Raw genomic sequence first — 453003 nt, 5'->3', positions numbered from 1 at the left:
CTGGCCGATGAGCGACGATCAGCGCGCCCTGGCGCGCACCCTTTGCCTGAAAGTGGCCCAAGACAGGAGCCCGGAATGTTGCCATTTATTGAACTGAATGATTGCCGGCCGATGGTCGAACCAGGCTGTACCGTGTTGCGCGGCGCCGACTACCAGCGCTTTCTCGAAGCCGGCGCATTGACCGAAAGCGCCCGCCAGCGTGCCAGCGACATCGAAGCCCAGGCCGACGCGGTGCTCGAGGCGCAGCATCGGCTTGGGCGGGAGGTCGGGCTGGAAATGGCCGCGGTCGAGCAGGCGGCGTTGATGCACAGTGTGCGATTGCGCTGTGCCGAGTTCTATCGCCGGGCCGATCGACAGATGAGCGAGGTGGTGTACCAGGCGGTGGGCAAGGTGCTGGGGGCATACCCGGACATCGAGCTGACGCTGGCGGCCACACGTCAGGCGTTGGCTCAGGTTCGCCCACGGGAGGAGCTGATCCTGCACGTGCGCCCTGACCAGGTGCCGGAGGTTCGCCTGCGTATCGATGAAATACTCGCGCGGTTTCCCGACGCGGGCCCCCTGGAAATCTGCGGTGATGCTGGGCTTGCACGCGGTGGTTGCCGACTGGAAACCGAAGGTTGCGTCATCGACGCCAGCATCGAGGGGCAACTGAGCGCTTTGCAGCGGGCGTTGTTGCAGGGAGTTCCTGATAATGAGGCTGGATACGCATGAACCTGCTCGAACATGGCCATGGGGCGGTGCTGGCCGCCGCTGCGCGGGCTATCCGCGATGACCAGGAGCGTGATGCGCTGCTCCAGGTATTCTGGGCGCAGCTTCGTCAGCCTGCTCGAGCGTCTGTGCGGGAGGACATCTTGCCCGTGCGCCGGCCATTGCCGCAGCGTGGGATCTTGGTATAGCACCTGGCCCCAAGGCCTGCGGAAACGGGCACAACCTGTTCAGGCCGGCGGCGTCTTCTCTTGCGCCTGCAACCAGCGGATCACCTCGGCGACCGGCTGGATAAGCTCGCCGGGGATGTACTGCTCCTCCAGGCTGTCCGCGAACAGCGCCTGGGCCAGGGGGATGCGTTCCAGCACCGGCACGCCTTCTTCCTCGGCGATCCGGCGCACCCGCAGGGCTTGCTCGTCGGTGTACTTCAGGGTGACCAGCGGCAACGGGGTTTCCCCGGCCTCGTAGCGCAGGCCCACGGCGATGTGGGTCGGGTTGGTGACGATGACCGACGAACGCCTGACGTCCGCACGCAACGTTCCTTGCTGCAGTTCACGGTGGCGTTTGCGGCGCTCGAGCTTGAGCTCTGGCGCGCCTTCCTGCTCCTTGTGCTCACGCTTGACCTCATCCTTGCTCATGCGCAACTGCCGATGATGCTGCCTGCGCTCCAGGCCGTAGTCGGCCGCCGAAATCGCCATGAAACCAACGGCACAGACGCCGATCAGCTGGCCCAGCAGGCTGCCCAGCACAGGCAGGATGCAGCCGATACCGCACAGCGGGACCTGCAGCAACGCATGCAGGTTGTCGCTGAGCAGGCCGAGCACCAGTGCGCCGAGCAACAGTACCTTGAGCAAAGATTTGAAGAAGTCGAGCAGGTTCCTGACCGAGAAGATTCGCTTCATCCCCTCGAGCGGGCTGACCTTCTTCAGCTCGGGTGAGAGCGGCTGCGTGCTGAACACCCAGCCGGTCTGCAGCAGGTTGCCCGCGCTGGCGGCAATCAATGTGGTCAGCAGGAACGGCAGGGTGAGCCACAGCAGTTCGTGCAGCAACTGCTGCAGCATCAGCTCCAATGCCTGGCGAAAAGGCAGGTGGAGCAGGGGATCAGGCAGCAGCATCAGCGCTCGCAGGTGTCTGAGGAAGTAGTTGGGAAAGCCCAGGGGTAACACGGCCAGGCTCAGGATCAGCATGCTGGATACCAGTTCCTTGCTCTTGACCACCTGGCCCTTATGTCGTGCATCGCGCAATTTGGCCCGAGTGGGATGTTCGGTCTTCTCCGTGCTCATGGCTGCTCCAGCAAGGGACCGAGCAGGCGCACCGCGTGCAGCGCGCTAAATACCTGATCCTGGGCCTGCGCCATCAGCAGGTACAGGTAGGGCACCAGCAACGCGCTGCAGACCAGGCTCTTGATCGGCATGGACAGGATGAACACGTTCAGCGTGGGGGCGAAACGGCTGATGAGTGCCAGGCCGAACTCGGCGAGGAACATGGCGATCAGCAGGGGGGCGGCGAACAGTATGCACAGGGTCATCAGGTAGCCAAACTGGGCCAGGAAGAACGCGTTCCACTGGTCGCTGATCCGTGGGTAATAGCTTGCCACCGGCCAGCTGGCGTAGCTGCCCAGCAATGCGCCGAGCAGTCCCAGGAAGGCGCCACCGGTGAAGAACAGGGTGACCAGGGTCTGCAGCAGCAGCGCTCCGGTGGGGCTGGTCTGGCTGCCCAGCAGCGGGTTGAGGGTGGACGCCAGGGTCGCGCCGCGTTGGTTGTCGATGAGAAAGCCGCAGGCCTCAAGCGCCCAGAACGGGATGCACACGATGAACCCGAGGAGCAAGCCGAGCAGCACTTCCTTGCCAATGAGCAGCCCCAGTTGCAGACCATCCAGGCCTGGCGGCAGCGTGCCCGCCACGCTGGGGTAGATGAACAGCGCCAGCGAGCACGCCACGCCATTGCGTACCAATGCGCCGCCCAGTACCTGCTTGCCGAGGATCGGCAGCACGATGAAGCAGCTGAACAGCCTGGGCAGGATCAGGCTGAAGTTCAGCAGGGCCTGTTCTAGGGCCTGGGCAGTCATCGCACCCACAGGACTCGCTCGAGCATCAGGTCGGTGTAGCGGTAGAGCTCGCTGCCCATCCAGTCGGCCGTGACGAACAGGGTAACGACCACCGCGACCAGCTTGGCGACGAAGCCCAGGGTCTGTTCCTGCACCTGGGTCAGCGCCTGGACCAACGACACCAGGGTACCCACCAGCGCGGCCATCAGCACCGTCGGCAGGGACAGGATCAATACCAGCCACAGCGCCTGGCTGGCGAAGTGCAGGACTTCGGTACTGCTCATATCAGCCCCCGTAGCTCAGCACCAGGCCATGGGAGAGGCGCCCCCAGCCATCGAGCAGGACAAACAGCAACAGCTTGAATGGTAGCGAGATGGTCACGGGCGACACCATCATCATCCCCATGGCCAGCAGGATGTTGGAAATGATCAGGTCGATGGCGATGAACGGCAGGTAGATCAGGAAACCGATCTCGAAGGCCCGGGTCAGTTCGCTGATGGTGAACGCGGGCAGCAGGACGAGCAGGCTGTTGCCGTCGACCTGTTCGGCGTAGTGGCTGGGCCACAACTGGCGGGTGCTGTCGAGGAAGAAGGCGCGCTCGCGTTCGTTGACATGTTTGTCGAGGAACGTGCGAAATGGCCCCAGACCTTCGTCGAGAAAACGTTCGATCGAGTCGGCATCACCGAGGGCCGTCTCATGGGCATTCAGGTAGTCGTAGGTGGCCATACCCACCGGCGCCATGACGTAGATACTGAGAATGATCGCCAGGCCATACAGGGCCATGTTGGGTGGGATCTGCTGCACACCCAGGGCGTTGCGCAGTAGCGAGAAGACAACGGTCATCTTCAGGAACGAGGTGGCCATGACCGCGATGAAGGGGGCCAGCGACAGCAGCGCAAGGCCAAGGATCAGGCTCAGTTCGTCCGGCAACTGGATCATGTCGGGTCGTTTTCCAGCAGCCGGGTCACGCGTACCCCGAGGCGGCCGTCGATGCGCACCAGCAGTCCGCTGCCGATACAGCGCTGGTTGGCGAGAATGCGCACCTCGGCCGCCAGCGGGCTGTGCAGCTCGATCAGGGCGCCAGGCTGCAGGGTCGACAGAGTGTGCAGCTCGAGGGTCTGGCGACCGACCTCGAAACTGACCGCAATCGGCAATTGCTCCAGTTCCCCCAGTGCGGTATCGGGCAGCGGTAACGAATCGTGCATGCGGACTAGCTCCAGATGTGTGTCGTCGAGCAGCAGTTCTGCCCAGGGGTGGCCGTCGAGCACGCCGAGCAACCGGGTTGGCACTGGCGCGGCGGCGGGCAGCAGCAGGATGTCGCCCATGCCGAGGCCACGCAGCTCGTGCAGCGACAGCTCGAGAGGGCGCCATTGCAGCGAGAGGTTCAGCGCGATGTTCAGGCGTTCGCGCAACGGGCGCAGCGGCAATCTGGCCAGCAGGCGCTCAGGATCGCCCTGCACCCAACAGGTCAGGGCGCTTGCGGCATGCTTCAGCGATACTTGCAGGCAGGGCCAGCCCTGATAGTCACCTGCCGGTTCGATACCCAGGCATTGCAGGCCCGGTATCCAAGGGCTGTCCCGTTGCAGCAACGCCAGTTGCAATGGCGCCGGCAGGCTGGCGAAGTCGGCTTCCTGCAAATGCGGCGCCAGCCATAGCGCCAGTTGCTGCCGACGGCACAGCAGGCGCGCCGACACGCCCTGCCAATCGACCAGCACGGCCAAGTCGGGGTCGACTTCGCAAACGGCGATGTCCAGCAAGGCCTGGCGCTCTGCGTCGACATAGTTGCGTTGGCGATGGCTCAGCAGTCGCTGCAGGTGCAGCTCCTGTTCGTTAGCGGATGGGAAGCTCGCTGGGTTCATGGTTCGGGCCACCACTCGTCGAGCACGTGGCGCCGATTGCGTGAGCCCTGCTCGCCGCCGCCGTTGGCGGCAAACCCGAGGCTGACCTGCTGCGCAGGATCAAGCCGTTGCAGGCGATCCAGCAGGTCCGTGCAAGCCACCTGCAATTGCCGCAGACTCGCTGGCGCGGCCTGGATCTCCACCTGCAAGCCTGTGCCTGCATGGCGCATGTGCACCTCGACAGGTCCCAGCTGCGGCAACCGAGCACGCAGCAGGGTCAATTCACGGTTGTCGGCCTTGCAACCGAGCACTTGCAATTGCAGGCGATCCACCAGTGTCTGCAGGTCTTCGGTGAGTGTGATGCCTGGCGAGGACATTACCCTGTCTACCACTGCACGTTCACAGGTCACGGCATGAACCGGGGCAGGTATGGCGCTTTCATGTGATTGCAGGCGACTTGGCGGGTTGTCGGCGTGCTCGCGAATGTCTCGATGCATGGCCTCGGGCATGCTCTGGACCGTCGGCCCGGGCGCCTCGATTTCTTCGGGCGTCGTCGAGGTGAGCGGATGACTGACAGCATCCTCGGTGAGCGCGGGTGGTGCAGGCACAGGTGGACAGTGGTCCGCCCGGGGCAGGGCGGGCAGCAACGGGTAGCCAAGGCTCAGATGGCCAGATTCCCGAGGCATGGCCCGTCTTTCTGGTGGTGGTAGCAGCAGCTGTTCGAACAACAGCCGCTGGCTGTTCCGGGGAGGCGAGCGAGGCGTGTCAGTCGAGGGGGGCAATAATGCAGGCACAGGCAAGGTCTTCATGGTTGCAAGCCACCGTGTGAACAGTGCTCCTCCAACTCGAGCTCCTGCCTGCATTCCGCCAGCCGAGTGGCACGTTGGTGTGCCTCGTCCCGCAGTTGGACGAAGCTGTCCCTTTTTTGCCGAGTCTGGGCGAGCTGCGCTTGGGCCTGCTGGTGCGCCGTGTTCTGCCGCGCCAGTGCCTTCTCGCAGGCAAAGACTTGCCCATGCAGGCTCGCTTCACGCTCACCGAGCAGACCGACCTGCCGGCGCCAGTGCTCCAAGGCACGACAGTCGATCAACTGGCCGACATGCGCGGCGAACAGGCGCTGTTGTTCTTCGCGGGATCCGCGTTGAAACGCCAGGTGCGCATCGATGGCCTCTGCTTCGGCTTGCTCTGCCGCCTGTAGACGGGCCAGTTGGCTTCGCGCTTCACGCTCGGCCCGCTCAAGTCTGCGTTGCTTGATTTTCGCAAGGGCGGTCAGGGGCATCGGGTAATCTCCAGCAATTGGTCGAGGCTTTGTCGCAGCGAGACGTTTTCGTCGCAAGGCTGGCACAGCCAGGAGCGGATGGCTTCGCGTTTGCCGATGGCCTGGTCCGCGAGCGGATCCTGGCCCTGCGTGTATTCACCGACCCTGAGCAGCAGTTCGACTTCCTCATATCGGGCCATCCATTCGCGCAGTCGGCCGGCGGCGGCACGGTGTTCCGGGCTGACCACCTGGTTCATGACCCGGCTGACCGAACGCAGCACGTCGATGGCCGGGTAGTGGTTGGCGGCTGCCAAGGCCTGGGACAGGACGATATGGCCGTCGAGGATCGAACGGGTTTCCTCGGCGATCGGCTCGTTCAGGTCGTCGCCTTCAACGAGCACCGTATAAAGCGCGGTGATCGAGCCCTTGGCTGATTGCCCGGCACGCTCCAGCAGGCGCGGCAGCTGGGCGAACACCGAAGGCGGGAAGCCGCGCCGGGTCGGTGGTTCGCCCGCGGCCAGGCCGATCTCCCGCTGGGCCCGGGCGAAGCGGGTCAGGGAGTCCATCATCAACAGCACCTTGTTACCCTGGTCGCGGAAATATTCGGCGACGCTGGTGGCGACGAAGGCCGCCCGGGCGCGTTCCATGGCCGGGCGGTCAGAGGTCGCGACCACCAGCACCGCACGGCGCAGGCCGTGCTCGCCGAGTTCGTAGTGAATGAATTCACGTACCTCGCGGCCGCGCTCGCCGATCAGGGCGAGCACGATCACGTCCGCGTCGGCGTTGCGCAGCAGCGTGGCCAGCAGGGTGCTCTTGCCGCCACCGGCGGGGGCGAAGATGCCTGTGCGTTGCCCTTCGGCACAGGTGAGCAGGCCATCGATACAGCGCACGCCCAGGCTCAAGGGGGCATCGACCAGCTTGCGGCTCAGTGGTGATGGCGCGTCCCGATGCACGGGGTACCAGGCTTGTGGTGCAGCCGGCGCGCTGCCGTCGAGCGGGTTGCCCAGGCCATCCAGCACCGTCCCCAGCAAATGCTCACCTACCCCCACTCGGTGCATGCCACCGGTGGGGCAGACCTCGGTGCGCGTGCACAGCCCCTGCATGTCGCCCAGCGGAGCGAGCAGCGCCTGGTCCTGCTGCAGGCCGATGACTTCGGCCAACAGTTCAGGCAGGCCGCCCGGCCTGCGCAGACGGCATAGCTCGCCGACCTGCACGCCGGGCGCCAAAGCGCGGATCAGGGTGCCGGTGATCTGGGTGACCTTGCCGTTGACCTGCACCAAGGTGGCGTTGTTCACGGCGGCCAGCAGGGCCTGGGGAGTCTGGAGCAGCGATGGCGGCATGGGAAAGGTTGCAGCGCGAATGATGGGCGCCATTCTAGGTAGCCTGCCCCGCGGCGGATTTCACTGTAAGGCGCATATTTTTAGTTTTCGGTCGATCACTGCCGCGCCTGGCGACAGGCTAAAAAGAAGCGGCCAGCAGCAACAGTGGGGCGCTGAGCTTGCCTCTAGCATGGCGCTCATTCTTTGATGCGACGACGAGGTGGAGATGAGCGAAGGCGTCGGCTTTTTACGGAGTGAACCGGTGCTGGCCATGGTGCCCGGTTGGGAGGCGCAGGGACAGCCGGCCTTGCAAGCGCGGCAGGTGGCACCGATGGCGCAGCAGGCCAGTATGGCGGAGGAGGTGTCCATGGCGTTCTCGTCACTGGCCAACGCGCGGCTCAGTACCCGCAGTCGCGTGACCGATGCGCGCCAGCTAGGGTTGCGCGCCGGCCAGGAAGCCGAGGCCATGCTGGCCAAGGTGCCGGATGTGCAGCGTCGTTCACTGGATGAAATGGTGGCCTGGCTGCGCCAGCACCCTCAGTTGACCCCGGGTGAGCTGCAGGCCCGCCTGGATGGATTTTCCGCTGAGGCCTGTCATCGCTACCTGGCGCTGGCCTATGCCCGCCATGCGCTGGGCACGTCGGTCGATGCGCATGGCTTGGCCGACAAGCTGGACCAGGCCATGGCAACCATGACGCAGAGCCACGGCCAGGCGATCGAGCTGGGTATCGAGATCGGTCCGCTGGCCCAGGCGACGCAGGCGCAGGGGGTGGCCGAAGTGGGGGCGTTGCGCGGCGTGTACTGCGATTTCCTGTGCGACTATCGCGGGCTCAGGCATGCCTGGGATGAGCTGCGGGCGCGCTTTGGCGATGCCGCTATCGGCGATATCGCGCAGTTCATGCTCAACGGCCTGGCCAGCCATATCAATGGGCCGTCCTCGAGTCTGGACAGCAACCAGCTGCAACAGGTCATCAGCGACATGAAGCTGGTGCAGGCGCTCAAGAAACTGGAAGGCGACACTGTCGCGCTGTTCCGCCAGCTTGCCGGAGAGCCCAGTGGCGTACGGACCTTCTGACCTGGTCAGCGACCTGCTGGCGTTGATCGACAAACGCTGGGCGACGGTGCAGGACATCCAGTGCCTGCTCGCGGCGTTGCCGCTTGGCCCGCAGGTGCATCGTATCCAGTGCCTGCGGGAGTTGCAGCGGATCTTCCGCCTGCTGCCCGTGCAAGTCTTCAGCGACGAGGCACAACGCGAGCATCTGTTGGCGATATCGCAGTTGGCCATGGACCAGGCCGTCGACGATGAGGAGGCGTTGCTGTGTGGCGCGCGGGAGGCATGAGCATGGGCTTTTGTACGGCAGCCGTGGCCCAGTTCTGTCGCGACTTGGGTGTGGCGCCAGCGCAACCGCAGGAACCGTTGCTGTGCCTGGAGTTACCAGATGCAGGCGTTTTGCAGCTCGAACGGCTAGCGGGGCAGTTGACGCTGTGGCTGGATCTTTACGTGCACGGGGCGATGCTCGAGCGCGCCATGCGGTGTGCGCTCAGGCAGGTGTACGAACACCAGGCCTGTGGTTGCCTGCTGCGCTGTGGTCTGCTTGCCAACGATCGTCTGGTACTGCTGGCAGGCCTCGACGAACATGGTTTGACCGAGCAGGCCTTGCACCGGGCCTATCGCTTGCTGATGCGGGTACGCACCGAGGTGTTGGCAGCATGAGCGTTATCGAGCTGGCCGGGCAGGCCCATGATCTCTCGCTGCCGTGGGCGCCAGCCGACGCGGCGCTTGCCCAGCCAGGATGCGACGCTCTGCCTATGCCGGGGCAGCCAGTGCAGGCGCACTTGCGTGAGCTGTACCCGCAGCATCAGGCGGCACGCCTGCGTCTGGCGTACGCCAGGCCCGGACATGAACTGCGCATCCTGTACAACCCGCACCATTTTACCCGAGCACTGGGCTCGCTAGTGGAACAGCTGCTTGCGTCGCAGGCCCCCGGATGCCCAGAGGCGGCGGCACTGGTGCAAGCGCTGCTGGCCGACCGCCGTACGCTGGAGTGCTGCGTTAACGTCCTGCTCAAGGTGTGAACACATGAAATTGTCGAACGAACAGCAGGATGTCTTGCAGTTGTTGGCCTGGTTGCATCTGCAATGCGGTTGGCCCGAACGGGCGCGGGTGTTGCTGGAGGTGCTGTTGTGCGACGATCCCCAGCATCGCGCCGGGTGTCGAGCCGCAGTGGTGGTGGCGCTGGAGCTGGGCGATTGGGCGGGGGCCGAGCGTCAGTGCCTGGCGCTGCGTGACGCAGGCGAGCTGCAGCCGCCCTTGTGGCTGTGCCTGAGCCAGGCACAGCAAATGGCCGGCCGGTTGGAGCAGGCCCAGGCCACCTATGCCGAGTACCTGCTTCGCAAGGCACGCCCATGAATCAGCTGACCCGGATACTCGGCCGGATCGGCGCGCGCAAGGACCTGATGCTGGCCGTGATGTTGCTGGCGGTGGTGTTCATGATGATCCTGCCGCTGCCGCCCCTGCTGCTGGACCTGCTGATCGCCCTGAACATCACCATCGCCGTGGTGCTGATGATGATGTCGGTGTACGTGGTCTCGCCGCTGCATTTCTCGGTGTTCCCCTCGGTGCTGCTGGTCACCACGCTGTTCCGCCTGGCGCTGTCAATCAGCACCACGCGGATGATCCTGCTGGAGGCCGATGCCGGGCAGATCGTGCAGACCTTCGGCGACTTCGTGGTGGGTGGCAACCTGGTGGTGGGCTGCATCCTGTTCCTGATCATCACCATCGTGCAGTTCCTGGTCATCACCAAGGGCGCCGAACGGGTGGCGGAAGTCAGCGCGCGGTTTTCCCTCGACGCCATGCCGGGCAAGCAGATGAGCATCGACGGCGACCTGCGCGCCGGCGTCATCGACGTCAACGAGGCCCGTGAGCGCCGTGGCGAGGTGGAGAAGGCCAGCCAGATGTTCGGTGCTATGGATGGCGCGATGAAGTTCGTCAAGGGTGATGCCATCGCCGGGTTGGTGATCATCATCGTCAACCTGCTGGCAGGGCTGGCCATCGGCGTGATGCAGAAGGGCATGAGCGCGGGTGATGCGCTGCAGCTCTACGCGGTGCTCACCGTCGGTGACGGCATGGTCAGCCAGGTGCCGGCGTTGTTGATCGCCATCACGGCGGGAATCATCGTCACCCGCGACGGTCAAGGCGCTCATGACTTGGGGGCGAATATTGGCAGCCAGGTCATGGCGCAGCCCAAGGCGCTGCTGATCGGTGGCGCCTTGCTGGGGTTGTTCGGTCTCATCCCGGGCTTCCCGACAGTCACGTTCTTCATTCTCGCGTTGATGGTAGGGGGCGGTGGCTGGTGGGCACTCCGCCAGCGGCGTGTCGAAGAGGCTGACCAGCAGCACAGCGGCGGTCTGCCGGTGTTGCTGGCCAATGGTGCCGGCGCGCCAGCGCTGAAACCCGCAGGCAAGGCGAAGATGGGCGCCGACCCGCAGGCCTTTGCCCTGACGGTGCCCTTGCTCATCGATGTGGACAGCGAGTTGCAAGCCGCCCTGGAGGCCGCCTCGTTGAACGATGAACTGGCGCGGGTCCGCCAGGCGCTCTACCTGGACCATGGCGTGCCGTTCCCTGGTATCCGCCTGCGTTTCAACAGCGCGCTCGGCCCTGGGGAGTACCGCATCCTGTTGCAGGAAGTGCCGGTGGCGCGAGGCAAGCTGATGCCTGGGTGTCTTCTGGTTCAGGAGAAGCTCAGCCAGCTGGAGCTTGTAGGCGTGCCCTACGTAGAAGACGAAGCGCTCTTGCCTGGGCGTGCGAGCCTTTGGGTGGAGCAGGACCTGCGTGATCGCCTGGAGCGTGCCGGCTGTGCCTTCCTGGCGGTCGACCAGGTGCTTGCCTGGCACCTGACCCATGTGCTGTGCGAATACGCCGGGGATTTCGTCGGCATCCAGGAGACCCGCTACCTGCTGGAGCAGATGGAGCAGGGCTACGCCGAGCTGGTCAAGGAGGTACAGCGGATCCTGCCATTGCAACGAATCACCGAGGTCTTTCAGCGGCTGGTGAGCGAGGGCATCTCGATCCGCAACATGCGTTCGATCCTCGAGGCCTTGGTCGAATGGGGGCAGAAGGAAAAGGACGTGGTGCAGCTGGCCGAATATGTGCGCAGCAGCCTCAAACGCTACATCTGCTACAAGTACGCCAGTGGCCACAACTTGCTGCCGGCCTACCTGCTAGACCCGGCGGTCGAGGAGATGATCCGCAATGGCATCCGTCAGACCAGTGCCGGTAGCTACCTGGCCCTGGAACCTGCGCAAAGCGATGCCTTTCTCGCCCAGGTCAAGGCTGCGGTGGGCAACCTGCATGAAGCCCAGGCAAGGCCGGTGCTGGTGGTGTCCATGGACATCCGGCGCTATGTGCGCAAGCTGGTCGAAGGCGTTTATTCCGATCTGCCGGTGCTGTCCTTTCAGGAACTCACCACGCAGATCAACATCCAGCCACTGGGACGCATTGGCTGACGCCATTCTGGCGTCAGAAACCGTACCCCTGAACTACAAAATCGCGGCCGGGCCTGACGGAATGACCGCCACTGCCTCAATAGACTTCATCTGTCGGTACCTCAGACTGGTCATGGCCAGCCTCACCTCGAGACGGGGTACCCAGCCAACCGGGAACAGATGATGACTATCGACGCATTCAATCGCCCAGACCCCTTGCCGCCTGTCGATCGCGTGGCACCCTCGCAGATCTGGGTCGACATTCAGAGGGTGGAGGGGTTTCTCGACCAGAAAGCGATTACGGCTGTGGATGATCAAGGCCTGCCTTTGAGCCGCGAGCGCCGGCGGCAGGTCATCGAGACCTTGCTGGGCCCCGAGGGGCAGGCGCGATTGGCGCAGAGTCGACCCTACTTCGACAGCCTGCTGCCGCATCCGCTGCCCGACCAGCCTGTCGATGCGCTGATCCAGTTGCTGGAAGCCTATGCGGCGTGGTTGCCGGGCGCCCCCGTGCAGCTGGTGAACCTGGGCGAACGGCTACGCACGGACGAGCTGGTAATGGCGGCGATGGGTTTGCGCATGCGCAAGCAGAAGACCGAGCGTATCGAGCTCAGCGAGCAGCTGAAGAGCCTCACCGCGGAGCTGAAGATCTTCAGCGTGATCCAGTCCAAGGTCAACGTGGTCATGGCAGCCAAAGGCACCTTCGATCTTCAGGATTCGGGCTTCAACCTTTTTGACCCGAAGTTGTACGACCTGGATGCGGCTGCCTGGGAAACCAGCCCTGAACGCCGATTGCTTGCTTCGTACGGCAGTGCAGGCGTGACGGTGCAGCAGTTCCTGGCAAGCACGCCCAGCGGCAATGATCGTCGTCCACACAGGGTCAGCGGACCGATGGATGGCCTGCAATCGCAATACAAATGGCACAAGGACAATAACCCGCTGGCCAACTTCTCCCAGGCCTTGAGCGATCGCACCCGCATCGTCAACGACAAGGTGACCGAGCAGACCACCCTGCTCAATGACGTGGGGTCGCGGTACACCACCTCCACCGAGGTGATGATGAAGTTCGTCGAGACATGGTACTCGATGCTGTCGAAGATTATGCAGAACTGAGGTGATTGATGACTGCAGCACAACACAGAGGCGCCGATGCCATCGAGGCCGAGGCGATCGAAGGCTTCTTCGCTGAGGGTGGCACGTTCGCCATGTTGCGCGGGGTTGGCGCGGCACAGCTTGAAACGCTCTATGCCCAGGCATTCGGCTTCTACCAGGCGGGGCGGCTGGAGGATGCCTTGACGATGTTCAAGGGGCTGGCGGCGCTCGACCACTACGACGCCCGGGCATTTCTCGGGGTGGCGGCCTGCTACCAGGCGTTGGAGCGTTATCAGGAGGCGTTGCCTGCCTACGCCTACGGCGCAATGCTCGCACCGCACGACCCACGCTTCTGCTTGCATGCCGCTGAATGCCAGCAGCATCTGGGTGACCTGGTTTCGGCGCGCAGCGGCTACGAACATGCGCAGGTGCTGGCAGAGAGCGGTGAACATGGCGGCTTGGCGAGCAGGGCGCAGGCGCTGCTTGAGGCATTGCGACAGAAGGAGGCTGCGAGCCATGCGAACTGAACATTTCGTCGCTGAACCGCGGGTGGTCGCCGCTGCAAGCGAGATTGAAACGCCAGTGACGGGTACTGCCGTCCGCTTGCCAGGCGATACCGGCATGGCCTCGGTAGACACACCATTGCGGCCTGATCGCAGTGTCAGGTTGGATCCTCCGTTGATTCAGGAATCCTTGGCAACAGGACGGCACCTTCACGGCCTGCTCGATAAAAGTGTCGACCCCGGGCGCTTCATGCAGCCGGCATTGGCCACGGTACCCGATGTCGGGGCATTGATACTCGGGCAGCTCGCCGGAGAGATCTCCGATGCCGAGCTGGATATCCGCCTCACTGAACTGCTGAGCCGGTTGGGCGCCCGCCAGACCGAACTCAACCTGCAGCAGGTTCGGCTGATGACCGAACAGAACCGCCAGCAGATGGCGCTCAACGCGCAGAAAATGGCAGAGGTGACCCAGCGCCACCAGGACGCCGGCACGGCGAGCGTTTTTGCCAAGGTCTTCGGCTGGGCAGCGGCCATCGTGTCCATTGTGGTCGGCACGGTGATGGTTGCGACGGGCCTGGGCGCCGTGGCGGGCGCGCTGATGATCGCCGGTGGCGTCATGGGGGTGGTGTCCATGTCGTTGAACCAGGCGGCCGAGGACGGGTATATCTCCAAAGAAGTGATGAAGTACCTCGGGCCTGCGCTGATGGCGGTGGAAGTCGCCCTGGCGCTTGCCTCGGTGGTGCTCACCTGTGGCGGCAGCCTTGCGGTGGTCGCGGCCAAAGTGGCCGGCAGGGTGAGTGGCAAGGCTGCACAGGTTGCCCTTTCGGTGGGCCAGAAAATCCAGAGTGTGGCCTGCAGCGGGGGCTCCTCGGCTGCCAGCGCGGGCACCCAGGCCAAGCTGCAGATGACCTTGAGCGGTGCCAGCATGGCGACCACCACACTGTCGGGCGCGAGTGAGGCGGCCAGTTCGGTCATGCAAGGGCTGGCGCTGCGCAGCGAGGCGCAACTGGCCGAAATGCGCCTGGTGCTGGAGCAGGGCCACGGCTATCTCGAGCAACTGGCCAAGGAACTTGAACAACTACTCGCAAAAAAGCAGCAACACATCGAGCAAATGCTGGAAATGCTGAGCGCACGCCACAAAGCCTGCGCGGATATCGCCAGTCGAAACTTCATCGCTTGATCAAGGAGCAATCATGAGTCTGTCTATTACCAACATCGATCAATTGTCCGTCCTCGACTCGCCGTCATCGCTCATCGAGGGGCAGAATGCCGCGAAGCCCTTGTGGGCGATGCCGGCCATGCCCAGCCCAGCAGCGCAAGCGACGACCGGCGAGCGGCCAGGGCAGGTCGGCCTGGATGCGCCACGGGCGACGCCCTGCAGCCAGGATCTTCAGAGCCTGCTGGCCATTCTCCGCGCTGCCATGCAGGTGCGCGACGGTAACGCGCAAGGGCGCAGAGCCCAGGCTGAGGTCAGCGTGCAGGCCAGCAAGGAACAGATCGGCTGGATGAGAACCGCCAGCAACGCGCTGTTCGCCTCGGCGGCTGTCAGTGGTGCTTTGAGTGTTATCACGTTGGCCAGTGGCACCACCGGCATGCTCCGAAACCTGGGTGATGCGCGCACGATCAAGAGCCTGGAGCAAGCCAGCCATAGCGCCAGGTATGGTCAGCCTGGCAAGGTGACAATGGCCTCGAAAAAGCAGATCGACTCCAATCGTATCGAGGTCAAGCATCTGCAGAACGGCATCGATACCCGCAACACCATCCTGCACACGCTCAATGGTGTGGCACAAAGTGGGGCTGGGTTCGCCACCGGCATCGCCCACGCCATCAAGTCGCTGCAGGATGTCTGGGCCAAGGAGCAGGAGCTTGAAGCAACGGTTGCCGGCAACCAGAAGGAACAGTTCCAGCGCCACACCGATGAGGAGGCGAAATTGATCAACCAAGTGCTCCAGCTCCTCCAGGAGATCCTGCGTAACGACAACCAGGCATTCCGGGCCGCGGGCGTTATGGCTTGAGCGCGTCGAGAAGCATGCATATCGACTGAGGACGCGGTCCTTTTTACCAGTACTTTGATAGGGGTTTGCAGAGTGATTGAATCGGTTTCCACAGGTTGGGTATTTGGTGCCAGCCTGAACCCACTCAACGAGCGCAGTGACTGCGCGCAGGTCAAGACTACCGATACCGCGCAGCGGTTGGCCCGTCAGGAGGAGCCGCAGAAACATGGCATCCTGATGCGGCTGTTCATTGCCGTTGCCAAACTTCTTGGCTTTCGCATAAGTACGGCTCCGGTTGCCCAACAGGCTCCGACGTCGGCGTCGGATGTGATGAGTTCGTTGAACGAGGGGGCGGCCAAGGGGCTGCCTGAGGTCATGAGGTCGCAAGCCAGCCGAATAACGGCCAAGCTGGAAAAGCTCTCGCTTGAACAGTTCATAGACACTTACACAGAGCAGCTGAATGGCAGCAATATCATGCGCAGCACCTGTTGCCTGTTCACGAATGTCGCCATGCTTGGGCAGCTTGTCGCCGAGTTGCGGGTAGATACAGGCATCAACAAGCTCGATATCACCAACGGCTTTTCGTTCATCGAATCGCAGTCCCCGGCCAATATCGAACTGATGCGCAATGATCGACAGGCCGCTGGCAAGGTCCTTGATGCGGTAGGGTTCCTTGCCGCGCGATTCGCCGAGTTCCCTGACCCTGATCAGGTGGGGGCCGCCGCAGTGGTCACGTTCATCAAGGATGTTGAAACACAGTTCATCGAGCGGTTTGCCCAACGGCCTGCGCCGCCAGCGGCAAGCACGGTCGAAGAGACAAACGGCGCGGCGCGTGCCACGGGACCGGTACTGGTCGCCAGTGGCCAGGGCGATGCAGTCCAGGCGCAGGCCATCGAGCGGGTTGCGCCAACCGAGGTATCGGCCGATGGCGGAATTGATCCTGCCAAGGTTTTGAAAGAGGTGAAGTTCGGTTTCGGCGCTGACGGCTATCTACCGAAGCTCGATGACTTCCACGCGGCGATGAAGTCGCTGCAGGATCCTGTGGGCCCGCTGTCTCGACTGTTCGGGCATTTCGAGTCGCTGGCCGGGCAGGGCAGTGTGTCTGAGCAGAAGATCGCCGCGATGGTGCTGGAGCACAAGGCGCTGGGGCAGACCCATGCCTTCGGCGATCTTTTCGGGCATCGGAGGCAGGAGCCCGTGCCGCTTGCAGGTTTCCGGGCGATCGCCATGACGGATGCGCTGGAGAGAAAGTGTAGCTCCGCCGTTCGCCAACTCGAGGCGCTGCCCGTAGCTCGCGGGGCCTAGTAGGGTGTTCCACAACTAACCGGTCGTATTTGCAAAACACCACACTAGCGTCAGCACTGGTCTGGGGCCTCAGCGCCCCAGCCAGTCGATCAGCGCCTTATGGAACCGCCCGGGTTCCTCGATCTGCGGGGCATGCCCGAGCCCTTCGAATGTCACCAGTTCACCCTTCGGAATCAACCCGGCCACCTGCGCTCCCAGGGTCTTGTACCTGCCCAGCATGGCCTTCACCTCGGGCGGGGCGATATCGCTACCGATGGCCGTGGTGTCCTGGTCACCGATCAGCAGCAGGGTCTTCATCCTAAGGTCCTTGAACTCGTGCACCACTGGCTGGGTGAAGATCATGTCGTAGATCAGCGCCGAATTCCATGCCACCGCCTCGTGCCCCAGGCCCTTGTTCAGCCCAACCAGCATCTGCACCCAGCGCTCGTACTCGGGCTTCCAGCGCCCGGCATAGTAGGTAGTGCGCTCATAATTGCGCACACCCTCGGCGTCGAGCTTCAGCTCCCGGGCGTACCATTGATCCACGGTGCGATAGGGCACCCCCAGGGCTTTCCAGTCCTCCAGGCCGATGGGATTGACCATGGCCAGGCGTTCCACCTGTAGCGGGTACATCAGGGCGTAGCGGGTGGCGAGCATGCCGCCGGTGGAGTGGCCGAGTACGATGGCCTTGTCCACCCCCAGGCTGGCCAGCAACGCATGGGTGTTGTCGGCCAGTTGCTGGAAGCTGTACTGGTAATGTGCGGGTTTGCTCGAGGTGCAGAAACCGATCTGGTCCACGGCGATGACCCGATAGCCGGCCTGGCTCAGCGCATCGAGGGTGGTTTCCCAGGTGGCGGCGCAGAAGTTCTTGCCGTGCATCAGCACCAGGTTGTGGCCGTTGGCCTTGCCCTTGGCGGGAACGTCCATGTAGCCCATCTGCAAGGCCTGGCCCTGGGACTGGAAGTCGAAGTGCTGCAAGGGGTACGGGTAGGCGAAGCCTTCGAGTTGCTTGCCGTAGGTTGGCGGCTCGGCGGCGATGGCCGTGCCGGTGATGAGGTAGGCCAGGGCCAGGGCAGTTGCGCGCAACATGGGAGCACTCCGTCCAGGTAGGAATAGAGCGACTGTAGCAGCCGCTGGCTGCTACCCGCCGTGAAACGTGTTACCCGGTCTGAAACCAGCCCAGGGTGATCATCGCCACCACGATGTAGCGGCCACCCTTGGCCAAGGTGACCAGCAGTACGAAGCGCCAGAAGGGTTCGCGCATGATCCCGGCGATCAGGGTCAGCGGGTCGCCGATCACCGGCATCCAGCTCAGCAGCAACGACCATTGCCCCCAGCGTTGGTAGCGCTGCTGGGCGCGCTCCAGCTGGCGGGCGCTGAACGGGAACCAGCGTTTGTCGCGCAGGTGCTCGATGGCCCGGCCCAGCAGCCAGTTGACGATGGACCCCAGCACATTGCCGAGCGTGGCGACCAGCAGTAGGGTTGCCCAGGCTTGCGGGTCGCGCAGCAGCAGCCCGACCAGCACCGCCTCCGATTGCAGTGGCAGCAGGGTCGCGGCGCCGAAGGCGCTGAGGAACAGCGCCCAGAGGCTGAGCATCAGTAGTTGGCGACCACGGTGTCCCGGTCGTCCTGGGTCACGCCGATGACCTGGTAGGCGTCCTTGTGGTCACCCATCTCCATGCCCGGCGAGCCCATGGGCATGCCGGGCACGGCCAGGCCCTTGAGATCGGAGCGGTTGGCCAGCAGGCGTACCTGCTCGGCCGGCACATGGCCCTCGACGAACTTGCCGTTGATTACCCCGGTGTGGCACGAGGCCAGGCGTGGCGCCACGCCCAGGCGCTGCTTGACCGCGCTCATGTTCGGCTCGACATGGTCGTTGACGGTGAAGCCGTTGTCGCCCAGGTGCTTGATCCATTCCTTGCAGCAACCGCAGTTGGGGTCGCGGTAGACGTCGATGGTCTCGGCGGCCTGGGCCAGGCCGGTGATGGCCAGCAGGCCGAGAGTGAGCAGGTGTTTGCGCAGCATGGTGAAGCTCCTGTGAAACAGCATGATTCATTGACCGGGTGGCTAGAAGCGCAGGCGGACCCCGGCCACCAACCGGGTCTGGCCGCTGTCCTCGTCATTTTCCCGGGCCTGCTCGGCGCGGTTGCCGTGCAGGCGGTTGAAGCTGACCCCGACATAGGGCGCGAACGCCCGGGTGATCTCGTAGCGCAGGCGCAGGCCCACCTCGCTTTCGGCCAGCCCCGCGCCTTGTTCGCGCCCGGCGTCATTGCGCCCGAAGAAGTTGGCTTCGACGGTGGGTTCGAGGATCCAGCGATTGGTCAGCAGCATAGCGTAACCGGCTTCCAGGCGCAGCGCGGTCTGCTGCCGCTCGCCGGCGTAGGCGGTGGCTTCCAGCTCCAGGCCATAGAGCGGCGTGCCCTGGATGCCGAAGGCTGCCCAGGCCTGGCCGCTGGCGGGCTTGAAGTCCTGGCGCAGACCGCCGACCAGCTCCCACCAGGGGCTGATGGCATGGCCCCAGAGGGCCTGCAGCTCAGCTTTGTGGGTCTTGCCCTGTTCGCGTTCACCCTCGGTGCGCAGCCACAGGCGGTCGATATCGCCGCCGACCCAGGCGGTGGCGTTCCAGTTCAGGGCGCCACTGTTTTCGAAGTTCTGGTACTCCAGCTGGTCGACGATCACTGCCCAGTTGGTTGCCCGGTCGTGCACCTGATGCCCTGGCAGGAGCGGGAAGGCGGCGCGGCGGTCGGCGTCGGTGACTACCGGCAAGGGTGTGCGTGGTTGGTCGGGGGGCGTCGCCGCGTGGTTCATCTGGCTGTGGTCCATGGGCATGCTGCCATGGCTCATCTGGCCGTGGTCCATTGGCATGGCGCCGTGGTTCTTATGGTCCATGCCTGCGGCCAGGGTCCGTTCGCTGGCCAGCAAGGCCATCAGTGCGACACCGGTGACGATACGGCGGTTGCAGTTCTCATTCATCGACCCGTACCTCGCGGAACATGCCGGTCTCCATGTGGTAGAGCAGGTGGCAGTGGTAGGCCCAGCGGCCCAGGGCGTCGGCGGTCACACGGTAGCTGCGCCGGCTGCCGGGAGGGATGTCGAGGGTGTGCTTGCGTACCAGGAAGCGCCCTTGTTCATCTTCCAGGTCGCTCCACATGCCATGCAGGTGGATGGGGTGGGTCATCATGGTGTCGTTGACCAGGGTGATGCGCACCCGCTCGCCATACTTCAGACGCAGCGGCTCGGCATCGCTGAACTTGATGCCGTCGAACGACCAGGCGAAGCGTTCCATGTGTCCGGTCAGGTGCAGTTCGATGTCCCGTGACGGTTCGCGCCCGTCCGGGTCGGGATAGGGACTGCGCAGGTCGGCGTAGGTCAATACCCGGCGGCCATTGCCGCGCAGGCCGATGCCGGGGTCGGCGAGGTTGGCGCGGGGGGCCATGGTCTGCATGTCCACCAGCGGGTTGTCGGTCTCGCTGGTGGGGTGGCTTTGCATCATGGGCATGCCGGCCATGGCCGAGTGGTCCATGCCCGCCATGCTGCCGTGGTCCATCGCCGGCATGTTCGAATGGTCCATCTGGCCCATGCCGCCATGCCCCATGTCGTCCATGCTCAGCACCGGGCGTGGATCCGGCTCGGGTACTGGAGCCTGCAATCCAGCGGCGCGGGCCAGGGTGCCACGGGCGAAGCCGGTACGGTCCATGCTCTGGGCGAACAAGGTGTAGGCGGGCAGGTCGCCCACGGTGACCAGCACGTCATAGGTTTCGGCCACGGCGATGCGTAGTTCGTCCACGGTAACCGGGGTCACCGGCAGGCCGTCGGCGGCGATCACCGTGAGCTTCAGGCCGGGGATGCGAAAGTCGAAATAGGTCATCGCCGAAGCGTTGATAAGGCGCAGGCGCACGGTTTCGCCGGGCTGGAACAGGCAGGTGAAGTTGCCGTCCGGTGGCTGGCCGTTGAGCAGGTAGGTGTAGCCGGCAGCGCTGATGTCGGCGAGGTCGGTGGGGCTCATGCGCATCTTCGCCCAGGCCCAGCGGTTGTCGAGGGTGTTGCGCCAGCCGCTTTCGGCGACATCGTTTATGAAGTCACCCACCGTGCGCTTGTGGTAGTTGAAGGCGTCGGACTGTTTCTTCAGCGTAGCCATCAGCGCTTCCGGCGCCTGGTCCGACCAGTCGCTGAACAGCAGTACATGGTCGCGCTGGTACCTGTGCGGCTCAGGCTCGCGGGGTTCGATGACGATGGCGCCGTACACGCCGGCCTGCTCCTGCAAGCCGGAGTGGCTGTGGTACCAGTAGGTGCCGCTCTGGCGCAGGGTGAACTGGTAGAGGTAGTCGCCGCCCGGTTCGATGCCGGCGAAGCTCAGCCCCGGCACGCCGTCCATGTTGGCCGGCAGGATGATGCCGTGCCAGTGGATCGAGGTGGGCTGGTCCAGGCGGTTGCGCACGCGCAGGGTCACGGTGTCGCCTTCGCGCCAGCGCAGCTGCGGGCCGGGCAGGCTGGCGTTGATGGTCTGCGCGGTGCGTGGGCGGCCGGTGATATTGACCGCGGTCTGGCCGATGAACAGTTCGAACTGCTGGCCACTCAGGTCGTGCAGCGGCAAGCGCCCCTCTGCTGCCTGGGCCAGCGGGCGCCACAGGCCGAGGCCGGCCAGGGCGGTGGCGGCGCCCAGGCCCTTGACGAAGGTGCGGCGGGTTGGAGTCGGTGGCATGGCGTGCTCTCGCTACGAAACTGCCACCATCCTCGCCGCCAGTGCCTGTCAGCTGGCTGAGGCGCGGATTACAGATTTGTCAGGCAGCCGTCTCGGCGCTTTCCAGGTCGCGCATCAGCAAACCGAACTCCAGGGATACCTGCTCGGGGATCGGCAGGTAGACCACATGGCCATCGCCCGGCGCCACCTCGATGGCCTGCTGCTGACGGTTGCGCAGGCGGTGCAGGTCGAAATGGTAGTTGCCACGCGGAGTCATCAGTTCCAGGTGATCGCCCACGGCGAAACGGTTCTTCACCTTGACCTCGGCCAGGCCATCGACCCGCGCCCCGGTCAGCTCGCCGACGAACTGCTGGCGCTCGGACACCGAGTTGCCGCGCTGGTAGTTCTGGTACTCGTCGTGCACATGGCGGCGCAGGAAGCCTTCGGTGTAACCGCGCTGGGCGAGGGATTCGAGGCTGGCCATCAAGCCGCGGTCGAACGGCCGTCCGGCCACGGCGTCGTCGATGGCCTGGCGGTAGGACTGCACGGCGCGGGCGCAGTAGAAGTGCGATTTGGTACGGCCCTCGATCTTCAACGAATGCACACCCATATGTGCCAGGCGCTCGACGTGCTGGATGGCGCGCAGGTCCTTGGCGTTCATGATGTAGGTGCCGTGCTCGTCCTCGAACGCCGGCATTTCTTCGCCCGGGCGGTTGGACTCCTGCAACAGGAACACCTGGTCGGTGGGGGTGCCTATGCCCAGCGTGGGTTCGAATTCGCGGACGATGTCGCCGGTAGCGTTCTCGGTGGCCGGGGTCGCCTCATACTTCCAGCGGCAGGCATTGGTGCAGGTGCCCTGGTTGGCATCGCGCTTGTTCAGGTAGCCTGACAGCAGGCAACGCCCGGAGTAGGCCATGCACAGCGCGCCATGCACGAACACCTCCAGTTCCATCTCTGGCACCTGCTGGCGGATCTCCTCGATCTCTTCCAGCGACAGCTCCCGCGACAGGATCACCCGGGTCAGGCCCATGCCCTGCCAGAACTTCACGCTGGCCCAGTTGACCGTGTTGGCCTGCACCGAGAGGTGGATGGGCATCTGTGGGAAGTGCTGGCGAACCAGCATGATCAGCCCAGGGTCGGACATGATCAGCGCATCCGGGCCCATCTCGATCACCGGCGCCAGGTCCTTGAGGAAGGTCTTGAGCTTGGCGTTGTGCGGGGCGATGTTGACCACCACGTAGAAGCGCTTGCCCAGGGCCTGCGCCTCCTGGATGCCGAGGGCCAGGTTGGCATGGTCGAACTCGTTGTTGCGCACCCGCAGGCTGTAGCGCGGTTGCCCGGCGTAGACCGCGTCGGCGCCGTAGGCGAAGGCGTAGCGCATGGTCTTGAGGGTACCGGCGGGGGCGAGCAGTTCGGGCTTGGCGGGAGAGGTCATGGTGCGCACCGGGGCAAAAGGCGCGGATGCTAAGGCGGCGGCGCCTTGCAAGTATTGATCTGGGTCAACGGCACTTTTACCGATGCGCAGCGCACTAAATGGTTGAGCCCTCGAGGAACGCCGATGAACGAAACCGTACTGCAGAACAAAGCCCTGACCGTGTTGCTGGCCCTGGTGACCATTGCCTTCATCTGGATCATGTTGCCGTATTCCGGCGCCATCTTCTGGGCGGTGATCCTCGGCATCCTCTTCGCACCGCTGCAACGCCACCTGTTGCTGCGTTGCGGCGGGCGACGCAACCTGGCGACGGCGGTGGCCCTGGCCACCTGCTTGCTGGTGGCGGTGCTGCCGGTGATCATCATCAGCGCCCTGCTGGTGCAGGAGGGGGCAGCGTTGTACCAGCGCATCGAGAGTGGCCAGCTGGATATCGCCGGCTATATCGAACGGGGCAAGGACATGCTGCCGGCCTATGCCCAGCATTTCCTCGACCGCATGGGCATGGGCAACCTCGATGGCCTGCGCGACAAGATCACCAAGTGGGCGACCCAGGGCAGCCAGTTCCTCGCCGGCCAGGCGTTCAGCTTCGGCCAGGGCACCTTCGAGTTCCTGGTGAGCTTCGGCATCATGCTCTACCTGCTGTTCTTCTTCCTGCGCGAGGGGGCGGAGCTGGCGCGCAAGGTGCGCCAGGCGGTGCCACTGCCCGAGCAGCAGAAACGCCGTCTGCAGCTGAAGTTCAAGCGCGTGGTGCGGGCCACGGTCAAGGGCAACCTGCTGGTGGCGATCACCCAGGGTGCGCTGGGCGGGCTGATCTTCTGGGTACTGGGCATTCCCAGCGTGCTGGTGTGGGCGGTGCTGATGGCGTTCCTGTCATTGCTGCCGGCAGTGGGCGCGGGGATCGTCTGGGGGCCGGTGGCGCTGTACTTCCTGCTGACCGGGGCGATCTGGCAGGGGATCGTGCTGACCGCGTTCGGTGTGCTGGTGATCGGCCTGGTGGACAATCTTCTGCGACCGATCCTGGTGGGCAAGGACACGCGCATGCCGGATTACCTGGTATTGGTTTCGACCCTGGGCGGGTTGGCGGTGTTCGGGCTCAATGGGTTTGTGATCGGGCCGTTGATCGCGGCGCTGTTCATTTCCAGCTGGGCGATCTTTGCCTCGACCAAGCCGCAGGTGCAGTTGCCGTCTTGAATGGGGCGCAAGGCGCCCCCCCGGGGTCAACGGAAGCTGTAGGAAACCCCGGTATAAACCCCGAACCCTTCCCCCGGCGTCGAGCGGGCGATGTCCTGCCCGGCATCGTTGTACCCCGGCGTCACCGTCGCCGCGTAACGTTTGTTGGTCAGGTTGCGCAGGTCGAGCCAGGTCTGCCAGTCGCGCTTGGGCGAATCCCAGCCCAGGCGTGCGCCGAGCAGTGCGTAGGCGTCGGCATGGTAGCTGTTGGCGTAGTCCACCTGCACCTTGGACGCCATCTGCGTGTTGACTCCGGCGTAGAAACCACTCGGCCAGTCGTAGCGCAGTTCTGCCTGGTAGTAGTGCATGGGGATGCCGGGCAGGCGGTTGCCGCCGAACTTGTCGTCGTCGCGGTAGTGGAAATCGCTGAAGGTGTAGGCCTGGCGCAGGCTGAGCTTGCCGGTGCCGGGTTGTTCCCAGAGAAGGCTGTCCAGGCCGGCTTCGATGCCTTGGTGCACGGTGGGGCTGGCATTGAATTCGCCCGTGACGGTCGGTTCGATCTCGACAGTCAGCAATTCGTGCCGTACCTGAGAGTAGTACCAAGCCAAGTCCCAACGGCCGATTACCGAGTCGCCACGCGCGCCCAGTTCAAGCGTTGTGGCAGTCTGATTCTGCATTTCAATTGGCTGCGTCTGGAACTGCTGGCCTTTTACCTTTGGCGAACTCCAGATAAGCGCCCAGGGATGAGGTGGTTCGACCGAACGACTCAGATTGCCGTAGACCTGCAAGTCAGGTCGGATGTCGTAGCGCAGGCCGACCCGAGGCGCATAGTCCCAGTCATGCTGGCTGACCTTGCCGCCAACAGTAGGATAGGTCACATCGCTTTCACGGCGGGTGTAGATCATCGCCAGACCGGTGGTCAACCAGAGATTCGGCACCAGTTCCAGGTCGTTGCCCAGATGCAAGACGGTATCGGAGCCCTGATAGCTGAAATCGCGGGTTCGTTCGCCAACTGCCAGTGGCGCGTTGCCGGCTTCCTGCACACGAACGAACTCCGATGCACCGCTGTTGGGAAGGTGCTTGGTGGTTCTCCAGCCAATGGTGGTTTTGCTTTCGTGGCCGAACAACGTATCGCGGCGATGGTAATTGAGTGTGCCACTCACATCGGTGTAGGCAACTTTAAGACGGTTGGCGCCTTCGCGAAGGTCCATGGGGTAGTCGTGATAGACAAGGCCGGTTTCTAGGCGTGAGTCATCGTTCAGATAAAACGTCGTCTTGTTAGCCAGCCAGGTGCTACCAGGTTGAGGGCGGCTGGCGTCGCGGCGCAGATACACTGGATTGGCAGCGCGTGGATCGTGCTTGATCTGATCCTTGGTCAGGCGTCCGGCCAGATCGTTCTCGGTCTCGCGGTAGCGCAGGTAGAAGCGCGTCTCCAGGTTCGGGTTGAAGCGATAGCCGACGTTGGCGGCGATGCCCTTGGCGCTGCCACTGCTGTGCCGCTGGAAGCCGTCGTACTCGGCGTCGGTAAGCGCTACGTAATAGTCGAGGTTGCCCAGCACCTGCCCGGAGCTGATGTGCCGGCGCTGGTAGCCACGGCTGCCGACTTCGTAGCGCACCTGCAAGGGCGCGGCATCGTAACCGGTGTGGGTCACGTAGTTGATCGCGCCGCCCAGGGCCAGCGAGCCCTGGGCGAAACCGTTGGCACCGCGCAGCACTTCGGCGCGGCTCAGCCACAGCGGTTCGAACAGCTCATAGGGCGTGCCGCCGGGACCTGTCAGCGGCAGGCCGTCGAACATCGTGTAGACGCCCGAACCGTGGGCACCCGGCGCACGGTTGATGCCCGAACCACGGATCGACAGCTTGATGCCGTCGTTGCCCGCCGACTGGGCGAACACTCCCGGCTGGTAGGCCAGCACATCCTGATTGGTCGCCACCCGGCCCTGGCCCACCTTGTCCATGTCCACCAGGTTGCTGGCGCCGGGGATTTCACGCAGGTGATCGGCGGCGGCTTCCAGCTCGGACTGTTGATGGTCCTGGATCAGCACCTGGTCGAGTTCGACGCGGTTGGCGGCCTGGGCGGAGCCGGCGACGAACAGGGCCAGCAGGGAGTAGGGCAGGGTTGGGCGCATGGGGACGAGGTTCCAGATCGGGTGCGGGAGTCTGACGCTGCAAAGGGCAGACGAAGCACAGGGGACGATCTGTAGGACCCCAAAAAAGAACACCCCGCCGAGGCGGGGTGTCTAGTGACGCTGGCAGCCGATCAGCCGATCAGTTGCAAACCAGCCTGCTGCACCATCTCCAGCAGCGGCTGCGGGTACACGCCCAGCACGAAGGCAAGGATCGCGATGGCTAGCAGCATCACGCCGCCGGTGCGCTGTTCCCACTTCAGCGGGGCGTCGTGGCGACGCAAGTTCGGCTCGACCAGGTACAGGGTGACCATGACACGCAGGTAGTAGTACACGCCGATGGCGCTACCGATCACCAGGGCGCCGACCAGCCACCACAGGTGCGACTCGACGCCGGTGGCGATGATGTAGAACTTGCCGATGAAGCCTGCGGTCAGCGGGATACCGGCCAGCGACAGCATCATAACGGTCAGTACCGCGGTCAGGTACGGACGGCGCCAGAACAGGCCGCGGTACTCGTACAGGGCGTCGGCGTCACGGCCGGCGTATGGCGAGGACATCAGGGTGATCACGCCGAAGGCGCCGAGGCTGGTGATCACGTAGGTGACCAGGTACACGCCCATGGCTTCCAGGGCCAGGCCCTTGCTGGCGACCAGGGCTATGACCAGGTAGCCGAAGTGGGCGATGGACGAGTAACCCAGCAGGCGCTTGAGGTTGCTCTGGGTCAGCGCCAGCAGGTTGCCGATGATGATCGACGCCACGGCGATGACTGCCAGTACGGTGCTCAGTACGCCGCTGCTGGCGGCGGGGGAGAGCATGAACAGGCGCACGACCACGGCGAATACCGCGACCTTGCTGGCGGTGGCCAGGAACGCGGCGACCGGCGCCGGGGCGCCTTCATACACGTCCGGGGTCCACAGGTGGAACGGCACCAGCGACAGCTTGAAGGCCAGGCCCACCAGCATCATGCCCAGGCCCAGTTGCGCCAGCAGGCTTGGCATGCTGGTAGCGGCCAGGGCCTTGCCCAGCTGGTCGAAGGTCAGGGCGCCGGCGTCGGCATACAGCAGCGCCATGCCGAACAGCAGGAAGGCGGAACCGGCGGCCGACAGCACCATGTACTTGATGCCGGCTTCCAGCGAGCGCTTGTTGAAGAACGCATACGCCACCAGGCCGTAGACCGGCACCGACAGCAGCTCCAGGCCGATGAACAGGCCGGCCAGGTGGTTGGCGCTGACCAGCACCAGGCCACCCAGTGCCGACATCAGCAGCAGCAGGTACAGCTCTTCACGGTTGCCCGGGAAGCCTTTGGAGCCTTCGCCGAGGTAGGCGTGGGCGAGGGTGACGCAGGCCAGGGTGGCCACCAGGATGATCGCCATGTACAGGCAGGCGAACTTGTCGATGGTCACCAGCGAGGTCACCGCCAAGGGCGCGACCTTCAGCGCCGGCAGGATCGACAGCAGGGCCAGGTTCAGGCCCACGGTGGACAGCAGGAAGGTCTGCGAGTGGTTGCGCTTCCAGGCGATCGCCAGCATCACCACCACCGTGGTGATGGTGGTGATCAGCATCGGCGCCAATGCGATGAAGTGTTGAGTGGTGAATTCCATAGCGCTCTTACCGGGCCGAAGCGAGTTGAGTGAAAGCGGAACCGAGCCACTGCTGCACACCGCTCATGGTGGCGGCAGAGGTGTCGAGGAACGGCTGTGGATACACGCCCAGCAGGATCAAGAGGCCAGCCAGGCCCAGCACCATGATCAGCTCGCGACTGTCCATGCCGGCCAGCACGGTGTCGGCCTTGGCCGGACCGAAGTAGGCGCGGTGGATCATGATCAGCGAGTACACCGAGCCGAACACAAGGCCGGTGGTGGCGATCACGGTGATCCATGGGACGTGGGCGAAGCTGCCGATCAGGATCAGGAACTCGCCGACGAAGTTGCCGGTACCCGGCAGGCCCAGTGAGGCGGCGGCGAAGAACAGGCTGATGGCTGGCAGATAAGCGATGCGGTGCCACAGGCCACCCATCTCGCGCATGTCACGGGTGTGCAGGCGCTCGTACAGCTGGCCGGCCAGGATGAACAGCGCGGCGGCCGACAGGCCGTGGGCCAGCATCTGGATCACCGCGCCCTGCAGGGCCTGCTGGCTGCCGGAGTAGATGCCGATCAGCACGAAGCCCATGTGCGAGACGCTGGAGAAGGCCACCAGGCGCTTGATATCGGTTTGCGCGAAGGCCAGGAAGGCCCCGTAGAAGATACCGATCAGGCCCAGGGTCATGGCGATCGGCGCGAACTCGGCCGAAGCGTTCGGGAACAGCGGCAGGGCGAAGCGCAGCAGGCCGTAGGCCGCGGTCTTCAGCAGGATACCGGCCAGGTCCACGGAACCGGCGGTCGGCGCCTGGGCGTGGGCGTCCGGCAGCCAGGAGTGGAACGGCACCACCGGCAGTTTCACCGCGAAGGCGATGAAGAAGCCCAGCATCAGGATGTACTCGACGCCGGCCGGCAGTTCGGCCTTGAGCAGGTCGCTGTAGTTGAAGGTGATTACGCCAGTGCTGTTGTAGTTGACCAGCACCAGACCGAGGATCGCCACCAGCATGATCAGGCCGCTGGCCTGGGTGAAGATGAAGAACTTGGTCGCCGCGTAGATCCGCGTCTTCTTGCCGTCCGACGAGCTGTGACCCCAGAGCGCGATGAGGAAGTACATCGGCACCAGCATCATTTCCCAGAAGAAGAAGAACAGGAACAGGTCCAGGGCCAGGAACACACCGACCACGCCGCCGAGAATCCACATCAGGTTGAGGTGGAAGAAGCCGACGTGGCGCTGGATCTCTTTCCACGAACACAGCACCGACAGCACGCCGAGCAGGCCGGTGAGCAGGATCATCAGCAGCGACAGGCCGTCGAGGGCCAGGTGGATGCTGATGCCGAAGCGCTTGATCCACTCGACCTTGTATTCGAGGGCCCAGGCCGGTTCGGCACCCGGCGCCGGGGCCAGTGTGTAGTTGCCGTTCGCCCACAGCCACAGGCCGATGCCAAGCAGCAGGGACATGGTCAGCAGCGCGATCCAGCGCGGCAGGGTGGAGCCGAAGCGCTCACCCAGCCAGCACAGGAAGCCGCCGATGAAGGGGATCAGGATCAGCCAAGGCAAAATCATGACGGGTTGGTTTCCTTTGGCAAAGTCGCAAGATTCATGGTCATACCGCGGCCACTACCACGGCACCGAGTACCAGTACGGCACCGACGGCGATCGAAGCGGTGTACCAGCGCAGCTGGCCGGTCTCGGTCTTGCTCATGGCGACGTGACCGCCGCGAGCCAGGCGAGGAATGAGGCCGATGCTGCGGTCAACCGGATCCTTGCGCAGGATGTGGCTGATCAGCAGGTAAGGTTTGACGAAGAGCTTGTCGTAGATCCAGTCGAAGCCCCAGGCGGCGAACCACCAGGCCGACAGGACGCGACCGATACCACTGTTGGCGATCGCGGTGACCAGGCGACGCTTGCCCAGGAACAGCAGGGCCGACAGCAGGATACCGGCGATGGCGATGGCGCCCGAGGCGATTTCCAGCGAGTGCTTGGCTTCGCCACCGGCGTGGCCGGCGCTTTCAGGCAGCACGCCTGCCAGTGGCGGGTGGATCCAGGCGCCGACGAAGGTCGACAGCACGATCAGCACGCCCAGCGGCAGCCAGTGGCTGATGCCGTGGCCGGCGTGGGCTTCGGTCTTGGCTTCGCCGTGGAAGGCGATGAAGATCAGGCGGAAGGTGTACAGCGAGGTCATGAATGCGCCGACCAGGCCGGCGTACAGCAGGCCGCTGTTGCCGCTGGCGAAGGCTTCCCAGAGGATCTCGTCCTTGGAGTAGAAGCCCACGGTCAGGATCGGCAGGGCGGCCAGGGCGGCGCCACCGACCACGAAGCTGGCATAGGCCAGCGGCAGCTTCTTCCACAGGCCGCCCATCTTGAAGATGTTCTGCTCGTGGTGGCAGGCGACGATCACCGCACCGGAGGCCAGGAACAGCAGGGCCTTGAAGAAGGCGTGGGTCATCAGGTGGAAGATCGCCGCGTCCCACGCGCCAACGCCCAGGGCCAGGAACATGTAGCCGATCTGGCTCATGGTCGAGTAGGCGAGGATACGCTTGATGTCGGTTTGCACCAGGGCGGCGAAGCCGGCCAGGACCAGGGTCACGCCGCCCACGACGCCAACCAGGTGCAGCACGTCCGGCGCCAGCAGGAACAGGCCGTTGGTACGGGCGATCAGGTACACGCCCGCGGTCACCATGGTGGCGGCGTGGATCAGTGCCGAAACCGGGGTCGGGCCGGCCATCGCGTCGGCCAGCCAGGTCTGCAGCGGCAGCTGGGCCGATTTACCGACCGCGCCACCCAGCAGCATCAGGGTCGCCAGGACCATCCAGGTGTCACCGGCCTGGAACTTCTGCGGCGCCAGTACCAGCAGTTCCTGCACGTTCAGGGTACCCAGCTGGACAAACAGGATGAACAGGCCGATGGCCATGAACACGTCGCCGATGCGGGTGACGATGAATGCCTTCAGTGCCGCGTTACCGTTGTTGCGGTTGCTGTAGTAGAAACCGATCAACAGGTACGAGCACAGGCCCACGCCTTCCCAGCCGAAGTAGATGAACAGCAGGTTGTCGCCCAGCACCAGGAACAGCATGCTGGCGATGAACAGGTTGGTGTACGAGAAGAAGCGCGAGTAGCCGGCTTCGCCACGCATATACCAGGAGGCGAACAGGTGGATCAGGAAGCCCACGCCGGTGACCACGCCCAGCATGGTGACCGACAGGCCATCCACGTACAGGGTGAAGTTCGGCGCGAAGCCGTCCACCGACATCCACTGCCATAGCAGCTGGCTGTAAGCGCCGCCTTCAGGCGGGGCGACGTTGAACTGCCAGATCACGTAGGCGGCGGTGGCCGCCGATAGACCGACCGAGCCGACGCCGATCAGCGCCGACAGGTTCTCGGACCAGCGGCCGCGCGAGAACGACAGCAGCAGAAAGCCGATCAGGGGGAATACGAACGTCAGGAAGATAAGGTTCATCCGCGCATCTCACTGGCAGCATCGATGTCGAGAGTGTGGAAGCGGCGATACAGCTGCAGCAGGATCGCCAGGCCAATGCTGGCCTCGGCGGCTGCCAGGCTGATCACCAGAATGAACATCACCTGGCCGTCGGGCTGGACCCAACGGGCACCGGCGACGATGAACGCCAGGGCAGCGGCGTTCATCATGACTTCCAGGCTCATGAGCACGAAGAGGATGTTGCGGCGGACCATCAGGCCAACCAGACCTAAGCAGAACAGGATGCCGGCGACCGCCAGACCATGCTCGAGAGGGATAGCACCCATGATTTACTCCTTCGCCTCGTTGCGGCCCAGGTGGAAGGCGGTGACGGCTGCCGCGAGCAGCAGCATCGACGCCAGTTCGACCACCAGCAGGTACGGCCCGAACAGGCTGATGCCGACCTCTTTGGCGCTGACGGTGGTACCGCTGATGGCGGCGCCCGACGGGGTGACGAACAGCACGTAGAGCAGCTCCAGCAGCAGCAGGGCGGCGAGGATCACAGGCCCCGCCCAGATGCCCGGCTTGAGCCAACCACGCTCTTGCGCGACCGAGGCCGGCCCGAGGTTGAGCATCATCACCACGAAGACGAACAGCACCATGATGGCACCGGCGTAGGCGATCACTTCCAGGGCACCGGCGAAGGGGGCGCCGAGGGAGAAGAAGATCATCGCCACGGAAATCAGCGAGATGATCAGGTAGAGCAGGGCGTGCACCGGGTTGGTGCCGGTCACCACGCGCAGCGTGGAGACAACGGCGACACCGGATGCGAAGTAGAAAGCGAATTCCATCTTTCTGTCCTTATGGGAGCAAGCTCTTCACGTTGATCGGCTCGGCTTCGTTCTGTGCAGAGCCCTTCGGCTTGCCAGCGATCGCCATACCCGCAACACGGTAGAAGTTGTAGTCAGGGTTCTTGCCGGGGCCGGAGATCAGCAGATCTTCTTTCTCGTACACCAGGTCCTGACGCTTGAACTCGGCCATTTCGAAATCCGGAGTCAGCTGGATCGCGGTGGTCGGGCACGCCTCTTCGCACAGGCCGCAGAAGATGCAGCGCGAGAAGTTGATGCGGAAGAACTCGGGGTACCAACGGCCGTCCTCGGTCTCGGCCTTCTGCAGCGAGATGCAGCCGACCGGGCAGGCCACCGCGCAGAGGTTGCACGCCACGCAGCGCTCCTCGCCGTCGGGGTCGCGGGTGAGGACGATGCGGCCACGGTAGCGCGGCGGCAGGTACACGGGTTCTTCGGGGTACTGCAGGGTGTCGCGCTTGCGGAACCCGTGGGAGAACACCATTGCCAGGCTGCGCAGCTGGGTGCCGGTGCCCTTAACGATGTCGCCGATATACTTGAACATGGGTCAAATCCTCACTGGGCCGCGACGGCTGGCGTGTTGTAAAGCACGATCGCAGCGGTCACCAGCAAATTGATCAGGGTCAGCGGCAGGCAGAACTTCCAGCTGAAGTCCATCACCTGGTCATAGCGTGGGCGCGGGATCGAGGCGCGCAGCAGGATGAACAGCATGATGAAGAACGCGGTCTTCAGGGCGAACCACAGGAACGGCACCTGCGGCAGCAGGCCGAACGGGCCGTGCCAGCCACCGAAGAACAGGGTCACCAGCAGCGCCGAGATGAGGATGATGCCGATGTACTCACCGACGAAGAACATGCCCCATTTCATGCCGGCGTATTCGATGTGGTAGCCGTCGGCCAGTTCCTGTTCCGCTTCCGGCTGGTCGAACGGGTGACGGTGGGTCACGGCGACGCCAGCGATGAAGAAGGTGCAGAAGCCGAAGAACTGCGGAATGATGAACCACAGGTTCTGGGCCTGGTAGTCAACGATGTCGCGCATGTTGAACGAACCCACCTGCACCACCACGCCCATCAGCGCCAGGCCCAGGAACACTTCGTACGACACGGTCTGCGCCGAGGCCCGCAGGCTGCCGAGCAGGGCGTACTTGTTGTTCGACGACCAGCCGGCGAACAGCACGGCGTAGACCGACAGGCCGGCCATGGCGAAGAAGAACAGCAGGCCGATGTTCAGGTCGGCCACGCCCCAGCCCGGGGTGATCGGGATGATCGAGAAGGCGATCAGCAGCGCACTCATGGCCACCACAGGCGCCAGGGTGAAGATCATCTTGTCGACGAAGGGCGGGTTCCAGTCTTCCTTGAAGAACATCTTCAGCATGTCGGCGGCGATCTGGAACATGCCGAACGGGCCGACGCGGTTCGGGCCGTAGCGGTCCTGCCACCAGCCCAGCAGGCGACGCTCGACGAAGCTGAGCAGCGCGCCGCAGACCACCACGGCCAGCAGCACCACGATGGCCTTGACGACCTGAATGATCACATCGATCACTTCGGGGGTGAACCAGCTCATTGTGCTGCCTCCTGCAGGCCTTCGACGGCTGCACCGAAGATGGCGGGCGGAATGCCGGCCAGGCCTTTGGGCAACGCAACCAGGCCAGCGCCCAGTTCTTCATTGATACGCAGCGGCAGGCGCAGTGACACGCCGGCCACGTTCAGGCTCAGCATCGCACCGTCGTTGACGCCCAGGCGGTCGGCTTCGGACTTGGCCAGGCCGACGTAGGCGGCCGGAATGCGCTCCTGCACCGGGGCGGCGCGGGAGGAGGACTCTTCGCTGCCGAACAGGTGGAAGAACGGTACCGCGGTCCAGGTGCCGCGAGCCGGGTTGAACGCGCCCGGGATGGCGCTGAACCAGCTCAGGCGATCGCCTTGCGACTCGATCAGGCGCACGCCCGGGTCACCGGCACGCAGGTGGCCACCGACTTCGTCCTGGAACTTGTTCCAGGCTTGCGGCGAGTTCCAGCCCGGCGACCAGGCGAACGGCACCTGCTGGCGCGGTTCGGCCGAGCCCGAGTAGCCTTCCATGGAGAAGGCGAACGCGGTGTCCTTGTCCTGTGGGGTACGCGGCTCGTGCACGCTGATGTTGGCGCGCATGGCGGTACGGCCGGAGTAGCGCAGCGGCTCGCGGGCCAGTTTCATGCCCTTGATGCGGAATGCGGCGCTTGGCGCTGCGTTGACGATGCCGGCCAGTTGCGGGGCGGCTTCGGCGCAGGCGCTGGTGACGTGGTCCAGTTGGGTCCAGTCCACCGGCTTGTTCAGCAGGGTCGCACGCAGGGCGTGCATCCAGCGCCAGCCTTCGTGGATCTGGATGCTGCTGTCCAGGTACTGCGGGTCGAACACCTGGAAGAAGCGCTGGGCACGGCCTTCCTGGCTGACCAGGGTGCCGTCGCCTTCGGCGAACGAGGCAGCTGGCAGCACCAGGTGGGCGCGGTCGACTGTTGGGGTTTTCGAGTGGTCGGCGACGATCACCACCTTGGCCGCGGCCATGGCTGCGTCGACCTTGGCGGCCGGTACGCGGGCGTACAGGTCGTTTTCCAGCACGACGATGGCGTCGGCCTTGCCGCTGATCACGGCGTCCAGCGCCGCGTCGACGGACTCACCGCCCATCATCGCCATGCCCAGGCTGTTGGCCTCAGGCACGACCAGGCTCAGCGAACCGTTCTTCTCGCGCAGCTTGAGGGCCTTGGCGATGTTGGCGGCGGCTTCGATCAGCGCAGGATCCGCCAGCGAGGTACCGGCGACCACCAGCGGGCGGTTGGCAGCGATCAGGGCGTCGGCGATGCGCTGGGCCAGGGCCTTGGCTTCAGTGTCCAGGCCTTCGACGGCAGGGGCGCTTGGGTCGATGGCGTGGGCCACGGCGAAACCGATGCGGGCCAGGTCCGCAGGTGCGGCGTGTACACACTCTTCGGCCACGTCGTCCAGCTTGGTTTCAGCCAGCGAAGCGATGAACAGCGGGTACAGCGCGTGCTGGCCGATGTTCTTCACCGCGGCGTCCAGCCAAGGCTGCACGCGCATAGCGTCAGCCATGGCCTCGGCCTTGCCCTTGGTGGCCTGGCGCACGGCCAGGGCAACACGGGCGGCGGTCTGGGTGAGGTCTTCGCCGAGCACGAACACGGCGTCGTGGTCTTCGATGTCGCGCAGGGTCGGCACCGGCAGCGGGCTGTTGTTCAGCACGTCCAAGGCCAGGCGCACACGGGCCAGCTCACCGGCTTCCATGCCAGAGTAGAAGTAATCGGCACCGACCAGCTCACGCAGGCCGTAATTACTCTCGAGGCTGGCGCGTGGCGAGCCGATACCGACGATGGTGCGGCCGCGCAGCAGGTCGGCGGCCTTGTCCAGGGCGGCGTCGAGGGACAGCTTGGTGCCGTCGGCCAGGTGTGGCTGGCGTGGGCGGTCCTTGCGGTTGACGTAGCCGTAGCCGAAGCGGCCGCGGTCGCACAGGAAGTACTGGTTTACCGAGCCGTTGAAGCGGTTCTCGATGCGGCGCAGTTCGCCGTAGCGCTCGCCGGGGCTGATGTTGCAACCGCTGGAGCAGCCATGGCAGATGCTCGGGGCGAACTGCATGTCCCACTTGCGGTTGTAGCGCTCGGAGTGGGTCTTGTCGGTGAACACACCGGTCGGGCAGACCTCGGTGAGGTTGCCGGAGAACTCGCTTTCCAGCACGCCGTCTTCGACGCGACCGAAGTACACGTTGTCGTGGGCGCCGTATACGCCCAGGTCGGTGCCGCCGGCGTAGTCCTTGTAGTAGCGCACGCAGCGATAGCAGGCGATGCAGCGGTTCATCTCATGGGCGATGAACGGGCCGAGGTCCTGGTTCTGGTGGGTACGCTTGGTGAAACGGTAGCGGCGCTCGTTGTGGCCGGTCATTACCGTCATGTCTTGCAGGTGGCAGTGACCGCCTTCCTCGCACACCGGGCAGTCGTGCGGGTGGTTGGTCATCAGCCATTCGACGACGCTGGCGCGGAACGCCTTGGACTCTTCGTCTTCGATGGAGATCCAGGTGCCGTCGGAGGCAGGGGTCATGCAGGACATGACGATACGACCACGGGTGTCGTTCTCGTCGGTGTACTGCTTGACTGCACACTGCCGGCAGGCACCGACGCTACCAAGCGCCGGGTGCCAGCAGAAATAAGGGATATCGAGGCCGAGTGACAGACACGCCTGTAACAGGTTGTCTGCACCGTTGACTTCGAGCGCTTTGCCGTCTACGTGGATAGTGGCCATTGTTCAAAGTTCTTCGTTGGCCCGCGTGAGCGGGCGTGGCTAATGGAAATCTGTACGCCTGTGGCACGCCACGCTTCATGCGGGCCGGCCTGCAGGCTGGCGGGTGGCACGGACCACCCGCGTTCTATCTTTTTATGCGCCGACCACAATCGGCTTCGCCAGGTTCGGGCGCAGAGTGTCGGTAGCAGTTGCTGGCGCGACACCGGCCTCGAACTCGGACCTGAAGTATTTGATGGCACTGCCCAACGGCTCGACGGCACCTGGTGCGTGAGCACAGAAGGTACGGCCTGGGCCGAGGAAGTTGACCAGCCCCAGCAGCGTCTCGATGTCTTCGGCGCGGCCTTGGCCGTTCTCCAGCGCGCGCAGCATCTTCACGCTCCACGGCAGGCCGTCACGGCAAGGGGTGCACCAGCCGCACGATTCGCGGGCGAAGAACTCTTCCATGTTGCGCAGCAAGGACACCATGTTGACGCTGTCGTCCACCGCCATGGCCAGGCCGGTACCCATACGGGTGCCGACCTTGGCGATGCCGCCCGCATACATCTGCGCATCGAGGTGCTCGGGCAACAGGAAGCCGGTACCGGCGCCACCAGGCTGCCAGCACTTGAGCTTGAAGCCGTCGCGCATGCCGCCGGCGTAGTCCTCGAACAGCTCGCGGGCGGTGACGCCGAACGGCAGCTCCCACAGGCCCGGGTTCTTCACCTTGCCGGAGAAGCCCATCAGCTTGGTGCCGTGGTCTTCGCTGCCTTCGCGGGCCAGCGACTTGTACCAGTCGTTGCCGTTGGCGACGATGGCCGGCACGTTGCACAGGGTCTCGACGTTGTTCACGCAGGTCGGCTTGCCCCACACGCCGACGGCGGCAGGGAAGGGCGGCTTGGAGCGCGGGTTGGCGCGACGGCCTTCGAGCGAGTTGATCAACGCGGTTTCTTCGCCGCAGATGTAGCGGCCGGCACCGGTGTGCACGAACAGCTCGAAGTCGAAACCGCTGCCGAGGATGTTCTTGCCCAGCAGGCCGGCGGCCTTGGCTTCATCGATGGCGCGGTTGAGGTTCTTCGCCGCGGTGGTGTATTCGCCACGCAGGAAGATGTAGCCACGGTAGGCCTTCAGCGCGCGGGCGCTGATCAGCATGCCCTCGACCAGCAGATGGGGCTGTTGCTCCATCAGCATGCGGTCTTTCCAGGTGTTGGGCTCCATTTCGTCCGCGTTGCACAGCAGGTAGCGGATGTTCATGGATTCGTCTTTGGGCATCAGGCCCCACTTCACGCCAGTGGGGAAGCCCGCGCCGCCACGGCCCTTGAGGCCGGAGTCCTTGACACTCTGCACGATGTCGTCGGCGGACATGTCGGCCAGCGCCTTGCGCGCGGCGGCATAGCCGTTCTTCGATTCATACTCGGTTAGCCAGACCGGCTCGCCGTCGTCACGCAGGCGCCAGGTCAGCGGGTGGGTTTCGGCCGAGCGCGCGATGCGGTTGGCCGGGCCGAAGGAAGTGATGGTCATACGTAACCCTCCAGCAGCTTGGAGACGCCGGCAGGTTGCACGTCGCCAAAGGTGTCGTCGTCGATCATCAGCGCCGGGGCCTTGTCGCAGTTGCCCAGGCAGCACACCGGCAGCAGGGTGAAGCGTCCGTCCGCGGTGGTTTGGCCGAGGCCGATGCCCAGTTCGCTCTGGATCTGGCTGACCACCGACTCATGGCCGCCGATGTAGCAGACCATGCTGTCGCACACGCGGATGATGTGACGGCCGACCGGCTGGCGGAAGATCTGGCTGTAGAAGGTGGCCACGCCCTCGACGTCGCTGGCGGGGATGCCCAGCACTTCGCCGATGGCGTAGATGGCGCCATCCGGCACCCAGCCGCGCTCTTTCTGCACGATCTTCAGGGCTTCGATGGACGCCGCGCGCGGGTCCTCGTAGTGGTGCATCTCGTGCTCGATGGCCGAGCGCTCGGTTTCGCTCAGGGCGAAACGGTCGGTTTGGATAAGCGTGCTGTTCATGCTTAGCGGTCCACGTCAGCCATAACGAAGTCGATACTGCCCAGGTACGCGATCAGGTCCGCGACCATGCTGCCTTTGATCACCGAAGGGATCTGCTGCAGGTGCGGGTAGCTCGGGGTACGGATCCGGGTGCGGTAGCTCATGGTGCCGCCATCGCTCGTCAGGTAGTAACTGTTGATGCCCTTGGTCGCCTCGATCATCTGGAACGACTCGTTGGCCGGCATGACCGGGCCCCACGAGACTTGCAGGAAGTGGGTGATCAGGGTCTCGATGTGCTGCAGGGTGCGCTCTTTCGGCGGCGGCGTGGTCAGCGGGTGATCCGCCTTGTACGGGCCTTCCGGCATGTTGCGCAGGCACTGGTCGATGATGCGGATGCTCTGGCGCATTTCCTCGACACGGACCATGCAGCGATCGTAGGCATCGCCGTTGTGGGCCAGCGGTACTTCGAACTCGAAGTTCTCGTAGCCGGAGTAGGGGCGCGCCTTGCGCAGGTCGAAGTCGCAACCGGTGGAGCGCAGGCCGGCACCGGTGGTGCCCCAGGCCAGGGCTTCCTTGGTGTTGTACGCGGCAACGCCAATGGTACGGCCCTTGAGGATGCTGTTCTGCAGGGCAGCCTTGGTGTATTCGTCGAGGCGCTTGGGCAGCCATTCGACGAAGTCCTTGACCAGCTTGTCCCAGCCGCGCGGCAGGTCGTGGGCGACGCCACCGATGCGGTACCAGGCCGGGTGCAGGCGGAAACCGGTGATCGCTTCGATCACGGTGTAGGCGCGCTGGCGGTCGGTGAAGGTGAAGAACACCGGGGTCATGGCGCCGACGTCCTGGATGTAGGTACCCAGGAACAGCAGGTGGCTGGTGATGCGGAAGAATTCGGCGAGCATGATGCGGATCACGTCGACCTTCTGCGGCACCTGGATGCCGGCCAGCTTTTCCACCGCCAGTACGTACGGCAGGTTGTTCATCACCCCGCCGAGGTAGTCGATACGGTCGGTGTAGGGGATGAAGCTGTGCCACGACTGACGCTCGGCCATCTTCTCGGCGCCACGGTGGTGGTAGCCGATGTCCGGGACGCAGTCGACGATCTCTTCGCCGTCCAGCTGCAGGACGATACGGAAGGCACCGTGGGCCGAAGGGTGGTTGGGGCCGAGGTTGAGGAACATGTAGTCCTCGTTGGCGCCCGAACGCTTCATGCCCCAGGCTTCCGGGTTGAAGCGTGCCGATTCCTCTTCAAGCTGCTGCTTGGCCAGGGTCAGGCTGTAGGGGTCGAATTCGGTGGCGCGGGCGGGGTAGTCCTTTCGCAGCGGGTGACCTTCCCAGGTCGGCGGCATCATGATGCGGCTCAGGTGTGGGTGGCCGGCGAAGTCGATGCCGAACATGTCCCAGACTTCACGCTCGTACCAGTTGGCGTTGGGCCAGATGCCGGTCACGGTGGGCAGGTTCAGGTCGCCTTCGCTCAGCGACACCTTGATCATCACGTCGCTGTTACGCTCGACCGACAGCAGGTGGTAGAACACGCTGAAGTCGGCGGCCGGCAGGCCGCGGCGCTGAGTGCGCAGGCGCTCGTCGACGCCGTGCAGGTCGTACAGCATGCTGTACGGCTTGGCGACGTTGCGCAGGAAGGTGAGGATTTCCTTGAGCTGGGCACGCTTTACCCACAGTACCGGCATGCCGGTACGGGTTTCCTGGGCGACGAAAGCGTCGGCGCCGAATCGGTTGTGCAGTTCGACGACCACATCCTGGTCGTCAGCCTTGTAAGGCGGAATATAAATAGCGTTGTCCGCTGTCATGGTCTCGGTCGCTTTGGGTCAACGTTAAGAATGAAGCCAGGCCGCCGGCTCCTGGGGGAGCGGGCGGCAGGTCGCTGGATCAGACTTCGTCGGGGCTGCGCAGGTTGGTTACCGCGATACGCTGTTCGCGACGCAGGTCTTTCTGGGCGGGCATCTCGGCACGGTAGATGCCTTGATCGCCAACCACCCAGGAAAGCGGGCGTCGCTCCTGGCCGATCGACTCCTGCAGCAGCATCAAGCCTTGCAGGAACGCCTCGGGGCGCGGTGGGCAGCCGGGCACGTACACGTCCACGGGGAGGAACTTGTCGACCCCCTGAACGACCGAGTAAATGTCGTACATGCCGCCGGAGTTGGCGCACGAGCCCATGGAGATGACCCACTTAGGTTCGAGCATCTGCTCGTACAGGCGCTGAATGATCGGCGCCATCTTCACGAAGCAGGTACCGGCGATGACCATGAAGTCGGCCTGACGCGGCGAGGCCCGGATGACTTCGGCGCCGAAGCGGGCGATGTCGTGGGGCGCCGTGAAGGCCGTGGTCATTTCCACGTAGCAGCAGGAAAGGCCGAAGTTGTACGGCCAGAGGGAGTTCTTGCGACCCCAGTTGACCGCGCCACGCAGCACATCTTCGAGTTTCCCCATGTAGATGTTCTTGTGGACCTGGTCTTCCAGCAGTTGATCGGTGACGGTTTCCCGTTCACCGACCGGATACTGCTCGTTAGGTGCGTCCGGATCGATTCTGGTGAGATTGTATTGCATGCCAAAGCCTCATTGTTTCAGCTTCGCTTGCCGCTTGCGGCGACCTTCGGGAGCCCAATCGAGCGCCCCGACGCGCCATAGGTAGACAAGACCTGCCAACAGAATTGCTATGAAAACGAGTGCTTCGACGAATCCGGTCCAGCCGCTTTCGCGGACGGACACAGACCATGCATACAGGAAGAGGGCTTCGATATCGAAGATCACGAACAGCATCGCGACCAGATAGAATTTGGCGGACAGGCGCAGGCGGGCGCTGCCGACGGGCAGCATGCCGGATTCGAAGGGTTCGTTCTTGGCGCGACCCCAGGCCTTGCTACCGAGCAGGCTGGACAGGCCGAGCATGAAGGCACACAGGCCGACGACACCCAGGAGGAAGATGGCAAAGCCCCAGTTGTGGGCGATGAGTCCTGCCGAATCGGACATGCTAGAAATCCTTATACAGAGACCCAGCTCTGCAGTCTGAAATAAGTAGAGCGGCGACGTGGTGTCGCAGACGCAGTGACCAAATGTCGCAGCTGAATCAATCGCGCTGATTTTATGGGTAAACCCAGTGCAAGTAAAATTTCCGTTGCAAATTTATTCGTAGGTTTAAGAACAAAAATCTTTCGTAACTGGCTGAAAGCCTTGAGTTTCGGGCATTGCACGTGGATTTGTTAATTATGTTTCTTACCTCGCGTAATGACTGGTTAGTTGCGTAATGATAATTAATATCATTTAGCCTGAGCTGTATTGTTTTAGCTGTTCTGGGCCTTGCAAAGTTCATCAGCCGATCTGCCCACTTGCAAATGCGAAAAACTCTCGTTCTAACAGCTTCCGGCGCAGCGCGTACCGCTCTGGATCAATGCTTTGTCGTTTGTGCTGCGGCTGACCGACGCGGCAATGAGCCACTGGCCGAGCCAGTAGGACAGGATGATCAGGTACTCGGCAGCGGCAAACGGGCTGACGAAGCGGTCGATGCCGATCAGGCTGTCGGAGAAGACGAAGGCGCAGGCACCCAGTGCGGCGACACCGCCGCAGGCCAAGGCGCGCCAGAGCATGCAGCCGATCGCCAGGGCATACAGCGCCACCGGGATCAGCAGTGGGCCCAGGCCGTGGCTGGCGAGCAGGCCGAACAGCGAGGCGCCCACCAGCAGTGCGAGGGCCAGTGACGGGTAGGCCGAGCGCTGGATCAGGCTGCAGTAACCGCGAAGGTACGCCAGGTGGGCGCAAAGGAATGCGGCCAGGCCGAACACGAACAGATCGCGGGGGATGGCCAGGAGGATGTCGCCCAGTACCGAGAAGGCCAGGCCGATCATGATCCAGCGACGGTAGGGCGTAGTGGGCATGGTCCTAAGCCAGGCGATCAGGGCCAGTACCGGAATGGGTTTGACCAGTAGGCCAAGCAGGGCATTGTCGCTCGCCAGTGCATATAGATAGCAGGTGGCGGCTGCGACGGCGATCAGGATCAGGTGGCTTGGACGAGGCATGGGCGGTCCTTGCTGCTGGGTAGCCACAAGCATAGACCTGATCTGCGGTATTGCCCGTGCCGGCCCTTTCGCGGGGCTGCAATGTTGCGTGGGAGCGGGCTTGCCCCGCGAAAGGGTCGGTACAGGCAAGAAGAAAGGCCCAGGGCTTTCCAAGCCCCGGGCCTTCCTGTTCAACAGTTCACCAGACTCAGTGGAACTGCTCTTCCTCGGTCGAACCGGTCAGTGCGGTTACCGACGATGCACCACCCTGGATCACGGTGGTCATGTCGTCGAAGTAGCCGGTGCCGACTTCCTGCTGGTGCGCCACGAAGGTGTAGCCTTTACTGGCGTCGGCGAATTCCTGCTCTTGCAGCTTCACGTAGGCGGTCATGTCGTTGCGGGCGTAGTCGTGCGCCAGGTTGAACATGCCGTGCCACATGTTGTGGATGCCGGCCAGGGTAATGAACTGGTGCTTGTAGCCCATGGCCGACAGTTCGCGCTGGAACTTGGCGATGGTGGCGTCGTCCAGGTTCTTCTTCCAGTTGAAGGAAGGCGAGCAGTTGTACGACAGCAGTTGGTCCGGGTATTCCTTCTTGATCGCTTCGGCGAAGCGACGGGCTTCGTCCAGGTCCGGCTTGGCGGTTTCGCACCAGATCAGGTCGGCATACGGCGCGTACGCCAGGCCGCGGGAGATCGCCTGGTCGAGGCCGGCGCGGACTTTGTAGAAGCCTTCACGGGTACGCTCGCCGATCACGAACGGCTGGTCGTACGGGTCGCAGTCGCTGGTCAGCAGGTCAGCGGCGTTGGCGTCGGTACGGGCCAGGATGATGGTCGGTACACCGGCAACGTCGGCGGCCAGACGGGCAGCCACCAGCTTCTGTACGGCTTCCTGGGTCGGTACCAGTACCTTGCCGCCCATGTGGCCGCATTTTTTCACCGAGGCCAGCTGGTCTTCGAAGTGCACGCCGGCGGCGCCCGCTTCAATCATGTTTTTCATCAGTTCGTAGGCGTTCAGTACGCCGCCGAAACCGGCTTCGGCGTCAGCCACGATTGGTGCGAAGTAGTCGATGTAGCCTTCGTCACCTGGGTTCTTGCCAGCTTTCCACTGGATCTGGTCGGCGCGGCGGAACGAGTTGTTGATGCGCTTGACCACGGTCGGTACCGAATCAACCGGGTACAGCGATTGGTCGGGGTACATCGACTCGGCCGAGTTGTTGTCGGCGGCAACCTGCCAGCCGGACAGGTAGATGGCCTGGATGCCGGCCTTGACCTGTTGCACTGCCTGGCCGCCGGTCAGGGCGCCCATGCAGTTGACGAAATCTTTTTCTGGGCGGAAGGACGGGTGGGCACCTTGGGTGACCAGCTTCCACAGTTTTTCCGCGCCCTGGCGAGCCAGGGTGTGCTCCGGTTGCAGCGAGCCACGCAGGCGAACGACATCGGCGGCGGTGTAGGTACGGGTCACGCCTTTCCAGCGCGGGTTTTCGGCCCAGTCTTTCTCGAGGGCTGCAATTTGCTGTTCGCGTGTCAGTGCCATGGAAATAAACCTCGTCGCATCGATCTTGAGTGTAATTGTGCTGATGCTCGGATACGCGGGTCAGAGGGCCAGGCTGTGCTGTCCGGGGGAGTGCGGCGGCGAACGGGGAAGTGCGAAGGGGAAGGGTGGGCAGGCCAGGCGAAGGTGTGCCCTGCAGGTTGGCTCGTGGATGCCTTGCTGCGGTGCGACGCGATTGCCAGAACTGCGGTGATGCGCTTCCGTCCCTCGGGACAACTTCTTCGTTGCAGTCGCAATCCCGTCGAACCGCCTTGTGGGCCGTATGGACACGAGGTGCCTCCACGGTGGGAGGAGCGCACCTCGAAGACCCTAGCCAGGGCCTCTGATTAGCGGGAGCGAGGCCATCATGCCCTTGGCGAAAACAGCCTGTCAAACACTTTGTAGTGCTTTTTTGGGCTTACTACATCTTTGGTCTAATGCGACTTGGCGGTCAGTTTCAAGGCCCTTGGTCGAGGCCTTGAATTGCCTGGGTTCAGTCGAGAAGGTCGACTTTGACCCGCAAAGTCATGTTTTCACCGCGCTGGGTGCTGTAACTGAGGCTTGACGCACTGCGATCGGACTGACTCTGCTGGTTGAATCCGGCCAGGGTGATCCACTCGCCGAGCTTGCCGGTGACGGTCGTGTCGGTGCTCTGCACTTTCACTACATCGGCACGTTCCTGGCTCATTCGGTCGTTATTGGTGCTGATTTGCAGGCGAACGTTATCACCGCTCAGGCGTGGCGTGACGTAGAAGCCCTGGGTAACGTTGCGGTATTCGGTGTTGCTCTGGATGCGCCCGTAACCGTCGGTGGAAGTACTGGTGACGGGGATGCTCTGGCCCACCTGGATCAGTGCCGGCTGGCCGTCGCTGGCCTGTACCTGCTGCATGCCGCCTTCGCGGTTGGCGGTGCCGTAGCGGATCACGCGGGCATTGCCGCGGTTGTCCTGGAAGTTGCTGTCGTTGTTGTCGACGCTGATCAGCAGGCGTTTGGGCGCGGTGTCGAGCTGTTGCAGCAGGGCGCGCAGATCGTCAATGCGTTCCTGGCTGGCGTTGACGATCAGCTTGTCCTCGAAGGTGCTGACGCTGCCGTCCTTGCCCAGGAAGGACTGGGCGGCGGGCAGCAGTTCGGCGCTGCTGCGGTGTTGCAAGGGAATGACCTCGGTGGCGGCCTGGGCCGTAAGGCTGGCGGCCAGCAGCAGCGAGGCGAGGAGGGGGCGTAGCGGCATGTCCATGATCTCCGCGGGTGGAATGGACATGATGGCAAATTTGTCGGCATCTTGCTGGTTGTGGATCACAGCGGCATGCACAGGTCGGCTTTTCAGTGGTTGCAGTCAGGCAAATTCCGTAACATCCCGATCCTCGATTTCGAGCTCATTCCCTCGGCATTACGCTCCCACGCAGCGTAATGCCGGGGTTGTTTACAGGAACTCCATGAAACCCGCACGCCTACGCGCCGACCTGCTCGCCGGCCTCACCACTTCGTTCGCCCTGGTACCGGAGTGCATCGCTTTCGCCCTGGTGGCCCACCTCAACCCGCTGATGGGCCTGTACGGTGCCTTCATCATCTGCACCCTGACCGCGCTGTTCGGCGGCCGCCCGGGGATGATCTCCGGCGCCGCCGGTTCGATGGCGGTGGTCATCGTCGCCCTGGTGGTGCAGCACGGCGTCCAGTACCTGCTGGCCACGGTGCTGCTGGGCGGGCTGGTGATGATCCTGTTCGGCGCCCTGCGCCTGGGCAAGCTGGTGCGCCTGGTGCCGTACCCGGTGATGCTCGGCTTCGTCAACGGCCTGGCTATCGTCATCGCCCTGGCCCAGCTGGAGCACTTCAAGGAAGGCGAACACTGGCTCAGCGGCGCGCCGCTGTACCTGATGATCGGCCTGGTGGCGTTGACCATGCTGGTGGTCTACGTGCTTCCCAGGCTGACCCGCGCCGTGCCGCCGGCGCTGGTGGCGATCCTCGGCGTCGGCCTGCTGGTCTACCTGCTTGGCCTTCCAACCCGCACCCTCGGCGATATGGCGCACATCGCCGGCGGCCTGCCAAGACTGGCGATGCCGGACATCCCCTGGAACCTTGAGACCTTGAAGATCATCGCGCCTTACGCGGTGCTGATGGCCATGGTCGGCCTGCTGGAAACCCTGCTGACCCTCAACCTCACCGACGAGGTCACCGAGAGTCGCGGTTACCCGGACCGCGAGTGCGTGGCCCTGGGCGCGGCCAACATGGTCTCGGGCCTGTGCGGCGGCATGGGCGGTTGCGCGATGATCGGCCAGACCGTGATCAACCTCAGCTCCAATGGCCGTGGTCGATTGTCGGGCGTGGTGGCGGGGGTGATGATCCTGCTGTTCGTGCTGTTCCTGTCGCCGCTGATCGAACGTATTCCGCTGGCGGCATTGGTGGGGGTGATGTTCGTGGTGGCCCAGCAGACCTTCGCCTGGGCATCGCTGCGGGTGCTCCACAAGGTGCCGGTGAGCGATGTGCTGGCGATCATCGCCGTGACCGTGGTCACGGTGTTCACCGACCTGGCCACGGCGGTGCTGTTCGGTATCGTCATCGCGGCCATCAATTTTGCCTGGCAGCACGCGCGCGAGCTGTATGCCGACAGTCATGAGGACGCCGAGGGGGGCAAGCATTACCAGGTGCACGGCACGCTGTTCTTCGCCTCGACCACGCCGTTCCTCAACCAGTTCGACCCGGCCAACGACCCGGCCAAGGTGACGCTGGATTGCCAGCACCTGAGCTTTGTCGATTATTCGGCGATCGCGGCGCTCAAGACCCTGCGCGAGCGCTATGCCAAGGCGGGCAAGCAGTTGCGGGTGGTGCATCTTTCCGAACGCTGCAAGAAGCTGTTGAAGCGGGCAGGGGAGCAGCATTGAAGGCAATGGTTGCCTGCACCGGCCCTATCGCCGGCAAGCCGGCTCCCACAGGATTGTCACTGTGCAGTACCTGTGGGAGCCGGCTTGCCGGCGATAGGGCCGTTATAGGAGAAAGGCTTACTCCCCGCGGTTTTTCTTGACGATGGTGTCTGCAATACTCGCCGGCGCCTCGGCGTAGCGGGTGAACTCCATCGAGAAACTCGCCCGGCCCTGGGTCATCGAGCGCATCGAGGTGGCGTAGCCGAACATCTCGCCCAAAGGCACCTCGGCACGGATCACTTTGCCGGCCGGGGTTTCGTCGCCATCCTGGATCATGCCCCGGCGCCGGCTCAGGTCGCCGAGGATATCGCCCTGGTACTCCTCGGGCGTCACCACCTCGACCTTCATCACCGGTTCCAGCAATACCGCGCCGCCTTTCTGCGACAGCTGCTTGGTGGCCATGGAGGCGGCAATCTTGTAGGCCATCTCGTTGGAGTCGACGTCGTGGTACGAGCCGTCGAACACCGCCGCCTTGAGGTTGATCAGCGGGTAGCCGGCGAGCACGCCGTTCTTCATCTGCTCCTCGATGCCTTTCTGGATCGCCGGGATGTATTCGCGCGGCACCACGCCGCCGACAATCTCGTTGACGAACTCCAGCCCTTCCTTGCCTTCGTCGCCTGGGGCGAAGCGGATCCAGCAATGGCCATACTGGCCGCGTCCGCCCGATTGGCGCACGAAACGCCCTTCGATTTCGCAGGTGTTGCGGATCTTCTCGCGGTAGGCCACCTGCGGCTTGCCGATATTGGCTTCGACGTTGAACTCGCGGCGCATGCGGTCGACGATGATGTCCAGGTGCAACTCGCCCATGCCGGAGATGATGGTCTGGCCGGTTTCCTCGTCGGTCTTGACCCGGAACGACGGGTCCTCCTGGGCCAGCTTGCCCAGGGCGATGCCCATCTTCTCCTGGTCGCCCTTGGTCTTCGGCTCCACCGCCACCGAGATCACCGGGTCGGGGAAATCCATGCGCTCGAGGATGATCGGCTTGTCCATGTCGCACAGGGTGTCGCCGGTGGTCACGTCCTTCATGCCGATCAGTGCGGCGATATCGCCGGCGCACACGTCCTTGATCTCGGCGCGCTGGTTGGCGTGCATCTGCACCATGCGGCCGATGCGCTCCTTCTTGCCCTTGACGGAGTTGAGCACCGCATTGCCCGAGCTGAGCACGCCGGAATACACCCGGGCGAAGGTCAGGGTGCCGACGAACGGGTCGGTGGCGATCTTGAAGGCCAGGGCCGAGAACGGCTCCTTGTCGTCGGCGTGGCGTTCCAGGTGCTTGTCTTCATCGTCCGGGTCAGTGCCCTTGATCGCCGGGATTTCGGACGGGGCGGGCAGGTAGTCGATCACCGCGTCGAGCATCAGCGGCACGCCCTTGTTCTTGAATGACGAGCCGAGGATGGTCGGGACGATTTCGTTTGCGATGGTGCGTTGGCGCAGGGCGGCCTTGATTTCCTCGGTGGTGAATTCCTCACCTTCAAGGTACTTCAGGGTCAGTGCTTCGCTGGCATCCGCCGCCGCTTCCAGCATATGGGCACGCCACTCGTCGGCCAGGGCCTGCAGTTCAGCGGGGATCGCTTCCTCGCGGTAGCTGGTGCCCTGGTCGGCATCGTTCCAGTAGATGGCTTTCATCTTCACCAGGTCGATCTGGCCAATGAAGTTCTCCTCGCTGCCGATGGCCAACTGGATCGGCACCGGGTGGTGGCCCAGGCGCTGGTCGATCTGTTTCACCACACGCAAGAAGTCCGCGCCCTGGCGGTCCATCTTGTTGATGTAGGCCAGGCGCGGCACATGGTACTTGTTGGCCTGGCGCCACACGGTCTCGGACTGCGGCTCGACCCCATCGGCGCCGCTGAACACCACCACCGCGCCATCGAGCACGCGCAGCGAGCGCTCCACCTCGATGGTGAAGTCGACGTGGCCTGGGGTGTCGATGATATTGAAGCGGTACTTGTGCTCGAACTGCTTGGTCGAGCCCTGCCAGAAGGCCGTGGTGGCCGCCGAGGTGATGGTGATGCCGCGCTCCTGCTCCTGAGCCATCCAGTCCATGGTCGCGGCGCCGTCGTGCACCTCGCCCATCTTGTGGTTGACCCCGGTGTAGAACAGGATCCGTTCGGTGGTGGTGGTCTTGCCGGCATCCACGTGAGCGACAATGCCGATATTGCGGTACAGCTCGATGGGAGTCGTGCGGGCCATGGCGGGTCACCTGCGGGTGAGGATTCTCCCAAGGTAGCAGAGCGGGAGAATCCTGCCGGGGCGACCGTCAGTCGGCGAGCACCTGCAGCTGCCATTGGCCCTCGGCTTCACGCGCCAGGCCGCTGGCCGGCAACAGGGCCAGCAGGCGTTCGTGCAGGGCCGCGTCGGTGAAGGCCTTGAGGGTGGCCATGTCCAGCGCGCCGATGGTGATCAGTTCGGCCTTGGTGTAGGACAGCCACGCCTTCTTCAGCACCATCAACACGTCGCTGCCGGCGGTGCTGGCAAAGCGTCGGTGCAAGGTGCGGCCTTCCAGTTCGAAGCTGTGGCGGTGGCTATAGGTGCTCTCGTCACCATTGCCCTCAACGCAGCGGTGGCAGCGGCAGGGGCCGTCGCCGAAAGCGTTGCGCAGGTAGGCGTTGAAGTCCACGACGGGCTTGAGGGTCAGGCGTTTGTCGACCTCGAACAGGTCGGCGATCAGGGGTTGTTCTGCGCTCACTCGGTATCCTCGCGTGGTGGGGCATGCATCGGCGGGCACCCTAACAGATCGGCGCCCGCGAGGCCATGTCAGCCAGGTCGCAGGGCCTCCCGTGGGAGCGGGCCTGCCCCGCGATGAGCCGGTAGAGACAACCCCGAGCGTCTGCCGTACTCTTGTCACCCATTTTCAGCCCCATACTCCGAGGTAACCCCGCTTGAGCAGCAAATACCCCTACATCGCCACCGTGACCGTCAGCGCCGAAGACCGTGGGGGCGACACCGAGGCTTCGGAGAACAGCAGCATGCGCGTGGGCCTCGAGGCGGTAACCGAAGTGCTGAAGAAGGTGCATTTCGTCGGAACGCTCGCGGCACCGGAAAAAGGCGCCACGCACATCTGCGTCACGCTGGAGAACGGTCTCACTTACTACGGCCTGATCGTCAACGGCCATGCCGAACTCGAAGGCGGCTGGATCGCCTTCGAATGCGACATGCCCACCCCCGAAGAGCTGGGCCTGTAACCCTTACCCCAGTTCAGCCAGGCACTGCTCGAGGATGTCCAGCCCTTCCTCGAGCACCTCGGCCTCGATGGTCAGCGGCGCCAACAGGCGGATGATATGCCGCGCCTTGCCACTGGGCATCAGCAGCAACCCCTTGGCACGCGCCGCCTCCAGCACCTTGGCCAGTTGCGCCGGTGCCGGGCTGCCATCGCCGTTGACGAACTCCAGCCCGCGCATGGCGCCGACGCCGGTCAGGCGGCCGAGCGAACTGGACAATCCTGCGGCTTTCCAGCGTGCATGGCGTGCGACGATGGCCTGTTCCTGGCGTTCGCCCCAGGTGGCGAGGTTGGCGTCGGTCATCTGCGCAAGGCTCGCCAAGGCCGCCGCACAGGCGATCGGATTGCCCGAGTAGGTGCCGCCCAGGCCGCCCTTGGGCAGCGAGTCCATGATCTCCCGGCGGCCGACCACCGCGCCCAGGGGCATGCCTCCGGCGATGCTCTTGGCCAGCAGCAGCAGGTCCGGCTCGATGCCCAGTCGGGGGAAGGCGAAACGCTGCCCGGTGCGGCCGAAACCGGACTGGATCTCGTCGACGATGATCAATATCCCGTGGCTGTCGCAGAAGCGGCGCAAGGCCTGGGCGAAGCTCGGATCGAGGGCGAGGAAACCACCTTCCCCCTGCACCGGCTCGAAGATGAACGCCGTCACGTCCTCCACCGCCAACTCCACACTGAACAGGCGTTCCATGGCCTTGAGCGCCTGTTCGCAGCTCACTCCGGTGTCCGGGCTGGGGTAGGGCAGGTGATAGACCGGGCCTGGCAGTTCCCCCACGCGTTGCTTGTACGGGGCTACCTTGCCATTGAGGTTGAGGGTGGCCAGGGTGCGGCCATGGAAGCCGCCGTCGAAGGCGATGACAGCGCGCTTGCCGGTGGCGCCGCGGGCGACCTTAAGCGCGTTTTCCGCCGCTTCCGCGCCGCTGTTGGTCAGCATGCCGGCCAACGGGTAGCTGACCGGGACGAATTCACGCAGGCGCTCCATGAGCTCCAGGTAGGGGCCGTGGGGCGCCGCGTTGAAGGCGTAGTGGGTCAGGCGCGTGGCCTGCTGCTGGATCGCTTCGACTACCGCTGGATTGCAGTGGCCCAGGTTGAGCACGCCGATGCCGCCGACGAAGTCGATGTAGCGCTTGCCGGTGATATCCCAGACTTCGGCATTGCGACCATGGGAAAGCGTGATCGGGTGAACGATGGCAATGGACTGGCTGATGCTTGGCTGATTCATGTGCGCGGCGCCTGTGATTCGATGGCGTGAATATCGAAGCGTGCCGGGGGTATCCGCAAACGATTTATTGGATTGCTGTCATTCCTTTGAGTCATGAAATTATGCGGGGCCTGCCTACGCCGCCCGCTTGCTGGAATCGCGCCAAGATAAAAGGCGGCTGTCCCTTAAGGGGCAGCCGCCTTTTGCTGTTTCGCTTCGAGCCTTCGACCGTTGGGGTCAGTGGCGACGCTTGTGCTTGCGGTTGCTGTCACCCATGTGGTTGCCGATGGCGCCACCGGCCGCGCCGCCCAGACCTGCGCCAATGGTCGATCCGTTGGAGCCGCCGAGCTTGCCGCCAATCAGCGAACCGCCCGCCGAGCCCAGGCCGCCACCGATGGCCGCTTCGGTACGGTTGCCCTTGCGCGCGCCGACCGCGCTGCCGGCCGCGCCACCGAGACCGGCGCCGATGGCCGCACCGGTGCTGCCGCCGATCTGTTTGCCCACGACGTTGCCCAGGGCGCCACCCAGGCCGCCGCCGATGGCCGCGGTGCCGTCACCGGCGAAAGCGCCCTGGCAGAGCAGCAGGCCGAGGGCGAGGGAAGGCAGAGTCAGACGCATGTTATGAACCTCAGGGGAGTCATCAGGGGTAGATTGCCGCACGCTCGCGGCGAGTCAGGGTTGCAAGGACGCTTCAGCGGTAGTAGCGGTCACGGTACTGGCGGTCGTCATCGTCGCGGTCATGGCGATGGTGGTGACGGTGGCCGCGGTCACGATCGCGCCAGCCATCGTCATCATCGTGGTAATGGTTGCTGTAGCAGCCGCCGAGCAGCAGCAGGGTGGCGACCATGGAAAGGCTTGCAAGGCGTGTCATCACGATATAGGTCCTTGATCCGCAACGGTTTACGCGGTACCTCCTGAGACCGAAGGCGATCGATTTGGTTCTTGGGCGCGCAAGATTTTATTGCGGCGGCGATGAACGGCGGCGGTGATTCACCTGCTGCCCCCGCAATGCTAGAGTCACCTTCTTTTTTTTGTCCCGAGGATGGAACATGCGAGCAATTCTGCCGATCACCGTGGCGCTGCTGCTGGCGGGCTGTGCATCGTCGACCATGGAAGCGGCGCGCGGCGGCGCACCCACCGCGCAGCTGGATTCGCACAAGACGCCGGATCTGGTGGCCCAGTGCATTCAGTTCAGCTGGCAGGAAGAGAACACCTTCGGGGTCGACGCCAGCGGCTACCTGGAGGCTCGCAAGCAAGGTGGATTCACGGTTTATACCCGCGAAGCCGAGTCGTTCGTCGACGTTTACGCCCAGGCCGGCGGGACGCGAGTGGACTACTACGCGCAGAAGAACGACGGCATGGCCCTGCGCCGACGGGCGGCAGCCGCGACCTGCCTGTAGGTCGCGCCCGGTCAGTGGCCCGATATCACATCGGCAGCAGCCGGTCCTGAATCACCTCCTTCATCACCAGCGTCGAACTCAGGCGCTTCACATTGGGAATGCTGGTCAGCTGTTCGTCATACAGCTTCTGGAAGGCCGGCAGGTCCCTGGCCACCACGTGCAGCAGGTAGTCGGGGTCGCCGAACAGGCGCTGGGCCTCGACGATCTGCGGGATCTCCCCCAGCGCCGCCTCGAAGTCCGCCACCGGCTGGCGGGTCACCTCGCGCAGGGTCACGAACACCAGCGCGGCGAAGTTCAAACCCAAGGCCGCCGGGGCCAGGCGGGCGTGGTAACCGAGGATGGCGCCTGAGTCCTCCAGCGCCTTGAGGCGCCGGTGGCAGGGCGACAGGCTCAAGCCGACGCGGTCGGCCAGTTCGGTCACGGACAGGCGCCCGTCTTTTTGTAGCTCGGCAAGGATCTTTCGATCTGTTCGATCCATGGGGAAGATTCTTCCATTACTTGGTTTGGTACGGGGAATATACGAAAGAAAATCCCTGGGCGATATCCGTAGTCTTTCTTTCACCGAAACCTGTGTAAGGAAGGCTCGAAATGGCCATGAGTGTACTGACGGCGTTCTGGGCCGTTTCCCTGCTGTTCGTGATCACCCCCGGCGCCGACTGGGCCTACGCCATCTCGGCCGGCATGCGCGGGCGCTGGGTAGTGCCGGCGGTGGCGGGCATGCTGTCCGGCCATCTGCTCGTTACCTTGGTGGTGGCCGCCGGAGTCGGCAGCCTGATTGCCGGGCACCCGCTGGCGCTGAGCTTGCTGACCCTTGCAGGTTGCGTGTACCTGTTGTGGCTGGGTGGCAACCTGCTGCTGAGCCCGGCCGTGCCCGAGGCCGGCGCCGGAGGTGGGCAGGACTCGGGGTCGCGCTGGGCATTCAAGGGCTTGTGCGTCAGCGGCCTCAACCCCAAGGTGTTCCTGCTGTTCCTGGCGTTGCTGCCGCAGTTCACCGACCCGCAGTCGAGCTGGCCGGTGCCCTTGCAGATCCTGCTGCTGGGGTTGGTGCACCTGGGCAGTTCGCTGGTGATCTACCTGATGGTCGGCTACGGTGCCAAGGCCGTGCTGCGCACCCGGCCTGCCGCGGCGCAGGCCGTGGGCCGGTTGTCCGGTGGAGTGATGATCCTGATTGCCGTGGGGCTGATTGCCGGGCAGTTGCGTTGAGCCTGTCAAGCACGGCGGGTTGGGCTATGCTGACGGCCCTCACGATTCGGACCTGACCCTCATGAAATACGCCGCCGCACTTCTGCTCAGCCTGCTGGCGCTCGTGGCCCACGCCGCGCAACCCGGCGACACCCTCGCGCCCTGGACATTGCTCGATCAGTACGACCAGCCCTACAGCCTGGGGGCCGATACCCGAGTCCTGCTGGTCGCCCGCGACATGGACGGCGCCAAGCTGGTCAAGGCGGCCCTGGCCGAACAGCCCAAAGGCTACCTGGAGGCGCGGCACGCGGTGTTCGTCGCGGATATCCAGCGCATGCCGGCGCTGATCAGCAAGCTGTTCGCCATCCCGGCCATGCGCGACTACAGCTACCGCGTGCTGCTCGACCGCGAAGGCCGGGTCGCCAGCCGCTATGCCGGGGATGAAGGCAAGGTGCTGTGGCTGGCGCTGGATCACGGCGTGGTGGCAGCGCGCAACAGCTACGCCGATGCTGATGCCTTGAAGGCTGCGTTGGACCAGGCTGGCCGCTGAACTGGCCTGCCAGCCGCTCAGGAAAAGGCCCGGCGCAATAGTTGCGGCAGTACCTCACCCGCCTGGCCGGGCAGCATGAACGCCCGCGGGTGCTCGCAGGGCACAGGCTGCGGATTGACATGCACCACCGTCGCCCCCGCAGCCAGTGCCATGCGAGGTATCGAGGCTGCTGGCTGTACCAGGCCTGATGTGCCTACAGAAAGCAGTACATCGCACTGTTGCGCGGCGGCGAATGCCTGCTCCAGTACCGCCTCGGGCAACATCTCGCCAAACCACACCACACCGGGGCGCAGCGGCCCGGCGCAGCAAGCGCAGCGCGGTGGTTCCATACGGCAGCCGTGAGCGGCCTCCTCGGGCAGTGCCACGGGCTCATCCGCCGGGCGCGCGCAGTCCAGGCAGCGAAAGGCATCCAGCCGCCCATGCAGGTGCAGCACGGCGCGGCTGCCGGCGCGTTCGTGCAGGTCGTCGACGTTCTGCGTTACCAGGGTCAGCTTCGGCACCTGCGCGGCCAGCGCGGCGATGGCCAGGTGACCCGCGTTGGGCGCGGCCTTGGCGATCCCGGCGCGGCGCATCTGGTACCAGCCCCAGACCAGCGCCGGGTCGGCGCGAAAGCCCTCGGCGCTGGCCAGCTGCGCCGGATCGAAGCGCGCCCACAGGCCGGTCAGCTTGTCGCGAAACGTGGCTATGCCACTTTCCGCGGACACCCCGGCACCGGTGAACACCACCACGTGGCGGGCCTGGGCAAGCAGCGTCGGATCGAATGGCATGAGGGCTCCCATGGTGCGGTGCAGGGCGGTCGGTCACTGTGCCAGTGGGTCGCGGGCCGGACAAGATCCGAGTGAACCCTTGGCGCGCGTGGCAACCCAAGCCAGTACAGCCAATAGGAGAAGACTCATGGAAATCGGAACAATCTGGTTCGTTGTCGCGCTCATCGTCATCCTCCTGGAAATCTGGGCCATCTGGCACATCATCGGCAGTGATCGGCGCGCCGAGCGCAAGATGCTGTGGGTGGTGTTCGTCGTCTATGCACCGTTCCCAGGCCTGTTGTTCTGGGCCTGGCGTGGGCCGCGCGCGGTGAAGGGCAGGGCGGTGCTGCAGGAAAAATAGGCGCCGACCAAGGTGTGGCAGGCGGGGCTTGACCTCGACTTAACCTGAGGTTTGATACTCGGCCGCTCTTTCCATCGATGGAGCGATACCATGACCCAGCCAGCCGCCTTTGCCCTGAGCAACCCCGAAGGCCTCTACGACCCCAGTGGCAATGCCTATTCCCACGTCGCCGAGGTACGCGCCGGCAGCCGCCTGCTGTATATCGCCGGCCAGGGCGGCGAGGACCTGCAGGGCAAGTTGTCGGCACGTTTCGACGAGCAGGCGCGCCAGGCCCTGGTGAACCTGAAGATCGCCTTGGCCTCCCGTGGGGCAACGCTCGAGCACGTGTGCAAGCTCACCCTGCTGGTGGTCGACCATTCCGAGGCGCGGCTGCGCCAGTGGGTGGCCGAGGCCGAGCGTGCCTGGGGCGGCAGGATGACCCCGACCTGCACCTTGATCCCGGTGCCGCGCCTGGCGCTGGACGGCATGCTGGTGGAAGTGGACGCGGTGGCGGCCTTGCCGCAGGTTTGACAAAGCCCGCATCCATCGGCGTGGCGACGCGCCGCGAGGATGGATGCGCCGCCGCCCCGCTGCAAACGCCTGAGCGCCCAGGTAGACTCGCGCTCCCGCATTCATCGAGCCTGTTCCATGACCCTCCCTGTCGAACTGCTCCAGTCCGGCCCCGAGCATGCCGACCTGGTGCGCAACCTCTACCAGTTCTACGCCTACGAGTCCTCTGACTGGGAGCAGGAGGATGTCGAGGCGGATGGGCGCTTCTACCTCCACGAGCCGCACTTCACCCGCTACTGGCAAACCCCGGGCTGGAGCGCCAGCCTGATACTGGTGGACGGTTTCGTCGCCGGCTTTCTGCTCATCGAGCGCAGTGAACTGCCCGGCATCGACGCCTGGGAGCTGGCCGACCTGTTCGTGCTCAAGAAATATCGCCGCCAGGGCGTGGGCCTGGCGGTAGCGCGGCGCACGCTGTGCGAGGGTCAAGGCGACTGGTTGGTGCGGTGCTACGGCGAGGATGCCCCGGCCCTGGCGTTCTGTCAGGCGGTACTGGCCGACCTGCCAAGGCCGGTGCGGGAGATTGCCCTGGATGACGAGCCGTCGTTGCGCAACTTCCTGGTGACCCAGCGGCGGCACTGAAAGCTGCGGCTCTCAGGCGCAGCCCTTGAGGGAAACGGTTCGATCAGCGAACGGAATGTACCGGTTGGACCACAATGCTTTGTTCCTCCCGGAGGTTCTCTTCTAGAATCCGCCCATGCCCGGGCGCCATGCCGGGGCAATCGCCCGAGAGCCCCATGAGTTCCAGTACACCGTTGTCCGGAGTCAACCAGCCGCTGCGCGGTATCGCCTTGGTGGTGGTGGCTACCTTCCTGTTCGCCAGCCACGACGGTTTATCGAAATTCCTCGGCGGGATCTACCCGGTCATCATGGTGGTGTGGGTCCGTTACCTGGTGCACACCTTGCTGATGGCCGGGATCTTCCTGCCCAAGGCCGGCCTGGCGGTACTGCGCACCCGCCGGCCATTGCTGCAGACCTTGCGTGCGCTGAGCCTGCTCAGCACCAGCCTGTTGTTCACCGCCGGGCTGCAGTATCTGCCGCTGGCGGAGGCGACCTCGGTCAACTTCCTCGCCCCGGTGCTGGTCACCGCATTGTCGGTGCCGCTGCTCAAGGAGCGGGTGACCCCGGGACAGTGGCTGGCGGTGGTCATGGGCTTCGTCGGGGTGCTGGTGGTGGTGCACCCGGGTGGCGCGATGTTTACCCCGGCAATCCTGTTTCCCTTCGGTTCGGCCCTGGGTTTTTGCTTCTATCAGTTGCTGACGCGCAAGCTGGCGGCCCATGACAGCCCGACCACCAGCAACTTCTACGCAGGCGTGTGCAACACCCTGATCATGACGGCGCTGGTGCCGTTCTTCTGGCAGACGCCGCAGTGGCCGCATGTACCGCTGATGCTGGCGTTGGGCGGCTGCGGGATGACCGCGCACCTGCTGCTGACCCAGGCGTTCCGCCATGCCGCGCCGGCGTTGCTGGCGCCGTTCAGCTATTGCCAGATCGTGTTCGCCGGGTTGCTGGGGTTGGTGGTGTTCGCACAGGTGCCGGACAGTACCAGCCTGGTCGGTATCGCGGTGATCTGCTTCAGCGGGCTTGGGGCTGCCTGGATGCAGCGGCGACGTTGAACGGCCCTTACCCCGCGCGCCCTTCGTGCTGCTTACGGTACGCCCCCGGCTGCAGCCCGACGGCCTTGGCGAAGGCCCGGGTGAATGCCGCCACCGACTGGTACCCGGCCTGCGCGCCTACCTGCTCGACGGTATTGCCGGCCTTGAGCAACTGGCAGGCATGACGCATGCGCAGGGCCAGCAGCACCTGCCCGGGGGATTGCCCGGCCAGTTCGTTGAAGCGCTTGAAGAACGCCGAGCGCGACAGCCCCGCGCAGGCCGCCATGGCCTCCAGCGTCCAGGCCTGGCCTGGTGCCTCGATCAAGCGCTCCAGCAACCCGGCGAAGGTCGGCTGGCGGGCGAGGGCGACCAGCCCGCCCAGCGCTTGGCCGTCGTGTGCCTGCTGGCGCAGCACATAGAGGAACAACAGGTGGGTCAGGCGTTCGAGCAGCGCCTGGGACGGCTGCGGGCGCCGGCACTCCTCGAGGATCAGCCCGAACAGCGCGCGCGCCGCGCTGCCGGCGGGGTCGCTGGCGTGCAGCAGGATCCAGTCCGCCAGCCCGTCGACGATCAATGACGATAGCCCCGACTGGAAATGGAAGAAACCGCACACCAGCCCCACGCCGTCCCCGGCTTCCAGGTCCAGCGCCTGCATGCTCCGGCGTGGCTGGGCACAGGCGTCGGCGGCATCCTCGTCGCCGGACAATCGATAGGCCAGGTCACGCAAGAGGAACACCGCATCGCCGCTCTCCAGGCGCAGCGGCTGCGCCTGGCCGTCGATGTGCAGCCAGCAATGGCCCTGCACCACCAGGTGGAAACTGGCCCGACCCAGGCCCTGGGTGCTGGCATGCCAGCCACCGCAGTAGCGGCCCACATGGAACAGGCTGGCATCGAGCTCCAGGCTCTCTAATAACCAATCGACGAGGGGGCTGGAAGAAATCATCTAATGCAAGGACTCTGGAGCAAGGAAAGGCGACTGATGAATATGGATGCTACTTCTTATAACCAACAGACTGTAGCGACCTACATCAAAGGAGACCACTCCATGTCCGCGCGCATTACTCTACACAGCCTGCAGACCGCTCCGGAAGCCGCCCGCCCGTTCCTCGAGAATGCGCAGAAGAACTCCGGCTTCATCCCCAACCTGCTGGGCATCCTGGCCAACGCCCCGGCGGCGCTGGAAACCTACGTCACCGTTTCGGCGCTCAACGGCAAGTCCGAGCTGACCCTGGCCGAGCGCGAAGTGGTGCAGCTGATCGCCGCCACCCAGCACGGTTGCGACTTCTGTGTCGCCGGCCACACCGCGGTGGCCCTGAACAAGGCCAAGCTGCCTCAGGAAGTGGTCGATGCCCTGCGTGCCCGCGGCGAACTGCCCGACGCCCGCTACGAGACCCTAGCCGCGTTCGCCCGTGAAGTGATCGCCACCCGCGGCAACGTCAGCGACGCCACCTACCAGGCCTTCCGTGAAGCCGGTTTCAGCGAAGGCAACGCGCTGGAAGTGATTCTCGGTATCAGCCTCGCAACCCTGTGCAACTTTGCTAATGTGTTCGCCCAGACGCCGCTCAACGACGAGCTCGGCAAATACCGCTGGCAGCCTTCGGCCTGACCGAGGCCTGATGCCGGCGCGCCCGGCGTTTCAAAAGGAGTTAGGGACATGCTTGACCATGCATTTCGACAATGGCTGGATGCCAATGCCGAGGCCATTGACCAGGGCCAGTGCGATCCGCACCTGGTGCTGGCGCAGATCGCCGAGTCGCAGTTGCTGCGCATCGGCGTCGACCCGGCCCTGGGTGGCACGGGCGGCGATGTCAGCGAGGCGGTCGAGGCTATCGCGGCCATCGCCAGCCGGTCGCTGGCCGCGGCCTTCGTCTGCTGGGGCCAGCGCGCCTTCATCGAGTACCTGCTGCAAAGCCCCAATCGGGATCTGTGCAAACGGCTGATGCCCGACCTGCTCAAGGGCGAACTTGCCGGGGCCACCGGCCTGTCCAATGCCATGAAGTTCCTCTCTGGCATCGAGGCCTTGCAGGTGTGTGGCCGCCTTGCGGCCGATGGCTGGAACCTCGAAGGCCGGCTGCATTGGGTGACCAACCTGCGCAAGCGCGGTTTCGTGGTGGCGGCGGCCATCGAGGATGACGCCGGCGGCGCGCCGTTCGTGGCCGCCATTCCCTCCAACGCGCCCGGCCTGGAGCGTTCCGACGATCTGCAACTGATGGGCCTGCAGTCGAGCAACACCGCGGCGCTGGCGTTCCACCAGGTGCCCCTGGCCCGCGACTGGCTGCTGCATGACAACGCCCGCGAGTTCCTGCCCAAGGTGCGCCCGGCGTTCCTGGCGCTGCAGTGCGGCATGGCCATGGGTCTGGCCCGGCGTGCGTTGGATGAAGTGCAGGCGCACCTGCAAGGCCGTGGCTCGTTCCTCGAAGAGGCCCGCCAGGTGCTCAAGGAACGCCTGGAGAATACTGTCGGCGAGCTCAAGCAGGGGTTGCTCGACGGGCGTTTCCAGGGCCAACCGGCCGCCTTGTTCAAACTGCGCATCACCCTCGCCGAATGCGCCGCCGACGCCGTGCAGCTGGAGCTGCAAGCCAGCGGTGGCAAGGCCTACCTGACGGCCTATGGCGAAGGCTTCGCCCGGCGTTGGCGCGAGTCGGCGTTCGTGCCGATCGTCACCCCGAGCCTGGTGCAACTGCGCGCCGAACTGCAACGCCAGGCGGCCAGCGCATGACCGAGGTGCTGCTCGAAGCCTGTGACATCAGCCTGGGCTACCCGCGCGACGGTGGCTGGCGGGCGGTGCTGGAGCAGTTCGACCTGGCGCTGGCGCCCGGCGAGGTGGTGACCATCCTTGGCCCCAGCGGGGTCGGCAAGTCCAGCCTTTTGCGCGTGCTGGCGGGGCTGCAGCAGGCCCGTGGCGGCAGCGTGCAGCTGCGCGGCGAGCCACTGCAGGGCCCGCACCCGCGCCTTGCGGTGGCGTTCCAGGACCCAAGCCTGCTGCCCTGGCTGAGCCTGGAAAAGAACGTCGCCTTCGGCCTCGACTTCGCCCGCCAGCCCAAGCTGGCGGCGGCCGAGCGGCGTGCACGGATCGACCACGCCATCGACGCGGTGGGCCTGGCCCACGCCCGTGGGCAGTACCCGGCGCAACTGTCCGGCGGCATGGCCCAGCGTACTGCGCTGGCCCGCTGCCTGGCGCGCCAACCCGAGGTGCTGTTGCTGGACGAGCCGTTCGGCGCGCTGGACGAGGTGACCCGCGCCGACATGCAGCAACTGCTGCTGCAGCTGATCGCCACCCACAACACCGCCGCCGTGCTGATCACCCACGATATCGACGAAGCCCTGCTGCTGTCCGATCGCGTGCTGCTACTGGGCAACCACCCGGCGCGCACCCTCGGTCAGTGGCACATCGACCTGCCGCAGCCGCGGGCGCAGCGGGTCGAGGAGCTGGGCGCACTGCGTATCGAAATCCTCAAAACCCTTCGGCGGGCAAGCCGCACAGCCGAACCCACCCCATCCCCCTTGCCCTCGGAGGCTGTCCATGTGCATGGATGACTGCTGTTCCACCACGTCCCGTCGCGACTTTCTCAAGTTGAGCGCCATGCTCACCGTCGCCGGCGCCGTGCCGTTGCTGTCGAGCCTGCAGGCCCGCGCCGCCGCCGAGCCGGACGCGCCGGTGCGCATCGGCTACCTGCCGATCACCGATGCCACGCCACTGCTGGTGGCGCACAACAACGGCCTGTTCGAGGCCGAGGGCATCAAGGCCGAGCGCCCGGTGTTGCTGCGCAGCTGGGCACAGGTGATCGAGGCGTTCATCTCCGGGCAGGTCAACGTCATCCACCTGCTGTCGCCGATGACCGTGTGGGCGCGCTACGGCAGCAAGGTGCCAGCCAAGGTCGTGGCCTGGAACCACGTCGGCGGCTCGGGCCTGACCGTGGCCCCGGACATCACCGATATGAAGCAGCTCGGCGGCAAGACCGTGGCCATTCCGTTCTGGTACTCGATCCACAACGTGGTGCTGCAGCAGATGCTCACCGACAACGGCCTGAAGCCTGTGTCCAAGCCCGCCACCGCGCAGCTGGCGGACAACGAAGTCAACCTGCTGGTGCTGCCGCCTTCGGACATGCCGCCGGCCCTGGCCAGCAAGCGCATCGCCGGCTATATCGTCGCCGAACCGTTCAACGCCCTGGCCGAGAACCTCAAGGTCGGCCGCGTGCAGCGCTTCACCGGCGATGTCTGGCGCAACCACGCCTGCTGCGTGGTGTTCATGCACGAGCACGACCTGAACAATCGCCCGGAGTGGTCGCAGAAGGTGGTCAACGCCATCGTCAAGGCCCAGCACTGGACCCGCGAGCACCGCGCCGAGGCCGCGGCGTTGCTGTCCAAGGCCGGCCCCAACAAGTACACCCCGCACGAACCGGCGGTGCTGACCAAGGTGCTGGCGCCATCGGCCGATGACCGTGCCGGCTACATCGCCAGTGGCGCGATCCAGCACCAACAGTGGGACGAGAAACGCATCGACTTCCAGCCTTATCCGTTCCCCAGCTACACCGAGGAGTTGGTCAAGCGCCTGAAGAACACCCTGATCGTCGGCGAGAGCGATTTCCTTGCCGCCCTCGATCCGGCCCAGGCTGCCCGCGACCTGGTGGACGATCGCTTCGTGCGCAACGCCATCGCCGCGGTGGGTGGCCCGGCGGCGTTCGGCATTGCCGAGAATTTCCAGCGTAGCGAGGAGTTCGCGGTCTGATGCGCAGGCATTTCGTGCATGGCGCCCTGGGTCTGGCGGGCCTGGCGGCGCTGCTGTTGCTGTGGTGGGCGGGGGTGCGCCTGTTCGGCGCCGCCGATGGCCTGTCGGCGCGCTTCGCGCCCCAGGCCACGTTGCAAAGCCTGATCGAGCTGCTGGGGCAGGGTGAGGTCTACGGGCATATCTGGGTGAGCCTCGAGCGTATCCTCGTCGGCCTGCTGCTGGCGCTGCTGATTGGTGTGCCGTTGGGCCTGCTGGTGGGCAGCTATCGCCACCTGGAGGCGGCGACCACGCCGGCATTCCAGTTCCTGCGCATGATCTCGCCGCTGTCGTGGATGCCGGTGGTGGTGATGCTGATGGGCGTGGGCGACCAGCCGATTTACTTCCTGCTGGCCTTCGCCGCGCTGTGGCCGATCCTGCTCAACACCGCCGCCGGGGTGCGCCAGCTCGACCCGCGCTGGCTGCAGTTGAGCCGCAGCCTCAGCGCCACGCGCTGGGAGACGTTGTGCAAGGTGATCATCCCCGGGGTGATCGGCCATGTGCTGACCGGCGTGCGCCTGGCCATCGGCATCCTGTGGATCGTGCTGGTGCCGTGCGAAATGCTCGGGGTGAGTGCCGGGCTTGGCTATTTCATCCTCGACACCCGCGACCGCCTGGCCTATTCGGAGCTGATGGCGATGGTGCTGCTGATCGGCGCACTGGGGTTCATGCTCGATGCCTTGGCGCGGGCGCTGCATCGACGTTGGGTGCATGCCTGAACAAAGAAGGCGCGTATAGCGAATCCTGGCGCGGATCTGTGGGGGCGGCGTAGCGCAGCGCCCACAAAGTCCGCGTTCAATCTTGGTATCAAGCGCATCCCTGCGCCTGAGCTGGTCAGAAGCTGTACTTGGCGGTCAGCATCAGGTTGCGCGGATCGCCAAAGGTGTCGCCCCCGTAGTTCACCGAGCTGGAAATCGACGAGTAGTACTTCCTGTCGAACACGTTGTTGGCATTGAGCTGCAGGTCCAGGTGCTGGTTGACCGCGTAGCCGGCCATCAGGTCGGTCACCGCATAGGCGCCTTGCTCGAGGCGGTAGCGGCCGCCATCGGCCACGCTGAAGTCGTTGTACATGCGGCTCTGCCAGGTGACGCCGCCACCGACGCGCAGTTTTTCCAGCGGGCCCTGGAAGCGGTAGGTGGTGAACAGCTTGAGCTGGTGCTCGGGGGTGTCGGAGGACAGCGGCTTGTTGACGTTGGCGGGGTTCTTGGCGTCCTTGATGGTGTGCACGCGGGCGTAGGTGTAGCCGGCACCGATCTGCCATTGCTCGGTCAGCGCGCCTTGCACCTCGAAGTCGATACCCTGGCTGCGCACCTCGCCGGAGGCTTCGTAGCAGGTGAACTGGCCCGCACGGCAGACGCTCTTGTCGTCCACCTCGACCGCGCGGTTTTCCTGGTCGATGCGGAACACGGCAAGGCTGGCATTGAGCGCGCCATCGAAGTATTCACCCTTGATGCCTACCTCGTAGTTCTTGCCTTCGATTGGCCGAACCGGCGTGCCGCTGCTGTTCTGGCTGTCCTGTGGCTGGAAGATATCGGTATAGCTGGCGTAGACCGAGTGGTGTTGGTCCAGCTCGTAGATCAGGCCGGCATAGCGGGTGACGTTGCGGGTCACTTTGTAGTCGCCATCGTTGCTGCCGCGCTTATCGTAGTCGTACCAGTCCAGGCGCCCACCGAGGATCAGCTTGAGCGGATCGGCCAGGCTCAGGCGAGTGGTGGTGTACACGCCTTCCTGGTTGATCAGGTAGCGGCTGCTGCTGGTGTGCAGGAAGTCGGGCTTGCCGCCGTCGATGGGGTAGTCCATGTCGTAGGGGCTGTAGTTGCGCTCGCTCATGTCGTAGATGCGCTTGCTGGCGCCGACCACCAGTTCGTGGGTGCGCCCGAATGCCTCGAACGGGCCGCTGGCGAAGGTGTCCAGGCCCAGTTGGTTCTCGTCGTGGGCCGACTGGTAGACCGTTCGGCTCAGCGGCTTGGCCAGGTCCCAGCGCGACTGGTAGGAGCCGCGGAACAGCGCGTTCTGCTCACTGTAGGTGGCGTTGACCTGCAGCTTCCAGTCATTGGCCAGGCGCTGGCGCACCTCGGCGAACAGGGTATTGATCTCCTGGTCTTTGACCTCCCAGTCGGTGGCAGGGTTGTAGGAGCGTGGCAGGTCCAGGTGATGGCCGTCGAGGGCGGTGGGGATTGCGCCCCAGAACACGTTGGTCTTGTCCTTCTGGTGGGAGAGGCCGAGGGTGAGGGTGGTGTCTTCGCTCAGGTCGGCCTCGGTGATCGCGTAGAACAGCCCGTGGTCCTCCTGCTGGCCGTCACGGAAACCGTTGGCGTCCTGGTACGAGGCCACCACGCGGCCGCGCAGGGTGCCGCTGTCGTTGAGCGGGCTGGAGGCGTCCAGTTCGCCGCGGTAGTTGTCCCAGCTGCCGGCGGCGCCAGTGAGGGTGACTTTCTGCTCCGCCAGCGGGCGCTTGCGCACCAGGTTGATCGCCGCCGAGGGCGTGCCGGACCCGGTGACCAGGCCGGTGGCGCCGCGCACCACTTCCACCCGGTCGAACATTGCCAGGTTCGGCTGGGCGCCGACTACCCAGCCGGTGTAGGCGCTGGGGATGCCGTCGTACATGATGTTGTCGACGTCGAAGCCACGGGCCTTGTAGGTCTGCCGGCCCGGGCCGTTGGACTGGTTGAGGAACAGGCCCGGGGTGTACCTGGCGACGTCGTTGATGCTGGTCATGCCCTGGTCGTCCATGCGCTGGCGGGTGATCACCGTCACCGCCTGAGGCGTTTCGCGCATGGTCAGCGGCAGCTTGGTGGCGGTGGACATGGCGCCGGTGGTGTACGACTTCGACCCCTCGGTGGTGCTGCCCAGGCTGCTGTCATCGATGGCCGTGGCGCCCAGCTCGATCACGGCGGGGGCCTGTTCGGCTGCCAGCGCGGGGGTGAGGGTCGCCATGCAGATGGCCATGGCCAGCAGGTTGCGGGTGGGCGCGAAACGGTGGGGCGAGGGGAGCGATGACATGCCGAGCTTTATCCTTATTGCTATTGTTTATGAGAACGATTAGCAATAAGTATGTCGGGATTGCCCGGCCAAGAACAGGGCGTATGAATTGAAAATGATGAAATTTTCACATTTTTACATTCGAATGGATTGATTTGGCCGCAGCCACACCTATCGACCCGTGCCACCTGTGCCAATCCGTTTACCTTGTTGCCTGCCTATTTCCAGCGCCTGGCCGTCGCGTTGCTTGCCGTGCCGTGCCTGGCCCACCAGCTCGGGGATCAGCGGTCCCTCGGGCAGATGGCGCCAGAAGCGTCCGGGCAGATGCTGGCGCAGCGCGCCGGGGTTGAGCCGGGCGGGGTTGAAGGTGTGTCGGTAGTAGGCCAGCCACAGTTCGGCCCCGGGGTCGTCGGCATTGCGCGCCCATTGCCGCCAGTCTTCCGGGCACTGGCGGCGGTAGTCCAGTTGCGCGCCGTCGTAGCGGATGCCGTCATGGGGCGTGGCGATCAGCCAGCGCTGGCGGCCGAGGCGTTCGGCGAAGTGTGCGCTGGCGCTGTCGAGGATGTCATGCGCGGGTTCGTGGTAGGCCACCAGGTCCAGCTGCAACTGCTCGGCCAGCGCCTCGGGCAATGGCACGAAGCGCACGAAGGCATGCAGGTGATGAGCCTCGCGGCCGACCTGGCGGATGCGCCGTTGCAGCTCACTGCCCAGGCGGTCGCCGGCCAGCATCGCGGTGCGATCGCCATGGGCGACGCGCCAAAGCACCTCGTACAACAGGTTCCAGCGCTGCTCGCCGCGGTAGCGCCCGGCCTGTTCCAGCTGGGCCAGCAGCGCCGCCGGCACGCGGGCGTGGAACGGGCCGGGGCCTGCGGGCAGGGGCGTGGGCACGGCCAGCAAGTCATCCATCCAGGTCTGGCCCCAGGTCACCGTGGCCGGGTCGATGCCGTGGCCGAGCAGTTGGCGGGCCTGGTCGCGCCAGGTGGTGAAATCATCGCCGCAATCCAGCGCGATCATCCCCACAGCCCCATCTGCACGGGCGCCTGGGGTTCGCGCAGGCGGGCCCGCAGCAGGCCGCTGCGCAGCTCGGCCTGGGCCGGGCGGTAGTCGCTGGTGACGATGAACGGGCGGGCTTTCTCCAGCACGCAGCGCAACTGGATCAGGTCGTCGTAGCGGATGCGCCGCTCCCGGCGCAGGGCGACCAGGCGCTGCACGCTGCGCAGGCCGATACCGGGGATGCGCGCCAGCAACGCCGGTTCGGCGCGGTTGACGTCGAGCGGGAAGACCTCGCGGTTGGCCAGCGCCCAGGCCAGCTTGGGGTCGATGTCCAGGGCCAGGTTGCCGGTCTCGCCCAGCAGTTCGCCGGCCTTGTAGCCGTAACCGCGCAGAAGGAAGTCGGCCTGGTACAGGCGGTGTTCGCGCAACAGCGGCGGCGCGGCCAGGGGCACGCTGGAGGGGCTGTCGGGGATCGGGCTGAAGGCGGAGTAATAGACCCGTTTGAGTCCATAGCCCTGGTACAGCGACTCGGCATTGCGCAGCAAGGTGCTGTCGTCGGTGGCGTCGGCGCCGACGATGACCTGGGTGCTCTGCCCGGCAGGGGTGAAGCGTGGCGCCCGTGGTTCGCCGGCGACGGCCTGCTGGCCGTGGTGGATCACGCCCATGGCTTGGCGGATGGTGCTGGCGCGCTTTTCCGGGGCCAGGCGCTGAAGGCTGGCGTCGGTGGGCAGTTCGATGTTCACGCTCAGCCGGTCGGCCAGGCGCCCGGCTTCCTCGATCAGCAGCGGGTCGGCGTCGGGAATGGTCTTGAGGTGGATATAGCCGCGAAAGGCGTGTTCTTCGCGCAGCAGGCGCGCCACCCGGATCAGCTGCTCCATGGTGTAGTCGGCCGAGCGGATGATGCCTGAGCTGAGGAACAGGCCGCTGATGCAGTTGCGCCGGTAGAAGTCCAGGGTCAGGCGCACCACCTCCTCGGGGCTGAAGCGTGCCCGGGGCACGTTGCTGGAGCGGCGGTTGACGCAGTACTGGCAGTCGTACAGGCAGAAGTTGGTCAGCAGCACCTTGAGCAGCGACACGCAGCGGCCATCGGGGGTGTAGCTGTGGCAGATGCCCATGCCATCGGTGGCGCCGAGGCCGTCGCGGCCGCGCGAGCTGCGCTTGGGCGCGCCGCTGCTGGCGCAAGACGCGTCGTACTTGGCGGCGTCGGCGAGGATGCCGAGTTTGGCGATGAGTTGCATGGGGTGTTCCGCTGAATACTGAATATTCATACAGTATTTCGGGATTGGTCTGATGGCAAGGGCTTCTGATCGGCCAGGCGCTGCCAAGTCCCCCGTGGAACGCCCGAGCGCTCGATTACAGAATTGTAATCTTCACGCCACCCCCCAGATAACCAAGGCTCCCTAAAGTCCCTCGCCAAAGCATTCCGCCGCTTGTCGACGAGGACTTCCGCCGTGCCCATCCCCCGCAAGATCGCCTTGCTCTGCCTGTTGCTGGCCGGCCCTGCCGGCGCCGAGGGCCTGAGCCTGGACCAGGCGCTCGACGCCGCCTTTGCCCAGAACCCGGACTTCGCCGCCATCGGCCGCGAGATCGGCATCGCCGAAGGCGAGCGCCGTCAGGCCGGGCTGATTCCCAACCCCGAGCTGTCGTGGGAGGTCGAGGACACCCGCCGTGACACCAGTACCACCACCGTGACCCTCAGCCAGGCCCTGGAGCTGGGCGGCAAGCGCGGTGCGCGGATCGAGGTCGCCGAGGCCGGTCAGGCGGTCGCCCGCCTGGAACTCGAGCGCCAGCGCAACAGCCTGCGCGCCGATGTGATCCAGGCTTTCCATGCCGCCTTGCGGGCGCAGACCGCGCTGGAGTTGGCGCAGCAGTCACAGGCGCTGACCGAACGTGGCCTGCGGGTGGTGGAGGGGCGGGTGCGCGCGGGGCAGTCCTCGCCAGTGGAGGCCACCCGCGCCCAGGTGCAGTTGGCCCAGGCCGAGGCGGCGGTGCGCCGGGCGCGAACCGAACGCACGGTGGCCAATCAAGCCCTGGCGCGGCTGACCGGCAGCGCCGAGGCCCGCTTCGACCGACTCGACGCCAGCTCGCTCTCGCCAGGCCCGGCGCCCAAGGCCGAACGCCTGCTGGCCACGGTCGAGCAGACCGCCGAATGGCGCCTGGCCGCGGCGCAGATCGAGCGTGGCGATGCCAGCCTGGGCTCCGAGAAGGCCCAGCGCATCCCCAACCTGACCGTGAGCCTGGGCAGCCAGTACAGCCGTGAGGAGCGTGAGCGGGTCAATGTGGTGGGGTTGTCCATGCCGCTGCCGCTGTTCGACCGCAACCAGGGCAACGTACTGGCCGCCGCGCGCCGCGCTGACCAGGCCCGCGATCTGCGCAACGCCGTCGAACTGCGCCTGCGCAGCGAAACCCGCAGTGCCCTGGAGCAGTGGGGCACGGCCATGGGCGAGGTGCAGGCGTATGACCGCACCATCCTGCCCGCCGCCCAGCAGGCGGTGGACACCGCCACCCGAGGTTTCGAGATGGGCAAGTTCGCCTTCCTCGATGTGCTCGATGCCCAGCGCACGCTGATCGAGGCGCGGGGCTTGTATCTCGAAGCGCTGGCCCAGGCGACTGATGCCCGGGCACAGGTGGAGCGGATCTACGGCGAGCTTTGAGCCTCGTCCCGTCGCGGGGCAGGCCCTGAACTGCAACGACTTTTCCAGCAGGAGCAACAATGACCAACCCACGCAAGCTCGCCATCCTCGCCGCCGCCCTGGCCGTTATCGGCCTCGGTGGCGCGGCCTGGACCGGCACCCTCGGCAAGGCCGGCAGCGGCCAGGCCCAACACGACGGCCACGGCGAAGCCGGCCATGGCCATGACGAAGAGAAGGACGACGGACACGGCCACGGTGAGTCCACAGGCGAGGGGCATGGCGAGGAGGAGGGCCAGCTGCACCTGACTGCCGAGCAGATCCGCGCCGCCGGCGTGCAGCTGGCCACCGCCGGTCCGCGCACCTTGGGCACCGCCATCAGCTTCCCCGGCGAAATCCGTTTCGACGAAGACCGCACCGCTCATGTGGTGCCACGGGTTCCTGGCGTGGTCGAGTCGGTGCAGGCCGAGCTGGGCCAGGCGGTCAAGCGCGGCCAGGTGCTGGCGGTGATCGCCAGCCAGCAGATCTCCGAGCTGCGCAGCGAGCAGCAGGCCGCGCAACGGCGCCTGGAGCTGGCCCGGCTGACCTTCACGCGTGAAAAACAGCTGTGGCAGGAACGCATCAGTGCCGAGCAGGACTACCTGCTGGCCCGCCAGGCGCTGCAGGAGGCCGAGATCGCTGCCGCCAACGCCGGGCAGAAGGTCGCCGCGGTGGCACCGGCCGGCAAGGGCAACCGCTACGAGCTGCGCGCACCGTTCGACGCGGTGGTAGTGGAAAAGCACCTGACCGTGGGCGAGGTGGTGGACGAGACCAGCAATGCCTTCACGCTATCGGACCTGAGCCGGGTCTGGGCCACCTTCGCCGTGGCCCCGCGTGACCTGGACAAGGTGGTCAGTGGTCGTGGCGTCACCGTCAGCGCGCCGGACCTCGGCGCCCAGGTGGAGGGCAAGGTCAACTACGTCGGCAGCCTGCTCGGCGAGCAGAACCGCGCCGCCACCGTGCGCGCCACCCTGGCCAACCCCAATGGCGCCTGGCGCCCCGGGTTGTTCGTCAATATCGCGGTCACCGTCGAGCGCTTCGAGGCCGAGGTGGTGGTGCCGGAAAGCGCCCTGCAGACCTGGGAAGAGCAGACCGTGGTGTTCGCCCGCACCGATGAAGGGTTCGCGGCCCGCCCGGTCAAGCCCGGCCGGCGTGATGCCGGCCAGGTGGAGATCCGTGAAGGCCTGGCCGCCGGTACCGAAGTGGCCGCCGCCGGCAGCTTCGTCCTCAAGTCCGAGCTGGGCAAAGGCTCGGCCGAACACAGCCACTGACCGGGGACGTCTTCCATGTTCGAACGCCTGATCCAATTCGCCATCGAGCAGCGCCTGGTGGTGATGCTCGCCGTGGTGCTGATGGCCGCCGTGGGCATCCACAGCTACCAGAAGCTGCCCATCGACGCCGTGCCCGACATCACCAACGTGCAGGTGCAGATCAACACCGCCGCGCCCGGCTATTCGCCCCTGGAGACCGAGCAGCGCATCACCTTCGCCATCGAGACCGCCATGGCCGGGTTGCCAGGCCTGAAGCAGACCCGCTCGCTGTCGCGCTCGGGCTTGTCGCAGGTAACGGTGATCTTCGATGACGGCACCGATATCTTCTTCGCCCGGCAACTGGTCAACGAGCGCCTGCAGGTGGCCCGCGAGCAGTTGCCCGAGGGCATCGAGGCGGCCATGGGGCCGATCTCCACCGGCCTTGGCGAGATCTTCCTGTGGACGGTCGAGGCCAAGGAGGGCGCCGCGAAGGACGACGGCACGCCCTATACCGCCACCGACCTGCGGGTGATCCAGGATTGGATCATCAAGCCGCAGCTGCGCAATGTGCCTGGCGTGGCCGAGGTCAACAGCATCGGCGGCCACGCCAAGCAGTACCTGATCGCCCCGGAGCCCAAGCGCCTGGCAGCCTACAAGCTGACCCTCAACGATCTGGTCGCCGCCCTGGAGCGCAACAACGCCAACGTCGGCGCCGGCTATATCGAACGCAACGGCGAGCAATTGCTGATCCGCGCCCCGGGCCAGGTGGCTTCGGCCGAGGACATCGCCAGCATCGTCATCTCCAGCGTCGACGGCACGCCGATCCGCGTCAGCCACGTGGCCCAGGTCGGCCTGGGCCAGGAGCTGCGCTCCGGCGCCGCCACCGAGAACGGCCGGGAGGTGGTGCTGGGCACGGTATTCATGCTGATCGGCGAGAACAGCCGCACGGTGTCCCAGGCGGTGGCGGCCAAGCTCGAGGAGATCAACCGCAGCCTGCCCAAGGGCGTGGTGGCGATCACCGTGTATGACCGCACCAACCTGGTGGAAAAGGCCATCGCCACGGTGAAGAAGAACCTCATCGAGGGCGCGATCCTGGTCATCGCGGTGCTGTTCCTGTTCCTGGGCAACATCCGCGCCGCGCTGATCACCGCCATGGTTATCCCGTTGTCGATGCTGTTCACCTTTACCGGCATGTTCAGCAACAAGGTCAGCGCCAACCTGATGAGCCTGGGTGCGCTGGACTTCGGCATCATCGTCGACGGCGCGGTGGTGATCGTCGAGAACGCCATTCGCCGCCTGGCCCATGCCCAGCAGCATCATGGCCGCATGCTGACCCGTTCCGAGCGCTTCCACGAAGTGTTTGCCGCCGCCCGCGAGGCGCGCCGGCCGCTGATCTACGGGCAATTGATCATCATGGTGGTGTACCTGCCGATCTTCGCCCTGACCGGGGTCGAGGGCAAGATGTTCCACCCCATGGCCTTCACCGTGGTGATGGCGTTGCTGGGGGCGATGATCCTCTCGGTGACCTTCGTCCCCGCGGCCCTCGCGCTGTTCGTCACCGGCAAGGTGAAGGAAGAAGAGGGCGTGGTCATGCGCACCGCCCGGCGTCGTTACGCCCCGGTGCTGGAGTGGGTGCTGGGCCGGCGCAACCTGGCCTTTGCTGGCGCCGCGACCCTGGTGCTGCTGTCCGGTGTGCTGGCCAGCCGCATGGGCAGCGAGTTCATCCCCAGCCTCAGCGAGGGTGACTTCGCCCTGCAGGCCCTGCGCGTGCCGGGCACCAGCCTGTCGCAGTCGGTGGACATGCAGCAGCGCCTGGAGAAGACCATCATCGAGCGGGTGCCGGAGGTGGAGCGGGTGTTCGCCCGCACGGGCACCGCCGAGATCGCCTCCGACCCGATGCCGCCGAACATTTCCGACGCCTATGTGATGCTCAAACCGCGCGAGCAGTGGCCGGACCAGGGCAAGTCGCGTGACGCGCTGATCGCCGAGGTGCAGCAGGCGGCGGCCAGCGTGCCGGGCAGCAACTACGAGCTGTCGCAGCCAATCCAGCTGCGCTTCAACGAGCTGATTTCCGGGGTGCGCAGCGACGTGGCGGTGAAGGTGTTCGGTGATGACATGGAGGTGCTCAACCGCACCGCCGCGCAGATCGCCACCAGCTTGCAGCAAGTGACGGGGGCGTCCGAGGTGAAGGTCGAGCAGACCACCGGCCTGCCGGTGCTGACCATCGATATCGACCGCGACAAGGCCGCCCGCCACGGCCTGAACGTGGGCGATGTGCAGGATGCCATCGCCATCGCGGTGGGGGGGCGTACCGCCGGTACCCTGTACGAAGGCGACCGTCGCTTCGACATGGTGGTGCGTCTGTCCGAGGCGCTGCGCACCGATGTCGACGGGCTGTCGAGCCTGCTGATCCCGGTGCCGGCCAGTGCCGCCGCGGGGGCCGCGCAGATCGGCTTCATCCCGCTGTCCCAGGTGGCCACGCTGAACCTGCAGCTGGGGCCCAATCAGGTCAGCCGCGAAGACGGCAAACGCGTGGTGGTGGTCAGTGCCAACGTACGCGGGCGTGACCTGGGCTCGTTCGTCGAGGAGGCGTCGCAGACCTTGATCGACCAGGTGCAGATTCCACCGGGCTACTGGACCCGCTGGGGCGGCCAGTTCGAGCAGTTGCAATCGGCGGCCGAGCGCCTGCGCGTGGTGGTGCCGGTGTCGTTGCTGCTGGTCATGGCCTTGTTGCTGATGATGTTCAACAACCTCAAGGACGGCCTGCTGGTGTTCACCGGGATTCCTTTCGCCCTCACCGGTGGCGTGCTGGCGCTGTGGCTGCGCGACATTCCGCTGTCGATCTCGGCGGGCGTGGGCTTCATCGCGCTTTCCGGGGTGGCGGTGCTCAACGGCCTGGTGATGATCGCCTTTATCCGCAACCTGCGCGAGGAAGGGCGCGGCCTGCGCGCCGCAGTCGAGGAGGGCGCCTTGACCCGCTTGCGGCCAGTGCTGATGACCGCGCTGGTGGCATCGCTCGGGTTCATCCCGATGGCCCTGGCCACTGGCACCGGTGCCGAGGTGCAGCGACCGCTGGCGACGGTGGTGATCGGCGGGATCCTGTCGTCGACGGCGTTGACCTTGCTGGTGCTGCCGGCGTTGTACCAGTGGGCGCACCGGCGCGATGAGGCCGAGACTGCGTGAACCTCTATCAACGGGCAAGCCCGCTCCCACGCAAGCATCACAGTGGGAGATTCTATGGTTTGCAGCAAGCCAGTTTTCCACCTTTGGTGACATATTCGTCCTGATTTTTCATCAGGGCGAATGCCACCCGTGCAAGCTTTCTAGCCAGGATTACCAGCGCTTGTGTCGTTGCTTTACCGGCTTTCCGATACTGTTCGTAGACGTCTTTCCAAGCAGCCGATCGGCTCGCCGCCATGGCGGCGTTATGCAATAGACGCCTGATCTCCGAGCAGCCTCGTTTCGTCAGGCGGCGGCGTCCACTCTTCTGCCCTGAATCACTGACTCGTAGATCCATTCCCAGGAATGCAATATACGAGTCACTGCTTTTGAACTCGCCCCGCATAAAGGCCATCACCAATGCCGTAGCGGTGAGAAAACCAATGCCCTCTATTGCTTGGCAGCGGGCAACTTGTTCGTGCAGGCCAGCTTCTCGCAGCACCTCCTTAATCTTCTTTTGGATCAGCAGATCCAGCCGGTCTATGGATTTTACAAAGGTTTTGAAGGCGGCTTTCAACAAGGCTTCATTAGCCCAGCTCTGCGTCATTGCAGTGCGAGCAGTCACCAAGGCCGATCTACGCCGAAGAAGGCTCTGTAGCTTGCCGTAGACGGCGGGAGGAGGAGTCCAAGGGCGAAGGTCTTCCCCCTCGTTTTTCAAAAAACGGGACAGCAGCCGAGCATCAGAAGGATCCGTTTTTACTCGTCCACCCACGCTTTTCCGGTAGTTGCTCAGCTGGAATCCATCAATGACATACACCTCGAAGCCCAGGCTATGAGCCAGTTCAACCAGATCGAGGTGATAAACATTAGTCGCCTCAACAGCAATAGCCGTGTTGAGGGGCTGTTGCTTCAGCCATCTTTTGATTTCGAGTTTGGAGTTTTTCAGTCTGATGACCTCATCGCGATCATCGTGATGAATCACCAGTTCAGCTTTCGCGACATCCGCACCCACGATCAGCTTGCCAACCTGCATTGCCATGGGCGCTTCCTCACGTTATGGTTTTTGGGCTTGAAGGGGTTTCACCAAGAGGCGCTGGCTTGCTTCTATCGTCGCTTGCAAACGATGCATTCTTTATCGGCGCTTTGGTGGAAGGGGTGGGGCGATGTCTCCCACGGTCTGTACTGATGCGAACAGTCAGAATCGGGCATTTAGTCCCACCACCCCTTCAAGTCTAACCATACAAGCGGGCTTGCCCCGCGATGCTTCAACGTCGACGCCACAGCCAGTGGTCCAGGCTCAACCTTCCAGAGCCTTTCAACAGCAGTGGCAACAACGCCACCAGGTAGATCAGCGGCAGCTTGAAGTTGCCAAACCCCTGGTCGGTGATCGCATACCCCCGCCCCAGTTCCGCCAGGCTCGACCACTGGCTTGGCCAGTGCACCGCCGCGGTTGCCACTACCGTCACCACCATCAGCACCGCCGAGGCCAGGCGGGTGCCGAGGCCGAGCAGCAGGAGCAGCGGGCAGAGCAGCTCGGCCCACATCGACAGTTGCCAGTTCAGGCCCGCTGGCAGCAGGTCGAACGGGAACGGAAAACTGCCTTGCAGGTCGGCGAACCAGTTGGCGCCATTGAACTTCTCCAGGCCCGATTCGAAGAACTCCCAGGCCAGGAACAGGCGCAGCGGCAGGTCGGCGCTCCAGCTGCCGGCCCGGTCGAGGGCCTTGAACGGGCGAGTCAGGGTGTTTGTCAGCATGGTGATCTCCTTGGGTCAGTGCGACAGGGCAGTGGCGGCCCGGCGTGAGCGTTGGGCCTGCTTGGCGATGAGCTTGAGGCTGATGGCGGCGAACATCAGGGCGAACGCCAGCGGGTACCAACCGCCCATGGGGATGCGCTTGTAGAACGACAGGCAGAACACCGCCGCCAGCACCCAGGTGCCGGTGCTGTGCAGGCCTTTCCACAGGCGTGGGCCGAGCAGGCGCATCGGTGCCTTGAACGAGGTCAGGGCCAGCAACAGGATGAACAGGTAGCCCACCGAGCCCGGGATGTTCGCCACCGCGCTACGCCCGGCCCAGAACAACTCCGGGTAGCGTTGCGCATACAGGTAGATCAGCACGCCATGGACCGTATGCGAGAAGGCGAAGGCCAGGCCCAGGTAGCGCCGTTCACGGAGCAACTGGCGGCTGGCCTGGCTGGGTAGCAGGGTGACCAGCGTCGAGGCCAGGAAGGTCAGCAGGAACAGTGCAAAGGAGCTGCGTGCCGTGGCGCGGATGGCGCTGCGCAAGCCGTCGGCACCGAGCGGATGGGTGGCGATGACCAGAGCGGTCATCAGCAGGGTCAATGCCGCGAGGGCGTGGAACAGCTTCCAGCCAGTGGGCAATGGCAATACTTTCATAGGCAAGGGTCCCGGCGTGCTTGGCGACGGCGGGGGCCGTCGCGCGGTGTGGCCGGAAGTGTGCGGGGGCGGCGTATCGGCAGTGTGTCGCGGGAGGCTGGGTTATGTAACGCTGTGTAGCGGTGCTCAGCGAGTACTGGTCAGGCGCTGCTGCGCCGCCGCGCAACCATTGATCTCCACTGCCTTTTGCAGGAAGGCCTGGCGCTGGCGCGGGTCCAGCTCGCCCAGCAGCCGGTAGATCTCGGCCTGATAGTCACGCTGGCGCCCCCACTGCAGCTGCAGGCCTTGTGGCCTGCTGCGGTTGCACGCCAGGCGGGTGGCCGGCTGCGGATAGTAGGCGGCATACAGGGTGGCCATGCTCGGGACTGCCTCCAGGGCCTCGCGGTAGGCGGGGCTGGCATTGTAGGGCGCACACCAGTGGGCGATAGCCAGCGCCGGTGGGGCAAAACCTTGCTTGAGGCTGGCCTCGAGCAAGGGGCAGGCGGCCTCGGCGATCTGGTTGGCGGGCAGGTAGGTGGTGTAGTACAGCGCCAGGCGGTACTGGGCCACTGGGTGGCCGAGGGCGACGGATTTCTTCAGCAGCGCCACGGCCGTGGGCAGTGTGTGCGCCATGGCCTGGCCCTGGCGGCTGAGTTCGGGGTCGCCAACGGCGGTACGCAGCGGGCTGGCGCTGTCGTCCTGGCTGTCGGCCTGCTCCAGCAGGGGCAATGCCTGGCGGTAAAGCAGGTCGGCATGGGGGTCGATGTTCACTTCCAGGGCCTGGGCGCCGACGGCGGCCAGCAGCAACGGCATCGCCACTGCCAGGCTGGCGCGGTGGCTGCGGCCCTGACGGCGGGCCGGAAACGAAGGAACGGCTGGGATGGTCATGGCAGTTACGCGGTTGCCTCGGGCAAATCAGGAGCGACGACAGCGTATTCTATCCATCCGCGCCCCTTCCCCGAAAGCCCGGCGTACGGCCATCAGACCAGCTTGATCGGCGCGGCCTTGCGCAGGGCCTGTCTTTCCTGGGCCAGCCCCAGCTTGGCGGTGATCACCTTGGCCAGCGCGTTATTGCCCAGGTCGTTGAAGTGCAGGCGGTCGACGAACAGGTGTTCGCTGAAGACCGGCGAGCTGCTGAGCATGCTGTTCATGTCATAGCACGGCACCGGCTCGGCCTGGTTCTTGATACGGCGAAAGAAGGCCATGTGCAGTTGGCTATCGAAGGTGTCGCCGAGCAGACGATCAAAATTCGACGGCTGGCGCTCAAGCTCGCTGAGCATAGCCTGTTCGGCGCTGGGCACGACCTCGCGGCACCAGGGCAGCAGCGGCTGGAGGATGAAGGTGAGGGTGGTATGGCCGTCGGCCAGCAGGCGATCCCATTGGCGCAGGGTGCGGCCGACGCAATCGGCGGCGCGGATCAGACGCTTATCGGGGCTGGACAGAGGCTCGATGTCCGGCCAGCGTGGTTGTCGCGCAGGCGCCAGAACCTGGCCCAGGCGCTGCCAGAGCGATTCGCGGCGTGCCTCGCCAGTGGCTTGCACCCCTTCGTTGAAGCGATTGAGAAAATCCTGGTAGGCCTGCGCCCGGTGCGGGTCCTGCGCGCCGGCCAGTACCTCGGCCAGGGCCTCCTGGGCCAGCGAGTTGAGGCCGCTGAGCACCACCACATGGCCGATCTGGCCGAAGCGGTGCTGGTGGGTGAGGAACATCAGCAGTTCCTGCGTGGCATTAAGCCCGCAACCGGTCAGGTTCAGCCAGATCTCGCCGGTCAGCATCGACAGGTAAGAGGCCACGGTGTGCTCGTCGGAGCTGGCGCCGATGCCCATGGCGGTGGAGCCGCCTACCAGCAGGTTGACCCGCGCCGCGCCGCCGCGTTCGGCCACCGAGAAGCGCTTGCCGGCGCAATGGCTGTAGCGCATGCCCAAAGCGTCGGTGTTGATGGTGCCGGAGCGGTAGCCGCGCTCATGCACGTACAGCGTGTGCGGTGCCCGGCGGCTGCCCAGTTGCAGGAAACGCTGGTAATCCTCTGCCAGTGGGTCGGGCGTGCCCATGCTGCCGGGGGTGGCGCTGTCGGTCGGTGTCATGGGCGCTCCTTGGTGTGAGGGCAGGCTCAGGCGGCCAGTTCCCTGATGTTGTAGGCCAGGCCGACAGCGGCAATCAGCAGCAGGGCGACACCCGAGGCCAGGCTGATCAGGCGGTTGCTGCGCGGCGAGGCGATCTTGCCGATGGCGAAGATGTAAAGGCTGAGCACGGCGAAATCGATGGCGATCCACAGCAGCGACAGCACCACCATGCTCTTGCCGAACGACTCGGTGATCTGGATGAACTGTGGGAAGAAGGCGATGAAGAAGATGATGTCCTTGGGGTTGGAGATGCCGACCATGAAGCCCTGCAGCAGGCCGCCACGGCCCGGCTGCACGCCGGTTGGGGCCGGGGTGGCGCCCTCGGCCGGGGCTTGCAGCGCTTCGCGCAGGGTACCCAGGGCGATGTAGCCGATGAACAGGCAGCCCAGCAGGCTCATGCCGCTGAGCCAGGCCTTGTCGATGGCTGCGCTGGTCAGGATGATCCAGGCGGCCGCGCCGATCAGCACCAGTGAAGCCCAGTTGGTGCCGACTGCGGTGAACAGGGCTTTGCGCGAGCCCGAGGCGGCGGCGGTGTTGACGATCAGGGCCACCACCGGGCCGGGCGTGGCGATTAGCAGCAGGACGGTGAGAGCATAGGTGGCGGTCAGTGCGGTATTCACGTTCAGTTCTCGGTAAGGGGTTCAGCTGTTGCGTGGGTATGGAACGGGCAGCGTGCCGGGCTTGGCGAGCCGGGCTCCTGCAACTGGTACTGCTTCCATTCGAAGTTGTCGTCCTGGCCGAAGAAACCAAGGGTCTCGGGCATGACGCCGTCGTTGTAGTGGCGCACCCGCTCACGAATCCGCGCCCGGATGCGCTGGCCGCTCTCGGTACCGGCGCTGGCGACCTCGTCGAAGCTCTCCCGCGGATTGATGACGAAGGCAATGTGCGGGCCCAGGTTGCGGCTTTTCATCAGGCGATGGGCGGGAAAGCTCATGTTGATGAACAGCGGCATGCCGGCGAAGCAGAATGACCAGCGTGCGTCATGCGGGTCCTGCGGGATCTCCTCGGGCCATGGCTGCGTGTCGCGGGCGTGGACCTCGCGCAGCACGTCCCAGGCCAGCGCCTGCTGCGCCTCGAGCGAGGAGTCGGCGGCCGTTTCGAGAAACACCAGCAACGGGTTGCCGATACGCTGCTTGAGCGGGATCGGCGTGATGGTGGCGATGTAGTCGGCCAGGCCCCGGGCGATATCGTCGGCCAGCCGTGCGGCGCGGGCGAAGACGATATGGCAGGTGCGCGCCGTGACTGCCTTGCGCCCGAACAGGCAGGGGAAGTCAGGGTTGGCCAGGGTTTCCTTGAAGTGTTCTATGGTCTTGTGTGTCCAGTGGTGCCGGTTCTGGACATGTTCGTCGGCGAGCTCTAGCGCATCCAGGCGATAGCAGTTTCCATAACCCGTAAACATGATTTCCCCAGGTAGATCCGAAGGTAGCGTTAATAGAACTTTTTCGTCATATCCGTGCAGGTTGGTTATATATAATTGTTATTTACCGGCATTTTCGGAGATGGGTCCTACGTTGTAAAACGCCTGGATCTATGACCTACTATTAGCTTCACTCATGCTCTGGAAGGCGCCATGTCGGAACGGATTCAAGCCTTGCACGCCTTGCGGGCCTTCGAAGTGGCCTCGCGCTATGGCTCCTTCACCCGCGCGGCCCAGGAACTGGCCCTTACCCAGGGCGCGGTCAGCCACCACATCAAGACCCTCGAAGCCCTGTTCGGCTGCGACCTGTTCGAGCGCCGCGGCCCCAAGCTGCGCCTGACCGAGCCTGGCCGCCTGCTGGCCCAGGAACTCAAGGTCGGCTTCAAGATCATCGAGAATGCCTGCGCGCTGTTGCGCCAGGATCGCTACGGCGTGCGGCTCAAGGCGCCGTCCACGCTCACCGTGCGCTGGCTGCTCCGGGCCCTGGACGGCTTCAAGAAGGTCGACAACAGCTGTTCGGTGCAATTGTCGAGCGTTTGGATGGACATCGATGCGGTGGATTTCTATTCCGAGCCCTATGACTGCGCCATCCTGTTGGGTAACGGGCGCTTTGCGGCGGATGTGGAGAGCCTCAAGCTGTTCGATGAATGGCTGATCCCGGTATGCCACCCGAACTACCTCGAGCAGGCGCGGCCGGAACTCTCGGTGCTCTCCAGTTGCGAATTCCTCCACCCGTCGCCGGACCGTCGCGACTGGCGGCGCTGGCTGGCGCGCATGGACGCGCTGGACATCAGCATCGACCAGGGCCAGGTGTTCGACACTCTCGATCAGGGTATTTCAGCCGCCCAGCAGGGGCTGGGCATCTCGGTGGTCGACCTGGTGCTGGCCAGCGCCGACCTCGCCGCCGGCAACCTGGCCACGCCGTTCCCCCACGCCGTGGCCACCGGCGACGGTTATTACATGACCTGGCTCAAGTCCAGCCCCAAGGCCCACCAGATGTACAAGTTGCGCGACTACCTGGTGGCGCAGGTGCCGCCGCTGTCGCACAAGGACATCAGCTACCTGTACGGCTGAGGTCGGTGGCTGGCAGCACTCGCTCGAGCATGAAGTCGATGAACACCCGCAGCTTGGGCGGCATCTGCCGCCCGGATGGCCACAGCAGGTAGAAGCTGCCGCGCCGCTCCATGAAGGGGTCGAGCACACTGACCAGGCTGCCGGCCGCCAGCTCCCGGCGCACGCTGAAGTCCGGCAGGCAGGTGATGCCACGGTGGTTGAGGGCGAAGCAGATGCGCGTCTCTACATGGTTGCAGACCATCGAGATGGGAATGGCGTAGTCCTGTTCGGGGTGCTCCCGGCGCAGCGGCCAGGTTTCCAGCTTGCCGCTGCTGGGGAAGCGGTAGTGCAGGCAGCTGTGCCCGCCGAGCTCGCGGGGGTGCTGCGGCGTGCCGCGTTCGCGCAGGTACTCGGGGGACGCCACCAGGCGATGCTGGAAGTGCCCGAGGAACTTGGCGTTCAGCCGTGAATCCAGGGGCTGGCCGCCGCGCATCACCACGTCGAAGCCTTCGCCGATGATATCCACCATGCGGTCGCTGAAGTCCAGGTCCAGCTCGATCTCCGGGTAGCGTGCCATGAACTCGGCCAGCGCCGGCATCACCAGCCCGGTCACCTGCGGCAGGCTCACCCGCAGGCGCCCGCGCGGCGCGCCGCTGGCCTGAGACAGTGCCTGCTCGGTGGCCTCGATCTCGGCCAGGATGCGCCGGCTGCGCTCGAGGAACAGTGTGCCCTCGGCGGTCAGGGTGATGCTGCGCGTGCTGCGGTGGAACAGGCGCACTCCCAGTCTTTCCTCCAGGCGGGCCACGCGTTTGCCCACGGCTGACGCGCTGATCCCCAGCGATTGGCCGGCGGCGACGAAGCTGCGGGCTTCGGCGACCCGAATGAAGACCATGAAGCCACTGAGGCTGTCCATGCTGTGCTCCGATTGCGGACGTTGGTGTCCTGACTGAGCGGAATTGTACCCGGCTTTTTCCGCAATACCCCAGCGGCGCAAGATGCCTGCCTGTTTGACCAACCGGAGACCATCATGCATTCACCTTCCCCGGCGGCCTGCGCCGGAGCATCCCCCGCCAGTGCCAAGCGCCTGCCCCTGAGCGGCTTGCTGGCGCTGGCCTTGACCGGCTTCATCGCCATCCTCAGCGAGACCCTGCCGGCCGGCCTGCTCGACCAGATCGCCGACGGCATGCAGATCAGCCAGGCCATGGCCGGGCAATGGGTCACGGCCTACGCCTTGGGTTCATTGCTCACGGCCATCCCGCTGGTGACCCTGACCCAAGGCTGGTGGCGCCGTCGGGCACTGCTGCTGGCCATTGGCGGATTCATCCTGTTCAACGGGCTGACCGCGGTGTCGTCGGACAACACACTCACCTTGCTCCTGCGTTTTTGCACCGGTGCCGCCGCCGGCCTGGCCTGGGGCCTGATCGCCGGCCATGCGCGGCGCATGGTGGCACCCGCCCAGCAGGGCAAGGCCATGGCAGTGGCGATGCTGGGGCAGCCCATCGCCTTGTCGCTGGGTTTGCCCATCGGTACCTGGCTGGGGACATTTATGGGTTGGCGGGCAACCTTCGTGATGGTGACCCTGGCTGCATTGCTGCTGGTCGCCTGGGTGTTGCGGGCGGTGCCGGACTTTCCCGGCCAGGCCGCGGGCAAGCGCCCCGCGGCAATGGCAGTGTTGCGCACCCCGGGCGTGGCGCGGGTGCTGGTGGTGATCCTGGTGTGGATCCTTGGCCATAACATTCTCTACACCTACATCGTGCCGTTGCTCGCCGCGGCGGGCATGGCTGACGCGGTGGGCCAGGTGCTGATGACCTTCGGCCTGGCCTCGCTGGCCGGCATCGCCCTGGTCGGTCTGGGGGTCGATCGGCATCTGCGCGGGTTGGTGCTGTTGTGCCTGGCCGGCTTCGCCCTGGCGACCCTGGCCCTGGGGCAGGTGCAAGGCGCGGCCTGGCTGGTGCATGTCAGCGTGGCGCTGTGGGGGCTGACCTACGGCGGCGCGCCGACGCTGCTGCAAACGGCCTGTGCCGATGCGGCGGGCGAGGGCGGCGATGTGGCGCAGTCTATGCTGGTGACCGTGTGGAACAGCGCCATCGCCCTGGGTGGCATCGTCGGCGGGCTGTTGCTGGTGGGGGCTGGGGTCGGGGCGTTTGGCGCGGTAGTGCTGGCACTGGTGGGGTTGGCATGGTTGCTGGTGCTGGGCGGACGCCGAGCCGGGTTCGCCGCCGGCGCCCGCTAACCCGACGTCCGTATCCGCGAAGCAGCATTTCTGGCAGCAGGACAGTTACAATCGGCAGGTGCGAACAAAGCAGCGATCCGAGGTTCCCCCGCAGTGCAATTGCAACAAGGCTTCGTCCTGACCCGCCATTGGCATGACACGCCCGAAGGCACCTGCGTGGAGTTCTGGCTGGCCACCGACCAGGGGCCCCGGCGCGTGCGCCTGACCCCGCAGCCCTCGGTGGCTTTCCTGCCCGTCGCCCAGGCCGAACACGCCCGCTTGCTGCTGGCCGATGAGCAGGGGGTCGAACTCAAGCCGCTGCAACTGCGCGACTTCGATCTGCGCCCGGTCATGGGCCTGTACTGCCGCCAGCACCGCCAACTGATCGCCCTGGAAAGACGCCTGCGCGGCGCCGGCATCGAGGTGTTCGAAGCCGATATCCGTCCGCCGGAGCGCTACCTGATGGAGCGCTTCATCACCGCGCCAGTGCGTTTCGATGGCCGCGCCGACGATCAGGGTACCTTGCTCGATGCCCAGCTCAAGCCCGACCCTGACTATCGCCCGGACCTGCGCCTGGTGTCGCTGGATATCGAGACCAGCGAGCGTGGCGAGCTGTACAGCATCGCCCTGGAAGGCTGCGGCCAGCGTCAGGTCTATATGCTCGGGCCGGCCAATGGCGAGGCCGGCGAGGTGGATTTCGACCTGCATTACTGCAGCGACCGCGCCGAACTGATCACCTGCCTCAACCAGTGGCTGGCCCGCCACGACCCCGATGCGATCATCGGCTGGAACCTGGTGCAGTTCGACCTGCGTCTGCTGCATGAGCATGCCCAGCGCCTGAGTGTGCCGCTGTGCCTGGGCCGTGACGGCGCGCCGATGCACCTGCGCGAGCATGGCAGCCACAGCCATTTCTTCGCCGAGGCGCCGGGCCGGTTGTTGATCGACGGTATCGAGGCCTTGCGCTCGGCGACCTGGAGCTTCCCCTCGTTCAGCCTGGAAAGTGTCGCGCAACAATTGCTCGGCGAGGGCAAGGCCATCGATACGCCCTACCAGCGCATGGACGAGATCAACCGCCGGTTCGCCGAGGACAAGCCGGCCCTGGCCCGCTACAACCTCAAGGATTGCGAACTGGTCACGCGGATCTTCGCCCATACCCGGCTGCTGGAGTTCCTGCTCGAGCGCTCATCGGTCACCGGCCTTGCCGTGGACCGCAGCGGCGGTTCGGTGGCCGCGTTCTGCCACCTGTACATCCCACACATGCACCGCCTGGGCTATGTCGCACCCAACCTGGGCAGTGTCGAGGGCGAGGCCAGCCCGGGCGGCTTTGTCATGGACTCGCGGCCCGGCCTGTACGATTCGGTGTTGGTGCTCGACTACAAGAGCCTTTACCCCTCGATCATCCGCACCTTCCTGATCGATCCAGTGGGTCTGGTCGAGGGCTTGCGCCAGCCGGACGACACACATTCGGTGGAGGGTTTTCGCGGCGGGCGTTTCTCGCGCAGCCAGCATTGCCTGCCAGCGATTGTCGAACGGGTGTGGCAGGGCCGCGAGGCGGCCAAGCGTGACGGAAACGCGCCGCTGTCGCAGGCGCTGAAGATCATCATGAACGCCTTCTACGGCGTGCTTGGCTCCAGCGGCTGCCGCTTCTTCGACCCGCGCCTGGCCTCCTCGATCACCATGCGCGGGCACCAGATCATGCGCCAGACCCGGACACTGATCGAAGCGCGGGGCTTTGATGTGATCTACGGCGATACCGACTCCACCTTCGTCTGGCTCAAAGGCGCCCACGACGAAGAGGGCGCGGCGCGCATCGGCCGCGAGCTGGTGGCCGAGGTCAACCAGTGGTGGCGCCGCCACCTGGCCGAGACCCTGGGCCTGGACAGCGCCCTGGAGCTGCAATACGAAACCCACTACCGGCGTTTCCTCATGCCAACCATCCGTGGCGCCGACGAAGGCAGCAAGAAACGCTATGCCGGCCTGGTACGACGTGGCGACGGCAGCGAGGAGATGGTCTACAAGGGCCTGGAGTCTGTACGTACCGACTGGTCGCCCCTGGCCCGACAGTTCCAGCAGGAGCTCTATGGCCGGGTGTTTCGGGGCCAGCCGTATCGCGACTATGTGCGCGGCTATATCGAGCGCACCCTGGCCGGTGAGCAGGATGAACTGCTGGTCTATCGCAAGCGCCTGCGTCGGCCGCTGGCCGACTACCAGCGCAACGTGCCGCCGCATGTGCGCGCAGCGCGGCTCGCGGACCAGTACAACGCCCGCCTCGGGCGCCCATTGCAGTATCAGCGCGGCGGCTGGATCAGCTATGTCATCACCACGGCCGGCCCGGAGCCCTTGGAGAACCGCCAGGCGCCCTTGGACTACGACCACTACCTGACGCGCCAGTTGCAACCGGTGGCCGATGCCATCCTGCCCTTTGTCGCCGATGACTTCGCGGCGCTGATCGATCGTCAACTAGCGCTGTTCTGAGTGCGGTGGTAGCCGGCTAGTGCGAGGTGCAAGGCAGCTGTCCCTAAGCTGTGGCCTCCAGCACAAGGAGACCACGCATGCCCACCGACAGCGATTCAGGGGTTGCGCAAAGCGACGACACGCTCAGGCTCGAACAGGCATTCCAGGATGGCCTGATCGCCAAGCGGCTGCCTGAGTGGTTGCACAGGCTTGGCGATGCCCCTCTGGCGGAATTGAGCGCCGCCCTCAAGACCAGCCTTGACTGCCGGCAACGGCTGCAGACGCGTTGGGGACGTGTGCAGGGGATCGAAGCGTTTGTCGGTGCCGCCTTGCAGGATGTCTTCGACAAACGATTCACCCCAGGGTTGGATGTCGGCACCCTGTGGTTTCGCCAAGGGTATCCGGTGCCGTTGCGCGGTCAGTATTTCACCACTCGGGTTCCGGTTTCGGGTACTGACTATGCGCAGGTACCGCTGGTGGAAGCCATACTGCGCAATTTCGTCGCCAGCGAGTCCATGCCCAACGGCCAGCCGCGTGGCAACGGCCTGTTCGACGAGGCCGGGGGGCGTCTTGACCAGCCCAGCGCGATCGGGTTTGCCCGGTTATGCCGCGAACTGGATGCTGGCGCACGCTACCAGCGCCACCTGGACGCAGTCCTTGACCCGCCCGGCGAGCAAAGCATGCGCGAGTTGCTGGCGCGGTTGCTGCATTCCACGCTTGTCGTCGATGCGTGCAAGGCCAATGCCGATGGCATCCTGAGCGCCGCCGAGCTCAACCTGCTGCTGCGCGTGTGCCGCAATGGCGAGCCGCAGGCCCTGGACGGGGCGCCGGTGGTTGTCAAGCAACTGCGCGTGCTGGAGTGCGCGCTGGAGCAGATCATCGTGTTCGACGTCGTCGATCAGGGCTGGTTGCGCAATACCAGCAAGCGCATCCTCTGCTACATCCCGGGTGATCCACACGGCCCCTGGAGTGCCCATCCCGACCTGGAGCACCTTAGCCACAAGCGGCTGGGTCGCCACTTGCGCGATGGCGCCTACCTGAAGTTCTTCAGCCGTTTTCTGAGGCGCCGCGACAGCCATCGCTTCTTTTCGGCCGTCATCGAGTTGTACCGGGATGTGGCGATCTGGGCTACCCGCGACCTCCAGGTACACATGCGCCCCATGCCACAACCGCTGTTCGACCATCTGGCGGCGGCGCGTATCGCGCAGATCAAGGATGACGCCGCAGTGATCGCGCCGCCCGTGGCACAACTCGATCGAGCGGTGCAGCAGGCCCATGACCGGTACCTTGCCGCGCAGGGGTGGTTGCTTGTGGGCCTGGCAGGTTTTTTCATCCCTGTTGTCGGCGCTGCATTGCTCGCGGTCTTTGCCTGGGATCTGCTCACCGAGGTTTTCCATGGCGTCGAGGATTGGCAGGACGGCGATACCTCTGCCGCTCTCGACCATCTTACGCATGTGGTACGCGATCTGGCCGTGGTGGCGGCGACTGCGGCCGGGGTGTCGGCCGTGCGTCATGCGTGGGGGCGTTCGCTGCTGGTCGACAGCCTGGTGCCGGCGCAAATGGAAAATGGCGAGACGAAACTGTGGAACCAGGACTTGGCGGCCTATCGCAGTGAGGCGCCACCGTTGGCTGCGCGGCAAGATAGCGATGGCGTCCAGCGGCTTGCTGGGCAAGCGTTCATCGAGATGGATGGGCAGCACTATCCGGTGCAGCAGCACAGCGTGGATGGCGCGTGGCAATTGCGCCCCCGGGCAGGCTTCGGCCCTGTGTTGCGTGGCAACGGTGCCGGAGCTTGGCGGTTGGCCAGTGCGCAGCCGTCGTGCTGGCAGGGCGCACGCCTGATGTTTCGTCGATTGGGCAGACCGTTCAGCGAACTGGATGCTGCCAGGGTTGACGCAGCATTGAGTATTCACGGGATTGGCACAGGCAATCTGCGGGTCTTGCATATGGAAAACCAGGTGCCCGATCCCTGGCTCTGTGACAGCGTCGAACGCCTGCTCCTGGAGGCGCGCATAGGTCGGGCGATCATGGATCTACGTTCCGGAGTGGGCAGCGAGGATCATGAGCTGCTGCGCCATGCCCGGCGTTTGTCGGAAATACCTGGGCTGGAGGGCGCGCGGCTTGCCGGGCAGATTGGAGTGTACCGGCGGCGGTTGTTGCAGGCGCTGTACGACAGTGGGCAGGAAGCCGATACGGTCGCTATCGCCACGCTGCGACGGATCTTTACAGGCTTGCACAGACGAGCGGCGCAGGCCTTGCTGGAAGGTGCCGATGTCGACGACTACCGGCGCCTGGTCGAAACCGGCAGGATACCCATGCGCCTTGCCGAGAGTGCCACGGCGAGCGTCGCGCGGATCCGTACGGTGCGGGTTCTGGAGGCCCTGCATTACGACATGCCGCAGTCAGCGGACCTTGCGCGGGTGGTGATCGGGCTGCTCGAAGGGGTGACGGGCGCTTCCAGGTCCATACGCTGGCGCCTGCTGGACGAGCATGTCGGTGGGACGGCGCTGGTCGCGGGCGGCGACCCCGCGACGGCGACCGGCCTGTTGCACCTCGATGGCCGGTTTGTGCGCCTGGATCCACAGGGCAACACCGTGGGAGAGGCTGGTGACCTGTTCGAGGTCATGGCCGCTGCCTACGACGCTGACCAACTCACGGCGCTGGGCCTGGACGCACCTTTTGCCGCCAGCCTGCGCCTGGCGGTGCGGCGGCGCGCCGTTGCCGACCGGCAGGCCGTGGAGCGCCTGCTGTCACCTGCGCGGCCAGGTGCCTTGCGCGCGCCATCGCGGCTGCAGGACGGTCGCTTCGGTTATCTGCTGAGCGGGCGCCAGCCCGGCGGAGGGTGGCGCAGGGGCAGGCCGCAGGCCCTGATCGACAGGGTGCACGGCCTGTTTCCAGCCCTGGAGCAGGCAGAGCTCGATAGGTGGATCAGCGCGGTCCAGGCCTCGGGGCGGCCCGTCGAGGAGGTCCTGGCGACGGTGCGTGCGCAATCCGAACTGTTGCGCCAGCACATGGACCGCTGGATCAGAAGCGTTTCGGGTGGCGAGGCCCGGGAGCAGCGCCGCTACTTCGGTGACGCGCTCATGCGGTGCTGGCAACGCAGTACGTTCGAAGAGTCCGTTCATCGCTTCCCTCCGATCGAGCTCTGGTGGAGCCAGATGGGCGCCAAGCCAGGCGTCCTCCCGGAACTGCCGGATCAAATCCGTCTAAGTCGCGTTGCGATCCTGTCATTGCGCGGCATGGAACTGGAAGCGGTTCCCGACAGTTTTCTCCAGGCGTTTGCCAATCTCAGAGTACTGGAGCTGCCCGGCAACAGGCTAACTCGTCTGCCGGCGCAATTGCAGCATATGCGCCAGTTGCAGTGCCTGGACCTGTGCAACAACCAGATCGCGCTGGATCCTGGTCAAAGCGCAGTGCTCGCCGGTTGCGAAGCGCTCACCTACCTGAATCTTTCCCACAACCCGCTCGGGCGCACGTTCTCGGTGCATGCGATGACGCAGCTCAACGAATTGCGTTTGAGCGGCAGCAGGATCGCCGCTCTGCCTCACGGTACGCTGGAGTGCCAGCGGCTGGTTACGCTCGATGTGCGCGACAACCTCATCACCGCGTTGCCCGAAGGTTTTTATCAAGCACAGCTTTGGACCAGGGGCCGGGTGTGGCTGCAGGGCAACCCCTTGACGTCCGAGCAGCGTCAGCGGTTGCTGGCAGCCTTGGCTCTGCCGGTTGCACCTGTGCAATTGATTGAGCCTGACATCCCGGCGCGTATGCGCTGGCTCGATGCGATCGAGGATAGGCACCGCGATGAGTTGGGTTCGGCCTGGGCGCTGGTGGACGGCAACGAACACGGCGAAGCGTTTTTCGACCTGCTCACGGGCTTGACGGAATCGGCCGACTTTCGCAGCCCTGTCGGTGCCCGCGATCTCGCCTTTCGGGTACTGGAGATGCTCCAGGCGATGGATGCGGATGCAGAGCTATGCAATGAACTGTTCGCCTGCGCCCGGGATGTCACCTGCCAGGACAGCATTACCCTGCGTTTCAGCGACCTGGAAGTGCGTTTGCTGGTGAGGCAGGCGCAGCAGGGCAGCGTTGTGGGTAATCGTGAACGGGCCTTGCTGCATCTTGGGCGTCAGCTGTGGCGGCTGGACGCCGTCGATCGTATCGCCCTGGAAGATGTTCAGGCACGGCGAGCGGCAGGCGGGAACCCGGACGAAATCGAGGTGGTACTGGCGTATCGGCTGGCGCTGCGCCGCGATCTGGACTTGCCGCTGCGGATCAATGATATGTTGTTCCGCGACTTTGCAGGTGTCGGCATGCAGCAGGTCGCGCAGGCGCGTGAGCGTGTGCTGGCGGCAGAGAGTAGCGAGACGGTGGCACGGTCGTTGGCCGAGAGGGATTTTTGGTGCCGGCACCTGCGCCATGTCTATCAGGCACGCTTCGATGCCTTCAATGCGCCCTATCACGCCCGCGTGGAGGCACTGATGGCGGATCGGAGTCTATCGGAAGCAGCTCGGCTGGAGCAGATCGGCCAGGTACAGGAGACGCAGGCGCTAGCCGAGCGCACGATGATGCTTGAAATGACTCGTCATGCATTGGAGCTGGTTGTCGAGCAGGAAATCTTCGTTCGCTGAGTTCCCTTCGGAGCATGATGGCTTTGGACTACGCTCAAGGTTGGGAGTGGTGATTCCGTAAAGGGTGTCAGCAAGATCTGCGAGGGTTGCCGAAACCGCTGGTTACCTTTGACCCCAGCAGATAGATGAACACTTGGTTTAGGCTCCCGGCCCGGATCTTTCTCCCTGATCTGCAGTCTTTGGTTTATCGAGAGAATAAGGAGATGCGCATGCTCGTTCGGTCACTGACCCTCGCCACCTTGCTTGCCGTAGCCGGCCCTTTGCACGCCGCCGACAGCGATGCCCCGCTGGCCAAGGAACTGGGCAAGGCCAGGCCATTGGTGGTCATTGCCCCGAGTTCAGCCGACCCGACCCTGCGTGGCCTGGAAGAGGCGCTGAAAAAGCCTGCGACCCAGGCCGGATTCAAGGAGCGTGGCCTGGTGCTGTACAGCGTCGCCAACATGATGGGCAAGCGTGAGGACAAGAACCTCGAGCAGCAGACCACCATGGCGTTGATCCGAGAGCTCAAGCTGGGAGCCAGCAAAGGCACCAAGGTGATCCTGGTGGGCAAGGATGGCGAGCGCCATGTGCTCAAGGACGACGACAGCGGCGAGAAGCTCGACCCGCAAGTTATTTTCAAGGCAGTCGATGAATTGCCGGCCAGCGAGCAGGCGGTGACAGCGCCGGAGCCGGTAGCCGCTGCACCAGCCGAGCCCAAGGCCAAGGACAGCAAGGCCAAGCCGAGCAAGCCCGCCAAACCTGCCGCGCCGCCCAAGCCGCTGGAAGACTGACGCCTCTGTCACGGCCCTCTGCACGAGCAGAAGGCCGTTCTTGTATCCCTGTGTATCTGCGCCTCGCCCCGACCCACTGCCATACAAAACCACGCCCGCTCCGATACATCGACGACACACCGCTGCGGCTCAATGGCTCCACTTTCCAACCACAGTGGAGCGACACCATGAAAACGACCCGTCAAACCCTCGGCCTGCTCGGCGCCACCCTGCTCGGCGGCATGGTCCTGGGCAACAGCGCCTTCGCGGTAGAACCGTTGGCCCAGGGCTACCAGCTGGCCGCTGCCAAGACCCCTGGCGAAGGCAAGTGCGGTGAGGGCAAATGCGGTGCCAGCGGCAAGGTCACGCAAAGCGAAGGCAAATGTGGCGAGGGCAAGTGTGGCGCCAGCGCCAAGGCCGGTGCCGAGGGCAAGTGCGGTGAGGGCAAGTGCGGCGACGCCTCGTTCGCCCGCACCGACAGCAACCATGATGGCAAGGTCTCGCGCGAGGAGTTCCTGGCCGTGGCCAAGGACCGGGCGGCCGACTTCGACAAGATCGACCGCAACCACGATGGCTTCATTTCCGAGCAGGAGGCCCACGATCACCTGGCGGCGATCTACAAGGCCAATGGCAAGGCGATGCCCGACGGGTTGTTCAGCCACCTGACCAGGTCCTGAAGCCTGTCGCGGGGCCAGCCCGCTCCCACCGGCATTTGCCCTGTGGGGGCGGGCTGGCCCAGCGATGTCGATCCCTGCCATACGGAACCCTCCGACCATGCCCCAACACACCTTGCACACCGGTCTCGGCCTGCGCCGCGGCCTGCTGCCCGACCTGCTGACCATGGAGGCGGGCGCAGTGGACTTCCTTGAGTGCGCCCCGGAGAACTGGATCGGTGTCGGCGGCGCCTTCGGCCAGGGCCTGGCGCGCCTGGCCGAGCGCTTTGCCATCGCCTGCCACGGCCTGTCGTTGTCATTGGGTGGCACCGCGTCGCTGGACCTAGGCTTCCTCCAGCGCACCCGGCAGTTCCTCGACCGCCACCAGGTGCGGATGTACAGCGAGCACCTGAGCTATTGCAGCGACGACGGTCACCTCTATGACCTGATGCCGATTCCGTTCACCGACGAGGCCGTCCACCATGTGGCCGCCCGTATCCGCCAGGTCCAGGACATCCTTGGCCGGCGCATCGCCGTGGAGAACATCAGCTACTACGCCGCGCCGTACCAGGCGATGGCCGAGCTGGATTTCGTCCGCGCCGTGCTCGACGAGGCCGACTGCGACCTGCTGCTGGACGTCAACAACGTCTTCGTCAACGCCTGCAACCACCGTTACGACGCCCGGGCCTTCCTCGCCGGCCTTCCCCGCGAGCGGGTGGTGGGCATGCATGTGGCCGGTCACTATGACGAAGCGCCGGGCCTGAAGGTCGACACCCACGGCGCGCCGGTCAAGGAGGATGTCTGGGCCTTGTTCGCCGTCGCCTGCCAGCGCTTCGGCGCGCAACCCACCGTGCTCGAGCGCGACTTCAACTACCCGCCGCTGGCCGACTTGCTGGCCGAGACGGCGCGCATCCGCGACGTGCAACGTGCCCATGGAGCGTAAGACCATGATCGAAACCCTGCGCCACCAGCAGTTCACCCTGGCCCGCCACCTGCGCGACCCGGTCGGCAACCCGCCGCCGCCCGGGATCGAGGCGCGGCGCCTGAAGGTCTACCGCGAACTGTTCTACGGCGCCATCGAAGGGCTGCTGGCCGGCAGTTTCCCAGTGATGCGCCGGACCCTTGGCGATCAGCGCTGGCATGCCCGGGTGCGTGACTTCTACGCCCATTACCGTAGCCAGACGCCGCTGTTCACCGAAGTAGCCGAAGCCTTCATCGACTACCTGCAGGGCGTCGCGCCGGACGCTCCCTGGCAGCTGGAGCTGGCGCACTACGAATGGATCGAAGCGCAGCTGTACCTGAGCGACGCCGAGGATCCGCCGCACGACCCGGACGGCGACCTGCTGGTCGGCGAGCCGCTGCTGTCGTGCGTGGCGCGGGTGCTGGCCTACCGCTGGCCGGTGGAGCGCATCGGTCCCGAGTATCAACCCGACGAGGCGCCGGAGCAGCCCACCTTGTTGCTGGTGTACCGCGACGCCAACCTGCAGGTACGCTTCGCCCGGTTGGCGCCTTTGGCCTGGCAGCTGCTGGTGGGCTTGCCCGGTACCGGGCGCGAGCGCTTGCGGGCGCTGGGGAGTCAGCACCTGCAGCAAGGGCTGCAGATGCTGAGGCAGTTGCGTGAGCAGGGCATCATCGTGGGTACTCGAGATGCCCTGTAGGCGCGCGCAGATGTACCGTCAGGCCACCGGGATCAACGGATCGGCTGCCGCCAGCGCTGCCGCGCGGTCAGCCGCCGGCGGATAGATCCATACCGAATTGATCTGCTGCTTGAGCTGCTTGGCCTCGGCCTTGTCCGTCGGCGGCGAAACGGTGCGCTCCCAGCCTTCGGTGTACACAGCGCCCCAGGCGCCCAAGTCCAGGCAGGTGACGTACTTGGGCTGGCTGTAGGTCATCGGTGCCACGCCGATCAGCTCGGCGGCGGCATTGTTGCCAGCGTAGCGGCCCAGCGGAATGGCATGCTGGCAGGACATCACTGCGAAGTTGCCAACCTCGTCGCAGGCAGCGTAGGCCACATCGCCCGCGGCGTACACCGTCGGGTTGCCGATGACCTTGAGGTTGCCATCCACATGCAGGCGGCCCTGGCGGTCGCGTTCGCCGCTGATCTGCTCGGTCAGTGGGTTGGCCTTGAAGCCCACGGTCCAAACAACGGTGTTGGCGGCGATGCGTTCACCGTTGTCCAGCAGCACGCCGCCGCCATCCACCGAGGCCACCGTGGCGCCGCAGATCCACTCGATCCCCAGCGCCGCCGATGCCTGTTCGATGGCCGGGCGAATGCCGTCGCCCAGGGCGGCGCCGATCTTCGCGCCGCGGTCGACCACGACGATGCGCGGCTTGACCTTGTCGCCCAGGATCGCTCGCAACCGGCTGGGCAGCTCGGTGGCGGTCTCGATGCCGGTGAAGCCGCCACCGGCCACCACCACGGTATTGCGTGCGGGGCTGTCGGGGCGGGCGGCCAGGGACTTGAGGTGTTCTTCCAGGCGGGTGGCCGAGTCGATCTTGTCGACATCGAAGGCGTGCTGGTCGAAGCCTGCCAGCGCCGGGCGGTTGAGCAGGCTGCCGCAGGCCATGATCAGGCGGTCGTAACCCAGCTTGGCCTCGATACCACCCGTCTGCCGATAGGCCACCTCCTGGCTGGCCTGGTCGATGTGGTAGGCCGTGCCTTTGACGAAGCGCACGTTGACCGCGTCGAACACCGCCTGCAAGGGAGCGGCCATGGTGTGTACGTCGGGTTCGTAGAAGCGTGGGCGGATGTGCAGCTCCGCCTGGGGGGCGAGCACGGTGATCAGCACGTCGTCGCGTTTGTGCAGGTCGAGCAGGCGGGCGGCGCCGAGGGCGCTCCACAGCCCGGCGAAGCCTGCGCCAATGATCAGGATCTGTTTCATGAGGGGCTCCTGGATGCCGCGATTATGGATGTTGTCGCTGCGGCAGTGGAAAAAGGGTACGCCTTGGGGGTGAGCCTGGATTGCGGCCCGACAGGCGTGGTGCAGATGCTAAGCGCCCCCTCGGTTTGCCCCTAGGCCAAAGAACCCTGGATTTCGGCCAGCGGCACGCTGCGGGCGAAGCGCGCCCTATAGTCTCGCGGGGTTACCGCCAGGTGGCGCTGGAACGCCAGGCGCATACGCTCCTCGCTGCCGAACCCGCACTGGCGGGCGACCTGCTCGATATGCTGGTCGGAGTTTTCCAGCAAGCGGCGCGCCGCCTCCAGGCGGAACACCTCGATGGCCTTGGCCGGGGTGCGGCCGGTCTTGTGCTTGTACACCCGGGTGAAGTTGCGCAGGCTCATGCGCGCCTGCTCGGCCAGCCGCTCGACCGTCAGCCGCGGGTCGCCCAGGTGCTCGCTGAGCCATAGGTGCAGGGCCTCGAAGGCGTCGCTGTCCTCGCCCTGGGCCTTGAGCAGTTCGCTGAACTGCGCCTGGCCGCCGGGGCGCTTGAGGAACACCACCAATTCGCGGGCCACCTGCATGGCCACCTCGCGGCCGCAGTCGGCCTCGACCAGGGCCAGCGCCAGGTCGATGCCGGCGCTGACGCCGGCCGAAGTCCACACCTGATCCTGCTGCACGAAGATCGATTCGGCATCCACCTCGATGGCCGGGAAGCGTCGGTGCAGGGCATCGCACATCGCCCAGTGGGTGGCGGCCCGGCGGCCATCAAGCAGGCCAGCGGCGGCCAGCAGAAAGGTACCGCTGCATACCGAAGCGGTACGTCGGGCGCGTTGGGCGGCCTGGGCCAGCCAGGCGACCAGCTCGGCGTGATCGGGGAGGGTGCGGACGATCTCCGGGGCGCCGGGCACGACCAGCGTGTCGAAGGGCTCGTGCAGCCAGGGCGCCAGTGGCTCGGTGGCGACGGCCAGGCCCTCGGCGGTGGCCACCAGGCCCCCTTCGAGGCTGGCAGTGACCACCCGGTAGCCGGGCAGGCCGCGCGCGGCGCGGGCCTTGGTCGCGGCCCAGAACACCGTCTGCGCGCCGCTGAGGTCGAGCAGGCCCATCTGCGGGTAGGCGAGGAACAGCAAGGTGCGCGGCTGGTCAAGCGCGTGCACGGGCGCTGCGGGAATTTGCGGGATGTCGGTCATGGCGCGCTGCTTGTGGACGGGGCGTAGGCCCTAGTCGAGCAGGTGGCGCGATGATGTTCAAGCACGACGCGATGGCCGTCAGACCTGGGCTCTTGTGGGAGCGGGCCAAGCCCGCTCCCACGCTGTTACCTGGCCGACCTAGAAGCTGTAGTCCACCGTGGCGAAATACGAGCGCGGTGCGCCCAGCAGCCACTGTTCGCCGCTGTAGCTCGACTGGGCGTACTCGCGATCGAACAGGTTGTTCACCTGCAGGCCCAGGCGCACGTCGGGTAGCACCTGCCAGCCGATGTTGGCATCGACCACGGTGTAGCCCGGCACGCGTTGGTCATTGGCGGCGCTGGTATAGCGGGCGTCTACGTAGCGCAGGCCAATACCGGTGTCGACGCTTTGCCCGAAGCCTTTGCTCAGCCACAGGTTGGCGGTTCGACGTGGGACGTCCTGAGGGTGGTTGCCAGACCGGTCGTAGGAAACGCCTCGGCTGAGCTGAGTGAAGTCATCGTACTTGGCGCGCACCAAGGCTGCGTTGCCCGACAGTTGCCATTGATTGCCCAGTGCCAGCTCCAGGCTTGCCTCCAGGCCATCGGAGGTCTGTTGGCCTGCCTGCTGGCTGCGCTTGGAGACCACGTCGTACACCGGCAGCTTCTTCTTGACGATGTGGTAGGCCGCCAACGTCCATTCGCCGCGTCCGTCCCAGAACCGTTGCTTGAGGCCGAATTCGGTCTGCTTGGCTTCGGTCAGTTCAAGGCGTTGCTCCGGGCGCAGGGTCAGCAGGTCACCGACACCATCCTCGCTGGTGGAGTACTGGCCGTACACCGACAGATCGTCAGTCAGCGCGTACACCAGGCCGGCGCGCCAGTTGCCGCCACGCAGGCTCTGGTCTTCGCGAGTGTCCTTCACCAGGTCGTTGCGGTCGATGTGGTTCTGGTCGCGGCGTATGCCGGTGACCAGCGACAGGCGCTCGGTCAGTTGCGTGCGGTTTTCGGCGAACAGCGAGAAGGTGCTGGTTTTCGACAGCGTCTGCGGGCGCGTCGGATCGGCACTGTGGAACCCGCCGGGCGCCGGCCGCCAAGGGTCGAGCGGGTCGGTGTAGCCATCCTCATAGGGTGAGTTGCTGTCGATGTTGAAGCGGATCTTGTTGTACTCGGCGCCCACCACGGTCTTGCTGGCCAGGCCGAACAGCGAGTGATCGAAGGTGAAGCTCTGGCGGTCGCCGATCTGCTCCTGGTTGTGCTTGATCTCCAGGAAACTGCGGCGCTGGATCACACCGGCATCCCAGGCGTATTCCTCGGCATTGCGCCAGTGGCGACGGCTTTTGATGTAGTACAGCTGGTTGCTGGCGCTGATGCTGTCGCTGATGTTCCAGTCGCTGGTCAGCCGTGTCCACTCATCGTGGTAGCGCTGCTGGTCATTGCTGACGTTGTAGTTCTTGTTGCGCACGCTGCTGCGCAGATGGCCGTCGATCAGCGGCGTGCCGTAGTAGTTGGCAGGTTGTGCGTCGCCGCGTTCGTGGGACAAGGTGAAGCTCAGGTCGTCACTGGCATCGAAGCGCAGTGCGCCGGAAAACGCCAGGCTGCGCGAATCGGTGCGGTCGACCCAGCCGTTGCCTGCCTGCTGGTTCAGGGTGGCGCGGTAGCTCAGGCGCTCGCTCAGACTGCCGCCGCTGTCCAGGCCCAGTTGCTGGCGGTCCCAGGAGCCGTAGCCCAGGCGCAGGTGGTTGCGGATATCACCGCTGAAGGGCTTTTTCGGGATCACGTTGACCACAGCCCCCGTAGCGCCCTCGCCATACAGCACCGAGGCAGGCCCACGGATCACATCGATACGCTCGACCATCCAGGGATCGACCGGGTAGGTGAGGGTGCCGGCGCCGGCGTACAGGCGCGCCCCGTCGAACAGGGTCATCACCGAACTCTGGCCCGTGAAACCGCGCGCCGACAAGCCGGTGCCGCCATCGCCAGGGGTACCGATGAAGGTGATGCCCGGCGAGCGGGTCACGGCATCCTGCACCGTGGTGTTGTTGCGCTGCTGGATTTGCGCGGCGGTGATGCTGCTGGTGCTCGCCGGGGTTTCCAGGGCACTGAGGTTCAGGCGTGAACCGGCTTGGGTGGGGGTGGCCAGGTCGACGGTCTGCGGGTCGCGGCTGTCGGTGATCGCCGTGGAGGGCAGGGTGAGCGCAGGGCTGGGCTGCTCGTCGGCCAGCGCCGGCAGGGACACGGCCAGGCAGGCCGCCAGGGTGTGAAGCTTGTTGATACGGGACATGTCGTTCCACTGCTGCAGGAAAGAATGGATCCCGGTGGAAAACACGCAACGGCGAAGCGCGCGCAGGCGCGCACGCGAATACCGGCCTGCGCCCGCCCACCGCGGGTTGCCAAGTGAAGCCTCAGGCCGGTCTCCGGGCTTGCGAGGGTCGTGAAGCCTTCACCTTCCCATGCGTGTGCACAGTGGTCTGTCGAAGGGTTCGCTCGCTTACCGTTGCGGGGGCAGCGCCGGACTTGTCGTGGTATCGACTCACCGGCTTCCCGTTTCACCTTGCGCGCGGCGGCGCAGGGCACCTGAAACTGGCGCGCATCTGACCACCGAACGGGCAGGGAGTCAATCGTCTGGATGGGTGGGCTGAATCTTGCTGAATCGCGGTTCAGAGCGGTTGCCGTCAGGCAGGTATTGTCTGCGGCCAGGCCTCGTGCATTGGCGCAGGCCGCGCAGGGCGCTACCATCGGCAGCCAGCCTCCTTATCCAACACCAACAAGCCAAGGACGCGTATGACCGAGCACGCCCTGTCCCTGCAACAACTCGCCGCCCCCGAAGGCATCTGCTACGGCTGCGGCTGTTCCCACCCCAGCGGCCTGCATGTGCAGAGCCACTGGGACGCCGACGGCATCCACCTGTCGTGCCGGCATACCCCCGACCCGACTTTCACCGGCTGGCCCGGCCTGGTCTACGGTGGCCTGCTGGCCATGCTGGTCGACTGCCACTCCAACTGGACCGCCATGGCCTGTCACTACCGTGCCGAAGGCCGCGAACCTGGCACCTTGCCACGTATCGACTGCGTCACCGGCCAGCTTGGCCTGACCTACCTCAAGCCCACGCCCATGGGCGTCGAACTGCTGCTCAAGGCTCGGGTCGAGGGCGAGCTGGGGCGCAAGACCCGGGTGATCTGCGAGGTCTGGGCCGGGGATGTACTGACTGTCACCGCCGATTCGGTATTTGTGCGGGTCGACACCGAGAAGCTCAAGCGCCAGGCCCATGGCGACGCCTGAACTTGCACCGATGGGGTGGGGCTGGCATTGTCGAACGTGACCCGGCTGCCCGACAGGATGTTGCCATGCCCTACCAGATTCGCCCGGCCCGTGACGAAGACTGCGTGGCCCTGAGCCTTGTCGGCCAGGCGACCTTCGCCCTGGCCAGCCCGCCCGATAGCGCGGTCAGCGCCCAGCAACACTACATCGCCCACCATCTCCAGCCCGAACATTTCCAGGCGCACCTGGAGCACCCGCACAAGCGGTTGCTGGTGGTCGAACGGGATGGCCAGGTGCTGGGCTACAGCATGCTCGACCTGGCGCCCGGCAAGCTGGGCATTGCCGAAGCCGATCAACTGGCGGAAATCTCCCGCTGCTATGTACTACCCTGCGCCCATGGCACCGGCGCCGCGCAATTGTTGCTCGCCACCACCCTGGCCCAGGTCGATGGCCAGGCGCGCCTGACAGTTAATGAGCTGAACGCTCGGGCGATCGGTTTCTATCAGCGCAACGGCTTTCGCAAGGTGGGCGAGGCGATCTTCCCTTGCGGCGACGAGCGGCACCGCGACTGGGTGATGGTCAGGATGGCCGAAGATCATCTAGATTGAAGGCTCCCAACGCGAAGGCACCCCATGACCGAACTTTCCGCATTCCCCATCACCGGCAAATGGCCGGCGCGACACCCCGAGCGTCTGCAACTGTACTCGCTGGCCACGCCCAACGGGGTCAAGGTCTCGATCATGCTCGAGGAAATCGGCCTGCCCTACGAGGTGCACAAGGTCAGCTTCGAAACCGAGGATCAGTTGAGCCCCGCGTTCATCTCCCTGAGCGCCAACAACAAGATCCCGGCGATCCTCGATCCCAATGGGCCGGGGGGCCAGCCGTTGCCCTTGTTCGAGTCGGGGGCGATCCTGCAGTACCTGGCCGAGAAGAGCGGCCAGTTGCTGAGCCAGGACCCGGCCCAGCGCTACCAGACCCTGCAGTGGCTGATGTTCCAGATGGGCGGCATCGGGCCGATGTTCGGCCAGGTGGGGTTCTTCCATTTCTTCGCGGGCAAGGAGTATGAGGACAAACGTCCCCGTGACCGCTACGTCAATGAGTCCAAGCGCCTGCTGGCGGTGCTCGACCGCCACCTGCAAGGGCGGGAGTGGATGGTCGATGCATACAGCATCGCCGATATCGCCATCTTCCCCTGGGTGCGTAACCTGGTGGAGCGCTACAACGCGCGGGAGCTGGTGGAATTCGACACGTTCAAGGAAGTGCAGCGGGTGCTGGCGCGGTTCCTCGAGCGCCCGGCCGTGCAGCGAGGCCTGAAGATTCCGGCATGACCTCGTCGGGGGCTGCGCGGCAGCCCCCGTCGCACATCCTCAGAGGATCTGGTTCAGCAACCAGTACAAGCACCCCGCCAGCACCATTGCCGCCGGCAATGTCAGCACCCAGGCCATCAGCAGGTTGACCAGCGTCTTGCGTTGAATCCCCGAGCCATTGGCCACCATGGTCCCGGCCACCCCCGAACTCAGCACATGGGTGGTCGATACCGGCAGGCCGAACATATCCGCCGCACCGATGGTGCACATCGCCACCACCTCGGCCGAAGCGCCCTGGGCATAGCTCAGGTGGGTCTTGCCGATCTTCTCGCCCACCGTCACCACGATGCGCCGCCAGCCGACCATGGTGCCCAGGCCCAGGGCGATGGCCACCGCCACCTTGACCCACAGCGGGATATAGCGGGTGGCGTCGTCCAGTTGGCGCTTGAACAACTGCACATGGCGGGCGGTATCGGCGTCGTAGCGGGCCAGCTGGTGCTTGTCGATCTGGCGGATGGCTTCGCTGGCCAGGTACATGTCGTTGCGCACGTTGGCCATGGCCTCGGCCGGCACGCGCTTGAGCGAGCCATAGCCCTTGACCTCCTCGCCGATCATGCCAGTCAGCGCGGCCAGCGCCGGCAGCAGCTCGGGGCTGGCCGCAGGGGTGGCGACGAACGCGGTCAGCACCTGGCGCGGATCGGCCGGGGCGGGCGCGGGGGCGGCCCGTACCAGCGCCTGGCGGGTGACCTCGGCGACGGCCGAGAACTGCAGGGCCTGCTCGTTGGGCATGGTCTTGTTCAGGGCATAGGCCATTGGCAGGGTGCCGACCAGGATCAGCATGATCAGGCCCATGCCTTTCTGCCCGTCGTTGGAGCCGTGGGCGAACGACACGCCGGTACAGGTGAGGATCAGCACGCCGCGGATCCACCAGGGCGGCGGCGTCTGGCTTTCTGGTGCCTGGTACAGCTCGCGGCGCTTGACCAGCGCACGCAGGGCGAGCAGCAACAAGGCGGCGCAGGCGAAGCCGATCAAGGGCGAGAAAAGCAGGGCGTAGCCAACCTTGCTGGCCTGGGCCCAGTCAACGCCGCTGGTGCCATCGCGCCCGTGCATCAGCGCGTTGGCCACCCCCACGCCGATGATCGAGCCGATCAGGGTATGCGAGGACGAGGCCGGCAGCCCCAGCCACCAGGTGCCGAGGTTCCAGATGATCGCCGCCAGCAGCAGGGCGAAGACCATGGCGAAACCGGCCGACGAGCCGACCTGCAGGATCAGCTCCACCGGCAGCAGGGCTATGATGCCGAAGGCCACCGCGCCGCTGGACAGCAGCACCCCGAGGAAATTGCACAACCCAGACCACACCACCGCAACCGGTGCCGGCAGCGAATGGGTGTAGATCACCGTGGCCACGGCGTTGGCGGTGTCGTGGAAGCCATTGACGAACTCGAAGCCCAGGGCGATCAGCAGGGCCAGGCCCAGCAACAGGAAAGGGGTGACGGTGGTGACGACGGTGCCGCTGGCGCTGACGTCCTGCTTGAGGCTCCAGAAGGTGTAGGCCAGGCCCGCCAGCAGCAGGCCGAAGAACAAGGTGAGGGTGGCGCGTCCGGGTTTGTGGGCAAGGGGTGGGCCTGGGGTGCGCAGGCTCAGGTCGGGCTGGCTGGCCAGTGACGGGGTTGCCATGAGGGCTCCGGTTGGCGTCGGGCGGTGGTGCCGAAGGTATACAGCATAGAAACAATTCGTTACCGGGCCGTGACCTCGATCAATGAAGGCCCTAGGCTGGTAGGGGAACGATGTCGCAGGAGTACCTGATGATTCGCTGCAAACGCGTCTACGAGAGCGTCGAGGTGCAGGATGGCCAGCGCGTGCTGGTCGATCGCCTGTGGCCCCGCAATAAGCGCAAGGAAGACCTGCATGGGCAGTGGTTGCGCGAAGTCGCGCCCTCCGATGCACTGCGCAAGGCATTTCACGCCGGTGAATTGGACTTTGCAGCCTTTGTCCAGCGCTATCAGCAGGAACTGGCCGCCCACCCCGAGCACTGGTATCCGTTGCTGGACCTGGCCGATAAAGGCGATTTGACCTTGCTCTACGCTGGCAAGGATACCGAGCACAACAATGCCCAGGTCCTGGCCCGGTGGCTGGAGGATGAGCTGGAGCGCCGTGGCCCGGCCAGTTCACCGGTGTGCTATGCCCCTTGAACTGATCCCCGCCAACGATGACTACCTGACGTTTGCCCGCGACCTTACCCGCCGCGCCATGCTGCCGTATTACCGCGAGTTCGACCTGCTGTGGATCGAGGAAGCCTTCGACGAGGCCTGGGGCTGGCGCGAGCAGTGGCTGGTGGTCGAGGACGAACAGGTGCTTGGGTTCTGCAGCCTCAGCCAGGATCGCCAGGCGTTGTTCATTCGCGAGTTGCACCTGTTGCCCGAGTATCGTGGCCGTGGCGTGGGCAGCTGGGTGCTGGAGGAATTGGCCACCTGGGCGGCGCAACGCCGGCTGCCATGGCTGCGGCTGATGGTGTTCGGCAGCAACCCGGCGCGGCGCCTGTACCAGCGCCGGGGCTTCGTTGAAGTGGGCATGGACGAGTGTTTCGTGCGGATGCAGCGCCCGGTCGCCTGAGCTACTACTGACGCAGCCGCACCATCCGCCCCTGGACCAGCGTCGCCTCCAGCACTTGTCCCTGCAGCGCCAGCAGGTCACCGGCCAGCAGGTTCTGCAGCAGCGCCTTGCCGTCGAAGGTATTGTTCCCCAACTCGACCTCCCGCAGTCCCTCGACCCGCACCACCGCCTTGCCCACCTGTCCCAGGCGATTGCCACTGAGCAGCAGCGGGCCCGGCAGGGGCGTGGCATTGCGCAGGCTGACGGCGTACTCCGGGGTATTGCCGATGCGATTGCCGACCAGGGCCAGGGCCGCCACCTCGCTGGCGTCCAGCGCGCTGCCCTGGCTGCTGGCCAGCAGGTTGTCGTCGATCAGCAGCGGCGCCTCGGGCGTGGGCGCCAGGTTGCGCAGCTGGATGCCGTTGCCCCGGCTGTCGCCGATACGGTTGCCCGCCAGCCACACGGCGCCGCGCTGGTCGCTGATCTCGATGGCGGCCTTGGCGGCGCCGAGGATCAGGTTGCCCTCGACCAGCGCCCGGGTCTGGCCGCGCAGGCGCACGCCGCTGTTGTTGTCGATGCCCCGCACCTGGTTGTCATGCAGGTGCAGCTGGCTGTCGCGGGCGTCAATGGCGTATTGCTGCGAGCCTGCGAAGCGGCTGCCGGTGATGGTTGCCTGGCTGTGTTGCAGCTCCACCGCGCTGGACAATTCGCTGAACTGACTGTTTTCGACCAGCAGCGTGGCGGGGCGCGTATCGGCGGGTTGCTGGGTACTCAGCGCGGTGCTCAGGCCCCGGGACAGGTTGGCGTTGTAGCCCAGGCGCCGGAGCGTCGAGCCGATCACCTGGGTGTGGCTGCCGGCCCAGGCCACCACGAAGGGGCGCCAGGCGCGATCGGTGTTGCCCGGTTTGTCGCCGGCCACGCTCTCCAGTGTCGAACGCTCCAGCCCCAACCAGCCCTGGTTGATCAGCGCGGTGCCGGAAAAACTGTACAGGTAGAGATGGGCGCCCTCGAGCAGCAGCCCGGCATCGGCGCCGATCATCAACGGGTAGCTGAGCAGGTAGCCATCCTTGTAGGGCCTGAGCACCCGCGGATCGCGCAGCGCGTCATGCAGTTGCGCCAGGGTGATGCTGCCACCGCGCAGCACCACGGCCTGCGGGTGGTGCGCCTGGTAGCCGGCGATGGCGCGGAACAGGCCATTGTTGACGAACGGCTCGAACGGCCAGCTGCCGGCCTGGGACGAGAACATCGGTTGCAGGCTCACGCTGGCGCGGCCTGCGGGAGGCGCTCGACGGGCCTGTTCGAAGCTTACGGCCTGGCGGACCTGGCGACGCAGCTGGTCCAGCTGTTGCTGGTGCTGCGCCTGGGGCAGGGTGTCCATTACCGGCGCGGCCTGGGCGGTCGTCGTCAGTAGCAGGGCGGCCAGGCAGGTGAGGGAAAAGCGGCTGAACGGTGCCATGGAAGCGTCCTTGATCAAGGCAGGGTGGGATAGGCCGGCTTGAGCAGGCCACCGATCTGGCTGTAGTTGTCCACCTCGCCGTCCTCGCTGTCGTACAGCTGGCGGGCGAGGGTGTGCCCGGGCCGGCGGGCGAGGAACGGGATCAGCCAGGCCAGCTTGTACGGCGCGACTTCGGCCTGGCGCTGCCCCTTGAGCTCGGGCAGGGTGTCCGGGGCGAGCACGCTGCGGGCGGCGAAACTGGCCAGTTGGTCGAGGGTGCGCTGGTCGTCGTCGCTCCAGGCCAGGCCATTGGCGCGCGCCGATTCGCTCAGCAGCACCAGCGGCACCAGGGCGTACTGGCTGTAGTTGGCAGCCAGCCTGCTGCGCGCCACCTCCAGCGGCAGGTAGGCCTGGTCGCCGCTGCGCACGGCCTGGGCCAGGCCCCGGCGCAGGTTGCCGTCGGCCCAGCGGATGAAGTCGTCGCGGCCCACCAGCATGCCGGCGGCGGCCACCGCCCAGGCGGCCCAGTAGTCGTGGTTGTTGAAGTACACGGTGGTGGACTGGCGGCGCGGGTCGTATTCGCGGATCACCTGTTCGCCAAGCTGGCTGAACCAACGGTGTTGCACGGGGCTGAGGCGGACCTTGCCGTCGGCGGCCGCCTGGGTCAGCAGCACCGCGCCGGCCATGGCCGCCAGCGCCCACTTGCGCGCCGCCATGCCGGTGTTGCTGGCATCCGGATCGAGCAGGGCACCGGCTTGCGCCCAATGCTCCAGCCACTGCTCCTGGCAGGCCAGGGCCATGTTGGCCTCCTGGGGCTTCTTCGCCTTCTGGAAGCGCTTGCCGGCCTGGATCACGCCTGCGATGAACTGTTTGACCTGCCGGGCAATGCGCTCGCTGTCGGCGTCGGGCGCGGCGCGCAAGGTCGACTTGCTGGCGTCGCGTTGATCGTACTTGCTCTGCAGGTGCAGGCTGCCGGTATAGGGTGGTGGCGGTTGCTTGCTGCAGGTCAGGCTGTGGTAGTCCGCGATCAGGGCCGACTGCTCGGTGGCGCGGGCGGGCCAGATGGTTTGCGCAGCATGGCCGGGGAGGGGCAGCAGGACGATTGCAAGTAGCAGGAGCAACCCTGGGGCCGCTTTGCGGCCCATCGCCGGCAAGCCGGCTCCCACAAGTGCCGCGCATTCCCCTGTGGGAGCCGGCTTGCCGGCGATGGGCTGCGCAGCAGCCCCTATTATCGATTTCACAGGCACAGGCGCGTCTCCACATCGGTGGCGGCGGTGCCGGCCTTGGTTGGCTCGAGGAATACCGAGAGCAGGTTGGCGCCGGCGAACTCGGGCGCCCGGCTCAGCTCCAGGTAGTACTGGCCGCCACCGACCGCCGCCTCGCGACGGAACCACACCTTGTCGCGGGCGCCATTGTCGTAATAGACGATGATGTAGAAGTCCTTGACGTTCCTGTCGCTCAGGCGGATGTCGAGAAAGCCCTTGGACACCGCCTGCCGGGCACTTCCGGCATTGCTCAGCAGTTCGATGCGCTCGCCGACCTGCAGTGCCGGACGCTGCAGTTTCGTGCCCAGTAGCTCTTTGGACGTCTTGCAGCCACCGTGTATCGCGGGCACCAACTGGCGATACATCAAGGGCGAGTCCAGCCGGTAGTTGGCCGGCAGTTCCCAGACGATCAACTTGGGCGGCGCCTCGGGCTTGTAGTCGGCGGACAGCAGATATTCCAGGAGCGAGCCGTCCTCGCCCACGCCGGGCAGTGCATAGTTGAGCACATCCGTCTGCAGGTACTGTTTCAGGTAGCCGTCGAAGTTGAACTGCTTGCTCTCGTCCTCACGAGCCGCGGCATTGCTGTCGCCGACCAGGATCACCTCAGGGTCGGGCGCTTCGTCGAACAGGGCATCGCTGCTATCGGCCACAGGCACGGTCTGGTAGCCGCGTACGTACTGGAACCCGTAGTTGTTGCCGCAGATGTAGCTCAGGGCCAGGTTCAGCGTGCCGTCCTTGGGTACCATCACGCCGGGCTCGGTGCTGTAGCGTTTCTTGCTCAAGCCACTGTAGAACGGCTGGCGGCGGATCTCCTCGGCCATCAACCTGGCCGTGGCCTCGGCGCCGGCCGGCGTCCAGTGGTGGTCGCGGCGGAAGAAGTATTCGCCCTGAGGCGGCTGGCGCACCAGCTGCATCATCGGCGCCACCACCGCGCCGCCTTGGCGCAGTTGCCCCAGGTAGGTGTCGAGGTTGCGGCTGGCGCGTTCGAAGTCGAAGCCATGCAACTGGTCGGTGTAGAGCTTGTCGCGGTGCATCAGGCCGCGGGTCGGCTGGACCGCCATGGCCACCTGGATACCCTGGCGGTGGAATGCGTCCATCAGCCGGGCGAACTCCGGGCGCATGGGCGCGGGAATGCCGAAGTCGTTGGTCAGGTCGACCATCGAGCGGAACAGCCAGCGCTCCTTGCCGGGGACGATCTGGCGCATCAGTTTCATGCGCCCTTCGGCATAGTGCTGCGGTTCGGCCAAGGCTGGGCAGACCATGCACTGCAGGTTCTCGCAGCCGGGCCGGGCGGGCTCGGCGGCCTGGCCGGGCAGGGCCGTCAGCGCCAGGGTGGCCGCCAGGCCAAGGGGGAGGAAGGTGTTCATGGGCCAGTCATCCTTGCGGCGGTGTGTCACTCGGTCGGGTCGATGCTGTTGGCCAGGCTCAGGCTGCGATTGCCAGGCAGCAGCACGTAGCTGTAGGAGCGGCCTTTCTTGAGGAACAACTCGTCGAAGCTGGCCACTTCCTGACCGCCGACATAGGCGGCGAAGTCGATCTTGATTTCGTTGACCATGCGCGCGCCAGTCTGGCCCTTGCTCAGGGCCTTGACCACCTCGTGCTTGCCGTCGGCGGTGCGCAGCGTGGCCTGGGCCGGGGTCAGGTTGTAGAAGGCCACCTGGGCCTTCTTCGGCTCGTTCACATACTGGTCGGCAATGAGCTGCAGTTGCTTGCCGTCGTACACCACGGTGCTGGCGGCGTTGGCCGCCAGGGTCGGTTCGATGGCCGTGGCGCCGATGCCGATCCTATGTACCCCGGCCGGCACGAAGCGGTAGCCGCTGAGCTGCCCCGGGGCGACCTTCTGCGCATTGAGCTTGCCGCTGAGGGCCACGTCGATGCTGTTATCGGACAGGTTGAGCACGCGCACGAAGGCCGAGTCGGCCGGGGCCACGGCGTCGTACAGGTCGGCATTGCCTTCGGCGGCCAGGGCGATGTGGCTGGCGGCGCTCAGGGCCAGGGCGGTGAACAGGGGCGAAAGCTTCATCAGGTTCTCCTTGGGACGTCAGAAATGCGCGGGCTGGGCGTCGCGGGCAAGCGCGCCTGGGCGATGGGCAAGCAGGGTGCGCAGGGGAAACTCCCAGATCACGGTGTCGATCTGCGGGTTGTGCAACTGGTCGCTGGTGAGGAACTGGTTCATCGCCTCGAACGGCCCACGGGCCTCTACGGCGACGGACAACAGGTCGCGGTTGAGCGCTTCCTTGAGGAAACCGACGAAGTTCCAATCGTCGATCTTGCTGTAGCTGGTGCCCACCAGCAGCAGGCTCTGCGCCTGTTCGGCGAACAGCTCGTCACTGCCCTGTGCGGCCTTGAGGGTTTCGTACAGTTCGATCGGATTGCCGCCGAACTGTGGCGCCAGGCGGGCATGGTCGAACTGCAGGTAGTTCATCAGGTCGCCCTTGACCGTCTTGTCGCCGGCCTTGTGCGAGACATACACCTGGTCACCGAGCAGGCGCGGGCGCTGGCGTGCCAGTTCATAGGCCGACAGCCGCGCGCCGTCCGGGCTCCAGTGAGTGTCGGACTTGAGGAACAGGCGCGGACCGGCCAGGTTGCGCAGGTAGGCGTCACGCAGCGGCACCACATCCAGGCGGCGCAGTTGCAGGTCGGCGACGAAGAGGTCATAGAGGCTGGCCACCCGTGGGTCGAAGGCGCGCTCGGCATGGGTGGCATAGATATCCAGCTTCATCGGCAAGGGCAGCAGCACCAGATGCTTGCCGTGCTCGGCCAGTTGCTGCTCGACCTGGGCGATCTGCGCCAGCTGGCTCGCCAGGTTGGCGTCCAGGTCGTTGGGCACGCGGTACTCCTGGCTGGTGTAGAGCCAACCGTCCTTGCCCAGCACCACGCCCTGGGTGCCCTCGCCGAACAGCTGGAAGCGTGCGTCGGCCCACAGTTGAACCGAGGGTTCGCGCAGGAAGAAGCGCTTGTCGTAGACCTGCTCGAACTTGCGCAACAGCTTGCCGTCGACGAACAGGTTCCAGCTGTCGGTCTGGGCGCGGGCGAAGCTCAGCACTGGCGGCAGCGAGTAGACGAACATCGCCGCCAACGTCAGGGCAAAGATCACACCGTTGGCCTTGCTGGCCGTCTTCATCACCGGGTACACGGCACTCTCCTAGAACTGGAAATACAGGAACGGCGAAAACGAACTGGCCGCCAGGCTGCTCAGCGCCAGCAGAAAGCCCGCCCACAGCACCAGGCTGTGCAGTACCCCGACATGACGCATGAAGTAGCCGTCCTGGTTGCCGGCGTAGAAGCGCACGTTGTTGATCCCGGCCAGGATCAGCCAGGCGACTGCCACCAGGGCGAAGGCCATGGCCATCTTCGAGGCGCCGAGCACGTACAGCTCCAGCGAGCCGAAGCCGTTCAGGCCCAGCAGCGCCCGGTAGATGTCGAGGCTGTGGCGCAGGTCCATGGTGAAGAACAGCGGCATGCTCAGGATGATCAGCAGTGCGGTGCGCAGGTTGCGGCCCAGGCGGTACGGCGTGCTGACCTTGGTGGCCAGGCCGAACTTGCGCTCCAGCACCATGCCGATGCCGAAGAACAGCCCCCAGCAGATGAAGGCGAAGCTCGCCCCGTGCCACAGGCCCGACAGCAGCATGGTCCACACCAGCGCCGGCAGGGCGCCGGCCACGCGCTTGCGCACCAGGGGCATGTAGACGTAGTCGCGCAGGAAATGCGCCAGGGTCATGTGCCAGCGCGACCAGAACTCGGTGATGCTTTGCGACACATAAGGCTGGTTGAAGTTTTCCGGGAAGCGGAACCCCATCATCAGCGCCAGGCCCAGGGCCATATGGCTGTAGCCGGCGAAGTCGAAATACAGCTGCAGCGTCGACACCACCAGGCCGAACCAGGCATCGCTGAACTGCAGGCTGCCTTCGCCGATGAACAGCACGTTGATCGGCGCCAGGCGGTCGGCAATCAGCACCTTCATGATGAAACCGAGCATGAACCGGCACACGCCCAGCGAGAACAGCTCCAGCGAGTGGCTGCGCTGGCGCAACTGCGGGGCCAGCTGGCTGTAGCGCAGGATCGGCCCCGCCACCAGGTGCGGGAACAGTGCGACGAAGGCGGCGAAGTCGATGAAGCTGCGCGTGGGCGTGGCGTCCTTGCGGTAGATGTCGACGATGTAGCTCAGCGCATGGAACACATAGAACGAGATGCCCAGCGGCAGGAAGATGTTCTCCAGGGTCCAGGTGTCGATGCCCAGCGGCGCCAGCAGCAGGGCCAGCATCTCGGCGCCGAAGTTGGCGTACTTGAAGTAGCCCAGCGTCGCCAGGTTGCCAGCCACGCCCAACCACAGCAGGCGCAGGGCCCAAGGCTTGTCCGCGGCGTCCAGGCGTGCCTTGATGCCCAGGCCGAACGCGTAGTTCCAGGCGGTGATGGCGACGAACAGCAGCAGGAAGTCCGGGCGCCACCAGGCGTAGAACACGTAGCTGGCGGCAACGATCACCAGCGAGCGCCACCGCGGCCGGGCCAGGTAGTAGATAGCCAGGAACAGCGGCAGGTAGAGGAACAGGAATACGTTGGAGGCGAAGATCATGCAGGCCCGTCCTTAGTAGCTGATCACCACGCCGACACTCAGCTGGTAGTCGTCACCGCTGTCCAGCGCGCTGCCTGCGTTGAGGTAGCTGGCGCTGACCAGGGTGTTGACGTCCAGGTGCTTGCCGTCGAGGGCTACCGGGAACATCTTCCAGTAGTAGTTGAGGTCGATCATCTGGCCGACGTTGTCGCCCTTGCCGTGCAGCCCGGCGTTCAGTTCGCTCTGGCGTCGGGCACGGGCATCGGCGGCCATGCGGATCGGCAGCGCGCCGCCCTCGTCGCGCAGGTTCAGCTGGGTCACCCGCAGGTCCAGGGCGCTGCGCGCGGTGGGGCGGGTCTCCAGGGCGAAGCCGTAGTAACTCAGGTTGCGCAGGTCGAGGGCGACGAACGCACTGGTCAGGCGCGTGCTGTACGAGCCCTGGCGGGTGATGCGGTCGGACTGGATCGGGTTGAGCCGGAAGCCGTCGTTGTCGTCGTCCGGCTTGTCGGTCAGGCCGCCGCGCAACGCCAGGCGCGGGGTCCAGGGCAGCGTCTCGAAGCGCTTGCCGACCTCGCCCAGCGCCGCCCAGCCTTTGCTGGCGTGGCCGGTGCGGGTGACGCCGTTGCCGGCGGTGTTGTCCATCTTGCCGTCCAGGGCCGCCAGTTCCAGGTGGTAGTCGGTGGCCAGGGGCAAGTTGTCGCCCTTGAAGAACAGTCCGTAGCGCCAGCCCTTGAAGTCGTAGCGATCGTCGACGTCGTGGTCGCTGCGGTCGTTCTCCTGCATCAGGCGCACCCCGACCTGGTTGTTCGGGCTCCAGCGATAGGTGTACTGGCCCATCAGGTACAGCGTGCGCTCTTCGCTCGCGGCCAGCGAATTGACGTCGGTGTTGTAGTTGTGGAATTTCTGCCCGAGCGCGACGAATGCGTCGGAGAAGGTGTCCTGATAGTCGAAGCGCACCGACTCCAGGCTGTCGTCCCACCAGATGCCGTAGTCGTCGGCGAAACGTTGGCGGCCGAACGACAGCGAGAAGCGCGGGTCGTCGCCGATCAGGTTGCGCTTGACGTACAGCTCGCGCAGTTCGGCGTACCAGCCCTCGGGTTGTTCGCGGGCATTGTTGTTGGTCGACTCGTTAGCCAGGTTGCTCGACTGGCTGGAGTCGTAGTTCAGCCACAAGCGGCCATAGACCATCCACCTGGCCCAGCGCTTTTCCGGCGAGTACCAGGCGAACGACGGCTCGTAGCGCAGGCTGTAGAAACTCTCGCGGTCGCGGCCGACCTGGGAGTCCTGCGGCCCGTAGCCGGTCTGCAGGGTGAGCTTGTTGAAGAACTCCGAGGTGATCACCGGCTCGCTGCCGTCAACGGTCGCGACGCGTATCGGCGCGCTGCTGTCGGCCTCGGGGCCGGTGACTTCCTCGGCTGCCAGCACCGTCAGCGGCGCCAGGGCGAGCAGGGCGCCGAGCAGGGGTGGGTGCGCTTTCACAGGGTGGGCTCCTTCAACAGATCGTTGCGCACGGCCAGGGCGCGCTCGATGTCATCCTTGGGCAAGGTCTTGTCCAGCCGTTTGATCAGGCCACGGGCGCGGGTCTCGCCGAGGTCGAGGGCGATGCGGGCGTAGGTGTAGGCCTTGACCGGGTCGTGGCAGATGGCCCGGCCGCGCAGGTGCACGGTGGCCATGCGGTACCAGGCGGCGGTCGAGCCTTGCTCGGCCTGTTGTCGCCAGATGGCCAGGGCGCGCTCCTGGTCGGGCTGGTCGAGGCCGCCCTTGCTGTACAGATCACCCAGGAGCAGGCGGGCGTCCGGGTAGTGGGCGGCGATCAGCTCGTCGATCAGTGCATGGGCCTTGTACGGGTCCAGGGTCAGCCAGTTATTGACCATGTAGAACTGGGCATCCAATGCCTTGGCGCGGGTCGGGTCCTTGGCCCTTACCTGGGTGATCAATGCCTGGGCCTGCTCGGCGTTGTGCTCGGTGGGGTTGGAGATCATGAAGTTGGCCTTGGCCACCAGCGCCGGCAGGTAGCCACGGGCGACGGCGTTGTCCAGCCAGCGCTGGGCCTCGGCGATGCCGTCGGCGCGCAGCTGGTCGTCGGCCTTGTCGCGGGCCAGTTGCTCGGCCGTCGGCTCGACCTTGGCGCCCATGGCGCGGCTCTGGCGCTGCTCGCGTTCGGCGTCCAGTTCGGCGCGGGTGGTGCCATGGATGCTGTCCAGCAGCGCGCCGATGCGCTGTACCACCTCCACCGGCAGGCTGGTCATCTCCGGCTCCAGGCTGCGGGCGAAGGCGAGGAAGGCCGGGTCCTGGCGCTCGCCGAGGAAGCGGTAGTAACGCTCGATGCCGCGCGGGTCGATGCGTGCCGCCTGCTGGTACCAGCGCTCGGCCGCGGCGCGGTCGCCCTGGCGCTCGGCGACCACGGCGCGATACAGCTCAGGGCGGCAGTTGAGCAGGCAGCTCTGTTCGTACAGCGCCAGCAGTTCAGCGGCTCGCTCGCCGGGGAACAGCTGCGGATAGACCAGGAACACCTCCAGGCTGGTGCTGGTGCTGCGCGGATCACGGTCGTTGGGGTAGCGGGCCAGGGCCTGGCGCACCCATGCTTCGTGACTGCGCTGCAGGCGCGGGGTGCGGTCGAGCAGGCGTGCCAGCGAGGCCAGCGCCGGGATCTGGCCGTGGCCGTCGGCGAAGGCCTCCTGGTACAGGCTCACGATGTCCTGGCGGCTGGCACTGTCGCTGTTGGCCAGCACATCGCCAAGCAGTTGCTTGGAGGCCAGGTCGCCACGCTCGGCGAGGGCGCGCAGGTCGCTCGTGACGTCGGCGCCCGGGTCCTTGTACAGCGCGTAGCGGATCTGCTCCAGGCTCTGCCCGGCCCAGACGCTGCCGGCGCAGACCAGGCCGAGGCCGGCCAGCAGCAGGCGCGGGGCGTTCTTGGCGTTCATGACCGGCCCTCAGTTGCCGCTGCCGAACGGCAGGCCCAGGTACAGGTCCACCGCCACGGCCTTCTGGTAGGCCGCCGCCGGCAGCGGGCTGTCCGGCTGGATGGTCAGCGCCAGGTTGTGGTTCAGCTCGTCGGAGCGGGCGTCCACCACCTTGCCGCTGAAGTGCTGGTCGAGGCCGAACACCTGCATGTCCACCGAGCGCACGCGGCTGACATCGGCGAGCTTGTCGAACGGCACGTTGGCGCGCACGAACATGGCCTCGCCCTTGGGCAGCAGGTGCATCATCGGCGCGGCCTTGTAGCCATAACCATCCAGCGGTTGCGATGGGTACCAGACCTGGCAGTCGCACGGGCTGTTGATCACCGTCTCGACGCTGGCGCGGCCCAACAACGCCTGCAGGTCGCCCGGGGCGAGGTCGGCCAGGGCTTTCATGTCCGCCGGGCTGGTGAAGCTGGTGGCCAGCTGGGTGGAGATGTTCGCCAGTGGCTGGCCGGCCTGCACTTCGCTCGCACCGGCGGGCAGCAGGTACTTCACGTAGCCGTTGTCCGGCATGCTGATGACCTGGGCGTTGCTGGCCACCGTGGCCTGCAGTGCCGGGATGCGGAAGAACAGCAGGTAGCCCTTGTAGCCGACGAAGCCCAGCGCGGCCAGGCCAGCGGCGGTGTACAGCGCGGTGCCGGCGATGGCCTTGAGGCGCTCGCCCGGCGTGCGCGCGCGGGCTTGCTGGTGCTTGCGCGCCTTGATGTAGTTTTCCCGCTGCATCACGTTGAACAGGCCGTTGATGTCGGCAACCTCGCCCGACAGGTAGGCGCTGATCAGGTAGCGCAGGATGTCGCGTTTTTGTGCGTCGAGGTCGACGAATTGCGCGCCGACCTCCTTGCCGCGCTGGGAGACGATGCGCACCTTGCCTTCGATCGCCAGGTCGACCTGGTTCAGACGCAGCTGGATCGACGCGTCGTACAGCGCGCCGATGGTCAACGGCGCTTCGTGCAGCAGGCCGATGCCGCCGAGCGAGATGTCGGCAAGGTCCGCTTCGAATGGCTCGCCCACGGCGCCGCGCAGGCGTACACGGGCGTTCATGCGGGTGCGCACGTACTGACGCTCGTCGATGGCTTCGTGGACGATGTTGGCCGGGGCCGCGGGGGTATTGGAAGTACTCATGTGCAGGCGCCTTTCCTTAACGTTGCGTGAGTTCTAGAAGCACGGTGATGACCCCGAAGAAGATGGCGATCGAGGAGCACAACATCGCCTTCGAGGACCAGCGGTTGAGGCTGGCGTCGAAGTCGACGCTGCCGGTGGCCAGGGTGGTCTTCTGCCGCGTCCAGCGTTGCTGGTCCATGTGGAACATCGCGTAGACCTTCATCAGCGAACCGACGATCTGGTTGTAATAGAGAACGAAGGGGTACATCGGGCTGACCGGGTGCCCGGCGAAGATGAACAGCACGGTCACCAGGCTGCGCGAGAGCAGCACCCAGAACAGGTACACCAGCAGGTACTGGATACCGAACACCAGGCCCGCCACCACCGAGGCGGTCAGGCCCATCAGGCAGGTCCACATCGACACCCGCTGGTCGAGCAGCACGTACAGCGTGAACAGCCCCAGGCGCGCGCGGCCGAGCAGGGCAGTGGCGCGGAAGTTCTGCCGCAGCGAGTTGCCGTACCAGCGGAACATCAACTGGCGGGTGGCGACCCAGAAGCTGTCACTGGGTGGGTGCTCGACGGTCAGGGTGTGGCTGTCCGGCACGTAGAAGGTGTCCCAACCGGCACGCATCAGGCTCAGCCAGCTGGACTTGTCGTCGCCGGTGAGGAACTGGAAGCGTCCCAGGCGCCAGTGCTCGAGGAAGTCCGCCTCGACGTCGCGGATGAAGGCCGGGTCGGTCATCACCCCGGCGCGGAAGAACGACAGCCGCCCGGTCAGGGTCAGCACCCGGTGCGACAGGGCCATCGAGCACATGTTGATGTGCCGCTGCACGAAACGCATCGAATGCCACTGGCGCATCCAGCGGCTGCCCTCGACCTCACAGAACTCGTTGGTGGTCAGGCCACCGACGTTGGGCAGCACGGCGAACAGCTTGACCGCCCGCTCGACGCAGCCGGGCAGCATCATGGTGTCGCCGTCGACCACGCCGACCACCGCGTCCTCCAGCGGCATCTGCCGCGACAGGGCACGGAAAGCATGGGCCAGGCCATCGCGCTTGCCGGTGCCGCGGGCGCGGACGATGACCAGGCGGATGTCGTCGCGGCCCTGCACCTCGTCGTGCATGATGTCCTTGATGAACTGCTCGTCACCTTTCTCGACGATCGAGGCGATAACCGTGCACGGCACCTTGAGTCGTTGCACCTCCTGGAATACCGATTGGTACACCTTGAAGGTGGTGTGGGTGGGGATGCGAAAGCTGGTCACCACCATGAACATGTGCGCTGGCAGTGCCGCGTCGCCCAGCCGCTCGACCCGGCGGCGCAGGCGCGGGAAGCGCCAGTGCAGGAAGTACATGCCGCGCAGGTAATGGACGATGGCGTTGCCGTAGCGCCACATGCCCAAGGTGCCGATGATGAAGATGAACTGGTGGTGGTCGGGGTCCAGGTACTGCGGCGCGACCATCTGTGCGGCCAGTGTGATCAGTCCGGCGAGCAGCGCCCAGGCGCAGAAGGCGGCGGCTGCGCGCAGGTAGCCCGGGGCCGCGTAGGGCCGCTGTTGCTGTCGTTCCATGGCGCTGTAGCTCCTTGGGGTCGGGGCCCGCCGCGACGGCGGGCGTCGGCGGGCCTTACCAGCAGATGCCGTGGTGTCGGGCGTCGCTGCCGCCGGTCATGAAGCCGACCAGGTCGATCACCGGCTTGCCGGCGTCGAGCGCCTGCACGAAGCGTTCGTCGTTGTTGCCCAGCACGATCACCTCGGCTTCATCGATCACCTGTTGCAGGTCGCTGCGCAGCAGGGCGCTGACATGGGGGATCTGTTGCTCGATGTACTGGCGGTTGGCGCCGAACTGCCGTGCATGCTCGACGTTGGCGTCGAAGATGCGCAGTTCGTAACCTTTCCCGATCAGTTGCTCGGCCAGGGTCACCAACGGGCTCTCACGCAGGTCGTCGCTGTTGGCCTTGAAGGCCAGGCCCAGCAGGGCGATGCGGCGCTTGCCGGCCTGGGTCACCAGGTCGAAGGCAGCCTGCACCTGGCTGCGGTTGCTGGCCATGATCGAGCCGAGCAGCGGGTGCGCCACGTCAAGCTGGCTGGCGCGGTAGGTGAGGGCGCGCACGTCCTTGGGCAGGCACGAACCGCCAAAGGCGAAGCCCGGGCGCAGGTAGTAGCGCGACAGGTTGAGCTTGTAGTCCTGGCAGACCACGTCCATCACTTCGCGGCCATCGACCCCCGAGGCCTTGGCGATGTTACCGATCTCATTGGCGAAGCTGACCTTGGTGGCGTGCCAGACGTTGCAGGTGTACTTGATCAGTTCGGCGACCTCGATCGGCTTGCGGATCACCGGGGCATCCAGGCCCTGGTACAGCGAGGCGAGCAGGTCGCCGGAACGGCTGTCGAGTTCGCCGATCACGGTCATGGCCGGGAAGTCGTAGTCCTGGATCGCCGTGCTCTCGCGCAGGAACTCCGGGTTGACCGCCACGCCGAAGTCGCGGCCGGCCTGCTTGCCCGAGGCCTGCTCGAGCAGCGGGATGACCACGTTCTTCACCGTGCCCGGCAGTACCGTGCTGCGCACCACCACGGTGTGGCGGCTGGCCTTGTCGCGCAGGGCCGCGCCGATTTCGCGGCACACCGCCTCCATGTACACCAGGTCGAGATCGCCATTGGCCTTGCTCGGCGTGCCTACGCACAGCAGCGACAGCTCGGTGGCGAGGATCGCCGCCTGCACATCGGTGGTGCCGCGCAGGCGCCCCTGACGCACGCCGTCGAGCAGCAGTTGCTCCAGGCCCGGCTCGACGATGGGCGAGCGGCCCTGGTTGATCATGTCGATCTTCGCCTGGGCGACGTCCACCCCCAGCACCTGATGCCCACGTGCCGACAGGCAACCGGCGCAGACCGCCCCCACATAGCCAAGTCCGAAGATACTGATGTTCATAGATCCCTCTCCCCAGGCGCGGCGCAAGGCCGGCCGAGATACTCAGTTCAAGAAGTTATGCAAATGCCAGACGCGCAGGATCAAGCCGCGCTAGATAGGTAGCGGTGCAGGCTGTTTCGTGGTGGTCTTTTTACATCCTAAGGAGTTTTCTGATAGTGCGGCAAGTGTTGTTGGTTAGTTTGTTTGGAATTTTCTGAAAGTTTGCATTGTTAGTTAAAAAATCCTTTAAAAACAGAGAGTTAAAGTTTGATGTAAGTTAGGCGTCAAAAAAATGATTATCTAATTGGTGTCGACATAATGGCGTCAAAACGGTGGTTTTCCGTGATTCTTGCGGTGGATTGTTTCGCACGGTTTCTGCTGGCCGATTAATGTCATTCAGGTTTTTTTCGTGTGGTCCGCCATCGCCGGCAAGCCTCTTGCGCGGGCGATGCAAAGCCTGCAGACGGCAGTGCTGAACCCACTTTGATGGCCTGTCTTCTGTCCCCCTGATTCAGGGCGTGGCGCAATGATGGCTTGCAACGATTGGATCCAATTGGCATAGTGCCGGACGATTGTGCAGACATTCACTCGGGTGCGGGATGCACCCGTCTTCCATTCATGCAAAGGAGGCAAGCAGATGAACGGATTTGGTCCGCGACTTAGAGAAGAGCGCGAACGCCTGGGGCTGACCCAGCGCATTTTTGGCGATATCGGCGGTGTCGAGCCCAACGCTCAGGGCAAGTACGAAAGCGGCGAACGCACGCCACGCATGGACTACCTCGCGGCGGTGGCCAGCCGCGGCGTGGATGCGCTGTATGTGCTCAGCGGCGTGCACACCCCTGCGCCCCTGGACAGCCTGACCTCGGATGAGAACCGCCTGCTAGGCGCCTTTCGCCGCCTGCCGTCGGCCGACCAGGCTGCGGTGTGGCACCTGCTCAACCGCCTCGCGGGTGAAGAAGGTGGCCATGAAGGGCTGCGCATGCGCCGGCCTGACCGGCAGGCATATTTCCATGACGCTTTGCGCTAGGTTCGTTGTGAAAAATTTTGTTAAGGTGGCGGGATCCAATCGCCCCACTGACGAGGTGTCTGCTTGATTAGGGTCCTGGTGGTCGACGATCACGATCTGGTGCGTACCGGCATCACACGCATGCTGGCCGACATCGACGGGCTGCAGGTGGTGGGGGAGGCGGACTCTGGCGAGTCCGCCCTCAAACTGGCTCGCGAGCTCAAGCCGGACGTGGTGCTGATGGACGTGAAGATGCCAGGGATCGGTGGCCTGGAGGCCACGCGCAAACTGTTGCGCAGTCACCCGGACACCAAGGTGGTCGCGGTGACCGTGTGCGAGGAAGATCCGTTTCCCACCCGCCTGTTGCAGGCGGGGGCCGCGGGCTACCTGACCAAGGGCGCCGGGCTCGACGAGATGGTCCAGGCCATCCGCCTGGCCTTCGCCGGCCAGCGCTACATCAGCCCGCAGATTGCCCAGCAGCTGGCACTCAAGTCATTCCAGCCCCAGGGGTCGCCGTTCGATGCGTTGTCCGAACGGGAAATACAGATTGCGCTGATGATCGTCGGTTGTCAGAAGGTGCAGATCATCTCTGACAAGTTGTGTCTGTCACCCAAGACCGTCAATACTTACCGTTATCGGATCTTCGAAAAACTCTCGGTCACCAGTGACGTCGAACTGACGTTGCTGGCCGTCCGCCACGGTATGGTCGACGCAAGTCTGTAAAGCACACCTCATGTCACAACCTTTTGATGCAAGCGCGTTCCTGGCGACCTGCAGTGGTCGCCCGGGCGTGTACCGGATGTTCGACGGCGACGCACGCCTGCTGTACGTGGGCAAGGCCAAGAACCTCAAGAAACGCCTGGCCAGCTATTTCCGCAAGACGGGGCTGGCGCCGAAGACGGCTGCCCTGGTGGGGCGCATCGCCCAGGTCGAGACCACCATCACCGCCAACGAAACCGAGGCGCTGCTGCTCGAGCAGACGCTGATCAAGGAGTGGCGGCCGCCCTACAACATTCTGCTGCGCGACGATAAGTCCTACCCGTACGTGTTCTTGTCCGACGGGGAGTTCCCACGCCTGGGTATCCACCGTGGCGCGAAGAAAGCCAAAGGCCGCTACTTCGGTCCGTACCCCAGCGCCGGCGCCATCCGCGAGAGCCTGAGCCTGCTGCAAAAGGCGTTCTCGGTACGCCAGTGCGAGGACAGCTACTACGCCAACCGCACCCGCCCGTGCCTGCAGTACCAAATCAAGCGCTGCAAGGGGCCATGCGTGGGCCTGGTGGCGCCCGGGGAATACGCCGAGGACGTGCGTCACTCGGTGATGTTCCTGGAGGGCCGCAGCCAGCAGCTGGGCAACGAGCTCAACGCCGAGATGGAAAAGGCTGCCATGGCCCTGAACTTCGAGAAGGCTGCCGAGCTGCGCGACCAGATCGCCCTGTTGCGCCGGGTCCAGGACCAGCAGTACATGGAAGGCGGCTCCGGTGATGTCGACGTGGTGGCGGCTTTCGTCAACCCGGGCGGCGCCTGCGTGCACCTGATCAGCGTGCGTGGCGGGCGGGTGCTGGGCAGCAAGAACTTCTTCCCCCAGGTGGGCATCGAGGAGGAGGTGGCCGAGGTCATGGCCGCGTTCCTTTCCCAGTACTACCTCGGCAACGCCGAACGCGAACTGCCGGGCGAGCTGATCGTCAACGTGGTGCATGACGACTTCGCCGCCATCACCGAGGCGGTACAGACCTTGCGCGGCCGCGAACTGAGCATCAGCCACCGGGTGCGCGGCACCCGGGCGCGCTGGCAGCAACTGGCAGTGACCAACGCCGAGCAGGCCCTCAACGCCCGCCTGGCCAATCGCCAGCACATGGCCGCCCGCTTCGAGGCGCTGGCCCAGGTACTGGGCCTGGACGAAGTGCCGCAGCGCCTGGAGTGCTATGACATCAGTCACTCCAGCGGCGAGGCCACCGTGGCCAGCTGCGTGGTGTTCGGCCCGGAAGGTCCGCTCAAATCCGATTACCGGCGCTTCAACATCGAAGGCGTGACTGCCGGCGACGACTACGCCGCCATGCACCAAGCGCTGATGCGCCGTTACGGGCGGATCAAGGACGGCGAGGGCAAGCTGCCCGACGTGCTGCTGGTGGACGGCGGCAAGGGCCAGCTGAACATGGCCCGCGAAGTGATGCAGGAGCTCGGCCTTACCGATCTCACCCTGCTCGGCGTGGCCAAGGGCGTGACCCGCAAGGCCGGTTTCGAGACGCTCTACCTGAACGACGTGGCCCACGAGTTCACCCTCAAGGGCGACTCGCCGGCCCTGCACCTGATCCAGCAAATCCGCGACGAAGCCCACCGTTTCGCCATCACCGGCCACCGCGCCCGGCGCGGCAAGGCCCGGCGCACCTCGAGCCTGGAGGACGTCGCCGGGGTAGGGCCCAAGCGCCGCCGCGACCTGCTGAAACATTTCGGCGGCCTGCAGGAGCTCAACCGCGCCAGTGTCGACGAGATCGCCAAGGCCCCCGGCATCAGTAAAAAGCTTGCCGAGTCGATTTATGCCAGCCTGCATAGCGAGTAGAATGCCGGGTTCAACTCGCAGCCAGTCGTACCGATGAATATTCCAAACCTGCTCACCGTTCTACGCGTCCTGCTCATCCCGATCTTCATCCTGCTGTTCTATGTGCCCTATCACTGGAGCTACATGGCCGCCAGCACGGTGTTCGCCATCGCCGCCGCCACCGACTGGCTCGACGGCTACCTGGCGCGTCGGCTGCAGCAGAGCACCCCGTTCGGCGCCTTCCTCGACCCGGTGGCCGACAAATTGATGGTCGCCGTGGCCCTGGTGCTGCTGGTGCAGGTGCACGCCAACTTCTGGCTGACGCTGCCGGCGGCGGTGATCATCGGCCGCGAGATCGTGGTCTCGGCGCTGCGCGAGTGGATGGCCGAACTCGGCGCCCGCGCCCATGTGGCGGTGTCGAACCTGGGCAAGTGGAAGACCGCCGCGCAGATGCTGGCGCTGGTGATCCTGCTGGCCAACCCGCCGCTGCTGACCTTCTGGGTGGTGCTGGGCTACGGCTTGCTGCTGGTGGCGGCGGGGCTGACCCTGGTGTCGATGGTGCACTACCTGGTGGCCGCCTGGCCGCACCTGCGCGAAGGTTCGGAGCAGAAGTAAAAGTTTTTTTGAATCAAGGGGTTGACGCCGTTCTGTAAATCGCTAGAATGGCACCCATCACGACGCGGGAATAGCTCAGTTGGTAGAGCACGACCTTGCCAAGGTCGGGGTCGCGAGTTCGAGTCTCGTTTCCCGCTCCAAATATTGGCTCAAAGAATTCTTAGAATTCTTTGAGCTCTCGAAAAAAGACGCTTCGGCGTCTTTTTTCGTTCTTGTCAAAGCCATCTGCCGGCTTTGCTGTCAATCAATCAGCCAACCCGGATCACCCTCGACCAAGGTTCCGCCATGGCTGGTGGTGTCTCCCTCCCTTGCCGCCGGTTGGCCTTCGATGATCGTGCTGCCAGCACCGGTTTCGATGATAGCGCCACAACTGATTCGGTCGCCGACGCGTGCTATTGCCCTGCCATCCACGAATGCTGCGCTTGCGCCTGTTTCTACGGTGCCTTCGCCATGGATAGGGCAACTATGACGATGGCCTACGAGTACGATGGGTTTCATTTGCAGTTTCCTTTTTTTGGTTGAACAGGGGCTTGCTCGAAGGCCTCTGGTGGAGGCGGTGCAGCCCGGACATTGAAGAGGCGGCATACGCCGTACCAGCAGAGGGCAAGGCCGAGGTTGTAGGGGAACAACACGGCCCAGAACGGCAGTTGCCAGTTCTTCTTGCCCTGCATTTCTCCGGGCTCGCCGGTTCGCCAGGGGGCGTAGTGGCGCCAGGCTTCTGCCGGGGTCAGGCAGATGGCATGAAGCGGTCGGTACCACCAGTTGGGTTCGCCGGGAGGTGGGAGTTTGGCTGGGCCGTGGTTCATGAAATGGCGAAGGTATTCCCAGACTTCGGCGACGTGTTTGATGTCGGATTCAGTGGGTTCGTTGCTGTCGACCCATAAGCAATCTTTTTGGTGCAGGCTGCCATCCTCCCTAGGTGGGGCGAAGGCGAGTGCATAACTGGTGCTGAAGGATGAGCCACCGAATTCGGTGCGTTTGAATACTCCCCCGTGGACCTTGTTCCAATCAAAGACTATAAGTTTTTTGCCGCGCTGGTAGTAAATTTTTTTGGCTGATCGGCTGAAATAGAAGTTTGAAAGTTTTTTGATAAAGTGGATTCTATAAGCGAGGAATGGTGTGAATATTAGTGGTGCAAATATATATTGCATTACGGAGTGGGTGCGTTCTAGTAGTATGGCTTTGTATTCGGGGTCTGCAATGTCGGGATAGAGGTAAAGAGTCAGGGCTAGTGTCATGGCAGTGTATAGTTTTGCCATGAATACAGAGTCGGATACCCACGGATTTCGCAAGGTTAATGTATTTGTGGATAGATTTTCTAGCTGTCCAGTAATTGCTGGCTTGTGTCCGGAGTTTGAACTGTTATTGAATATCCATATAACTGCCATGATTAGCGCTCGAGACGAAAAATTGAGTTAACCTCATTTTCTTCATTCAAGCCTTGATTGGAGCTATAGGCTAAATGCAGTGAGGCATGTTTTTTGTTGTGTATCGTGTTCTTGAAATTCAGAATTAAGCCGGCGCCTGTGACGTAGCAAACAGCGGCAAGTGGAAAGACGACCATTTCACCGTCTTCACGAAGGGTGCTCAAGCTACCTGACCATTCGCTTGTGCCTAAGATGAAACCCGGTAGGAATACTGTGAATTCAACGGTGGGTTGTGTGGTGGTGACTTCGTTATGGGTGATGGCGGTCCAGTTTGCTGGCGCCCAGTAATTATTTTCATGCCAACCGCTGTCGACTCCGGTTATACCAAAGGATTGCGCTTCTTCTGCGGATATTAACCTTGGTCTGTAATGCTCATCGTGCCAGGTTTTAAGTTCGTCTTGCAGAGAGGGGAATTTAGGAAGTTTTTTTTCATGGTCCAGAACGATTTCGGGATGCACCTCTCCATCGTTTTTACGATTGCCGAATATGCTCCTTGCTGCCCACAGTTCGATAGGGGTATGGAGATGTTCATACGATTTGGCGTGAAGGTATAAGCCACCAGCGATGATCACTGCTCCCAGGAGTACAAGCGCTGCCGCGCCCCACCCGGCAAAGGGTACAACTGACGTAACTCCCGCAACCGCGAGCCCACCCTCTAGTACTAGAATTGAGCCTGTCGCGACAGCGCTTCCGCCATAAAGTGTCAAGTCAGATGCTTCAGCGTTACCATTTAGTTTCTGTCTTTTGGATTTTTGAAAGTCTGAAGCGAATCCTAGAAAAATTGCAGGGTAACCGGATAATCGTGCGAACAGATTGCTCCCCAAAAACTTGATCATTCCATTACCAAATGCCATCCCCGGCGCCGTCGCACTCAATCTCAGCATCACGGCTTGCTGCGTTTTCCTCACGCTAACCAATGTCGCCGCCGCCGCACCGATCACACCGGAAATCGACGCCGCAAACCCGGCGGTGTATTCCGGCGCATTGCTTTTCTGCAGGCTGTTGTAAGCCGTCTTCAGCGAGATCACGTTGAACCACAGCATCCCGGCGTTCAAACCACCGCCCCCGCCTGAGGTAAGCAACCCGAGCAAGCTGGGTTTAACCCGCGCAGTAGTGGTCAACTCAACCGCCACCGTCCGATTGCCCGAAATACGCAGCTGCTTCATTTCCTCAACCTGCGCCATGCCGCTCTTCAAATACCGCTCCACCTCCTGGCTGAACGGGTTTTCCCGGATGGCCTGGTCGGTGATCTGGTAACGCGCCGCCAACAGCCCCAGCGCTTTCTCGGCATTGGCCTCACGCGCCGCCAGCAGTACTTGCTGACGCAGGGTATGGCTGGCGTCCCAGCGGGTCTGGCCACGCAGGCGTTTGAGCACCACGGCGTTGACGGACTGGGCCGTGAGATCGGTGATGTCGGCAATGGCCGGAAAACGCCCGGCCAGTCCTTCGATGACATTGTCGCCACCACCCAGCACACTGCCGGGCGCATCGGCTTTGTCCTTGAAGGGATTGAACGGCGCCAGGGCGGTGTAGAGCGGGCTGTCGTGCCGGTCCAGCCACTGTTCCAGGCGTTTGAAGCGCGGGTCTCGGTCTTCGGTACCGGGTGTCGGCTGGCCCATCGGGTAAATCAGCAGGGCAAGGGAGATTTCCAGGCCACGGGCCGAGATGCGTTCGTCGCGGTCATAGCACGCCAGTGCGGCGGCGAGGCTGTAGGGGTCATCGATATGCGCAGCTTCGGCCGTGGCCAGCCACGCGTCGTGATCATGACTGGCTTGCAGGGCAAGGTTGCGCAGGCCTGCAATGCGCTGCTCCAGCTCATCACGTTCGGCGAGGAACTGCAGGTATTTGTCGGTATCGATGCGCAGCGCCAAACGCGCACCGTTCGGGGAATAGTCCTCGTGAGTGAGCGCCCGATAACGTGCCTCGGCCGGGGGGAGAGGGCGTCCGGTGCGGGTGGACTGCAGTCTTGTTTCGACCATTTCGGTAGCGGGCATATCCGCCGGGTACATCGTCTCCAGTGTTTTGTTCAGCAACAGGGCGACCAGGTTGCGATGGTGAAAATCGCGGCTCTGCTGGCTGAGCCGTTCGGCATCGAGCTGGTAGCACGCCGGTACGCCTGCCTGCTCGGAGCCTTGCGCGGGCTTGGTGTGTTCGAGCTGCTCGGCAGGTATCAGGTCGTGCAGTTGGTGCTGGTAGGCCGAGACCGACAGGCTCAGGTCCAGGGCCATGCCTTCAGCATCAGCCAGCGCCACCACCACCGGTACTTTCGGCTGGGTGCCGGGATAGTCCCGGGTAATGGCGTTGAGCCTGCCGACGGACAAGGCGGTTGTGGACGCGTGACTGCTCCAGGTCAGGGACATACGCCGGCTTTCCGGTTTGTAGTCTTCGACCCAGTTTTGCAGCGCACTGAGCGGCAGTACATGGGGCTGGGTGGAGGGGGCCTGGTTGCCGGCAATCAGCTCGGCCATGTCCAGCTGGCGCATATGCCGTTTGCGCAGGGCTGCTGAAGCGGTGATGCGGGCAGTCGTGGCGTTGGTCCACAGGTGCGGGCTGTAGCCGATCCACACTTCCTTGGCGGTGTCCGGGCTGGTGTCGGCCCATACCCAGCCCATGCTCTGGCTGGACAGGTAGCGTTCGCGCAAGTGGTAGCCTTCCAGCCCTTGGTAGCGCAGCTCCTGGTAGCGTCCTTCGCCGTCGTACTCATGAATGACCAGCTTTTCGCCCTGGGGGCCTTTCATGAACACGTAGATGTAGCCGGGGCGCAGGGTGCGCAGGGTGTAGGACGAGTGCTGCAGCGGGGCGAAGCCTTGTTCCAGGTTGAAGCCTGCGTCTGCGTAGCGACAGGCAGGCGCATCGCCCGTACGCGGGACGATGGCATAGCGCACCGGCAGGATGGGCACGCGTGGGCTGCAGGCGGGGCCGGAGGTGGCGCTGCCGGCGGCAGTATCAGTCATGGTCGGATTCCTTGATTTGGACCAGTGTGTGCAGCTCGCGAAGACGGGCCTGGGGCGACTCGTTGAGGTTGGTGTAGATCTTCGTAGCCTGGTCACTGCTCATCAGCCACATGTGCCCGGCCATCAGCCGAATGAACTGACCTGCAGTTTCCTCGTCGCGAAAGTTGAGGGACTTCAGCTGCGGCAACAGGGCTTCAATCCATTTCCTAATGGCGGCTAACGTTTGGGCGGCATGGGGTGGCATGGCCAAGACTTCGTGCGCCAGCGTGAGGATGAAGTGCTCGCGTATACCTGCGTGCAGCCGGTCCAGTTCATGTACGCGAAGGCGCAGCGGTGCTTGCGATATCAGGCGGGCAGTAGTCGGGGTGCGTTCGTGTGTTTTCCATTCATGGGCCGGCCCCCAGTTGACTCGCCAGGCCAGTGACGACACAGGCCCAAGCCAGATGGCGCGATGATCGCCGTCCAATGCATCGAACCAGGCTCCAAGATGATCCGGCTTGAAGTAAAAATTGGCTGCTCCCTGATCCGGGAGCGTGACCTGAGTAAGGCTGGTGAAATGGTCCGCTAGCACTGCGAGGCAAGCTTCGCTATCCAGTGCTATGGCCCCTCCAGCGGGCATCCAGGTGGTGATTGCATGGGCAAGCAGCTCGGGCGCTTCTGAAACGTCGACCAGCAAAGGGCCAAATTCGTGGCGGTCGTCCAGCGCGCTGCGCTTCCATAGCCATGCATGTTGAGTATTTCGGCTGACGTTATTGATGAGGTCGAGTACTGATGGGGCATAGGCCGGCACCAATTCGCCTTCTTGCGGTATGGGCCGATAGGCCCAGTACTCGAGCTCGCGGGTCATGAGCAGCATGAAGCGATAAGGATGTCCGAAAGGTTCGCCGGACAGCTGCGAGGGTGTTGTATTCATTGGACTGGCCCTTTGATACAGCGGCAGTCGGGCAACGGGCAGGTGCCATCGGGGCGTCGCCCGCATAGGCGCTCCAGAGGTTTGCCAGTGATGGGTGCGCTGCTGATGGAAAAGTGATTGGTGCTACCGCTTGGAGATTGGAGCAGGACACCGTTGATGTGTATGGTCGGGCTGTCCAGGGTGATGCCCTTGTCATCAATCCGGATGGAGCCTCCAGGCCCTTGGATGATCACAGCTTCCGCTGTTCGAAGGTCGTAGCGTCGGGTGCGCCTGCGGATTTCCAGTCCCGCCTCCAGCTCAGCATGGCCCTCGACCTGCTGCTCAAGATTGCCGCCGACGCTGATGTGGTGATTGGCTGTGATCCGGTCGTGGCGATGATTGCCGACGGCCTCTATACGGTCTTTGGCGATGTTTATTTTCTGATTTCGCCCTATATCGACAAACGTATCCTGGCCAATCCGGACCCGCTCATCATTGCCCACCGTTTGGCTGCGGTCATGCCCGATACTGAGCGTCTCGTCATGATCGACCTGTTCACTGCGGTCATTGCCGACGAAAGTGGTTTCGTTGTGTTTGACGACGTTGTTCTGGTCCTTCTGCGCATGGATAAACACCTCCTGCCGGCCCAGCTCATCCTCGAACCGCAGCTCGTTGAAGCCATCGCCCTTGTGGGTCTGGCTCTTGATGGTCATGCGGGTCTTGTGGTCGGGCAGGTCGTAGGGCGGCAACTGGTTACCGCAATAGGTGCGCCCGGTGACCATCGGCTGGTCGGGGTCACCGTTGACGTACTGGATGATCACATCCTGGCCGATACGCGGTATGGCCATCGCCCCCCAGCTGCCACCTGCCCATCCCTGGGATACCCGCACCCAGCAGGAGCTGAACTCGTTGTTGTTGCTCTCCCGGTCCCAGGGAAAGCTGACCTTGACCCGGCCCCATTCGTCGCAATAGATCTCCTCACCGGACGGCCCGACCACGGTGGCCATGTGAGGACCGTCGACGCGGGGCTTTTTGAGCGGAGCAGGGCGCCACTCGGTTCTGCCGGGTACCAGCTGAGCGGTTTGCTCGTAGTGCGTGCTCTGGTCGAGGCCAGCGGCTTCTTCCTGCAGACTGGTGAACTGGCTGCCCTTGTGAACCACGCTGTTCACGCGCCAATGCGCATTTAGATCATCACGTGGGTGGCCTGTGAGCGTGAAGCTGAGCCCAGGCTGCAGCCTTACGTCATCGCCCTGAACTTCCGCAATGCGCACATCATGGCGCAGGGCAGTGATCCGGTTTTCGGTGAACGGTTTGCCCACGGCATCGCGTTTGTAGCGGCCGGGATAGTCGAAGCGCTCGTACTCGGTGGACTGGTGTTCCAGGAAAGGGCCGGAAGCACGGTGTTCCTGGCGATACGCTGGGTGAGTGAAGGTGTAGTCGCGCTGGACCTGTCGCGAGGTTCGTACCTGCTCGCTGTAGCGCAAGCGCCGAAGGCAAGGTGTGGCCTGATCGCCGCCACTTTTGGATTGATAGAGGACGGTGTTGGGGTCGATAACGTCCTCGCCTTCGAAGAAGCCTTCGTCATCGTTCTCGGTGTTGAGCGCGCCATGACTGATCTGTCCAAGGGATTGCAGCTGATCCGTGATGATCAACTTGTGCAGTTTTTCGCTGTGCTCAAAGCGATAGACGAAGCCCTCTTCAGCCGCCAAGCGGGCGATGAAGTCGAGGTCGGTCTCGCCCGCTTGCACACAGAACTCGCGCACTTGGTGGTCCAGGCTCGCGCGAAGCTCGTATTGATCAATGCCCTGGCGCTGAAGCATCAGCTCGAGAATCTGCGGGACGGTCTTTTGTTGGAAGGTGCGCCAGTTCGAGCGCAAACCAGCGCGGGCCAAAATGGGTTCGATCAGTGCGTGGTAGTAAGTGCGATAGAAGCCACTTTCGCCTTGGCTAAAACCACTGACCAAGCCATGTACGTACCGTACGGGTCGTTCACCGTCCCAGATCGTGAACAGCACCGGCTTGTCAAGCAGTTGGCCGAAATCGATGTCGGGTTCGAAGCTGATCAATTCCAGCTCGAGAGTGAAAGGCGCGCTGATTTCTTCCTTGAGTTCAAACGACACCACATCGAACTCGGCATTGCCAACGAGTGGCTCGAAGGTGTACCGCAAATCAGATTGGCTGGGCATCAAAAGTCCTTCCGCCGTCCGAGAGTTCAAACGCCCCCGGCAGGGCCTGCCTGCCAGGGATGTTCAGCCAGGTTAGACGACGGGTTTACGCCAGTCGTCGGAGCCTTCGGTGCCTGCGGTGACGTGTGTCCAGGAGATCTTGCGGTATGACATCGATACCTCGATCAACTGGGTGAAGTCAGCGTTCTCCTTGTTTTGTGCATGAGGCAAGGTGGTGTTGATGTCGACGATGGTGGCGTCCTCCAGCTTGGTGGTGAAGAAGTGCTCCTGCTTGCCCTCTACCGAAGTGCGGTACCAGTTGACTTCAACAGTCGGCAGCATTTCGCCGCTGGACAGGGCCTGATACATCAGCGGTGTCGCCTTGTTCAGGGCGCTGGTGAAGATGAAGGGTTTGTGGACCCGTTGGCCTGCAGGTTGACCGCTTTGCGGGTCGGTAGGTACGGTCACCTGGTGCTTGATCTCCTGCACCAGAATCTCGTCTTCGTGGCCCTCGACAAACACGTTGCCGACCGAATCGGAGGTGAAGGCGCCCGCGGTGATGTTGCCTTGGGTCTGGCCTTCGATCTTGATGTAAGCGGGTGTTGGCATGACAGTTTCTCCTGCGTCCATGTGGATAAACACGCGCATAAGCGGCAGCGTGGCCATCGGAATCGATGGGCTTTTTCAACGCGGCAAACGCCGCGTCAAATCGTTGAATACGGTTGTGCCGACTGTCGGCGGTTTACTGCTGCAAGATGCCGTTGAGCGACTCCAGCACTTCTGTGGTTATCAGGTGCAGGCGGTAGCTGTAGATGCCGTAGGCCGTGGCCATGGCAATGGCGGAAATCACCAGCGGGCTCCACCAAGGCCATTGCCGATTCATGCGGAAGTTGCGCGGGGCAACGTTGGTGTAGGGGTCACAGACCGTTGTCGGAGTGGGCCCTCGTAGTTCACGGATGATTCCGTGGAGTTGGTGAATGAGGGTGTTCAGCGTCTCTGCGCCTTTGGGCGCGAGGGCGTACTTGCCTTTGAGCCCCAGGCACAGGGTGAAGTACATGAACTCCAGCACGTCCTTGTAGCGCTGGGGCTCTTGCATCAGGCGCGAGATAACGGTGAAGATCTTTTCGCCGCCAAACGTTTCGCTGTGGAAAATGCTGAGCAGGGGCTCTTGGCTCCAGAGGCTGGCCTGGCCCCATGGCCGTTCCATCACGGCTTCATCGATGAACAGGCACAAACCATAGGAATACGCCAGAAGTTGCGTGGTCTCGTAGCCATGCTGACGCATCTCTTGCTGGATGTTTTCAATCTGGTTGCGTACCTGTTGGTGCACTTCCTTGATGTTGGGCAAGGTATCGAGCGTGCGTAGGCGCATGACCAGTCCAAGCAACGGTGTGGCTGCGTCCAGCATCAGGTTGTCGTAGCCGCCCCGTAGCTGAAAGTCGGGATCGGCGGGGTAGCCCTTGTCATCAGGGGCGGGCTTTGGTGTGGTTGCCTCGGAGGCCACGGCGCCATTGGGTAAAGGCTTTGCAAGCATTGATGGCATCTGCTCAGCTTGAGCTGATGCGGTTTCATTGTGTGCGAGGTTGTTCTCCTGCATCTCATTCACTCCTGATCGCCCAGAACTGCAACTCGAGCCCAGGGAACTCCCCCGCGATATGAATCCCGAAACCGTTGGCCGTCTTCATGCAGACCCAGGCCGGGTCGCGGCGGTCGAGCTCGAAGTAGCTGAAGCCCGCATGGAAGGGCAGATCGCGAGGGGCCACAGGCAGTGGATTTAGCGCAATGCCGGGCAACTGCTTATGCACCAGGTCATTCAAGGTCTCCAGGGATGTGACCTTGGCTTTCTGCAGGAACAGCCGGCGCAATGTTGGCGGCGGCAGGTCCGCGCGCACGGAGAGGACGAAGTCCGCCTCATCGATCATGCGGCGGTCTTCGAGCGTTGTCGTCATCACGCCGTAATCCAGCGCGTCCAGCGGCAGCGAGATGGCCCGCGGTTGCAGGACCGTACCCAGGGCGCGGCGTAAGGTGTCCTGCAGTGGCTTGAACGAGGTGCGCAAAGCGGTGTGCTGATAGGCGGGGAATTCTGGAGGCAGCCGGTTTTCTTCGGTGAAAGTCACGAACTCGCCACAGGCCTGGCTCATATGCAGGTACAACTGCTCGGGGTGTGTCTGCCCCTGCCTGGCCAAGTGCTGGAAGCACGGCCACCAGCGGTTCATGGCCTGCAGCAGGTTGAAGTCGCGGATGTCGGCAATACCGGACTGGCCCGATGCACCTATCCGGCTAGCCAGGTTGCGCGAGCGCTCGCGCAGGGTATTGGTGATCTCCTCGAGGTAACGCTGGAGTGCCGGCACCGCCCGTACCGAGACGCTGGTCGGGTAGAACCCTTCATCCAGTTGCAGGCTGCCATCGGGCCGGCGCTCCAGAATGTGTGCCATGGCAAGACGGGTGTAAGCGCTGCTGTCATCGGCCTTGCGTTTGAGCTGAAGGTTGGGTACTGCCAGATCGACCTGCGCCAAGTCGCCGTCGGCGCTATGGGTGTCCTTGATTTCCTGAGCCTGTGCGCTGTAGCGGAAGTTGGCGGCATTGTCGGGCCAGCTCACCTCTCGGCCACCCTCGGTGCGCAGTGGCAGGCAGAGGTAGATCTCGCTGTCTTTCGCGCCGTTGTCCTCGATTTCCAGCGGCGGCGGCGGTGGCAGATCTGCCGGGATATCGAACACCGTGCCGTCCGGCATGATGCCGCGTGCGCGGGTGATGGCGATCTTGCCCAGGCTCAAATATTCGTCGTTCAGTTGCAGCTCGCTGAATCCATAAAAGGCTGCGTTCAGGCTGCCAAGGCGTTGATGCAGGGCCGCTTCAGCGGCACGGCCAGCCTGCTGGAAATGCTGCGGTTTGACGAATAGACCTTCAGGCCACAGGACGGGATTACGTGAACTCATGAGCGCTCCATGTCAGCGTGAGTAAGTGAGAAGGGCAGGCTTGCAGGCGCCATCAGTCCTCCTCCTTGAGCAGGATCTGCGTGTCGTTGAGCAAGACCGACAAGATGATGTGTTGGCCGCGCGGTGGAATGCGCAGTACCTGGTTCCAGGTCGCGTTTTCCTGGTGGCGGTAGTCGGCGATCACCGCGATGAACCGGGTCTCGGCCTCGATAGCGGCAAACGGAATGAACTTGAATTGCCCGGGGCGTAGCAGGTAGTCGTCATCACGAACGTAGGTGCTACGCAGCACCTTGGCGGGGGCCTTGTCCAACAGCTCATAAATGCTGTTGCGCAGCAGCGAGTCGTCGCGCAGTTGCAGGATCTTGATGGCCATTGGGGTGGCGGCCAGCTCGGGGGCCACTGTGGTTGCACGCGGTAAGGTCAGCACTACATCCGAGTCTTCGTAGTGGCCCGGCGTGCTTTCCTCCAAGGGAGAACGAGGCGGCTCATCGGCCTCGTCCTCTGGCAGTTCGACGGGCGAGATGGCCGGGAATTGCTCGTGAAGAAACTCGAGCAGGGTCCCGACTTTCTCGGTCAGGGCATAGGGGTCGCCCGCGCTCAAGCTGACCGCGTAGGGGCTGGGCTCCAGACTGCTTTCTTGCTCAGTCGCTGCTTGCAGGCTGTTGGGGTTGCTGTTGAGCGTGGGGCTGGCGTTGATGCTGAACGCGATTTCGGTGGGCTGATCCTTGGTCGCGCCGACGGGTATCGAGGGGTCCATCGCCACTTGGCCCATTTTGCTCAGGGCGGTGCAGCCCGAGAGCCCGATCATTGTTGCCAGAAGGCCGGCCATGAGTGAATGACGCATCATGAGTGTTCTCCTGCGAGCAGGCGATCCAGCGGGTTCTCTTGCACCGGCCGTGTCACTGCTTCCAGGGCAGCCAAGGGATCGTTGCCCATGCCCGGATCGAAGACCGAGCAGATCTCAGCGACCTCTGGGGCAGCCGTGGGCTTGTGCAGCCAACGCTGCGCGGATGCATCCAGGATGAGTCGGTCGATCACCCGCAAGTCAGTGTTGAACAACTCTTCCAGCGAACGGGCATCAGCTTGTGAAAGCTGAACCAACAGTCGATAAGCGCCAACACGTAGCCGGTCACCCTCGAGCAAGCGCCTGGCCGATAGCGGCCCCAGGCTATCGAGGTTGTCGTTCAGGTAGGTGCGCTCGCAGCGGTCGATCACGCAGAAGCCGCCTTCGATCCAGCGGATCTCGCAATGGATCGGCGCCACGCCCTGCTCACGATCATTGATCAGCCACGCGGCTCCCGCGCTGCCGACGGTGCCACCTGCACGATCGAATTCGTGCCGGGCGGTGACGTTGTGCTGCAACTGGTCGAGGTTGGTGATGCTCAAGATCAACGTGCTCATGAACGCCCCCGGAACCGCACGATGGGGCTGATCTGGCCGTGGCGGTCATCGACGAAGCTGGTCCAGCCCAATTGGGCGCCACGGCTGGGGTGCAGGCAGAAGGGCGACAGCGCGTGCTGCTTCAGCAGCAGCTCCAGGTCGTAGGCCAAACCGTCGCGCAACAGGAAGTCGATCAGGGCACGCAAGCGATTGAAGTTGATGCCGCTGGGCAACAGGTCACGCAGCTGTGCCTGGTCGAGCTCGCTGATCACGATGGTGAACTTGCTGCTGCGAGTCCGTGTGCGGCTGCCGACCAGGAAGGAATTGCCCAGCTCACCATTGTTGCGGCCAAGGCTTACCTGTTGCTGGATTGTCGTAGGTACCGAGCGGGTTTCGAACTCGCGAATCCGTACCTGCTTCAGGTCGAAACAGTGCGCGATAATGCCGGCGACGGTGCCCGGTGCGCGGCTGCGGCTGGCGATGACGCCGGCGAAGCTGAGCAGCCGGCTCCAGGGCAACGCCGTGTCGCCGCGCAGCTGTTTGTCATTCAACCCGAGCAGGGCAAAGATGTACTGGGAGAACCCATCGCTGGCACCTGGCTGGAAACGAATGTAGTAGCGGTACTTGCGCCAGGTGCGGTGTAGCAGACTGAGCAGGTAGTGATTGAAGAAGTCGAAGAACGCCGGGCGCACACCGATACCCTGTGCATGCTCGTATGCCACCTGCTCCAGGTAATAGGAGGGCAATGGCGAATCAGTGCCGTGCAGGCCCATGAACGTGGTGCACACGCGATAGCGATCTTGTGCCTCGGGCATGCGTTCGGCCTTGCAGATGTCCGAAACGGGAAAGCTCAGGCGCGGGTCGCTGCCAAGCCGCACGCGCAGGCGGGCTTCTTCGCTGGGCCAACGGGGTTCAAGATCGTCTCCGTGAAGCCCGTGAAGGCGCTCCAGCAACTGGTAGAAGTTGTACCGGTGCGCCCCCGCGAGCAACTTGTCGGCTAGATCAGCGGTTGCTTGCCGGTCTGGATGGGCCATGTGTAGTGCTCGTTGTTGGTGATGTTGATCACTTCCAGCTGATGGAAGGAATTGATGCTGGCGTACAAGGCGAAGAAGTGCGCGAGCACACAGCCGAACAGGTACAGGTCGCCTTCGCAGAGGAATGCGGCCTGGTCGAGCTTCAGTTGCGTGCGCAGGCCGCGAATGGGCTGCCCTTTGATCAGCCAATCCAGAGGCGCCGTTTGGATATCCCGGATGCCGTCGAGGCGTTTGCGGGTGGTGCGTGTCTGCTGGATGTCGTGCAAGGCCGCGAAGTCATAAGCGCGAATAACCGCCTTCAATGGCTCGGCTGAGAGCAACGACAAGTAGTTGAGCGACATGTTGGATATCAAGGCCCATTGCAACTGGCCGTCCAGCACCGGCCGATAGGGGCGGGTCGGTGCACAGATATTGGTGTAGGTGGTCAGCGGCGGGGTGACTTCGGAGAGCACATTGATGTCGTCGATGCCCAGAGCCAGGGGCAGATCGCGGTTGGTGCAGGTCAGGTCGATGGACGCCGTTTCCAGCTCACCGACATAGGTATTGGCGTCGGCACGCACGAAGGCGATGCGATGCGTGACGCCATCACCCCGCAGTGAGTCTTCGAGGGTGTAGCGGTAGTACAGCGCCGTGCGCCCTTGAACATGCTCGATCTCATGGGCGAACGATTCGAAGGGGCGGAAGGTTCGCAGGTGTTTACCTGTACTTCCGTCGCCTGTCGTACGGGTGCTGATCACCTGATCGACACTGAAGATTTCGTAGGCGTGGCGCTCGGCGCCTTTGGGTGTGAGCTCGACCTGGGCGGCCTCGTTGGAGAGATCAATGGGCTCGGCACTGTGCTTGAACAGGTTTACCGCAGGAGCGCAGAACAGGTTGAAATCCGCTTTGCCAATGCGCAGCGAGTCCGGCAACTGACGGGTGAAGTGGAATTCCAGGCCGATTTCCTGAGTCGTCTGATCAGGCCAGATCTTTTCCAGGCTCGTCAGGGCGAAGAAGTGAAAGCGCTCAGGAAAAATGAAGTATTCCTGCAGGATCCGGTAACCATCGAAGACGTTCTGCGGATAAGGCAACAACGCGTCGTCCGGGCTGAAACCTGGGAAGACGATGCTGCTGGCCGGCAGCCGGCGAGCCTGGCCATTGATGGTCACGCTGACATGGCTGAGATAGTGAGCGATCCAGAGGTACAGCGTGCGCGCTGTTCGGGTGGTGCCGCTCAGGTGAAAGTCCAGGCTGGTGCATTCGAGCGTGTTCAATGGGCGCTCGACCAAGGTGTGTAGGTCGATGCGAACCACTGAACTGTCGAGCGTTTGGGTTGAGCCCACCGCGTCGATCTCGAACGGGTGAATGTCCACGGCGGTACAGGTGCGGAACTCACAGGGAATTCCGTCGACAGGCTTGGAGAGCAGGCGTGCCCCCCTTGGCACGCGTTGCGACTGGCTGAGCGCCTGTTTGTGCGGTGTGAACTGGATGATCGTGGCGCTCGGCAGCGGGCGAAGGTAGTTGGGCCACAGCAGTTGCAACATGGGGTGCGTCAGCTCTGGGAGGTCGTCCTCCAACTTGAGGCGCAGCTTGGCCGTCAGGAAGGCGAAGGCTTCCATCAAGCGCTCTACGTCGGGGTCGCTACCACCCTTGCCCAGCAGCCGGGCAAGTTGTGGATTGTCCTGGGCGAAGTCGTTCCCCAGTTCATGGAGGTAGCGCAGCTCTTCGCTGAATCGATCTTTGAGCGACATCGATCACCTCACTCGGGTATGGCGGTTATGGCCGTTGACCAGCAGCTCCAGTTGCAACTGCTCCGTGTGGTTATTCACCTGCACCTGGCAGTCCAGCCTGAAATGCAGCTCCTGGGGGGCGTGACAATCGGGCACGGCTTTGAGTGAACGTACCTGCACGCGAGGCTCGAAACGCTGGATGGTGCGGCGTATGTCGGCGCTCACTTGTTTCAGGAGGTCGCCACTGCTCACGTCATGCCCATTGAAATCGCGCAGGCCCAGCTCGGGGCTGCTCTGTGAGCAACCCTGGCGAGCGTTGAGCAGCGTTTCCAAGTGGCGCTTGATGGCGGCAAACTTGTGGTACGCGTTCTCTTGCCTGGACGGCTCCCGGATCAGGGACTGATCGGCAACCAAACGGTCGAAAAATCCGCTCATTGGGTATCGAGCCGGCCTACGAGCGAGATCTCGAAATTCGCGCCCATGTATTTGAAGTGCGGGCGCACTGCGAGCGAAACCTGATACCAACCCGGATCGCCGGCAACGTCTGAAACTTCGACCTTCGCAGCACGTAGGGGACGGCGGCTGCGCACATCGGCAGAGGGATTTTCCTGGTCGGCGACGTACTGCTTGATCCATTTGTTCAGCTCGGACTCAAGGTCGCGGCGCTCCTTCCAGCTGCCGATCTGCTCGCGTTGCAGCACCTTGATGTAATGGGCCAGCCGGTTGACGATGAACAGGTAAGGCAACTGTGTGCCCAGCTTGTAGTTGGTTTGAGCCTGCAAGCCTTCCGGGGTCTTGGGGAAGTTCTTCGGTTTCTGTACCGAATTGGCCGAGAAGAACGCGGCGTTGTCGCTGTCCTTGCGCATGGTCAGTGCAATGAAGCCTTCTTCGGCCAGCTCGAATTCCTTGCGGTCGGAAATCAGCACCTCGGTTGGGATCTTCGCTTGCAACTGCCCAAGCGCCTCGTAGAGATGCACTGGCAGATCCTCCACGGCGCCACCGGACTGCGGGCCGATGATGTTCGGGCACCAGCGGTAGCGGGCAAAGCTGTCGTTGATGCAGCTGGCCAGCAGGAAGGCGGAATTGCCCCACAGGTAATTGTCGTGTCGCCCGTCGATACTTTCTTCGTAGTTGAAGCTTTTGATCGGCTGTTCCTGGGGGTGGTAGGCCGAGCGAAGCATGAAACGTGGCCCGGTCAGCGCTGTGTGGCGGGCATCTTCGCTTTCGCGGAAGGCGCGCCATTTGGCATGTCGCGGCCCTGCGAAAATGTCTTTGATTTCCTTCAGGTTGGGCAGCTCTTCAAAGCTGCTCAGATTGAAGAAATCGGGGGAGGGGGCGGCCAAGAACGGGGCATGCGACATGGCGCCGACAGAGGCCATGTAGCTTAGTAACTTGATGTCTGGCGAAGAGGGGCCGAAGTTGTAGTTCCCCAGCATGGCCGCCACCGGCTCACCACCGAACTGCCCATAGCCTGCGGTGTAAACGTGTTTGTACATACCGCTGCAGGTGATATCAGCGGCATTGTCGAAATCGTCGAGTAAGTCTTCTTTGCTGACATGCAGGACTTCAAGCTTGATGTTCTCGCGGAAGTCTGTGCGGTCCACCAGAAGTTTGAGGCTGCGCCACGAGGATTCGAGCGCCTGGAATTTCGGCTGATGAAGAATGACATCCATTTGCTTGCTGAGCACTCGATCCAGCTCTGCAATCATCTGGTCGACACGGTGTTTATTGATTAGTTGATCTGGATCATAACTTTTGAGTACTTCTGCAATAAGGGCCGATACGCCTTGACGAGCGACTTGATAGCCCTCTTGAGCGGGCACTAGTTTCGTTTCTGCCATGATCTGATCGAGCAAGGTGGCATTGCTCAATGTCTCGCCAGATAGTTCAACGGCGAGGGAAGTGCTGGTTGGCTTTGGCATGGGACGCTCCGTTGTCTCAGTCTTCTTTTGGCGCCTCAAGCACCAGGTCCAATTCTTCGGCGAGTTGTTTGCGGGCCTGCTCGTTGCTCAGCAGGTGTTGCAATTGCTTGCGGAAAGCGGGCACGTTGCCCAGCGGGCCTTTCAGTGCCACCAGCGCCTCACGCAGCTCCAGAAGCTTGCTGAGCTCTGGTACTTGGCGGGCAATGCCGTCTGGCCCGAAGTCATTGATCGATCTGAACTGCAGGTTGACCGCCAGCTCCGCGTCGGCGGCCGTGCTGAGCATGGAAGGTACCGACATGACCAAGCTGACATCGGCGTCGTTCAACACGTTGTTGAAGGTGTGTTTATCGATACGCATGACCGATCGGTCTTCCAGCGCACGGGTGTCATCCAGGCCGAAGTCGCCCATTACCAACATCTTGTGCGGCAGCTCTACTTCGGCCTGTTCATCGCCGGTGGCGGGTACATATTTGATGTTGATGCGTTCTTTGGGGGCAACCGATCCTGTGGATTTTGCCATTGCAGAATCTCTCCGTGTTCTTAAGAGTTGTCCGTATTGGATTTTAGTTACAAATTAGTGTGTAGGAAGATTCCTGGTTACTTGTCTTTGGTATAAACAAAGTTCGGGGTTGTTTGTGCGTCGCGTAAAAACATTGCGCTTGATTTTGTCATGTCGTCGAGTATGAAAATGTAAGAAAATATTTTTTTGTTAGTTGCTGGTCCGATGGGCTAGGCTCTTGCCGTTTGCGGGAATTTGAGTGCCTGAGAGGGCTGTTTCAGATCCGCTAGTTTGAGTAGATCATATGCATTATATGAAAGGTATTTACTTGCGATGCTTGGTAATAAAACTTGTGGCGTAAGTCTTTGGCTGGTGCTCGGGTGTATGCCACTGCCCGTGTACTCCGATCAGGATTGCTCGCGGATCGTGTCCAACCTTGAGCGTTTGGCGTGTTTTGATGAAGCCGCCGGAACGCCTGCACACTTGGTGCCCATGCAGTGGTCGTCGCCAGAACAGGACTCACCCACGGTTCGCCGGGTGCTGACTCACGAAGCAGGACGCCATCCCGACGACCTAACGTTTCGACTCACGCCTGAAGACGAAGGGCTGACGATCTCTGCACCTGCAATCGGTTCGGCCGCATCGCATCCCTACCTGGTGATCAGTTGTTTGCAGAACATCTCCAGACTGCAACTGGTCGCCGCGCAACCCGTTGATGCTGGTCGGGTGACGGTGCGATTGCAGGGGGAGCGGAGCACCACCGTCGCAACCCCTTGGCAGGTGACGGAGAACGGTCAGGTACTCGATGCGGGCCGGGGCTTGCCCGGAATCGAGCAGATCAAGCAACTGATTGGGGCCCATCGCATTGAGGTCCAAAGCGACAACCCCTCCATTGATGGATTGGTCTTCGATGCTCAAGGCCTGGACCCACTCATCGACGAGGCGCGCAAAACATGTCGCTGGTAGCAGAGGTCAACGCACAGGAAATTGCCCGGCTGCTCGCACCCATCGATGCGCAGGCACCGGTCGGTCTGTTCGATGTGGAGGACGAAACCTATCAGGCCATTGACCAGGAAATGGTCAAGCTGGGCGGGCTGCAGGCATTCACCATCGACTGGGCCTATATCGAGGAAGCGTCACGACAGTATCTGGCGCAGCAGTGCAAGCACTTGCGTATCGTAGCGCACCTGAGTGCTGCGTGGCTTCGCAGTGGATGTTGGGAGCGATGGGGTTTTACCTTGGCGTTGCTGGCCGGCATGGTCGAGCGCTATTGGGAGATTGCGCATCCAAAGCCTGGCCCCAAAGGTTTCCTGGGCAAGCGCAAGCTGGTTGGCCTTGTGCTCGATCGCTTGAACGAAGCGCTGCCGCGCCTGGACCGCTACACATTCACCCCTGCTCATGCGGCCATAGCTCAAGAGGCATTGCAGCGCCTGCAACAGCAGCAAGCCGTTGCTCAGTTGGATGGAGCCCTTCTGAATGATGTAGAGCGACTGCTGCGCAAGCAGGCGGAGCAGGCGGGCGGTGCTGGCGAGCCTGCTGCGGCAAAGTCGTCGGCGGCGGCCACCAGGTCTGCACCGCTGGCCGAGGTCATTGCCACCCCAATGCCTCGTGTGTCGTTAGGCAACGAGCGCGAATCACGACGGGCCGTGCTGGCCATGGCCGAGATGATCAATCAACAAGACCCCTACGACCCGACGGGCTACCAGTTGCGTCGATTCGGCCTGTGGGCCCATATCCAGGCGGCGCCTCAAATCAAGCAAGGCAATCGCACGGAACTGATGGCGGTGCCGCTGGATATCGCCAGCGACTATGAAGAGGCGATTGCTGGCACCGCGATCGACGCGGCGTTGCTTCAGCGGATCGAAAAGAGCGTGACGGCTTGTCCCTTTTGGGTACGCGGCAGTTTCCTCGTGGCCAGTGCGGCGACACGTCTGGCGATGGGGGAGGTAGCTGAGGCAATCCGCGCAGCGACTGCCCGATTCGTCCAACGCATGCCCGCGCTCCAGCAGTTGTGTTTCAGCGACGGCAGGTCGTTCGTGGACGATCAAAGCATGGCTTGGCTCAGAGGCGCAGCTGGGCAAACGCAAGCCGAATCTGCCCACGAGTTCGCAGGCCTGCGCGAAGAGTTGGTCGGTCAGTTGGACGCAGGTGGGGTAGAGCCGATTTTGCTCAAGCTGCAGGCCATGCAGGCGGACCTTCGTGCTCCGCGTGAGCGCTGCCATACCACCGTCATTGCGGCCGATCTCTTGGCAGCGCGGGGCGTGTCCTGGCTGGCCCAGGACCTGTGCGCCAGCGTCGCACGGACCATGCAGCACACCACGGCCGCCGTTTGGGAGCCAGAGGTGTTTCAACGACTGCAACAGTATGCCTCTGCTTATGTGTTGGCTGATCAGAACAAGGACTAGGCCCCCATGAATCAACTATGGACGCTATTGAAACGTTGGGGTTTGCCCCTGATGACTCGGATCGGCCTGGCCATGCCGCTGCTGCTTGTGCTGGGTACCGTGCTGATGCTGGTCGCCATCTGGTGGCTCGGGCCGCAGTGGATGTGGCGTGAACAGCACCCGCTGGCCAGCATGGCGCATCGCAGCTTGGCCAGCCTGGTGCTCGTGCTGGTGCCGTTGTTGTGCTGGCTGGTGGTGCTGCGCAGGCGATACGTTCGCCTGCAGGCTGAGCGCAAGCAGGCGGTGGCCGCTGAGCTGGACAGCGTATTGCCGCTGGTTCAGGCGCAAGAGAAAGCCTTGGACCAAGGACTTTCGCGATTTCTTGATGGCGCAGGCGGGCGACGTGCGTTGTATCGATTGCCCTGGTACTTGGTGATAGGCGATCAGCATGCTGGCAAGACCAGCTTCATCGATCGTACAGAACAAAGCTTCTCCCTGACCCGCATCGACAAGGCACAGGCACGGGGCAGGCAGGCCCAAGCGCTGGCCTTTCCGATAGGTTGGTGGGTCAGCAATGATGCGGTGATCATCGATCCGCCAGGGGCGTTCATCAGGCAGGAGTCGCTGGCAGGCTCGCCCGTCGACGAATCAGCCACACAGCAAGTGCCACCTGGAACCTCGGCCAGGCTGTGGCAGCACCTGCTGGACTGGTTGTTGCGTAGCCGCAGCCAGAGAGCCCTCAATGGCATATTGCTGGTAGTCGACTTACCCGCGCTATTACATGGCACACCCGAGCAGCGCATTGCCTTGGCGCATGTGTTGCGCACCCGTCTGTACGAGGTCAGTAGTCAATTGGGTTCGCGGCTGCCGCTGTATGTGGTGCTTACCAAGTACGACCTGTTGGACGGGTTCGACCAGCTCTATGCCGGGGTCTCCGTCTCCATGCGGGAAAAAATGCTCGGTTTCACGTTCAAGCTGGATGCGATCGGTACGTTCGACGCTTGGCTGGAGGAGTATGGCGATCACTATGAACAGTTGATCAGCCAGCTGTTCGAGCAGGTGGTGGATCGGCTCGATGCGCTGGACGGTGCTCCGCAGCGCGCGCGTCTGTTCTCATTGCATGCCCAATTGATCGGCTTGCGCCCAATACTGCTGGAGTTCCTGAAAGAAGCGCTGGCCAGTGATCGCTACACCACGCCAGCCTTGGTACGCGGAGTGTACTGGTCCTCGGTCATCCAGCAAGGTGACATGTTCAATGCGTTCGTGCGCGAGGCCGCGCAACCCTACAAGACGAAGCTCCCTCTGCTCGAGGGCAAGGCGCAAACCAAGGCGCTGCCGTACTTCATCCTGCATGCGTTCGGGCGCGTCATCTATAAGGAAGCCGGACTTGCTGGGGACAACATCAAGGTGGCACGCAGCAAGCGCCAACTCCTATGGGTGGGCTCAGGTGTAGGCGTGCTGGCTTTTTGTGTCGCCATCGCCAGCTGGCAGCGCTTTTTCGACATCAATGGCGACAAAGCCGCCAACGTGCTTGCCAAAAGCAGGGAATACAGCCATCACGAGGTGGACCAGCGTCTGGATCCTACCGGACGCAATCTACTGGAGCCGCTGGACCAGATTCGCGATGCGGTATCGGTTTTTGGCGACTACCGCGCTGCATGGCCGGGTGTTTCCGATTTTGGCCTGTATCAGGGGCGCGCTATCGGCCCGCGTGTCGATGAGGCATATCTCAGCTTGCTCTCCAAGCGGTTCCTGCCGGCCTTGGCCAGTGGTGTGATCGATGCCATGGATGCGGCGCCGCAAGGCAGTGAGCAGCAAATGGCTGCCCTAAGGGTTTACCGCATGCTGGAAGACCGTCAGAACCGCCGCACTGAATGGGTCGAAGAGTGGATGGCCCGACAATGGCAGCAGAAGTTCCCTGGCCAGGGGCAACTGCAGCGCGACCTCATGCGGCACCTTAAGTACGCCTTGGCCTACGCCGATACCGACCTGCCGCAGTACAGCCAACGTGTCGCCGTGGCGCAGGAAGCGCTGCGCAAGGTGCCGCTACCCGAGCGGGTTTACGCCGGCCTGAAACAACAGGCCGGGGAGCAGTTGCACACCGGGCTGGACTTGCGTCGTCAGGTTGGGCCTGCCTTCGACGTGGTGTATCAGCCGTCCATGGGCGCCAGGAAGGGTGATGATGTGCAGTTGGCGCCGATGCTCACTGCCAAAGGTTTCAAGGAGTACTTCGAGCCACGCAGTCAGAGCTTCGCCGATTTGGCGATGATTGACCAATGGGCGCTGGGCGAGCGTAGCCGGCTCGATTATTCGGACGCCGACAGGGAGGCGCTGCGCGAACGGCTGCGCAACTTATACAGCGCCGATTACATTGACAGTTGGCGCCGTGCCCTCAACGCTTTCAGCGTGGCTGATTTCCGTGACCTGGACCATGGTGTCGCGATCCTGCAGCAGTTGACGGGGCCTGCGGCGCCGCTGCATCGATTGCTCGATACGGTAAGGAACAACACCTCGCTCTCATCGACTGGCGTTGTTGAGGTGGCAGATGAAGCCAAGACAGTGCCACCGACAAGTAGTAAGCCTGACCATCAGCAGGCGTGGACGATTCAAAGGGCCTTTGCCGGGCTGAGCGCGATGCTGCAGGTAACAGCAGAGAAACCTAGCTACTACGATGAAACCCTGGCTGCTATCGCAGCCGTGCACGACTACGCCAAGGCGGTGCAGGACAGCCCGGACCGAGGCAAGGCTGCACTGCAGGCCGTGCATCAGCGTTTCTCGATGATCGGGCATGACCCCATCGGCACCTTGCAACGGGTATCCACCGGCTTGCCTGAGCCGATCAACCACCAGGTCCGAAAGGTGGCTGATCAAACGGCACAGGTATTGAACGTTGAAGCCCTGCGCGAGTTGGAACGGCGCTGGGACGCCGAGGTGTACAGCTTCTTCCAGCAGCGCCTGGCAGGTCGATACCCCTTCGTGGCCAGGGCCCCCGACGCGTCCCTGGATGACTTCGAGGCGTTCTTCGGGCCGAAGGGCCGGCTGCAGCAGTTCAATGAGCAGTATCTGAAGGTGTTCCTGAAGGACAACCTCGAAGCCCTGCAAACCGGCCAGCAGGGGCAGTCCCTGATCCGCAGCGATGTGATCGAGCAGTTGGAACTGGCAGACCGCATTCGCGAAACGTTCTTCGATCAGCGCGGCAACTTGAGTGTGCAGTTCAGTATCGAGCCGTTAGGGCTGAGTGCGAACCAGCGCACCAGCCTGCTGGATCTGGACGGTCAGTTGATTTCCTACACCCATGGCACGAGCCAGATCACCGGCATCATCTGGCCCAATACGCTTGGGCAACATGTGCGTAGCAACCTGACGCTGCTCAGGCAGAACGGCAACAGCAGCAGCCTGGAGTACCGAGGGCCATGGTCCATGTTTCGCCTGCTCAGTCGCGGTTCGCTCAATGGGCGGACGGCGACCAGCGTGGATCTGAGTTTCAGGACTGGTGATGGTGTGATGCGCTACCGACTCAGCGCAGAGAAGGCCTTCAATCCAATTACTCAACAACCGTTCAAAGGCTTCCGCTTGCCGCGCGGGTTACTGCAACAGCCATCCAGGGAGACTCTAGTCGGACAGACGGTCGCACCTGTCATGTAAGGAGTGGGCGATACAAAAGGAAGAGCGAGTACAAGCTTTACATTACTGTACCCAGGCGATCGAGCAACTTGAGCCGACCCCAGTCCGCAAGAAACGGAGAGCATCCCCCCGCACCGCACCCGATAGTACCCGCGCACCCTGCAAATCACCTTCAGGACGAGGTACAGATCATGCAACTGGCAGGCAAAGTGGCAATCATCACCGGTGCCAGCTCCGGCATCGGCCGTGCGGCGGCGAAACTGTTCGCCCGGCACGGCGCCAATCTGGTGCTCACGGCGCGGCGTCAGGCCGAACTCGAGCAGTTGGCGGCGGACATCACGGCAGCCGGACACGGCCGGGTCTTTACGGTGGCCGGTGACATCACCGACGCGGCGCTGGCCAGGGAGCTGGTGAACACGGCGGTGTCGCGCTTCGGTGGCCTGGACATCGCCTTCAACAATGCAGGCACCCTCGGTGAGCTGGCTGCCGTTCCCGAGCTGACGCTGGACGCCTGGCAACATACCTTGCGCACCAACCTGACCAGCGCTTTCCTCTGCGCCCAGGCGCAGATCCCGGCGCTGCTGGCCCGTGGCGGTGGCTCGCTGATCTTCACCTCGACCTTCGTCGGCCACGCGGTGGGCATGCCGGGCATGGCCGCTTATGCGGCCAGCAAGGCGGGCCTGGTCGGCCTGGTCCAGGTCATCGCGGCGGAGCAGGGCGCCCGGGGTATACGCGCCAATGCGTTGCTGCCGGGCGGTACCGACACGCCGATGGGCCGCAGTGTGATGAGCAGCCCCGAGGCCCAGGCCCATGTCGAAGGGTTGCACGCCCTCAAACGCCTGGCCAGGCCGGAGGAAATCGCCGAGGCGGCACTGTTCCTGGCCTCGGACGCATCAAGCTTCATGACCGGGTCGGCGATGGTGGTGGATGGCGGGGTATCGGTGGTGCGCGGCTGAGGCGGACGGTAGCGTGCCATGGCTGGATCATCACGTCACCGCGGCGATCAGGTCGATTTCCACGGGGGCATTCTTCGGCAGCCTGAGCACGCCGACCGAAGTTCGTGTATGAGCGCCGGCTTCGCCAAACACACTGTACAAGACCTGCGAAGCACCGTTGGCCACCTCGCTCTGTCGGGTGAACGCTTCGGCCGACTGTACGAACACGGTCATGCGCAGGATGGCGCGGATGTTGTCCAGCGAGCCAACCCGTTCACGCACCAATGCCAGGCAGCGCAGGGCGCTGACCATGGCTGCGGTGCGTGCATCCTTCAGGCTGACTTCGCTCCCCACCCGGCCGGGGTGGATCACCTCTTCGTCAATGCGCGGGATCTGCCCGCTGACGTACACAACGCCCTCATGGCGCACGGTGGCGGCGTAGTCGCCACCGAGTTTCAACCCTGCTTCGAAGGAATAACCCAGCTGATCAAGTATCGCGGCAAACTGTGCTTCACGGGACATAGGGCGCTTCTCGGTCTCTTCATGGCCTCGGGGCGGTATGCGCTAGGCGCAAGCCGGATGCCGATGCATAGTAGAAAGGCGCTGGCCACAGGGGCAGGGCAACTTCGGATGGAAACCTCTGAACTTTACTGCCAGGACGACCAGTACAATGCAGCGACAGCGCGCGGTGATCGCCGCCATCGAATTCCAGCCGGGGCAACCGCTGGTGCAGCAGATTGCCGAGGGTTTGACCGAGGCCATCGGGCATGGGGCTTTGGCCCCAGGGGTGCGGTTGCCGCCCATTCGTGAGTTGACCGAGCTGTTGGGGGTGAGCAAGTCCACGGTGGTGGAAGCCCTGGACCGATTGCGCGCCAGGGGGCTGGTGGTATCGCGCCAGGGCGCTGGTCACTATGTGGCACGCGAGGCCCAGGTCATGGGTACTGAGGCTGTGCGCAATCTGCTGCCCCAGGACCCGGTGAGTGTGCTCCGTCACGCACTGCTGACGGACAACGGCATGTTGCGCCCCGGCTGCGGCTTCCTGCCGCCCTCATGGATGCCCGTGGATACTCTGCTCAAGGCCATGCGCGGATGCCTGCGGGCCAGCGAGTTGCGCATGGGGGAGTATGGCTCGGCGGCAGGCTACCTGCCGCTGCGTCAATGGCTGCGCCTCAAGCTCGGTACCTTGGGCATCGATGTTCCGGTCGAGCAGATCGTCACCACCGCCAACACCATGCAAGGCGTGGACATGCTGTTGCGCCTGATCCTACGCAGGGGGGACAGCGTTTTGGTCGACGACCCGTGTTATTTCAACTTCCGCGCCAACCTGCCTTACCACGGCGCTCGCCCGGTTTGCGTGGCGCGATCGGTGGAAGGCATTGATTTCGTGGCTTTCGAGCAACTGCTGATTGCCCATCGCCCGCGGGTCTACCTGACCAACAGTGCCTTGCACAATCCAACGGGGCATTCCTTTTCGGCATTGCAGGTCCACCGCCTGCTGGAGCTGTGCCAGCGCTATGGCGTGCACGTCATCGAAGATGATCTGTACTGCGATATCCAGCATAAACGAACGCCGCGGCTGGCAGGGGTGGGTGGGCTGGACAGTGTCAGCTATGTCTGCGGCTACTCGAAGACCCTCACCGCCAATTGCCGCGTCAGTTACCTGGCCGTGGGCGCCGAATTGGCGGGGCAACTGACGCTGCTCAAGATGAAGTGCGGCGGGGTGACGTCCGAGCTGACCGAGCAGGTTATTCATCGCCTGCTGACCGAAGGCAGCTATGAGCGGCATACGCGCAGGGTCGTCGACCGGCTGCATGAGGCCAGCGGGCGGGTGGTTGGCTGGTTGCGCGAGGCAGGGTGCGAGGTGGCGTCGTGCCAAGGGGAGGGGCTGTTCCTGTGGGCCCGGCTACCCGCCGGTGTCGATGGCGAGGCCATTGCCATGAGCGGCTTGCAGCATGGTCTGGTGCTGTCACCCGGCACCTTGCTGAGCGCCCAGGCCGATGCCCGTGCGTTCATGCGTTTCAATGTCGGTCACAGTGACAATGTAAAGGTCCGCGACACCTTTCTGCGCCTGCTCGACAGCCACTGAGCTGTCGAGCAGGCGCGGGCCCCGGGGCTACTTCAATCGGCCTGCTTGGGCGCAAATCGCAGGATCAGGCAGGCAATCACTGCCGATAGCAGCGAGCCCAACAAGATGCCGATCTTGGCTGCATCGATCTTCTCGGCCTGGCCCGGGAAGGCCAGTTCGCCGATGAACAGGCTCATGGTGAAGCCGATACCGCAGAGCATCGCCACGCCGTAGATCTGTAGCCAGCTGGCGCCTTGGGGTTTGCTGGCCAGGCCGGTCTTGACCGCCAGCAGTACGCCACCGAACACGCCGAGCTGCTTGCCCAGCAGCAGGCCCAGGGCAATGGCCAGCGGCAGCGGGGCAAAGATGTCGTCAAGGCCCAGGTCGCCGAACGAGACGCCGGCGTTGGCAAAGCCGAAAGCAGGCACGATGAGGAAACCGACCCACGGCGCCAGGCCATGCTCCAGCCTGAGCAGCGGGCTGGCCTCGCGGGCCTCGCTGCTGCCTGTGCTGTAGGGGATCAGCAGGGCACCGACCACGCCGGAGATGGTGGCGTGCACGCCCGACAGCAGGGTCACGTACCACAGCGCGGCCACGCCGATCAGATAGGGCCACAGGCTGACCACACGCAGGCGGTTGCAGGCCAGCAGGATGGCGATGATGCCGGCGGCAGCGGCCAGTGCCAGCAGGTTCAGCGACGAGGTGTAGAACACCGCGATGATCGCCACCGCGCCCATGTCGTCGATGATCGCCACCGACACCAGCATCACCTTGAGCGACAGCGGCGCATGCCGCCCGAGCAGGGCCAGGGCGCCGACCGCGAAGGCAATGTCGGTGGCGGCGGGGATCGCCCAGCCGTTGGACAGCCCGGGTTCACCGCCAGCCACCGCGAGGTAGATGAGCGCCGGCACGGCCATGCCCATCAGTGCCGGCAGTGCCGGCAGGCGGCGCTGTTCCCAACTGGCAAGGCGGCCGTCGACCAGCTCGCGCTTGATCTCCAGGCCCACCAGCAGGAAGAAGATCGCCATCAAACCATCGTTGATCCACATGTGCACGGTCATCGGGCCGAGTTTGTCGGTCAGTACCGGGCCGACGGGCAGGTGCAGCAGGTGCTGGTAGGCACTGGCCCAGGGGCTGTTGGCGATGACGATGGCCAGCGCGGCGGTGAACATCAGCAATACGCCGCCGGCCGCTTCGGTGGCCAGCAGGTGACGCAGCATCGAGCGCGGCTTGACGGTTGGAAGGGATGCAGTCATGTAACGGTCCTCGTTCATGGCATCACCCTCGCAATGGCAGTGGCGCGGCGGGCAACGGGCACGGCGAGACGCTGGCTCCGGACTGTACGGGCCACTGCGGCGAAGGGCGAGAAGAAGGATAGGGAATGCGGCGCAGCAACCCACGCCGTGAAGACACGGGGCAGGAAGGGCCATGGGGAATGGGGGCATGCGTGCAACATAGACGGATCTCACGGAAAACAAATGAATGTTCTCCGTATTCGGGAAGGCTCCCGGGCGCACGCAGCACACGCCAGGCGGCCATTCTAGCGATGCGGGCGAAGATGTGCTTCAACATTTTGCGTCCAAATGTTGCCAGGTCACGGTACGGCACTGCGGTATCGGCCATCACCCGATGGCAATGCTGCTAGAACCACCGCTATCTTGATGATGCTTGTACACCTGCCCATCGAAATCCTGTCAGCGCACCCGCTCACGGCTTTTCAGCGCGAGGTCGAGGGCCTTTCGCATGTCCAGCCGCGCCGACCGCCCGACATCCTTGTCACCGAGCTGATAGTTGCGCTCCGACGGCAGGATGGGCGCGGTGAGGTCCTCGGCATCCATCCGTTCGAAGTCGTGCTGGTCACCGATGCTCATGGCACTGCGGCGCAACAGCATGCGCACCTGTTCGGGCTGCAGGTTCGGGTTGATCGACAACATCGCCGCCACTAGGCCCGTGACCATCGGCGTGGCATAGGAGGTACCGCAATGCACTGCGCCGGGCTGCCCTGCTTCGAGGGTCGAGGCGTGGGTGCAGGCGGCTGCGGTGATGTCCACACGCATGTCCATGTTCGAGCTGCTGCGCCTGACGGCAAAGGCCGGGTCGTCCACGTCGCGCTCGACACCCTCGGCGCGCTGGTGGCCGCCGACCACCAGCAACTGCTCGGTGATGAACGAGGAGGGCAGGCGGTATTCGTCGGTGCCGGCAAAGGTCGAGCCATTGCCGGCGGAGTTCACGACCAGCACATCGGGGTGCGACTTGCGCAGCCAGAGGAAGAATTCTTCCAGCAATTCCTCATAGCCGCCCATGGCAAGGCCTGAGCGCAACAGGGAGTCGACTTCGTCACCCTCGGCGTTTCGAGTACCGACACGGTGGATGCCCCAGCTCCAGTTGAGCACGCGCACGCCGTCTTCGACGAGGTTGACCGAGGCCGCGATATTGGCGGTGATACCCGCATCGGAGTTGCGCTCGACGATGACCTCGAAACCGCCGCTGGCCGGTTCCAGGCCGCGCAGGAAACCGGTGTTGCCGCCATTGTCCCAGCCGGCGGCAAGAATGCCGGCGACCGTGCTGCCATGAGAGTCAGGTTGTTCGGCATCGCGGGCATACAGGCATGTGCGGGGAATGGCGCAGGCACCGAGGTAATCGACAAAGTCCGGGCTGTCGAAGTCGACATCGCGCTCGATCAGCCCAATGCGCAACGGCTGTGGCTGGAGGACAGTCTGCTGCCCAGGCAGGTGTCGGCGGTAGAAATCGACCGCGTCGAGGAAGCGGTTCGCCGCCCACTCGTCAGAGTCCCCGGGCGGGGCGTGCGTGCGTTCGTGTTCGGCCTGTTCCGGCACCGTCTCTTCGATCACCACCGCATCCACGCTGGCCTCGCTGCCCAGGCGCAACACCAAGGCATCGCGTTGCTCCAGATTGCGTGCCGGCAGGCGCAACTGATAGAGGTTCAGCGGCGCAATGCTGCCGACGACGCTGGCCCCGTATTTGCCCGCCAGACGTGCGGCCTCCTGACGACCATCATGGTGCTCCTCGATCAACAGGCTCACCAGGTTCACATACGTGGTCAGACCGTCCATGTTCCTGGCCACCTCGTCTGGCCCTGCGGCCAGTACGTGACTGTTGCGCAGTGTCAGCCATACGGCGTTGCTGGTGCGCGTGCCATATTCAAGCCAGAGCGGACCACTTTGTCGCTCGCTGCTGTCCAGCCGCAGGCGTAGCCGGTCGCCTTCGCGCGCCACCGCGCTGGAGGGGATCGTCTTGTTGCCGAGTTTCAGTGTCGGCGGCTGGGGGCTCAGCCCGTGGACGGTCAGGCACCAGTCCTGGCGCCGGGTGTCCAGCAGGTCACCGCAACGTTTCAGGCTTTCGATACGCAAGCCTTCCGACGCCTGTGCCATCGCGCCTGCGAGCAGCATGAACAGGGTGGTGAAGGCGGCAAGCGCTGCGGCCATGGGTGGTTTCCTTGTTGAGGGCCTCCAGTTCCGACTGCTGCGCAGGGCGCTTCGTTCAGCGGTCAGGGGTATGGCCCTGCCTTGAGGTCCACGCCACGGCGCACAGTGTCATGCCCGCCACGTTCAGCGAGACCGGGTTGAAGGCGTCCACCAGCATCGACGGCTGCATCACCGCCACATCCACCAGCAGCCCAAGCAGCACGCCTGCGGCGACCAGTAATGGCCAGGCCAGGCTCGGCATCAGTAGCAGTGCGGCGAGCACCAGTTCAGCTACGCCGGCAATTTGTGACAGCCAGGCTGCATGCCCGAGTCCGTGGGCCTGCAACAGCAGCTGCTCACCGGGGCTGAGGAACAGCAGCTTGGGCACCAGCCCGTGGTAGGCGAAGATGAACGCCAGGCTGGCGCGCGCCAGCCAGTGCACCTGGCACAGGCGGTTCATGGCAGGCCCTGGAGAAAGCGTCGCTGGTGGTCTGGGCTCGGCAGCAGGCATTGGTCGTGCTTGCCGAACAGGCGATAGCGATTGAGTACCACGCGATCGTACAGCCAGTCCCGTAGTCCCTGCGGGCAGATGCGCAGTACCCGCAACAGCGGCCAGGCGCCGGGCAGTTGCCGGACGATTTCGAAAAACGCCGCGGAGCGCACCCAGCAGTGCTGGTCACGAATCACCGCCATGGTGTCGAACGCCGTTATCGGCAGGCCCGCCCAGGCGAGCAGCGCCTGGCCTTGCGCTGACTGCACCGTGGCCAGGCGGATGCGTTGATGGCGATCATGGCGGATCACGAATTTCGCCCAGCCGTTGCACAGCTTGCATACGCCGTCGAACAGCAGGACGGTTTCCCCTGGCGCGAGCAGTGGCGCAGGGGTGGGGCGCTTCAGAGCAGCGGGCATGGCTTGATTCCGTTCAGGCGGTGGGCGGTATTGTATAGCGGTCAGGTAGGAGAAGGGACATACACGCGCGGTGGGTGGATCACCTGCAAAGGCCCTGGCCTACATCACGCAGGCCGAAGCCGGTATGATACGCGCCCGTCAGCGGAGTACCCCATGGCCAAAGACATCGACAATCCGTGCATCTCGCTTTGCCAGCTCAACAGCGAGCTGTGCGTCAGCTGTGGCCGGACCCGGGACGAGATCCGCAAATGGCGCGGCATGAAGCGCCCGGAGAAGATGGCGACCGTGCAGCGCGCGGCGGCGCGGATGAAGGCTATCGTCAAGAAGAACGCCAAGCGCCAGGTCATGGCGCCGTGAACAGGTAGTCCGAGGGTTCGAAGCGTTCGTGCGTGTCCATTTGGACGCCACGCAGATGCGCGGTTTCCTCAAATACGGCATACAGCGGGTCGGCGGCATAACCGATCAGCAGCGCGCGACGCGGTGCACCGCTGACGTTCAGGCTGCCGGCATGTACCAGGTCGACATCGAACACCAGGGCGTCGCCTGCTCGCCCGGCAAGCTGGACGCTGCGTGATTCATCACTGAAGTCGAAAGGTGGCGCGTGCGGGGCAGGTCGATGGCTGCCGGGGACGATACGGGTGGCACCGTTGTCCGGGCCGTAATCATCCAGGTAGACCATCACCCCCACCGTGTCGCCCGGGCGCTGCGCCGACAGGTCACGGTGCAGGCGCTGATGGCCACCCCCGGCAACGGGGGCGCGCCCCTCGACCTGGTAGAGGAAGAACCGTTCGCCGATCAACGCGCCCACCGCTGCCAGCACATGCGGCAAGCGGCAAACGGCCTGGACCGCTGCTGCGCCATCCAGTTGCGCATGACGCCAGTCCCCGGCGCGGGGCACCGGCCAGTCCTCCGAGGGTTTCACCCCGGCCTCGAACACCCGACGCAGCTCGTCCAGCCATTGTGCCGGGATCGCTTGGCGGAGCAGGGCATAGCCCGCCTGGTGGAGCTGTTGGTGATGGGGCATGGTACTCCCGCTATCCCTGTCAGTCGTGTGTTGGCCAAGGGTAGTGAGCCTGGTCGGCTTTTGCGAGCGCCACGGTAGCGTGCACTTGGCCAATCACTTCTAGGGTCTGTACGAAATGTGTCTGCGCGAAGGCCAGACAAGGCGAAACGGGGGGAGGAAGCGCAGTGTACTGGAGTACATGAGCATTCCGAGCCCCGTTTCAACGCAGTATGGGCGAGTGCAGATACATTTCGTACAGAGCCTAGACTTGCGTACATCACCTGTATCCGTGGGAGAGGCCCATGCGCAGACTCTGGCAAAAGTACCTGGCACTGCTCGACGCCGACCTCAGTGCCAAGGTGTTCGACAACTTGAAGAACCTGCTGGTGTGCGCGCTGCTGTTCGCCGCAGGCACCGAGGCGATTCACGGTGACCAGCAGATCCTGCTGGGCTTGTGGGTGTCGAGTTTTACCGGCTGGGGGCTGATCCTGGTATCGGCACTGTTGTTGCTGCTGAACGTCAGCGATACCTTGCACCGGCTGGCCAAGCTGCCTTATCACACGGCGCTGCAGGTGATCCTGTGTTTGCTTTACCTGGTGCTGGCTTCGCGGGTGGTCGAGATCGTGTGGAGCTTTCGGGCGGAGTAGCGGCTGGTGGGACCATGAAAGATGCCCACGCGACCCGTTGCGGCTCGTCCGGCGGTATGCCAAGACATTCGCCGGCGAATCCCGGATAATACCTGCCATTTTCCGCCCCGCTTCCTGGTACCCCCTCGCATGGAAATCAAGGTCAATTTTCTCGACAACCTCCGTCTCGAAGCCAAGTTCGACGACTTCACGGTGATCGCCGACCAGCCGATCCGCTACAAGGGCGATGGCTCGGCCCCGGGGCCGTTCGACTACTTCCTGGCCTCGTCGGCCCTGTGCGCGGCGTACTTCGTCAAGCTGTACTGCCAGACCCGCGACATTCCGACCGAAAACATCCGCCTGTCGCAGAACAACATCGTCGACCCCGAGAACCGCTACAACCAGATCTTCAAGATCCAGGTCGAGCTGCCCGAGGACATCTCCGAGAAGGACCGTCAGGGCATCCTGCGCTCCATCGACCGCTGCACCGTGAAGAAAGTGGTGCAGACCGGCCCCGAGTTCATCATCGAGGAGGTCGACAACCTCGACGCCGATGCCCAGGCATTGCTGATGCCGGTGTCGGACACCACCACCTACATCCCCGGCAAGGACCTGCCGCTGGAGCAGACCATCGCCAACATGTCTGCCCTGCTGGCGGAGCTGGGGATGAAGATCGAGATCGCTTCGTGGCGCAACATCGTGCCCAACGTCTGGTCGCTGCACGTGCGCGACGCGCAGTCGCCGATGTGCTTCACCAACGGCAAGGGCGCGACCAAGGAAGCGGCGCTGGCCTCGGCGCTGGGTGAGTTCATCGAGCGCTTGAACTGCAACTTCTTCTACAACGACCAGTTCTGGGGCGAGGACATCGCCAACGCCGCGTTCGTGCACTACCCCAACGAGCAGTGGTTCAAGCCTGGGCCCAAGGACGTGCTGCCGGCCGAGATCCTCGACCAGCACTGCCTGGAGATCTTCAACCCCGACGGCGAGCTGCGCGGCTCGCACCTGTACGACACCAATTCGGGCAACAAGGAGCGCGGTATCTGCTCGCTGCCGTTCGTGCGCCAGTCGGACGGCGAGACGGTGTACTTCCCGTCCAACCTGATCGAGAACCTGTACCTGAGCAATGGCATGAGCGCCGGCAACACCCTGGCCGAGGCGCAGGTGCAGTGCCTGTCGGAGATCTTCGAGCGGGCAGTCAAGCGCGAGATCCTCGAGGGCGAGCTGTGCCTGCCGGACGTGCCGCAGGAGGTACTGGCCAAGTACCCGGGCATCGTCGCCGGCATCCAGGGGCTGGAGGAGCAGGGCTTCCCGGTGCTGGTCAAGGACGCGTCGCTGGGTGGTGAGTTCCCGGTGATGTGCGTGACCCTGATGAACCCGCGCACCGGCGGCGTGTTCGCTTCGTTCGGTGCCCATCCGAGCTTCGAGGTGGCGCTGGAACGCAGCCTCACCGAACTGCTTCAGGGCCGCAGCTTCGAGGGCCTGAACGATCTGCCGCAGCCGACCTTCGACAGCCTCGCGCTGGCCGAGCCGAACAACTTCGTCGAGCACTTCATCGACTCCAGCGGCGTGGTGTCGTGGCGCTTCTTCAGCGCCAAGGCCGACTTCGAATTCGTCGAGTGGGACTTCTCGGGCCACGGCGAGGACTCCAACCAGCAGGAGGCGCAGACGCTGTTCGGCATCCTCGAGGACCTGGGCAAGGAGGTGTACATGGCCGTGTACGACGACCTCGGCGCCACCGCCTGCCGCATCCTGGTGCCGGGTTATTCGGAGATCTACCCGGTCGAGGACCTGATCTGGGACAACACCAACCGGGCGCTGGGCTTCCGTGCCGACATCCTCAACCTGCACCAGCTGGACAACCGCTCGCTGAAGCTGCTGCTCAAGCGTCTGGACAATGCCGAGGTGGACGATTACACCACCATCACCACGCTGATCGGCGTCGAGTTCGACGACAACACGGTGTGGGGCCAGTTGACCATCCTCGAGCTGAAACTGCTGATTCACCTGGTGCTGCAGCGCTTCGAGGACGCCAAGGAACTGGTCGAGATGTTCCTGCAGTTCAACGACAATACCGTCGAGCGCGGGCTGTTCTACCAGGCGCTGAACGTGGTGCTGGAGGTGGTGCTGGACGATGAGCTGGAGATGGCCGACTACGAGGCCAACTTCCGTCGCATGTTCGGCAACGAGCGGATGGACGCGGTGCTGGGCTCGGTGGATGGCAGCGTGCGTTTCCATGGTTTGACCCCGACCAGCATGAAGCTCGAGGGGCTGGACCGCCACCTGCGCCTGGTCGAGAGCTACAAGAAGCTGCATGCCGCACGGGCGAGGGCGGCTGGGTTGTACAACTGATCACCTCTTGAATGGCAAGGGCCGCGTAAAGCGGCCCTTTCTTTTTCGGTCAGCGTCCTGCACGGTTCGCGTTTAATCCTTTGCGCTTTACCGACCTCCAGCTGCGACGATGCACCACAGTTGCGCACTGAACAGGGTTGGTCTTAGCTGTTGCGGGCCCGGCGAGCGCTTGTCGCCCGTTGGGGAAGGATTGTCAGGGATAGACCCAAGGAGGGTTGGATGAACAGGAAAATGCTGGCAGGCGCGATACTGCTGTGGATGTGCTCGATGACGGCGCAGGCCGATTGCGCGGTACTGGGACCCTGGGAGGACCCTTGTGCCGGCCCGGTGCTGGGCCCGACGACCTGCGTGTGCGAGCGCTGATCACCGCGAAGGTGCAGGGAAGAATCAATCATTGACCAGGAGGTTACCCATGAAGAACGTCATGTTGGCTGTACTGCTGCTGTGGGGCTTTTCCGTGACGGCCCAGGCGTCGTGCCCGGTATTCGGCCCGGGCGAAGATCCTTGCGCGGGGCCTGTGTTCGGGCCTTCCACCTGCGAGTGCCCTTGATCCCATGGCCGCCTGAGACGGCAGGCGCGAGCTTGCGCGGCGGATAACGGCCGGGCTGGCTGCACAACGATCACTACGTATTCGAGGGGCGTGGAACCTCTCGATGGGCGTGCAGCCCGGCCAGCACCTCGGCGGCGGTGGTGACGTGACCGAAATGGTGTTTCCACAGCTCGATGCCCAGTTGCCCGGAGCGGTCCAGCGAGGAACCCATGGTCAGGTCGGTGACCAGTGTCGGGGTAAGGCCCGCATCGAACAGGGCGAAGCCTGCGGCCAGCACGCAGGTCTCGGTCTGCAGCCCGCAGACCAGCACGCGTTCGACGCCGAGGCTTTTGATGTGGTCGAGGGTCTCGGCGGTCTGGCTGTAACCATGCTTGACGAACACCTTGTCCGCCTCGACCAGGGCCACGTCCTCGCTGGCCGGGTGCCACCCGAGCTGGCGCTGGAAAGGCGTGACCTGCTCGTCGTGCAGCTCGACCGAGGCGATGGTGGGGATATGCGCCGACAGCATGCGGATGCCATCCACCAGTTTCTCGGAGGGGCTGAAGGTGGATTGCACATCGACGATGAGCAGGACTTGCTGCATGGCGGTTTTCCGGGCGAGGTTCGAAGGCTGGCGAGTATACCGCCGCACGCCGGTTTTTTGCGGCAAGGGGCTCTCTATGAACGTGTCGCGTTCACCGGACAAGCCGCTTCAGGGCCTCACCTGCAATTTCGTGGGTCAGTTTCTCTGCGCCCAGGTGCCTTCCCAGGCGTAACGCCTGCCCGGCCCACAGGTTGCTGAAATCACTGTTGCCTTGCGGGTCGCTGATCGCGCGCAGCGGCATGAGCGCGCCGCCGGCCAACGGGAAGCGTGGGGCCAGGGCGCTCATCGGGCCTAGCTCGCGCATGAGGCGGTTGTTGATGCCGCGGGCCGGGCGGCCGGTGAACAGGTTGGTCAGCGCGGTATCGCTGGCCGGGGCGCTGTCCAGGGCGTGGCGGTGCGCAGGTGAGACCTTGGCCTCGGGGCAGAACAGGTAGGCGGTGCCGATCTGCACCGCCGAGGCGCCCAGGGCCAGGGCGGCAAGCAGGCCGCGGTGATCAGCCACGCCGCCTGCCGCGATCACCGGCAGGCTCACCGCGTCGACGATCTGCGGCACCAGGGCGAAGGTGCCGATCTGGCTGGTGATGTCGTTGCTGAGGAACATGCCGCGATGGCCGCCGGCTTCATAGCCCATGGCGATGATCGCGTCGCAGCCGTGCTGTTCCAGCCAGATCGCTTCCTCCACCGTGGTGGCGCTGGACAGCACCTTGGCACCTGCCGCCTTGACCCGCTGCAGCAGCGCCGGCGCTGGCAGGCCGAAGTGGAAACTGACCACTTCCGGGCGCAGCTGCTCCACCAGCTGGCAGCTCTGCTCGTCGAAGGGCGCGCGATTGGACACCGGCGTCGGCGCCTCGAAGTCCGCGCCGACTTCCTCGTAGAAGGGCTTTAGCGCCTGTTTCCAGCGAGCGTCTTGCTCGGGGTCTGGCGCCGGCGGTTGGTGGCAGAAGAAGTTCAGGTTGAGCGGACCCTGGCAGGCGCTGCGAAAGGCTTCGATCTCGCCACGCAGCTGCTCGCTGGAGAGCATGGCGCAGGGCAGGGCGCCCAGGCCTCCGGCATGACCGACGGCAATGGCCATGGCTGAGCCGGTGGCGCCGGCCATGGGCGCCTGGAGGATAGGCAGCTCGATGTTCAGCAGGTCGAGGATGCGGCGGTCTGGCCAGGTGCTCATGGGCGACTCCTTGAGTGCGGTGGGATCCAGAGTAGCTACAGGGCCTTGCTGACCTGGATGTCGCTGATCTTGTCGGCGTCGTCGCCATGGATCTTGCGCAGGGCTTCCTGCGCCTGCTCCAGGGAGGCGTCGGGCATCAGGGCGAAATCCCAGCGGCGTTCGCCGTCGAGCTTGTACTTGATCACGTACTTGATGGTCTGGGTCATGCTGGTCTCATCCGAGTTTCGACGACGAGCGACGAATGATCTTGATCTTGTGGGTCAGGGTTGGCTTGCGCGTCACGGAGATCGGGCGGGTGGTCACGGTGTCGATGGTGATGTTCCAGAAACCGGTGCTGGGTACGGTGATCTTCGCCGGGAATTTCTCGAAGTGGCCGCCGTGGTAGGTATGCCGGCCGCCATTCTTGAAACTGCGGAAGTTGGCGTCGTTCATCAGGCGGATGTTGCAGCGCTGGGAACACTCGATGACGACGATGTCGTCCTCGTTCAGGTGTTCGCGCTGGTGTACGAATTTCATGGGGCGCTCCGCAAGGATTGTTTCTGCAAACGCGAAAGATATCACGATGTGAGGTTACACTTGCGCCCGGGCTGACCAAGCCAAGGAGATTTCCGCCAGACGTGGGAGCAAAAACGCCTGGACGTGGTCAGAGGATGACTTTGAAGTTGGAGAGTGTGTGCATGAAATGGGTAGTAGCGGCAGCGGTGCTGGCATTGGGAGGCTGTGTCAGCGTGACGGAACTCGAGCAGTCCCACGCCACCTTGGACGTGATCTCTGGCAAGACGCCACGTGAGTACGCCGACTGCGTGAAGCGCAAGCTGGCTGAAACGCGTGATCCGTTGCAAGAGGAGGTGCGCGGTGAAAACCTGCGCCTGACCGTGCCGCAGAAGCTGACGGCTGGCGTGGGGCCGGCGGCGCTGCTCGATATCGACAAGCGCGGCAGCGGCAGCGCGATCAAGGTCTACGAGCGGTTGAACAATTTCCCGCTGCGCCTGGGCGATGTGCGCACGGCCGCCACCCAATGCATCTCCGGTTCTTGATCCAGCTCAGTTAATCGGCAATTAGCTGGCGTATTGCCATTTTCCTTCCCGGCGGCACGTTGTCGCAGGCCGGGGAATAGGCCTAGTATTTCTGGGCTTATATCGTTTGAGCCTAAGCTTATAACAAGGAAATGGAGCCTCCGTGATGAAACCCCTGAGCCATGTCGTGATCGGCAGCCTGCTGATCTTGGCCTGGCCCTCGGCGCACGCTGCCGACGGCCAGAAAATCTTCAACCAGGGCGGGCAGAATCCCGCCGCCATGGCCTGTCTGGGCTGCCATGGCGCGGACGGCAAAGGCATCGCCGCCGCCGGCTTTCCCCGCCTTGCCGGCCTGCCCGCCGGCTATCTGAGCAAGCAATTGCAGGACTTTCGCAGTGGCAGCCGCAAGCAGGCGGTGATGGAGCCGCTGGCCAAGGCCCTGGACGATACGGAAATCGAAGCGATCAGCGCCTATTTGGCCAAGCTGCCGGCCGATGCCGCACCTGACACGCGGCGTCAGCAGATCACCACCGATCCGGTGGCCCGCCTGGCCATCTACGGCGACTGGAGCCGCAAGATTCCCGGTTGCGTGCAGTGCCATGGCCCGGGTGGCAGCGGTGTCGGCGAGCACTTCCCGCCGTTGGCCGGGCAGCCGGCCAGCTACCTGGTGGCACAGCTCAACGCCTGGCGCGATGGTAGCCGCAGCAACGACCCCAACCAGCTGATGGTGGATGTCGCCAAAGCGATGACCGATGCCGAGGTCAAGGCAGTTGCCGACTACTTCGCACAGCCGGCAAGCCAGGAGGTCAAGCCATGAAGACCCTTATGCCAACCCTGCTGCTGCTGGCCATGGGCACTGCCCAGGCCGCCCCTATTGCCATGGAAGACCAGTCCCAGCTCAAGGTGCCGGGCGTGCAGGCGGCCCCGCAATTCGTACCGCCCGCGGAAAGCGCCATTCCGGACAACGCCTTCGGCAAGATGGTCCGCGAAGGGCATGCGCTGTTCGTCGATACCCGCAGGCTGATGCCCGAAGCCGTCGGCAATGGCCTGAACTGCAGCAACTGCCACCTCGACCAGGGCCGTCTGTTCCATTCCGCGCCGCTTTGGGGCGCCTATCCGATGTACCCGGCGTACCGTAAGAAAAACGACAAGGTCAACACCTTCGCCGAACGCATCCAGGGCTGCTTCACCTTCAGCATGAACGGCAAGCCGCCGGCGGCCGACAGCCCGCAGACGACCGCGCTGAGTGTGTATGCCTACTGGTTGTCGACCCAGGCGCCGACGGGGGTGGAGATCGCCGGTCGCGGCTATCCGGACGTGCCGAAGCCCAAGGATGGCTACGACTTCAAGCGCGGCAAGCAGGTGTATGACGAACAATGCGCGATCTGCCACGGCGGCAACGGCGAAGGGCAGAAGGTGGCCGGGGAGTACGTGATGCCGCCGCTGTGGGGCAAGGACTCGTACAACTGGGGGGCCGGCATGCACCGGATCAACACCGCGGCGTCGTTCATCAAGTACAACATGCCGTTGGGCAAGCCCGGCAGCCTGAGTGACCAGCAGGCCTGGGACGTGGCAGCCTGGATCAATCGCCATGAGCGACCGCAGGATCCGCGCCTGGTCGAAGGCTCGATCGAGAAGACCCGGCTGAAGTTCCATGCCAATGACGGGGTCAACCTGTATGGGCAGAAAGTCGATGGCGTGTTGATCGGGCAGGGGATCGGCGGTTGAGCTGAAACCCTCGCGGGGCAAGCCCGTTCCCACGCCCCGCAAGGGGCGATCGTGGGGGCGGGCCCGTCCCGCCATGACGCCGCCAGGCGCTTAAAATTCACGGCCTTCAGGAACTATCTACACTGGAATATCTCTATGATGGCATCGGCCAGCGCGGGGGGCATTGTAAGGTGACCGCCGCCTGATTAGACTGCGCCGAATTTCGTACGCAAAGCCCTTGTTAAGGACGTATATGATCAAGAAATGCTTGTTCCCGGCAGCCGGTTACGGCACCCGCTTCCTGCCCGCTACCAAAGCCATGCCCAAGGAAATGCTGCCGGTGGTCAACAAGCCACTGATCCAGTATGGCGTTGAAGAAGCGCTGGACGCTGGCCTCAGCGAGATCTCCATCGTCACCGGCCGTGGCAAGCGTGCCCTGGAAGACCACTTCGACATCAGCTACGAGCTGGAAAACCAGATCAAGGGCACCGACAAGGAGAAGTACCTGGTCGGCATCCGTCGTCTGCTCGACGAGTGCTCGTTCTCCTACACCCGCCAGACCGAAATGAAAGGCCTGGGCCATGCGATCTTGACCGGCCGCCCGCTGATCGGCGACGAGCCGTTCGCCGTGGTGCTGGCCGACGACCTGTGCGTCAACCCGGAAGGTGACGGCGTATTGACCCAGATGGTCAAACTGTTCAAGCAGTACCGCTGCTCGATCGTTGCCATCCAGGAAGTCGACCCGCAGGAAACCAACAAGTACGGTGTGATCGCCGGCGAAATGATCCGTGACGACATCTACCGCGTGACCAACATGGTCGAGAAGCCGAAACCGGAAGACGCGCCGTCGAACCTGGCGATCATCGGTCGCTACATCCTGACTCCGGACATCTTCGACATCATCGCCAACACCGAACCTGGCAAGGGCGGCGAGATCCAGATCACCGACGCCCTGCTGCAACAGGCCAAGGATGGCTGTGTGATCGCCTACAAGTTCAAGGGCAAGCGTTTCGACTGCGGTGGCGCCGAGGGTTACATCGACGCGACCAACTTCTGCTTCGAGAACTACTACAAGACTGGCAAGGCGTACTGAGTTCGCCCGGCAGGTCCAGAAGCCACCCCTCGGGGTGGCTTTTTTGTCTGTGGCAGGTAACGGCGCTATGCTGGGCGCCTGCCTAGGAGACTGAATGCATGGCCTACGATTTTGATCTGTTCGTGATTGGCGCCGGTTCCGGCGGTGTGCGCGCGGCGCGATTCGCCGCGGGCTTCGGTGCCAAGGTGGCGGTGGCCGAGAGCCGTTACCTGGGGGGCACCTGCGTCAATGTCGGCTGCGTGCCGAAGAAACTGCTGGTGTACGGCGCCCATGTGGCCGACGAGCTGGAACAGGCCGCTGGCTTCGGTTGGACCCTCGAGGAGGGGCATTTCGACTGGGGTACGTTGATCGCCAACAAGAACCGCGAGATCGAGCGCCTCAACGGCATCTATCGCAACTTGCTGGTCAACAGTGGCGTCACCCTGCTGCAGGGACATGCCCGGATCACCGGCGCCAATGAAGTAGAGGTCGAGGGTCAACGTTATACGGCGGCTACCATCCTGATCGCCACCGGTGGCTGGCCAAAGGTGCCCGACATCCCCGGCAAGGAGCTGGCGATCACCTCCAACGAAGCCTTCTACCTCAAGGCATTGCCACGTCGAGTACTGGTAGTGGGGGGCGGTTATATCGCCGTGGAGTTCGCCGGTATCTTCCAGGGTCTGGGCGCCGCTACCACGCTGCTGTATCGCGGCGACCTGTTCCTGCGCGGTTTCGACGGCTCGGTGCGCACGCACCTGAAGGAAGAACTGGAAAAGCGCGGCATGGACCTTCAGTTCAACGCCGATATCCAGCGCATCGACAAACTCGATGACGGCAGCCTCAAGGCCACCCTCAAGGATGGTCGCGAGCTGGTGGCCGATTGCATCTTCTACGCCACCGGCCGGCGGCCGATGTTGGACAACCTGGGCCTGGAAAACACCGGGGTGGAGCTGGATCCGCGTGGTTTCATCCGTGTCGATGAGCAGTTCCAGACCACCGAGCCTTCGATCCTGGCCATCGGCGATGTGATCGGCCGGGTGCAACTGACGCCGGTGGCCCTGGCCGAAGGCATGGCTGTGGCCCGACGTCTGTTCAAGCCTGAGCAGTACCGGCCTGTCGATTACCAGAACATCCCGACAGCGGTGTTCAGCCAGCCACCGATCGGCACCGTGGGCCTGACCGAGGAACAGGCGCTGGCCGCCGGGCACAAGGTGCAGATCTTCGAGAGCCGCTTCCGGGCGATGAAGCTGACCCTCACCGACATCCAGGAGAAGACCTTGATGAAGCTGGTGGTCGACGCCGAGACCGACAAGGTCCTGGGCTGCCACATGGTCGGCCCGGATGCCGGTGAAATCATCCAGGGGCTGGGGATCGCCCTGAAGGCCGGCGCGACCAAGCAGCAGTTCGACGAGACCATCGGCGTGCACCCGACCGCCGCCGAAGAGTTCGTGACCATGCGTACCGTCACTCGCTGATACGCCTTATCGCGGGGCAAGCCCGCTCCCACGCCAGTTATCGCCGGGCGTGGGAGCGGGCTTGCCCCGCGATGCTTTTGACCCCGCGCAATCCTTTGCTCAGCCCAATCCCTTCTATTAATAATCGCGCCTTATAGCCAAAACCAATCGCAAGCATGAGCTTTGCCAATGAGCCTTTAACGGGACCAGCGGTTAGGATTCTCTCCGTCAACTGATTTCAACCCATTGAAATTCAATCCATGAAGGAGCGTCTCTCATGCCTATCATCAACAGCCAGGTCAAACCGTTCAACGCCACCGCCTACCACAACGGCGAGTTCGTCCAGGTCAGCGAAGCCGACCTGAAAGGCAAGTGGTCCGTCGTATTCTTCTACCCAGCCGACTTCACCTTCGTCTGCCCAACCGAACTGGGCGACCTGGCCGACAACTACGCCGAGTTCCAGAAACTGGGCGTGGAAATCTACGGCGTGTCCACCGACACCCACTTCACCCACAAAGCCTGGCACGACACCTCGGACACCATCGGCAAGATCAAGTACCCGCTGATCGGTGACCCGACCCACGTCATCTCGCGCAACTTCGACGTGCTGATCGAGGAAGCCGGCCTGGCCGATCGCGGTACCTTCGTGATCAACCCGGAAGGCCAGATCAAGATCGTCGAACTGAACGACGGTGGTGTAGGCCGCGATGCTGCCGAGCTGCTGCGTAAAGTGAAGGCTGCCCAGTACGTTGCCGCTCACCCAGGCGAAGTCTGCCCGGCCAAGTGGAAAGAAGGCGAAGCTACTCTGGCACCGTCCCTGGACCTGGTCGGCAAGATCTAAAGCGAAGCCTTTGATCATGCGCCAATCGCGGGCGGTAGGCAGCCGCCAAAGCTGAAGCAGTTACCGCCCCGTAAAAACGCCCGGGCGATCTCGCCTGGGCGTTTTTGTATCCGAGTTTTGAAAAAGGAATCGCCCGTATGTTGGACGCCACGCTTAAATCGCAACTGAAAACCTACCTGGAGCGGGTCACCCAGCCGATCGAGATCGTTGCTTCCCTCGACGACGGCGCGAAGTCCCGCGAATTGCACGACCTGCTGGTGGAAATCGCCGGCCTGTCGAACCTGATTACCTTCGCCGCGGACGGCACCGACGCCCGTCGGCCTTCGTTCTCGCTGAACCGCCCGGGCGCCGACATCAGCCTGCGCTTTGCCGGCATCCCCATGGGCCACGAATTCACTTCCCTGGTGCTGGCGCTGCTGCAAGTCGGTGGCCACCCCTCCAAGGCCAGTGCCGAATTGATCGAGCAGATCCAGGCGCTTGAAGGTGAGTTCACCTTCGAAACCTACTTCTCGCTGTCGTGCCAGAACTGCCCGGACGTAGTCCAGGCGCTGAACCTGATGGCGGTGCTCAACCCCAACGTGCGCCATGTGGCCATCGATGGTGCGCTGTTCCAGGACGAAGTGGAAAGCCGCAAGATCATGGCGGTGCCGAGCGTCTACCTGAACGGCGAAGTGTTCGGCCAGGGGCGTATGGGCCTGGAAGAGATCCTCGGCAAGATCGACACCAATGCCGGTGCCCGCCAGGCCGAGAAGATCAATGCCAAGGACGCCTTCGACGTGCTGGTGGTCGGCGGTGGCCCGGCCGGTGCTGCCGCGGCCATCTACGCTGCGCGCAAGGGCATCCGGACCGGTGTTGCTGCCGAGCGTTTCGGTGGGCAGGTGCTCGACACCCTGGCCATCGAGAACTTCATCTCGGTGCAGGAGACCGAAGGGCCGAAGCTGGCCACGGCCCTGGAAGAGCACGTCAAGCAGTACGACGTCGACATCATGAACCTGCAGCGCGGCGAAGCGCTGATCCCGGCCACCGGCGGCGGCCTGCACGAAGTGCGCCTGGCCGGGGGCGCCTCGCTCAAGGCCAAGACCGTGATCCTGGCCACCGGTGCCCGCTGGCGTGAGATGAACGTCCCGGGCGAGCAGCAATACCGCGCTCGCGGCGTGGCCTACTGCCCGCACTGCGATGGCCCGCTGTTCAAGGGCAAGCGCGTGGCGGTGATCGGTGGCGGCAACTCCGGCGTGGAAGCGGCCATCGACCTGGCCGGTGTCGTTGCCCAGGTGACCCTGATCGAGTTCGACAGCCAGCTGCGTGCCGATGCCGTGCTGCAGCGCAAGCTGCACAGCCTGCCGAACGTCAAGGTGATCACCAGCGCGCTGACCACCGAAGTGCTCGGCGATGGCGAGAAGGTCACCGGCCTGCGTTACAAGGACCGCGCCACCGATGCGTTGCACGACCTGGCACTGGAAGGCATCTTCGTGCAGATCGGCTTGCTGCCGAACACCGACTGGCTCAAGGGCACCGTGGAGCTGTCGCCGCGCGGCGAGATCATCGTCGACGCCAAGGGCCAGACCAGCATCCCGGGTGTGTTCGCTGCCGGTGACGTGACCACGGTGCCGTACAAGCAGATCGTCATCGCAGTGGGCGAGGGCGCCAAGGCGTCGCTGGCCGCCTTCGATCACCTGATCCGCACTTCGGCCCCGGCCTGACCGCCTGCGGGTGCAACGCAAAAACGCCGCCATCCCTCGGGGATGGCGGCGTTTTAGTGGGTGTCGCCTGTCTCAGGCCGGTTTGCCCAAGGCCGCGTCGGTGGCCTTGCCACGCCCGCCCAGCCACACCAGCAGCAACCCGGCCGCCGCCAGCAGGCCGCCGGCCATCGGCACCGCCGCGTAGCCCAGATCCAGGCTGATCACCGCGCCGCCCAGGGCCGCGCCCACGGCATTGCCCAGGTTGAACGCGCCGACGTTGATCGACGACGCCAGCCCCGGCGCTTCGGCCGCGGCGATCATCACCCGCATCTGCAGCGGCGGAACCACGGCGAAGGTGAATACCCCCCAGACCAGCAGCGCGAGCGCCGCGCCGACATGGCTGCCCAGTACCAGCGGCATCAGCAACATGATCGCCGCCAGTGCGCCGAGGAAGATCCTTGCGGCACCGTCCAGCGACCAGTCGGCCAGCTTGCCACCCAGGCTGTTGCCCAAGGTGAAGCCGACGCCAATCAGCACCAGGCCGAGGGTGACGAAACTGGCGGAGGCGCCGGTCAGCTCGGCGAGCACCGGCGCGACATAGGTGTACAGGGTGAACATGGCGCCTGCGCCGAGCACGGTGGTGGCCATGGCCAGCAGCACGTTGGGACGGGCGATTACCGCCAGCTCCTTGCGGACATGGGGCACGTTGCCGCGCTCGCCCTTGGGCAGTGCATACCACAGTGCGGCGATGGCCAGCAGGCCGAGCACCGCGGTGCCGGCAAAGGCCATGCGCCAGCCGACCTGCTGGCCGAGCCAGGTGGCGGCCGGCACGCCGCCGATGTTGGCGATGGTCAGGCCCATGAACATGGTGGCCACGGCGCTGGCCTGCTTGTCCCGAGGCACCACGCTGGCGGCCACCACCGCGCCCAGGCCGAAGAAGGCGCCATGGTTGAGGCTGGTGATCAGGCGCGAGACAAGCAGGGTGTAGTAGTCCGGCGACAGTGCCGACAGCAGGTTGCCCAGGGTGAAGATGCCCATCAGCATCATCAGCGCGGCACGCTTGCCGAAGCGGCTGAACAGCAAGGTCATGATCGGCGCGCCGACCATGACGCCGATGGCATAGGCGGTGATCAGCATGCCCGCGCTGGGAATGCTGGCGCCGACGCCATCGGCGATCACTGGCAGCAGGCCCATGGGGGTGAACTCGGTGGTGCCGATGCCGAAGGCGCCGATGGCCAGGGCGAACAGCACCCGTTTGGGGGAAAGCGTGCTCATTGGGAGCTCCGAAAAAGCGTTTGAAATCAGGGAGGTGGGCCTCCATGCCCGAAGGATATCAGTCCCAGGCCGGCGCCAGGCCGTCCGGGCTGACTTCACGGCCGTCACGCTCCAGGGTGGCGATGCGCGCCATGTCTTCGGCGTCCAGGCGCAGGCTCTGGGCGAGCAGGTTGCTGGCCAGGTTCTCGCGCTTGGTCGATGAAGGGATCACCGCGTAGCCCAGTTGCAATGCCCAGGCCAAGGCCACCTGGGCCACGGTGGCCTTGTGCTTGGCGGCGATTTGCGCCAGTAGCGGATCCTTCAGGACCTTGCCATAGGCCAGGGTCATGTAGGAGGTTGTGGCGATGCCTTGTTCCGCGAGGAAGGCGGTGAGCTTGCGGTTTTGCAGATACGGGCTGAGCTCGATCTGGTTGGTGGCGATCTCCCCCTGGCCGACCACGGCGATGGCCTGGCGGGTCAGCTCGATATTGAAGTTGGAGATGCCGATCTGGCGGGTCAGGCCCTGGCGCTTGGCCTCGGCCAGGGCCTGCATGTATTCGGGCAGTTCGACGCCATTGCCTGGGGCCGGCCAGTGGATCAGCAGCAGGTCGACATGCTCGGTGCGCAGTTTGGTCAGGCTCTCGCGCAGGCTGGGGATCAGTTTGTCGGCGGCGTAGTTGTCGACCCAGATCTTGGTGGTGATGAACAGCTTGTCGCGCGGCACGCCGCTTGCGGCGATAGCCTGGCCGACCTCGGCCTCGTTCTTGTAGATCTGCGCGGTGTCGATGGCGCGGTAGCCCAGCTCCAGCGCCGCACTGACCGAGTCGATGACGGCCTGGCCGGTGAGGCGGAATGTGCCAAGGCCAAAGGATGGAATGCTCATGGATGTGCTCCTGTCGAGTGAATGAGTGCAGTGTGCAGGGTTCGGCGGAATTGATTAAGGCCTCGACAAACCAAGATCCTTTGAGCTGGAGTCATGAATGGAGGGTTGGGTTGTGATCGGTGCGTGACAATAATGGCGCTCACCCGCGGAGGGATACGCTGGATAAGACCGGCCGGGCCGATAATCGCAGTCAGGCCAGCGTTACCGGAGGATGTTGTGATTGAGCAAGTGCGGCTAGGCGTGGCCATGGCTGGATCGACGAAGCTGTGGCCTGCCGTATTTCCAGGAGCAGCCTGATTTGTCAGTCAATGCCCTTTACCAGCAACGGTTCGAGACCGTACTGGCCTATATCGAGGACAACCTCGAAGGTGACCTGTCGGTGGAGACCTTGAGCGCCGTGGCACATTTTTCGGCGTTTCATTTTCACCGTCAGTTCAGTGCCTATGTGGGCGTCCCGGTTGCCCGTTATGTGCAACTGATGCGCCTGCGCCGTGCCGCGCATCGGTTGGTCGGCCAGCCCGAATACTCGGTGCTGGACGCGGCGCTGGCGGCGGGCTTCGAAAGTCCGGAAGCGTTCAGCCGGGCGTTTCGCCGGGCCTTCGGGCATGCGCCCAGCGCGTTGCGCCGGCGGCCGGACTGGCAGGCGCTAGCGCGCAGCCGATCCGCAAATGAAACGGCCCGCCATAAGGCGGGCCGTTCAATGCAGCAGGCGACGATCAGCGGCGGCGGAACAGCGGCAGCGGCTCGTCGGTGGCGCCCTGGTAGGTCACCGAGAAGTCCTTCAGGCTCTGCAGCGCGTCTTCCGGGTCCTTGTCGGCACGGATGGCGAACGCGTCGAAACCGCAGCGGGCCATGTAGAACAGTTGGTCGCGCAGCACGTCGCCAATGGCGCGCAGCTCGCCCTTGAACTTGTAGCGGTCACGCAGCAGGCGCGCGTTGGAATAGCTGCGCCCGTCGGTGAAGGCCGGGAAGTTCAGAGCGATCACCTGGAAGTGCTCGACGTGCTCGCCGATTTCCTCGGCTTCTTCGTCGCTGTCCAGCCAGATGCCCAGGCCGCCGTCGCGGGCCTTGAGCAGGCTCGGATGGTCGCGCCACAGCTGCAGCGGCACGATGTAGTCGTCGCAGTTGGTCAGTTCGTCGATCGAGACGTCCTTGGGCAGCAAGTGCCAGGTTTCGTCGACGATCTGGTTGTTCTTAATGATTCGCTGCATAGACGCGTTCCTTGAAGGGGTCGATGCCGATCCGCTGGTAGGTGTCGATGAAGCGCTCGTCTTCGGTGCGCCGCTCGACGTACACATTGATCAGCTTCTCGATCACGTCGGCCATGTCGTCCTGGGCGAAGGAAGGGCCGAGGATCTTGCCCAGGCTGGCATCGCGCGCGGCATTGCCGCCCAGCGAGACCTGGTAGAACTCCTCGCCCTTCTTGTCCACGCCAAGGATGCCGATGTGGCCGACGTGGTGGTGGCCGCAGGCGTTCATGCAGCCGGAAATGTTCAGGTCGAGCTCACCGATGTCGAACAGGTAGTCCAGGTCGTCGAAGCGGCGCTGGATGGACTCGGCGATCGGGATCGACTTGGCGTTGGCCAGCGAGCAGAAGTCACCGCCCGGGCAGCAGATGATGTCGGTCAGCAGGCCGATGTTCGGGGTGGCGAAGCCTTGCTCGCGCAGTTCCAGCCACAGCGCGTGCAGCTGACGCTGCTCGACGTCGGCGAGGATGATGTTCTGCTCGTGGGAGGTGCGCAGGTAGCCGAAGCTGTAGCGCTCGGCCAGGTCGGCGACCGCGTCGAGCTGCTTGTCGGTCAGGTCGCCCGGGGCGACGCCGGTGGGCTTGAGCGACAGGGTCACGGCGACATAGCCCGGCTTCTTGTGCGCACGGGTGTTGCGCGAGCGCCAGCGGGCGAAGCCCGGGTGCTCGGCGTCCAGCGCGCTGAAGTCGGTGTTGTCCAGGGCCAGGTACTCGGGGTCGACGAAGTGGCGGGCGACGCGCTGTACTTCGGCCTCGGTCAGGGTGGTGTTGCCGCCACGCAGGTGGACCATCTCGGCCTCGACCTTCTCGGCGAACACTTCCGGGGTGAGGGCCTTGACCAGGATCTTGATCCGCGCCTTGTACTTGTTGTCACGACGGCCGTAACGGTTGTACACGCGCAGGATGGCGTCCAGGTAGCTGAGCAGGTCCTGCCAGGGCAGGAACTCGTTGATGAATGCGCCGATCACCGGGGTACGGCCCAGGCCGCCTCCGACCAATACGCGGAAGCCCAGTTCGCCTGCGGCGTTGCGCACCGGCTCCAGGCCGATGTCGTGCACCTCGATGGCGGCGCGGTCATCGCTCGAACCGTTGACGGCGATCTTGAACTTGCGTGGCAGGTAGGCGAATTCCGGGTGGAAGGTGGTCCACTGGCGGACGATCTCGCACCACGGGCGCGGGTCGACCAGCTCGTCGGCGGCGACACCGGCGAACTGGTCGGTGGTGACGTTGCGCAGGCAGTTGCCGCTGGTCTGGATCGCGTGCATCTGCACGGTGGCCAGCTCGGCGAGGATCTCGGGGATGTCTTCGAGCGCCGGCCAGTTGTACTGCACGTTCTGGCGCGTGCTGATGTGCGCATAGCCCTTGTCGTAGTCGCGGGCGATCTTCGCCAGCATGCGGGCCTGACGTGCGTTCAGCTGGCCATAGGGCACGGCGACTCGCAACATCGGCGCGAAACGTTGGATATACAGGCCGTTCTGCAGGCGCAGAGGGCGGAATTCTTCTTCGCTCAGCTCACCGGCCAGGTAGCGGCGGGTCTGATCACGGAACTGCTTGACGCGGTCCTCGATGATCCGCTGATCGTACTCGTCGTATACGTACATATAAGTCCTGTCTCAGGCTGCATGCAGCTAATCGCGCGCACGGCCGCGCACTCCGGGGCGGAGCGGAGGAACGATAGCAGAGTGGGTTTATGCGCTAAAGTGATGTTTTTGCATATGAAAAGAACCATTTGGACTAAGTGAGACTGACTGGCATTTGTCCGTTGCGGTACATCGCAGGGCTATAATCCGGGGTTTGCTTCGCAGGGAAGTAACAGCATGCTCAAGGCCTTGTGCCAGAGCCTGTGCCTGAGCCTGCCACTGGCAGCGAGCGCGCAGGCCGCTTCGGTGGTATTTATCAACCCGGGCTACTCCGATGAAACGTTCTGGGTTGACTATTCACGTTTCATGCAGGCCGCCGCCAGCGACCTGGGCATGACCTTGCGCGTGCAGTACAGCGAGCGTCGTGCCGACCTAGCGCTGAACCAGGCTCGGGAGGTGCTGCAAGGACCGCAGCGCCCGGACTATCTGGTGCTGGTCAACGAGCTGTACGTCGCGCCGGAGATCATCCGCTTGTCGCGGGGCACCGGGGTCAAGCTGTTCCTGGTCAACAACGGCCTCACCGACAGCCAGGCACACAGCGTCCAGGCGCAGCCGGACAAATATCCTGAAGTACTCGGCACGTTGGTCAGCAACGACGAGGAGGCCGGCTACCAGATGCTCAAGGCGCTGGTGGCGCAACTGCCTGCCGAAGCCGGGCCGGTCGACCTGCTGGCCTTCGCCGGGGTCAAGACCACGCCGGCTTCGCAGCTGCGCGTGCAGGGCATGCGCCGGGCACTGGCCGAGTGCCCCCGGGTGCGCCTGCGCCAGGTGGTATACGGCGGCTGGAGCCGCAAGCGCGCCTTCGAACAGGCGCAGATGCTGCTCGAGCGCTACCCCGACACCCGTCTGGTGTGGGCGGCCAACGACCAGATGGCGTTCGGTGCCATGCAGGCGTTCGAGACGCTGGGCAAGGTGCCGGGGCGCGATGCCCTGTTCAGTGCGGTCAACAGCTCGCCGGAGGCCCTGCGTGCGCGAATCGACGGGCGTTTGAGCGTGCTCATGGGTGGGCATTTCACCTTGGGCGGCTGGGCCATGGTCATGTTGCATGACGATGCCCAAGGGCTGGCGGTGGACCGCGACGGCCAGCGCGAGCACAGCGCGCCCGCCCTGCAACTGATCGACCCGGCCAAGGCGCGGCGCTGGCTCAAGCTGCTGGAGCAGGATGGCCACGGTATCGACTTCCACCGTTTCAGTGCCGAAGGGCGGCCAGCGGATTTCCGCTACCCGTTTCTCACGTCACCCGTCGAGTATTGAAAGACCCTGCTTGAGCGATGGGCATTGCTGGACTTAACTGCTGCTTGTGAAGTGCATTCCCATAACCACTACAAGAGGCAATGCAATGGGAAACTCTACCAAGGTCCGCAAAGCTGACAGCAGTGTCGATGCCTGGGCGATCCTGTGTCTGATCGTGCTGGTGGTGGTCGCCGCGGTGTACTGGGTCAGCCATCAATAGCGGATAACTGCTCAAGACCGTGAGAAACACCTGAACCGCCCGCGGAAGGGATATCCGCGGGCGGATTGCGTTTAGCCAAGCAGTAGTGCCCGGCGCGACTAGCGCGCCGTCAGGTGCATCGCCAGCTGCACCAGGCCGATCAGCACGAAGATGAAGATCAGCGTGAACACTGTCCCCATCACGATGAAATGGCTGGCCTTGCCGTAGGTGAAGTCGCGGGCGCGGTTCTTGCCGCTTTGCACGCCAAACGCCGCGGCAAGGATGCTCTGCAGCATCTGCCAGAAGGTCGGTGGCTTGCCATGTTGGCTGTCGTCCATGAGTGGCTCCTGGGTTCAGAGGCAATCATCGACAGTGTAGGCGACTCAGGCCGATGCGATTGCCGGGCTTGCCTGTTCCTGCTCATCCTGGGCCACCACCCGCTCGCACAGCTCGATGATCTGCTCGCGCATCCAGCGGTTGGCCGGGTCCTGGTCGGTGCTTTCGTGCCAGTACAGGTGGGTCTCCAGCGCCGGTACCTCCACCGGCAGGGGTTGGTGGCGCAACTGGTGGCGGCGGGCGAAACGCTCGGGCACGGTCATCACCATGTCGGTCTGCTGCAGTACCTGGGAGGCCATCAGGTAGTGCTGCGAACGCAGGGCGACACGGCGCTGCACGCCCATCTTGCCCAGGGCCAGGTCCACGTAGCCCAGGCCGTTACGGCGGCTGGAGATATGGATGTGGGTCATGGCCAGGTAGTTGTCCAGGCTCAGCTTGCTGTCGGCGTGTGGGTGGCCGGGGCGCATGGCGCAGACATAACGGTCCTGCATGAGCTTGACGTGACGCACCTGCGGGTCGGTGTTCAGCGGCGCGTCGACGGCGAAGTCCAGGCGCCCGGCGGCCAGTTCCTTGGTGGTCTCGCGGCGCTTGCACAGGAAGCTCTCGATCACCAGGGCTGGCGCGAGCCGCCGCAGGCGCTGGAACAGCGGCGGCAGAATCACCGCCTCGGTGAGGTCGGTCATGCTGATGCGGAAGGTCTTGCTCGCCTGCAGCGGGGTGAAGATGCGGCTTTCCTGTACCGAGGTGCGCAGCAGCGACAGTGCGTTGCGTACCGGGCCGATGATGTTCTGCGCCATGGGCGTGGGCACCATGCCTTGGGCGGTGCGCACGAACAGCGGGTCGTTGAACGTCTCGCGCAGGCGTGACAGGGCGTTGGACACCGCCGGCTGGGTGATGCCGACGATTTGCCCGGCGCGGGTCAGGTTGGCTTCGGTGTAGATCGCGTCGAAGACGATAAACAGGTTGAGGTCGACCTTGCTGAGGTTCATGGGCGCCGCTCTTTGTTGGAGTTATGGATCGATCATATATTGGTTATGAATGTTTATACACGAAGAAAATAGACTAGGTGGATGAAGGGTGGCTGTTCTAGGCTCAGGTCCATGTTCTTCATTGACGGAAGGTAGCCCCGATGGATTTCGCCTATTCGCCCAAGGTCCAGGCACTGCGCGAGCGCGTCAGCGCATTCATGGATGCATACGTCTATCCGGCCGAGCCGGTGTTCGAGCGACAGGTCGCCGAGGGCGACCGCTGGCAGCCCACCGCGATCATGGAGGAACTCAAGGCCAAGGCCCGCGCCGAGGGACTGTGGAACCTGTTCCTGCCCGAGTCCGAGTACGGCGCAGGGCTGAGCAACCTTGAGTACGCGCCGCTGGCCGAGATCATGGGCCGTTCGCTGCTGGGGCCCGAGCCGTTCAATTGCTCGGCGCCGGACACCGGCAACATGGAAGTGCTGGTGCGCTACGGCAGCGAGGCGCAGAAACGCCAGTGGCTCGAGCCGCTACTGCGTGGCGAGATCCGTTCGGCGTTCGCCATGACCGAGCCGGACGTGGCCTCATCGGATGCCACCAACATGGCTGCCACCGCCGTGCGTGACGGTGACGAGTGGGTGATCAACGGCCGCAAGTGGTGGACCTCCGGCGCCTGTGACCCGCGCTGCAAGGTGATGATCTTCATGGGCCTGTCCAACCCGGAGGGGCAGCGTCACCAACAGCACTCGATGATCCTGGTGCCCACCGACGCAGCTGGCGTGAAGATCGTCCGCCCACTGCCGGTGTTCGGCTACGACGACGCGCCCCACGGCCACGCCGAAGTGTTGTTCGAGAACGTGCGAGTGCCTTACGAGAACGTGCTCCTCGGCGAGGGCCGTGGCTTCGAGATCGCCCAGGGCCGCCTCGGGCCTGGGCGCATCCACCATTGCATGCGCTCGGTCGGCATGGCCGAACGCGCCCTGGAGCTGATGTGCAAGCGCTCGGTCGAACGCACTGCCTTCGGCCGGCCGCTGGCACGGCTGGGGGGCAACGTCGACAAGATCGCCGACTCGCGGATGGAGATCGACATGGCCCGGCTGCTGACCCTGAAGGCCGCGTACATGATGGACACCGTCGGCAACAAGGTGGCCCGCAGCGAGATCGCCCAGATCAAGGTGGTGGCGCCGAACGTGGCACTGAAGGTGATCGACCGGGCGATCCAGATCCATGGCGGGGCAGGGGTGAGCGGTGATTTCCCGCTGGCCTACATGTACGCGATGCAGCGCACCCTGCGCCTGGCCGACGGGCCGGATGAGGTGCACCGGGCGGCGATTGGCAAGTATGAGATTGGCAAGTATGTGCCGAAGGAAATGTTGCGTAGCGGGCACTGAAGGGCATTGTGACCAGCCCGCTCAGGTTAGGCTGCACGCCTGAACAGGCTGGTTACAGGGTTGGTTTTAAGACTTTTCTCTAGTCAAAGTAGGAAATGTTTCTTTCACTTTTTCTCGGGTAACAGGGCGAACTTCATTTGTTAGGTTCTTGAGCTTTCAGCGCAAAAGGAACCTGCTCATGTATCGCGTTAGTCTTGACGGGAAAGGCCAGGCAGTAGATGGCGATGTCACCACCACGGGTGCAATCTGCATTGCCAGCGGTGAGGGTTACATCTGTGATGGGCGAAAGGTCCTGCGGGTCGGGGACTCGACTACCGAATGTCCGCTCTGCTGCCAACCTGGCGTCGTTGTAGAGGGTTACCTCGGGTGGATTTCCGACGGTCAGCCACTGGCGATGGATGGTTCACTGGTTGCCTGTGGCTGCCCGAACGGCAGTAACAGGGTGGTTGCTCCTTTGGGTGGAATGGCGCCATGCCGTCATCCCATGCATGGCAGGCAGACAAACGCGGCGACGGTCCCCGGCGCCCGCACTCTCCATGCCCAAGCCAACGCACAGATGCCTGGCGCTATCGCGTCTGCGCAAGTCGGGTTGGAACCCGGTTTTCATATCGTTCCCCGTAGCATGTCCGGCCCTCAGGTACTGGCGCAGTTGTTGGCGCAGGACAGCACACTGCCTATTGCACGCATCCAGCGCCTGAACCCTACCTTCGACCAAGGTTTCAAGGCCGGTGAAATCTTTGTCCTCGGTGACCCCGACAACCACCACGCCTGCACCCGCGAGGAAGCCGACCTGATGGCTGCGGCGCAGCGGGCGCGGGAGGCACTGGCTGTGCTCGACGAGCAGGAGGCCAACTTCATGATGCAGCACATTGGCGAGGTAGCCGGAGTGCTCAATGGCGCGAGTCAATCCATGGGCGTGGGCAAGGACATGCTGTCGCGCGGGCTGGGGCAGGTGGGAGATACGCTCAAGGGGCTGGAAAGCCTGCATCAGCGCGAGTTCACCTTGCATGGGCATCTCAATAGCCCGCAATTCTTCGAATCACGTCGAGAGCTCTATCAGCAATTGAATGCGCAGCTACGTAGTGCGTTTCTAGGCAAATATTTGAACCTCGGTGGGCATGAAAGCCTGCGTAAGAGCTTGAATATCTCTACTAAAAGCCTCGTCCATCACTGGTCCAAGGCTGGCACGCCGGGAGCGATACCGGGGTATGCGACGCATTTGGATGAAGTGGCGAAGATGTCGAAATATTTGAAGTATGGGGGGCATGTGGCAGTGGGCTTGGGGGCGACGTCTTCCTATTTGAAAGTGCAACAGGTTTGCAGGGCAGGGAGCGTCGAGGCCTGCAGGAAAGTTCGTTTTACCGAGGTCGGAAATTTTTCTGGTGGAGTGGTCGGGGGAATTTATGGTGCTAAAGCAGGTAGCTTGGTAGCCACATTTACATGTGGAGCCGTAGGTGCAGCTACAGCCGGTATAGGTGGTGCTGTTTGTGGTGTGGTTCTGGTGGGGGCTGGTTCCTATCTGGGAGCCTCAAACCTTGGCAAGGGAGGCGAGTGGTTGGGAGAGTTCTTATATGAGTGGCGGGCGAAATGAGTAGTTTCTGGTCGTCAGGTTGGGCTTTTATATTCATGGGGGTGCCATTTATATGCTGTTTAATCGGACTAATTATGAGTATTTTCCTTGCTCGCGGTGAATGTTATCGCCAAGTGATTGGGGCGCTACCTAAAAGCGTGTGGGTTGAACAGCAGAGGCGTTATCTCGATGAGGCGAGTTTCAAATATAGGTGGCATTTGGTGAATACGATAAGTGGGGCGTTTCTCTGTCCGTCTTATGTTGTTAGGAAAGGGCTTTTCGAGGAGGAGGAAATTAGGAGGTTTCCTCATGGTCTTCGGCGACTTATGGTGGTTTCTGCATGGTTGTCTCTTGCCGGTTTTTTGTGGTTGGTGCTTGCAATTTGGCTGTTGACGTTCACACGAGCAGACTGATGGATTTACCATTTCCCGGACATCTTAAAAGTAGGCTTCATGAAGCTTGCCGTGCGGATTGAACTGCGGAGTTGCAGCAGTCACGAAGCAACTCGGCGGTTTGCTTGCCGCTCTCGGCCCGACGTTTTCCCGTTCGACGTTGATTAGCGTGAGCTGCTTCTCGGTCTCGGCTTCGGTGGTACGTTCGGTCTGCTGGTGCTTGGCCTCGACGTCTTTGGCGTCGCGGGCGGAGACCAGCTCCTTCTCTTCTTCTTCCCTGAGCCGGTTCTGCCGCGCTACGGCCAGCTCGGCCAGCGCCTGCTTGCCTGGCAAGGGCAAAAGACCCGCCGCAGCGGGTCCTCTTGTCAATTTTCAGCCCGGCGGACTCAGACCCCCGCCGCCAGCTTCGCACCCATCTGCCGACGACGATACGCACTGTCGCGGCTGGCCAGCCACCAGTACAGCGGCGAGGTGATCGCCAACCCTACCAGCCACGACAGGTCGGCGCCGTTGATGTGCGCGGACACCGGCCCGACATACAGCGGCGTGTTCATGAACGGGATCTGCACCACGATACCCACCGCGTAGGCGATCAGTGCCTGGGGGTTGTAGCGGCCGTAGATGCCGCCGTCGACCTTGAAGATCGAGTCGATATCGTAGTCGCCCTTGTGGATGACATAGAAGTCGATCAGGTTGATCGCCGTCCACGGCACCAGCACCACCAGCAACACCAGCACCATGTCGACGAAGTGGCCGATGAAGTCCGCCGAGGCGAACACCGCCACCACGCAGCAGGCCGCCAGGACGACCAGCGACAGCACGGCGCGGCTCTTGGCAGTGGGGATCCAGCGGTAGGCGAAGGTCTGCACCAGGGTGATGATCGACAGCACCGCGCCGTACAGGTTGAGCGCGTTGTGGCTGATCACGCTGAGCAGGAACAGCACCAGCATCAGTGGGCCGAGGGTGCCGGTGGCAAGCTTGACCGCGTCCATGGTGTCCATCCCGGCAGGAATCGCCAGCACCGCCACCGCGCCGAAGATGAACGACAGGCTCGAGCCCAGGGCCGAGCCCAGGTAGGTGGTCCAGAAGGTCGCGGAAACCTTCACGTCGGCCGGCAGGTAGCGCGAGTAGTCCGACACGTAGGGCGCGAAGGCGATCTGCCACAGCGCCGCCAGGGACACGGTGGCCAGCCAGCCGGCCAGGTTGAAGCCGCCACGGGTGAGGAAGTCGTCGCTCTGCACATGGCTGAAGATGTAGCCGAAGCCGACCACGATGCCAACACCCAGTACCCAGGTACCGATGCGGTTGAGCACGTGGATGAAGCGGTAGCCGATGATGCCGATGATGCCGGAGCCCAATGCGCCGATGACGATGCCCACGGAAACCGGCACCGTCTCGACCACGCCATGCAGCGACTTGCCGGCCAGGACGATGTTGGAGGCGAAGAAGCCGATGTACATCACCCCGGCGATCACCACTACCAGCAGGGCGCCGAGCGAACCGAACTGGGCGCGGCTCTGGATCATCTGCGGGATGCCCATCTGCGGGCCCTGCGCTGAATGCAGGGCCATGAGCACGCCGCCGAGCAGATGGCCGACCAGGATGGCGACGACGCCCCACACCAGGTTGAGGTGGAACAACTGCACGCCCAGCGCGCCGGTGACGATGGGCAGCGGCGCGATGTTGCCGCCGAACCACAGTGTGAACAGATCCCTTACCTTTCCATGGCGGTCTTGCGGCGGCACGTAGCCGATCGTGTGTTTCTCGATGAGGGGTGCCGAATTGGCTGCACTGGTCATGACTGACTCCAAGGCAAGGTGGGGCATCGGGTGTTGCCCGGGTGCGTGCCGGCAAGGGGCGACGCGTTCTTGTTGGCGCGATGATGCGGCGCGGGCGGGGATCGAGAAATTAGTAAATTTGTGCTCATGAGCCTTAAAAAACCTAAGGCTGGCAAAAGCTTGGGCGGCGGAGGCACAAGCCCGCCGCCATGATGCGCAGGCGTGAACACGCCTGTGGCGCAGCGGCTATGCTGTCTAGTGCGCGGGTTGAGTGGGGGAGCGCCTCATGGCGACGCTGGAGCGGGCCATCGCGATGGCCATCAAGGCACACGAAGGGCAGTTCGACAAAGGCGGGGCGGCTTACATCCTTCACCCGCTGCGGGTGATGGGGCGGGTGATCACCCCTGAGCAGCGCATCGTCGCGGTGTTGCACGATGTGCTGGAAGACACGCCGCTGACCCTGGCCGACCTCGCCCGAGAAGGTTTTCCGCTGAAGATCCTCGCCGCGCTGCTGGCGCTGAGCCGGCGCGAGGGCGAGAGCTACGAGGCGTTCGTCATTCGCCTGGGTGTGGACCCCTTGGCGCGCCAGGTGAAGCTGGCGGACCTGGCCGACAACAGCGACCTTTCGCGCATCCCCTGCCCAGGCCCGGCCGATGTGGCCCGGCTCTGCCGTTACCAGCAGGCCAGCGCCTACCTGCAGACGCTGGCCTGAAGGCCTTCAGCCGCAGGCCTTGAGGTTGACCGGGCCGACGAAGGCGTTGCCGCGCCCCATCACGCATGCCACTTGCTGGTTGCGCTGCAGTTCCCAGGCCTGCGGCGGGTAGGTCTTGTTCCAGGCCTCGAACAACTGGCGGTCCTGTTTGGACAGGCGCAGGTCGTACTGTTTGCTCATGTAGAAGTAGGTGCGCGCGATCATTCCGCGGATCGACGGGCGTGGCATGACCTTCTTGGCCTTGAAGTCGACCTGGGTCAGGCAACTGCCGTACTGGCCATGCTGCTCGGGCAACCAGCCGAAGCTGAAGTTGCTGCGGTCGCCGTTGACCTCGCCGATGCTCGGCACCAGGTTGTGCAGGTCGGCCTCGGCCCGCTGGTAGACCTTGTCGTTGCGCGAGCAGTTCTTGCGCCCACCATCCTGCCAGCACTGGCGCTGATGGCCGATCTGCCAGGCCGGGACAATGTGCTCCCACTCGATGCGCGAGGCACGGTTGAGGTTCTTGCGCGGCGCATAGCCACAGGACGCCAGGTCGACCTTGTTGCCCTGGTACTTGCAGCCGCAATAGAACTCGGTGGACTGCGGCGCGTACAGCTTCCAGGCGACCTTCTTGGCCTCCTGGAAGGTGCGCGGGGCGTCGGCGTGGGCGAGGGGTGTGAGCAGCAGCAGGCAGGCAGCGAAAAGCGAAACTCTCATGTGCAATCAGTCTTCCTTCGGCACGGTCCAGAACACCTGCACGCCGCCATCGTCGCGGTGGGCGAGGGTGACGTTGTCGTTCTCGGCGATTTCCTCGAGCAGCGTGGCCCAGTCGTCAGGCGATTCGTGCTCCAGGCGGAAGATCAGGGCGGCGCGGCTGCGCTGGGCGGTGGGGCTGTTGATGATCTTCTGGATGCGCTGACCCAGTAGTTCATAACTGCTTGGCGACGCTGGGGCGGGTTTGGCCACGGGGCTGTTCCTTGTTTTGCTGTATGTGCATACAGTATTTCACTGTAAGTCATTTCGCAACAGCAGGTAGGATGAAAGCCGTATAAGACCGTGGTAGAGGGATTGGTTCCATCGAAGGTATTGCGGGGCCAGCCCGCTCCCACAAAGTCGCCGCAGACCTGTGGGGGCGGGCTGGCCCCGCGATGGGCCGGTATGTTCAACACGCCAGCCCGAGGTGCATGCCGATCAGTATTCCCAGAAGATCCGCTGCAGCTCTTTGCTGTCCTGGGTCTTGGTCATTGCGACCATAGCCAGGATCCGCGCCTTCTGCGGGTTCAGGTCATGGGCCACGACCCAGTCGTTCTTGTCGTCAGGCTGTTCGGCATTGCGCAGCACGAAGCCGCCCTGGTTGACGTGGGACGAACGGATGATCTGCACGCCTTCCTTGCGCAGCTCCTGCAGCGCCGGCACCACGCGCGACGACACCGAGCCATTACCGGTACCGGCGTGGATGATCGCCTTCGCGCCACCCTGGGCCAGCGCCTTGTAGGCGGTGTCGGTCACGTTGCCGTAGCCGTAGGCGATATCCACGGCCGGCAGCTTGCTGATGGTCTTGATGTCGAACTCGGAGTTGACGGTGTGGCGCTTGGCCGGCAGGCGGAAGAAGTACGACTTGCCTTCGACCACCATGCCCAGCGGGCCCCACTGGCTCTTGAAGGCTTCGGTCTTGATGTTGACCGCCTTGCTCACGTCGCGGCCGGACTGGATCTCGTCGTTCATGGTCACCAGCACGCCCTTGCCACGGGCGTCCTTGCTGCTGGCCACGGCCACGGCGTTGTACAGGTTGAGCATGCCGTCGGCGGACATCGCGGTGCCCGGACGCATCGAACCGACCACGATGATCGGCTTGTCGGTCTTCTCCACCAGGTTGAGGAAGTAGGCGGTTTCTTCCAGGGTGTCGGTGCCGTGGGTGATGACGATGCCATCGACGTCCTTGCTGTCGGCCAGTTCGGCGACGCGCTTGCCCAGCTTGAGCAGGTCGTCGTTGCCGATGCTTTCCGAGGCGACCTGCATCACCTGCTCGCCGCGCACGTTGGCCAGGTCCTTCAGCTCCGGCACGCCGGCGATCAGCTTGTCGATGCCTACCTTGGCGGCCTGGTAGGTGGCGCTGTTGGCGGCGCTGGCGCCAGCGCCGGCGATGGTGCCGCCGGTGGCGAGGATGACCACGTTGGCGAGTTTCTGTTGTTGCGCGGCTTCCTTGGCGGAAACGCCGGTCGGCAGTACCAACAGCAGCGCCAGGGCGCTCGGTGCGAAGGTCTTGATAGCGGATTTCATCATTACTGCTTCTCTCTTCCTGGGTGAGATGTGCGTATGTCGCACGGCTATAAGGCAGATTTCGTACCATCAACTACCGTTCGTCGCATTTCATCTTTAAACCCCTGTTCTGACTGGGAGTACTCGATGAGACCGTTGGGTCAACTTGCTGCTGGTTGTTCGGTGGGCCGAACAAGCGTAGGAAATGTGTTCGGTTTTTCGGACTAATTGCGGATAATCCGGCCTGCGTAGATGCGGCTTCCTACGCTGTGCATTGACAAACCGGCAGCCTGTTTACATAGTTAGCCACCGCAAACGTTTGCGATCCGATAAAAACCACAAGATTCGGAGTCATTTCCATGAAGCTGCCGTTTTCCGGCCGTCCGCTGGCCCTCGCCGTTCTGTCGTCGCTGATGTTCTCCCTGCCTGTCGCCCACGCCGAGGAGGCGCCCAAGGTCGCCCTGGTGATGAAATCCCTGGCCAACGAGTTCTTCCGCACCATGGAAGACGGCGCCAAGGATTATCAGAAAACCCATGCCAGCGAATTCGAGCTGGTCGCCAACGGCATCAAGAACGAGACCGACACCGGCGAGCAGATCCGTATCGTCGAGCAGATGGTCAACGCGGGCGCCAAGGCGCTGGTCATCGCCCCGGCCGACTCCAAGGCGCTGGTATCGGCGGTGAAGAAGGCCATGGACAAGGGCGTGATCGTGATCAACATCGATAATCGCCTCGATCCCGAAACCCTCAAGAGCAAGGGCATCAGCGTGCCGTTCGTAGGCCCGGACAACCGCAAGGGCGCGCGTATGGTCGGCGACTACCTGGCCCAGCAAAAGCTCAAGGCCGGTGACCAGGTCGGCATCATCGAAGGCGTGCCGACCACTACCAATGCCCAGCAGCGCACCGCCGGTTTCAAGGACGCCATGGAAGCCGCGCAGATGAAGATCGTCTCGGTGCAATCGGGCAACTGGGAGATCGACAAGGGCAACGCCGTGGCCGCCTCGATGCTCAACGAATACCCCGATTTGAAGGCGCTGCTGGCCGGCAACGACAGCATGGCCCTGGGCGCCGTCTCGGCCGTGCGCGCCGCCGGCAAGACCGGCCAGGTGCAGGTGGTCGGCTACGACAACATCAAGGCCATCGAGCCGATGCTCAAGGACGGCCGCGTGCTCGCCACCCTAGACCAGGCGGCCAGCAAGCAGGCGGTGTTCGGTATCCAGGCGGCGCTGAAGATGCTCAAGGGCGAGCAGCCGGAGAATCTGAACGCCGACAATGTCATCGAGACCCCGGTCGAGCTGATTACCCAGTGAAGTGATATCGCAGGGGCGTGGGAGCGGGCTTGCCCCGCGATGGCGTCGGAAGATGCAACAAGGGTATCTGCCCTGACGCTATCGCGGGGCAAGCCCGCTCCCACGAAAGCCCGCCTTCTAAACGCGTCATGCTTCGTCCTAGGAGAGAATGGCCATGTCAGTACCGGCCAATGAAACCGTGCTAGCCGTCAGCGGCCTGGGCAAGACCTACGCCCAGCCCGTGCTCGGCGATGTCACCCTCGAGCTGCGCGGCGGCGAGGTGCTGGCCCTGACCGGCGAGAACGGCGCGGGCAAGTCGACCCTGTCCAAGCTGATCAGCGGCCTGGAAATCCCCACCACCGGGCAGATGCTCTACCGCGGCCAGCCCTACGCCCCCGGCAGCCGCGCCGAGGCCGAGCGCCTCGGCGTGCGCATGGTGATGCAGGAACTCAACCTGCTGCCGACGCTGACCGTGGCCGAGAACCTGTTCCTCGACAACCTGCCCAGCCGCCTCGGCTGGATCAGCCAGAAGCGTCTGCGCCAGCTGGCCACCGCAGCCATGGCCCAGGTCGGCCTGGATGCCATCGACCCGGACACCCCCGTCGGCGAGCTGGGCATCGGCCACCAGCAGATGGTCGAGATCGCCCGCAACCTGATCGGCGACTGCCATGTGCTGATCTTCGACGAACCCACGGCCATGCTCACCGCCCGCGAGGTGGATCTGCTGTTCACCCAGATCGAACGCCTGCGCCAGCGCGGCGTGGCCATCGTGTATATCTCCCACCGCCTCGAAGAGCTGCAGCAAGTGGCCCAGCGTATCGCCGTGCTGCGCGATGGCAAGCTGGTGTGCGCCGAGCCGATCCAGCGCTACAACAGTGAGCAACTGGTCAACCTGATGGTCGGCCGCGAGCTGGGCGAGCATATCGACCTGGGCCAGCGCACGATCGGTGCGCCGCTGCTCAAGATCGACGGGCTCAGCCGCGGCGACAAGGTGCGCGAGGTGTCGTTCGAGGTCAGGGCAGGGGAGATCTTCGGTATCTCCGGCCTGATCGGTGCCGGGCGTACCGAGCTGCTGCGCCTGATCTACGGCGCCGACCGCGCCGACAGCGGCCAGGTCGCCCTCGGCCAGCCGCCGGTGCCGGTGACCATCGACTCGCCCAAGGCCGCGGTCAAGGCTGGCATTGCACTGATTACCGAGGACCGCAAGGGCGAAGGCCTGCTGCTGAGCCAGTCGATCAGTGCCAATATTGCCCTGGGCAACCTCGGCGCGGTGTCCCGTGCCGGCGTGCTCGACGCGGACGCCGAGCGTGAGCTGGCCGAGCGCCAGATAGGCGCCATGCGTATCCGCAGCGCCAGCCCCGCCCAGGCCGTGGGCGAGCTGTCCGGCGGCAACCAACAGAAGGTGGTGATTGGCCGCTGGCTGGAGCGCGATTGCCAGGTACTGCTGTTCGATGAGCCGACCCGCGGCATTGATGTCGGCGCCAAGTTCGACATCTACGGCCTGCTTGCCGAGCTCGCCCGCCAGGGCAAGGCCCTGGTGGTGGTGTCCAGCGACCTGCGCGAGCTGATGCTGATCTGCGACCGCATCGCCGTGCTCTCGGCGGGCCGCCTGATCGACACCTTCGACCGTGACCACTGGACCCAGGACCAACTCCTCGCCGCCGCCTTCGCCGGCTACCAGAAACGTGACGCCCTGCTGCACGACGCAGCTCCCAGGATGGATGCATGAAAACCACAACAAACACCTCGGACGCCGCGCCAGTGCGCCGCAGCGGCACCTATTTCGGTCTGGGCACCTACCTGGGGCTGGCCGGGGCCTTGCTGGCGATGATCGTGCTGTTCTCGTTGCTGAGCAGCCATTTCCTGTCCTACGCCACCTTCAGCACCCTGGCCAATCAGATCCCCGACCTGATGGTGCTGGCGGTGGGCATGACCTTCGTGCTGATCATCGGCGGCATCGACCTGTCGGTCGGCTCGGTACTGGCCCTGGCGGCTTCGACCGTCAGCGTGGCGATCCTCGGCTGGGGCTGGAGCGTGCTGCCCGCCGCCTTGCTCGGCATGGCCGTGGCGGCCTTGGCCGGCACCGTCACCGGCAGCATCACCGTGGCCTGGCGCATCCCTTCGTTCATCGTCTCGCTGGGCGTGCTGGAGATGGCCCGTGGCCTGGCCTACCAGTTCACCGATTCGCGCACCGCGTACATCGGCGATGCCTTCGCCTGGTTCTCCAACCCGATCGCCTTCGGTATTTCCCCGGCTTTCATCATCGCCTTGCTGGTGATCGTGCTGGCCCAACTGGTGCTGACCCGTACCGTGTTCGGTCGCTACCTGATCGGTATCGGCACCAACGAAGAGGCTGTGCGCCTGGCCGGTATCGACCCACGCCCCTTCAAGATCCTGGTGTTCGCCCTGATGGGCGTGCTCGCGGGCCTCGCCGCGCTGTTCCAGATCTCGCGCCTGGAGGCCGCCGACCCCAATGCCGGCTCGGGCATGGAGCTGCAGGTGATCGCCGCCGTGGTGATCGGCGGCACCAGCCTGATGGGCGGGCGCGGCTCGGTCATCAGCACCTTCTTCGGTGTGCTGATCATCTCGGTGCTGGCCGCCGGGCTGGCCCAGATCGGCGCCTCGGAACCGACCAAACGCATCATCACCGGGGCGGTCATCGTCATCGCCGTGGTACTCGACACTTACCGCAGCCGGCGTGCGAGCCGGCGGAACTGAAACCATGGCAACCATCAAAGATGTCGCGGCATTGGCGGGTATTTCCTACACCACCGTGTCCCATGTACTGAACAAGACCCGTCCGGTCAGCGAGCACGTGCGGCTGAAGGTCGAGGCGGCGATCGCCGAACTCGACTACGTGCCCAGCGCCGTGGCCCGTTCGCTGAAGGCGCGCAGCACCGCCACCATCGGCCTTCTGGTGCCCAACAGCGTCAACCCCTACTTCGCCGAGTTGGCCCGGGGTATCGAGGATGCCTGCGAGCGCAACGGCTATTGCGTGATCCTGTGCAACTCCGATGACAACCCGCAGAAACAGCGCAGCTACCTGCGCGTGCTGCTGGAAAAGCGCATCGACGGCCTGATCGTCGCCTCGGTGGGCGAGGACCAGGACCTGCTCGACAGCCTCAGCGGCGTGCGCACGCCGATGGTCATCGTCGACCGGGCCCTGGAAGGCGTCGAGGCCGACCTGGTGCGGATCGACCACGAGCAGGGCGCCTACCTGGCCACCCGCCACCTGCTTGAACTCGGGCACCGCGAGATCGCCACCATCGGCGGGCCGGTGGACACTGGGGTCAGCCAGCTGCGCCTGGCCGGGTTCCGCCGGGCAATGGCCGAGGGCGGCGTGCGCGTTGCCCCGGGCCATGTGCTGCACAGCGATTTCACCAGCCTCGGCGGGCATGCCGCCGCGGCGCGCCTGCTCGATGGCGAGCGGCCCACGGCGATCTTCGCCGGCAACGACATGATCGGTTTCGGCGTGCTGCGTGCCGCCGCCGAACGCAATATCGACGTGCCGGGCGAGCTGTCGGTGATCGGCTTCGACGACATCGAACTGAGCCGCTATGTGTACCCGGCGCTGACCACGGTCGGCCAGTCGATCCGCGAGCTGGGCGAGAGTGCCGCCGGGCTGTTGCTGTCGCGCATCGTCACGCCACGCCGCGACGGCGCCACCGAACAGCGCATCGTCGCCCCGCGCATCGTGCTACGCGAATCCACCGGGCCACGCCCGGACCTGTTCAACGATTACCGTTAAGGAATACCCATGGATGCCAAGGTGGTAGTGGTCGGCAGCCTCAACATGGACCTGGTGGCCCGCGCCCAGCGCCTGCCCCGGGGAGGCGAGACCCTGACCGGCGACAGTTTCTTCACCGCGCCTGGCGGCAAGGGCGCCAACCAGGCCGTGGCCGTGGCCCGGCTGGGCGCCAGCGTGGCGATGGTCGGCAACGTCGGCGACGACGCCTACGGTCAGCAACTGCGCCAGGCGCTGCTCACCGAGGGCATCGATTGCCGGGGGGTGAGCGTGTGCCCGGGCGTGTCCAGCGGCGTGGCGCTGATCGTGGTGGATGCCGCCAGCCAGAACGCCATCGTCGTGATCCCCGGCGGCAATGGCCTGCTCAGCCCCGAGTCGGTAAGCCGTTTCGATGCACTGCTGCAGCGCGCCGAAGTGATCATCTGTCAGTTGGAGGTGCCCACGGCCACCGTGGCCTGGACCCTGGCCCGCGGCCGCGAGCTGGGCCGCACGGTGATCCTCAACCCGGCGCCGGCCAGCGGGCCACTGCCAGCGGAGTGGTACGCCTACATCGATTACCTGATCCCCAACGAGAGCGAAGCCGAGGCCCTGGCCGGGGTGCGGGTCAATGATCAGGAAAGTGCCCGCCGCGCGGCCGAGCGGCTACGCCAGTTGGGGGCGGGGAAGGTGATCGTCACCCTTGGCGGCGATGGCGCCTTGCTGGTCGACGCCACCGGCAGCCGGCACTTCCCGGCCCCTCGGGTGCAGCCGGTGGATACCACGGCGGCCGGCGATACCTTTGTTGGCGGCTTTGCCGCCGGCCTGGCGCGGGGGTTGTCGGAAGATGAGGCGATCGGCTTCGGCCAGTGCGCCGCCGCATTGTCGGTAACCCGGGTCGGCGCGCAGCCGTCCATTCCCCTGTTGAAGGAGCTGGCGCCATGAAGAAGACGCCACTGCTGAACATCGCCCTGTCGCGGACCATTGCCGGGCTCGGCCATGGCGACATCCTGGTGATCGGTGACGCCGGCCTGCCGGTGCCGCCGGGGGTGGAGCTGATCGACCTGGCGCTGACGCCGGGTATCCCGGATTTTGCCAGCGTGTTGCGCGTGGTACTGAGCGAGATGCAGGTGGAGCGGCATGTGCTGGCTGACGAAGTGTTTCAGGCCCTGCCGCCGGGGTTGGCCGAGGTCGAGCGTTTGCATGCGGGCGGTGAGCTGGGCCAGCGCCAGGTGCTGAGCCATGCCGACTTCAAGACCCTGTGTCGCCAGGCCCGGGCCGTGGTGCGTACCGGGGAGTGCAAGCCCTACAGCAATATTGCCCTGGTGGCTGGCGTGACTTTCTAGACCGAATGCGAGGGCGTGCGCCCTCGATCGCCGGCAAGCCGGCTCCCACAGGTTAGGCGCAACCTCGGGCTGCCTCTGTGGGAGCCGGCTTGCCGGCGAAAGGGCCGTAATGCGGCCCCTGTGAATCCATCCCCCTAGCAACAAGGAGTGCTGAATGTCCCTCAAGAACCTGCTCCAAGGAGCCGTCCTCATGTCCGCGCTGGCCGCCACTTCCCTCATGGCCGCGCCCCGCGACCTGATCATCGACACCGACCCAGGCGCCGACGACGTCGTCGCCCTGCTGCTGGCCATGGCCTCGCCCGAGGAATTGAAGATCCGCGCCATCACCACCGTGGCCGGCAACGTGCGCCTGGAGAAGACCTCGCGTAACGCCCGCCTGGCCCGTGAGTGGGCTGGCCGCGAAGAGATCCCGGTGTACGCCGGGGCAGGGCGGCCGATGGTGCGCACGCCGATCTACGCCGCCAACGTGCACGGCGAGGAAGGCCTGACCGGCGTCCAGGTCCACGAGCCGAAAAAGCCGCTGGCCCAGGGCAACGCCGTGCAGTACCTGATCGACACCCTGAGCGCCGCCGAGCCTCACAGCATCACCGTCGCCATGCTCGGCCCGCAGACCAACCTGGCCCTGGCGCTGATCCAGAAGCCGGAGATCGTCAACGGCATCAAGGAAGTGGTGGTGATGGGCGGTGCCCATTTCAACGGCGGCAACATCACGCCGGCGGCGGAATTCAACCTGTTCGCCGACCCGCACGCCGCCGAGGTGGTGCTGGCCAGTGGCGTGAAGCTCACCTACCTGCCGCTGGACGTCACCCACAAGGTGCTCACCAGCGACGCGCGCCTCAAGCAGCTCGCCGCGGTCAACAACAATGCCAGCAAGCTGGTGGTGGACATCCTCAACGCCTACATCAAGTTCGACATGGACAACTACGGCATGCCAGGCGGCCCGGTGCACGACGCCAGCGTCATCGCCTACCTGCTCAAGCCTGAGCTGTTCAAGGGCCGTCAGGTGCACATGGTGGTCGACAGTCGCGAAGGCCCGACCTTCGGCCAGACCGTCGCCGACTGGTACGGCGTGCTCAAGCAGCCGGCCAATGTGATGTGGATCGAGGAGGGCGATGCCCAGGGCTTCTTCGACCTGCTCAGCGCCCGCCTGGCCCGATTGAAATAGTGTCGTGGTGCGCGTAGCGCTCGAACACCTGGTCGATGAAGCTGCGCGCCGCCTCGCTGCCACGATCGCGTACCAGCAGGTCGATGGCGATCAGCAATAGCTCTTCGGGAGTTCCCGGGCTGTAGGCGCTCTGGCCCTCGTCCCACTTGACCTTGATATCGGCGTCGATGCTGTGGCTGCTCATGGGGCGGTTCTCGCTTGGGCCTGGGTGATAGGTCGAATACCGCGTCCTGGCGTTCGAAGGGGAGGTGTTTCATGCTCCACTTCTTGCAGTAAATCATGCCTTTGCGCAACGGGATCTGCGACTTAGGCATAAGCCTTGCGTTTGGCCGAACCTGCGGTTCGGTGCAAAATTCGGTGACGATTGCGTTTCGCATCCCCTGGCCGAGTCAGGCAGAATCTTGCGGTTTTGCAACAAACCGTTGGTGGAACTGTCGCATAAGGCAGTTCCCGGATCGATTTAGGAGGATTCATGTTCCGTACCCGCGCTTCCCTGGCGACCCTGCTGGTGGCTACCGTCCTGGCAGGTTGCAGCACCGGTGGCTCTTCGGGCGCTAGCGCCCCTGCCGCCCCGGCCGGCAATGACGGCCGCTGCGAAGCCAGTGGCGCCGATTTCACCGTCGGCAAGCCGGCCAGCGCCGAGCTGCTCGAGCAGGCGCGCAAGGCCAGCGGCTCGCAGATGGCACGCATCCTCAAGCCGCACGATGTGATCACCCTGGAGTACCGCTCCGAGCGGTTGAACCTGAATGTCGATGACAAGGGTGTGGTGACCCGCGTCAACTGCGGCTGATTGCCCGCACGCGGTCACCTGGCGCGGGCTGGCCCGCGCCTTCCTGTGTTCACGCCACGGTCGCCGGTTCGCGCCGTCCTTCGCTGGCGAACATCCTCTCTCCCAATGCGCGGGCGGTTCGCAGATGCCGTGCCGGATCCTGCCCTTCGCTGTCGTCCAGCAACGTCGAACTCAACACCCGAGCGCCGCAATAATCGAAGATGCCGTGCTCGATCTGCACGCGCATGGCCTCGCCGTAGCCGTGCCGCTCGAAAGTGCCGGCATCGGCCCCGGCAACGCCAATCAGGTGCGCAGTCAAATCGTGCAGGCGCTTTGTGGTACTACCGTCCGCAGCCTGGTAGAAGGCCCAGCCATTGCTGAACACACGCTCGACCCAGCCCTTGAGCAGGGCCGGGAGCGACCACCAGTAGATGGGATAGACCAGCACCACGGTGTCGGCGCGTTCGATGCGCGCCTGCTCGGCCAGCACATCGGCCGGCGGCGGCCCCAGACGGCGGTGCACGGCGTGGTCGGCCAGGGTGAAACGGGGGTCGAATCCTTCACGGGCCAGGTCGGCGAACTCGCTGGTGTGGCCCGCCGCGCGCAGCCCTTCGGCGAGCTGCTCAGCAAGGGCATGGGTGAGGGAGGCGGGGTCGTGGTGACCGATGACGATCAGGGCATGCATGGTGGAATCTCCAGAATCAGGATGCGAGTGCGTCGGGAGCGTTATATACTCCCAGTAAGTTACTATTGGTAAGTTACTTTTGGTAGGTAATCAATGTCAAGCGAGGAAAAGACCACGCCGCGCAAACGCCTGTCCCGCGAGGAGCGCCGCCGGCAACTGCTCGATGTGGCCTGGCAACTGGTACGCGAGGAAGGCACCGATGCCTTGAGCCTGGGGCACCTGGCCGATCAGGCGGGGGTGACCAAGCCGGTGGTGTATGACCACTTCGAAACCCGCAATGGATTGTTGCTAGCGCTGTACCAGGAGTACGACGCGCGCCAGACGGCGATGCTCGACACGGCCCTGGCCGGTTGTCCGGCGGACCTGCCGGGGCGGGCCTGGGTGATCGCCGAGGCCTATGTCGACTGCGTGGCGACCCAAGGGCGCGAGATCCCCGGTGTCAGTGCGGCATTGGCCGGCTCGCCGGAGCTCGAGGCGCTCAAGCGCGGCTATGAAGGGCCCTTCATGGACAAATGCCGGGAAGCCTTGGCGCCCTTCGCGGCGGGCGGCGATATCGGCGTGGCCGGCCTGTGGGTGCTGGTGGGGGCGGCGGATGCGCTGTCCCTGGCGGCGGCGGCCGGCGAGTTGGCCGCCGAGGCCGCCAAGCGCGAGTTGCAGGCGACCATCGTGGCGATGGTCCTGCGTCAGTAGCTGCCGGCGCGAGGCAGGCCAGCAATCAAGCCGGCAGGCCCTGGTACGCCTGCTCCTCGCCCGGGCTGCGGGCGAACTGGCGCTTGTACTCGCGGCTGAACTGCGAGGTGCTCTGGTAGCCTACCCGATGCGCCACCTGGGCCACGCCCAGGCCTTCGCCGATCAGCATCTGTTGCGCCTTGAGCAGGCGCAGGCGCTTGAGGTACTGCATCGGCGCCAGGTCGGTGCAGCGCTTGAAGTGCTCATGGAAGGTTGACACGCTCATGTTCGCCCGGCCGGCCAGTTCATCCACCCCCAGCGGCTCGGCGTAGTGCTCGCGCAGGTAGGCCAGGGCCGAGGCGATCCGGGCAAAATGCCCCTGTTGTTCGACCAGTGCCCGCAGCACCCCGGCCTGAGGGCCGCGCAGCGCGGTGTAGAGCACCTCGCGCACCCGCGCCGGCCCCAGCACCCTGGCGTCCAGCGGGTCCTGCAGGCACTGCAGCAGGCGCTCGACACTCTCGCGCATGGCCGTGTCCAAGGCTGCCGAGGTCATCGACTGCGGAGTCTGTACCTGAACCGCGGCATCCGGCCCCAGGTTCATGGCTTGCACCAGTTCGCCGAGCATGGCGCGATCGATGTCCACCGCCACACCCAGCAGCGGCGCCTCGGGTGTGGCGAAGGTCTCGCAGAGGAAGGGCACCGACAGCGCCTGCACCAGATAATGCCCGGCGCCGTACTCCAGGGTGCGCGGGCCCAGGCGCGCCAGCTTGCTGCCCTGGGCGACGATGATCAGGCTGGGTTCGTAGATCTGCGGGCTGCTGGCCACATAGTGGTCCCAGGTCAGGACCTGGACCTGGGGCAGGGCGGTGGGCACGAACCCCGGGCGCGTGGCGAGGGTGCGGATCAGTGAGCAGAGCGTGGCATTGGCATCCACGTGGCAAGTCAGGTGCATGGCGAAACCGGGCAGAGAATCGGACACTGTCATCTTCGCAGATTGGATAGCTTGCGCCAGAGGGTAGCAGGCAGGTCCGGAGAATCAGGCATGCATGCCGGAGAATCGGCCGTGGCCGGGGCGGGACAGGCTGCGCACAATGCGCCGCCTGAAACGTTTCACCTGAGAGAGGTCCGCATGTACACCGCCATCGGCTACGCCGCCCAGTCCCCCACCAGCCCCCTGGCCCCCATGACCTTCCAGCGTCGCAGCCCGCGGGCCGACGATGTCGCCATCGAGATCCTCTACTGTGGCGTGTGTCACTCCGATATCCATCAGGCCCGCAACGAGTGGGGCATCGCCGTCTACCCGCTGATGCCGGGCCACGAGATCGTCGGTCGGGTCACCGCGGTTGGTGCGCAGGTCAGCCGCTACCAGGTGGGCGATCTGGTCGGGGTCGGCTGCATGGTCGACGCCTGCCGTCACTGCGAAGCCTGCCGCCAGGGCGTCGAGCAATACTGCCTGGAAGGCCCGACCATGACCTACGCCACCCCCGACCGGGTCGATGGCAGCAATACCATGGGCGGCTACTCCAGCAGCATCGTGGTCAGCGAGCATTTCGTCCTGCGCATTCCCCAAGGCCTCGAGCTGGCCAGCGCGGCGCCGATCCTCTGCGCCGGCATCACCACCTACTCGCCGCTCAAGCACCATGGTGTTGGCCCGGGGCACAAGGTCGGCGTGCTGGGCATGGGCGGGCTGGGCCACATGGGCATCAAGCTCGCCAAGGCGCTGGGGGCGCATGTCACGCTGTTCACTCGTTCCGCGGCCAAGGCCGAGGAGGCGCGGCGCCAGGGGGCTGATGAAGTGATCGTGTCCACCGACGCCGAACAGATGCGCGCTGCGGCCGGCCGTTTCGACTTCCTGCTCGACACCATCCCGGTCCAGCACGACCTCAACCCCTACCTCGAAACCCTGAAGTTCGACGGCGTGCATATCCTGGTCGGCTTGATCGAGCCGGTCGACCCGCCGCTGCATGCGGCCAACCTGGTGATGAAGCGTCGGGTGCTGGCCGGCTCGCTGATCGGTGGTGTCGCCGAAACCCAGGAGGTGCTCGACTTCTGCGCCGAGCACGGGATCAGCTGCGATATCGAGATGCTCGACATCCGCAACATCAACCAGGCCTACGAGCGGATGATCGCGGGCGATGTGAAATACCGTTTCGTCATCGACATGGCCACGTTGAAGGTCTGAGTCGACAGGGCGCCGCTGACGCGGCGCATCGCTGGCAAGCCAGCTCCCACCTCGCCCGCGCAGTTCTTGTCTTGAGTCTTGCGCTATCCCTGTGGGAGCTGGCTTGCCAGCGATGAGGTCTTTGAAGGCAGTCTGCCCACACACCGGCACGGCACATTATCTGAGGGGGGCCGCATATGCCTGGCGCAGGTCGACGCCCCAACCATCGAGCACGGCCTTGACGTTGTCGGCCGTCATCACCTGGCGGTCGTTCTCCAGCGGCACGCCAGTGCCTGCGAGCATCGCCTCGCCCACCACTCGCCCGCTTGTGCCGGCTTCGAACGACAGTTCGGTGGCAATTTCGCTGTCCCGGTCGCGCATCCCCACGGCACTGCTTACTCCAGCCGCGACCAGGGTGATCGGCAGCCACTCGTAGTACCGCAGGCTTTGTGCGTCGGCGCTGATGCGGGTAATGGCCGGCCTGACAACCAGCGTGTTCGGGCCAGGGGTATCCACTACCTTCATCACCTTGCCTATTTCCTTGCGCAGTACCGCGTCGTAGTAGTGGCTGATCGAGGCGAGGGCAGCCTGGGGAATACGCGGGCTCGGTTCGGGTGTCGGGTAGAAGCGGCTGGGCGCCAGGTAGACCTCGATATAGCGCCCCCGTGGCCACTTCGGGTCGGCCCAGCTCAGTACGGTACCGCCAGACGGCGCCTGGTGCGGGGTGAGCAGGCCATAGTCCTTGAGAAACCCGGCCGGTGCCGGCTTGTGGCTGCTGCATGCCGAGAGGCTCAGGGTGCTGGTCAGCATGACCGTCAGCAGATGCCGCTGGCTCATGGGCGGCGCTCCTCTTGCGCGGTGGCCTGCCAGGCCTGGGTTGGGGACGCGTCCTGCGAGGCCTGGATCTGCAACTTGCCATGCGCCATCAGCCAGTGGATCAGCTCACGGATGGGCACGGTATGGCTGTATTCGACCCATTCGCCACAGCCCGGGTCGTAATGCTCGAAGTAGCGCCGCAGGGTGATGTAGCCCAGGTCGTCCGCCAGGCCCAGGCTCTCCTGCTGCACGATCAGTGAGCCCGTCTGGCCGCGGCTGGTGTGGCGCTGGCTGAGGATCAGGGGGGCGGAACCTTCTTGCACATCGGTGCTGTTGCGGCTGTCGGCTATCTTCATGGGGAGCCCTCGGCGAATGGAAGGCCCGCAGGGTGCAGGGTAATGTTTGCCAGGTGATGTCCGAATCGTGTCACTCGTGACGAAATGTTGCCCGATTGAAATAAATGACCCGGGCAGCGCAATGGTTTTAGATACGCCTTTTTTCCGGACCTGTACCACCGTGAGCAGACTGCTGATCGTCGATGACGATGTGGAAATCCTCGCCCTGCTGAAGCAGTTCTTCGTCCAGCAGGGTTACGAGGTGGACCTGGCCGCCGAAGGCCAGGCGATGTGGGCGGCCATCGAGCGCCAGCGCCCGGATGCGATCATCCTTGACCTGATGCTGCCGGGCGAGGGCGGCCTGAGCCTGTGCCAGAAACTGCGTGCGCAGGTCGGGGTGCCGATCATCATGCTCACCGCCATGGCCGAGCTGAGCGATCGCATCATCGGCCTGGAGCTGGGCGCCGACGACTACCTGACCAAACCTTTCGACCCGCGCGAACTGCTGGCCCGCCTGCGCGCCGTGCAGCGCCGTGCCGGCGAGCAGGCCCCGCGCGGCGAGGCGGCCAGGCCGGTGATCGGTTTTGCCGGCTGGCACCTGGACGTCACCTGCCGCGAGTTGCGCTCGCCCGAGCAGGTGATGATCCCGCTGTCCGGCGCGGAGTTCGACCTGCTGGTGGTGTTCCTCGAACATCCCCAGCGCATCCTTACCCGCGAGCAGTTGATCGACCTGACCCGTGGCCAGGGCCATGACGCCTACGACCGCAGCATCGATGTGCAGGTCAGCCGGCTGCGGCGCAAGATCGAGCCCGACAGCAAGCGCCCGGAGCTGATCCGCACCGTGCGCAATGGCGGCTACCTGTTCACTGCCAAGGTCACTCGCTCGTGATCCGTCGCCTGCTGGGCCGCGATTCCTTGCGCAAACGGATCGCCCTGACCATCTTCGTCGCATTGCTGGCGTCGTTGGCGTTCAACGCCTTGTTCGTCAAGCTGGCCGGTAGCTGGGCGCGTCCGCCCATCGACCGCACCGGCCTGCTCGAACAGATCGCCGTCACCACGCGGGTGATCGAGCGCGCACCGCCGGCGCTGCGCAGCCAACTGGCCCAGGCAGCGAGCACGCCGACCCTGGAGGTGACCTGGAGCCGCCAGCGCAGCGATTTCGGCCTGCCCGGTCCTGGCGTACAGTTCACCTCCGGCCAGGTGCCGGCGATGGGGCAGTTGCTGGGGCCGGCACGCGTCATCGAGGTCTACAACCCCGACGACTGGCCCAAGGGCAGCCCCGAGGCCCACTACGTGGCGCTGGTTGCCCTGGCTGATGGTAGCTGGCTGTTGTTCGTACCGCCGGAGCGCAGTTGGGGCATGAGCGCTCCGGCGCGGCTGGCGGTGATCATCGGGCTGGGGCTGGTGGCGACCCTGCTGGTGGCCTGGCTTGCCACCCGTCAGCTGGCCGCGCCGCTGCAGCGCTTCGCGAATGCGGCGCGGCGCTTCGGCGGCGATCTGCAGGCGCCGCCCATCGCCATTGAAGGCCCCGAGGAAATCCGCCAGGCGATCATCGCCTTCAACACCATGCAGGCGCAGATCCAGCACTTCATTCGCGAGCGTACCCATATGCTGGCGGCCATCTCCCACGACCTGCGCGCCCCGCTGACACGCATGCGCCTGCGCAGCGAGTTCATGGAAGACCTGGACCATAAGCACAAGCTGATCCGCGATGTGGAAGAGATGCAGAGCATGATCAACGAGGCCCTGGCGTTCTTTCGCGAAGGCACGCAGCTTGAGCAGCGCACGGCCTACGACCTGTCGGAGCTTTTGCAGACCCTGGTCGACGACTACCGCGACCAGCAGCTCGCTGTCGCCTTCAAGGGCCCGGCGCACCTGGTGCATGACGGCCGTCCGCTGGCGACCAAACGGGTGATCGTCAACCTGTTGGAAAACGCCATGAAGTATGCCCGCGAGCCGCAGATCATCCTGAGTCACGCCGGGCACCTGATCGTTATCGAAGTAGGCGACCGCGGGCCGGGCATCCCCGAAGAGGCCTTGCAGCGGGTGTTCGACCCGTTCTACCGGCTGGAAGGCTCGCGCAACCGCGACACCGGCGGCGTGGGCCTGGGGCTTTCGGCGGCCCGTGCCAGCGTGCGCGAGCAAGGCGGTGAGCTGACCCTGCGCAACCGCAGCGGCGGCGGGCTGGTGGCCCGGGTCGAACTGCCCGATGGGCGCTGAGCGGGTCAGTACACCCAGACTTCGACGCGACGATTGCGCAGGCGTCCCTGTTGCAGATCGTTACCGGCTACCGGCAGTTCGTCGCCCATCCCCGTCACGTCCCTGGCCTGGACCCCGGTCCGGGCCAATTCGCGACGTACCGCCATGGCCCTCAGCCGCGACAGCAGGGCGGCGCGTCCTGGTGTCTCCTTGGGGTCGCCGAAACCCACCAGCACCACCTTGCCCTGCAGCTTGCCAGCCTGGCGCAGGTAGTCGCTGACCCGTTGCACATCGCGCAGGGCCTTGTTGTCGAGGCTGGCGCTGCCTTCCTGGAAGCGGAAGTTGACGCTCAGGCGTTGCGCTTCGCTGGCCAGTGCCCGGTAGCGCGGCGGCATGTCGGCCTGGGTCGGTACCGGCTGTGGCTTGATCTGCTGGGAGACGAACCCCTGGTCGGCGACGATCGCCTGTCCGGCGGGGCTCTGGGCGAACTCTGCCAGAGACCTGGCCTGGGGCGTGGCGTGGGCGGGCAGGTAGAAGAACAGGCGCCGCGACAGCGGGTAGTCTTCGCTGGCCACCAAGGCGCGGCTGGGGAGCAGGGCAGGCGCGTCACCCTCGGCCACCGCCAGCACCTTGGCCTGGTGGACCGTGCCCAGGCCGCTGAAGCCGATGGCCTGGCGGTCGGCCATGACCTGGGCGGCCAGCGCATCGGCGGATTCGAAGCGACGCGCCTGGGTGGCCAGCGCCTGGTTGTGCGGGACAAGCACCAGGGCCTTGAAGGTCTCGAAGGTGCCGGAGTGGTCGTCGCGGGCATACAGGTGGATCGCCCCGCCGGGCACGCCCAGCTGTTCCCAGCGCTGCAACCGCCCGGAAAACACCTGCGCCAATTGCCCGGTGGTCAGTTGCGCGAGGGGGTTGTCCGGGTGGGTGATCACCGCCACGCCATCCAGGGCGATGACCTGCTCCGAGCCCGCGCCGCGCAGGTTGCCCAGGGCCTGCAACTGTTGCACCTCGCTGTCACCGATCGGTCGCGAGGCTGCGGCCAGGTCCGCTTCGCCGCGGGCCAGTGCGGCGAAGCCCGTGCTGGTGCCGTGGGCGGCGATGTCGACACGCAGGGGCAGGCCGTTGCGATCGACAGCGTGAAGCGTGGTCTCGTTGGCGGAGGCACCAGGCTGGCGCTCGATGGCGCTCGCGCCTTGCGCTTGCAACAGGCCCCGCACCAAGGCGGGGCCAAGCGCGGCGCCGATGGTGTTGGAGCCCTGGATGCGCAGTTGCGCCGGCGCGGCGCAGGCCAGGCCGGCAAGCAGGCACAGCAATAGGGGGAGCAGGCGAGGCATGCCGAAGACCTGTGGCACAGAGTTGCACCGCAGATTACGACAGTTGTTTGACCGAAAAATGACAGGTCTGGCTCCCGCAGCAGCCAAGCGCGCTGCTGCGGGATCTGTACCCGTGACCAGGCTCAGCGTGCTTCAGGCACGATGATGCTCGCCGGCGCCTCGGCCGCCCGACGGCGCGCCACGCAGTAGTACAGCACGCTGGGTACCACCAGGCCTATCAGCCACGACACGTCCACGCCGCCCAGGTGCGCGACCATGGGCCCGGTGTACAGCTTGGTGTCGATGAACGGCATCTGCACCAGCACGCCGAAGGTGTACACGCCGATGCCTGGCCAGTTCCAGCGCCCGTAGCGGCCATCCGGGTCGGCCAGTGCCGGAATGTCATAGCGTTCCTTGGTGATGAAGTAGTAGTCCACCAGGTTCACCGCGCTCCAGGGCACGAAGAAGGTCAGCAGGAACAGGATGAACGACTTGAACGCGCTGAGGAACGAATGCTGCCCGAGCAGCGCGACCAGGGTCGCCGCGCCGACGATGCCGAGCACGAACACCAGGCGCTGCACGCGACTGATCTGCAGGTGGCCACGAAAGCCGCTGATGATCGTGGCGATGCACATGAAGCTGCCGTAGCTGTTGAGAGTCGAAATGGTCACCTTGCCGAAGGCGATGCAGAAGTACAGCAGCGCCGCCGTGGTGCCGGCACCACCCAGGCCGACGATGTAGGCCACCTCGCGGCCGGAGAACTGGCCACCGGCGATGGCTGCGGCGAACACGCCGAGGATCATCGAGGCCTGGGCGCCGATCACCGAGCCCAGGCCAGCGGCGAGGAAGGTCTTGAGTGGCGAGGTGTGGCTGGGCAGGTAGCGCGAGTAGTCGGCCACGTAAGGGCCGAAGGCGATCTGCCAGGAGGCGGCCAGCGACACCGCGAGCAGGAAGCTGGCCCAGCTGAAGTGGCGATTGTCGAGCAACTGGCCGATATCGGCCAGCATCAGGATGCGACTGAACAGGTAGACGAAGGCGATGATCCCCAGCACGCTGGCCACGCGGCCGATCCAGTGAATCACCCGGTAGCCGGCCAGGGTCGCGAGCACGATCACCCCGGCGAAGATCAGGATGCCGGCGCTGTCGCTGATGCTCAGCAACTGGCCGATGGCTTGGCCGGACAGCACCGTGCCGGTGGCGGTAAAGCCCAGGTACATCAGGCACACCAGGGCCATGGGGATGGCCGCGCCGTAAACGCCGAACTGCACACGGCTGGAAATCATCTGCGGGAGCCCCAGGCGCGGACCCTGGGCGGCATGCAGGGCCATCACCGCGCCGCCGACCAGTTGCCCGAGCAAAAGGCCGATCAACGACCAGAACACGTCGCTGCCCAGCACCACGGCCAGGGCGCCGGTGACGATTGCGGTAATCTGCAGGTTGGCTCCCAGCCACAGGGTGAATTGGCTGTAGACGCGTCCATGGCGCTCAGACTCGGGGATGTAGTCGATCGAGCGGCGCTCGATCACGGGTTTGCTGGACATCGGGGAGGCTCCGCTTCGTTGTTTTTGTGAAAGGCGGCGGCTATCGGCGGGACGCAGGGCGGATGGCCGAAGCCCGATATGAGCATGTATATACAAGTCTGGTCAAGTGAAGCTTGCGCAAGGTACGCGCAGGCTTTTGCCGGCCATCACAGCCGACTGTTACACAAGGCTGGTACGCAACTGTGCTGGTCCGCGGCGGCGTGATGCCCGTATGCTGTAACCAAATATGTCTACAACAAGCCTGAAGAAGGAATGCCTGCAATGCCACTCAAGGACCTGCTGATCGCCCTGGTGGTGATCATCGCCTGGGGCGTCAACTTCGTGGTCATCAAGGTGGGGCTCGACGGCCTGCCGCCGATGCTGCTCGGGGCGCTGCGTTTCCTGCTGGTGGCCTTCCCGGCGGTGTTCCTGATCAAGCGCCCGAACCTGCCGTGGCGCTGGCTGATCGCCTATGGCGCGACCATTTCCCTGGGCCAGTTCGCCTTCCTCTTCCAGGCCATGGCCAGTGGCATGCCGCCTGGGCTGGCCTCGCTGGTGCTGCAGTCCCAGGCGTTCTTCACCCTGGGCTTCGCCGCGATGTTTCTCGGCGAGCGGCTGCGCCTGGCCAGCGTGCTCGGCCTGCTGGTGGCCGCCAGCGGCCTGGCCGTGATCGGCAGCGAAGACAGCGGCCACGTGCCGCTGGTCGCGCTGCTGCTGACCCTGTGCGGCGGCGCCATGTGGGGCATGGGCAACATCATCACCCGGCGTTTCGGCCAGGTGGACCTGGTCGCCCTGGTGATCTGGGGCGGGCTGATTCCGCCGCTGCCGTTCCTGGTGCTGTCGTGGTGGCTGGAAGGCCCCGAGCGCATTGGCCATGCCCTGGCCAACATCGGCTGGAGTTCGGTGCTGGCCCTGGCGTACCTGGCGTTCGTCGCCACCATGGTCGGCTACAGCCTGTGGAGCAAACTGTTGTCGCGCCACCCGGCAGGCAAGGTGGCGCCGTTCTCGCTGCTGGTGCCGGTGGTGGGCCTGAGCTCCGCGGCGCTGCTGCTGGGCGAGCGCTTGAGCGAGGCACAAGGCTGGGGGGCGCTGCTGGTGATGCTGGGCCTGTTGATCAACGTGTTCGGGCCGCGCCTGGGAATGCGCCTGCGCACCGCCAGCCCCGGGCGCACCTGAGCGGCGCTCATACCAGCAAGGCCGACCAGGCCGACACCAGCAGCAACCCCGCCAGACCCTGGTTGAACAGGCGCAAGGCCCGCGACGAGCGCAACCAGCGTGCGCTGCCGATGCCCATCAAAGCCCAGGCGGTCATGCTGGGCAGGGCGACCAGCAGGAACACCAGGGCCAGCCAGCCCATCGGCAGTGCCGGGGTGGCGAACAGGCCGACCATCGCCACCGCCGTCACCCATACCTTGGGGTTGACCACCTGCAGGGTCGCCGCGCTCAGTGGGCCAAGGCCGCCGTCGCTACCCGCCAGCAAGGGGGCGCCGGCACTGCGCAGCATCTTCCAGGCCAGCCAGCTGAGCCACAGGGCGCCGGCCCAGCTCATGGCCATCTGCGCCAGGGGGTAGCGCAGCAGCAACGCGCCCAGCCCCATTCCCACCAGCCACACCACCGCCGCCGCCGCGCAGCAGGCCGCCACGATCGGTGCCAGGCTGGCGCGTAGCCCGCGCCGGGCACCGTGGGCGAGGATCAACAGGTTGGTCGGCCCGGGGCTGATGCTGGCGGCCAGGGCAAACAGGATGAAGGGCAACAGCGAGTGCGACATGGTCAGGGCTCCGTGTGATCGAAGCACCATGGTCGCGGCCTGCGCGGCTTCAGTCTGGAAGGTTTGAGCAGCGCTTGCGGTAGTCCGCCGGGGTCAGCCGGTAGGCGCGGCGGAACCAGCGGCCCAGGTGGCTCTGGTCGGCAAAGCCCAGGGCAGTGGCGACGCTGGCTGGCGTTTCGCCCAAGGCCAGCAGCCGCCGCGCGCGGGCCAGGCGCAGCTGGATCAGGTAGGCATGCGGCGCCAGGCCGAAGGCTGCCTTGAACGCCCGGGTCAGGCGGAAGCGGTCGATGCCGCAGACCTTTGCCAGCTCGATCAGTCCGATGTCCTGGTCCAGGTGCGCGTGCAGATAATCGCGGGCGACGTGGGCGCACAGCGGCAGGCGTGGATCGGGGTCCAGGCGTTTGCGCCAGTGCAGGTGGCCGGTGAGGCAGCTCAGCAGATCGTCCAGGGCGGTCTGGCGGACAATGCGCAGGTCGTTGTAGTGCACCGTCTCGAAGGCCCGGGCGGTGGCGCCGGCAAGGCGCGGATCCTGGTGCAGCAGGGTGCCGAAGCAGGGCAGGGCGCCTGAGGGCGCGTGCTCGAACAGGGCGCGCAGCTCGGTTTCCAGCCAGTTGGCGTCCAGGTACAGGGTCGAATAGGTGAAGCCTTCCACGGTCGGCGCATGGCCGTCATGCAGGTCGCCAGGCTCGAGCACGAACACCTGGCCGGGCGTGCTGCAGTGGCGCTCGCGGCGGCAGTTGAACTGCTGCACGCCTTGTTCGGTGACCCCGACCAGGAAGCTGTCGTGCCAGTGCGGGTCGTAGGCGTGGCCGGTGAAATGCGCGCGGACCGACTCGATGCCGGTGTCGGCGTCCTGTCTGAGGTCGATCCAGTTGCTCATGGGGCGGGCCGTGTGGGTGGTCGATGGATGACCTTAACGCACAAACGACCCGGGTGTTTAGAACGATTGTGCAGCCTTCAGCGCTGCGCCAGTGCCAGGTTGAGGCCAAGCCCGGCGAATGAGGCGGCGAAGCCGCGGCGCAACCAGGCTTGCACCCTCGGCGACTCGATCACGGCGCGGCGGAACAGGTGGGCGAGCAGGCCATAGATCACGAAGACGATGAAGGTCATGGCCATGAACACCGCGCTGAGGCTGAGCATCTGCACGGTCGCGGAGCCGGCCTGCGGGGTGATGAATTGTGGCAGGAAGGCGAGGAAGAACAGCGTCAGCTTGGGGTTGAGGATATTCAGCAGGCAGGCTTTGATCACCAGTTGGCTGGCGGCGGCGGCGGGGGTGGCGTGCGCGTCCACGGCGAAGGCCGCACGGTCGCGCCAGGTGGCGTAGGCCAGGTACAGCAGGTAGGCGACGCCGGCGAACTTGAGGCCCTGGAAGGCCAGGGCACTGGTGTGCAGCAAGGCGGAGAGGCCCAGTACCGACGCCAGCAGGTGCGGGACGATGCCCAGGGTGCAACCGGTGGCGGTCCACAGGCAGGCCTGTCGCCCGGCCACCAGGGCGCTCGACACGGTGAGGATGACCCCGCTGCCGGGGATCAGCACGATGATCAGCGCGGTGACGAGAAATTCCAGGCTCGGCATGAATGACAGCTCCTTGCGGTCGGGGGTGGATGCACTATACGCCCGGCGACAACGGCTGCAACATGTCGTCCGGGCGCAGCGCGGCGAAACGCTCGCGCAGCCAAAGGTGCAACTGGGCCACGGCGGGGGTGAGCTGCTTGCGGTGCGGGCACACCAGGGTCACCGGGGTCAGCTCGCCGGGGTACTCGGGCAGCAGCAGTTCCAGCTCGCCGGCGGCGACATCGGCGCTGACATCCAGCCACGACTTGTAGACGATGCCTTCGCCTTCCAGCGCCCAGCGCCGCACCACGTCGGCATCGTCACTGAACAGCGGCCCGCGCACCTGCACGGTGCGGTTGCCCAGGCGCCATTTGTCGTACACCCGGCTTTGCTGCAGGTACAGCAGGCAGTCGTGTTGCTGCAGGTCCTCGGGGGTCAGCGGGCGACCATGGCGCGCCAGGTAGTCCGCAGAGGCCGCCAGCACCCGGCGGTTCCACGGCGCCAGGGGCAGGGCGATGTAGTTGGCGTCCTCGTTCTGGCCGTAGCGGATGGCGACATCCACCGGGTCGCGGTACAGGTCGGCCAACTGGTCGGAGAGGAAGAAGCGCAGGCCCAGCCCCGGGTGCTCGCGGCGAAATGCACTGAGCCAGGGCCGCAGCAGGTTGCGGCCCAAGTCCGAGGGCGCCGCCACCTGCAACACACCGCGCAGGCAGCTGTGGCTGCCATGCAGGTCCTCGCGGCCCTGGCGCAGGGCATCGATCACGCGCTGGGCGGTGGGCAGGTACAGCTCGCCTTCGGCGGTCAGGCGCAGGCTGCGGGTGGTGCGGGCGAACAGGCGCACATCGAGCTCGCGTTCCAGGCGCTTGATCGCCGCGGCCACCTGGCCGGGCAGCAGGTCGGCCTCGTGGGCCGCGGCGGTGAAGCTACCCAGGGCGCTGGCACGGGCGAACAGTTCGAGGTCGTTGATGCGCAGCATTTTCACTCCAAGGATGAAAGTGTTGCTGCATTGTGCTGGTTTTTCTTTGCGGTCGGGAAGATAAGATGCCATTCATTCACGAACCCTTGAGGTATTGCCGTAGATGGACACCGTTGCCCTCGCCAAACGCCGTTACACCACCAAGGCCTACGACGCCAACCGCAAAATCCCCCAGGCCACCATCGACGCGCTGCTCGAGCAGTTGCGCCACAGCCCGTCCTCGGTCAATTCGCAGCCCTGGCACTTCGTCGTGGCCGACAGCGCCGAAGGCAAGGCGCGCCTGGCCAAGGCTACCGATGCGCGATTCGCCTACAACAGCCCGAAAATCCGTGACGCCTCGCATGTGATCGTGTTCGCCGCCCGTACCAACATGACCGAAGCCCACATGCAGGCCGTGCTGGGGCAGGAAGCCGCCGATGGCCGCTTCCGCAACGAACAGGCCCGCGAAGTCCAGGACCAGACCCGCCGCAGTTATGTCGACCTGCACCGCCATGACTTCAAGGACCTGCAGCACTGGATGGAGAAGCAGGTCTACCTGGCCCTGGGCACCGCGCTACTGGGCGCTGCCGCCCACGGCCTGGACGCCACGCCGATCGAAGGCTTCGACGCCAAGGCCCTGGACGCCGAACTGGGCCTGCGCGAGCAGGGCTACACCAGCGTGGTGCTGCTCAGCCTGGGCTATCGCAGCGAGGAGGATTTCAATGCCGGGCTGAGCAAGTCGCGGTTGGCGGCGGGGCAGGTGTTTACCTTCCTGTGATTATCGGCAGTGGCGCTTGACCTGGGTCAGCCCTGAATCAGCGGCCCCAGGCGCTCGGCCAGGGCCTGGACCATCGCGCTCACCTTGGGCAGGTGTCCGCGGTTGCGGCGCCAGGCCAGGTTGATCGGCAATCCTTCCATGGCGTACGCCGGCAGTACCTGCTGCAGCGTCCCGTCATCGAGCTGACGCTGCACCAGCCAGGTCGGCAGCTGGGCGATGCCGTGCCCGGCGCTGACGGCTAGCGCCTGGCCTTCGGCATCGCCGATGGCCAGGCGCCCGGGCATGCCGCGCAGCTGCGTCAGGCCCGGGCGGGCGCCGGCAAAGTGCAGGGCCGGCGTGCTGCCGTCTGCGCAGGCATAAAGCACGCAGCCCTGGGCCTGCAGTTGCTGCAGGTCGTGGGGCGTGCCGTGGCGGGCCAGGTAGGCGGGGGCGGCGCAGAACACCAGGCGCTGGCTGCCCAGGTAACGGTGCTCGATGCCTGGCTGCCAGGTTTGTGGTCCGCCGATGCGCACGACGATGTCGATGGCGTCCTCGACCAGGTCGACGAAGCGATCGGAGAGGGTGATGTGCGGTTGCAGCCGTGGATGCCGCGCGGCGAAGTCCAGTACGGCAGGAAGCCCGTGCAGACGGCCGAAGGTGGCCGGCAGGTCGATGCGCAGCTTGCCGCAGGGCGTCTGGTGTTCGTCGTTGAGGGCCAGCTCGGCTTCCTCGATGTCCGCCAGCACGCGGGTGCACGCGCGGTAGTAGTCGGCGCCGCTGTCGGTCAGGGCCAGGCGCCGGGTGGTGCGTTCGAACAGGCGCACCTGCAGGCGTTTCTCCAGGCGCGCGACGCCCTTGCTCACGGCGGAACTGGTGAGGTTCATGCGTTCGGCGGCGGCGATGAAGCTGCCAGCGTTGGCCACGCTGACGAAGAAGTCGATGTCCTTGAGGCGTTCCGAGGCAGACATGGCGAGGCCTTTTATTAATGAATCTGATTCACTTGATAAAGGAATAAATACCAGAAATCGGAACTTAATTCCGAATTAAGCTGGCCTGCCATTTAACCAGGATCGCAGCCGATGTCCACTTCCAGCCTGACCCACGCCACCCTCACGCGACCAGCGCCGCGTACGGGGTTGTCCATCGGCCTGTTCGCCATCGGCGGCTTCGCGGTACTGACCACCGAATTTCTGATTCTCGGCCTGCTGCCGGCGCTGGCCCGCGACCTTGGCCTGTCGGTTGCGGGCGCGGGCCAGTTGGTCACGCTGTTCGCCGTGACCGTGATGCTGTTCGGGCCGCCGCTTACCGCCTGGCTGTCGGCAGTGCCGCGCAAGGGACTGTTCATCGCCATCCTGCTGGTGTTCGCCGCGTCCAACGCGCTGTCGGCGCTGGCGCCGAACATCTGGGTGCTGGCATTGGCACGCTTTATCGCCGCGCTGGCCTTGCCGGTGTATTGGGGCACCGCCAGCGAAAGCGCCGGGCAATTGGCCGGGGCGGGGCGCGAAGGCTGGGCGGTGTCACGGGTGTACCTGGGCATCACTGCGGCATTTGTCTTCGGCATTCCATTGGGCACGCTGGCCGCCGGGCTGGTCGGCTGGCGTGGCAGTTTCGCGTTGCTCGCCGGGCTGTGCCTGCTGGTGGCGCTGTTGATGTGGGCGTGGCTGCCGACTGTGCCGGCGGCACCCGCCCGTGCGCCGGGGGAGCGGCAGACGGTAATCCTCAAGGACCGCCGTTTTATCGCCCATGTGCTGCTCTCGGCACTGGTGTTCACCGCCATGTTCACTGCCTACACCTACCTGGCCGAGACGCTTGAACAGCTGGCCGCCGTGCCGGCTGGCGAAGTGGGCTGGTGGCTGATGGGCTTTGGCGTGGTCGGCATGCTCGGCAACGGCCTGGCCGGGCGCATCGTCGATCGCAGCCCGTTGCGGGCGACCCTGTTGCTGTTGGCGATGCTGGCGCTGGGCATGGGCGCGGTCACCCCGTTGCTCGGCACTGCATGGCTGCTGGGCGGCGCGCTGGTGCTGTGGGGCATCGCCTACACGGCGCTGTTCCCGGTCTGTCAGGTGCGGGTGATGCAGGCCGGCGCCAAGGCCCAGGCCCTGGCCGGGACCTTGAACGTGTCGGCGGCCAATGCCGGTATCGCCGCCGGTGCGGCGTTGGGCGGCGCGACGATCCAGGTACTGGGTCTGGGCGCCCTGGGCTACGTGGCGTGTGGGTTCGCCGTGCTGGCGATGATCGCGACCCTGGCCATGCTGGCGAGCGAGTGAGGCCTACACCGCCCGGGTGTTGAGCAGACGCACGCCCAGGCCGATGAACAGCGCGCCGCTGGCGCGCTTGAACCAGGCCGCCAAGGACGAGGCCTTCAGGCGCAGGCCGAAGCGCCAGGCCGTGAAGCAGTAGAAGGAGTGCACCAGGCAGACGATCAGCGAGCCGCTCAGGTACATGGCCGCGAACTGGCCGAAGATCGGCCGCCCGGGCTCGAGGAACTGTGGCAGGAAGGCGCAGAAGAACACCAGGGTCTTGGGGTTGCTCGCCGAGACCAGGAAGGCTTCCACGGCGATCCGCCATTGCGTCTGGGGCGGCGTCGCGGCCACCTGCGCCGTCGACGCGGTGGGGGCGCCTTTATCCAACAATTGGCGCAGGCCGAGGTAGATCAGGTAAGCGGCGCCGGCCAGCTTCAGCACCAGGAACGCCGTGGGCAACGAGATCAGCAGGGCACCCACGCCCATGGCCACGGCGGTGATCGTCAGCAGTTGCGCGGTGAGGTTGCCGAACAGGGTCATGCCCATGCCGGAAGGGCCATAGCGCAAGGCGTTGCGCACGGTGAGCAGGACATTCGGGCCGGGCAGCAGCGAGGTGAGCAGGTAGGCGAAGGAGAACGTCAACCAGAGGTGCAGGGCCATGGAGCGCGTCCTTTGCGCTGGGAAAGACACACAATGCCAGTAATCGGCGCGGACCGCCATTGGGCACCGTTGAGGGAGCGGCTTGCCCGCTCCCAGAGAAGGTGCCCAGGCCAGTTCAGCGCGCCAGGCGCCCGCTGACGAAGTGGGCGACATCGTTGAAACCGGGCGTGGAGGCATGGCCAGGCGTCACCAGCGAATCGATGAAGGCCTCGTCCTCCGCCGTGACCTTGACCTCCAGCGCACCGGCATAGGTGTCCCACTGCGCCTCGGTGCGCGGCCCGACGATGGCCGAGCTGACCAGGCGGTTGTTGAGCACCCAGGCGATGGCGAACTCGACGATGCCCACGCCCTTGGCCTCGGTATAGGCATGGATCTTCTGGGCGATGGTCAGCGATTCCTGGCGCCATTCCACTTCCATGATGCGCTTGTCCTGGCGGCCGGCACGGCTGCCTTCGTCGGGAGTGGAGCCTGGCGCGTACTTGCCGCTGAGCACGCCACGGGCCAGCGGGCTGAACGGCACCACGCCCAGGCCATGGTAGGCGGCTGCGGTGAGTTGTTCGGGCTCGGCCTGGCGGTTGACGATGTTGTACAGCGGCTGGCTGACCACCGGCTTGGCCACGCCGAGCCTTTGCGCCACGTTGCAGATCTCGGCGATGCGCCAGCCGCGGAAGTTGGACACGCCCCAGTAGCGGATCTTGCCTTGCGCCAGCAGGTCGCCGATGGCGCGCACGGTTTCTTCCAGCGGTACCGAATGGTCCTCGCGGTGAAGGTAGTAGATGTCCAGGTAGTCGGTGCCCATGCGCGTGAGGGTGGCCTCGATGGCATTGAACAGGTGTTTGCGCGACAGGCCGCTGCGGTTCGGCAGGCCATCGACCGGGCCATAGCCGGCCTTGGAGGCGATGATCCACTCGTGACGGTTGCGCGCCACCGCCTCGCCGACGATCTCTTCGGAGCGGCCGCCATTGTAGACATCGGCGGTGTCGACGAAGTTGATGCCCTGGTCCCAGGCCTTGTCGATGATGCGCAGCGAGTCTTCGGTGCTGGTCTGTTCACCGAACATCATGCTGCCGAGCGTCAGGGCCGAGACTTGCAGGCCGGAGTGGCCAAGGGGGCGGTAGATCATTGCAGATAATCCTTTTCTGACATCCTGAGAGGGGTTCCCCTCTTTTACACAGTTCCGCCCTGCTTTGAAAGCGCGGGCCAGGCGCCGTTTCCAGGCGCTGGCGAATGGCTCATCCCTCTGGCCAGGCATCGATCAGCTCACGCGCCTCGCGGCTCGACAGCGGCCGTTTCATGCGCTGCGACAGCACGGCCATGGCCCGTGAACAGCCCTTGGCAATCACTGCCTCGACCTGGTCGTCCAGGCATTGCAGGGCAACGAAGTCGCCTTGCTCCGGCGTGCCGACGTACTCGATCCGGTTCCAACCCACGGCATGCCCGAGCACCTCGTAGGTGCGCCCGTGCTGGTAGGTCCAGAAAAACGGCACGTCGTCGTAGCGGCGCCGCTCGCCGAGCATGTTGGCGGCGGCGATCACGCCGTGCTGCTGGGCCAGGCGCCAATGCTCGATGCGCACCGGGCGGCCGGCCAGGGGGAAGGTGGCGATATCGCCGGCCGCCCACAGGCCGTCGGCGGCCTGCAGGTGTGCGTCCACCTTGAGCGAATGGTCTTCGGCCAGGGGCAGGCCCTGGACGAAACGGGTGGCCGGGGTGACGCCGGTGCCCAGCAGCACCAGCGCGGTCTCCAGGCGCTCGCCATTGGCCAGCAGCACGGCCTCGACGCGCTCGTGGCCGTCGAAGCCGATTACCTCGGTCGGCCCGTGGAACTGCACACCCTTGCGCTCATGCAGCTCGCGCAGGGTCTGGCCGATGCGCTCGCCCAACTGCCGGGCCAGCGGGATGGCGTGGCGCGTGACCACATGCACCTGCAGGCCGTACTTGCGCAGGGCGCTGGCGGCCTCCAGGCCGATGAAACCGTCGCCGAGGATCACCACCGGCTGGCCCGGCTCGGCCAGGTCGAGCAACTGCGCGGCATCGGTGCGCGAGCGCAGTATGCAGATGCCGGGCAGTTGCACGCCGGGGAGCTGGGGGCGGTTGGGCTTGCCGCCGGTGGCCAGCAGGGCGGCGTCGTACTTCAACTGCTGGCCGTCGGCAAGGCTGATCACGCGCTTGCCGGCATCCAGCGTACGCACCTTGCCGTGAATGCGCTGCAGCTGGCCTCGGTGCAGGTCGACTGGCGCGAGCAGTGAGGCTACTTCGTCCACCGGCATCTGCCCGGCGATGACGAATTTGCTCAGGGCGGTGCGATCGTAGGCGTTCGGCTGTTCCTGGTCGACCCACAACAGGCGGCCGGCAAAGCCATGGTCGAGCAAGGTGGCGATGGCGGCCGCCCCGGCGGCGCCGGCACCCACCACGACGAAGGTGCGCGCGTCGCTGTGGCGGGGCGCTTCAGCCTCGGGCAGTGGCTGGTCGTCCACCCATACCTGGCCGTCCCTGACCTGCACGGCATGCCGGCGCAGACCGGCCAGCGCCGGGGGCTCGCACACCGCGCCGTCGTCCACGGCGAAGGCAGCCTTGTGCCAGGGGCAGATCAGCAACCCACCACAGACCGCGCCTTGCTCCAGTGGCGCGCCCTCATGCGGGCAGTTGGCCTGGTAGGCACGCACCCGCTCGCCCTGGCGTACCAGGACGAGGTCTTCGGTGCCGGCCTGGACGCGCAGGGGACGGTGTTCTTCGAGCTGGTCGAGGCTGGCCACGGCATGGAAGGTCATGGGGATCTCCTCAGCAGATAGTGTTCATTTGACGCCTGCCATGGAGCCAGGCTGCGCTCAGCCGACGATCGGAAGGGTGATTACAGCATTTCACAAAAACTTCAAATGAGACCAAATTGACTCAAATTCAATCTGTAAGTACCATCCGGGCCAATTTTAGTTAACGGCTCGGGTGAGTTCATGAGCAATTTGCGTGCAATAGGGATGGTCAGCTGGCTGGCAGTGGCGGTAGCACTGGCCGGCTGCGGAGCGGCTGAAGAACAGCAGGCCACGACTGAAACGGCATTTCCGGTGGAGACCGTGACGCTGGCCAGCGAACAGTTGGCCCTTACCTCGACCTTGCCGGGCCGGGTCGAACCGATGCGGGTGGCCGAGGTGCGTGCCCGGGTGGCCGGTATTGTCCTGCACAAACGTTTCGAGGAAGGCGCCGACGTCAAGGCCGGCGATGTGCTGTTCCAGATCGACCCGGCGCCGTTCAAGGCCGCCCTGGCGCGCGTCGAGGCCGACCTTGCGCGGGCCCAGGCGGTGCAGCAGGAGGCCCAGGCACGGGTCAAGCGCTATGAGCCGCTGGTCAAGATCGAGGCGGTCAGCCAGCAGGACTTCGACACCGCCAGCGCCGAGTTGCGCAGCGCCCAGGCGGCCGTGCGCTCGGCCCAGGCCGACGTGCAGACCGCGCGCCTGAACCTGGGCTATGCCACGGTCACCGCGCCGATCTCCGGCCGCATCGGCCGCGCCCTGGCCACCGAAGGCGCCCTGGTCGGGCAGGGCGACGCCACCTTGATGGCGCGCATCCAGCAGCTCGATCCGATCTACGTCGACTTCACCCAGTCCGCCGCCGAAGCCCTGCGTCTGCGTCAGGCCCTCAAGGACGGCGCGCTCGGTGATGGCGACGACAAGGCGCTGACCGCCCAGGTGGAAGGCACCGACTACCAGCGCCAGGGCGCGCTGATGTTCACCGACGTGGCGGTCGACCGTGGCACCGGCCAGGTCACCTTGCGCGGTCGCTTCGACAATGCCGACGGCATCCTGCTGCCGGGCATGTACGTGCGCGTGCGTACCCCACAGGGCACCGACCAGCAGGCCATCCTGGTGCCGCAGCGCGCGGTGCAGCGCGGCAGCGACGGCGAGGCGCGGGTGCTGGTGGTCGGCACCGGCAACCTGGCCGAGGCGCGCAGCGTGCGCACCGGCGGGATGCACGGCTCGCGCTGGCAGATCACCGAGGGCCTGCGCGCCGGTGACCAGGTCATCGTCGGCGGCCCGGCCGGCCTTGCGCCTGGCATGTCGGTGCAGCCGGCCCAGGCGCAACAGGCCGCGGCACACTAAGGCGAGGGTAGCGAGATGTCCAAGTTCTTCATCAATCGGCCGAACTTCGCCTGGGTCGTGGCGCTGTTCATTTCCCTGGCCGGCCTGCTGGTGATCCCGGCGCTGCCGGTGGCCCAGTATCCCAGCGTGGCGCCGCCACAGATTTCCATCACCGCCTTCTACCCGGGCGCCTCGGCCAAGGTGCTGGTGGAGTCGGTGACCAGCATCATCGAGGAGTCGCTGAACGGCGCCAAGGGCCTGCTTTACTACGAGTCCACCAACAACTCCAACGGCGTGGCCGAAGTGCTGGTGACGTTCGAGCCCGGCACCCAGCCGGACATGGCCCAGGTCGATGTGCAGAACCGCCTGAAGAAGGCCGAGGCGCGCATGCCCCAGGCGGTGCTGACCCAGGGGCTCAAGGTCGAGCAGGCCAGTTCCGGCTTCCTGCTGATCTACGCCTTGACCAGCACGGCCGGTAATCAGGGCGATACCACGGCCTTGGCCGATTATGCCGCGCGCAACATCAACAACGAGCTGTTGCGCGTGCCGGGTGTGGGCAAGCTGCAGTTCTTCTCTTCGGAAGCGGCCATGCGGGTCTGGGTTGATCCGCAGAAACTGGTGGGCTATGGCCTGTCCATCGACGATATCAACAACGCCATCCGTGGCCAGAACGTCCAGGTGCCTGCCGGCAGCTTCGGCAGCACGCCGGGGGCCAGCGAGCAGGAACTGACCGCGACGCTGGCTGTGCAAGGCACCCTGGAAACGCCGGAGGCGTTCGCCGCCATCGTCCTGCGCGCCAACCCGGACGGCTCCAGCGTACGCCTGGGCGATGTGGCACGCATGGCCATCGGTAGCGAGAACTACAACCTGTCCTCGCGCCTGGATGGCAAACCGGCCGTGGCCGGCGCGGTGCAGCTGGCACCTGGCGCCAATGCCATCCAGACCGCGACGCTGGTCAAGGAGCGCCTGGCCGAGCTGTCGCAGTTCTTCCCGGAAGGCGTTGAATACTCGGTGCCGTACGACACCTCGCGCTTCGTCGATGTGGCCATCGAGAAGGTCATCCACACCTTGATCGAAGCCATGGTGCTGGTGTTCCTGGTGATGTTCCTGTTCCTGCAGAACGTGCGCTACACCCTGATCCCGTCGATCGTGGTGCCGGTGTGCCTGCTGGGTACGCTGATGGTCATGAAGCTGCTCGGTTTCTCGGTGAACATGATGACCATGTTCGGCATGGTGCTGGCCATCGGTATCCTGGTGGATGACGCCATCGTGGTGGTGGAGAACGTCGAGCGGTTGATGGCCGAGGAAGGCTTGTCGCCGGTGGAGGCCACCATCAAGGCGATGGGGCAGGTATCCGGGGCGATCATCGGCATCACTTTGGTGCTGGCCGCGGTGTTCCTGCCGTTGGCGTTCATGTCCGGATCGGTCGGGGTGATCTATCAGCAGTTTTCCGTCTCGCTGGCGGTGTCGATCCTGTTCTCCGGCTTCCTCGCCCTGACCTTCACCCCGGCGCTGTGCGCCACCCTGCTCAAGCCGGTGCCCCATGGCCACCATGAAAAGGGTGGTTTTTTCGGTGCCTTCAACCGCGCCTTTGCCCGCGTCACCGAGCGCTACTCGGTGATGAACAGCGCCCTGGTGGCCCGTGCCGGGCGCTGGATGCTCGCCTACGTCGGGATCCTGGTGGTGCTCGGCTACTCCTACCTGCGCCTGCCGGAGGCCTTCGTGCCAGCGGAGGACCTGGGCTACAGCATCGTCGACGTGCAGCTGCCGCCCGGCGCCAGCCGGGTACGCACCGACCACACCGCCGAGGCACTGGAAAAGTACCTGATGTCGCGCGACGCGTTGGCCAGCTCGTTCATCGTCAGCGGCTTCAGCTTCTCGGGCCAGGGCGACAACGCCGCGCTGGCGTTCCCCACCTACAAGGACTGGTCCGTGCGCGGCAAGGAGCAGTCGGCAGAGGCGGAAACCGCAGCCATCAACGCCCAGTTCGCGGCCAATGGCGATGGTGCCATCACCGCGGTCATGCCTCCGCCGATCGACGGCCTGGGCAACTCCGGCGGTTTCGCCCTGCGCCTGATGGACCGTGGCGGCCTGGGGCGCGATGCGCTGCTGGCGGCCCGTGACCAGCTGTTGGCCCGCGCCAACGGCAACCCGGTGATCCTCTACGCGATGATGGAGGGCCTGGCCGAGGCGCCGCAGCTACGCGTGCAGATCGACCGCGAGAAAGCCCGCACCCTGGGCGTGAGCTTCGAGACCATCAACAGCACCCTGGCCACCGCCTTCGGTTCGGCGGTGATCAACGACTTCACCAACGCCGGGCGCCAGCAGCGCGTGGTGGTGCAGGCCGAGCAGGGCGAGCGCATGACCCCGGAAAGCGTGCTTCGCCTGTATGCACCCAATGTCAGCGGCGAGCAGGTGCCGTTCAGCGCCTTTGTCTCCACTCGCTGGGAGGAGGGGCCGGTACAACTGGTGCGCTACAACGGTTACCCGTCGATCCGCATCGCCGGTGACGCCGCGCCTGGCTACAGCACTGGCCAGGCGATGGCCGAGATGGAGCGTCTGGTCAGCGAGCTGCCACCTGGCATTGGTTATGCCTGGACCGGCCTTTCGTACCAGGAAAAGGTGTCCAGCGGCCAGGCTGCCGGCCTGTTCGCCCTGGCCATCCTGGTGGTGTTCCTGCTGCTGGTGGCGCTGTACGAGAGCTGGGCAATCCCGCTGACGGTGATGCTGATCGTGCCGATCGGCGCCTTGGGCGCGGTCTGGGCGGTACTGCTCACCGGCATGCCCAACGACGTGTACTTCAAGGTCGGCCTGATCACCATCATTGGCCTGGCGGCGAAGAACGCCATCCTGATCGTCGAGTTCGCCAAGGAGCTGTGGGAGAAGGGTTACAGCTTGAGCGACGCCGCCATCGAGGCCGCGCGCCTGCGTTTGCGCCCGATCGTGATGACCTCCATGGCCTTCATCCTCGGCGTGGTGCCCCTGGCCATCGCCACCGGCGCCGGCGCGGCCAGTCAGCGCGCCATCGGTACCGGGGTGATTGGCGGCATGCTCAGCGCCACCCTGCTGGGTGTGGTGTTCGTGCCGATCTGTTTCGTCTGGGTGCTGAAGCTGCTCAAGCGCAAGCCGGCCCCTGTGCTACACGCTGTCGAGGTAAGGAAGTGATGGTCATGGGTAAATGTGCACTCCCGTTCGCGCTGGCCGTCACCCTGGTCGGCTGCTCCCTGGCACCGACCTACCAGCGCCCGGAGGCGCCGGTGGCGGCTGCCTGGGGCGATGCCGCCGGCCATCATGGCAAGTCGGTGGAGCAGCTGGACTGGCAGGCGTTCATCGTCGATCCGGCCTTGCGTCAACTGGTCGCCACGGCACTGGACAACAACCGCTCCCTGCGTCAGACCCTGCTCGACATCGAGCAGGCCCGAGCGCAATACCGCATCCAGCGGGCCGATCGGGTGCCTGGCCTGAGTGCCGGAGCTTCCGGCAATCGCCAGCACTTGCCGGCGGACCTGTCGAACAGCGGCAGGGAAGGGGTCAGCAGCAGCTACCAGGTGGGGCTGTCGCTGCCAGAGTACGAAGTGGACCTGTTCGGTCGGGTCAAGAGCCTGAGCGATGCGGCGCTGGAGCAGTACCTGTCCACCGAGGAAGTCGGCCGTGCCGCGCGCATCGCGCTGATCGCTGATGTCAGCCAGGCCTACCTGACCCTGGACGGTGCCGAACGGCGCCTGACGCTGACTCGCCAGACCCTGGCCAGCCGCGAGGACTCGCTGGCCCTGGTCGGCCAGCGGCGAGGCGCCGGCACGGCCACGGCGCTGGACCACCAGGAAGCGCTGGGGCTGGTCGAGCAGTCACGGGCCGAGCTGGAAGGCATCGTGCGCGAGCAGCGCCAGGCCTACAACGCTTTGGTGCTGCTGCTGGGCAGCGCCGAGGCGGCCAAGTCGATTCCTGCCGAGCGGGCGCAGGCGCCGATGGTCCTGCAGGACATCGCCCCAGGCGCGCCGTCGGCGCTGATCGAGCGCCGCCCGGACATCCTCGCCGCCGAGCACCGGCTGCGGGCGCGCAATGCCGATATCGGCGCGGCGCGGGCGGCGTTCTTCCCGCGGATCAGCCTGACCGGCAGTTTCGGCACCTCCAGCGCGCAGATGTCCGGGTTGTTCGACGGTGGTTCGCGTAGCTGGACGTTCATGCCGCAACTGTCGCTGCCGCTGTTCGACGCCGGGCGCAACAAGGCCGGCCTGAACCTGGCCGAGGCGCGCAAGGACTCGGCGGTGGCCGCTTACGAAGGCACGATCCAGAGCGCCTTCCGCGAAGTGGCCGACGCCCTGGCCGCCACCGATACCTTGCGTCGCGAGGAAGCCGCGCGGCGTGCCCTGGCCGACACCAGCCGGGCGACCGTGGCGCTGGCCAAGGCGCGCTATGAGGGTGGGGTGGACAACCACCTGCGCTATCTGGACGCGCAGCGCAGCGGCTATGTCAACGAAGCGGCGTTCATCCAGGCCAGCACCCAGCGCCAGCTGGCACTGGTCGATCTGTTCCGTGCCTTGGGCGGTGGCTGGCCGGCCCAAGGTTGAAATGCCTCCTTTGGTTGGCAAATCCAACCGCTTGGCCCCAGGTGTCCCTGCCTTGGGGCCTTTTTTTGCCCAGTGATAGGGGCCGAACAGGCGAGCGTTAATCGCGCAACAGATCCGGACTGTTGAAGTTGCTCAACCGCGCATCGTCCTCGGCACACGCCAACCCCTGCACATTCGCCTGCAGCAAGGCCTTCTGCAAACTCCGTTCGCCCACCTGCCAGGCTTGCTCCAGCAATGGCAACACGCGCCGGGGCAACACACTGAACATCGGCTGCCAATACCCACCCTGGCGCACCATGGCCGCACTGTCGTGCGCCACGGCCAGGCGCAGCAGGTCCTCGACCAGCGCCCGGTCGATGCGTGGCGCATCGCAGGCCAGCACTACCACCCATTCGTGCCGGGCTGCCCTGAGCCCGCTGATCACGCCGGCCAGCGGGCCGGGAAAGTCCGCTTCGGCGTCGGTGACGAGCTGGTCGGCGTAGATCGCGTAGGCCGCCTGGTTGCGGTTGCAGGAGATCACCAGGTCATCGCTCAGTGCCCGCACGGCGCGTTGCACATGCGCCACCAACGGCTCGCCGCGCCAAGGCACCAGCCCCTTGTCGCGCCCGCCCATGCGCTGGCCACGGCCGCCGGCAAGAATAAGGATGGAGCAGGGGGGAAGAACGTCGGGCATGAAAAAGGGTTCCGGGCAGTCAATGCCGGGAACCCTCCCATTTACCGCAGGGCTTGTCCAGTCAGGCCTGGTGGGTGGCCACCTGCGCCGCCTTGGTCTTGCCACGCCCGGCCAGGCGCATCACCACGACGAAGAACACCGGCACGAACACCACGGCGAAGGTGGCGCTGAGCATGCCGCCGATCACTCCGGTGCCGATGGCTTGCTGGCTGGCCGAGCTGGCGCCGCTGGCGATGGCCAGCGGCACCACGCCGAGGATGAACGCCAGCGAAGTCATCACGATCGGGCGCAGACGCAGACGCGCGGCCTGGATCGCCGCGTCCGCCGCATCGACGCCCTGGTCCACCAGGTCCTTGGCGAACTCGATGATCAGGATGGCGTTCTTCGCCGACAGGCCGATCAGGGTGATCAGGCCGACCTTGAAGAACACGTCGTTGGGCAGGCCACGCAGGGTCACCGCGAGCACCGCGCCGAGCACGCCCAGTGGCACCACCAGCAGCACCGCGGTGGGGATCGACCAGCTTTCGTACAGCGCGGCCAGGCACAGGAACACCACCAGCAGCGACAGCGCCATCAGCAGTGGCGCCTGGCTGCCGGACAGGCGTTCCTGCAGCGACAGCCCGGTCCACTCCAGGCCGGCACCTGCCGGTAGCTGCGCCACCAGGCGCTCGATCTCGGCCATGGCCTCGCCCGAGCTGTAGCCGGCCGCCGGCTCGCCGGAAATCGACACCGCCGGGTAGCCGTTGTAGCGGGTCAGCTGCACCGGGCCGGACTGCCAGCGGGCGCTGACGAAGGCGCCCAGCGGCACCATCTTGCCGCTGCTGTTGCGCACGTGGATCTTCAGCAGGTCCTCGACCTGGCTGCGCCGGTCGCCTTCGGCCTGCACCACCACCCGCTGCATGCGGCCCTGGTTGGGGAAGTCGTTGACGTAGTTCGACCCCACCGCGGTGTCGAGCACCGCGCCGATATCGGCAAACGACACGCCCAGGGCGTTGGCCTGGCGGCGGTCCACTTCCAGTTCAACCTGAGGGCTTTCGGCCAACGACGCTTCGCGCACGTTGACCAGCACCTTGCTCTTGCGCGCCGCGTCCAGCAGTTGGTCACGAGCTTCCATCAGCCCGGTGTGGCCCATGCCGCCGCGGTCCTGCAGGCGGAACTCGAAACCGGTCGACTCGCCCAGGCCGTCCACCGGCGGCGGCAGCACCGCGTAGGCGATGGCATCCTTGAGCTGGGTGAAGGCCAGGGTGGCGCGCTCGGCGATCGACTGCGCGCTGTCGTCGCCACCGCGCTCGGACCAGTCCTTGAGCGTGGTGAAGGCCAGCGCCGCATTCTGCCCGCTGCCGGAGAAGCTGAAACCGAGGATCAGCGTGGTGTTGGCCACGCCGGGCTCTTCGGCGTTGTGCGCCTCGATCTGCTGCCCGACCTCGATGGTGCGTGCCTGGCTGGCGCCCGGCGGCAGCTGGATGTCGGTGATGGTATAGCCCTGGTCCTCGGTGGGCAGGAAGGCGGTGGGCAGTTGGCTGAAACCGTACACCAGCACGCCGACCAGCGCGGCGTACACCAGCAGGTAGCGACCGCTGCGGGCCAGGGCGTGGGTCACCCAGCGCTGGTAGCCGTTGCTCATGCCCTCGAAGCGGCGGTTGAACCAGCCGAAGAAGCCCTTGCGCTCATGGTGCTCGCCTTTCTCCAGCGGCTTGAGCAGGGTGGCGCACAGGGCCGGGGTCAGGCTCAGGGCGAGGAACGCCGAGAACAGGATCGACACCGCCATCGACACCGAGAACTGCTGGTAGATCACCCCCACCGAGCCTTGCATGAAGGCCATCGGCAGGAACACCGCCACCAGCACCAGGGTGATGCCGACGATGGCGCCGCTAATCTGGCCCATGGCCTTGCGCGTGGCTTCCTTGGGCGGCAGGCCTTCCTCGGCCATGATCCGCTCGACGTTTTCCACCACGACGATGGCGTCGTCCACCAGGATGCCGATGGCCAGCACCATGCCGAACAGGGTCAGTACGTTGACCGAAAAACCCAGCACGTTCATCACCGCGAAGGTGCCCATCAGCGCCACCGGCACCACCAGGGTCGGAATCAGCGTGTAACGGAAGTTCTGCAGGAACAGGAACATCACCGCGAACACCAGCACCATGGCCTCGAGCAGGGTGTTGATCACCTGCTTGATCGAGACCTTGACGAAGGGCGAGGTGTCGTAGGGGATGTCGTACTTCACCCCGGCCGGGAAGTAGCGCGCCAGCTCATCGAGCTTCTGCTTGACCAGGGTCGCGGTTTCCATGGCGTTGGCGCCGGGCGACAGCTTGACGCTGAAGGCGCTGGTGGCCTTGCCGTTGAGGCGGGTGCCGTACTGGTACTCCTGGGCCCCGATCTCGACCCGCGCCACGTCACCGACGGTGACCGTGGAGCCATCGGTGTTGGCGCGCAGGACGATGGCGGCGAACTCCTCGGGGGTGCTCAACTGGCCCTTGACCACCACGTTGGCGGTGATCTCCTGGGTCGGTCGGCTCGGCAGGTCGCCGATGCTGCCGGGGGCGACCTGGGCGTTCTGCGCGGCGATGGCCTCGGCCACGTCGTTGGGCGTGAGGTTGAAACCGACCAGCTTGGCCGGGTCGATCCAGATGCGCATGGCCCGTTCGGAGCCATACAGCTGCGCCTTGCCGACGCCCTTGAGGCGACGGATCTCGTTCATCACGTTGCGCGCGAGAATGTCCGACAGGGCGATCTCGTCGAGGCTGCCGTCCTCGGAGGTGAGGGTGGCCAGCAACAGGAAGCCGGTGGACACCTTCTCCACCTGCAGGCCTTGCTGGGTGACCGGGCGCGGCAGGCGCGACTCGATCACCTTGAGGCGGTTCTGCACGTCGACCTGGGCCATGTCCGGGTTGGTGCCGGGCTGGAAGCTGGCGGTGATGGTGGCGCTGCCCAGGCTGCTCTGGGATTCGAAATAAAGCAGGTTGTCGGCACCGTTGAGCTCCTGCTCGATGATGCTGACCACGCTCTCGTCCATGGTCGCCGCCGAGGCGCCGGGGTAGACGGCGTAGATTTCCACCTGCGGCGGTGCCACGTCGGGATACTGGGCCACCGGCAACTGCGGGATGGCCAGGGCGCCGACCAGGAGGATGAACAAGGCCACCACCCAGGCGAACACCGGGCGGTCGATGAAGAACTGCGGCATGGATCAGGCCCTCATTGGCCGTTGTGTTGGGCGACTGCGGTGGCGCCTGGTTGTTCGTCGACTTGCACCTGGTCGCCGGCCTTGACGTGTTGCAGGCCCTCGACCACCACGCGATCACCCGGAGCCAGGCCCTCGCTGACGATCCAGCGGTCGCCCTGGGCACTGCCCAGGGTCACCTGGCGTTCGCTGATGCGGTCCTGCGGGTCGACCAGCAGCACCTTCGGCACACCGGCGCTGTCGCGCAGGATGGCGCGTTGCGGCACGCTGATGCCCTGGGGCTGCACGGCCTGGTCCAGGCGCACGCGCACATAGCTGCCGGGCAGCAGGTCGAGGTCCGGGTTGGGGAACTCGCTGCGCAGGGTGATCTGGTTGGTGCTCGGGTCGACGCTGATATCGGAGAACAGCAGCTTGCCGGCCAGCGGGTAGGCGCTGCCGTCGTCCTGGATCAGCGTGGCCTTGACCTGGTCGCGACCGACCTGCTGCAGCTCGCCGGCCCGCAGCGAGCGGCGCAGGGCGTTGAGTTCGCGGGTCGACTGGGTGACGTCGGCGTGGATCGGGTTCAACTGCTGGATGGTGGCCAGCGGCGTGGTCTCGCTCTGGCCGACCAGCGCGCCCTCGGTCACCAGGGCGCGGCCGATGCGCCCGGAGATCGGTGCGGTGACGGTGGCATAGCCCAGGTTCAGGCGCGCGCGTTCCAGCGCCGCCTTGGCTTCGCCGACCGCTGCGTCGGCCTGGAGGAAGGCGGCGCGGGCGTTGTCGTACTCCTGGCGGCTGACGGCCTTGTCGTCGACCAGTTCACGGTAGCGTTGCTCCTGCAGGCGCGCCTGGTACACGGTTGCCTCGGCCTTGGCCAAGGTGGCGCGGGCGCTGTCGAAGTCAGCCTTGAACGGCGCCGGGTCGATCAGGAACAGCACATCGCCCTGTTTCACGTCGCTGCCTTCGCGGTACACCCGCTTGAGCACCACGCCGGCCACCCGGGCGCGCACCTCGGCGGTGCGGGGGGCAAGGATGCGGCCGCTGAGTTCGGTGCTGATGGCCAGCGGCTGCACGGCAAGGGTTTCGACCCGGACCTGGGAGGGCGGGGCCTTTTCTTCCTGCTCGGCGGCGTCGTTGCAAGCGGCCAGGGAAAGGGTCATCAGCGCCAGCAGCGCCAGAGGGCGCAGGCGCAAAGCACGGAGCGTGGACATACGGATCTTCCAGGTTTGATCCAGCGTATGCTAAAGCAGCCGTTCGGGTGGCGGCTGTTAAGCTGTGTTGGGCGTGTGTGAAAAAGTGTGAACAATCGGCGGTGGCCCGCCCGGGATTCTATATCCTGCCTTACTTCAATCTTTCGTCAAATCCCCTTATGCCGAACATTCTCCTGGTCGAAGACGACAGCGCGTTGTCCGAACTGATCGCCAGCTACCTGCAACGCAACGATTTCCATGTCCGGGTGATTGCCCGCGGCGACCATGTGCTGGACGAATTCCGCCGGCAGAAACCGGACCTGGTGATCCTCGACCTGATGCTGCCGGGCCTGGACGGCCTGCAGGTATGCCGGCTGCTGCGCCAGGAGAGCCAGAGCCTGCCGATCCTCATGCTGACCGCCCGCGACGACAGCCACGACCAGGTGCTGGGGCTGGAGATGGGCGCCGACGACTACGTCACCAAGCCGTGCGAGCCCCGCGTGCTGCTGGCCAGGGTGCGCACGTTGCTGCGCCGCAGCAGCGTCAACGAGCCGCGCCTGGACTGCGACCTGATCCAGATCGGCGGCCTGTGCATCGACCTGGCCGAGCGCACGGTCACCTGGCGCGGCGAAGAAGTGGAGCTGTCCAGCGGCGAGTACAACCTGCTGGTGGTGCTGGCGCGCAACGCCGGTGAGGTGATGAGCCGTGACCGCATCCTCCAGCAATTGCGCGGCATCGAGTTCAACGGCACCGACCGTTCGGTGGACGTGGCCATCTCCAAGCTGCGTCGACGTTTCGACGACAGCGCAGGTGAAGCGCGCAAGATCAAGACCGTATGGGGCAAGGGCTACCTGTTCAGTCGCGTCGAGTGGGAGTACTGATACGCCATGCTGAAGATCCTGGTGCGGTTGTACCTGGTGATCATCGTCGCCTATGCCGGGGCGATCGCGCTGATTCCCGACACCATCGTCGGTTTGTTTCACGATCGCTTCATGGCCTACAACCTCGACCAGGCCAAGGGCGTGCAGACCCTGATCGTGCGCCAGTTCCAGCAGGCGCCGCAGGAGCAGTGGCCGACGGTGGAAAAGGAACTCGCCGCGGCGTTCAAGCCGTTGGAGGTGCGCTTGCTGCGCATGGACGACGCCGAGCTGAGCAGCGAGGAAAAGGCCCGGCTCGAGCATGGCCTGTATGTGGTGCGCATGGCAGACTGGGGCTATTACGAAACGGCGCTGGCGCCGCTGGACCAGGACTGGCTGGTACGCCTGCACTCGCCGGACGACCCGCTGGACATCAACGTGCTGTCCTGGGGCGTGACCGTGCTGATTGGCGCGGCCATGCTCGGCTGCCTGTTGCTGTGGGTATGGCCGCACTGGCGCGACCTCGAGCGCCTGAAGGACACCGCCCGGCGCCTCGGGCGCGGCGAGATGTCCGAGCGCACGCATATCTCGCCGCGCTCGAACATCGGCGAGCTGGCCGGGGTGTTCGACACCATGGCCAGCGACCTGGAGCGCCACGTCAATCAGCAGCGTGAACTGCTCAACGCGGTGTCCCACGAGCTGCGCACGCCATTGACCCGCCTGGACTTCGGCCTGGTGCTGCTGTTCGACGAGGTGCCGCCGGCCAGCCGCAAACGCCTGCTGGGGCTGGTGGGCCATGTGCGCGAGCTGGACGAGCTGGTGCTTGAGCTACTGTCCTACAGCCGCCTGGAAAGCGCCGACCAGGCCCGCGAGCGGGTCGAGGTGTCGTTGCTCGAGCTGGTGGACAGCGTGCTCGGTGGTTTCGCCGAAGAACTCGACGATCGCGGCATCCAGTGGGAGGTGCAATGCGACACAGACCTGCCACGCTTTGTCCTCGATCCGCGGCTGACTGCCCGCGCGGTACAGAACCTGGTGCGCAACGCCATGCGCTACTGCGACGAAAGCCTGCTGCTGCGCCTGCGCCTGGAAGAGGATGGCGCCTGCCTGGTGACGGTCGAGGACGACGGCATCGGCATTCCAGTCGAGGAGCGTGAGCGGATCTTCCAGCCGTTCTACCGCCTGGACCGCAGCCGCGATCGCAACACGGGTGGTTTCGGCTTGGGCTTGGCGATCAGCCGGCGGGCCATCGAAGGGCAGGGTGGCACGCTCACAGTGGCGCAATCGGCGTTGGGCGGGGCGCAGTTCAGGATTCGCTTGCCCGCTGGTTGATGCAGCGCCTGGGCCGGCCTCATCGCGGGGCAAGCCCGCTCCCACGCTGATGATGGACACTGGTGTGGGAGCGGGCTTGCCCCGCGATGCTCATTGTCCTGACAAGCTTGCCGACCAGGTCACGAAGCGGTCCTTGCCCGTGTGCTTGGCCTCGTACAGCGCCTGGTCCGCCCGGATCAGCGCCGTGCTCAGGGTATCGCCGCTGTCGATCCGGGCCAGGCCGATACTGATGGTCACCGGGTGTGCCCCGAGGTCCTCGCGCACCCGCTGGCACAGCCTCGCAACTTGCTGCTCGGCGCCTGTTTCATCCAGCCCCTGGAAGAAGATCGCGAATTCCTCTCCGCCTAGCCGGGCGATTTCGTAGCCGATCATCGCCGCCTTGATGTGCGCTGCCACGCGCTTGAGCACCTCGTCGCCGATGTCATGGCCGAAGCGGTCGTTGACCTGCTTGAAATTGTCGATGTCGATCATCGCCAGGTACTGTTCGCCGGCCTGTTGCAGCTGCTTTTCGGCCTTGGCCATGAACGAGCGACGGTTGGGGATGTCGGTCAGCGCATCGATATAGGCTTGCTCCAGCAGTACCTTGGTCAGGTAGTAGTTGTGCAGCTTGGCCTGGCGGATGCGCAGGTAGCTGTAGATCACCAGGCCGCTGAGGCATACCGCGTAGCTGATCAGCATCGCGCCTTCGAGCTCCAGGGCTTCGATACGGGTGTGGAGGAAAGGATTGAGCATGATCCAGGTGATGCCCATGGCGCAGAAGAACGACCAGCGTCGCACCGGCAGCACCGACACGGTGTACAGCACGGTGGAGACCCCGAGCACCAGCCATACCGGGCGCAGGGCGATGGGGATGCCCTCGATCACCAGGCGCATGGCCAGGGTGATCACCGCCACGAACAGCAGGTTGAGCACGTCGAAATGCTGGTTCCTGCGGGTGAAGCCCAGGACCACGGTGAGGCTGCACAGCAGGGCGATGAATACTCCGGACAGCCAGGTGAAGCCCTGGCCGCCGAGGTAGCTGACGATCAGGTCGAAGACCAGCCAGATGGCAATGCCGATGCAGAAAATCAGCAGGCAAAAACGGCGCATGGCCTCGAATTCATGCTGGCGGAACTCGGCGCGCAGGGCGGCGGGGGCTACCTTTTGGCGGATGTGGGCTTCGAGGGTCTTGTACATGCTGGAGGATGCCCTCGGCTATTGTGCTGTTCTTGCCGGCCCCACGTTGAGATTCGTTCAGGCGGCTGGTTTCAATCCCTGGAAAGCGTCCCTCTGGCCCAGGGCCGATAGCGCAGGGCGAACACAGCCTCGGCGTGGCAACCTCCGCTCAGCGCCGGCTGCGCAGGTTCTGCGCGGAACGGTTGGCCAGGCTTGCTGACCTGGCGAAACGCCTCGCGCACGATGCCTACCTGGCAGGGCAGGGCCTGTTCGTAGCCTTGGCGCACAACTGGCGCCAGGCGGCCCGTGCCGGCGCCATCCTGCCACCAGACGTTCAGGCCAAGGCTGGCCAACTGCTCCAGCCACGCGCCATTGACCCGCGGCGACAGCTGGCCGGCGCTGAACGCGCTGATATGCAGGGGCTTGTCCAGTTGCCGGTTGAAAGCCTGCAACTGCGTGTGCAGCGCATCGCGCCTGGCCGGGTCGCGAAAGTGCAGGTCGTCCAGTTCCATGGGCAGGTACCAGCCGGCCACCGGCAGCGCCCAGTCGGCCTTGAGCTGCTGGTACTGGGTGAGCGAGCGTCCCAGCTGCGCCTTGAAGTAACTGTTCAGGCCTTCGCCGTCGAGCTGTTCGAGGCGCTGGTAGTAGGCCGGATCCATGTACAGGCCCAGCACCAGCTCCAGGCCTTGAGCCCGGGCTTCGCGCAGACTCCCGGCCAGCCAGCCCTCGGAGCCTCCAAAGTCGCTGTCGCCGTAGGCGCTCCACTGCACGATCAGGGTCTTGCCGCCCTGGGCCACGGTGGCTCGCCACAGGTTTTGCCACTGCGCCGGGGTGACGTTCGCGTCACGGTTGAGCGGCTGGTAGAACAGGCGTTGGTCGGCCTGGGCGGGTAGCCACAGGATGAACAGGCAGAGAGCCAGGAAGCTACGCATCAGAAGTTCATCTCCACACCCAGCAGCACGCCGTTGCCGCGTTCGTAGAGGTTGCCGCCCAGTGCCTGCTGGTACTCGGCGCGTACTTTCAGCGAGCCGCGATAGGCGTTGTAGCGGTCGTCGTCGAACCACCACTGCCAGCGCACGCCGACCCCGGCGCGGGCGTCCTGGCGCCATTCGTTGCTCGGGTCCTGGCTGGAAAATTCGAGAAAGCCGTAGGGCATGATCGTCTGTGGCGACTGGCTGGGCAGTTTCCACGCATGGCCCTGCTGGAAGCGCGACAGCCAGGCATGGTCGCCAGCACGGGTCCACCAGGCGGCGTCGAGGTAGAGGAAGCGCTCGTCCCAGTCGTCCTCGTCGATACGCCAGTCGTTGCGGTACTTGCCCTGATCCAGGAACGAAGCCGTGGCGCGCAGCAGCAGGTCGTTGCTCGATTCGGCGTTGTGACGCAGGTCGCCCCAGTTGCCACCGACCTTGGCCGGGCTGAGCAGTTCGCCCAGGCTCAGGCCGCTGTAGTGCGTGCTGTCGATCTGGCGCTGGTGGTACAGCTCGGCGTACAGGTTGAGGTTGGCCTGACCGAGCGGCTTGTAGCGCAGGCCAACACCGGTGCCCATGCTCTGCGCATAGTCGGTGCGGCTCTGGCCACCGAACAGCACGCGGCCGTAGACCGACAGGGTGCTGCCATTGCGGCTGGGCTCCTCGCCCAGGGCGTGGTCCCACATCGCCAACTGCACGTTCTGCGAGCGGGCCCGGCGCGAGCTGCCGCTGCGTTCGCCGTTGTCGAGGAACTTGTCGTTGGTCGAAGTGCCGGCGGGCGACCAGGTGCTGGCCAGGGTGATGCTGTCGCGGCGCGACAGGGCTTCATGGGCGCGGCGCTGGCGGTACTTGCGCGCCTCCAGGCTGCCGTACTCGTCGTCGCCGTCGACCAGGTTGCGCTCCACGTCCAGTACCCGGCGCAGCTCGCGGCGGGCCGAGGCACTGTCCTCGACCTCGTCGTAGCGCAGGGCCAGGGTCTCGCCCAGGCGGTAGTCCTCGGGGAAGTCGCGGCTGGCGCGCTCCAGGTAGCGTATGGACTGGCGGCGTTGCTGCTTGTCCGCCGAACCCGCCAGGCGCATGCCATAGTCGGCGCGGTAACGCGGCTGGTCCGGCGCCAGGCGCACGGCCTCGGCCAGCCAGGCGCTGCTCTGGGCGCTGTCGCCGGCCTGCTGGGCGGTGCCGGCGGCGGCGTAGTAGTGATCGGCGCGCGGGGCATGCCGCAGCGCTTCGCGCTGGAAGCCCAGGGCCTGCTGCGGGTCGCCCTGGCGCTGGGCAATGGCGGCGCCCAGCGCCCAGTCGTCGGCACTCTGGTGCGCCGCCGCATCCCAGTGGCGGCGGGCGGCGTTGGCGTCACCGGCGTTCAGCGCGCCACGGGCGGCGGTCAGGCGCGCATTGTCGGTCCAGGCGCTGGCCGGCAGGCTGTTCCAGATCGGCAGTGCCGCCTGGGAGTCGCCGGAGGCTTCCAGGGCGTAGGCCAGGGGCAGGCGACTGCCGCTATCGCCCAGGCGTTCGGCGGCCTGGTAGTAGACCACCGCTTCGCCTGGCTGATCAGGCATGGCGCAGCGCCCCAGGGCGCGATACTGCCCGGCTTCGGCCGGGGTGGCCGGGATGGCCTTGCGCACGGCGTCGCACTGGCCGGCTTCGGCCAGGCGGCCCAATAGCTGACCACGGGTGATGGCATCGACCCGTGGCACCAGGGCGAGCATGCGTGGACCGTCCAGCGGGCCGTCGTTGCGCGCATAGAGATTGCCCAGGCGTTGCAGCAGCGAGGGCGTCAGCCTGCCCTGGTAACGCGCATACGCGTTGTCGAGCAGCTGCCGGGCGCGCTCGCTTTGGCCGCTTTCGAGCAGCATGAAGCTGGCTTGTTCCAGGGCGGCGAGATCGCCGGTCTGTCGGTAGCGTTGCTCCCACTGCGCCGCGGTGCGCGGTTGCGCAGGCTGCGTGGGGTCGCCATACAGGCGTTGCCTGAGGATGGCATAGCTGCGCGGGTTGTCGCGGGCCTGGCATTGGCCGAGCTGCTCGCGGGCCAGCTTCAGGTCCTTGTGGGACAGCCAGTCGACGGTCTCCAGGCACGGGCGTTGCAGTTCATTGCTCAGCTGGCGCACCAGCGACGCATCATCGCCTTCACGGGCCAGCTGCCACAGCTGCTGACGCTGCTCGGGGTGCTGCAGTTGCTCGGCGGGCAGGCTCTGCAGCCAGCGCTCGGCCTGCTGGTTATGGCCCATGGCGATGGCGCGGTTGGCCATGGCCAGGCGGGCGCGGGTCGCCGCTTCCTGGGAAGGTGCGCTGGCCAGGAGTGAGTTCAGGCCCTTTTCATCGACCTGCTGGATATAAGCATTGGCCAGGCGCTGCCAGTCCTGCGGGGGCAGCTGGCCCTGGTCGGCCAGCGGTTGCAACTGGTCGATGGTCTCTCCCCAGTTGCGCAGCTGCTCGGCGAAGTTGGCCCGGGTCATGCGCAGCACCATGCCATCGTCGCGTACCGGCAGATGGTTGAGCCACTCCAGGGCCTTGGCCGCGCCGCCGAACTTGGCCAGGCTGACGCTGTAGGCCTGCCACAGGCGCACGCGCTGCTGGCCCTGGCTGTCGGCGAGCCAGGCCTCCACCTGGCTCGCGGCCGGCGGGTCCTGTTCGATCCAGGTCAGGCGCAGTTCCAGCAGGGCATCGGCGTGTTCAGGATTGTCGTCGAGGTCTTCGGCAATGGCCTGGGCTTCCTTGTACCGCCGTTGATGGGCCAGGGCTTCGGCCAGCAGGGCGCGGGCCTCGTTGTTGTTCGGCACGCGTCCCAGCACGTGGCGGGTCAGGCGCTCGACCTCGGCCCAGTTGTCCTTCTGCGCCTCCCGATAGCCACGCTCCATGAAGGGGTAGCTGGTGAAGCGCTGGAAGTCGGTCATCGGCTTGGTCGGCGCGGCCAGGGCGGAAGAACACAGCAGCAGGCTGGCGATGGTCAGGGAAAGACGGGGCGTCATGCCACCTCCCGGGTCAGGTCGTAGGCGGCCTGCTGTTCGCTGGCCTGCTCGGCGAGGGCTTGCTGCAGCACTTCCTCGGTGATGATGCCGCGGGCGATCAGGTGCTCGCCCAAGCTCTGCTGCTCAGGGTTGAAGTCGATCAGGGCCTGGTTGAACAGGGTCACCGGCACCATGCCGCGCACCTGCAGCAGCGAACCGAGCATCACCTGGTGGGTGCCGACCTTCTCCAACAGCGCGGCATCGTCCTGGTGGCGTTCGAGTACCTCGAGCATTTTGCGGGTTTCGGGTTTCTGCCAAGGGCTCGGGTAGTGGTAGCGCAGGCCCAGGGTCACACGCCCCTGTGGCGCCAGGCGGGCACGCACCGGGCGCTTGAGCTGGCGGCTGATGACCCCCAGCGAGACCTGGCTGACCGGGCTTTCGCTGGCCAGCACCAGGGTGTCGCCGTCTTCGTCCACCGGCAGCACGCCGTAGTGGGTGGCGAGCTTGCGCGGCAGCTTGGCGATCAGCGCCGGGGCGATCCTGAACGGATTGAGCGGCGCCCAGGGCAGGTCCAGTTGTTCGGCCAGGGTCTCGACCAGCTGTTCGCTGGTAAGCCAGCCGCGCAGCAGCAGCTCGCGGCCCAGGCGCCGGCGTACCGGGCTGGTGATGGCCTGCTCCAGCTGTTCTTCACTGATCAGGCCCTTCTCCACCAGGCGATGGCCCAGCGGCGTGCGTGCCGGCGCGGCGAGGGCAGGGAACTCGTGGGTGGTCTTGTCCCAGGCCACCCGCCGCGAATCGCCCATCTCCATCACCTGGCGCAGGGCGCGCAGGTTGGCGAAGAAGTTGACGAAGTTGCTCCACATCATCCGTGGCGCCGAGAGCAGGCCTTCGAAGACGCCGTAGTAGCGGGTAACGAACCAGAACCGCTGGAACAGGCGGTTGAACAACAGCAGGCCGTTGAGCCACAGCAAGGTGCTGAGCAGCGTGCTGTCGCTGAGGATCGACATGAACCGCCACGACTCCGGCGCGATCACCGTGACCAGCCACATGGCCAGCAGCACCAGCAGCAACAGGTTGACCAAAAAACTCAACAGATAGGCGAACAGCCCGCGGCGGTCGCGCCAGAGGAAGTAGTTGAGCGCGCCCTTGCGGCTCCAGCCGAGGTTGCTGGTGCCCTGGAACACGATGCCGACGATCCACCGCGATTTCTGGCGGATGGCGTGCTGCCAGTCACGGGGAAAATGCTCGCGCACGCAGATCACCTGGGCAAACTCGCGGCTCATGCCGGGGCGCCACTCCTGCTTGAGGGCCAGCGCAGGGTCGGTGATGGAATAGCGGGCGAAGATGCACTTCATGCCCTTTTGCTTGAGGCGAAAACCGATGTCGTAGTCTTCGGTGAGGCTCTGCACATCGAAGGCGATGCCGTCGCCGTCCTCCAGCAGCGCGCTGATCGCCCGGCGGCTGAAGCAGGTGCCGACCCCGGCGCTGGGCACCTGGCCGGTGAGCGCCTCGCGCACGATGACGTCCTTGCCGTGGTTCTCGGCGAACTCGTCGACGTAGTGGCCGGCGGTGAAGCCCTTCCATTCCGGGGCGTAGGGGTACACCGGGATCTGGATCATGTCCTTGTTCGGCAGCAGGTAGTTGAACAGGCGCAGTTCCATGGGCGAGATGACATCCTCGGCGTCATGCAGGATGAACCCGGCGAACTCGATGCGCGCGTCCTGCTGGAAACGCAGGATGGCGTCGATGATGTTGTTCAGGCAGTCGGCCTTGCTGGTGGGGCCGGGGCGGGCGCAGACCACCTTGTGCACGTTGGGGTAGTGCAGGCACACGGCGTCGACGTCGGCCTGGGTCTGCAGGTCGTTGGGGTAGGTGCCGACGAAGATCTGGTAGTTCTCGTAGTCGATGGTCGAGGCGGCCAGGCGCGCCATCTCGCCGACCACGCCGACCTCGTTCCAGGCCGGCACCATGATCGCCAGGGGCTTCTCCGGCACTTCGAACAGGCGCTTTTCGTCGGCCTTGTCGAACTTGTCGTAGATGCGGAAACGCCGGATCAGCTTGCGGCCCCAGTAGCACAGGTCGATGAACAGGTCGTCCAGGCCCAGCAGGAACATCAGTGTCGCCAGGATGATGGCAAGGATCTTCAGGCCGAACAGGACATAGGTGAGGAAATCGATGAAGGCCAGGCTCATGCGTTGTCCCGTGCGGCGGATTGCTCGGCGAACCAGCGGCTCAGGCGTTCGGCGATGCGCTCGCTGGCATGGCCGTCACCGAAGGGGGTGTAGACCTGGGCCATACGCTCGTAGGCCGACGGGTCATCGAGCAACTGGCTGGTCTCCTGGACGATGCGCTCGGTGAGCGTGCCGACCAGCTTGACCGTGCCGCCCTTGAGCACCGCGGGTCGCTCGGTGACCTTGCGCAGCACCAGCACCGGCTTGCCCAACGCGGGGGCCTCTTCCTGCACGCCGCCCGAGTCGGTGAGGATGATATGGGCGCGGTTCATCAGCCAGACGAAGTGCGGGTAGTCCTGGGGCGCGACCAGATGGATGTTGTCGCGGCCCGAGAGCACGCTGTACACCGCGTGCTGCACCTGCGGGTTGAGGTGCACCGGGTAGAGGAACTGTACGTCGGGGTAGCGCAGGGCCAGTTCGGCCAGGGCCAGGCAGATGCGTTCGAAACCGCTGCCGAAGTTCTCGCGGCGGTGGCCGGTGATGAGCACCATGCGCTGGTCGTCGCGCAGCACATTGAGCGGGGAGTCGGCGGCGGGGCGCCAGTTGTCCTTGTCCAGCTTGTCGCGCATCCACAGCAGGGCGTCGATCACCGTGTTGCCGGTGACCTCGATGTGCTCGGGCGGCACGCCTTCGCGGATCAGGTTGGCGTCGGAGTCGCGGGTGGGGGTGAAGTGCAGGTCGGCGAGCACGCCGGTCAAGCGTCGGTTGGCTTCCTCGGGCCAGGGCTGCTGCAGGTTGCCGGTGCGCAGGCCAGCCTCGACATGGCCGATGGGAATGTGACGCTGGAAGGCGGCCAGCGAGGCGATGAAGCTGGTGGTGGTGTCGCCGTGGACCAGGACGATATCGGGCCTGACCTGTTCATAGGCCTGGTCGAGCGTGTCCAGCAGGTCGCGGGCCAGGCCGTTGAGGGTCTGGTTCTGGGTCATCACCTGCAGGTCCTGGTCGACCTCGAGGCCAAAAGCGGTGAGGACCTGTTCGAGCATTTCGCGGTGCTGGCCGGTGGAGCAGATCTGCAGGTCGACCTCGGGCCAGTCGCGCAGGACGCGGGCCAGCGGGGCCATCTTGATCGCTTCGGGGCGGGTACCGAATACCATCATCACGGTGTAAGCCATCGTGTAGTTCCTCGTTCGATTCCCTGGACGAAGGTGTACGACGTGTCGACGCTTGCCAGTCATGAATACAAGCAGTCGATCATAGGGTTGTCCAATGCGCGGCATGCCCCAAGACGTGCCGGGCAGGCCTTGGCCGAGAGGCTTCTAGACATGGGTCGTGCCGGCGGAAGGTGGTGCCGGACGCCAGGGATGGGTGTTGCGGAAACGTTTATGCTAATTTTTCTTGATTGAACGGTCAGTCAATAAAGTATTTCTGACTTTTTCTTGAGGCTTACTTCTTGTAGCTTTGCGGGTCTTTTATTCAAGGAGTTGAACATGCAAGGCAAGGCGCGCAAGGTCGTCCAGGCCATCCTTTACGAGGCCATCGCCGTGGCTTGCGTGGCACCGGCGCTGGAGCTGGCGTTCGGCGCGGGCATGGCGCAGTCGACGGTATTGTCGGTCCTCATGTCGGGCATCGCCATGAGCTGGAACATGGCCTACAACTGGGCCTTCGAGCGCTGGGAGGCGCGCCAGCACCAGCGCAGCCGCACCTTGCTGCGGCGTCTGCTGCATGCCTTGGGTTTCGAGGGCGGGCTGGTGCTGATCCTGCTGCCGCTGGTGGCGTACTGGCTGGATATCGGCCTGTGGGCGGCGCTGGTCACCAACCTGGCGTTGTTCGTGTTCTTCTTCGTCTATGCGTTCGTGTTCCAGTGGGGCTTCGACAAGGTTTTCGATGTGCCGGTCTCGGCGCAAGAAGTGGCGAAGGGCTGCTGATATCGGGGCTTTTCGCACAAGCCCTGGATTCCCCTTTGCATCGCGTATCGCCAATAATCCCCATTCACCTTTGCCAGGCTCGCATCAATGCCGCGCCCGATCATCCTGCCGCTCGCCGAGAACTACCGCCATGGCGAGCACATCGCCCCGCACTGCCATGACCGCGCCCAGCTGATCCATGCCATCAGCGGCGTGGTCACGGTCAGTGCCCGCGAGGGCAACTGGGTGGTCCCCCCCGGGCGCGGTGTGTGGGTACCGGCGGCCGTCGAACACGAGCTGCGCATGGCCGGCGTGGTGCGCATGCGCACCCTGTTCGTCGACCCGGGCGCGCGCCCGGACCTGCCGCGCCAATGTCAGGTGATCGAGATCTCGCCATTGCTGCGCGAGCTGATCATCCGTGCCATGGACATCGCCCCCGATCATCCGGCGCAAGGCCGCGAGGCGCGGATCATGCAACTTATCCTCGACGAGATCCGCGTGCTGCCGGTGTTCGCCCTGCATGTGCCGAGCCCGCATTCGGCGCACCTGCAAGGACTGTGCGAAGCGCTGCGCCAGGCCCCGTCCGAGGACTGGAGCCTGGCCCGCGCCGCGGCCTACAGCGGCTTGAATGCGCGCACCCTGACTCGCGCCTTCCAGCGCGAGACCGGGTTGAGCCTGGTGCAATGGCTGCGGCGCATGCGCCTGTTGGCCAGCCTGGATGCCCTGGCGGCCGGACAGTCGGTGCTGGAGGTGGCGCTGGACCTGGGCTACGACAGCCCCAGCGCGTTCAGCGCGATGTTCCGCCGTACCCTCGGGGTGTCGCCATCGGTCTACTTCGGCAGGACCGCCGAGCGCTGGTAGGCCAGCCCCGCTGCTTCGTCCCAGCCGCCGCCCAGCGCGGTGAACAGGTTCACCTCGGCCAGCAACTGCGCCAGGCGATCACTGATCAGGCCTTGCTGGGCGCTGAACAGCGAGCGCTGCGCATCGAGGAACGTCAGGCTGCTGTCGATGCCGTTGCGGTAGCGATTCTCGGCCAGGTCGTGGTAGCGCTGGCTGGCCTCGACCAGGTCGCGTTGGGCCTGCAGCTGCTGCTGGTAGGTGGTGCGCGCCGCCAGGCCGTCGGCCACTTCCTGGAAGGCGGTCTGGATCGATTTTTCGTAGCGCGCCACCTGCATGTCCTTTTGCAGCTTGGCGTAATCGAGACTGGCGCGCAGGCTGCCGGCATTGAACAGCGGCAGGTTCACTTGCGGCTGGAACAGCCAGCTGCCGGTGCCGGCATCGAACAGGTCGGCCAGCTCGCGGCTGCTGCTGCCGGCGTTGGCGGTCAGGCTGATGCTTGGGAAGAACGCCGCCCGTGCCGCGCCGATGTTGGCGTTGGCGGCCTGCAACTGGTATTCGGCCTGGCGGATATCGGGCCGGCGCTGCAGCAGGTCGGCGGGCAGGCCGGCCGGCACCCGGGCGATCTGCTCGTTGGCCAGGGGCAGGGGCGGCAGGTGCTCATCGACCTGCGCGCCGACCAGGCGCTGTAACTGGTTGAGGTCCTGGGCGGCCAGGCGGGTATAGCGCGCGACGGCGGCGCGGGTGCTGTCGACCCGGGTGGTGGCCTGGATCTGGTCGAGCGCCGACAGCGTGCCGGTGCGGCGCTGGCGCTGGGTCAGGCGCAGGCTTTTCTCATCGGCCTGCAAGGTCTGGCGCGACAGGGCCAGCAACTCCTGGTCGGCGCGCCAGGTCAGGTAGGCGCCAGCGACGCTGCTGAACAGGCTGAGCTCGGCGCCGCGCCGGGCTTCGTCGGTGGCCAGGTAGGTCAGCAGCGCCTGGTCGCTGAGGCTGCGCAGGCGGCCGAACAGGTCCAGCTCGTAGGCGCTGATGCCGACAGTGGCCGATTGCTGGGTGCTGATCACGCCCTCGCCACCGGTACGCCGCCGGGGCAGATACTGGCGCGTGCCTTGGGCATTGGCGGCGATTTTCGGCAGCAGTTCGGCGCGCTGGATGCGGTACTGGGCGCGGTACGCTTCGGTATTGAGCAGGGCCATGCGCAGGTCGCGGTTGTTGGCCAGCGCGGTGTCCAGCAGTTGGCGCAGCACCGGGTCGCGGAAGACCCCCTGCCAGTCGCGGGGCAGTGCCGTGGTGGACGGCCCGCCCTGATAGGCGGGGCCGCTGGGGTATTGCTCGGCGCTGGGCGAGGGGGGGCGCTGGTAGTCGGGGGCCAGGCTGCAGCCGGTCAGCACGAGGGCAAGCAAGGAGGGTGTGATTCGCCGCATGGCAGGGTCTCTGGGTTCAGGTGCCGGCCATCCAGCGGGCCAGGCCGTGGCGTCCGCTGACGCCGAGCTTGGCGGTGGCGCGTTTGAGGTAGGTCTCGATCGAGCTGCTCTTCACGTTCAGGCGCTGGGCCATCTGCGGCACGGTGCCACCGGTGAGCAGGCCGATGCACACTTCCTGCTCGCGGCTGGACAGGCGGATCGCCTCTTGTTCCAGGCGCTCGGTGAAGACCTGGCGCAGCGACCCGGCCTCCTCGGGCAGCAGGCCGCCCGGGCGGCGACTGGCCGCCTGCAGGAACAGCTGGGCGTGATGCTCGACCAACGGCAGCAGTGTGTCGGACAGGCGCTTGAGCAGCGACAGCTCGGCCAGGGAGAACATTCCCTCGCTGCGCAGCCGTTGGCAGCAGATGACCCAGCGCCGGTTGCCGCTGCGCGATACCAGGTTGCATTGGTGCACGGGGGCATTTATCTGGATCAGCAGCGGGTCTTCCATGCGCATGATGCTCTGCAGCAAGGGGTGGCGCAGAGGTTCTTGAGCCGGTACCTCCTCGGGGCGGCCGGCACTGCCCAGTACCTTGACCTGGCGGATGCTGGCCTGGTCGCTGTCGAGGGTCCATTCGCTGAGGTCGAGGCGATGGAGCGGCACCTGGTCGCCGATCAACTGGAACATCTGTTCGGCGAAGGTGCCATCGCCGGTGCTGGCAACCAGTGCCCCCAGTTGCAGGTACAGGTGCGGGTCGTGGCAGTGTTCGAGGCTGTCGATCAGCTTCATGTGCTTGTCTTCCTTGATCCGGTAACGCGGCGGGGTCTCGCGGTCGAGTCCTCTCTGTGCTGGGGCTTGGCGCTATTGAATAGCAGGCTCCAAGCCTGCGTCTGTAGCGGAAAGCGGGGACAGGAAATGCCAATTAATCCGACAAGAAAAGTCGGTGTTTTTCCCCTGATGTACCTTGCGGATCGCAGGATTGTCGGACAATTTGCGCCAGTAAGCGGCGAGATCGGCGGCGTTTGCCACGCTCGCTCACAGGGGTAGGCCGCTGCCGGCTGCCCGCTAGCGTCAATGTCCTACAAAAGATTCCGCAGGTTCAGGCTGAGCAAAAAGGCCCTGCCATTGTCCGGGTTTGGGGGGCCATACAGGGGCCGGGGTGGGTGCTTGAATCCGCGAACGACCCCGTTTCAAGGAAGATCCACGCCATGTCCGCCGCCGACACCTTTCCCCTGACCTGCGCCCAGCGCGACATCTGGCTCGACCAGATCAGCCATGGCGATTCGCCGCTCTACAATGTCGGCGGTTATGTCGAGCTCGATGGCCGTGTGGACTGCGGGCTGTTGAGCCAGGCGCTTGACCATCTGGTCCGCGTGCACGACGGGTTGCGCACGGTGCTGGTGCGCCATGCCGGTGGCGATGGCCTGGCGCGCCAGCGCTTCGCCCGCGACGTGCGGGTCGCGCTGGACGAGCATGACCTGCGCGACCACAGCGCACCGTTCGAGGCGGCGCAGGGGCTGATCAAGACGTTGCTGCAACAGCGCTTCGCCCTCGAGCGCGGGCCACTGGTGCGCATGGCGCTGCTCCACCTGAGCGAGTGCCGCAGCCTGTTGGTCCTGCAAGGTCACCACCTGATCTTCGATGGTTGGGGCCTGGAGCAGTTCGTCTACCAGTTGGGCCAGTACTATGGTTGGCTTGAACAGGGCCTGGCGTTGCCGGACTCGGCGCCATCCTACCAGGCCTTCATCGAGGACGACCTGGCGTATCAGGGCTCGGCACGCCAGCAGCGTGACCTCGCCTACTGGCTGGACAAGTACCGGACGCTGCCCGATGCGTTGCTCAGGCCACGTGACCAGGGGCTGCCCGCCACCGCCACGCCGAGCAATGCGCTGGAGTGCAGCTTCGACACCAGATTGCTGACGCGCATGCACCAGCTGGCCGCCGAGTTGCAGGGGTCGGCCCTGCATGTGTTGCTGGCGGCGCTGCATGTCTGCTGCGCCCGGGCCTGGCAGCGTGACGACTGGGTAATCGGCTTGCCGGTGCGCAACCGCGGCAATGCCCGGGCCAAGGCGACGCAAGGGATGTTCGCCCAGGTCAATGCGTTGCGCATGGACTTCGGCAGGACCTTGAGTTTTGCCGATCTGGTGCGGCGCATTGGCGACACCCTGAAGCGCGACCTGCGCCACCAGCGCTTGCCGCTGAGCGAGCTCAACCGTGCGCTGGGCCTGTCCCGCGAGGCCCGTGGGCAGTTGTTCGAGATCACCGTGTCCTACGAGGAAGAGGGTCACGACTTGCGTTACGGCAGCCTCGGCGCACACAGCGTCAAAGTGTGCAACGACCACGAGCCCACTCCGTTGTCGATTTACCTGCGCAGCAATCCGCACAATGGCAAGGCCTGGCTGCACCTGGTGTACAACCAGGCCTGGCTGGCGTCCGAAGAGGTCGAGGTGTTCAGCACTCGCTTGCTTCACGTGCTGGCCCAAGGGCTCGAGCAACCCCAGGCGGGCATCGACAGCTACGACCTGTTGCTTGCCGAGGAACACCAGCGCCTGCGCCAGTGGAACGCCACCGCTCAAGACCCCGAGGGCCCGGCCTTGATTCACCGCCGTATCGAGGTCCAGGCTGCAACACGCGCCCAGGCGACGGCTGCGGTGCATCAGGGGCGCAGCCTGAGCTACGGCGAGCTGAACGACCGCGCCAACCAGCTGGCCGCGCAACTGCTGGCCATGGGCGTGCTGCCAGAGCAGCGGGTGGCGGTGCTCGCCCGGCGCGGCCTGGACACCCTGGTCGGCTTGCTCGCGGTGCTCAAGGCTGGCGCGGCCTATATGCCGGTGGACCCGGCGCACCCGAGCGAGCGCCTGCAGTACCTGATCGATGACTGCGCGCCGAAGGTGGTGCTGACCCTCTCGGGCCTGCGTGACCGCCTGCCGGCCACGAGCGTGCCGGTGATCGAGCTGGACCGCTTGCCATCGGCCAGGGCAGGGCTGGCCAACCCCCAGGTAGCCCAGCTGTCCGGCGCCAACCTGGTCTACGTGATCTATACCTCCGGCTCCACCGGCCAACCCAAGGGCGTGATGGTCGAGCACCGCATGCTGGCCAATCTGGTCGACTGGCACTGCGCTGCCTTTGACCTGCACGCGGGCAGCCATACCTCCAGCCTGGCCGGCTTCGGATTCGATGCCATGGCTTGGGAAGTCTGGCCAGCCCTGTGCGCCGGCGCGACGCTGCACCTGGCGCCGGTGGGCGAGGGGGGCGAGGATATCGATGTGCTGTTGCGCTGGTGGCGCGCCCAGCCGTTGCAGGTCAGCTTCCTGCCCACGCCAGTGGCTGAGCACGCCTTCGCCCAGGGCGAGCCACACCCGACCTTGCAGACCTTGCTGGTCGGCGGCGACCGCCTGCGGCGCCTGGCCCGGGAGCGGGGTTGCCGGATCATCAACAACTACGGCCCGACCGAGGCCACGGTGGTCGCCAGCGCTGGCGAAGTGCACCCCGGACAGGTGCTGCATATCGGCGCGCCGGTGGCCAATGCGCGCCTGTACGTGCTGGATGCCCAGAGGCGACAACTGCCGGTGGGCGCCGTGGGCGAGTTGTACATTGGTGGCGCGGGGGTCGCCCGTGGTTACCTGAACCGCCCCGAGCTCACCGCCGAACGCTTCCTTGACGACCCTTTCGCCCAGCAGCTTGGCGCGCGGATGTACCGCACAGGGGATCTGGTGCGCTGGTTGCCCGAGGGCACCCTGGAGTATCTGGGCCGCAGTGACGACCAGGTGAAGATCCGCGGTGTGCGGGTGGAGCTGGGCGAGATCGAGAGTGCGCTGGCGAGCCACGCGGCCGTGGGTGAGGCCGTGGTACTGCTGCGTGACGGGCAGTTGGTGGCCTGGTATGTCGCCGGGCAGGTACTGACCCCGCTGGACCTGCATGAGCACCTGCGCAACCGCTTGCCCGCGGCATTGCTGCCTTCGGCCTATGTGGCGATGGCGGCCTGGCCGCTGACCGCCAATGGCAAGCTCGACCGTCGCGCCTTGCCGGCACCGGACAGCGAGGCCTCGGTGCGGCGTACCCACGAGCCGCCGCAGGGCGAGCTCGAGCAGCGCCTGGCCGCGCTATGGGCCGAGCTGCTGGAGGTAGAGCAGATCGGGCGGCATGATCAATTCTTCGAACTGGGTGGCCATTCGCTGCTGGCGGTACGCCTGATCGAGCGCATGCGCCAGGCAGGGCTGCACGCCGATGCCCAGGTGCTGTTCGGCCAGCCGACCCTGGCCAGCCTCGCCGCGTCGCTCGGCAGCGCCCCCGCGCAAGCGGTACCGGCCAACCGCGTGGCGCCGGGTTGCCTGCGCATCACCCCCGAGATGCTGGCCTTGACCCACCTCGACCAGGCCAGCATCGACCAGATCGTCGGCACGGTTCCGGGCGGCGCGGCCAATGTGCAGGAGATCTACCCCCTGGCGCCGTTGCAGGAAGGGCTGCTGTACCATCACCTCACCGACGAGCGCGATCCCTACCTGCAGCAGGCGCTCTTCGCCTTCGACAGCAGGGCGGCGCTGGAGGCGTTCAACCAGGCCCTGGCCCGGGTCATCGAGCGCCACGACATCCTGCGCACCAGCCTGGCCTGGGAAGGCCTGGCACAGCCCCAGCAGGTGGTGTGGCGCCAGGCTTGGCTGCCATTGAGCGTGCTCGGGCCCGGCCCGGGCGATGCGGCCGCGCGGCTACGCGAACAGGGGCTGCGGCTTGACCTGCGCCAGGCACCGATGATGGCCCTGGCCTGTGTCGAGGACAGCGTGCAGGCGCGATGGCTGGGCCTGCTGCATTTCCACCATCTGGTCAACGACGCGGTCTCGGTTCAGGTGCTGCTCGCCGAGCTGGCGACGCTGATGGCAGGCGAAGGCCATGACCTGCCTGTTCCGGTGGCTTACCGCAACTATGTTGCGCTGAGCCGCGATGAGCGCCGACAGGCTAGCCATGAACGGTACCTGCGCGAGGCCCTGGCCGGGGTGCTGGCGCCGCCCCGGCTGGCCGGCATGGCTGAAGGGCCGCAAGGGGGGGCGCAGGTCGAGACCTGCGCCATCACCGTGCCCGAGGCCCTGGCCGCCACCCTGCGCCAGCGCGCGCGCCAGCACGATGTCGGCCTTGGCAGCCTGATGCACCTGGCCTGGGCGCAGGTACTGGGGGCGCTGGGCGGCCGTGACGAGGTGGTCTTCGGCACCGTGCTGCTGGGCCGGGTGATGGCCGGCGAGGGCGCCGACCGTGCGCTGGGCATGTTCATCAACAGCCTGCCGTTGCGCGTGTCGCTGGCCGGGCGCAGCGTGGCCCAGGCCCTGGCCGGTACCCATAGCCAACTGGCGGCGCTGCTCGGGCACGAGGACGCGCCATTGGTCCTGGCCCAGCGTTGCAGCGGCCTGCCAGCCGGCGTGGCACTGTTCGACAGCTTGCTCAACTATCGGCATGGCGCGGCGCAGACTGTGTCGTTGCCGGGCGTGTCGCTGCTCGAGGCCAGCGAGGTGTACAGCCATGCCCTGGTGCTGACCGTGGACGAGGAGGGCGACACCTTGCGTCTGAGTGTGCGTGCGCCCCGTGAGCTGGGCGCCGAGCGCGTGCTCGGGCATGTGTCGTGCGCGCTGCGGGCCTTGGCCGAGGCACTGGCCGGCCAAGCCCCGGTGGCGCTGGAATCGCTGTCGACGTTGCCGGAGGACGAGCGCCGCTACCTGCTGGAGACCGTCAACGCCACCGAGCTGGCGCTGGACCCTGGGTACCCGCATCTGCCTGCCCTGTTCGCCGCCCAGGTGAGGCGCGCGCCGGATGCCGTGGCGCTGCAGACCGAGCAGATGCAACTGACCTACCGCGAGCTCGACGCCCAGGCCAATCGCCTGGCGCACCACTTGATCGGTCTTGGCGTGCGGCCCGACACCCGGGTCGCCGTATGCCTCGAGCGCGGCGTGGCGCTGATCGTCGGCCTGCTGGGCGTGCTCAAGGCCGGTGGCGCCTATGTGCCGCTGGACCCCGACCACCCCGACGAGCGCCTGCACTACCTGCTCGCCGACAGCGCACCGCTGGCGCTGCTGGTGCAGGGTGCCACCCGCGGCCTGTTCGATGGCCAGCAAACACCGTTGGTGGACCTGGACCAGGGCGCCTGGCAGGCGCACGGCGACCAGGCGCCCGCGCTAGCGGAGCTTGGCGGCGGGCACCTGGCCTATGTCATGTATACCTCAGGCACCACCGGCACGCCGAAGGGCGTGATGGTCGAGCACCGTGGGCTGTGCAACCTGATGCGCTGGGGTAGCGACCTGTGCCCGCCGCAGCCCGATGATGCATTGCTGCAACGGGCGCCGTTCAGCTTCGATGGCTCGGTATGGGAGCTGTTCTGGCCATTGTGCGCGGGGCTGCGCCTGGTACTGGCGCGCCCTGACGGGCACCGTGACCCGGCCTACCTGGTGCAACTGATCCAGGCCCGCCAGGTGACCACCGTAAAGTTCGTGCCGGCCTTGTTGCATGCCTTCCTCGACACCCCGGGCGTAGAGCGCTGCACCAGCCTGCGCGATCTGTTCTGCGGGGGCGGCGAACTGACCCTGGCACTGGCGCAGCGCGTGCGCGAGCGACTGCCCCGGGTGCGCCTGCACAATGTCTATGGCCCCACCGAGGCCACCGTCGACAGCACAGCCTGGACCTTGGAACCGCAGCAGCCACTGCCCGTCGTCGCCCCACCGATCGGGCGGCCAATCGGCAACACCCGCCTGTATGTGCTCGACGCCCATGACCGCCCGGTGCCCATGGGGTGCGCCGGCGAGCTGCACATCGGCGGTATCGGCGTGGCCCGTGGTTACCTGGGCTTGCCGGCACTGCAGGCCGAGCGCTTCATCGCCAGCCCGTTCGTGGCCGGTGACCGGCTGTATCGCACCGGCGACCTGGTGCGTTACCGCGCCGATGGCGAACTGGAGTTCCTTGGGCGCAACGATTTCCAGGTCAAGCTCAATGGCCTGCGTATCGAGCCAGGCGAGATCGAGGCTCTGCTGGCGAGCCACCCGGCCCTTGGCCAGGCCGTGGTGCTGGTGCGCGAGGATCGCCTGGTGGCCTATGCCAGCTGCCGCGATAACCACGACGCGCCAACACCTGAGGCGTTGCGTAGCTACCTGCTGGCGCGCCTGCCGGCCTACATGGTGCCGTCGGCCTACGTGCTGCTGGCCGAGCTGCCGCTGAGCGCCAATGGCAAGGTCGATCGCAACGCCTTGCCGGTGCCAGGCGCTGCGGCGGTGATCAGCCGGGCCTACCAGGCACCGCGCGATGAGCTGGAGCAGGCGTTGGCGCAGATCTGGACCGAAGTGCTGAAGATCGAGCAGGTCGGTCGCGACGACAACTTCTTCGAGCTGGGCGGGCATTCACTGCTGGCGGTCAGCCTGGTGGCACGCATGCGCCAGGCCGGCTTGCACGCCGATGCACGGTTGCTGTTCAGCCAGCCGACGCTGGCGGAACTGGCGGCCAATACCCGGCGCGAGCAGGTACAGGTGGAGATCGCCCAGACCACCATCCCGGCGCTCAAGGGCAGGCGGCGGATCTGATGGCGTAGCGTGACGAGCACTGCGTGGGGGGCTACTTCGGCGAGATGCGATAGACGCAACGCCGGTCCCCCGAGATCAGGTGCTCGCAGCGCTCCACCAACCCTTGCTCGCCGATTGCCGCCTGGAACACCTGCAGCTCGCTGCGGCAGAACCCCTGGCAACGGGTGGCTGCGATACAGATCGGGCAGTGGTTCTCGACGATCAGCCAGTTGTCGCCGTCGGCCTGGATCTCGGCCATGTAGCCTGCGCGCTCACGCAGTTGCACAAGGATGCGCACCTTGTCTTCCAGGCTTTCGGCACCTGCGCAGGCTTGCTGGTACTCGCGGCTGTTGCTGTCTTCCATGCGGCTGATCAGGCGGTCGACGCCGTCGCTGCCGAACACCTGCTCGACGCTCTCGATCAGTTGCAGGGTCAGCACGCTGTGGGAGTCGGGGAAGCGGCGCTGGGCGGTGGCGGTCAACGCCCATTTCTGCGAGGGCCGCCCGGCGCCCTTGGCCGGCACGCTGATGCCGCTGATCAGCTCGGCCGCCTGCAGTTTCTGCACCTGCTGGCGGGTGGCTTCGAAGGTGATGGCGAGCAATTGGGCAAGGTCGGCGGTCTTGAGCGGCCCGCGGGTCTTGAGCAGGAACAGGATGCGGTCGGCGGTGCAGTTCGAATCTACGGTGGTCGAGGTCATGGAGCGCTGGAAACCGGGCGTGAATGAGCGGATCGGGCACTCTCCTGGGCCATCCTTTGCGCAGGCAAGTGGGCGAAGGATAGCCCGGATTCGCGGTGATTTGTGCAAGGGGGAACGATTATCGATGAGAAAATTCATATGCGATAAAAATATAAAAGGTATTAGTTGTATTTATTAGATCCGCGTCTAGGCTGATCTGCGGAGCCTGTGCTTGCCGGTCCCAGGGAGGGGTGCGTGCAAGTGCGTCAACACCTTGCTGGCAAATGCCGGGCATGGGCCCATCAACAACAACTCGACAGGGATGTGAGTGCATGAATGCCCAGAAACCCGTGACCATCTATGAACACGCCGATGAAGTGAGCAGCCTGCAGGGCGTGGTCGACCTGGTGAAGCTCTCCGACCAGTACCGCCAGTCCGCCATCCTGCATTCGGCGCTGGCCCAGCGCGTGTTCGACCACACCCGCCAGCCAGTCGGTGCCGAGGCTTTGAGCGATGCGCTGGGTTGGGTGCCGAACAAGGGCCGTATCTTCCTCAACGCGCTGGTGGCCATGGGCCTGCTCAAGCGCACCGCACAAGGCTTCGAGAACCTGCCGCTGAGCCAGCGTTTCCTGGTTAGCGACAGCGCCGAGTTCATCGGCCCGATCATCGACCATCAGCGCCTGCAGTGGCACAACTGGCCACGCCTGGACGAAGTCCTGCGCAGCCGCGATTCGCTGGACTTCCAGCAGGAAAATCGCTTCAAGCACGACCTGGCGGCCCGCGATGCCTTCAACGACGCCATGGTCCGTTTCAGCCAGCCCATGGTGGACGTGCTGCGTGACCTGCCGCTGTTCGACAAGGCCCGTCGGGTGATCGACCTCGCCGGCGGCCACGGCACCTACCTGGCCGAGATCGCCAGCCGCCATCCGCAGGTCAAAGGGGAGGTCTGGGACCTGGAGCCCACCCGCGAGGCGGCCGCGGCCACCTTCGCCAAGTACCGACTCGACGAGCGCCTGGGTTTCCATGCCCGCAACCTGCTGGACCTGGCCCAGTACCAGGGCGAGCGCGCCGATGTGGTGATGCTCAACGACTGCCTGCACTACTTCACCCGCGAGCAGGTGCGCACCCTGATCGCTGGCGCCGCCGGCATGGTCGAGGGCGACGGCGCGCTGCTGGTGCTGAGCATGGCCCTGGAAGACGATGAGATTCATCCGGCCCTGTCGGCCGACTTCTCCCTGCACATGATGCTCAACACGGTCAACGGCGAACTGCACCCCAGCCGTTACCTGATCGACAGCATGGCAGCGGCGGGGCTCACGGTGGAGCAGGAACCGATCGGCCGCTACACCCTGCTGATCGGCCGGAGGGCTGCCTGATGTTGCGTCTATTGGCATTGCACGCCGCGCCGCTCGGTGACGCGGCGGCCCAGGCCCTGGACAGCCTGGGCAGCGCCGCGGCCGCAGCGGGTTTCAGCCTGCAGGTCAGCCAGAAGCCGGTCGGCCAGGGGCCGGTGGACGCGGTCTGCCTGCTGCTCGACAGTGCCACGCCCCCTGCGGCGCTGAACACGCTGCTCAGCGAGGCCGCCGGGCTGTGCCGTAATACCGCGCTGGTGCTGGTGCGGGTGCAAGGCACGCTGGCGCAACTGCCGTCCGCCACGGGGGTGATCGCCCAGTGGCAGCAGGCCAGCCAGGGCTTCCTCTACCCGTATCCGCTGGATATCGCCAGCGGGCAGGTGCCCGGGGTGGCGATCAAGGACTGGCTGGCGGGCTTCGCCAAGTTCGCCGCGGCAACCAAACTGTGGCGTTCCCTCGACGGCCTGGGGCTGGACGAGGCGGCGCGGGCCAGGCAGCGTCCGGAAATGAACCACGTGAACATCCTGACCCGCGACCTGGAGGCGTCCAAGGCCTTCTACAGCGACATACTCGGCGCCAACTACTGCTACAACCTCGGCCCGCGCAAGGCAGTCATGGAGCTTAACGGCTTCGACTTCTTCATCGAACAGAGCGAGTCGTTCAGCTACCCGGCCGGCTACCACATCGGCATACGGGCACTACCCGAGGATGTAAGGCGCATTGCCGACCAGGTCACCGCCGCCGGCACCATCAAGCTGGTCAAGGGCAACGGCCCGGCGCCGGGTTATCACCATGGGCCGGACAACGTGCGCAGCGCCGTCTACTTCGAAGACCCCGATGGGCTGGTGATCGAGGTGTACAGCGCCGAAGTGGAGATGATCGAAAGCAACCCACGGTTGCTCCTCGACCGTCTCTGACCCCACGTCGTCACACGCCTGCCGTGCCTTTGCGCGCGCAGGTGTGTGCCCAGGCAGGTATTCGCATGAACAGCTACAAACAGTGGCATTGGCCACGGCTGCCCAGCCCGCTGCCCAAGGATGTCAGTGACCGGGCGTTGATGGGCTATTCCGAGCAGTATCAGGAGCATCCCCTGCAGGCCAAGGTCGGCGAAGCGTTCGCCAATCTGCTCCAGGCTCCGCTGGACGTCCTGCTCGCCATTCTGGAACAGCCGCGCCAGCCTTTGGCGCGTCGCATCGGCGCCGGCGAGGTGCTGGCGCTGCGCGGTGATCCACGCATCGACACCTTCGCCCCGGACATGATCGACATTCCCGCGGCGCGGGTGCACATCGGCCTGGACCCAGGCGCGGTGGCGCAGGTGATGGACCAGTTCGACGGGCTGGGCCTGGACCGCAGCTGGATCGAAAAGGAGACCCCGCGCCATGCGGTCGAGCTGGCGGCGTTCCGCATCGCCCGCTTCCCGGTGACGCACCAGGAGTATCGCCAGTTCCTGCTCGACAGCGGTCATGCCGGCATCCCCGACGGCTGGGCCTTCGGCCGTTACCCACGGCACCATGCCAACCACCCGGTGTACAGCGTTTCGGCCAGCGATGCCGATGCCTATGCCCGCTGGCTCAGCGAGCGTACCGGCCGGCGCTTTGCCCTGCCCACGGAGGCGCAGTGGGAGTATGCCGCCGCCGGTGCCGAAGGGCGCCAGTTCCCCTGGGGCGACGCCTACCAGGTCGAGCACGCCAACACTGCCGAGCTGGGCTACCTGGACAGCACGCCGGTCGGTGTGTTCATCGATGCGGCCTCGCCGTTCGGCGTGCTGGACATGGCCGGCAACGTCGAGGAGTACGTTGCCGAGGACTACCAGCCTTACCCCGGTGGCCCGCGCATCGAGGACGACCTGGTGCTCGATGTTGGCACCCACCGCGTGGCCCGTGGTGGCAGCTTCACCCGTTTCCGCGACCTGGCGCGTACCGCGCGCCGCCACGGGCGTTACCCGCGACCGATCTACGTCATGGGTTTGCGCCTGGTTGAAAACCACAACTGAGTTTTTCCGTCTTCCGTGCAAGAGGTCTGATTCCATGAACAAGGATGTTTCGCTTCACACCATCGTGCCGATTTCCATCCTCGGCGGCGATGTCGATGCTCATTTCTTCGGCTTCCACGGCTTCGAGCGTGACCAGGAGCATTTCGCCGTGGGTATCGGGCGCGATCAGTGCGACGTGCCGCTGGTGCGGGTGCATTCCGAATGCATCACCGGCGATGTGTTCGGCTCGCAGCGCTGCGATTGCGGCCCGCAGCTGCAGGAGGCCCTGCGCACCCTCAAGGAGGTCGGCGGCTACCTGATCTACCTGCGCCAGGAAGGGCGCGGTATCGGCCTGTACTCGAAGTTCGAGGCCTATCTGCTGCAGGACTCGGGCCTGGACACCTACGAAGCCAACCTGCGCCTCAACCACCTGGCCGACTCGCGCTCCTTCGACCCTGCCGTGCAGATCCTGCGCGCCCTGGGCGTGGACCAGTGCCGCCTGCTGACCAACAACCCGGAGAAGGTCGCCCAGTTACGCGCCGGCGGCATCGATGTGATCGAGCAGGTACCCACCGGGGTGTTCCTGACCAACCACAACCGCAACTACCTGCAGGCGAAGGCCGTCAAGTCCGCCCATTCGATCAAGCTCTGACCCCCAGCGAAAAAGGATCTTTCGATGAAACACATTGGCCCTATCAGCGGTATCGCCGCCCATGCCGCGCACTTCGTCGCCACCGCAGGCTACGACAACCAGGTGATCCTGTGGAACGCGGCCACCGGCGAGCCGATCCACCGTGTGCACCATGACCACCTGGCCAACCAGTGCGCCTTCAGCAGCGACGGCAAGCACCTGGTCAGCGCCAGCAGCGACTACACCGCGCGTATCTGGGAAGTGCCGAGCATGCGCCTGAAGGCCGTGTTGCAGGGGCACAACGACGACGTCGAGATGGCGGTGTTCTCGCCTGACAGCCAGCGTGTGGCGACCTGCTCGCGTGACCACGTGCTGCGCATCTTCGACCTCGATGGCGTGCAGCTGCAGGCATTCCATGGCCACCAGGCCGACGTGATCTCGGTGGTCTGGTCGCCGGATGGCCAGCGCCTGATCTCCAGCAGCGATGACGGCACCGTGCGCCAGTGGGACACCCGCAGCGGCCAGCAATGCGACGAGGTGGACATCGGCGGCGTGGAAACCGACACCATCGCCATCACCCGCGAAGGCGTGGTGTTCGCCGGCGATGACGAGGGGCGTATCTCGATCATCGCCGACGGCCAGGTGCAGACCGTGCCGGCCCATGCCGCAGGGATCAAGCGCATTGTCTGGAACGACGACAAACGCCTGCTGGTGAGCCTGAGCTACGATCGCTCGGCGATACTCTGGACCTTCGACGCCGGGCGCAACCTGGTCAAGCGCCGCAGCACCGCACTGCCGAGCATCGTCTGGCCACGCAGCTGCGCCTTCGTCGGCGACGAGCAACTGGTGTTCGCCACCTTCGGCTCGCGCTACGCCACCTGGAACTACGAGCAGGACCAGTGGCAGGTGTCGGGCATCGAGCCGGCGGTGAGCATCAATGCCGTAGTGCGCAGCGAAGAGCGCCAGTACAGCATCGGCGACGCCGGTATCCTGCACCGTGACGACCAGCCGGTGACCTGTGTCGGCAGCCTGTGCAACTTCCTCCTGCCGTTCGGGCCGCTGCTGCTGACCGGTGGTCAGATGGGCCAGGTGTTCGATGGCCTGTCCGGGCGCATGCTCTACCAGCACCGTTCGCCGCTCAACTGTGGCGCCACCTTCGTCAAGCAGGGCGAGGACCTGGCGCTGATCGGCACCTACACCGGTGAAGGCCTGGTGTTCGGCCATGACGGCAAGGGCGGCCTGCGCCTGGTGGCGTCGATCCCCATGCACGACAACGCGATCAAGGGCGTGGCCGCCGACGAGCGTCACCTGTTCAGCGTCTGCGCTTCGGCCGACGCCGCGTTGCACAGCATTGCCGACTTCAGTTGCGTGCGGCACATCGAGGCGGCGCATACGCGCATTTCCAACGGCTGCTGCCCGATCACCGGCGGTTTCGCCAGCATCGGCCGCGACCTCAAGTTGCGCCTGTGGCTGGAGACCGGCGACGAGGTGTTCGATTCGCCGCACCAGCACTCGATCAAGTGCATCGCCGCCTCCAGCGATGGCCGGGTGATCGCCACCGCCGCCTACAACGGCACCGTGGCGCTGTTCGACCTGGCCTCGCGGCGCTGGCTGCCGGTGCAGCGGCCCACCGCCAGCGGTATTTCCTGCCTGACCCATGACGCGGCCAGCGATGCGTTCCTGGCCAGTTCCTATGACGGGCGCATCTACGGCATCGACGCCCGCCTGGCATCCTGAAGGAGCAGCACGATGAGCAAGCAAGCAAGCGACTTCATGCCCCAGGGCGACTACCGCAAGGCCCTCGACACTTCGTTCGTGCACCGCTACAGCCACGGCGAGGACGAGTGGTCGTGGGATATCGGCATGATCCAGGCGGCCAAGGCTTTCCTCGAGCGGCTTGACCCGCAGGGTGACCAGCATGTGCTGGATATCGGCGTGGGTCGTGGCCGCGATGCCTCCACCTTTATCCTCGCCGGGCACCGCGTCACCGGGCTGGATATCGTCGAGAACTCCAGCTGGCCACTGCTGCGCAAGCGCTGGGGTGATCGCCTCGACCTGGTGAACAAGGCCATGCAGGACTGGCAGCCGGCGCCGGGGACGGTGTTCGACGCGGCCCTGGACAACGGCTGCTTCCACCATCAGCACCCGGACGAGTGGGGCCCTTACCTGGCCCATGTGCGCCGCCTGTTGCGCCCCGGCGCGCTGGTCGGGCTGAACGTGTTCGGGGTCGATGATGCCCACCCCGAGGCGGGGTGGCGGGAAATGGACAACCAGCGCCAGGGCTATTTCTTCACCGACGCTGGCATCCGCCAGACACTGGAGGCCCATGGCTTCACTTGGCAGGGCCTGGAGGTGATCGAGCGTCAGCATGGCGAGGCCCGCTATCTGCTGGCGCTGGTCCGCACGTGAGTGCGCTCGACCGCCATTACCTGGACATGGCCCTGGCGCTCGCCAGCCAGGGCCTGTACAGCACCATGCCCAACCCGCGGGTCGGCTGCGTGATCGTCAACGATGGCCAGGTGGTAGGGCGCGGCTGGCACCAGCGCGCCGGCCACGCCCATGCCGAGGTGCACGCCTTGCAGGAGGCAGGCCCGGCGGCGCGCGGGGCCACCGCCTATGTGACGCTCGAGCCTTGTGGTCACCATGGGCGCACCCCGCCGTGCGCCGATGCCCTGGTGGCCGCCGGGGTGCGCCGGGTGGTCACGGCCAGTGCCGATGCGTCGCAGAGCATCGGTGCGCTTCGGCTGCGCGAAGCGGGCATTGCGGTCGAGGCCATGCCCTGTCCCACGGCGCGAGCACTCAATCGCGGGTTTTTTTCGCGCATCGAGCGCCAGCGCCCCTGGGTGCGGGTGTTGCGGCCGGCGGCGTTGGCCATTGGCGCGATGGGTGAGGGCGCGATGCTCAGCCATTGCGACGAGCAAGCGCCGCTGGAGCACTGGCGGGGCAGGGCCTCGGCGTTGTTGACCACCTGTGACTGGGTCAAGGCCTGCGACCCGTCGCTGCTGGCGCAGGTTCCGGCACAGCGAGTCGAGCCGGTGACTCCGTTGCGGGTGGTGGTTGATCAGCGGCTCGATTGCCCGGCCTCGGCCAAGGTGCTGGATGGCCTTGCTCCGACGCTGGTGCTGCATACGGCGCAGGCGATGCGTGACGGGCGCTATGCCCGGGCGCGCTGCCAGGTGATCGAGGAGGTTGATGCTCAGCGGGTGTTGCAGGCGTTGTACGCGCTCGACTGCAATGAAGTCCAGGTCGAGGCGCAGCCTGCGTGGTGCGAGGTTCTGGCGCGCCAAGGGCTGGTGGATGAGTGGCTGGTGCAGGTCTGAGCGGGGACGCCTTGTGCGTCCCATCGCTGGCAAGCCGGTTCCTACAAGATGGCGCATGGCTTGAGGTTGGACGCGATCGGTGTGGGAGCCGGCTTGCCGGCGATGCGCCGCGTTGGCGGCGCCAGCGATCTCAGCGGCTGCAGATCAACCCGACTTGCAGGCTGTTCTGTTCGAACAGGTCCCAATACCCCGGCGGATGCGCCTTCTTGCGGATGCCGCTGATCAGCGGGGCGATCCAGCGCACATTGCGCAGGCCCACGTCATGGGCGGCCTGCTCGTAGACCGCCTTGTGCCAGCGGTAGTAGGTGAAGTCCGCCGGCGGCGTGCTCATGAACTGTCCCTGGCAGCGGAAGCCGCCTTCGACCGGTTGTTCGTCCAGTACGCGGATGCCGTACTCGGTGAAATTGCCACGGGCCAGGTCGAAGGCCGGGTTGGCGGTATAGGCAATCAATCGACCGGACGGCTTGAGGTTGAGGGCGACGCTTTCGAACATGCGCCGCAGCTCCTCGACGCTGCCGGCGTAGTTGAACAACCAGGCGGCGGTGACCTTGTCGTACTGGCCGATGCGGCCCATCTGCGCCACGTCGCGCACTTCGTAGGCGATGCCGTCGTTGGCCTGGCGCGCCTGATAGATCATGCTCGGCGAGATGTCCACCCCATGCACCCGCGCCGCGCCCCAGTCCTTCAGGCGGCGGCTGAAGAAACCATGGCCGCAGGCCAGGTCGAGGATCTCCTCGCCGATCACTTCGCCGGCCATGTAGCGAAAGGTGTCGACCTCGACCCCGCGCTGGCTGGCGTGGCTGGTGAAGTCTTCGAACTGCTCGCTGATGCGCTCGTAGACTTCCTTGGATTCCTTCATGGTCACTCCTTGCGTTCAGAGGTGAGGCGCAGCGCCAATGGCAGGGCCAGCAGCGGTGCGCAGGCGAATACGGCGAACAGCCACAATGCCGCCCGGCGCGCGCCCTCGACGCCACCGGGCTCGACCAGCCCGGCGCTGTTGGCTACCAGGCCGGCCAGGGCCGCGGCCAGCGCGGTGGCATACAGCTGCACGGTGGTGATCGAGGCCGAAGCGAGGTTTTCCTCGCCGGGGCGCGCCGCTTGCAGCACGCGGGTAAGCAAGTGCGGCCAGCCCAGGCCGATGCCCAGGCCCACGCCGGCCAGGGCCAGGGCAAACACGGCCAGGCCCGGCGTGCTGGCCACCCACGCCACGGCGGGTGTCAGCAGAGCCAGGGCCAGTAGCGCCAGGGCCACCAGCAGCGGGCCGCAGCGGATCTGCCAGGCGCCGCCATCGCGGTCACGCCCGGCGCTGGCCAGGGCGCCGACCGTCCAGCCGGCGGCCATCACGGCCGTCAGGTAGCCCGCGGCCAGGGGGCCGAAGCCATGGATGCGCTGGAGGAAATAGGGCACATAGATCTCGGTGGTGATGGCCGCCACCAGCAGGCACATCATGGCGAACAGCGCGCCCATCGGTTGCCTGAGACTGTAGGCGCCGGTGGGCAGCAGGTGGTGACGGGCACGGGGATCGAGGCGGGCGATCAGCGCGGCGATGGCCAGCCCGGCGACGATGCCGGCCAGGTTGACCCACAGTGAGTCGGCCAGGCTGGCCGCGCAGATCGCCAACACCGAGGCCACCAGGCAGGCGATCAGCCCATAGGCCGGGCGTGCGCCATTGTCGTCCAGCGCCTGGCGCGCCGGCAGGCGCAGGCAGACGATCAGCGCCAGGGCGGCGGCCACCGGCAGTAGCGACCAGAATGCCCAGCGCCAGTGCCCGCCCTCGGCGAACACGCCGCCCACGGCGGGGCCGCACAGCGTGGCCACCCCCCACATCGCCGAGACCAGGGCCATGGCGCGGGGCCACAGGCGGCTCTCGAACACCAAGTGGATCAGCGCATAGCTCAAGGCGAACAGGATGCCGCCGCCCAGGCCTTGCACGCTGCGCCCGATCAGCAGCAGCGGCATGCTGGTGGCCATTGCGCACACTGCCGAACCGAGGGTGAACACCAGCAGTGCCAGCAGGTAGGCGACCCGTGGCCCACCGCGGGCCAGCAGGCGGGTGGAAAGGGTGGAGCCGATGATCGAGGCCACCACGAACAAGGTGGTGTTCCAGGCATAGAAGGCCAACCCGCCGATTTCGTCGATCACCGTGGGCAGCAGCGTGGTGACGATATAGACATTGACGGCGTGCAGGGCGACACCGCCGGCCAGGGCGATCGAGCGCAGCGCATTGCCACCGCTGAGCAATTCGCTCCAGCGTGCGGGGGGCTGTTCGGGGATGGCGGTCATGAAGGCTCCTTGCGTGATCCTGCGCTGGGAGTCTAGGAGCCGGAAAATCATTATTCAAGAAGTTGCTTGTGTAATTTGGCCGCGGAGGATTTGTTAGGATCGTGCTCTTTTGTCTTGTTCCAGGAGCTTCACCCATGATCATCAGCACCACCAGCCAGCTCGAAGGCCGCCCCGTTGCCGAATACCTCGGCGTGGTCAGCGCCGAATCGGTGCAGGGGATCAACTTCGTGCGCGATTTCTTCGCACGCTTTCGCGACTTCTTCGGTGGCCGTTCGCAGACCCTGGAGAGCGCCCTGAAGCTGGCCCGTGAGCAGGCCACCGAGGAGCTTGTGGCGCGGGCACGACAGTTGCAAGCCGATGCAGTGGTGGGCGTGGACTTCGAGATCAGCATGCCGTCGGTGCAGGGCGGGATGGTCGTGGTGTTCGCCACCGGTACGGCGGTGCGCTTGAAGTAAGGCCAGTTGCCACTGGTCGGGCAAGGAGTTTTTGTCCGGCTGGTCTGCAAATGACCGGCTAGTCTCACTTCAACGGGCCGCTGCTTCACTAGGCAGGTGCATTGCCTGCCGGCACGGTCGCCATTGGAGGGAGTCAGGGCATGAGCGAATCTTTTTTTGAAGACCTGAACGATGCGTTTCCGATCAACAGCCAGGTGCGCTGCGGGCAAGCGGCCTTGCGCCTGGGCTTTGCCAACATGACCCTGGACGAATCGGAGCAACTGCAGCCGGCGCACCTGCAACGGGCCAAGAAGGGGCGGTTCACGCCGCGTGTCCCGTCGAAAAAGTGAAACAGCACATTAGCGGGGCAAGCCCGCTCCCACAGACCTTGCTAGAAATCTGTGGGGGCGGGCTTGCCCCGCGATCATGTTGGTCCGAACACTGCAAAACCGCCCAACGGCACGCATTTCCCGCCATTTCTTGATCCCGCTCATGGTATCGGCGCGTCCCCCTCGCCGCCGGTTCGAGGCTGTGCTTTTCTTGCGCGGCATGTCAGACACGGAGTATCGACTTCAATGCGAATCAGGGAAGAGACCTACTGGCAATGGGCCGATGTGCAGTTGCACAGCCGCAGCCATGACGAGGAGTTGAGCGACGGCACCAGCATCGATGTGCAGGTGCGCCTGTCCAGGGTTGGCGCCACGCAGCTGTTTCTCGGGCTGTACGCCCGCGACGGCAAGGCACTGCTGGAGGAGTACTACCCCTCGCGTCCGGGCGAAACCATGACACGGGCCCTGGTGTGGGGCGTTGACCGTGCCCGCGCCCTGGCCACGGGCGCCTTGCCGCTGCCGGAAGCGATGCCGCGCAGGCGCCAGGCATGAAAAAGCCCGGCCTTTGTCGGGCCGGGCTCAAGAAACGGTGTAAAGCCGCGGTATCAGTTCAACGCGTCGATCACCTTGATTGCCTGCCGCTCACGGGCGGTAGGCCATTCTTGTTGCAGGGTCTCGAGTACGCGACCGACGAAGGAGGTGTCGGCGGCGGCCTTCTTGCCGACGTAGCCCTGGCCACGGCGGTAGACCTTGAAACGGGCGCGCATGCTGGGCATGTGCGATTCGAACTCGTCTTCGACCGTGTTCGGCGGCAGGCGATCCAGGCGGACCTCGCCGGATTGGCTGACCCACAGCAGGTGGTCGTCGAGGCTGTCCTTGCGCGCGGCGAACAGCTGGGCCAGTTGGTCGATGGTTGGATTGTTGTTCAAGTTCATCATAAAGCCCCCATTACTCACATTCGTTGGTGAAGTTCGTCTGAAGTTCACATTGGCGCCACACCATGTAGCGCGCTAACCAAGGCTGCTACAGCAGCTTCGCAACAGGGGCTTTCTCACGCTGCCTTCTGGGCAGTTTCCCTCTCCACGGACGGCCTGCGTTACCGCGCAGGCCGTCTGGAACACCCTTGCCACCGCTCCCGATCAGGGAGACGGCCTCATCATGCCCAAGGCGCAGGAAGGGCGTCAACCGTTTTGTAGTGATTATTTTTAGTCACTACATCTTGTCGGACAATCCTCTTCGTTGTGTCTGTCGAGTCCGTTCGCCGGCGCCAGGAATCGGCCGTCATGGCTCCCAGGCTTGAGAGGATGCGTTGCGCGACACGTACCCGCTCCTCGTTGGGGTAGTTGCGGTTGGCCAGCAGCACGATGCCCATCTGTTTCGACGGCACGAATGCCACGTAGGCGCCGAAGCCACCGGTGGCGCCGGTCTTGTTGTACCAGGCGGCAGGCTCGGCGGGCAGCGCCGGGTTCAACGCCTTTATCGGGTTTTCTCCGCGGATGATCTTGGCACCGTTGTATTCCAACAGGGTGTCGAGGCTGACCGGGTAGGGGTAGCGCTCCCAGCCCAGGCCCTGGGTCATGGCGCCGACCTGGAAGTAACCGGCCTGGGTGATGGCGATGGCCTGGCGCAGGGCAGGGTCGAGCGCGGCAGGTTGCAGTTGCAACTGGACATAGCGCAACAGGTCGCTGGCGCTGCTCTTGATGCCGTAGGCCTGCTCGGCGTAAGGGCCCGGGCTGACCCGTACCGGCTTGTCCTTGGCATCGTAGCCCTGGGCATAGAGGCCACGGGCGTTGGCCGGTACTTCCAGGTAGGTGTGCTCGAGGCCCAATCGAGGCAGCAGCCCCTGGGTCATCAGTTCGGCGAATGGCCGCTTCTGCGCGCGGGCTGCCAGGTCACCGAACAGGCCCAGGCTGGGGTTCGAGTAGCAGCGCTGGGTGCCGGGTTCGGCGCGGCGTTGCCAGTGCTGGAACCAGGCCAGGGTCTGCTCCTTCGTCTGCACCTCGTCGGGGAACTGCAGTGGCAGGCAGTCGCCGCTGTAGGCGCCCAGCTCAAGCACACTGGCGCTGCCGATCGGCGCCTTGGCCAGGCCGGGCTGGTAGCGGCTGGCGGGCGCCGCGAGGTCGAGCTTGCCCTCGGCGCTGGCCAGGGCGGCGAGGGTGGCGGTGTAGGTCTTGCTCACCGAGCCGACCTCGAACAGGGTGTCGCGGGTCACTGCCTGGCCGCTGGCCTTGTCGGCCAGGCCATAGTTGAAATAGTGCGCTTGGCCATTGGCATACACTGCCACGGCCATGCCGGCGATGCCGTGCTCGCGCATCAGCGGCTGGATGACGCCATCGACGCTGTGCTGCAGGTCGCCTGCTAACAGGGGTGGCGCGGCCAGCGTCAGGGCAGTGGCCAGCAGCAGGTGCGGGGGACGTTTCATGGTGCAAGGTTCCTTTTCGTGATTCAGTCGCCGGGTTGTCCGTTGGGCGACACTGACGGGGGTTCCGGCGTTAGCGGCATAAAGGCCGGGACCTTATCGTCCAGGCTTGCACAAAGACAAGGCGGAATCTGTGATGAGATATTTGCGCATGCTGTTCGACAACTTCACCCTGGCCCTGCTCGGGGTGGTGTTCATCGCCACCGTGCTGCCGTGCGCAGGCGAGGGCGCGGTGCTGTTCGGCTGGCTGACCAACCTGGCCATCGGCCTGCTGTTCTTCCTGCACGGCGCCAAGCTGTCGCGCGAGGCGATCATCGCCGGCGCCAGCCACTGGCGCCTGCACCTGCTGGTGTTCTCCTGCACCTTCGTGCTGTTCCCGCTGCTGGGGCTGGCGTTCAAGCCGCTGTTCGTGCCGCTGGTGGGCAATGAGCTGTACCTGGGCGTGCTCTACCTGTGCGCCTTGCCGGCCACGGTGCAGTCGGCCATCGCCTTTACCTCGCTGGCCCGTGGCAACGTGCCTGCGGCGATCTGCAGCGCGGCGGCCTCGAGCCTGCTGGGGATCTTCCTCACGCCGCTGCTGGTGGTGATGTTGCTGGGCGCCTCGGGCGACACCGGCTCCGGGCTGGACGCGGTGCTGAAGATCACCCTGCAGTTGTTGGTGCCCTTCGTCGCCGGGCAGATCGCCCGCCGCTGGATCGGTGCCTGGGTCAAGCGCAATGCGCGCTGGCTGAAACTGGTGGATCAGGGCTCAATCCTGCTGGTGGTGTACACCGCCTTCAGCGAGGCGGTGGTGACCGGGTTGTGGCACACGGTGTCGCCGCAGCACCTGGCGGGCCTGTTCGCCGTGTGCGGGATCCTGCTGGCGGTGGTGCTGCTCGGCACGCGGCTGCTCGGGCGGCTGCTGGGCTTCAATGTCGAGGACCGCATCACCATTCTCTTCGCAGGTTCCAAGAAGAGCCTGGCAACCGGCGTGCCCATGGCCCAGGTGCTGTTCGTCGGCGGTGGCATTGGGGCGATGATCCTGCCGTTGATGCTGTTCCACCAGATCCAGCTGATGGTCTGCGCGGTGCTGGCGCAGCGTTATGCGGCGCGGCTCGAGGAGGGCGGGCAGGCGACGGCGGCTTCCTGAGACGGATCCCTGCCGCCGGCGCGCGCCAGCGATCTACCAGGCCAGAGGCCGGTCGAACCCTTTCCAGCACAACCAGCGCCGCACCTCGGCATGCGCCCCCGTGCCGATCTGCCACTGCGGTCGGCCACGATCCAACGCGATCTGCGAAATGAACCCGGCATGGCTGGCCACCACCAGGGTGCGGCCGTCGGCGCTGATGTCCATGGCGCTGATCGTGGAACCAAGATAGTGCTGCCAGTGCTCGTGGCCGTCCTCGCCGAAGGCGCGCAGGTAGCCATGGGCGTCACCGACGATGTATTCGCCATCGCGGGCCACCCCGGCGTAGACCCTTGCGCCGTCCTGCAGCAGTGGCGTGCGCGGGTCATTGCTGTAGAAACCGGTATCCAGCCCCGGCAGGTCGGCCACCCGCACGCCGACGGTGCCGCCCTGATAGAAGTGGCAAGCATTGAGGATCAGCTGGTCGCCCCGGCGGTTGAACAGCGCGAAGTGCGGGTACTCGCTGGCCGGGCCGACCTCTGCGATGCGCCTGAACTGCTCGTCGAGCACCAGGTGACGGCCGCATTGTTCGCCCAGGGCGACCAGCCTGCCGTCCGGTGACAGTGCGGCATGTGCCATCGTCAGGCCCAGGGCGATGTCGTCCGGGTCAGTGCCCCGGCGCAGCTCCTCGAGAATGTCGTCCTCGCGTGGCAGCAGGCGCGTGGCACCAGCGGCGGCAAGCACGAAGATGCCGTCGCTGCTGACCAGCAGGACCCGCTGGCCATCGGGGAAGGGCAGCAGCGCAGTGGGCGTCGGCGGCAGGTCGAAGGGGTCGAACGGGTAACCCGCCGGTAACCCTTCCAGACCATGGGGCCAGGCCAGCCGGGCCACTTGCGGGCCACCCCAGCCATCGGTCACGCGTACCCCCTCGGCGTTGGCCAGGGCGAAGTAGCGCCGCCCTGGGCAGCGCCCGAAGTGCTCGACACCGATCACCGAGGTGACGCCCTGGCCGTCGAGGCGCAGCACCTGGCCGCGCTCGAACGGCATGCCGATGCGCACCAGCAGGCTGCCGTCGTCGAGCAGCAGCAGGTTGCCGATGCCCTGGGCCTGTTCGTCGAGCAATGGCAACAGCGGCAGATGCGCCGGGGGCCAGGCTTCGCGGAACAACTGGCGTTGCTGTTCGTCGGTGCCCGGGCGGTTTATCGCCAGCAGCGCCGCCTGCCAGGCGTCGAGCAGATGCTCGGTGGCCGGCGCCTGTGGTTCCTCCAGATCGTCCCAGCCTTGCGCGCGGCCCTGCGCGACATAGCGGTTGATGGCCTCGGCATAGGCGATGACCGCCTCGCGCCATTGCTGCTGGGGGTGCTGCTTGTCCATGGGCGGATCGAACTCCTTGTTCCGCAGGGTAGGTGATGTGCGACAAAAGGGTGCACGCAGGCGCGCATGGTACTCTGTCCGCGCCCGCGGTTGTGAGGCTCGGCCTTGATGCGTACCATGCCGGACATCCTTTCAATAAGAAAACGTGCGTCACCGGCCTGGAACCTGGGCAGGCGATGCGCGTCCTGTTGCCTTGTCCGCGGAGAAAAACATCTTCACATGAATGGTCCCGTCCCCACCTCCATGCCTCCCACCGCCGGCAGCGGCAGTTGGCTGAGCGTCATCGCCCTGGCGCTGGCGGCGTTCATCTTCAATACCACCGAGTTCGTCCCGGTGGCGCTGCTCAGCGATATCGGCCGCAGCTTCGAGATGAGCACCGCACAGGTCGGCCTGATGCTGACCATCTACGCCTGGGTGGTGGCACTGGCCTCGCTGCCGATGATGCTGGTGACCCGCAACATCGAACGCCGCCGCCTGCTGCTGCTGGTGTTCCTGGTATTCATCGTCAGCCACCTGATGTCGTGGCTGTCGCAGAGCTTCGCCATGCTGCTGGTCAGCCGCATCGGCATCGCCCTGGCCCATGCCGTGTTCTGGGCCATCACCGCGTCGCTGGCGGTGCGCGTGGCGCCGCCCGGCCAGCAGGCCAAGGCGCTGGGCCTGCTGGCCACCGGCACCACCCTGGCGATGGTCATGGGCATCCCGCTGGGGCGTGTGGTGGGTGAGGCGCTGGGCTGGCGCATTACCTTCCTGTGTATCGCCGGGGTGGCGCTGGCGACCATGCTCTGCCTGATGAAGTCGCTGCCGCTGCTGCCGAGCCAGAACTCCGGCTCGCTGCGCAGCCTGCCGGTGCTGTTCAAGCGTCCGGCGCTGGTGATCACCTACATGCTGGTAACCCTGGTGATTACCGCGCAGTTCACTGCCTACAGCTACATCGAACCCTTCGCCCTGCACGTGGCACGGATCAGTGGCGAACACACCACGTTGCTGCTGTTGCTGTACGGCGGTGCCGGCGTGTTCGGCTCGGTGTTGTTCAGCCGCTACAGCGAGCGTTTCCCCCATGGCTTCCTGGTGGGCGCCATCGGCGCGCTTGCCGCGTGCCTGCTGCTGCTGTTGCCGCTGTCGGGCAATTTCCAGGTGTTCGCCGCCCTGAGCATGGTCTGGGGCGTGGCGATCCTGAGCTTCAGCCTGGCCTTGCAGTCCAAGACCCTCAAGCTTGCCTCGGATGCCACCGACGTGGCCATGGCGTTGTTCTCCGGTATCTACAACATCGGTATCGGTGGCGGTGCGTTGCTTGGCAGCATTGTCAGCAGCCAGGTGGGCGTGGCGCATATCGGCCTGGTGGGGGGCGGCGTGGCGGTTGTCGGCCTGGCGCTGGCGTTGGCCAGTACCCAGCGCTTTCGCGAAGCCCTGACTCGGGTGCCTGGGCAGGCGTGAACCACGCCTTCTGCAGGAGCGGTCAAAGCCGCTCCTGCAGGCATTCCATTGACCCAGAATCCCGGTTCCTGGCACCTCCAGCCCTGCAAATGTCTCCCGACTGATCCGCATCAACTTCCCTGGCAACACGCGCCCCTGTAATAGGGGCGCTTGTGTATCGGCAAGGCTGCCTCTAATATCCAAGCGTTTTCTTGTGTAATTGCCTGGCGTCCCGCCCAGGCCATCAATACGGACGTTGATATGGATTTGCACACCTCCCTGTGGCTGTTCCAAGCCATCCAGGCCGTGGGCCTGGCGTTGTGGCTGAGCATCGCGGTACTGAACAACCTGCAGGCCTTCGCCAGCTCCGTCGGCGCCATTGGCGCCACCTTGGCCATGGCGCCACTGCGCCAGCCGCCGGCCATCGAATTCCCCTTGTTGCGCAGGGCCTGTCATTCGGCGGGCTTGGCCCGCGCCGCGCTGCTGGTGATCCTGCTGCTGCAGATCGTCGCCAGCCTGGCGGCCTGGGTCGGCACCTATGGGCTGATCGTCGCCCAGGATCCGCTCCTGGCCCGGGCCTGGTTGAACCTGGCACTTGGCGCCTTCCTCGCCTTCACTTTCGCCATGCTGCTCGGGGGCCTGTGGTTCGGCTACTGGATACGCCAGGAAGGCCTGCAGCTCACCCACCTGGTGCTGGTGCTGTGGGCGACCCTGGCGTTCTTCCTGTTCAACCTGGATTGGGCCTGAGGCGAGGACGCGCAATGAATAGCAAGGCAATACTTGGCAGTGCCCTGGTGCTGGCCCTGGCCACCGCCGGTGGCCTGGCCTGGCGCCACACCGGGCAGGCCCAGGCCACGGCAGCCGCGCCGCGGCACCTGGTCAAGGTGGCCCTGGCCACGGTACAGAAAGCACCGCAGAAACGCGCCTTCGCCGGCGTCGGCGAGCTGGAGGCGGTGCACCAGGTGCTGGTGTCGGCCGAGATCGGCGGGCGGGTGACGGCGATCAACTTCAGCTCCGGCCAGCAGGTGCGCAAGGGTGATGTGCTGGTCACCCTCAACGATGCCCCGGAGCAGGCCGAGCGCCTGCGCCTGAAGGCCCAGCTGGACAATGCGCGGACCAACTACCGGCGCGTCAAGGACCTGCTGCGCGAGAACGCCGCCACCCAGGAACAGCTGGACAACGCCCTGGCGGCCCGCGACATGGCCCAGGGCGAGCTGGCCCGTACCGAGGCGGTGATCGCCCAGAAGGCGGTGCGCGCACCCTTCGACGGGCGCCTGGGTATCCGCCGGGTGAACCAGGGCCAGTACCTCAATGTCGGCGACCCGGTGGTCAGCCTGATCGACACCCGCAGCCTGTACGTCAACTTCTCCCTCGAGGAGCAGCTCAGCGCCCAGCTGCGCACCGGCCAGGCGGTCGAGGTGCGGTTGGATGCGTTCCCCGATAAGGCCTTCACCGCGCACATCACCGCCATCGACCCCTTGATCGGCCGTTCGCGCACGGTGCAGGTGCAGGCCACCCTGGCCAAGCCCGATGCGCGCCTGTCGGCCGGCATGTATGCCAGCGTGCAGGTAGCCAGCCCCGATGACGGCCAGGTGTTGACCGTGCCGGAAACCGCCGTTGCCTATACGGCTTACGGCGACACGGTGTTCGTCGCCCGCCACGATGCCGCCGCCGATGCCCTGGTGGTACAGCGCGTGGCAGTGCGTACCGGTGAACGCCAGGCCGGGCGGGTGGTGATCGAGCAGGGCCTGCGCGAGGACGACCAGGTAGTGGTGTCCGGGCAGTTGCGCCTGAGCGACGGCGCCGCCGTGCAAGCCACCGAAGACACCCTGCAGGCCCCGGCCAGCGGCGCCTGACCCCAGCGAGAAAACGCCATGACATTCACCGACCTGTTCGTGCGCCGGCCTGTGCTGGCGCTGGTGGTCAGCACCTTGATCCTGCTGCTGGGGCTGCTGTCGCTGCTGCAGTTGCCGATCCGCCAGTACCCCTTGCTGGAAAGCTCGACCATTACCGTGACCACCGAGTACCCCGGCGCCCCCGCCGAGCTGATGCAGGGTTTCGTCACCCAGCCGATCGCCCAGGCGGTGTCGTCGGTGGAAGGTATCGACTACCTGTCGTCCTCGTCGGTGCAGGGCCGTAGCCTGGTGACCGTGCGCATGGAGCTGAACCGCGACTCGACCCAGGCCCTCACCGAGGTGATGGCCAAGGTCAACCAGGTGCGTTTCCGCCTGCCGGAGCGGGCCTACGATCCGGTGATCGAGCGTTCGGCGGGCGAGTCCACGGCCGTGGCCTACATCGGTTTTGCCAGCGCGAGCCTGCCGATCCCGGCCATGACCGACTACCTCACCCGGGTGGTCGAGCCGCTGCTCAGTACCATCGAGGGTGTGGCCAAGGTCCAGGTGTTCGGTGGCCAGACCCTGTCCATGCGCCTGTGGATCGACCCGGCGCGCCTGGCCGCCCGGGGCCTGACCGCGGCCGACGTGGCCGAGGCGGTGCGCCGCAACAACTACCAGGCGGCGCCGGGCAAGGTGAAGGGCCAGTACGTGATCGCCAATATCCGCGTCGACACCGACCTGACCTCGGTCGGCGACTTCCGTGAGCTGGTGATCCGCAACGACGGCAACGGCCTGGTGCGCATCCGCGACATCGGCACGGTCGAGCTGGGCGCGGCTTCGGCCGAGACCAGCGCCAGCATGGACGGCGTGCCGGCGGTGCACCTGGGGCTGTTCGCCACCCCGGGCGGCAACCCGCTGGTGATCGTCGACGGCATCCGCCAGTTGCTGCCACAGATTCGCCAGACCCTGCCGCCGGACGTCAAGGCGGAGCTTGCCTTCGAGACGGCGCGCTTCATCCAGGCCTCCATCGACGAGGTCACCAAGACCTTGCTCGAGGCCTTGGCAATCGTCGTGGTGGTGATCTACCTGTGCCTGGGCTCGCTGCGCACGGTGCTGATTCCGGTGGTGACCATCCCGCTGTCGATGCTCGGGGCCGCGGCGCTGATGCTGGCCTTCGGTTTCAGCGTCAATCTGCTCACCCTGCTGGCCATGGTGCTCGCGGTGGGGCTGGTGGTGGACGACGCCATTGTCGTGGTGGAGAACGTCCACCGCCATATCGAGGAAGGGCGCACACCGGTGGCGGCGGCATTGATCGGCGCCCGTGAGGTGGCCGGGCCGGTGATCGCCATGACCATCACCCTGGCTGCAGTGTACGCGCCGATCGGCATGATGGGCGGCTTGACCGGCGCGTTGTTCCGCGAGTTCGCCCTGACCCTGGCCGGGGCGGTGGTGGTCTCCGGCGTGGTGGCCCTGACCCTGTCGCCAGTGATGAGCTCGTTCCTGCTCGACGCCCGCCAGTCCGAGGGGCGCATGGCCCATGCGGCCAACCGTTTCTTCGACTGGCTGGCCGAGCGCTACGCCCATGTGCTGGGCTTCTCGCTGAAACACCGCTGGATCAGCGTCGGTTTCGCCTTGCTGGTGCTGGTCAGCCTGCCGCTGTTGTACGCCTTGCCGCAGCGCGAGCTGGCGCCGACCGAGGATCAGGCCGGGCTGCTCACCGCGATCAAGGCACCGCAGCACGCCAACCTGGCCTATGTGGAGCGCTTCGCCGACAAGCTCGATGCGGTCTACCGGACCCTGCCGGAAACCGTCAGCACCTGGATCATCAACGGCAGCGACGGCATCGCCTCGGGCATCGGCGGCATCAACCTGCAGCCATGGGGCGAGCGCGAACGCAATGCCTCGCAGATCCAGCTCGACCTGCAGGCGGCGGTGAACGATGTCGAGGGCACCAGCATCTTCGCCTTCCAGCTGCCCGCGCTGCCGGGCTCCACCGGTGGCCTGCCGGTGCAGATGGTGTTGCGTAGCTCGCAGGACTACCGGGTGCTGTTCGACACCATGGAGCAGGTCAAGGCCAAGGCGCGGCAGAGCGGCCTGTTCGCCGTGGTCGACAGCGACCTGGACTACAACAACCCGGTGGTGCAGGTGCGCGTCGACCGGGCCAAGGCCAACAGCATGGGTATCCGCATGCAGGACATCGGCGAGTCGCTGGCGGTGCTGGTGGGCGAGAACTACCTCAACCGTTTCGGCCTGGATGGCCGCTCCTATGATGTGATCGCGCAGAGCCCGCGTGACCAGCGCCTGACCCCGCAGGCCCTGACCCGGCAGTACGTGCGCAGCGAGGAGGGCAGGCTGGTGCCGCTGTCCACCGTGGTGCAGGTCAGCGAGCAGGTCGAGCCCAACCGCCTGACCCAGTTCAACCAGCAGAACGCCGCGACCTTCCAGGGTATTCCGGCGGCCGGCGTCACCCTGGGCGACACCGTGGCCTTCCTCGAGCAGGCCGCCGCCGAACTGCCGGCGGGCTTCAGCATCGACTGGCAGTCCGACGCGCGCCAGTACCAGCAGGAGGGCAACGCCCTGATGCTGGCCTTCCTCGCCGCCGTGGTGGTGATCTACCTGGTGCTGGCGGCGCAGTACGAAAGCCTGGTCGATCCGCTGATCATCCTGATCACCGTGCCGCTGTCGATCAGCGGTGCGCTGCTGCCGCTGGCGCTGGGGGTGGCCACGGTGAACATCTACACGCAGATCGGCCTGGTGACGCTGATCGGTCTGATCAGCAAGCACGGCATCCTCATGGTCGAATTCGCCAACACCTTGCAGGCCGAGCAGCACCTGGACCGGCGCACGGCCATCGGCAAGGCAGCGCAGATCCGCTTGCGGCCGATCCTGATGACCACGGCGGCCATGGTGGTGGGGCTGATCCCGCTGTTGTTCGCCTCCGGTGCCGGTGCTGCCAGCCGCTTCGGGCTCGGCGTGGTGATTGTCACCGGGATGCTGGTCGGCACCTTGTTCACCCTGTTCGTGCTGCCGACCATCTACAGCCTGCTGGCCCGTGACCATGCCAGCACGGCGCGTTCGGCACGGGCCCGATCGTTGGCCGAAACCCTGGAGGGGCAGCCATGAAGCCGGTATTCGTCGTATCCCTGCTGGCCCTGGCCTTGTCGGCCTGCAGCGTCGGCCCCGACTACCGCAAGCCCGAGGCACCTGGCAGTGGCCTGCACAGTCCGCAGCGCGCCGCCTTCACCGCCCGTGGCGAGATGCCGGAGCAGTGGTGGCGATTCTTCGACGATCCGCAGCTGGTGCGCCTGGTCGACCAGGCCCTGGTCAACAACCACGATATCCGCCAGGCCCATGCCAACCTGCTGGCGGCGCGGGCGCTGTTCGACGACCGCAGCCTCGACCGCTACCCCTGGGTCACCGCCCGCGCTGGCTACAACCAGAGCCTGGAGCAGCAGCAACCGGCCGATGGCAGCGACCCGCGGCGCATGCGCACCGAGCAGTACCGCGCCGGATTCGACGTGCAGTGGGAGATCGACCTGTTCGGCCGCCTGCAGCGCCTGACCGACGCCGCCGAGGCGCGTGCCGACGCGGCGGCGGCTGACCTGCGCCAGGTGCGCTTGAGCATCGCCGCCGAGGTGGCGCGCAATTACTACCTCAAGCTCGGGCTCAAACGCAGCCTGGTGGTGGCCGAGGATCAGGTCGAGGCCTGGCGCGAGACCCTGCAACTGACCAGCGCCCAGGTGCGCGCCGGCAGTGGCCAGTACGAAGACCAGCAGAACGCCCATGCCAACCTGTTGCTCAGCGAGGCGGCGGTACCGCCGTTGCAGGCGGCCATCGAGCAGGCCAGCTATCGCCTCGATGTGTTGACCGGGCAGGTGCCGGGCAGCCAGGAGCAGGGCGCCGCGCCGTTCCTGCCGCCGTTGGCGCGCCAGTTGCCGCTGGGTGACGTTGATGCGCTGATTGGCCAGCGACCTGATGTGGTCAGTGCCGAGCGTGAGCTGGCGGCCAGCACCGAGGACGTCGGTGCGGCCACTGCCGAGCTGTACCCACGCCTGGACCTGGGCGGCTTCATTGGTTTCTTCGCCTTGCGCAGCGGCGACCTGGGCAGCGCGGCCCGCGCTTATGAGCTGGCACCGGTGGTCACCTGGCCGGCCTTGCGCCTGGGCAATGCCCGCGCCCGCCTGCGGGTGCGCGAGGCGCTGGCCGAGGGCAGCCAGGCGCGCTACCAGCAGGCGGTGCTGTTGGCCCGCGAGGAAGTGGAGAACGCCGTCACGCAGTTGGTACGCAACCAGGCACGGCTGCAAAGCCTGGTGGCCTCGGCCGGGCACGGCAGCGAGGCCATCGATATCGCCAACAAGCGCTATCGGCGCGGCGCCGGCACCTACCTGGCGGTGCTCGAGAACCAGCGTGCGCTGTTCTCGATCAAGCGCGAGGTGGCGGAGGCGGAGACGGCCTCGTACCTGGATGCGATTGCGCTGTACAAGGCCTTGGGGTGGGGGAGCGAGGCGATGTAGCCTGTGTTGCCAGGTACGCTGTGGCAGCCCGGCAGACATGCGGGCTTCCCTCCTTTGGCAAGACTACGAGCAATGGCCTAATTTTCCCCGCGCGCCTTTCGTTTTCATGGAAGCCGCCCTGCGCCCGGCGCGTTCGGCCCTCATCATTCAAGGAGACAGGCAATGACTTCCGTTTTCGACCGCGACGATATCCAGTTCCAGGTAGTGGTCAACCACGAAGAGCAGTATTCCATCTGGCCCGACTACAAGGCGATCCCCAATGGCTGGCGCGCAGTGGGCAAGAGCGGCCTGAAGAAGGACTGCCTGGCCTACATCGACGAAGTCTGGACCGACATGCGGCCCCTGAGCCTGCGCCAGAAGATGGCCGAAGTCGCGGCGCAGTAAGGCGGTGTCGACCCTGAACCTGTTGTGCCTGCCGTATTCCGGTGCCAGTGCGATGGTCTACAGCCGCTGGCGGCGCAAGCTGCCGGCCTGGCTGCAGGTGCGCCCGGTGGAGCTGCCCGGGCGCGGCGCGCGCATGGCTGACCCGCTGCATACCGACCTGCGGGCCCTGGCCCGGCAGTTGGCCCATGAGCAGCGCGCCGTCACCCATGCGCCTTACGCCGTGCTCGGCCACAGCCTGGGGGCGCTGGTCGCCTTCGAGCTGGCCCATGAGTTGCGTGCACTCGGCTGCCCGCCGCCAGTGGCCTTGTTCGCCTGCGGCACTGCGGCGCCGACCCGGCGCGAGGATTACGCCGGTGGCAAATGGACCGAGCCGCGTGGTGATGCCGAGTTGATCGCCGAGCTGCGCAAGCTCGGTGGCACCTCCGAGGAAGTGCTGGCCAACGAAGAGCTCATGAGCCTGACCTTGCCGATCGTGCAGGCGGATTTTCTGCTTTGCGGCCGCTATGCGTACGAGCAGCGCCTGCCGCTGCAATGTCCCTTGCATGTATTCGCCGGCGAGAACGATCGCGCCAATGACGAACAGTTGCAGGCCTGGGGGCGGGAGACGGTTGGCGAGTATTCGCTGGCGAAGTTTCCGGGAGGGCATTTCTTTATTCACGAGCATGAAGAACGCGTGCTTGATGTGCTGTGCAGGACATTGGAGCCATTGCGGCTTTGTGCGTGATAGGTGGGGCAGTTTCTAGAATTCGCCTTACAGTTTTATAATTCTGCAGTGGCTTCATGCCTGGTTGTCGACGAGAGGCCTGACTGCATATAAGAACTTCAAACTCCCAATCCAGAACTTATTTTCTTGCTCTTGCTCTTGCTCTTGCTCTTGCTCTTGCTCTTGCTCTTGCTTCTAAGCGCGCGATAGTTCAGGCGCCACAAATTGCGACTTCAGGAGGCCGAGCGGAGTTCTTGCGAAGGGAGGTGACGGCCATGGATGGCCGTCAAGCGCTGCGCCCCAGGATGGGGCGTTCAGCGCGGTACTCCCGGGAGCAAGAACGGAGCGAGGGAACCCCGGAGCGAAGCGCAGGGGCCGTATGAACGGAGCCGAACGGTTTTGCCTACTTTTCACGAGAAAAGTAGGCCGCCGTAATGGCGGAAAGGTGACTAAAAGTCGACATCACCTACGAATGTGCATACAAAAACCAAAACAATAACCAAAGAACCTACTCCAAAACCATCTCCAAAAACGTAGCCACCACCCGCCGCATCCGCTGTTCCTGCAAACACACCAACGTCTCCGTCAAATGTCGCTGACAATCCACAATCGGCAAAGCACAAACCCGAGCATCGGCCCCGAATTCAGCCGCGGACACCACCCCCACGCCAATCCCCACGACCACCGCCTCCCGCGCCGCCTCCCGCCCTTCGACCTGGATCGCCGACCGAATCCGCAACCCCGCCCGCTGCATCTCCTCCTCCAGCGTCTGCCGCGTCACCGACCCCGGCTCGCGCAGCACCAGCGGCGTATCGTCCAGGTCTGCCAGGCTGATCTGTCCACGGCTGGCCCAGGGATGCTGGTGCGAGACGAACGCCACCATCGGGTCGCGCCGCATCGGCACGCAGAACAGCCGCTCGTCATCGACATCGCGCCCGAGCAGGGCCAGGTCGGCCTGGTAGCTGAACAACCGCGCCAGCGACTCATCGGTGTTGCCGGTCTCGATCTTCACCTGGATCCCCGGATAGCGCTGGCAGAACCGGGCAATCTGCGGCAGCACATGCACTGGCGCGTCCACCGCCAGGGTCAGGCTGCCGGTGTGCAGGGCGCGTGAGTCCTGCAATAGCTCCTGGGCCTCGGCCTCGCAGGCGAACAGGCGCTGGGTGACGCCCAGCAGGCGCTCGCCCAGGTCGGTCAGCTGCACCGAGCGTTTGTTGCGGTGAAACAGCAAAACGCCAAAGCGTTCCTCCAGTTTGCGCACCTGGTCGGACACCGCCGGCTGGGTGAGAAACAGCTTTTGCGCCGCGCGGGTAAAGCTGCCTTGCTCGGCAACCGCGTGGAAGGCCTTGAGTTGAGCGTGGGAAACCGACATCGAACACTCCGCTTACAAGCTGGGCTTATGTGTGAAATACGATAAATCGATTTTATTTATCAGTCAGTAGCTGTTTCCATGTGTTTCAACCCGACGCCGCTGCCACGAGCAGCGGCATGTCGGCCATGGCGGCACCACCGCCATCTGACCAGGTGACGTCCCTCCGTCACGCAGTGCGCAACACAACAACAAGACAGGCGTTTCTTCACATTCTGCCGGCACACTCAAACAAGAGGTCAGAGTCAAATGAACCAATCCCTGGGCGCCATCAAGCGCTGGCGCGTGCAGATTTTCGCGATCACCTGGCTGGCCTATGCCGCCTTCTACTTCACCCGCAAGGCCTTCTCGGTGGCCAAGCTCGGCATCGGCGAAGACCCGACCTTCATGCTGGACAAGGCCGCCATGGCCAACCTCGACGCCATCTACCTGGCCGCCTACGCCGTGGGCCAGTTCACCTGGGGCATGCTCGCCGATCGCTTCGGGCCGCGCGTGGTGGTGCTCGGCGGGCTGCTGATCTCGTCGGCCGCCGCGGTGGTGATGGGCAGTTACGCAACCTTCCCGATCTTCGCTACCTGCATGCTGGTCCAAGGGCTGGCGCAGTCCACCGGCTGGGCGGGCTTGTGCAAGAACATCGGCAGTTTCTTCCCGGCGTCCCAGCGCGGACGGGTACTGGGGCTGTGGAGTTCGTGCTACGCCTTCGGTGGCCTGGTGGCCTCGCCGTTCGCCGGCTGGTGGGCCTACACCCTGGTCGGCACCTGGCACGCGGCATTCTTCTCCAGTGCCGTGGTGGTGGCCGTGGTGGCGGTGCTGTTCTTCATCTTCCAGCGCAACAAGCCCGAGGACGTCGGCCTGCCGGCCGTGGAGCCCGAGCCACAGAGCATGGCCCCAGGGGCGAACCTGTGCAGCGTGTGGGCGCCATTGCGCGAGATCCTGCGCAACCGCACGGTGCTGACCCTGGGCCTGGCCTACTTCCTGCTCAAGCCGGCGCGCTACGCCATCCTGCTGTGGGGGCCGGTGATCGTCTTCGAACAGATGCCCTCGGTGGGCAAGGTCGGCGCGGCGATCATCCCCACGGCCTTCGAGCTGGCCGGGCTGCTTGGCCCGATCCTCATCGGCCTGGCTTCGGACAAGCTGTTCGGCGCCCGGCGCATGCCGGCCTGCGTGATCAGCCTGGTGCTGCTGACCCTGACCCTGGCCGGCTTCATGGCGGCGATGCACAGCGGCAGCGTGGCGCTGGTGGTGGCCTTGCTGTTCGTCATGGGCCTGACCCTCTACGGCCCGGACTCGATGATCAGCGGCGCCGCGGCCATCGACTTCGGCACGGCCAAGGCCGGCGCCACCGCGGCCGGTTTCGTCAACGGCTGCGGCTCGGTGGGCGCAGTGCTTGGCGGCTTGCTGCCGGGCTACTTCGACAGCGTCACGGTATTCATCGTCTTCGCCGGCACCGCGCTGTTCTCCGCCCTCGTGCTGCTGCCGCACTGGAACAGCCGTCCGGCAACGGCACCCCAGGCCACCGACGTGGCCCCCAATACCGGCATGGCGATCAAGCCACTGCGTACCTAGAGGAAAGCGAGCAGATGAGACCCTTCTGGCTGCAACAGGCCCTGGACCAGGAAGACGAGGCCCTGTGCCCGCCGCTCGCCGGCGATGCGCGCTGCGACGTGTGCATCGTCGGCGGTGGCTACACCGGGTTGTGGACTGCCTTGATGATCAAGGAACAGGCGCCGCAGCTGGAGGTGCTGCTGATCGAGGCCGACATCTGCGGCGCCGGGGCCAGCGGGCGCAACGGTGGCTGCGCGCTGTCCTGGTCGGCCAAGTACTTCACCCTCGAACGGTTGTTCGGGGTGGCCGAGGCGGTGCGTCTGGTGGGCGAGTCCGAACGCAGCATCGGCGCCATCGGCGAGTTCTGCGCGGCCAATGGCATCCGCTGCGACTTCCGCATGGACGGCACGCTCTACACCGCCACCAACCAGGCCCAGCTCGGCGGCACCGATGCGGTGATCGCCGCGCTGGAGCGCCACGGCATCAACTCGTTCCAGCGCCTGGCGCTGGAACAGGTGCAGCGCCTGGCCGGCTCCCAGCGGCATCTGGAGGGCTGGTACTCGCCGGCCGCGGCCACGGTACAGCCGGGGCGTCTGGTGCGCGGCTTGCGCCGGGTAGCCTTGCAGCGTGGCGTGCGCATTCACGAAGGCACGGCGATGACCGGCATGGAGCATGGCGCGCCGGCACAGGTGCGCACCCGGGCCGGCACCATCCGCGCCGACCGCGTGGTGTTGGGCCTCAATGCCTGGATGGCGCGGGCTTTCCCGCAGTTCGAGCGCAGCGTGGCGATCGTCTCCAGCGACATGGTGATCACCGAGCCGTGCCCCGAGCTGCTGCGTCAGATCGGCCTGGACAGCGGCGTCAGCGTGCTCGACTCGCGGATCTTCGTGCACTACTACCACAACACCTCCGACGGTCGGCTGATGCTCGGCAAGGGCGGCAATACCTTTGCCTACGGCGGGCGCATGCTGCCGGTGTTCGACCAGCCGTCGCCGTATCAGTCGTTGCTGCGTGACAGCCTGGCCGAGTTCTTCCCGGCGCTGGCCGAGGTGCCGTTGGCGGCGAGCTGGAACGGGCCGTCGGATCGCTCGGTGACCGGCCTGCCGTTCTTTGGCCGGCTCGATGGGCAGGGCAACGTGTTCTATGGCTTCGGCTATTCAGGCAGCGGGGTGGGGCCGTGTCACATGGGCGGGCAGATCCTCTCGTCGCTGACCTTGGGGCTGGACAACGCCTGGACCCGCTCGCCGCTGGTCAAGGGTCCGCTGGGGCGTTTCCCGCCGGAGCCGGTGCGCTACCTGGGGTCGCTGATGGTGCGCAACGCCATTCGCCGCAAGGAGCGCGCCGAAGACCGCGGCGTGCGTCCACGCGGGCTGGATGTGCGCCTGGCGAAGTTCGCGGCGGCGGCGGGGAAGGCCGACAAGGGCTGAAGCTGATGCGATTTCTTGTCGAACCCGGTGCGCAGGGCGTATAAACTCTCCCCACTTTTTGGCCGGTCGCTTCCTGAACCGGCCGCTGAAACAAAGAGAGTCGATATGGGCGCACAGTGGAAAGCCAAGCATAGAGAAACGGCGGCCAACGCCAAGGGCAAGATCATGGGCAAGCTGGCCAAGGAGATCCAGATCGCCGCCAAGTCCGGCGCTGACCCGGACATGAACCCGCGCCTGCGCCTGGCCATCGTCCAGGCCAAGAAAGCCTCGATGACCCGTGAGACCCTGGAGCGCGCGATCAAGAAGGGCGCAGGTCTGGACGGCGAGGCCGTGCAGTACCATGCCGTCAGCTATGAAGGCTTCGCCCCGCACCAGGTGCCGCTGATCGTCGAGTGCCTGACCGACAACGTCAACCGCACCGTGGCGCAGATCCGCGTCCTGTTCCGCAAGGGCCAACTGGGTGCCAGCGGTTCGGTGGCCTGGGACTTCAACCACGTCGGCCTGATCGAGGCGACCCCGGAAGGCGACGCCGACCCGGAAATGGCAGCCATCGAAGCCGGTGCCCAGGACTTCGAGGACGGCGAGGAAGAGGGTTCGACCCTGTTCATCACCGATACCACCGACCTGGACGCCGTGCAGAAGGCCCTGCCCGAGCATGGCTTCACCGTCACCTCGGCGAAGATTGGCTACACCCCGAAAAACCCGGTGAGTGCGGCCAGCCTGAGCGCCGAAGCCCTGGCCGAGGTCGAGGCATTCCTCGAGGCTATCGACGAGAACGACGACGTGCAGAACGTCTATGTCGGCCTGACTGACTGAGCCGCGCGTTATCCTCGCGGGGCAAGCCCTCTCCCCAGTGCGTCTGTGGGAGCGGGCTTGCCCCGCGATCATTTCCGGACCTGTGCCATGCACCCCAGCTTCGCCTCCCTCAGCCTTGCCCACCTGCGTACCCTCGACTGTCTCCTGCAGCTGAAGAACCTCAGCCACGCAGCCGAGCGCCTGGGCTGCAGCCAATCGGCGCTGAGCCGCCAGCTGGCCAGCCTGCGCGAGGCTTTCGACGACCCGCTGCTGGTGCGCCAGGGGCGTGGCTATGTGCTCAGCGAACACGCCGAAACGCTGGTCGAGCCATTGCGCCAGGTACTCGACGAGCTCAACGCCCTGCGCCAGCCCGCAGCGTTCGACCCGGCGCGCTGCGAACGGCGCTTCTGCCTGGCCGCCTCGGACTACGTGGCCGAACATATGCTGCCGCAGCTGGTGAAAGCGTTGGAGCAGGAGGCGCCAGGGGTATCGCTGGAGTACCGCACCTGGCAGGCCGGGCAGTACGCCTTGCTCGCCAGCGGCGAGATCGACCTGGCCACCACGCTGTTCGACGAGTCGCCACCCAACCTGCACGGTCGGCTGCTGGGCGAGGATCGGGCGGTGTGCCTGATGCGCCATGACCATCCGCTGAGCGCCCGCGCCGAACTTAGCCAGGATGACTACCTGGCCTTCAAGCACGTGCGGGTGTCCGGTGGCGGCGACAAGGACAGTTTCATCGACCGCCATCTGCGTGCCCAGGGGCTGCAACGGCGCGTCAGCCTGGAGGTGCCGTTCTTCAGCGCGATGGTCCAGGTGGTCGGCAACGGCCAGGCGCTGGCCACGGTGCCCGAGCATATCGCCCGGCAACTGGCGCGGTTGCATGGGCTGAGCTGGCGGCCGATGGGCTTTGTCGAGCACACCCAGCGTTACTGGGTGGTATGGCATCAGCGTCTGCAGGCCTCGGCCGAACATCGCTGGCTGCGTAACCGGGTGTTCGAGGTGTGGCGCCAGTCGCAGTTCGGCGTGCAGGGTGGGCATGCGCCTTTGCCATAGCAGCTATGCGTGAAGCGGGGTTATTCGGCGGGTGATGGAGGCCTAGACTGCGAGGCATTGTCCGCCAGGAGACCGCCCATGACCCCCGAGCAATTCCGCCAATACGGCCACCAACTGATCGACCTGATCGCCGATTATCGCCAGACCGTCGGCGAACGCCCGGTCATGGCCCAGGTCGAACCCGGCTACCTCAAGGCCGCGCTGCCCCAAGGCGCGCCGCAGCAAGGCGAGCCGTTCGAGGCCATCCTCGCCGACGTCGACAAGCTGGTGATGCCCGGCCTGTCCCACTGGCAGCACCCGGACTTCTACGGCTACTTCCCCTCCAACGGCACTCTGTCATCAGTGCTCGGCGACTTCCTCAGCACGGGCCTGGGCGTGCTCGGCCTGTCGTGGCAGTCCAGCCCGGCCCTCAGCGAACTGGAGGAAACCACCCTCGACTGGCTGCGCCAGCTGCTCGGCCTTAGCGGGCAATGGAGCGGGGTGATCCAGGACACCGCCTCGACCAGTACCCTGGTGGCGCTGATCTGCGCCCGCGAGCGTGCCACCGACCATGCCCAGGTGCGCGGCGGCCTGCAGGCCCAGGGCAAGCCCCTGGTGGTCTACGTCAGCGCCCATGCCCACAGTTCGGTGGACAAGGCCGCGCTGCTGGCCGGATTCGGCCGTGAAAACATTCGGCTGATCCCCACCGACGCACACTACGCCATGCGCCCGGAGGCGCTGCGCGACGCCATCGCCGAGGACCTCGCCGCCGGCAACCAGCCCTGCGCCGTGGTGGCCACCACCGGCACCACCACCACCACCGCGCTGGACCCGCTGCGCCCGATCGGCGAGATCGCCCAGGCCAACCAGCTGTGGCTGCACGTGGACTCGGCCATGGCCGGTTCGGCGATGATCCTCCCGGAATGCCGCTGGATGTGGGACGGCATCGAGCTGGCCGACTCGGTGGTGGTCAATGCCCACAAGTGGCTGGGCGTGGCCTTCGACTGCTCGATCTACTATGTGCGCGACCCGCAGCACCTGATCCGGGTGATGAGCACCAACCCCAGCTACCTGCAGTCGGCGGTCGATGGCGAGGTGAAGAACCTGCGCGACTGGGGCATCCCCCTGGGGCGGCGGTTCCGCGCCTTGAAACTGTGGTTCATGCTGCGCAGCGAAGGTGTCGAGGCCCTGCAGCAACGCCTGCGCCGCGACCTGGAAAACGCACAGTGGCTGGCCGCGCAGGTGGAGGCGGCTGCCGCGTGGGAGGTGTTGGCGCCGGTGCAGTTGCAGACCTTGTGCATCCGCCATCGTCCGACGGGTCTCGAGGGCGAGGCGCTGGATGCCCACACCCGTGCCTGGGCCGAGCGCCTCAACGCCTCGGGTGATGCCTACGTGACCCCGGCAACCCTGGACGGGCGCTGGATGGTGCGGGTCTCGGTGGGGGCGCTGCCCACCGAGCGTGAGCATGTCGAGCGGCTGTGGGCTCGGTTGCAGGGGGTGGTGGCGGAGTAAGCTTCGTTCAGGCCAGCAGGTCCTCGTGGAAGGCGCCGTAGGCGTGCTCGGGATGAGCGATCTGGATCTCGAGGATCCACAGCCCGGCGCCGGGGGCGCCTTCGAAATCACCCAGGTCACCCGCACGATAGATGGCGTGGGGGAAGTCGCTGACGCGGTGCCCCTTGATGTCCATGTTCAGCTTCCAGCCCAGCTGGCGAGCACGCTCGGCGGCGAAGTGATAGAGCTCGACGCCGCTGACCCCCTGGCCGCGCCACTGGGCCTGCACCTCATCGAACAGGGTGCGGGCCGCCGCTGCGCAGGCGGCCATCTGCGGGTCGTTCCCGCTGACGAAAGTGGTGCCGGCATCGCCTTCATGGCCTTGCCAGACCACGCCCATGTCGATGAAGAAGATGTCGTTGTCGCCCAGCACCGGATCGCCGTCGGAGCGCTGCTTGAAGGTTTTCAGCGTATTGCTGCCGAAGCGGATGTGGGTGGGGTGCCAGATGCGCTGCATGCCCAGCTCGACCAGCACCTGTTGGCCCAGCTCCCGGGCCTGTGATTCACGCATGCCAGGATGGATGCCTTGGGCGATCCGCTCGACGGCCTCCCAGGTCATGCGCTGGGCATGCCTCATCAGTTCCAGCTGGTAGGGGGCGCCTACGGCTTCCTTGGCGGCGTTGACCGGGGTCATGACGGTGCTCCTTGTCGATAGGTCAGTCGTTGTATTTTTAGTTATATATCGGTCATGCGCTCCTGCCCAGTGCGCAGGGCTCCGGACGCAGGCCGCGCAAGAGTAGCTCGGCCTGGGCCTGGGTCGAGGCGCGGGATGGCTTGATCTGCACTGAGCTGCCGGGGGCCATGCCGAAGCGGAAGGTCGCCAGGGACGTAGACCACAGGTACAGCAGCAGGTGCTCGGGCGTGGTCCGCACGATCAGCCCGCGCTCCATCCACTGCGCCAGGCAGGCCAGCGTCTGCCTGCCACTGCTGCGCAGCAGCTCGGCGCGTTCACCGGGCAGTTGCCGGGCGCCATGCAGCATTTCCTTGAGCCAGACGCGTACCGCGCCGGGGTGTTGGCGCGCCACCTCGGCCTTGGCCTTGAAGTAGCGGGGCAGGGCCTGTTCGGGGTGAGCCTCCGGCACCAGGCTGCGCGAGGCGCGCAGCAAGGGTTCCATCACCAGGTCGAGCACTGCGGTGTAGAGCAGGCGTTTGTTGCGGAAGTAGTAGAACACGTTGGCCCTGGGCAGCCCGGCGCGGGCGGCGATAGCGTCGACCCGGGCGGCGGCGAAACCATGGTGGGCGAATTCCTCGCTGGCGGCGGCGAGGATCAGTTGCAGGTTGCGATCACGGATACTGGGCATGGCAAACACGTACTTCTGAATCGATATGTTCAAAAGTATATAGCGGTAACGTGTTCGCCGACAGCTGCCCAGGCTCGTGTTCAAGCGAGCCTGTGTCGGATCAGCAGGCTTCGCGCCAGGCGCGGATCTGCTCCAGCGTTGCGGTGGCGCCACCGCAGACGATCACCAGGACATTGCCAAAGGCCGCCACTGCGTCGGGGTGTTCGAGCAAGGCCAGCGCCGCGCCGCAGGCCGGCTCCACCAGCAGGCGGTGATCGCGCAGCAGGCGTTCGCAGGCGTCGAGCGCCTCGCGATCACTCACCAGGTGGCTGACCACCGGGTGCTGGCGGGTGCAGGCCAGCGCCTGTTCGGCCACCCGCTTGGCCCCCAGTGAAGTGGCTACCGAGGTGATCCCCGGCAGTTCCACGGTGTGCCCGGCAGCCATGGCCGCGTGCATCGACGCCGCGCCTTCGGTTTCCACGGCCAGCACCGGCACATCCTGCCAGCCATTGCGCTGCAACCCTTCGACCACGCCGCGCAGCAGGCCGCCGCCGCCAACCGACAGCACCACCGCATCCGGCTTGCAGCCGGCCTGGGCCACTTCATCGATCATGCTGGCGTGGCCAGTCCACAGCAGCGGGTCGTCGAACGGGTGGATGAAGGCGTCACCCGCGCCCAGCAGGGTCTGCGCGTGCTCGTTGGCTTCCTGCCAGGAGCTGCCGCGCACCACCACGCTGGCGTCTTCCAGGCGCAGCAGTTCCTTGGCCCGTTCGGTGGTGGTCTCGGGCACCACCACGGTCACCGGCACGCCGAGTTTGCGGCCGGCGTAGGCCACCGCCAGCCCGGCATTGCCGCCGGACGAGGAGACGAAGTGACGGGCGCCGCGAGCATGGTGCGCCTCGCAGGCGTGGCCGACGCCGCGCAGCTTGAACGAGCCACAGGGTTGCAGGGCTTCGAGCTTGAGCCACACCGGGCGGCCGGCGCTCAGCGACAGCGGGCGGGATTCGATCAGCGGGGTAGGGATATGCAAGGGCATGGTGGGCTCCGTGGCTCAGTCGCGGGCAGCCGCGGCGGGCTCGCCGCGCAGCTGCTCCAGGTAGTTGTAGACGGTGTAGCGGGTCACGCCGAGGGCCTCGGCGGCTTTCTCGACGCCGCCCTTGACGATGAACAGGCCGCGCTCCTGCATCACGCGCACGGCCTCGACCTTGGCCTGCTTGGTCATCCGCCCCTGGCCGCTGCGCTGCAGTGCGTCCTGGATGATCCCGGCCATCAATGCAGTCATGTCGGCGGGCTCGTCGGCGGTTACCGTGGCTGGCGCGGCGCCCAGCGGCTGCAAGTGCCGCAGAAACGCCATGGCGGCGTCCAGGCCGGTGACGTCGGTGTTCACGCACAGGCTGGCGAAGGGCTGGCCGGTGCTGTCACGGTAGATCGCCGTGGCGCTGCGCAGGCTGCGCCCCTTGAGGGTGGTGGGGTAGTCGGGCAGCACCACAGGGTCGCAGCCCTGCTGGTCGGCGGCGGCCTGCATCAAGGCCTTGAACCCTTGGTCCTGTTCGGGAGCGGCGAGTATCGGGCTGCCGACCTGGCGGCCGGAGAGCTCGCCATTGACGATCGCCACCACCGAGCGTTCCGGGTGTTCGAGGTCGTGCAGAAGGATTTCCACATTGCGCGGGACGACGCTGCCCAGCGCCTGCAGGGCGGTCTTGAGCACGTTCAGGGTGAGCTGGCGTTCGTGGGCGAGGGTGAGCATGGTCGGCACCAGATTCAATATTGTGTTGAATATTACACAAAAAGTTGAATTTGGCGAAGGTGTCGAACGCTCAAAAGCAATCGCGGGGCCCTCCCGTTCCTACCCAGGGCAGGAGCGGAAGGGCCCCGCGATCAGGTGCGTCAGCCCAGTTTCGGCGTACGCGGCGGGACGATGCGGCGCGAGCCGGTAGACTCGAAGGCGGCGGCGAATTTCAACAGATTGTTGTCGCTGTACGCCTTGCCCGCGAAGGTCAGGCCCACTGGCATGCCGATATCGGCCATCACGCCCATCGGCACGGTCACGGTCGGCACGCCCAAGTGACGGATCGCCAGGTTGCCGTTGGCCACCCAGATGCCGTTGCTCCAGGCGATGTCTGCCGATTCGGGGTTCACATCGGCGTCCGCCGGGCCGACATCGGCCACGGTGGGGAACAGCACCGCGTCCAGGCCTTGGGCGTCCATCCAGTCTTCCAGGTCGAGCTTGCGGGTGGCTTCCAGGCCGCGCAGGCCGTCGGGCACGGTGGCGATCTGATCCCAGCTCTTCAGGCCGCGCTTGGCCATGTTGACGTACTCGTCCATGCCGGCGGCAAGGTCGTCTTCACGGTTGGGCAGGGTGCCGGGGTCGTGGGGGAAGATCTGCGGGCCATCGACATCGGCCAGGCGGTTGAGCTTGGGATCGTCGTTGGCGCGCAGGAAGTCGTCGAAGGCCCAGCCGGACAGTTCCCACAGTTCGTCATGCAGGAACTCCTTGCTGACGATCCCACGGGTGAACACCGTCGGCGCGCCGGGGCGGTCGCCCTCGCAATTGGAGACCAGCGGGAAGTCGGTCTCGACCACTTCGGCACCGGCCGCTTCCAGGGCCTGGCGGGCTTGCTGCCACAGCTCGATCACGCTGGCACGGGTATTGATGCGCTGGCCGGTCGGGCCGCCGATGCCGGGCTTCTCCGAGGTGCCGGCTTCGGCGTCGGCATTGATGTACATGCGTGGCACGGCGAAGCGCTTGCCCTTGAGCGACTCGGCGCCCACGGCCAGGTCCAGGTACGAGGCAGGGCGCACGCTCGAGGCGGCCGGGATCGGCACCCAGGGTTGCAGGCGCCACAGGTCGCCGCGCTTGTCGGCGTCGTCGGCCACCACCACGTCGAGGATCTCCAGCAGGTCGGCCATGGTCCGCGCATAAGGTACGACCACGTCCATGGTCGGCGTCAGCGGCCAGTTGCCGCGCACCGAGATCACCCCGCGCGACGGGGTGTAGGCGCACAGGCCGTTGTTCGAGGCCGGGCCGCGGCCACTGGACCAGGTTTCCTCGGCCAGGCCGAAGGCGCTGAAGCTGGCGGCGGTGGCGGTGCCGGCACCGTTGGAGGAGCCGGAGGCGAAGGGGGCTGTGAGGTAGGCGGCGTTGTACGGGCTTTCGGCGCGGCCATACACGCCACGCTGCATGCCGCCATTGGCCATCGGCGGCATGTTGGTCTTGCCCAGGCAGATGGCGCCGCCGGCGCGCAGGCGCTCGACGGTGAAGGCATCGCGCTGGGCGACCAGGTCCTTGAACGCCGGGCTGCCGGAGGCGGCGGTCAGGCCCTTGACCAGGTAGCTGTCCTTGGCGGTGTAGGGGATGCCATCCAGCGGGCCGAGGGTTTCGCCACGGGCACGGCGGGCATCGGAGGCTTCGGCCTCTTTCAGGGCCTCGGGGTTGCGCACCACCACGGCATTGAGCCGCGTGGCGGTGTCGGTGCCGTCGTAGGCGTCGATGCGGGCCAGGTACGCCTTGACCAGCTCGACGGCCGTCGTGCGGCCAGACTCGAGCGCGTCGCGCAGCTCGGCAATGGAAACCTCGGTTACCTCGATCATGCTGTCACCACAGTTGTGCAGGTGGAAAATCATGGCGGCGAGTGTAGCAAGAAGGTCTTGGTGGGCGCAGGCATGCAGCGGGGAAATGGTTGGTTGCAGCCGGGCAATCGAACGGCGGGTCGGTGTGCGCAGTTGCCTATGCCCCTCGAGGCATAGGCAACACGAATGAGGTGCACGCGTCGCTATGTGCGGGGTGACTGGGTCACTCCAGATCGCTGGCCGCGTGGCGCTCCGCCACCTGGCTGGCTTCCTCGCCCCAGGTGCGGTTGACCCGGGTGCCGCGCTGTACCGCCGGGCGCTGGGCGATGGCCTCTGCCCAGCGCTGCACATTGGCGTACTCGTGTACCGCGAGGAACTCGGCCGCGCCGTACAGGTTGCCGCGTACCAACTGGCCATACCAGGGCCATACGGCGATGTCGGCGATGCTGTACGTATCGCCGCCCAGGTAGGCGCTTTCGCCCAGGCGCCGGTCGAGCACGTCGAGCTGGCGCTTGGCTTCCATGGTGAAACGATTGATCGCGTATTCGAACTTTTCCGGCGCGTAGACGTAGAAGTGGCCGAAACCACCGCCCAGATAAGGTGCAGCGCCCATCTGCCAGAACAGCCAGTTGAGGGTCTCGGTGCGCGCGGCCAGGTCCTGGGGCAGGAAGGCGCCGAATTTTTCCGCCAGGTACAGCAGGATCGCGCCGGACTCGAACACCCGCACCGGCGGTTCGACGCTGCGGTCGAGCAGGGCGGGGATCTTCGAGTTGGGGTTGACCTGCACGAAGCCGCTGCCGAACTGGTCGCCTTCGCCAATACGGATCAGCCACGCGTCGTACTCGGCGCCGCCGTGGCCGAGGGCCAACAGTTCTTCCAGAAGGATGGTGACCTTGACCCCGTTGGGCGTGGCCAGGGAGTAGAGCTGCAGCGGATGCTTGCCGGTGGGCAGCGGCTTGTCGTGGGTGGCGCCGGCCACCGGGCGGTTGATGCTGGCGAACTGGCCGCCGGAAGGGGCCTCGAAGGTCCAGACCTTGGGCGGGACATAAGGGGGCTTGCTCATGGGAATCTCCTGGAGGGCGCGATGTGGCCGGGTAAGGACGTGGACAGCTTTTCTATGCCATGGGTTCGCCGTGCAGGGCAAATGCAATGCGTGCCCGCAGCGGATGCATGGCGCCTACAGGGACCGCGCCGAGGCCGGGATCGGTGCGGTTGGCGCCTCTGGCTTTTTCGCCGGTTTCAGCCGCGATACCCCGAACAGCACCAGGACCAGCCCGGCCACCTGGTACAAGGAGATCGCCTCGCTGAGGATCAGCCATGAGGCCAGCATCGTCAGCACCGGCCCCAGGTTGCCCACCGCCGCCGTGTGCGTGGGCCCGAGGCGCTGGATCGCCAGCGCCACCCAGTAGATCGGCAGCACCGTGGAGAACAGCGCCATCAATGCCGCGTTGAGCCACACCGTGCCGGGCAACTGCAGCAGCGGCGCGACATCGGCCACCAGCAGGTAGTGGGCCAGCACCATCAGCGAGGAGGCGGTACCGCACAATCCAGCCAGGCGCATCGAATTCATGCGCTTGAGCATCATGCCGGTGCCCGAGTAGTACAGGGCATAGGTGACCGCGCTGGCGAACACCCACAGCGAGCCGACCAGCACCGCATTGCCGCCGCCCGAGGCGCCGATGTCGTGGACAAAGGCGATGCCCAGCCCCAGGTAGCACAGGCCCATGGCCGCCAGGGTGCGCAGGGTCGGGCGTTCGCGCTGGACGATGGCCTGGATCACCAGCACCAGGGTCGGGTAGGTGAACAGGATCAGCCGCTCGAGCCCGGCACTGATGTATTGCAGGCCGTAGAAGTCGAACAGGCTGGCCAGGTAGTAGCCGAACAGGCCAAGCAAGGCTACGCGCAGGCCGTCGCCGGCGCTCAGCGGCGCGCCGCCCTGGCCACGGCTGGCCCACACCAGCCAGGCGAACAGCGGCAGCGACAGGGCCATGCGCAGTGCCAGCAGGCTGATGGCGTCCACCGGGCCTGCGGCATAGGCGAGCTTGACGAAGATGGCCTTGAAACTGAAGCCCAGGGCGGCGAGTACGGCGTACAGGCTGCCGTTGGCAAGGGCGCGCTGGAGCGGGGCGGGCAGGCGGGTCATGGCGGGTCCGTGGCACAGAAGAAGTGCGGTTTATTCTGCGCAGAACACACCCGCGCTAGAATCGCTTTTTCTCGAACATGGCGTTCTGATTTGGAGAAGCCCTGATGCACTTCGACCTGGCCGACCTGCGGCTGCTCGCCGCCATTGCCGCCACCGGTAGCCTGAGCAAGGCGGCGGCGACCTTCCCGGTGGCGGTATCGGCCGCCAGCACCCGCCTGCGCCTGTTCGAGGCGCGCAGCGGGTTGACCCTGTTCCTGCGCAAGGCCGACGGCATGCAACTGACCCCGGCCGGGCGCCTGGTGCTGGAGTCGGCGCGGGGCGTGCTGGGCGAGGCGCAGAAGCTGCAGGACACGCTGCGCGAACTCGCCGGCCAGCGGCGCATCACCCTGCACCTGGCGGCGTCCACCGTGACCAACAGCACCCTGTTGCCGGCCGTGCTCGGGCCGTTCCTGGCCGACTACCCGGAGGTGGACCTGCAACTGGTCGAGCACAAGAGCATCGATGTCCTGCGGGTGGTGCTGGCCGGGGAGTGCGAGATCGGCGTGTACGACGGCAACCTGGTCAACGAGGGCGTGGTATCGCTGCCGTTTCGCACCGAGCGCCTGGTGCTGCTGGTGCCGCTCGATCACCCGTTGGCCGGGCGCGGCCAGCTGCGCCTGGCGGACGCGCTGGGTTTTCCCTTCGTCTGCCTGCCCGCCGAGCGTGCCATGCAGCGCTTCGTCGAGGAACTGGCGATGAACCTGGCCATGCCGCTGAAGGTGCGGGTGCGCGCGCCCAGCTTCGAAGCCATCGCCCAGCTGGTGGCCCAGCACGCGGGTATCGCCATGCTGCCGGAAACGGCGGCCGTGCGCGCCGAACAGGAACTGGCGGTGCGCCGGGTGGCGCTGGAGGAGCGTTGGGCGACCCTGGAGTTGCGTATCTGCTTCCGCAGTTGGGAAGCGCTCAGCTCGCATGGGCGACAGTTGGTGAGCTTCCTCTCCGGGCAATGACAGGTGACTGTCGTCTGGTAGGCGGATGAATGGGTTATCAGTCCGAATGCCATCATTTGGATATCATTTATGCCTGTGCATTGACCCTTGAACGCATACAATCACCGTTCTGAACGGTAACCCAGATACAGGCCACTTCCACCCATGGCGTTCGACGCTTCCACCATGCTGACCCTCACCATCGCCCTGGCCGCGGCCGCCGCGCTGTATCTGGCCGTGGAGTGGCGCAGCGTGCGCGAGTCTTCGCTGCTGTGCTGGAGCGCCAGCTTCGCCACCATCAGCGTCGGTTCCTCGCTCGCCTTGCTGCGTGGCAGCGGTTATCTGTTCATCGGCATCTGGTTCGCCAACGGCATGCTGGTGGCCGCCCACTGGCTGTTCCTGCTGGGGGTGTCACGCTTTACCGAAACCCGTCTGTCACGGCTCTGCTACCTGGCCCCGCTGGCCTGGCTGAGCCTGTTGCTGCTGCCGCAGTGGCCCACCTGGTCGAAGACCTTCCTGGTGGCCAACTCGCTGCTGGTCGCCGCGTTCACCCTGTACGCCAGCGCATTGTTGCGCCCGCACGGCAAGTCGTTCAGTGTCGGCGCGGTGCAGCTGCGCTGCATCCTGCTGCTGCACGGGCTGTTCTACCTGGCCAAGACGCTGCCGGCGCTGCTGCCGGGGACACTGATCGACCTGACCGCGTTTCGCGGGCAGATCATCCAGGTGTCGCTGGTGGAAGGGGCCATGGCGATCATGCTGATCGCCCTGTCGATGACCGGCACCGTGCGCTACCGCCGCGAGGAGCGCATCGAGCGCCTGGCCGCGCGCGATCCGCTGACCGCGCTGTACAACCGCCGTGCACTGGAAATGCGCGCGGCGAACCTGTTCAACGAGGTTTCCCCGGCAAACCCCGGGGCCTTGCTGCTGATCGACATCGACCACTTCAAGCTGGTCAACGACCTGCATGGGCATGCCGCCGGCGACCGCCTGCTGGTGGCCTTGAGCGAGATGATCCGGGCCATGCTGCCGGAGCGGGCGATCGCCGCACGGCTGGGCGGCGACGAGTTCGTGATCCTCCTGGCCGGGGCTTCGCGCGAAGCCATCCAGCGCCTGGCCGAGGCCCTGCGTCAGCAGTTCCAGGGCACCGCCGAACAGGCGTTCCGCACCCCCGAGGCGGTGACCCTGAGCATCGGCGCCAATCTGTTCGACCGCCCGCCGGCCAGCCTGGCGGCGTTGATCGAGCAAGGCGACGTGCTGCTGTACGCCTCCAAGCGCAGCGGGCGCAACAGCCTGCAACTGGTGGACGGGCTGCGCGGCTGAACTACTTGTTGTTGATGCACTGCGACTGCACCGCGTAGCGCACGGTGCGCAAGGTGCCCTGGCTGTCTTCGAAGGTCATCAGCCGCGGTACCACCTCGCAGGTGCGCGGGTCGCCCGATTGGCGCACGAGGCGGGCAACGTCGAGCTTCATGCCATAGCGGTAGTCGACGATCTCCGGCATGGGCTTCGCCCGCTTGGCCGCATAGGCCGCCACGGCCTGCTGGTGGTCCGCCAGCAGCTGTTCGCTGTCCAGCCTGGAAAAGCCGCTGGCCTGGGTCGAGAGGGAAAGCGCCAGCAGGGCGGCGGTGAGGGTCGGTCGTAGCATGGTCGTGCCTCCGAAAAATTCGTTTCGCAGACCACGCTAGCGATGCCCGGCAAACAGGGGCATGACGGCCGGGTTACAGATCTGAAAGCTGGGCGCGCACGCGGCTCCCCCCGCTGCGCATGACACGATTGTAATGCCCCCATCACCTTCCCGTTATCCGCCAGCGGCGAGCATCAGGCTCGGCCAATGGGGCTGGGTGCGTGCGCATCTGGCCAGACCAGGGAGGCTCCAGCGCCAGGGTCTGACAACAAGAACAGCCGCAATCGAAGGAGCAGTGGATGAAGAGCAATCCGACACTTTCCCTGGCCGCCCTGGTGGCGCTGGCCGGCTTCGGCCCGGCGGCCTGGGCCGCAGAAGAGCAGAAGGAAGGGTTCATCGAGGGCAGCCGCCTGAGCGTGCTCAACCGCAATTACTATTTCAATCGTGACCATCGTGATGGCCCGGCCCCCACCTACAACAGCGGCAAGGACAGCGGCAACGGCTACTCCGAAGCCTGGGCCCATGCCGTGATCACCCGCTTCGAGTCCGGCTTCACCCAAGGCACGGTGGGCGTCGGGGTGGACGCCTTCGCCATGCTCGGGCTCAAGCTCGACACCGGTGGCGGGCGCAACGGTGGGCGCAGCTCGTTCGACGTGCTGCCGGTGGACCGCGATGGCCAGGCCCGCGACGAATACACCAAGCTCGGCGGCGCGGCCAAGGTGCGCCTGTTCGACACCGTGCTGCGGGTGGGCGATGTGTTCCCGGTCAACCCGGTGGTGGCGGCCGGCGACTCGCGGCTGTTACCGGAAAGTTTTCGCGGCGTGACCCTGGAGAACACCAGTGTGCAAGGCCTGACGCTGCAGGCCGGGCGCCTGCACGCCATGAGCCAGCCGGTGTCCAGCGACTTGCGCGACAACTTCGTGACGTTCTACGGCGGCCCGGTGGATTCGCCGTGGATCGCCTACGGCGGTGGCGACTACGCGATCAACGAAAACGTCAGCGTCAGCCTGTTCGGCAGTCGCTTGAAGGATGTGTGGAACCAGTACTACGCCGGCACCAGCGTGACCTGGCCGCTGTCGGATGAGCTGGCGCTGATCGGCGGGTTCAATTTCTACAACGCCAGGGACGAAGGACGTCAGCGCCTGGGCCAGTTCGACAACGACATCTGGAGCGCCAAGCTCGGCGTGCGCTACGGCGCCCATACCCTGGCCCTGACCCACCAGCGCAACAACGGCGACGACGACTTCGACTACCTGCGCCAGTCCGATTCGATCTTCCTCGACAACTCCATCCAGTACAGCGACTTCAACTCGCCGAAAGAGCGCTCATGGATGCTGCGCTACGACTTGAACATGGCCGCCTACGGTGTGCCGGGGCTGTCGTTCATGACCCGCTATGGCCGTGGCAGCGACGCCGACTACAGCCATGCCAACGCCTACTACATGCGCCGCGACGGCAACGGCGACCCGCTCACCGACCAGAAGCGCTGGGAGCGCGACATCGAGATCAAGTACGTGGTGCAGACCGGCGCGGCCAAGGACCTGGCACTGCGCGTGCGCCAGGCCACCACCCGGGCGACAGCCTTCGAGTCGGACCTGGACGAGGTGCGGGTGATCGTCGAGTACCCGTTGTCGATTCTCTGAACCACACGGATTCACCTTGAGAAGCCCCTGTGCTCCTTTGGTTGCGGGGGAATGTCTTGACGCCTCTGACGAGGCGTCTTTCTTTCGGCACCGCCGATGTCAGTGGCCGAACGCTTTCAAGCTGCCCTTGCGGCTCGCTTCATAGGCTTCCCGCGCCATGGGTTGTGCCTGCGGGTTGCCCAGGTCTTCCATTGCCAGCCGGTGGGTTTCCGGTGCCAGGTAGGCGGCCAGCGCGCACACGCAGGTAATGAGGAACGCCAGCCCGCCGACCACCAGCGGGATATTGTCCGAGCCCGGCGGCGCGACTGCGGCGAACAACGCCGGCAGCATGGCAGTGATCATGGTGCCGAGGTTCTGCGCGATGGCCATGGCCGAGACCCGGTAGCGGGTGTGGAACAGCTCCGGATAGAAGCTCGGGAACACTGCGTTGTAGCCCTGGTAGACCATGCCCCACATGACGATCGAGGCGGCGAAGGCCAGTGGCACGTTCTGGATGCTGATCGCATACAGGTAGACGAACGCCAGCAGGCCCGAGCCCAGGCAACCGGCGATCATGGTCGGGCGCCGGCCGATCCTGTCGCTGAGGTTGCCGACGAAGGGGATCACCAGCACCGCGACGATGTTGCCCACCACCGGGATCCACAGGTACACGCTCTTGTCAAAGCCGATGCCGTAGGCCGGCTGCACCGCGTAGGCGGCGCCGAAGATGGTGGCGACCACCGGGATCACGTTCATCAGCGCCATGAACATCACCAGCACCATGTGCTTCCAGCTGTGGCGGAAGGCCTCGCTGATCGGCGACTTGGCCACCTTGTCCTGTTTCTCTTCCCTAACGAAGGCCGGGGTCTCGTGGACCTCCTTGCGGATGATGAAACCAGCCACCAGCACCAGCGCGCTCATCAGGAACGGAATGCGCCAGCCCCAGTCGTTGAAGGCCTCGCTGGGCATGAAGTAGGCCAGCGGCAGGAATACCGCGGCGGCCATCACCTGGCCGGCCTGCACCCCTTGCAGGGTGTAGCTGGCGTAGTAACCACGCCGGCCGAACGGCGCGTGCTCCATGATCATCGAGCTGGCGCCGGAGATCTCGCCGGCCACGGCGAAGCCCTGGACCAGGCGCAGCAGGACCAGCAGTGCCGGGGCCAGCAGGCCGACATCGTGGTAGGTCGGCAGCAGGCCTACGGCCATGGTCGAAAGACCCATGAGGAACATGCACAGCAGCAGCACGTTCTTGCGCCCGCGGGTATCGCCCCAGTGGCCAAGCACGAAGGCGCCCACCGGGCGCGCCAGGTAACCCACGCCGTAGGTGGCCAGCGAGGCGATGATGGCCATCTTCGGGTCGGCGGACGGGAAGAAGATCTGCGGGAAGATCAGCGCCGCGGCCTGGGCGTAGATGAAGAAGTCGTAGTACTCGAGGGCAGAGCCGATCCATCCGCTGGCGGTGGCTTTCTTGGCTTGGGAACTTGAGCGGGCCATGTTGTCTCCGTTGTTCTTGTCAGGGGCCGGATTGGTCAGCGCTTGAGGCGCGGGCAGGGGCTGTGTGGAGAAGACGAACGAGGCGGCGCGGATCGCAGGGCGAGCAAGGTGTGCATAGGTCGGTACCCGTTTTCTTGAACTTATTATGTGGTGACGTTGGGTATTGCAGCGCAGGTTCCGCCGAACGACCGGCGTGGCGGCGGGAAGGGGCGGCGGGCCTGCGACTGGTGTTCATGGTTGTTCACGGGGGTGGGTGACGCAATTCGCTGGAACGGGTTTTGTTCGGTAATCGAACAAAAACTAACTGTTCCGTACAAAGTTCGTTGCCGGGGCGACTTTACCTGCGAATAATCGATCGTGCCAGGCCTCACTCAATAACAAGGAATACCCGCCATGCACCGTTCGATTGCCACCGTTTCCTTGAGCGGCACCCTGCCGGAAAAGCTCGAAGCCATCGCCGCCGCCGGTTTCGACGGCGTCGAGATCTTCGAGAACGATCTGCTGTACTACGCCGGCAGCCCCCGCGAAGTGCGCCAGTTGTGCGCGGACCTGGGGCTGGCCATTACCCTGTTCCAGCCGTTCCGCGATTTCGAGGGCTGCCGCCGCGACCGCCTGCGCAAGAATCTCGACCGCGCCGAGCGCAAGTTCGACCTGATGCAGGAGCTAGGCACCGACCTGGTGCTGGTGTGCAGTAATGTCCAGCCCGACGCCCTGGGCGACGAACAGTTGCTGGTGGACGACCTGCGCCTGCTCGCCGAACATGCCGGCGCGCGGGGCCTGCGCATCGGCTACGAGGCCCTGGCCTGGGGGCGCCACGTCAATACCTGGCAACAGGTGTGGAACCTGGTGCGCCAGGCCGACCACCCGGCACTGGGGGTGATCCTCGACAGCTTCCATACGCTGTCGCTCAGGGGCGACCCCAGCGGCATCCGCGATATCCCTGGCGAGAAGATCTTCTTCGTGCAGATGGCCGATGCGCCGATCCTGGCCATGGATGTGTTGGAGTGGAGCCGGCACTTCCGCTGCTTCCCCGGCCAGGGGGAAATGGACCTGGCGGGCTTCCTGGCGCCGATCCTGGCCAGCGGCTATCGCGGCCCGTTGTCGCTGGAGATCTTCAATGACGGTTTCCGCGCGGCGCCACCTCGGCAGAACGCCGCCGATGGCCTGCGCTCGCTGCTGTACCTGGAGGAGAAGACCCGCCGCCAGCTCGAGCGCGAGGCGCGGGCGGTCGAGCCGGGCGTGCTGTTCGCGCCGCCGGCCGCCAGCCGCTACGACGGCGTGGAGTTCCTCGAGTTCGCCGTCGACGAGGCGGTCGGCGCACGCCTGGGCGCCTGGCTCAAGCGCCTGGGCTTCGCCGAGGCCGGCGAGCACCGCAGCAAGGCCGTACGTCTGCTGCGCCAGGGCGATATCAACATCGTCCTCAATGGTGAACCTTATTCGTTCGCCCACAACTTCTTCGAAGCCCATGGCCCGTCACTGTGCGCCACGGCCTTGCGGGTCAACGCTGGCCAGGACGCCCTGCAGCGCGCCATGGCCTACCGTGGCCAGCCGTTCCGCGGCCTGGTCGGCCCCAACGAGCGCGAGATCCCGGCGGTGCGCGCACCGGACGGCAGCCTGTTGTACCTGGTGCAGCCCGACGGCAACGGTCAGACCCTCTACGACACCGATTTCCGCCTGGACCCGACAGCCCGCGCCAGTGGTGGCCTCAAGCGAATCGATCACATGGCCCTGGCGTTGCCGGCCGAGGCGCTGGACAGCTGGGTGCTGTTCTACAAGAGCCTGTTCGACTTCACCGCCGACGACGAGGTGGTGTTGCCCGACCCCTATGGCCTGGTCAAGAGCCGTGCCCTGCGCAGCCACTGCGGCACCCTGCGGCTGCCACTGAACATCTCGGAAAACCGCAACACCGCCATCGCCCATGCCCTGGACAGTTATCGCGGCTCGGGCGTGCACCACGTCGCCTTTGACTGTGACGACATCTTCCGCGAGGTGGCCAGGGCCAAGGAAGCCGGCGTGCCGTTGCTGGAAATCCCGCTGAACTACTACGACGACCTGGCGGCGCGCTTCGACTTCGATGACGAGTTCCTCAGCGAGCTGGCGTATTACAACGTGCTGTACGACCGCGATGCCCAGGGCGGTGAGCTGTTCCACGTGTACACCGAGCCGTTCGAAGGGCGGTTCTTCTTCGAGGTCCTGCAGCGCAAGGGCGGCTATGCCGGCTATGGCGCGGCCAACGTGGCGGTGCGCCTGGCAGCGATGGCCAAGGCGCGCAGCGGGGCAGGGCGCAAGGTGGTGTTGTGAGCGAGGCCCTTGGCCGGCGACGGCGCCTCTAGGCCAAACCTGACCACCCGACCAACACCGCGCTTCCCAGCATCGCCCGGCTCACGGATAATCGCCCGGATTACTACAACGAGCCTGTGAGTCGGTATGAGTGATTCGGTCGTCAAGCCTGAAGTCGAAGGCCTGCGCAAGACGCGCAAGAACAATCCGGAAAAGACCCGCGAGAACATTCTCCAGGCCGCCATCACCGAGTTCGTCCAGCAGGGCCTGGCGGGCGCCCGGGTCGATGCCATTGCCGAGCGCACCGCCACCTCCAAGCGCATGATCTACTACTACTTCGGCAGCAAGGAGCAGTTGTACGTCGAGTGCCTGGTCAAGCTCTACGGCGACATCCGCAAGACCGAGCACAGCCTGGACCTCGACTCGCTGGCGCCCGAGCAGGCGATCCAGCGCCTGGTGGAGTTCACCTTCGACCACCACGCCAACAACGTCGATTTCGTGCGCATCGTCTGCACCGAGAACATCCACTACGGCGAGTACGTCAAGCAGTCGCCGGTGATCCGCGAGATGAGCAGCATGGTGCTCGACGCGCTGGGCAAGATTCTCGCCCGTGGCGTTGCCCAGGGCGTGTTCCGCCCCGGCATCGAAGTGATCGACCTGCATATGCTGATGAGCTCGTTCTGCTTCTACCGGGTGTCCAACCGCCATACCTTTGGCGACATCTTCCAGATCGACCTGTCCGACGAGCAGGTCAAGCAGCGTCACAAGCAAGTAATCTGCGAGGCGGTGATGCGTTACATCAAGGCCTGAATGCAAGCGCGGGGCAAACCCGCTCCCTCTTCCATGGGAGCGGGCTTGCCCCGCGATGAGCTGCCTGGCGACTAGAAACTGGCGAAATGCGCCTGCATCCGCGTGGCATCCGCCGGGCGTCCACTGAACAGCTCGAACGCCTTGACCGCCTGGAACACTGCCATGGTGCCGCCATCGAGGGTGCGACAGCCCAGGGCCCGGGCCTGGCGCAACAGCTCGGTCTCCAGCGGAAAATAGATGATCTCCGCCACCCAAAGCCCTGCGTGCAGCAACGCCGGCGGCAAGGGGGTGCCCGGCAGCTTGGCCATGCCCACCGGCGTGGTGTTGACCAGGCCATCGGCGCCGGCCAGGGTCTCGGCCAGATCGTTGCCGAGCATGGCGCGGCCCGCGCCGAAGCGCTGTGTGAGATTGTCCACCAGCGCTTTGGCGCGGGCCGGATCCACCTCGAACACGTGCAGTTGTTCGACGCCTTCGGCCAACAGTGCGTGAGCCACCGCCGCGCCCGCGCCACCCGCGCCCAGCTGCACCACGCGGCGTCTGGCCACCCCGGGCAGGCCCCGGCGCAGACCTTCGGCGAAGCCCAGGCAGTCTGTGTTGTGGCCGACCCGCCTGCCATCGCGCAGCACCACGGTGTTCACCGCGCCGATGCCGCGGGCCTCGTCCGACAGTTCGTCGAGCAACGGCAGGATCGCCTGCTTGAACGGAAAGGTGATGTTGAGCCCGCTGAACCCGGTGTGTTGGGCCGCGTCGAGCAACGCGGGCAGGGCGCTGTCGTCCAAGCCCAGCTGGTCGGCGTCGATCAGCCGGTACAGGTAGCGCAGCGCCTGGGCGTCGCCTTCGCGCTCGTGCAGCGCCGGTGTGCGCGAGGCCTGGATGCCACGGCCGATGAGGCCGGCGAGGATGCCTTGGGTGCTCATGCCGCGTGCTCGCGCAGGTGTTTGCTGAAATAGCCCAGGGCCATGCGGTAGCCCTGGCTGCCAAGGCCGCAGATGACTCCCACGGCGATGCTGGAGACGAACGACAGGTGACGGAACGGCTCGCGCTTGTGCACGTTGGACAGGTGCACTTCGATCACCGGCAGTTCACTGGCCACCAGAGCGTCGCGGATGGCCACCGAGGTGTGGGTCCAGGCGGCGGGGTTGATCACGATGCCGTGGCAGCGGCCACGGGCGGCGTGAATCCAGTCGAGCAGCTCGCCTTCGTGGTTGGTCTGGCGGAACTCCAGTTCCAGGCCCAGTTCGCGGGCACTGCCGGCGCACAGGCTGGCAAGGTCGGCAAGGGTTTCATGGCCGTACTGGGTAGGTTCGCGGGTACCCAGCAGGTTGAGGTTGGGGCCGTTGAGCACGAGGATTCGGGGTGTCATGGCGGGTATCGCTTTGTTGTTTTTGAATACTCCGATATTTGAACTATCTGGTTAGTTTCGTCAAATCCCGAAGTATTGAAAACGGGCGATTATCGAACTGGGTGGACTGGCCTTGTCGCGGGGCAAGGGATCAGAAAACACTGCGACCATGCCCGAGCAAAACACTCGGCTAAGCTTGTCCTCCAGGCGCACGGAATGACCAAAACGGGAGAGCACATGAACCTCTACAAAACGCCCAGATGGGCATTGGCGGCCCTCACCCTGGCCCTGGGGCTGCATGCCCAGGCCGCCGACAGCAAGCGCGTCGATGTGCTGCTGGTGGGCGGCGGCATCATGAGTTCCACCCTGGCGGTGTGGCTCAACGAGCTGGAGCCGGGCTGGTCGATGCAGATGGTCGAGCGCCTGGACAAGGTGGCCGAGGAAAGCTCCAACGGCTGGAACAACGCCGGCACCGGTCACTCGGCGCTGGCCGAGCTCAACTACACGCCGGAGAAGGACGGCAAGATCGACATCAGCAAGGCGGTGGAGATCAACGAGTCGTTCCAGGTCACCCGTCAGTTCCTCGCCTGGCAGGTCAAGCAGGGCGTGCTGAAGAACCCGCGCTCGTTCATCAATACCACGCCGCACATGAGTTTCGTCTGGGGCGACGACAACATCCGCTTCCTCAAGAAACGCTACGAGGCGTTGCAGGCCAGCCCGCTGTTCAAGCCGATGCAGTACTCCGAGGATCACGCGCAGATCGCCAAATGGGTGCCGCTGATGATGCAAGGGCGCGACCCCAACCAGAAGCTCGCCGTCACCTGGACGCCGATCGGCACCGATGTCAATTTCGGCGAGATCACCCGCCAGTACGTAGGCTACCTGCAGACCCGGCCGAACTTCGACCTCAAGCTGTCCAGCGAGGTGCAGGACATCACCCGTAACGACGACGGCAGCTGGCACGTCGAGTACAAGAACCTCAAGGACGGCGGCACCGCGAGCACCGACGCCAAGTTCCTGTTCATCGGTGCCGGCGGCGCCGCGCTGCACCTGCTGCAGAAGTCGGGCATCGACGAGGCCAAGGACTACGCCGGCTTCCCGGTGGGCGGCTCGTTCCTGGTCACCGACAACCCGGCCATCGCCCAGCGCCACATGGCCAAGGCCTACGGCATCGCCGCCACCGGCGCGCCACCCATGTCGGTGCCGCACCTGGACACCCGGGTACTCGATGGCAAACGCATGATCCTGTTCGGGCCGTTCGCCACCTTCTCCACCAAGTTCCTCAAAGAGGGCTCGCTGCTCGACCTGTTCGCCAGCATGTCGCTGCACAACACCTGGCCGATGGTGCGGGTCGGGGTGCGCGAGTTCGACCTGGTGCAATACCTGATCGGCCAGCTGATGCAGTCCGACGACGACCGCTTTGCCGCGCTGCAGACCTACTTCCCCGAGGCGAAGAAGGAAGACTGGCGCCTGTGGCAGGCCGGGCAGCGGGTGCAGATCATCAAGAAGGACGACAACCTGGGCGGGGTGCTGAAGCTGGGTACCGAGGTGGTCACCGCCAAGGACGGCAGCATCGCCGGTCTGCTCGGCGCCTCGCCGGGCGCCTCGACCGCGCCGCCGATCATGCTCGACCTGCTGAACAAGGTGTTCAAGGACAAGGTGGCCACGCCTGAGTGGCAGGCGAAGATCAAGCAGATCATCCCCTCCTATGGCATCCGCCTGAACGAGCACCCCGACAAGGTCCAGGAAGAGTGGACCTATACCAGCGAACTCCTGCAACTGGCATCGCCCAGCGAGGTGGCCGCGCCCTGAAAGTCCGGCCATGACCAACCGGCCACTGGGAAGTGGCCGGCGCTGGCACACAGTTTTTTCTCCCCTTGGCCCAACTCCCGAGTGCCTGATTCGCCATCCTCCGGAGCGTCCCCTCCCGTACCGCCTGCGCCGGCTCATGGCCAGCCCGCCGCACACCCGAAAAGCGCCCGCCGACACCCGAGCTTTTCCCCGCCGAACTCCCGATGTTTTTTCCTTTGCCTGTCACCACAAGCTGCGAATGTTGGCCCCGTGGACAGGCCTCAGCCCCTCTGGATCAGGGTATACGGCCTGTGGCCACAGCAATGCGCGACCCACTCAACGTATGAACACGACGATAGGAGATTGCTTCATGTTTAAGCGTACTGTGATCGCCGCCTCCCTGGTGGCTGCTACCCTGGCTTCGGCCCAATCCATGGCTGCTGTTGTCGGTGGCGGCGCCACCCTGCCGGAAAACCTCTACAACGGCACCTCGAGCCTGCCGCGCCTGCTGCCGGCCGACTTCAGCTACACCGGTGTCGGCAGTGGTGGCGGCAAGACGGCGTTCCTGACCAACGCAGCGGCCTCGATCAACCAGCCGGCCGGCACCAACGTCGACTTCGCCGGCAGCGACTCGGTCCTGAGCGCCTCGGAGCTGTCGACCTACAACAGCAGCAAGGCCGCCACCTGGGGCAAGCTGGTGCAGATCCCATCGGTGGGCACCTCCGTTGCCATTCCCTACAAGAAGTCGGGCGTGACCAACCTGCAACTGACCGGCGCCCAGCTGTGCGGCGTGTTCTCCGGTACCACCACCACCTGGGGCCAGCTGCTGGGCACCGCCGACGCCACGCCGATCAAGGTCATCTACCGCTCCGGCAGCAGCGGCACCACCGAGCTGCTGTCGCGCTTCCTGGCTGACGCCTGCCCATCGTCCTTCGTGGTCAGCAGCACCTTCACCACCGCCAACGTCGGCAGCGAACCGGCCACCTGGCAAGCCGTCGCCGGCAGCGCCGATGTGGTCAACGCGGTCAACGCCACCGATGGCACCATCGGCTACGTCAGCCCTGACTATGTCGCCACCGGCAACAACGCCGTGGTCGCCCGCGTCAGCAAGAACGCCATGGCCGCCGGTACCGCGCCACTGCCAACCGCCGCCAACGCCCGCACCGCCCTGGGTACCGCTGTCGCCCCGAGCACCGCAGCCGACCGCGCCGACCCAAGCAAGTGGGTGCCGATCTTCAACGCCGGTGGCGTGGTACCGACTTCGGGCTATCCGATCGTCGGCTACACCAACCTGCTGGTCGGCCAGTGCTACCAGACCGCCGCCGATGCCACCGCCATCCGCAGCTTCCTGAACGATCTGTACACCGGTGCCAAGGCCGCCACCATCGCCCAGCACTCCTTCGTCAGCCTGCCGGCCGCCTACGCCGCCGAGATCAAGAAGGTGTTCCTGGACAACGGCTACAACGAAGGCACCAACATCGCCAACGCTTCGGTCTGCAACGGTATCGGCCGTCTGTAAGCGTCACGCGAAGCGCCAAGCCCGCAACGGGCGGACAACCGACGGTGGCCGGCACGGCACCGTCGGTTTTCGCGTGTGCGCGTACCCCAGGCAGATGAACTTTGCATGACAAAGCTTCGGTCCGCGCCCGGGCCGACTGCCTTATGGCAAAGCGGCATCACGGCCGCACCGACCTGCCTTCCATGACCCTGCACAAGGAACCCTGCAATGTCGCGCGGCCAGCACCAGCCAGACCTACCAGCCACCGTCGCCCGCCGGCGTCGCCAGCCTGCAGGCCACGCGCCGATGCTGCTCAAGCCCTTGGCCCAGGCCATCGCACTGTTGTTGCTGTCCGGCACGGCCCAGGCCGCGCAGCCGTTCAGCTCGGCCTGGTTCGCGGCCAAGGGCGCCGCGCCCGCAGCCGGTGGCGGCGCGGCAGCGGGCCACGTGCAACTGCCCGGCGCGCCACCTCCGCTGGCCCAGCAGCAGCGCCTGCAGCAACGGTTCCAGCGCTCCCTGGGCAACCTCGACAACACCGTGGCCGCCATCGCCGCGCAGCAGGCGGCGCAGGCCGCCGGCCGCACCCTGGCGCAGGTGCAGCCGCAGACCGTGCCCAACGGCCTGGGCGAGGGCGGCCTGGAGGTCGACGAGAACCCGCTGACCAAGGGCTGGCAGAACGCCAAGGCGCCGCAGCAGAGCCAGGTGGGCGGCAAGACCCAGGTGCTGATCGAACAGACCGCCGACAAGGCGATCCTCAACTGGGAAACCTTCAACGTTGGCCGCGACACCACGGTCAAGTTCGACCAGCAGGCGCAGTGGGCGGTACTCAACCGGGTCAACGACCCCAACGCCCGGCCGAGCCAGATCCACGGCCAGATCGAGGCCCAGGGCACGGTGATGCTGCTCAACCGCAATGGCGTGGTATTCAACGGCAGCAGCCAGGTCAACGTGCGCAACCTGGTGGCGGCGGCGGCGCAGGTCAGCGACGAGCAGTTCCGCGAACGCGGGCTGTATGTCGACAGCAACGGCAGCCAGGCCACCTTCACCCAGGCCGGCGGCAAGGTCGTGGTGCAACGGGGCGCGCAACTGCAGACCCGCGCCCCAGCCACCTCCACCGAGGGCGGCGGCTATGTGCTGCTGCTGGGCAGCGAGGTGAGCAACGAAGGCCAGATCATCACACCCCAGGGCCAGGCAACGCTTGCCGCCGGTGACGACTTCTACATCCGCCGGGGCAGGGGCACCCAGGCCAACGCCTTCTCCACCACCCGCGGCAATGAGGTCGCCAGCAGCCTGAAGCCCGGCAGCAGCGCCGGCAACGTGGTCAACAACGGACTGATCCAGACGGCGGGCGGCGATATCACCCTGACCGGCCATGCCGTGCGCCAGGATGGCGTGGCCCTTGCCAGCACCGCGGTGGACCGGCGCGGCAGCATCCACCTGCTCAACTCGGCCAGCGACACCAGCGGCACGGTCAGTTTCGGCAAGGGCAGCGTCACCGCCGTGCTGCTCGACGACAGTCAGGCCCTGGACAGCCAGCGCGAGGCCTCGCGGCAGGGGGTGGATGGGGTCAGCGGCAACAATGCCACGGGCCGCTTCGACAACCTGAGCAAGGTCATCGACCGCCCCGAGCAGTCGCGGGTGGAGGTGGTCAGCGGTGGCACCGTGCATTTCCAGGAAGGCGCCCTGACCCTGGCCACCGGTGGCCAGGTGGCCGTCAGCGCCGGGCTGCGCAGCCTGGTGGACGATGGCGCGCGCATCGACGTGGCCGGGGCCCTCGGGGTCAAGGTCGCCATGGAAAGCAATGTCATCAAGATCAACGTGCAGGGCAACGAACAGCGCGACGCGGCCGGCAACCGTGACAAGGGCGGCCTGATCAACCGCGATGTGTGGGTGGACGTGCGTGAGCTGGTGCATGTGGAAAAGGGCGTCAACGGCTACGCCAGCGAGCGCTGGTACACCGCCGGTGGCCTGCTCGAGGTGGGCGGCTACCTGGGCACGCGCAACCACAGCGTCGGCGAGTGGATGGCCCAGGGCGGCACGGTGACCTTCACCGGCCAGGACCTGGTGACCCGCGCCGGCGCCGAGATCAACTTGTCTGGCGGCACCCTGGCGGTGCAGGACGGCTACATCCGCCAGAGCTGGCTGCGCGGTGAGGACGGCCGCCTTTACGAACTGTCGAAGGCCCCGGGCGACCTGCTCTACACCGGCCTGTACAACGGCTACGAGGCGCACAGCGCGCGTTGGGACCAGACCCGCACCTTCTACAACCCGCTGATTGCCCCCGGCCAGCGTTACGAGCAGGGTTATACCGTGGGCCGCGACGCCGGCAGCCTGGTGGTGGCGACCCAGAGCGCGCTGCTCGACGGCCAGTTGCTCGGCCAGACCTGGCAGGACGAGCGCCAGGTGCAGGCGCCGGTACGCGGGCGCGACGGCTATCGCCAGGTGCACACCGCCCGGGCCCAGGGCGCGCAACTGGTGATCGGCCAACAGCTGCCCGGCTACCTCAGCGACGCCAAGGAGCTCGGCTTCAGCCTGACCCCGGTCATGCAGCAGGTGCTGATACGCCAGGGCGCCGGGGGGCAGAGCGCCGACGTCGGCCTGCAGGCACCGTTGGACGAGCAGCGCCGTGGCCAGCTGGCACTCGACAGCGACTGGCTCAACGGCCTGGAGCTGGGTGGTTTGAGCGTTGCCGCCCAACAGCGCATCGAGGTCGATGATGCCGTGCGCCTGGCCGATGGCGGCAGCCTGACCTTCTATGCCCCGCAGGTCCAGGTCAATGCCGACCTGACCGCCAGGGGCGGGCAGATGGTCCTGGGTGATGTGCTCCGTCAACGTGTTCTCGCCGGCCTGCAGGACCAGGCGCTGGCCACCCCGGCAGGGCTGCGCGCGCAGGTCGGCGTGGCCGCCGGGGCGCGCCTGGATGTCAGCGGTCTGCGCAGCGAGGGCACCGACCCGGGTGAGCGCGCCTGGCGCAACGGTGGCAGCCTGAGCCTGCGTAGCAGCGGCGATGTGCTGCTGGACAACGGCAGCGTGCTGGACGTATCCGGCGGTGTGGTACGCCGCGAGGGCAATCGCCTGCTCGGTGGCAGTGGCGGCAACCTGACCTTGCAGAGTAGCGCGCTGGACAACAGCGGCACCGGGCGCATGCGCCTCGATGGCGAGCTGCGCGGCTACGGCAGCAGTGGCGCAGGCACCCTGACCCTGGCCGCCGAGCGGGTGAGTGTGGGGGGCAGCGGGCAGGGCGAGACCGGCGTGCACTTGGCCGAGGATTTCTTCAACCGTGGTTTCGCTCATTACGCCATCACCGGCAACCATGGCCTGAGTGTGGCCGCTGGCAGCCGTATCGACGTCACCCGGCCGGTGGAGCAACTCGACGCCAGCCGGCCGCTCGGCGATCCGGCGCTGATCGTGTTGGCGCCGCTGTTGGCACAGAACGCGGTGGCCGGCAAGCTGGAGCCGCGCGCTGGCGCGAGCCTGGCCCTGGCGGCGGGTGATAGCCGCTTCGACCAGGCGAGCCGTGAAGCGGCGGTGCTCGAGGTCGGGCGCGGCGCGACGATCAGCGTCGACCCCTTGCAGTCCATCAGCCTGACCAGCACCGCGCAGTTGAACCTGAACGGTACCCTCAATGCCTGGGGCGGCAGTGTCAGCCTGCTGCAGCAATGGTTGCCGACCATGGACTCCGGCGTGACGGAAGGGGCGCACCAGCGCTCGATCCGCCTGGGTGACCAGGCCCTGATCGATGTGTCCGGGCGGGCGTTCACCGCGCTGGATGCGCAAGGTCGCCGTTATGGTCGGGTCGACGATGGCGGCAGCATCGTGATCGGCGGGCAGATCGACCATGACCAGGGCACCAGCAACGGCGCCTACCTGTTCCTGGACATGGCCGAGGGCGCTCGCCTGCGCGCCGATGGTGCCCAGGCCACGCTGGATATCCGTGGCCAAGGACCGCTGGCCATGGCCAGCAACGGCGGGCGCATCAGCCTGGCGTCGAGCCACGGGCTGCGCCTGAACGGCAGCTTCAGCGCCGCTTCCGGTGGTCTTGGCGCCGCAGGCGGCAGCCTGGAGGTGGCGCTGGATAGCGGTCTCTACCTCAACGGTAGCCTGGTCGACGCCGTCAAGGCGCCACGCGAGCTGGTGCTCGGCCAAGGCGCGGCCAATGCCGAGCAAGGGCCGCTGCGCTATGGCCAGGGGCGGCTCGACGTTGCTCAGGTTGCTGCGGGGGGCTTCGACAGCTTGTCGCTGCTCAGCGATGGTGTAGTGGCCTTCGAGGGTGACCTGGACCTGCGCATGGCCCGTAGCCTGCAGCTGTACACCGGCTCGCTGGTGCTGGCCCAGAGCAGTGCCGGCGATGCCCGTGTGCACTTGCAGGCGCCCTATGTGCGGCTTGCCGGCAGCAACCATCGCAGCGCCGACCAGGCGACCCGGCCGACCCTCAAGGGCGGGCTGTCGATGCAAGACAGCGCGGCGCTGTTGCAGGTCGACGCCCACCTTCTGGACCTGCGCGATGCCATGACCTTGGGCGCCCATGGCAGCCTGGCGCTGGCCGCCGGTGGTTCATTGGACTTCGACCGCCGAGGTTTTGCCTTGGGTAGCCTGCGCAGCCAGGGCGACCTGCGGGTGCTGGGCAAGGTTGGCGAGGGCACCGACAGGACCCTGCTGCGCAGCAATGCCGACCTGGAGCTGCTCGCCGCGCAGATCTACCCGACCACCGGCGCCTTCGGCCAGATCGAGACGGCCAGCGACGCCACCTTGCGCATCGGCAGGGCTGGGCAAGGCACGCCCGACCAGCCGTTCTCGGTGTTCGGCCGGCTGGCGCTGGTCGCCGGCAAGGTCGAGCAGGGCGGTGTGCTGCGCGCGCCCCTCGGCGGGCTGTCGCTGGGGCAGGAAACGGGGGGCACCAAGTCCGTCACCCTGCTGCCGGGCAGCATCACCTCGGTCAGCGCGGCAGGGCTGGTCATGCCCTACGGCGGGACGGTGGATGGCCTGAGCTACCTGTTCGCAGGCCTGGCGGTGAAGCTGCTGGGCGCGGCGGGCGACAGCCTGTATGGGGTATCGCTCAACGGCAAGTCCATCGACATCCGCCAGGACGCGCTGATCGACCTGTCCGGAGGCGGCACGCTGACCGGCGCCGGCTTCGTCTCCGGGCGTGGCGGCTCCACCGACGCCCGCTACCATCCGCTGATGCAACTCGATGGCGAGGGCCGCCTGGTCCTGCCCACGCTGGGCAGCAACCCGGTCTACGCCATCGTGCCGAGCTTCACCGGCCCTTACGCGCCGGTGACCGGCGAGGCCGGCGTGACGGCGCCGGGGATCGGCCAGCAGATCACCCTGGATGGCAGCGTTCCTGGCCTGGCGGCGGGTACCTACACCTTGCTGCCGGCCAGCTTTGCGCTGCTGCCGGGGGCGTTCAGGATCGAGCTCAATGGCCTGGCCATGGCCGGGGGCAGCGCTGCCAGCCTGGCGATGCGCAACGGCTCCTGGACTACCACGGGCAGCCTGTCGGTGGCCAACACCGGTATCCGCCAGCCGCTGTCGAGCCAGGTGATCCTGACCTCGGGCGACGTGTTGCGGCGCTATTCGCAGTACAACGAAACCTCCTACGCCGCCTTCGCCCGTGCCGATGCCTCGGCCAAGGGCGTGCCGCGCGCGGCGATCGAGGCCGATGGCAAGTGGCTGAACCTGCGGGTGCAGGGCAACAACGAGGCCGCCAGTACCTTGCGCGTCGCCGGCCGGGTGAACTTCGCCGCCGCCGAAGGCGGTCATGCCGGCAGCGCGGCAGTGTTCGGCGCCCGCGGCCTTGAGGTGGTGGCCGATGGTGGCGCCGGCCAGGCCAGCGGCGAGAACATCGCGGTGCTGTCGGCCCGCGAGCTCAATGCCTTGCAGGCACCCCGGCTGACCTTGGGCGGCCGCGCCAACGTACTCTACGGCCAGGGCGGCAACCAGATGACCTTCCTCGAAGGCACCAGCGATATCTGGCTGCGTTCGGGGGTGGTGCTGCAGGCCGGTGAAGTGTTCCTGACCAACAACGACCCGCGTGGCAGCATCGTCGTCGAGCAGGGGGCCGGGATCGTTACCCTTGGCCGAGGCGCGGTGCCTTTCGATGCCGATGACGGCTACTTCATCAACAGCAACGGCCGTGCCTTGCTGGCGGTGTCCAACGGCCGGCTGGATGTGGTGTCGTCGCAGTTCACCAGCAGTTGGTCGCCGGGCTCCATCCTCATTGGCGGTTGCAGCGCCGGCGGTTGCCAGGGCTCCACCCGGCTGTACTCGGAAGGCTCGTTGTTCGCCGCCACCGACAAGACCTTCAGTCTCGATGACGGGGTAGCCTTCGGTACCCGGCACCTGGGCCTGGCGGTCGGGCGGATCAACGTCGGCAGCGCCGACGCGCTGGCTCGCGCCCTGGCGGACGGCGTGCTGGGCCAGGGCCTGACCCTCAACCAGCAGGTGCTCGACCGTCTGCTGCAGGGCAGCCCGGCCGAGGCTGTGCCGGCACTGGAGACCCTGACCCTGGCGGCGTCCGACTCGCTGAACTTCTTCGGCACCACGGCGCTCGACACCTACGACCCGGTCACCGGCAAGAACCGCCTGCAGGCGCTGGTGCTCGGCGTGCCGGCCATTTATGGCCATGGCCAGGCCGGCGACCAGGCGACCATTCGCACCGATCGGCTGATCTGGAGCGGTGCGCGCAACGCCGCGGGCGCGCCGATCGCAGGCGGGGCCGGCAGTGGCGATGGCCTGCTGGCGATCCGCGTCAAGGACCTGGAATTCGGTTACGGCGCCAACAGCCAGCCCGATGGCAGCGCCGACATGGCGCGCCAGACCCTGGGCTTCAGCCGCGTGGAACTGCACGCCAGCCACCAGGTGAGCGCCAACCACAAGGGCAGCCTGCTGGTTCACCACCGCCGCGGCGACTACCAGGCCGACGGCAGCTTCGCCTACAGTGGCGGTGACCTGCTGGTGGACACACCGCTGTGGACCGGCAGCGCCGGCTCGCTCAATCGTATCGAGGCCGGTGGCACCCTGCGCTTGCAGGGCGGCGGGGGTACCCTGGCCAGCGGTCGTCAGGCCCTGGGCGCCGAGCTGAGCCTGAAGGCGCGGCAACTGCTGGTCGATGGCACCTTCAGCCTGCCCAGCGGCCGCCTGACCCTGCAGGCGCTGGACGACCTGCGCCTGGGTGACGCCGCACGGCTGGACCTGGCCGGGCGTACCTTGACCCTCAACGACGTGACCCAGTACAGCTGGGGCGGCGAACTGGTGCTGGGCAGCCAGTTCGGCGACATTCACCAGGCCGCTGGCGCGCTGATCGACCTCAGTGCCCGCGGCAACCGCGCCGGGCGGCTGACGGCCATTGCCCTGGGCGAGCAGGGTGGGCGCATCGAACTGCTCGGCCAGATCCTCGGCGCGGCCAGTGGCCGTTACGACGCCGCTGGCACGCAGGTCCCGTACGCGGGCGGAGTGGTCGATATCCGCACCCGGCAGCTGGACGACTTTGCCGGCCTCAACCAGCGCCTGAACCGCGACCAGGTGTTCGGTGCGCGCAGCTTCCAGATCAAGCAGGGCGACCTGGTGATCGGCGATGAGCTCAAGGCCCAGCAGATCAACATCTCGCTGGACAACGGGCAGCTCACGGTCAACGGCCATGTCGATGCCAGTGGCGAGCAGGTCGGCAGCATCCGCCTGGCCGCCAATCGAGGCCTGACCTTGGGCGCCGGGGCCTTGCTTGACGCCCATGGCAGTGTGCTGCGGGTCGACAGCTACGGCGCGATCATCGATGCGCCGAACCGTGCCGTGGTCGAGCTCAACAGCGGCCAGGGCCAGTTGACCCTGGCCAGCGGCGCACGCATCGACCTGCGCCACGGCACCGCCTCCGGGCAGGGCGATGGCCGCCAGCGCGGCACCCTGGAGCTGATCGCCCCGCGCCTGGGCAGCGATACGGCGGGCGACATCGCCATCGACGTGCGTGGCCCAGTGGACATTCTCGGCGCGCGCACCATCGCCGTGGTCGGCAACCAGCGCTACACCGATGCGGCGCCGGGCGGCACTTCGGCCAGTGGCCGGCCGATCCAGGTCATCGACCAGGACTACTTGACCCGCAAGCACGACCTCAGTGTGCTGTTCATCGACAACCTGCTGCGCAACCGTGACCTGCTCGACGTGCGCCTGGCCGGGCTGAACAACGCCCGCTACGCCCAGGCCCTGCACCTGCGCCCGGGCGTGGAGATCGCCACGGTCGATGCCGGCACCGACCTGGTGGTGCAGGGTGATCTGGACCTGTCTGGCCACCGCTACGCCAGCCTCAACCCGCTGACGCCGAAGACTGCTGTCCACGGTTCGGGCGAGGTGGGCAACCTGGTGCTGCGCGCCGGCGGCAACCTGGAGGTGTATGGCAGCATCAGTGACGGCTTCATGCCGCTGGACCTGGCCAGCGACGAAGCGCGCATGGACGGCAAGGGCTGGTTGCTGCTGCCCGGCAAGCAGCCGTTCGACAGCGACCTGGTGATCCCGCGCAGCGGCGTCGAGCTGGCCGAGGGCACGCAGTTCCCCGAAGGCAGCCTGCTCAACTTCGACCTGCCGTTCGCCGCCACCACCTTGCCGGCCAACCTGCGCCTGCCCAGCGCCATGAGCCTGTCCACACCGCTGATCCTGCCCGCGGGCACGGTACTCGAGGCCGCGGTACGCGACGCTGGCGGCAACCTGTTGTACGCCGCCGGCACGCTGCTGCGCGAGGCGGTCACCCTGGCCTTGGGCACGCGCCTGGACGCCGGCAGCCGCCTGCCGGTCAGCGTGGCTGTGCAGGGCGGTATCTGGAGCAAGGGCATCGCCCTGCCCAGTGGCGGCCTTACCCAAGGCAGCGCGCTCACCCTGGCCGTTGGCTCGCGGCTGCCGGCGGGCACCGATGTCAAGCTCGCCGCAGGCGTCGACCTGATCGAGCTGCGCCCCGCAAGCAATGGCCAGCAGGGGCGCAACTGGGCGCTGGCGCAGATGCTGCCGGCAGGCTCGCAGTCGTGGTCGATGCGCCTGGTGGCCGGCGCCGACCTGGACGCCGCCGACAGCCGCATCACCCGCGCCGACACCGATGCCGGCGTGCTGCGCCTGGCCGACCTGCACTACATCGCGCAGCAGAAGCGCAGCGGTGGCGGGGCTGGCGGCACCGGCATGGTCTGGGGGCCGGACAACACCTACGGCATGGAGCCCGGTACCCCGGTAGCCCCCGAGGACCTGGCGCTGTGCGATATCGCCGGTTGGTGCGAGCCGGCGGTGAAGACCATCAAGGTGTGGGGCCCCGACAACACCTACGGCATGGAGCCGGGCACGCCGGTGGCGCCCGAGGACCTGGTGTTGTGCGACATCGCCGGCTGGTGCGTGGACCAGACGCTGGGGGGCAAGAAGCTCTGGGTCTGGGGGCCGGACAACACCTATGGCATGGAGCCCGGCACCCCGGTGGCCGACGCCGACATGGAGTTGTGCTCGATCCCCGGCTGGTGCGTGGAGATCGACGCGCCGACCGAGCCCGAGCGTATCGAGGTCACGCCGCACACCCTGATGTTCAGCGTGTTGCGCACCGGTACCGGCGACCTTGACCTGCTCAGTGCCGGCGACTGGCTCATGGACTCGCTGTTCGGCGTCTACACCGCCGGCACCCAGGCGCCGTCGCTGTGGCGCGACGGCGTCGATCCGCACCAGCTCGCCCGTGGCCGGCTGGCCGACGGCAGCGTGCTCGGCAGCGCCGGCGCGCCCTATGAGGCGCTGACCGAAAGCCTGTACCGCGCCTGGTATCCGGAGCAGGGCGGCAACCTGCGGATCACGGCCGGGGGCGATCTTGCCGGCAACCTGGTGGCGAGCAAGACCGGCGGCGCCCTCTCCAGGCCGCAAGTGGCATCGGCCGCGCTGGGCAACTGGCTGTGGCGCCAGGGCCAGACCAGTGCCGATACCCCGGCGGCGTGGTGGGTCAACTTCGGCACCTTCGCCCAGCAGCCCCAGGCCTTGGTGGCAGAACCTTGGCTGGTGGGCTTCACCGGCATCGGCACCCTGGGGGGTGGCAACCTGGACGTCGGCGTGGGTGGCTCGGCCGGCCTGTTGCAGGCCAGCAACACCGCAGGCGTCGAGGCCGAGCGCAGCCAGGGCCTGAACCTGGTGGTCGGCGGCAGCGGCCGGATCGTCGAGGATGGTCGCCTGGTGCAGACCGGCGGCGGCGACCTGAACCTGCGGGTGGCCGGTGGCATCAACCCGGCGTCCGCGGCACTGGAGATGGCGCGGGTCACTCCCGACCTGGGCGGCACGCTGGTCAACCTGCGGGGTGCGCTGAATGTCCAGGCGGGCAGCGTCGGGGTGGTCAGGCAGGTGTATGGCAGCAGCTTCGCCTTCAATGACAGCAGCGAGTCGCGCGCCTACGACCCCTATACCTCGACCAAGGCCGCGGCGCTGGGGGGGCTGACGCTCATGCCTGGTGATGCCGCGGTGCGCCTGGACAGCCGCGGCGACCTGGTCGTGCAGGGTGTCGGTGACCCGGGCCGGGTGCCGCAGTTCAACATGACCGGCTTCCTCGGCGACAACGGCGTGCGCTATGCCGGGCAGGGCAACAGCTGGTTCTCGTTGTGGCGCGAGACCACCGCCGTGGACATGCTCGCCCTGGGCGGCAATGTCACGCCGGTGAGCTTCGATGAGCTGCGTCCGGGCCGTAACCTGCCGCTCTACGGTGGCCGCCTGTTCTACCCGACGGCGCTGCGGGTGACGGCGGCCAACGGCAGCCTGTACTACGGCAGTTCGGCCAGCGAGCGTGGCATCGCCACCTCCGCCTATTCGTTGATGACCGCACCTTCGGCGCGCAGCGCTTTGCAACTGATCGCCGGTGAGTCGATCTACGCCGGCGGCTATGTGATCAGCCAGGCGGGCACCGACACCTCGGCCATCGCCACGCCGCAACGGCCGGCAATGCTTGGCCAGGACTTCTCGTACGTGTACCAGGCCAGCAACCTGAGCGCGGATATCGCCGCGAGCCTGGATGCGTCGCCGCTGTTCACCTATGGCCTGAACACCTACAAGGCCGGGTCGCGGCCGCAGACACCCGCGCGCTTCTATGCCCTGGCCGGGGATATCGTCGGCTTGAACACCGGCGAGATCATCGAGTACCAGCAGACCGGGCTCAAGCTGTACCAGGGCGCGGGGCCGGTGCGGGTGATGGCCGGGCGCGACATCGTCAACGCCGGCAAGGCGCTGGGCGTCGAGCGCTTCGGCGCGCCGGGCATGGTGGCGGGGGACCAGGGCAACGTCTATTCCTCGGGCAACCTGGTCATCCATGGCGATGCCCTGGATGTCTCGCTGATCAGCGCCGGGCGCGACATTCGCCTAAGCACCTTCAATGTTGCCGGGCCCGGCCAGCTGGAGGTGGTCGCCGGGCGCAACCTGTTCCAGTCCGGCCAGGGCGTGGGCTCGGCTTACCAGGAGGCGGCGATCAACAGTATCGGCCGGGTCGATGGCAGTGGTGGCGGCAACGATGGCGCGGCTATCGCCATCGTCGTCGGCGCCGGCAAGGCCGGCCCGGACTACCAGCGTCTGCTCGAGCGCTACCTCGGCGCGGAGCAGCCCGCCGACAGCGGCCAGGCGGACAACGTGTTCAAGCGCTATGACCTGGAGCTGCAGGCCTGGCTGCGCGAACGCTTCGGCTTCAGCGGCGACAGCGCCGACAGCCGCGCCTACTTTGCCGCCTTGCCCGCCGAGCAGCAGCGCATCTTCGCCCGCCAGGTCTACTTCAGCGAGCTGCGTGAAGGCGGACGCGAGTACAACGACGTCAATGGCCCGCGTACCGGCAGCTACCTGCGCGGTCGCCAGGCGATCGCCGCGTTGTTCCCGGACAAGGACGTGGCCGGCAATCCGATCCGCTACGACGGCAGCGCCACCGTCTACGGCGGCGCGGGCATCCACACCGATTTCGGCGGCGGCATCCAGGTGCTGACCCCAGGTGGCCAGCAGGTGTTCGGCATCGAGGGCGAAGCGCCGCCGTCCACCGCCGGGGTGATCACCCAGGGCAGCGGTGACATCCAGCTGTACTCCCAGGGCAGCATCCTGCTCGGCCAGAGCCGGATCATGACCACCTTCGGCGGCTCGATCCTCGGCTGGTCGGCCCAGGGCGACATCAACGCCGGCCGCGGCTCGAAGACCACCGTGGTGTACACGCCGCCCAAGCGCACCTACGACCTGTGGGGTAACGTCGGCCTGGCGCCGAGCGTGCCGAGCACCGGTGCTGGCATTGCCACGCTCAACCCGATTGCCGAGGTGGCGCCGGGGGATATCGACCTGATCGCGCCGTTGGGCACCATCGATGCCGGCGAGGCGGGGATCCGCGTGTCGGGCAACGTCAACATCGCCGCGCTGCAGGTGGTCAACGCTGCCAACATCCAGGTGCAGGGCGATGCCAAGGGCATGCCGGTGGTGGCCGCGGTGAATACCGGGGCGATTGCTTCGGCCAGCGCCGCGGCGTCGTCGGCGAGCCAGGCGGCCGAGGAGGCGGGCCGCCAGCAACAGGCCGCGTCGCGTCAGCGCCAGCCATCGGTGATCACCGTGCAGGTGCTGGGCTTCGGTGGCGAGCGGCTGGTGCCGGGGCAGGACGGGGCGAGCCTTAATCCGCAGTACAACCGCCAGAGCCCGGTGCAGGTACTGGGCGCGGGGGCGCTGGATGAGCGGGCCAAGGCGCAATTGACCGAGGAGGAGCGGGGCAACCTGTTGCTGTGAGGGGCCGCGCCGCGGCCCCTGGTTGGCTCAATGTGCCCCGGCGCCCTTGCTCAGGTCGCTCTCGGCCCAGTCGGTGTAGATGCACGCATCCGCCACGGCCCAGCGCACCCTGACCTGGTCGCCCGGCTGCATGGGCATGCCCGCAGCGGACAGCGCCTTGACCGTCAGCGCCGTGCCGCCCTGGGTGACCACATGGCAGGTCTGGCTTTCGCCGAGGAACAGCAACTCGGCGACCGTGGCGCTGACTTCGTTCCAGCCTGCCGGCAAGGGTTCGCGCGCGGCCTGCTCGACGGTCAGCGCCTGGGCCTTCTCCGGGCGCACCATGATCAACGCTTCCTGGGCGTTGGCCAGGCCCGGGGTCAGGCGCACCGCCACCGGCTGGCCCTCGAAGTGCCCGCCGCCATTGCCGCTGGCAGTGAAGCGCAGGAAGTTGGAGTTGCCCAGGAACGAGGCGACGAAGGCATTCGGCGGGTTCTGGTAGAGGTCGTAGCCGGTGCCCAGGCCGACGATGCGGCCATGGCTGAAGATGGCGATGCGCTGGGACAGGCGCATTGCCTCTTCCTGGTCGTGGGTCACGTAGACGATGGTGATGCCCAGGCGCCGGTGCAGCTGGCGCAGTTCGTCCTGCAGGTCTTCGCGCAGCTTCTTGTCCAGCGCGCCGAGTGGCTCGTCCATCAGCAGGATGCGCGGCTCGTACACCAGCGCCCGGGCGATCGCCACGCGCTGCTGCTGGCCACCGGACATCTGCGAGGGCTTGCGGTGGGCGAAGGGTTCCAGGCGCACCAGCTTGAGCATCGCCTCCACGCGCTTGCGGGTCTCGTCGGCGCCGAGCTTGCGGATGGCCAGGGGGAAGCCGATGTTGTCGCGCACGTTCAGGTGCGGGAACAGCGAGTAGCGCTGGAACACCATGCCGATGTCGCGCTTGTGCGGCGGCACGTTGACCAGCGACTGGCCGTCGACCAGGATCTCGCCGCTGCTGGGCGTTTCGAAGCCGGCCAGCATCGACAGGGTCGTGGACTTGCCCGAGCCGCTGGAGCCGAGGAAGGTGAGGAACTCGCCGTCCTGGATCTCAAGGTCGAGGTTGTCCACGGCGGTGAAGTCGCCGTAGTGCTTGTTCAGGCCGCGCAGGCTGACCAGGGTCTGGTTGCGCGTATCGTCTTTGATCACTGCACTCATTGTCATTGTCTCCAGGCAGTCAGGCGTTTTCGGCGCGCCGGCGCAGGGCGGCGGCAATGAACATCACAAGCAGGGACAGGCCGATCAGCAGCGTCGAGGCCACCGCGATCACCGGGCTCAGGTCCTGGCGCAGGGTGGTCCACATCTTCACCGGCAGGGTCTGCAGGTCGGGGCTGGCCATCATCACGCTCAGCACCACCTCGTCCCACGACACCAGGAAGGCGAACAAGCCGCCGGCGATCATCCCCGGGCGGATCGCCGGGAAGGTCACCTTGACGATCGCCTGCAGGCGCGAGGCGCCGCAGATCACCGCGGCGTCCTCGATGGACTGGTCGAACAGCTTGAGCGAGTTGATGATCGAGATGATGGTGAAGGGCAGGGCGACGATCACGTGGCTCACCACAAAGGCGAACAAGGTGCCGGTGTAGCCCAGCTTGAGGAACAGCGCGTACACCGCCACGGCGATGATCACCAGGGGCACGATCATCGGCATGGTGAACAGCCCGTACAGCAGCTCGCGGCCCGGGAAGCGACCGCGCACCAGGGCAAAGGCAGTGGGCAGGCCCAGCGCCACGGCGGCGAAGGTGGTGAGCAGCGCCACCTTGAGGCTGGCCAGCGCCGCGTCCATCCACTCGGGGTTGGCGAAGAACTGCGCGTACCACTTCAAGGTCCAGCCTGGTGGCGGGAACACCAGCCACTGTGACGAGCCGAACGACAGCAGGATGATGAACACCACCGGCAGCAGCAGGAAGGCAGCGATCAGCCCGGTGGTCAGGTACAGCCCGGTGCGCAGCGGGCGACCCATGGCATTGGGGGAAAGCAGCATGGCGGTTTACCTCGCGTTGCCGACCGGGGACTCCGGCTGCAGCTTCAGGTATAGGTAGAAGAGCACCAGGGTGATCACCACCAGCAGCGCGGCGGCGGCGCTGGCCAGGCCCCAGTTGAGGAACGACTGAACCTGCTGGATGATGAATTCGGGCAGCATCATGTTCTGCGCGCCGCCGAGCAGGGCCGGGGTAACGTAGTAACCGAGCGACATCACGAACACCATCAGCGCGCCGGAGAACAGCCCCGAGCGGCACAGCGGCAGGAACACCTTCCAGAAGTTGGTCCAGGGGCTGGCGCCGCAGATCGAGCCTGCCTGCAGCACCATCGGGTCGATGGCGTGCATGGTCGCCTGCAACGGCAGGACGATGAACGGGATCATGATGTAGCTCATGCCGATCACCACGCCAGTGAGGTTGTGCACCATCTCCAGCGGCGCATCGATGATGCCCAGCGCCATCAACACCTTGTTGATCACCCCCGAGCTCTGCAGCAGCACCAGCCATGAGTAGGTGCGCGCCAGCAGGCTGGTCCACATCGACAGCAGCACGATGTTCAGCAGCCAGCGGCCCCAGCCCTTGGGCACCAGGGTGATCGCCCAGGCCAGCGGGAAGCCCAGCAGCACGCTGATCAGGGTGACCAGGCCGGCCACCGAGAAGGTGTTGAACAGCACCCGGGCATAGGCCGAGTTGGCGAACAGCTGCGCATAGTTGCCAAGGCCCGGCTCGGGCTCCAGCACCCCGCGCAGCAGCAGGCCGACCAGCGGGGCGAAGAAGAACAGGCCGAGGAACAGCAGCGCCGGCAGCAGGTTGCGGCTGCCGCGCCAGCGTTGGCTGATGGGCGGGCGACGCTCGGCCGCCCCGGGCGCGCCGGTGCCGCTGGGGGCACCTTGCGCGTTGTGCAGGGCATTGATGGCGACTTTCATTTGACCAGCCACTCATTCCAGCGGGCGGCGATGGCCTGGCCGTTCTTCGCCCAGTAGGCGAAGTCCAGGGTCACCTGGTCCTGGGCGTAGGCAGTCGGCAGGTTCGGCGCCAGGTCTTTGTCGAGCTTGGCCACGCTGTCGACGTTGACCGGGGCGTAGGCGGTCTTGTTGGCGAACTCGGCCTGGCCTTCGGCGCTGCTGGCGTTGGCCAGGAACTTCATGGCTGCGTCCTTGTTCTTCGCGCCTTTGGGGATGACCAGGAAATCGGCCATGACCAGGTTCTGCTTCCAGCTCACGCCGACCGGCGCGCCGTCCTGCTGCAAGGCATACACGCGGCCGTTCCAGAACTGTCCGAGCGAGGCTTCACCCGAGGCCAGCAGTTGCTGCGACTGGGCGCCGCCGCCCCACCAGACGATGTCTTTCTTGATGGTGTCGAGCTTCTTGAAGGCGCGGTCCAGGTCCAGCGGGTAGAGCTTGTCTGGCGCCACGCCGTCGGCCAGCAGGGCCAGTTCGAGCACGCCGGGGCTGGGCCACTTGTACAGGGCGCGCTTGCCGGGGTAGGTCTTGGTGTCGAACAGGGCGGACCAGTCCACCGGTTTGTTGGCGCCGAGCTTGCCCTCGTTGTAGCCGAGCACGAAGGAGAAGAAGAACGAGCCGACGCCATGGTCGGAGACGAAGCGCGGGTCGATCTTGTCGCGCTGGATCTGCTTGAAATCGAGGGGTTCGAGCAGGCCTTCGCTGGCGGCGCGCAGGGCGAAGTCGGCTTCGACATCGACCACGTCCCACTGCACGTTGCCGCTTTCGACCATGGCCTTGAGCTTGCCGTAGTCGGTGGGGCCGTCCTGCACCACCTTGATGCCGGACGCCTTGCTGAAGGGTTCGGCCCATGCGGCCTTCTGCGCATCCTGGGTGGTCCCGCCCCAGCTGACGAAGTTCAGGCTGTCGGCCGCCTGGGTGGCCTGGCAGGCCAGGGTCAGCAGGCTGGCGGACAGCACTGCGGTTACTCGTTTGCTCAACAGCATGGTTACGCCCTCGTTGCTTTTGTTATTCGAGGCGGGCTTCTGTCGCCCGCCAATCATGTTCGGGGAGCAGCGTCAAACGGGTGGAGCGTGGCCGTCATGTCAGTGTAGGTGCGGCCGGCAGAATCAAGGTCTACGGAATGTCATATTATGGTATTCCAAACTTTTCGCAAGAGGTCGGTGCTGACCGGCCATCACTCCGCGTGGCGACAGGGCCGCTTTGCGGCCCATCGCCGGCAAGCCGGCTCCCACAGATACGGCGCGGGTCTCAGGAATTGCGAGGTCCCTGTGGGAGCCAGCTGACAGGCAGTGCTTGCAGCACCGTGAAATCAATTGCCCTCGAACGGAATGCTCTGCACCACCTCCAGCTCGTACCCGGCCAACCCGGCGTACTTGAGTGGCGGCCCCAGGTGACGCAGCTTGCCCACGCCCAGGTCCTGGAGAATCTGCGCGCCGGTGCCGACCTCCGAGTAGACCTTCGACTGGCCACGCTGGTAGGGGCGTAGCGGCTGCGTCAGTTGCGGCACGCGTTCGAGCAGGGCCTGGGAGGATTCATGGTTGGCCAGGATCACCACCACCCCGGCACCTTCCTCGGCGACCTTCTGCAGCGCCGCCCACAGCGTCCAGTTGGCCGGGCCTGCGTACTCGGCGCCAACCAGGTCGCGCAGCGGGTCGATCACATGCACGCGCACCAGGGTGGGCTGCTCGCGGCGGATCTCGCCCATGACCATGGCCATGTGCACGCCGCCTTCGATGCGGTCTTCGTAGGTGACCAGGCGGAAGTTGCCGTGCACCGTGGGCAATGCGCGTTCACCGATGCGCTTGATGGTCTGCTCGGTGCTCAGCCGGTAGTGGATCAGGTCGGCGATGGTGCCGATCTTGATGCCATGCCGGGCGGCGAACACTTCCAGGTCGGGCCGGCGGGCCATGCTGCCGTCGTCATTGAGCACCTCGACGATCACCGATGCCGGGCTGAAGCCTGCCAGGCGGGCCAGGTCGCAACCGGCCTCGGTGTGCCCGGCGCGGGTCAGCACGCCGCCTTCGCGGGCACGCAAGGGGAAGATGTGGCCGGGCTGTACCAGGTCTTCGGGGCGGGCGTCGGCGGCCATGGCCGCGGCCACCGTGCGTGCCCGGTCGGCGGCGGAAATGCCGGTGGTCACACCGCTGGCGGCTTCGATCGAGACGGTGAAAGCGGTACCGAACACGCTGGCGTTGCTTGGCACCATCTGCTCCAGGCCCAGGCGCTGGCAGTGCTCATCGGTGAGGGTCAGGCAGATCAGGCCACGCGCCTCGCGGGCCATGAAGTTGATGGCCTGGGCGTCGCAGCGCTCGGCGGCGATCAGCAGGTCGCCTTCGTTTTCCCGGTCCTCGTCGTCCACCAGCAGGACCATCCGGCCCTGGCGGTAGTCGTCGAGGAGTTCTTCGATGTTGTTGAAGGCCATGTTGCACGCTCATACTGGTCAGGAAAGTTTTATGGTATACCATAATACGATAATGACCATGCAACCGGAGCGCGACGAATGAAGGCCTACTGGATCGCCCACGTGGACGTCACCGACCCCGAGCAATACCTGCAATACACCCAGCGCGCCCCGGCGGCGTTCGTCGCCTTTGGCGGGCGCTTCCTGGCCCGGGGCGGGCGCAGCGAGGCGCTGGAGGGGCGGGCGACGCCGCAGCGCAGCGTGGTGATCGAGTTCGATTCCTATGAGCAGGCCGTGGCCTGCTATCGCTCGGACCTGTACCAGGAGGCCTGCCGCCATCGCCAGGGCGCGGCGATGGCGCAGGTGATCATCGTCGAGGGGCTCTCGCCCTGATCAGACCCGCAGGTGCGGGCCTTTCTTCTCGGGATCTCTGTCGGTGGCAATGGCTGTCGGCTTGTCCACTGTGGGCAGTGGTTCCTCCTGCACGGGTTGATGTTCGGCCGGTTGCTGCTGATTGCGCGTGCGCAGCAACGACAGCAGCACGCCGCCGAGCAACAGCCCGAACGTGACCCCCAGCGAAATCCCGGCTGGTACCTTGCCCACCAGCCCGTGCCAGAAGATCTTGCAACCGATGAAGATCAGCACCAACGCCAGCGCGTACTTGAGGTAGACAAAGCGGTGCATCAGCGCCGCCAGGGCGAAGTACAGCGAGCGCAGGCCGAGGATGGCGAAGATGTTCGAGGTGTAGACGATGAACGGGTCCTGGGTGATGGCGAAGATCGCCGGCACGCTGTCGACGGCGAACACCAGGTCGGCCAGCTCGATCAGCACCAGGGCCAGGAACAGCGGCGTGGCATAGCGGATGGCGCGGTCGGTTCCGGGCGGCGTGAGATGGACGAAGAAGTGCCGGCCATGCAGCTGGTCGGTTACCCGCATGTGCCGACGCACGAAGCGCAGCACCGGGTTGTTGGCCAGGTCCGGGTGGGCATCATCCTTGGACAGGGCCATCTTCACCCCGGTGAACAGCAGGAAGGCGCCGAAGATATACAGCACCCAGGCGAAGTGCTGCACCAGCGCGGCGCCCACGCCGATCATGATTGCCCGTAGCACCACCACCCCGAGGATGCCCCAGAACAGCACGCGGTGCTGATAGCGGCGGGGGATGGCGAAGAAGCTGAAGATCATCGCCATGACGAACACGTTGTCCATCGACAACGACTGCTCGACCAGGAAACCGGTGTAGAACTCCAGCGCCGGCTGCGCTCCGAGCTCATACCAGACCCATACACCGAACAGCACGCCGACGCTGAAGTAGCCCGAATACAGCAGCAGGCTTTCGCGCATCTCGATCTCGCGGTCCTGGCGGTGCAGCACACCGAGGTCGAGGACCAGCAAGGCGATGACGATGGTGATGAAGACCAGCCACAACCAGGTGCTGGTGCCGAGAAAAGGCGTGAAAAGGAATGTGTGCAGAGCCGTCATAAGCCCCTCCTTGATTGTCGACGTTGCATGGCAACAGTGATTCCGACATGGCGGCGCAAACCGTCAGAGGGGCCCGGCATCACATGCCATTGAGCCTAGTCGCGTTCGCCGGGGTTGCCGAATGGCAGGCTGTTACATTTCTTTGCCTGGATCCAATTAATGCGAAATGTTCGCAATTGTAAAAAGTTCGTAAAAACCCTAGGATGCGCCGCAGCCGTCGCAGAACGGGCGCACAACCACAACAATCGCCAGTGATTAGCCCCACCTGCATCAAGCAGACACAACAACTAGGGGTCGACAAGCGTGCAACGACAGCACTCTCTGAACACGGTTCAAAGGGCAGGGAACGCCACCACCGTCCGCCAGCGCCATCCGCTGGCACTGGCCATCCTCGCGGCAAGCCTCGCCGCGCCGGCCGGCCCGGCCTGGGCCGAAACCGCCAGCGGCAAGGGCACCCTGGAGCTGGGCGCCACCGCCATCACCGATACCGCGCTGGGCGAGGCCACCGAAGGCAGCGGGTCCTACACCACCGGCGCCAGCCGCACCGCCACGCGCATGGCCTTGTCGCCACGGCAGACGCCGCAGTCGGTCACGGTCATCACCCGCCAGCAGATGGATGACCAGAGCCTCACCAGCATCAGCGATGTGCTGGGCAAGACGCCTGGTGTCACCGTCACCAAGCTCGACAGCAACCGCGCCAGTTTCAAGGCCCGTGGCTTCGATATCGACAACTTCCAGGTCGATGGCATTCCGGCGGCCTTCCGCTTCGGCAATGGCATCGACCAGACCGACCTGGTGATTTACGACCGGGTCGAGGTGCTGCGTGGCGCCACGGGCCTGCTCAGTGGCTTCGGCAGCCCGTCGGCGACCGTCAATCTGGTGCGCAAGCGGCCGACCCGCGAGTTGTCCGGCTATGTATCGCTCGGCGCCGGCAGTTGGGACACCTACCGTGGCGAGTTCGACATCGGCGGCGCGCTGACACCGGACGGCAATGTGCGCGGGCGCCTGGTCACGGCCTACGAGGACGGCCAGTCGTTCATGGACAACCTGTCCGAGAAGAAACAGGTGATGTACGGCATCGTCGAGGCCGACCTCAGCGATGACACCTTGCTCAGCGTCGGCCTGAGCCGCCAGAGCAACCGCCCGGAAGGTTCGTCCTGGGGGCCGTCGACACCTTTGCTGGACAGCCAGGGCAACCGCTTTGGCATGTCGCGCTCGTTCAACCCCGGGGCCAAGTGGAGTGCCTGGGACAACACCGCCGACAACCTGTTCGTCACCCTCGAGCAGCGCCTGGCCAACGACTGGACGCTCAAGGCCTCGGCCACTCGCAGCGAGACCGATGCGCCGATGCGCCTGGGTTCGGCGGCCAGTGGCTACCCCGATGCCGCCACGGGAGGCGGCATGGGCGTGTGGCTGGGCCGCTACCGCTACCAGACCGACCAGAACGCCTACGACCTGTACGCCAGTGGCCCGTTCCAGTTGCTGGGGCGTGAGCACGAATTGGTAGCGGGTATTTCCCACCGCGACGTGCGCGCCCATGAAAGCAACTGGCCGTTCCTGTTCGGGGGCGCCAATATCTACCAGTGGCGCGGCGAGTTCAGCGAACCCGACTGGGGGCGCCCGCTGTCGAAGGTCGATACCCGTGTGCAGGAAGACGCGGCCTACCTGACCGGCCGCTTCAAGCCCACCGACAAACTGTCGGTGATCCTCGGTGGTCGCCTGTCCAACTGGCAGCTCGACAGCACCCGCCTGGACACCGCCAGCGGCCAGCGCAGCAAGACCCAGGACCTGGAAGAGAACGGCGTGGTCGTACCCTATGCCGGCGTGGTCTATGACCTGGACGACAGCTGGTCGGTGTATGGCAGCTACACCAGCATCTTCAAGCCGCACGAGACCGAGCAGGACGCCAACGGCAAGATGATCGAGCCGGAGGAGGGCGACGCCTATGAGCTGGGCCTGAAGGGCGAGTTCTACGACGGGCGTCTCAACGCCAGCCTGGCGCTGTTCGAGGTTCGCCAGGACAACCTCGCTGAACTCGACCGCACCGACCCGGCCACCAACCGTGGCATCTACCGGGCGATCCAGGGCGCCAAGACCCGTGGCTTCGAGCTGGAAGTGGCGGGCGAGCTGACCCCGGACTGGCATGTGCAGGGTGGCTTCACCCACCGTATCACCCGCGATGGCGAGGGCGACAAGATCTCCACCATCGAGCCGGAGAACCTGCTGCGCCTGTCCACCACCTACCGCCTGCCGGGGGTGTGGAACAAGCTTACCGTGGGCGGCTCGGCCAACTGGCAGAGCAAGATCTGGAAGGACCTGGACAGCCCGGTGGCGGCGGGCGAGACCATCCGCTACACCCAGTCGAACTACCTGACCCTCGATGCGCTGGCGCGGTACCAGGTGACCGAGCAGTTGTCGGTGACCCTCAACGGCAACAACCTCACCGACAAGAAGTACTTCAACAACCTGGGCTTCTACAACGGCGGTTACTACGGTGACCCACGCAACTTCATGCTGACCACGCGCTACGCGTTCTGAGGGTACACGCCACGGGGGAGCGGGCACGCTCGCTTCTTACGTGGAGGGCGCAGCCTCGGCGCCCCCGAGCAACGTCTGCAACCGCGCCAGCGCCGGCCCTTCATGCTGGCGGTCGAACACCTGCAGCGACACCTCCAGCAGCCCTTGCCGCGAGCGCGACACGCGCTGCTCGCAGCGCAAGCGCAGGCGGCCCTGGTCGCATTCGAACTGCCTGACGCCCGGCCTGGCGCTGCCTTCCAGGCGCAGTTCGGCCAGGCGTCCCTGGGCGGCGAGCAAGGCCAGTGCCTTGTCGCGCAACAGCCCGTTTCCCTGGGTCATCAAGCCGCTGGCGCGCACGGCGGCGGCCATGGCCACCGCCACGATGGTCAACGCCACCAGCACTTCGATCAGGGTGAAACCATCCTCGGTGGCACGCACAGGACACCTTTCGCGCAAGGCAAAGCAGCACTGTAGAGCGGCCCGATGACGCTTTGACGACGCCGACTCCCGAGCTTTTTCAATATCCGTGACATACCGCCTTGCCACAATCGGCCCCCGATTCGAACTCACGCAAGGAATGCCGAGATGCAGATCGCCCGTCGCAACCTTCCCGCCCGCTGCTTGCGCCAGCAGGGTTTCACCCTGATCGAGATCATGGTGGTGGTGGTGATCCTCGGGATCCTCGCGGCGATGGTGGTGCCCAAGGTGCTCGACCGCCCCGACCAGGCGCGCGCCACGGCGGCGCGCCAGGACATCGGCGGGCTGATGCAGGCACTGAAGCTGTACCGCCTGGACAACGGCGCCTACCCGAACCAGAACCAGGGCCTGAAGGTGTTGGTGGAGAAGCCGGCACAGGCCAAGGATGGCCAATGGCGTGCCTACCTCGACCGCCTGCCCAACGACCCCTGGGGCCGCCCTTACCAGTACCTGAATCCGGGCGCCAACGGCGAGATCGATGTGTTTTCCCTGGGCGCCGACGGCCAGGCCGGGGGCGACGGGGTGAACGCCGACCTCGGCTCCTGGCAGTTGTGACCGGCCATGGCGCGCCAGGAAGGCATGGCCGTGATCAGTGCGCTGTTGATTGCCGCGGTGGTGGCGGTGATCGCCGCAGGCATGATCGAACGCCAGGGGCTGCAGACCCGGCAGATAGAGAACCGCCAGATGGCGCTGCAGGGACAATGGGCCCTGGAAGGCGGCCTGCAGTTGAGCCGTCGGGTGTTGTTCGAACAACGCCTGCGCGACCCGCTGGTACGTGGCGGCCAACCCTGGACGCGACCGATGCGCGATGAGCCGTCTGGTAGCGTGCGCTTCGATGGGCAACTGGAGGATGAGCAGGGCAAGTTCAACCTGCGCAACCTGGTGGTCGATGGCCAGGTGGACAGCGAGGCACTGGCGACCTTCCAGCGCCTGTGCGCGTTGATCGGCATCGGCGAGCGGCTGGCCACGGCCATCGCCGGGCAGGTGATCGACAGCTACCCACAGCGTCCGCCGGTATCCCCCGGCAGTGCCGGTCAAGGCCTGCAAGGCGGCCGTGCGACCTCGCCAGCCGTTGCCGCCGAGCCGTTGCCGGCCAAGCGTCCGATGCTGCGCAGCGTCGATACCCTGGCCCGGCTCAAGGGCATGGATGGCCAGGCCCTGCAACGCCTGCGCCGATTCGTCACGGTACTGCCGGCGCTGACCTGGATCAATGGCAACACTGCCAGTGCCGAAGTGCTTGCCGCGCAGGTGCCGGGGCTGTCGCTGCAGCAGGCCATGGCGCTGGTGGCCGAGCGCGACAGTGGGCGCTGGTTCATCAACCGAGGCGATTTCGTCAACCGTTTGCGCATGCCGCAGTTGGCCATGGCCAATGTGCGGGTGGGGATCAACAGCGACTGGTTCCGCCTGCGCGGCCAGGCGCGCCTGGGCAGCCGTGAACTACCCCTGCAGGCGCTGCTGCGCCAGCGCGAGGGGCAGTTGCCGGATGTCATCTGGAGCCGGGTGGGCGCATGAGTACGCTGGTTGACGTGCAGCTGCCGCCGTTGGCGGAGCTGGAGGATGCCTCGCTGCTGGATTACCGCCAGGCCGAGCGTGGCGGCCAGGCCACCCGCGCGCAGTTGCAGCGCCAGGCCAAGGGCGCGCCCTGGCGCCTGCACTTGCATGCGCACGACAGCCTGGCCCTGGCCCTGGCCTTGCCACCGCTGACGGGCAAGCGGTTGAGCGCGGCGGTGGGCTGCGCGGTCCAGGGGCTGGTGCTTGGCGATGTCGGGCAGGTCCATGTGGCGCACGGGCCGCGCCAGGCTGATGGGCAGGTCGCCGTGGCCTGGCTGGGCCTTGCGCAGATGGCGCGTCTGCAGGCGTGGCTGCAGGCCGATGGCATCCGCGTGGCCGGGCTGTTCGCCCGGCAGGACGATACAGCGTCGTCGGTCGATTTGGCCGGCGGGCTTGCCGGGCCAGTGAAATCGCCAGCGTTGGGACGCACCTTGGCGATCTGGGGCGCGGCGGCAGTGATCTGGTGCCTGGGCTTGAACCTCTATGCCGCGCACCTGGCCGACGAGGGCGAGCGGCTGCGCGCCTACATGGTCGCCCAGGTGCGCATGGCCTTCCCGCAGTTGCCGGTGGTTCTCAACCCGTTGCAGCAGGCGCGTCAGCAACTGCAGGGCGGGCAGGGCGGCGCCGGCTCGGGGCTGGCGGCCTTGCTCGACGGCGCCGGACAGGTCATGCCGTTCCTCGCGGGTAATGTCGAGGCACTGGACTATCAGGATGGCGTGCTGCGTCTCACGCCCCTGGACGATGGTGGCAAGGCCCCGGCGGACAGCGCCTGGCAGGCCGACCTCGCCGCACGCGGCATCGAGGGCCAGGCCAGTGGGCAAGGCTGGACCCTGAGGGCAGCCAACCCATCCGGTGAGGAGCTGGCCCATGTCGATTAAGGCCCACCTGGGCCTGCTGCGCGGGCAGGGCCGGCAACGCTGGCAAGCCCTGGCCGCGCGGGAGCGTCGTGCGGTCGCCCTGGCAGGCGGCTTGCTCGGCGCGCTGTTCTGCTGGCAGGTACTGGTGCTTCCCGCCCTGGCCCGGATCGACCACTGGCAGGCCGAAACACCCAAGCTGCGCAGCCAGGCGCAGGCGCTCGATGCCTTGCTCGGCGAGCGCCTGGCACAACGGCCTGCGGATACCGCCCAGGCTTTGCGCCAGAGCCTGGAGCAGGCTGGCCTGCTGGCGCAGTCACAGCTCGACGGCGAGGGCGATACCTGGCGCTTGGGCTGGCAGCGGGCCCCCGCGGAAGCGGCCATGGCCTGGCTGCAGGCAGTACCACCGCGCCTCGGGCTTGGTGTTGGCCAGCTGGCGCTGCGCCGAGACCCGACCAGCGGCCCAGGCAGCCCGGTGACTTTTTCCGGAACCCTTCGCATGACTCAGGCGCATGGCGCTAAGGACCCTTCATGACGTGCCTCCGTTCACCGCGATTGCCGTTCGCGCCCTTGCTCCTGGCCCTGGCGCTCAGCGCCTGTGCCAGCGCGCCGAGCGTGCAACGCCCCCTGGCCAGCAGCGAGCTGGGCCGCCCGCTGGCCGAAGCCGGTGCCACGGCGGGCACCCTGGATCATCGCGAACCGCAGAGCCGCCCGCTGCAGCGCCAGTCGCCGCCTCGGGTCGGGCAGCGCCACAGCCGCGCCGTGGCCGCACCCGCGCCGGCCAATCCACTTGGCGACCAGCCGGTACAGCTGAACTTCGTCGATGCCGATATCCAGGCAGTGGTGCGCGGCCTGTCCCGCGCCACCGGTCGCCAGTTCCTGGTCGATCCACGGGTCAAGGGCCAGCTGACCCTGGTTTCCGAAGGCGAGGTGCCGGCCGCCAAGGCTTATTCCATGCTGCTGTCGGCCCTGCGCATGCAGGGCTTCAGCGTGGTCGATGTCGGCGGTGTGGCCCAGGTGGTGCCCCAGGCTGACGCCAAGCTGCTGGGCGGCGCGCTGGTGAGCGATGACCGCGACGCGGGCAACGGCATGGTCACCCGGACCTTCCGTCTGCAGTATGAAAATGCCGTCAACCTGATCCCGGTGCTGCGCCCGATCGTCTCGCCGGACAACCCGATCAACGCCTACCCGGGCAACAATACCCTGGTCGTCACCGATTACGCCGAAAACCTCGAGCGGGTCGCGCAGATCCTCGATCGGGTCGACATCCCCAGCGCCATCGACACCGATGTGGTGGCGATCAACAACGGTATCGCCAGCGACATCGCCAGCATGGTCAACGAGCTGCTCGACAGCCAGGGCAGCGACCCGACCCAGAAGATCAGCGTGCTGGGCGATCCGCGTTCGAACAGCGTGGTGATCCGTTCCGGCAGCCCCGAGCGCACCCAGCTGGCCCGCGACCTGGTCTACAAGCTCGACAATGCGCAGAACAGCGCCGGCAACCTGCACGTGGTGTACCTGCGCAACGCCCAGGCCGACAAGCTGGCGCAGAGCCTGCGCGGGCTGCTGACTGGCGAGAGCGACAGCGCCACTGCCGACGGCACGCGCGCGCTGCTCAGCGGTGGCGGCATGCTCACCGGCGGCAGTGGCAACGGTAATGGCGCCAGCACCGGCAGCAACAGCGCCACGCAGAACAACAGCACAACTGGCAGCCAGAACCGCGGCAACGGCCTGGGCGCCGGCAGCACGCCGAACGGCTACGGCGCCAGCGCGCAGCAGAACGACCAAGGCACCGCGTTCTCCGCTGGCGGCGCGACCATCCAGGCCGACAAGACCACCAATACCCTGCTGATTTCCGCCCCCGAGCCGCTGTACCGCAGCCTGCGCGAGGTCATCGACCAGCTTGACCAGCGCCGCGCCCAGGTGGTGGTGGAAAGCCTGATCGTCGAGGTCGGCGAGGACGATGCCAATGAATTCGGCATCCAGTGGCAGGCCGGCAACCTTGGCAAAAATGGCGTGTTCGGCGGTGCCAACCTCGGTGGCAGCGGGCTGGTCAAGGGGCCGAGCAGCATCGATGTGCTGCCGAAGGGGCTGTCGGTGGGCGTGGTCGATGGCACGGTGAAGATCCCCGGCATCGGCGAGGTGCTCGACCTCAAGGTGCTGGCCCGTGCGCTGACCAGCAAGGGTGGCAGCAACGTGCTGTCGACACCCAACCTGCTGACCCTGGACAACGAGGCGGCGAGCATCTTCGTCGGCCAGACCATCCCCTTCGTCAGCGGCCAGTACGTCACCGATGGCGGCGGCAACAGCAACAACCCATTCCAGACCATCCAGCGCGAGGAAGTGGGCCTGCGCCTGAACGTGCGGCCGCAGATCTCCGAGGGCGGCACGGTCAAGCTCGACGTCTACCAGGAGGTCAGCAGCGTCGATCAGCGCGCCTCCAGTGCCGCCGGCACGGTGACCAACAAGCGCGCCATCGACACCAGCATCCTGCTCGACGATGGCCAGATCATGGTCCTGGGTGGGCTGCTGCAGGACGGCTACACCCAGAGCAACGAAGGTATCCCGTGGCTGTCCGGGCTGCCGGGGGTCGGCGCGCTGTTTCGCAGCGAGCGCCGGGCCAGCACCAAGACCAACCTGATGGTGTTCCTGCGCCCGTACATCGTGCGCGATGCCGCGGCCGGGCGCAGCATCACCCTGAACCGCTACGACTTCATCCGCCGTACCCAGGGCAACCTCAAGCCCGAGCATTCCTGGGCGCTGCCGGACATGGACATGCCGCTGCTGCCGCCGGTGGAGCAGGGCGTGCCCGACCAGGGCCGCGCGCGGTCGGTGTCATCGCAGGCACCACGGGCCTCGATCCGTGCCGTGCCGGTGGACGAGGTGGCCCGTTGAGCCGCCTGCCGTATGCCTGGGCCAGGGCCCAGCGGGTGGTGCTGCAGGCCGATGGCGAGGCGAGGGCGGTACTCTCGTGCTGCCCTTCGAGCCCGGGCTGGGCGTTGGCAGAGGTGCGTCGGCGCTTTGGCCCGGTGGCTGTCGAAGCGGTGACCGATGCGAACATGGACACCTTGCTGGTCAGCGCCTACGCCGATACCGGCAGCGCCGCGGCGGTGGTGGGCGCGGCGGAGAACGAAGTGGACCTCGACCGCCTGCTGCAGGACATCCCGGAAGTCACCGACCTGCTCGAGGCCCAGGACGACGCGCCGGTGATCCGCATGATCAACGCCTTGCTCACCCAGGCGGCCCGCGACCAGGCCAGCGATATCCATATCGAGCCGTTCGAGAGCCACTGCCTGGTGCGCTACCGGGTCGACGGCACCCTGCGCGACGTGGTCTCGCCGCGCAAGGCGTTGCACGGCGCGCTGGTGTCGCGCATCAAGATCATGGCGCAGCTGGACATTGCCGAGAAGCGCCTGCCCCAGGACGGCCGCATCGCCCTGCGCGTGGCCGGGCGGCCCATCGATATCCGCGTTTCAACCGTGCCCACCGGCCATGGCGAGCGCGTGGTGATGCGCCTGCTGGACAAACAGGCCGGGCGCCTGCGCCTGGAGGCGCTGGGCATGGACGCCGCAGTGCTGGCGCGGCTGGACCAGTTGATCCGCCAGCCCCATGGCATCGTGCTGGTCACCGGCCCCACCGGCTCGGGCAAGACCACCAGCCTGTACGCCGCATTGGCACGGCTGGATGCCAGTGTCAGCAACATCCTCACCGTCGAGGATCCGGTGGAATACGACCTGCCGGGGATCAGCCAGATCCAGGTCAACGCGCGCATCGACATGAGCTTCGCCGTGGCCCTGCGCGCCATTCTGCGCCAGGACCCGGACGTGATCATGATCGGCGAGATCCGCGACCTGGAGACCGCGCAGATTGCCGTGCAGGCCTCGCTGACCGGGCACCTGGTGCTGGCCACGCTGCACACCAACGATGCGGTGTCGGCGGTCAACCGCCTGGTCGACATGGGCGTCGAGCCGTTCCTGCTGGCCTCGGCGCTGCTCGGCGTGTTGGCCCAGCGCCTGGTGCGGCGCCTGTGCCCGCACTGCCGCGAGCCTGACCCCGCCGCGCCCGGGCAGTACCGGGCGGTGGGCTGCGCGCATTGCAATCACTGTGGCTACAGCGGGCGCACCGGTATCCACGAGCTGTTCTGCGTGGACGACACCGTACGCGCGCTGGTGCATCAGGGTGCTGATGAACAGGCCCTGCGCGCCGCCGCGCGGGGCAACGGCATGCGCAGCATGCGCGAGGATGGCCAGCGCTGGGTCGACAGCGGCAGCACCTGCCTGGAAGAGATCCTGCGCGTGACACGGGATGCCTGATGAACCGTTATCGCTATGAAGCCGCCGACGCCCAGGGGCATATCGTCAAAGGGCTGCTCGAAGCCGACAGTCCGGGCGCCGCGATGGCACAGCTGCGCGGCCTGGGGCTGACCGCGCTGGAGGTCGAGGCCCAGGCCGCTGTCGGGCAGGGCGCGGGCCTGTTCAGCGCCAGGCTGAGTGATGGCGACCTGGCCTGGGCCACGCGTCAGCTGGCCAGCCTGCTGGCCGCCGGCCTGCCGCTGGAAGCGGCGCTGGGCGCGACCTTGGAGCAGGCCGAGCGCAAGCATGTGGCGCAGTTGTTGGGGGCGGTGCGCGGCGATGTGCGCAGTGGCATGCGCCTGGCCGACGCACTGGCCGAGCGGCCGCGGGACTTCCCCGAGATCTACCGGGCACTGGTGGCGGCGGGTGAGGAGTCCGGCGACCTGGCCCAGGTGATGGAGCGCCTGGCCGACTACATCGAGGAGCGCAACACCTTGCGCGGCAAGATACTCACCGCGTTCATCTACCCCGGTGTGGTCGGGCTGGTGTCGGTGGGCATCGTCATCTTCCTGCTCAGCTACGTGGTGCCGCAGGTGGTCAGCGCCTTCACCCAGGCACGCCAGGACCTGCCCGGGCTGACCCTGGCGATGCTGGCGGCCAGTGACTTCGTGCGTGAATGGGGCGCGCTGTGCTTCGCCCTGATGGCCGGGGCGTTCTGGGCCTGGCGGGTCTACCTGCGCGCCCCGGCGGCGCGCCTGGCCTGGCACGCCCGGATCCTGCGGCTGCCGCTGTTCGGCCGTTTCGCGCTGGGCCTGAACACGGCGCGTTTTGCCTCCACGCTGGCGATCCTCGGCAGCGCCGGGGTGCCGCTGCTGCGTGCGCTGGAGGCGGCGCGCCAGACCTTGGGCAACGATCGCCTCGACCAGTGTGTCAGCGAGGCCACCGCGCGGGTGCGCGAGGGCGCCGGGCTGGCCTCGGCGCTGGCGGTGGAGAAGGTCTTTCCGCCGCTACTCATCCACCTGATCGCCAGCGGCGAGAAGACCGGCAACCTGCCGCCGATGCTCGATCGCGCCGCCGACAGCCTGGCCAAGGACATCGAGCGCCGCGCCATGGGCATGACCGCGCTGCTCGAGCCGCTGATGATCGTGATCATGGGCGCGGTGGTGCTGCTGATTGTCATGGCGGTGCTGATGCCGATCATCGAGATCAACCAGCTGGTGCAGTGATTTGCTGCGCCACCTCCCACACCTTGTTGGCGGAACCAGTATCAAGAAGGAAGGTTGAGCTGTGAAGCGAAGAGGCCCTCGGCATTTGACGCAGACTGTCTTCGTTCAGGCGGCAGATGGCTTGCGTGGCTTGTGCGGTCGGCCTGCATAGGCAGAACCTTCAACTTTGGCAAAAGCGTCGATGGCGTCATCTGACAGGAAATCATCGTATTGCGCCGAAGCTCGAAAGCGGGCCAGCTTCTTGTCGGCAATCGCCTTGAAACGGGCCACGTTGGCGTTGAAATCGCCGGGATCATTCACCATTGGGGAAACCCTCCAGAGTGTGGGAAGCATAGCCACGGGCCAAGTCGTAGGCAAGGCCGATGCCCTTTACCTGGCGGAAACCATCCAGTTCGTAGGCCGCTCGCGCCTGCGGCAGAGGGTCCCGGATGACAACCCATTGCAAGCCCAACATCAGGGCGTAGTAGCGTACGCCGCTAAGGCAAAGAGGCGCGACGTAGCCTCTGGTCGGCAGGGTGCTGTCGGGGTTGCGCTGCAGATAAAGGACCATGATCTTCTCTTTACTGGCCTGGGGCGATGCCCAGCACATTCCCGCCAGTTGATCGTCATGCCAAAGTGCGATATCGAGTGCGCGGGCATTGGCAGGACGGGTTTTCCATTTCAGCACACGGTCCCAGCCGAAATCGTAGTGATCCGGGTGCCAGGCTTCGTGCGCGAGGATAGCGCGCTCATCGATCTCGTCGACTTTCAATCGAACGGCCAGCGTACCGTTCTTCTGCCAGGCGTCCTGGGTGACTTGCTCGCGTGCGGCCTGCTTGAGCCCGGCAAACTCGGCCAATTGCCATCCGTCCATGCGCTGCCCTCGAATGCAGGAATACTGAGGTAGCATGAAGTTAACCCGAGCTGCTCTCGGACTGGGCCTTGAGAGTTGAAGGAGATTTCCTTGGAATGTGTGGCTGGTATCTGGTCAGGCGAAGTCGGAGGTGGGACGTGGTTTGGCGCACGCCCCCTCGCAAGAGGGGGACGGATCTTGGCCGGTTTCTTCCATGCAGCCAAGGCCAGTGGAGCAAAGGCGCCTCCCGCGAGGCGCCTTTGCGGTGCTCAGCTCTCTTCTTTCGGCTGCACCACGATCGCCAGGGCATCCGGCTCGGGGCCGGCTTTCCAGCGTGCCTTCTCGGTCCAGTTGGCTGTGCTGATCACCGCGACTTCGTCGCCGCCGCTGATCGCCACATAGACCCGCTTGCCATCCGGCGAGACCACCGCGCCAATCGGCAGCGCCTCTTCGCCGAGCATCGTACGGCGGTATTCGGCGCCTTCGCGCGCCAGGCCGATGCGCTTGATCTCTTTCTTGGCCACCACGTCGATCACCGCCAGTTCCGCCGACTTGGCGCAGGTGACGAGCGCATACTTGCCATCCGGGGTCATCGCGACGCGGATCGGGAACAGGCCGGTGCGGATACGGTCGGTGACTTCCAGGCGCTTGCTATCGACGATGACCACTTCGTTGCCGTCGCGGTTGCTGACCCATACCTGGGTGCCGCTGGGGGTTACCGCCACGCCTTCGCTGCCGGCGCCCGTGGGGATCTCGGCGATTTTCTTCTTGTGCAGCAGGTCGACCACCGACAGCGTGCCGCTCTCGACATGGCTGACGTAGGCGCGGTCGGCACCGGGTGACAGCGCGACCATGTGCGGTTTGCCGCCACCGATGTCGATCCGGTCGAGCACTTTGCCTTGGGCCAGGTCGACCACCAGCAGACGTTCGCTGGCTTCGCTGGTGACCACCACACGCTGGCTGTCGGGCAGGAAGCGAATGCCGTGGGGGCGGGCGTCTTCGCCCAGGTCGATGGTGCGCACGACCGTCCGGGTCGGCCAGTCGATCACGCTCAGGCTGTTGTTCGCCGTGCCTTGCGCGCCGTAATTGCCAACCACGGCCAGCAGGCCATTGCCACTGACCACCACCTCGTGGGGGCCGGTGCCTACCGGCAGGCGGATCATTTCCTGGCCACTGCGAGTGTCCAGAGCCGACACGCTGGCGTCGGCCTTGTTGCCGACCAGCAGCACGTCGTCGGCGTTGGCCAAAGTGGCGCAGGCCAGCAGGGCCCCGGCCAGGGCCAGCAGGCGGAAGGGGGGTGTGAAGGTCATGGGGTAGGGCATGTCCAGTCTCCTTGAAGGTGTGATCCATGTTGCATGCACTGGCTGTGACCCGTCGGGCCGCCCGAGAGTTTCAGTGGACATGTGCACGCCGACGGTGGCCTTCTGGCAGAGGAGGGCAGGTCATGGACGAGGCAAGGCTTCACGAGTTCATGGGCAAGCTGGTGGGCGATATGGGGGCGGTAGTGCTGCTGATCGTCATGGCGGTGCTGATGCCGATCATCGAGATCAACCAGCTGGTGCAGTGACCTGCTGCGCCACCTCCCATACCTGTTGCCGGAACCAGCGACGCAAGGGGTCGGCGTGGGTACGCGCGTGCCAGATTTGCATCACTTCGACCCGGGGCAGCGCCAGGGGCAGGGTGTGCAGGCGCAGGCCGGGGTCGCGCTCGACCGCTTCGATGGCCAGCGAGCGCAGGCAGGTGAGTAGCAGGTCGGTGCCGCGCACCAGGCGCGTAGGGGCAATGAAGCTGGACAGGCCGGCCACTACCCGACGTTGCCGACCAATAGCCCGCAGGGCGTGATCGACCCGGCCATCGAGGTCGCCGGTGAGTGTGGTCAGCAGGTGCTCGCAGGCCAGGAACGCCTCCAGGCTCATGCCCTTGGTCAGGAGCGGGTTGTCGGCGGCGGCCAGTACCACGAAGTCCTCACTGAGCAGGCGCTGTTGATGGAAGGTGTCCGGCAAGCCGTTGTAGAAACCGGCGATGGCCAGGTCGCAGGTGCCTTTTTCCAGCGCCTCGCGTGGCAGGTTGCCCTGGGTGTTGTGGGTGATCAGGGTCAGGTTCGGTGCCTGGGTGCGCAGGATCGGCAGCAGCCTGGGCAGCAGGGTCTGCTCCAGGTAGTCAGTGCTGTAAAGGTGCATCTGGGTCGCGCGGGAGAGGAAATCATCGCCGTCGCAATCCCTGTAGAAGTCCTGTAGCTGTGCAACCAGCTGCTGTATCCGGGGCGCCAGCTCATGGGCCCTGGGCGTTGGCGTGAGGCCACGCGGCGCACGCACGAACAAGGGGTCGCCGAACTGCTGGCGCAGCTTGTTGAGCTTGTGGCTCAGGGCGGGCTGGCTGAGGGCCAGCCGTTGCGCTGCATGGGAGGCATTGCGCTCTTCATAGAGCACCTGGAACAGGTGCAGCAGGTTGAGGTCCTTGTTGCTGATATTCATAAAACGAATCACAGGAATAAGTGCTTTCGAATTATCGAATCATAACGCGATGGTTAGGATGGGCCCAACTTGTTGAGGGAGACGCCCAGTGACCATTGCCATCTTCGCCACTATCCAGCCGCATCCTGAACACCGTGAGGTCATAGAACAGGCCTTGCGCCTGATGGTGGAGCAGACTCGTGCCGAGCCCGGCAACCTGCGCTATGACCTGTTCGTCCGCGAGGGTGAGGTAATGGCGTTCGAGCTGTTCGAGCTGTATGTCGATGCCGCCGCCGTTGAGGCCCATCGCTACAGTGCCCATTACCAGGCCTATCGCGCCGCCAGCGCCGGCTGGTTGGCCGCACCGACTCAGGTGCAGCTTGCCCACGGGCTGGATATCGCGCCATTCAACTGATCAGGAAAACACCATGAACATGATTGCTCCCGTCGCGCTGGCATTGGCTGGCACCCTGTTGGCCGGCCAGGCCGCCGCCGCTGCGAAGGGTGAGGTACTGGTGCTGTTGTCCAGCGAGAACCAGCTGCAGCTCAAGGACGGCAAACCGTACCCCACCGGTTACTACCTCAACGAATTCGGCGTGCCTGCCGACCAGTTGCTCAAGGCCGGCTACAAGCTGGTGCTGGTGACGCCCAAAGGCAATGCGCCGAGTGTCGATGAGCGCTCGATCGACCCGATGTACTTCGGCGGCGATGCCCGCGAGATGCAGCGTATCCGCCAGGTGGTCGATAGCTTGCCGGATATCGACGACACGCTGTCGGTGAAGGAGGTACTGGCGGGCGATATGGGCCGCTATGCCGGGATCTTCATCCCGGGGGGCCATGCGCCGCTGATCGACCTGGCCAACAACCCCGACGTCGGTGCCCTGTTGCGTCACTTCCACCAGGCCGGCAAGCCCACGGCTGCCATTTGCCACGGCCCGATCACGTTGCTGTCGGCGCAGCAGGATCCGGTTGCCTACCGCGCCGCGCTCGCTCGTGGCGAAACCCCGGCGGCCAGCGACTGGACGTACCGGGGCTATCGCATGACCATTTTCTCTGACCCTGAGGAGCAGGTGTTCGAGGGCTCACTCAAGGAGCAGCGTCTGCAGTTCTATCCCGCCAAGGCCATGGACGGCGCAGGAGGCGACATGAGTTATGCCCAGGCCTGGCAGCCCCATGTAGTGGTCGATCGTGAGTTGATCACCGGGCAGAATCCGTTTTCCGACAAGGCGTTGGCCAAGGCGTTGCTTGAGCAGTTGGAGAGTGTCGGTAGTCGCAAGAACTGAGCGAGTGCAGGTGATCGAGGCCTTGCGGATGCTGGCAGGGCCTCGGTCATTCAGGTGCGCAGGTTTTGCCTCGCTTGGGGCGGCCCGCAGTGCGGCCCATTGGATAGGCGGGGTCAGCGTTTGCTCGGCCGAGTAATGCCGTCCACCACCAGCACTGTGGCACCGGCCATGATGGCGATGTCGGCCAGGTTGAACACGCCGGTGTGCAGGGTGCCGATGTTGAGGACCAGGTAATCGACCACGTGGCCGTCGCGAATCACCCGGTCGATCAAGTTGGATAGCCCGCCCACGGCGATGAACCAGGCCGCGCTGGCCTTGACCGGTGCCGATTGCCAGTGGCGCCAGGCCCAGACCATGGCCCAGGCGCACACCACGCCGACGGCGACCACGAACACCAGTTGCTTGAGCCACGGAGCCAGCCCGGCGCCGAGGCTGAGGAACGCTCCGGGGTTGAGGCTCAGGGCCAGGTCCAGCCAGACGCTCTGGTTGCCATAGACATAGCTGTGATTGTTCAGGGCGACCAGGGCGATCAGTTTTACCCACTGGTCGAGAATGATGAAGGCAACGCCCAGGGTGAGGACGAGGGTACGGCTGGAAAACATGCTGACAGTTCCTTTAGTGCGCGAATGCGGTCGTCCGCCATTGGCGGGCAAGCCTGCGGCGCGGCGAAGATAGCGCAGGCGGGTCTAGACTTAAAGCCCGGGTCGGTTGCAGATGCGGCCCGATCAACCATCCGACCACCGCCTACCGGACCGGACGTCGCCGACGGTGGCCTTCTGGCAGAGGAGGGCAGGTCATGGACGAGGTGCGGCTTCACGAATTCATGGGCAAGCTGGTGGGCGACATGGGGGCGGCGGCGACGCTGGCCAATGTCATCCTTGGGGATGAGCTGGGGCTGTATCGGGCCATGGCCGACAGTCAGCCAGTCACACCCGAGGCCCTGGCCGAGCGCACCGGCTGCCAGCCACGGCTGGTACGCGAGTGGCTCAATGGCCAGGCTGCGGCGGGTTACCTGGTGCATCACGATGGACAGTTCACCTTGCCCGAGGAGCAGGCCATGACGTTGGCGTTGGAAGATTCGCCCGCCTACATGGCCGGCGGCGCCTCGGTGCTGGCGGCACTGTTCCATGACAAGGACAAGCTGGTGGCGGCCATGCGCGGCGATGGCGCCCTGGCCTGGGGCGATCATCATCCGTGCATGTTCAGTGGCACCGAGCGCTTCTTCCGACCCGGCTACCGAACGTTCCTGGTGGCTGATTGGCTGCCGGCTCTGGACGGGGTGGTGGAAAAGCTGCAGGCCGGCGCCCAGGTGGCCGATGTCGGCTGTGGCCATGGTGCCTCGACCATTGTCATGGCCGAGGCGTTTCCCGCCTCGCGCTTCATCGGCTACGACTACCATGCGCCTTCGGTGCTCACCGCCAGCGAGCGCGCGCGTGACGCAGGCGTGGCCGAGCGGGTCGGCTTCCAGCAGGCGTCGGCCAAGGACTATCCCGGCCACGATCTGGACCTGGTGTGTTTCTTCGATTGTTTACACGATATGGGTGACCCGGTGGGCGCGGCACGACACGCCTATCAGGCGCTCAAGGACGACGGCACGGTGATGCTGGTGGAGCCGTTCGCCGAGGATACCCTGGATGCCAATATCAACCCGGTCGGGCGCTTGTTCTACGCGGCTTCGACGTTCATCTGCACGCCGAATTCGCTGTCGCAGGAAGTGGGGCTGGGGCTGGGTGCGCAGGCTGGGGAAGCTCGGTTGCGGGCGGTGTTCGAGGAGGCGGGGTTCAGGCGCTTCCGGCGGGCGACGCAGACGCCGTTCAACTTGATACTGGAGGCCAGGAAGTAGCGATTTGCCGGTGCTAGCGCTATCGCGGGGCAAGCCCGCTCCCTCAGTTAGATCCCACAAACAGAAGGGGCGCCATCTAGCGCCCCTTCATCGTGCAGCTTAGGCTTCAGCGTCCCATGGACGATCGCCTTTTTCATCCTTGACGCGGGTCGGCAGGCCCATCACGTCCAGCGCCTTGAGGAACGGCTCGGCCGGCAGCTCCTCGACGTTGACCATGCGCCCGGCATCCCACTGACCACGGGCAACCAGTAGCGCGGCGGCTACCGGAGGCACGCCTGCGGTGTAGGAAATACCCTGGCTGTCGGTCTCGGCGTAGGCTTCTTCGTGATCGGCCACGTTGTAGATGAACACCTCGCGCGGCTGACCGTCCTTGGTGCCCTTGACCAGGTCACCGATGCAGGTCTTGCCGGTGTAGCCCGGGGCCAGCGAGGCCGGATCCGGCAGCACGGCCTTGACCACCTTCAGCGGTACCACTTCCAGGCCTTCGGCGGTTTTCACCGGTTGCTCGGAGAGCAGGCCGAGGTTCTTCAGCACGGTGAACACATTGATGTAGTGCTCGCCGAAGCTCATCCAGAAACGCACGTTCGGCACGTTCAGGTTCTTCGAGATCGAGTGCACTTCGTCGTGGCCAGTCAGGTACAGGTTCTGCGAACCCACTACCGGCAGATCGTCGGTGCGCTTGACCTCGAACATGGTGTTGCTGGTCCACTGGCTGTTCTGCCAGCTCCAGACTTGCCCGGTGAACTCGCGGAAGTTGATTTCCGGGTCGAAGTTGGTGGCGAAGTACTTGCCGTGGGAACCGGCATTCACGTCCAGGATGTCGATCGAGTCGATCTGGTCGAAGTACTGCTGCTGCGCGAGTTTCGCGTAGCTGTTCACCACACCCGGGTCGAAGCCGACGCCGAGAATGGCGGTAATGTTCTTTTGTTGGCACTCTTCGAGGTGTTTCCACTCGTAGTTGCCGTACCACGGCGGGGTCTCGCAGATCTTGCCCGGCTCTTCGTGGATGGCGGTGTCAAGATAAGCGACACCGGTATCGATGCAGGCGCGCAGCACCGACATGTTGAGGAAGGCGGAGCCAACGTTGATCACGATCTGCGATTCGGTCTCGCGGATCAGTGCCTTGGTCGCCTCGACATCGAGGGCGTTGAGCGAGAAGGCCTGGATGTCGGCGGGTACCTTGAGGCTACCCTTGGCCTTGACGCTGTCGATGATGGCCTGGCATTTGGAGATGTTCCGTGACGCAATCGCAATACGACCCAGTTCGTCGTTATGCTGTGCGCACTTGTGGGCCACCACCTTGGCGACACCTCCTGCACCAATGATAAGAACGTTCTTCTTCAATTCAGCTGCTCTCCTTCATGAAAGCCTGTCTTACGACAGGCTCGAAACGTAGTCTTCGAAACCGAACTCGCGCACCACTTCGACGCTGCCGTCGAGTTGCTTGACCGCGATGGATGGCATTTTCAGACCGTTGAACCAGTTTTTCTTGACCATGGTGTAGCCCGCCGTGTCGACGAACGACAGCCGATCACCGATGGCCAGTGGCTTGTCGAATTGGTACTCGCCGAAGATGTCGCCGGCCAGGCACGACTTGCCACAGACCATGTAGGTGTGCGCGCCGTCGTTGGGGGCCATCTTGGCGTTGAGGCGGTAGATCAGCAGGTCGAGCAGGTGCGCTTCGATGGAGCTGTCGACCACGGCCAGGTGCTTGCCGTTGTACAGGGTGTCGAGCACGGTCACTTCCAGCGAGGCGCTGTTGGTGATGGCCGCTTCGCCTGGCTCCAGGTAGACCTGCACGCCATAGGTTTCGGCGAACTGCTTCAGGCGCGCGCAGAAGGCATCCACCGCGTAGTCTTCGCCGGTGAAGTGGATGCCGCCGCCGAGGCTGACCCATTCGACCTTGTGCAGCAGGTGGCCGAAACGTTCCTCGATGTGCGTGAGCATCTTGTCGAACAGGCCGAAGTCGCCGTTCTCGCAGTTGTTGTGGAACATGAAGCCGGAGATCTTCTCGATCACCTTCTCGATCTTCTCTGGATCCCACTCGCCGAGGCGGCTGAACGGGCGCGCCGGGTCGGCCAGCAGGTAGTCGGAGCTGCTCACCTGCGGGTTGACGCGCAGGCCGCGCACCTTGCCCTCGGACTGCTCGGCAAAGCGCTCGAGCTGGCCGATGGAGTTGAAGATGATCTTGTCGCAGTTCTCGAGCATCTCTTCGACTTCGTCGTCGGCCCAGGCCACGCTGTAGGCATGGGTTTCGCCGGCGAACTTCTGGCGGCCGAGCTTGAGCTCGAACAGCGAAGACGAGGTGGTGCCGTCCATGTACTGCTGCATCAGGTCGAATACCGACCAGGTAGCGAAGCACTTGAGGGCAAGCAGTGCCTTGGCACCGGAGTGTTCGCGCACGTAGGCGATCTTCTCCATGTTGCCCAGCAGCTTGGTTTTGTCGATGAGGTAGTACGGCGTCTTGATCATTTAAAGGCCCCCGGCCAGGCCGGCCAAAAAAAGGACACGCATTGTGCCTTCACTTGCCGCGGTACGAAAGGGCGCGAGGCGCATTTCGTCCGAGTTGTCCATGCACTTGGCCAGGCAAGTGCCATCAGGCCCGTGACTGCGCCGTCCCTGGCGCGGGGGCGGCCGCTATCGCGAAGGACGGCCGAATGTGCTTTTGCATCGGGGCGAACCCAGTTGAACAGATCAATGTGACGATCCTGATCTGCCGGCGCCACAGGCTGACAGAGCCAGGCTATCACCCCCCAATATCGCCTCTATTAGACCTCTGCCCAGGCTCGGCTAGTCTTTCTGCTGGTTCCGTGAAAAGCCGGTGCACAGGTGTGCCCGGCCATAACCGATGAGGGGCAGGCGCGCTTGGCGAACGCCTGATCCAACACCTGGCAGCGCAATTACAAGAACGCCCGGAAATCTGAATTGAACCGACCCTAAAGGTAGAAGCAGATGGCGAACGAATCGAAATGCCCGTTCCACCAGACCGCCGGTGGCGGCACCAGCAACCGTGACTGGTGGCCTGACCAGCTCAACCTGAAGATCCTCCACCAGCACTCCAGCAAGTCCGACCCCATGGACCCGGACTTCGACTACGCCAAGGCGTTCAAGAGCCTCGACTTCCAGGCCTTGAAAAAAGACCTGAGCGCCTTGATGACCGACTCCCAGGACTGGTGGCCGGCCGACTTCGGCCACTATGGCCCATTGTTCATCCGCATGGCCTGGCACAGCGCCGGTACCTATCGCATCGGCGATGGCCGTGGCGGCGCCGGCTCCGGCCAGCAGCGCTTCGCCCCGCTCAACAGCTGGCCGGACAACGTCAGCCTGGACAAGGCCCGGCGCCTGTTGTGGCCGATCAAGCAGAAGTACGGCAACAAGATCTCCTGGGCGGACCTGATCGTGCTTACCGGCAACGTCGCCCTCGAATCCATGGGCTTCAAGACCTTCGGTTTTTCCGGTGGCCGCGCCGATGTGTGGGAGCCCGACGAGGACGTGTACTGGGGCTCGGAGAAGGTCTGGCTGGGTGGTGACACCCGTTACGGCAAGGAACAGGTCAAGGCCCAGCCGCCCGGCCAGGGTGACCTGGTGGCCGAGCCCGCCAAGCATGGCGAGGAGCAGAACCGTGACCTGTCTGCCGAGCGCAACCTGGAAAACCCGTTGGCCGCCGTGCAGATGGGCCTGATCTACGTCAACCCGGAGGGCCCGGAAGGCGAGCCCGATCCGGTGAAATCCGGCAAGGACATTCGCGAGACCTTTGGCCGCATGGCCATGAACGATGAAGAGACGGTGGCGCTGATCGCCGGCGGCCATGCCTTCGGCAAGACCCACGGCGCCGGCCCCGCCGACAATGTCGGTGCCGAGCCGGAAGCCGCGGGCCTCGAGCTGCAGGGCCTGGGCTGGAGCAACAAGTTCGGTACCGGCAAGGGTGGCGACACCATCACCAGCGGCCTGGAAGTGACCTGGACCTCGACCCCGACGCAGTGGAGCAACGAGTACCTGAACAACCTGTTCAACTTCGAGTGGGAACTGACCAAGAGCCCGGCTGGCGCCCACCAGTGGCGGCCGAAGGATGGCAAGGGCGCGGGGACCGTGCCTGATGCCCATGATCCCGGCAAGAAGCACGCGCCGTCGATGCTCACCTCTGACCTGGCGCTGCGCTTCGACCCGATCTATGAGCCCATCGCCCGGCGCTTCAAGGATAACCCCGACCAGCTCGCCGATGCCTTCGCCCGTGCCTGGTATAAGCTGATCCACCGCGACATGGGCCCGCTGGCACGCTACCTCGGGCCGGAAATGCCCAACGAGGAGCTGCTGTGGCAGGACCCGCTGCCCAAGGCAGGGCCTCAACCCAGCGACGCCGATATCGCCGCGCTCAAGGCCAAGGTGCTGGCTTCGGGGCTGAGTGTCGGCGAACTGGTGTCCGCGGCCTGGGCCGCGGCCTCGACCTTCCGCGGTTCCGACAAGCGCGGCGGCGCCAACGGCGGCCGCCTGCGCCTGGCGCCGCAGAACGGTTGGCCGGCGAACCAGGGGCTGGACAAGGTGCTGGCGGCGCTGGAGAAGATCCGCAGCGAGGGCGGGAACACGATCTCCCTGGCCGACCTGATCGTGCTGGCCGGCAGCGCGGCGGTGGAGAAAGCCGCCAAGGATGCCGGGCACAACATCAGCGTGCCGTTCCATCCGGGGCGCGTGGATGCCTCGCAGGAGCAGACCGATGTCGAGTCGTTCGCGGTGCTTGAGCCTCTGGCCGACGGTTTCCGCAACTTCAGCAAGGCCCGCTACAGCGTCAAGGCCGAGAAATTGCTGCTGGACAAGGCCCAGTTGCTGACGCTCACCGCACCGGAGCTGACCGTGCTGATCGGCGGCCTGCGGGTGCTTGGCGCCAACCATGGCGGCAGCAAGGAGGGCGTGTTCACCGACAGGGTCGGCGTGCTCAGCAACGACTTCTTCCGCAACCTGCTGGACATGGGCGTGGAGTGGAAGCCGATATCGGCGGACAACGAGGCGTTCGAAGGCCGTGAGCGCAAGACCGGCCAGGTGAAATGGACCGCCAGCCGGGTCGACCTGGTGTTCGGCTCCCATGCGCAACTGCGTGCCTTGAGCGAGGTGTATGGCAGCAGCGATGCCAGGGAGAAGTTCGTCAAGGACTTCGTGGCGGCGTGGGTGAAAGTGATGGAGTTGGACAGGTTCGACCTGGCATAACGCCGATCGCGGGGCATGTTGCATCGGCGCTTCGATGCGACATGCCCCGCGATGGTTGCTTTCCCAGTCTTAAAGCCCCTGGGATGCCTGCAACGGGTCGTTGCCCAGGTTTTCCTCATGCAGCGAAACCTGCGCGGTCTCCGGCAATGCCAGCCCGCCGATCAATGCCAGCAAGGCAATCACCACCAGGTAGAACGCCGGCGCCAGGCGGCTGCCGCTTTGTTCGATCAACCAGGTCGCCACCAGCGGCGCGGTGCCACCGAACAGGGTGTAGGCAACGTTGTAGGTGATCGCCGAGGCGGTGTAGCGGCTGCGGGTGGGGAAGCACTCCGACAGCAGCGCGGCGGTGACCACGCCACTCATCAGCGCGCCGATGGCCAGCAGGATCACCCCCAGCAATGCCCCGGTCAGCGACCCCGAACTGGCCAGCCAGTAGGCCGGGAACACCGCGACCATCACCCACAGGCAAGTGAAGCCAATGGTCCGGCGTCGCCCGACACGATCGGAAAAGGCGCCTGCCAGTGGGCAGCCGGCCGCGGCGAACAGCAGCGCCACGGTCGAGACCAGTAGCGCCTGGGCGCGGCTCAGGTGGCCGACCGTCTGCAGGTAGGTGGCGAAGTAGGTGGTGAACATGTAGAACGACAGCGCCGTCAGCGAGATGAACGCGCCGAGGTTGCGGATGGTGCGGCCATGGTGGCGCAGGGTATCGCCCAGCGGCGAATGGTTGTGTGCCTTGCCTTCGGCCACTGCCTGGCGAAACGCCGGGGTTTCTTCCATGCGCCAGCGCAGGTACAGGCCGACCAGGCCCAGCGGCGCGGCGACGAGGAACGGAATACGCCAACCCCAGGCATTCATCGCCTCGGCTGTGAGGCTTGCCTCCAGGCCATAGGCGATGACCGCCGCGCAGGCGAAAGCGGAGAAGGTCGAGACTGGCACGAAGCTGCCGTAGAACGCCCGTCTGCCCCGTGGCGCGTGCTCCATCAGGTAGGCGCAAGCGCCGGCATATTCACCCCCTGCGGAAAACCCCTGCAGGCAACGGGCAAGGGTGAGCAGCGCCGGGGCCAGCACGCCAATGCTGGCATAGGTCGGCAGCAGGCCGATCAGCGTGGTGGAGCCGGCCATCAGCAGGATGGTCAGCGACAGGATGCGCTTGCGCCCGAGGCGGTCGCCCAGCGCGCCGAACACGATGCCGCCCAGCGGGCGCAGGGCGAAGGCCACGGCAAACACGGCGAAGGTCTTGAGCAGGGCGACGCTTTCATCCTCGCTGGCGAAGAACTGGCTGGCGATCAGCGTGGCGAGGAAACCGTAGACGGCGAAGTCGAACCATTCGACGAAGTTGCCAATGGCCGAGGCAGCGATCACCCGCCGCAAGGTGGCGGGTGGGACCTCGTGGGCGATGGACATGGGGTGCTCTCCGGTGGTCTTGGCAGCCTGGACGGATGCGACGCGCTCGGGGCGCGCCGTCGTTGTTCTCGGGCCAGTAGACAAGCGGCAGGGCGAGGGCGCTTTGTCGGGGGCGACATCCGGATGCCTGTTAGCACCGGATGTGGGACTCAGGGCCGCGGCATCGGCAGGCGAGAGATCAGCACAAGGGGGGCGATCACTTCCACCTGGTCGTTCTCGAACAGGCCTTCAGGCACTGCCGGGTAGGTGGTTCTCCAGCATTCGTGCTCGACCAGTTGCTTCAATTGGCTCAAGGGAGATGCCGTGACGCCCAAGGGCAACAGCCGTTCATGGACAATCGAACTGCGCACGGCCTTGCAGGCGATGGGTCGATTGTTCCGGTCCAGGGTGAGCTTGAGCGTGACTACGCCAACCAGAGTGCCTTGGTTGGCGGCATCGATGCGGTTGATGAGGGCGCTCTGCATGGCCACCGTGAAACCGGCCAAAGCGGCGGCGTCGACTTTTGCGCTGGCTTCGGGGTTGGCGCTGCAGGCCACGAGGGTGAGCAGGCCAAGCGCTGCCAGAGGGAGGAGAGTGAAACGCTGGATCTTCGGCACGGCAACGTCCTTGGCGGCAAACACCGGTACCTGCGTGTACCGGTTTGAAAAGGGACAGTAGTTTAACGTGACTGCGCCTCATTCTTCAGGGGGAAGGCTTCTCCTCACTCTCGGTCGCAACGCGCAGGCAGCGGCCAGGTGTGGGGCGGGCGCTGATCTTTCAGCTGCTCGGGCACCTCGATCGGCGGCTCGTCCGGGCCAAGCGCAGTCTCGATCTGGCGAACGCTGCGCAAGTATGGGTTCAGGTCGGTACCGAGTCCGGCCTGGTGCGGGATCCACCAGGCGATGACCTGGCGCTGTCCGTGTTCATCCTCGGTCAGCAGCACCTTCCAGAACGCCTCGGGCGTGGCGATGCCGTGGGACTGGACGAAGGCATCGTTATCCAGGGCCGCGCCGGCATGGCCGAACACCACGCCACCGATTACCGTCACCGGGCGCAGGTCACGGTAGCATTCGGTCAGCAGCTCGGTCTGGTACCAGGTGCGGCTATTGTGCGAGGCCAACTGCGGGACGATATTGCTCATCAGGTTGGAGGCGTCCATCGCCGCCCGGTCGTCGTCGAAATGATTGTTGGCTGCCAGGTGGCCGCGGTGATAGCCCTTGGGTGTCGAGTAGGCCTTGGCCGAGAACTGGCCCATGCAACCCTCGGGCAGGCTGCGATCGATACGGAAGTTATCGACGCGAGGCAGGTGACCCTGGTCCTTGCCGAGGGTAAAGCTGAAACGGTGCGGCTCGCCGCGCTGGCAGTCGTACCAGAGCCGGAAGCGCCCATGGTCGAGCAGGGTCAGCGGCGTGGCGGCAGGCTCGGGAGGTGTTGGGGAGGGCAGGCGGGGCGCGCACGAGGTCAGGCTCAGGGCCAGCAACAGGAACAGCAAACGGCGCATGGCGCGTCTTCCTTGAACAAAAGCGCGGGATGTTACAGCAGTCTGCAGGAGGCCGGCCTTTTTCCGGCCTGTGCTGGCGAAGTGTCAGGCCTGGCTGTCGATGCACACGCGGTTGCGCCCCTTCTGCTTGGCCCGGTACAGCGCCTGGTCAGCTTTGCGCAGGGTATCGCCAGGCTCGTCACCCGTCAGGGGCTGCCAGCTGGCCACGCCCAGGGACAGGGTAATCCCGCCGATAGGTTCGATAGGGGTGTGCTCCACGGTCAGGCGCAGGTGGCCGGCGATGGCGGTCGCCACCTCCAGTCCCGCGCCCGGCAGGAGCATCAGGAACTCCTCGCCACCGGTGCGGCACAGCAGGTCGCCCTCTCGGCAGGTACCACGCATCAGGCCTGCCAGCCGCTGCAGGACCAGGTCGCCGATGTCATGGCCGTGGCTGTCGTTGATCCGCTTGAAATGGTCGATGTCCAGCACCACCACGGCGAAGCCGCGTTTCTCGGCCTGCAGCAAACGCAGTGCCTGCTGCATGCCACGGCGGTTGAGCAGTCCGGTGAGCGGGTCGGTCTGGGCGTCATGGTTGAGTCGGCCGATGCGCTCCTGCAACAGGTTCAGGCCGAACAGCAGGGCGCGTTTGAGCTCCGCAGCCTCGGCGTACCAGGCGCGAACCTGGTGGATGCGCTCGGTGGTCTGCTGCTCGCCCGGGCCCCGGGCGACCGTGGCCAGTTGTCTGAGCGGGTGGGCGATGACTTGCGTCAGCCAGCACAGCAGCAGGCAGCCGAACAGGGCCAGCGGCGCGGATATGGCGATGACATTGAGGATCAGGTGGCGCAGCGGTGCCACGGTCTGTTGCAGCGGTTGCTGGGAAACGATGGCCCAGCCGGTGCTGGGCACCGTGGCGAATCCGGCAAGCATTTCCACGCCCTGGCTGTTGATCAGCCGCCGGGTACCTTGGTCCAGGCCAGGCAGATCGTCGACCAATGGGTTATCGCCCACCAGGGTGCCGACCCGCTGGCTGTCGGGGTGAAACAGCAGTCGACGGTTGCGATCGATCACGTAGAGGTAGGCGCCGTTCTGGTAGAAGTGCGTACCCAGCAGACTGTTGAGCAAGTTGCGTTCGCGCAGGTACAGGCTGCCGCCGATATAGCCCTGGTAGCGTCCGTCGGCGTCGAAGATCGGCTGCGACATGATCACCAACAGATTGCCGGCCGCCGATAGGAAGGGGGTGGAAACCAGCGTACGGCGCTCGCGCAAGGCTTCCCGGGACGCGGCCGAGCTGGCCTGGGTACCGGCCAGGTGTTGCAGTGGCGCTGGCGCAAGCGTGCGCACCACACCTTGGGCGCTGACCCGCAAGGTTGAGTTGAACAGGTTGCTTTGCTGTTGCAGGCGGTCGATTTCAGCCTGTACCAGGTTATCGTCATCGGGGTGCCGGGCACATTGGCTGGCGCTGTAGGCCAGTTGCTGCAGGGCGTTGCCCAGGGTGTTCTCGGTCACGGCGGCCACTTTGGCGGCGTACGCCCGGTTGGCCTCCAGGGCACTGTCGATAAGCAGTTGGCGTTGCACCCGGTAACTGGCGAAGTAACTGGCCAGCAGCATCACCAGCGCGGTGATGGCGCAGAGCACGAGTATAAGTGTGCGCAGGTCGGGGCGCCGAGCGTGGGGTGGCATGTATCGCAATCCTTGGCCTCATGGGATGCAGCAGGTGCCTCACCTTACGCGCTAGGCGCGAGGTGAACCATGCAGGCGGGCAATTGCAGGATTAGATTACGGAGGACGCTCCGATTTCTCACAACAATCACGGACTTTGCCGTGATTGATTCCTGTGCCCTCCACGTCAGGGCGCGGCCTGTTGCAGTACTTGCAGGTCATCCTCGACCTGCTGCATGCGCGCCTGAGCCAGGGCCTGGACCTGGGGGGCGCTGGCGCTCTCGCGCATCAGCCGGGTGAGCTTTTCGCTCAGGCGCTTGCCCTCGTCGCTCTGGCCCAGTTCCTTGGCTTTGGCCGGGTCGCGGGTGGCCTGGACGATGCTGGCGAATTCGGCGTCGTCGAAGTGCTCCTCGCTGTACAACTTGAACAGGTCCTGGCGCTGATCCTCGACGGTGAGGTGTTTGCGCAGCACCTCCTTGATCTTGTCCTGGGGCACCTGCGCGTGGGTCATGGCCAGCAGCCCGGCCATGCGCTCGATGTTGTGGTCGTAGGCTTCCTGCAAGGGCAGGTTGGCGAGGATCTGTTCCTCGCGGCTGGGCTTCTGGTCGCAGGCGGCGAGGGCGCCGAGCAGGAGCACGGGCAACAGCAGTCGGGTCAGGCGGGACATGGGGCAGCCTTGGGCACGTTAAGGCCTACGAGTTTACTGCAAACCCATGCGCAAATTCAGCGTTGCAACGGATTGCGCAGGCGCACCCAGACAATCGCCGGCAGGGCCATCAGCAGCCATTTCAGGTAGCGGTTCACTTCATAGTGCTCGCAGGCGATGCCGATGCTGGTGCAGACCACCACCACCGCCACGAACTGGATCATTCTTTCCATCGGCAGGTTTCCATCATTGCTGGGGCCGGGAGGGCCGCGGCGCGCACTTTAGCAGTGGCGCAGGCGCGCAGGCCAGGATGCCATACGGCGTAACACTTTTACGGCGCCCCATGCGCAAGAAGTTGGCTATTGTGCGGCAACCTCCACGGAAGGCGACCCGATGACTACCTACAAGGGCGGCTGCCTGTGCGGCCGTATCCGTTTCAGCGCCACGGGCGAGCCGCGGTTTCCGCATACCTGCTCGTGCGGGCAGTGCCAGCGCCACTCCGGCAGCCTTACCCTGTGCTGGGTTGAATTCGACAAGGCGGCGGTCACCTGGACCGGGGAGGGCGGGGCTCCGGCGCTGTACCGTTCCTCCGACGTTTCCAGCCGCGCCTTCTGCGTCACCTGCGGCAGCTCCCTTGGCGCGGTGGATGACGCCCCCACGGTCGCCTTGCTGCTGGGCTGCTTTGATGCCAAAGGCGCCCAGGCCTTGCGGCCCACATCGCATTCGTTTCGTGCTTGCCGGCCACGCTGGTGGAAGTTGGGGTAAGCGTTATCATGTCGTCCGCTTGCCCATACCCCTCAAGGACGACCCGCATGCTACAGCGCAACAGGATGGTGCCCGAACTGATCGTCAGCGACCTCGACAGCAGCCTGGATTTCTGGGTATCGCTGCTGGGCTTCGAGATTGCCTATCAACGCCCGGAGCAGCGTTTCGCCTACCTCGACCTGCACGGCGCGCAGGTGATGCTCGAGCAGCTCGATGCCGATGATCACTGGCTCACCGGGCCGCTGGAAAAGCCCTTCGGGCGGGGAATCAACCTGCAGATCGATGTCGCCGCTGTCGCGCCGCTGCTCGAACGGCTGGAGCGCCATCGCTGGCCGTTGTTCCAGGCGTGCGAGGAGGTCTGGTATCGCGCAGATGCCGTCGAAGTGGGGTTGCGCCAGTTCCTGGTCCAGGACCCGGATGGCTACCTGTTGAGGCTGGCACAGAAACTGGGTGAGCGCCCGATTGCGTTATCCGCGCGGTAGCCCTTGCACCGGCCCCTGCAGCCGGCGTCTGACAGGCCATCCCAACCGACACCCGCCATGCTCAACACCGTGTTCATTTCCCTTCCCGCCGTATTCGCCTACCGTCTCCTTCCACCCCATCACAAGGAGATCACGCATGCCCGAGCTTGCGTTGTACAAGGTGAAACTGCTGGACGAATTCGAGGCTCGCGAGGACGACTGGAGCTTCGGCCACTTCGAGCGCCGGCTGACCCAGGTCAAGCCCGCCGCCAACTATCAGGACGCCAAGGGCATCATCAAGGCCGCCCATCTGGCGAACAACTGGCCGAATACGGTGAAGCGCTACCTGCTGAGCAACTACCGGGCCCACGGTAATGTCAGCTGCGAGCTGACCGAAACCTTCATGCAGGTACTGGCCAGCCTGACGCCGCAGGAGTTGCAGGTGTGGAAGCTGCCGCAGATAAACCAACCGGCCTGATCGCCGCCAAGTCGACTCCCACGGGATGGCGCATTGCTTCAGGCTGGCGCGGTCGGTGTGGGAGCCGGCTTGCCGGCGATGCGCCGCGTGAGCGGCGCTTTCCATGCCGACTCAGGCACGAAACCGCAACACCCGCGCCCCATCATACGGATCGACCAGGTAGTGCCCCCGCACCCCAAACGTCCCCAACAACCGCTCCGGCGTCAACACCGCCTCTGGCTTGCCTAGCGCAACCAACCGCCCTTGATCGAGCACGGCCAGCCGATCGCAAGTCAATGCCTGGTTGAGATCATGCAGCGCCACCAGCGTCGTCACCGGTAGCGCCTGCACCTGGCGCAGCAAGCCGAGCTGGAGCTGGATATCGAGATGGTTGGTCGGCTCGTCCAGCAACAGCACCTGCGGCCGTTGCGCCAGGGCCCGGGCGATGTGCACGCGCTGGCGTTCGCCGCCAGACAGTTCGCCCCATAGCCGTCGGCGCAGGTGGCTGGCGTCGGCGTCGGCCAGCGCCTGTTCGACGATGGAGCGGTCATCGTTGCCGAACGGTGCCAGGGCCGAGAGCCAGGGCGTGCGGCCCAGGGCGACGGCGTCGTACACGCTGATGGCGTCCAGGGTGTCGGCCTGTTGCTCGACCAGGGCCAGGCGTTGGGCGATATGCCGGCGCGGCATGCGCTCCAGCGCTTCGCCGAGCAGGCGCACGTTGCCACTGCTGGGCGTGCGCAGGCCGGCGAGCAGCTTGAGCAGGGTGGACTTGCCCGAGCCGTTTGGGCCGACCACGCCGAGGGTTTCGCCGGGCATCACGCTCAGGTCGACCCCCTGCAACACGTCGCGTCCGCCCAGGCGCAAGCCGAGCCCTTGGCAGGTGAGCGGCGCGTCGGCGATGGTGGTCATCACGCTCATGGGCGCCCCCGGCGGCTGATCAGGATCAGCGCGAACACCGGTGCGCCGATCAAGGCCGTGACCACGCCCACCGGGATCACCTGGCCGGTGATCAGGGTGCGCGAGAGGATGTCGGCGATGATCAGGAACAGCGCACCGCCCAGGGCGCTGGCCGGCAGCAGGCGGCTATGTCCGGGGCCGAGCAGCAGGCGCAGGGCGTGGGGGATGACCAGGCCGACGAAGCCGATGGCGCCGACGATGGACACCATCACTGCGGTGACCAGCGCCGCGCAACTGATCAGCAGCAGCTGTGTACGGCGCACCGGTACGCCCAGCGAGGCCGCCGAGTCGGCGCCGAAGGTAAAGGCGTCCAGTGCCCGGCGCTGCCACAGGCATATCGCGATGCCGAACAGGGCGACCGGCACCGCCAGCCACACCGACGGCCAGCGCACGCCGCTGAGGTTGCCCAACAGCCAGAACAGGATGCCGCGGGCCTGCTCGGCGGTGGCCGACTTGGTGATGAGGAAGGCGGTGAGGGCGTTGAACAACTGCGAGCCGGCGATGCCGGCGAGGATCACCTGGGCGTTGTCATGGCGGCTGCCACTGGCGCGCGACAGCAGCAGCACCAGGGCGAACGCCGCCAGCGCGCCGATGAAGGCGCCGGCCGACAGCGACAGCACCGCCCCGCCCAGGCCGAACAACCCCACCGCCACTGCACCGGTCGAGGCACCGGCCGACAGGCCCAGCAGGTACGGTTCGGCCAGCGGGTTGCGCAGCAGCGCCTGGAGGATCACCCCGCAGGTCGCCAGCCCCGCGCCACAAGCGGCGGCGACCAGGGTGCGCGGCAGGCGGTAGTTCCAGACAATGCCGGCGTCGATCGGGTCGACGGAATGGCCGGCCTGCCACAGCTGGTTGGCCAGCACCTGCCAGATCGCCTCGGCGCCGACTCGGGTCTCGCCGATGGCAATCCCGGCAAGCATGGCCAGGCACAGGGCGAGCAAGGCAAAGAGGCTGATGGGCAGCAGGCGGCTCATGGCTGGGGTGCTTTACCGCTGGCGAAGGCGCTGGACAGCACGTCCAGGCCGCGGAACAGGCGTATGCCGGCCTGCATGGCGTCGGCATCGAGGACGATGATGCGGCCGTGCTTGACCGCGTCCATATTGCGCGTGACCGGGTCGCTGCGCAGGAAGTCGAGTTTTTTCTGGTAGTCGTCGGCCGGGTAGCGGCGGCGGTCCATGCGCGCGACGATCAGCCAGGTGGGGTTGGCTTTGACCAGGGTCTCCCAGCCCACGGTAGGCCATTCTTCGCTGGACTCGACCACGTTGCGCACGCCGAGGGTCTGTAGCATGTAGTCGGCCACGCCCTGGCGGCCGGCGACATAGGGGTCGGTCTTGAGGTCGGCGCTGGAGAACCAGAACAGCGCGCTGGTGTGCGCCAGGTCCTGGCCGGCCAGGCGCTTCCTGGCCTGTTCCAGCTGGCCCTGGAGCTCGGCATTCAGGCGCGCGCCACGCTCCTGCACGTCGAAGATCTCGGCCAGCTGGCTGACGCTCTTGTAGATGCTCTGCACCTTGAACGGCTGCAGGCGGGTGCCGTCGGCGCCCACCAGGTTGTCCTTGCCCTCGCAGTCCGAGGGCAGCAGGTAGGTGGGGATGCCCAGCTCCTGGAACTGCTCGCGGGTGCCTACCGCGCCCTGGGCGCCGATCATCCACTCGAACTGCGCCGTCACCAGTTGCGGACGCTTGCCGACCACCACCTCGAAGCTCGGTTCGTTGTCGGCCAGACGCGGGACCTTGTCGTTCTGCGTCTTGAATTCCGGCAGCACGTTGTTGAACCACAGCGAGGTGCCCGCCAGCCGCTCACCGAGGCCCAGGGCATAGAGCAGCTCGGTACCGGCCTGGCCGACGGTCACCGCCCGTTGCGGGGCCTGGGTGAAGGTCTGCGGCATGCCGCAGTTGTCGACGGTCAGCGGGTACTGGGTGGCGCTGGCGTGGGCCAGGCCCGACAGGGACAGGCCGGCGAGGAGGGCGACGAGGCGGTGCGGCATGGTGGGGCGATCTCCTGGGTGGTGCACGGAATGGCCCACGGACAGGCATCGCCCGACAGCCTGCGCAAGCACGCGGCCAGGGCGGATGACCATCCCGGACACCCCGCCGGTTGGTGAATGCGTGCCGGCAGGTCTCCTGACTGGTGCGTCCAGGCCGGCGCCAGCCTTCCCGGGTCGGCAGACCCAGTGGCATCGATGGCGCAGGCTCGGCACCTACAGTTGCGGGGGCAGTTCCCTTTGGATCGCCAGTGGCGAGCCCGGGATTCCCTTTTGATTCCGTGTGGAAACCGGCGGGCGGCATGGTAGACCATCGGGCTGTCGGGTGAAAACGCTTTTACAGGTACTTGAGCCAGGCGATATCGCGCCGGCGCGCTTTCAGCCCGGCGAACCAGCGCACCGGCAGGTACAGGGCAAGCGGCAGCAGCACGGCGGTCAGCCATACCGCCCCGATGCCATCGAAACCGAAATAGCGGCCCTGGTTCAGGCCGAACAGCGCCACGCAGGCCACGTACAGCAGCTTGAGCGCATACAGGTGCAGCAGGTAGAAGAACATCGGCGCTGCGCCAAACACCGCAAGCGGGCCGATCCAGCGGGCGTCGCCGGCACGCTCGAAGCCGCGCAGCAGGAGCAGGCCGACGCCGAGGGTCAGGGCCAGGAACAGCAGCGACGGTGGGTATTTGGTGATATTGAAGAAACTCATCAGCGTCTGCCCGACGCTGGCGTAGAGGCTCCAGGGGGCTTCGCCGTAGCCATTGAGCAGGCGCAGCGCGCCGAACCCCAGCAGCAGGCCCGCGCCGACCCATAGCAGACGCTGCTGGCGCTTGCCGGCGTCGCTGCCCCGGGCAAACCACGGCCCGAGGCCATAACCCAGGGCGATCACGCCGATCCACGGCAACAGCGGGTAGGACGTGCGCAAGCGCAGATGTTCGCCCACCTCCAGCCAACTGCGCTCATGCAGGATCGCCCATGGCACATGCAGCGCCGATTCCGGCCCGAAATGCAGGCCATCGAGCAGGTTGTGACCGGCGACGATCAGCGCGCCGAGGGCGAGTAGCGCCGGACGCGGCAGCCACACCAGCAGCGACAGGGCGAGCATGCTCAGGCCGATGGCCCAGATCACCTGCAGGTAGATCACGCTCGGAGGCAACTGGAAGGTCCAGGCGAAGTTGACCAGGGTGAATTCCAGCACAACCAGGAACAGACCGCGTTTGAACAGGAACACCGAGACATCGCCACGGCCCTGGTGCTTTTCGCCATACAACCAGGCAGATAGCCCGGTAAGCAGCACGAACACCGGCGCGCACAGGTGCGCCAGGGTACGGCTGGCGAACAGGCTGGGTTCGGTGGCGTCGATCGCATCGATGGTCATCGGGTCGCTGACCTGGCGATGCAGGAAGAAGGTTTCGCGCACGTGGTCCAGCAGCATGAACAGGATCACCAGGCCGCGCAGGGCGTCGATGCTTTGCAGGCGTTGGGTGGGGAGGGCGGTTGGGAAACTGGTCATCGAGGAGGGGTCGCAGGTTGGAAGGGTATTCGAATGAAACGTTATCTTATTTCATTTTGATGGGGCCTGGGTACTGAAATGCGCTGGAGTAGCCAGCGTCATCGCAAGTAATGCGTCGTTCTGGACGACACAGCGCGGCGACTTAGGAACTCCAACCTGTCTCAGGCAGACGTTGCAGGATCTGGCTTCTCTTTTGGCAATCGCGACTTGCTCCAACCCATAATTGAAGTCGTCCTCGTTGCGGCGCGGCAGCCCGGTGACACTGACTGTGAACCGGGCAGCTTCGAAGCGACACCGTGTCGGCCTTATGCAATCAGCCAAGCGGGGTCACATTCGATCAGGGCGCGCCTTGGCTGCTCTTGTCGCCTTGGCGCGCTACGGGGCTACCTTGGATTAACGTATGCGCGTCACCGGTCTCGATGACCGCACTGCAACTGAGCTCATCCCCTATGCGTGCGATTGCACGACCATTCACTGTGGCACTGTCCGCGCCGCTGATGACGGTGCCTTCCCCGTGGAGAGGGCAAAGATGGCGATGGTCGGCTCGGGCGGTGACCAACGAGTCAGTTGACCCTCATTTGCGCCTCTTCTTACTTGGCTGGACAGGGGCTTGCTCGAAGGCCTCCGGCGGAGGAGGTGCAGCACGGACGTTGAACAGGTGGCAGACGATGTACCAACAGACGGCGAGAGTGAAGTTGTAAGGAAACAGCATTGCCCAAAACGGTAACTGCCAATTTTTTTTGCCCTGCATTTCCCCAGGCTCGCCGGTTCGCCAAGGGGCGTAGTGGCGCCAGGCTTCTGCCGGGGTCAGGCAGATGGCATGAAGCGGCCGGTGCCACCAGTTGGGTTCGCCGGGCGGAGGGAGTTTGGCCGGGCCGTGGTTCATGAAGTGGCGAAGGTATTCCCAGACTTCGGCGACGTGTTTGATGTCGGATTCAGTGGGTTCGTTACTGTCGACCCATAAGCAATCTTTTTGATGCAGGCTGCCATCCTCTCTAGGTGGGGCGAAGGCAAGTGCATAACTGGTACTAAAGGATGAGCCTCCAAATTCGGTACGTTTGAATACACCCCCATGGGTCTTGTTCCAGTCAAAAATGATAAGTTTTTTACCGCGCTGGTATAGGATTTTTTTGGTTGAGCGGCTGAAGTGGAAGTTTGAAAGTTTTTTTATGAAATAGATTCTATAGGCGAGAAAAGGTGTGAATATGAAGGGTGTAATTATGTATTGAGCCATTGAGTGCGTGCTTGCTAGTAATATGTCTCTGTATTCGGGATTTGCAATTCTTGGGTAAAAATAAATGGCTAGTAGTAGTGTCATGGCGGTGTATAGTTTCCCCGTGAATACAGAGTCGGACACCCACGGATTTCGCAGGGTTAATGTATTTGTGGATAAATTTTCTAGCTGTCCAGTAATTGCTGGCTTGTGTCCGGAGTTTGAGCTGTTATTGAATATCCATATAACTGCCATGATTAGCGCTCGAGACGAAAAGTTGAGTTAACCTCATTTCCTTCATTCAAGCCTTGATTGGAGCTATAGGCTAAATGCAGTAAGGCATGATTTTGGTTATTTATCGTGTTCTTGAAATTCAGAATTAAGCCGGCGCCTATAACGTAGCAAATAGCAGCAAGTGGGAAGACGACCATTTCTCCGTCTTCACGAAGGCTGCTCAAGCTAGCTGACCATTCGCTTGTGCCTAAGATGAAACCCGGTAGGAATACTGTGAATTCCACGGTGGGTTGTGTGGTGGTGACTTCGTTGTGGGTGATGGTGGTCCAGTTTGCTGGCGCCCAGTAATTATTTTTATGCCAGCCGCTGTCGACTCCGGTTATACCAAAGGATTGCGCTTCTTCTGCGGATATTAACCTTGGTCTGTAATGCTCATCGTGCCAGGCTTTAAGTTCGTCTTGCAGAGAGGGAAATTTGGGAAGTTTTTTTTCATGATCCAGAACGATTTCGGGATGCACCTCTCCATCGTTTTTACGATTGCCGAATATGCTCCTTGCTGCCCACAGTTCGATAGGGGTATGGAGATGTTCATACGATTTGGCGTGAAGGTATAAGCCTCCAGCGATGATCACTGCTCCCAGGAGTACAAGCGCTGCCGCGCCCCACCCGGCAAAGGGTACAACTGATGTAACTCCTGCAACCGCGAGTCCGCCTTCCAATACTAAAACGGAGCCTGCCGCGACAGCGCTTCCGCCATAAAGTGTCAAGGCAGATGCTTCAGGGTTACCATGTAGTTTCTGTCTGTCGGATTTTTCAACGTCTGAAGCGAGTCCTAGAAAAATTGCAGGGTAACCGGATAGTCGTGCAAACAAATTGCTCCCCAAAAACTTGATCACGCCGTTACCAAACGCTATCCCCGGCGCCGTCGAACTCAATCTCAGCATCACGGCTTGCTGCGTTGCCCGTACGCTAACCAATGTCGCCGCCGCCGCACCGATCACCCCGAAAATCGATGCCGCAAACCCCAAGGTGTATTCCGGCGCATTGCTTTTCTGCAGGCTGTTGTAAGCCGTCTTCAGCGAGATCACGTTGAACCACAGCATCCCGGCGTTCAAACCACCGCCCCCGCCTGAGGTAAGCAACCCGAGCAAGCTGGGTTTAACCCGCGCAGTAGTGGTCAACTCAACCGCCACCGTCCGATTGCCCGAAATACGCAGCTGCTTCATTTCCTCAACCTGCGCCATGCCGCTCTTCAAATACCGCTCCACCTCCTGGCTGAACGGGTTTTCCCGGATGGCCTGGTCGGTGATCTGGTAACGCGCCGCCAACAGCCCCAGCGCTTTCTCGGCATTGGCCTCACGCGCCGCCAGCAGTACTTGCTGACGCAGGGTATGGCTGGCGTCCCAGCGGGTCTGGCCACGCAGGCGTTTGAGCACCACGGCGTTGACGGACTGGGCCGTGAGGTCGGTGATGTCGGCAATGGCCGGAAAACGCCCGGCCAGCCCTTCGATGACATTGTCGCCGCCACCCAGCACACTGCCGGTCGCATCGGCTTTGTCCTTGAAGGGGTTGAACGGCGCCAGGGCGGTGTAGAGCGGGCTGTCGTGCTGGTCCAGCCACTGTTCCAGGCGTTTGAAGCGCCGGTCTCGGTCTTCGGTACCGGGTGTCGGCTGGCCCATCGGGTAAATCAGCAGGGCCAGGGAGATTTCCAGGCCACGGGCCGAGATGCGTTCGTCGCGGTCATAGCACGCCAGTGCGGCGGCGAGGCTGTAGGGGTCATCGATATGCGCAGCTTCGGCCGTGGCCAGCCACGCGTCGTGATCATGACTGGCTTGCAGGGCAAGGTTGCGCAGGCCTGCAATGCGCTGCTCCAGCTCATCACGTTCGGCGAGGAACTGCAGGTATTTGTCGGTATCGATGCGCAGCGCCAAACGCGCACCGTTCGGGGAATAGTCCTCGTGAGTGAGCGCCCGATAACGTGCCTCGGCCGGGGGGAGAGGGCGTCCGGTGCGGGTGGACTGCAGTCTTGTTTCGACCACTTCGGTAGCGGGCATATCCGCCGGGTACATCGTCTCCAGTGTTTTGTTCAGCAACAGGGCGACCAGGTTGCGATGGTGAAAATCGCGGCTCTGCTGGCTGAGCCGTTCGGCATCGAGCTGGTAGCACGCCGGTACGCCTGCCTGCTCGGAGCCTTGCGCGGGCTTGGTGTGTTCGAGCTGCTCGGCGGGCATCAGGTCGTGCAGTTGGTGCTGGTAGGCCGAGACCGACAGGCTCAGGTCCAGGGCCATGCCTTCAGCATCAGCCAGCGCCACCACCACCGGTATTTTCGGCTGGGTGCTGGGATAGTCCCGGGCAATGGCGTTGAGCCTGCCGATGGACAAGGGGGTTGTGGACGCGTGGCTGCTCCAGGTCAGGGACATACGCCGGCTTGTCGGTTTGTAGTCTTCGACCCAGTCTTGCAGCGCACTGAGCGGCAGTACATGGGGCTGGGTAGAGGGGGCCGGGTTGCCGGCAATCAGCTCGGCCATGTCCAGCTTGCGCATATGCCGTTTGCGCAGGGCTGCTGAAGCGGTGATGCGGGCAGTCGTGGCGTTGGTCCACAGGTGCGGGCTGTAGCCGATCCACACCTCCTTGGCGGTGTCCTGACAGGTATCGGCCCAAACCCAGCCCATGCTCTGACCGGACAGGTAGCGGTCACGCTGGTGATAGCGCTCCAGCCCTTGATAGCGCAACTCCTGGTAGCGTCCTTCGCCGTCGTACTCATGAATGACCAGCTTTTCGCCCTGAGGACCTTTCATGAACACGTAGATGTAGCCTGGGCGCAGCGCGCGCAGGGTGTAGGACGAGTGCTGCAGCGGGGCGAAGCCTTGTTCCAGGTTGAAGCCTGCGCCTGCGTAGCGACAGGCAGGCGCATCGCCCGTACGCGGGACGATGGCATAGCGCACCGGCAGGATGGGCACGCGCGGGCTGCAGGCGGGGCCGGCTATGGCAGAAACGTCGATCATTTACGCTGCCTTTTGGTTGAGCGTACTGGGGCTTCGTCGAAGGCCTCTGGTGGAGGCGGTGCTGCCCGGACATTGAAGAGGCGGCACACGCCGTACCAGCAGAGGGCAAGGCCGAGGTTGTAGGGGAACAACACGGCCCAGAACGGCAGTTGCCAGTTTTTCTTGCCCTGCAGTTCTCCGGGCTCGCCGGTTCGCCAGGGGGCGTAGTGGCGCCAGGCTTCTGCTGGGGTGAGGCAGATGGCATGAAGCGGTCGGTACCACCAGTTGGGTTCGCCGGGAGGAGGGAGTTTGGCTGGGCCGTGGTTCATGAAGAGGCGAAGGTATTCCCAGACTTCGGCGACGTGTTTGATACCGGGTTCGGTGGGTTCGTTGCTGTCGGTCCAGAGGCAATCTTTTTGATGGAGACTTCCGTCTTTTCGACGGGGTGCGAATGCGAGTGCATAGGAGGTGGTGAAAGATGAACCACCAAACTCTGTGCGCCTGAAAAGACCACCTCCAGTATTGTGCCACTCGAAGACGAATACCTTCTTAAAACGTTGGTAGTAGATTTTTTTTGTTGAGCGGTTGAAGCAAACGCTTGATAAGCCTTTGATGAACCATATTCGGTAAAATAGAAATGGAAGGAAGGTGAAAGGCATAAGCACCATTCCAGTCATTAGTATGGGCTCAAGTAAAAAATCCTTCCAGCTGACGCTAGAAAATAGAAATGGGTAGAAGCCGATCATTAATCCAATAATCATTGCGCAGTAAAGTTTTCCCATGAATACAGAGTCTGTTACCCATGGGTTGCGTAGACATAAAGAGTTTTTGGATACGTTTAATAGCTGTCCGCCAATGGCGGGTTCGTACCCTGAGCATGAGGTTGAGTTAAATAGCCATATAGTTGCCATGGTCAGCGCTCGAGACGGAAGTTCGAATGAATCTCAGTGCCTTCGTCCAGCCCTTGATTGGCGCTGTAGGCGAGATGCAGTGAGACGTTGTTTTGGTGGGTCAGCGTGTGCTTGAAATGCAGAATCAAGCCGGCGCCCACAACGTAGGCGGCGGGAGTGATCGGAAATACGTCCATACCTCCATCGTTACGAAGGCTGCTCGAACTTCCTGACCACTCGCTTGTTCCTATTGCGAAGCCCGGTAAAAGAACTGTGAACTCAGCGCTTGGTTGAGGCGTGACTACTTCGTTATGCGTGATAGCGGTCCAGTTTGGCGGTGCCCAATGGTTGTTATGATGCCACTTGGTGTCCACATTGGTTATACCAAATGATAGGGCCTGCTCGGCTGATAGGAGCTTTGGTCCGTAGTGCTCGTTGTGCCAAGCTTTGATTTCTGCGTGCAGTGAGGAGAATCTCGGAAGTTTCTTTTCAAGGTCCAGGATAATTTCAGAACGGGCCTCTCCATCGTTGATGCGATTGCCAAAGATGCTGCGTGCTGCCCAAAGCTCAATCGGACTGTGAACGCGTTCATGTGCTTTTGCGTGAAGATACAGGCCCCCAGCAGTGATTGCTGCTCCCGCGAGCACCAATGCCGCTGCGGCCCATCCGGCGAAAGGTACAAACACCGTGGGCCCAGCTATTGCAAGTCCGGCCTCAAGCATGACCGCAGAACCAATGGCCATGGTTGTTCCGCCCGTGAAAGTGTATGCGGCGGCAACTGAGTTTCCGTTTTTGATTTGACGCAACGCCTTAGAGGCGTCCGAGGAAAAGCCAAAAATTATGGCAGGGTAGCCTGCCAATCGCGCAAACAGATTGCTGTTTAAGAAATTCAGAATGCCATTACCAAACACCATCCCCGGCGCCGTCGAACTCAATCTCAGCATCACAGCCTTCTGCGTTGCCCGTACGCTGACCAATGTCGCCGCGGCCGCACCGATCACCCCGAAAATCGATGCCGCAAACCCCAAGGTGTATTCCGGCGCATTGCTTTTCTGCAGGCTGTTGTAAGCCGTCTTCAGCGAGATCACGTTGAACCACAGCATCCCGGCATTCAGACCACCGCCTCCGCCCGAGGTGAGCAACCCGAGAAAGTTGGGTTTAACCCGCGCAGTGGTGGTCAACTCAACCGCTACCGTCCGATTGCCCGAAATACGCAGCTGCTTCATTTCCTCAACCTGCGCCATGCCGCTCTTCAAATACCGCTCCACCTCCTGGCTGAACGGGTTTTCCCGGATGGCCTGGTCGGTGATCTGGTAACGCGCCGCCAACAGCCCCAGCGCTTTCTCGGCATTGGCCTCACGCGCCGCCAGCAGTACTTGCTGACGCAGGGTATGGCTGGCGTCCCAGCGGGTCTGGCCACGCAGGCGTTTGAGCACCACGGCGTTGACGGACTGGGCCGTGAGGTCGGTGATGTCGGCAATGGCCGGAAAACGCCCGGCCAGCCCTTCGATGACATTGTCGCCGCCACCCAGCACACTGCCGGTCGCATCGGCTTTGTCCTTGAAGGGGTTGAACGGCGCCAGGGCGGTGTAGAGCGGGCTGTCGTGCTGGTCCAGCCACTGTTCCAGGCGTTTGAAGCGCCGGTCTCGGTCTTCGGTACCGGGTGTCGGCTGGCCCATCGGGTAAATCAGCAGGGCCAGGGAGATTTCCAGGCCACGGGCCGAGATGCGTTCGTCGCGGTCATAGCACGCCAGTGCGGCGGCGAGGCTGTAGGGGTCATCGATATGCGCGGCTTCGGCCGTGGCCAGCCACGCGTCGTGATCATGACTGGCTTGCAGGGCAAGGTTGCGCAGGCCTGCAATGCGCTGCTCCAGCTCATCACGTTCGGCGAGGAACTGCAGGTATTTGTCGGTATCGATGCGCAGCGCCAAACGCGCACCGTTCGGGGAATAGTCCTCGTGAGTGAGCGCCCGATAACGTGCCTCGGCCGGGGGGAGAGGGCGTCCGGTGCGGGTGGACTGCAGTCTTGTTTCGACCATTTCGGTAGCGGGCATATCCGCCGGGTACATCGTCTCCAGTGTTTTGTTCAGCAACAGGGCGACCAGGTTGCGATGGTGAAAATCGCGGCTCTGCTGGCTGAGCCGTTCGGCATCGAGCTGGTAGCACGCCGGTACGCCTGCCTGCTCGGAGCCTTGCGCGGGCTTGGTGTGTTCGAGCTGCTCGGCGGGCATCAGGTCGTGCAGTTGGTGCTGGTAGGCCGAGACCGACAGGCTCAGGTCCAGGGCCATGCCTTCAGCATCAGCCAGCGCCACCACCACCGGTACTTTCGGCTGGGTGCCGGGATAGTCCCGGGTAATGGCGTTGAGCCTGCCGACGGACAAGGGGGTTGTGGACGCGTGACTGCTCCAGGTCAGGGACATACGCCGGCTTGCCGGTTTGTAGTCTTCGACCCAGTTTTGCAGCGCACTGAGCGGCAGTACATGGGGCTGGGTGGAGGGGGCCTGGTTGCCGGCAATCAGCTCGGCCATGTCCAGCTGGCGCATATGCCGTTTGCGCAGGGCTGCTGAAGCGGTGATGCGGGCAGTCGTGGCGTTGGTCCACAGGTGCGGGCTGTAGCCGATCCACACTTCCTTGGCGGTGTCCGGGCTGGTGTCGGCCCATACCCAGCCCATGCTCTGGCTGGACAGGTAGCGTTCGCGCAAGTGGTAGCCTTCCAGCCCTTGGTAGCGCAGCTCCTGGTAGCGTCCTTCGCCGTCGTACTCATGAATGACCAGCTTTTCGCCCTGGGGGCCTTTCATGAACACGTAGATGTAGCCGGGGCGCAGGGTGCGCAGGGTGTAGGACGAGTGCTGCAGCGGGGCGAAGCCTTGTTCCAGGTTGAAGCCTGCGTCTGCGTAGCGACAGGCAGGCGCATCGCCCGTACGCGGCACGATGGCATAGCGCACCGGCAGGATGGGCACGCGCGGGCTGCAGGCGGGGCCGGAGGTGGCACTGCTGACGGTGGCGTCAGTCATGGTTTAGCTCCTCGCGTGGGGCCAGTGTTTGATTGGCTGGACATGAGAGGTCCTTCGGATACGGCTGTCCTTGAACGAGACGGTGCTCGTCGTTGCCTGGCATCTTGGGAGTGGCCTGTCAGCTATCGCAGCATGACGGCGTAGAGCGCCTCGATTGGGGGGCGGGGTTTTTGGTGCTGACGTGTTCCGTGGAACGTTCGCATAAGGTCCTCGCTGGCTGGCAATGGCCGTACCGTCGTGCAGGCCCGTGGATGGCTGTTGCAGCCAGCCACGGGCGACGGTGACGCAGACCTGAAACACTAGCGAGGAACGGATTATGGGTGGTCGACAGGGCTTCCCAAATCCGCGTAGGACGTTTCTCTGATTATCCTTTTCGGCGCTATTTGGCGGTATTCAGTTACATCTCTCAGGGGAGACGATCCGCCGCTGCCCCTCAGAGATCCAGCACCAACCGCGCCGAGCGCGCCCGCGACACGCACAGCATCATGCTCTGCTGCGCGGCCTTTTCCTCGTCGCTGAGGTATTGGTCGAAATGCTCGGCCTCGCCTTCGAGGATCGCCGTCTCGCAGGTGCCGCACACGCCTTCGCGGCACAGGCACTCGACCTTCGCTGCCTTGGACTTCTCGATGGCCTGGAGGATGGTCATGCCTTCCTCGACTTGCAGTTCGGTGCCCGACCGGGCCAGCACCACGGTGAAGGCCGCACCTGTGGCCGGCGCGGCGGCGGCGAACTGTTCCCAGTGCACCCGCGATTCGGCGATGTCAGCGGCGGCGGCGGTGGCGATCACCGCGTCGATCAGCGGCTTGGGCCCGCACACATAGAGGTGGGCGTCATCGGCCAGGCCCGCGCACAGCGCGGCGAGGTCGAGCTTGCAGTCCAGGCTGTCGATGTAGAACCGCGTGTTGCCGGCATGCGGGCCTTGTTCCAGGTCGCCCTGGAAGGCGCCGTGTTCCGGGGCGCGGAAGGCGTAGTGCAGCTCGTAGGGGGTGGCGCCCCCTTCCAGCTCGTGCAACTGCGCCAGGAACGGGGTAATGCCGATGCCGCCGGCGATCAGCACATGGCGCCCGGCATCGGCGTCCAGGGCGAACAGGTTGTTGGGGGTGGAGATGGTCAGCTCGCTGCCCACCGCGACCTGGTTGTGCATGAACGCCGAACCGCCCTTGGACTGCTCCTCTAGCCGCACGCCGATCTGGTAGCTGTGCAATTGACGCGGGTCGCTCATCAGCGAGTAGGCATTGCTGAACTGGCTGCCGCAGGGCGAGTGCATCTGCACGATCACGTGGCTGCCGCCGCTGAAGGCGGGCAGGGGGCCGCCGTCGGCGCGGGCCAGGGTGAAGCGCTTGATCTGCGGCGTGGCCTGTTCCACACCGGTCACGCGCACCTTGAACATCTCGTATTGCTTGGCCATGGCGTACCTCGACAACAAGGCCCCGCGCCAGGCCCTGGCGCGGGGCGGGGAGCTGGCGTGTATTCAGTCGTCCAGGTGGGCGACCGCGATCAGGTTGTGGAAGTGGGCGATGCCGTGCTCGCTGACGCCGCTGCGCTGGGCGTCGACCATGATTCGGCCCTGGCCACGGTAACCGCGGGACTTCAGGCCTTTCTGCACGCTCTCCACCAGCCGCAGGTCCTCGGGGCGGAACACCTCGCGGTACCAGTCGATCAGCTTGTGCTGCTCTTCGCTGAGCTCCTTGTTGAGGAAGTAGATGTCGTAGTGCTGCAGGGTGGTCTCGGCATCGACCGGGAACTCGTAGATCACGGTCATGAAGTTGGCCCCTGGCGGTACGTTGAACATGGTGCACGGCCAGGCCCAGAAGCCGGCGAAGGACGGGTCTTTCACCGACTCGTCGAAGGAGAATGACTGCTCCGACGGTTTGGCCAGGCCATATTGCAGGGTCCAGTTGCCGTGCAGGCTGTGGCTGTACTGGCCGACGTCCACCGAATCGGAGAAGCCAGGGTGGGCCGGGGCGCAGTGGTAGCACTCCAGGTAGTTGTCGACGATGGATTTCCAGTTGGCCGGAGTGTCGCTGACGAAGCGCGCGGCCAGGTGCAGGTCGTCGATCACCGCGCAGGCTTCGCGCATGCGCTTCTGCATGCCCGGCAGCTGGTCTTCGACAGAGCCTGCGTCGTTGTCCATGTTGATGAAGATGAAGCCGGCGTATTCCTCCACGCGCAGCTGCACCAGGGTGGAATTGTCCTTGTCGAAGTTGGCCACGTTCTCGCAGTTGCGCGCGTGGGCCAGCTCGCCGTCGAGCTTGAAGGTCCAGGCGTGGTACGGGCAGGTGATCACGTTCTTGGCCTTGCCGCTGCCTTCGAGCAGTTGGTGGCCACGGTGCGGGCAGACGTTGTAGAAGGCCCGCAGCACGTCGTCGCGGCCACGCACGACGATGATGCTCTCGCCGATCACCTGGCGGGTGATGTAGGCGTTCTTCTCGGCGACTTCGCTGCGGTGGCCGACGCAGATCCAGCTGCGGGCGAAGATCGCTTCCTTCTCGTGTTCGAAGACGGCGGCCTGGGTGTAGAACTTGGCCGGGAGGGTGAAGGCCTCCTCGGGGTTGGCGCAGAAGTCGGCGGGCAGGCGTTTGAAATCGTTCATGGCTCTATCTCGGTTCTTATTGGTTAACACGTATCTGATGGTTAACAATCTGGGCAAAAAAATTTGCCAGAACGGGGGCGGGCAAGCCCGCTCCCAGGTTGTATTTCAGTGCACTACGGCAGCGCTACGCGGCGCATGCGGCTGCGGTTCCTCACCCGCCAGGCGGGTGGCCTCTTCCTCGATGCGGTAGGCCGGCACCTGGCCGTAATCGGCCGCCAGCCACTTGAAGAACCCGTAGATCTTCACCAGCAGGATCAGCATGAACGGGATCGCGGTAAGCACCACGGCGGTCTTCATGGTCGACAGCGAGGCCTTGGCGAACAGCATGGCCAGTGGCACCAGGGTCAGCACCACGCACCAGAACAGGCGCAGGGTGGGGCTTGGGTCTTCACCTTCGCGCAGGTTGCGGGTGCTGGTGGCGGCCACGGCGTAGGCGGCGGCGTCCATGTGCGAGGCGCAGAACACCGCCATGATGAACAGGTACGCGGCGAGGAACAGCGTGCCCCAGGGCAGGGCCAGCAACAGGTCGGTCACCGCGGCTTCGCCGCCCAGCGTGCCGAGCAGCTTGGGTACGTCGATCTGACCGTTGATGAACTGGTGCATGCTGTAGCTTTCCAGCGCGCCGAAGAAGAACCAGCAACCGAAGCTGCCGCCCAGCAGCAGGGCGAACACCACTTCCTTGATCAGTCGGCCACGGGATACGCGGGCGACGAACATCGCCACGCCAGGGGCGTAGGACACCCACCACAGCCAGTAGAACACCGTCCAGTTGCGGGTGAAGGCGCCGTCGCCGGCCGGGTCGGTGAACAGGCTCATCTGCACGTAATGCTGCAGCATCAGGCCGATGGAATTGGCGGTGTTGTTCAGGGTGAACTGGGTCGGCCCGACCAGCAGGACGATGGCGGCGAATACCAGGGCGCCGATGCAGACCATCTTCGACAGGCGCTGCAGGCCGCCGTCGATACCGATGTACGAGCTCAGCGAGAACAGCAGCGCCACCGCGCCGATCACCAGCAACTGCACGGTGAAGGTGTTGGGGGTGCCGGCCAGGTCGGCAAGGCCGCGGGTCAGGGTCGAGGCGGTGAGCGCCAGCGACACGGTCAGCGCGCCCATCATGGTCAGCAGGAAGATCAGGTCGACGGCGCGGCCGACCGGGCCGGTGGCCTTGAAGCCGGTGACCGCCTCGATGATCGAGGCCAGGTTGAGGCCGCTCTTCTTGCGCACATGGAAGTGATAGGCCATGGCCAGCGAGGCCAAGGCGTAGATCGACCAGGCGCTGATGCCCCAGTGGAAGAACGAGTAGCTGACGCTGTATTCCAGGGCCTTGGCCGACATCGGCGCGATGTTCAGGCCTGGGGTCTGGTAGTAGTAGGCCCATTCCATCACGCCCCAGTACAGGGTCGAGGAACCCATGCCGGCGCAGATGAACATGAACACCCAGGTAGCGGTGGAATACTCGGGCTTGCCGGCACCCAGGCGGATGTTGCCGTATTTGCTGAAGGCCAGGTACAGCACAGCCAGGGAACTGCCGAACACCAGTACCTGGACGCTGGTGCCGAAGGTGCGGGTGGCCACTTCGAACAGCTGGTTGGCCAGGCTTTCGGCCTGGGCAGGGAAGGCGGCAAGGCCGATCACGGTGAGCAGCACGGCCAACAGGCTCACGGCGATCAGGAACACGTCGATCTTTTTGTTATTGGGGGACATCAATTGTCTCCTGGAGCATTTTTTTTGTAGTAGGCGTCAGGCGTTGGGAAGTCCGTATCGAGGTTCTGTGTTTCCTTTCTGTTAACTAATAGATAACAAGTATCTTTTGGTTGACAGATTCTGCATTGAATCGAAGTGGGTGGCAATAGGATCGTCGGACAATCCGGATGATTGGGCTGGGCTGGCGATATCGCGGGGCAAGTCGCATCGGCCCCGCGATGACCTGACGCCTAATCAGGCGCCGAGCAGCTCGGCAATGGCCTTGCCCACTTCCTGGGTCGAACGGCTACCGCCCATGTCGCGGGTGGTGTCGCCGTGGGCGATCACCGTCTCGATGGCCTTGAGGATGTCGTCGTGGGCCGCCTGGTAGCGGGCATCGTTGTTTTCCTGGCCGAGGAACTCGAGCATCAGCGCGCCGGACCAGATCATCGCGATCGGGTTGGCGATGTTCTTGCCGTAGATGTCCGGCGCCGAGCCATGCACCGGCTCGAACAGCGAGGGGAACTTGCGCTCGGGGTTGAGGTTGGCCGACGGCGCGATGCCGATGGTGCCGGCGCACGCCGGGCCGAGGTCGGAGAGGATGTCACCGAACAGGTTGGAGGCCACCACCACGTCGAAACGCTCAGGCTGCAGCACGAAACGGGCGCAGAGGATGTCGATGTGCTGCTTGTCCCAGCTGATCTCGGGGTAGTGGGCGGCCATGGCGGCGGTGCGCTCGTCCCAGTAGGGCATGCTCACGGCCATGCCGTTGGACTTGGTCGCCGAGGTCACGTGCTTGCGCTCGCGGGTCTGCGCCACGTCGAAGGCGTACTTGAGGATCCGGTCGACGCCGCGACGGGTGAACACCGACTCCTGCAGCACGAACTCGTTGTCGGTGCCTTCGAACATGCGCCCGCCCAGGGAGGAGTATTCGCCCTCGGTGTTCTCGCGGATCACCACGAAGTCGATGTCGCCGGGCTGCTTGTGCGCCAGCGGGCAGGGCACGCCGGGGAACAGGCGCACCGGGCGGATGTTCACGTACTGGTCGAAGTCGCGGCGGAACTTGAGCAGGGAGCCCCACAGCGAGATGTGGTCCGGGACCTTGTCGGGCCAGCCGACGGCGCCGAAGTACAGGGCGTCGAAGCCCTTGAGCTGGTCGAACCAGTCGTCGGGCATCATCTTGCCGTGGGCCAGGTAGTAATCGCAGCTGGCCCATTCGAAGAACTCGAACTGCAGGTCCAGGCCGTGCTTGCGGGCGGCGGCCTCGACCACGCGCAGGCCTTCGGGGAGGACTTCGTTGCCGATGCCGTCACCGGGGATGGCGGCAATCTTGAAGGTCTTGTTCATGGGGCGCATCTCGTGTCCAGGGAAGATGCAGACCATGCTATAAGGCTGTGCTTCGGAGATAATCCGGCAATCCATCAATTCTTGGTGCACGAAACGTGAATAATCTGCCGAACCTGGATGACCTCGACATCTTCCTGCAGGTGGCGCGCCGCGCCAGCTTCGCCGCAGTGGCGGACGAGCGCGGCATGTCGGCGGCATTCATCAGCAAGCGAATTCGCCTGCTGGAGGAAAGCCTCGGCGTGCGCCTGCTGCACCGCACCACCCGGCGGGTGACGGTGAGCGAGGAGGGCGAGCGCGTGTACCAGTGGGCGCAGCAGATCTTCGAGACCCTGCGGCGCATGGACGACGACCTCAACGCCGGCCAGCGCGAGCCGGCGGGGCAACTGCGCATCGCCAGCAGCCTGGGGCTGGGGCGGCGCTTCGTGGCGCCGGCGTTGTCGGAGCTGGCGGCGCGCTACCCTGGGCTGGACATCCGCCTGGATGTGCATGACCGCCTGGTGGACCTGATCGCCGAAGGGGTGGACCTGGACATCCGCGTTGGCAACGTCATCGCCCCGCACCTGATCGCCAAGCCCCTGGCACGCAACCGTCGGGTGCTGTGCGCCGCCCCTGGCTACCTGGCCGCGCATGGCACGCCACGGGTGCTGGCCGACCTGGCCAGCCATGATTGCCTGGTGATCAAGGAGCGCGACCACCCGTTCGGCCTCTGGCACCTGGAAGGCCCCCAGGGCGAGGAAAGCGTGCGCGTCACCGGCGGGCTTTCCAGCAACCACGGCGAGGTGGCGCACCAGTGGTGCCTGGACGGGCGAGGGATCCTGCTGCGCTCCTGGTGGGACGTGCATGACAGCATCGCCGATGGGCGCCTGGTGCAGGTGCTGCCCGAGTACCAGCAGGCGGCGGATATCTGGGCGGTGTATACCGCGCCGTTGGCAGGTTCGGCCAAGGTGCGGGTGGCGGTGGAGTTCTTCCGCCAGTACTTCGCCGAGCGCTATCGCTTGCCGGATTGACCCTTCGCGGCGCCCCGCGACAAGTTGTCTGCTTGACTTGCAGGGGCACCCTACGATCGTTAACTTGACTTCGTAGTCAGTTTTTGTGATCGTGCGCGCCCTTCCAGTTTCTCAAGCACCAGAAAAAGCATGGGCAACCCAAGAGCTGCCCAGAGGATCAACCATGTCCAACCGTGATATTTCCCGGCGTTCGTTCCTGCAAGGCGGGCTGATCGCCGGTGTCGGCGTGACCATGGCGCCGCTCGGCAGCCAGGCGTTCGCCGCCCTGATGGAGAGCAAGGTCACCACCTCGCCGCAGAAGTGGATGAACCACGACGGCAAGGCGCTTTCGCGAAACGACGCGCTGTCCAAGGTCTGCGGCAACAAGGTGTTCGCCCGCGACATCCGTGCCAAGGACATGCCTGGTTGGCCACAGCAGCAAGGCCACGCCATGCTGCTCAAGGCGACCAAGGCCGACCGTATCTATGCGGGCTACGACCTGTCGCTGCTGGGCGCCGAGCTGCAGCCGGACCGTGTCGTCAGCGCCGATGACCTGAAGAAGGACGGCATCGCCTGGCCCGAGGCCCACTCGCCAGATCCATTGCTGCCGCCCGGACAGGTACCGATGTTCATCGGCCACCCGGTGGCGATCCTGATCTGGAACGACTTCGAGCGCTTCCGCAAGGCCAAGCTCAAGCTGCAGTTCAACGACCAGGCGATCCGCTACGGTGCCCAGGCCCCGCTGTACCAGCGCGATCCTTACGGCAGCTTCCGTTTCGTGCGCGTGGCCGGCAAGACGCCGTTCGACGAGGACGAATACTCGAGCCTGAAGAACACCATGCTGTTCCCCACCATCCTGGCGCGCAAGCCGGTATGGACCGCCGAGCCCAAGCAGCACGGCACCCTCACCGAGCAGGGGATGTTCTACGCCCAGCGTATCGACGAGCAGCTCAAGCAGCCGCCGCAAGACTGGCTGCTGTTCGACGAGCGTTACAAGACCCCGTCGATCGAGCCCGCAGCCCTCGAGCCGGACAACGGCAACGGCTGGTTCGACCCGGCCACCGGCACCCTGCATTTCGTCGTCGCCACCCAGTGCCCGTTCGAAGTGGCGCAGGAATGCGTGCACATGATCAAGCCGTCGCGTTTCGGCCTGAAACACCTGAACATGCACCCGGGCTACACCGTCGGCTACGGCTCCAAGGACAACAACATCTTCGTGTTCTACGCCGCTGTCGCCGCCCTGTACGGCGCGGGCGTGCCGATCCGCCTGGCCAACGACCGCTACGAGCAGTTCCAGAGCGGCATCAAGCGTCACCCGTTCGACATCCGCTACCAGCTGGCCGTCGACAAGAAGGACATGAGCTTCAAGATCTTCCGCGCCGACATGACCGTCGACGGCGGCGGGCGCATCAACTACAGCCCGTCGGTGGCTTCGGTGGGCGCTACCGCCGCGCAGTCGATCTACTACATGCCGCAGAACGACCTGTCGGTCACCGCCTACCACTCGCGCGGCGTCGAGGCCGGCTCCATGCGCGGCTACGGCACCCTGCAGAGCATGGCCGCCACCGAGATGATGGTCGACGAGATCGCCGATCGCCTGGGCGTGGATGCCATCGAACTGCGCCGTAAGAACGCGCTCAAGTCGGGCATGAAGAACACCCAGGGCGCGGTGCCCGCCGGTGCCCTGCGCCTGCACGAGATCCTCGACAAGGCCGCGGAGCACGACTGGTGGAAGAACCGCCATGCGCGCAAGCAGGCCGAAGACGCCAAGGACCACGACAACTGGTACGGCGTGGGCTTCGCCATCACCCAGAAGGACTTCGGCACCGGCGCCGAAGCGCCGATGGCGGCGGTCGAGTTCACTGCAGATGGCCAGATTACTTTGCGCCATATCGGCACCGAGCTGGGCACCGGCATGTCGACCTCCCAGGCCCTGGTGGTCAGCGACTTCCTTGGCCGCGTCGCCGATCACGTGCAGACCGCCCAGACCGAATGGCCTGAGCTGCAACTGAGCACCAGCGGCAACCCCTACCTGATCAGCCAGGCCGAGCAGGACGCCGCGCTGCGCAACCCGCGCTGGGTCGCCAAGCTGGCTTCGCCGTCGTCGGCGACCAACTCGGCGTTCTACTTCAGCCACGCCACCCGCGAGGCGGCCCGGGTGCTGTTCAACCACGGCCTGTGGCCGGCGGCCATGGCCTTGTGGAGCCAGGGCCCGTTCGGCGGCCAGGCCAACCCGTTGGTGGTGCGCCGGGAGAACGCGGTGTGGGTCAACGGTGCGCTGACTGGCAACGGCCTGGAGCCGATCCCGTTCGCGGAGCTTGCGAAGAAGGCCCACGAGATGGGCCTGATCACCGGCGTCAGCGTGCATGGCTTCAACCGCTGGAGCTGGGCCGAGGCCGACTTCGTCATCGACGGCGTGCGCGAGCGCCTGCCGCTCGATGCCCTGGCGGTGAAGTACGGTGACGGTGCGCTGAACGCGAAGAAGGCGCAGATGAACAGCGCCGGCTTCCACCTGCTCGACCGGCAGAATGTCGAGTACCCGGCCACCCAGCTGAACAACGCCATGGTCACCTACTACAGCCCGGTGGCGACCATCGTCGAGGTCAAGGTGAACAAGGGCAGCGGCGAGGTCAGCGTGCTCAACCACCACAGCTGGGTCGAGTGTGGACGGGTGTTGGTGCCCGAGCTGGTCAAGGGCCAGCTCGAAGGCGGTATCGCCATGGGTATCGGCCATGCGCTGCTGGAAGAGATGCCGCTGTACGAGGGTGGCCCGGGTGAGGGCGACTGGAACTTCAACCGTTACCGCCTGCCGATGGCCCGGCATGTGGCGGTGTGGAAGCAGACGTCCGAGATCCTGCCGCCGCTGTCGCCGACCGACCCGTCCAAGGGCATCGCCGAGGTGGTGATGATCCCGGTGGTCGGCGCCATCGGCAACGCCGTGGCCCATGCCATTGGCAAGCGTGTCCGCGACCTGCCCATCACCCCCGCCCGCGTCAAGGAGGCCCTCAATGGCTGACCGCAAGCTGCAACTGACCCTCAACGGTCAACCTGTCGTCACCGAGGTGGTCCCCGATGACCTGGCGATGATCGACTACCTGCACGAATACCAGAACCTCACAGGCTCGCGCCTGGGCTGTGGGCAGGGCATCTGCCATGCCTGCGTGGTGATCGTCGACAACCCCGACGGCACCAGCGAGGAAGTGCGCACCTGCATCACCGGCGCGCACTATTTCGAGGGCAAGCAAGTGCGCACCATCGAAGGCCACGCCAAACGCGACGAAGCGGGCAACCCCACCGAGTTGAACCCGATCCAGCAGAAGTTCGTCGACCGCTTCGCCTTCCAGTGCAGCTACTGCGCCCCGGGCTTCGTCAACGCCGCCACGGTGCTGGTGGAGAAGGCCCAGCGCAAGCCGCTGAAAAAAAGCGAGCTGGAGCAGGCCATCGAAGCCAGCCTCGGCCATCATGTGTGCCGCTGCACCGGCTATGTGCGCTACTACGAGGCGACCCGCGACGTGCTGGGCGACCTCGGCCTGGTCAAGGAGGGTTGAGCATGACGCGAGTTCTGAGCAGCCTGGCCCTGGCCATTGGCGCGCTGGTCGCCTGCAACGTCCAGGCGGCCGACGAGGCATTGATCAAGCGCGGCGAATACCTCGCCCGCGCCGCCGACTGCATGGCCTGCCACACCGCCGAAGGCGGCGCGCCCTACGCCGGCGGTCTGCCGATCCATTCGCCGTTCGGCACCATCTACGGCACCAACATCACCCCGGACAAGCAGCACGGCATCGGCAACTACAGCAGTGACGAGTTCTTCGCCGCCCTCACCGAGGGCAAGCGCAAGGACGGCGCCAACCTCTATCCGGCCATGCCCTACACCTCGTACCACCTGATCAAGCGCGAGGATTCCGATGCGATCCACGCCTACCTGATGAGCGTGGCGCCAATCAACCGGCCGGCGCCGGAAACCAGCCTGAGCTTCCCGTTCAACGTGCGCACCGGCCTGATGGGCTGGAACCTGCTGTACGGCAAGAGCGTGCAACTGGAGGAGGGCAAGGGCAACAGCGAGGCGTGGAAGCGCGGCCAGTACATGGTCGAGGTGCTCGGCCATTGCGGCGAGTGCCACACCCCGCGCAATCCCATCGGCGCGCTGCAGCAGGACAAGCGCCTGACCGGCGGCCTGCTGCTGGGCTACCTGGCGCCGAGCCTGCTGGCCCAGGACCTGGCCGACCGCGGCTGGAACCAGGCCGACCTGGCAACCTTCCTCAAGCACGGTATCAGCGCCCAGGGCAGCATGTTCAACGAGATGTACCCGGTGGTGCACCACAGCACCCAGCACCTCGAAGACAGCGACCTGTCGGCCATGGCCACCTACCTGCTCGGCGACCAGCCGCCGGCGGCCAAGGTGGTGCAGGCGGTGGCCCACGAAACCCTGGGCGAGAGCGCCAAGCGTGGCCGCCAGCAGTACCTCAATGTCTGCGCCGGCTGCCACGGCGGCGATGGCGAGGGCAAGCCGCACATTGCCGTGGCCATGCAGGGCAACACCGTGCTGCGCCAGGCCGACTCGCGCAACCTGGTCAAGGCCATCGTCGACGGCATCCGCGAACAGCAGTTCACCGGCTTCGAGCGCATGCAGCCGATGCCGGGCTTTGCCGACAAGCTCGACGACCAGCAGCTGACCGACATGGTCAACTACCTGCGCGAAGCCTGGGGCGGCCTGCCGGGCGACCTGACCACCCAGCAGCTGGCCCAGCTGAAGGCGGATTGAGCCGTGCAGCATCTCGACCTGCAGGTGGTGCGCCAGGCGGCGCAATGGTCGCGCGACGGCCTGCGCGTGTGGCTGTGCAGTGTGCTGTGCACCTATGGCTCGGCGCCGCGCGCGCCGGGTTCGCTGCTGGCGGTGAGCGAGGGTGGGCACTGGGTGGGATCGCTGTCGGGTGGCTGTGTCGAGGATGACTTCCTCGAGCGGGTGTCCGCTGGCGAGTTCGCCTCGGCAGTTGCCGTGGTGCGCTATGGCGACGGCAGCGACACCCGCGGCAACATCCGCCTGCCGTGCGGCGGCATTCTCGACGTGCTGGTGGAGAACCTGCCCGGCGACTGCGCCACCCAGGCGCATCTTGCCGAGCTGGAGAGCGCCTTGCTCGGGCGTCGGCGGCTGTTGCGCGAGGTCGACCTGCGCAGCGGTGAACGGAGGCTGAGCGATGACCTCGGCCAGGGGCCACGGGTGGAGCGTGGCGAGCATTGCGTGCGCCTGCGCATCGGCGCCGCCCAGCGCCTGTTGCTGGCGGGGTATTCGAGCGTCGCGCATTTCTGCGCCGAATTCGGCAAGGGCCTGGGCTTCGAGGTGGTGCTGTGCGACCCTCGCGACGAGGTGATGGACAACGTGGCGCTGGACGGGATAGAAATCCGTCGGGAACTGCCCTCGCTGTTCATCGCCAACGGCGGCTGCCATCGCGACACCGCGGTGGTGGCGCTCACCCACGACCCCAAGATCGATGACCTGGCCATGCTCGAAGCGGTGCGTACCGAAGCGTTCTACATCGGTGTGATGGGCTCACAGGCCACGTCGGCCAAGCGTCGTGAGCGCCTGCGCCGCATCGGCGAGCTCGGTGATGCCGATATGGCGCGCATCCATGCGCCGATTGGCCTGAACCTGGGCAGCAAGACGCCGGCGGAGATCGCCCTGGCGGTGCTCGCCGATATCCTGCGGACCCGCAGCGGTATCGCCCGCGAGGCCTTGTGAAGGTCGTCGCCCTGGTGCTGGCGGCCGGGCAGGGCGCGCGCTTCGGCGCGGACAAGCGCCGGGCCTTGATGGCCGATGGGCGCAGCTTGTTGCAGCACAGCGTGGAGCGCGCCCTGGCGGCGTTCGACGAGGTGCGCGTGGTGCTGCGCGCTGGCGAGCGGGCCGAGGACCTTGGGTTGCCGCCGGCCTGCCGGGTCGTCCACAGCCCCGAGGCAGGTCTGGGCATGGGTCATAGCCTGGCGGCTGGCGCGGCGTCGCTGGGTGACAGCGAGGCGCAGGCGGTGGCGATCCTGCTCGGGGACATGCCATGGATCGGGGCGGCGACCTTCCGTCGTCTGCTCGCCTCGGCGGCGCCCTCGGTCATCGTGCTGCCGCGTCATCAGGGGCAGAACGGCCACCCGGTGGTGTTCGGCCGGGATTACTGGGCCGAGCTGACGCTGTTGGCTGGTGATGAAGGGGCGCGCTCGGTGCTGCGGCGGCATGCCGATCGCGTTGTCGTGTTGGAACTGGACGATGGCGGGATAGTGCGCGACGTCGATACGCCTGCCGCGCTCGACTAGACTGCTCTGGGTCCATTGGTGGCCCCGCTTCGAACACAACGTGATGCACTGGTTTGGCACGGATAGCGTGGGAGCGGGCTGGCCCCGCGATCACCGGCGCAGCCGGTGCCATACACCGCATCGCGGGGCAAGCCCGCTCCCACGCTGATGATGCTTGCAACCTCATTCTCTGCTCTGCAGCCCCGGAGGACCGGGTGATGTGCTGTAGGGACCGCGAGGGCCGTTGTACCGATGCCACGGGTAGCCATTGAGGGAAAACCCTCATTGCCGCTCATCCGGCGGCCTCCTAGCATGGATCCGGTTACCTACCCCAGGCACAGGAGCACAACCATGACCAGCCCCAACGACGACAAACGCCCAACCCCCGACCCGGCCGAGGACAACGCCTTCTTCCCTTCGCCGTATTCCCTCAGCCAGTTCACCTCGCGCAAGTCCGACCTCAGCGGCGCCGACTATCCCGACGCCTACCGTGGCGGACGCTGGAAGGTCCTGCTGATCGGCTCCGACGAGCGCTACCTGCTCACCGACAACGGCACGCTGTTCTCCACCGGCAACCACCCGGTGGAAACGCTGCTGCCGATGTACCACCTGGACAAGGCCGGTTTTACCTTCGACGTCGCGACCTTGTCGGGCAACCCGGTCAAGTTCGAGTACTGGGCCATGCCCGGCGAGGACACCGAGGTGCTGGGCCTGTTCGATCGGTACAAGCCAGCGTTCAAGCAGCCGCGCAAGCTCGCCGATGTGCTGGAACAGGCCCTGGGTGAGGACTCGGACTATATCGGGGTGTTCATCCCGGGCGGCCACGGCGCGCTGATCGGCCTGCCGGAAAGCGAGGAGGTCGGGCGAGTGCTGAAATGGGCGGCGGACCACGACAAGTTCGTCATCACCCTGTGCCACGGCCCGGCGGCGCTGCTGGCCGGCGGCAAGCTCTACGACGGCTACAGGATCTGCGCCTTCCCTGACGATCTGGATGCCAAGACCCCGGACATCGGCTACATGCCCGGCCACCTGACCTGGAAGTTCGGCGAACGCCTGCAGGCCCAGGGCGTCGAGATCATCAACGAGGGTATCTCTGGTGCCGTCCATCAGGACCGCAAGCTGCTCACCGGCGACAGTCCGTTGGCCGGCAATGCCCTGGGCAAGCTGGCCGCCTCGGCGTTGCTCAAGGCAGTCAACGGCGGATGAGGGACCTGCCGTTCGATCAGGTGGTGCAGGCCGTCCAGCGGATCGCGCAGGCCACCGACCTGGCGGATATCCAGTCGGCCGTACGCAATGTCGCCCGGCCGCTGGGCTATGACCGCTTCGTGCTGTTCAGCGCCAGCGCTGCGCGGGACGAGGTGGTCGAGCGTATCCATTGGATGGAAGGGGACTGGTTCGGCGATGGCCAGGCGGTCGACGCCCAGACTGACTCAGCCCTTGTGCGCGACGTTCAGCACCACCTTGCCGATATGCCGGCCCGACTCCATCAATTCATGGGCCTGGCTGGCCGCTGCCAGCGGGAAGGTGGCATGGATCAGCGGCTTGACCGCGCCGCTGCGTACATGGGGCCAGGCCTTGGCCTGCAGCTCGCCGAGGATCGCCGCCTTGTCGTCGGCGCTGCGCGCGCGCAGGGTCGAGCCGATATGGGTCAGGCGCTTGGTCAGCAGCGGGAACAGGTCGACCTCGGTGGCCGGGCCCTTGACCACGCCGATCTGCACGATGCGCCCGTCCATGGCGGCGGCCCTGAAGTTCCGCGCCACGTAGTCGCCGGCAATGATGTCGACGATCACATCCACGCCCTTGCCGTCGGTGTGCGCCATGACTTGCTCGACGAAGTCCTCGCGGGTGTAGTCGATGGCCACGTCGGCGCCCAGTTCCAGGCTTGCGGCCTGTTGCCCGGCGCCATTGACCGTGGTGAAGATCTTCGCCGCGCCGAAGGCCCGGGCCAACTGCGTCGCGGTCGTGCCGATGCCCGACGCGCCACCATGGATCAGCACGCTCTCACCGGCCTTGAAGCCGCCGCGCTGGAACAGGTTGACCCACACGGTCATGAAGGTTTCCGGCAGCGCCGCGCCCTCGACCATCGACAGGTTTTCCGGCAGGTGCGCGGTGGTGCGTTCGTCGGCCACGGCGTACTCGGCATAACCACCGCCCTGGACCAGGGCGATCACGGCATCGCCGAGGGCAAAGTGACGGACCTGCTCGCCGATGGCCACCACCTTGCCGGCGATCTCCAGGCCTGGGATGGCCGGCGCGCCGGCGGGTGGATCGTACAGGCCCTTGCGCTGCAGCAGGTCGGGGCCGTTGACGCCGGCGGCATGCACCTGCACCAGCACCTCGCGCGGGCCTGGCTGGGGCGTGGCATGGCTGGCGACCTGCAGGACCTCGGGGCCGCCTGGCCGGGTGATGTCGATGGCGCTCATTTGGCTGGGGATGATGTGACGCATGAAGACCTCTGTCATTCTGAAGAAAGGCCGTGCCGGCCCGTTGCGTCACAGGGTATGCAACCCGGGCTGCCCGGTCGCGCGGCGATTTTGCGACGCACCTTTGCAGATTTTCTTCAGCCGGCAGTGACTGCGCTGAATCAGGAGTGGACCAATGAACTGGGATGATGCCCGCATGCTGCTGGCCTTGAGCCGCGAACAGACCCTGCGCCGCGCCGCCCGGGTGCTGCGGGTCGACCAGGCCACGGTGGGCCGGCGGGTGGCGGCACTGGAGGCGGATCTGGGCTCGACCCTGTTCCTGCGCACGCCGGCCGGCTACCAGTTGACCGCCATCGGTGAAGTGGCCGTGGAAATGGCGCAGAAGATGGAACAGGCGGCCCTGGAACTGGCTCGCCGAACCCGAGGCGCGGACAACGAGGAGGCCGGCGAGGTGCGCATCGCCACCACCGACTCCCTGGCCCTGGAGTTCGTCATCCCGGCACTGCGGCAGCTGCACGAGACCCATCCCGAGGTGCGCGCGGTGCTCAGCGGCAGCTCGGAGATCGTCAACCTGTCGCAACGCGAAACCGACATCGCCATCCGCAACCAGCGCCCGGACAGCCCCGACCTAGTGCTGCGCAAGCTGGCCAGCTGGCAGATGGGCCTGTTCGCCTCGGCGGATTACCTGGTGCGGCGGGGCGTGCCGGAGGAGGGCAGCTTTGCCGGCCACGACCTGGTGGTGTACGAGCCGTATTGGCGCGACCGCGCCGAACCGACCCTGGTGGACGTGCCCATGGGCGAAGGGCGGGTGGTGATGGCGGCCAACGCCAGCATGATGCTGCGCCGCGGCATCGCCGAAGGCCTGGGCCTGGGGGAGATCCCGGTGGAGCTGGGGCAGCGTGACGGCTTGCGGCGGGTCTGGCCGCAGCGTACGCGCAGCCAGCCCTACGAGGTGTGGATGGTCACCCACCAGGACTTGCGCCACACGGCGCGGGTGCGCGCGGTGATCGACCAGTTGGTGCGGGCGTTTGCCGGGCCAAGCACCATAATGCCCCTGTAAGCGGGTTTGCCTCGCGACGCCGCAGTTTCTGTGAGCGGCCTGCCGTCAATCAGGATTGCGCGGGCACGCCACCCTCTGCCACGGCCTGCTGGTCGGCCTCGGCCGCCAGTTTCAACCGGTCGGCCTTGGAGATGTAGGGGTTCCTGTTTTTCGGCGCCAACTTGGCACTGGCCTTCTTGGCGTGGGCTTTCAACAGCTGGTTGATCTTTTTACGACGGTTCATGTTATTCCACTTCATTGACGCTGGGTGCTGCCTCAGGGGTGAACGATACAGCAAACCGCCCCTGACGAATCGTCATATTCGCGCTACACCATCACATGACGGGTTTAACCGAGCGACAGGCACGGAGCCTGTCGAACCCGACAAGGAGGTCATCATGCAATGGACGCCACAATCTGCAACCTGCCTGAAAGCGCTGCTCTTTGGCTGCCTGGCAGCCGCCGCCTCGTCCACCTTCGCCGAGCAAATCTGCGCGTTGCCCGACAAGGTCGAGCCTGCGCCGGCCCGCCCCGTGGATTACGTCAACAAGGACCTGCCCACCGATTACCTGGCCCTGGTGCTGTCCTGGTCGCCGGAGCATTGTGAAGCCCAGCGCAACAAGCCCAAGGCGCAACGCGAAAAGCATGCCTTCCAGTGCTTCTCGGGCAATCGTTTCGAATGGGTGGTGCACGGCCTGTGGCCGCAGAATGGCTACGCCAGGTCCAACCAGGACCATCCGCGCAACTGCCAGACTGTCGGTTCGCTGCCGGCGCCCTTGGTCAGGCAGCACCTGTGCATGATGCCCGGGCCGGACCTGATGCAGAACGAATGGCAAGCCCACGGTACCTGCGGCTGGTCATCGCCGGAGCGCTACTTTGCCGATATACAGCGGGTCTACGACTCGCTGCAGCGGCCCTCCCTGCAGGAAATGCTCGGCAGCGAAGCAGGTCCCAACCAATTGGTGGACGCCAAGGTGAGCGACATCAAGCAGGCGTTCCTGGCCCATAACCCGGCGCTGCCTGTGCAGAGCCTGCGGGTATCGGTGGGTTCGGGCAACCGCCTGAAAGAGCTCTGGGTCTGCCTGGACAAACAGCTCGGCCCAATGCCGTGCCCGGCCGGCGGGACCCCCGACAACCAGCAGATCAAGGTCCGCACACCCTACCAGTAACCTTCCTGCAAGGAGTGCCTCCCATGCGAGCATCCGCCACGGGCGACTACCTGCGCGTACGCGCCATCACCGGTACCCATGTCGTGGTGCTGGCCTGGGACTTCGTCACGCCACCGAACCTTGCGACGCTGGTCGCCGAGCAGAACCTGCTGGGCTTTGCCGTGCAGCGCAAGCAGTTCGACGCGGCCGGCCAGGTGCGTACCCGCTATTACCTGCGTGGCTTGAAACGCTTCGCAGACAAGGACAAGGGGCTGCCCCCGGGCACGCGGGTGCCGACCAGCGAGCACCCCATCCAGAGTTTCCTGTGGGCGGACTACACCGCCACTGCCGAAGGCGACTACGAGTACGCGGTGCAACCGGTGTTCGGCGAGCCGAAGAACCTGCGTGTGGATGAGGCCCTGGGTGTTGCCGTGCGTGTGCGCTGCGAAAGCACGACGGCGCCAGGCACGGGCGTGCGCCACGACGTGCACTTCAACCGTGGCGTGATCGGCTCCCAGGCCTATGCCCGGGAGTTCGACAACGTCGCTCCCGACCCCGAAGCGCCGCAATCCAAGCCGATGAGGTGGCTTTCGCGAGGCTTGTACGAAGCCCTGCTTGCCTTCATCGAACGCGGTGCCAGGCCGGGCATGGGGTTGCGCGCGGCGTTCTATGAATTTCACTACCTGCCGGTCGCCCAGGCGCTAAGCGATGCCGCGCAAGAAGGCGACGTGCAGGTGGTCTATGACGCGGCCAGCAAGTACAAGGCCGAGAACCAGGCCACCATCGCCCAGGCCGGCCTGGCCGCCCACGCTCATCCGCGCACGGTCAGCGAAGGTATCCGCCACAACAAGTTCATCGTGCTGCTCGAGCATGGCCAGCCGGTCAGTGTCTGGACCGGCTCGACCAATATCTCGGCCGGTGGGATCTTCGGCCATTCGAACGTGGGGCACGTCGTCCACGACCCCGAAATCGCCCGGCAATACCTTGATTACTGGACACGCCTGCAACGCAACCTGACGCCAGGCAAGTTGCGCACGCCCAGTGCCCAGGCCAGCCCGCTGCCGGCATTGCCGTTGCAGCCGGGCACCTATCCCGTGTTCAGCCCGCGCGAAGATAACGAGGAGCCCCAGGCGCGCAAGACCTTGCAGTGGTACGCCAACCTGGCCAGCGCGGCCAGTCAATTGGTGTGCTTCACCGCTGCCTTCGAGATCGCCGCCGAATTCCAGGCGGTGTTCCAGGCACAGAACGATGTGCTGCGCTACGTGATCAAGGACGATCCGCTGAAGGCGACGGAGAACATCGGTACCGACGGTGACGTGATCTTCGCTGCCGGTAGCTACCTGAGCGAGGACAACACGCTGAGCAACGCGCTGAAGGAACGCGACAACCCGCTCAACAGCAACGATTACATCCACACCAAGTACATGCTGGTCGATCCCTTGGGCGAGCAGCCCACGGTGGTGACGGGCTCGGCGAACTTCAGCAGCGCCTCCCAGGTGAAGAACGACGAGAACATGCTGGTGATCCACGGCGACACCCGGGTGGCGGATATCTATTTCGGCGAGTTCATGCGCCTGTTCGACCATCACTACGCCCGCTACCTGGCGGCCAGGTACCAGGACCGGCCCGGCAGCCAGGGCAATTATCTGAAGGAGACGTCCGGGCAGTGGCTGCCCGCGCACCTGGACCCGTCGAACTACCGCTCCAAACGCCGGCAGTACTTCATTGGCTGACAGGCTCGGGCACTGGCAGACGTCGCGCTGGCGTGTAGGTGTTTTGCTTCAGGGTGAGTAGGATAATTCAAGCGATACTGTATATTTGTCCAGTATTCATTGGTGATTCCAATGCCTGAGCACGCCAGGAGCAAAAATGGCTGCGTGGACAATAAATCCAGCTCCGTTAGTTTGAAGGCCTCTCCTTCGGAAAGGGAGAGTTCTCAAACCACATGGAGTTACAACGATGAACCAACCAGAAAACCAGAACCCGCTTCGTCACGGTCGTGTCACCACCCCAGCCTCGCGTGGCGCCGTCGCCATCGACCTCGGCGTGCTGAGCGGCTGGCAGGTCGATGAAATGGAAGGCGGCAAGAACTTCCCGGCCCTGGCCGCCGGTCCGTTCCCCGCGCCGTTCCAGTCGGACAATCCGAGCGTCGCGCCGCCCGCCGATGGCTACATCCTCAGCGGTGGCAAGACCGACGCCCGTGACTGCGTCAACTTCACCGACGAGGAGATGGGCAAGAAGCTCAACCGCGCCTTCACCTGGCCGCTGATCAATGTCGACGCCGGGCAAGTGTTCAAGGTGACCTGGCGCTACACCGCGCCGCATACCACCCGCGGCTATCGCTGGCTGATCACCAAGGACGGCTGGGACCCGAAACAACGCATCACCCGTGCGCAACTGGAAGACAAGCCGTTCGCCGAGGACTTCTACCCGCAGGTGCCGTACTACAGCCACGCCGGCGAGCTGAAGGCCAAGGTCGATCACGAAGTGAAGCTGCCGGCCAACAAGAAGGGCCGTCACGTGATCGTGCTGATGTGGATCGTCGCCAATACCGGCAACGCCTTCTACCAGGCATTCGACGTCGACTTCCAGTAAGTCCGCGGGATCTACACACGTTCTGAAGGATTGGAACATGGCAACGATTGACTTTACCCAACTCAAGGCAGCGCAGGATGACGCTGCATCGCGGATGCCCAGCCTGGCGGGCAAGAAGATCCTCATGGGCTACTGGCACAACTGGCCGGCCGGCCCGGCGGATGGTTACCAGCGCGGGCAGTTCGCCAACATGAGCCTGGAGGAGGTGCCACGCGACTACAACGTGGTGGCGGTGGCCTTCATGAAGGGCAGCGGCATACCGACCTTCAAGCCGTACAACCTGTCCGATGCCGAGTTCCGGCGCCAGGTGGGCGTGCTCAACAGCCAGGGCAGGGCGGTGCTGATGTCCCTGGGCGGCGCCGATGCGCATATCGCCCTGAACCCGGGCCATGAACAACCGCTGGCCAATGAAATCATTCGCCTGGTGGAAACCTACGGTTTCGACGGGCTGGACATCGACCTTGAACAGAGCGCGATCGATTTCGCCGCCAACAAGACGGTCCTGCCTGCCGCGCTGAAACTGGTGAAGGATCACTACGCCGCCGAGGGCAAGCATTTCATCATCAGCATGGCACCGGAGTTCCCCTACCTGACCAGCACGGGGCGCTACGTCGACTACCTCAAGGCACTGGAGGGGTACTACGATTTCATCGCCCCGCAGTTCTACAACCAGGGGGGCGACGGGCTCTGGGTGCAGGAGGCCAACAATGGCAACGGCGCCTGGATCGCGCAGAACAACGATGCCATGAAGGAGGACTTCCTGTTCTACCTGACCGAGAGCCTGGTCAGTGGCACCCGCGGCTTCACCCGGATCCCGGCCGACAAGTTCGTCATCGGCCTGCCGGCCAACGTCGACGCCGCCGCCACCGGCTATGTGATCAACCCGACGGCGGTGACCAACGCGTTCAAGCGCCTTTACGCCAAGGGCGTGTCGATCAAGGGCCTGATGACCTGGTCGGTCAACTGGGACAGCGGGGTCAACAAGAACCACGTGCCCTACAACCAGGAGTTCAGCCGGCGCTACGGACCGCTGATCAACAGTGGCAACAAGGCCACAGCGTCCGTCGACGCCTGATCGAGCCAGCATCCGGCAGACGTGCCTGATGCCCGACAGTCGAGGCCTGTCGGCTTGATCACTGCATGAAGATCCGATGCCGCAAGGCATCGGATTTTTTGTGCCTGGTCGCTAGTGTGGTGTTTCACAAATAACGACCATAACTCGCGGCGCTTTTTGCGCTCATGCAGCGTTGTCGCTCCTCGCCGTAGCTGGGCTACGACTCGTCGCGACGCCTTGCCTGAGCGCAAAAATCGCTCGCGATTTATTGGTCGTATTTGCAAAACACCACACTAGGGCGCCGGTACGAAAATGGCGAGTCACCGCTATGCACAGGGGCTACCATGTCACCCATGGCCAATATCAACGACACCACCGAAAACGACACCTGCGACCTGGCACTGAAAGCGCGCGATACGCGCTTGGACGGCTGTTTTTTCCTGGGCTGGCGTCCCCCCTATGACACTGCGGCAATGTTCGGCTTTCTGCGCCAGCGGGCGATACCCGGCCTGGAGTGTGTGGAGGAGGGGACATACACCCGTACGCTGCGCCTCATGCAGGACAGTCAGGAACATTGCGGCTGGTTGAGCGTGGCCTTTGACGAGGTGCGCGCCCAGGCGCGGGTCACGATCAGCGATTCCCTGGGGGTTGTCCTGCCCACGGTGATCAACCGCGTGCGCGCCGCGTTCGACCTGGATGCCGACCCGCTCGCCATCGACGCCGTTCTGCACAGTGCGTTCCCCTCGGGTGCGGGCCTGCGCGTTCCGGGAACGGTGGATGGTTTCGAGCTGGCCGTGCGTGCCGTGCTGGGCCAGCAGATCACCGTGGCCGCTGCGCGCACATTGGGCGCACGCCTGGTCGCGGCCTTCGGACAACCCATCACAACACCGCTGGCTGGCACGGACCGTCTGTTCCCCACACCCGCCGCGTTGATTGCGGCCAGCGGTGATGAACTGGGCCGGCTGGGCATCACGCGCCAACGCCAGGCGGCGCTCAAGGCGCTGGCGGAAGCGGTGCTGGAGGGCGGCCTGATCCTGAGCCCAGGGGTGGACGTCGCGGCCACCTGTGCCCGCTTGCGCGCACTGCCGGGGATCGGCGACTGGACCGCGCAATACATCGCCTTGCGTGCGTTGCGCTGGCCCGATGCCTTCCCGGCGGGCGATGTGGCGCTGCAAAAAGCCCTGGGGGTGAGCAGCGCACAGGCGGCAACGCAAGCCGCGCAAGGCTGGCGACCCTGGCGCGGTTATGCAGTGCTGCGCGCCTGGCAAAGCTTGCACTGACAGGCCAGCCTGAACAGGGGTAAACCTATTTCAGGACTAGACAGTATCGGGGAGTCGAAGCGCTGGGCGCCGAACACAGCTGAAGTGCCTGCCATGGCAGGTCCAGTTGCCCGACCTGAAAAGCGCATGATATAAATGAGATTCACTATCAATTGGTTGCCATCATGGCTTCGACCGACAACGATCTCCTGCGAGCCCTGGCCTTGCACTACGACGATTTGGTCGAGCACATTCGCCGACGTTTTTCCAACCAGCATTTTGCCCGCGACGTGGTCCATGATGTCTGCGTGCAGATCCTGGAAAAGCCGCCGCTCAACGCCATCAGCGTGCCCATGGCCTTTTTGCGGCGTGCCACGCTCAACCGCGCAATCGACCGGCGCCGTTCGGAAAGCACCCGCACGCTGTACGCGCAGAGCCAGATCGCCGTGGTCGAGCAGCACTGCGACCAGCTGGATGGTGCGATGGCGCTCGAATTCGAACAGCGCCTGCGTGCCTTGCTGGCGGTGATCGACGCATTGCCGGCGCGCCAGCGCCAGGTGTTCCTGCTCCACCGTATTCACGGCATGCCACAAAAGGACATCGCGCAGGAGCTGGAGATTTCCGTGAACATGGTTGCCCAGCATTTCATGCGGGCCATGCGCACCCTCGCACAACGCTGGCAGCCGGAGGCCTGATCGATGCAACGCCGTAGCGCGCCCGGCGCGCGCGATGCCCTCGAGCCTTACGCTGAATCCTTGCGTGCGCTGGTGCCCAGCCGTGAGGCGCTTTTGCAGGAAGCCAAGGCGCAGAGCGCACGCAACGCCAATCGTCGGCGCAAGGCCGCCGGCACGGCCCTGCTGCTGGCCCTGGCCGGTTGGGCCTGGCTGGCCGACCCGGCGCTGGGCTACCGCCAGGTCGAGGTGGCCAGCACCGGTCGCGAAACGTTGCACCTGGACGACGGCAGCGTGGTCGAACTGGACGCCGGCAGCGTGCTGCGCATCGAGTATCGCCTGCGCAGTCGGCAGTTCGAGCTGCTCGATGGCGAAGGTTTGTTCAGCGTGGCTCATCAAGCCAAGCCCTTCATCGTGCGTAGCCAGGGCGTGGCTGTGCGCGATATCGGCACGGTGTTCGATGTACGCAGCGACCTGGACGGCGTGCGGGTGGCTGTCCTGGAGGGAGAAGTGGAAGTGGACAACGGCATGGCGCGTCAACGGCTGACGGCCAACCAGCAACTGCTTGCCAACCCTCAGCGCCTGGGGCCGGTGCACGCCAGCAAGCCCGGCGAACGAGACGCCTGGCGGCATGACCTGTTCCATTTCGACGGCACCCCGCTCGAGTCGGTCCTGGCGCAACTGCGCCGCCACCGTGACGCGCCGATTCGGCTGCAGGGCGCGACCGCCAGGCAACACCGGCTCAGCGGAGAGTTCCCCACCGGCAATGTCGAACAGTTGCTCGACAGCCTGCCCCAACTGGCGCCGGTAACGGTCAGTCGCGACAAGAGCGGTGCTGTGCAGGTGGATGTGCAGCGCTGAAAAATTTTTTCAGCGCTGCATCAATGTGCGGGTCAGCACAAACGCCAATCCCTATGAAACGCATTCTCACTTGCTCTGATGGGGATTCCATGACGCTCTTTAGCCACCCGCTGCGTCAGGCCATGGGCCTGGCGACATTCGGATTTCTGCTTGCCGGGCCTGTGCAGGCCGAACAGACGCACTACCGCATCGACCTGCCGGCCCAACCGCTGGATCAGTCGATCAACGCCCTTGCCCGCCAGACCGGTAGCCGCATTCTGTTCAACACTGACGCCGCGCACGCGGTACAAGCGCCGGCATTGCACCAGCAACTGAGCGTCGAACAGGCGCTGCGCCATTTGCTCGCCGGCAGCCACCTGAGCCTCACCCAGGCAGCCGATGGCCAGTATCTGATCGCGCTGCCCAGCGAACCCAGCAACGGTGCGCTGGAACTGGACGCGTCCAGCGTCATCGGCCGCCAACCGGCCACCACCACCGAGGGCAGCCATTCCTACACCTCCGGCGCGGTCACCCTGGGCAAAGGCGTACAGACCCTCAAGGACATCCCGCAGTCGGTCACGGTGATGACCCGCCAGCAGATGGACGACCAGAACACCCAGACCATCAGCGACCTGGTCAACCGCACGCCCGGCCTCACCGCCAGCCGTTCGCCGGGGTCGGGGCTGTTCATCTATTCGCGCGGTTTCAGCATCGACACGCTGCAGTACGATGGCGTGCCGATCCCGCGCAATACCTACTCGCTCGGCAGCTACCTCACCGAAGACCTGAGCTTCTATGACCGTGTCGAGGTGCTGCGTGGCCCGGCCGCGCTGCTGCAAGGCGGTGACAGCCCGGGCGGGGCGATGAACCTGGTACGCAAGCGCGGGCAGGACAAGGCGGTGGTCAGCCTGACCGGCAAGGCCGGTTCCTGGGACCGCTATGGCCTGCAACTGGACGCTGGCGGCCCGCTGAATGCCGAGGGCACCCTGCGTGCCCGCACGGTGGTCAGCCAGAACGACAACGGCTCGTTCATCGACTACGTGCGTGGCTGGAACCAGACCGTCTACGCTGCCGTGGACTATGACTTCACCCCGGACTTCACGATGGGCCTTGGCGTTGCCAACCAAAAGGGCCAAGCCCGCCCGGCCATGCTCGGCCTGCCGCGCTATGCCGACGGCGGCAACCCCGACTGGTCGCGCTCGACCTATGTCGGCGCGGACTGGAACCGTGCCAACAACGACCAGACCAGCGTGTTCCTCGACGCCAGCTACCGGCTCAACGACGACTGGCGGCTGAAGGCTGCCGGCGTGTACATGAGCGAACACAACGGCGCGACCTACCAGGCGTTGTGGGATGCCCTCCCGGCCAACGGCTCCACCAGCAACACCTACATCGACTGGAGCACCGATTTCACCACCCACAGCAAGGGCCTGGACCTGTACCTGGACGGCCAGTTCACCGGTTTCGGTTTCGAGCAGACCTTCTTGCTCGGCGCCAACTACTCACGCATCAATACCGACGACCGCTGGGCCAGGGCTCCCACATTAGGCGCAGACTCCAGTAACGTCGACCATCACCGGCCGATGCCAGACATCTACGGCCTGGCAAGCCGGGGCCGTGGCGAGTTGACCGAGTACCAGATCACCCAGAAAGGCTTGTATTCGCGCTGGTCGATCAACCTGACCGAGCCGCTGAAGCTGATCGTCGGTGCCCGCACCAGCTGGTACGACTACAGCTACGCCTCCCAGTCCTTCGCCCGCACCGGCTACAGCGAGTCGACAACCAGCAGCAACGGCAAGGTTTCGCCCTATGCGGGCCTGGTGTATGCGCTGAACAAACAGTGGTCGGTCTACACCAGCTACACCGACGTCTTCCAGCCGCAGAGTGCACGCACCAGCAGCGGTTCGGTGGTCGAGCCGATCATCGGCAGCAACTACGAACTGGGGCTCAAGGGCGAGTTGTTCGACGGGGCGCTGAACACCTCGGTCGCGCTGTTCCGCTACGACCAGGAGCACCACGCGGTGCTCGACCGCAGCGGGCCGATGGACTGCAATGGCTGGTACTGCTCGAAGGCCTCAGGCAAGGTGCGCAGCCAAGGCCTGGAGGCGCAGGTCAGCGGTGAAGTCCTCAGTGGCCTGCAAGTGATGGCCGGCTACGTGTACAACACCACGCGCTACCTGGAAGACGGCACCTACAAGGACAAGGTCTACAGCACCTGGACGCCCAAGCATCAGTTCAAGCTGTGGGCCGACTACACCTTGCCCGGTAACTGGAGCCGTACCTCGGTGGGGCTGGGCACCACGGCGGTCACCGGCACCACTTCCTATGACCACGTCTTCGACCTGCCCGGTTATGCCATCTGGGATGCTCGGGTCGCGTACAAGCTCAGCGACGAGGTGACCGTGGCGGCGAACCTCAACAACCTGCTGGACAAGAAGTACTACCAGCCGGCCTACAACACCATCGACTACAACAACTACTACGGCGACCCGCGCAACGTCATGTTCAGTGTGAAATACACGCCTGAACTCTAGTTTGGCTGTAGTGCGCGAGGGCCTGCTGTGATTGCCACAGGGCTCATGGCGCGAGCGAATGTCGGTCGTGGCCAACACAAAGGCTTGGATCAATGTCTGCTCTGGGTCGATAGCAGCGAGTCGCGACCGGCTGTTTTCGACCCTTTGCGTCCGTTCGTGGATGACCTGAACCGGCCAACACCCGCCAGTCGCATGCTTACATGACCGGCTAAAGCAGAACCTTGCTAGAAAGCGCAGCGGATTCGGATGCTGACGGATAGCAATAAGCATCCGGCTGGGCAAGGTACAGAAGGGCACCTAAGCCGTCGCCTACCCCGTCACCTCAATAGAGATGGCGCAGGTCATGCTTGACCACCGCATCGACCACCAGGCTGGTGGCCTTGCCTAACAGGCCCGTACCGTTCATGTGCTCGGACAGCATCTTGGAAAAGGCTGGAATCTGCCTTTCGTCCAGGTGTGTTGCGCGATCCCACAAGCCCGCGGCCAGCAGTTCTGGGCAGTGCTGGAAGCGATAGCGCTCGACGTTCACGACGGTAGCGACCCGAGGTGGCTTGCCGTTGATTGCCAGTGGGGCGAGCAAGTTCGAGTCGCTGTTCAACCAGGCGCGCCCGGCCACGGATAAAACCGTGTCGGCGCCGGGCTGAAGGAAGGACAGGCGCAAGGCGCCATCGACGAGGATATTGCTCAGGCTGCAGGCAACCTTGTTGCCGGGGCGTTCCGGTACCAGCAGAGTGTGGCGATCCAGTACCTGGACGAAACCAGCCGGATCACCTCGTGGCGACATCTCGGTGGCGTCGGTCTGGCGCTGCGTGAGCATCAGCAGGTACGGCGAGGCGGCGATAAAGGCCTGCGCTGGCTCGGACAAGGCCTGCCCTGTGTCAGCTAAAAAGGGTGTCGTGTACGCTCTGGTCCTCCAGAAATCGGCGCGTACCTTGGCTCGCGAACAGTGCAGGAACAGCGCCTCGGCGCGAAACTCCAACAGCTTTCCGGCTCGCAGAGAGCACCGACCATTGGCGCGCAGGCTGAACCCCACGCCGGGCAGGATGAAATACAGACTGCAGGCCATTTCCTCTATCGGCTGCTGTGAGATCGCTTTGTCTGCCGGCCAGGGCAGCAGGATGTCCTGGCCCTCGGCCCGTAACACTGGATGGTGGCGCAAATCGAGGTACTCGATATCTAACCGCGGGTCGGCGAAGCCGACGGCGCAAACCGTCGCTTGGCGGATCATCAGCAGGCAGTGCTCATCCAATCTGCGCTGCAGGCGTTTGTGCATCATCGCCGGTGGTGGCGGAATCAGTGCGCGCAAGGCGCTTAACGATGCGATTCTGTGCTCGGGCATAGCAGGTGTTCCTGTGCCATGGTCGTATCGTCGATGCTAGGCAGTCCGATGATGGCTGGCCATGGCTCTGCGGTTCAACCTGCATGGCTTTTGGTTGCAACCTGTACTTGCACGGCCGACGGCTGGCCGCCGCTTTGCACCGTGCGCTAGAGTCGTTACCCAAGCAACTACCAAGAGTAGGCCCGATGGTCAGAAGTACCACCGTATCGGCCGTCGCAGTGCTGGATCTGCACGACCAGTTGCTGAATCTCGGCGTGGTCACTGCAACCCAGCTGCGGGAGGCCGGGGTGGAGGGTGCCAAACTGCTCGACCAGGGGGCTGCGGCATCGCCGATCCAGGAGCAGCGTGTCGACGAGACCCAGTTACTGGCGCTGTGGCAGTTCGCCGCGAACAACACGCATTTGCCGCATATCGGCCTGCTGGTCGGGCAGACCTTCAATCCCGCCACGCATGGCGTGCTGGCTAGTTGGTTGTGCCAATGCAGTCGGGTGAGCGAGGCGCTGGAAGTGTTCCAGCGGCATATCGCGCTGATGAACCCTTCGGAGAGCTGGCAGTACAGTGAAACGGCAGATGCTCTGGTGCTGGAGATTACCTTCGACCCCGGCAAAACCTACCCGCAGGCCGCCATCGAACGCAGCATGAGTGCAGTGCTGCGCTGGAGCCGGGAGATGACCGGCGTAGAGCTACGGCCTCTGGCCTGCGAGTTCGCTTTCCCATCCCCGGCCTATCATGCGCACTATGTCGAGCTGTTCGGCAGCGAGCTGCGCTTCGACAGCGAGAGAAACAGTCTCCACCTGCCGCGCGACTTCCTGCAGCATCCCATTCTCGGCGCCAGCGACTACCTGCGACAGATGCTGGAGTCTCGTGCAAGGGCGACACTCGCGCAGCTGCAAGGCGCAGATACGCTTGCCGGCACGGTGCGTCGCTTGATTCTCGCAAGCCTGCCCGATGCCATGAGCATCGAGCCAACCTGCCAGGCGTTGCACGTCAGTCGCACCACGCTCTACCGACGCTTGAAGGAAGAGGGCACCAGTTTCAGCGCGCTGGTGACGGAGGTACGTCGTGAGTTGTCCGCGGAGCTGATTCGCCAGGGGTTGCCCGTGGCGACGGTCAGCGAGCGGCTGGGGTTCAGGGATACCAGCACTTTCCACCGTGCCTTCAAGCGCTGGTTCGACCGCACTCCGGGAGCCTTTCGAGACGAGGGTCTGTATGAAAAGTCTTGAGACGAAGGTCAGGCAAGGCGAAAACAGCCGAGGAACGGTCGGAGTCGCGCTCGACTTTACGGGTTGTAAATGAGCATTCCGACCGGGCTGGCGCAACAGGCTGTTTTCAACGCAGCATACACCGAGTATCAAGGCTTTTCATACAGAGCCTAGTGTGGTGTTTTGCAAATACAACCAATAAATCGCGAGCGATTTTTGCACTCAGGCAAGGCGTCGCGACGAGTCGTAGCCCAGCTACGGCGAGGAGCGACAACGCCGCATGAGCGCAAAAAGCGCCGCGAGTTATGGTCGTTATTTGTGAAACACCACACTAGCAATGGGCTTGCCGCTTTCGGCGTCAAGCCAGCAGTTCGCTTCGTTGCTTATGGCAGACGCTTAAGCCCGCACTGATACTTGGCACCTGCAAGGCTTGCTTCAAACGCCTCGAGCCCTGCGTATATCTGTTGCAGCCCAGTGATTTGCCCCAGCACTTCGCGTTTCTTGTCGGCAATGGCCTTGCCCGCCAATTCCCACGGCAAATCAGCACCCTGATGCCTCAGCAGAATCGCCTGCAGTTCTTTCAGTTTGAAACCCAACTGCTGCGCACATTTGATGAACGTCAGCAGCTCGACACTCTGCTGATTGTAAACGCGGTACTGCCCCTGGCGCTCGGGCGGCGGCAGCAGGCCAATCGCTTCATAGTGGCGGATGGTCTTGACCGTGGTGCCCGACAGTTGGGCGGCTTTGCCGATATACATGAATGTCCTTTTCATAAGGGAGCGGGGCATCATTGCATGGCGCCAGCGATTCGGGAATCACATAGCCGCAGGTCAGCTGGCGATGCCTCGTGCCAGTTCCAGCCAGGCTCCACGCCGCCGCGTACTGGAACCGAGCAGCGGCCCGAACATCAGGGTACGCAGCGTTCTGATACCGCAAAACTGCAACGTGGTCTTGCGCACTTGGTGAAGGCCAGGCATGCGATACACCCAGCGGTAGTACCATGGCGGTGTATCCATCGTCACCAGCAGATGTGCTGTTCGACCCTTGAGCAGTTGCTCGGGGAAAGCCTTGCCTGCCCTATACTGAAACGCGAAACCGGGCAGGAACACGCGGTCGAAAAAGCCTTTCATCAATGCAGGGATACCGCCCCACCAAATGGGATAGATAAAGGCCAGGTGCTCAGCCCAGGTGATGTCGGCCTGGGCCCTGAGCAGATCGGGTTCCAGTGGCTGCGCTTGCCGGTAGCCGCTGCGTAGTACCGGGTCAAAGCTCAAAGCATCAAGCCGTAACACCCTTACATCATGGCCGGCACTTCTGGCCGCCTCGACATAACTCTCGGTCAGCGCTGCGCAGAAACTCTCGCTTGACGGGTGCCCCAGCACCACTAGTACTCGTTTGCTCATCATCACTTCATCCTGAACATGAAGCGTGCAGGGTAAAGCCGGACCATAACGGGAGAGTCAACTGCTCTGGCTGCTCTGGAGCCGTTGCAGTGCGCGACATCCAGCGGCCAAAGGTATAAATCCGCACCCATCGATCATGAAGTAACGGTTGGCCCGGTTGCGAAAGGAGGCTCATCTGTTGAGAAAAGCTCCATCAGCACCTGCAAAGCGTTCAGGCTGGGCCAGCACTCCGTCCGCTCCGCCATTTCCACGGAATCAGCGGTGGTGTCTGATCTGTTCAGTAGGTAATAATGCGAACAATTAGCATTAATACCCATGGGCAACCGTGATGACCACTCCACACCCCATCGAACACCTCTACGTCGAGCACCACGGTTGGTTGCAAGGCTGGCTACGCCAGCGCTTGAACAATTCTGCAGATGCGGCAGACCTGGCCCACGACACGTTCATCCGCTTGCTACAACGGCGCCAAGCCCAACCGCTGCTGGAGCCGCGAGCCTATCTACGCACCATCGCCCGCGGGTTGGTGATCGACATGTGGCGCCGTCGTGATGTCGAGAATGCCTGGCTGGAGGTGGTGGCACAGTTACCCGAGGCCGAGGCGCCATCGCCTGAAATCACGGCCCTGGCCATCGAGGCGCTGGAGGCCATCGACCAGATGCTGGATGCAATGCCCTCGCGGATGCGCAGCATTTTCCTGCTTGCGCAGCTCGATGGCCTGCCATGCCCCCATATCGCCGAACACATGGGCGTGTCTCTGTCGACGGTCGAGCGTGACCTGGCTAAGGCGCTTCGCCATTGCTACCAGTTGATGTTCGAGTCTGCGCCATGAAAGACACCGGATTGGCTGCCCTGCCCAGCGAAACCGTCGACCAGGCCATCGAGTGGTCGATCCGCATGGTCCATAACCGCCCCGACACGGCAACCCAGCTGGCGTTCGAACGTTGGCTGGCCTGCGACGAATCCCATCGCCTGGCCTGGTCGCGCTTGCAGAGTCTTGGCGGTCGCTTTGCCGGCATGCCAGCGGGCATGGCTCGGCAGGCGCTTGACAGGCTTCCCGAGGCCCGGCTGCAGCGCCGTCAGATGATGCGCTTGCTGGCGCTGTTCGCCGCCGTCGGAACCACCGCTTGGAACACCCGCGATACGCTGTCCTGGCAACGCTTGATGGCTGACTACAGCACCGGCCTTGGCGAGCACCGGCAGTGGACGCTGGATGACGGCAGCCTGCTCGAGCTCAATACGGACAGTGCGGTGCGCCTGCGCTTCGACGAGGATGAACGCGTCATCGAACTCTTGCGCGGCGAGTTGTACCTGGCCAGCGGCACCGACCCCGACAACCCACTCCACCGGCCGCTGCGCGTCACCAGTACCTTCGGCCTGTTCGAAGCCCTGGGCACCTGCTTCAGTGTGCGCGAGGACAGCGACGGCTGTCGCCTCGGCGTCACAGAAGGCGCGGTGCGGATGCAGCCACGTGCAGGGGAGGGTGACATCGCCCAGGCGGGTGAAACCTGGCAACTCACCCGCGACAGCGTGTGGCGCCTATCGGGGAGTGCGCAGGATGCCCAAGCTTGGCGTGATGGCCTGCTGATCGCCCGGGCAATGCCACTGGCCGAACTGCTCGGCGAGCTGGGCCGCTACCGCCCCGGCTATCTGGGCTGCGACCCGGAGATTGCCCGGCGCAGCATCAGTGGCAACTTCAACCTCGATGACACGGATGCGACCCTGCGATTCATCGCCCAGGCGCACGGCCTTCACCTGCATGGCATGACCCGCTATTGGGTGCGCCTGAGCGCTTGAGCCATCAATCAACAAGGAGTTGAAAAAAGTTCTCGGCGCGTGAAGGGTTTTTTCATTTCACCCGGCATACAAGGCAGAACAACTCAATTGCCAACGAGAACTCACGTGTCCCGACAGTCTTCCCTTCGCATTGCCGTTCGCCACGCCGTGCTATGTGCCAGCCTCGGGCTGGGTGCCTTGCCGCCGCTGGTTCTGGCCGCTCCCTTCGCCGACCACAACGCCACCTATGACCTGGCAATCCCTGCCGGTGCGCTGGACGTCGTGCTCACCGAACTGAGCCGCGCCACCGGTCTCAACATTGCCTTCGCGTCCGCCGACCTGTCGGGCAAGCACAGTGCGGGCCTGCAGGGCAGCTTCAATCGCGACCAGGCCTTGCAGCGCGTACTGGCGGGTAGCGGGTTGCAGGCGGTGAGCCAGGACGCGAACGGCTATCGCCTAGTGCCTATAGAACCGGTTTTTCAAGGTGCCGTGGCGCTGGACCCGACCAGCGTGGTAGGTGTCGGCCTGGGCGCGAGCACCGAGGGCACCGGTTCCTACACTATCGGCACTGCCAACATCGGCGGTAAGACTCAGAAAACCCTGCGCGAAACGCCGCAGTCGGTGTCGGTGATGACCCAGCAGCGCATGCAGGACCAGAACCTCACCAGCCTGACCCAGGTGCTCGACCAGACCACCGGCATCACCGTGGTCGGCGGCAATGACTCGAAGAACGAAATCTATTCCCGCGGCTTCGTCATTCGCAGCATCCAGGTAGACAGCGGCGCGCCGATGCTGCGCAACGAAGCCTACGACACGCTGCCGGACATGACGGCGTTCGACCATGTCGAAGTGCTGCGCGGCTCCGACGGCCTGTTCGGTGGCACCGGCGACCCGGGGGGCAGCATCAACCTGGTACGCAAGCGCGCGCTGCCGTACAACCAGGTGAAAGTCAGCCAGTCTGCCGGTAGCTGGGACAACTACCGCAGCGAGGTCGACCTCACCGGCCCACTGGCCTTCAACGGCGCCCTTCGGGGCCGGGTGGCCGTGTCGTTCGAGGACAAGCAGTATTTCTACGACAATGCCGACAGCGAAAAACACGTCGTTTTCGGCACCCTGGAAGCGGACCTGACGCCCGATACACTGCTGACGATGGGTAGCACCTACGAGTGGCGTGACATGGACGGCTACTGGGACCGGGGGCTGGTGCGCTACAAGGATGGCACACCGCTGGGCACCTCGCGCAGCACGTCGCTGGCGGCCGACTGGTCGTCGAACAACTACAAGCGCACCGAGTACTTTGCCAAGGTCGAGCACGCGCTGAATGAGAACTGGAAGATCAACAGCAGCTACACCAAGACCAAGTTCGATTCGACTCAGGACATTGGCGAGGTGAAGTCCTCGATCACCCAGGGCGTAGCCGATGGAGGCACGTTCTCGCGCTTTATCCGTGGCTACACCAACGAACAGGACCTGTTCGATATCAACCTGGCCGGGCAGTTCGAAGCCTTCGACCTGCAACACGAGTGGTTGGTAGGTGGTGATTATTCCGAGGTGAAACGTACCTACTCTGATCACTCCGATCTACGGGCAGTCAGCGATATCAACGTGCCTTTCGACCCCCTCGCGGATGATGCCGGCTCGATGCCCAAGCCCGCCAAACCTGGGATCTACTACTACAACCCGGACTGGAATCAGCGTAAGTCCGGGGTTTACACCACCTTCAAGGCACAACTGGCCGAACCGCTGCACCTGACCCTGGGCGCGCGCTATTCCGACTACCGGGATTACGTGCGTACCGTCGTGCCGAGCTTCAACATGGATACCCCGGTCAAGGAAAGCAACCGCGGCGTCATCACACCGTTCGGCTCGCTCGTGCTGGATGTGAGCGAGCATTGGTCGCTCTATACCAGCTACGCCGAGATCTATCAGCCCCAGACCGCCTATAAGAGCCTCAGCGGTTCCCCCCTGGACCCCATCGAAGGGGAGACCTACGAGTTCGGTACCAAAGGCGAATTGTTCGACGGGCGACTGAATATCTCCTCGGCGCTGTACTACACTAAACGCCAGAACGAAGCGGTGAGCATGGGCAACGGCTTCTATGACGCCTCTGGTGAAGCGATCAGCAAGGGGCTGGACAGCGAGATTTCCGGTGAACTGGCCCCAGGCTGGCAGGCCATGGTCGGCTATACCTTGAACTTCAACGAACAGCGTGTCGGTAACAACACCGGCAACAACGGCAAACCCACCAGCTCGCAGACGCCAAAGCACCTGTTCAAGCTGTTCACTACCTATCAGCTGCCGGGTGAATTCGAGCGCTGGAAGGTGGGAGTAGGTGCGACCATCCAGAGCGACAGCTACAAGACCGGCACGGTCCAGCAGCGTTTGCCCAGCGGGGGGCTCAGCAGTGCAGAAGCGTACTCCTTCGAACAGGCTGGTTATGCGGTGTGGAATGGACTGGTCGAGTACCGAATAGATTCGAACTGGACTGCGCAGGTTAATGCCAACAACCTCTTCGACAAGACCTACTACCAGACGGTGGACTCCACAGCGGGCGGCAACTGGTATGGGGCTCCGCGCAACTACATGCTGACCTTGCGCGGAACTTTCTAAGCCGCAACTGGCAGCTATGGGTCGATACCCGTCATCAACGACCAACAGTTATCGACCTACAGCGGCCGCTGAAAGCACGAGTGCGCTTGCAGTTGACGGAACCAGTCATTGCCGTACAATCGCGCCCCCAAAAATCAGGCATGGCGAGAGGGAGCTTCAATGCAACGGGTGATGATCGTTGGCCAGCCTGGGTCTGGGAAAAGTACCCTGGCGCGCAAGCTTGGCGAGCGCACGGGCTTGCCGGTCGTGCATATCGACACGATTCACTGGCAGCCAGGGTGGGTTGAGCGAAGCCCTGACGAGAAGACGCGTCTTTGCCGTGAGGTCGAGGTCCGTGAGCGCTGGATCTTCGAAGGCGGGCATTCGACCACGTGGAGCAACCGCCTGGCCCGCGCAGATATGTTGATATGGATCGATCGGTCGGCGGCGCTTCGCTTCTGGCGCGTGTTCTGCAGAACGACGCTCAACCGCGGTCGTTCACGGCCTGACTTGCCGGACGACTGCCCGGAACTGCTGGCCAACCTGCCGGAGTTCTTCAGGTTCATGTGGCGGACGAAAAACTCGGCCAGGGAAAAGATGAAGCAACTCGTGAAAAGGGCACCGTCGGGTTGTCGCGTGGTCTGCCTGCGGTCCAATCGAGATACCGAAGTTTTTCTCGCGAGCCTGGGAACATTGCCTGATCAGGTGGCGCGAGGTCATTAGAGGCCTGTTCTCGTTTGCTTGGCGGCAGATGTCTTTGAGGCGTATTACAACGTTTTAACCTGCCCAAGGATGGCCCATGCATGGCGCTGACCAGCAAAATCACGATCTACAACCCTGAATGGCCGCAGCGGTACGAGGTGGGCAAAGTGGTTTTGCGGCCGTTAATTCTGGATTGAAACCGATTTGCTTTCAGCGCCGTGCGGAAAGTTGTTGCGGCGCCAGGAATGCGTCGTGGAAGTAATTGTGGAACGCGTGCATCGCCGAGCTGAATTCCCGCTCGCGATGCCAGGCCAGGCCGACGCTCATGGGGGTGACCTTGTCGGTGATGGTAACGGTTTCGATGCGTTTACCCTCCAGCGACCACGGACGGTGTACCAGGTCGGAGAGGATCGCCACGCCGCTGCCGTTGGCCACCATGCTGCGCACCGCTTCCACGGAGCTGGTGCGGATTCGCACGTTGGGCTGCTGTCGGGCATGTTCCCAGTAGCGCATGGCGCTTTGTTCGGCTTCGTCGACGGTAAGCAGGATGAAGGGCTCCTGTGTGACGTCGGCAAGGCTCACGGCCGAGTGTTCGCACAGCGGGTGATGGCTGGGCAGCCACAGCCGGCGCTCGGAATTGAACAGGGTTTTCGAGACGATGTCCGGGTGGGTCAGGTTCGAGGTCAGCACCACCGCCATGTCGAATTCGCCTTCCAGCAGGCCTTGCTCGATGGCCTGGCGCTCCCGTTCGTGCACTTCGATGGCCACGTCAGGGTGCCAGTGTTCCAGGCGTTGCAGATGGTGCGGCAGGAAGTAGCCGATCACCGTGTAACTGGCCGCTACCCGCAACAGGCCGGTGGCGCGAACGTCCGGCAGTGGGCTGTTAAGGGCATCGTCGACGCTGCGCAAGATCACGTAGGCCCGATTGAGAAAGTGCCGTCCGGCATCGGTCAGGCTCATGCCCTGGGCCGAGCGCTGGAACAGTAGCGTGCCGAGCATGCCCTCCAGCTCCTTGATCGCTGTGGTCACCGCCGACTGGGAAATATTCAAATGAATCGCAGCCTGGGAGATTTGCCCGATCTCGGCCGTGGCGACGAAATAGCGAACCTGGCGCAGGGTCAGTGACATGAACACTCCGCTTGATGAGGTATCTGATTTTCAGAAGATATCCCCTCTGATAATAGATCTTCCCAAGGGGGTGGCTGGAATTTAACGTGCTCTGCATGAAGTCACAAGCGTCAGGAGCAAGTGTCATGCAGGCAGTAGATTTCAATTCGGACATGGGCGAAGGCTTCGGTCCGTGGACTATCGGCGACGGCGTCGACAACGAACTGATGGGCTTCATCAGCTCGGCCAACATCGCCACCGGTTTCCATGCCGGCGATCCCGGCACCATGCGTCGCACTGTCGAGCAGGCCAAGCGCCTGGGCGTGGCCGTCGGTGCCCATCCGGGCTTTCGCGACCTGGTCGGTTTCGGCCGCCGTCACATCAATGCACCGGCCCAGGAGCTGGTGGACGACATGCTCTATCAGCTGGGCGCCCTGCGTGAACTCGCCCGGGTTCAAGGCGTGGCCCTGCAACACATCAAACCTCACGGCGCGCTGTACATGCACCTGGCCCGGGACGAAGAAACGGCGCGTTTGCTGGTGGAAAACCTGCAGCGCCTGGAGCCCGAGCTGCTGCTGTATTGCATGCCTGGCTCGGCGATCTGGCGTATCGCCACGGAGCTGGGCCAACCGGTGATCCGCGAGTTCTACGCCGACCGCGAATACGACCTCAGCGGCTCCATCGTCTTCACCCGCAACGTGCGTGCTTACGACCCCGCGCAAGTAGCTGCGCGGGTACTGCGTGCCTGTCAGGAAGGCGTGGTGCGCACGGTGGAGGGTGAAGACCTGACGATCGAATTCGACTCCATTTGCTTGCACAGCGATACACCCGGAGCCCTGGTACTGGTCGAGGCTACCCGTAATGCGCTCGATGGCGCGGGGATCCAGGTGTGCGCACCGCGATAACGCACCCGAAGACACCTGGCACGCAGACGCCAGGGCTTACTCGACACACAGATTTTTTGCCTGCCTTTCTACAACTATTCCAAGAGGAACAGACATGGCGCAGCACACAGTCATCACCCCGTTGCCGGGGACCTTCTACCGCAAAGCTACCCCGGACTCGCCGAACTACGTCGAGGCGGGTGCCCAGGTCAGCGCCGACACGGTGATTGGCCTGATCGAGGTCATGAAGCAGTTTTCCGAACTGACCGCGGGTACGGCAGGGCGTCTGGACGCGTTTCTGGTCGAAGACGGTGATCCGGTGGAGCCGGGTCAGGTCATCGCCACACTCGAAGATGCGTGAGGGCAAAACCGTGACCCAAGGCATTCGTAAACTGCTGATCGCCAACCGTGGCGAGATCGCCGTGCGTATCATCCGCGCCGCGCAAGCGCTGGGGATTCCCACTGTGGCGGCGTGCAGCGAAGCAGACGTCGATTCCCAGGCCGCACGCATGGCCGACGAAGTGCACATCCTCGGCCCGGCCCGCGCTGACAAGAGCTACCTCAATGTCGAAGCGCTGCTCGGTGCCCTGAAGGCCACCGGGGCCAACGCGGTGCACCCTGGTTACGGCTTTCTTTCGGAGAACGCCGAATTTGCCGAAGCGGTGCAAGCCGCCGGGGCGATTTTCGTCGGCCCAAGCCCCGAGACCATCCGGCGCATGGGCGACAAGGCCGAAGCCCGGCGCACTGCGCAAGCCGCGGGTGTGCCGGTGGTGCCCGGCTCCCCGGATGAACTGTTCGATGTGGAGTCGGCGCTCAAAGCCGCCGAATCCGTCGGCTTCCCGCTGCTGATCAAGGCCTCGGCCGGTGGCGGCGGGCGTGGGATTCGCCTGGCGGAAAACCCGCAGCAACTGAGCGAAGAATTCCCCCGTTCCCAGCGCGAAGCCCAGGCCGCCTTTGGCAATGGCGCGGTGTATCTGGAGCGCTTTATCGGCAAGGCCCGGCATATCGAAGTGCAGGTGCTGGGCGATGGCAAGCATGCGGTGCACCTGTTCGAACGCGAGTGTTCGCTGCAACGCCGTCGGCAGAAGATCTTCGAAGAAGCGCCGTCGCCGGTCCTTGATGCGCAGCAGCGCGAGGCCCTGTGCGCCAGCGCCGTGCGCCTGACTGAGGCGCTGGGATACAAGGGCGCCGGCACCCTTGAATATCTGTACGACGACGCCACCGGCGAGTTTTTCTTCATCGAGATGAACACACGGATCCAGGTAGAACATCCGATAAGCGAGCTGATCACCGGTATCGATCTGGTCCAAGCCATGTTGCGCATTGCTGGTGGCGAGCCACTGGGACTCAAGCAAAGCGATATCGAGATCAACGGCGCAGCCCTGCAAATGCGCCTGAACGCCGAAGACCCGGCGCGGGATTTCTTCCCAAGCCCGGGTCTTGTGCAAGCGCTGAACTGGCCACAAGGCGAGGGCGTGCGCGTCGACAGCCATCTGTATGAAGGCTACCGAGTACCGCCATACTATGACTCGCTGCTGGCCAAGCTGATCGTCCATGGCAGCGATCGCGCCGAGGCCCTGGCCCGCGCGCGACTGGCCGTGGAGCAGACCACGCTCACGGGCATGGCCAGCACCTTGTCTCTGCACGGCGAACTGCTGGGGCAACCCTGGTTGCACGCTGCCGATTTCCACACCGGCACTTTGGAAACCTGGCTGGCCGAGCGCCGCAGCGGAGGTGCAGCATGAGCAGTCCGATTCGCTACAGCTTTGGCGCCGACGAGCATCTGTTTGCCGAAGTCAGCGACAGCATGTCCCTTGAAGCCTTCTTCAAGGGCATGGCCGTCACCCGTGCGGTGGAGCGCTTGGCCCTCGATGGCGTGCTCGACGTGTGCCTGGCCAACGCCTCGTTCCAGATCCGTTTCGACCCGGACCGCATCGCCCCGGCCGATCTGCTCGAAGCGGTGAAGGGCGCCGAAGCCGAGGCCGTGGCCGAGCGCACCCTGCATACCCGGATCATCGAAATCCCGGTGCTCTACAACGATCCGTGGACCCACGAAACCCTGATGCGCTTTCGCGACCGCCACCAGGACCCGAACGCCACGGATCTGGAGTACGCCGCGCGCATCAACGGCCTGGCCGACGTCGAGGCGTTCATCGCCGCCCACAGTGGCGCGCCGTGGTTCGTTTCGATGGTGGGCTTCGTGGCGGGCCTGCCGTTCATGTTCCAGATGGTCGAGCGCGAACGCCAGTTGCAGGTGCCCAAGTACCTGCGACCGCGTACCGACACGCCGAAATTGACCCTGGGCCATGGCGGCTGCTTCGGTTGCATCTACTCGGTGCGTGGCGCCGGTGGCTACCAGATGTTTGGCGTCACTCCGGCACCGATCTATGACCCGCAGCAGAACCTGGCGTACCTGAAGGAACACATGGTGTTCTTCCGTCCCGGCGACATTGTGCAGTTCAAGTCGATGGACCGCGCTGCCTATGACCACGCCGTGGCCGAGGTCGAAGCCGGACGCTTCGATCTGCGCATCCGTCCAGTGGAGTTCTCCCTTGATGCGTTCCTCGCCGACCCGATCGGCTATCCCAAGTCGCTGCAGGAGGTGCTGGCATGATCAAGGTACTCAAACCCGGTCTGGCCACCTCAGTGCAGGACCTCGGCCGCGAGGGCTACTACCATCTGGGGATACCACCTTCCGGGGCACTGGACCAGTACGCCCTGAGCGCGGCCAACCAGTTGGTGGGCAATCCGGCCAATTCGGCGGCGCTGGAGTGCACGTTACTGGGGCCGGAGCTGGAGTTTCAGCATGACGCCCTGGTGGCGGTCTGTGGTGCGCAGATGACGCCGAAAGTCGATGGCGTGGACATGCACTTGGACACCGCCTTCGAAGTGAAGGCCGGACAAGTGCTGCGTTTCGATTTTCCCAAGGCTGGCGCGCGGGCTTACCTGGCGGTGGCCGGCGGTATCGATGTACCGGTGGTGCTCGGCAGTCGTTCCACCTACGCGCTGGGGGCGCTGGGTGGTTTTCAGGGGCGCAGGCTGGTGATTGGCGATGAACTGCCGGTAGGCACCGCCAGCGGCAAGGGGCGTGTCGGGGCGAGTCTGCCCATGGCGTTGCGACAGTCGCTGGGAGGGGAGATCACCCTGCGGGTGGTGCCGGGGCTGTACTACGATCGCTTGACCCTGGCGGCGGCGGACAGCTTTTTCGCCGAAGCCTGGACCGTCGGCTCGGAGGCAGATCGCATCGGCTATCGCTTCAAGGGTGGCAGCCCGCTGAGCTTCCAGCCTCGCGAGCAGCCGTTCGGCGCCGGCTCCGATCCTTCGAACATCGTCGACAGCTGCTACCCGATCGGCTCTATCCAGGTGCCGGCAGGGCTCGAGCCCATCATTCTGCACCGCGATGCAGTGTCCGGTGGCGGCTACGCGATGATCGGCACGGTGATCAGCGCCGACCTCGATCTGGTCGGCCAGATGCAACCCAACCAGAAGGCCCGCTTCGTCGCGGTGACGCTGGAAGAGGCGCTGCAAGCCCGACGTTCCTACAAGAAAAAACTCAGCTGTCTAAGCAAGCTGTTCCCTGGCTGATCTGCCCGCCGCACTGCGCGGGTAGAGCCAAAAAGGCAAGCCAACGCCGCCCCTCGGTACGGGGCGGCTGTCTGAGCTTGAGCCGCTGACGTAAAGAACTAGCGACTGGCAGTCGACCTTTCTAACCAGTCAGCACGAGTCATCTCCCATACTTCGACATCCATCCGTCCAGATACGAAATCTCCTGCCCGCACGTCTACCAAGCGCATACCCTCATGTTCCGAGACCCTGCGAGATGCGTCGTTGGCAACCGCTTTGGGGACCTGCATGACCGGACGCGACAGTGTCTCGAACCAATAGGCATTGATGATCCGGCATGCCTCGCGCATGTAGCCCTTTCCCCACCACTGTGGGGCGAGCCAAAAGCCTCTGTTGTTTCCAGGCTGATCATACAAACTGATGCTACCCAGGGTGCAGCTGGCATCGTCGCGCATGCGGATCATCCAGTGCCATTCCCGACCTGCTGCCATGGCGGGCAGGGCGATATCTCGGACATAGACCAGCGCCCCGTCTTCTGGATACGGCCATGGGACACGACTGTCCAGGTAGCGAACCACCTCCCAGCAGGGGAACAGCTCCTGGATGATGGGCGAATCCTCTAACTGGAGGGGGGTGAGAACCAGCCGATCAGTGACAAGCGTCGCAAGACTGTCCATGACATTCGTTCCCGGGCATCCCTGTGAGACGTTGATTATCTGGACCGGGCTGGTTTGTGTCGACCGCTTCTGGCTGTTATCTGCCCTCCGCCAAGGGCAGCTATGGGGCGAGAGCAGTTATCCGCGTCTGGCTGTTTTCGACCCATAGCGGCCTTTCGCTGACCACGGCTAACGGTCAAAACGAGCCAGTTGGATGTATCTAGGAGCTGGAGCCGATTCACAAAACGAAAAATCCAAATCAGACAGATACATTGATCGCGGTAGGGATAGCTGTTACCTGCCCCCGCACTGAACCGTACGTCGCGATCGTCCCAATTGGCGTGTTATTAATTACTTTGTGGGTCAAACGGGCCAAATTTAATAATATCGGCAATGGCTGAACCAATGGGCGGGGCAGAAACACCCTTCCTCAAGTCAATAATCATAACAATGCACTCTCCAGATGTGTTTTCATCTAGCTGGGAGATTAGGTTTAGGAGTTTTTCGTGGAAGTCTCTAATCGAATTTGGTTTTTCAGGAATTTCAACACTGCTGTGCTCAATAGTTAAAAAGTGAGTGCGAGGAATCTGGAGCCCTTGAGCAACTTCGAGCTGGATCATTTGCTTTGCCTGCCTGCAATGATAAAGAAAGCGATGATCCTTTAAGCTAACAAGAAGCTCAACCAGATCGATAGGCAGTGACGTGGCGAACTTGTTCAGGAAGTCATCTATTTTCTCGGTGAACTTGCTGTTCTCCTGCTCAATAAAACCACCCCAGGTTAATACATCTTTACCATATCTAGTCTCAGTGGAGAAAAAATTTTGCCGGCAGATTTGATCATAGTATTTTTGGCAAAATAGATTTTGGGGAGCTATTGTGATGAAGTCGTTTACTACGCTGGTCGTTGTCACCTTATAGGTTTCAGAAAGAATTTCCATGTAGCTGACAATCGCTGGCCTCAAAATGGTTAGCAGTTTTCTTAGGGTATTCTTTTCAGTTTCTTCTTCAAATGCTTTTTGGGTCAAATCTTTTCGTTCGCTTAGTTTGTGAGATATGGAGTTTAAAAACAAGCCGATAGTAACAACTCCTAAAACAACTTGGGAGGTAATTACGAGAAGAAGTGGGGTCGCATCAAGCTTCGGGGTTAGATCGCCAAAGCCCAATGTAGTTACTGTAACGACACTAAAGTACAATGCTTGCACAGGGCTTATTGGGTTGCCCTTGAAATCGCTGGCGAATATGAATATATAAATAAGACTAAATATCAAGATATTTCCCAGGTAAATGCCCCCCGTAAGCAATTGGCGCATATGAGGTGATATCTAAGAATTTTTTGCGATAGTTCTTCAAATTCAATTTTCCTCTGAATATGCTCTGAAAATCATCTATAAATATACACCAGCTGGTGAAAAGCTTTTTCTTGCTATGGGCGCGACGATTCTAGACTAGGCTATTCGCACTGATACTGAATTTACGCACCAACCTAAAAAGTTTTTTGCCAGGCATGCTGGCTGGATTGCACATTACCTTTGAGACATGGTGCTAGGCAAGGGTAAGGCCTCCGCGCCGGAATCACTGCCAAGTAATGGATGGGGAGGGATTATTCCCAGCTTTCTCAGATACGCTTGGCCGGCTACATTTGGCTGGTAGCGGTCCTTTTCGAATGGACGCAATGGGTCGGAAACGGCCAGTTACGAAATGCCGTTAACGACCCATTGTTGGTCTCCAGCGCACTGTCAGAAAACGGGCAAAAGCGGAAATTCGAAGTGCCTGGTCTGAGCGGCCTTGCACCTGTTTCAGCCAATCACCGGCGCATGCTCGGCCATCAATTCGGTTATCCAGTTTATAAACACCCGCACCTTGGCGCTGACATGGTGAATCGGCGGGAAGGCCAGATACATTGGCATCGGCGACATGTGCCAGTCTTCAAACAGCGGCAGCAGTTCGCCGCTGATAAGGTGCGGTTTGGCCATGTACTGCGGCAGCCAGAGCATCCCGAGGCCAGCCAGGCCCGCGGCAAGGTACGCCACGGTGACCGCTATCGGCGTGACCTGGTTGTCCGGCTTCGACTTTGAGATCAAGGTGATCGCGAAACTACCGCAATAGAGGCGGTGCAACTGCTCCGTCTGGATCATGTTGAGCAACTTCTGTACTGCTTGGTTCTCTCGCGCTGGGGGATGCAGACTGTCTTTTGGATAGCTAGGTAATGGGGTAGGAGAGCAAGTTCATTGCGCGTCCTACAGGCATGAATGAGATTTTCCCTATTTCGAGTAGTCCGTTTCCGAAGCATGCTTTACCCGCTTTTACGCCATCCAACCGAGGTCTAGTCTCGCTGGGTCGCTACCAAAAAGTAGCGACCGGGTCTGCAAGCCCGAGCGGGACAACTAGATCAGCACCACCCATTGCCTCTCAAGCCATTGGCCGTGCGTCATGGTGGCTGCGTACGGGTGGCCTTGTGGCCAGCCGGGCTTACTCTGGTTGCCCCGGTCTTGCAGACCCGTACGTAGCCGCTACCTCTTCGCCTGGAAGCGATGGGGTGCGGTCCGATCAGCGTAACCAGAGAGTTTCATCACGCTCAAGATCTTTCCCGATGCATGAGTTCGGCTTCTTGCTATGCAGCCGTTTCGCGGCACAAGCCCACTCCTAAAGGGATCGTGTCAACTTTCAGCTGCATATGGATACCCAGCTGTTCAGAAACTCTGGCTGTTTCGTAAGGATGCGTTAAGTGAACTTTGAAGCGACATTCCAGTACATGGGCCACCACGGGATCGTGTTCAACGTCTCGCAGATCACCCTCACCGAGAGTGACCGCGGTCGTTTGCGCGAGCTGCATTTTGGCGAAGCAAAGCACGCCCATTACCAAGTCAATAGTAAAGTCGTAGAGGTTTACGACAAGATGCAGGCGAAAAACCTGACCTGCGTGATGATGGTCGGTATTTCCAAACCGCTGACCCGTCAACAAGCAGACACCCTCAATGCCCAGCGCACTAGCATTGCTAACCTGGCGCTCTCCGCCTTCGGTGGAGCTGCCCGTGCTGTGGGCAATCTGGCCGGGCCAGTAGCAGGGATGACGGTAGGTACTGCTGTAGGTATGGGCATGCGCTCTTACGTTAATGACGTCTTACCCACTTACCATGCTGGCGACGTAGTCGTGAGCATTCAGGCTCAGGTGAGTGGTGGGATTGGCCCGCAGCGCACTGCCGAATCACTGATCATCAGGGCTTGAGAGGCGACGCACATGTCCGAAATTACCCAGGCAGTCATCTTCGTTGCACTGGCTTTTCTATTTGAGCGGTTCATGAAACCGTACTTGTTGCGTAAGTGGCTAGGTGTTGCATTGGTCATTGCTGGACTGATTGGTTGCGTTGCGCTGAGCCAGACTCGTTTGCAGGGCTTTGACCTGGGATTGATGTCTGCCCTTGCAGTGCCGCTTGGCATAGGGCTGTTCCTGAGCAGGCGACGATTTGAGGGTCGAGAGTAGGAGCCTGGAGCGGCCTTGCACCTGTTTCAGCCAATCACCGGCGCATGCTCGGCCATCAATTCGGTTATCCAGTCGATAAACACCCGCACCTTGGCGCTGACATGGCGATTCGGCGGGAAGGCCAGGTACATCGGCATTGGCGACATGTGCCAGTCTTCAAACAGCGGCAGCAGCTCCCCGCTGATCAGGTGGGGTTTGGCCATGTACTGCGGCAGCCAGAGCATCCCGAGGCCAGCCAAGCCGGCGGCAAGGTACGCATTGCCGTCATCGACCGTCAGTTGCGGGCGCGCTTGGACTTCTATGCGCTCTTCACCTCGGTGCATCGCATAGGGCAAGGTTTTGCCTGTACGAAACCAGAGAAAGCCAACGGTTTTGTGCTGGCCTTCCTCCAGCTCAAGGGGGGGCGCCGGTGTCCCGAAGCGCTGCAGATAACCGGGCGTGGCATAGATGCCGAGTTTCAGATCGCCCACATGCCTTGCCACCAAGGACTGGTCGGTGATCTCGCCGCCACGCACCACGCAGTCAATGTTTTCACCAATGATGTCGACGATGCGATCGCTCACGCCCACCGTCAGCTGGATTTCCGGATAACGTGCAAAGAACTCCGGCAAGGCGGGTATGAGCAGCATTCGCGCCAGCGGGCTGGGTACATCAACCCGCAGCCGGCCGCGCGGCGCCATCGACGCGCTGGACAAGCTGGTCTCGGCGTCGTCCATGTCTGCCAGTAACCGGACGACGCGTTCGTAGTAGGCCGCGCCGTCGGCGGTGACATTGACCTTGCGCGTGGTGCGGTTGAGCAGGCGCACGCGCAACCTTGCTTCCAGCTGCTGAATGAGCTGCGTCACGGTGGTCTTGCTCATGTGCAGGGTGGCGGCCGCCTTGGTGAAACTGCCGGTTTCCACCACCCGGGCAAACGCCTGCATTGCATCGAATCGGTCCATTCCACGCCTCGTTCGCACCTGGATTGTTTGGAGTATACAAACAGTCCTGGCCAGAGCTGCCCGTTTATCCAGGTAGGTGGCCTTTTTATAGTGGCCTCACCGTAAACACCGGGCTGCGATGGCCCAGAACGAGGTAGGCCATGTCCAGCAAACGTGATGTCGTTTTCCCGCCAGATCGCCATGCTTTGTACGAGTTGCACCGCTACTCGCCGGCGATTCGCTCCAATGGTTTTTTGTTCGTATCCGGTCAGGTCGGCAGCCGCAAGGATGGTTCGGCTGAGCCCGACCTCGCGGCGCAGGTTCGCTTGGCCTTTGCCAATCTCAACGCGATCCTGGCCGAGGCGGGCGGTAGTTTTGAGGATGTGGTTGATACCACCATCTTCATGGTCGACCCCGACTCGACATTCGAAACCATCTGGGAGGTCGCAGCCGAGTATTGGGGCGAGGCGCCTTATCCCACGGTGACCGCTATCGGCGTGACCTGGCTGTCCGGCTTCGACTTCGAGATCAAGGTGATTGCGAAACTGCCGCAATAGTAATGGGGTAGGGGAGCATGTTCATAGCGCGTCCTACAGGCATGAATAAGATTTTCCCTAGTTCGAGTAGTCCGTTTCCGAAGCATGCTTTGGCCACTGTTGCGCCCTCGAAGTGGCGGCTAGTCTCGCTGGGTCGTATCAACGGCCGGGTCTGCAAGCCTGCGCGGTATTACGATGGTGCTCACCATGAGCCTCGGCGTTGAGTCGTGGGTCTCGCTTTATGGTGGCTGCGTGCGGGTGACCTTTTGGTCAGCCGGGTTTTTCCCTCGTAATGCCACGGTCTTGCAGGCCTGCACGTAGCTGCCATCTTTCACTGTCCGCCGAGTTCTCTCTCCTTAAAGACGCCCCGCACTTGCCTGGAAGGCGTCGCCAAAGGTACGCGGCTGTTCCGCGTAGAGCCTGGCAACTGTGCGAACCACGCCATGGAGCAGGCCTCCGTGCTGCTCGACAGCGCCCGCCGGGCGTCCTTCATCGGCGTGATGGGCAACGAACCGGTGCTGGTCTGGGCATCGCACTACCTGAGCGATATGGCCAAGGCATTGATGGATGATGCCCATATGGGGATGGTGAAGAAGGTGTGACACAGACAGGGGAGGCGCGCGCAGGGCCGCCCCGTCTTGCGCCCGTCAGAAACGCCCCCCTGAGTAAAAGGGGGCGAATTTTTCCTCGCAAGAGTTTGGAATGGCTATCAGTCCATATCCGAGAATCTCCGCCGCGTCAGGAACAGCACCACGCCTAGCGGCACAGCCAGTAGCGCCAGCAGCTCCAGGTCAAAGCCCAACACCTGTTGCTGTTCTACTTTGAAGATGCCGACCAAGCCCGCGGCTAACAGCGCCAGGCCCAGCCACTTGCGTAAGGGGGATGGTCTCAGAAACTGAACGAGGAGTGCGCCCAGTACCAGAAGGATGGCAGCTTGCATGATGTAAGGCATGTGTCGCTCCTCAGACCTTGATGACCAACGTCACGCCAGAACGTTGTGGGCCAATCCCGCCATGAACCTCTCCCTCGATGCTGACGAGTACGTCGCCTGCATGCAGGTTAGGCAAGGCCCCTTTGAGGTACCAGTTCATTCCTGTCGTCACCACTGCACCGGAAGCCCAGCCAATTATTGGCCCACCCAAAGCGCCCACCTTTCCGGCAGCAGCACCTGAGGCTGCAGCAATTCCTTTGGCGACGTTGCCGCGCAGGGTGTTGATGGTATCGGCTTGCTGCCGGGTCAGGGGGTTGGAAATGCGGACTGTCAGCAGGCAAGGCAGGTTTCGGGCCTGCATCCGATCATACAGATCCACGACCAAGTTGTTGACTTGGTAGTGGGCGCGTTTTGCCTCACCAAAGTGCAACTCGCGCAGGCGGCCTCGGTCACTTTCCATAAGGGTAATTTGCGAGAGATTGAAGACGATCCCTTCATCGGTTCTGTACTGAGTGGGCCTCTCGAACTTCATGCGCGTGTCCATTCGTGCAAAAGAGGGGATGTTCTACTAGCGATGGGGTAGATGCAAACTATCTCTCGGATAGCTGGGTAATGGGGTAGGGAGCAAGTTCGTATCGCGTCCTACAGGTATGAATAAGATTTTCCCTATTTCGAGTAGTCCGTTTCCGAAGCATGCTTCGGCCACTGTTGCGCCCTCGAAGTGGCGGCTAGTCTCGCTGGGTCGTTGCCAAATCAACGACCGGGTCTGCAAGCCTGCGCGGTATTACGATGGTGCTCACCATGAGCCTCGGCGTTGAGTCGTGGGTCTCGCTTTATGGTGGCTACGTGCGGGTGACCTTTTGGTCAGCCGGGTTTTCGCCTCGTAATGCCCCGGTCTTGCAGACCTGCACGTAGCTGCCACCTTTCACCTGCAAGTGAAAAGGTGGCGGTCTGACTAATGCATTGCGAGGTACTTATGCTCAAGATCGTCCCGGATCCACCACCGTCCACCGAATCCCCCCATCTCCTTGAAGACACCCTGGTCCAGGCCACCGAGTACGTCATGTGCGCGCTTGCCGTCGCCCATCAATCGTTCAATCACCTGCCGAAATCACCGGCCACTTTGGTGATGTTGACGATGATGCACGAGCTTGACGCCACCCGCACATTGCTGGAGTCGGCACTTGCCCAGCTCCACATGAGTACGCGACCGCCGTCATACACTCTGCACTGACAGAGCCGCCACGGACTGGTGAGAGTGGGCGCCCGGATCGGTGAAACTGCTGATGCGATTCCCGTCATCACCTGGACTTGCCTCATCGCGGGGCAAGCCCGCTCCCACGCATTTGATGCATAACCGGTCGGCACGCGACCGGGTCTTCGAGCCCGCTACATCAAAGACACCCGAGGATTTCGCAAATGGACAACGAAACCCCTGCAGACCACGGCCAGCTCGGCTGGACCGTCGGCACCTGCACCTGCTTGGAAGGCGCCACCAAAGGTACGCGGCTGTTCCGCGTAGAGCCCGGCAACTGTGCGAACTACGCCATGGAGCAGGCTTCCGTATTGCTCGATAGCGCCCGCCGGGCTTCCTTTATCGGTGTGATGGACAACGAACCGGTGCTGGTCTGGGCCTCGCACTACCTGAGCGATATGGCCAAGGCATTGATGGATGATGCCCATATGGGGATTTTGAAGAAGGTGTGAAACAGAGCCCGATGGTCTGGGGGCGGGCAGCGCATCCCCCAGGCCGTGCTCGAATGTCCTTGACACCTCCTATCGTGGTGACAAGCCCGTATAGTGCCTAGTGTGGTGTTTCACAAATACGACCATAACTCACGGCGATTTATTGGTCGTATTTGCAAAACACCACACTAGCTCTCATCAGTCAAAGGAGTGGCCATGAAACAAACAGCACATCGCATGAGGAGGGGAATCCGATGCGTATTGCAATGATCCTCGCGACAATCGGGACCACCTTGTCGTTGATGTCGCCGTCGCTATCGGCGTCACCCAGCCAACCTCCGTCTCCGCCAACAAGGCACGCTGACCAGCAGCGTATCTGTGTCCAGGTCGAAGGCGCGGGCAGGGATGTGATCCTGATTCCGGGGCTGGCATCGTCCCGCGAGGTATGGGTTGACCTTGCTACTCGGTTACGCCAGAACCACCGCCTTCACCTCGTGCAGGTCGCAGGCTTCGCGGGTTTGCCTGCGGTGTCCGATAGCGAAGGGAAAGTGGTCGCTCCAGTGGCCGAGGCCATTGCTGATTACATCCGCACCCAGCATATCGAGGCACCCGTGATCATCGGTCACTCGCTGGGGGGAGAGGTTGCACTCATGCTGGGGGCTCGCCATCCCGATCAGGTCGGTCGCTTGATGATCGTCGATGCGTTGCCGTTCTATACGTTGCTGATCGATCCTTCCGCCACCAGCGAAACCGCTACCGTGCAGGCTGCAGCGATGCGCAGTTCGCTGTTGGCAGCATCGCCGGAGCAGAACGAAGCGATGCAGAGGGCATCCATCGCCCGACTCGCCAAAACCGAGGCGGTAAGACCAGGGCTGATTTCTGCGGGGATCAGTTCTGATCGCAAGACTGTGGCCGACGCGGTGTATGAGTTAATGGTCACTGACTTGCGTCCTGAACTTGGTCGTATTAGTGCTCCGGTTGAGGTCGTGTATGCATACGATGCTTTTTACGGCGTACCTGCATCCAGCGTCGATGCAACGTTCCGTCGGGCCTATGCTTCGACACCTGATATCCATTTCACCCGGATCGATGACAGTTTTCATTTCGTCATGCTCGATCAACGGGAGCGGTTTGCCAGCGCCGTGGTGACCTTTCTCAAGCCGGGAGCAGAGCGCGGGCAATGAGTCGTTGGCGTGCTTGTGGGCAGCCTTCTCAAGGTGATCGAGTGAGGGCCTCCAGGTGTACGCCGCAACCCTTGCAGCGCCTATGAGATCGAGCGCCGCCCGCGCGGCGCTCGATCTAACAGGCGCAGATACCTTCGCGGCGAACACCTGGAAAGGCCCGGCGCTTACATCCCAGCACCCATCAGAAACTCCCCTTGAGCGTCACCATGAAGTTGCGCGGCTCGCCGTAGTAGTTGCCCCAGCCAGTGGCCCCCACAGTCGAGTAATAGCGCTTGTCCAGCAGGTTGTTGCCGTTCAGCGCCAGGCTCCAGTGTTCGTCCAGGCGGTACTGCACGCGGCCGCTCCACAGCGTGTAGCCCGCTTGCTCGATGCTCAGGTTGCCCTGGCGGCGGAAGTTCTCGCTTTGGCTGGATACCCCGGCCCCCACGGTCCAGCGGTCGAGCGCGCCGGCGAGCTGGTAGTCGCCCCAGACCTTGAGCATGTGTCGCGGGATGAAGCTGGAGGTGAAGTTGAGCTCGGTCGGCTCGGTCTGGTTGATGGTGTTCAGGTACTTGGTCTGGGTGTAGGTGTAGCCCGCCAGCAGTTGCAGGCGCTCGATGGGCGAGCCGCTGACCTCGGCCTCGAAGCCCTGGGCGCGCACCTTGCCGCTGTCGGTGTAGCAGTACTGATCGCCCGAGCCCTTGCAGGTGTCGACGAAGTCGGTTTCGGCGCGGTGCTCCTCGATGGTGCGGAACAGGTTGAAGGCAGTGTTGAGCGCGCCGCCGAACAGTTCACCCTTGATGCCCAGCTCGTAGTTGGCGCCGGTCTTCGGTGGCAGGGCCTGGCCCTGGGCGTTCACCAGATTGCTCTGCGGCTGGAAGATATCGGCGTAGCTGGCGTAGGCGGTCCATTCATCGTTGAGGTCATAGAGCACCGCGGCGAAGGGCGTGACCTGGCCGTTTTCCTGGCTGCGGTTGTGCACCCAGTAGTCCCAGGCCTGGGTGTAGGAGTCGCTTTTGTTGCGGTACCAGCTAACCCGCGTGCCGAGCACCAGGGTCAGCGGCTCGGCCAGCTTCAGGCGCAGGGTGGCGTAGGTGCCGTACTGGGTGGTGGTTGAGTCGGTGGGTTCGCTGCCGCCACGGCTGGGGTTGGCCAGAAACTCGTCCTTGGAGGGGTGTGGAAAGGCCGGTGACGGGTCGAAGGGGTTCTGGGTACCGTTGAGCGGCATCAGCGCGAAGTAATCGTGGGTCTTCTGGCGGCTGGCGTTGGCGCCGACGATCAACTCGTGCTCGAGACCGAATGCCTCGAACTTGCCGTCGACGTAGCTATCGAAGCCGTAGTCGTCCTGGTCGTAGTCGAAACGCCCGACATGGCGGCGGATACCGGCACTGCTGGCGCCGACCGGTACCGCGCCTTCGGAGTAGCCGTACTCGAGGTTCTGGTTGTTGTGGGTGTAGACCGAGGCGAAGTTGAGCGTCCAGTCGTCATTGAAGCGATGCTTGAGATCGGCGAAACCGGTGATGCGCTGGCTTTGCAGGTCGTTCCAGCTGGCACCCAGGCAGGTGGAGCGCGACAGCTTCAGGTCGCTGCCATCGGCATAGCGGGGCAGGCCGGTGTAGCAGGGCGAGGCATCGATGTCTTCATAGGCCAGGCCGACGCCCAGGGTGGTGTCAGGCGTCACGTCCCAGTCCAGGGCACCGTACAGCACCTGGTCCTGGCGCTTGGCATTGTCGTAGAAGTACTGGCGATCCTGCAGGGTGGCCACGGCGCGGCCGCGCACGGTACCCGATTCGTTCAGCGGGCCGCCCACGTCCACCTGGCCGCGGTAGTTGTCCCAGGTGCCGGCGGACAGGGTAAGTGTGGTCTGGGCCTTGTCCTGGCCACGTTTGCGCACGAAGTTGACGCCGCCTGCCGATGAGCCGGAACCTTTCATCATGCCGGCCGCGCCCTTGAGGATCTCGACCCGGTCGTAGAAGGCCATGTCGCTGGAGAAGCTGTTGGCCTGGACATAGTTGCCGCCCACGTCCAGCGGCACACCGTCGTACTGGTACTGGCCGTCGAGGTTGAAACCGCGCGAGTAGAAGTACTTGCCGCCCATGGGCGAGTCGTAGACGGTGATGCCGGGGGTCTTGTCGAGCACCTGTTCCAGGGTATTGAGGTTCTGGTCGTCGAGCATCTTGCGGGTCATGACCGTGACCGACTGCGGTGTCTCCTTGAGCGTATGCACGCCTTTGCCGATGGTCACCGCCCGTGCTGCATAGGACTGGGTGCCCTCGCTGGTGGCGTCGAGGCGGTTGGCGTCGATGGTCAACGGTCCCAGCTCCATCGCGGGGCCATTGTCAGCCGGGACCAGCACATAGCCGCCATTGCCCTGCCGCTGGGCTTGCAGCCCGCTGCTGCCGAGCAGGCGCAGCAGGCCTTCCTCGACGCTGTAGCTGCCGTCGAGCCCAGGGGTGGAGAGATGGCGGGTCTGCTCGGTGTCGAACGAAATGGTCACCCCCGCCTGCACGCCGAACTGGCTGATGGCGTTGCCCAGGGGGCCGGCTGCGATGTGGTAGGCGGTCTGGCTGACGGCCAGGGCGTCGACCGGCGCGAACATCAGGCCAGGCGCGGTGGCGAGGGACAGGCCGAGGGTGAACCGGTGGATGGCGTGGCGCAGGCGGGTGCTGGGCTGGAGCAGGGGCATTGGGTGATCCTTGCGTGTCATGGCGGAAAGTCGCTGTCGTCGCGGCTTGTGTCATGGACGGACGAGAATCGAAATCAGCAAGATTGCGACAATTTTTTTTTGCACCGGGCTCAGGCAGGTTCGACGTTGACCCAGTAACGGCTCAGGTAGCGCACCCTCACGGGCAGGGATTTCGGCAGGTTCGCCAAGGCGATATCGGTGTCATCGATGGCGAATGAGCCAGAAATGCGCATGCCTTGGACGGACGGCGCGCAACGCAGCACGCCGGGACGGTAGCGGCCCAGTTCGGCGATGAAATCGCCCAGGCGCCAGTCGTTCACGCTGAGCATGCCCTGCACCCAGGCCGCGGAATCGGCGGGCAGGGCTTGTGCGCGGCCGATCGCGTCGCGGTCAAAGCCGGCCTGTTGGCCGGCGTCCAGGCGCAACACCTGGTCGAGGTGGCGTTGCGGGCGTATCTCGACGGCGGACTGCAATACGCCGACCTGTGTCTGCTGCGCTGTTTGGCGCACGCTGAACTGCGTGCCCAGCGCACGCACGCTGCCGTTGTCGGTGTGCACGATGAACGGGCGGCGGGCGGCGTCGCTGGCGGTGCTGATCAGGATCTCGCCGCGATACAACTGGATCGCCCGCACCTGGGCGTCGAAGCGCACGTCGAGGGCGGTGTCGACGTTCAGCTCCAGCTGCGAACCGTCGTCCAGGCGCAGCGAGCGCCGTTCACTGCTGCCGGTGCGCTGCTGGGCGAGCAGGGCGCGATAGGGCACCTGCTCGCTGGCCAACCAGGTACCGCCACCGACGGCCAGTAGCAGGCCCAGCACCTTGAGCACCTCGCGGCGCTGCGCCTGGGCCGCGCCCAGGCCTGACAGCGCAGCCTGGCGCGGCACCGTTGACCACTGGTGTTGGAGTTTCTCCACCCGCGACCAGGCTTCGGCATGCGCGGGGCTTGCGGCCAGCCAATCCCGCCAGGCCTGGGCCCGTGCTATGTCGGCATCACCGTCATTGAGTTGCACGTACCAGGTCGCGGCCGCCTCGAGGGTTTTCAGGTCCACTGGCCGGCCCTCAATTGTCGACCACCAGCAGGCAGCGGGTCATGGCCCGGATCAGGTGGTTCTTGACTGTGGTGATCGATACATCGAAGCGTTCGGCGACCGCCGCGTAGGTCAGCCCTTCCAGTTGCACCGCGAGGAAGATGTCACGGGTCCTGGGGCCCAGTTCATCGAGCAGTACATCGACCGCTACCAGCATTTCGATGATCGACAGGCGCGTCTCCGGCGACACTTCGACCGGCTCCGGGCGCAGGGCCAGGGCCTGCAGGTAGGCCTGCTCGATGGCGCGGCGCCTGACTTTGTCGATCAGCAGCGCGCGGGCAATGGCGCTGAGGTAGCTGCGCGCCTCGCGAATGGGGCCTTGGTTGCGGGCAGTCATCACCCGCAGGAAGGTGTCGTGGGCCAGGTCGGACGCATCGGCGGCATTGCCCAGGCGTGCGCGCAGCCAGCTTTTCAGCCAGCTGTTGTTTTCGCAGTACAGCTGGTGAAGCGCCGAGCGGTCGAGCGTCGACATAGAGCGGGATCCGAGGTGTAAATGGTAATTGCTCGCATTGTCTCGGGGTGGCGGGGGGATTGCAAGCTCTGGGCTGATTGTTGGCCGTTGCAATACGTTGCAATTGATCTGCCAACCTCGAGCTCGCTCCGCGGCGCTGGCGGGTTCAAGTAAGTCCAATATTCCACTACCTCGATAACCGTGTAGGAGGGAGCGGAGTGAACCGACGACTGCATTTCACCATTTTTATTATGAGATGATAAATAACTGTGAGAGGCCAATCGGGCGGCTTGGCGCAAGCCGCTCGATTGTAAGTTGCGGGATGACCATTTATGCTTCAATGCAGTAGATGATCAGAACGTTAGGTTCACTGTTCTTGCATGATCTCTACGTAATTAGGCAGTTTTTTGTCTAGGTACGCTTTGAGTGGTAGCGCTGTGAGGTCTTTGATAGACGTGAATTCACAGGCTATTGCATTGCGGCGTATAGTCTCGTTAATCTCCGAGTCGGTATCGGTTTGGCTGGCCGACAACTCGCATGGGCGATAGGGGGCTGTGGAGTAGTCCGGAAGATAGTTCATGAACCCTGGCTGTCCCGTGCTATAGCCAGGTAGATAGCATCTTAGCTCGCCTTCATATTTACTGGATCGAATTTGGCCGAGCGCCCAGAATGAGGAGTTGTCGTTTGGAGTTAGTGCTGTCAGTAATTCAATTTCAGTGTCGATGGAGTCCATGTGTTTGTTCACGGTCGTCGAGTGAGTCCCTGGCCCGTGATAAGCGAGCGTGGCATCTATCAGGTTTTTTATCAGTGGGCGCTGAGTTCCGGAAAGCAGAGCAGAGACAAAAGGATTGCCTGCGACTACTATTCTTAGATTCCACTCGGACTGTAGAAGCTTCCTAGATCTTTGGTCTCCGAAGCTAAGCTCGGATGTCCAGTTTTCCGTGAAGGTGACCACGTCTAAAAATGAATTGCTGTTAACATTTCGAACGTAGGAACCAAGACCAAGCAGGTCGACGCAATCCCTGACGCAATCACGGTCTGTCAAAACGAAAAAAGTGATGAGGCATTTTTTCGGCGGGCGCCCGATTCGCGAGGGCTTCGCTAGTTGGATCGCTCGGTCAACGGATTCGAAGGCTGCTTTGTAGCCATCTGCTCCGGCAGTAAGCGTTCTGAATGTGTTCTTTTTTTCATCAATACCTGCACGGTCAAGACAATACCAGTACGAAAAAGGGTTGAGGCGATTTGTATTGACGCGAATGACAGTTTCTTTGTCGCGTGGTGAAGGCATGGGCATCGCCGTTGCTTCGACGAGGCCTTGGTGCTGCGTATTGACTGCCTCCTCGAATGATTGCGCAAAGCCTTCGTCATTGGTAAACATGAGTAGCATTGCGCCGCGAAGCTCAGTGCGACAAAGTGCGACAAATCTTTGGGCTGCGGATTTTATTAAAGTTGGTGTGCGCCCAATCTGTAGAAAGTTCAGGTCGGTGATGCCGAGCAAACCTTGGATAAAGTAGTCGCGCTCACAGTTGTCAGCGATAATCAAGACCGTTCTGCCGCTGTTGCTGCCGCAGAATTGCTTGGCTTTTGTGATCCAATCAGCATCGTCTTCAATGTGCAGTAGCGCTGTGGTGCGGGTGTTTTCAGCAATCAGATTTTCGTCTTTGGAAAACCCAGATACAGTTCTATGCCACATGTTGGCGTCATCGTAATGCTGAAATGCCCCGGCCTGAAGCGCGGTACTGGTTGTATTGAAGTCCTGGCTTAGTTTATTTGCCAGAAGCGTCTTTCCAGTACTTTGCGCGCCATAAATGATCAAGGTTTTGCTAACGCGGCGGAGATGAGCTTCCTCGAAGTTATTCTTGATTTTTATTGAGAGCGGGTCCCAGTGTGAAAGAAACACCTTGTAGGATTGGAATTTTTGTTCGGACAAATATTCCGCCCGTTCGGGGTAGATGATTCTGTTGTATTCCATGCTTGGTCTTCTTGGCGGTTATTTGTCGAGAGGCGGTGGTGTAATGTCTTTGCTGCTTCTTTAATCAGATATTGGCAAATGCTTAATAGTTCGTGCGCTGATCACTGCATTTGACCGCTACCCTAAAATATATGCATTGGAGGTGCACGCGCTCAAGCTAATGCAAAGTGCCATCATTCCATCGTTTTGCATGGTTGGCAATGGTAGTTGTCGCTCGGCCGTGCATCAGTGACAACCTTCGGAGCATGAGTTGTGGTCAAGCATGAGGACCTTTGTGGAGGACCATGTTCTGTGCATCGCAACTCACTGCTTGCTGCGGTCCTCTCGGTTCACAAGATTTTCCCGGGGCCTGCTCGCTTCAAGGTTGCAGCGAACTAATGAAACCACGAACACTAGCTGATAAAGATTATCCTGGACACCAGCTCCGCACTGTTCTTCGCCTGCAACTTCTTCATCAACCGCGCCCGATGCACTTCTACCGTCCGATGCGATATCCCCAGCTGCCGCGCCACTTCCTTGCAGGTCAGCCCGTTCACGATATGCGACGAAATCTGCCGTTCACGCGGCGTCAGTTGCACCGCGGGTGCCGGCTGCCGGTCGAGCCGTTCGAAATGCCAGATCATCAGCTTGAACGGATCCTCTGCCGTTAGCGTAAAGCCCTGGGCCCGGGCCCAGAACACCTCGCCGTTGCGGTGCTGCATGAAACGCTCGTCCGAATAGAAGGCGCCCAGACCGTTGCGCAGCCAGTGCTCGCTGCGCTCGCCAATGCTCTGGTAGTCGGCGTGGGAAGGGTAGAGCAGCAGGGTCAGGTGCCCGCGCAGCTCCTCGCGGGTGTAGCCGAACAGCCGGGCAAAGGCCTCGTTGCAGTCGAGCATGCGCCGGTGGCCGGTGATCAGTTGCGGCGCGGGTGACACCTGGAACGCCAGGCGCTCGAGGTCCGGGGAGGCGTGGGTGGGTACGGTCATCAGGCTTCCTGCCTCGGTGCTTGGGGTCATGTCCCGTAAGCATCACTACTTACTCGTGTACGTAGTTGCCCCAACTAGCGTGGGATTCGGGTGCTGCCACATTGTATGCAATACCCGCTTCAAGGACAGAAGAAAACACCATGTTCCAAGATTCCATCGCCATCGTCGCCGCCGCGCACAGCCCTTTCGGTCGCCTGGATGGCCTGAACCTCGAGGACCTGATCGTCCAGGTAACCCGCGATGCCTTGCAGGATGCAGGTATCGACGCGGCCGAGATCGACGCCCTGTTTCTCGGCCACTTCAACTCGGGCCTGGTGGCCGACGGCTTCCCCGCCTCGCTGATGCTGCAGGCCGACCCGCAACTGCGCTTCAAGCCCGCCACCCGCTGTGAGAACGCCTGCGCCTCGGGCTCGGCGGCGATCCAGGCCGGGATCAACGCGATCCGCAGCGGCGCCGCCGAGCTGGTGCTGGTGGTCGGTGCGGAGAAAATGACCGGCAACAGCACGGTCGAGGTCACCCGGGCGTTGGCCGGCGCCGGTTACCAGAACGCCTTGCAGGAGGCCGGCCTGAGTTTTGCCCAGCTGTTCGGCCAGGTTGCCCAGCAATACACCGAGCGTTACCACAGCCCACTGGCGTCGATGGCGGCGATCGCGGTGAAGAACCACGCCAATGCCATGGCCAACCCGCTGGCGCAGATGCACCGGGTGATGGACTTCGAGCACTGCAACCAGGTGTCGCCGAGCAATCCGCTGATCGCGGCGCCCCTGCGGCTGACCGACTGCTCGCTGATCAGCGACGGTGCTGCGGCGATCATCCTGGCTTCGCCCGCCCGCGCCCGCTCGATGCGGCGCCAGGTGGCGATCCGCTCTATGGTCCAGGTCAATGACTTCCTGCCGTTGTCGCGCCGCGACATGCTGGCCTTCGAGGGGCCGCAGCGGGCCATCCACGGGGCGCTGCGCGAGGCGGGGGTGACCCTCAACGACCTGAGTTTCGCCGAGGTGCACGACTGCTTCACCATCGCCGAACTGCTGATCTACGAAGCCATGGGCCTGGCGCCGCGTGGCGAGGGGCACCGCGCCCTGGACGACGGCATCGTGCGCCAGGGTGGGCGCTTGCCGGTGAACCTGTCCGGCGGGCTCAAGGCCAAGGGGCATCCGGTGGGGGCCACCGGGGTGTCGATGCATGCCCTGGGTTTCGCCCAGCTGACCGGCAAGCCCATCGGCCTGGGCGTGCCCAACGCCGAGTTCGGCCTGCTGTTCAACATGGGCGGGATGGCGGTGGCCAACTACGCCAGTGTGCTGCAAGCCGTCAGGGTCTGAGCCATGAACATCGCCCATTGGTTGCAGGACGCGGCCCAGCGTTGGCCTGAGCGGCCGGCGTTGTTCGAGGGGACGCGGCAGATCGCCGACTACCGGATGTTTGCCACCCAGGTGCGGACACGGGCACTGGAGCTGCGTCACGTGCACGGCATCGAACCGGGCGAGCGGGTGGCGCTGTTGATGAAGAACAGCTGCGACTACCTGCAACTGCTCTACGCGATCTGGTGGTGCGGTGCGGTGGCGGTGCCGATCAACCACAAGCTGCACGCCCTGGAAGCCGCGTGGATCGCCGGCAATGCCGGGGCGCGGCTTATCTTCACCGACGAGGGCCAGCTGTTCGCCGACCTGGCATTGCCGAACGGCTGCCGCGAGCTGGCCGCGCCTGTCCAGCGCATGGCGGGGCTGTCGGCCGGCGATGAGCTGCAGGCGCCGTACCCCCGCCAGGACTGTGACTTGGCCTGGCTGTTCTACACCTCCGGCACCACCGGGCGTTCCAAGGGCGTGATGCTGTCCCATGGCAACCTGGTGGCCATGTCGCTGTGCTACCCGCTGGACGTCGACCCGGTAGCCGCCGAAGACGCCATGGTCTATGCCGCGCCGATGTCCCACGGCGCGGGGCTGTACAACTTCATCCACGTGCGTTGCGGCGCCCGGCACGTGGTGCCCCTGTCCCGGGGCTTCCAGGCGACGGAGCTGTTCACCCTGGCGCAATCGCTGGGGCAGGTCAGCCTGTTCGCCGCGCCGACCATGGTCAAGCGCATGGTCGAGCAGGCGCGCCAGCAGGGCTACGCCGGCGAAGGCATCAAGACCATCGTCTACGGCGGCGGCCCGATGTACCTGGCGGACCTGGTGGATGCCCTGGATACCTTCGGCCCGCGCCTGGTGCAGATCTACGGCCAGGGCGAATGCCCGATGACCATCAGCGCGTTGTCCCGCGAGGCCATCGCCGACCGTGACAACCCGGGCTGGCCAGCCATCGCCGCTTCCGTTGGCCGGGCCCAGGCCTGCGTGGAGGTGCGCGTGCTCGATGGCGCGGGCCAAGCGACGGCGGCTGGCGAGGCAGGGGAGATCGTCGTGCGCGGCCCGGTGGTGATGCAGGGTTACTGGGAAAATCCCCAGGCCACCGCGACGGCCCTGGTGGACGGCTGGCTGCACACCGGCGATATCGGCTTTCTCGACGGCCAGGGCTACCTGTCGCTGACCGACCGCAGCAAGGACGTGATCATTTCCGGGGGCAGCAACATCTATCCCCGCGAGGTCGAGGAAGTGCTGATCCAGCACCCAGAAGTGTTCGAGGCCTGCGTGGTGGGCGAAGCCGACGCCGAGTGGGGCGAGTCGGTGGTGGCCTTCGTTGTGCCGCGCACGGCAGGCAGCCTCGATGCGCGGACCCTCAATGAGTGGTTCCTGGCGCGTATGGCCTCGTTCAAGAAACCGAAGAAGTACCTGTTCTGCGCCGAGCTGCCGAAAAACAGCTATGGCAAGATTCTCAAGACCCAGTTGCGCCAATGGCTGCAGGACCCGGACGGGTCGCTCGGCAGCGCTTGAGCCGCGACATTTCATGGAAAGCGACACGACAGGAGTTACCCGCATGGGCATGTCACCCGCCAACACCCAGCGCCAGCGGCGCCGGGCTTTCATCGGCGCCACCACCGGCCATCTGATCGAGTGGTACGACTACGGCGTCTACGGTTTCCTGGCCTTGTATATCGGCAAGGCCTTCTTTGTTTCCGACGACCCTACCAGCAGCTTGCTGGCGAGCTTCGCGGCCTTTGCCCTGAGCTTCTTCATCCGGCCCTTGGGCGGGCTGTTCTTCGGCCCGCTGGCGGACAAGATCGGCCGCCGCCGCACGCTGATCACGGTGCTGGTGATGATGGCCGGCTCGACCTTCCTGCTCGGCCTGCTGCCGACCTACGCCAGCATCGGCATCGCCGCGCCGGTGCTGCTGGTGCTGATCCGCTGTGTCCAGGGCTTCTCCGCCGGGGGCGAGATTGGCACCATCACCAGCTTCATCTCCGAATACGCCGGCCCTGGCCGTCGGGGTTTCGCCACCTGCTGGCTGATGGTCACCGCAGTGCTCGGCCTGCTGCTGGGCGGTGCGGTGGCCAATGGCATGACCTGGGCCCTGGGTGCCGAGCTGATGCAGGACTGGGGCTGGCGGATCCCGTTCCTGATCGCCGGGCCACTGGGCTTCATCTCGTTGTATATCCGCCTGAAACTCGAAGACAGCCCGGAGTTCCTCGCCCTGGTGGAAGCCGGGCAGACCTCCAAGGCGCCGCTGCGCGAGGTGTGGCAGTGGAAGCGCTCGATTGCCCTGGTGTTTTTCATCATCACCTTGCACAGCTCGATCTTCTACCTGGTGCTGACCTTCGCCTCGACCTACATGTCCAACACGCTGAAGTTCGACAGCGGCACCACCTTGCTCTATGTGTTCGTCGCCAGCCTGTCGGCGGCGCTGGTGATGCCGTTTGGCGGCGCCTTCACCGATCGCTACGGGCGTAAACCGTTCCTGATGGTGATCGGTACGTTGGCGACCCTGGCCATGTACTGGTTCTTCAAGACCGCGCCGGGCGCCACACCGGCCACTCTGTTCTGGCCGCTGATGGCGGTGGCGATCCTGTTCGGGCTGTATGCGTCGTCGACCTACGCGCTGATGAGCGAGCTGCTGCCGACGCGCATCCGCTCCACCGGCATCGCCATGGCCTACAACATTCCGGTGGCGGTGTTCGGCGGCAGCGCGCCGCTGATCTCCACCTGGCTGATCAAGGTGACCGGGGATATCACCGCGCCGTGGTACTTCTACGTGGGCACCGGCGTGGCGTCGCTGGTGGCGCTGGTGGTGCTGCGCCAGGAGGATTTCGTGGCCTGCAACCGTGCACCGACGCAAGAACGTCCGGTGGGGACGGTACTGGCGGATTCTCAGGCTTGATGTTGCAGGGGGCTATCAGGCGCAGTGCCAATTCCGGAGCGGGGCGGCATTCTGCTACAGTCGCCGCCTCACGTTATCGGCCCGAGGATGTACAAGGATGTCGCTGCACGATTGGTTCGGATTTGTCGTTGTCTCGATGGTGGTGACCTTGTCGCCAGGCCCGGGTGTCATCATGGCGTTGTCCAACTCGCTGTCGCACGGGCCGAGGCGGGCGATGCTCGGTTCGCTGGGTAATGCGCTCGGGCTGCTGGTGGTGTCCACCGCTACCAGTGCGGGGCTCGGGGTATTGCTGCAGACTTCGGCCAGCGCTTTCCTGCTGCTCAAGGTGGTGGGCGCGAGCTACCTGATCTACCTCGGCGTCAAACAGTGGAAAAGCCGCAGCAGTGCCTTCGACCAGCTCGAGCAACCGGTCAAGGCCCTGGTCAGCAACCGCCGGCTGATGCTCAACGGCGTGACGGTGGCGTTGACCAACCCGAAAGCCATCCTGTTCTTTGCCGCCTTCCTGCCGCAGTTCATGGGCACGGGCAACGGCGCCGATAGTCAGCTCGGGCTGCTGGTCGGTACCTTCGCCCTGTGCTCGATCCTGGCCCATGCTTTCTATGTCCTCCTGGCCCAGGCCTTGAAGCGCAAGCTGGCGGCACCAAGCCGCGCCCGCCTGATGAATCGCCTGTTCGGCGTGTCGTTCATGACGCTGGGGGCCAGCCTGTTCACCGTTCAGGCCAAGACCGCCTGAGCGCAACGTTTTCCGATAGGTAGATTTCCATGGCACAAGCCACCGACCAGGCCTTCTACGACCGCGCCGATGCGCATGTGGAGCTGGCCAACCAGCAGATCGAAAAGCTCGAGGACCTCGGCAAGGTCAGCGCTTCGATGACCTTCGCCGCCAGCCGCTTCAATGCCTGGATGGCGGCCCGCAGTTTCAAGTCCGCGGCGGAGATGGCCGCGGCGCGCGAGGAGCTGTTGAAGTACTTCAGCGAGCAGTACCGGATGATGCTCGAAGACAATCTTGACGAGCATATCCAGCACTTCGACCGCTATGTGCTGGGCAAGGACGGCTGAGCTCGCACGCAACCAGGACATCGACGAAAAACGCCCCACCGCTTCGGTGGGGTGGCATCAGTGCAATGCGCCTTGTTCCTGCGCAGGCACGCCGAACGACACGTAGTAGGCCAGGCCGACAAAGATCGCCCCACCCACGGCGTTGCCCAGGAACACCGCCGCCAGGTTCTCCGCCAACTGCCCCCAGCTCAGGTAACCGGCGAAGATCGCCGCCGGGATCAGGAACATGTTGGCCACCACGTGCTGGAAGCCGATAGCGACGAAGGCCATGATCGGGAACCAGATGCCGAGGATCTTGCCGCTCATCTCGCGGCTGGCGTAGGACAACCACACCGCCAGGCATACCAGCCAGTTGCAGCCGATACCGGAGAGGAACGCGTGCAGGAAGTCGGCGCTGACCTTGCTGGTGGCGCCGGCCAGGGTCTTGCCCAGATACGCGCCCTCGGTCAGCCCCAGCAGATGGCCGAAGCAGTAGGCGACGAACAGCGCACCCAGCAGGTTGGCCAGGGTCACCAGGGTCCAGTTGCGCGCCACTGCCCGCAGGCGGATACGCCCGGCGAACATCGCCAGGGGCAGGCTCATCATGTTGCCGGTGAGCAGCTCGCCTCCGGCCAGGATCACCAGGATCAGGCCGATGGGAAACACCGCGGCGCCGAGCAGCGTGCCGAACGAGGCCCACTGCGGGGGAATCATGGTGCTGACGTGGATCGCCAGCAGAAAGCCCAGGGAAATGAACGCGCCGGCCAGGAAGCCGAGGATCAAGGTGGCGCGGGTGGGCAGGTGGGCTTTGCGGGTACCGGCTTCGATGACCAGCTCGGTGATCCGGGAGGGGGTATTCACAGACATTTCAACAACTCGAACGCAAGGATAACGGCGGTACCATTGGGCGGATCTGGTAACGATGGGACGAGGCCAGCGCGGTTCGGCTCGTGGTGGAGGGAACAGGCAACTTCGAAGCGGGCGGCACGTTATCTGAGGCAATTTGACGCGGTCAAATCGATAGGCTGGATGAGTTGATAGAGCGCATCTATGAGGTGCGGTTGTTCAGCCGCGCTGTGCTATACCACAAGCGATCAAACCCTGCGTGAGAGGACGCCTTGGTGAATACAGTCGAGATCGAGCCGCAGGCTGTCGACAGCCCGATCACCCGTAGTGCGATGTTTCTGGTGAGTTCGATGCCGCGAGCAAGCCCAGTTGCTCGCACAGTTCGCTGACCACCCTGGAAGAGGGTGGGCGGGAGATCAAGATCCTGCGCGACAACATGCCCTTCGGCCGCCCCGGGGCCGGGGAGTTCGGTACCTATTTCATCGGTTACGCCCGGTCGCCCGCGCCGATCGAGCAGATGCTCGAGAACATGTTCGTCGGCAAGCCGCCGGGCAACTACGATCGTTTGCTGGACTACAGCTGCGCCGTTACCGGTGGGTTGTTCTTCGTGCCGCCGGTGGATTTCCTCGAACAGGCTGCTGAATGACATTTCACCCGCAGGCTTGAATCGTGGGGCAGGGCCGTGCAGTATTGCGCCAAATTACATGGTACATGCCATGGTACGAATAGGTGGAATGAGCAATGGCCCGCAATGGCATAGACAAGGCCTCCGTGCAGCAGGCACGGCAGGCGCTGATGGCCCGGGGTGAACACCCCAGTATCGATGCGGTACGTATCGAGTTGGGCAACACCGGCTCGAAGACCACTATCCACCGCTACCTCAAGGAACTCGACCGGCAGCCGCTGGAGTTGCTGGGTAGCCAGGGGGCCTTGAGCGAACCGTTGGCGCGATTGGTCGAGCAACTGGCAGCCCAGTTGCAGGAGGAAGGGCAGGCCCGGATCGCGGCCGCCGAGCAGGCGGCGCAGGCGCGTTGTGCGGCGATGCAGGCCGAGCTGCAATTGACCCAGCGCGACCTGGCTGGCGCGCTGCGCCAGGTCGAGGCCCTGACCGCTGCGCTGCACGCCGAGACTCAACGGCTCGCGACCGCCCAGGCCAGCCTGCAGGCCGAGCAGTTGCGCAGCGCCAGCCTCAGCCAGTCACAGGGTGAGTTGCAAGCGCGCCTGGCCGACAAGGACGGGCAACTGCGCGCCAGCCTCGAGCAGCATCAGCAGGATCAACGCCGCAACGAGACCCAGGTGCGCCAGCTGCAAGGCCAGTTGCAGACCTTGCAGCAGGGCGCCTTGGCGCGTCAGGACGAGCTGACGCGCCTGCACCGCGACAATGAGCGCCTGCTCGCCGAACATCGCCAGGCCACGGCACAGGGCACGCTGCTGGATGAGCAACTGCAGCAGCGTGACGCGCAGGTGCAGGGCTTGCGCGCCATCCTGGCCCAGGCTCAGGGCGCCAACGACGAGATGCGTCGACAGCTGGCAGCCCGAGCAGCGGACACATCGACCCTGTAGAACATCGCTGCGACAGATGCGCCGTTTGTTCAAGTGTCTCGCTCAGGCACCAGGCAACACTGGCGGCTCCAACCATGACTGGAGCCCTCCATGCGCATCTTCTATGCCCCGTGTTTCTTCTTCGGTTTCATCGCCACCGCCGTGTGGCTGATCAATCTTGGCGCCGACATTCTCTGGCTGCTGCCCTTGCTCGGCGTGGCGATCCTGCTGTCGTTCACCTGCGAAGCGCTGTGCCCCTACAAACCTGCCTGGAGCGAGGCGGCAGGCGAAGGCGGGCGTGATGGACTGCACGCACTGGTCAACGAAACACTCAATATCGCCAGCATCGCAGCCATCCCGCTGTTCGCCGGCTGGCTGCCCGCCACAAGCCTGTGGCCCAGCCACTGGCCTGTGCTGGGGCAACTGTTGCTGGCGCTGCCCCTGGCCGACCTGGGGATCACCCTGGTGCACTACGCCAGTCATCGCAGCGCATTGCTCTGGCGCCTGCACGCGGTGCATCACAGTGTGACCCGGCTGTACGGCTTCAATGGCTTGATGAAGCACCCGCTGCACCAGATGGCCGAGGGGTTGGGCGGCGTGCTGCCTTTGCTGCTGCTGGGTTTGCCGCAGGACGTGGCGGCGTTGCTGGCGTTCTGCATAGCGGTCCAGCTGCTGTTGCAACACAGCAATGTCGACATGCGCATCGGCGTTCTGCGCCATCTTTTCGCCTGGGCCCCCGTGCACCGGCTGCACCACCTGAAGTACGGCACCCTGGGCGACGTCAACTTCGCGCTGTTCTTCCCCGTCTGGGATCGTTTGCTCGGCACAGCGCTTCACCTGCCGGGCTACGGGTTGGCCGATGACGACATGGGCATTGGCGACCGTCCGGACTACCCACAAACGTACCTGGCGCAACTGCGTGAGCCGTTCCGCCCAGTGGCCACGGCGCAGCCGCCGGCAGCCTTGCCGAAAAGCCTGCGTCAGGCACTAGAGCACGTCTGAGCGCAGGTGGCGCAGGGCTTCGCTGGCACGGATGCCGAATTGCTGGCGCAGGCTGCGGCTCAGGTGCGCCGAGTCGGCGAAGCCGGCGGCCATGGCCGCCTCGGTCAAGCTAGCGCCGGCCAGCGCCGCGCCCAGGGCCACGCGCAGGCGTTGCCACAGCACCATGCGCCGCACCGACAGACCCAGGCGGCCACTGAACAGGCGCTCGAGCTGGCTGACCGACAGCGCCGCTGCCTGTGCCAGCTCGGTGGCCGGCAGGCGCTGCTCGTCCACTGCGCGAATTCGTGCCAGGGCCCGCGCCAGGCGCGGATCCAACGGGCGGCGCGGTGCCTGGCGCAACGCCTGGGCGAGGCTTGAGATATCGCGGGGGGCTTGCCGGCAGACGTCGAGCAAGGTCTCCAGGGAAAACGCCAGGGGCTCGGCGAACAAGGTGATGCAGACGGTGCCGGGCGCGAGAATGGCGTGGGGCTGCAACGAGGCGATGGCCAGCATGTCGCCGCGGTGCTCTTCGCCATTGATCTGCAGGCAGGCGTGGCCCTCAAGGGCGAGCACTACCTGGTGGGCATAGTGGGCATGGACACCGGTGTGGCCCGCCGTGCCGAGCAGCAGGCCGTGATCATCGGCCAGCCAGAGCCGACCTCGCCAGGCGCTGTGCTGTGCTTCGCTCATTGCGGGTTCCCTATCCGTTTCGGCGCTCGATCACTCAGGCGAGTGGCTATCGTGCAAAGGCCGATTATGCTTGAAGTGACTTGCCGCGATTCGGGGCCGATGCCTCGTCGTGCTTCGCGCAGCCTGTAATGCCTTTTTGGCCTGGGTGCGTGCTTTGGCTACCTGATGGAGCACTCCGGTCTACCACAACCAGACGGAGGCGACCCATGGCGGTCCTTGACAGCGCATCCACGGGCAGTAGCGCGCCCCAACGTGGCATTTCCCGGGAGGAGCGCAAAGTCATCTTCGCCTCTTCGCTGGGCACCGTGTTCGAATGGTACGACTTCTACCTGTACGGCTCGCTGGCGGCAATCATCGCAAAGCACTTTTTCGCCGGGGTCAACGAAACCACTTCGTTCATCTTTGCCTTGCTGGCTTTCGCCGCCGGCTTTGCCGTGCGGCCGTTCGGCGCCATCGTGTTCGGCCGCCTGGGCGACATGATCGGGCGCAAGCACACCTTCCTCATCACCATCGTGATCATGGGCGTGTCCACCGCAGTGGTCGGGTTGCTGCCCAGCTATGCGACGATCGGCGTGGCCGCGCCGGTGATCCTCATCACCCTGCGGCTGTTGCAGGGGCTGGCATTGGGCGGGGAGTACGGCGGCGCTGCCACCTATGTGGCCGAGCATGCGCCCAAGGGCAAGCGCGGGTTCTTCACCGCGTGGATCCAGACCACCGCCACCCTCGGGCTGTTCCTGTCGCTGCTGGTGATTTTGGCCTGTCGTACGGCCATGGGCACCGAGGCGTTCGAGGACTGGGGCTGGCGGATACCATTCCTGCTGTCGATCCTGCTGCTGGCAATCTCGGTGTACATCCGCCTGCAACTCAACGAGTCGCCGGTGTTCATGAAGATGAAGGCCGAGGGCAAGGCGTCGAAGGCGCCGCTGACCGAATCGTTCGCCCGTTGGGACAACCTCAAGGTGGTGATCATGGCGCTGCTCGGTGGCACCGCCGGCCAGGCGGTGGTGTGGTACACCGGGCAGTTCTACGCGCTGTTCTTCCTGCTGCAGACACTGAAGATCGACCCGCAGACCGCCAACCTGCTGATCGCCGGTTCCCTGCTGATCGGCACGCCGTTCTTCATCGTCTTCGGCAGTCTGTCCGACCGTATCGGGCGCAAGAAGATCATCATGGCCGGTTGCATCATTGCCGCGTTGACCTACTTCCCGATCTTCAAGGCGCTGACCGAGTACGGCAACCCGGATGTGTTCGTCGCCCAGGAGCAGAACCCGGTCGTGGTGGTGGCCGACCCCGGGCAGTGCGCCTTCCAGTTCGACCCGGTGGGCAAGGCCCGGTTCACCAGTTCCTGCGACATCGCCAAGAGCCTGCTGGCCAAGCGGGCGATCCCGTACGAGAACGAAAAGGCCGAGCCTGGCAGCGTGGCGCAGATCCGTATCGGCGAGCGGGTGATCCCGAGTTTCGAGGGGACCGGTCTGGCCGCGGCTGAACTGAAGACTCAGGCCGACGCCTTCACCGCCACGCTGACCGGCGCCCTGAAAGAGGCCGGTTATCCCGAGAAGGCGGACCCTGCGAAGATCCATTACCCGATGGTGTTGCTGCTGCTGACCATCCTGGTGATCTACGTGACCATGGTCTATGGGCCGATCGCCGCCTGGCTGGTGGAGCTGTTCCCGGCGCGGATCCGCTACACCTCGATGTCGCTGCCGTATCACATCGGCAACGGCTGGTTCGGTGGTTTTCTGCCAACGGTGGCCTTCGCCATGGTGGCGGCGACCGGGGACATCTACTACGGGCTGTGGTATCCGATCGTCATTGCGGTGATGACCGCGGTGTTGGGCATCTTCTTCCTGCCTGAGACCAAGGACCGGGATATCCATCACACCTGAAGGATGAAGGTCCGCTCCTGCAGAAGTCGCCCGATTCACGCCCTCGCTGCAGGAGCGGCCCCGGTCAGTCGAAGTAACCGCGCAAGCTATACCGGTAGCCGACATCCACCTCCGAGGCCTGTGGGCGCGCATAGGCCTTTTTCATGACGAATTCGAACGCCGGTTCGTACAAACCGTCGCGCACCACGGCGCCCGCGAGCACTTCCACCGAATACCAGCCGTTGTCCAGTTCAATGATCGGCCGCCCCGGCTCCTGGTAGCGCGCCAGCAGATCGCCCAGGGTCTTGTTGGTGAAGTGCTGCAGGATGCGCCAGGTGAAGAGCATCACGGCGCCGTGTTCGACCCTTAGCACATGGCCCGGGCGACGATGCTTGAGGCGGCTGCCGGGCTCGAGCAGTGCCGGGGTGCATTCGTCGAGGGTAAACAGGATGCGGTAGGGCAGGTTGTCGATGCCGGCCAGCGGCAGGATCACACCTTGCTGCACCGCCAGGTCGCCACTGTCGCCGCGGGTGAAGGCGCGCGCCAGGTCGTCGGGCAGGTCTTGGTCTTCCTTGAACTGTTCGAGCAGCTGGATATCGCCCAGCAGGAAATAGTCGACCAGGTCGTTGAGCACTTCGCTGAATTCGTAGCGCATGGGGTGTCCTTGGTTCTTACTGCGCCGGGGGAAGTCAGCAATGTAGCAGCCCCAGCGAGGGGCGCCATCACTCGCGATGGCGACACTTCAGACTGGCTTCAGATTCGCCCTCGATACTGCCTCCACTGAAATGAGCGGGGGCCCGTCATGACCGAGCTGAATTGGAACACCCTGTTTCCCGTGGCCATTGGCTGCCATGCGCAACACCAGGCCCGACTTCTGCTGCATGGGCCGGGTACGCCAGGTCGACTCGAACTGGAGCGGTTCATTCACGCGCGCTTCGCCTGTGTGCATCACGCTGACGTGCATCATTACCTGCCCGAACTGCTGGGGCTGCATGATCGCCATGACCGGCTGATCGCCGCCGCCGGCTTACGCCTGGCCGGCAGTGCGCCGTTGTTCCTGGAGCGCTACCTCGATGTGCCGCTGGAAAGCGCCGTGGCGAACGTGGCGGCGGGGCCGGTCACCCGAGAGCAGCTGGTGGAAGTGGGCAACCTGGCGGCGCTCAGTGCCGGCAGCGCGCGGATCATGATAGTCGCGGTGACCTGGCTGCTGGCGGCACGCGGCCTGCAGTGGGTGGCATTCACTGGCGCGGCGACCTTGCTCAACAGTTTTCGCCGACTGGGGCTGGAGCCCACGGTCGTGGCGCAGGCGGCTGCCCACCGTCTGGGCGAGGAGTCCGGCAGTTGGGGCAGTTACTACGCACAGCAACCCCAGGTATTCGTCGGCAATATCGGGCTAGGCCACGCGGCACTGGCCCGTGCGGGCGTGTTCGAACGGCTGGGCCTGCCGGTGGCGAAGCAGGAGAGCGGTCATGCCGCATGACATCGAGGCGTTCTTCGAAACGCTGCAGGTCCATGCCCGCCACCGTGGCGAGCAACCGGCGCTGCTGGGCAGTGATGAACGTTTCAGCTATGCGCAGTTGCTGGGTGAGGTTCGCCAGCGGGTGCACTGGCTGCGCGAACAACCTGCCGGCACCTTCGCCCTGGCAGTGGATAACGGCCCGCAAGCCCTGCTGTGGGACCTTGCCGCGTTACTGGCCGAGCGCCCGATCCTGCTGCTGCCGGGCTTTTTCAGCGCGGCCCAGCGGCGCCACTGCCTGACGCAGGGTGGCGTGTCACTGGTGCTGGCCGACAGCGCGCTGGCCGATGAGCTGCAAGCCTGTGGTTTCACTCGCGGCACGCGGTTCTGGCACCGTGACCCGCTTGCGTCACCGCGACTGCCGCACGGCACCGCCAAGATCACCTACACCTCCGGCAGTACCGGTGCGCCCAAGGGCGTTTGCCTGGGAGCTGCGTCGATGCTGCAGGTCGCCCGCGAGCTGGAAACGGCCAGCCGTGAGGCGGCGCCGGGCAAGTACCTGGCCGTGCTGCCGCTGGCGGTGTTGCTGGAAAACCTGGGGGTGTACGCGGCGCTTCTGGCCGGCGCCGTGGTCATGCTCTATCCGCAGGCGCAACTGGGCATCCGCGGCGCCAGCCAGGTGGACTTCGCGCGTCTGCTCGGGGCGATCGCCCTGAGCGGCGCAGAGAGCCTGATCCTGGTCCCGCAGCTTTTGCTGGGGCTGGTCACGGCCATCGAGCGCGGGGCCATGCGTGTCGGTCCGTTGCGTTTTGTCGCCGTGGGCGGTGCCCGGGTGGCCGCCAGCCTGCTGGCGCGTGCTGCTGCGGTGGGCCTGCCGGTGTACGAAGGCTACGGCTTGTCCGAGTGCGCATCGGTAGTGTGCCTGAACCGCCCCGGGGCGCTGCGCCCGGGCAGTGCCGGCCGGCCGTTGCCCCATGTGCAGGTGCGCATTGCCGAGGACGGCGAGGTGCTGGTGGCCGGCTCGACCTTGCTCGGTTACCTCGGCGAGCCTGTGTTCGAGGGCCAGTGGTGGCCGACCGGCGACCTCGGCCAGCTTGATCGCGACGGCTACCTGCACCTGGCCGGGCGCAAGAAGCACCAGTTCATCACCAGCTTCGGGCGTAACGTCAACCCTGAATGGGTCGAGGCCGAGCTGACCCAGGGAGGGGTCATCGCCCAGGCCTTCGTGCACGGCGAGGGCCTGCCGGGCAACCTGGCGTTGCTCTGGCCGCTGGACTCGCAGGCCAGCGACGAACAGATCGAGCGGGCGGTTCGCCAGTGCAACGATGGCCTGCCGGACTATGCCCGGGTACATGCCTGGCGACGCTTGTCTGAGCCGTTGAATGCCGAGGCGGGGACCCTCACGCCCAATGGCCGCCCACGCCGCGAGGCGATCCTGCTGCATTACCAGTCCCTGTTGTCCGTTCTTCAACAAGCATGAGGTTCGCCATGTCCTTTTTCGAAAACCTGCAAGCACAGACCGCCCGCGAGCGCGAAGCGCTGTTCGGTGTCCCGGTGATCCGCGATGCCCTGGGTGGGGTGGTGAGCGTGGAGGGTTATGTGGCCTTCCTGGCCCAGGCCTACCACCATGTGCGCCATACCGTTCCGTTGATGATGGCCTGTGGCGCCCGTCTGCCGTCGCGTCTGGAGTGGCTGCGTGGCGCCGTGTGTGAATACATTGACGAGGAATACGGTCACGAACGCTGGATCCTCAACGACATCGCCGCCTGTGGCGGTGACCCGGACAAGGTCCGCGACGGTCGTCCTGCGTTGTCGATCGAGCTGATGGTCGCCTTCCTCTACGACCTGATCGCCCGGGGCAACCCGGTGGGGCTGTTCGGCATGGTCAATGTGCTCGAGGGTACCAGTATCGCCCTGGCCACCCAGGCCGCCGGCAGGATACAGGGTAGCCTGGGGCTCCCGGACGAAGCGTTCAGCTACCTCAATTCCCATGGCGCTCTCGACCAGGACCATATGGTGACCTACCGCAGCCTGATGGATCGCCTGGACGACAGTGGCGATCAGCAGGCGGTGATCCATGCCGCCAAGGTGGTGTACCGCCTGTACAGCGAAATGTTCCAGCACCTGCCACGGGCAGGCCAGAGCGAGGTGCGGCATGCGCTTGCCTGATTGCGTGGTGGTGCTGACCGGGGCCAGTGGCGGGATCGGCCTGGAGCTGGCCGAGCAGCTATGTGTCGCCGGCGCACGGGTGCTGGCCGTGAGCCGGCACCTGGGCCAGCTGGCGCAGTTGATGAACCGTTTTCCGCAACAATTGCATTGGCAAGCGGCCGACCTGCGCTGCGCCCAGAGTCGCCAGGACGTGCTGGCAGCCGCGCGGTCCATGGGGGGCGTCAACGTGCTGATCAACGCCGCCGGGATCAATCGCTTCGCCTTGCTCGACCAGCTTGACGAGGCGGCGCTCGACGAGCTGCTGGATATCAACCTCAAGGCCGCGCTGCAACTGACCCGTGCCTGCCTGCCGCTGCTACGCGATCAGCCTAGGGCTCTGGTGGTCAACGTCGGCTCCACCTATGGCTCGATCGGCTACCCCGGCTATGCCGTCTACTGCGCCAGCAAGTTCGCCCTGCGCGGCTTTTCCGAAGCGCTGCGCCGCGAACTGGCCGACACCCCGGTGAATGTGCTGTACGCCGCGCCACGGGCAACGCGTACGGCGATGAACAGCAATGCCGCCACGGCGCTCAACCAGGCGCTGAAGGTGGGCGTGGACCAGCCGCGGGATGTGGCCCGCGCGGTGCTCGACGCGGTCCAGGCCGAGCGCAGCGAGCTGTACCTGGGCTGGCCGGAAAAACTTTTCGTGCGCTTGAACGGCATGCTGCCCGGGCTGGTTGATCGTGCCCTGCGCAAGCAACTGCCGCTGATTCGCCGCTTTAGCGCCCATCCGGGCAAGGAGTCAGGCAAATGAAACGTCTGCTATTGGCCAGTGTGCTGGCCTTTTCGCCCTTTGTCTGGGCCCTCGACCAGGCCGGCAACCAACGCCTGAGCGAGGTGCAACAGCGCTGGGCGCAGATTCAGTACCAACTGCCCGAAGGGCAGCGCGCCAAAGCCTTCGAGGCGCTGGCCGTGGACGCGGCGGGGTTCGTCCGTCAGTACCCGGGCTCGGCGGAGCCGTTGATCTGGGAGGGTATCGTCAACAGCAGCTGGGCCGGTGCCACCGGCGGGCTCGGCGCGCTGGGCAAAGTCAAGGCCGCCCGTGCCAGCCTGGAGAAGGCGCTGGCGCTGGACCCCAAGGCCCTGCAAGGGTCGGCCTACACCAGCCTGGGGGCGTTGTACGACCGGGTACCGGGCTGGCCCCTGGGGTTCGGCGACCAGGACAAGGCCGAAGCGATGCTGCGCCAGGCCCTGGCGATCAACCCCGATGGTATCGACAGCAACTACTTCTGGGCCGACCACCTGTACCGGCAGAACCGTTATGGTGAAGCCCGCACTGCCTTGGACAAGGCCCTGCGCGCCGCGCCGCGGCCAGGCCGCGCGCTGGCAGACCAGGGCCGGCGCGGGGAAATCGATGCTTTACTCAAGGCCATCGAAGACAAACAGGACTGAGCATGCGCCTGCTACTGGTTGAGGATGACGCCGCGTTGGGCGAGGGGATCTGCGATGGCCTGCGCCTGGAGGGCTACACCCTGGACTGGCTGCAGGATGGCCAGAGTGCGTTGCACGCGCTGAGCGTCGAGACCTTCGACGTGCTGGTGCTGGACCTGGGGTTGCCGCGCCTGGATGGCCTGGCGCTGTTGCGGTGCCTGCGCGCCGCGGAAAACGCCATGCCGGTGCTGATCCTCACCGCGCGCGATGGGCTGGAGGATCGTATCGCCGGGCTCGATGCCGGTGCCGACGATTACCTGGTAAAACCCTTCGACCTCAACGAACTCAAGGCCCGCCTGCGCGCTCTGCTACGGCGCAGCGCAGGGCGCGCCCGGGTGCTGATCGAGCATGCCGGCGTGAGCCTCGATCCGGCGACCCAGCAGGTGCGCTACAACGGTCAGCCGGTAGTACTCACGCCCAAGGAGTACCTGTTGCTGCACGAGCTGCTTGCCCAGCCGGGCAAGGTCTTCACCCGCGAGCGCCTGACCCAGTTGCTCTACGGCTGGGACGAGGAGCCTGAGAGCAACACCCTTGAAGTCAACATCTACCAGTTGCGCAAGAAGCTGTTCAACGGCTTGATCCGCACGGTGCGCGGTATCGGCTACCTGGTGGAGGGGCGCGCATGAGTTCGTTGCGCCAGCGCACGCTGTGGCGGGTCATGCTGTTGCTGCTGCTCGGCAGCGGTCTGTTGGCGCTGTACAACTACCACGACAGCCGGCATGAAATCACCGAAGTATACGATGCTCATCTGGCGCAGAACGCTCGCCTGCTGCAGGGGGTGATGAGCCTGCCGGTGCAGGAACAGAACCGTCAGGCGCTGTACCAGGCATTCGACGAGGCGCTGAGCAAGGCGGGGCGGCACCGGGTCGGCCACCCTTACGAAAGCAAACTGGCCTTCCAGGTGTGGGACGACCGCGCTACCTTGCTGGTGCGTACCCCCAGCGCGCCCGCATTCGCGGTGCCACCGAGCACGCCGGGGTTTTCCGACATGCTGGTGCAGGGCCAGCGATGGCGTGGTTTTGTGCTGCCGGTGGCGGAGAAGCACTGGCTGATCTGGGTGGGGGAACGCAACGATGTGCGCTACGACCTGATTGACAGGATCGTGCGTCACACCTTGATGCCGTTTCTGCTCGGCAGCCTGGCATTGGCGCTGCTGGTCTGGGTGGCCATCGGCTGGGGGCTGCAGCCGTTGCAGAACATGGCCCAGGTGATCCGTGGCCGTCACGCCGAGTCCCTGGACCCCCTGCAGTTGGTGCCGTTGCCCAAAGAGCTCGAGCCAATGCAGGCGGCGATCAATCGGCTGCTGGCGCAGATCGAGCAATTGCTGCGCCGAGAGCACCGTTTCATTGCCGATGCCGCCCACGAGATGCGCACGCCGCTGGCGATCCTGCGCCTGCACGCGCAGAACGCCCAGGCCGCCACCGGCGAGGCGGAGCGCAACAAGGCACTGGGGTATCTGATTGGCGGTGTCGACCGCCTGACCCGGGTGGTCAACCAGCTGCTGACCCTGGCCCGCCTGGAACCCCGCCTGGCGCAGCGCAACTGGACCCAAGTCGACCTCGCTGTGTTGGTCACCGAGACCCTGGCGGAGCTGACCCCGTGGATACTCGAACGTGGTCAGGAACCCTCCCTGGAGATCGCCGAAGGGGTTGACTACCGGTTGTACAGCGATGCCGGCGCCCTGGGCATTGCCCTGCAGAACCTGGTGACCAACGCGGTGGACCATTCTCCCTCTGGGGGGCGGGTGCGGGTGGGCCTGCGCCGCGAGGAGCAGGCATTGGTGCTGGAAGTGCAGGACGAAGGCCCTGGTATCGAGCCGGCCGACCTGGAGCGGGTATTCGAGCGTTTCTACAGCAAGGACGCGCCCAATGGCGCCGGTCTGGGATTGTCGATCGTGAGCACCGTCATCAAGCGCCTGGACGGTAGCGTGCAATTGCACAATGCCTCGCCGCGGGGGTTGTGCGCCACCCTGCGGTTGCCGGCGGCGCAGGCCTGATCAGTGACGCTGGGCGATCTGGATCAGGTTACCGCAGGTGTCATCGAAGACCGCCACGGTGACCGGGCCCATGTCGGTGGGTGGCTGGGTGAATTGCACGTTCGCCTTGCACAGGCGCTCGTATTCGGCATGGATATCGCGCACCCCGAACGAGGTGGCAGGGATGCCGTCCTGCTTGAGCGCCGCCTTGTAGGCCTTCGCCGCAGGATGGGCATCGGGCTCGAGTAGTAACTCGACGCCATTGGGATCATTGGGGGAGGTGAGGGTTAGCCAGCGGTACTTGCCCATGGGGATGTCGTGCCTGGGCTCGAAGCCCAGGACATGATGGTAGAAGGCATGGGCCTTGGCCTGGTCGTCGACGAGGATGCTGGTGACTACGATCTTCATCAGACTAGCTCCGTTGTTTCCTCTCTCTAGCAAAGCACATCCCTGGCCATCTGTTGTTCAGGATGTATTCAAACAGTGCGTTCGAAGATGGGGCGGTGAAATCGAGAGTTCCTGTTCGTTTTAGACGCAGTGCAATTGTCATTGGGTGTTTGTATCGATGCGTATCCGCAAAACCGAATGACCAGCGGACAGACGGCGCAAATGCCTAATGCGAAAGTGATATCAGATCGCTTGCATGCCTTCAGCGCCGATCTATGCTCAGGACATTCCGTGAGCACAGGAGGCCCGGTCCATGTTCGAGTACCATCGCAAGTCCGACTTGATCGAGATTCAGCGCAGCCGGCAGGCCTTGGCGGGCATGGAGGCGAAGCTGGCAGCGATCAGCCGTTCCATGGCGATGATCGAGTTCGCGCCGGATGGCACTATCCTCGAGGCGAACGAGAACTTCTGCAAGACCATGGGCTATAGCGCCGACGAGATCCGCGGCAAGCACCATCGGCTGTTCTGCGACCCGGCCTACGCCAAGAGCGCCGAGTACCAGCAGCTCTGGCGCGAACTTGGCGAGGGCAAGGCGATCAGCGGTACGTTCGAGCGCCTGGACAAGGCGGGTCGCGAGGTGTGGCTGGAGGCCAGCTACATGCCGGTGATCGATGAACGCCAGCAGGTGACCAGCGTGATCAAGGTGGCCTCCGACATCACCCGCCACGTGATCGAGGAGCACGAGAGCGAAAGCCTGCTCAAGGCAATCGGCCGTTCAATGGCGGTGATCGAGTTCACCCCGGCCGGGCGCGTGATCAAGGCCAACCAGAATTTCCTCGATACCATGGGCTATCGCCTTGAGGAGGTGGTGGGGCGCCATCACGGGCTGTTCTGCCTGCCGCACGAGCGCGAGTCGGCCCAATACCGCGACTTCTGGGCCTCGCTCAACCGTGGCGAGTACCACTCCCACCGCTTTGAACGCGTCAACAAGCAAGGCCAGACCGTGTACCTCGAGGCGTCCTACAACCCCATCTTCGACAACAAGGGCCGCCTGTACAAAGTGGTGAAGTTCGCCAGCGACATCACCCGCCAGGTCAGCACCCAGCAGACTGCCGCCGACGCTGCCCATGCCAGCTCGGTGCAGACCGACGCCTGCGCGCGCAAGGGGACCCAGGTGGTGCAGCAGGCGGTCGAGGTGATCGAGCAGATCTCTTGCGAACTCAACGACGCCGCCCGCACCATCGACGCGGTGAGCAAACAGTCCGAGGTGATCGGGCAGATCGTCCTGACCATCCGCGGCATCGCCGACCAGACCAACCTGCTGGCGCTCAATGCTGCCATCGAGGCGGCCCGGGCCGGCGAGCATGGCCGTGGCTTCGCCGTGGTCGCCGACGAGGTGCGCAACCTGGCGGCGCGGACCAGCAAGGCGACCCTGGAGATCGTCGAAGTGGTGCGGCAGAACCATGACCTGTCATTGACCGCGGTGGCCAGCATGCAGTCGAGCCTGACCCGCACCGGCCTGGGCGTGGAACTGGCCAACGAGGCCGGTACGGTGATCATGGAGATCCAGCAGGGTTCGCGGCACGTGGTGGACGCCATCAGCCAGATCAATTCGACCCTTCAATTGCACTGAGGCTTTGGCGCAGTTCGAGCTCCAGGGTGTGCAGGCTCGACCGTAGCTGGGCGAGCCGTTGCTCAACCGGCTGGCCCAGGGCTATGGCCTGCTCCAGCGCTTCGCAATCCTGCCTCACGCCCCTGACCTTGAGCATCCGCGCACCGCCCTTGACTCGATGGACCACCGGGGCGAGGGCTTCGACTGGCGGGTTGGCGCCCAGTGCATGCAACGCCTGGAGGTCTTCGGCGCTGCTTTGCGCCAGTTGCTCCAGCAGGCGCTTGACCAGCCGATCGTCGTCCTGGGTGAGATGGCGCAGTTGCGCCAGGTCGAAGCCGCTGGCACGGGGCGCCTCGGCGGCCAGCGGCAGGCAGGCCTTGAGTGCCTGCAGGCCGATCGGCTTGAACAGGCACTCATCCATGCCGTTGTCCAGGCAGCGCTGGCGTTCCTCGGCCTGGGCGTTGGCCGTCACGCCGATGATTCGAACCGCGGGCAGGTTTTCATCGTGCTCCCGTGCACGAATCTGGCGGGCCAACTCATGGCCGTCCATGACCGGCATGCTGCAGTCGGTGATGACCACATCGAAATGGCCGTCCAGCCAGAGCGACAGCGCGGCCTTGCCCTGATCGGCGAGGGTCACCTGATGACCCAGGGAACGCAGTTGCTTGTCGAGCAGCAGCAGGTTGGCGGGGTAGTCATCGACGATCAGGACTTGCAGCGGGCCTGCACCGGCTTCGATCAAGGCCTTGCCGGCAAGCTCGGTGGCAGGAGGCTCGCTGCCCGGCAGGCTCAGATGCACTTCGACCTGGGTGCCCAGGCCCTCGATGCTGTTCAGGTTCAGCTCGCCCCCCATCAGTTCGCACAGCTCGCGACTGATCACCAGGCCCAGGCCCGCACCCTGGCGTGCCTGCCGGCCATCGACCTGGGAAAAACTGGTAAACAGGCGTGCCTGGTCAATGCTGCTGATACCCACGCCGCTGTCCTTGATTTGTAGCGTGACCCTATGCAGGCCGGCATCGCTCGGGGCGACCGCCAGCGACACGTCGATCTGGCCCTGATCGGTGAACTTGATCGCATTGCTCAGCAGGTTCGACAACACCTGTTTGAAACGCAGCGGATCGACCAGCAGCCACGTGGGCGAGGCGGGCAGCAGCGCACCCAGCGCAAGCCCTTTGAGGCGTGCGTTGCCTTCGAAAACCCGCAGGGTCGCACGGATCAGCTCGACCAGATCGCAAGCCACTGGTTGCAGCGTCATGTGGCCGGACTCGATGCGGGAGATGTCGAGCACATCGCCAATCAGGTCGAGCAGGCCGATCGCCGAGCCGTGGGCCGCCTCCAGCGCCTGGCTGTCGCTATGGCCGTGCTGGCTGTCCTCCAGGGCCATCTCGAGCAGGCCGATGACTGCGTTCATCGGTGTGCGGATTTCGTGGCTCATGACTGCCAGGAAGGTGCTTTTCGCCCGACTGGCCTGCTCGGCATCGTCCTTGGCCTGGCGCAACTGTTCGAGCAAACCGCGGCTGAGCGCCAGTTGTTCCTGCAGGGCGCGTTGGGCCTCGCTACGCTGGTGGATCAGCTTGCGCAGGTAGGTGTTCCAGAACGCCACGCCGGCCAGCAGCAGGGCGGCCAGCACCAGTACTTGCAGTGCCAGGGTGCGGTAGTTGCGCCAGGGGCTGTCGCTGACCGCGGTGTTGGTTCGCCACCGATTGACCAGTTGCTCCAGCTCGTCGGGAGGGATGCTCAGCAAGGCCTTGTCGAGGATCGCCTGCAATTGCGGCTGAGCGGGGCCTGCGGCGAAGGTCGCCAGGGCCGGCTCGTCACCGTGCAGGCCGGCAATGCGCAGGCGGTGCTTGAACACCTGGTTGATGAAATAGCTGGCATTGATGTGCGAGCCAAGGGCGACATCGGCATCGCCGTTGGCCACGGCCTCCATCAGTTGCAGGGGGTTCTCCACCTCGACGGCCCGCAAATTGCCGTACTGCCGTTCGAGGCCTTCGCGCAAGGGTGAACCCCTCAGCAAGGCCACCCGTAGCCCTTGCAGCGGTTGCTTCGGATCGAGGGGCGCTGCATCCCGGCGGACCACCATCACCCGCGGGCTGATCATGTAGGGGCGGGTGTAGCGCAGGCGTTGGGCGCGGTGCTCGCCGTAACCGATGGCGCCGATCATGTCCGCCTTGCCCTGGGCGACCTGCTCGACCATGTCCTCGAATGACTCCGACTCGACCACCTTGAAGCGCAGGCCGGTGCTCAGGCCGATACGCTCCAGCAGGTTCAGGGCGATACCCCGAGGTTGCTGCTGGGCGTCGGTGAAGCTCAGGGGCGCCAGGGTGGTGTTGATCATCACGGTGATCTGCCGGTGTTGCGCGATCCAGTCGCGCTCCTCTTGAGTCAGGGCATCGAGGCGACGGTCAAGCAGCAGGCTGGTGCCGCCGCCAGCCCAGCGGCGCAGGATGTTCAGCCGTTCGCTGTCGGCGATGCGCCCCAGGGCCAGGTCGACCAGTTGCAGCAGGCGCTGGTTGTCCTGGGTCATGGCAAAGGCAAAGCTGCTGGCCGGGGCCTTGACGAAATGATCGACCTTGACCGTTTCCTGGAAACCTTTGGCAATTGCATAGTCGGTACTGATGGCGTCACCCAGGTAGGCGTCGGCCTGACCTAGGGCCACGGCGGCGACTCCGGCGAGGGTAGAGCGATAGAGGTTCAGCTGGACGCCGGGATAGAGGCGTCGCACCGCCTGCATGGGCAGGTAATGATCCACCATGGCCAGGCGCAGGCCGGCCAGATCGTCACCGTCGCGCAGGGGCTGGTCCTTGCGCGATACGATGACTGGCAGGTCATCGGCATAGGGCAGGCTGAGAGCCAGTTGTGCGTCGTTGGCCTCGAAGGCGTTGGAGCTGCCCAGCAGGTCGATTTCGCCAGCGCGCAGCGCATTCAGGGCCCGCTCGCGGCTTTGATAGCGACGCACCTCGACCGGCACGCCCAACTGCTCGCTGATCAGGCCGGCGTAGTCCGCGCTCAGGCCTTCGTAGTCGGACTGGCTGTTGTTGATGTCGAAGGGGGGGTAGTCGGGGCGCGAGCTGCCCAGCACCAGGCCTCCGCGCTCAGCAAGCCACTGTCGGTCGGCTGCCGCCAGCGTCAAGGGAGGCGCCGCGCTCAGGGCGCGGGCCAGCAGATGGCGAGTTTCGCTGTGCGGCTCACCCTGTACGGGCAAAGACGCCAGCATGGCCAGCAGCAGGCATAGCAGGGCGCCCTTGATCATGATTCAGGCGACGTTATTGCGTTTGGCCAGGTCGACCATTTCCACCAACGACTCGACCTTGAGCTTTTCCATGATACGGCCGCGGTAGGTGCTGATGGTCTTGGCGCTGAGGTTCATCTGCTCGCCGATCAGTTTGTTGCTCTGGCCGGCGCTGAGCCGGCGCAGCACTTCCATTTCACGGTTGGAAAGCAGTGCCAGGCGTTCGGTCTCGCTTTCCAGGGTATTGCTGTTGACCGCCATCTGCGGAAAGGTCGAGTAACCCTTGACCAGTGCCTTGAGGGCGAAGACCAGGGCATCGAGATCCTCGTCCTTGTTGACGAAGGCCGAGATGCCGGCGTCCATGCAGCGGCGCACGTAGAGGTCGGCGGGCTGGCCGGTCAGGGCCATGATCCGTGGGGGCGGGTCGATCAGCTTGAGGCGCTTGATCACTTCCATGCCGTCGAGGTCGGGCAGGCCGATGTCGAGGATAACCACATCGGCCTTGGTCTGCTCGGCCAGGCGGGCGGCCTCTTTGCCTTTGCCGGTTTCACCCACGACGGTGAAGCGTTCGCGTTCAAGCAGCATGCGTACGGCGAGTCGCACAATGTGGTGGTCATCGACCAACAGCACGGATGTCATTCAGGTCACTCCTGTCAAAGTGCAGCCCGCTTCCTGCGTTGAATTTCAGGCGCGGGCCGCGGACTTGCTGGGCAGCGCGCACCTTACGGACATTCAGGACCCTTGGTAATAGGCGAGTATAGGTGTGTTGAAAATCCCGCACCAAGCTGTAGAAAATTCCTACAAACAAGGTTTGGGTACAAGCGCTCAGCCGCAGGGGGCGTGCGGCTTGAGCACTCGCTGGGTGGAGGCGGGGTTGTTGCCCAGTACCTTGCCCACTCGAGTGGGGCGCATCACCAGTTGGCCGCCGCAGTTCGGGCAGCGGTCATGAAAATGCCGCTCGTTACAGGCACGACAGAAGGTGCACTCGAACGAACAGATCAGCGCATCCGGACTTTCGGGAGGGAGGTCGGTGTTACAGCATTCGCAGTTGGGACGCAGGTCGAGCATGGGCAGGGTTTCCATCCAGTTGGAAGGCCCAGTGTGCGCCGCCCACGCCCACTCGGCAATCGCTTCACGGGCCGGGGCGGTAGAGATGGGCGTGACCGGCGCGGTACAGGGCCGAGTCGGCGAACGGGGCATCGCCCAGGACATGACCGACGAGGATCAGCGCGGTACGCCGGAAGCCCTTGGCTGCCAGGCGCTCGACGATGTCCGCCAGGGTGCCCTTGACCCAATCCTGGTCTGGCCAGGTGGCACGATGGACCACGGCGATGGGGCAGTCGGCGCCATAGTGGGGCAGCAGTTGCTCGACGATTCGCGGCAGGTGGCGTACACCCAGGTGGATGGCCAGGGTGCTGCCATGGCGGGCCAGATCGGCCAGCTGTTCACCGGCCGGCATCGGCGAGTTGTCGCCGTAGCGGGTGAGGATCACCGTCTGCGCCACGTCCGGCAGTGTCAGCTCGCAACCCAGCAGCGCGGCGCTGGCGGCAGTGGCGGTGACTCCGGGGATGATCTGGTAATCGATGCCCGACTCACGCAGGTGGCGGATCTGTTCGCCGATGGCGCCGTACAGGCTAGGGTCGCCGCTGTGCACGCGGGCCACGTCCTGGCCGTTGGCATGGGCCTGGCGCATGGCCTCGATGATCTGCTCCAGGTGCAGCTCGGCGCTGTTGATGACGGTGTGTGCCTTATGCCCCTCGAGCACTGCAGCTGGTACCAGCGAGCCTGCGTAGATGATTACCGGGCACTGTCGGACAAGGCGCTGGCCCTTGACCGTGATCAGCTCGGGATCGCCGGGGCCGGCACCGATGAAATAGACCGTCATGGAGGTTCCTTGCAGGTAAAGAGGCGGATTATCCGCCGATGGCCAGGGCCAGGGTAGCGCCGCCGAGCGCTTGCCTTGGCACATGCAGGCGCGGCGCAACGCCGGTGCGGCCGGCCAGGGCCAGGGCTGCGCTTTCGGCGACACCCCAGCAGCCAGTCTGGGCGTACACCGTTGTCGAGCGCTGGCTGAGCAGCGCTTCGAAGGTCGACAAGTGGCTGCTGTCGAAGCAGATGAACTGCAACCCGAGCCGCTCGGCCAGTGCCAGCAGGCCGGGCTCGCGCGCCTTGGGTTCGATGCTGGCGATTGCCTTCAGCGCCGACAGGGGCAGGGCGTGGTTGGTCAGGGTCTGGCGCAGCAGCACCGCGAGCGTTTCGACCGGACAGCCACGGCGGCAACCAAAGCCGGCATACAACGCCGGCTGGGGAACAAGGTCGCGCATCAGTGCTGGCTGGAGCGGCGGAACAACCAGGCGCTGAGTAGGCCCAGGGCCAACCAGAACGCGGCGTTGGTCAGCCACGAAGCGATCTTGAACTGGGTCTCCAGCGCCTCGGGGGCCAGGCTTTCATGAACCGCTGGCTGTGGCGCGCCGATCAGGTGCGGGATCACCAGCAGGGCGACGCCGAGCACCTTGAACAGCCAGTGCTGGGCGAACACCAGCAACGCCAGGCCAGCGGCGGTGGCGGCGGCGGTGCCGATCCACCAGGTCTGGCGCTGGCCGAGGTCGGCGGCGGCGGTGCCAGGCAGTTCCGGTGGCAGGCCCAGGGTCGGCGCCAGGCAGAACACGGCGAAGCCCGCCAGGCCCCACAGTGCGCCGGTGGCCACGCGGCCCGGGGCGCGCAGGCTGTACAGTGCGGCGAGGATCAGGGCGAAGCCGACGGCGACCACGAGGTTGCCGCCCGTGGTGGACAGGATACGTTGCCAGCCATCTTCGGGCGCCCAGGCCTCGGCGCTGTGCTCATGGGGCGCTGCGGCCTCGCCATGTTCATGCTGTTCGACGGCGGGGGCGGCGGTTTCATAGGTTTCCGCCTGGAGAATCAACGGGGCGACCCAGAAGCTTTGCAGCAGGGTCAGCAGCAGGGCGGCGAGCAGGCCGCTGAAACCCGCGGTACGGGCGATGCGCGTGATCATGCGGGCGTACTCAGTGGCAAGGGAAGGCGGCGCTGTGGCGGGTGTCGTGGGCGGCGTTGTGCACCGCTTCGATGTGCGAGAAACCGGCGAAGTACACCAGGCACAGGCCCAGCAGGCTGGCGCCGATCGCGACGATCAGGCGCTGGCTGAGACTGACGGGGGTGGCGATACTGGGTTTGGCGTGGGTGATGGGCATGACGCGTTCCTCTGCTGCTTTTGTTGTGGCAACGGGCAGGCGCGACGCCCCCGGGCGCGGCTGGCCCAGGTGATACGACAGCGCCCGCCCACCGCGGGGTGTTCTGCAAGCATGTCAGGCCGGTCTCCGGGCTGGCGAGGTGGAGCGGGGCTCCATCGATCAAGCGCCACCTTCCCATGCCGCACGATGGGCACAGTGGTCTGGACGCTTCTCTCGCTTACCGTTGCGGGGGCAGCACCGGCCTTGTCGCCCTCTTCAAGGAGGCGCGACGCACCGGTTTCCCGTTTCACCCCCGTTGGGGGCACCTGAACGCAATGCGCTAGCAAATCACGGGGCCGGGCCTGCGTCAATCGCCGCGGCGGTTGACCGCCAGGCAGGCACTGCGTAGCCTTGCCGGTTCGAGGTTCCCGGGCGCTGGCCCGGGCTAAGACGGGAACGCGGTACAAGCCGCGGCTGCCCCCGCAACTGTAGGCACTGATGACGGATCGGCACAGCCACTGCGCACGCGCGGGAAGGCGCCATCCCACTGGCTTTGACGGCCGGCGGTGCAAGCCAGGAGACCTGCCTCGCAACGTTTTCGACTTTCAACCGGGCGGGGTGATCCGGTGGCGAACCCGCCAGGCCGACACGGGCCGTGGCTGTCGTCCTGCATGCCCGCGCCATTGCTGCCAAGGGCATCGCGACATGAAAACACTGGCCAAGCTTCCCGTCACCATCGTTACCGGCTTCCTCGGCTCGGGCAAGACCACCTTGCTGCGCCATATGCTCGACAACGCCCAGGGCCGCCGCATCGCGGTGATCGTCAACGAGTTCGGCGAGCTTGGCATCGATGGCGAAATCCTCAAGCAGTGCAGCATCGGCTGCTCCGAGGAAGAGGCCAACGGCCGCGTCTACGAGCTGGCCAACGGCTGCCTGTGCTGCACCGTGCAGGAGGAGTTCTTCCCGGTGATGCGCGAGCTGGTGGCGCGCCGCGGCGACCTCGACCATATCCTTATCGAAACCAGCGGCCTGGCCTTGCCCAAGCCGCTGGTACAGGCCTTCCAGTGGCCGGAAATCCGCAACGCCTGCACGGTCGACGCGGTGATCACCGTGGTCGACAGCCCGGCCGTGGCCGCCGGCACCTTTGCCGCCTACCCGGACCAGGTCGACGCCCAGCGCAAGCTCGACCCTAATCTCGACCATGAGTCGCCGCTGCACGAACTGTTCGCCGACCAACTGGGCAGCGCCGACCTGGTGGTACTGAACAAGGCCGACCTGATCGATGCCGAGGGCCTGGCCAAGGTCCGTGCCGAAGTGGCCGAGGAACTGCCGCCGGCGGTCAAGGTGATCGAGGCAAGCAGTGGTCGCCTGCCGCTGGAGGTGCTGCTGGGCGTGGGCGCCGAGTCCGAGGCGCATATCGATGGCCGCCGCACCCACCACGACAGCCATCACGACGGCGATGACCATGACGACCATGACCACGACGCCTTTGACTCGATCTCCATCGACCTGCCCGAGGCTGACGAAAGCCTGTTGCTCGATGCCTTGACGCAACTGGTCACCGAGTTTGGCATCCTGCGCGCCAAGGGCTTCGCCGCCATTCCCGGCAAGCCGATGCGCCTGCTGATCCAGGGCGTGGGCACCCGCTTCGACAAGCATTTCGACCGTGCATGGCGCAGCGAGGAGCCACGGATCACCCGCCTGGTGCTGATCGGCCAGGACCTGGACGCGACCCAGCTGGAAGCGCGCCTGCGCCAGGCCCTGGGCGCCTGACCCATGCACCTGCTGCGGACCCAGCCCGGCGGCTTTGTGCCGGACGACAGCATCGCCGACCTCGGCCAGACCCCCGCCGAACTGGTGATCCTCTGCAGCGGTGATTCACACCTGGCGCTGCTTGCCGAAACCGCCGAGCAGTTGCCGGCGGATTTCCCCAGTGTGCGCCTGGCCAATCCGATGCAGGTACAGAACCATGCCTCGGTCGACCTGTATGTCGACCAGGTGCTGCGCCATGCCAAGGTGATCCTGGTGTCGCTGCATGGCGGTGTCGGTTACTGGCGCTATGGTGTCGAACAACTGGTCGAGTTGGCCGCCCGTGGCGTACAGCTGATCCTGGTACCCGGCGACGACCGTCCCGACCCGGAGCTGACCGGCCTGGGCACGGTATGTGGGGAACAGGCCGAGCGCCTCTGGCATTTCCTGCGCCAGGGTGGCAAGGCCAATGCACTGAACCTGTTCAACTGCCTGGCCAGCCAGTGGCTGGGGCGCGCCTACCCCTGGGACGAGCCGCAGGCCTTGCCGCGCACGGTGGTCTATCACCCGGCCAAGGCCACCGCACGGCTCGAGGACTGGTACGCCGAATGGCATCCGGAGTACCCGGTGGCACCGCTGCTGTTCTACCGCTCCCACCTGCAGGCAGCCAACACCGCGTTCATCGATGTGTTCTGCCAGCGCCTGCAGGCTTGCGGCTTGAATCCGTTACCGATCGCCGTGGCCAGCCTCAAGGAACGCGCCTGCCTGGACCAGGTCGAGGCCTGGCTCGACGAAGTGCAGGCCGAGGTGGTGATCAACACCACAGGTTTTGCCCTGTCCAGCCCCGAACAGCCCAATCTGCGCCCATTGCGCCGCGATGTGCCGGTGTTGCAGGCGATCTGCGCCCAGGACAACCAGCCCGGCTGGGAGCAGAGCGAGCAGGGCCTCGGCGCCCGCGACCTGGCAATGCACATCGCCTTGCCCGAGCTGGACGGGCGCATCATCACCCGGCCGGTGAGCTTCAAGGACCTGGCTTGGCGCAGTGAGCGCAGCCAGTCCGACGTGGTCTGCTACCGCGCCCACCCCGAACGCATGGATTTCGTCGCCGAGCTGGCGCGGCGCTGGGTGACAATGGCGCGCCTGGACAACCAGGAGAAGCGTGTGGCCCTGGTGCTGGCCAACTACCCGACCCGCGACGGGCGCATCGGCAATGGTGTCGGCCTCGACACCCCAGGCGCCGCGTTGAATATCCTCAAGGTCCTGCAGGCGCAGGGTTATCCGGTAGCCGGCCTGCCCGACAGCGGCACCGAGTTGATCCACCAGTTGCTCGGCGGTGTCACCAACGACCTCGATCACCTTGACCAGCGCCCTTGCGCCCAGAGCCTGGCCCTGGCCGACTACCACAGCGCCTTCGCCGCGTTGCCCGAGGCCAACCAGCGCGCCGTGCTGGAGCGCTGGGGGCCGCCCGAGCAGGACCCGATGTTCCGCAGCGGGCGCATGATGGTCGCCGGCTTGCGCTACGGCCTGACCTTCGTCGGCATCCAGCCGGCGCGGGGCTACCAGGTGGACCACAGCGCCGTGTACCACGACCCGGACCTGGTGCCGCCGCACGGCTACCTGGCGTTCCACTTCTGGTTGCGCAACGGCTACGCCGCCGATGCGTTGATCCATGTCGGCAAGCACGGCAACCTGGAATGGCTGCCGGGCAAGGGCGTTGGGCTGTCCGCCGAATGCTGGCCGGACGCGTTGCTCGGGCCGCTGCCCAACATCTATCCATTTATCGTCAATGACCCAGGCGAGGGCGCCCAGGCCAAGCGACGCACCCAGGCGGTGATCATCGACCACCTGATGCCGCCCTTGACCCGCGCCGAGACCTATGGCCCGCTGCGTCACCTGGAACAGCTGGCCGACGAGTACTACGAAGCGCAGCTGCTCGATCCACGTCGCGCCAACGAGTTGCAGCGCGACATCCTCGCACTGGTCAAGGCCAACCACATCGACCGTGAACTGCAGCTTGAAGGGCAGCTGGAGGATGCTGCGGTGTGGTTGCCGCGCCTGGATACCTACCTGTGCGACCTCAAGGAGTCGCAGATCCGCGATGGCCTGCATGTGTTCGGCCAGTCGCCCCAGGGGCGCCTGCGCAGCGACACGCTGCTGGCCCTGGTGCGGGTGGCGCGGGGAGATGGCAAGGGCGGTAACGCCAGCCTGATTCGCGTGCTGGCCAAGGCCTTGGCGTTGGGCTTCGATCCGTTGGACTGCGACCTGGGACAGCCCTGGGACGGGCCGCGCCCTGGCCTGCTGCTACAAGTCGACAGCAGCGCATGGCGCACCTGTGGTGATACCCGTGAGCGCCTGGAGTGGCTGGCGCTGACATTGATCGAGCAGGCATTGCAAGGGGCTGCGGCGTTGCCGGATGAAGACGGCTGGGCACCGGTACGCGAGGTGTTGCAGGCGCTGGTCGAACAGATCGCGCCGGACCTGGACGCCTGTGGCGCCGCCGAGATCGACGGCCTGCTGGCCGCGCTGGCCGGGCGTTTCGTCCCGGCCGGGCCCAGTGGCGCGCCCAGCCGTGGCCGCCTGGACGTGCTGCCCACCGGGCGTAACTTCTACACCGTCGATGTGCGCAACCTGCCGACCACCACGGCCTGGCGCCTGGGGTTCGCCTCGGCCAACCTGATCCTCGAGCGCCACCTGCAGGACCACGGCGACCACTTGCGGCAGCTGGGTCTGTCGGTGTGGGGCACGGCGACCATGCGCACCGGTGGCGACGACATCGCCCAGGCCCTGGCGCTGATGGGCGTGCGTCCGGTGTGGGCCACCGGCAGCCAGCGGGTTGACGACTTCGAGATCCTGCCATTGAGCCTGCTCGACCGGCCGCGGGTGGATGTGACGCTGCGGGTGTCGGGTTTCTTCCGTGACGCCTTCGGCAACCTGATCCGCCTGTTCGACGCCGCGGTGCAGGCAGTGGCCGCGCTGGACGAGCCGGACGACCTGAACCCCCTGGCCGCCCGGGTGCGCGCCGAGCGTGAAGCGTTGCTCGGCGCCGGCATGGCGCTGGAGCAGGCGGCGCGGCAGGCCGGCTGGCGGGTGTTCGGAGCCAAGCCGGGGGCGTACGGAGCGGGCGTGCAGAACGCCATCGACGGGCGCCTGTGGCACAGCCGCGACGACCTGGCCGAGGTCTACCTCAACCATGGTGGCTACGCCTACGGCGCCAGCGACGAGGGCACGCCGGCCCGCGCCGCATTCGCCCAGCGCCTGGCGCAGGTACAGGCGGTGCTGCAGAACCAGGACAATCACGAGCACGACCTGCTCGACTCCAACGACTACTACCAGTTCCAGGGCGGCATGCTGGCGGCCGCCGAAACCCTGGCCGGCACCTCGCGGGCCAGTTACCACGGCGATCACAGCCAGGCCGACCGGCCGCGGGTGCGGACCCTGAAGGAAGAACTCAACCGAGTGATCCGTGCCCGCGCGCTCAATCCGAAATGGATCGACGGCGCCAAGCGTCATGGCTATAAAGGTGCATTCGAGCTGGCGGCGACGGTCGACAACCTGTTTGCCTTCGACGCCACCACCCACCTGATCGACGACCATCATTACCAGGGCCTGGCCGACGCCTATGTGCTCGACCCGGCCACCCGTGATTTCATGCGCGAGCACAACCCCGAAGCCCTGCGCGACCTTACCGAGCGCTTGCTGGAAGCCCAGCAGCGCGGGTTGTGGCAGGAGCCGGGCGACTATCGCGAGAGCCTCGAGCAGCAGTTGCTCGCCGGCGAGGAAGACAGCTGAACATGAGCGAACCCGTACAATTCCCCCTGGCCGCCGTGGTCGGCGCCGACGACCTCAAGCTGGCCCTGTGCCTGACCGCGATCGACCCGAAAATCGGTGGCGTACTGATCGAAGGCCCTCGGGGCATGGCCAAGAGCACCCTGGCACGGGGCCTGGCCGACCTGCTGGGCGGCGGGCCGTTCGTGACCCTGCCACTGGGGGCGACCGAAGAACGTCTGGTCGGCACCCTCGACCTCGATGCCGCTTTGAGCCAGGGCCAGGCGCGGTTCTCGCCGGGTGTGCTGGCCCATGCCGACGGTGGCGTACTGTACGTCGATGAAGTGAATCTGCTGCCCGATCCCTTGGTGGACCTGCTGCTGGATGTAGCTGCCAGCGGGACCAATCGCATCGAGCGCGATGGCATCTCCCATCGGCACGCCGCCCGGTTCGTGCTGATCGGTACCATGAACCCGGAGGAGGGCGAGCTGCGGCCGCAACTGCTCGACCGGTTTGGCCTGAACGTGGCCTTGGAGGGCCTGCCCGCGCCCGAGGCACGGCAGCAGATCATTCGCCGTCGGCTGGCCTTCGACAACGACCCACAGGCGTTCTGTACCCAGTGGGCGCCCCAGCAGACCGCGCTGCGCCAGCGTTGCCAGGCCGCGCGCGAGCAATTGGCATCGATCCCCTTGGACGACCAGGCCCTGGCCTTGATCACCGAGCGCTGCTTTGCCGCCGGGGTGGACGGCATGCGCGCCGACCTGGTCTGGCTGCGTGCGGCACGGGCCCACGCCGCCTGGCGTGGCAGTACGGTGATCGAGGAAGCGGATGTGGAGGCGGTGGCCGAGTTTGCCTTGCGCCATCGCCGTCGCGCCCACGCACCGCAAGCGCAGGCCGCCACGGCGGGCGAGCCTCCTCGGCCGCCGCAAACGCAAGGCGGGCAGGGCGACTGGGGCGCGTTGCCGCCCCAGCCGGTGGCGACGGGCGTACGCCGCGAGGTACCGAACTGGGCAAAAAAGCCCTGAGCATCCGCTTGCGCCATGCCCAGGCGGCGGATGCCAGACCCCGTGCCGGCAATTTGACAGGTAGCACCCGGGGCCGCCCGCGTGCGGCCGAGACTGGCCGCATTGCCTGGCTGGCGACCTTGCTCAAGGGGCGGCCGCGCCTGCGCCGTGAGCTGTGCTGGCAACAACGTCAGGCCCAGGCGCCGGAGCTCTGGCTGGTGATCGTGGATGCATCGGCTTCCACCCGCCGCAACCAGGCACTGTCCCAGGCCAAGGGCCTGCTGGCCGGATTGTTCGATGAGGCCTATCGGCAACGGGCCCGCCTGGCCTTGCTCACGGCCAGTGGCGACAAGCCGCAATGGCAACGGCATGGCCTGAAGGCCTCGGCGGCGTTGCAGCCCTGGTTGCAGGCGCTGGGGGCTGGCGGCGGTACGCCGTTGCCGGCGGCGCTGGAGGAGGCGCGCCACTGGCTGCTGGCGCGGAGCAAGCGCCTGCCCCTGGAGACCCAGCGTTGCCTGGTGCTGACCGATGGTCGCCTGCAGCAGGAAGCACAGTTGCAGCCGTTACCGTGCAACACGTTGCTGGTGGATATGGAAATGGCGGCGGTGCGCGTGGGCCGCGCACGACAAATTGCCGAACAACTACATGCCGAATATCGGCATATCGAGCAGTTCAGCGTGCTCAGTTAAGCAGGTGGCTGCGACAGGATGTCGCAATTGAAAAAGTTATCCCCGTATTCGGGGAAAGTTACCAAAGTGCGTGGCGGCCACGCACTTTGTAACAGGCAGTCTTGTTACTTTGGCATCGACCAGGGTTGCAGGTCGTAACCTTTGCCGGACAGTTCGGCGCGCACTTCCTCGATCAAACTGGCCCATTGCGCAGGGTCGGAATAGACGCGCGAGGACACTTGTTTGCTGCCGATACGAGTGCTGGTCCGGTCGATCACTGCCAGGCTCAGCTCACCGGTACCGTTGGGTGCATCCCAGGCTACGCACTGGAAGGGTTCGAAGGCGTGGTCGGCGATCAGCAGTGCTTCGTTGACACGGAGCGGGGCATTCATGGTTCGGTCTCTCTCATGGTCCCAAACAGCGAAATATTGTTCCGCGGTGTTATTCCTGAACACTCTACAGCGCGGGGTTATTTGTACTGATGCTCCAGGTCAGGGTTCAAGTCACAAGGTTTTGAAATTTTTTATTGACGATTCATTCGTCCGTGCTTGTCGCTCCCGCCTCAGACGCGCAAGGGTTGAGATAATTCCCGAGTGTGCCGGGCACACGGCTGGCGGGCTGACCAACGGTAGTGGGGAGCGTCAAGTTCATTGCTACTGTTAATTCGGGCGTCGCAACTGTCTGTTTATAGGTAAAAAACCAATAACTGGCGCCAAGGAAAGGTCATGCTTGAACCTGCATCCCACCGCCGCCTGCTGATCGTCGACCCCTGCGACGATTGCCACCGCCTGTTGCCGGGCTTGTGCAGTGTCGGCTGGGATGTCCGAAGTTGCACGCTCGAGGCCGCACTGGAGCAGCCCTGCGACGTTGGCCTGGTGCGCTTGCAAGCCTCGCACCTGCTGCACCCCGAAGCGGTCAAGGACCTGATCAAGCGCAGCAATACCGAGTGGATCGCCGTGCTCAGCGCCGAGGAACTGCGCCTGCAGAATGTCGGAGATTTCGTCTGCGAGTGGTTTTTTGACTTCCATACGTTGCCGTTCGATGTCTCCCGGGTGCAGGTCACCCTGGGCCGTGCCTTTGGCATGGCACGCCTGCGCGGCAAGGGCGCGGTGCGGGTGGATGAGCCCGAACATGAACTGCTGGGCGAAAGCCGGCCAATCCGCGAGTTGCGCAAGTTGCTCGGCAAGTTGGCGCCGACCGAGTCGCCAGTGCTGATCCGTGGCGAAAGCGGAACCGGCAAGGAACTGGTGGCGCGCACCCTGCACCGGCAATCACAACGCTGGGACAAACCGTTCATTGCCATCAATTGCGGGGCCATACCGGAACACCTGATCCAGTCCGAGCTGTTTGGCCATGAAAAGGGCGCCTTCACCGGGGCTCACCAGCGCAAGGTGGGGCGCATCGAAGCGGCCAATGGTGGCACCCTGTTTCTCGACGAGATCGGTGACCTGCCTTTGGAACTGCAGGCAAATCTGCTGCGCTTTCTTCAGGAAAAGCACATCGAACGGGTGGGCGGCAATCAACCCATCGCCGTCGACGTCAGGGTTCTGGCGGCGACCCATGTGGACCTGGAAAAGGCCATCGCCTTGGCGCGGTTTCGCGAAGACCTGTACTACCGCCTGAATGTGCTGCAAGTGGTGACCGCGCCACTGCGTGACCGGCATGGCGACCTGTCGATGCTGGCCAGCCATTTCTCGCAGTTCTACAGCGCCGAGACGGGTAGGCGGCCACGTTCGTTCAGCGACGGTGCCTTGGCGGCCATGGGCCGGCACGAGTGGCCGGGCAATGTGCGCGAGTTGGCCAACCGGGTTCGGCGTGGCCTGGTGCTGGCCGAAGGCCGGCAGATCGAGGCCCAGGACCTGGGTTTGCAGGACCTGCAGGAGCAGGACCAGCCGCTGGGCACGCTGGAGGACTACAAGCACCGCGCCGAGCGGCAGGCGTTGTGCGATGTGCTGAACCGGCACAGCGACAACCTGAGTATCGCGGCCAAGGTGCTGGGTGTGTCGCGGCCGACGTTCTACCGGTTGTTGCACAAGCACCAGATTCGTTGAGCAACCACGCTCCCGATTGCGGGGCCTCAGCTCGACTGGGCAAGATGCCCATCCGCCAGTTCCTCCATCGTCTCCGGCTCGTCGGGCAGCTCGGTGATCACGCTGAAGTCGCTGACCTCCACCTCGCCGCCACCATACCCCAACAGGTGGAAGGAAAACGCCTTGCGCACGGTGGGGTTGTCGAAGTCGAACTGCATTTCCAGCGGCTCATCGGCCGTTACCCGAATCTCTTCGGGTAAGCCAAGCTGCACATCTTGCTCAAGCTCCTTGGCCTTGAGCCGGATGTACGCGGCGTGGCGGGGGTCCAGCGCTCGTACCTTGAGACGTACCCGGGTGCGGGTGCCTTCGGGCATCTCCAGGTATTGCGCGCCGATCAGGTTGTCGGCCCAGTCATCCTTGATGCGCTCAGCCAGGGCGATGGGGGAGGGACCGCCGAACTGGTAGCGCAGGTTGAGCGGCGTCTGCAGCAGCGATTGGTCGAGGCTCGTGGCCAACAGGTTGATCTGCGGTCCGAGCGTGTCTTCGCCACGGCCGAGGAACCTGGCCTGGTCGGCGATGAAGCCGGGGCTGGCATAGCGCCGGCAGCGTTGCTGGAAATCGCACTCGCTGAGGGTGCCCTGGCCGTCGTGGTAGCGCAACATGCCATTGGTGTAGGAAATCATCTCGCGGCCACTGTCGTAGTCGCGGTACAGCGAGCGGCCGGCCAAGGCCGCCGGGATCGGCAGGGCGAAATAATCGAGCAGGGAGGTGCTCAGGTCGACATGGCCGTAGGTGCCCTGCTTGAGCCTGGGCAGTTGGGCCTGCTCCGGTGCGAGCGTGAGGTTGAAGCCCCACGCCGAGGCCAGGCGCACGCCATCGATGCCGTGGGATTCGTCGGAGGTGACGATCACCAGGGTGTCTTCCAGAACGCCCTGGCGCGCGAGACCGTCGAGGAAGCTGCCAAGGGCATCGTCGAGGTAGGCCACCGCAGCCTGCTTGGGCGTATCGAAGCGTTGCAAATAGGCCTCCGGCGCCGAATAGGGCTGGTGGGTGCCGACCGTGAGCAGGGTGAGCATCCAGGGTTTTGGTTGCTTGCGCAGCTCGGCGACGTAGTCGAGCGCACCTTCGAAGAAGGCGCGATCATCCTTGCCCCAGGGGAATTCCAGGTAGTTGTCGTTGGCGAACCACTCCAGCCCATGCACCGTGTCGAAGCCGATGTGGGGCATGATCCGGTCCTTGGCCATGAAACGCAGCCCGGCGCCTTGCAGGTAATGGGTGGCGAAGCCGGCCTCGCGCAGCTGGGCCGGCAGACAGGCCTGGTTGCGTTGCTGCTGGGTCAGCAGCTCGACCCCCTTGGGCGTGCCGTTGGCCAGCTTGTCATAGTCGCCGCAGAGCATCGCGTACAGGCCGCGAATGGTCTGGTGTGTGTGCAATACATAGTCGGGGGTGTTCATGCCGCGCTCGGCCCACTGGCTGAGACGGGGCATCAGGTCCTGCTGGTAGTGGCTGCCCAGTGCCTCGCGGTTGGGGCGCAGGTAAGCGCCGGGGATGCCCTCGACGGTGATGATCAGCAGGTTGCGTGCCTTGCCCGCTGCGTCGAGCAGCTTGACGCCATTGAGGTCGGACTGGGTAAGGCCGGCGCTGGACAGCGCCGTGACTGCCGGCACCCGGCCCATACGGCTCAAGGCCTGATGCTGCACCTTGCCCACTGCCGTCGACAGCGCCTGGTGGGTGAGGCCGTACTGGCGCCATTGGTCGGCGTCCGAGGGGGCCAGTTGCTGGCCGCCCCAGTGCAGGCCGAACAGAGCCAGGGGCACGGCCCAGAGTCGCCGTGGCAATGACGCGCTGGCGGGCGATCGCCATACGCTCGCCAGCCAGGCGCCAAGGCCGGTGACCAGCAGGGCGGGGAGCCAGGCATGGGCCAGTCCGCCGCCGGTGGAGTTCTCCATGAACTGCGGGTCGATCAGGTAGCTCAGGTCGTCGACCGTGGGCAGCCTGCCGACGGCGCTGACCAGCTCGGCGGATGCCACCCACAGGCCGCCCCAAGCCAACAGCAGCGGCAGGGCCAGCCACCAGGGACGTCGCAGCAGGAGCAGGACCAACAGGCTGCCGATGGCGAGGTCGGACAGATAGCCAAAGGGGTTGGACCAGCCCAGCAGGGCGCGCGCGGTCAGGGGTATCACCAGCACCAGGATTGCCAGGGCGGCAAGGCGGGCGCGAGGGTGACCGAGCAGGTTGTTCACGAAACTTTCCTTAATGCCATTAAACCGTCACAAAATTGTGCCGGATGATAACAGGCTGGTGCCGGGAAAGTCGGATGCTACAAAACCGGTAACCAAATGCCGGGCCCGTGCGCGGGCCCGGTGCGGTCAGAAGTAGTAGGGGAATTTCAGGCTGAACGAGAAGTCCGGCGAGTCTTCGGTCAAACCGATGGAGAGGTTGGGGACGATGGTCAGGTTGTCGGTGGCGGCGAACGTCAGGCCGACGTTGAAGTTGGCCGCGTTGTAGTCGCTGTTGGTGATCGACTGCCAGTCGCCGCCATCGCGTTTGATCTTGCTTTTGCTGGCGAACTGGTCGGTGACCGAGAACGACATGCTCATCCGCTCGTTCAGGGCGAAGGCGATACCCCCGCCGATCTGCCAGGAATCTCCGAGTTTCACGTCGCCTGGTACCTTGCTGTTGACTTCCGGGCTGATGTCGCTGAACGAGTCCTGCATGTTGTAGGTGTAGGACAGGCTGGCGAAGAGAACGGCCGGGTCGAACGTCTTGACCAGCGAAATCCCCGGTGTGATCGACCAGACACCATTGCCGGTGGGCAGGCTTTCAGGCACCGCCAGGTTGTCGTTGGCCGTATCCCTGATGAGCTTGATACCGTAAGGGTCCTTGCCGGTGGGGGCCTTGACCCGCAGGGTCGCGACCGCGTCGGGCCAGTTTTCCGACTCGTCGAGGAACTTGTAGGCTACCCCCACGTTGATGTCGCCGATGGCGGGGTCTCGGGTTACCGTGGCATCGGAGGCGGTGGAGCCCACACCGCTTACGCCGCCTGAAGAATAGGTCGACTCCCGGTAGACGATCGGCACGTTGATGTCGAACTGCCAGCGCTGGTCCAGGTTGTAGCGGGCTGTCAGGTCCAGTGTCCAGTTATCGGCCTTGATGCGGTCGAGGTTGATGTTGCCAAGGAAGATCGAGTCCAGGGCGAGGAAACCGTTGAGGGTCAGGGCGCGAGTGTCGTAGTGGGTATAGGTCACGCCGGTCTCGACGCTGAACTTGCCGCCGCCGAAGAAGCCGCTGGCTTCGTCATACAGGTTGGAAACACTTTGCGCAGGCTCGGAGTCGTCCTTTAGCGATTGACCATAGGAGCTGCCTGCATTGCCAGGGGTGCCTGACGCAACCGTCTGGGCGCCTTTGGCCGGTTCCGAGGGGGACCTTGTCAGGCGCCTGGGCGGCGGCGCCGCCGGGGTCTCTTCTACTTGCCGCACGCGCTGTTCGAGCACCATCAGCGCGTTCTGTTGGGCTTCGTAGCGTTGCTTGAGCTCTCGCAGCTCCTGCTTCAGTGCCTCGACCTGAGGGTCCGGAGCTGCGTAGAGCAATGTCGCGGGTGCCAAGGTACTCAGACAGACTACAGCTCTGAACGTCAACGATCGGTGCATGGGTTAGCCGTCCCTTCAGACTACATACGATGAGAGTCAGCGTAGATCAGTATCCGAGAGCGCGAAGGCCTTTGAGCTGGTCAAGATTGCCGTTCAGCGCGGCATCA

General features: G+C 64.8%; 398 protein-coding genes, 1 tRNA gene, 11 pseudogenes and 4 riboswitches (2 of these 414 cut by a window edge). Of the genes and pseudogenes, 201 read left to right on the top strand and 209 right to left on the bottom strand.

Annotated elements, in window-relative coordinates:
- The 3 genes in view from KHO27_RS12865 to KHO27_RS12855 are tightly spaced (each overlapping or abutting the next) and all read left to right on the top strand, a layout consistent with a single transcriptional unit that may run on beyond the window.
- Positions 1 to 97, top strand: the 3' end of a protein-coding gene (locus KHO27_RS12865) for a SctK family type III secretion system sorting platform protein (RefSeq protein ID WP_250888446.1). It extends 518 nt beyond the left edge of the window; only the last 97 of its 615 coding nucleotides appear in the window; its start codon lies beyond the left edge, outside the window; the stop codon is at positions 95 to 97.
- Positions 76 to 711 carry an HrpE/YscL family type III secretion apparatus protein gene (locus KHO27_RS12860; RefSeq protein WP_110700854.1) on the top strand — a complete coding sequence of 212 codons (636 nt, stop codon included), beginning with the start codon at positions 76 to 78 and terminating at the stop codon, positions 709 to 711. The genes KHO27_RS12865 and KHO27_RS12860 overlap by 22 nt, the downstream gene beginning before the upstream one ends.
- Positions 708 to 896, top strand: coding sequence for a hypothetical protein (locus KHO27_RS12855; protein ID WP_110700852.1), 189 nt, complete (start codon positions 708 to 710; stop codon positions 894 to 896). Before KHO27_RS12860 ends, KHO27_RS12855 begins: the two co-directional genes overlap by 4 nt.
- A gap of 39 nt (positions 897 to 935) precedes the next feature.
- On the opposite strand, the gene sctU is transcribed toward KHO27_RS12855, so the two are convergent.
- From sctU to sctN, 8 genes are all read right to left on the bottom strand, one after another.
- A complete protein-coding gene (gene sctU / locus KHO27_RS12850; RefSeq protein WP_214501935.1) occupies positions 936 to 1988 on the bottom strand; it encodes a type III secretion system export apparatus subunit SctU in 1053 nt (350 codons plus the stop codon).
- Complete coding sequence (gene sctT, locus KHO27_RS12845) at positions 1985 to 2773, bottom strand: type III secretion system export apparatus subunit SctT (protein ID WP_110701004.1); 789 nt, start codon at positions 2771 to 2773, stop codon at positions 1985 to 1987. Before sctT ends, sctU begins: the two co-directional genes overlap by 4 nt.
- Positions 2770 to 3036: a type III secretion system export apparatus subunit SctS gene (gene sctS, locus KHO27_RS12840; protein WP_214501934.1), complete on the bottom strand. Its 267-nt coding sequence runs from the start codon at positions 3034 to 3036 to the stop codon at positions 2770 to 2772. The genes sctT and sctS overlap by 4 nt, the downstream gene beginning before the upstream one ends.
- 1 nt (position 3037) lies before the next feature.
- Positions 3038 to 3691, bottom strand: coding sequence for a type III secretion system export apparatus subunit SctR (sctR, locus tag KHO27_RS12835; protein ID WP_214501933.1), 654 nt, complete (start codon positions 3689 to 3691; stop codon positions 3038 to 3040).
- Positions 3688 to 4611: a type III secretion system cytoplasmic ring protein SctQ gene (gene sctQ, locus KHO27_RS12830; protein ID WP_214501932.1), complete on the bottom strand. Its 924-nt coding sequence runs from the start codon at positions 4609 to 4611 to the stop codon at positions 3688 to 3690. The genes sctR and sctQ overlap by 4 nt, the downstream gene beginning before the upstream one ends.
- Complete coding sequence (locus KHO27_RS12825) at positions 4608 to 5276, bottom strand: type III secretion system needle length determinant (protein ID WP_181427709.1); 669 nt, start codon at positions 5274 to 5276, stop codon at positions 4608 to 4610. The genes sctQ and KHO27_RS12825 overlap by 4 nt, the downstream gene beginning before the upstream one ends.
- A 119-nt stretch (positions 5277 to 5395) precedes the next feature.
- The gene (sctO, locus tag KHO27_RS12820) at positions 5396 to 5866 is read right to left on the bottom strand and encodes a type III secretion system stalk subunit SctO (RefSeq protein WP_111533044.1); all 471 of its coding nucleotides are present in this window, start codon (positions 5864 to 5866) and stop codon (positions 5396 to 5398) included.
- The gene (gene sctN, locus KHO27_RS12815) at positions 5857 to 7185 is read right to left on the bottom strand and encodes a type III secretion system ATPase SctN (protein ID WP_214501931.1); all 1329 of its coding nucleotides are present in this window, start codon (positions 7183 to 7185) and stop codon (positions 5857 to 5859) included. The genes sctO and sctN overlap by 10 nt, the downstream gene beginning before the upstream one ends.
- Before the next feature lie 205 nt (positions 7186 to 7390).
- On the opposite strand from sctN, the gene KHO27_RS12810 reads away from it, so the two are divergent.
- From KHO27_RS12810 to KHO27_RS12760, 11 genes are all read left to right on the top strand, one after another.
- On the top strand, positions 7391 to 8239 hold the full coding sequence (locus tag KHO27_RS12810; RefSeq protein WP_110700838.1) for an HrpJ domain-containing protein: 849 nt from the start codon (positions 7391 to 7393) through the stop codon (positions 8237 to 8239).
- Positions 8220 to 8504 carry a TyeA family type III secretion system gatekeeper subunit gene (locus KHO27_RS12805; RefSeq protein WP_110700836.1) on the top strand — a complete coding sequence of 95 codons (285 nt, stop codon included), beginning with the start codon at positions 8220 to 8222 and terminating at the stop codon, positions 8502 to 8504. The genes KHO27_RS12810 and KHO27_RS12805 overlap by 20 nt, the downstream gene beginning before the upstream one ends.
- 2 nt (positions 8505 to 8506) lie before the next feature.
- On the top strand, positions 8507 to 8878 hold the full coding sequence (locus KHO27_RS12800; RefSeq protein WP_158539569.1) for a type III secretion system chaperone family protein: 372 nt from the start codon (positions 8507 to 8509) through the stop codon (positions 8876 to 8878).
- Positions 8875 to 9240, top strand: coding sequence for a type III secretion apparatus assembly protein SctX (gene sctX / locus KHO27_RS12795; RefSeq protein ID WP_158539570.1), 366 nt, complete (start codon positions 8875 to 8877; stop codon positions 9238 to 9240). The genes KHO27_RS12800 and sctX overlap by 4 nt, the downstream gene beginning before the upstream one ends.
- Before the next feature lie 4 nt (positions 9241 to 9244).
- Entirely contained in the window at positions 9245 to 9574 is a 330-nt protein-coding gene (sctY, locus tag KHO27_RS12790; protein WP_110700832.1) for a type III secretion apparatus assembly chaperone SctY, read from the top strand.
- Positions 9571 to 11670 (top strand): type III secretion system export apparatus subunit SctV, encoded by a 2100-nt coding sequence (gene sctV, locus KHO27_RS12785; RefSeq protein ID WP_110700830.1) that lies wholly within the window; start codon positions 9571 to 9573, stop codon positions 11668 to 11670. Before sctY ends, sctV begins: the two co-directional genes overlap by 4 nt.
- Positions 11671 to 11955: 285 nt before the next feature.
- Positions 11956 to 12759 (top strand): virulence-associated V antigen, encoded by an 804-nt coding sequence (locus tag KHO27_RS12780; protein WP_214501930.1) that lies wholly within the window; start codon positions 11956 to 11958, stop codon positions 12757 to 12759.
- Between the two features lie 8 nt (positions 12760 to 12767).
- Complete coding sequence (locus KHO27_RS12775; protein ID WP_110700826.1) at positions 12768 to 13265, top strand: SycD/LcrH family type III secretion system chaperone; 498 nt, start codon at positions 12768 to 12770, stop codon at positions 13263 to 13265.
- Between the two features lie 22 nt (positions 13266 to 13287).
- Positions 13288 to 14421 carry a type III secretion system translocon subunit SseC family protein gene (sctE, locus tag KHO27_RS12770; protein WP_214501929.1) on the top strand — a complete coding sequence of 378 codons (1134 nt, stop codon included), beginning with the start codon at positions 13288 to 13290 and terminating at the stop codon, positions 14419 to 14421.
- A 43-nt stretch (positions 14422 to 14464) separates the two neighbouring features.
- Complete coding sequence (locus KHO27_RS12765) at positions 14465 to 15256, top strand: YopD family type III secretion system translocon subunit (RefSeq protein WP_158539573.1); 792 nt, start codon at positions 14465 to 14467, stop codon at positions 15254 to 15256.
- Between the two features lie 72 nt (positions 15257 to 15328).
- A complete protein-coding gene (locus KHO27_RS12760) occupies positions 15329 to 16540 on the top strand; it encodes a hypothetical protein (RefSeq protein WP_214501928.1) in 1212 nt (403 codons plus the stop codon).
- A gap of 69 nt (positions 16541 to 16609) precedes the next feature.
- On the opposite strand, the gene KHO27_RS12755 is transcribed toward KHO27_RS12760, so the two are convergent.
- The 6 genes from KHO27_RS12755 to trhP form a co-directional block, all read right to left on the bottom strand.
- The gene (locus KHO27_RS12755; protein WP_214501927.1) at positions 16610 to 17608 is read right to left on the bottom strand and encodes an alpha/beta fold hydrolase; all 999 of its coding nucleotides are present in this window, start codon (positions 17606 to 17608) and stop codon (positions 16610 to 16612) included.
- 70 nt (positions 17609 to 17678) lie between these two features.
- Positions 17679 to 18116: a YqaA family protein gene (locus KHO27_RS12750; RefSeq protein WP_110700816.1), complete on the bottom strand. Its 438-nt coding sequence runs from the start codon at positions 18114 to 18116 to the stop codon at positions 17679 to 17681.
- A complete protein-coding gene (locus KHO27_RS12745) occupies positions 18116 to 18544 on the bottom strand; it encodes a DUF411 domain-containing protein (RefSeq protein ID WP_110700814.1) in 429 nt (142 codons plus the stop codon). Before KHO27_RS12745 ends, KHO27_RS12750 begins: the two co-directional genes overlap by 1 nt.
- A gap of 42 nt (positions 18545 to 18586) precedes the next feature.
- Entirely contained in the window at positions 18587 to 19492 is a 906-nt protein-coding gene (locus tag KHO27_RS12740) for a copper resistance protein B (RefSeq protein ID WP_110700812.1), read from the bottom strand.
- The gene (locus KHO27_RS12735) at positions 19485 to 21221 is read right to left on the bottom strand and encodes a copper resistance system multicopper oxidase (RefSeq protein ID WP_110700810.1); all 1737 of its coding nucleotides are present in this window, start codon (positions 21219 to 21221) and stop codon (positions 19485 to 19487) included. Before KHO27_RS12735 ends, KHO27_RS12740 begins: the two co-directional genes overlap by 8 nt.
- Before the next feature lie 79 nt (positions 21222 to 21300).
- Positions 21301 to 22635, bottom strand: coding sequence for a prephenate-dependent tRNA uridine(34) hydroxylase TrhP (gene trhP, locus KHO27_RS12730; RefSeq protein ID WP_214501926.1), 1335 nt, complete (start codon positions 22633 to 22635; stop codon positions 21301 to 21303).
- A 123-nt stretch (positions 22636 to 22758) separates the two neighbouring features.
- Here trhP and KHO27_RS12725 point away from each other — a divergent pair, with 123 nt between their 5' ends.
- Positions 22759 to 23823, top strand: a complete 1065-nt coding sequence (locus KHO27_RS12725; protein ID WP_110700806.1) for an AI-2E family transporter — start codon at positions 22759 to 22761, stop codon at positions 23821 to 23823.
- A gap of 26 nt (positions 23824 to 23849) precedes the next feature.
- Here the strand turns inward: KHO27_RS12725 and KHO27_RS12720 are convergent, their stop codons facing one another.
- The 17 genes from KHO27_RS12720 to KHO27_RS12640 form a co-directional block, all read right to left on the bottom strand.
- Positions 23850 to 25931 (bottom strand): TonB-dependent receptor family protein, encoded by a 2082-nt coding sequence (locus KHO27_RS12720; RefSeq protein WP_214501925.1) that lies wholly within the window; start codon positions 25929 to 25931, stop codon positions 23850 to 23852.
- A gap of 131 nt (positions 25932 to 26062) precedes the next feature.
- The gene (gene nuoN / locus KHO27_RS12715; protein ID WP_102685131.1) at positions 26063 to 27532 is read right to left on the bottom strand and encodes an NADH-quinone oxidoreductase subunit NuoN; all 1470 of its coding nucleotides are present in this window, start codon (positions 27530 to 27532) and stop codon (positions 26063 to 26065) included.
- A gap of 7 nt (positions 27533 to 27539) precedes the next feature.
- Positions 27540 to 29072: an NADH-quinone oxidoreductase subunit M gene (gene nuoM / locus KHO27_RS12710; RefSeq protein WP_102685132.1), complete on the bottom strand. Its 1533-nt coding sequence runs from the start codon at positions 29070 to 29072 to the stop codon at positions 27540 to 27542.
- Positions 29073 to 29112: 40 nt separating this feature from the next.
- On the bottom strand, positions 29113 to 30966 hold the full coding sequence (gene nuoL / locus KHO27_RS12705; protein ID WP_102685133.1) for an NADH-quinone oxidoreductase subunit L: 1854 nt from the start codon (positions 30964 to 30966) through the stop codon (positions 29113 to 29115).
- Entirely contained in the window at positions 30963 to 31271 is a 309-nt protein-coding gene (gene nuoK, locus KHO27_RS12700) for an NADH-quinone oxidoreductase subunit NuoK (protein ID WP_023631349.1), read from the bottom strand. The genes nuoL and nuoK overlap by 4 nt, the downstream gene beginning before the upstream one ends.
- Before the next feature lie 3 nt (positions 31272 to 31274).
- Positions 31275 to 31775 carry an NADH-quinone oxidoreductase subunit J gene (nuoJ, locus tag KHO27_RS12695; protein ID WP_023631348.1) on the bottom strand — a complete coding sequence of 167 codons (501 nt, stop codon included), beginning with the start codon at positions 31773 to 31775 and terminating at the stop codon, positions 31275 to 31277.
- A 10-nt stretch (positions 31776 to 31785) separates the two neighbouring features.
- Complete coding sequence (gene nuoI, locus KHO27_RS12690; RefSeq protein WP_003251442.1) at positions 31786 to 32334, bottom strand: NADH-quinone oxidoreductase subunit NuoI; 549 nt, start codon at positions 32332 to 32334, stop codon at positions 31786 to 31788.
- A gap of 11 nt (positions 32335 to 32345) precedes the next feature.
- Entirely contained in the window at positions 32346 to 33353 is a 1008-nt protein-coding gene (gene nuoH, locus KHO27_RS12685; RefSeq protein WP_046855038.1) for an NADH-quinone oxidoreductase subunit NuoH, read from the bottom strand.
- Positions 33350 to 36064, bottom strand: a complete 2715-nt coding sequence (gene nuoG / locus KHO27_RS12680; protein WP_214501924.1) for an NADH-quinone oxidoreductase subunit NuoG — start codon at positions 36062 to 36064, stop codon at positions 33350 to 33352. The genes nuoH and nuoG overlap by 4 nt, the downstream gene beginning before the upstream one ends.
- Positions 36065 to 36196: 132 nt before the next feature.
- Complete coding sequence (gene nuoF / locus KHO27_RS12675) at positions 36197 to 37561, bottom strand: NADH-quinone oxidoreductase subunit NuoF (protein WP_110700800.1); 1365 nt, start codon at positions 37559 to 37561, stop codon at positions 36197 to 36199.
- Positions 37558 to 38055 carry an NADH-quinone oxidoreductase subunit NuoE gene (gene nuoE / locus KHO27_RS12670; protein WP_012313767.1) on the bottom strand — a complete coding sequence of 166 codons (498 nt, stop codon included), beginning with the start codon at positions 38053 to 38055 and terminating at the stop codon, positions 37558 to 37560. The genes nuoF and nuoE overlap by 4 nt, the downstream gene beginning before the upstream one ends.
- Positions 38056 to 38057: 2 nt before the next feature.
- Positions 38058 to 39839 carry an NADH-quinone oxidoreductase subunit C/D gene (gene nuoC, locus KHO27_RS12665; protein ID WP_023630474.1) on the bottom strand — a complete coding sequence of 594 codons (1782 nt, stop codon included), beginning with the start codon at positions 39837 to 39839 and terminating at the stop codon, positions 38058 to 38060.
- A gap of 79 nt (positions 39840 to 39918) precedes the next feature.
- A complete protein-coding gene (locus KHO27_RS12660; protein ID WP_008096180.1) occupies positions 39919 to 40596 on the bottom strand; it encodes a NuoB/complex I 20 kDa subunit family protein in 678 nt (225 codons plus the stop codon).
- Positions 40597 to 40605: 9 nt separating this feature from the next.
- Entirely contained in the window at positions 40606 to 41019 is a 414-nt protein-coding gene (locus KHO27_RS12655) for an NADH-quinone oxidoreductase subunit A (RefSeq protein WP_011534614.1), read from the bottom strand.
- 380 nt (positions 41020 to 41399) lie between these two features.
- Positions 41400 to 42062, bottom strand: coding sequence for a lysoplasmalogenase (locus KHO27_RS12650; protein WP_214501923.1), 663 nt, complete (start codon positions 42060 to 42062; stop codon positions 41400 to 41402).
- A gap of 187 nt (positions 42063 to 42249) precedes the next feature.
- Positions 42250 to 43575 carry an isocitrate lyase gene (gene aceA / locus KHO27_RS12645; RefSeq protein WP_110700796.1) on the bottom strand — a complete coding sequence of 442 codons (1326 nt, stop codon included), beginning with the start codon at positions 43573 to 43575 and terminating at the stop codon, positions 42250 to 42252.
- 490 nt (positions 43576 to 44065) lie between these two features.
- Entirely contained in the window at positions 44066 to 44830 is a 765-nt protein-coding gene (locus KHO27_RS12640; protein WP_173862476.1) for a secretin GspD/PilQ domain-containing protein, read from the bottom strand.
- A gap of 175 nt (positions 44831 to 45005) precedes the next feature.
- Between KHO27_RS12640 and KHO27_RS12635 the strand changes: the two genes are divergently transcribed.
- A complete protein-coding gene (locus tag KHO27_RS12635) occupies positions 45006 to 46448 on the top strand; it encodes a SulP family inorganic anion transporter (protein ID WP_214501922.1) in 1443 nt (480 codons plus the stop codon).
- 117 nt (positions 46449 to 46565) lie between these two features.
- Here KHO27_RS12635 and fusA read toward each other — a convergent pair whose 3' ends face one another.
- Both fusA and KHO27_RS12625 read right to left on the bottom strand, forming a co-directional pair.
- The gene (gene fusA, locus KHO27_RS12630) at positions 46566 to 48677 is read right to left on the bottom strand and encodes an elongation factor G (RefSeq protein ID WP_111532170.1); all 2112 of its coding nucleotides are present in this window, start codon (positions 48675 to 48677) and stop codon (positions 46566 to 46568) included.
- Between the two features lie 67 nt (positions 48678 to 48744).
- Complete coding sequence (locus tag KHO27_RS12625) at positions 48745 to 49173, bottom strand: hypothetical protein (RefSeq protein ID WP_110700790.1); 429 nt, start codon at positions 49171 to 49173, stop codon at positions 48745 to 48747.
- Between the two features lie 193 nt (positions 49174 to 49366).
- Between KHO27_RS12625 and KHO27_RS12620 the strand changes: the two genes are divergently transcribed.
- Positions 49367 to 49669, top strand: coding sequence for a hypothetical protein (locus KHO27_RS12620; protein WP_110700788.1), 303 nt, complete (start codon positions 49367 to 49369; stop codon positions 49667 to 49669).
- A 3-nt stretch (positions 49670 to 49672) separates the two neighbouring features.
- Here KHO27_RS12620 and KHO27_RS12615 read toward each other — a convergent pair whose 3' ends face one another.
- The 3 genes from KHO27_RS12615 to KHO27_RS12605 form a co-directional block, all read right to left on the bottom strand.
- Positions 49673 to 50923, bottom strand: a complete 1251-nt coding sequence (locus tag KHO27_RS12615; RefSeq protein WP_110700786.1) for a 2-aminoadipate transaminase — start codon at positions 50921 to 50923, stop codon at positions 49673 to 49675.
- Positions 50924 to 51139: 216 nt separating this feature from the next.
- Positions 51140 to 51520, bottom strand: a complete 381-nt coding sequence (locus KHO27_RS12610) for a glycine zipper domain-containing protein (RefSeq protein ID WP_110700784.1) — start codon at positions 51518 to 51520, stop codon at positions 51140 to 51142.
- 73 nt (positions 51521 to 51593) lie between these two features.
- Positions 51594 to 51773: a hypothetical protein gene (locus KHO27_RS12605; protein ID WP_110700782.1), complete on the bottom strand. Its 180-nt coding sequence runs from the start codon at positions 51771 to 51773 to the stop codon at positions 51594 to 51596.
- A 178-nt stretch (positions 51774 to 51951) separates the two neighbouring features.
- Here KHO27_RS12605 and KHO27_RS12600 point away from each other — a divergent pair, with 178 nt between their 5' ends.
- A complete protein-coding gene (locus tag KHO27_RS12600) occupies positions 51952 to 52302 on the top strand; it encodes a hypothetical protein (protein ID WP_046855051.1) in 351 nt (116 codons plus the stop codon).
- 25 nt (positions 52303 to 52327) lie between these two features.
- Here KHO27_RS12600 and KHO27_RS12595 read toward each other — a convergent pair whose 3' ends face one another.
- Positions 52328 to 52780: an Lrp/AsnC family transcriptional regulator gene (locus tag KHO27_RS12595; protein ID WP_110700780.1), complete on the bottom strand. Its 453-nt coding sequence runs from the start codon at positions 52778 to 52780 to the stop codon at positions 52328 to 52330.
- Between the two features lie 110 nt (positions 52781 to 52890).
- Between KHO27_RS12595 and KHO27_RS12590 the strand changes: the two genes are divergently transcribed.
- The gene (locus KHO27_RS12590) at positions 52891 to 53505 is read left to right on the top strand and encodes a LysE family translocator (protein WP_110700778.1); all 615 of its coding nucleotides are present in this window, start codon (positions 52891 to 52893) and stop codon (positions 53503 to 53505) included.
- 61 nt (positions 53506 to 53566) lie between these two features.
- A complete protein-coding gene (locus KHO27_RS12585; RefSeq protein ID WP_111532315.1) occupies positions 53567 to 54034 on the top strand; it encodes an FAD/FMN-containing dehydrogenase in 468 nt (155 codons plus the stop codon).
- A gap of 17 nt (positions 54035 to 54051) precedes the next feature.
- Here the strand turns inward: KHO27_RS12585 and KHO27_RS12580 are convergent, their stop codons facing one another.
- Entirely contained in the window at positions 54052 to 54801 is a 750-nt protein-coding gene (locus KHO27_RS12580; RefSeq protein WP_214501921.1) for an SIR2 family NAD-dependent protein deacylase, read from the bottom strand.
- Positions 54802 to 54928: 127 nt separating this feature from the next.
- Here KHO27_RS12580 and KHO27_RS12575 point away from each other — a divergent pair, with 127 nt between their 5' ends.
- The 4 genes from KHO27_RS12575 (at position 54929) to KHO27_RS12560 (ending at position 57303) form a co-directional block, all read left to right on the top strand.
- Entirely contained in the window at positions 54929 to 55141 is a 213-nt protein-coding gene (locus tag KHO27_RS12575) for a PLDc N-terminal domain-containing protein (protein ID WP_110700774.1), read from the top strand.
- 90 nt (positions 55142 to 55231) lie between these two features.
- Positions 55232 to 55651: a RidA family protein gene (locus KHO27_RS12570; RefSeq protein WP_110700773.1), complete on the top strand. Its 420-nt coding sequence runs from the start codon at positions 55232 to 55234 to the stop codon at positions 55649 to 55651.
- A 117-nt stretch (positions 55652 to 55768) separates the two neighbouring features.
- Positions 55769 to 56269: a GNAT family N-acetyltransferase gene (locus KHO27_RS12565; RefSeq protein ID WP_110700771.1), complete on the top strand. Its 501-nt coding sequence runs from the start codon at positions 55769 to 55771 to the stop codon at positions 56267 to 56269.
- Positions 56270 to 56424: 155 nt separating this feature from the next.
- Positions 56425 to 57303 carry a DMT family transporter gene (locus tag KHO27_RS12560; RefSeq protein WP_214501920.1) on the top strand — a complete coding sequence of 293 codons (879 nt, stop codon included), beginning with the start codon at positions 56425 to 56427 and terminating at the stop codon, positions 57301 to 57303.
- 7 nt (positions 57304 to 57310) lie between these two features.
- On the opposite strand, the gene KHO27_RS12555 is transcribed toward KHO27_RS12560, so the two are convergent.
- Positions 57311 to 58225 carry an AraC family transcriptional regulator gene (locus KHO27_RS12555; protein WP_214501919.1) on the bottom strand — a complete coding sequence of 305 codons (915 nt, stop codon included), beginning with the start codon at positions 58223 to 58225 and terminating at the stop codon, positions 57311 to 57313.
- 102 nt (positions 58226 to 58327) lie between these two features.
- Here KHO27_RS12555 and KHO27_RS12550 point away from each other — a divergent pair, with 102 nt between their 5' ends.
- Genes KHO27_RS12550 through KHO27_RS12530 form a run of 5 tightly spaced genes read left to right on the top strand, consistent with a single transcriptional unit; the run spans position 58328 to position 62766 of the window.
- On the top strand, positions 58328 to 58888 hold the full coding sequence (locus KHO27_RS12550) for a carboxymuconolactone decarboxylase family protein (protein WP_102684087.1): 561 nt from the start codon (positions 58328 to 58330) through the stop codon (positions 58886 to 58888).
- A gap of 48 nt (positions 58889 to 58936) precedes the next feature.
- Positions 58937 to 60001 carry an acyl-CoA dehydrogenase family protein gene (locus KHO27_RS12545; protein ID WP_214501918.1) on the top strand — a complete coding sequence of 355 codons (1065 nt, stop codon included), beginning with the start codon at positions 58937 to 58939 and terminating at the stop codon, positions 59999 to 60001.
- Positions 59998 to 60819: an ABC transporter ATP-binding protein gene (locus KHO27_RS12540; RefSeq protein WP_111532171.1), complete on the top strand. Its 822-nt coding sequence runs from the start codon at positions 59998 to 60000 to the stop codon at positions 60817 to 60819. The genes KHO27_RS12545 and KHO27_RS12540 overlap by 4 nt, the downstream gene beginning before the upstream one ends.
- Positions 60806 to 62011, top strand: coding sequence for an ABC transporter substrate-binding protein (locus tag KHO27_RS12535; RefSeq protein ID WP_214501917.1), 1206 nt, complete (start codon positions 60806 to 60808; stop codon positions 62009 to 62011). Before KHO27_RS12540 ends, KHO27_RS12535 begins: the two co-directional genes overlap by 14 nt.
- A complete protein-coding gene (locus tag KHO27_RS12530; protein WP_046855064.1) occupies positions 62011 to 62766 on the top strand; it encodes an ABC transporter permease in 756 nt (251 codons plus the stop codon). Before KHO27_RS12535 ends, KHO27_RS12530 begins: the two co-directional genes overlap by 1 nt.
- Before the next feature lie 115 nt (positions 62767 to 62881).
- Here the strand turns inward: KHO27_RS12530 and KHO27_RS12525 are convergent, their stop codons facing one another.
- The 3 genes from KHO27_RS12525 to KHO27_RS12515 all read right to left on the bottom strand — a co-directional run bounded on the left by KHO27_RS12525 (position 62882) and on the right by KHO27_RS12515 (position 67260).
- Positions 62882 to 65050, bottom strand: coding sequence for a TonB-dependent siderophore receptor (locus tag KHO27_RS12525; protein WP_110700759.1), 2169 nt, complete (start codon positions 65048 to 65050; stop codon positions 62882 to 62884).
- 150 nt (positions 65051 to 65200) lie between these two features.
- On the bottom strand, positions 65201 to 66043 hold the full coding sequence (locus KHO27_RS12520; protein ID WP_110700757.1) for a TIGR03915 family putative DNA repair protein: 843 nt from the start codon (positions 66041 to 66043) through the stop codon (positions 65201 to 65203).
- Complete coding sequence (locus KHO27_RS12515) at positions 66040 to 67260, bottom strand: putative DNA modification/repair radical SAM protein (protein ID WP_102684094.1); 1221 nt, start codon at positions 67258 to 67260, stop codon at positions 66040 to 66042. The genes KHO27_RS12520 and KHO27_RS12515 overlap by 4 nt, the downstream gene beginning before the upstream one ends.
- A 213-nt stretch (positions 67261 to 67473) precedes the next feature.
- Here KHO27_RS12515 and KHO27_RS12510 point away from each other — a divergent pair, with 213 nt between their 5' ends.
- Genes KHO27_RS12510 through KHO27_RS12500 form a run of 3 tightly spaced genes read left to right on the top strand, consistent with a single transcriptional unit; the run spans position 67474 to position 73124 of the window.
- Complete coding sequence (locus tag KHO27_RS12510) at positions 67474 to 68676, top strand: TolC family protein (RefSeq protein WP_110700755.1); 1203 nt, start codon at positions 67474 to 67476, stop codon at positions 68674 to 68676.
- A 59-nt stretch (positions 68677 to 68735) separates the two neighbouring features.
- Positions 68736 to 69962, top strand: coding sequence for an efflux RND transporter periplasmic adaptor subunit (locus KHO27_RS12505; protein ID WP_110700753.1), 1227 nt, complete (start codon positions 68736 to 68738; stop codon positions 69960 to 69962).
- 15 nt (positions 69963 to 69977) lie between these two features.
- Positions 69978 to 73124, top strand: coding sequence for an efflux RND transporter permease subunit (locus tag KHO27_RS12500; protein WP_110700751.1), 3147 nt, complete (start codon positions 69978 to 69980; stop codon positions 73122 to 73124).
- Between the two features lie 52 nt (positions 73125 to 73176).
- On the opposite strand, the gene KHO27_RS12495 is transcribed toward KHO27_RS12500, so the two are convergent.
- From KHO27_RS12495 to KHO27_RS12465, 7 genes are all read right to left on the bottom strand, one after another.
- A complete protein-coding gene (locus KHO27_RS12495; RefSeq protein ID WP_110701043.1) occupies positions 73177 to 74139 on the bottom strand; it encodes an IS110 family transposase in 963 nt (320 codons plus the stop codon).
- Between the two features lie 226 nt (positions 74140 to 74365).
- On the bottom strand, positions 74366 to 74854 hold the full coding sequence (locus KHO27_RS12490; RefSeq protein WP_214501916.1) for an HvfX family Cu-binding RiPP maturation protein: 489 nt from the start codon (positions 74852 to 74854) through the stop codon (positions 74366 to 74368).
- A gap of 15 nt (positions 74855 to 74869) precedes the next feature.
- The gene (locus tag KHO27_RS12485) at positions 74870 to 75493 is read right to left on the bottom strand and encodes a ferric reductase-like transmembrane domain-containing protein (RefSeq protein ID WP_110700747.1); all 624 of its coding nucleotides are present in this window, start codon (positions 75491 to 75493) and stop codon (positions 74870 to 74872) included.
- 126 nt (positions 75494 to 75619) lie between these two features.
- Positions 75620 to 76285, bottom strand: coding sequence for a sel1 repeat family protein (locus KHO27_RS12480; protein WP_110700995.1), 666 nt, complete (start codon positions 76283 to 76285; stop codon positions 75620 to 75622).
- 167 nt (positions 76286 to 76452) lie between these two features.
- Complete coding sequence (locus KHO27_RS12475; RefSeq protein WP_110700745.1) at positions 76453 to 77553, bottom strand: hypothetical protein; 1101 nt, start codon at positions 77551 to 77553, stop codon at positions 76453 to 76455.
- A 26-nt stretch (positions 77554 to 77579) separates the two neighbouring features.
- Positions 77580 to 78212, bottom strand: a complete 633-nt coding sequence (locus tag KHO27_RS12470) for a LysE family translocator (protein WP_110700743.1) — start codon at positions 78210 to 78212, stop codon at positions 77580 to 77582.
- A gap of 2 nt (positions 78213 to 78214) precedes the next feature.
- Positions 78215 to 78991: a YqcI/YcgG family protein gene (locus KHO27_RS12465; RefSeq protein WP_110700741.1), complete on the bottom strand. Its 777-nt coding sequence runs from the start codon at positions 78989 to 78991 to the stop codon at positions 78215 to 78217.
- A gap of 171 nt (positions 78992 to 79162) precedes the next feature.
- On the opposite strand from KHO27_RS12465, the gene KHO27_RS12460 reads away from it, so the two are divergent.
- Positions 79163 to 80083 (top strand): LysR substrate-binding domain-containing protein, encoded by a 921-nt coding sequence (locus KHO27_RS12460; protein ID WP_214501915.1) that lies wholly within the window; start codon positions 79163 to 79165, stop codon positions 80081 to 80083.
- Here KHO27_RS12460 and KHO27_RS12455 read toward each other — a convergent pair.
- A complete protein-coding gene (locus KHO27_RS12455; protein WP_110700737.1) occupies positions 80064 to 80975 on the bottom strand; it encodes a LysR family transcriptional regulator in 912 nt (303 codons plus the stop codon). The genes KHO27_RS12460 and KHO27_RS12455 overlap by 20 nt on opposite strands.
- Positions 80976 to 81089: 114 nt before the next feature.
- Between KHO27_RS12455 and KHO27_RS12450 the strand changes: the two genes are divergently transcribed.
- From KHO27_RS12450 to KHO27_RS12420, 7 genes are all read left to right on the top strand, one after another.
- Positions 81090 to 82295, top strand: coding sequence for an MFS transporter (locus KHO27_RS12450; RefSeq protein ID WP_214501914.1), 1206 nt, complete (start codon positions 81090 to 81092; stop codon positions 82293 to 82295).
- Between the two features lie 93 nt (positions 82296 to 82388).
- Positions 82389 to 84749: a DNA polymerase II gene (locus tag KHO27_RS12445; RefSeq protein ID WP_110700733.1), complete on the top strand. Its 2361-nt coding sequence runs from the start codon at positions 82389 to 82391 to the stop codon at positions 84747 to 84749.
- 77 nt (positions 84750 to 84826) lie between these two features.
- Positions 84827 to 89356 (top strand): NEL-type E3 ubiquitin ligase domain-containing protein, encoded by a 4530-nt coding sequence (locus KHO27_RS12440; RefSeq protein WP_214501913.1) that lies wholly within the window; start codon positions 84827 to 84829, stop codon positions 89354 to 89356.
- Between the two features lie 209 nt (positions 89357 to 89565).
- The gene (locus KHO27_RS12435) at positions 89566 to 90126 is read left to right on the top strand and encodes a DUF4174 domain-containing protein (protein ID WP_110700728.1); all 561 of its coding nucleotides are present in this window, start codon (positions 89566 to 89568) and stop codon (positions 90124 to 90126) included.
- 167 nt (positions 90127 to 90293) lie between these two features.
- Entirely contained in the window at positions 90294 to 90782 is a 489-nt protein-coding gene (locus tag KHO27_RS12430) for an HvfA family oxazolone/thioamide-modified RiPP metallophore (RefSeq protein ID WP_110700726.1), read from the top strand.
- Positions 90783 to 90879: 97 nt separating this feature from the next.
- Positions 90880 to 91701, top strand: coding sequence for an HvfB family MNIO-type RiPP peptide maturase (locus KHO27_RS12425; protein ID WP_214501912.1), 822 nt, complete (start codon positions 90880 to 90882; stop codon positions 91699 to 91701).
- A gap of 4 nt (positions 91702 to 91705) precedes the next feature.
- Complete coding sequence (locus tag KHO27_RS12420; protein ID WP_214501911.1) at positions 91706 to 92416, top strand: HvfC family RiPP maturation protein; 711 nt, start codon at positions 91706 to 91708, stop codon at positions 92414 to 92416.
- Positions 92417 to 92434: 18 nt separating this feature from the next.
- Here the strand turns inward: KHO27_RS12420 and KHO27_RS12415 are convergent, their stop codons facing one another.
- From KHO27_RS12415 to KHO27_RS12405, 3 genes are all read right to left on the bottom strand, one after another.
- Positions 92435 to 93640, bottom strand: a complete 1206-nt coding sequence (locus tag KHO27_RS12415; RefSeq protein ID WP_214501910.1) for an NAD(P)/FAD-dependent oxidoreductase — start codon at positions 93638 to 93640, stop codon at positions 92435 to 92437.
- Positions 93641 to 93771: 131 nt separating this feature from the next.
- Positions 93772 to 94827: a GlxA family transcriptional regulator gene (locus KHO27_RS12410; protein WP_110700718.1), complete on the bottom strand. Its 1056-nt coding sequence runs from the start codon at positions 94825 to 94827 to the stop codon at positions 93772 to 93774.
- Between the two features lie 138 nt (positions 94828 to 94965).
- Complete coding sequence (locus KHO27_RS12405; protein WP_214501909.1) at positions 94966 to 97083, bottom strand: TonB-dependent receptor; 2118 nt, start codon at positions 97081 to 97083, stop codon at positions 94966 to 94968.
- A 107-nt stretch (positions 97084 to 97190) separates the two neighbouring features.
- A riboswitch (cobalamin riboswitch) is annotated at positions 97191 to 97395 on the bottom strand.
- A 188-nt stretch (positions 97396 to 97583) separates the two neighbouring features.
- On the opposite strand from KHO27_RS12405, the gene KHO27_RS12400 reads away from it, so the two are divergent.
- The 3 genes from KHO27_RS12400 (at position 97584) to KHO27_RS12390 (ending at position 99388) form a co-directional block, all read left to right on the top strand.
- The gene (locus KHO27_RS12400) at positions 97584 to 98081 is read left to right on the top strand and encodes a PaaI family thioesterase (RefSeq protein WP_102684116.1); all 498 of its coding nucleotides are present in this window, start codon (positions 97584 to 97586) and stop codon (positions 98079 to 98081) included.
- Positions 98082 to 98146: 65 nt separating this feature from the next.
- Positions 98147 to 98668 (top strand): GNAT family N-acetyltransferase, encoded by a 522-nt coding sequence (locus KHO27_RS12395; RefSeq protein ID WP_046855088.1) that lies wholly within the window; start codon positions 98147 to 98149, stop codon positions 98666 to 98668.
- 24 nt (positions 98669 to 98692) lie between these two features.
- Positions 98693 to 99388 carry a glutathione S-transferase N-terminal domain-containing protein gene (locus tag KHO27_RS12390; protein WP_102684117.1) on the top strand — a complete coding sequence of 232 codons (696 nt, stop codon included), beginning with the start codon at positions 98693 to 98695 and terminating at the stop codon, positions 99386 to 99388.
- A gap of 39 nt (positions 99389 to 99427) precedes the next feature.
- On the opposite strand, the gene KHO27_RS12385 is transcribed toward KHO27_RS12390, so the two are convergent.
- Positions 99428 to 101044, bottom strand: coding sequence for an inorganic phosphate transporter (locus KHO27_RS12385; protein WP_214501908.1), 1617 nt, complete (start codon positions 101042 to 101044; stop codon positions 99428 to 99430).
- A gap of 128 nt (positions 101045 to 101172) precedes the next feature.
- On the opposite strand from KHO27_RS12385, the gene KHO27_RS12380 reads away from it, so the two are divergent.
- Both KHO27_RS12380 and KHO27_RS12375 read left to right on the top strand, forming a co-directional pair.
- Complete coding sequence (locus KHO27_RS12380; protein WP_110700993.1) at positions 101173 to 101559, top strand: DUF488 domain-containing protein; 387 nt, start codon at positions 101173 to 101175, stop codon at positions 101557 to 101559.
- Positions 101549 to 101980 carry a GNAT family N-acetyltransferase gene (locus tag KHO27_RS12375; RefSeq protein WP_214501907.1) on the top strand — a complete coding sequence of 144 codons (432 nt, stop codon included), beginning with the start codon at positions 101549 to 101551 and terminating at the stop codon, positions 101978 to 101980. The genes KHO27_RS12380 and KHO27_RS12375 overlap by 11 nt, the downstream gene beginning before the upstream one ends.
- 4 nt (positions 101981 to 101984) lie before the next feature.
- Here KHO27_RS12375 and KHO27_RS12370 read toward each other — a convergent pair whose 3' ends face one another.
- The 11 genes from KHO27_RS12370 to KHO27_RS12320 form a co-directional block, all read right to left on the bottom strand.
- Positions 101985 to 103415 (bottom strand): right-handed parallel beta-helix repeat-containing protein, encoded by a 1431-nt coding sequence (locus KHO27_RS12370; RefSeq protein ID WP_214501906.1) that lies wholly within the window; start codon positions 103413 to 103415, stop codon positions 101985 to 101987.
- 14 nt (positions 103416 to 103429) lie between these two features.
- Positions 103430 to 104539: a polysaccharide lyase gene (locus tag KHO27_RS12365; protein ID WP_214501905.1), complete on the bottom strand. Its 1110-nt coding sequence runs from the start codon at positions 104537 to 104539 to the stop codon at positions 103430 to 103432.
- A gap of 92 nt (positions 104540 to 104631) precedes the next feature.
- Complete coding sequence (locus KHO27_RS12360; RefSeq protein WP_214501904.1) at positions 104632 to 106026, bottom strand: alginate O-acetyltransferase AlgX-related protein; 1395 nt, start codon at positions 106024 to 106026, stop codon at positions 104632 to 104634.
- Positions 106027 to 106052: 26 nt separating this feature from the next.
- On the bottom strand, positions 106053 to 106682 hold the full coding sequence (locus KHO27_RS12355) for an alginate O-acetyltransferase AlgF (protein ID WP_110700697.1): 630 nt from the start codon (positions 106680 to 106682) through the stop codon (positions 106053 to 106055).
- An 18-nt stretch (positions 106683 to 106700) separates the two neighbouring features.
- The gene (locus KHO27_RS12350; protein WP_214501903.1) at positions 106701 to 107795 is read right to left on the bottom strand and encodes an alginate O-acetyltransferase; all 1095 of its coding nucleotides are present in this window, start codon (positions 107793 to 107795) and stop codon (positions 106701 to 106703) included.
- Between the two features lie 9 nt (positions 107796 to 107804).
- Positions 107805 to 109232 carry an MBOAT family O-acyltransferase gene (locus KHO27_RS12345; RefSeq protein ID WP_110700695.1) on the bottom strand — a complete coding sequence of 476 codons (1428 nt, stop codon included), beginning with the start codon at positions 109230 to 109232 and terminating at the stop codon, positions 107805 to 107807.
- A gap of 12 nt (positions 109233 to 109244) precedes the next feature.
- Positions 109245 to 110690, bottom strand: a complete 1446-nt coding sequence (locus tag KHO27_RS12340) for an alginate export family protein (protein WP_110700693.1) — start codon at positions 110688 to 110690, stop codon at positions 109245 to 109247.
- On the bottom strand, positions 110687 to 112135 hold the full coding sequence (locus KHO27_RS12335) for an SEL1-like repeat protein (RefSeq protein WP_214501902.1): 1449 nt from the start codon (positions 112133 to 112135) through the stop codon (positions 110687 to 110689). Before KHO27_RS12335 ends, KHO27_RS12340 begins: the two co-directional genes overlap by 4 nt.
- A 9-nt stretch (positions 112136 to 112144) precedes the next feature.
- Positions 112145 to 113296 carry a PilZ domain-containing protein gene (locus tag KHO27_RS12330; protein ID WP_111532183.1) on the bottom strand — a complete coding sequence of 384 codons (1152 nt, stop codon included), beginning with the start codon at positions 113294 to 113296 and terminating at the stop codon, positions 112145 to 112147.
- A gap of 16 nt (positions 113297 to 113312) precedes the next feature.
- A complete protein-coding gene (locus KHO27_RS12325; protein WP_214501901.1) occupies positions 113313 to 114845 on the bottom strand; it encodes a glycosyltransferase in 1533 nt (510 codons plus the stop codon).
- Between the two features lie 55 nt (positions 114846 to 114900).
- Positions 114901 to 116202 (bottom strand): nucleotide sugar dehydrogenase, encoded by a 1302-nt coding sequence (locus KHO27_RS12320; RefSeq protein WP_110700687.1) that lies wholly within the window; start codon positions 116200 to 116202, stop codon positions 114901 to 114903.
- 616 nt (positions 116203 to 116818) lie between these two features.
- Here KHO27_RS12320 and KHO27_RS12315 point away from each other — a divergent pair.
- The 5 genes from KHO27_RS12315 (at position 116819) to KHO27_RS12295 (ending at position 120478) form a co-directional block, all read left to right on the top strand.
- A complete protein-coding gene (locus tag KHO27_RS12315) occupies positions 116819 to 117208 on the top strand; it encodes a helix-turn-helix domain-containing protein (protein WP_046855102.1) in 390 nt (129 codons plus the stop codon).
- Positions 117209 to 117271: 63 nt separating this feature from the next.
- A complete protein-coding gene (gacA, locus tag KHO27_RS12310; RefSeq protein WP_023631421.1) occupies positions 117272 to 117910 on the top strand; it encodes a response regulator transcription factor GacA in 639 nt (212 codons plus the stop codon).
- Between the two features lie 10 nt (positions 117911 to 117920).
- The gene (gene uvrC / locus KHO27_RS12305) at positions 117921 to 119744 is read left to right on the top strand and encodes an excinuclease ABC subunit UvrC (RefSeq protein WP_110700685.1); all 1824 of its coding nucleotides are present in this window, start codon (positions 117921 to 117923) and stop codon (positions 119742 to 119744) included.
- 33 nt (positions 119745 to 119777) lie between these two features.
- Positions 119778 to 120338: a CDP-diacylglycerol--glycerol-3-phosphate 3-phosphatidyltransferase gene (gene pgsA, locus KHO27_RS12300; RefSeq protein WP_038706385.1), complete on the top strand. Its 561-nt coding sequence runs from the start codon at positions 119778 to 119780 to the stop codon at positions 120336 to 120338.
- A gap of 64 nt (positions 120339 to 120402) precedes the next feature.
- Positions 120403 to 120478, top strand: a tRNA-Gly gene (locus tag KHO27_RS12295).
- Between the two features lie 100 nt (positions 120479 to 120578).
- Here the strand turns inward: KHO27_RS12295 and KHO27_RS12290 are convergent.
- The 15 genes from KHO27_RS12290 to tssB form a co-directional block, all read right to left on the bottom strand.
- On the bottom strand, positions 120579 to 120836 hold the full coding sequence (locus KHO27_RS12290; protein ID WP_082120393.1) for a PAAR domain-containing protein: 258 nt from the start codon (positions 120834 to 120836) through the stop codon (positions 120579 to 120581).
- Entirely contained in the window at positions 120833 to 121726 is an 894-nt protein-coding gene (locus tag KHO27_RS12285) for a DUF6708 domain-containing protein (RefSeq protein ID WP_214501900.1), read from the bottom strand. Before KHO27_RS12285 ends, KHO27_RS12290 begins: the two co-directional genes overlap by 4 nt.
- A 2-nt stretch (positions 121727 to 121728) precedes the next feature.
- Positions 121729 to 124719 (bottom strand): T6SS effector BTH_I2691 family protein, encoded by a 2991-nt coding sequence (locus KHO27_RS12280; RefSeq protein ID WP_214501899.1) that lies wholly within the window; start codon positions 124717 to 124719, stop codon positions 121729 to 121731.
- On the bottom strand, positions 124712 to 125632 hold the full coding sequence (locus KHO27_RS12275) for a DUF4123 domain-containing protein (RefSeq protein ID WP_250888445.1): 921 nt from the start codon (positions 125630 to 125632) through the stop codon (positions 124712 to 124714). The genes KHO27_RS12280 and KHO27_RS12275 overlap by 8 nt, the downstream gene beginning before the upstream one ends.
- On the bottom strand, positions 125629 to 127797 hold the full coding sequence (locus KHO27_RS12270; RefSeq protein ID WP_111532188.1) for a type VI secretion system Vgr family protein: 2169 nt from the start codon (positions 127795 to 127797) through the stop codon (positions 125629 to 125631). The genes KHO27_RS12275 and KHO27_RS12270 overlap by 4 nt, the downstream gene beginning before the upstream one ends.
- 72 nt (positions 127798 to 127869) lie before the next feature.
- Positions 127870 to 128385 carry an Hcp family type VI secretion system effector gene (locus tag KHO27_RS12265; RefSeq protein WP_102682902.1) on the bottom strand — a complete coding sequence of 172 codons (516 nt, stop codon included), beginning with the start codon at positions 128383 to 128385 and terminating at the stop codon, positions 127870 to 127872.
- Between the two features lie 133 nt (positions 128386 to 128518).
- On the bottom strand, positions 128519 to 129373 hold the full coding sequence (gene icmH, locus KHO27_RS12260) for a type IVB secretion system protein IcmH/DotU (RefSeq protein WP_111532189.1): 855 nt from the start codon (positions 129371 to 129373) through the stop codon (positions 128519 to 128521).
- A gap of 1 nt (position 129374) precedes the next feature.
- A complete protein-coding gene (gene tssK, locus KHO27_RS12255) occupies positions 129375 to 130712 on the bottom strand; it encodes a type VI secretion system baseplate subunit TssK (protein ID WP_214501898.1) in 1338 nt (445 codons plus the stop codon).
- A gap of 52 nt (positions 130713 to 130764) precedes the next feature.
- On the bottom strand, positions 130765 to 131559 hold the full coding sequence (gene tssJ / locus KHO27_RS12250) for a type VI secretion system lipoprotein TssJ (RefSeq protein ID WP_111532191.1): 795 nt from the start codon (positions 131557 to 131559) through the stop codon (positions 130765 to 130767).
- Positions 131556 to 132113, bottom strand: coding sequence for an FHA domain-containing protein (locus tag KHO27_RS12245; protein ID WP_111532192.1), 558 nt, complete (start codon positions 132111 to 132113; stop codon positions 131556 to 131558). Before KHO27_RS12245 ends, tssJ begins: the two co-directional genes overlap by 4 nt.
- On the bottom strand, positions 132110 to 133126 hold the full coding sequence (gene tssG / locus KHO27_RS12240; protein WP_214501897.1) for a type VI secretion system baseplate subunit TssG: 1017 nt from the start codon (positions 133124 to 133126) through the stop codon (positions 132110 to 132112). Before tssG ends, KHO27_RS12245 begins: the two co-directional genes overlap by 4 nt.
- Positions 133090 to 134856 carry a type VI secretion system baseplate subunit TssF gene (gene tssF / locus KHO27_RS12235; RefSeq protein WP_214501896.1) on the bottom strand — a complete coding sequence of 589 codons (1767 nt, stop codon included), beginning with the start codon at positions 134854 to 134856 and terminating at the stop codon, positions 133090 to 133092. The genes tssG and tssF overlap by 37 nt, the downstream gene beginning before the upstream one ends.
- Before the next feature lie 3 nt (positions 134857 to 134859).
- A complete protein-coding gene (tssE, locus tag KHO27_RS12230) occupies positions 134860 to 135270 on the bottom strand; it encodes a type VI secretion system baseplate subunit TssE (protein WP_102682895.1) in 411 nt (136 codons plus the stop codon).
- Positions 135267 to 136757: a type VI secretion system contractile sheath large subunit gene (gene tssC, locus KHO27_RS12225; RefSeq protein WP_214501895.1), complete on the bottom strand. Its 1491-nt coding sequence runs from the start codon at positions 136755 to 136757 to the stop codon at positions 135267 to 135269. The genes tssE and tssC overlap by 4 nt, the downstream gene beginning before the upstream one ends.
- A gap of 16 nt (positions 136758 to 136773) precedes the next feature.
- Positions 136774 to 137277, bottom strand: coding sequence for a type VI secretion system contractile sheath small subunit (tssB, locus tag KHO27_RS12220; RefSeq protein WP_111532196.1), 504 nt, complete (start codon positions 137275 to 137277; stop codon positions 136774 to 136776).
- A gap of 363 nt (positions 137278 to 137640) precedes the next feature.
- Here tssB and vasI point away from each other — a divergent pair, with 363 nt between their 5' ends.
- The 4 genes from vasI (at position 137641) to KHO27_RS12200 (ending at position 144220) form a co-directional block, all read left to right on the top strand.
- Entirely contained in the window at positions 137641 to 138222 is a 582-nt protein-coding gene (gene vasI, locus KHO27_RS12215; RefSeq protein ID WP_102682892.1) for a type VI secretion system-associated protein VasI, read from the top strand.
- Positions 138210 to 139661, top strand: a complete 1452-nt coding sequence (gene tssA / locus KHO27_RS12210) for a type VI secretion system protein TssA (protein ID WP_111532197.1) — start codon at positions 138210 to 138212, stop codon at positions 139659 to 139661. The genes vasI and tssA overlap by 13 nt, the downstream gene beginning before the upstream one ends.
- 6 nt (positions 139662 to 139667) lie before the next feature.
- Positions 139668 to 143285, top strand: a complete 3618-nt coding sequence (gene tssM / locus KHO27_RS12205) for a type VI secretion system membrane subunit TssM (protein WP_111532198.1) — start codon at positions 139668 to 139670, stop codon at positions 143283 to 143285.
- Positions 143286 to 143455: 170 nt separating this feature from the next.
- The gene (locus tag KHO27_RS12200; protein ID WP_214501894.1) at positions 143456 to 144220 is read left to right on the top strand and encodes an SDR family oxidoreductase; all 765 of its coding nucleotides are present in this window, start codon (positions 143456 to 143458) and stop codon (positions 144218 to 144220) included.
- Between the two features lie 30 nt (positions 144221 to 144250).
- On the opposite strand, the gene KHO27_RS12195 is transcribed toward KHO27_RS12200, so the two are convergent.
- Positions 144251 to 144721: a RidA family protein gene (locus KHO27_RS12195; RefSeq protein WP_110703665.1), complete on the bottom strand. Its 471-nt coding sequence runs from the start codon at positions 144719 to 144721 to the stop codon at positions 144251 to 144253.
- A gap of 148 nt (positions 144722 to 144869) precedes the next feature.
- Between KHO27_RS12195 and KHO27_RS12190 the strand changes: the two genes are divergently transcribed.
- Positions 144870 to 146285 (top strand): aminotransferase-like domain-containing protein, encoded by a 1416-nt coding sequence (locus tag KHO27_RS12190; protein WP_110703662.1) that lies wholly within the window; start codon positions 144870 to 144872, stop codon positions 146283 to 146285.
- A 32-nt stretch (positions 146286 to 146317) separates the two neighbouring features.
- On the opposite strand, the gene nhaA is transcribed toward KHO27_RS12190, so the two are convergent.
- The 4 genes from nhaA to KHO27_RS12170 form a co-directional block, all read right to left on the bottom strand.
- Positions 146318 to 147520 carry a Na+/H+ antiporter NhaA gene (nhaA, locus tag KHO27_RS12185; RefSeq protein WP_214501893.1) on the bottom strand — a complete coding sequence of 401 codons (1203 nt, stop codon included), beginning with the start codon at positions 147518 to 147520 and terminating at the stop codon, positions 146318 to 146320.
- Between the two features lie 438 nt (positions 147521 to 147958).
- Complete coding sequence (locus KHO27_RS12180; protein ID WP_214501892.1) at positions 147959 to 149710, bottom strand: S8/S53 family peptidase; 1752 nt, start codon at positions 149708 to 149710, stop codon at positions 147959 to 147961.
- 55 nt (positions 149711 to 149765) lie between these two features.
- Positions 149766 to 150149 carry a DoxX-like family protein gene (locus KHO27_RS12175; protein ID WP_214501891.1) on the bottom strand — a complete coding sequence of 128 codons (384 nt, stop codon included), beginning with the start codon at positions 150147 to 150149 and terminating at the stop codon, positions 149766 to 149768.
- Positions 150146 to 150598 (bottom strand): thiol-disulfide oxidoreductase DCC family protein, encoded by a 453-nt coding sequence (locus KHO27_RS12170; protein WP_214501890.1) that lies wholly within the window; start codon positions 150596 to 150598, stop codon positions 150146 to 150148. The genes KHO27_RS12175 and KHO27_RS12170 overlap by 4 nt, the downstream gene beginning before the upstream one ends.
- Before the next feature lie 153 nt (positions 150599 to 150751).
- Between KHO27_RS12170 and KHO27_RS12165 the strand changes: the two genes are divergently transcribed.
- Positions 150752 to 150955, top strand: a complete 204-nt coding sequence (locus KHO27_RS12165; protein WP_214501889.1) for a DUF1289 domain-containing protein — start codon at positions 150752 to 150754, stop codon at positions 150953 to 150955.
- Here the strand turns inward: KHO27_RS12165 and KHO27_RS12160 are convergent.
- Positions 150942 to 151622 (bottom strand): phytanoyl-CoA dioxygenase family protein, encoded by a 681-nt coding sequence (locus KHO27_RS12160; RefSeq protein ID WP_214501888.1) that lies wholly within the window; start codon positions 151620 to 151622, stop codon positions 150942 to 150944. The two genes, KHO27_RS12165 and KHO27_RS12160, sit on opposite strands and share 14 nt — an antisense overlap.
- A 281-nt stretch (positions 151623 to 151903) precedes the next feature.
- On the opposite strand from KHO27_RS12160, the gene KHO27_RS12155 reads away from it, so the two are divergent.
- The 4 genes from KHO27_RS12155 to KHO27_RS12140 all read left to right on the top strand — a co-directional run bounded on the left by KHO27_RS12155 (position 151904) and on the right by KHO27_RS12140 (position 155126).
- Positions 151904 to 152248, top strand: a complete 345-nt coding sequence (locus KHO27_RS12155) for a hypothetical protein (RefSeq protein ID WP_023630028.1) — start codon at positions 151904 to 151906, stop codon at positions 152246 to 152248.
- 129 nt (positions 152249 to 152377) lie between these two features.
- Positions 152378 to 154576: an OsmC domain/YcaO domain-containing protein gene (locus KHO27_RS12150; protein ID WP_214501887.1), complete on the top strand. Its 2199-nt coding sequence runs from the start codon at positions 152378 to 152380 to the stop codon at positions 154574 to 154576.
- A 219-nt stretch (positions 154577 to 154795) separates the two neighbouring features.
- A complete protein-coding gene (locus KHO27_RS12145; RefSeq protein WP_023630030.1) occupies positions 154796 to 154939 on the top strand; it encodes a PA0050 family protein in 144 nt (47 codons plus the stop codon).
- Between the two features lie 49 nt (positions 154940 to 154988).
- Positions 154989 to 155126 (top strand): PA0050 family protein, encoded by a 138-nt coding sequence (locus KHO27_RS12140; RefSeq protein ID WP_110703645.1) that lies wholly within the window; start codon positions 154989 to 154991, stop codon positions 155124 to 155126.
- Between the two features lie 73 nt (positions 155127 to 155199).
- Here KHO27_RS12140 and KHO27_RS12135 read toward each other — a convergent pair whose 3' ends face one another.
- From KHO27_RS12135 to KHO27_RS12120, 4 genes are all read right to left on the bottom strand, one after another.
- Positions 155200 to 155709: a cysteine hydrolase family protein gene (locus KHO27_RS12135; protein WP_214501886.1), complete on the bottom strand. Its 510-nt coding sequence runs from the start codon at positions 155707 to 155709 to the stop codon at positions 155200 to 155202.
- Between the two features lie 91 nt (positions 155710 to 155800).
- Positions 155801 to 156874 carry an NAD(P)H-dependent flavin oxidoreductase gene (locus KHO27_RS12130; protein WP_214501885.1) on the bottom strand — a complete coding sequence of 358 codons (1074 nt, stop codon included), beginning with the start codon at positions 156872 to 156874 and terminating at the stop codon, positions 155801 to 155803.
- A gap of 35 nt (positions 156875 to 156909) precedes the next feature.
- Complete coding sequence (locus KHO27_RS12125; protein WP_094011390.1) at positions 156910 to 157080, bottom strand: hypothetical protein; 171 nt, start codon at positions 157078 to 157080, stop codon at positions 156910 to 156912.
- A gap of 7 nt (positions 157081 to 157087) precedes the next feature.
- A complete protein-coding gene (locus KHO27_RS12120) occupies positions 157088 to 157390 on the bottom strand; it encodes a DUF1883 domain-containing protein (protein ID WP_046855131.1) in 303 nt (100 codons plus the stop codon).
- A gap of 161 nt (positions 157391 to 157551) precedes the next feature.
- Here KHO27_RS12120 and KHO27_RS12115 point away from each other — a divergent pair, with 161 nt between their 5' ends.
- The 7 genes from KHO27_RS12115 to ahpF all read left to right on the top strand — a co-directional run bounded on the left by KHO27_RS12115 (position 157552) and on the right by ahpF (position 164664).
- Complete coding sequence (locus KHO27_RS12115; protein ID WP_023631137.1) at positions 157552 to 157911, top strand: hypothetical protein; 360 nt, start codon at positions 157552 to 157554, stop codon at positions 157909 to 157911.
- Positions 157912 to 158056: 145 nt separating this feature from the next.
- The gene (locus tag KHO27_RS12110; RefSeq protein WP_102682877.1) at positions 158057 to 158707 is read left to right on the top strand and encodes a c-type cytochrome; all 651 of its coding nucleotides are present in this window, start codon (positions 158057 to 158059) and stop codon (positions 158705 to 158707) included.
- A complete protein-coding gene (locus KHO27_RS12105) occupies positions 158704 to 159618 on the top strand; it encodes a c-type cytochrome (RefSeq protein WP_214501884.1) in 915 nt (304 codons plus the stop codon). The genes KHO27_RS12110 and KHO27_RS12105 overlap by 4 nt, the downstream gene beginning before the upstream one ends.
- 232 nt (positions 159619 to 159850) lie before the next feature.
- Positions 159851 to 160690, top strand: coding sequence for a UTP--glucose-1-phosphate uridylyltransferase GalU (gene galU / locus KHO27_RS12100; RefSeq protein WP_023631140.1), 840 nt, complete (start codon positions 159851 to 159853; stop codon positions 160688 to 160690).
- A gap of 98 nt (positions 160691 to 160788) precedes the next feature.
- The gene (gene gorA / locus KHO27_RS12095; protein WP_046855136.1) at positions 160789 to 162144 is read left to right on the top strand and encodes a glutathione-disulfide reductase; all 1356 of its coding nucleotides are present in this window, start codon (positions 160789 to 160791) and stop codon (positions 162142 to 162144) included.
- Between the two features lie 256 nt (positions 162145 to 162400).
- The gene (ahpC, locus tag KHO27_RS12090; RefSeq protein ID WP_023631141.1) at positions 162401 to 162964 is read left to right on the top strand and encodes an alkyl hydroperoxide reductase subunit C; all 564 of its coding nucleotides are present in this window, start codon (positions 162401 to 162403) and stop codon (positions 162962 to 162964) included.
- A gap of 137 nt (positions 162965 to 163101) precedes the next feature.
- Positions 163102 to 164664, top strand: a complete 1563-nt coding sequence (gene ahpF / locus KHO27_RS12085) for an alkyl hydroperoxide reductase subunit F (protein ID WP_214501883.1) — start codon at positions 163102 to 163104, stop codon at positions 164662 to 164664.
- A 72-nt stretch (positions 164665 to 164736) separates the two neighbouring features.
- Here the strand turns inward: ahpF and KHO27_RS12080 are convergent, their stop codons facing one another.
- Together KHO27_RS12080 and dkgB are read right to left on the bottom strand one after the other, a co-directional pair.
- A complete protein-coding gene (locus KHO27_RS12080) occupies positions 164737 to 165918 on the bottom strand; it encodes an MFS transporter (protein ID WP_214501882.1) in 1182 nt (393 codons plus the stop codon).
- Between the two features lie 58 nt (positions 165919 to 165976).
- A complete protein-coding gene (gene dkgB, locus KHO27_RS12075) occupies positions 165977 to 166780 on the bottom strand; it encodes a 2,5-didehydrogluconate reductase DkgB (protein ID WP_214501881.1) in 804 nt (267 codons plus the stop codon).
- A 271-nt stretch (positions 166781 to 167051) separates the two neighbouring features.
- On the opposite strand from dkgB, the pseudogene KHO27_RS12070 reads away from it, so the two are divergent.
- Positions 167052 to 167423 (top strand): annotated as a pseudogene (locus tag KHO27_RS12070) (helix-turn-helix domain-containing protein); the annotation flags it as partial.
- A gap of 73 nt (positions 167424 to 167496) precedes the next feature.
- Here the strand turns inward: KHO27_RS12070 and KHO27_RS12065 are convergent.
- Entirely contained in the window at positions 167497 to 167991 is a 495-nt protein-coding gene (locus tag KHO27_RS12065) for a DUF934 domain-containing protein (protein WP_023629994.1), read from the bottom strand.
- Positions 167975 to 169627 (bottom strand): nitrite/sulfite reductase, encoded by a 1653-nt coding sequence (locus tag KHO27_RS12060; RefSeq protein WP_110703625.1) that lies wholly within the window; start codon positions 169625 to 169627, stop codon positions 167975 to 167977. The genes KHO27_RS12065 and KHO27_RS12060 overlap by 17 nt, the downstream gene beginning before the upstream one ends.
- A 216-nt stretch (positions 169628 to 169843) precedes the next feature.
- On the opposite strand from KHO27_RS12060, the gene KHO27_RS12055 reads away from it, so the two are divergent.
- Positions 169844 to 170920 carry an ABC transporter substrate-binding protein gene (locus tag KHO27_RS12055; protein WP_214501880.1) on the top strand — a complete coding sequence of 359 codons (1077 nt, stop codon included), beginning with the start codon at positions 169844 to 169846 and terminating at the stop codon, positions 170918 to 170920.
- A 297-nt stretch (positions 170921 to 171217) separates the two neighbouring features.
- Here the strand turns inward: KHO27_RS12055 and KHO27_RS12050 are convergent, their stop codons facing one another.
- Positions 171218 to 171436, bottom strand: coding sequence for a DUF2970 domain-containing protein (locus KHO27_RS12050; RefSeq protein ID WP_094011402.1), 219 nt, complete (start codon positions 171434 to 171436; stop codon positions 171218 to 171220).
- Positions 171437 to 171481: 45 nt separating this feature from the next.
- A complete protein-coding gene (locus KHO27_RS12045; RefSeq protein WP_102682867.1) occupies positions 171482 to 172423 on the bottom strand; it encodes a LysR family transcriptional regulator in 942 nt (313 codons plus the stop codon).
- Between the two features lie 140 nt (positions 172424 to 172563).
- Here KHO27_RS12045 and KHO27_RS12040 point away from each other — a divergent pair, with 140 nt between their 5' ends.
- The 3 genes and pseudogenes from KHO27_RS12040 (at position 172564) to KHO27_RS12035 (ending at position 175384) form a co-directional block, all read left to right on the top strand.
- Positions 172564 to 173793: an acyl-CoA dehydrogenase gene (locus KHO27_RS12040; protein ID WP_214501879.1), complete on the top strand. Its 1230-nt coding sequence runs from the start codon at positions 172564 to 172566 to the stop codon at positions 173791 to 173793.
- 178 nt (positions 173794 to 173971) lie between these two features.
- Positions 173972 to 174160 (top strand): annotated as a pseudogene (locus tag KHO27_RS26390) (PAAR domain-containing protein); the annotation flags it as partial.
- A 255-nt stretch (positions 174161 to 174415) separates the two neighbouring features.
- A complete protein-coding gene (locus KHO27_RS12035; protein WP_352165425.1) occupies positions 174416 to 175384 on the top strand; it encodes a hypothetical protein in 969 nt (322 codons plus the stop codon).
- Between the two features lie 441 nt (positions 175385 to 175825).
- Here KHO27_RS12035 and KHO27_RS12030 read toward each other — a convergent pair.
- Both KHO27_RS12030 and KHO27_RS12025 read right to left on the bottom strand, forming a co-directional pair.
- Positions 175826 to 176079: pseudogene (locus KHO27_RS12030) on the bottom strand (SPFH domain-containing protein); the annotation flags it as partial.
- Between the two features lie 62 nt (positions 176080 to 176141).
- Positions 176142 to 177554 carry a purine-cytosine permease family protein gene (locus KHO27_RS12025; protein WP_214501877.1) on the bottom strand — a complete coding sequence of 471 codons (1413 nt, stop codon included), beginning with the start codon at positions 177552 to 177554 and terminating at the stop codon, positions 176142 to 176144.
- Positions 177555 to 177819: 265 nt separating this feature from the next.
- Here KHO27_RS12025 and KHO27_RS12020 point away from each other — a divergent pair, with 265 nt between their 5' ends.
- The gene (locus KHO27_RS12020) at positions 177820 to 178245 is read left to right on the top strand and encodes a bifunctional (p)ppGpp synthetase/guanosine-3',5'-bis(diphosphate) 3'-pyrophosphohydrolase (RefSeq protein ID WP_023631215.1); all 426 of its coding nucleotides are present in this window, start codon (positions 177820 to 177822) and stop codon (positions 178243 to 178245) included.
- A gap of 6 nt (positions 178246 to 178251) precedes the next feature.
- Here the strand turns inward: KHO27_RS12020 and KHO27_RS12015 are convergent, their stop codons facing one another.
- The 3 genes from KHO27_RS12015 to KHO27_RS12005 all read right to left on the bottom strand — a co-directional run bounded on the left by KHO27_RS12015 (position 178252) and on the right by KHO27_RS12005 (position 180504).
- Positions 178252 to 178941 carry an endonuclease gene (locus KHO27_RS12015; RefSeq protein ID WP_046855152.1) on the bottom strand — a complete coding sequence of 230 codons (690 nt, stop codon included), beginning with the start codon at positions 178939 to 178941 and terminating at the stop codon, positions 178252 to 178254.
- 6 nt (positions 178942 to 178947) lie between these two features.
- A complete protein-coding gene (locus tag KHO27_RS12010) occupies positions 178948 to 179190 on the bottom strand; it encodes a DUF1654 domain-containing protein (protein ID WP_046855153.1) in 243 nt (80 codons plus the stop codon).
- A 225-nt stretch (positions 179191 to 179415) separates the two neighbouring features.
- On the bottom strand, positions 179416 to 180504 hold the full coding sequence (locus KHO27_RS12005) for an asparaginase (RefSeq protein WP_110704619.1): 1089 nt from the start codon (positions 180502 to 180504) through the stop codon (positions 179416 to 179418).
- Positions 180505 to 180842: 338 nt separating this feature from the next.
- On the opposite strand from KHO27_RS12005, the gene KHO27_RS12000 reads away from it, so the two are divergent.
- The 7 genes from KHO27_RS12000 (at position 180843) to KHO27_RS11970 (ending at position 188004) form a co-directional block, all read left to right on the top strand.
- The gene (locus KHO27_RS12000; RefSeq protein WP_110704603.1) at positions 180843 to 181793 is read left to right on the top strand and encodes a sugar ABC transporter substrate-binding protein; all 951 of its coding nucleotides are present in this window, start codon (positions 180843 to 180845) and stop codon (positions 181791 to 181793) included.
- Between the two features lie 154 nt (positions 181794 to 181947).
- The gene (locus KHO27_RS11995; protein WP_110704605.1) at positions 181948 to 183501 is read left to right on the top strand and encodes a sugar ABC transporter ATP-binding protein; all 1554 of its coding nucleotides are present in this window, start codon (positions 181948 to 181950) and stop codon (positions 183499 to 183501) included.
- Complete coding sequence (locus tag KHO27_RS11990; protein ID WP_110704607.1) at positions 183498 to 184490, top strand: ABC transporter permease; 993 nt, start codon at positions 183498 to 183500, stop codon at positions 184488 to 184490. The genes KHO27_RS11995 and KHO27_RS11990 overlap by 4 nt, the downstream gene beginning before the upstream one ends.
- A gap of 4 nt (positions 184491 to 184494) precedes the next feature.
- Positions 184495 to 185520, top strand: a complete 1026-nt coding sequence (locus tag KHO27_RS11985) for a LacI family DNA-binding transcriptional regulator (protein ID WP_214501876.1) — start codon at positions 184495 to 184497, stop codon at positions 185518 to 185520.
- 9 nt (positions 185521 to 185529) lie between these two features.
- Positions 185530 to 186438 (top strand): ribokinase, encoded by a 909-nt coding sequence (rbsK, locus tag KHO27_RS11980; protein ID WP_102682859.1) that lies wholly within the window; start codon positions 185530 to 185532, stop codon positions 186436 to 186438.
- Complete coding sequence (gene rbsD, locus KHO27_RS11975; protein ID WP_110704609.1) at positions 186435 to 186839, top strand: D-ribose pyranase; 405 nt, start codon at positions 186435 to 186437, stop codon at positions 186837 to 186839. Before rbsK ends, rbsD begins: the two co-directional genes overlap by 4 nt.
- 154 nt (positions 186840 to 186993) lie before the next feature.
- A complete protein-coding gene (locus tag KHO27_RS11970; RefSeq protein ID WP_102682857.1) occupies positions 186994 to 188004 on the top strand; it encodes a nucleoside hydrolase in 1011 nt (336 codons plus the stop codon).
- Here KHO27_RS11970 and KHO27_RS11965 read toward each other — a convergent pair.
- A complete protein-coding gene (locus KHO27_RS11965; protein WP_023632517.1) occupies positions 187976 to 188188 on the bottom strand; it encodes a hypothetical protein in 213 nt (70 codons plus the stop codon). The two genes, KHO27_RS11970 and KHO27_RS11965, sit on opposite strands and share 29 nt — an antisense overlap.
- Positions 188189 to 188476: 288 nt before the next feature.
- On the opposite strand from KHO27_RS11965, the gene KHO27_RS11960 reads away from it, so the two are divergent.
- Positions 188477 to 188794 (top strand): I78 family peptidase inhibitor, encoded by a 318-nt coding sequence (locus KHO27_RS11960; RefSeq protein ID WP_046855162.1) that lies wholly within the window; start codon positions 188477 to 188479, stop codon positions 188792 to 188794.
- A 49-nt stretch (positions 188795 to 188843) separates the two neighbouring features.
- Here the strand turns inward: KHO27_RS11960 and KHO27_RS11955 are convergent, their stop codons facing one another.
- A complete protein-coding gene (locus KHO27_RS11955; protein ID WP_214501875.1) occupies positions 188844 to 189458 on the bottom strand; it encodes an NAD(P)H-dependent oxidoreductase in 615 nt (204 codons plus the stop codon).
- 93 nt (positions 189459 to 189551) lie between these two features.
- On the opposite strand from KHO27_RS11955, the gene KHO27_RS11950 reads away from it, so the two are divergent.
- The gene (locus tag KHO27_RS11950; RefSeq protein ID WP_110704615.1) at positions 189552 to 190148 is read left to right on the top strand and encodes a TetR/AcrR family transcriptional regulator; all 597 of its coding nucleotides are present in this window, start codon (positions 189552 to 189554) and stop codon (positions 190146 to 190148) included.
- A 25-nt stretch (positions 190149 to 190173) separates the two neighbouring features.
- Here KHO27_RS11950 and KHO27_RS11945 read toward each other — a convergent pair whose 3' ends face one another.
- Positions 190174 to 191079 carry an AraC family transcriptional regulator gene (locus KHO27_RS11945; RefSeq protein WP_214501986.1) on the bottom strand — a complete coding sequence of 302 codons (906 nt, stop codon included), beginning with the start codon at positions 191077 to 191079 and terminating at the stop codon, positions 190174 to 190176.
- Positions 191080 to 191256: 177 nt separating this feature from the next.
- On the opposite strand from KHO27_RS11945, the gene KHO27_RS11940 reads away from it, so the two are divergent.
- The gene (locus KHO27_RS11940) at positions 191257 to 192309 is read left to right on the top strand and encodes an NAD(P)-dependent alcohol dehydrogenase (protein ID WP_111532209.1); all 1053 of its coding nucleotides are present in this window, start codon (positions 191257 to 191259) and stop codon (positions 192307 to 192309) included.
- A gap of 156 nt (positions 192310 to 192465) precedes the next feature.
- Here KHO27_RS11940 and KHO27_RS11935 read toward each other — a convergent pair whose 3' ends face one another.
- Entirely contained in the window at positions 192466 to 193125 is a 660-nt protein-coding gene (locus tag KHO27_RS11935; RefSeq protein ID WP_214501874.1) for a DUF3313 domain-containing protein, read from the bottom strand.
- Complete coding sequence (locus KHO27_RS11930) at positions 193122 to 193460, bottom strand: hypothetical protein (RefSeq protein ID WP_214501873.1); 339 nt, start codon at positions 193458 to 193460, stop codon at positions 193122 to 193124. Before KHO27_RS11930 ends, KHO27_RS11935 begins: the two co-directional genes overlap by 4 nt.
- 160 nt (positions 193461 to 193620) lie before the next feature.
- On the opposite strand from KHO27_RS11930, the gene KHO27_RS11925 reads away from it, so the two are divergent.
- The gene (locus KHO27_RS11925) at positions 193621 to 194328 is read left to right on the top strand and encodes a response regulator (protein WP_502577623.1); all 708 of its coding nucleotides are present in this window, start codon (positions 193621 to 193623) and stop codon (positions 194326 to 194328) included.
- Positions 194325 to 195659, top strand: a complete 1335-nt coding sequence (locus KHO27_RS11920) for an ATP-binding protein (RefSeq protein ID WP_110701478.1) — start codon at positions 194325 to 194327, stop codon at positions 195657 to 195659. Before KHO27_RS11925 ends, KHO27_RS11920 begins: the two co-directional genes overlap by 4 nt.
- A gap of 5 nt (positions 195660 to 195664) precedes the next feature.
- On the opposite strand, the gene KHO27_RS11915 is transcribed toward KHO27_RS11920, so the two are convergent.
- A complete protein-coding gene (locus KHO27_RS11915) occupies positions 195665 to 196972 on the bottom strand; it encodes a phosphate ABC transporter substrate-binding/OmpA family protein (protein ID WP_214501872.1) in 1308 nt (435 codons plus the stop codon).
- A gap of 122 nt (positions 196973 to 197094) precedes the next feature.
- Positions 197095 to 198492 carry a purine-cytosine permease family protein gene (locus KHO27_RS11910; protein WP_214501871.1) on the bottom strand — a complete coding sequence of 466 codons (1398 nt, stop codon included), beginning with the start codon at positions 198490 to 198492 and terminating at the stop codon, positions 197095 to 197097.
- A gap of 261 nt (positions 198493 to 198753) precedes the next feature.
- Here KHO27_RS11910 and KHO27_RS11905 point away from each other — a divergent pair, with 261 nt between their 5' ends.
- Complete coding sequence (locus KHO27_RS11905; RefSeq protein WP_110701482.1) at positions 198754 to 199647, top strand: EamA family transporter; 894 nt, start codon at positions 198754 to 198756, stop codon at positions 199645 to 199647.
- A 7-nt stretch (positions 199648 to 199654) separates the two neighbouring features.
- Here the strand turns inward: KHO27_RS11905 and KHO27_RS11900 are convergent, their stop codons facing one another.
- The 4 genes from KHO27_RS11900 to KHO27_RS11885 all read right to left on the bottom strand — a co-directional run bounded on the left by KHO27_RS11900 (position 199655) and on the right by KHO27_RS11885 (position 202769).
- Positions 199655 to 200239, bottom strand: coding sequence for a LysE family translocator (locus tag KHO27_RS11900; protein ID WP_102682845.1), 585 nt, complete (start codon positions 200237 to 200239; stop codon positions 199655 to 199657).
- Positions 200240 to 200288: 49 nt separating this feature from the next.
- Complete coding sequence (locus KHO27_RS11895) at positions 200289 to 201119, bottom strand: AraC family transcriptional regulator (RefSeq protein WP_214501870.1); 831 nt, start codon at positions 201117 to 201119, stop codon at positions 200289 to 200291.
- Positions 201120 to 201196: 77 nt separating this feature from the next.
- On the bottom strand, positions 201197 to 201814 hold the full coding sequence (locus tag KHO27_RS11890; protein ID WP_214501869.1) for a LysE family translocator: 618 nt from the start codon (positions 201812 to 201814) through the stop codon (positions 201197 to 201199).
- A gap of 34 nt (positions 201815 to 201848) precedes the next feature.
- Entirely contained in the window at positions 201849 to 202769 is a 921-nt protein-coding gene (locus KHO27_RS11885) for a LysR family transcriptional regulator (protein WP_111532215.1), read from the bottom strand.
- A 103-nt stretch (positions 202770 to 202872) separates the two neighbouring features.
- On the opposite strand from KHO27_RS11885, the gene nfsB reads away from it, so the two are divergent.
- Entirely contained in the window at positions 202873 to 203526 is a 654-nt protein-coding gene (gene nfsB / locus KHO27_RS11880; protein WP_214501868.1) for an oxygen-insensitive NAD(P)H nitroreductase, read from the top strand.
- Between the two features lie 26 nt (positions 203527 to 203552).
- On the opposite strand, the gene KHO27_RS11875 is transcribed toward nfsB, so the two are convergent.
- Positions 203553 to 204473, bottom strand: coding sequence for a LysR family transcriptional regulator (locus KHO27_RS11875; protein ID WP_214501867.1), 921 nt, complete (start codon positions 204471 to 204473; stop codon positions 203553 to 203555).
- Between the two features lie 111 nt (positions 204474 to 204584).
- Between KHO27_RS11875 and KHO27_RS11870 the strand changes: the two genes are divergently transcribed.
- Positions 204585 to 205772: an MFS transporter gene (locus tag KHO27_RS11870; RefSeq protein ID WP_214501866.1), complete on the top strand. Its 1188-nt coding sequence runs from the start codon at positions 204585 to 204587 to the stop codon at positions 205770 to 205772.
- Positions 205773 to 205775: 3 nt separating this feature from the next.
- On the opposite strand, the gene KHO27_RS11865 is transcribed toward KHO27_RS11870, so the two are convergent.
- The 3 genes from KHO27_RS11865 to KHO27_RS11855 all read right to left on the bottom strand — a co-directional run bounded on the left by KHO27_RS11865 (position 205776) and on the right by KHO27_RS11855 (position 209176).
- Entirely contained in the window at positions 205776 to 206408 is a 633-nt protein-coding gene (locus KHO27_RS11865) for a LysE family translocator (protein ID WP_111532218.1), read from the bottom strand.
- 115 nt (positions 206409 to 206523) lie between these two features.
- Positions 206524 to 207531, bottom strand: a complete 1008-nt coding sequence (locus KHO27_RS11860) for an aldo/keto reductase (RefSeq protein WP_110701497.1) — start codon at positions 207529 to 207531, stop codon at positions 206524 to 206526.
- A gap of 109 nt (positions 207532 to 207640) precedes the next feature.
- Positions 207641 to 209176 (bottom strand): FAD-dependent oxidoreductase, encoded by a 1536-nt coding sequence (locus KHO27_RS11855; protein ID WP_214501865.1) that lies wholly within the window; start codon positions 209174 to 209176, stop codon positions 207641 to 207643.
- A 180-nt stretch (positions 209177 to 209356) separates the two neighbouring features.
- Here KHO27_RS11855 and KHO27_RS11850 point away from each other — a divergent pair, with 180 nt between their 5' ends.
- From KHO27_RS11850 to KHO27_RS11840, 3 genes are read left to right on the top strand one after another with little or no spacing between them, the layout of a single operon-like run.
- The gene (locus KHO27_RS11850) at positions 209357 to 210499 is read left to right on the top strand and encodes a MexC family multidrug efflux RND transporter periplasmic adaptor subunit (protein WP_214501864.1); all 1143 of its coding nucleotides are present in this window, start codon (positions 209357 to 209359) and stop codon (positions 210497 to 210499) included.
- A 15-nt stretch (positions 210500 to 210514) separates the two neighbouring features.
- Entirely contained in the window at positions 210515 to 213643 is a 3129-nt protein-coding gene (locus tag KHO27_RS11845; protein WP_214501863.1) for a multidrug efflux RND transporter permease subunit, read from the top strand.
- Positions 213643 to 215046, top strand: a complete 1404-nt coding sequence (locus KHO27_RS11840) for an efflux transporter outer membrane subunit (RefSeq protein WP_214501862.1) — start codon at positions 213643 to 213645, stop codon at positions 215044 to 215046. Before KHO27_RS11845 ends, KHO27_RS11840 begins: the two co-directional genes overlap by 1 nt.
- Positions 215047 to 215143: 97 nt before the next feature.
- Here the strand turns inward: KHO27_RS11840 and mobA are convergent, their stop codons facing one another.
- The 3 genes from mobA to KHO27_RS11825 form a co-directional block, all read right to left on the bottom strand.
- A complete protein-coding gene (gene mobA / locus KHO27_RS11835) occupies positions 215144 to 215719 on the bottom strand; it encodes a molybdenum cofactor guanylyltransferase MobA (RefSeq protein ID WP_111532222.1) in 576 nt (191 codons plus the stop codon).
- Positions 215720 to 215780: 61 nt separating this feature from the next.
- Complete coding sequence (locus KHO27_RS11830; protein ID WP_214501861.1) at positions 215781 to 218903, bottom strand: multidrug efflux RND transporter permease subunit; 3123 nt, start codon at positions 218901 to 218903, stop codon at positions 215781 to 215783.
- Between the two features lie 11 nt (positions 218904 to 218914).
- On the bottom strand, positions 218915 to 220090 hold the full coding sequence (locus KHO27_RS11825) for an efflux RND transporter periplasmic adaptor subunit (protein WP_214501860.1): 1176 nt from the start codon (positions 220088 to 220090) through the stop codon (positions 218915 to 218917).
- Between the two features lie 158 nt (positions 220091 to 220248).
- On the opposite strand from KHO27_RS11825, the gene KHO27_RS11820 reads away from it, so the two are divergent.
- Positions 220249 to 220950, top strand: a complete 702-nt coding sequence (locus tag KHO27_RS11820) for a response regulator (protein WP_110701517.1) — start codon at positions 220249 to 220251, stop codon at positions 220948 to 220950.
- A gap of 6 nt (positions 220951 to 220956) precedes the next feature.
- On the top strand, positions 220957 to 222255 hold the full coding sequence (locus KHO27_RS11815; protein ID WP_214501859.1) for an ATP-binding protein: 1299 nt from the start codon (positions 220957 to 220959) through the stop codon (positions 222253 to 222255).
- 90 nt (positions 222256 to 222345) lie between these two features.
- Here the strand turns inward: KHO27_RS11815 and KHO27_RS11810 are convergent, their stop codons facing one another.
- The 5 genes from KHO27_RS11810 to wecB form a co-directional block, all read right to left on the bottom strand.
- Positions 222346 to 223431 carry a GGDEF domain-containing protein gene (locus KHO27_RS11810; RefSeq protein WP_214501858.1) on the bottom strand — a complete coding sequence of 362 codons (1086 nt, stop codon included), beginning with the start codon at positions 223429 to 223431 and terminating at the stop codon, positions 222346 to 222348.
- 71 nt (positions 223432 to 223502) lie between these two features.
- Entirely contained in the window at positions 223503 to 224342 is an 840-nt protein-coding gene (locus tag KHO27_RS11805; protein WP_214501857.1) for a DUF4434 family protein, read from the bottom strand.
- Complete coding sequence (locus tag KHO27_RS11800) at positions 224342 to 227344, bottom strand: phage receptor (protein ID WP_214501856.1); 3003 nt, start codon at positions 227342 to 227344, stop codon at positions 224342 to 224344. The genes KHO27_RS11805 and KHO27_RS11800 overlap by 1 nt, the downstream gene beginning before the upstream one ends.
- Positions 227341 to 229515, bottom strand: a complete 2175-nt coding sequence (nfrB, locus tag KHO27_RS11795; protein WP_214501855.1) for a cyclic di-3',5'-guanylate-activated glycosyltransferase NfrB — start codon at positions 229513 to 229515, stop codon at positions 227341 to 227343. The genes KHO27_RS11800 and nfrB overlap by 4 nt, the downstream gene beginning before the upstream one ends.
- Entirely contained in the window at positions 229512 to 230666 is a 1155-nt protein-coding gene (gene wecB, locus KHO27_RS11790) for a non-hydrolyzing UDP-N-acetylglucosamine 2-epimerase (RefSeq protein WP_214501854.1), read from the bottom strand. Before wecB ends, nfrB begins: the two co-directional genes overlap by 4 nt.
- Positions 230667 to 230981: 315 nt before the next feature.
- On the opposite strand from wecB, the gene KHO27_RS11785 reads away from it, so the two are divergent.
- Positions 230982 to 231419, top strand: a complete 438-nt coding sequence (locus KHO27_RS11785) for a PACE efflux transporter (protein ID WP_110701531.1) — start codon at positions 230982 to 230984, stop codon at positions 231417 to 231419.
- Between the two features lie 87 nt (positions 231420 to 231506).
- The gene (locus KHO27_RS11780; protein ID WP_110701533.1) at positions 231507 to 232259 is read left to right on the top strand and encodes an AraC family transcriptional regulator; all 753 of its coding nucleotides are present in this window, start codon (positions 231507 to 231509) and stop codon (positions 232257 to 232259) included.
- Here KHO27_RS11780 and KHO27_RS11775 read toward each other — a convergent pair.
- Together KHO27_RS11775 and KHO27_RS11770 are read right to left on the bottom strand one after the other, a co-directional pair.
- Positions 232229 to 233659 (bottom strand): efflux transporter outer membrane subunit, encoded by a 1431-nt coding sequence (locus tag KHO27_RS11775; RefSeq protein ID WP_214501853.1) that lies wholly within the window; start codon positions 233657 to 233659, stop codon positions 232229 to 232231. The genes KHO27_RS11780 and KHO27_RS11775 overlap by 31 nt on opposite strands.
- Positions 233660 to 233675: 16 nt before the next feature.
- On the bottom strand, positions 233676 to 234428 hold the full coding sequence (locus tag KHO27_RS11770) for a helix-turn-helix transcriptional regulator (RefSeq protein ID WP_110701537.1): 753 nt from the start codon (positions 234426 to 234428) through the stop codon (positions 233676 to 233678).
- A 419-nt stretch (positions 234429 to 234847) separates the two neighbouring features.
- On the opposite strand from KHO27_RS11770, the gene KHO27_RS11765 reads away from it, so the two are divergent.
- Positions 234848 to 241189, top strand: coding sequence for a non-ribosomal peptide synthetase (locus tag KHO27_RS11765; protein WP_214501852.1), 6342 nt, complete (start codon positions 234848 to 234850; stop codon positions 241187 to 241189).
- 31 nt (positions 241190 to 241220) lie between these two features.
- Here KHO27_RS11765 and KHO27_RS11760 read toward each other — a convergent pair whose 3' ends face one another.
- Entirely contained in the window at positions 241221 to 241865 is a 645-nt protein-coding gene (locus KHO27_RS11760) for a helix-turn-helix transcriptional regulator (protein WP_110701541.1), read from the bottom strand.
- Positions 241866 to 242176: 311 nt separating this feature from the next.
- On the opposite strand from KHO27_RS11760, the gene KHO27_RS11755 reads away from it, so the two are divergent.
- The 7 genes from KHO27_RS11755 (at position 242177) to ribD (ending at position 249119) form a co-directional block, all read left to right on the top strand.
- Positions 242177 to 243220 carry a methyltransferase gene (locus KHO27_RS11755; RefSeq protein ID WP_110701543.1) on the top strand — a complete coding sequence of 348 codons (1044 nt, stop codon included), beginning with the start codon at positions 242177 to 242179 and terminating at the stop codon, positions 243218 to 243220.
- Entirely contained in the window at positions 243220 to 244113 is an 894-nt protein-coding gene (locus tag KHO27_RS11750) for a VOC family protein (RefSeq protein WP_111532231.1), read from the top strand. Before KHO27_RS11755 ends, KHO27_RS11750 begins: the two co-directional genes overlap by 1 nt.
- 65 nt (positions 244114 to 244178) lie before the next feature.
- On the top strand, positions 244179 to 245189 hold the full coding sequence (locus KHO27_RS11745) for a formylglycine-generating enzyme family protein (RefSeq protein WP_110701547.1): 1011 nt from the start codon (positions 244179 to 244181) through the stop codon (positions 245187 to 245189).
- Positions 245190 to 245223: 34 nt separating this feature from the next.
- Positions 245224 to 245820 carry a GTP cyclohydrolase II RibA gene (gene ribA / locus KHO27_RS11740; protein WP_102685058.1) on the top strand — a complete coding sequence of 199 codons (597 nt, stop codon included), beginning with the start codon at positions 245224 to 245226 and terminating at the stop codon, positions 245818 to 245820.
- A 24-nt stretch (positions 245821 to 245844) separates the two neighbouring features.
- The gene (locus KHO27_RS11735) at positions 245845 to 247536 is read left to right on the top strand and encodes a WD40 repeat domain-containing protein (protein WP_110701558.1); all 1692 of its coding nucleotides are present in this window, start codon (positions 245845 to 245847) and stop codon (positions 247534 to 247536) included.
- Positions 247537 to 247548: 12 nt separating this feature from the next.
- The gene (locus KHO27_RS11730; RefSeq protein WP_110701559.1) at positions 247549 to 248208 is read left to right on the top strand and encodes an SAM-dependent methyltransferase; all 660 of its coding nucleotides are present in this window, start codon (positions 247549 to 247551) and stop codon (positions 248206 to 248208) included.
- The gene (ribD, locus tag KHO27_RS11725) at positions 248205 to 249119 is read left to right on the top strand and encodes a bifunctional diaminohydroxyphosphoribosylaminopyrimidine deaminase/5-amino-6-(5-phosphoribosylamino)uracil reductase RibD (RefSeq protein ID WP_094011434.1); all 915 of its coding nucleotides are present in this window, start codon (positions 248205 to 248207) and stop codon (positions 249117 to 249119) included. Before KHO27_RS11730 ends, ribD begins: the two co-directional genes overlap by 4 nt.
- Before the next feature lie 130 nt (positions 249120 to 249249).
- On the opposite strand, the gene KHO27_RS11720 is transcribed toward ribD, so the two are convergent.
- The gene (locus tag KHO27_RS11720) at positions 249250 to 249978 is read right to left on the bottom strand and encodes a class I SAM-dependent methyltransferase (protein ID WP_102685054.1); all 729 of its coding nucleotides are present in this window, start codon (positions 249976 to 249978) and stop codon (positions 249250 to 249252) included.
- Positions 249979 to 249980: 2 nt separating this feature from the next.
- Positions 249981 to 251402 carry an MFS transporter gene (locus tag KHO27_RS11715; RefSeq protein WP_110701561.1) on the bottom strand — a complete coding sequence of 474 codons (1422 nt, stop codon included), beginning with the start codon at positions 251400 to 251402 and terminating at the stop codon, positions 249981 to 249983.
- Between the two features lie 134 nt (positions 251403 to 251536).
- Here KHO27_RS11715 and KHO27_RS11710 point away from each other — a divergent pair, with 134 nt between their 5' ends.
- The 3 genes from KHO27_RS11710 to KHO27_RS11700 all read left to right on the top strand — a co-directional run bounded on the left by KHO27_RS11710 (position 251537) and on the right by KHO27_RS11700 (position 252717).
- Positions 251537 to 251857 (top strand): YbjQ family protein, encoded by a 321-nt coding sequence (locus KHO27_RS11710; RefSeq protein ID WP_023632483.1) that lies wholly within the window; start codon positions 251537 to 251539, stop codon positions 251855 to 251857.
- A 140-nt stretch (positions 251858 to 251997) separates the two neighbouring features.
- The gene (locus tag KHO27_RS11705) at positions 251998 to 252186 is read left to right on the top strand and encodes a hypothetical protein (protein ID WP_023632482.1); all 189 of its coding nucleotides are present in this window, start codon (positions 251998 to 252000) and stop codon (positions 252184 to 252186) included.
- A 225-nt stretch (positions 252187 to 252411) separates the two neighbouring features.
- Entirely contained in the window at positions 252412 to 252717 is a 306-nt protein-coding gene (locus KHO27_RS11700; RefSeq protein ID WP_110701563.1) for a hypothetical protein, read from the top strand.
- 53 nt (positions 252718 to 252770) lie between these two features.
- Here the strand turns inward: KHO27_RS11700 and KHO27_RS11695 are convergent, their stop codons facing one another.
- Together KHO27_RS11695 and ampC are read right to left on the bottom strand one after the other, a co-directional pair.
- Positions 252771 to 253103 carry a hypothetical protein gene (locus tag KHO27_RS11695; RefSeq protein WP_046855208.1) on the bottom strand — a complete coding sequence of 111 codons (333 nt, stop codon included), beginning with the start codon at positions 253101 to 253103 and terminating at the stop codon, positions 252771 to 252773.
- A gap of 353 nt (positions 253104 to 253456) precedes the next feature.
- A pseudogene (ampC, locus tag KHO27_RS11690) lies at positions 253457 to 254587 on the bottom strand (class C beta-lactamase); the annotation flags it as partial.
- A 133-nt stretch (positions 254588 to 254720) separates the two neighbouring features.
- Between ampC and KHO27_RS11685 the strand changes: the two are divergent.
- The gene (locus KHO27_RS11685) at positions 254721 to 255713 is read left to right on the top strand and encodes a bile acid:sodium symporter family protein (RefSeq protein WP_110701567.1); all 993 of its coding nucleotides are present in this window, start codon (positions 254721 to 254723) and stop codon (positions 255711 to 255713) included.
- Between the two features lie 33 nt (positions 255714 to 255746).
- Here the strand turns inward: KHO27_RS11685 and KHO27_RS11680 are convergent, their stop codons facing one another.
- Positions 255747 to 257063 carry a hypothetical protein gene (locus tag KHO27_RS11680; RefSeq protein WP_110701569.1) on the bottom strand — a complete coding sequence of 439 codons (1317 nt, stop codon included), beginning with the start codon at positions 257061 to 257063 and terminating at the stop codon, positions 255747 to 255749.
- A 219-nt stretch (positions 257064 to 257282) separates the two neighbouring features.
- On the opposite strand from KHO27_RS11680, the gene KHO27_RS11675 reads away from it, so the two are divergent.
- The 7 genes from KHO27_RS11675 to KHO27_RS11645 all read left to right on the top strand — a co-directional run bounded on the left by KHO27_RS11675 (position 257283) and on the right by KHO27_RS11645 (position 265933).
- On the top strand, positions 257283 to 258497 hold the full coding sequence (locus KHO27_RS11675) for a sugar transporter (RefSeq protein ID WP_111532235.1): 1215 nt from the start codon (positions 257283 to 257285) through the stop codon (positions 258495 to 258497).
- A gap of 240 nt (positions 258498 to 258737) precedes the next feature.
- Positions 258738 to 259223 (top strand): DUF2165 family protein, encoded by a 486-nt coding sequence (locus KHO27_RS11670; RefSeq protein ID WP_110701571.1) that lies wholly within the window; start codon positions 258738 to 258740, stop codon positions 259221 to 259223.
- 14 nt (positions 259224 to 259237) lie between these two features.
- Positions 259238 to 260332, top strand: a complete 1095-nt coding sequence (locus KHO27_RS11665; RefSeq protein WP_214501850.1) for an efflux RND transporter periplasmic adaptor subunit — start codon at positions 259238 to 259240, stop codon at positions 260330 to 260332.
- A gap of 18 nt (positions 260333 to 260350) precedes the next feature.
- The gene (locus tag KHO27_RS11660) at positions 260351 to 263434 is read left to right on the top strand and encodes a MexW/MexI family multidrug efflux RND transporter permease subunit (RefSeq protein ID WP_102685044.1); all 3084 of its coding nucleotides are present in this window, start codon (positions 260351 to 260353) and stop codon (positions 263432 to 263434) included.
- The gene (locus KHO27_RS11655) at positions 263431 to 264825 is read left to right on the top strand and encodes an efflux transporter outer membrane subunit (RefSeq protein WP_214501849.1); all 1395 of its coding nucleotides are present in this window, start codon (positions 263431 to 263433) and stop codon (positions 264823 to 264825) included. Before KHO27_RS11660 ends, KHO27_RS11655 begins: the two co-directional genes overlap by 4 nt.
- Before the next feature lie 162 nt (positions 264826 to 264987).
- A complete protein-coding gene (locus KHO27_RS11650) occupies positions 264988 to 265209 on the top strand; it encodes an MbtH family protein (protein WP_023632740.1) in 222 nt (73 codons plus the stop codon).
- Between the two features lie 4 nt (positions 265210 to 265213).
- Positions 265214 to 265933 carry a thioesterase II family protein gene (locus KHO27_RS11645; protein ID WP_110701579.1) on the top strand — a complete coding sequence of 240 codons (720 nt, stop codon included), beginning with the start codon at positions 265214 to 265216 and terminating at the stop codon, positions 265931 to 265933.
- Between the two features lie 487 nt (positions 265934 to 266420).
- Here KHO27_RS11645 and KHO27_RS11640 read toward each other — a convergent pair whose 3' ends face one another.
- A complete protein-coding gene (locus tag KHO27_RS11640) occupies positions 266421 to 267284 on the bottom strand; it encodes a LysR substrate-binding domain-containing protein (RefSeq protein WP_110701581.1) in 864 nt (287 codons plus the stop codon).
- A 246-nt stretch (positions 267285 to 267530) separates the two neighbouring features.
- Between KHO27_RS11640 and KHO27_RS11635 the strand changes: the two genes are divergently transcribed.
- From KHO27_RS11635 to KHO27_RS11615, 5 genes are all read left to right on the top strand, one after another.
- Positions 267531 to 268847, top strand: coding sequence for an MFS transporter (locus KHO27_RS11635; protein WP_111532239.1), 1317 nt, complete (start codon positions 267531 to 267533; stop codon positions 268845 to 268847).
- A 14-nt stretch (positions 268848 to 268861) separates the two neighbouring features.
- The gene (locus KHO27_RS11630; RefSeq protein WP_214501848.1) at positions 268862 to 270253 is read left to right on the top strand and encodes an FAD-dependent oxidoreductase; all 1392 of its coding nucleotides are present in this window, start codon (positions 268862 to 268864) and stop codon (positions 270251 to 270253) included.
- A gap of 105 nt (positions 270254 to 270358) precedes the next feature.
- Complete coding sequence (locus KHO27_RS11625) at positions 270359 to 271069, top strand: YebC/PmpR family DNA-binding transcriptional regulator (protein WP_110701587.1); 711 nt, start codon at positions 270359 to 270361, stop codon at positions 271067 to 271069.
- Between the two features lie 87 nt (positions 271070 to 271156).
- A complete protein-coding gene (locus tag KHO27_RS11620) occupies positions 271157 to 272101 on the top strand; it encodes a LysR family transcriptional regulator (RefSeq protein ID WP_110701589.1) in 945 nt (314 codons plus the stop codon).
- 78 nt (positions 272102 to 272179) lie between these two features.
- Positions 272180 to 273592 carry a DOPA decarboxylase gene (locus tag KHO27_RS11615; RefSeq protein ID WP_111532240.1) on the top strand — a complete coding sequence of 471 codons (1413 nt, stop codon included), beginning with the start codon at positions 272180 to 272182 and terminating at the stop codon, positions 273590 to 273592.
- A gap of 7 nt (positions 273593 to 273599) precedes the next feature.
- On the opposite strand, the gene KHO27_RS11610 is transcribed toward KHO27_RS11615, so the two are convergent.
- The 7 genes from KHO27_RS11610 to KHO27_RS11580 all read right to left on the bottom strand — a co-directional run bounded on the left by KHO27_RS11610 (position 273600) and on the right by KHO27_RS11580 (position 280624).
- Positions 273600 to 274265 carry a M24 family metallopeptidase gene (locus tag KHO27_RS11610; protein ID WP_110701593.1) on the bottom strand — a complete coding sequence of 222 codons (666 nt, stop codon included), beginning with the start codon at positions 274263 to 274265 and terminating at the stop codon, positions 273600 to 273602.
- A gap of 52 nt (positions 274266 to 274317) precedes the next feature.
- Positions 274318 to 274932: a TetR family transcriptional regulator C-terminal domain-containing protein gene (locus KHO27_RS11605; protein ID WP_110701595.1), complete on the bottom strand. Its 615-nt coding sequence runs from the start codon at positions 274930 to 274932 to the stop codon at positions 274318 to 274320.
- Between the two features lie 100 nt (positions 274933 to 275032).
- Positions 275033 to 275947, bottom strand: coding sequence for a pyridoxal-phosphate dependent enzyme (locus KHO27_RS11600; RefSeq protein ID WP_110701597.1), 915 nt, complete (start codon positions 275945 to 275947; stop codon positions 275033 to 275035).
- A 15-nt stretch (positions 275948 to 275962) separates the two neighbouring features.
- On the bottom strand, positions 275963 to 276658 hold the full coding sequence (locus KHO27_RS11595; protein ID WP_110701599.1) for a helix-turn-helix transcriptional regulator: 696 nt from the start codon (positions 276656 to 276658) through the stop codon (positions 275963 to 275965).
- Positions 276659 to 276798: 140 nt separating this feature from the next.
- Positions 276799 to 278502 carry an amidase gene (locus KHO27_RS11590; RefSeq protein ID WP_110701697.1) on the bottom strand — a complete coding sequence of 568 codons (1704 nt, stop codon included), beginning with the start codon at positions 278500 to 278502 and terminating at the stop codon, positions 276799 to 276801.
- A gap of 202 nt (positions 278503 to 278704) precedes the next feature.
- Positions 278705 to 279544, bottom strand: coding sequence for a glutathione-dependent disulfide-bond oxidoreductase (gene yghU / locus KHO27_RS11585; RefSeq protein WP_214501847.1), 840 nt, complete (start codon positions 279542 to 279544; stop codon positions 278705 to 278707).
- 114 nt (positions 279545 to 279658) lie between these two features.
- Positions 279659 to 280624: a DMT family transporter gene (locus KHO27_RS11580; protein ID WP_110701603.1), complete on the bottom strand. Its 966-nt coding sequence runs from the start codon at positions 280622 to 280624 to the stop codon at positions 279659 to 279661.
- A 104-nt stretch (positions 280625 to 280728) separates the two neighbouring features.
- On the opposite strand from KHO27_RS11580, the gene KHO27_RS11575 reads away from it, so the two are divergent.
- Both KHO27_RS11575 and KHO27_RS11570 read left to right on the top strand, forming a co-directional pair.
- Entirely contained in the window at positions 280729 to 281613 is an 885-nt protein-coding gene (locus KHO27_RS11575; protein WP_038705881.1) for a LysR substrate-binding domain-containing protein, read from the top strand.
- 144 nt (positions 281614 to 281757) lie between these two features.
- The gene (locus KHO27_RS11570; RefSeq protein ID WP_102683768.1) at positions 281758 to 282912 is read left to right on the top strand and encodes a GGDEF domain-containing protein; all 1155 of its coding nucleotides are present in this window, start codon (positions 281758 to 281760) and stop codon (positions 282910 to 282912) included.
- A gap of 1 nt (position 282913) precedes the next feature.
- On the opposite strand, the gene KHO27_RS11565 is transcribed toward KHO27_RS11570, so the two are convergent.
- Positions 282914 to 283237 carry a DUF2790 domain-containing protein gene (locus tag KHO27_RS11565; protein WP_046856021.1) on the bottom strand — a complete coding sequence of 108 codons (324 nt, stop codon included), beginning with the start codon at positions 283235 to 283237 and terminating at the stop codon, positions 282914 to 282916.
- Between the two features lie 278 nt (positions 283238 to 283515).
- Here KHO27_RS11565 and KHO27_RS11560 point away from each other — a divergent pair, with 278 nt between their 5' ends.
- Complete coding sequence (locus tag KHO27_RS11560) at positions 283516 to 284859, top strand: OprD family porin (RefSeq protein ID WP_110701607.1); 1344 nt, start codon at positions 283516 to 283518, stop codon at positions 284857 to 284859.
- Between the two features lie 99 nt (positions 284860 to 284958).
- On the opposite strand, the gene KHO27_RS11555 is transcribed toward KHO27_RS11560, so the two are convergent.
- Positions 284959 to 286332 carry an MFS transporter gene (locus tag KHO27_RS11555; protein WP_094011072.1) on the bottom strand — a complete coding sequence of 458 codons (1374 nt, stop codon included), beginning with the start codon at positions 286330 to 286332 and terminating at the stop codon, positions 284959 to 284961.
- Positions 286333 to 286725: 393 nt separating this feature from the next.
- Here KHO27_RS11555 and quiC point away from each other — a divergent pair, with 393 nt between their 5' ends.
- Both quiC and KHO27_RS11545 read left to right on the top strand, forming a co-directional pair.
- Complete coding sequence (gene quiC, locus KHO27_RS11550) at positions 286726 to 288633, top strand: 3-dehydroshikimate dehydratase QuiC (protein WP_214501846.1); 1908 nt, start codon at positions 286726 to 286728, stop codon at positions 288631 to 288633.
- Between the two features lie 126 nt (positions 288634 to 288759).
- The gene (locus tag KHO27_RS11545; RefSeq protein WP_102683763.1) at positions 288760 to 289422 is read left to right on the top strand and encodes a TetR/AcrR family transcriptional regulator; all 663 of its coding nucleotides are present in this window, start codon (positions 288760 to 288762) and stop codon (positions 289420 to 289422) included.
- Between the two features lie 71 nt (positions 289423 to 289493).
- Here the strand turns inward: KHO27_RS11545 and KHO27_RS11540 are convergent, their stop codons facing one another.
- Together KHO27_RS11540 and aroQ are read right to left on the bottom strand one after the other, a co-directional pair.
- A complete protein-coding gene (locus KHO27_RS11540; protein WP_214501845.1) occupies positions 289494 to 290339 on the bottom strand; it encodes a shikimate dehydrogenase in 846 nt (281 codons plus the stop codon).
- On the bottom strand, positions 290336 to 290785 hold the full coding sequence (gene aroQ, locus KHO27_RS11535; RefSeq protein ID WP_214501844.1) for a type II 3-dehydroquinate dehydratase: 450 nt from the start codon (positions 290783 to 290785) through the stop codon (positions 290336 to 290338). The genes KHO27_RS11540 and aroQ overlap by 4 nt, the downstream gene beginning before the upstream one ends.
- Before the next feature lie 216 nt (positions 290786 to 291001).
- On the opposite strand from aroQ, the gene mqo reads away from it, so the two are divergent.
- The 3 genes from mqo (at position 291002) to KHO27_RS11520 (ending at position 306782) form a co-directional block, all read left to right on the top strand.
- Entirely contained in the window at positions 291002 to 292576 is a 1575-nt protein-coding gene (mqo, locus tag KHO27_RS11530; protein ID WP_214501843.1) for a malate dehydrogenase (quinone), read from the top strand.
- Between the two features lie 349 nt (positions 292577 to 292925).
- Positions 292926 to 294074, top strand: a complete 1149-nt coding sequence (locus tag KHO27_RS11525) for a substrate-binding domain-containing protein (RefSeq protein WP_102683759.1) — start codon at positions 292926 to 292928, stop codon at positions 294072 to 294074.
- Between the two features lie 207 nt (positions 294075 to 294281).
- Positions 294282 to 306782, top strand: coding sequence for a putative filamentous hemagglutinin family protein (locus KHO27_RS11520; protein ID WP_214501842.1), 12501 nt, complete (start codon positions 294282 to 294284; stop codon positions 306780 to 306782).
- A gap of 27 nt (positions 306783 to 306809) precedes the next feature.
- Here KHO27_RS11520 and KHO27_RS11515 read toward each other — a convergent pair whose 3' ends face one another.
- The 5 genes from KHO27_RS11515 to ribBA form a co-directional block, all read right to left on the bottom strand.
- Positions 306810 to 307958: an ABC transporter ATP-binding protein gene (locus KHO27_RS11515; protein ID WP_214501841.1), complete on the bottom strand. Its 1149-nt coding sequence runs from the start codon at positions 307956 to 307958 to the stop codon at positions 306810 to 306812.
- A 19-nt stretch (positions 307959 to 307977) separates the two neighbouring features.
- The gene (locus KHO27_RS11510) at positions 307978 to 308784 is read right to left on the bottom strand and encodes an ABC transporter permease (protein ID WP_110701623.1); all 807 of its coding nucleotides are present in this window, start codon (positions 308782 to 308784) and stop codon (positions 307978 to 307980) included.
- Positions 308785 to 308790: 6 nt separating this feature from the next.
- Complete coding sequence (locus KHO27_RS11505) at positions 308791 to 309708, bottom strand: ABC transporter permease (RefSeq protein WP_111532250.1); 918 nt, start codon at positions 309706 to 309708, stop codon at positions 308791 to 308793.
- Positions 309705 to 310730: an ABC transporter substrate-binding protein gene (locus KHO27_RS11500; protein ID WP_094011077.1), complete on the bottom strand. Its 1026-nt coding sequence runs from the start codon at positions 310728 to 310730 to the stop codon at positions 309705 to 309707. The genes KHO27_RS11505 and KHO27_RS11500 overlap by 4 nt, the downstream gene beginning before the upstream one ends.
- 326 nt (positions 310731 to 311056) lie before the next feature.
- On the bottom strand, positions 311057 to 312169 hold the full coding sequence (ribBA, locus tag KHO27_RS11495) for a bifunctional 3,4-dihydroxy-2-butanone-4-phosphate synthase/GTP cyclohydrolase II (RefSeq protein WP_214501840.1): 1113 nt from the start codon (positions 312167 to 312169) through the stop codon (positions 311057 to 311059).
- A 78-nt stretch (positions 312170 to 312247) separates the two neighbouring features.
- On the opposite strand from ribBA, the gene KHO27_RS11490 reads away from it, so the two are divergent.
- Positions 312248 to 312541 carry a DUF1330 domain-containing protein gene (locus tag KHO27_RS11490; RefSeq protein ID WP_110701629.1) on the top strand — a complete coding sequence of 98 codons (294 nt, stop codon included), beginning with the start codon at positions 312248 to 312250 and terminating at the stop codon, positions 312539 to 312541.
- On the opposite strand, the gene KHO27_RS11485 is transcribed toward KHO27_RS11490, so the two are convergent.
- On the bottom strand, positions 312542 to 313630 hold the full coding sequence (locus tag KHO27_RS11485) for a TerC family protein (RefSeq protein ID WP_250888444.1): 1089 nt from the start codon (positions 313628 to 313630) through the stop codon (positions 312542 to 312544). It lies immediately after the preceding gene.
- Positions 313631 to 313933: 303 nt separating this feature from the next.
- Between KHO27_RS11485 and KHO27_RS11480 the strand changes: the two genes are divergently transcribed.
- Complete coding sequence (locus KHO27_RS11480) at positions 313934 to 316168, top strand: TonB-dependent siderophore receptor (protein ID WP_250888443.1); 2235 nt, start codon at positions 313934 to 313936, stop codon at positions 316166 to 316168.
- A 36-nt stretch (positions 316169 to 316204) separates the two neighbouring features.
- On the opposite strand, the gene gspI is transcribed toward KHO27_RS11480, so the two are convergent.
- On the bottom strand, positions 316205 to 316585 hold the full coding sequence (gspI, locus tag KHO27_RS11475) for a type II secretion system minor pseudopilin GspI (RefSeq protein ID WP_110701631.1): 381 nt from the start codon (positions 316583 to 316585) through the stop codon (positions 316205 to 316207).
- 147 nt (positions 316586 to 316732) lie between these two features.
- Here gspI and gspG point away from each other — a divergent pair, with 147 nt between their 5' ends.
- Genes gspG through gspF form a run of 7 tightly spaced genes read left to right on the top strand, consistent with a single transcriptional unit; the run spans position 316733 to position 324547 of the window.
- Complete coding sequence (gene gspG / locus KHO27_RS11470; protein ID WP_110701633.1) at positions 316733 to 317179, top strand: type II secretion system major pseudopilin GspG; 447 nt, start codon at positions 316733 to 316735, stop codon at positions 317177 to 317179.
- Between the two features lie 6 nt (positions 317180 to 317185).
- Complete coding sequence (gspK, locus tag KHO27_RS11465; RefSeq protein WP_214501839.1) at positions 317186 to 318136, top strand: type II secretion system minor pseudopilin GspK; 951 nt, start codon at positions 317186 to 317188, stop codon at positions 318134 to 318136.
- Positions 318133 to 319053 carry a type II secretion system protein GspL gene (gene gspL, locus KHO27_RS11460; protein WP_110701637.1) on the top strand — a complete coding sequence of 307 codons (921 nt, stop codon included), beginning with the start codon at positions 318133 to 318135 and terminating at the stop codon, positions 319051 to 319053. Before gspK ends, gspL begins: the two co-directional genes overlap by 4 nt.
- Positions 319043 to 319564 carry a type II secretion system protein M gene (locus KHO27_RS11455; protein ID WP_110701639.1) on the top strand — a complete coding sequence of 174 codons (522 nt, stop codon included), beginning with the start codon at positions 319043 to 319045 and terminating at the stop codon, positions 319562 to 319564. The genes gspL and KHO27_RS11455 overlap by 11 nt, the downstream gene beginning before the upstream one ends.
- A complete protein-coding gene (gene gspD, locus KHO27_RS11450; RefSeq protein ID WP_214501838.1) occupies positions 319561 to 321924 on the top strand; it encodes a type II secretion system secretin GspD in 2364 nt (787 codons plus the stop codon). Before KHO27_RS11455 ends, gspD begins: the two co-directional genes overlap by 4 nt.
- The gene (gspE, locus tag KHO27_RS11445; protein ID WP_214501837.1) at positions 321921 to 323342 is read left to right on the top strand and encodes a type II secretion system ATPase GspE; all 1422 of its coding nucleotides are present in this window, start codon (positions 321921 to 321923) and stop codon (positions 323340 to 323342) included. The genes gspD and gspE overlap by 4 nt, the downstream gene beginning before the upstream one ends.
- Positions 323342 to 324547: a type II secretion system inner membrane protein GspF gene (gene gspF / locus KHO27_RS11440; RefSeq protein ID WP_214501836.1), complete on the top strand. Its 1206-nt coding sequence runs from the start codon at positions 323342 to 323344 to the stop codon at positions 324545 to 324547. The genes gspE and gspF overlap by 1 nt, the downstream gene beginning before the upstream one ends.
- Positions 324548 to 324652: 105 nt before the next feature.
- On the opposite strand, the gene KHO27_RS11435 is transcribed toward gspF, so the two are convergent.
- From KHO27_RS11435 to KHO27_RS11425, 3 genes are all read right to left on the bottom strand, one after another.
- Positions 324653 to 324850 carry a hypothetical protein gene (locus KHO27_RS11435; RefSeq protein WP_110701645.1) on the bottom strand — a complete coding sequence of 66 codons (198 nt, stop codon included), beginning with the start codon at positions 324848 to 324850 and terminating at the stop codon, positions 324653 to 324655.
- On the bottom strand, positions 324840 to 325400 hold the full coding sequence (locus KHO27_RS11430) for a hypothetical protein (protein ID WP_214501835.1): 561 nt from the start codon (positions 325398 to 325400) through the stop codon (positions 324840 to 324842). Before KHO27_RS11430 ends, KHO27_RS11435 begins: the two co-directional genes overlap by 11 nt.
- A gap of 248 nt (positions 325401 to 325648) precedes the next feature.
- Positions 325649 to 326701: a YVTN family beta-propeller repeat protein gene (locus KHO27_RS11425; protein WP_158539547.1), complete on the bottom strand. Its 1053-nt coding sequence runs from the start codon at positions 326699 to 326701 to the stop codon at positions 325649 to 325651.
- A gap of 170 nt (positions 326702 to 326871) precedes the next feature.
- On the opposite strand from KHO27_RS11425, the pseudogene KHO27_RS26575 reads away from it, so the two are divergent.
- A pseudogene (locus KHO27_RS26575) lies at positions 326872 to 326946 on the top strand (hypothetical protein); the annotation flags it as partial.
- On the opposite strand, the gene KHO27_RS11420 reads toward KHO27_RS26575, so the two are convergent.
- Entirely contained in the window at positions 326927 to 327853 is a 927-nt protein-coding gene (locus KHO27_RS11420) for a LysR family transcriptional regulator (protein WP_110701651.1), read from the bottom strand. The pseudogene KHO27_RS26575 and the gene KHO27_RS11420 sit on opposite strands and share 20 nt — an antisense overlap.
- An 88-nt stretch (positions 327854 to 327941) precedes the next feature.
- Between KHO27_RS11420 and KHO27_RS11415 the strand changes: the two genes are divergently transcribed.
- Both KHO27_RS11415 and KHO27_RS11410 read left to right on the top strand, forming a co-directional pair.
- Complete coding sequence (locus tag KHO27_RS11415; protein ID WP_214501834.1) at positions 327942 to 328247, top strand: putative quinol monooxygenase; 306 nt, start codon at positions 327942 to 327944, stop codon at positions 328245 to 328247.
- A 13-nt stretch (positions 328248 to 328260) separates the two neighbouring features.
- Positions 328261 to 329115: a type 1 glutamine amidotransferase domain-containing protein gene (locus KHO27_RS11410; RefSeq protein WP_214501833.1), complete on the top strand. Its 855-nt coding sequence runs from the start codon at positions 328261 to 328263 to the stop codon at positions 329113 to 329115.
- 113 nt (positions 329116 to 329228) lie between these two features.
- Here the strand turns inward: KHO27_RS11410 and KHO27_RS11405 are convergent, their stop codons facing one another.
- Complete coding sequence (locus KHO27_RS11405; protein ID WP_110701657.1) at positions 329229 to 329717, bottom strand: signal peptidase II; 489 nt, start codon at positions 329715 to 329717, stop codon at positions 329229 to 329231.
- A 194-nt stretch (positions 329718 to 329911) separates the two neighbouring features.
- Here KHO27_RS11405 and KHO27_RS11400 point away from each other — a divergent pair, with 194 nt between their 5' ends.
- Positions 329912 to 330958, top strand: coding sequence for a class I SAM-dependent methyltransferase (locus tag KHO27_RS11400; RefSeq protein WP_110701659.1), 1047 nt, complete (start codon positions 329912 to 329914; stop codon positions 330956 to 330958).
- 99 nt (positions 330959 to 331057) lie between these two features.
- On the opposite strand, the gene KHO27_RS11395 is transcribed toward KHO27_RS11400, so the two are convergent.
- Positions 331058 to 332302, bottom strand: coding sequence for a saccharopine dehydrogenase family protein (locus tag KHO27_RS11395; RefSeq protein WP_038705903.1), 1245 nt, complete (start codon positions 332300 to 332302; stop codon positions 331058 to 331060).
- A 30-nt stretch (positions 332303 to 332332) separates the two neighbouring features.
- Positions 332333 to 333430, bottom strand: a complete 1098-nt coding sequence (locus tag KHO27_RS11390) for a carboxynorspermidine decarboxylase (RefSeq protein ID WP_111532260.1) — start codon at positions 333428 to 333430, stop codon at positions 332333 to 332335.
- Positions 333431 to 333910: 480 nt separating this feature from the next.
- On the opposite strand from KHO27_RS11390, the gene katG reads away from it, so the two are divergent.
- The gene (katG, locus tag KHO27_RS11385) at positions 333911 to 336157 is read left to right on the top strand and encodes a catalase/peroxidase HPI (RefSeq protein ID WP_110701663.1); all 2247 of its coding nucleotides are present in this window, start codon (positions 333911 to 333913) and stop codon (positions 336155 to 336157) included.
- A gap of 69 nt (positions 336158 to 336226) precedes the next feature.
- Here katG and KHO27_RS11380 read toward each other — a convergent pair whose 3' ends face one another.
- The 6 genes from KHO27_RS11380 to KHO27_RS11355 all read right to left on the bottom strand — a co-directional run bounded on the left by KHO27_RS11380 (position 336227) and on the right by KHO27_RS11355 (position 341558).
- A complete protein-coding gene (locus tag KHO27_RS11380) occupies positions 336227 to 337561 on the bottom strand; it encodes an MFS transporter (RefSeq protein ID WP_110701666.1) in 1335 nt (444 codons plus the stop codon).
- A 149-nt stretch (positions 337562 to 337710) separates the two neighbouring features.
- A complete protein-coding gene (locus KHO27_RS11375; RefSeq protein WP_214501832.1) occupies positions 337711 to 338157 on the bottom strand; it encodes a hypothetical protein in 447 nt (148 codons plus the stop codon).
- Between the two features lie 104 nt (positions 338158 to 338261).
- Positions 338262 to 339041 carry a DNA/RNA non-specific endonuclease gene (locus tag KHO27_RS11370; protein ID WP_214501831.1) on the bottom strand — a complete coding sequence of 260 codons (780 nt, stop codon included), beginning with the start codon at positions 339039 to 339041 and terminating at the stop codon, positions 338262 to 338264.
- 84 nt (positions 339042 to 339125) lie between these two features.
- The gene (locus KHO27_RS11365) at positions 339126 to 340700 is read right to left on the bottom strand and encodes a sensor domain-containing diguanylate cyclase (RefSeq protein WP_110701671.1); all 1575 of its coding nucleotides are present in this window, start codon (positions 340698 to 340700) and stop codon (positions 339126 to 339128) included.
- A 166-nt stretch (positions 340701 to 340866) separates the two neighbouring features.
- Positions 340867 to 341346, bottom strand: coding sequence for a hypothetical protein (locus KHO27_RS11360; RefSeq protein WP_214501830.1), 480 nt, complete (start codon positions 341344 to 341346; stop codon positions 340867 to 340869).
- A 56-nt stretch (positions 341347 to 341402) separates the two neighbouring features.
- Positions 341403 to 341558 (bottom strand): hypothetical protein, encoded by a 156-nt coding sequence (locus tag KHO27_RS11355; protein WP_156177603.1) that lies wholly within the window; start codon positions 341556 to 341558, stop codon positions 341403 to 341405.
- A 160-nt stretch (positions 341559 to 341718) separates the two neighbouring features.
- Here KHO27_RS11355 and KHO27_RS11350 point away from each other — a divergent pair, with 160 nt between their 5' ends.
- From KHO27_RS11350 to KHO27_RS11340, 3 genes are all read left to right on the top strand, one after another.
- Positions 341719 to 342090 carry a GFA family protein gene (locus KHO27_RS11350; protein ID WP_214501829.1) on the top strand — a complete coding sequence of 124 codons (372 nt, stop codon included), beginning with the start codon at positions 341719 to 341721 and terminating at the stop codon, positions 342088 to 342090.
- Between the two features lie 47 nt (positions 342091 to 342137).
- Entirely contained in the window at positions 342138 to 342572 is a 435-nt protein-coding gene (locus KHO27_RS11345; RefSeq protein ID WP_214501828.1) for a bleomycin resistance protein, read from the top strand.
- A gap of 136 nt (positions 342573 to 342708) precedes the next feature.
- Positions 342709 to 343029: a hypothetical protein gene (locus KHO27_RS11340; protein WP_214501827.1), complete on the top strand. Its 321-nt coding sequence runs from the start codon at positions 342709 to 342711 to the stop codon at positions 343027 to 343029.
- Between the two features lie 111 nt (positions 343030 to 343140).
- Here the strand turns inward: KHO27_RS11340 and KHO27_RS11335 are convergent, their stop codons facing one another.
- The 13 genes and pseudogenes from KHO27_RS11335 to KHO27_RS11275 all read right to left on the bottom strand — a co-directional run bounded on the left by KHO27_RS11335 (position 343141) and on the right by KHO27_RS11275 (position 361411).
- Complete coding sequence (locus KHO27_RS11335) at positions 343141 to 343908, bottom strand: ABC transporter ATP-binding protein (protein ID WP_502937652.1); 768 nt, start codon at positions 343906 to 343908, stop codon at positions 343141 to 343143.
- Positions 343909 to 343922: 14 nt separating this feature from the next.
- On the bottom strand, positions 343923 to 344939 hold the full coding sequence (locus KHO27_RS11330; protein ID WP_111532267.1) for a FecCD family ABC transporter permease: 1017 nt from the start codon (positions 344937 to 344939) through the stop codon (positions 343923 to 343925).
- Positions 344936 to 345949, bottom strand: a complete 1014-nt coding sequence (locus KHO27_RS11325) for an ABC transporter substrate-binding protein (RefSeq protein ID WP_214501825.1) — start codon at positions 345947 to 345949, stop codon at positions 344936 to 344938. The genes KHO27_RS11330 and KHO27_RS11325 overlap by 4 nt, the downstream gene beginning before the upstream one ends.
- Before the next feature lie 109 nt (positions 345950 to 346058).
- Positions 346059 to 346256: riboswitch (cobalamin riboswitch) on the bottom strand.
- A 27-nt stretch (positions 346257 to 346283) separates the two neighbouring features.
- The gene (locus KHO27_RS11320; RefSeq protein WP_214501824.1) at positions 346284 to 347453 is read right to left on the bottom strand and encodes an acetyltransferase domain-containing protein; all 1170 of its coding nucleotides are present in this window, start codon (positions 347451 to 347453) and stop codon (positions 346284 to 346286) included.
- Between the two features lie 305 nt (positions 347454 to 347758).
- Positions 347759 to 348012, bottom strand: a pseudogene (locus KHO27_RS11315) (PAAR domain-containing protein).
- Between the two features lie 15 nt (positions 348013 to 348027).
- A complete protein-coding gene (locus KHO27_RS11310; RefSeq protein WP_214501823.1) occupies positions 348028 to 348921 on the bottom strand; it encodes a DUF6708 domain-containing protein in 894 nt (297 codons plus the stop codon).
- A gap of 2 nt (positions 348922 to 348923) precedes the next feature.
- Positions 348924 to 351905, bottom strand: coding sequence for a T6SS effector BTH_I2691 family protein (locus tag KHO27_RS11305; protein WP_214501822.1), 2982 nt, complete (start codon positions 351903 to 351905; stop codon positions 348924 to 348926).
- Positions 351902 to 352795, bottom strand: coding sequence for a DUF6708 domain-containing protein (locus KHO27_RS11300; RefSeq protein WP_214501821.1), 894 nt, complete (start codon positions 352793 to 352795; stop codon positions 351902 to 351904). Before KHO27_RS11300 ends, KHO27_RS11305 begins: the two co-directional genes overlap by 4 nt.
- A gap of 2 nt (positions 352796 to 352797) precedes the next feature.
- A complete protein-coding gene (locus KHO27_RS11295) occupies positions 352798 to 355788 on the bottom strand; it encodes a T6SS effector BTH_I2691 family protein (RefSeq protein WP_214501820.1) in 2991 nt (996 codons plus the stop codon).
- Positions 355789 to 356221: 433 nt separating this feature from the next.
- The gene (locus KHO27_RS11290; protein WP_214501819.1) at positions 356222 to 357196 is read right to left on the bottom strand and encodes a PDR/VanB family oxidoreductase; all 975 of its coding nucleotides are present in this window, start codon (positions 357194 to 357196) and stop codon (positions 356222 to 356224) included.
- Between the two features lie 63 nt (positions 357197 to 357259).
- The gene (locus KHO27_RS11285) at positions 357260 to 358381 is read right to left on the bottom strand and encodes an aromatic ring-hydroxylating oxygenase subunit alpha (protein WP_110702325.1); all 1122 of its coding nucleotides are present in this window, start codon (positions 358379 to 358381) and stop codon (positions 357260 to 357262) included.
- 105 nt (positions 358382 to 358486) lie between these two features.
- Positions 358487 to 360085 (bottom strand): BCCT family transporter, encoded by a 1599-nt coding sequence (locus KHO27_RS11280; RefSeq protein WP_110702323.1) that lies wholly within the window; start codon positions 360083 to 360085, stop codon positions 358487 to 358489.
- Positions 360086 to 360319: 234 nt separating this feature from the next.
- A complete protein-coding gene (locus KHO27_RS11275; protein WP_110702321.1) occupies positions 360320 to 361411 on the bottom strand; it encodes a tartrate dehydrogenase in 1092 nt (363 codons plus the stop codon).
- A 95-nt stretch (positions 361412 to 361506) separates the two neighbouring features.
- Between KHO27_RS11275 and KHO27_RS11270 the strand changes: the two genes are divergently transcribed.
- The 7 genes from KHO27_RS11270 to hchA all read left to right on the top strand — a co-directional run bounded on the left by KHO27_RS11270 (position 361507) and on the right by hchA (position 369879).
- Positions 361507 to 362418: a LysR substrate-binding domain-containing protein gene (locus KHO27_RS11270; RefSeq protein ID WP_046855980.1), complete on the top strand. Its 912-nt coding sequence runs from the start codon at positions 361507 to 361509 to the stop codon at positions 362416 to 362418.
- A 163-nt stretch (positions 362419 to 362581) separates the two neighbouring features.
- The gene (locus tag KHO27_RS11265) at positions 362582 to 365413 is read left to right on the top strand and encodes a xanthine dehydrogenase family protein molybdopterin-binding subunit (RefSeq protein ID WP_111532272.1); all 2832 of its coding nucleotides are present in this window, start codon (positions 362582 to 362584) and stop codon (positions 365411 to 365413) included.
- Entirely contained in the window at positions 365406 to 365945 is a 540-nt protein-coding gene (locus tag KHO27_RS11260; RefSeq protein WP_102684029.1) for a (2Fe-2S)-binding protein, read from the top strand. The genes KHO27_RS11265 and KHO27_RS11260 overlap by 8 nt, the downstream gene beginning before the upstream one ends.
- Before the next feature lie 2 nt (positions 365946 to 365947).
- Positions 365948 to 367159 carry a cytochrome c gene (locus tag KHO27_RS11255; RefSeq protein WP_038705916.1) on the top strand — a complete coding sequence of 404 codons (1212 nt, stop codon included), beginning with the start codon at positions 365948 to 365950 and terminating at the stop codon, positions 367157 to 367159.
- A gap of 3 nt (positions 367160 to 367162) precedes the next feature.
- Positions 367163 to 368134: an XdhC family protein gene (locus KHO27_RS11250; RefSeq protein WP_110702315.1), complete on the top strand. Its 972-nt coding sequence runs from the start codon at positions 367163 to 367165 to the stop codon at positions 368132 to 368134.
- Complete coding sequence (locus tag KHO27_RS11245; RefSeq protein WP_110702313.1) at positions 368131 to 368694, top strand: nucleotidyltransferase family protein; 564 nt, start codon at positions 368131 to 368133, stop codon at positions 368692 to 368694. Before KHO27_RS11250 ends, KHO27_RS11245 begins: the two co-directional genes overlap by 4 nt.
- A gap of 330 nt (positions 368695 to 369024) precedes the next feature.
- Positions 369025 to 369879, top strand: a complete 855-nt coding sequence (gene hchA / locus KHO27_RS11240) for a glyoxalase III HchA (protein ID WP_214501818.1) — start codon at positions 369025 to 369027, stop codon at positions 369877 to 369879.
- A 224-nt stretch (positions 369880 to 370103) separates the two neighbouring features.
- Here hchA and KHO27_RS11235 read toward each other — a convergent pair whose 3' ends face one another.
- Positions 370104 to 371096, bottom strand: coding sequence for an NAD(P)H-quinone oxidoreductase (locus KHO27_RS11235; protein WP_177182907.1), 993 nt, complete (start codon positions 371094 to 371096; stop codon positions 370104 to 370106).
- A 175-nt stretch (positions 371097 to 371271) separates the two neighbouring features.
- Here KHO27_RS11235 and KHO27_RS11230 point away from each other — a divergent pair, with 175 nt between their 5' ends.
- The gene (locus KHO27_RS11230; protein ID WP_214501817.1) at positions 371272 to 372156 is read left to right on the top strand and encodes a LysR family transcriptional regulator; all 885 of its coding nucleotides are present in this window, start codon (positions 371272 to 371274) and stop codon (positions 372154 to 372156) included.
- Positions 372157 to 372205: 49 nt separating this feature from the next.
- Here the strand turns inward: KHO27_RS11230 and KHO27_RS11225 are convergent, their stop codons facing one another.
- Positions 372206 to 372379 (bottom strand): DUF2986 domain-containing protein, encoded by a 174-nt coding sequence (locus tag KHO27_RS11225; protein WP_110702309.1) that lies wholly within the window; start codon positions 372377 to 372379, stop codon positions 372206 to 372208.
- Positions 372380 to 372533: 154 nt separating this feature from the next.
- Here KHO27_RS11225 and KHO27_RS11220 point away from each other — a divergent pair, with 154 nt between their 5' ends.
- From KHO27_RS11220 to KHO27_RS11185, 8 genes and pseudogenes are all read left to right on the top strand, one after another.
- On the top strand, positions 372534 to 373304 hold the full coding sequence (locus tag KHO27_RS11220; protein ID WP_110702307.1) for a ribonuclease T2 family protein: 771 nt from the start codon (positions 372534 to 372536) through the stop codon (positions 373302 to 373304).
- Positions 373305 to 373327: 23 nt separating this feature from the next.
- Positions 373328 to 375016, top strand: coding sequence for a phospholipase D-like domain-containing protein (locus KHO27_RS11215; RefSeq protein ID WP_214501816.1), 1689 nt, complete (start codon positions 373328 to 373330; stop codon positions 375014 to 375016).
- Between the two features lie 226 nt (positions 375017 to 375242).
- Complete coding sequence (locus tag KHO27_RS11210) at positions 375243 to 375878, top strand: lytic polysaccharide monooxygenase auxiliary activity family 9 protein (RefSeq protein WP_046855967.1); 636 nt, start codon at positions 375243 to 375245, stop codon at positions 375876 to 375878.
- A 37-nt stretch (positions 375879 to 375915) separates the two neighbouring features.
- Positions 375916 to 376923: pseudogene (locus KHO27_RS11205) on the top strand (chitinase); the annotation flags it as partial.
- Positions 376924 to 377285: 362 nt separating this feature from the next.
- A complete protein-coding gene (locus KHO27_RS11200) occupies positions 377286 to 378212 on the top strand; it encodes a DNA-3-methyladenine glycosylase family protein (RefSeq protein ID WP_250888442.1) in 927 nt (308 codons plus the stop codon).
- Positions 378213 to 378376: 164 nt separating this feature from the next.
- Positions 378377 to 378886 carry an RNA polymerase sigma factor gene (locus KHO27_RS11195; RefSeq protein WP_178082009.1) on the top strand — a complete coding sequence of 170 codons (510 nt, stop codon included), beginning with the start codon at positions 378377 to 378379 and terminating at the stop codon, positions 378884 to 378886.
- A gap of 3 nt (positions 378887 to 378889) precedes the next feature.
- Positions 378890 to 379723: a FecR family protein gene (locus KHO27_RS11190; RefSeq protein WP_110702299.1), complete on the top strand. Its 834-nt coding sequence runs from the start codon at positions 378890 to 378892 to the stop codon at positions 379721 to 379723.
- Positions 379724 to 379812: 89 nt separating this feature from the next.
- Entirely contained in the window at positions 379813 to 382236 is a 2424-nt protein-coding gene (locus KHO27_RS11185; RefSeq protein WP_111532278.1) for a TonB-dependent siderophore receptor, read from the top strand.
- A 322-nt stretch (positions 382237 to 382558) separates the two neighbouring features.
- On the opposite strand, the gene KHO27_RS11180 is transcribed toward KHO27_RS11185, so the two are convergent.
- Positions 382559 to 383575, bottom strand: a complete 1017-nt coding sequence (locus tag KHO27_RS11180) for a PNPOx family protein (RefSeq protein ID WP_110702294.1) — start codon at positions 383573 to 383575, stop codon at positions 382559 to 382561.
- Positions 383576 to 383760: 185 nt separating this feature from the next.
- Here KHO27_RS11180 and KHO27_RS11175 point away from each other — a divergent pair, with 185 nt between their 5' ends.
- Positions 383761 to 384798, top strand: a complete 1038-nt coding sequence (locus tag KHO27_RS11175) for an AraC family transcriptional regulator (protein WP_214501814.1) — start codon at positions 383761 to 383763, stop codon at positions 384796 to 384798.
- 362 nt (positions 384799 to 385160) lie between these two features.
- On the opposite strand, the gene KHO27_RS11170 is transcribed toward KHO27_RS11175, so the two are convergent.
- Positions 385161 to 385535, bottom strand: coding sequence for a MerR family transcriptional regulator (locus KHO27_RS11170; protein WP_050706075.1), 375 nt, complete (start codon positions 385533 to 385535; stop codon positions 385161 to 385163).
- A 72-nt stretch (positions 385536 to 385607) separates the two neighbouring features.
- Positions 385608 to 386183, bottom strand: a complete 576-nt coding sequence (locus KHO27_RS11165; protein ID WP_214501813.1) for an NAD(P)H-dependent oxidoreductase — start codon at positions 386181 to 386183, stop codon at positions 385608 to 385610.
- Between the two features lie 325 nt (positions 386184 to 386508).
- On the opposite strand from KHO27_RS11165, the gene KHO27_RS11160 reads away from it, so the two are divergent.
- The 4 genes from KHO27_RS11160 (at position 386509) to KHO27_RS11145 (ending at position 391268) form a co-directional block, all read left to right on the top strand.
- Positions 386509 to 387012, top strand: a complete 504-nt coding sequence (locus KHO27_RS11160; RefSeq protein WP_214501812.1) for a sigma-70 family RNA polymerase sigma factor — start codon at positions 386509 to 386511, stop codon at positions 387010 to 387012.
- Entirely contained in the window at positions 387009 to 387977 is a 969-nt protein-coding gene (locus tag KHO27_RS11155) for a FecR domain-containing protein (protein ID WP_214501811.1), read from the top strand. The genes KHO27_RS11160 and KHO27_RS11155 overlap by 4 nt, the downstream gene beginning before the upstream one ends.
- 105 nt (positions 387978 to 388082) lie before the next feature.
- Positions 388083 to 390566, top strand: coding sequence for a TonB-dependent siderophore receptor (locus KHO27_RS11150; protein WP_214501810.1), 2484 nt, complete (start codon positions 388083 to 388085; stop codon positions 390564 to 390566).
- Positions 390567 to 390725: 159 nt separating this feature from the next.
- Complete coding sequence (locus KHO27_RS11145; protein ID WP_214501809.1) at positions 390726 to 391268, top strand: P-loop NTPase family protein; 543 nt, start codon at positions 390726 to 390728, stop codon at positions 391266 to 391268.
- Positions 391269 to 391457: 189 nt separating this feature from the next.
- On the opposite strand, the gene KHO27_RS11140 is transcribed toward KHO27_RS11145, so the two are convergent.
- Positions 391458 to 392375, bottom strand: coding sequence for a LysR family transcriptional regulator (locus KHO27_RS11140; protein ID WP_214501808.1), 918 nt, complete (start codon positions 392373 to 392375; stop codon positions 391458 to 391460).
- A gap of 125 nt (positions 392376 to 392500) precedes the next feature.
- Between KHO27_RS11140 and KHO27_RS11135 the strand changes: the two genes are divergently transcribed.
- The 5 genes from KHO27_RS11135 (at position 392501) to KHO27_RS11115 (ending at position 396823) form a co-directional block, all read left to right on the top strand.
- On the top strand, positions 392501 to 393259 hold the full coding sequence (locus tag KHO27_RS11135) for a 5-oxoprolinase subunit PxpA (RefSeq protein WP_214501807.1): 759 nt from the start codon (positions 392501 to 392503) through the stop codon (positions 393257 to 393259).
- Positions 393260 to 393353: 94 nt separating this feature from the next.
- Positions 393354 to 393599: an acetyl-CoA carboxylase gene (locus KHO27_RS11130; RefSeq protein ID WP_046855294.1), complete on the top strand. Its 246-nt coding sequence runs from the start codon at positions 393354 to 393356 to the stop codon at positions 393597 to 393599.
- Positions 393592 to 394983: an acetyl-CoA carboxylase biotin carboxylase subunit gene (locus tag KHO27_RS11125; protein WP_502937629.1), complete on the top strand. Its 1392-nt coding sequence runs from the start codon at positions 393592 to 393594 to the stop codon at positions 394981 to 394983. The genes KHO27_RS11130 and KHO27_RS11125 overlap by 8 nt, the downstream gene beginning before the upstream one ends.
- Positions 394980 to 395852: a 5-oxoprolinase subunit B family protein gene (locus KHO27_RS11120; RefSeq protein ID WP_214501805.1), complete on the top strand. Its 873-nt coding sequence runs from the start codon at positions 394980 to 394982 to the stop codon at positions 395850 to 395852. Before KHO27_RS11125 ends, KHO27_RS11120 begins: the two co-directional genes overlap by 4 nt.
- Positions 395849 to 396823 carry a 5-oxoprolinase subunit C family protein gene (locus KHO27_RS11115; protein ID WP_214501804.1) on the top strand — a complete coding sequence of 325 codons (975 nt, stop codon included), beginning with the start codon at positions 395849 to 395851 and terminating at the stop codon, positions 396821 to 396823. The genes KHO27_RS11120 and KHO27_RS11115 overlap by 4 nt, the downstream gene beginning before the upstream one ends.
- Before the next feature lie 98 nt (positions 396824 to 396921).
- Here KHO27_RS11115 and KHO27_RS11110 read toward each other — a convergent pair whose 3' ends face one another.
- The 3 genes and pseudogenes from KHO27_RS11110 to KHO27_RS11100 all read right to left on the bottom strand — a co-directional run.
- Positions 396922 to 397479: a GNAT family N-acetyltransferase gene (locus KHO27_RS11110; RefSeq protein WP_214501803.1), complete on the bottom strand. Its 558-nt coding sequence runs from the start codon at positions 397477 to 397479 to the stop codon at positions 396922 to 396924.
- Between the two features lie 326 nt (positions 397480 to 397805).
- Entirely contained in the window at positions 397806 to 398768 is a 963-nt protein-coding gene (locus tag KHO27_RS11105; protein ID WP_214501802.1) for a potassium channel family protein, read from the bottom strand.
- Between the two features lie 486 nt (positions 398769 to 399254).
- A pseudogene (locus KHO27_RS11100) lies at positions 399255 to 399485 on the bottom strand (LysR substrate-binding domain-containing protein); the annotation flags it as partial.
- On the opposite strand from KHO27_RS11100, the pseudogene KHO27_RS26255 reads away from it, so the two are divergent.
- The 3 genes and pseudogenes from KHO27_RS26255 to KHO27_RS11090 form a co-directional block, all read left to right on the top strand.
- A pseudogene (locus KHO27_RS26255) lies at positions 399475 to 399564 on the top strand (RidA family protein); the annotation flags it as partial. The pseudogenes KHO27_RS11100 and KHO27_RS26255 sit on opposite strands and share 11 nt — an antisense overlap.
- 619 nt (positions 399565 to 400183) lie before the next feature.
- A complete protein-coding gene (locus KHO27_RS11095) occupies positions 400184 to 400684 on the top strand; it encodes a hypothetical protein (RefSeq protein WP_214501801.1) in 501 nt (166 codons plus the stop codon).
- 12 nt (positions 400685 to 400696) lie between these two features.
- Positions 400697 to 400939: a hypothetical protein gene (locus KHO27_RS11090; RefSeq protein WP_046855303.1), complete on the top strand. Its 243-nt coding sequence runs from the start codon at positions 400697 to 400699 to the stop codon at positions 400937 to 400939.
- 26 nt (positions 400940 to 400965) lie between these two features.
- On the opposite strand, the gene KHO27_RS11085 is transcribed toward KHO27_RS11090, so the two are convergent.
- Entirely contained in the window at positions 400966 to 401880 is a 915-nt protein-coding gene (locus KHO27_RS11085) for a LysR family transcriptional regulator (RefSeq protein WP_214501800.1), read from the bottom strand.
- A gap of 140 nt (positions 401881 to 402020) precedes the next feature.
- On the opposite strand from KHO27_RS11085, the gene KHO27_RS11080 reads away from it, so the two are divergent.
- Together KHO27_RS11080 and KHO27_RS26250 are read left to right on the top strand one after the other, a co-directional pair.
- Positions 402021 to 402416: a RidA family protein gene (locus KHO27_RS11080; protein ID WP_104445248.1), complete on the top strand. Its 396-nt coding sequence runs from the start codon at positions 402021 to 402023 to the stop codon at positions 402414 to 402416.
- A gap of 290 nt (positions 402417 to 402706) precedes the next feature.
- Positions 402707 to 402997: a DUF3077 domain-containing protein gene (locus tag KHO27_RS26250; RefSeq protein WP_309147881.1), complete on the top strand. Its 291-nt coding sequence runs from the start codon at positions 402707 to 402709 to the stop codon at positions 402995 to 402997.
- A 107-nt stretch (positions 402998 to 403104) separates the two neighbouring features.
- Here the strand turns inward: KHO27_RS26250 and KHO27_RS11070 are convergent, their stop codons facing one another.
- Both KHO27_RS11070 and KHO27_RS11065 read right to left on the bottom strand, forming a co-directional pair.
- Positions 403105 to 403347 carry a hypothetical protein gene (locus KHO27_RS11070; RefSeq protein ID WP_110702244.1) on the bottom strand — a complete coding sequence of 81 codons (243 nt, stop codon included), beginning with the start codon at positions 403345 to 403347 and terminating at the stop codon, positions 403105 to 403107.
- Positions 403348 to 403357: 10 nt separating this feature from the next.
- Positions 403358 to 403858: a hypothetical protein gene (locus tag KHO27_RS11065; protein ID WP_214501799.1), complete on the bottom strand. Its 501-nt coding sequence runs from the start codon at positions 403856 to 403858 to the stop codon at positions 403358 to 403360.
- A 444-nt stretch (positions 403859 to 404302) separates the two neighbouring features.
- Here KHO27_RS11065 and KHO27_RS11060 point away from each other — a divergent pair, with 444 nt between their 5' ends.
- The 3 genes from KHO27_RS11060 to KHO27_RS11050 all read left to right on the top strand — a co-directional run bounded on the left by KHO27_RS11060 (position 404303) and on the right by KHO27_RS11050 (position 406196).
- On the top strand, positions 404303 to 404560 hold the full coding sequence (locus KHO27_RS11060) for a hypothetical protein (protein ID WP_110702331.1): 258 nt from the start codon (positions 404303 to 404305) through the stop codon (positions 404558 to 404560).
- Between the two features lie 185 nt (positions 404561 to 404745).
- The gene (locus tag KHO27_RS11055) at positions 404746 to 405033 is read left to right on the top strand and encodes a DUF3077 domain-containing protein (protein ID WP_214501798.1); all 288 of its coding nucleotides are present in this window, start codon (positions 404746 to 404748) and stop codon (positions 405031 to 405033) included.
- Between the two features lie 233 nt (positions 405034 to 405266).
- A complete protein-coding gene (locus tag KHO27_RS11050; RefSeq protein WP_214501797.1) occupies positions 405267 to 406196 on the top strand; it encodes an alpha/beta fold hydrolase in 930 nt (309 codons plus the stop codon).
- Between the two features lie 181 nt (positions 406197 to 406377).
- Here KHO27_RS11050 and KHO27_RS11045 read toward each other — a convergent pair whose 3' ends face one another.
- The 5 genes from KHO27_RS11045 to KHO27_RS11025 all read right to left on the bottom strand — a co-directional run bounded on the left by KHO27_RS11045 (position 406378) and on the right by KHO27_RS11025 (position 413334).
- The gene (locus tag KHO27_RS11045) at positions 406378 to 408861 is read right to left on the bottom strand and encodes a TonB-dependent siderophore receptor (RefSeq protein ID WP_214501796.1); all 2484 of its coding nucleotides are present in this window, start codon (positions 408859 to 408861) and stop codon (positions 406378 to 406380) included.
- 110 nt (positions 408862 to 408971) lie between these two features.
- A complete protein-coding gene (locus KHO27_RS11040; protein WP_214501795.1) occupies positions 408972 to 409907 on the bottom strand; it encodes a FecR domain-containing protein in 936 nt (311 codons plus the stop codon).
- Between the two features lie 10 nt (positions 409908 to 409917).
- The gene (locus KHO27_RS11035) at positions 409918 to 410418 is read right to left on the bottom strand and encodes a sigma-70 family RNA polymerase sigma factor (protein WP_214501794.1); all 501 of its coding nucleotides are present in this window, start codon (positions 410416 to 410418) and stop codon (positions 409918 to 409920) included.
- 346 nt (positions 410419 to 410764) lie between these two features.
- A complete protein-coding gene (locus KHO27_RS11030) occupies positions 410765 to 412369 on the bottom strand; it encodes a hypothetical protein (protein WP_214501793.1) in 1605 nt (534 codons plus the stop codon).
- A gap of 392 nt (positions 412370 to 412761) precedes the next feature.
- Positions 412762 to 413334, bottom strand: a complete 573-nt coding sequence (locus KHO27_RS11025) for a LuxR C-terminal-related transcriptional regulator (protein WP_102682432.1) — start codon at positions 413332 to 413334, stop codon at positions 412762 to 412764.
- A 140-nt stretch (positions 413335 to 413474) separates the two neighbouring features.
- On the opposite strand from KHO27_RS11025, the gene KHO27_RS11020 reads away from it, so the two are divergent.
- From KHO27_RS11020 to KHO27_RS11000, 5 genes are all read left to right on the top strand, one after another.
- On the top strand, positions 413475 to 414653 hold the full coding sequence (locus tag KHO27_RS11020; protein WP_139670498.1) for an acetyl-CoA acetyltransferase: 1179 nt from the start codon (positions 413475 to 413477) through the stop codon (positions 414651 to 414653).
- A gap of 3 nt (positions 414654 to 414656) precedes the next feature.
- The gene (locus KHO27_RS11015) at positions 414657 to 416198 is read left to right on the top strand and encodes a class I adenylate-forming enzyme family protein (protein ID WP_214501791.1); all 1542 of its coding nucleotides are present in this window, start codon (positions 414657 to 414659) and stop codon (positions 416196 to 416198) included.
- A gap of 43 nt (positions 416199 to 416241) precedes the next feature.
- A complete protein-coding gene (locus tag KHO27_RS11010) occupies positions 416242 to 417579 on the top strand; it encodes an MFS transporter (protein WP_214501790.1) in 1338 nt (445 codons plus the stop codon).
- A gap of 97 nt (positions 417580 to 417676) precedes the next feature.
- Entirely contained in the window at positions 417677 to 418312 is a 636-nt protein-coding gene (locus KHO27_RS11005; RefSeq protein ID WP_110702217.1) for a LysE family translocator, read from the top strand.
- 29 nt (positions 418313 to 418341) lie between these two features.
- Positions 418342 to 418638 (top strand): DUF3144 domain-containing protein, encoded by a 297-nt coding sequence (locus KHO27_RS11000; RefSeq protein WP_110605272.1) that lies wholly within the window; start codon positions 418342 to 418344, stop codon positions 418636 to 418638.
- A 57-nt stretch (positions 418639 to 418695) separates the two neighbouring features.
- On the opposite strand, the gene KHO27_RS10995 is transcribed toward KHO27_RS11000, so the two are convergent.
- A complete protein-coding gene (locus tag KHO27_RS10995; RefSeq protein ID WP_110702215.1) occupies positions 418696 to 419484 on the bottom strand; it encodes a formate/nitrite transporter family protein in 789 nt (262 codons plus the stop codon).
- A 322-nt stretch (positions 419485 to 419806) separates the two neighbouring features.
- On the opposite strand from KHO27_RS10995, the pseudogene KHO27_RS10990 reads away from it, so the two are divergent.
- The 3 genes and pseudogenes from KHO27_RS10990 to KHO27_RS10980 form a co-directional block, all read left to right on the top strand.
- Positions 419807 to 420109: pseudogene (locus KHO27_RS10990) on the top strand (Dyp-type peroxidase); the annotation flags it as partial.
- A 95-nt stretch (positions 420110 to 420204) separates the two neighbouring features.
- Complete coding sequence (locus KHO27_RS10985) at positions 420205 to 421026, top strand: DNA-binding protein (protein WP_110702213.1); 822 nt, start codon at positions 420205 to 420207, stop codon at positions 421024 to 421026.
- Positions 421027 to 421116: 90 nt separating this feature from the next.
- On the top strand, positions 421117 to 422007 hold the full coding sequence (locus tag KHO27_RS10980; RefSeq protein WP_111532301.1) for a sterol desaturase family protein: 891 nt from the start codon (positions 421117 to 421119) through the stop codon (positions 422005 to 422007).
- On the opposite strand, the gene KHO27_RS10975 is transcribed toward KHO27_RS10980, so the two are convergent.
- A complete protein-coding gene (locus KHO27_RS10975; RefSeq protein WP_110702209.1) occupies positions 421993 to 422676 on the bottom strand; it encodes an AraC family transcriptional regulator in 684 nt (227 codons plus the stop codon). The two genes, KHO27_RS10980 and KHO27_RS10975, sit on opposite strands and share 15 nt — an antisense overlap.
- 206 nt (positions 422677 to 422882) lie before the next feature.
- Here KHO27_RS10975 and KHO27_RS10970 point away from each other — a divergent pair, with 206 nt between their 5' ends.
- A complete protein-coding gene (locus KHO27_RS10970; protein WP_110702207.1) occupies positions 422883 to 424562 on the top strand; it encodes an MFS transporter in 1680 nt (559 codons plus the stop codon).
- A 64-nt stretch (positions 424563 to 424626) separates the two neighbouring features.
- Here KHO27_RS10970 and KHO27_RS10965 read toward each other — a convergent pair whose 3' ends face one another.
- The gene (locus tag KHO27_RS10965) at positions 424627 to 425196 is read right to left on the bottom strand and encodes a hypothetical protein (RefSeq protein WP_111532303.1); all 570 of its coding nucleotides are present in this window, start codon (positions 425194 to 425196) and stop codon (positions 424627 to 424629) included.
- Positions 425197 to 425343: 147 nt separating this feature from the next.
- Here KHO27_RS10965 and KHO27_RS10960 point away from each other — a divergent pair, with 147 nt between their 5' ends.
- The 7 genes from KHO27_RS10960 to KHO27_RS10930 are packed head-to-tail and all read left to right on the top strand — an operon-like array spanning position 425344 to position 431632.
- The gene (locus KHO27_RS10960; RefSeq protein WP_110702203.1) at positions 425344 to 426021 is read left to right on the top strand and encodes a thermostable hemolysin; all 678 of its coding nucleotides are present in this window, start codon (positions 425344 to 425346) and stop codon (positions 426019 to 426021) included.
- On the top strand, positions 426011 to 427477 hold the full coding sequence (locus tag KHO27_RS10955) for an AMP-binding protein (RefSeq protein WP_214501789.1): 1467 nt from the start codon (positions 426011 to 426013) through the stop codon (positions 427475 to 427477). Before KHO27_RS10960 ends, KHO27_RS10955 begins: the two co-directional genes overlap by 11 nt.
- A gap of 8 nt (positions 427478 to 427485) precedes the next feature.
- Complete coding sequence (locus tag KHO27_RS10950) at positions 427486 to 428166, top strand: iron-containing redox enzyme family protein (protein WP_139670518.1); 681 nt, start codon at positions 427486 to 427488, stop codon at positions 428164 to 428166.
- Entirely contained in the window at positions 428153 to 428959 is an 807-nt protein-coding gene (locus tag KHO27_RS10945; RefSeq protein WP_214501788.1) for an SDR family oxidoreductase, read from the top strand. Before KHO27_RS10950 ends, KHO27_RS10945 begins: the two co-directional genes overlap by 14 nt.
- Positions 428956 to 429597: a tetratricopeptide repeat protein gene (locus tag KHO27_RS10940; RefSeq protein ID WP_110702194.1), complete on the top strand. Its 642-nt coding sequence runs from the start codon at positions 428956 to 428958 to the stop codon at positions 429595 to 429597. Before KHO27_RS10945 ends, KHO27_RS10940 begins: the two co-directional genes overlap by 4 nt.
- A gap of 2 nt (positions 429598 to 429599) precedes the next feature.
- Positions 429600 to 430262, top strand: coding sequence for a response regulator (locus KHO27_RS10935; protein WP_110702192.1), 663 nt, complete (start codon positions 429600 to 429602; stop codon positions 430260 to 430262).
- The gene (locus KHO27_RS10930) at positions 430259 to 431632 is read left to right on the top strand and encodes a sensor histidine kinase (protein WP_111532307.1); all 1374 of its coding nucleotides are present in this window, start codon (positions 430259 to 430261) and stop codon (positions 431630 to 431632) included. The genes KHO27_RS10935 and KHO27_RS10930 overlap by 4 nt, the downstream gene beginning before the upstream one ends.
- Here KHO27_RS10930 and KHO27_RS10925 read toward each other — a convergent pair whose 3' ends face one another.
- Complete coding sequence (locus tag KHO27_RS10925) at positions 431633 to 432019, bottom strand: VOC family protein (protein WP_110702188.1); 387 nt, start codon at positions 432017 to 432019, stop codon at positions 431633 to 431635.
- A gap of 292 nt (positions 432020 to 432311) precedes the next feature.
- Between KHO27_RS10925 and KHO27_RS26570 the strand changes: the two are divergent.
- A pseudogene (locus tag KHO27_RS26570) lies at positions 432312 to 433094 on the top strand (PAS domain-containing protein); the annotation flags it as partial.
- 42 nt (positions 433095 to 433136) lie between these two features.
- Positions 433137 to 433631, top strand: a complete 495-nt coding sequence (locus tag KHO27_RS26565) for a methyl-accepting chemotaxis protein (RefSeq protein WP_231867507.1) — start codon at positions 433137 to 433139, stop codon at positions 433629 to 433631.
- Here the strand turns inward: KHO27_RS26565 and KHO27_RS10915 are convergent.
- From KHO27_RS10915 to KHO27_RS10885, 7 genes are all read right to left on the bottom strand, one after another.
- A complete protein-coding gene (locus tag KHO27_RS10915; protein WP_214501787.1) occupies positions 433606 to 436863 on the bottom strand; it encodes a transporter substrate-binding domain-containing protein in 3258 nt (1085 codons plus the stop codon). The genes KHO27_RS26565 and KHO27_RS10915 overlap by 26 nt on opposite strands.
- 3 nt (positions 436864 to 436866) lie before the next feature.
- Positions 436867 to 437481, bottom strand: a complete 615-nt coding sequence (locus KHO27_RS10910) for a response regulator transcription factor (RefSeq protein ID WP_028690792.1) — start codon at positions 437479 to 437481, stop codon at positions 436867 to 436869.
- Between the two features lie 186 nt (positions 437482 to 437667).
- Positions 437668 to 437910 (bottom strand): DUF1272 domain-containing protein, encoded by a 243-nt coding sequence (locus KHO27_RS10905; RefSeq protein WP_110702181.1) that lies wholly within the window; start codon positions 437908 to 437910, stop codon positions 437668 to 437670.
- Between the two features lie 64 nt (positions 437911 to 437974).
- Positions 437975 to 438727: a precorrin-4 C(11)-methyltransferase gene (cobM, locus tag KHO27_RS10900; RefSeq protein ID WP_214501786.1), complete on the bottom strand. Its 753-nt coding sequence runs from the start codon at positions 438725 to 438727 to the stop codon at positions 437975 to 437977.
- A 28-nt stretch (positions 438728 to 438755) separates the two neighbouring features.
- Complete coding sequence (locus tag KHO27_RS10895) at positions 438756 to 439166, bottom strand: cobalamin biosynthesis protein (RefSeq protein ID WP_214501785.1); 411 nt, start codon at positions 439164 to 439166, stop codon at positions 438756 to 438758.
- Positions 439166 to 439855: a CbtA family protein gene (locus KHO27_RS10890; RefSeq protein ID WP_111532309.1), complete on the bottom strand. Its 690-nt coding sequence runs from the start codon at positions 439853 to 439855 to the stop codon at positions 439166 to 439168. Before KHO27_RS10890 ends, KHO27_RS10895 begins: the two co-directional genes overlap by 1 nt.
- Positions 439856 to 439865: 10 nt before the next feature.
- On the bottom strand, positions 439866 to 440051 hold the full coding sequence (locus KHO27_RS10885) for a CbtB domain-containing protein (RefSeq protein ID WP_111532310.1): 186 nt from the start codon (positions 440049 to 440051) through the stop codon (positions 439866 to 439868).
- Positions 440052 to 440151: 100 nt separating this feature from the next.
- Positions 440152 to 440374: riboswitch (cobalamin riboswitch) on the bottom strand.
- Positions 440375 to 440435: 61 nt separating this feature from the next.
- A riboswitch (cobalamin riboswitch) is annotated at positions 440436 to 440634 on the top strand.
- 101 nt (positions 440635 to 440735) lie between these two features.
- Between KHO27_RS10885 and cobW the strand changes: the two genes are divergently transcribed.
- Genes cobW through KHO27_RS10865 form a run of 4 tightly spaced genes read left to right on the top strand, consistent with a single transcriptional unit; the run spans position 440736 to position 447237 of the window.
- Entirely contained in the window at positions 440736 to 441803 is a 1068-nt protein-coding gene (cobW, locus tag KHO27_RS10880; RefSeq protein ID WP_214501784.1) for a cobalamin biosynthesis protein CobW, read from the top strand.
- Between the two features lie 3 nt (positions 441804 to 441806).
- Entirely contained in the window at positions 441807 to 445568 is a 3762-nt protein-coding gene (cobN, locus tag KHO27_RS10875) for a cobaltochelatase subunit CobN (RefSeq protein ID WP_214501783.1), read from the top strand.
- 2 nt (positions 445569 to 445570) lie between these two features.
- Complete coding sequence (locus KHO27_RS10870) at positions 445571 to 446569, top strand: magnesium chelatase ATPase subunit I (protein WP_111532312.1); 999 nt, start codon at positions 445571 to 445573, stop codon at positions 446567 to 446569.
- A gap of 53 nt (positions 446570 to 446622) precedes the next feature.
- Positions 446623 to 447237, top strand: a complete 615-nt coding sequence (locus tag KHO27_RS10865) for a vWA domain-containing protein (RefSeq protein WP_250888440.1) — start codon at positions 446623 to 446625, stop codon at positions 447235 to 447237.
- Between the two features lie 104 nt (positions 447238 to 447341).
- On the opposite strand, the gene KHO27_RS10860 is transcribed toward KHO27_RS10865, so the two are convergent.
- The gene (locus tag KHO27_RS10860) at positions 447342 to 447608 is read right to left on the bottom strand and encodes a hypothetical protein (RefSeq protein ID WP_028690802.1); all 267 of its coding nucleotides are present in this window, start codon (positions 447606 to 447608) and stop codon (positions 447342 to 447344) included.
- A gap of 333 nt (positions 447609 to 447941) precedes the next feature.
- On the opposite strand from KHO27_RS10860, the gene KHO27_RS10855 reads away from it, so the two are divergent.
- Positions 447942 to 449267 (top strand): sigma-54 dependent transcriptional regulator, encoded by a 1326-nt coding sequence (locus tag KHO27_RS10855; protein ID WP_110702169.1) that lies wholly within the window; start codon positions 447942 to 447944, stop codon positions 449265 to 449267.
- Between the two features lie 26 nt (positions 449268 to 449293).
- Here KHO27_RS10855 and KHO27_RS10850 read toward each other — a convergent pair whose 3' ends face one another.
- The 3 genes from KHO27_RS10850 to fapE all read right to left on the bottom strand — a co-directional run.
- Positions 449294 to 451489: an LTA synthase family protein gene (locus tag KHO27_RS10850; protein ID WP_111532313.1), complete on the bottom strand. Its 2196-nt coding sequence runs from the start codon at positions 451487 to 451489 to the stop codon at positions 449294 to 449296.
- Between the two features lie 126 nt (positions 451490 to 451615).
- Entirely contained in the window at positions 451616 to 452896 is a 1281-nt protein-coding gene (gene fapF, locus KHO27_RS10845) for a fibril amyloid transporter FapF (RefSeq protein ID WP_110702165.1), read from the bottom strand.
- A 46-nt stretch (positions 452897 to 452942) separates the two neighbouring features.
- On the bottom strand, positions 452943 to 453003 hold the end of the coding sequence (gene fapE, locus KHO27_RS10840) for a fibril amyloid subunit FapE (RefSeq protein ID WP_110702163.1). 677 nt of this gene lie beyond the right edge of the window; only the last 61 of its 738 coding nucleotides appear in the window; its start codon lies off the right edge, out of view; it ends in the stop codon at positions 452943 to 452945.

Source organism: Pseudomonas sp. RC3H12 (assembly GCF_018596375.1).
Taxonomy (GTDB): Bacteria; Pseudomonadota; Gammaproteobacteria; order Pseudomonadales; family Pseudomonadaceae; genus Aquipseudomonas.
The sequence above is the reverse complement of the archived record's forward strand: the minus strand, read 5'-3'. Positions and strand labels throughout refer to the sequence as shown.

Excerpts from the sequence above, each read along its gene's own strand:
- KHO27_RS12860 (WP_110700854.1), top strand. The coding sequence starts at position 76 with ATGTTGCCATTTATTGAACTGAATGATTGCCGGCCGATGGTCGAACCA.
- KHO27_RS12855 (WP_110700852.1), top strand. The coding sequence starts at position 708 with ATGAACCTGCTCGAACATGGCCATGGGGCGGTGCTGGCCGCCGCTGCG.
- sctU (WP_214501935.1), bottom strand. The coding sequence starts at position 1,988 with ATGAGCACGGAGAAGACCGAACATCCCACTCGGGCCAAATTGCGCGAT.
- sctT (WP_110701004.1), bottom strand. The coding sequence starts at position 2,773 with ATGACTGCCCAGGCCCTAGAACAGGCCCTGCTGAACTTCAGCCTGATC.
- sctS (WP_214501934.1), bottom strand. The coding sequence starts at position 3,036 with ATGAGCAGTACCGAAGTCCTGCACTTCGCCAGCCAGGCGCTGTGGCTG.
- sctR (WP_214501933.1), bottom strand. The coding sequence starts at position 3,691 with ATGATCCAGTTGCCGGACGAACTGAGCCTGATCCTTGGCCTTGCGCTG.
- sctQ (WP_214501932.1), bottom strand. The coding sequence starts at position 4,611 with ATGAACCCAGCGAGCTTCCCATCCGCTAACGAACAGGAGCTGCACCTG.
- KHO27_RS12825 (WP_181427709.1), bottom strand. The coding sequence starts at position 5,276 with ATGCCTCGGGAATCTGGCCATCTGAGCCTTGGCTACCCGTTGCTGCCC.
- sctO (WP_111533044.1), bottom strand. The coding sequence starts at position 5,866 with ATGCCCCTGACCGCCCTTGCGAAAATCAAGCAACGCAGACTTGAGCGG.
- sctN (WP_214501931.1), bottom strand. The coding sequence starts at position 7,185 with ATGCCGCCATCGCTGCTCCAGACTCCCCAGGCCCTGCTGGCCGCCGTG.
- KHO27_RS12810 (WP_110700838.1), top strand. The coding sequence starts at position 7,391 with ATGAGCGAAGGCGTCGGCTTTTTACGGAGTGAACCGGTGCTGGCCATG.
- KHO27_RS12800 (WP_158539569.1), top strand. The coding sequence starts at position 8,507 with ATGGGCTTTTGTACGGCAGCCGTGGCCCAGTTCTGTCGCGACTTGGGT.
- sctX (WP_158539570.1), top strand. The coding sequence starts at position 8,875 with ATGAGCGTTATCGAGCTGGCCGGGCAGGCCCATGATCTCTCGCTGCCG.
- sctY (WP_110700832.1), top strand. The coding sequence starts at position 9,245 with ATGAAATTGTCGAACGAACAGCAGGATGTCTTGCAGTTGTTGGCCTGG.
- sctV (WP_110700830.1), top strand. The coding sequence starts at position 9,571 with ATGAATCAGCTGACCCGGATACTCGGCCGGATCGGCGCGCGCAAGGAC.
- KHO27_RS12775 (WP_110700826.1), top strand. The coding sequence starts at position 12,768 with ATGACTGCAGCACAACACAGAGGCGCCGATGCCATCGAGGCCGAGGCG.
- KHO27_RS12755 (WP_214501927.1), bottom strand. The coding sequence starts at position 17,608 with ATGTTGCGCGCAACTGCCCTGGCCCTGGCCTACCTCATCACCGGCACG.
- KHO27_RS12750 (WP_110700816.1), bottom strand. The coding sequence starts at position 18,116 with ATGCTCAGCCTCTGGGCGCTGTTCCTCAGCGCCTTCGGCGCCGCGACC.
- KHO27_RS12745 (WP_110700814.1), bottom strand. The coding sequence starts at position 18,544 with ATGCTGCGCAAACACCTGCTCACTCTCGGCCTGCTGGCCATCACCGGC.
- KHO27_RS12740 (WP_110700812.1), bottom strand. The coding sequence starts at position 19,492 with ATGAATGAGAACTGCAACCGCCGTATCGTCACCGGTGTCGCACTGATG.
- KHO27_RS12735 (WP_110700810.1), bottom strand. The coding sequence starts at position 21,221 with ATGCCACCGACTCCAACCCGCCGCACCTTCGTCAAGGGCCTGGGCGCC.
- trhP (WP_214501926.1), bottom strand. The coding sequence starts at position 22,635 with ATGACCTCTCCCGCCAAGCCCGAACTGCTCGCCCCCGCCGGTACCCTC.
- KHO27_RS12725 (WP_110700806.1), top strand. The coding sequence starts at position 22,759 with ATGAACGAAACCGTACTGCAGAACAAAGCCCTGACCGTGTTGCTGGCC.
- KHO27_RS12720 (WP_214501925.1), bottom strand. The coding sequence starts at position 25,931 with ATGCGCCCAACCCTGCCCTACTCCCTGCTGGCCCTGTTCGTCGCCGGC.
- nuoN (WP_102685131.1), bottom strand. The coding sequence starts at position 27,532 with ATGGAATTCACCACTCAACACTTCATCGCATTGGCGCCGATGCTGATC.
- nuoM (WP_102685132.1), bottom strand. The coding sequence starts at position 29,072 with ATGATTTTGCCTTGGCTGATCCTGATCCCCTTCATCGGCGGCTTCCTG.
- nuoL (WP_102685133.1), bottom strand. The coding sequence starts at position 30,966 with ATGAACCTTATCTTCCTGACGTTCGTATTCCCCCTGATCGGCTTTCTG.
- nuoK (WP_023631349.1), bottom strand. The coding sequence starts at position 31,271 with ATGGGTGCTATCCCTCTCGAGCATGGTCTGGCGGTCGCCGGCATCCTG.
- nuoJ (WP_023631348.1), bottom strand. The coding sequence starts at position 31,775 with ATGGAATTCGCTTTCTACTTCGCATCCGGTGTCGCCGTTGTCTCCACG.
- nuoI (WP_003251442.1), bottom strand. The coding sequence starts at position 32,334 with ATGTTCAAGTATATCGGCGACATCGTTAAGGGCACCGGCACCCAGCTG.
- nuoH (WP_046855038.1), bottom strand. The coding sequence starts at position 33,353 with ATGAGCTGGTTCACCCCCGAAGTGATCGATGTGATCATTCAGGTCGTC.
- nuoG (WP_214501924.1), bottom strand. The coding sequence starts at position 36,064 with ATGGCCACTATCCACGTAGACGGCAAAGCGCTCGAAGTCAACGGTGCA.
- nuoF (WP_110700800.1), bottom strand. The coding sequence starts at position 37,561 with ATGACCATCACTTCCTTCGGCCCGGCCAACCGCATCGCGCGCTCGGCC.
- nuoE (WP_012313767.1), bottom strand. The coding sequence starts at position 38,055 with ATGAACAGCACGCTTATCCAAACCGACCGTTTCGCCCTGAGCGAAACC.
- nuoC (WP_023630474.1), bottom strand. The coding sequence starts at position 39,839 with ATGACAGCGGACAACGCTATTTATATTCCGCCTTACAAGGCTGACGAC.
- KHO27_RS12660 (WP_008096180.1), bottom strand. The coding sequence starts at position 40,596 with ATGCAATACAATCTCACCAGAATCGATCCGGACGCACCTAACGAGCAG.
- KHO27_RS12655 (WP_011534614.1), bottom strand. The coding sequence starts at position 41,019 with ATGTCCGATTCGGCAGGACTCATCGCCCACAACTGGGGCTTTGCCATC.
- KHO27_RS12650 (WP_214501923.1), bottom strand. The coding sequence starts at position 42,062 with ATGCCTCGTCCAAGCCACCTGATCCTGATCGCCGTCGCAGCCGCCACC.
- aceA (WP_110700796.1), bottom strand. The coding sequence starts at position 43,575 with ATGGCACTGACACGCGAACAGCAAATTGCAGCCCTCGAGAAAGACTGG.
- KHO27_RS12640 (WP_173862476.1), bottom strand. The coding sequence starts at position 44,830 with ATGTCCATTCCACCCGCGGAGATCATGGACATGCCGCTACGCCCCCTC.
- KHO27_RS12635 (WP_214501922.1), top strand. The coding sequence starts at position 45,006 with ATGAAACCCGCACGCCTACGCGCCGACCTGCTCGCCGGCCTCACCACT.
- fusA (WP_111532170.1), bottom strand. The coding sequence starts at position 48,677 with ATGGCCCGCACGACTCCCATCGAGCTGTACCGCAATATCGGCATTGTC.
- KHO27_RS12615 (WP_110700786.1), bottom strand. The coding sequence starts at position 50,923 with ATGAATCAGCCAAGCATCAGCCAGTCCATTGCCATCGTTCACCCGATC.
- KHO27_RS12610 (WP_110700784.1), bottom strand. The coding sequence starts at position 51,520 with ATGCGTCTGACTCTGCCTTCCCTCGCCCTCGGCCTGCTGCTCTGCCAG.
- KHO27_RS12605 (WP_110700782.1), bottom strand. The coding sequence starts at position 51,773 with ATGACACGCCTTGCAAGCCTTTCCATGGTCGCCACCCTGCTGCTGCTC.
- KHO27_RS12600 (WP_046855051.1), top strand. The coding sequence starts at position 51,952 with ATGCGAGCAATTCTGCCGATCACCGTGGCGCTGCTGCTGGCGGGCTGT.
- KHO27_RS12595 (WP_110700780.1), bottom strand. The coding sequence starts at position 52,780 with ATGGATCGAACAGATCGAAAGATCCTTGCCGAGCTACAAAAAGACGGG.
- KHO27_RS12590 (WP_110700778.1), top strand. The coding sequence starts at position 52,891 with ATGGCCATGAGTGTACTGACGGCGTTCTGGGCCGTTTCCCTGCTGTTC.
- KHO27_RS12585 (WP_111532315.1), top strand. The coding sequence starts at position 53,567 with ATGAAATACGCCGCCGCACTTCTGCTCAGCCTGCTGGCGCTCGTGGCC.
- KHO27_RS12580 (WP_214501921.1), bottom strand. The coding sequence starts at position 54,801 with ATGCCATTCGATCCGACGCTGCTTGCCCAGGCCCGCCACGTGGTGGTG.
- KHO27_RS12575 (WP_110700774.1), top strand. The coding sequence starts at position 54,929 with ATGGAAATCGGAACAATCTGGTTCGTTGTCGCGCTCATCGTCATCCTC.
- KHO27_RS12570 (WP_110700773.1), top strand. The coding sequence starts at position 55,232 with ATGACCCAGCCAGCCGCCTTTGCCCTGAGCAACCCCGAAGGCCTCTAC.
- KHO27_RS12565 (WP_110700771.1), top strand. The coding sequence starts at position 55,769 with ATGACCCTCCCTGTCGAACTGCTCCAGTCCGGCCCCGAGCATGCCGAC.
- KHO27_RS12560 (WP_214501920.1), top strand. The coding sequence starts at position 56,425 with ATGAGTTCCAGTACACCGTTGTCCGGAGTCAACCAGCCGCTGCGCGGT.
- KHO27_RS12555 (WP_214501919.1), bottom strand. The coding sequence starts at position 58,225 with ATGATTTCTTCCAGCCCCCTCGTCGATTGGTTATTAGAGAGCCTGGAG.
- KHO27_RS12550 (WP_102684087.1), top strand. The coding sequence starts at position 58,328 with ATGTCCGCGCGCATTACTCTACACAGCCTGCAGACCGCTCCGGAAGCC.
- KHO27_RS12545 (WP_214501918.1), top strand. The coding sequence starts at position 58,937 with ATGCTTGACCATGCATTTCGACAATGGCTGGATGCCAATGCCGAGGCC.
- KHO27_RS12540 (WP_111532171.1), top strand. The coding sequence starts at position 59,998 with ATGACCGAGGTGCTGCTCGAAGCCTGTGACATCAGCCTGGGCTACCCG.
- KHO27_RS12535 (WP_214501917.1), top strand. The coding sequence starts at position 60,806 with ATGTGCATGGATGACTGCTGTTCCACCACGTCCCGTCGCGACTTTCTC.
- KHO27_RS12530 (WP_046855064.1), top strand. The coding sequence starts at position 62,011 with ATGCGCAGGCATTTCGTGCATGGCGCCCTGGGTCTGGCGGGCCTGGCG.
- KHO27_RS12525 (WP_110700759.1), bottom strand. The coding sequence starts at position 65,050 with ATGTCATCGCTCCCCTCGCCCCACCGTTTCGCGCCCACCCGCAACCTG.
- KHO27_RS12520 (WP_110700757.1), bottom strand. The coding sequence starts at position 66,043 with ATGATCGCGCTGGATTGCGGCGATGATTTCACCACCTGGCGCGACCAG.
- KHO27_RS12515 (WP_102684094.1), bottom strand. The coding sequence starts at position 67,260 with ATGCAACTCATCGCCAAACTCGGCATCCTCGCCGACGCCGCCAAGTAC.
- KHO27_RS12505 (WP_110700753.1), top strand. The coding sequence starts at position 68,736 with ATGACCAACCCACGCAAGCTCGCCATCCTCGCCGCCGCCCTGGCCGTT.
- KHO27_RS12500 (WP_110700751.1), top strand. The coding sequence starts at position 69,978 with ATGTTCGAACGCCTGATCCAATTCGCCATCGAGCAGCGCCTGGTGGTG.
- KHO27_RS12495 (WP_110701043.1), bottom strand. The coding sequence starts at position 74,139 with ATGGCAATGCAGGTTGGCAAGCTGATCGTGGGTGCGGATGTCGCGAAA.
- KHO27_RS12490 (WP_214501916.1), bottom strand. The coding sequence starts at position 74,854 with ATGCTGACAAACACCCTGACTCGCCCGTTCAAGGCCCTCGACCGGGCC.
- KHO27_RS12485 (WP_110700747.1), bottom strand. The coding sequence starts at position 75,493 with ATGAAAGTATTGCCATTGCCCACTGGCTGGAAGCTGTTCCACGCCCTC.
- KHO27_RS12480 (WP_110700995.1), bottom strand. The coding sequence starts at position 76,285 with ATGCCGTTGCTGCTGGCCGCCGTCGGCGCCCAGGCCCTGGAAGTGAAC.
- KHO27_RS12475 (WP_110700745.1), bottom strand. The coding sequence starts at position 77,553 with ATGACACCGACCGACAGCGCCACCCCCGGCAGCATGGGCACGCCCGAC.
- KHO27_RS12465 (WP_110700741.1), bottom strand. The coding sequence starts at position 78,991 with ATGTTTACGGGTTATGGAAACTGCTATCGCCTGGATGCGCTAGAGCTC.
- KHO27_RS12460 (WP_214501915.1), top strand. The coding sequence starts at position 79,163 with ATGTCGGAACGGATTCAAGCCTTGCACGCCTTGCGGGCCTTCGAAGTG.
- KHO27_RS12455 (WP_110700737.1), bottom strand. The coding sequence starts at position 80,975 with ATGGACAGCCTCAGTGGCTTCATGGTCTTCATTCGGGTCGCCGAAGCC.
- KHO27_RS12450 (WP_214501914.1), top strand. The coding sequence starts at position 81,090 with ATGCATTCACCTTCCCCGGCGGCCTGCGCCGGAGCATCCCCCGCCAGT.
- KHO27_RS12440 (WP_214501913.1), top strand. The coding sequence starts at position 84,827 with ATGCCCACCGACAGCGATTCAGGGGTTGCGCAAAGCGACGACACGCTC.
- KHO27_RS12435 (WP_110700728.1), top strand. The coding sequence starts at position 89,566 with ATGCTCGTTCGGTCACTGACCCTCGCCACCTTGCTTGCCGTAGCCGGC.
- KHO27_RS12430 (WP_110700726.1), top strand. The coding sequence starts at position 90,294 with ATGAAAACGACCCGTCAAACCCTCGGCCTGCTCGGCGCCACCCTGCTC.
- KHO27_RS12425 (WP_214501912.1), top strand. The coding sequence starts at position 90,880 with ATGCCCCAACACACCTTGCACACCGGTCTCGGCCTGCGCCGCGGCCTG.
- KHO27_RS12420 (WP_214501911.1), top strand. The coding sequence starts at position 91,706 with ATGATCGAAACCCTGCGCCACCAGCAGTTCACCCTGGCCCGCCACCTG.
- KHO27_RS12415 (WP_214501910.1), bottom strand. The coding sequence starts at position 93,640 with ATGAAACAGATCCTGATCATTGGCGCAGGCTTCGCCGGGCTGTGGAGC.
- KHO27_RS12410 (WP_110700718.1), bottom strand. The coding sequence starts at position 94,827 with ATGACCGACATCCCGCAAATTCCCGCAGCGCCCGTGCACGCGCTTGAC.
- KHO27_RS12405 (WP_214501909.1), bottom strand. The coding sequence starts at position 97,083 with ATGTCCCGTATCAACAAGCTTCACACCCTGGCGGCCTGCCTGGCCGTG.
- KHO27_RS12400 (WP_102684116.1), top strand. The coding sequence starts at position 97,584 with ATGACCGAGCACGCCCTGTCCCTGCAACAACTCGCCGCCCCCGAAGGC.
- KHO27_RS12395 (WP_046855088.1), top strand. The coding sequence starts at position 98,147 with ATGCCCTACCAGATTCGCCCGGCCCGTGACGAAGACTGCGTGGCCCTG.
- KHO27_RS12390 (WP_102684117.1), top strand. The coding sequence starts at position 98,693 with ATGACCGAACTTTCCGCATTCCCCATCACCGGCAAATGGCCGGCGCGA.
- KHO27_RS12385 (WP_214501908.1), bottom strand. The coding sequence starts at position 101,044 with ATGGCAACCCCGTCACTGGCCAGCCAGCCCGACCTGAGCCTGCGCACC.
- KHO27_RS12380 (WP_110700993.1), top strand. The coding sequence starts at position 101,173 with ATGATTCGCTGCAAACGCGTCTACGAGAGCGTCGAGGTGCAGGATGGC.
- KHO27_RS12375 (WP_214501907.1), top strand. The coding sequence starts at position 101,549 with ATGCCCCTTGAACTGATCCCCGCCAACGATGACTACCTGACGTTTGCC.
- KHO27_RS12370 (WP_214501906.1), bottom strand. The coding sequence starts at position 103,415 with ATGGCACCGTTCAGCCGCTTTTCCCTCACCTGCCTGGCCGCCCTGCTA.
- KHO27_RS12365 (WP_214501905.1), bottom strand. The coding sequence starts at position 104,539 with ATGGGCCGCAAAGCGGCCCCAGGGTTGCTCCTGCTACTTGCAATCGTC.
- KHO27_RS12360 (WP_214501904.1), bottom strand. The coding sequence starts at position 106,026 with ATGAACACCTTCCTCCCCCTTGGCCTGGCGGCCACCCTGGCGCTGACG.
- KHO27_RS12355 (WP_110700697.1), bottom strand. The coding sequence starts at position 106,682 with ATGAAGCTTTCGCCCCTGTTCACCGCCCTGGCCCTGAGCGCCGCCAGC.
- KHO27_RS12345 (WP_110700695.1), bottom strand. The coding sequence starts at position 109,232 with ATGATCTTCGCCTCCAACGTATTCCTGTTCCTCTACCTGCCGCTGTTC.
- KHO27_RS12335 (WP_214501902.1), bottom strand. The coding sequence starts at position 112,135 with ATGAACGCCAAGAACGCCCCGCGCCTGCTGCTGGCCGGCCTCGGCCTG.
- KHO27_RS12330 (WP_111532183.1), bottom strand. The coding sequence starts at position 113,296 with ATGAGTACTTCCAATACCCCCGCGGCCCCGGCCAACATCGTCCACGAA.
- KHO27_RS12325 (WP_214501901.1), bottom strand. The coding sequence starts at position 114,845 with ATGGAACGACAGCAACAGCGGCCCTACGCGGCCCCGGGCTACCTGCGC.
- KHO27_RS12320 (WP_110700687.1), bottom strand. The coding sequence starts at position 116,202 with ATGAACATCAGTATCTTCGGACTTGGCTATGTGGGGGCGGTCTGCGCC.
- KHO27_RS12315 (WP_046855102.1), top strand. The coding sequence starts at position 116,819 with ATGAACGGATTTGGTCCGCGACTTAGAGAAGAGCGCGAACGCCTGGGG.
- uvrC (WP_110700685.1), top strand. The coding sequence starts at position 117,921 with ATGTCACAACCTTTTGATGCAAGCGCGTTCCTGGCGACCTGCAGTGGT.
- pgsA (WP_038706385.1), top strand. The coding sequence starts at position 119,778 with ATGAATATTCCAAACCTGCTCACCGTTCTACGCGTCCTGCTCATCCCG.
- KHO27_RS12290 (WP_082120393.1), bottom strand. The coding sequence starts at position 120,836 with ATGAAACCCATCGTACTCGTAGGCCATCGTCATAGTTGCCCTATCCAT.
- KHO27_RS12285 (WP_214501900.1), bottom strand. The coding sequence starts at position 121,726 with ATGGCAGTTATATGGATATTCAATAACAGTTCAAACTCCGGACACAAG.
- KHO27_RS12280 (WP_214501899.1), bottom strand. The coding sequence starts at position 124,719 with ATGACTGATACTGCCGCCGGCAGCGCCACCTCCGGCCCCGCCTGCAGC.
- KHO27_RS12275 (WP_250888445.1), bottom strand. The coding sequence starts at position 125,632 with ATGAATACAACACCCTCGCAGCTGTCCGGCGAACCTTTCGGACATCCT.
- KHO27_RS12270 (WP_111532188.1), bottom strand. The coding sequence starts at position 127,797 with ATGCCCAGCCAATCTGATTTGCGGTACACCTTCGAGCCACTCGTTGGC.
- KHO27_RS12265 (WP_102682902.1), bottom strand. The coding sequence starts at position 128,385 with ATGCCAACACCCGCTTACATCAAGATCGAAGGCCAGACCCAAGGCAAC.
- icmH (WP_111532189.1), bottom strand. The coding sequence starts at position 129,373 with ATGCAGGAGAACAACCTCGCACACAATGAAACCGCATCAGCTCAAGCT.
- tssK (WP_214501898.1), bottom strand. The coding sequence starts at position 130,712 with ATGAGTTCACGTAATCCCGTCCTGTGGCCTGAAGGTCTATTCGTCAAA.
- tssJ (WP_111532191.1), bottom strand. The coding sequence starts at position 131,559 with ATGATGCGTCATTCACTCATGGCCGGCCTTCTGGCAACAATGATCGGG.
- KHO27_RS12245 (WP_111532192.1), bottom strand. The coding sequence starts at position 132,113 with ATGAGCACGTTGATCTTGAGCATCACCAACCTCGACCAGTTGCAGCAC.
- tssG (WP_214501897.1), bottom strand. The coding sequence starts at position 133,126 with ATGGCCCATCCAGACCGGCAAGCAACCGCTGATCTAGCCGACAAGTTG.
- tssF (WP_214501896.1), bottom strand. The coding sequence starts at position 134,856 with ATGTCGCTCAAAGATCGATTCAGCGAAGAGCTGCGCTACCTCCATGAA.
- tssE (WP_102682895.1), bottom strand. The coding sequence starts at position 135,270 with ATGAGCGGATTTTTCGACCGTTTGGTTGCCGATCAGTCCCTGATCCGG.
- tssC (WP_214501895.1), bottom strand. The coding sequence starts at position 136,757 with ATGCCAAAGCCAACCAGCACTTCCCTCGCCGTTGAACTATCTGGCGAG.
- tssB (WP_111532196.1), bottom strand. The coding sequence starts at position 137,277 with ATGGCAAAATCCACAGGATCGGTTGCCCCCAAAGAACGCATCAACATC.
- vasI (WP_102682892.1), top strand. The coding sequence starts at position 137,641 with ATGCCACTGCCCGTGTACTCCGATCAGGATTGCTCGCGGATCGTGTCC.
- tssA (WP_111532197.1), top strand. The coding sequence starts at position 138,210 with ATGTCGCTGGTAGCAGAGGTCAACGCACAGGAAATTGCCCGGCTGCTC.
- tssM (WP_111532198.1), top strand. The coding sequence starts at position 139,668 with ATGAATCAACTATGGACGCTATTGAAACGTTGGGGTTTGCCCCTGATG.
- KHO27_RS12200 (WP_214501894.1), top strand. The coding sequence starts at position 143,456 with ATGCAACTGGCAGGCAAAGTGGCAATCATCACCGGTGCCAGCTCCGGC.
- KHO27_RS12195 (WP_110703665.1), bottom strand. The coding sequence starts at position 144,721 with ATGTCCCGTGAAGCACAGTTTGCCGCGATACTTGATCAGCTGGGTTAT.
- KHO27_RS12190 (WP_110703662.1), top strand. The coding sequence starts at position 144,870 with ATGCAGCGACAGCGCGCGGTGATCGCCGCCATCGAATTCCAGCCGGGG.
- nhaA (WP_214501893.1), bottom strand. The coding sequence starts at position 147,520 with ATGACTGCATCCCTTCCAACCGTCAAGCCGCGCTCGATGCTGCGTCAC.
- KHO27_RS12180 (WP_214501892.1), bottom strand. The coding sequence starts at position 149,710 with ATGGCCGCAGCGCTTGCCGCCTTCACCACCCTGTTCATGCTGCTCGCA.
- KHO27_RS12175 (WP_214501891.1), bottom strand. The coding sequence starts at position 150,149 with ATGAACCGCCTGTGCCAGGTGCACTGGCTGGCGCGCGCCAGCCTGGCG.
- KHO27_RS12170 (WP_214501890.1), bottom strand. The coding sequence starts at position 150,598 with ATGCCCGCTGCTCTGAAGCGCCCCACCCCTGCGCCACTGCTCGCGCCA.
- KHO27_RS12165 (WP_214501889.1), top strand. The coding sequence starts at position 150,752 with ATGGCCAAAGACATCGACAATCCGTGCATCTCGCTTTGCCAGCTCAAC.
- KHO27_RS12160 (WP_214501888.1), bottom strand. The coding sequence starts at position 151,622 with ATGCCCCATCACCAACAGCTCCACCAGGCGGGCTATGCCCTGCTCCGC.
- KHO27_RS12155 (WP_023630028.1), top strand. The coding sequence starts at position 151,904 with ATGCGCAGACTCTGGCAAAAGTACCTGGCACTGCTCGACGCCGACCTC.
- KHO27_RS12150 (WP_214501887.1), top strand. The coding sequence starts at position 152,378 with ATGGAAATCAAGGTCAATTTTCTCGACAACCTCCGTCTCGAAGCCAAG.
- KHO27_RS12145 (WP_023630030.1), top strand. The coding sequence starts at position 154,796 with ATGAACAGGAAAATGCTGGCAGGCGCGATACTGCTGTGGATGTGCTCG.
- KHO27_RS12140 (WP_110703645.1), top strand. The coding sequence starts at position 154,989 with ATGAAGAACGTCATGTTGGCTGTACTGCTGCTGTGGGGCTTTTCCGTG.
- KHO27_RS12135 (WP_214501886.1), bottom strand. The coding sequence starts at position 155,709 with ATGCAGCAAGTCCTGCTCATCGTCGATGTGCAATCCACCTTCAGCCCC.
- KHO27_RS12130 (WP_214501885.1), bottom strand. The coding sequence starts at position 156,874 with ATGAGCACCTGGCCAGACCGCCGCATCCTCGACCTGCTGAACATCGAG.
- KHO27_RS12125 (WP_094011390.1), bottom strand. The coding sequence starts at position 157,080 with ATGACCCAGACCATCAAGTACGTGATCAAGTACAAGCTCGACGGCGAA.
- KHO27_RS12120 (WP_046855131.1), bottom strand. The coding sequence starts at position 157,390 with ATGAAATTCGTACACCAGCGCGAACACCTGAACGAGGACGACATCGTC.
- KHO27_RS12115 (WP_023631137.1), top strand. The coding sequence starts at position 157,552 with ATGAAATGGGTAGTAGCGGCAGCGGTGCTGGCATTGGGAGGCTGTGTC.
- KHO27_RS12110 (WP_102682877.1), top strand. The coding sequence starts at position 158,057 with ATGAAACCCCTGAGCCATGTCGTGATCGGCAGCCTGCTGATCTTGGCC.
- KHO27_RS12105 (WP_214501884.1), top strand. The coding sequence starts at position 158,704 with ATGAAGACCCTTATGCCAACCCTGCTGCTGCTGGCCATGGGCACTGCC.
- galU (WP_023631140.1), top strand. The coding sequence starts at position 159,851 with ATGATCAAGAAATGCTTGTTCCCGGCAGCCGGTTACGGCACCCGCTTC.
- gorA (WP_046855136.1), top strand. The coding sequence starts at position 160,789 with ATGGCCTACGATTTTGATCTGTTCGTGATTGGCGCCGGTTCCGGCGGT.
- ahpC (WP_023631141.1), top strand. The coding sequence starts at position 162,401 with ATGCCTATCATCAACAGCCAGGTCAAACCGTTCAACGCCACCGCCTAC.
- ahpF (WP_214501883.1), top strand. The coding sequence starts at position 163,102 with ATGTTGGACGCCACGCTTAAATCGCAACTGAAAACCTACCTGGAGCGG.
- KHO27_RS12080 (WP_214501882.1), bottom strand. The coding sequence starts at position 165,918 with ATGAGCACGCTTTCCCCCAAACGGGTGCTGTTCGCCCTGGCCATCGGC.
- dkgB (WP_214501881.1), bottom strand. The coding sequence starts at position 166,780 with ATGAGCATTCCATCCTTTGGCCTTGGCACATTCCGCCTCACCGGCCAG.
- KHO27_RS12065 (WP_023629994.1), bottom strand. The coding sequence starts at position 167,991 with ATGCAGCGAATCATTAAGAACAACCAGATCGTCGACGAAACCTGGCAC.
- KHO27_RS12060 (WP_110703625.1), bottom strand. The coding sequence starts at position 169,627 with ATGTACGTATACGACGAGTACGATCAGCGGATCATCGAGGACCGCGTC.
- KHO27_RS12055 (WP_214501880.1), top strand. The coding sequence starts at position 169,844 with ATGCTCAAGGCCTTGTGCCAGAGCCTGTGCCTGAGCCTGCCACTGGCA.
- KHO27_RS12050 (WP_094011402.1), bottom strand. The coding sequence starts at position 171,436 with ATGGACGACAGCCAACATGGCAAGCCACCGACCTTCTGGCAGATGCTG.
- KHO27_RS12045 (WP_102682867.1), bottom strand. The coding sequence starts at position 172,423 with ATGAACCTCAGCAAGGTCGACCTCAACCTGTTTATCGTCTTCGACGCG.
- KHO27_RS12040 (WP_214501879.1), top strand. The coding sequence starts at position 172,564 with ATGGATTTCGCCTATTCGCCCAAGGTCCAGGCACTGCGCGAGCGCGTC.
- KHO27_RS12035 (WP_352165425.1), top strand. The coding sequence starts at position 174,416 with ATGTCCGGCCCTCAGGTACTGGCGCAGTTGTTGGCGCAGGACAGCACA.
- KHO27_RS12025 (WP_214501877.1), bottom strand. The coding sequence starts at position 177,554 with ATGACCAGTGCAGCCAATTCGGCACCCCTCATCGAGAAACACACGATC.
- KHO27_RS12020 (WP_023631215.1), top strand. The coding sequence starts at position 177,820 with ATGGCGACGCTGGAGCGGGCCATCGCGATGGCCATCAAGGCACACGAA.
- KHO27_RS12015 (WP_046855152.1), bottom strand. The coding sequence starts at position 178,941 with ATGAGAGTTTCGCTTTTCGCTGCCTGCCTGCTGCTGCTCACACCCCTC.
- KHO27_RS12005 (WP_110704619.1), bottom strand. The coding sequence starts at position 180,504 with ATGAAATCCGCTATCAAGACCTTCGCACCGAGCGCCCTGGCGCTGCTG.
- KHO27_RS12000 (WP_110704603.1), top strand. The coding sequence starts at position 180,843 with ATGAAGCTGCCGTTTTCCGGCCGTCCGCTGGCCCTCGCCGTTCTGTCG.
- KHO27_RS11995 (WP_110704605.1), top strand. The coding sequence starts at position 181,948 with ATGTCAGTACCGGCCAATGAAACCGTGCTAGCCGTCAGCGGCCTGGGC.
- KHO27_RS11990 (WP_110704607.1), top strand. The coding sequence starts at position 183,498 with ATGAAAACCACAACAAACACCTCGGACGCCGCGCCAGTGCGCCGCAGC.
- KHO27_RS11985 (WP_214501876.1), top strand. The coding sequence starts at position 184,495 with ATGGCAACCATCAAAGATGTCGCGGCATTGGCGGGTATTTCCTACACC.
- rbsK (WP_102682859.1), top strand. The coding sequence starts at position 185,530 with ATGGATGCCAAGGTGGTAGTGGTCGGCAGCCTCAACATGGACCTGGTG.
- rbsD (WP_110704609.1), top strand. The coding sequence starts at position 186,435 with ATGAAGAAGACGCCACTGCTGAACATCGCCCTGTCGCGGACCATTGCC.
- KHO27_RS11970 (WP_102682857.1), top strand. The coding sequence starts at position 186,994 with ATGTCCCTCAAGAACCTGCTCCAAGGAGCCGTCCTCATGTCCGCGCTG.
- KHO27_RS11965 (WP_023632517.1), bottom strand. The coding sequence starts at position 188,188 with ATGAGCAGCCACAGCATCGACGCCGATATCAAGGTCAAGTGGGACGAG.
- KHO27_RS11960 (WP_046855162.1), top strand. The coding sequence starts at position 188,477 with ATGTTCCGTACCCGCGCTTCCCTGGCGACCCTGCTGGTGGCTACCGTC.
- KHO27_RS11955 (WP_214501875.1), bottom strand. The coding sequence starts at position 189,458 with ATGCATGCCCTGATCGTCATCGGTCACCACGACCCCGCCTCCCTCACC.
- KHO27_RS11950 (WP_110704615.1), top strand. The coding sequence starts at position 189,552 with ATGTCAAGCGAGGAAAAGACCACGCCGCGCAAACGCCTGTCCCGCGAG.
- KHO27_RS11945 (WP_214501986.1), bottom strand. The coding sequence starts at position 191,079 with ATGCACCTGACTTGCCACGTGGATGCCAATGCCACGCTCTGCTCACTG.
- KHO27_RS11940 (WP_111532209.1), top strand. The coding sequence starts at position 191,257 with ATGTACACCGCCATCGGCTACGCCGCCCAGTCCCCCACCAGCCCCCTG.
- KHO27_RS11935 (WP_214501874.1), bottom strand. The coding sequence starts at position 193,125 with ATGAGCCAGCGGCATCTGCTGACGGTCATGCTGACCAGCACCCTGAGC.
- KHO27_RS11930 (WP_214501873.1), bottom strand. The coding sequence starts at position 193,460 with ATGAAGATAGCCGACAGCCGCAACAGCACCGATGTGCAAGAAGGTTCC.
- KHO27_RS11915 (WP_214501872.1), bottom strand. The coding sequence starts at position 196,972 with ATGCCTCGCCTGCTCCCCCTATTGCTGTGCCTGCTTGCCGGCCTGGCC.
- KHO27_RS11910 (WP_214501871.1), bottom strand. The coding sequence starts at position 198,492 with ATGTCCAGCAAACCCGTGATCGAGCGCCGCTCGATCGACTACATCCCC.
- KHO27_RS11905 (WP_110701482.1), top strand. The coding sequence starts at position 198,754 with ATGCCACTCAAGGACCTGCTGATCGCCCTGGTGGTGATCATCGCCTGG.
- KHO27_RS11900 (WP_102682845.1), bottom strand. The coding sequence starts at position 200,239 with ATGTCGCACTCGCTGTTGCCCTTCATCCTGTTTGCCCTGGCCGCCAGC.
- KHO27_RS11895 (WP_214501870.1), bottom strand. The coding sequence starts at position 201,119 with ATGAGCAACTGGATCGACCTCAGACAGGACGCCGACACCGGCATCGAG.
- KHO27_RS11890 (WP_214501869.1), bottom strand. The coding sequence starts at position 201,814 with ATGCCGAGCCTGGAATTTCTCGTCACCGCGCTGATCATCGTGCTGATC.
- KHO27_RS11885 (WP_111532215.1), bottom strand. The coding sequence starts at position 202,769 with ATGCTGCGCATCAACGACCTCGAACTGTTCGCCCGTGCCAGCGCCCTG.
- nfsB (WP_214501868.1), top strand. The coding sequence starts at position 202,873 with ATGGACACCGTTGCCCTCGCCAAACGCCGTTACACCACCAAGGCCTAC.
- KHO27_RS11875 (WP_214501867.1), bottom strand. The coding sequence starts at position 204,473 with ATGTCTGCCTCGGAACGCCTCAAGGACATCGACTTCTTCGTCAGCGTG.
- KHO27_RS11870 (WP_214501866.1), top strand. The coding sequence starts at position 204,585 with ATGTCCACTTCCAGCCTGACCCACGCCACCCTCACGCGACCAGCGCCG.
- KHO27_RS11865 (WP_111532218.1), bottom strand. The coding sequence starts at position 206,408 with ATGGCCCTGCACCTCTGGTTGACGTTCTCCTTCGCCTACCTGCTCACC.
- KHO27_RS11860 (WP_110701497.1), bottom strand. The coding sequence starts at position 207,531 with ATGATCTACCGCCCCCTTGGCCACTCCGGCCTGCAAGTCTCGGCCCTG.
- KHO27_RS11855 (WP_214501865.1), bottom strand. The coding sequence starts at position 209,176 with ATGACCTTCCATGCCGTGGCCAGCCTCGACCAGCTCGAAGAACACCGT.
- KHO27_RS11850 (WP_214501864.1), top strand. The coding sequence starts at position 209,357 with ATGAGCAATTTGCGTGCAATAGGGATGGTCAGCTGGCTGGCAGTGGCG.
- KHO27_RS11845 (WP_214501863.1), top strand. The coding sequence starts at position 210,515 with ATGTCCAAGTTCTTCATCAATCGGCCGAACTTCGCCTGGGTCGTGGCG.
- KHO27_RS11840 (WP_214501862.1), top strand. The coding sequence starts at position 213,643 with ATGGTCATGGGTAAATGTGCACTCCCGTTCGCGCTGGCCGTCACCCTG.
- mobA (WP_111532222.1), bottom strand. The coding sequence starts at position 215,719 with ATGCCCGACGTTCTTCCCCCCTGCTCCATCCTTATTCTTGCCGGCGGC.
- KHO27_RS11830 (WP_214501861.1), bottom strand. The coding sequence starts at position 218,903 with ATGCCGCAGTTCTTCATCGACCGCCCGGTGTTCGCCTGGGTGGTGGCC.
- KHO27_RS11825 (WP_214501860.1), bottom strand. The coding sequence starts at position 220,090 with ATGTCCACGCTCCGTGCTTTGCGCCTGCGCCCTCTGGCGCTGCTGGCG.
- KHO27_RS11820 (WP_110701517.1), top strand. The coding sequence starts at position 220,249 with ATGCCGAACATTCTCCTGGTCGAAGACGACAGCGCGTTGTCCGAACTG.
- KHO27_RS11815 (WP_214501859.1), top strand. The coding sequence starts at position 220,957 with ATGCTGAAGATCCTGGTGCGGTTGTACCTGGTGATCATCGTCGCCTAT.
- KHO27_RS11810 (WP_214501858.1), bottom strand. The coding sequence starts at position 223,431 with ATGTACAAGACCCTCGAAGCCCACATCCGCCAAAAGGTAGCCCCCGCC.
- KHO27_RS11805 (WP_214501857.1), bottom strand. The coding sequence starts at position 224,342 with ATGCGTAGCTTCCTGGCTCTCTGCCTGTTCATCCTGTGGCTACCCGCC.
- KHO27_RS11800 (WP_214501856.1), bottom strand. The coding sequence starts at position 227,344 with ATGACGCCCCGTCTTTCCCTGACCATCGCCAGCCTGCTGCTGTGTTCT.
- nfrB (WP_214501855.1), bottom strand. The coding sequence starts at position 229,515 with ATGAGCCTGGCCTTCATCGATTTCCTCACCTATGTCCTGTTCGGCCTG.
- wecB (WP_214501854.1), bottom strand. The coding sequence starts at position 230,666 with ATGGCTTACACCGTGATGATGGTATTCGGTACCCGCCCCGAAGCGATC.
- KHO27_RS11785 (WP_110701531.1), top strand. The coding sequence starts at position 230,982 with ATGCAAGGCAAGGCGCGCAAGGTCGTCCAGGCCATCCTTTACGAGGCC.
- KHO27_RS11780 (WP_110701533.1), top strand. The coding sequence starts at position 231,507 with ATGCCGCGCCCGATCATCCTGCCGCTCGCCGAGAACTACCGCCATGGC.
- KHO27_RS11775 (WP_214501853.1), bottom strand. The coding sequence starts at position 233,659 with ATGCGGCGAATCACACCCTCCTTGCTTGCCCTCGTGCTGACCGGCTGC.
- KHO27_RS11770 (WP_110701537.1), bottom strand. The coding sequence starts at position 234,428 with ATGAAGCTGATCGACAGCCTCGAACACTGCCACGACCCGCACCTGTAC.
- KHO27_RS11765 (WP_214501852.1), top strand. The coding sequence starts at position 234,848 with ATGTCCGCCGCCGACACCTTTCCCCTGACCTGCGCCCAGCGCGACATC.
- KHO27_RS11760 (WP_110701541.1), bottom strand. The coding sequence starts at position 241,865 with ATGACCTCGACCACCGTAGATTCGAACTGCACCGCCGACCGCATCCTG.
- KHO27_RS11755 (WP_110701543.1), top strand. The coding sequence starts at position 242,177 with ATGAATGCCCAGAAACCCGTGACCATCTATGAACACGCCGATGAAGTG.
- KHO27_RS11750 (WP_111532231.1), top strand. The coding sequence starts at position 243,220 with ATGTTGCGTCTATTGGCATTGCACGCCGCGCCGCTCGGTGACGCGGCG.
- KHO27_RS11745 (WP_110701547.1), top strand. The coding sequence starts at position 244,179 with ATGAACAGCTACAAACAGTGGCATTGGCCACGGCTGCCCAGCCCGCTG.
- ribA (WP_102685058.1), top strand. The coding sequence starts at position 245,224 with ATGAACAAGGATGTTTCGCTTCACACCATCGTGCCGATTTCCATCCTC.
- KHO27_RS11735 (WP_110701558.1), top strand. The coding sequence starts at position 245,845 with ATGAAACACATTGGCCCTATCAGCGGTATCGCCGCCCATGCCGCGCAC.
- KHO27_RS11730 (WP_110701559.1), top strand. The coding sequence starts at position 247,549 with ATGAGCAAGCAAGCAAGCGACTTCATGCCCCAGGGCGACTACCGCAAG.
- KHO27_RS11720 (WP_102685054.1), bottom strand. The coding sequence starts at position 249,978 with ATGAAGGAATCCAAGGAAGTCTACGAGCGCATCAGCGAGCAGTTCGAA.
- KHO27_RS11715 (WP_110701561.1), bottom strand. The coding sequence starts at position 251,402 with ATGACCGCCATCCCCGAACAGCCCCCCGCACGCTGGAGCGAATTGCTC.
- KHO27_RS11710 (WP_023632483.1), top strand. The coding sequence starts at position 251,537 with ATGATCATCAGCACCACCAGCCAGCTCGAAGGCCGCCCCGTTGCCGAA.
- KHO27_RS11705 (WP_023632482.1), top strand. The coding sequence starts at position 251,998 with ATGAGCGAATCTTTTTTTGAAGACCTGAACGATGCGTTTCCGATCAAC.
- KHO27_RS11700 (WP_110701563.1), top strand. The coding sequence starts at position 252,412 with ATGCGAATCAGGGAAGAGACCTACTGGCAATGGGCCGATGTGCAGTTG.
- KHO27_RS11695 (WP_046855208.1), bottom strand. The coding sequence starts at position 253,103 with ATGATGAACTTGAACAACAATCCAACCATCGACCAACTGGCCCAGCTG.
- KHO27_RS11685 (WP_110701567.1), top strand. The coding sequence starts at position 254,721 with ATGAGATATTTGCGCATGCTGTTCGACAACTTCACCCTGGCCCTGCTC.
- KHO27_RS11680 (WP_110701569.1), bottom strand. The coding sequence starts at position 257,063 with ATGGACAAGCAGCACCCCCAGCAGCAATGGCGCGAGGCGGTCATCGCC.
- KHO27_RS11675 (WP_111532235.1), top strand. The coding sequence starts at position 257,283 with ATGAATGGTCCCGTCCCCACCTCCATGCCTCCCACCGCCGGCAGCGGC.
- KHO27_RS11670 (WP_110701571.1), top strand. The coding sequence starts at position 258,738 with ATGGATTTGCACACCTCCCTGTGGCTGTTCCAAGCCATCCAGGCCGTG.
- KHO27_RS11665 (WP_214501850.1), top strand. The coding sequence starts at position 259,238 with ATGAATAGCAAGGCAATACTTGGCAGTGCCCTGGTGCTGGCCCTGGCC.
- KHO27_RS11660 (WP_102685044.1), top strand. The coding sequence starts at position 260,351 with ATGACATTCACCGACCTGTTCGTGCGCCGGCCTGTGCTGGCGCTGGTG.
- KHO27_RS11655 (WP_214501849.1), top strand. The coding sequence starts at position 263,431 with ATGAAGCCGGTATTCGTCGTATCCCTGCTGGCCCTGGCCTTGTCGGCC.
- KHO27_RS11650 (WP_023632740.1), top strand. The coding sequence starts at position 264,988 with ATGACTTCCGTTTTCGACCGCGACGATATCCAGTTCCAGGTAGTGGTC.
- KHO27_RS11640 (WP_110701581.1), bottom strand. The coding sequence starts at position 267,284 with ATGTCGGTTTCCCACGCTCAACTCAAGGCCTTCCACGCGGTTGCCGAG.
- KHO27_RS11635 (WP_111532239.1), top strand. The coding sequence starts at position 267,531 with ATGAACCAATCCCTGGGCGCCATCAAGCGCTGGCGCGTGCAGATTTTC.
- KHO27_RS11630 (WP_214501848.1), top strand. The coding sequence starts at position 268,862 with ATGAGACCCTTCTGGCTGCAACAGGCCCTGGACCAGGAAGACGAGGCC.
- KHO27_RS11625 (WP_110701587.1), top strand. The coding sequence starts at position 270,359 with ATGGGCGCACAGTGGAAAGCCAAGCATAGAGAAACGGCGGCCAACGCC.
- KHO27_RS11620 (WP_110701589.1), top strand. The coding sequence starts at position 271,157 with ATGCACCCCAGCTTCGCCTCCCTCAGCCTTGCCCACCTGCGTACCCTC.
- KHO27_RS11615 (WP_111532240.1), top strand. The coding sequence starts at position 272,180 with ATGACCCCCGAGCAATTCCGCCAATACGGCCACCAACTGATCGACCTG.
- KHO27_RS11610 (WP_110701593.1), bottom strand. The coding sequence starts at position 274,265 with ATGACCCCGGTCAACGCCGCCAAGGAAGCCGTAGGCGCCCCCTACCAG.
- KHO27_RS11605 (WP_110701595.1), bottom strand. The coding sequence starts at position 274,932 with ATGCCCAGTATCCGTGATCGCAACCTGCAACTGATCCTCGCCGCCGCC.
- KHO27_RS11600 (WP_110701597.1), bottom strand. The coding sequence starts at position 275,947 with ATGCCCTTGCATATCCCTACCCCGCTGATCGAATCCCGCCCGCTGTCG.
- KHO27_RS11595 (WP_110701599.1), bottom strand. The coding sequence starts at position 276,658 with ATGCTCACCCTCGCCCACGAACGCCAGCTCACCCTGAACGTGCTCAAG.
- KHO27_RS11590 (WP_110701697.1), bottom strand. The coding sequence starts at position 278,502 with ATGATCGAGGTAACCGAGGTTTCCATTGCCGAGCTGCGCGACGCGCTC.
- yghU (WP_214501847.1), bottom strand. The coding sequence starts at position 279,544 with ATGAGCAAGCCCCCTTATGTCCCGCCCAAGGTCTGGACCTTCGAGGCC.
- KHO27_RS11580 (WP_110701603.1), bottom strand. The coding sequence starts at position 280,624 with ATGACCCGCCTGCCCGCCCCGCTCCAGCGCGCCCTTGCCAACGGCAGC.
- KHO27_RS11575 (WP_038705881.1), top strand. The coding sequence starts at position 280,729 with ATGCACTTCGACCTGGCCGACCTGCGGCTGCTCGCCGCCATTGCCGCC.
- KHO27_RS11570 (WP_102683768.1), top strand. The coding sequence starts at position 281,758 with ATGGCGTTCGACGCTTCCACCATGCTGACCCTCACCATCGCCCTGGCC.
- KHO27_RS11565 (WP_046856021.1), bottom strand. The coding sequence starts at position 283,237 with ATGCTACGACCGACCCTCACCGCCGCCCTGCTGGCGCTTTCCCTCTCG.
- KHO27_RS11560 (WP_110701607.1), top strand. The coding sequence starts at position 283,516 with ATGAAGAGCAATCCGACACTTTCCCTGGCCGCCCTGGTGGCGCTGGCC.
- KHO27_RS11555 (WP_094011072.1), bottom strand. The coding sequence starts at position 286,332 with ATGGCCCGCTCAAGTTCCCAAGCCAAGAAAGCCACCGCCAGCGGATGG.
- quiC (WP_214501846.1), top strand. The coding sequence starts at position 286,726 with ATGCACCGTTCGATTGCCACCGTTTCCTTGAGCGGCACCCTGCCGGAA.
- KHO27_RS11545 (WP_102683763.1), top strand. The coding sequence starts at position 288,760 with ATGAGTGATTCGGTCGTCAAGCCTGAAGTCGAAGGCCTGCGCAAGACG.
- KHO27_RS11540 (WP_214501845.1), bottom strand. The coding sequence starts at position 290,339 with ATGAGCACCCAAGGCATCCTCGCCGGCCTCATCGGCCGTGGCATCCAG.
- aroQ (WP_214501844.1), bottom strand. The coding sequence starts at position 290,785 with ATGACACCCCGAATCCTCGTGCTCAACGGCCCCAACCTCAACCTGCTG.
- mqo (WP_214501843.1), top strand. The coding sequence starts at position 291,002 with ATGAACCTCTACAAAACGCCCAGATGGGCATTGGCGGCCCTCACCCTG.
- KHO27_RS11525 (WP_102683759.1), top strand. The coding sequence starts at position 292,926 with ATGTTTAAGCGTACTGTGATCGCCGCCTCCCTGGTGGCTGCTACCCTG.
- KHO27_RS11520 (WP_214501842.1), top strand. The coding sequence starts at position 294,282 with ATGTCGCGCGGCCAGCACCAGCCAGACCTACCAGCCACCGTCGCCCGC.
- KHO27_RS11515 (WP_214501841.1), bottom strand. The coding sequence starts at position 307,958 with ATGAGTGCAGTGATCAAAGACGATACGCGCAACCAGACCCTGGTCAGC.
- KHO27_RS11510 (WP_110701623.1), bottom strand. The coding sequence starts at position 308,784 with ATGCTGCTTTCCCCCAATGCCATGGGTCGCCCGCTGCGCACCGGGCTG.
- KHO27_RS11505 (WP_111532250.1), bottom strand. The coding sequence starts at position 309,708 with ATGAAAGTCGCCATCAATGCCCTGCACAACGCGCAAGGTGCCCCCAGC.
- KHO27_RS11500 (WP_094011077.1), bottom strand. The coding sequence starts at position 310,730 with ATGCTGTTGAGCAAACGAGTAACCGCAGTGCTGTCCGCCAGCCTGCTG.
- ribBA (WP_214501840.1), bottom strand. The coding sequence starts at position 312,169 with ATGGCCTTCAACAACATCGAAGAACTCCTCGACGACTACCGCCAGGGC.
- KHO27_RS11490 (WP_110701629.1), top strand. The coding sequence starts at position 312,248 with ATGAAGGCCTACTGGATCGCCCACGTGGACGTCACCGACCCCGAGCAA.
- KHO27_RS11485 (WP_250888444.1), bottom strand. The coding sequence starts at position 313,630 with ATGACGGCTCTGCACACATTCCTTTTCACGCCTTTTCTCGGCACCAGC.
- gspG (WP_110701633.1), top strand. The coding sequence starts at position 316,733 with ATGCAGATCGCCCGTCGCAACCTTCCCGCCCGCTGCTTGCGCCAGCAG.
- gspK (WP_214501839.1), top strand. The coding sequence starts at position 317,186 with ATGGCGCGCCAGGAAGGCATGGCCGTGATCAGTGCGCTGTTGATTGCC.
- gspL (WP_110701637.1), top strand. The coding sequence starts at position 318,133 with ATGAGTACGCTGGTTGACGTGCAGCTGCCGCCGTTGGCGGAGCTGGAG.
- KHO27_RS11455 (WP_110701639.1), top strand. The coding sequence starts at position 319,043 with ATGTCGATTAAGGCCCACCTGGGCCTGCTGCGCGGGCAGGGCCGGCAA.
- gspD (WP_214501838.1), top strand. The coding sequence starts at position 319,561 with ATGACGTGCCTCCGTTCACCGCGATTGCCGTTCGCGCCCTTGCTCCTG.
- gspF (WP_214501836.1), top strand. The coding sequence starts at position 323,342 with ATGAACCGTTATCGCTATGAAGCCGCCGACGCCCAGGGGCATATCGTC.
- KHO27_RS11435 (WP_110701645.1), bottom strand. The coding sequence starts at position 324,850 with ATGGTGAATGATCCCGGCGATTTCAACGCCAACGTGGCCCGTTTCAAG.
- KHO27_RS11430 (WP_214501835.1), bottom strand. The coding sequence starts at position 325,400 with ATGGACGGATGGCAATTGGCCGAGTTTGCCGGGCTCAAGCAGGCCGCA.
- KHO27_RS11425 (WP_158539547.1), bottom strand. The coding sequence starts at position 326,701 with ATGCCCTACCCCATGACCTTCACACCCCCCTTCCGCCTGCTGGCCCTG.
- KHO27_RS11420 (WP_110701651.1), bottom strand. The coding sequence starts at position 327,853 with ATGAATATCAGCAACAAGGACCTCAACCTGCTGCACCTGTTCCAGGTG.
- KHO27_RS11410 (WP_214501833.1), top strand. The coding sequence starts at position 328,261 with ATGAACATGATTGCTCCCGTCGCGCTGGCATTGGCTGGCACCCTGTTG.
- KHO27_RS11405 (WP_110701657.1), bottom strand. The coding sequence starts at position 329,717 with ATGTTTTCCAGCCGTACCCTCGTCCTCACCCTGGGCGTTGCCTTCATC.
- KHO27_RS11400 (WP_110701659.1), top strand. The coding sequence starts at position 329,912 with ATGGACGAGGTGCGGCTTCACGAATTCATGGGCAAGCTGGTGGGCGAC.
- KHO27_RS11390 (WP_111532260.1), bottom strand. The coding sequence starts at position 333,430 with ATGATCAAGACGCCGTACTACCTCATCGACAAAACCAAGCTGCTGGGC.
- katG (WP_110701663.1), top strand. The coding sequence starts at position 333,911 with ATGGCGAACGAATCGAAATGCCCGTTCCACCAGACCGCCGGTGGCGGC.
- KHO27_RS11380 (WP_110701666.1), bottom strand. The coding sequence starts at position 337,561 with ATGTCCATCGCCCACGAGGTCCCACCCGCCACCTTGCGGCGGGTGATC.
- KHO27_RS11370 (WP_214501831.1), bottom strand. The coding sequence starts at position 339,041 with ATGCGCCGTTTGCTGTTCCTGTTGCTGGCCCTGAGCCTGACCTCGTGC.
- KHO27_RS11365 (WP_110701671.1), bottom strand. The coding sequence starts at position 340,700 with ATGCCACCCCACGCTCGGCGCCCCGACCTGCGCACACTTATACTCGTG.
- KHO27_RS11360 (WP_214501830.1), bottom strand. The coding sequence starts at position 341,346 with ATGTCCCGCCTGACCCGACTGCTGTTGCCCGTGCTCCTGCTCGGCGCC.
- KHO27_RS11355 (WP_156177603.1), bottom strand. The coding sequence starts at position 341,558 with ATGGAAAGAATGATCCAGTTCGTGGCGGTGGTGGTGGTCTGCACCAGC.
- KHO27_RS11350 (WP_214501829.1), top strand. The coding sequence starts at position 341,719 with ATGACTACCTACAAGGGCGGCTGCCTGTGCGGCCGTATCCGTTTCAGC.
- KHO27_RS11345 (WP_214501828.1), top strand. The coding sequence starts at position 342,138 with ATGCTACAGCGCAACAGGATGGTGCCCGAACTGATCGTCAGCGACCTC.
- KHO27_RS11340 (WP_214501827.1), top strand. The coding sequence starts at position 342,709 with ATGCCCGAGCTTGCGTTGTACAAGGTGAAACTGCTGGACGAATTCGAG.
- KHO27_RS11330 (WP_111532267.1), bottom strand. The coding sequence starts at position 344,939 with ATGAGCCGCCTGCTGCCCATCAGCCTCTTTGCCTTGCTCGCCCTGTGC.
- KHO27_RS11325 (WP_214501825.1), bottom strand. The coding sequence starts at position 345,949 with ATGCCGCACCGCCTCGTCGCCCTCCTCGCCGGCCTGTCCCTGTCGGGC.
- KHO27_RS11320 (WP_214501824.1), bottom strand. The coding sequence starts at position 347,453 with ATGACCAGTTTCCCAACCGCCCTCCCCACCCAACGCCTGCAAAGCATC.
- KHO27_RS11310 (WP_214501823.1), bottom strand. The coding sequence starts at position 348,921 with ATGGCAGTTATATGGATATTCAATAACAGCTCAAACTCCGGACACAAG.
- KHO27_RS11305 (WP_214501822.1), bottom strand. The coding sequence starts at position 351,905 with ATGATCGACGTTTCTGCCATAGCCGGCCCCGCCTGCAGCCCGCGCGTG.
- KHO27_RS11300 (WP_214501821.1), bottom strand. The coding sequence starts at position 352,795 with ATGGCAACTATATGGCTATTTAACTCAACCTCATGCTCAGGGTACGAA.
- KHO27_RS11295 (WP_214501820.1), bottom strand. The coding sequence starts at position 355,788 with ATGACTGACGCCACCGTCAGCAGTGCCACCTCCGGCCCCGCCTGCAGC.
- KHO27_RS11290 (WP_214501819.1), bottom strand. The coding sequence starts at position 357,196 with ATGGCCAAGCAATACGAGATGTTCAAGGTGCGCGTGACCGGTGTGGAA.
- KHO27_RS11285 (WP_110702325.1), bottom strand. The coding sequence starts at position 358,381 with ATGAACGATTTCAAACGCCTGCCCGCCGACTTCTGCGCCAACCCCGAG.
- KHO27_RS11280 (WP_110702323.1), bottom strand. The coding sequence starts at position 360,085 with ATGTCCCCCAATAACAAAAAGATCGACGTGTTCCTGATCGCCGTGAGC.
- KHO27_RS11275 (WP_110702321.1), bottom strand. The coding sequence starts at position 361,411 with ATGAACAAGACCTTCAAGATTGCCGCCATCCCCGGTGACGGCATCGGC.
- KHO27_RS11265 (WP_111532272.1), top strand. The coding sequence starts at position 362,582 with ATGTCCAACCGTGATATTTCCCGGCGTTCGTTCCTGCAAGGCGGGCTG.
- KHO27_RS11260 (WP_102684029.1), top strand. The coding sequence starts at position 365,406 with ATGGCTGACCGCAAGCTGCAACTGACCCTCAACGGTCAACCTGTCGTC.
- KHO27_RS11255 (WP_038705916.1), top strand. The coding sequence starts at position 365,948 with ATGACGCGAGTTCTGAGCAGCCTGGCCCTGGCCATTGGCGCGCTGGTC.
- hchA (WP_214501818.1), top strand. The coding sequence starts at position 369,025 with ATGACCAGCCCCAACGACGACAAACGCCCAACCCCCGACCCGGCCGAG.
- KHO27_RS11235 (WP_177182907.1), bottom strand. The coding sequence starts at position 371,096 with ATGAGCGCCATCGACATCACCCGGCCAGGCGGCCCCGAGGTCCTGCAG.
- KHO27_RS11230 (WP_214501817.1), top strand. The coding sequence starts at position 371,272 with ATGAACTGGGATGATGCCCGCATGCTGCTGGCCTTGAGCCGCGAACAG.
- KHO27_RS11225 (WP_110702309.1), bottom strand. The coding sequence starts at position 372,379 with ATGAACCGTCGTAAAAAGATCAACCAGCTGTTGAAAGCCCACGCCAAG.
- KHO27_RS11220 (WP_110702307.1), top strand. The coding sequence starts at position 372,534 with ATGCAATGGACGCCACAATCTGCAACCTGCCTGAAAGCGCTGCTCTTT.
- KHO27_RS11215 (WP_214501816.1), top strand. The coding sequence starts at position 373,328 with ATGCGAGCATCCGCCACGGGCGACTACCTGCGCGTACGCGCCATCACC.
- KHO27_RS11210 (WP_046855967.1), top strand. The coding sequence starts at position 375,243 with ATGAACCAACCAGAAAACCAGAACCCGCTTCGTCACGGTCGTGTCACC.
- KHO27_RS11200 (WP_250888442.1), top strand. The coding sequence starts at position 377,286 with ATGGCCAATATCAACGACACCACCGAAAACGACACCTGCGACCTGGCA.
- KHO27_RS11195 (WP_178082009.1), top strand. The coding sequence starts at position 378,377 with ATGGCTTCGACCGACAACGATCTCCTGCGAGCCCTGGCCTTGCACTAC.
- KHO27_RS11190 (WP_110702299.1), top strand. The coding sequence starts at position 378,890 with ATGCAACGCCGTAGCGCGCCCGGCGCGCGCGATGCCCTCGAGCCTTAC.
- KHO27_RS11185 (WP_111532278.1), top strand. The coding sequence starts at position 379,813 with ATGACGCTCTTTAGCCACCCGCTGCGTCAGGCCATGGGCCTGGCGACA.
- KHO27_RS11180 (WP_110702294.1), bottom strand. The coding sequence starts at position 383,575 with ATGCCCGAGCACAGAATCGCATCGTTAAGCGCCTTGCGCGCACTGATT.
- KHO27_RS11175 (WP_214501814.1), top strand. The coding sequence starts at position 383,761 with ATGGTCAGAAGTACCACCGTATCGGCCGTCGCAGTGCTGGATCTGCAC.
- KHO27_RS11170 (WP_050706075.1), bottom strand. The coding sequence starts at position 385,535 with ATGTATATCGGCAAAGCCGCCCAACTGTCGGGCACCACGGTCAAGACC.
- KHO27_RS11165 (WP_214501813.1), bottom strand. The coding sequence starts at position 386,183 with ATGATGAGCAAACGAGTACTAGTGGTGCTGGGGCACCCGTCAAGCGAG.
- KHO27_RS11160 (WP_214501812.1), top strand. The coding sequence starts at position 386,509 with ATGACCACTCCACACCCCATCGAACACCTCTACGTCGAGCACCACGGT.
- KHO27_RS11155 (WP_214501811.1), top strand. The coding sequence starts at position 387,009 with ATGAAAGACACCGGATTGGCTGCCCTGCCCAGCGAAACCGTCGACCAG.
- KHO27_RS11145 (WP_214501809.1), top strand. The coding sequence starts at position 390,726 with ATGCAACGGGTGATGATCGTTGGCCAGCCTGGGTCTGGGAAAAGTACC.
- KHO27_RS11140 (WP_214501808.1), bottom strand. The coding sequence starts at position 392,375 with ATGTCACTGACCCTGCGCCAGGTTCGCTATTTCGTCGCCACGGCCGAG.
- KHO27_RS11135 (WP_214501807.1), top strand. The coding sequence starts at position 392,501 with ATGCAGGCAGTAGATTTCAATTCGGACATGGGCGAAGGCTTCGGTCCG.
- KHO27_RS11130 (WP_046855294.1), top strand. The coding sequence starts at position 393,354 with ATGGCGCAGCACACAGTCATCACCCCGTTGCCGGGGACCTTCTACCGC.
- KHO27_RS11125 (WP_502937629.1), top strand. The coding sequence starts at position 393,592 with ATGCGTGAGGGCAAAACCGTGACCCAAGGCATTCGTAAACTGCTGATC.
- KHO27_RS11120 (WP_214501805.1), top strand. The coding sequence starts at position 394,980 with ATGAGCAGTCCGATTCGCTACAGCTTTGGCGCCGACGAGCATCTGTTT.
- KHO27_RS11115 (WP_214501804.1), top strand. The coding sequence starts at position 395,849 with ATGATCAAGGTACTCAAACCCGGTCTGGCCACCTCAGTGCAGGACCTC.
- KHO27_RS11110 (WP_214501803.1), bottom strand. The coding sequence starts at position 397,479 with ATGGACAGTCTTGCGACGCTTGTCACTGATCGGCTGGTTCTCACCCCC.
- KHO27_RS11105 (WP_214501802.1), bottom strand. The coding sequence starts at position 398,768 with ATGCGCCAATTGCTTACGGGGGGCATTTACCTGGGAAATATCTTGATA.
- KHO27_RS11090 (WP_046855303.1), top strand. The coding sequence starts at position 400,697 with ATGTCCGAAATTACCCAGGCAGTCATCTTCGTTGCACTGGCTTTTCTA.
- KHO27_RS11085 (WP_214501800.1), bottom strand. The coding sequence starts at position 401,880 with ATGGACCGATTCGATGCAATGCAGGCGTTTGCCCGGGTGGTGGAAACC.
- KHO27_RS11080 (WP_104445248.1), top strand. The coding sequence starts at position 402,021 with ATGTCCAGCAAACGTGATGTCGTTTTCCCGCCAGATCGCCATGCTTTG.
- KHO27_RS11070 (WP_110702244.1), bottom strand. The coding sequence starts at position 403,347 with ATGCCTTACATCATGCAAGCTGCCATCCTTCTGGTACTGGGCGCACTC.
- KHO27_RS11065 (WP_214501799.1), bottom strand. The coding sequence starts at position 403,858 with ATGAAGTTCGAGAGGCCCACTCAGTACAGAACCGATGAAGGGATCGTC.
- KHO27_RS11060 (WP_110702331.1), top strand. The coding sequence starts at position 404,303 with ATGCTCAAGATCGTCCCGGATCCACCACCGTCCACCGAATCCCCCCAT.
- KHO27_RS11055 (WP_214501798.1), top strand. The coding sequence starts at position 404,746 with ATGGACAACGAAACCCCTGCAGACCACGGCCAGCTCGGCTGGACCGTC.
- KHO27_RS11050 (WP_214501797.1), top strand. The coding sequence starts at position 405,267 with ATGCGTATTGCAATGATCCTCGCGACAATCGGGACCACCTTGTCGTTG.
- KHO27_RS11045 (WP_214501796.1), bottom strand. The coding sequence starts at position 408,861 with ATGCCCCTGCTCCAGCCCAGCACCCGCCTGCGCCACGCCATCCACCGG.
- KHO27_RS11035 (WP_214501794.1), bottom strand. The coding sequence starts at position 410,418 with ATGTCGACGCTCGACCGCTCGGCGCTTCACCAGCTGTACTGCGAAAAC.
- KHO27_RS11030 (WP_214501793.1), bottom strand. The coding sequence starts at position 412,369 with ATGGAATACAACAGAATCATCTACCCCGAACGGGCGGAATATTTGTCC.
- KHO27_RS11025 (WP_102682432.1), bottom strand. The coding sequence starts at position 413,334 with ATGACCGTACCCACCCACGCCTCCCCGGACCTCGAGCGCCTGGCGTTC.
- KHO27_RS11020 (WP_139670498.1), top strand. The coding sequence starts at position 413,475 with ATGTTCCAAGATTCCATCGCCATCGTCGCCGCCGCGCACAGCCCTTTC.
- KHO27_RS11015 (WP_214501791.1), top strand. The coding sequence starts at position 414,657 with ATGAACATCGCCCATTGGTTGCAGGACGCGGCCCAGCGTTGGCCTGAG.
- KHO27_RS11010 (WP_214501790.1), top strand. The coding sequence starts at position 416,242 with ATGGGCATGTCACCCGCCAACACCCAGCGCCAGCGGCGCCGGGCTTTC.
- KHO27_RS11005 (WP_110702217.1), top strand. The coding sequence starts at position 417,677 with ATGTCGCTGCACGATTGGTTCGGATTTGTCGTTGTCTCGATGGTGGTG.
- KHO27_RS11000 (WP_110605272.1), top strand. The coding sequence starts at position 418,342 with ATGGCACAAGCCACCGACCAGGCCTTCTACGACCGCGCCGATGCGCAT.
- KHO27_RS10995 (WP_110702215.1), bottom strand. The coding sequence starts at position 419,484 with ATGTCTGTGAATACCCCCTCCCGGATCACCGAGCTGGTCATCGAAGCC.
- KHO27_RS10985 (WP_110702213.1), top strand. The coding sequence starts at position 420,205 with ATGGCCCGCAATGGCATAGACAAGGCCTCCGTGCAGCAGGCACGGCAG.
- KHO27_RS10980 (WP_111532301.1), top strand. The coding sequence starts at position 421,117 with ATGCGCATCTTCTATGCCCCGTGTTTCTTCTTCGGTTTCATCGCCACC.
- KHO27_RS10975 (WP_110702209.1), bottom strand. The coding sequence starts at position 422,676 with ATGAGCGAAGCACAGCACAGCGCCTGGCGAGGTCGGCTCTGGCTGGCC.
- KHO27_RS10970 (WP_110702207.1), top strand. The coding sequence starts at position 422,883 with ATGGCGGTCCTTGACAGCGCATCCACGGGCAGTAGCGCGCCCCAACGT.
- KHO27_RS10965 (WP_111532303.1), bottom strand. The coding sequence starts at position 425,196 with ATGCGCTACGAATTCAGCGAAGTGCTCAACGACCTGGTCGACTATTTC.
- KHO27_RS10960 (WP_110702203.1), top strand. The coding sequence starts at position 425,344 with ATGACCGAGCTGAATTGGAACACCCTGTTTCCCGTGGCCATTGGCTGC.
- KHO27_RS10955 (WP_214501789.1), top strand. The coding sequence starts at position 426,011 with ATGCCGCATGACATCGAGGCGTTCTTCGAAACGCTGCAGGTCCATGCC.
- KHO27_RS10950 (WP_139670518.1), top strand. The coding sequence starts at position 427,486 with ATGTCCTTTTTCGAAAACCTGCAAGCACAGACCGCCCGCGAGCGCGAA.
- KHO27_RS10945 (WP_214501788.1), top strand. The coding sequence starts at position 428,153 with ATGCGCTTGCCTGATTGCGTGGTGGTGCTGACCGGGGCCAGTGGCGGG.
- KHO27_RS10940 (WP_110702194.1), top strand. The coding sequence starts at position 428,956 with ATGAAACGTCTGCTATTGGCCAGTGTGCTGGCCTTTTCGCCCTTTGTC.
- KHO27_RS10935 (WP_110702192.1), top strand. The coding sequence starts at position 429,600 with ATGCGCCTGCTACTGGTTGAGGATGACGCCGCGTTGGGCGAGGGGATC.
- KHO27_RS10930 (WP_111532307.1), top strand. The coding sequence starts at position 430,259 with ATGAGTTCGTTGCGCCAGCGCACGCTGTGGCGGGTCATGCTGTTGCTG.
- KHO27_RS10925 (WP_110702188.1), bottom strand. The coding sequence starts at position 432,019 with ATGAAGATCGTAGTCACCAGCATCCTCGTCGACGACCAGGCCAAGGCC.
- KHO27_RS10915 (WP_214501787.1), bottom strand. The coding sequence starts at position 436,863 with ATGATCAAGGGCGCCCTGCTATGCCTGCTGCTGGCCATGCTGGCGTCT.
- KHO27_RS10910 (WP_028690792.1), bottom strand. The coding sequence starts at position 437,481 with ATGACATCCGTGCTGTTGGTCGATGACCACCACATTGTGCGACTCGCC.
- KHO27_RS10905 (WP_110702181.1), bottom strand. The coding sequence starts at position 437,910 with ATGCTCGACCTGCGTCCCAACTGCGAATGCTGTAACACCGACCTCCCT.
- cobM (WP_214501786.1), bottom strand. The coding sequence starts at position 438,727 with ATGACGGTCTATTTCATCGGTGCCGGCCCCGGCGATCCCGAGCTGATC.
- KHO27_RS10895 (WP_214501785.1), bottom strand. The coding sequence starts at position 439,166 with ATGCGCGACCTTGTTCCCCAGCCGGCGTTGTATGCCGGCTTTGGTTGC.
- KHO27_RS10890 (WP_111532309.1), bottom strand. The coding sequence starts at position 439,855 with ATGATCACGCGCATCGCCCGTACCGCGGGTTTCAGCGGCCTGCTCGCC.
- KHO27_RS10885 (WP_111532310.1), bottom strand. The coding sequence starts at position 440,051 with ATGCCCATCACCCACGCCAAACCCAGTATCGCCACCCCCGTCAGTCTC.
- cobW (WP_214501784.1), top strand. The coding sequence starts at position 440,736 with ATGAAAACACTGGCCAAGCTTCCCGTCACCATCGTTACCGGCTTCCTC.
- cobN (WP_214501783.1), top strand. The coding sequence starts at position 441,807 with ATGCACCTGCTGCGGACCCAGCCCGGCGGCTTTGTGCCGGACGACAGC.
- KHO27_RS10870 (WP_111532312.1), top strand. The coding sequence starts at position 445,571 with ATGAGCGAACCCGTACAATTCCCCCTGGCCGCCGTGGTCGGCGCCGAC.
- KHO27_RS10860 (WP_028690802.1), bottom strand. The coding sequence starts at position 447,608 with ATGAATGCCCCGCTCCGTGTCAACGAAGCACTGCTGATCGCCGACCAC.
- KHO27_RS10855 (WP_110702169.1), top strand. The coding sequence starts at position 447,942 with ATGCTTGAACCTGCATCCCACCGCCGCCTGCTGATCGTCGACCCCTGC.
- fapF (WP_110702165.1), bottom strand. The coding sequence starts at position 452,896 with ATGCACCGATCGTTGACGTTCAGAGCTGTAGTCTGTCTGAGTACCTTG.